The organism is Caloramator sp. E03 (assembly GCF_006016075.1).
Taxonomy (GTDB): Bacteria; Bacillota; Clostridia; order Clostridiales; family Caloramatoraceae; genus Caloramator_B.
Window position 1 is genome coordinate 1777501 of sequence record NZ_CP040093.1, and the last position, 461373, is coordinate 2238873.

The following is a 461373-nucleotide window of genomic DNA, read 5'->3' on the forward strand; positions in this document are numbered from 1 at the left end:
GTGGACTGCATACAAGTGAGAATGCTGGCATAAGTAGCGAGAAATAGGTGAGAATCCTATTCGTCGAAAGCCTAAGGTTTCCTCAGGAAGGTTCGTCCGCTGAGGGTTAGTCGGGACCTAAGCCGAGGCCGAAAGGCGTAGGTGATGGACAATCGGTTGATATTCCGATACCACCATAGACCGTTATTAGAGATGGGGTGACGCAGGAGGATAGGCTGAGCGCATTTTTGGCTAAGTGCGTCCAAGGGCTGAGTCAGACTTTCAAGGCAAATCCGGGAAGTTAATGACAGGGCTTGATGGGGAGCCCGTAAGGGTGAAGCAGCTGATTTCACACTGCCAAGAAAAGCCTCTATCGAGGGATGTGGTGCCCGTACCGCAAACCGACACAGGTAGGTGAGGAGAGAATCCTAAGACGAGCGAGAGAACCCTTGTTAAGGAACTCGGCAAATTGACCCCGTAACTTCGGGAGAAGGGGTGCTCTAGAGATAGAGCCGCAGAGAATAGGCCCAGGCAACTGTTTAGCAAAAACACAGGTCTCTGCTAAATCGCAAGATGATGTATAGGGGCTGACGCCTGCCCGGTGCTGGAAGGTTAAGGGGAAAGGTTAGGACCCACCCACAAAAACTTTGTTTTTGTGGGGACCCGGGTGCGAAGCTTTGAACCGAAGCCCCAGTAAACGGCGGCCGTAACTATAACGGTCCTAAGGTAGCGAAATTCCTTGTCGGGTAAGTTCCGACCCGCACGAATGGCGTAATGACCTGGGCACTGTCTCAACAAGGGACTCGGCGAAATTGTAGTACCGGTGAAGATGCCGGTTACCCGCGATTGGACGGAAAGACCCCGTAGAGCTTTACTGTAGCTTAGCATTGAGTTTCGGTATTGTCTGTACAGGATAGGTGGGAGACAGAGAAGGCAGGGCGTCAGCTTTGCTGGAGTCGACCTTGGGATACCACCCTGATGATACTGAAGCTCTAACCGGAGGCTTTGAATCAAGTCACGGGACATTGTTAGGTGGGCAGTTTGACTGGGGCGGTCGCCTCCTAAAGAGTAACGGAGGCGCCCAAAGGTTCCCTCAGTGCGGTTGGAAATCGCGCGGAGAGTGCAAAGGCAGAAGGGAGCTTCACTGTGAGAGAGACATCTCGAGCAGGGACGAAAGTCGGGCTTAGTGATCCGGTGGTACCGAGTGGAAGGGCCATCGCTCAACGGATAAAAGCTACCTCGGGGATAACAGGCTGATCTCCCCCAAGAGTCCACATCGACGGGGAGGTTTGGCACCTCGATGTCGGCTCGTCGCATCCTGGGGCTGAAGTAGGTCCCAAGGGTTGGGCTGTTCGCCCATTAAAGCGGCACGCGAGCTGGGTTCAGAACGTCGTGAGACAGTTCGGTCCCTATCCGTCGCGGGCGTAGGAAATTTGAGAGGAGCTGTCCTTAGTACGAGAGGACCGGGATGGACGAACCTCTGGTGCACCAGTTGTTCCGCCAGGAGCACAGCTGGGTAGCCATGTTCGGAAGGGATAAGCGCTGAAGGCATCTAAGCGCGAAGCCCACCTCAAGATGAGATTTCCCACCGTAAGGGTAAGACCCCTTGAAGAACACAAGGTTGATAGGCCAAAGGTGTAAGCGCCGTGAGGCGTTCAGCTGATTGGTACTAATAGGTCGAGGGCTTGATCAATAATTTGCTGTGCAGTTTTGAAAAAACTACATTAAGTAGTTGAGATTTTTAATATTTTACGACGAAGCATTATGATTTATTCGTATTAGTTCTTGCCGAGTCTGACGCAGAAAATTTTAGAACTTTTGCTTGTTTGAGAGAAGCGAGTTTTCAAAAGTTCTTAATTTTCAAGGAAGCGAGGCTTAGAACTAAAGAAGAAATCATATAGCAAGGAGAAAAATATTAAAAATAATATCTGGTGGTTAGGCATCCGGGGTAACACCCGTTCCCATTCCGAACACGAAGGTTAAGCCCGGGTGCGCCGATGATACTAAGCTGGAGACGGCTTGGAAAAGTAGGTGTCTGCCAGATTGTTAATGTTCCATGGTAGCTCAATGGTGGAGCATCCGGCTGTTAACCGGAGGGTTGGAGGTTCGAGTCCTCTCCATGGAGCCATTTTTATTTTTTGATATTTTAAGCCTAAGACTAAGTCTTAGGCTTTTTAACTATTCATATTTTTTGCCATAATAAATTGCATACAATATTTTTTTCATTTCATTCTCTGTTATTTCTATAGGATTTACTTTTGTAGAACCTTTCAAAGAATTTTCTAAAAGCTCACTAAAATTATTTGAAAAATCTTTTTCTGAAAGACCTATGTCTTTGAATGAGGATGGGATGTTAAGTTTTTTATTTAAAGTTATAACTGCTTCAATAAAATCTGTTGCATCAATAAGTTTTGATAAATAGTTTAGTCTTCTTTTTACTTCTTTATCCCTTGAATTATATCTTAGTACATAAGGAAGAGCTACTGCATTTAAAAGTCCGTGTGAAAAATCAAACTTACCACCAAAAGCATGGGATATTCCATGGGCCATTCCAAGACCAACATTAGAAAAGGCGCTTCCAGCCATTGTGCTGTATATATGTACTTTTTCTCTGCTTTCCAAATCTCCTTTTTCGTAAGATGATGGAAGATAATTGAACAATCCTTTAATGGCTCCTTCTGCTAAAGCTTCAGAATAGGGGTTAATATTTTTGTTAATATAACACTCAACAGCATGTGTTAGAGCATCCATTCCTGTTTCGGCAACTAAGTATTTTGGCATTGAAAGGGTTAAACTTGAATCAAGTATAGCAATGTCGGGGATAAAGGCATCACATTTTAAACCGATTTTTAAATTTATATTATTATATGTTATTACCGAAGCCCTTGTAACCTCTGCAGCTGTTCCTGAAGTTGAGGGGATTGCAATTAGCTTTATATTCTTTCTTTCTTTTGGCAAATTAAGCCTGTTAGGATTTTTAATATCTAATTCGTTATATTCGTAGAATACCGAGAGAGCCTTTGCAATATCTATGGAAGATCCTCCACCTATTCCTATCACAGTATCTGGTTTAAATTTCTTCATAATTTCTAATCCTTTTAATACATATTCAAAAGAGGGATTTTTTTTAATATCGCTGAATATGTAAATTTCAGCTTTTTTTGTTTTTAATATGTTTGATAGTCTGTCTATTGCACCAATTTTAAACATGGAATTTCCGCCAGTTACAATAAATGCTTTTTTTATATCAATATTTTCTATATAGTTTAATGAGTCTTTTCCAATAATTATAGAATTTCCATGGAGTTTTAACTCTTTCATAACTTTAAGCCTCCTTTACAGTACTTTTTAATTTAATTATAACATAAAGAAATAATTGTTAAGAATTAGCATTTAATAAAAAGAAAAAAATCACAAATTAAATTACATATAATTGAAAATATTAGAATATATTGGTATAATATATTTGCACACAATGTGCACAATAGGATTGATTTGTATTGTAATAGTTTTTAAATTATAGTTGATTAAGTTAGGAGGATTGTTATGGAAGTTAAGGAAAAGATTAATTACTTTGTAACGGTTGATGATGCATTGAATTTTAATCGTGAAAATGTAAGGGAAAATTATAGGGAATATATAAGTTCAAGTGTTGTTCAGCTTATGGGACTTTTAGATTTTGATAAACATTTTGTTAAGGCAGAGGGTACAAAAGTATATGATGAGGATGGAAATGAATACATAGATCTTCTTGGAGGATATGGTGCGTTAAATGTTGGACATAATAATAAAGAGATTCTTGAAGAAATTAAAAAGGTAATCGGTCTTCCAAATATTCTTCAAGCTTCTATATACAATTTTGCAGGAGCATTGGCAAAAGACCTGGCATTAATAACTCCAGGGAATCTTAAAAGAACATTTTACGGGAATAGCGGGGCTGAAGCAGTAGAAGGGGCATTAAAGCTTGCTAAGATTGCCAGTGGAAAAACCAAATTGATTTACTGTAGGAATTCTTTTCATGGTAAATCTATGGGAGCACTTTCTGTTACAGGAAGAGAAAAATATCAAAATCCGTTTAAGCCATTAGTTCCAGACTGCTACGAGGTACCTTATGGCGATGCAGATGCCCTTGAAGAAATGATTAAATCACTAAAAGATGTAGCAGCCTTTATAGTAGAACCTATTCAGGGGGAAGGAGGGATAAATGTTCCTCCAAAGGGTTATCTTAAAAGGGTAAGAGAAATATGTACAAAATATGGTGTGTATCTTATAGCAGATGAGATTCAAACAGGATTTGGAAGGACAGGCTATATGTTTGCTTGTGAGGCTGAGGATATTGTACCAGATATAATGTGTTTTGCTAAATCAATCGGTGGAGGAATAATACCTATTGGAGGATATATTACGACGGATGAAATATGGAAAAAAGCCTATGGAAAAATAGAAAAGGCATTTCTACATACATCAACCTTTGGAGGCAATACAATAGCTTGTGCTGCGGGAATAGCTTCAATTAAATATATAATAGAAAATGATCTTCCAGGTAAGGCAAAGGAAAAGGGAGAATATTTCTTGTTAAAGCTTATGAATTTAAAGGAAAAGTATCCTGTTATAAAGGATGTAAGAGGAAGGGGACTTATGATAGGAATTGAATTTGAGGAGCCAAAAGGAGTTTTAAATTCAATTACAGCAGGGAAGCTTTCCGAGCTTTCCAATGAATATTTTGCATCTCTTGTTGCTGGAAAGCTTATGAATGAGCATAGAATAATTACAGCATATACTCTTAATAATCCAAACGTTATAAGGCTTGAACCACCTCTTATTATTTCTTATGAGGAAATAGATAAAGTAATTTTTGCACTTGAAAGTATATTTGAAAAAAATAAGAGCTTTTTAGGTATAGGTTTAGATAGTGGGAAGCAGATTTTAAAATCTATGTTTAAAAAATAAAATAATATTTAAAGATATCATAATATAAAAAGCCCTCATGGTTTAATTCATAAGGGCTTTTTATATTATGATCATTTACTAGGTTTAGAAACAAATTTATTTCCAACTATATAAAATCTCCATAGAAAATCCTTAGCTTCCTCTGCATAATCAATATTTATTCGTTTTGCTTCTTTTATTTCAAAGTTGGTAATCCCTTCAGCAATATAAAAATTGTTGCTACAAATATCTTCACCATTGTTTGATTTATCAATTTTAAATGCACTACAAAGTTTTGAAGGACCGTTTGTAAGGTTAATAATTTCTTTTTTATTCAGCTCATTAAAGCTCTTGTTATATCTATTTTTTGCCATATCATCAAGCCCAGATATTGGCTCTACTGCTCTAATTAAAACAGCACAGGGCTTCTCAACTTCTTCGGTTACTATATTTAAACAAAAATTTTTACCATATATCATATATACGTATGCATAACCAGGAGGTCCATACATAGCCTCATTTCTTTCTGTTCTTCTATAGTTATATGAATGAGAAGCTTTGTCATGGGGACCTATATAGGCTTCTGTTTCAACAATCATACCTATTAGCTTTTTACCATTTACGATTTTTACAATATATTTTCCAAGAAGTTCTTTAGCAACAGTCAATGTATCACGATTATAAAAACTTCTATCAAGCATATTCATTATAAGACCTCCATAAATTACAAAATTGTGCCTTTAACATTTATAGTATAAACTAAAAAATTAATTAATTGCTATTTAATTTTTTATATAAATAAATTGTAGTTAATAAATTTTTGTTAATTTAAATACTTTTTGATTTTTAAATATTTTATGAAAAATCAAGCTGTAATAACGAGATAAAGAGAATTATTATAATTATTTAAGCTAAAATATCAATTATTCCTCATAATTGACAGTTGACGATTTATGAAATTATTGACAAAATATTAATAGATAGTTTGTTAAATAACTATCAAATATTATTGCCGTATAAGATACAAATCATCCAATAATTATTGTTAAATTGTTGGATAATAAAAAATAAATAAAGACAAGGGGGATTTCTATGTGGGAATCAAAAATGTTAATTAATGATGTAAGAGAGATAAGATGTAAGACAACAGTATATCTTGGAGTAGGGGCAATTAAGAAAATATTTGATATCTGTGAAGATTTGAAAAGTAGGGGTATCGACAAGGTAGTTGTAATTACAGGTAAAGGAGCTTATGAAAAGACAGGTGCATGGAAGTATGTTACAGATGCCTTTGAAAAAAATGGAATAAAGCATGTATTATATAATAAAGTTACTCCTAACCCAACTGCTGACCAAGTTGATGAAGCAACTAATATGGCAAGGGAATTAGGGGCAAAAGCTGTTATTGGTATCGGTGGAGGAAGTCCAATCGATGCTGCTAAAAGTGTTGCAATACTTTTGGAATATCCGGATAAAAATTGTAGAGATATTTATGAATACAAGTTTGTTCCTTCCAAAGCTGCTCCAATAGTTGCAATTAATTTAACCCATGGAACTGGAACAGAAGCTGATAGATTTGCAGTTGTTAGCATACCAGAAAAGGAATATAAACCAGCAATTGCTTATGATTGTATTTATCCATTATACTCAATAGATGATCCTTCATTGATGACAATGCTCCCAGCTAACCAGACTCTATATGTTTCAGTTGATGCAATAAATCATATAATTGAAGCTGCAACAACTAAAGTAGCAACTCCTTATTCTATATTACTTGCAAAAGAAACATTTAGACTTATTACAAAATATTTACCACAAGCTCTTATGCATCCACAGGATTTAACAGCAAGATATTACTTATTATATGCATCACTTATTGCTGGTATTTCCTTTGATAATGGATTGCTTCACTTTACTCATGCTCTTGAACATCCTTTAAGTGCAGTTAAACCTGAACTTGCTCATGGATTGGGGCTTGGAATGTTACTTCCTGCTGTAATAAAGCATATTTATCCTGCTTGTCCTGAAGTTTTAGCTGATATACTAAATCCAATTGCTCCAGATCTTGTAGGTGTACCAGGAGAAGCAGAATACGCAGCTGAATTAATGGAAACATGGTTAAGACAAGTTGGACTTATTGAAAAGTTACAAGATCTTGGATTTACAGAAAATGATGTTGAAAAATTAGCAAATCTTGCATTAAGTACTCCAAGTCTTGACTTACTATTAAGTATGGCTCCAATTCCAGCAACAAAAGAAACAATAAAACAAATATATACTGATTCATTATAATAAATATGTAGCGTATAATGTTTAAAAATAATGAATGTACATTGATGAGGAATTTGCAAAATATTAGAAAAATAGACTATATAAGGAAATTTAAAAATCCCATTATACTGAATAAGTATTATGGGATTTTTTGTTTTCAATAATATAAACAAGAAATATTGAGCAAGAGAGAGAAATTATTCTCTAAGTATTATTTTTGTTGTTTGAAGTAATGAATCATGAATGATACAATATGTTGTATAATATAATATATATACATACAAAATGTTGATAGAGAGGAGCGAATATATGGAGCTTAGCGAAAATGCATTAAAAGTTTTAAATAAAAGGTACCTAGCAAAGGATGAAAAGGGAAATATAATAGAAACTCCTGAGGAGATGTTTAAAAGGGTTGCAAAAGCTGTTGCAAAGGCAGATGAAATATATGATAAAGATGCTGATGTTATTGCTACAGAAAAAAAGTTCTATGATTTAATGACTTCATTAAGGTTTATTCCTAATTCCCCAACCCTTATGAATGCAGGGCGTCCTTTGGGGCAGCTCTCTGCCTGTTTTGTTCTTCCAATTGAGGATTCGATGGATGGTATATTTGATTCGGTTAAAAACGCAGCACTTATACATAAATCAGGAGGGGGAACGGGTTTTAGCTTTTCAAGGCTAAGGCCTAAAGGCTCAACTGTTAAAACAACAGGAGGAGTAGCTTCAGGTCCTGTTAGCTTTTTAAAGGTATTTAATTCTGCAACGGAGGCTGTAAAGCAGGGGGGCACAAGAAGAGGGGCAAATATGGCAATACTTCGTGTTGACCATCCAGATATTTTAGAGTTTATAAAATGCAAAGAGGATAATAGTGAGATAACAAATTTTAATATTAGCATTGGAATTACTGAAAAATTTATGGAAGCTGTTTTTAAAGGTGAGGATTATGAGCTTATAGATCCTCATACTAAAGCTATAGCAGGAAAGCTAAATGCAAAGGAAGTTTTTGATACAATAGTAAAAATGGCTTGGAGAAATGGTGAACCTGGAATAGTTTTTTTAGACAGGATGAACAAAGATAATCCAACTCCAGCTTTAGGAGAAATTGAAAGCACTAATCCCTGTTTTCATCCTGATACTTTAATATCAACAGAGGAAGGGCTTGTAAGGATTGAAGACCTTTATAAAAAGTATGGCAACAATATGTTCAATATTATAACCGACAATAGGGTTATAAAAGATAAAATAAGTCAAAATGTAAAAGATTATTATGAAAATGGTGTAACTTTAAGACCTGCAAAGGTTTACAAAACTGGAATAAAAAAGACTATAGAAATAATCCTTCATAGTGGTCAAACTTTAAAAGTAACGCCAGAACATAAAATTATGACATCTTTGGGCTGGAAAGAGGCATGTAAGCTCTCAATAGGTGATGAGGTTCTTATCCAATCTTCAAAGGGATTTTTTAAATATGATGATAAAATAGGAGAGGAGCTTGGGCTATTTTTAGGATGGCTCTCAGGAGATGGATGGCTTACATCTGATGAAAAAGTGCTTGGAATGGTTTTTGCTGAATATGAAGAATATATACTTAGAAAGATGCAAAGCATTGCATTAAAGTATGGTGCTGGTGAAGGAATAATAAATAAGCGTGAGAATGGAACATGGCAGATTTTATTTAAACGAAAGGAATTTGTAAATGCTATAAAAAGCTTAGGATTTGAAGCAAAAAAAGCCCATGAAAAGAGAGTACCAAAATCAATATTTACAGCTTCAAAAAATACTGTTGCAGCATACATAAATGGACTTTTCAGTTCCGATGGAACGGTTAATTTTGTTGACGATAATCATAGAGATATAAGGCTTAGCTCTACTTCAATAGAGCTTTTAAGGGATGTACAGTTACTACTTTTAAATTTAGGTATTTATTCAAATATATATAATAGAACAAAATCCCACCCATCAAATTTTGAATATATAACAAAGGATGGAGAAAAGAGAGTTTATGAAAGCAAGGAATATTATGAGCTAATAATTACACGCAACAATATATGTTCCTTCTGTGAGGAAATGAAGGATTTAATACAGAAAGAAAAAAATGAGAAACTAATTAGTATAAATAGACCTTCAAGAAAAAATACTTACTATACTACAAAAGTAGAAGAGATTAAAGAATCTGAAACTATTGAGGTTTATGATATAAATGAACCGGTTACGAATTCTCTTGTAGCAAATGGGGTTGTTGTTCATAATTGTGGTGAGCAGCCTCTGCTGCCCTATGAAAGCTGCAACCTTGGTTCTATAAACCTTGTTAAAATGCTTAAACTAAAAGATGGAAAATATGAGGTTGATTATGAACTTCTTGAAAAAACTATTCATGATGCTGTTCATTTTCTTGATAATGTTATTGATATAAATAAATATCCTCTACCTGAAATAGAAAAAAGAACAAAGCTTACAAGAAAGATTGGACTTGGGGTTATGGGATTTGCTGATATGCTTATAATGCTTAAAATACCTTATAATTCTCAGGAGGCTGTAGATTTTGCAGATAAATTGATGGGTTTTATAGATGAAAAATCAAAAGATGCAAGCAGGCAGCTTGCAGAAAAAAGAGGTGCCTTTCCAGCCTTTTATGATAGCATATATAAAGATGAAAAGCCCATAAGAAATGCTACAACAACAACTATAGCACCAACAGGCACAATCAGCATAATAGCAGGGGTTTCATCGGGCATTGAGCCTTTATTTGCAGTTGCCTTTGTAAGAAATGTTATGGATAACGATAAACTAACTGAGGTTCATCCATATTTTGAAAAGATAATAAAATATAGAGGCATTTACTCTAAGGAACTCATGCTAAAGGTTGCAGAGCATGGCACTCCATCTCATATTAAAGAAATACCTGAGGATATAAAAAGGATATTTGTAACTGCTCATGATGTAAGCCCTATATGGCATATAAGGATGCAGGCGGCCTTTCAAAAGCATACAGATAATGCAGTTTCAAAGACAGTAAACTTTAAAAATGAAGCAACAGTTGAAGATGTAAGGCAGGTCTATATACTTGCATACAAACTTGGATGCAAAGGGGTTACTATATATAGAGATGGAAGCAGGGAAGGCCAGGTTTTAAATGTTGGTACTAAGGATTTGAATAAAGATGCGGAAAAGGAAAAATCAGCTCCAAGACAAAGGCCTCAGATAACAAGAGGAATTACAGAAAAGGTTAGGGTAGGCTGTGGCAATCTTTATATAACTGTTAATTATGACGATAATGGAATTTGTGAGGTATTTACTAACGTTGGCAAAGCAGGAGGATGTCCTTCCCAATCGGAAGCTACGGCAAGGCTAATATCTATAGCCCTTAGAAGTGGTATGAGCCCATTGGAGATTATAGAGCAGCTAAAGGGAATAAGATGTCATTCAACTTTAAGGCAAAGGGCTAATAATAGTGATATCAAGGTTTTATCCTGCCCTGATGCAATTGCAAGGACAATAGAGAAACTTATGAATTTAAATCAAACGGAAAAAGAAATAGATTTGGATGAGACAACAGATTTAGCTGAACTAATACCACGAATGGATACAAAAGTTGAAAAGATAAGCTGCCCTGAGTGTGGAAACAGCATTACCCATCAGGATGGGTGTGTAATATGCCCTAATTGCGGCTATTCAAAATGTGGTTAATATTTTAAAAGGAAAAGGTAAAGAGTTTTAATATCTCTTTACCTTTTATATTTGCAATTATAATATTTAGGAATTTTTTAAAATTATTAAAGGCAAAATAATATATATGAATGTTAAGTTACAATTAACATTGACTTAACCAAAACGTGCAGGAACATAACATTTATTGAAAATATAATTAAGATGTAAAGATAAATGAAAGGAGAAAAAATATGAATAAAATTAAAGGATTAATTCTTGTGCTATTAGTATCTATTCTTACATTATCAACTGTATCCTGCAGTAAAAAAACAGCGTCTCTTTCAGGTACTATCAAGATTGATGGTTCAAGTACAGTAGGGCCTATAACTCAGGCAGTTGCAGAGGAATTTAAAAAAGTTAATAAGGATGTTGAAATAGCGGTTGGAATATCAGGTACTGGCGGAGGATTTAAAAAGTTTGTAGTTGGAGAAACAGATATTAACGATGCCTCAAGACCAGTAAAAAGGGAAGAAATAGATAAAGCAAAAGAAAATAATATAGAGATGACGGAATTTGAAGTTGCAAAGGACGGAATTGCAGTAGTTGTAAACAAGGAAAATACATGGGTTTCAGATATAACAGTTGAGCAGCTTAAAAAGATCTGGTCAAAGGATTCAACAGTAAAGACTTGGAAGGATGTTGACCCATCATGGCCAGATATTCCAATAAAGCTCTATGGACCAGGAACAGATTCAGGTACTTTTGAATATTTTACAGAAGCTATAAATGGTAAAGCCAAGGAGATAAGACCAGATTTTACAGCAAGCGAAGATGACAATGTTTTAGTTCAGGGGGTAGAAGGCGACAAGGGAGCTTTAGGTTACTTTGGACTTGCATACTATGAAGAAAACAAAGATAATCTTAAGATATTAAAGGTTAATGGAGTTGAGCCCAGCCTTGAAACAGTAATGAATGGAACTTACAAACCTCTATCAAGACCACTATATATATATGTAAACAACAAATCCTTAGAAAGAGCAGAAGTTAAGGAATTTGTAAAGTTCTATCTAACAAAGGCAAAGGACCTTGTAAAGGAAGTTGGATACATTCCTCTTCAAGATTCAAAATATCAGGAGCAATTAAGCAAGATAAAGTAGCAATAGGGCACCATTAAGGTGCCTTGTGCACTTTAAAAGTTTAAGGGGGATTATAATGAAGAAAATCCTATTTGAAAGCAAATCAAAGATGCAGAAAAATGAAAGAGTTATAAATAAGATTCTGATAATACTTGGTGTTATATCTATATTAACAACTATAGGCATAATTTTATCCTTAGCTGAAGAAACTATACAATTTTTCAGGAGCGTCTCTATCGTTGAATTTTTTACAAGCACAAAATGGACTCCTATGTTTGAACCTGCAAACTATGGGGTGCTTCCTCTTGTTATGGGAACATTTTTAATAGTGATTTTTTCTTCTGTTATTTCAATACCTATTGGACTTGGAAGTGCTATTTATTTAAGCGAATATGCACCAAAAAAAGTCAGAAAAATATTAAAACCTGTACTTGAAATACTTGCAGGAATACCTTCGATTGTTTATGGATATTTTGCATTAACATCAATAACTCCTCTTATAAGGAGCATATTCCCTAATGCAAGCGTATTTAATGCATTAAGTGCAGGAATAGCTGTTGGCATAATGACTATACCTATGGTTTCATCATTGAGTGAGGATGCTATGATGGCTGTGCCAGATTCGTTAAGGCTTGGTGCCTATGCCTTAGGCTCTACTAAATTTGAAGTTGCTACTAAAATAGTGGTTCCTGCTGCCTTTTCAGGTATTGCTGCATCATTTATACTTGCAATTTCAAGAGCTATTGGGGAGACTATGATAGTTGCAATGGCTGCTGGTTCAACACCAAAGTTAACCTTAAATCCACTTGAAAGTATACAGACGATGACAGGGTATATTGTTCAAATAAGTCTTGGAGATGTTCCAGCAGGTTCTATAGGTTATAAAACTATATTTGCAGTAGGTACATTGCTGTTTTTCATTACATTAATATTAAATATATTATCAAGAAATATAGTAAGAAAATACAGGAGGGCATATTGATGAGCGTGTTAAGGGAAGATTTAGTAAGGCTTATTGATAATCCTGTAAGCCTTCAAAGGAGAAAAATAAAAAATAAATTTTTTCATGTAGTGCTCTTTCTTTGTACAATATTTGGAGTTGTTGTACTTGCCTTCCTTTTATATGATATATTGAAAAAAGGATTGCCTTGGCTGTCAGTAGATTTTATTAAGAATTTCCCATCAAGATTTCCTAAAAAATCAGGAATTTATCCCGCGCTTTTAGGAAGCCTTATGCTGATACTTTTAACTACTGTTATAGCTTTCCCTATAGGAGTGGGGACTGCTATATATCTTGAAGAATACGCAGGAAATAATAGATTTACAGAGCTTATAAAGCTTAATATTGCCAATCTTGCAGGAGTTCCTTCCATTATTTATGGTATGCTTGGGCTGGCGGTATTTGTAAGGGCCCTTGGAATGGGAAGAAGCATTTTAGCCGGTTCTTTTACAATGGCACTTCTTATTCTTCCTATAATAATTATATCATCTCAGGAAGCTATAAGAAGTGTTCCGGGGATTTTAAAGCAGGCATCCTATGCCCTTGGAACAACTAAATGGCAGACTGTAACTGGGGTTATTCTTCCTTATGCAATACCAGGAATTTTAACTGGAACTATACTTGCTGTATCAAGAGCCCTTGGGGAAGCTGCACCTTTAATAGTGGTTGGAGCATTATCCTATGTTTCCTTTGCTCCAAGTTCGGTAATGGATTCCTTCACGACGCTTCCAATACAGATATTCAACTGGGCAAGCATGCCAAAAAAAGAGTTTCAAAATGTAGCTGCTGCAGGTATTATCGTGCTTCTTATAATTTTATTAGCTGTAAATGCTATTGCTATTATACTTAGAGATAAATATCAGATAAGAATGAAGGATTGAGGGGGGAGCTTAATGGAGACAAAAATTAAAGTAGAAAACTTGAATTTTTATTATGGTAATAACAGAGCACTTTCTAACATAAATATGGAGATATATAAAAATAAAATAACTGCGTTTATAGGGCCTTCTGGATGCGGTAAATCGACATTTTTAAGGACTATAAATAGAATGAATGAGTTTATAGAAAATACGAGGGTTGAAGGCAAGATACTAATAGATGATGAAGATATATATTCAAAAAAAGTTGATCCTGTTGAGCTGAGAAGAAGAGTTGGTATGGTATTTCAAAGGCCTAACCCTTTTCCAAAGACAATATATGAAAACATAGTTTATGGACTAAAGAAAAATGGAGTTAAAAATAAAGAAATATTGGACGAAGTAGTATATGGTACTTTAAAGGCTGTTGCGCTTTATGATGAAGTAAAAGATAAAATATATAAGTCTGCTTTAGAGCTATCGGGTGGTCAGCAGCAAAGGCTCTGTATTGCAAGGGCAATTGCAATGCAGCCAGACATTATACTATTTGATGAACCAACTTCAGCTCTTGATCCTATATCTACAATGAAAATTGAAGAATTATTGTTAAATTTAAAAAATGATTATACCATAATTATAGTAACACACTCAATGCAGCAGGCAGCAAGGATATCAGATTATACAGCCTTTTTCCTAAGTGGGGAGGTTGTTGAATTAGATGAAACTAATAAGATATTTTCAAATCCAAGAGACAAGAGAACTGAGGATTATATTACAGGGAGATTCGGATAAGGTGGTGTTATAATGAGAGAACATTTTATACAAAAAATTGAAGATGTTAAACATGATATTTTAAGAATGGGTGGAATGGTAGAAAGTATAATAAATGATTCTGTAAATGCACTAAAAGAACAAAATATTGATGCAGCTAAAAAGATATATTTAGATGATGATAAAATAGATGCCATTGAACTTGAAATTGAAAACAAATGTATTAGCCTTCTTGCTCTTCAGCAGCCTATGGCAAAGGATTTAAGAACTATTACAACAGCTCTTAGAATAATAATAGATCTTGAAAGAATGGGAGACCATGCAGTAAATATTGCAAAAATTACTATGGAGATAGGTAAAGAGCCTTTTATAAAGCCTCTTGTAGATATACCTAAGATGGCTGAAATTACTCAAGAAATGGTAAAATTAAGCCTTGATTCATTTGTTAATGAAGATATAAATCTTGCTAAAAAGGTTGCACAGATGGACCAACAGGTAGATGATCTTTATGAAATAGTAATTAGGGATTTGCTAAATATAATTTCATCTAACAATTCAGCAATAAATCAGGTAGCAAAGCTTATGTTTGTTGGAAGGTTTTTAGAAAGGATAGCAGATCATACTACTAATATTTGTGAGAGAATTATATATATGGTGACAGGAGAACTTGAAGAGATAAATTAAGATGTTTTTAAGGCTATATGAAATTTAAGGTTCTATAATATATGTTGGGGCGTAGCCCCAGCATATTTTTTTACAAAAAAATATGCACCTGTTTTAGATGCCTGGTAAAATTAAATTAACTACAAAAATATTACCTGAAAGGAGGCATCCAACAAGTGCACAATAATTATTTTATCAAAAATTTACTGGGTTTTAAAGATGTTATTATAACAAAAGTACTTGATAATGTTTGCTATGAAATTTATTTAGAAATGAAAAAGAAGCCTCATACTTGTCCTCGTTGTAATTCTGAAACTCGTAGAGTTCACGACTATAGAATTCAACGTGTTAAACATCTTCCTTTTTTCTTAAAACCTACGGTTCTTATTATTAAAAAACGTAGGTATCGTTGTAATGTTTGTGGTAAGAGATTCTATGAAAGTATTGAATTTCTTCCTCGATATCATAGAATCACCAATCTTCTATCTCTGTATGTAATTAATGAACTTGCTAATACTTGTAGTATGTCAAGTGTTGCTAAAAAAGTTAACTTATCTGTTGATACTATAAAACGCATTTTCAATAATGTGTCTTATTCTGCTGCTACTACTTTACCTAAAATTATTGCTATTGATGAATTTAAAGGTAATTCTGGTGGTGCTAAATATCATTGTTCTATCGTTGACCCTGTTAATAGAAAAATTATTGATATTATTAAAGATAGACAGTTTCACGTCCTATCGGACTACTTTAAAAAAATTAAAAATCGCGATAGTGTTGAATATTTTATTTGTGATATGTGGCAACCTTATATTGATTTAGCTAAAACTTACTTTAAAAATGCTATTATTGTTATTGATAAATTCCATTATATTAGGCACGCTATGTGGGCTGTAGAAGCAGTTAGAAAACGTGTTCAAAAAGAGCTATCTGTTAAATTAAGAAAATACTTTAAAAGAAGCAAAAAACTTATTCTTAAAAGATTTGACTTACTTGATGAAGATTCAAAGTTCGCATTACAAGTTATGTTTTCTTACAATAGCGATTTAGCTATTGCTCATACCTTAAAAGAAAAACTATTAAAAATAATTGATACTACCTCTTCTTCTAAAGAAGCTCGTACTTTATTAAAGGAATGGATTAAGTTTGCACAAAGTAGCGGCCTTAAAGAATTTGAAAGATGTGCTAATACTTATATCAGGTATTTTAATGAAATAGTGAATTCTTTTGATATACCATATACAAATGCTTGCACTGAAGGCTTTAATAACAAAATTAAAGTTATTAAAAGAAATGCCTTCGGCTTCAAAAACTTTGATAGGTTTAGAAATAGAATTCTTCATTGCTGTAATTAAAGTAAATTATAATACCAAATTTTAGAAAACCAACTCACGTTGGTCTTTTTGTCCTGCAATTTTTGTGGGATACTCTCCCCAATCTAACTTATCTTTCTAAAATAACTCTCAAACAAGATAGGACAGGCATTCTAATCGAATACCCGCCCCAACAATTGACAAAGAGCCTATATTAAAAAATTATAGGTTTTTAAAATCCATTATTTTTTACAACTTCTTTCATCCAATATGCACTCTTTTTAAGTGTTCTTTTTTGAGTTTTTAAGTCAAGTTGAACAAGTCCGTATCTGTTTTTATATGCATTTGTCCATGACCAATTATCGATGAATGTCCATATATGATATCCTTTGACATTACATCCTTCTTGAATTGCTTTATGAAGCCATTTTAAATGTTCTTTAATAAAATCAATTCTATAATCGTCTTCTATTATACCATCCTTTATAAATCTTTCTTCATTTTGCACACCCATACCGTTTTCTGAAATATAAGATTCTATGTTATCGTAATTTTCTTTTAAATTTATTGCAATATCATATATTCCTTTTTCGTATATTTCCCAGCCTCTGTATACATTCATCTTTCTTCCTGGCATTTCATAATTATCAAAGAAATTATCAGGCAGTATTGGTGCTTCTGGATTAGGCATACATGCTTTTGCCTTTACTCTTCTTGGTTGGTAATAATTGATTCCAATGAAGTCTATTTTATTATTCTCAATAAGTTTTTTATCATCCTTTTGAACTTCTGGCAATAAGTTATTTTGCTTTAAAAGTTCAATCAGATCTTTGGGGTACTCTCCTTTAACAACAGGATCAAGAAAGCTTCTATTAAATAATAGATCTGCAATGTAAGCCGCTTTTAAATCTGCTGGATTATTGCTTCTTGAATATGATGGAGTTAAATTGAGAATTATTCCAATTTTACCATTTTTGATATTTAAATTTTTGAACTCTTTAACTGCTCTTTTATGTGCAATAACTGTGTTATAAGCAACTTGTACAGCTCTTTTAAAGTCTACAACATTTGGATAGTGGAAATCATATAAATAACCGCCTTCTACAGGTACAATTGGTTCATTAAATGTAAACCATTTTTTAACTCTATCACCAAACAGTTCAAAGCAGATTTTAGCGTATTTTTCATAGGCATCAACTACTTCACGATTTTCCCATCCACCTATATTTTGAAGTATCATAGGCATATCAAAATGAAATAAATTTATAAAAGGTTCAATATTATTATCAATTAGCTCATTTACTACATTGTTGTAAAATTCTACAGCTTTTTTATTAACTTCACCTATACCATTTGGAATTAATCTTGACCAGGAGATAGAAAATCTAAAAGAATTAAGTCCTATATCTTTCATTAATTTAATATCTTCTTTATATCTATTATAGAAATCAGAGGTAACTTGAGGTCCTACTCCGTCAAAAAATCTGTTAGGTTCATTACTATACCAATAATCCCATATATTTTGTGATTTGCCATCTTTGTCTGATGAACCTTCGGTTTGGGTGGCAGAAGCTGCGCTTCCCCACCAGAACCCTTTTGGGAATTCATATTTTAAAATCAAATTAATTCCTCCTATCTGTTTTTCTTATACAGTTCAACAATTTCTATTGCAAGATCTCTAACTGCCATTGCTGTCATTAAATGATCCTGGGCATGAACTAATAAAATATTTAAAGCTTTTGATTTACCAGAAGCTTCTTCTTGAATTAATTTTGTTTGAAACTCATGAGCCTTACCTAATTCTATAGAAGCTTCTTTAAGTAATTTTTCTGCCATTTCAAAGTTGCCTTTTTTTGCTTCTTGTATTGCTTCCATTGAATTTGATCGACCATTACCTGCGTATAGTATTAGTTCAAATGCTACATTTTCTTTATCTTCCATTTATATTACCTCCATAAGAATTCATGTCAAAAGTATTGATTTTTATTTGCTTAATGAATTATTAGCTTTATTTCCTATTGCACCTTTTTCTGCACTGCTGTATTTTCTATCAAGCATGATTATAAATGGAGTCCATATAACTAAAACAATTAAAAGATTAACAAGTTGCAAAATACCACCAGCAATTGAATTGGTTGCTAAAATTCCACTAAAGAATATAGGTACAGTCCAAGGAACGTCAACTCCAACTGGTGCTGGAACAAGCCCTATTGACATAACAAAGTATGTAAAAGCTGTAACTACCATTGGAGCTAATATCCAAGGTATTAAAACCATAGGGTTTAAAACTATTGGTAAACCAAAGGTTACTGGTTCATTTACATTAAATATTCCGGGAGGGGTTGCAACTTTGCTTATTTCCCTCAACTGTTTGCTCCTTGCAAAAATGATTATTCCAATTAATACTGCAAGTGTCATTCCTGTTCCGCCCATTCCAACTGTAAATGTATCAATAAACTGTTTGTTAACAATATGAGGAAGATGTTTTGCACCAGCTTGATAAGCTTGGAAATTTTCTAATGATAATGCTCTCCAAATTGGGTCCATTACAGAGTTAATGATTATTTGTCCATGTAATCCGAAGAACCAGAATAATTGAGTAAAGAAAATTGCAACAAGTGTTGCTCCTAAACTTGAACCTAATGACATAAGAGGAGCTTGAATCATTTTATATATAAAGTCGTGTATATTTCCCCAAGGTGTAAAAATAAATATTATTCTAACAAGAAGGAAAACAGATAAAGTTATAAATGCTGGAATTAATGAAGAAAAAGAACGGGAAACTGCATCTGGAACTCCTGCAGGCATTTTGATTGTCCAATTTTTTTGAATTACTTTTCTATAAATTTCTGATGCTATAAATGCTGTAATTATTCCAACAAACATTCCTTTAGCACCAAGTCTATCAAGAGGAATAACACCATCTACAACTTCCTTTGCAGTTTTACCATATTGAAGAAATGTTGGCGTTAGAATTATAAATGCTGCAACTGAAACAGCCGAACCATAAATTGGTTCTACTTTATAGTATTTGCACAAACTATAGCCAATTCCGAATACTACAAATAATGTCATTATAGACAAAGTAGAACTAGATGCTGCACCTAATAAGTTTTTAAATTGGTTTAAGCCATTTTCTCCAAGAATTCTATCTAAATATGGTAAGTTTGATATAACAACGAAAATTGAACCAAATATTATCAATGGTAATGTTAGCATAAATCCTTCTCTTAATGCAGTAAGATATTTATTATTGTTTAATTTATCTGCAATTGGCATCAAATGTTTATCTAAAAAGTTCATTATTTTATCCATAATTAACTCCCCTCTTCTTAATTATTAATCATTTCTAATGCCATATTTAAAATTGCTCGTCCGTCACATCTACCATAGTCCATAGGTTTTATTACATCAATTTTAATTCCTAATTCATTAGCTTTAGATTCTAATTTTGATTTTAAAAATCTCATCTGAGGTCCTATCAATAATACATCTGCATTTTTCATTTCTTCTTCTACAACATCTTGAGATACAGCCCATATCTTGCAATCTATTCCTTTTTCTTTTGCAGCCTCTTGCATTTTCTTAACTACTAGTCCTGTTGACATACCTGATGCACAGGCTAATAAAATATTCATTATAATTCCTCCTTTTATTTTTTTATCTATTAATAAAGCAATATACATGCCAATTTTTTAACTTTTAATTTTATTATTTTAAAACAAGTATTTTAGCTATTTTTAATGTTATGAATAATAAATGGGCAGCAATTCAATCTGCCCGTTTATTATACACAATATAATTTCATTATACACATAAAAATATTTGGTAATTATCTTTATACACATTAAAAAATTCATTGTTTATTTTATACACTTATGCTTAGAATTATCATAAGTATATAACATATTTCATCCTCTGAAAAATTTATATGATAAAAATGTTCAATTTGAGAGAGAGCATTTTTTACATAATCATATTCTTTTGAATAAACGTCTATAATTTCCTCTCTTTTTGGGCAATTTCTAACTTCTTCTTTATTATTTGCTCTTATTATTGCACAGGCTAAATGAAGAATTAATCCTGAAACTGTGTATATATCTATGTCTTTTGTTATGTTTTCTTTTATTTTATCTATAAAATCTATACATAAAGGTTTAAAGTCAGCTATATTTAGTTCAACTTCGTTTTCAAGACCTTCAAAAATATCTTTATAAAAATCCTCAGGTGTCTTAATTCTGTTTACTATATTTTTGATTCTTATAAAATTACTGTCTGAAAATAATTCTGCTGCTGATATAAATGGTATGTCATAAATATTAGGGTTTACAGTTCCAACTATTGCAATTATCTTTTTATTTTTTGATAGAATATTTATTGTATTATACATTTCTTTTTTATCACTTGCGGATATTGGAACTACCTGTATATCTTTTTCATTTAGATTTATTCTTTCTTCTATCATGTTTTTTAATTTTACAGCACTTCCTTCACCTGTTAAACATGTAGTAATAATTATGTTATCTTTATTTGGTATATAAGTCTGGGTAAAACTTATATTATAATTATTTAGAAAACTTACTGTTGATTTAACTTCTTCACATATTTCATGAATATTGTTATTTGTTAATGCCTTCCTTGCACATTCTATAACTAATAATGTAGATACCATGTCTATTACTCTTATTTCTATACCTGTTTCTTCGCTTATAAGCTCCCCGAACATTCTAAGAGATCCCATGTCTACTAATAGAATTACGCCAGATCCTTGATGATTTGTAATTATTAAATCCTTTATTTCTTTATAGGCAATTTTGGGTTTTTTATCTAAATTCATATCATAAGCAAAAACGTTGTTACTACCTACAAGTTTATTAGCAACTTCAGCCATAGAAGAGGCAGTACTCCTTCCGTGTGCTGCAACCACAATTATTGGCTTAGAAGTTAAAATTTCTTCATTTTCATCAAAACAAAGAAACATTGCAATAAAACCAACTTCATCAGCTGGAATTTTAATATTGAATTTCTTTTCAAGTTTGCTTGCTAATGATAAAGCTAAACCATATTCTTTTCCATGCTTTTGAATTATCTCTGCAAGATTATGATTAATTATATTTTTCTGTTGATATATTCTTTCAATACTTGAACTTACATGAAGACAAAGCCCATAAAATACTTTAGATGGAAATATTCTTTTTAATTGCTCTGATGCAGTTTTTAAAAAGTCTTCTATTATTGTTATAATACTATTATCTACTATTTTAGATAGTTCTTCTTTATTTACCTCATGTTCAAATTTCTTAATATATCTATTAAAGTAATTTTTAATATCTATTGACATTGTAAAATTTATATCTTCTTCTTCAACACCACGTTCTTTAAGTTCTTGAATTCTTTTTTCAATACTTTCATAAAAATTATCTGGAAGATTGCTATCAGCAGATTTTAGCATAAGTTTTGTACCCTTTGGTTTGAAGCTTAAGCTTACATTATCTTTTATAATTTTGTCAATTTTATCAGAATATTGTTTGTATAATACTAATCCTTGTCTTACATTATTTGAAAAATCAGTACTGTGAACCTCTATCTTTTTCTTACCTTGGGAAACATACTTTAAAAAGGAATTTGCACATCCAAGTTGTATATCACTTTTTAATTGTCCTACGTTTCCAGGACAGCTATATAAAAGAAGGCTTCTTAATGTATTAGTGGATACAGTTATTTCTTTGCCAATCCTTTTAGCTTCTGTTTTAAAAAATTCGCATATAAGCTCAAACCTTTCCTCTAAGGTCCTATCTTTTAAAGGGGGGATATTTATTGTCATTGGAATTCTTCTTGTAAAGGTTGTTAATAAAGAACTATCTACATCTTCAGTTGTTGCACAAATTATAAGTATTTTACCGATTTTCTTTTTTTCTATGTCGCCAAGAGGAGTATAAATCCCTTTATCAATTAATGTAAATAACATTTCCTGACCTTCAGGAGGAAGTCTGTGAACTTCATCTAAAAATAAAATTCCTCCGTTTGCTTTGTCAACAAGTCCTATTCTATCCCTATCAGCACCTGTATAAGATCCTTTTTTGCTGCCAAAAAGATGAGCTATTAAAAGCTGGGGATTATTTGCATAATCGGCACAGTTAAATGAAATGAAAGGTGCATTGGGAGAAATTATTCCTTTTTCTATAGCAAATTTATACATTAGCTCTGCGAACATAGTTTTTCCTACACCTGTGGGGCCTAATAGCAAAGTATGAAGTCCATTTGGAGGATATAAAATAGCAGCCTTGGCTTGTTGAATGCTTTTTTTCAAACTTTTATTGCTGCCAATTATATTATCAAAATTTATGGCAGGTAAAATTGCATTTTGCTTATTTTCTATAGATGTATCTGCTTCAGTAGACATGTTTACTGTATATATAATAGGTTTTCCTTTTAATTTAAATATTTTACCTTCTTTACACAATTTATTAAGAACTGCACTTACATTAGATCTTTGCAAATTAAGGGCATTAGCAATTTCCATAGTGCTACATCCAATGCTTTTAATTTTGCCTTGTTCTTTTTGCTTTTTACATTCATTATATAGATATTCGAAAATTATACTTTCTGATTTGTTCATACATATCACCTGTTTTTAAATCTATTTCAATATCATATTATATCATATTAAAAATTATACACATATACACAAGGCAATATTGGTTTTAATTTTAATTAATTTTTGTTTTCTCATAAAAATATATTATTTTGTGCCAAAATTTTAAAAAAAGAATAATATAAATTAGAGTATTGATAGAGGAGTAGGTAATATGTTTCCTGCAAACGATGGACTATGGACAGTATATATTAAAACTGCTCTTATTAGAAATGTCACCCCCTGCTGGGTAGACATAGTGGGCGATAATTCAAATCCTGCCTGTTACTATTATTTAAACGATGTAGCTGTTACTCCAAGGGAAATTGCCTTTAGGATGAGGCTAAACGGAAGTCCACTTAGCAATAATCCCCTAAAATATGAGCTAAAAGAGTTCGTATGGGGAGTACAAATAGTTGACATGTATAACTCTGTTAAATTTTCTGTATATGTAAACGCAACAACTGACAACTATGCCCTTGAGGTTTGGGATTCAACGAATACTAAGATTTATAGTACACCAATTATATTAAACAGCCCTGAAACAGTAAATGATAATGTAAGAGTAAGAAGCGCAGGAACTGTTTTCCCATGCACAGGGCCTACTATTCCTGACGAGGATTTTTTCCTCGATTTTAGAGTACCAGTAAGTGCCTTTACAGGATTTGACTTTGATACTGATACCTATAAACTTTGCTATTTTACTTCAACTCAGGAAAACGTAATAAATAAAGATTATGAGTGCGGTGGTTTAATAAACAAACCTGAAGGTGCAGTTTTATGCGTTAGCAAGCACATTGAAAGCGGTCCATCGATTATTTGTGCATGCAGCACAGCAATATGGGTACTACATGTTGTAATAGAAAACTGTGGTGATGTTGATTTAACTAATGTTGTACTAACTGATACTATAAATTCTGAAATTGCATCCAATGCAGATATAGTTTTAATGCCTAATGTTGGCCCTGTATTGGTTGGAAATCAGATAACATGGAATATAGGAACTTTAATGAAGGGAGAAAAGCAAACCCTTGGTATAGAGATAACAGGATACTTTGATACTCCTGGCCATAAGATTTTCGATGAAGGAGAGGTTGACTGCGACGAGCTTGATCCTATACCATTCAAAGATGTTGGAATAGATGTAATAAAATCTACAGATAAACTTATAGTTGAAAAAAGCATAATAGAAGGTCCACAAAAGGTAAGCCTTTGTGATATTGAAACATGGAAACTAAGAATATATTTAAAAAATACATGTGAGGCAGATTTAGCAGCACTTTCGGTTTTTGATGAAATAAACTGCAGCTTTTCCCTTGAAGATTCTATTGTGCTTACTCCAAGCAAAGGTATAGCCTTTGCTGATGGTAAAAAAATTTATTGGGATATTGAACTTTTAAGAGCAGATGAGGAGGCAACCCTTTATATAACCTTAAAGGGCTTTTTCGCCAAGGAAGGGCTTAATATATTTAATAAGGGATATGTATATTCAGATTGTATAGGAGAGTTTCCTTTTGAAGATGAGGGAATAGAGGTTTTTGCTCCAGAAATTACTGATATTATAGAGGTCTATGGAAAGATACAGGATTTAAAGACAGGGCAGCTTTTAGAGGATGTTTTGGCAACAATATACGATAATAGATGCAATATAATGAGGGTTGAAACCTTCGATAAAAGATATAATATAAGCCTTAAAGCAGGAACTTATATTATAAAATTTTCAAAGGAAGGATATGTAGATAAAATATTGATAGTTGTACTTCAGTCAGATATGGATATTTATTTTGACATTAAAATGCTTAAAAGATCAGCTGTAGTATGCAGTGCTGATATTGCAAATAAAGACCTTTATCTTAGCATAATAAAAGAAAGAGTTGATGCTGATGCTGTATTCAGCAAATCCACCTGTATAAATACTAAAGCTAAAATTGAAAATCTTTGTGATGTTGTTGAAAATATTGAGGCTAATACTGCATGCAACTCTAAACTTTTAATTGATTTTACTATTGAAAAGAATATAGTATATAAATTAAATAATGAGAAGAATTTAAAATATGATGATTATAATTTTAGTGTTTATATACCAATCTGCAGAAATATAGATGGATGCAGCTTTGTATATAATTATAAGTATAGTGGGAACTATTACTGTAAGGATGATAATATAGTATATAATATAGCATACATTAAATTCAACGGATACTTTGTTTGTGACAAAGATGTTTTAGTAAATGGAGCCGATGAATAGCAGATAAGTTTAACTTATCTGCTTTTTAAATTAAAATTATGAATAAAATACCATTATTAGTATAAAATAATAAATGCGTCTATTCAAAAAATTTTTAAAATTTAAAGAGGAAAAATCATTTTTTTATAGAATAAATTAATTAAGCTTGCAATTTAATTTGCACTAAAGGGGGAATTTCTTATGAAAGAATACAAAGTTGAAAATGTCCGAAACGTAGGGATTATAGGACATGGTGGAACGGGCAAAACAAGTCTTGTTGAAGCAATTTTATATAATTGCAAGGAAACTGATAGGATAGGCAAAGTAGAAGATGGTACAACGGTTTGTGATTATGACCCTGAAGAGAAGAAAAGGAAAATATCTATTTCAACAGCTGTAGCACCCTGTGAATGGAATGGTAATAGGATTAATTTTGTAGATACTCCAGGATATTTTGATTTTGTTGGGGAAGTAATTGAAGGTTTAAGGGCTGTTGATACTGCACTTATTAACGTTTGTGCTGTATCTGGAGTGCAGGTCGGTACTGAAAAATGTTGGAGTTTTGTTAATAAATTCAAGTTGCCGAGAGCATTTTTTATTAATAAACTCGATAGAGAAAATTCAAACTATGAAAAAACATTAAATGCATTAAAAGAAAAGTTCGGATTAGCTGTTGTTCCAATACATATTCCAATAGGTAAGGAAGCGGATTTTAAAGGTATAATAAATATAGTTGAAAAGAAAGCAAAGATATATGATATTAAAACAAAAGCTATGGTTGATGGAGAAATTCCAAAGGAGCTCTTACCGATAGTTGATGAATATAGAAATAAATTAATGGAATCAGTTGCTGAAAATGATGAAAACTTACTTGATAAATTTCTAAACGAAGGAGAATTATCCGATGAGGATATTATAAAAGGACTTAAACTTGGAATTGCATCGGGAGATATAGCACCTGTATTTTGTGGCTCTACGATAACTGGAGTTGGAGTAACAACTCTTTTGGATAGCATTGTAAAATATTTTCAATCACCAGCTGAAAAAGGAGAATATGAAGGGATTAATCCTAAAACTAAGCAAAAGGAAGTTAGAAAACCTGATATAAATGAGCCTTTCTCAGCCTTTGTATTCAAGACTATTGCAGACCCCTTTGTTGGAAGACTATCTTTATTTAGAGTAGTATCAGGTTCAATAAGCTCGGACTGTTCAATATATAATTCAACTCAAGATAAAACTGAAAAGGTCGGTACATTATATATATTAAAGGGTAAAAACCAAATAAGCGTTACAAAGCTTCAGGCGGGAGATATTGGAGCAGTTGCAAAACTTCAGTTTACTGCAACTGGAGATACATTGTGTGACCCGTTAAAACCAATAATTTATAATGGATTTGAATTCCCAGAGCCTTGTATTTCAATGTCTGTAAAACCAAAATCAAAAGGGGATGAAGAAAAAATATCTTTAGGACTCCACAAGCTTTTAGAAGAAGATCCCACATTCAGCATATCAAGGGATGTTGAAAATGCAGAAACTCTAATTTCAGGGCTTGGAGAAATTCATCTTGAGGTTATTGCAAGTAAGTTAAAGAATAAATTTGGTGCTGATGTAATTCTTGATCTGCCTAAAGTTCCATATAGAGAAACTATAAGAAAGACATCGGACGTACAGGGAAAATATAAAAAGCAATCAGGTGGGCATGGACAGTATGGAGATGTTGTTATAAAATTTGAACCACAGTATGAAACTGAAGATTTGGTATTTGTTGACCAAATAGTTGGTGGAGTAGTTCCAAGACAATACATCCCAGCTGTTGAAAAGGGACTTAGAGAAGCAATTAAAAAGGGTGTTCTTGCAGGATACCCAGTTATTAACCTTAAGGCAACCCTTCATTATGGTTCTTATCATCCCGTTGATTCATCAGAAATGGCTTTTAAGACTGCAGCATCTTTAGCATATAAAAAGGGCATGAAAGAAGCAGACCCAGTTCTTTTAGAGCCTATAATGCATATGGAGATAATAGTTCCTGATGAATATATGGGAGATATAATAGGAGATATTAATAAAAGGCGCGGTAGAGTTCTTGGCATGGAACCAAAGGATGGAATGCAGGTTGTAATTGCAGAAGTTCCAATGGCAGAAATCTTTAAGTATGCAACAGATTTACGCTCAATGACTCAGGCAAGAGGTTCCTTTACAATGAGGTTTGAAAGATACGAAGAAGTTCCTGCAAATATTAGTCAAAAGATTATAGAAAATGCTCAAAAAGAAGAAGAAGAGGAAGAATGATTTTTGCCCCTATTTGGGGCTTTTTTTTATATAAATTTACCGAACCTACATTAATTTAACTTTAATATTTAAATGATTATTTGCAGAAAATAATTATAGGCTCATCCATAAGGGAGGTAAAATTTATGTCAGACTACAGAATAAATTTTGGTACAACAATAGGTCCTGCCGATATAAATAAATTATATGGCATGCTTGAGATAATAGGAGATAATGATAGCCTTAATATAGTATTAGAGTCCGCTGATGCACATCAGACAGATAGAATAATGAAAATACTTGATGATAATGATTTCTATGCAACAACTAAAGGCTCTAATGACGGATACCATTATAATATTACTGCAAGGAGGAGAACTTAAAATGAAAAGCAAAAATCATCGAAAGTTAAAAAGAGTTGATCATATTGATGTAGTTAAAGCAGATTTTTTGAATATTGATAATAAATATAAAGATAATAAAGCAAAGGATGTCGATGTAGGTATCAATAATATGGGGCTTAGATAGGAGTCAGAAGTATAAACGCTTCTGACTTTTATTATTGATATAATATATTATAATATGATATAATTATTAATAATTATAACCAGGTATTAATATTAGGTTTTATTGGAGGATGCTATGGAATTAAAAGATATAAAAGAAATTATAAGGGAAATTGATTCAAGTAGTATTTCAGAATTTGAATTTCAAAAAGATAATATAAGGATTGTTATTAAAAGGAATAATACAGTTAAATATGTTAATTATGATCTGCCCAAAGAGGAAAGTTTATTTTTAGTTGCAGAAGATAAGGATAATGACGAAAAAGACACACTTAATGATATTTATATAATTAAATCTCCAATTGTTGGTACTTTCTATTCAGCACCAAATCCTGAGGCAAAACCTTATGTTACTGTAGGAAGCAAGGTTAAAAAGGGAGATGTCCTTTGTATTGTAGAAGCAATGAAACTTATGAATGAAATAACTTCAGATGTTGATGGAGAAATAGTAGAGATTATGGTTCAAAATGGCAGCTTTATAGAATACGGTCAGCCTCTATTTGGGGTAAGGAAGGTGTAGCTATGTTTAAAAGAGTATTGATTGCAAATAGAGGTGAAATTGCAGTAAGGATAATAAGAGCATGTAAAGAAATGGGGATAGAAACTGTTTCAGTATATTCAGAAGCCGATAAGGATGCTATGCATGTTTATCTTGCAGATAAGGCAGTTTGTGTTGGTCCAACGGAATCAAAAAAAAGTTATCTTAATATCCCGGCAATAATTACTGCTGCAAAACTTACAGGGGCACAGGCGATACATCCGGGTTTTGGATTTTTGTCGGAAAATGCAAAGTTTGCATCTTTATGCAAAATGGCTGATATTAAATTTATAGGTCCCTGTAGTAAGGCAATAGAACTTATGGGTGATAAAGCAACAGCAAGAGAAACTATGAAAAAAGCAGGAGTTCCTGTTGTACCGGGTTCAGAAGGTAAATTATACTCTGCAGAAGAGGCTAAAAAAATAGCAGATAGTATAGGTTATCCAGTTATGATAAAGGCATCAAGTGGCGGAGGAGGCAGAGGTATGAGAATCGTCAATGATGAGAGCGAGTTTATTAAACTATTTAACCTTTGCCAGCAAGAATCTAAAATTGCTTTTAATGATGATGCCATGTATATAGAAAAGTATATTGTAAATCCAAGACATATTGAATTCCAAATACTTGCAGATAGCTTTGGTAAAATATTATATCTTGGTGAGAGGGATTGTACTCTACAAAGGAGGAATCAAAAGGTTATTGAGGAAGCACCTTCTATAATACTTGATGATGACTTGAGAAAGAAAATGGGTGAGGCTGCAATTAAAGCTGCCAAAGCTTGTAACTATGAAAATGCAGGTACAGTTGAGTTTTTACTTGATAAAAATAAAAATTTCTATTTTATGGAAATGAATACAAGAGTCCAAGTGGAACATCCTGTTACTGAAATGGTCACAGGAATAGATATTATAAAGGAACAGATAAAAATAGCTTCAGGAAAGGCATTAGAATATTCTCAGGAGGATATAAAAATTAGTGGTCATGCTATAGAGTGCAGGATAAATGCTGAAAATCCAAAGCTAAACTTTAGACCAAGTCCTGGTAAAGTTACAGCATTCCATACTCCTGGTGGCTTTGGAGTAAGAGTTGATAGTGCTGTATATCAGGATTATGTAATACCTCCATTTTATGATTCTATGATTGCAAAGCTTATAGTACACGGTAAAGATAGAAATGAGGCAATAGAAAAGATGAAAGTTGCCCTATATCAGTTTATAATCGATGGGGTAGACAATAATATTGATTTTTTAATAAACCTTTTAAATAGTGATGATGTAAAAAACAATGAATATGATACGTCTTATATTGAAACGTGGTTAAAAAAGTTAGGTGAGTAAAATGTGGAAGGATTTGTTTGTAAAAAGAAAATATGCAACCTTAAAAATTACACAAAAGGATTCTGAAAGAATAGATAATATATCTTTGGATGATATAGATGTTAATATGTTTACAAAATGTCCATCCTGTGGAGAGATACTTATAAATATGGATCTTGAAAACAATTTAAAGGTTTGTTATAAGTGTAATTATCATTTTAGGATAGGGAGTAAAGAGAGAATAAATATTACATTTGATAAGGGTTCAATTGAATATTTTGATAATAATATGAAAAGCTTAAATCCTTTGGGTTTTATAGATTATAGCCAAAAGTTGAAATCCCTTAGTAAATCTCTTGGTATAAATGAGGCTGTTGTTACTGGAAAGGCTAAAATAAATGGGTATGATTTATGTTTTGGAGTTATGGAGCCTAATTTTATAATGGGTTCTATGGGAAGTGTTGTTGGAGAAAAGCTCTCAAGGATGTTTGAAAAAGCAATAGAGCTTAACCTTCCAGTTGTTGTTTTTTGTGCTTCAGGTGGGGCAAGAATGCAAGAAGGAATGCTTTCATTGTGTCAAATGGCAAAGGTTAGTGCTGCTGTTAAAATGCATAGCAATAAAGGGCTTTTATACATTAGTGTAATTACTGACCCAACAACAGGTGGAGTTACTGCAAGCTTTGCTTCTCTTGGGGATATTATTATTGCAGAGCCTAAAGCTACCATAGGTTTTGCAGGAAGAAGAGTTATAGAGCAGACTATAAAGCAAAAACTTCCAGATGAATTCCAAAGTGCTGAATTTATGCTTGAACATGGTTTTATTGATATAATTGTCGAAAGAAAAAAAATGAAGGAAACACTCTCAAACATACTTAAAATTCATTTGGGGGTGAAAAAATGAATGATTTGCAAAAACAGATAAAAGAAATTGATGAAAAAATAAGTAAAATAAATAATTTTATAAAGATAAGCGGGGTAGATTTATCGGGAGAGATTGAAGCATTAAAGTTAAAAAAAATAGAACTTATAAAGGCTTTAAATCCATTAAGCCCCTGGGAGATAGTACAGATTGCAAGGCATAAAAACAGACCAAATTATAAAGATTATTTAGATGGAATGATAGATGATTTTTTAGAACTTCATGGTGATAGAAATTATAGGGACGATTGCGCTATTGTAGGAGGAATAGGGTTTCTTAAAGGTTTTCCAGTGACTTTTATAAGCCATGCAAAGGGAAAAAGTATAGAAGAAAATGTTAAAAGGAATTTTGGAAGTCCTCATCCGGAAGGATATAGGAAGGCATTGAGGTTAATGAAACAAGCAGAGAAGTTTAAAAGGCCTGTTATATGTTTAATCGATACTTCAGGGGCTTACTGTGGTGTAGGAGCCGAAGAGAGAGGACAGGGTGAAGCTATTGCAAGAAACCTTCTTGAGATGTCTGATTTAAAAACACCTATTATTTCAGTTGTTATAGGTGAAGGTGGAAGCGGTGGAGCTTTAGCTCTTGGAGTTGCTGATAGAGTGTTTATGCTTGAAAATTCTATATATTCAGTTATATCACCTGAAGGTTGTGCATCAATTCTCTTAAAGGATGCAACAAGGGCAAATGAAGCAGCAAATTATCTAAAACTTACATCAAAGGATCTTTTAGAGCTTGGAATTATAGATGGAATAATAAAAGAGCCTGCTGGTGGAGCTCATAACGATGTAAAAGAAACTGTAAAAAATGTAAAAGAAACTTTGATTGATTCTTTAAATGAACTTGTAAAATATGATATAGAAGATTTGACTTTAAAAAGATATGAAAGAATAAGGAATATAGGAGTATATCTTGAATAGAATAAATGTAAAACCTCATATAATCTTATTATATGGGGTTTTATAATTATATTTGCTTTATAAATAACAAAAAATAATAAAAATACGAACAAAATTTAAGATATATATAGATAAATTCATATAATCGAATAAATTTAGAAATAATATGGGAGAATTGCAAAAATTATCAGTTGAACATGAAGATAATGGTATTATAATAAAATTAAAGGTCAAAGATAGTCAAAGTCAAAAGAGGTGATGAGATGGCAAGATTGTCTGATGTAATAGAGAATTTTATAAAAGAAATGCTTGAAAGAGCAGAAAATAATTATCTTGAAATTCAAAGAAATGAGCTTGCTAATCTTTTTAATTGTGCACCTTCACAAATAAATTATGTACTTACAACAAGGTTTACTGTAAATAGAGGGTATTATATTGAAAGTAAAAGAGGCGGCGGAGGATGTATTAAGATTACCAAAATAAATATGGATAAGAATAATTATATAAAGGAGGTAATTTGGAATAATATAGGTGACGAAATAACTCAACAGGAAGGAGAAGGTTATATCAACTTATTTGAAGAAAGAGGCTTTATAACTTCGAGGGAATCAAAACTTATGAAAGCAGTTATAAACGATAAGACTTTAAATTTACCAATGGATATAAGGGATATAGTAAGGGCGCAGATTTTAAAGACTATGCTTATTACTGTTATTGAATAATTGGAGGTGTTATTATGTTATGTCAAAAATGCAATCAAAGAGAGGCTAATGTTCATATAACAAAGATAATTAATGGTGTAAAAACTGAAATGCATTTTTGTGAAGAATGTGCAAGGGAGAGCCAGGAAGCCAATATGTCTATACCACTTACCTTTGGTATGCCAATGTCTTTCCAAAATATACTTGAAGGGTTTATGGAGATGATGGGTGGTATACCGCAACAATTAGTTGAAGAGATATCCTGTCCGGTATGCCATATAACTTTTGAATCTTTTAAGCAAACTGGAAGGCTTGGTTGTGGAAACTGCTATAGTGCATTTAGTGATAATATAATTCCACTTATAAAAAGAATACACGGAAGTATTCAGCATACTGGAAAAGTTCCAAAACGTTCTGGAGGCATATTAAAAATAAAAAGAGATATTGATAAACTTAAAAATGAACTTAAAATTGCTGTTGCTAATGAAGAATATGAAAAGGCTGCAAAGTTAAGAGATGAAATAAAGCGATTAGAAGAGAGGCTAAATAATAATAAACAGGATAAGGAGTGATAAAATGGGTTTTTTCTCTTCAAAATCAAAGGATTCAGGAATAGTGTTAACAAGTAGGATAAGACTTGCAAGAAATATAGATGGTATGCCTTTCCCACAGCTTCTTTCCGATGTAGAGGCAAAGAAGGTAATAGATAGTATATATTCTTCACTAAAAAATAGCAGCATTCCCGAAGTAAAAAATTTTAAGCTTGTTAATTTATCTGATATAGGAAAGCTTCAGATTTTTGCAATGGTAGAAAGACATGTAATAAGCAAAGATCTTATAAATAATTACCAAAAAGCTGCTGTTATTTTAGATGAAGAGGAGAAAACATCTATAATGGTTAATGAAGAGGATCATATAAGGCTTCAAGTTATGTATCCAGGTCTCATGCTAAAGGAAGCTTATGAATATGCAAATAAAATTGATGATGCTATAGAAGAGAATATAACTTATGCCTTTGATGCAAGGTATGGATACCTAACAAGCTGTCCAACAAATGTTGGCACCGGAATCAGAGCTTCTGTTATGCTTCATCTTCCAGCTTTAACTTACACTAAGAATATAAACAATATATTAAATACTGTTACTCAAGTTGGAATGACGATAAGAGGATTATATGGAGAAGGAAGCAATGCAATGGGTAATATGTATCAAGTATCAAATCAGGTAACTCTTGGACTTTCTGAGGAGGAAATTATAAATAGCCTTATTGCAGTAACTAAAAAGATAATAGATCAGGAAGAGAGGGCAAGGGAAATAATAGCTGAAAAGAGAAATATAGCCTTTGAAGATGATGTTTATAGATCCCTTGGAATTTTAAAATATGCAAAGACAATAGATACAAATGAATGCTTAAATCTTATCTCAAAGGTAAGATTAGGTGTTGAGATGGGAATAATTAAAGAAGTAGATATTAAAAAATTAAATGAACTTATAACAGTTGTTCAGCCTGCTACACTTCAACTTATAGATGGAAGAGAACTTGAAGGAAGAGATAGGGATGTTGTAAGGGCAAGAATAGTAAGGGAAACTTTAAAATAGGAGGGATAAGATATGTTTGGAGGTTTTACTGAAAGAAGCCAAAGAGCCTTTTATACTGCTGCAGAGGAAGCACAAAGGCTTGGACATAATTATATTGGAACTGAACATGTACTTTTAGGTATTGCGAAAGAAGGCGGTCAAGCATCAAAGATATTAAAAGAATTCGGAGTTACGGAGAATAAGATAAAGGATCTTATAATTGAAATAGAAGGCCAAGGGGACATTGAGTTAAGACTACAAGAAATTCCATTAACTCCGAGGACAAAAAGGCTTATTGAGATATCAAGAAATGAAGCAAGAAACCTTAACCAGAACTTTATAGCACCAGAGCATCTACTCCTTGCTTTAACAGTTGAAAATGAAGGTGTTGCTATTGCAATTCTTCAAAAATTAGGAGTAGATCTTTCAAAGCTAAGAAATGAAATAATAAATAATATTGCTACAGAATCTATTAACAAAAAGTCCCATGGAGGAAGAGGAATGAATACTCCTAATCTTGACCAGTTTGGAAGAGATTTGACCAGTATGGCAAGAGAAGGCAAGCTCGATCCTGTCATAGGAAGAGAAACTGAAACTCAAAGGGTTATTGAAATTCTCTGCAGAAGAACAAAGAACAATCCTTGCCTTATTGGTGAGCCTGGAGTAGGTAAAACTGCTATAGCAGAAGGTCTAGCACAAAAAATAGTAGAGGGAAATGTACCAGAAATATTAAAAAATAAAAGGGTAGTTACCCTTGATTTATCTGGAATGGTTGCAGGTTCAAAATACAGGGGCGAATTTGAGGAAAGATTAAAGAAGGTAATGGATGAGATAAGAAACTCTAAAGATATAATACTGTTTATAGATGAGGTTCATACTATTATAGGTGCAGGTGCTGCAGAAGGAGCAATAGATGCTTCAAATATATTAAAACCAGCATTGGCAAGGGGAGAACTTCAGGCCATAGGAGCAACTACAATTGATGAATACAGAAAATATATTGAAAAAGATCCAGCACTTGAAAGAAGATTTCAGCCTGTAATGGTTGGAGAACCTACCCTTGAAGAAACTCTATTAATATTAAAGGGGCTTAGGGATAAATATGAAGCTCACCATAAGGTAAAAATAACTGATGAGGCGCTAAATGCAGCTGTTAACCTTTCAGATAGATATATAACCGATAGATATCTTCCGGATAAGGCAATAGATTTAATGGATGAGGCATCATCAAAAGTAAGGCTTAAAAATTTAACAGCACCTCCAGATATTAAAAAGCTTGAGGATGAACTGGAGAAGATAAAGAAAGAAAAAGAAGAAGCTGTAAATATGCAGGAGTTCGAAAAAGCAGCAAAACTTAGGGATAGGGAACTTGAAATACAAGCTGAATTAAATAAGGTTAAGGAAAATTGGAAAACTCAAAAGAACAATGATATGCCTGTTTTAACTGCTGAAGATATTGCAAATGTTGTATCAAGTTGGACTAATATACCTGTAGCAAAACTTACAGAGAGTGAATCACAGAGGCTCTTAAACCTTGAAAATATACTTCATAAGAGGGTTATAGGTCAGGATGAAGCTGTAAAAGCTGTTGCAAGAGCTGTAAGACGTGCAAGGGTTGGACTTAAAGATCCCAAAAGGCCAATAGGATCCTTTATATTCCTTGGCCCTACAGGAGTTGGTAAAACTGAGCTTTCTAAGGCTCTTGCTGAGGCTATGTTTGGAGATGAAAATGCTATAATAAGAATTGATATGTCAGAATATATGGAAAAGCATACAGTTTCAAGGCTTATAGGATCTCCTCCAGGATATGTTGGATATGAGGAGGGAGGACAGCTTACTGAGAAGGTAAGAAGGAATCCTTATTCAGTTGTATTGTTTGATGAAATAGAGAAAGCTCATCCAGATGTATTTAACATTCTCCTTCAGATTCTTGAGGATGGAAGGCTTACTGATGGTAAAGGCAAAACTGTAGATTTTAAGAATACTATTGTAATTTTGACTTCTAACGTAGGTGCCCAAACTATTAAAAAACAGCTTACATTAGGATTTGCACAAAGCGTAAGGGAGAAGGAAGACTCTTATGAGAGGATGAAGGAAAATGTAATGGAAGAGCTTAAAAAGACATTTAGACCTGAATTTTTAAATAGAATAGATGATATAATAGTATTCCATCAATTGGAAGAGGAACATGTACAAAAAATAGCTAAACTTATGCTTGATAATGTTATAAAAAGGCTTGCTGATTTAGATGTTACTATTGAATATAGTGATGACGTAGTAAAACATCTCTCAAAGGGAGGATTTGACCAAATGTATGGTGCAAGACCTTTGAGAAGAGCAATAACTAAGGCAGTTGAGGATAAACTTTCAGAGGAGATGTTAAAGGGAACTATTAAAAAAGGAGATAAAGTTTTCATGACAATTGAAAATGACGATATTATATTCAAAAAACAGTAAAAATTATGCCCTGTTATTAACAGGGCATAATTTACTATAATTGGGTTGATAATATTTAAATAATAAAATATAATGAATTTGCAAAAGATTATCATGGATGTGATAAAAATGGGTAAAATAAAAACAAACTTTGTATGCCAAGAATGTGGCTATGAGTCTTTGAAATGGATGGGAAAGTGTCCGGGATGTGGGAGCTGGAATACGATGGTTGAGGAATTACAACAAAAGGATGTAACAAGTCCAATAGTAACTATCTCAAAACCTTTAACTATAAATGAAATAGAGATTGTTGAAGAGGAAAGATACACAACATACCTTGAAGAACTTGATAGGGTTCTTGGAGGCGGAATTGTAAAGGGTTCCCTTATATTAGTTGGAGGAGATCCTGGGATTGGAAAATCAACTTTGCTTTTACAGGTTGCATCTAATATATCATCAAAAGGAAAGATTGTGCTTTACGTTTCAGGAGAAGAATCGGCAAGGCAAATAAAGTTAAGGGCAAAAAGGATAGATATTAAAGAAGATAGGCTTTATATTCTTTCTGAAACAAATCTTGCTTCCATTGAAAAGTATATAATTGAGATTAAGCCTCATGTAGTTATTATAGATTCGATACAGACTATATATAGGGCTGAACTACAATCGGCTCCAGGCAGTGTAAGCCAAGTCAGGGAAGCAACTTCAGTTCTTATGAGGATAGCAAAGACTTTAAATATATCTATCTTTATAGTAGGGCATGTTACAAAAGAAGGATCTATTGCAGGGCCAAGGGTGCTTGAGCATATGGTTGATACAGTTTTGTATTTTGAAGGCAATAGATATCATACCTATAGAATTTTAAGAGCAGTTAAGAATAGATTTGGTTCTACTAATGAGATAGGAGTTTTTGAAATGAGGGAGAAGGGACTTGTGGAAATAAAAAATCCTTCAGAGCTCTTGCTATCGGGAAGGCCAAGTAATGTCTCAGGGTCTTGTGTTGTGTGCAGTATGGAAGGAACAAGGCCTGTGCTTGTTGAAATTCAGGCATTAACCTGTGCAACGAGTTTTGGAATGCCAAGGCGCATGGCAACAGGAGTTGATTATAATAGGGTAATACTTTTAATGGCAGTTCTTGAAAAAAGAGTTGGGATGCAAGTTCAAACCTTTGATGCTTATGTAAATGTAGCAGGAGGGTTAAAACTTGACGAACCGGCTTGTGATCTTGGGATAATTTGTTCAATAGCATCAAGCTTTAGAAATATTCCAATTGATACGAAAACTATAGTAATAGGAGAGGTAGGATTAACTGGAGAGATAAGAGGGGTAAGCCTGATTGAAAAAAGGATATTAGAAGCAAAAAAGCTTGGATTTTCAAGGTGTGTAATCCCTAAGGAAAACGTTAGGGGTATTGATATACCTAATGGAATTAGTATAATACCAGCTAGCAATATATATGAAGCTTTAGAGGCTTTATTAGGGGGATAAAGATGTTGGATAGTCGTGAAATTGAACTTATTAATGTACTAAAAATTGTTGCACCAGGTACTCCGCTTAGAGAAGGTCTTGAAAATGTTTTAAAAGCAAAGACTGGTGCACTTATAATGGTTGGTGACCAAAAAGAAGTTATGGGTATTATCGATGGAGGATTTTTTATTAACAGTGAATATAGCCCTTCTTATTTATATGAACTTGCAAAGATGGATGGGGCTATAGTTTTAAGCAGTGACCTTAAAAAAATACTCTATGCTAATACTCAGTTAATACCAGATTCTTCAATTGAAACCTTTGAAACAGGAACAAGGCATAGGACAGCTGATAGAGTAGCAAAACAGACTGGGAATCTTGTTATTGCAATATCACAAAGAAGGAATATTATAACGATTTACAAGGGTAATCTCAAATATATTTTAAAAGATACAAACATAATACTTACCAAAGCAAATCAAGCAATTCAAACCCTTGAAAGATATAAAACTGTCCTTGATGAAGCCATGACCAATCTTTCTGTTCTTGAATTTGATGATTTAGTTACAGTTTATGATGTTGTGCTGACAGTTCAAAGAAATGAAATGGTTATGAGAATAGTGAATGAAATACAAAAGTATATATATGAATTAGGAAATGAAGGAAGGCTTATCTCTATGCAGCTTGACGACCTTGTTGATGAGGTTGAAAATGATGGAATTATGCTTATTAAAGATTATAGCTATCAGAAAGATTATAATGATATTTTAAAGGGAATAAGAAATCTTTCCTCTGATGAGCTTTTGGAATTATCATCTGTTTGTAAGATTTTTGGATATAATGCTGATCTTATGCTTGATACTATGATTTCACCAAAGGGTTACAGGTTAATTAGTAAAATTCCTAAGGTTCCTTCAGTAGTTATAGAAAACCTTGTAAAAACCTTTGGACAGCTAAAAAATGTTATGAAGGCTTCAATTGAAGAACTTGATAATGTAGAAGGTATTGGAGAAGCAAGAGCACGAGCAATAAAGGAAGGCTTAAGAAAGCTTCAAGAAAAGGTTTTGTTAAATAGGCATATATAAAGGGCAGATGTCTGCCCTTTATTTATAACATAGAAAATTTACCCAAGGTTTGAACTTTATCGTTTTCTTTTATTATTATATCAAATAGATTTATTCCAAGTGCGTTGCATAAAGCTGAAAGATAATAAAGATTATTACCTATTTCTTCTTCAAGTACCTCTCTGCAATTGTTGCATAATGTACCTTCTATTTGATAACTTAAGTGGTTTGCAATATCTTCAAGGGAAGCATCATCAGGTATCCTTTGTTTATGAGCAGATACACTGATACAACCACAATTAGTTACTGATTTTGCAACGGCACGGTTTATTCTTGAATTGGACTCTGAAAGTTTAGTCATTATATCTATTATACTTTTGTGTCTAATTAAAGATTCTGATACTGAATTCTGAAAATCATCTACCAAAACATCTTTCATGTGCTTCCTCCTCTTATTACAAATAATATTTATCCACACTACAAAGTTAAAGCACGGTTGAATTATAAATAGGCAACTAAAATGTTTTCTTAATCATATTATAGATATTAATTTTATATAATGTCAAATATATTAATTTTAAAATTAGGTTATGTAAACAAATTAAAAGTAATTTTAATATAATATAAGTAAAAGGGTCACTCATTCAAGAATATAAACGTACTTATTAAAAATATCTGCAAATTGTAAAATTCAATATATACTTAATTTGGGGGTGACCTTTATGTTTTCAATAGGTGAATGGATTTTCTATCCTGTCTTTGGGGCAGGTTTAATTATAAATATAGAAGAGAAAAAAATATGTGGGGATGAAAAAAAATATTATATTATAAAATTTATAAATGGTATTAATATGATGATACCTGTTTTCTCTAATGAGGCTTATAGATTGAGAAAAGCAATATCAAAGGATGAATGTGTAGGAATATATAATATTTTAAAATCAGAACCTGAAGGATTACCATCAAGATGGGTAGATAGATATAAAAGCTATAAAAATTGCATATATGATGGAGATATTAAAAAGCTTGCAAAGATGTTAAGGGATATTGGAAACTTATCACAGAGTAAAAAACTATCAAAAAGTGAGATTAAAATTTTTTTTAGTATACTTGAACTTGTTTCTGGAGAAATTTGTGCAGTTTTAAATAAGGATATTGAGATGATAAAAAAGGAAATTATTAGAATTATAAAATTTGATGATAAAGTTAATTCATAAAAAAATAACAGAATGTTATAATATAAATTATTGCTTTTTAAAAGGGGTTAAGGTATATTTAAATTAGTCAAAATGGAAATATCTGATATCTAAAGTTTATATTTTATTTTTTTTGTTAATAATAAAAATGGAGGTGTATAAATGTTAGATAAAATTTTTAGATGGCTTTTGACAGTAATAGGGCTTGTCTTGGGATATGCTTTGGCAGGTATATTTGTAAGGCTTGATTTTTTTCACCAATTTATTAATTTTAACCAAAGTTCTATATCATTAATAATATTTTATATTGTATGTATATTGTTGTTTGGACTTATGCTATATGTTATAGCTCCTTTTATAATTAAAATTTTATGGAATATTACAGGATTTCTTGAGGGAGCACTTCAAAAGATTCCTACAAATGATATAATCCTATCTGTTGGTGGGCTTATAATTGGTCTTATAGTTGCAAATCTTTTTATAGGTGCTGTTACAAAGTTTATTTCAGTTGCAAGTTCAACCATTTTGGCTGTAATTGGAAGCATAATATCACTTCTTGTAAATATAATATTTGCAACTCTTGGAGTAAATATAGCTCTTAAAAAGAAGGAGGATCTGTATAATATTTTTACTTTTATGAAGAAGTTTGGAAAAGATAAGAAGAACAAGGGTGAAGCAAAGACCTTTAACAGCCAGCCCAAAATTTTAGATACAAGTGTAATAATTGATGGTAGGATATTAGATATTTTGAAAACTGGTTTTATAGAAGGACCTATTGTAATTCCTTCATTTGTACTTGAGGAGCTTAGGCATATTGCAGATTCTTCTGATTCTTTGAAAAGAACAAGAGGCAGAAGAGGGCTTGATATTTTAAATCTTATTCAAAAAGAACTTGGAATTAGTGTTGAGATTTGTGAGAGAAATTTTGAAAACATACAAGAGGTTGACAGCAAATTATTAAAGCTTGCTCAGGCTTTAGGAGGCAAAGTAATAACAAATGATTTTAATTTGAATAAAGTTGCAGAATTCCAGGGAGTATCTGTGCTTAACATTAATGAGCTTGCAAATGCAGTAAAACCTATTGTAATACCAGGAGAAGACATGCATATACAGATTATAAAGGATGGAAAAGAAACAGGACAGGGAGTTGCATATCTTGATGACGGTACTATGATAGTTGTTGAGGGTGGTAAAAAATATGTTGGAGATATCGTTGATGTTACTGTCACAAGTGTTCTTCAAACTGCAGCAGGAAGGATGATTTTTGCAAAGATTAAGAATGCACAAGATAAAGCAGTATAATACTTGGTAAGGGATTGTAAATATTATACAATCCCTTAAAACACTATCTAAAAGGAGAATAGTATGGTTTCAGCAGTTATTGTAGCAGGTGGAAAAGGAGAAAGAATGGTATATGATATTCCAAAACAATATATAGATATTGGAGGTAGGCAAATTCTTTCAATTACTTTAGAGGCTTTTGAAAATTGTGATTTTGTTGATGAGATTGTACTTGTTGTTCCAGAAAATGATATAGATTTTTGCTTAAAAAATATAGTAGAACGCTATTCTTTTAGAAAAGTTAAAAAAATAGTTAAAGGGGGCAGCAGTAGGCAAAAGTCAGTATATAATGGGCTTTTGGAGTGCAATCCTTTGACTGATATAGTAATTATACATGATGGGGTTAGACCTTTTATTAGTAGTGAGCTTATTAAAAAAAGTGTTGAAGGTGCTAAAGCTTATGGTGCTTGTGCTGTAGGAGTTTATGTAAAGGATACAATTAAAATTGTTGATGAAGAAAAGTTTATCCTTTCAACTCCTAATAGGGACAACCTTATTGCAATTCAAACTCCTCAAACTTTTAAATATGATTTGATATTAAAAGCCCATGAAATTGCAAAAAAGGAGAATATAGTATCAACTGATGATACGGCTCTTGTTGAAAGGATGGGATATAAAGTAAAAATAGCTGAAGGTAGCTATTATAACCTTAAAATAACAACTATAGAGGATATAGTTATTGCAAGGGTAATTTATGAATCCTTAAAAGCTTAGGAGGAATAGTATGAGGATTGGTCATGGCTACGATGTACACAGATTAGTTAAAGGTAGAGAACTTATATTAGGAGGAGTTAAAATAGAATATGAAAAAGGGCTTTTAGGGCATTCTGATGCTGATGTGTTGCTCCATGCTATAATGGATGCACTTTTAGGGGCAGCGGCCTTTGGTGATATAGGAAGACACTTCCCTGATAATGATGAAAGATATAAAGGAGTAAATAGTTTAAAACTTCTTGAATATGCAGGTAATTTGATTAGAGAAAAAGGGTATGAAATATCTAATATAGATTCTACAATTATTGCACAAAGGCCTAAGATTATGCCTTATATTGAAAATATGAGAGAGAATATTTCTAGAACATTAAACTTAGAAAAGGATTGCATAAATGTTAAAGCTACCACAGAGGAAGGGCTTGGATTTACTGGAAATGGTGATGGAATAGCTGCTCATGCTGTATGTATTATTAAAAAGAAATGAATGCATGATTAGAAAGTAAAAGGTTTAGTAATAATTTAAAAATATTAAGGTTGTAGATACATTAACTTAACTATAAGTTAATGTAAATTTGCAGGACTTTGGTATAAAATGGTTTATGCAAAATTATAACCTTAAGAATCAATATTTAAGACAACTATTGGTACGTCTATAACATAGACTGCTTTTATACATTGAGGAAGCAGTTTATAATGTTGACATATATAAACATAAAATATATAATTTCTATAAGAAAAGCCTTAGCCTTCGCCATTAGGTGAAGGCTTTTAGCTTAAGTAGGAGGGATTATATGAAATATAGTGAGTTTTTCATATCTACATTAAAGGAAGCACCTGGAGAGGAAGAAAATGAAAGTTTAAAGCTCATGTTAAGGTCTGGGCTATTAAGAAAAGTTGCGGCTGGAGTATACTGCTATCTTCCAGTAGGATATAAGGTATTAAATAAAATAGAAAATATTCTAAGGCAGGAGATTAAAAGTTTAAAAGCTAATGAGATTTTGTGCCCTAATCTTGTTCCTTTAGAACTTTCTCTAAAAGAGGATGATAAAGAGGAAAATTTTTGCTTTAAAGACAGAAGTGGAAGAGGATTTGCTCTTGGAACAAGCTATGAAAGGATGATATTTGATATATTAAAAGGGGAGATAAAATCCTATAAAACTTTGCCTGTTATGTTTTATTGTATAGAAAACGAGTTTAGGGATGAAAGAAGACCCAAAGCTGGACTTTTAAGATCAAGAGAATTTAGAACATTGAATCTATTTAGTTTTAATAAGTCCAAAGAAGAAGTATTACTATCAATAGATAAGATACATAAAGCTCTTGAAAAATTTTTTAAGAAGCTTGATATTAGTGTAGTAAAGGCACGAAATGATTTTAGCATAAAAGGAGATGTTTCCTACTGTGATTTTATAATTGACTTTGAAAATGGAGAATATAATTATATAACTTGTAAGGAATGTGGATACATATCAGGTAAAGATTATACGCCTACAAAGATTGACTATATGAAGGAAGATAAGGAATTAAATGTCATAGAAAAAATTTCAACCCCAAATATTAGAACCATAGAGGAGCTTGTATCATTTCTACAAACTTCACCATCAAAGTTTGCAAAAACTTTGATATATAAAGTTGAAGGAAAAAGTGTTGCTGTTATGGTAAGAGGGGATAGGGAAGTTAATGAAAATAAAGTTAAGGAATATCTTAAGGCTTCTTGTATTGAACTTGCTGATGATAAGACAATACTTGAGGTTACAGGTGCACAGGTTGGGTTTGCAGGTCCTGTTGGTTTAAAAACCGATTTGCTTCTTGTTGATAATGAAATACCTAACATGAGAAATATAATAGTTGGGGCTAATGATACAGGGTATCATCTTGTTAATGTAAATTATGGAAGGGATTTTGATGGAGAGGTTGGAGATTTTAGGAATATTACAGATAAGGATACTTGCCCTGTGTGTGGTTCCCAGATAGAAATTAAAAGAGGAATTAAAATTGCAAGTATATATAAAAGCAACGATGAAATAAAAATAAAATATAGGGATGAAAAAGGAGAAGAAACTAATGTTTTAGCTGTGCTTTTAAGTGTAGGAATAAGCAGAATGATATGGGCAGTTTCGGAAAATAAATACGATGATAAAGGTATTATATGGCCTTTTGAAATTGCTCCCTTTGAAGTTGTGATTGTACCAGTTTCAGTTAAAGATGAACTTCAAGTTAAAGTTGCGCATGAAATATACAACAAGTTAAAGGAAAAAGGCATGGATGTTTTATTAGACGATAGGGATGAGAGAGCAGGAGTTAAATTTAATGATGCCGACCTTTTGGGAATACCAGTAAGAATAACAATAGGCAAGAAGATAAATGACGGATTTGTTGAACTAAAATTTAGAAATGAGAATGCATCAAAGGATGTAAAAATTGAAGACTTTTATGGCGAAATTGAAGCCTTTTTGTTGAAATAGAATTTTTTTCATTATACAATTTAAAAGGAATAATATTTAGGAGGTGCAAGATGGAGAGAGTAAGATTTGCTCCAAGTCCAACAGGGCATTTACATATAGGTGGAGCTAGAACGGCTCTTTTTAACTACCTTTATGCAAAACACTCAGGAGGAAAATTTATACTCAGAATTGAGGATACTGATTTAAATCGTTCAACTGCAGAATCAGAAAAGGCTATTATAGAAGGCTTGAAATGGTTTGGAATAAATTGGGATGAAGGAATTGAAGTTGGAGGTCCTCATGGTCCCTATCGCTCAACAGAAAGAAATTTTATCTATGAACCATTTGTAAAAAAACTTATTGAAGAAGGAAAGGCTTATTATTGTTATTGTAGTGAGGAAGAAATTGAAGCTGAAAGGCAAGAGGCTCTCAAAAAAGGTGAAACGCCAAAGTACTCAGGAAGATGCAGAAATTTAACTGATGAAGAGAGAAAAAAGCTTGAAGCTAAAGGTATAAAACCTGTAGTAAGGTTTAGGGTTCCAGATAATGAACCTATTATCATAGATGATATAGTAAGAGGCAGAGTAGAGTTTAATACTAATGATATAGGGGATTTTATAATAGTTAAATCTGATGGAATTCCTGTATATAATTTTGCTGTTGTTATAGACGACCACCTTATGGAAATTACTACTGTAATAAGGGGAGAAGAACATCTTTCTAATACACCAAGGCAGATACTTATATATAAGGCTTTAGGTTTTGATATGCCAAAGTTTGCACATGTATCCTTGATACTTGGTAAGGATAGGACAAAAATGAGTAAAAGGCATGGTTCTACATGGGTTGAACAGTATAGGGATGCAGGTTATCTTCCAGAAGCACTTATAAATTTTCTTGTGCTTTTAGGTTGGTCTCCTGAAGGCGATGAAGAGATTTTTAGCTTGGAGGAGCTTTGTGAAAAGTTCTCCTTGGATAGGGTTGTTAAGAATCCTGCGGTATTTGATATAGATAAGCTAAATCATATTAATGGTATATATATAAGAAAAAGTCCTATTGATAGGATAGTAGATCTTTCTATTCCATATCTTGTGAATGCGGGATATATAACTGATGAATTTGCTAAAAGAAATAGAGATTGGATTACACTACTTGTACTAACATTTAGAGAAAGAATTTCATATTTGTCCGAAATAGTAGAGCATGCTTCAATTTTATTTAATGATGAAGTAAAATTTGAAGATGAAGAAGCAGCGACAGTTTTAAAGCAGGACCATGTTGGAAGACTTTTAGATGAACTTTATGATATAGTAAAGACATCAGATAAGTTTGATAATGAATTTATACAAAATATTTTTAAGGAACTAAAAAACCGTACAGGTGCAAAGGGTAAATCTCTTTTTATGCCTGTTAGAGTTGCTCTTACAGGTCAGATTCATGGTGCTGAGCTTGTTAATATAATAGAACTCCTTGGGAAAGATAAAGTATTAAAAAGGATTGAATATACAAAGAAAAATTTGTTATAATAATTTAAAAAAGATGCAATGAAGGAAAGAAGTAGAGGGGATTTTATTTTAGAGAGAAGCTGCCATGGGCTGAAAGCAGCTTTAATAAATACCCTTGAAGATGCGTTCTGGAGCATTTCCATGGGTTACTGTGGAAACGGATTACCGTTATATCTTAAAGAGAGGTCTTAGCCTAATTAGGGTGGAACCGCGGAATAACCTTTCGTCCCTTACGGATGAAGGGTTTTTGTTTTATGAATATTGTATAGATAAAATAAGAAAGGAGAATTATAATGATAAAAATTTTTAATTCCCTTAAAAGGCAAAAGGAAGAGTTTGTACCTATTACTCCAAATGAAGTTAAAATGTATGTTTGTGGACCAACAGTATATAACTTTTTTCATATTGGAAATGCAAGAACCTTTATTGTGTTCGATACAATAAGAAGATATTTTGAATATAGGGGTTATAATGTTAAATTTGTTCAAAACTTTACAGACATTGATGATAAGATGATTAAAAGAGCAAATGAAGAAGGGACTACAGTAAAGGATATAGCAGAAAAATATATTAATGAATATTATAAAGATGCTGATGATTTAAACATTAAAAGAGCTACAGTAAATCCAAGGGCAACTGAATTTATTGATGAAATAATAAAATTTATAAAGGATTTAGTAGATAAAGGATTTGCTTATGTAGTTGATGGAGATGTTTATTTTGAAACTAAAAAGTTTAAAGAATATGGAAAACTCTCACATCAAAACCTTGAGGATCTTGAAGCAGGAGCAAGGATAGATGTGGATGAAAGAAAAAAGGATCCAATGGATTTTGCACTTTGGAAAGCTCAAAAGCCTGGGGAACCAGCTTGGGAAAGTCCATGGGGATTAGGACGCCCAGGATGGCATATAGAGTGTTCAACTATGGCATCAACACTTCTTGGAGAAACAATAGATATACATGGAGGAGGGGTTGACCTGACATTCCCTCATCATGAAAATGAAATAGCACAAAGTGAAGCAAGAAATGGTAAACCATTTGCAAGGTATTGGATGCATTGTGCATTTTTAAATGTAAACAATCAAAAGATGTCTAAATCTCTAAATAACTTTTTTACAGCAAGAGAAATCCTTGAAAAATATGATAGTGAAGTTGTAAGGTTGTTTATGCTTTCAGGGCATTATAGAAATCCAATTAATTTTAGTATTGACCTACTTGATCAAGCAAAGGCTGCTTTGGATAGGCTATATAATACAATTGGAAATCTTGAACATATAATTGAAACTGCAGAGGAAAGAGAATTAAATGATGAAGAAAAAGCATTTTTAAATAAACTATATGGATATAAAGATAGATATATTGAGGTTATGGATGATGATTTTAATACTGCTGACGGAATATCTGTTATATTTGATATGGTGAGAGATATAAATAGTAATATTAATGAAAAGAGTTCAAAAGAAGTTGCAAAAGATTCATTAAGCCTTATAAGGGAGCTTGGAGGTCCTCTTGGAATACTTCAAAGGGATGTTAGAGGAAACCTTGAAAATGAAATCCAAAGGTTAATAGAAGAGAGACAGGCAGCAAGGAAGGCTAAAAATTATGCTTTAGCAGATAAAATAAGAGATGATCTTAAGGCTATGGGAATTATATTGGAAGATACACCGTCAGGAGTTAGATGGAAGAAGATATAGAAAGAGGTTATTAAATGTTTGATTACATTAAAAAACTATCCTTTAATGAAAAAGATGTTAGAATGATGAATCCTCTTGTTTGGGCTTATATAGGTGATTCTGTATATGAAGTTTATGTAAGAAGCTATATAATAAGTAAAGGCGGTAAAACATCTTTTGCTCTTCATAGGGAGTCTATAAAATACGTTAAAGCTTCTTCACAGTCAGATATACTTGAAACAATCTATGATAAATTAACTGAAGAGGAAAAAAATATAATAAGACGAGGAAGGAATACTAAGACATATCATGTGCCTAAAAATGCTAGTATAATAGACTATAAAAGGGCAACGGCTCTTGAGGCTTTGATAGGGTATTTATATCTTTTGAAAAGATATGATAGGATAGATGAAATAATGAATATGATTTTAGAAGGGGCTAAGTGATTTAGTTACTTAATATATTTTTTATCTTAAAAAGTATCACTAACATTATAGAGCATTAACCCCCATAAATCTCTTAAAGCAAGTACAGGTCTTTTGTGAGTGAAGCCTTACTTGTTACTAAGATTTATGGGGGTTATATTTAAGTGAAAATCTATTTTTTAAATTTTATAATATGTTTATAAAGAATTTGAGGCTAAATTACTTAACACTTTTTATGTTATAATATTTTTATTGATGAAAAGGAGTGATTTAATGGAAACTAAATTAAAGGTTAAAATAATTGCACATACGCCACAGCCAGAAAAAATTGTTGCCTCTGCTGCAAAGCTCTGCTACAGCCCTGTTGGAATTGATGATATAATGGATAACTTAAATGAAAATAATATAAATAGTTTTTTAAATATGCTTATGAATTTAGGACATGAATCTCCAATTGAGCATATAAGTTTTACCTTTGCAGCTGAGGGAGTATCAAGGACTCTTTCTCATCAGCTTGTAAGGCATAGAATAGCATCCTATTCACAACAAAGTCAAAGATATGTTAAACTTGAGCAGTTTGAATATATAATACCTCCTTCAATTGAAGAGATACCAGAGGCTAAAAAATTATTTATTGAAGCTATGGAGAGAGATCAAAAAATTTATAATGAACTTTCACATATTCTTTATAATAAACATTATGAAAAGTTTTTAAAGCTTGGATATGATGATAAGAAGGCTAAAAAAGCTGCAGAAAAGATGGCTATTGAGGATGCAAGATATGTTTTCCCTAATTCTTGTGAAACTAAGATAGTATTTACAATGAACGCGAGGTCTCTTTTGAATTTCTTTAAGCATAGATGCTGCCAAAGAGCTCAATGGGAGATTAGAGCTTTGGCAGAGGAGATGTTAAAAGAGGTTAAGAAAATTGCTCCTACAATTTTTAAAAACGCAGGGCCATCTTGCCTTAATGGCTTATGCCCTGAAGGAGCAATGTCCTGTGGAAAAATGATTGAAGTTAGAGAAAGATACAATAAATTATAAGAAAAGAGGTTGAAAAATGAAGGACATAAAACAGCAAAGGAAAAAAAACATTATAAAACAAAATGAAAATAATGAAAACATAATATTTGGCAGAAATCCTGTAATTGAAGCTATAAAATCAGGGAGAAACATAGAAAAACTATTTGTATTAAAAGATCCTGAAGGCTCTTTAAAAATGATAATATCGATGGCAAAAGGAAAAGGTTTTGTAGTTAGTGAAGTGGACAGAAAAAAACTTGATGAGCTATCAGGTATGCAAAATCATCAAGGAGTAGTTGCCTTAGTATCCTCTTATGAATATTCTACTATAGATGATATTTTAAGCTTTGCAAAAATTAAAAATGAAGACCCTTTTATTATAATACTTGATGAAATAGAAGATCCATATAATATGGGATCAATAATTAGAAGTGCAAATGCCTGTGGCGTGCATGGAGTTATAGTACCTAAAAGAAGATCTGCACTTATCACTGCAAGTGTAGCAAAGGCTTCAGCAGGTGCAATTGAATATACAAAAATTGCAAAGGTTACAAATATAAATCAGACTTTAAGAGAGCTTAAGGATAAAGGATTATGGATAATAGGAACAGATGTAAATGGTCAAGTATGTTATAAAACAGACCTTAAAGGTCCTGTTGCAATAGTGATAGGGAGTGAAGGCAAAGGTATATCGAGGCTTGTTAGAGAGAATTGTGATATTATAGTAAGTATTCCTATTAAAGGACAGATAAATTCTTTCAATGCCTCTGTTGCTGCAGGAATAATAATGTATGAGGTATTAAGGCAAAGGGGCATAAAAAGTGAATAAATATGTGCTTGTTGATGGATATAATGTTATAAATTCATGGAAAGAGCTTAAGGATTTAAAGGACGAAAGCCTCGAGGAAGCAAGAATAAAGCTAATTGAAATGCTTCATGATTATGCAGCTTTTAAAGGGGTTAATATTATAGTTGTTTTTGATGCTCATTTTGTTAAAGGTAGTTTTGAAAAGCACGAAGTGCATAAGAACGTTGAAGTAGTATATACAAAGGAATTAGAATCTGCAGATTGTTATATAGAAAGAAATGTTTCTATTTTAGCAAAAAAAGGAGAAGTTGCCGTGGTATCATCTGATTATCTTGAACAGAGAATTGTACTTCAAATGGGAGGCATTAGAATAACCCCTAATGAATTTCTATCGGAGATACAAAATATAAATAGACGAATAAAAGAAAGAATAGAGATATCTTATGTTGAGAAAATAAATAAACTGGAAAATAACATAAATAAAGATGTATTGGAAAAACTTGAAAAAATGCGGAGAAACCTTTAAAATACTTGACTTTAGAAGGGCTAAAATATATAATTACAAATGCGGGGTTAAATCTGTTGGGGGGGATTATATGAAAGCCGACTCTGATGTTGATAGAGCTAATTGGGAGTATTCTTCTATGCTTGATGAAGAAATTGTAATTCATGCAAGGAATGGTGATTCTAAAGCAGAAGAATATTTAATAAATAAATATAAGAATTATGTTAAGGCTAAAGCAAAGTCCTATTTTTTGATAGGAGCAGATAAGGATGACATATATCAAGAAGGAATGATAGGTTTATATAAAGCAATCAGAGATTTTAAACCTGATAAGCTTACATCCTTCAGGGCTTTTGCTGAACTTTGTATAACAAGACAGATAATTACAGCAATAAAGACAGCTACGCGTCAAAAACATATTCCTTTAAATAGCTACATATCTTTGAATAAACCTATATATGATGAAGAGTCAGATAGAACTTTAATGGATGTTTTATCAACTGTTGGTGTTTCAGATCCTGAGGAGCTTATTATAAGCCGTGAAGAGAGAATAAAGATAGAAAAAAAGATAACAGAGATATTAAGCGACTTAGAAATGGAAGTATTATTTTATTACTTGGAAGGAAAATCCTATCAAGAGATTGCTTGTGGTCTTGATAGGCATGCAAAGTCCATCGATAATGCACTTCAAAGAGTTAAAAGAAAACTTGAGAAATACTTAAAAGAAAATGAATAGATTGCAATTAATTGGATATTGACATATTGCTTTAAGCAGTGTAGAATAAATAATCGATGGTACTTAAATATTTTTTTGCCCACGTAGCTCAGTAGGCAGAGCGTCACCTTGGTAAGGTGGAGGTCACCGGTTCAATCCCGGTCATGGGCTCCATTATTTTATATGAAACGCCGGGATAAGTTTATTAAGTGGTGTAATACCGCTTAAATAATATCAAGTACTTTAAGGTAAAGATAAGATAAGGAGGAATATAAAAATGGCAAAGGAGCATTTTACCAGGACGAAGCCACACGTAAACATAGGGACAATAGGACACGTAGACCATGGTAAGACAACATTAACAGCAGCAATAACATTAGTATTATCAACTTATGGAAAAGCAAAAGTAATGAAATATGACGAAATAGATAAGGCACCAGAAGAAAGAGAAAGAGGAATAACAATAAACACAGCACACGTAGAATACGAAACAGATACAAGACACTATGCACACGTTGACTGTCCAGGACACGCAGACTACGTAAAGAACATGATAACAGGGGCAGCACAGATGGACGGAGCAATACTTGTAGTTAGTGCAGCAGATGGTCCAATGCCACAGACAAGAGAGCACATACTACTTGCAAGACAGGTAGGGGTACCATATATAGTAGTATTCATGAACAAGGCAGATATGGTAGATGACCCAGAACTTATAGAACTTGTTGAAATGGAATTAAGAGATCTTCTTAATGAATATGAATTTCCAGGAGATGATACTCCAATAGTAGTAGGATCAGCATTAAAGGCACTTGAATGTGGATGTGGAAAGAGAGAATGTGAATGGTGTGGAAAGATATTACAGCTTATGGACACAGTAGATAGCTACATTCCAACACCAGAAAGACAAAAGGATAAGCCATTCTTAATGCCAGTAGAAGATGTATTCACAATAACAGGAAGAGGAACAGTTGCAACAGGAAGAGTAGAAAGCGGAGTATTAAAGGTAGGAGACGAAGTAGAAATAGTAGGACTTACAGAAGAGAAGAAGAAGACAGTAGTAACAGGAGTAGAAATGTTCAGAAAGATACTTGACCAAGCAGAAGCAGGAGACAACATAGGAGCACTCTTAAGAGGAGTAACAAGGGATGAAATAGAAAGAGGACAGGTTTTAGCAAAACCAGGTTCAATACATCCACATAAGAAATTCGAAGGACAGGTATACGTATTAAAGAAAGAAGAAGGTGGAAGACATACACCATTCTTCAATGGATACAGACCACAGTTCTACTTCAGAACAACAGACGTTACAGGATCAATAAAGCTTCCAGAAGGAACAGAGATGGTAATGCCTGGAGACCACATAACAATGGAAGTTGAACTTATAACACCAGTTGCTATGATGGAAGGTTTAAGATTCGCTATAAGAGAAGGCGGAAGAACAGTAGGTTCTGGCGTTGTTTCTAAGATTCTTGAGTAGAAATAATTGTTAGGACTGGGTGTAAACCCGGTCCTTTTTAAAGTAAGATAAATCTGGATATAACAAGAAATTAATTGTATATTTTTCGCTTATTATACAAAATAATTTAGTGTTGACAATAAGCTATACTTGTGATAGATTGAATTGAGTTCATATTTGCAGATTCTATTACTGCAATATTAGGAGGTGTTAAACATGAGAGTAAAGATAACACTTGCTTGTACAGAATGCAAACAAAGAAATTACAACACAACTAAGAATAAAAAGAATGATCCAGACAGAATAGAACTTCAAAAGTATTGTAAATTCTGCAAAAAGCACACATTGCATAAAGAAACAAAATAAATTTAATTAAGGATGTGAAAGTATGTCCGCTAATACTAATGTTAGCAATGTGAACAAAAATGTTAGTTCAGTTGTTAAATTTTATAGAGATGTTAAAGCAGAATTTAAGAAGATTACATGGCCAACTAAGGATGAAGTAAAAAAGACAACAGAGGTTGTTTTTGTTACTCTTGCTATATTTATCCTTATAATTTGGCTTTATGATTCAGTTTTTGGGCTTGCTTTAAAAACTATATTGAATTACCTTAAATAAAAGGAGGGAGGGACAATATCTGTCCCTTGGATTATGGCAGAAAAAGCAAGATGGTATGTAGTTCATACCTATTCAGGTTATGAGAATAAAGTAAAAGCTAATTTAGAAAAAACTATAGAAAATAGAAACTTGCAGAACCTTATATTTGATGTGCAAGTTCCTATGGAAGAAGTCGTTGAAACTAAAAACGATAAAACAAAGATAGTACAAAGAAAGAAATTTCCAGGATATGTTCTTGTTAAAATGATAATGACTGATGATTCATGGTATGTTGTAAGAAACACAAGGGGTGTAACGGGATTTGTAGGGCCTGGTTCAAAACCTGTTCCATTAACTGACGAAGAAGTTGAGTTTATGGGTATAAAAGAGCCTCTTGTAAATATTGATGTTGAAGTTGGAGAAAATGTAAAAATTACTTCAGGTCCACTTGAAAACTTTGTAGGACAAATCTTGGAAATTAACTATGAAAAAAGAAAGATTAAGGCTCTGGTTAATATGTTTGGCAGGGAAACTCCTGCAGAACTTGATTTTAACCAGATTGAAAAAATATAAGCCTTAATTTAGTAAAAGGAGGTGCAAAATATGGCTAAGAAAGTAGTAGGTATGGTTAAGTTACAGTTACCTGCAGGAAAAGCAACACCAGCACCACCAGTAGGTCCAGCACTTGGTCAGCATGGTGTTAACATTATGGGATTCTGTAAAGAGTTCAATGCTAAAACAGCTAATCAAGCAGGGCTTATAATTCCTGTAGTGATTACTGTTTATCAGGACAGATCTTTTAGTTTTATACTAAAAACACCTCCAGCTGCTGTATTGTTAAAGAAGGCTGCTGGGATTGAAAGCGGATCAGCTGTACCTAATAAGCAAAAAGTTGCTAAAGTTCCACTTTCAAAGGTTAAAGAAATAGCTGAACTTAAAATGCCAGATCTTAATGCAGGTTCACTTGATGCTGCGATAAGCATGATAAAGGGAACTGCAAGGAGTATGGGTATTGAAGTTACTGAATAATTTACCCTTAGATAGTGGGAGGTAAAAAAACCGTTAATACCACAAGGAGGTTTTAAAATGAAAAGAGGAAAGAATTATATTGAAAGTGCAAAGCTAATTGACAAAAACACATTATATTCTCCAAAAGAAGCATTAGAACTTGCAATTCAGACATCAAAGGCAAAATTTGATGAAACTATTGAATTAGCTGTAAGGCTTGGTGTTGATCCAAGACATGCTGATCAACAAGTTAGAGGTGCGGTAGTACTTCCGCATGGAACAGGTAAAAAGGTAAGAGTACTTGTATTTGCAAAAGGAGATAAGGCAAAGGAAGCAGAAGCTGCAGGAGCAGATTTTGTTGGTGCAGAAGAACTTGTTGCAAAAATACAAAATGAGAATTGGTTTGGTTTTGATGCAGTAGTTGCAACTCCAGACATGATGGGTGTAGTAGGTAGACTTGGTAAGATACTTGGACCTAAAGGCTTAATGCCAAACCCAAAATCTGGTACAGTAACATTTGATATTGCAAAAGCAATATCAGATATAAAGGCTGGTAAAGTTGAATACAGAGTTGATAAAACAGCTATAATTCACGTTCCAATTGGCAAAAGATCCTTTGGAGTTGATAAGCTTGCAGAAAACTTCCATACTTTAATGGAAGCAGTAGTTAAGGCTAAACCAGCTGCTGCAAAAGGTCAGTATATAAAGAGTGTAGTATTGTCAAGTACAATGGGACCAGGGATAAAGATTAACCCAGCTAAGGTTCTTGAATAATATTGACATATTGACCTAGCATTGATATAATTAACAAGACAACTATATAATCGAAAGCATACTGTAGACAGTAGGTGCCTCAAGGCGTAACGGGATTCCAACCTACCGAGGTTTTAGATAGTTTTATCGAAAAGACCTTTCTGTGTCTACAGGAGGTCTTTTGTTATGCGTTGAGCCCGGCAAATATTGGTGAGGAGGTGCATAAGGTGCGCAACTTACAGATAAAAGAGCAGAAGGTTAAGGAACTTACAGAGAAGTTTCAAAAAGCCCAAGCAGCGATTTTGACATCATACATCGGCATCACAGTTGAGGAAGATACTGAGTTAAGAAAGAAAATGAGAGAAGCTGGTGTTGAGTACAAAGTTGTAAAGAACACATTGACTTTAAGAGCTGCAAAGGAAGCAGGCTATTCAGAAATTGAAAAGTATCTAGTAGGTCCTGTAGCAATAGCTTTTAGCTATGATGATCCAACAGCACCTGCGAGAGTTCTTGCAAACTTTGCTGAAAATCACAAAGTTATAGAGCTTAAAGCAGGAATTGTTCAAGGACAGATATTTGATACACAACAGGTTAAAGAACTTGCAAAGATTCCACCAAGAGAAGTTCTTATTGCCAAAATACTTGGAAGCTTCAAAGCTCCATTATCAAATCTTGTTTATGTGCTTAATGCAATTAAAGAAAAGAAAGAAGCAAATGCATAATTAAAAAATTTTGGAGGTGCTAATTATGACAATAGATGAAATTTTAAAAGCCATAGAAGGTATGACTGTTTTAGAATTAAATGAACTTGTTAAAGCATGTGAAGAAAAGTTTGGAGTTAGCGCAGCAGCTCCTGTAGCAGTTGTTGGTGCAGCAGGTGCAGCAGCAGCTCCAGCAGCAGAAGAAAAGACAGAATTTGATGTAGTACTTGCATCAGCTGGTAGCGACAAGATAAAGGTTATTAAGGTAGTTAGAGAAATAACTGGACTTGGACTCAAGGAAGCTAAGGACTTAGTTGAAGGAGCTCCAAAGACACTTAAGGAAGCTGTAAGCAAGGAAGATGCTGAAGCTATAAAAGCTAAGCTTACTGAAGTAGGAGCAACAGTAGAAATAAAGTAATTCAAATAAAAACAAGTGTCCATTGAGGCACTTGTTTTTATTTTTTGAACTAAGTTTTAATTTGTATGAGAAAAAATAAACAAAATTTCAATAACAAAAGAATATTGACGATAATATAAAATAATTACTTGACACAGGATTTGCATTGTGATAACATATTAAAATGCATGAATTATGGGGTTTTATAAAAATATTTTGCCAATGAAAATTGTATATATTGATATGTTTATGTAAAGAATATAAAGATAGGTGACAGTAATTTTTAACAATAAATTATACTTTTTATTACATTGATACTAATTAACTGCTATGTAATTAGTATATAATCGGGGAAGGAACAGCCCTTTGAGCGTGGGGACACTGGCAGTTTAATTGCCTTGACCACGAAACCACACTTTAAAGGTGGGGTAGTTCACGCCATTTAACATTGCATGAGGGGTGAGTATTTAATGGTACATCCTGTTAAGGTCGGCAGGAGAGAACGAATGAGTTTCTCCAAAATCAAAGAAGTAATCGACATGCCAAATCTTATTGAGGTCCAACTTGATTCCTACAAATGGTTCTTAGAAGAAGGTCTTAAAGAAGTTTTTGATGACGTTAATCCAATTACAGATTATACAGGGAACCTCATTCTCGAGTTTATTGACTACAAGCTTGATTATGATAATATAAAATATTCAGTAGAAGAATGTAAAGAAAGAGATGCAACTTATGCTGCACCTCTTAAAGTTAAAGTAAGACTTGTAAATAAGGAAACAGGAGAGGTTAAGGAACAAGAAGTTTTCATGGGTGACTTCCCTCTTATGACAGAGCAGGGTACATTTATAATAAATGGAGCAGAGAGAGTAATAGTTAGCCAGCTTGTTAGATCTCCTGGAGCATATTATGCAGAGGCAATTGATAAATCAGGAAAGAAGCTTTATTCATCAACTTTAATTCCTAATAGAGGGGCTTGGATTGAATATGAAACGGATTCAAATGATGTAATCTATGTTAGAATTGATAGAACAAGAAAATTGCCTCTTACTGTTTTTATAAGGGCATTAGGCTTTGGTGTTGATTATGAAATCCTTCAGTTTTTTGGTGAAGAGGATCATTTAAAGGCTACTTTAGAGAGAGATAATACAAAAACCGTCGAGGAAGGTCTTTTAGAAATATATAAAAGATTAAGACCGGGTGAGCCGCCAACGGTTGAAAGTGCTACAACCCTTATTGAAGGTCTGTTTTTTGATCCTAAAAGATACGATTTGTCAAGAGTTGGAAGATATAAATTCAATAAAAAATTAGCATTAGCTAATAGAATTGCAGGACAGATTGCAGCAGATACTATTGCTAATCCCATTACAGGGGAAATATTTGTTGAAGCAGGACAAAAAATTGATAGAGATACTGCAGTAAAGATCCAAAATGCCGGTATAAACATTGTTGATGTTATTGTTGAAGGCAAAAATATAAGGGTAATAGGTAACAACTTTGTTGATATACATAAGCTTGGTTTACCTTATGATTTATCTGATCTTAATATAAAAGAAATGGTACATTATCCCACATTGAAAGCTATTCTTGATGAATTTTCAAATGAAGATGATATTAAAGATGCAATAAGACAAAGAATAAATCAGCTTATACCAAAACATATTATAAAAGACGATATATATGCATCTATAAGTTATTGTATGGGCTTGTTTTATGGAATTGGCTATGTAGACGATATTGATCATCTTGGAAATAGAAGATTAAGGTCTGTTGGTGAGCTCTTACAAAATCAATTTAGAATAGGTCTTTCAAGAATGGAGAGAGTTGTTAAAGAGAGAATGACCATACAGGATCTCGATGTTGCTACTCCACAAGCACTTATTAATATAAGACCAGTTGCGGCTGCAATTAAAGAGTTTTTTGGAAGTTCGCAGCTCTCCCAGTTTATGGACCAGACTAATCCACTATCAGAGCTTACACATAAGAGAAGATTGTCTGCTCTTGGACCTGGAGGACTTTCAAGAGAAAGAGCAGGTTTCGAAGTTAGAGACGTTCATATATCCCATTATGGTAGAATGTGTCCAATAGAAACTCCAGAAGGACCAAATATAGGTCTTATAAACTCCCTTGCAACTTATGCAAAGGTAAATGAATACGGATTTATTGAGGCACCTTACAGAGTAGTTGATAAGAAAAATGGAATTGTTACAGATAAAGTATTATATCTTACTGCAGATGAAGAAGATCAATATATTATTGCACAGGCAAATGAACCTGTTGATGAAAACGGAAAGTTTATTGATAAAAGAGTTACAGCAAGAGCAAAGGAAGAAATAGTTGTTGTTTCACCAGAAGAAGTTGACCTTATGGATGTATCATCAAAACAAATAGTTTCTGTTGCAACTGCTATGATTCCATTCCTTGAAAATGATGATGCTAACCGTGCTTTAATGGGTTCAAACATGCAGCGTCAGGCTGTTCCTCTTATAAAACCTGAAGCTCCAATAGTTGGAACAGGTATAGAGCATAAGGCTGCAAAGGATTCAGGTATAATTCCAATTGCAAAAAATGATGGTACAGTTGTAAAAGTTGCTGGAGATATAATACAGATAAGACGAGATGAAGATGGTAGAATAGATACTTATAAACTTTTAAAGTTTAAACGTTCAAACCAAGGAACTTGTATTAATCAAAGACCTATTGTAAATGAAGGAGATAGAGTTAAAAAGGGAGACATAATAGCTGATGGTCCATCAATTGACCAAGGAGAAATTGCACTTGGTAGAAACATATTAATAGGTTTTATGACTTGGGAAGGTTATAATTACGAGGATGCTATTTTAATATCAGAGCAGCTTGTGATGGACGATGTGTTTACATCTATTCATATAGAAGAATATGAATGTGAAGCAAGAGACACAAAGCTTGGTCCAGAAGAGATAACGAGAGATATTCCTAATGTTGGTGAAGATGCACTTAGAGATCTTGATGAAAGAGGTATTATAAGGATAGGTGCAGAAGTTAGGGCAGGAGATATACTTGTCGGTAAGGTTACTCCTAAAGGAGAAACTGAGCTTACTGCTGAAGAAAGGCTTTTAAGAGCGATATTTGGAGAAAAAGCAAGGGAAGTTAGAGATACATCTCTTAGAGTTCCTCATGGAGAAGCAGGAATAATAGTTGATGTTAAGATATTTACAAGAGAAAATGGCGATGAATTGCCTCCAGGGGTTAATGAACTTGTAAGAGTTTATATTGCTCAAAAAAGAAAAATATCTGTAGGAGATAAGATGGCAGGTCGTCATGGAAATAAGGGTGTTATCTCAAGAGTGCTTCCAGTTGAAGATATGCCTTTCATGCCAGATGGAAGACCTCTTCAGATAGTTTTAAATCCTCTTGGTGTTCCGTCACGTATGAATATAGGTCAGGTTTTAGAGGTACATCTTGGTCTTGCTGCAAGCAGGCTTGGATGGCATGTTGCAACACCTGTATTTGATGGCGCAACAGAGGATGATATACAAGAATGTTTAAAGATGGCAGGAGTAGAACCAGATGGTAAGATGCTTCTCTTTGATGGAAGAACTGGTGAAGCTTTTGATAATAGAGTTACTGTTGGATATATGTATATATTAAAACTTGCACATCTTGTTGACGATAAGATACATGCAAGATCTACAGGTCCATACTCCCTTGTAACCCAGCAGCCTCTTGGTGGTAAAGCACAATTTGGAGGTCAAAGGTTTGGAGAAATGGAAGTTTGGGCAATTGAAGCTTATGGTGCAGCTTATACTCTTCAAGAGATATTAACAGTTAAGTCTGATGATGTTGTAGGACGTGTTAAAACTTATGAGGCTATTGTTAAAGGTGAAAATATTCCAGAGCCTGGAGTTCCAGAATCCTTTAAGGTGCTTATTAAAGAGCTTCAGTCCCTCTGCCTTGATGTAAAAGTTTTAACTGATGATAAGAAGGAAATAATGATTAAAGAAGATATTGAGGATGATCTTGATGATATAGAGGCAACTATGGAAGGAAGGGATATGTTACCACTTCCAACTGTTCCTGAAGCAGAAGAAATTGAACAGTATGACGATATATTAGAGGATGAGGAAGAAGAAATTAATATCGAAGACCTCGCTGATATGGATGTAGAACCGGATTTTGAAGAGGGATTGGAAGAGTTTGATGATTTTGATGATAAAGAATAAATTATGAAGGGAGGATGTCTCCTTGTTTGAACTAAATAATTTTGATTCAATTCAAATTGGGCTTGCTTCTCCTGAAAAAATTAGAGAATGGTCAAAAGGAGAGGTTAAAAAACCTGAAACTATAAATTATAGGACCTTAAAACCAGAAAAAGATGGCCTTTTCTGTGAAAGGATATTTGGTCCTATAAAGGACTGGGAATGCCATTGTGGTAAATATAAAAGAGTAAGATATAAGGGTATTGTTTGTGACAGATGTGGTGTTGAAGTCACAAAATCGAAAGTAAGACGTGAGAGAATGGGGCATATTGAACTTGCAGCCCCTGTTTCCCATATATGGTACTTTAAGGGGATACCGTCAAGAATGGGACTAATTCTTGATATGTCCCCAAGAGCTCTTGAGAAAGTATTATATTTTGCAGCCTATGTTGTAATTGATCCTAAGGAAACAGGCCTTATTAAAAAGCAGCTTTTAAGTGATAAGGAATATAGAGAAGCTGTTGATAAATATGGTTATGATTCCTTTAAAGCTGGAATGGGTGCAGAAGCTATAAAAGAGCTTCTACAGGAAATTGATCTTGAAAAACTTTCAAAGGAGCTTCGCAATGAACTTGAGAATAGTACAGGGCAGAAGAAGGTTAGAACAATAAGAAGGCTTGAGGTTGTTGAAGCTTTTAGAAAGTCAGGAAATAGACCAGAGTGGATGATTCTTGATGTTATACCTGTTATACCTCCAGATTTAAGACCAATGGTTCAGCTTGATGGAGGAAGGTTTGCAACTTCTGATCTTAATGATTTGTATAGAAGAGTTATAAATAGAAACAACAGATTAAAAAGGCTACTTGATCTTGGAGCCCCAGATATAATCGTTAGAAATGAAAAAAGAATGCTTCAGGAGGCAGTAGATGCTCTTATAGACAATGGAAGACGTGGAAGACCAGTTACAGGACCAGGTAATAGGCCTTTAAAGTCACTTTCAGATATGCTTAAAGGTAACAGGGAAGATTCCGTCAGAATCTCCTTGGAAAGCGTGTTGATTACTCAGGACGTTCAGTTATAGTAGTTGGACCAGAACTTAAGATGTATCAATGCGGTCTTCCAAAGGAAATGGCCCTTGAGCTTTTTAAGCCTTTTGTAATGAAAAGACTTGTTGATAAAGGTATAGCTCATAATATAAAAAATGCAAAGAGGATGGTTGAAAGGATAAACAATCAAGTATGGGATATACTTGAAGAAGTAATACAAGACCATCCAGTACTTTTAAACCGTGCTCCTACTCTTCATAGACTTGGTATTCAAGCTTTCCAGCCTGTTCTTGTTGAAGGAAGGGCTATTAAGCTTCATCCTCTTGTATGTACTGCCTATAATGCTGACTTTGATGGAGACCAGATGGCAGTCCATGTTCCTCTTTCAGTTGAAGCTCAAGCCGAAGCAAGATTTTTAATGCTTGCAGCTCACAACATATTAAAGCCTTCCGATGGAAAGCCAGTTACTGTTCCAACACAGGATATGGTTCTTGGGTCCTACTACTTAACAAGTGTTAAAGAAGGAGAGATAGGAGAAGGAAAATACTTCTCATCTCCAGAAGAGGCAATATTGGCGTATCAGCTTAAGGAATTAGGGCTTCATGCTCAAATTCATGTAAAGATAACAAAAGAAGTAAATGGTGAAGTTAAATCTAAGATTATAAAAACAACAGTTGGAAAGATAATATTTAATGAAGCAATACCTCAAGATCTTGGATTTGTTGATAGAAGCAATCCTGAAAATGAATTAGAGCTTGAAATAGACTTCCTTGTTGATAAAAAACAATTGAGTAAGATAGTTGAAAGAGTGTATAAGAAGCATGGACCAACTCAAACAGCAATAACTCTTGATAAAATAAAATCATTAGGCTACCATTACTCAACAATAGGTGCCCTTACTGTTTCAGTTTCTGATATGGAGATTCCAAAGATAAAGGAACAGCTTCTTGCAGAAGCTGATGCAGCAATTGATAATATACAAAGGATGTTCAGACGTGGTTTCATATCTGAAGAAGAAAGATATGAAAGAGTTATAGACACATGGACAAAAACTACAGAAAAAGTTACAGATGCTCTAATGGATAACCTTGATAGATTTAATCCTATATTTATGATGGCTCATTCGGGTGCCCGTGGTTCAAAAAATCAGATAAGACAGCTTTGTGGTATGAGAGGTCTTATGGCAAATCCTTCAGGTAGGATTATAGAGCTTCCAATAAAAGCAAGTTTCCGTGAAGGGTTAAACGTTCTTGAATACTTTATATCAACTCATGGAGCAAGAAAAGGTCTTGCCGATACGGCACTTAGAACTGCGGATTCAGGTTATCTAACAAGAAGGCTTGTTGACGTATCACAAGATACCATTGTAAGAGAAGAAGATTGTGGAACTACTGATGGTTCTTATGTTGAAGAAATAAGAGAAGGAAATGAAGTCATTGAAAGTCTAAAGGATAGGCTTATTGGAAGATATACAGCAGAGGATGTAAGACATCCAGAAACAGGGGAAATACTTATTGCGGCTAATGAGTACATTGATGAAGATAGATATTCATTAATTGAAAAAGCAGGTATTACAAGAGTTAAAATAAGAACTGTATCTACATGTAAAACAAGATATGGAGTATGCTCAAAATGCTATGGAATGGATATGGCAACAGGCAAAAAAGTTAGCATAGGAGAGCCCGTAGGAATAATTGCAGCTCAGTCAATAGGGGAGCCAGGTACACAGCTTACAATGAGAACATTCCATACAGGTGGAGTTGCTGGTGCAGATATTACACAAGGTCTTCCAAGAGTTGAAGAGCTTTTTGAAGCAAGAAAGCCTAAGGGACTTGCAATAATAAGTGAAGTTGCAGGAACTGTGAAAGTTACAGAGGATAGAAGGAAAAAGCTTGTTAGCGTCATAACAGATACTGGAGAAGAAAAAGTTTATCAAATACCTTATGGATCAAGGTTAAAAGTTTATGATGGTCAAAAGATAGAAGCTGGAGATATTATTACAGAAGGTTCAGTTAATCCTCATGATATACTAAGAATAAAAGGTGTTGAAGGCGTAAGATCATATCTTATTGCTGAAGTTCAAAAGGTTTACAGACTTCAGGGTGTTGATATAAATGATAAGCATCTTGAGATTATCATAAAGCAGATGCTAAGAAAAGTTAAAGTTGAAGACCAAGGTGATACAGATCTTCTGCCAGGCAGCTTAGTTGATATATTTGAATTTAATGAAGAAAACAGGAAAGCAGAAGAGGCTGGACTAAGAAAGGCAACTGGAAAAATAGCATTACTTGGAATAACAAAGGCAGCCCTTGCAACAGATTCTTTCCTATCTGCTGCATCTTTCCAAGAAACTACAAGGGTACTTACAGATGCAGCTATAAAAGGAAAGACAGATCCTTTAGTAGGACTAAAGGAAAATGTAATAATTGGTAAACTTGTTCCTGCAGGTTCTGGAATGACAAGATATAATAGCATAAGAGTAGTATCTGAAGATGATGAATGTGCTCAAGATTTAATACAAGAATAACAATGATTATATTGACACTATAGCTTATTAATGTTAAAATTCATTTTGTGTAATTATGAGAGTAAAGCTTATGGCTTTACTCATCATAATTTTAATTATGTTAAACCTTTTGTAAAGGGGTGGGACAATGACAGGGAAGATCCCAGGCAAAAGGGTTGTTGGAGTTAAACAAACGACAAAAGCTGTAAAAAGTGGTTCTGCCAAAATAGTTTATATAGCAAAGGATGCTGATGAAAAACTTGTTAAGCCACTTATTGATCTTTGCGTTCAAAACAATGTTGAGATAACTTATGTTCCAACAATGGAGAAATTAGGATCTCTATGCTGTATAAATGTTGGGGCAGCAGCAGCTTGTGTTGTAAAGGAATGATATAAAGCTAATGCTTTATATATTTGCCATTATATGGAAGGAGGTGCACATATGCCAACTATTAATCAGTTAGTAAGAAATGGTAGACAAAAGCTTGAAGAAAAATCAAAATCACCAGCGTTAAAAGGATCACCTCAAAAAAGAGGAGTATGTACAGTTGTTAAAACTACTACACCAAAGAAGCCAAACTCAGCTTTAAGAAAGATTGCCAGAGTTAGACTTGTTAATGGTGTTGAAGTAACTGCTTACATTCCAGGTGAAGGACATAACCTTCAAGAACATAGTGTTGTTCTTATAAGAGGGGGCAGGGTTAAAGACTTGCCAGGTGTTAGATACCATATCATAAGAGGTACACTTGATTGTGCTGGTGTTGCTAACAGAAAACAACAAAGATCAAAATATGGTGCAAAGAGACCAAAGAAGTAATAGCAAATATTTGTATGCAAATTAAAAGTTGGTGCTGTGTGCAATGCAATGAAAATAACGTTAAGTTAAATAGATTTTGCATTAACAGAGCACTTTGCGGCTAATGCCGAGTACCGATGAACTTAAATTTTTGTTAAGGAGGGAAGTAAAGTGCCAAGAAAAGGTAATGTTCCAAAGAGAGATGTTCTTCCTGATCCAATATATGGCAGCAAAGTTGTTACTAAACTTATAAATAAGATTATGTGGGACGGGAAAAAAGGAGTAGCTCAGAAGGTTTGCTATGAAGCCTTCGATATTATAAGAGAAAAGTCAGGTAAGGATCCTCTTGAAGTTTTTGAAACAGCTATGAATAATGTAATGCCTCTTCTTGAAGTTAAAGCAAGAAGAATTGGTGGAGCCACATATCAGGTTCCAGTAGAAGTTAGAGCTGATAGAAGACAGACTCTTGGTATAAGATGGCTAGTTGATGCAGCAAGAAATAGAGGAGAAAGATATATGAGAGAAAGGCTTGCAGCTGAAATTCTTGATGCTTCAAATAACACAGGAGCAGCTGTTAAGAAGAAAGAAGATACTCATAAGATGGCAGAAGCTAATAAGGCATTTGCTCATTATAGATGGTAATAATATTTGTTAATCTACCCTAAATGCACGGCATTTAGGGTAGATTAACAAAAATGTTGTAATAATTGAAGGGAGGAAGCAGAGTGCCTAGGCAATTTCCGTTAGAAAAAGTAAGAAACATTGGAATAATGGCACATATAGATGCAGGTAAAACAACTACAACAGAACGTATATTGTTTTATACTGGTAAAACGTATAAAATAGGAGAAGTTCATGAAGGCGCAGCAACGATGGACTGGATGGAGCAAGAACAGGAAAGAGGTATAACAATTACTTCAGCGGCAACTACATGTCAATGGAGAGACTGTAGGATAAACATAATTGATACGCCGGGGCACGTAGACTTTACAGTTGAAGTTGAAAGATCACTTCGTGTTTTAGACGGTGCAGTTGCTGTATTTTGTGCAAAGGGTGGAGTTGAGCCACAGTCTGAAACTGTTTGGAGACAGGCAGATAAATACCATGTTCCAAGAATAGCTTATGTTAATAAGATGGATATAATGGGAGCTGACTTTTATAACGTTATAAAAATGATGAAGGAAAGACTTGGAGCTAATCCAGTACCACTTCAGCTTCCAATAGGAAAAGAAGATACCTTTAGAGGTATCGTTGATCTTGTTAAAAATAAAGCGATAATATATGTTGATGATCTTGGAACAACTTCAGAAGAGACAGATGTTCCAGAGGATATGAAGGATTTAGTTGAAGAATATAGGCTCAGCCTAATAGAAAAAGTTGCAGAAACAGACGAAGAGCTTATGATGAAGTATCTCGAAGGTGAAGAATTAACTGTAGAAGAACTAAAAAATGGTATAAGGAAGGCTACAATATCAGGAGAAATGGTTCCTGTTGTATGTGGATCTTCATATAAGAATAAAGGCGTTCAGCCAATGCTTGATGCAGTAGTTGACTATCTTCCATCTCCAATAGACATTGGTGCTGTAAAAGGATTAGATCCGGATACACATGAAGAAGCAGAAAGACAGCCAAGCGACGATGAACCTTTTTCAGCTCTTGCTTTTAAGATAATGGTTGATCCTTTTGTAGGAAAGCTTGCATTTACAAGAATATATTCTGGAGTTTTAACTACAGGTTCTTATGTATTCAATTCTACAAAGAATAAGAGAGAAAGAATTGGTAGAATTGTTAGAATGCATGCAAACAAGAGGGAAGAAATAGATGAAGCAAGAGCAGGAGACATTATTGCACTTGTTGGCTTAAAAGATACAATAACAGGTGATACCCTATGTGATGCTGATAAGCCAATAATACTTGAAAAGATGGAATTCCCAGAACCAGTTATTCATATAGCAATTGAGCCAAAGACAAAGGCTGGTCAGGAAAAGATGGGTATAGCGCTTGCTAAACTAGCTGAAGAAGACCCAACTTTTAGAACTTATACAGATCAAGAAACAGGTCAGACAATAATTGCAGGTATGGGAGAACTTCATCTTGAAATAATAGTTGATAGACTCTTAAGAGAGTTTAAAGTTGAATGCAATGTTGGTAATCCTCAGGTTGCATATAAAGAAACTATTAGAAAACAAGTTAAGGCTGAAGGTAAGTTTGTAAGACAATCTGGTGGTCGTGGTCAGTACGGTCACTGCTGGATTGAAGTTATTCCTCAAGAAAGAGGAAAGGGATATGAATTTGTTAATAATATAGTTGGTGGAGTAATTCCAAAGGAATATATACCAGCTATTGATAATGGAATTCAAGAAGCTATGACTAGTGGTGTTGTTGCAGGATATCCTGTTATAGATGTTAAAGTAGTACTTTTTGATGGATCATACCATGAAGTAGACTCTTCTGAAATGGCATTTAAGATTGCAGGTTCAATGGCATTTAAGAATGCTATGCAAAAAGCAGATCCAGTACTTCTTGAACCTATAATGAAGGTTGAAGTTACAGTTCCTGAAGAATATATGGGAGATGTAATGGGCGACCTTAACTCAAGAAGAGGAAGAATCGAAGGTATGGAACCAAGAGGAAGTGCACAAGTAATAAGAGCACATGTGCCACTTGCAGAGATGTTTGGATATGCAACTACACTAAGATCAAAGACACAGGGTAGAGGAGTCTTCGTAATGCAGATAAGCCATTATGAAGAAGTTCCTGCAAGCATTCAAAGCAAAATCGTTGAAGGGAAAAAACAATAATTAAATGCTAAAGTGAAATAAAGGAGGAATATAAAAATGGCAAAGGAGCATTTTACCAGGACGAAGCCACACGTAAACATAGGGACAATAGGACACGTAGACCATGGTAAGACAACATTAACAGCAGCAATAACATTAGTATTATCAACTTATGGAAAAGCAAAAGTAATGAAATATGACGAAATAGATAAGGCACCAGAAGAAAGAGAAAGAGGAATAACAATAAACACAGCACACGTAGAATACGAAACAGATACAAGACACTATGCACACGTTGACTGTCCAGGACACGCAGACTACGTAAAGAACATGATAACAGGGGCAGCACAGATGGACGGAGCAATACTTGTAGTTAGTGCAGCAGATGGTCCAATGCCACAGACAAGAGAGCACATACTACTTGCAAGACAGGTAGGGGTACCATATATAGTAGTATTCATGAACAAGGCAGATATGGTAGATGACCCAGAACTTATAGAACTTGTTGAAATGGAATTAAGAGATCTTCTTAATGAATATGAATTTCCAGGAGATGATACTCCAATAGTAGTAGGATCAGCATTAAAGGCACTTGAATGTGGATGTGGAAAGAGAGAATGTGAATGGTGTGGAAAGATATTACAGCTTATGGACACAGTAGATAGCTACATTCCAACACCAGAAAGACAAAAGGATAAGCCATTCTTAATGCCAGTAGAAGATGTATTCACAATAACAGGAAGAGGAACAGTTGCAACAGGAAGAGTAGAAAGCGGAGTATTAAAGGTAGGAGACGAAGTAGAAATAGTAGGACTTACAGAAGAGAAGAAGAAGACAGTAGTAACAGGAGTAGAAATGTTCAGAAAGATACTTGACCAAGCAGAAGCAGGAGACAACATAGGAGCACTCTTAAGAGGAGTAACAAGGGATGAAATAGAAAGAGGACAGGTTTTAGCAAAACCAGGTTCAATACATCCACATAAGAAATTCGAAGGACAGGTATACGTATTAAAGAAAGAAGAAGGTGGAAGACATACACCATTCTTCAATGGATACAGACCACAGTTCTACTTCAGAACAACAGACGTTACAGGATCAATAAAGCTTCCAGAAGGAACAGAGATGGTAATGCCTGGAGACCACATAACAATGGAAGTTGAACTTATAACACCAGTTGCTATGATGGAAGGTTTAAGATTCGCTATAAGAGAAGGCGGAAGAACAGTAGGTTCTGGCGTTGTTTCTAAGATTCTTGAGTAATAATCAGGGGAGGGTAATCCTCCCTTGTATTTTGGTTCTATGTCAATAGTTGGGGTGGGCATTTTATTCAAATGCCTGCCCTTGCTAATTTTCAAGAAGTTTTAACGAATTAAAGAAAGTGAATCAAAAATTCTCTAAAAATGGGCATAACAAAAAGACCAAACTAATGTTGGTTTTTGAAAAATAGAGTACAGTAATCAATTACTTGCAACAATGCAGAATTCTATTTCTAAACCTGTTAAAATTTCTGAACCCAAACGCATTTCTTTTAATAACTTTAATCTTGTTGTTAAAACCTTCAACACATCCATTCGTATAAGGAACATCAAAGGAATTAACTATTTCCTTAAACCACCTGCTTAAAGTTTCTGCACATGAAATATATTCTTTTATACCGCTTTTTCTTGCTATCTCAATCCATTCCTTTAGTAATATTTTTGCTTCAGAAGCAGACCTTGCATCTGAAATTTTGTAAAAGGATTCCTTAAGGTAATGGGCATGTCTTAATTCATCATTGTATAAAAGCATAATTTCAAGTTGTCTCTTAGAGTCTTCATCTAAGGAATCTTTTCTAGCAAGAATGAGTTTTCGACTTTTTTTGTAATATCGCCTTAGTTTCTTATCCATATTCTTTTGAATGCGCTTTCTAACGTTTTCTATAGCCCAGGTGTTGTAGCGCATAAAGTGGAACTTATCTATGATGATAGTTGCATTTTTAAAGTATGTTTTAGCAATGTCAGCATATTGACTCCACATATCAATAACTACATATTTTACCTTATCCCTGTTTTTAAAATTTCTAAAGTAATCCGAAAGGATATGAAATCGTCTATCTTTAATAATATCAATTACTTTATGATTAACAGGATCAACTAATATACAGTGATATTTTGAGCCACCAGAATTACCTTTAAATTCATCAATAGATATAACTTCAGGCAAAGAATACGCAGTATAACTAACAGTATCAAAAATGCGTTTTACAGTATGGGTGGAAACATTGGCTTTTAAGGAAACATGCTTCATGCTATTAACATTAGATAGTTCGTTAATTATGAAGAAAGATAAGCGGTTTGTCATTCTATGATAGCGTGGAAGAAAATCTAGCTTTTCATAAAAGCGCTTACCGCATTCTGAGCATACTAATCTCCTTTTTCTAAGAATGATAAAAGTTTTTTTAAACTGAATGGGTACATCTTTAATTCTTTGTTTTCTGTAATCATGAACTTTAGATGTAGTATAGCCACAAACTGGACAAACATGTGGTTTCTTTTTAGTTTCAACAAATATCTCAATAAAATCATCTTTATTAACAACGTTTTTTACAAAAACATCTTTTAAGTTTAGTAAATTGTTGATAAAATTATACTTAAGCACTTTATTGGATGCCTCCTTTCTAAAATTTTGTTTTGGTTAATTTTATTTTAGCAAAGTTGGCATCTGAATAAAGTGCTTTTTTCTATTTAAATAAAAATGTTGAGGTTTACCACCCCAACATTTATTATAGAACCTGTATTTTTACAATAAATTAATATATTGCTATTGTATTTTTTTAAATAATATCTCATCTTTGACAGTTGCGCGAAGCAAAAAGCCTGTAGAACCATTGAATATCAAGGGCTCTCAGACTTTTATACTTTTCAAAAAAGTGAACAATGTTTTTTATTTTTTCGTGTCTTTAAAAATTTTCTTCATTTGTTTCATATTAATTATTTGATAATCCGTTCTAAAGCCAAATTTGTCATGTAAATCATCTGTAAAATCGGTCCTTGTATATATTGGAATATAGCCCTCATTCTTAATCTCATAAAAATTCATTTCTCTAAGTCCTGATATAATATCGCTACACGTATATTTTTCTGAAAGCTTTTTTTCTAATAGCCTATATATCATCAGGGAAATGAAACAAGTTGTAAAATGCGCTTTTATTCTATCATCTCTTCTTAAATATACTGGTCTTGCCTTAAACTCTGATTTCATAATACGGAAGGACTCTTCTATTTCCCAACGCCTTCTATTAATTTTTATAATTGCGGCAGCATCATCACTTATATTTGTACATACTGCGTAAAAACCATCATACATTGCCTCTTGTGCTATTAAATCAGCATTAATGCTGTATAATTCTTTTTCAGCTACTTCACCGTCAGGTGTGCAGTGAGTCTTTGAAATAAAGCGTTTGTAATCATTAGCATTACATTTCTTCAATTTTGTAGGATTGGTATCAATAACCTCTTGAGCTCTCTCTATTTGGTTACCTCTTATAGTTCTTTGATAGTTTCTATATTTCAAGGAAAATGTTACAATAAGTTTTTGTTCAAGCCCGTCTTCTTTTATCCAGCGTTCCTTATAAAAAATTTTATTAATATCTGTTTCTTCGTCAATTTCGTTTAAATTATATACTTTGTCTGAATCGCTAAGATGCCATCCTTTGGGGTCTAACGCCCATTCTTTTAAATGTGATTTTAATTTTTTAATAGATTGTGTAGTAATAAAAGCTCGATTTTGTATATTATTAAATTTTCTGTTTGCTGTAGATGCAAGCCCTGCATCTGTACAAATGATAAATTTTGAAAGCCCAAATTCGGATATAATTTTTTGCTCTAAAGGTTTTAAAGTTACTTGTTCATTAGTATTACCTTTGTTTATACAAAATGCAAGGGGGATGCCGTCTCCATCCATGAAAAGTCCCATTTGAACAATTGGATTGGGTCTATGTTCCTTCGATACTCCATACTGTTTTAATCCTTCTTCCTGTTCAATTTCAAAGAAATAGTTGGTGCAGTCATAATAGAGAACTCCTTTATTACGATTGCAAACTTTAAGACTGTTCTTATATAATTCTGACTGAATAAAATCTGTTTCTTCTGAAATTACTTCTAAAGCTCTATAAATATGCTGAAGCTCAAAATCAGGCTGCTCAATAAATTTTTTTGATAGTTCGTATGTAGCAAGCTTAGATGATGGATAAATAATTCTTGCATAAATTAATCTTGATAGTATTGAATTTAGATTAAAATTAAATTTATGTTTATCCGAAATATTTTTACAGATATTTTGCAGCCCAAGCTCGTTATATATTTTTTGTAAAAACAAGTAACTACCATTAAAAGTATGCTGTTCGTCTTTGTTAATTTGTTTAACAGGCGAGTATTTTACTAATATTTCTCTTTTCTCTTCTTTTTCTTTTCTATTTAACTCTTCAACGTACCTCTTCCCCCATTCTATAGGGTCTTGTCCGTTTAGTTTTTTTAAAAGTTCATCATAAGTGCCAAGCTTCTCAACTACTTTTGAAGTACGATTGCCTTTTTCATAAACAGATTTAACTACGTATAAGGATGCTGCATTTTTTGATTTAACAATTTGTAATCTCATTTTTTCACATCTCTTCATATATTTATATCTATATTATAACACATTGTTACACATTGTGCACTATAAAAATTTAAAATTTGACAAAAAAATAAGCCTATATCAAGGCTTTAAGGCACTTTTTTTGTCTTGCAACTGTCAAAGACCCGAACAGTAGGTTCTGGCGTTGTTTCTAAGATTCTTGAGTAATAATCAGGGGAGGGTAATCCTCCCTTGTATTTTTACAATAAATTAATATATTGCTATTGTATTTTTTTAAATAATATTGTAAAATATAAGAGTTGTAAAGTGCTTGGACTGCGATGATGCAAGAGGTTGCCGTAATTCGGGGAATTCTTGCGGAGAATGTCCGGATCATAGAATCGGGCGACGAAGGTTCTGCACTATTTATGTTTGTGTTTAAAGCTAAGGATACACCCGGAATAGTGTACAGAACAGCTTTCGTCGTGCGTAGTAAAAATAAAGCGTGCGATGAAAAGGAGGGTAAGTTTTATGGCAAAACAAAAAATCAGAATTAAATTAAAAGCATTCGATCATAATTTACTTGATGCTTCAGCTCAAAAGATAGTTGAAACTGCGAAAAAGACTGGTGCTAATGTTTCAGGTCCAGTTCCACTACCAACAGAAAAGGATGTAGTTACAATCTTAAGAGCTGTTCACAAGTATAAGGATTCAAGAGAACAGTTTGAAATAAGAACACATAAGAGACTTATTGACATATTGAATCCAACTCAAAAGACGGTTGATTCATTAATGAAGCTTGATTTGCCAGCTGGCGTAGATATTGAAATCAAATTATAATCACTTATTATGAATGCAGTTAATGCATTCCGCTAATAATTTGAGGAGGTGCACAATATGAAAAAGGCTATCGTTGGAAGAAAATTAGGAATGACACAGATTTTTAATGAAGAAGGAAAGGTTGTTCCAGTAACAGTTATTGAAGCAGGCCCTAATATTGTTATTCAAAAGAAAACAGTTGAAACAGATGGATATAATGCTGTTAAAATAGGGTTTGGTGATATAAGAGAGAAGCTTTTAAATAAACCCGTTAAAGGTCAGTTTGAAAAGGCCAATGTAAAGTATAAGAGGTTTATAAAAGAATTAAGGCTTGATGATATATCTGGTCTTGAGGTTGGAAGTGAGATAAAAGCAGATGTATTTCAGGCAGGAGACAAAGTTGATGTTACAGGCACATCAAAAGGAAAAGGGTTCCAAGGCGTTATAAAGAGATGGAATGCCAACAGAGGACCAATGTCTCACGGTTCAAAATATCACAGAGCTGTAGGTTCAATGGGTGCGTCATCATTCCCATCAAGAACCTTCAAGAATAAGAAAATGCCAGGACATATGGGAAATGCTAAGTCTACAATATTAAATCTTGAAGTTGTTAAAGTTGATGCGGAAAGAAATTTAATACTTATTAAAGGAGCAGTTCCAGGACCAAAGAAAGGCTTAGTAATTATCAGAGATTCCGTTAAGGCTTAATTTTGGTGGAAAGGAGGATGTAAAATGCCTAAAGTAGCTTTATATAATATGAATGCACAGCAGGTTGGAGAGATAGAACTTTCCGATGCGATATTTGGTGTTGAAGTTAATAAAGAAGCAATGCATCAGGTTGTTAAGATGCAGCTTGCAAATAAGAGACAGGGTACACAATCAGCATTAACAAGAGCTGAGGTTAGTGGAGGTGGCATAAAGCCATGGAGACAGAAGGGAACAGGTAGAGCAAGACAAGGTTCTATAAGAGCGCCTCAGTGGACTCATGGAGGAGTTGTATTTGCTCCAAAGCCAAGAGATTACAGTTATACAGTACCAAAGAAAATTAAAAGACTTGCATTAAAGTCAGCATTATCATCAAAGGTTCAAGAAAATCAAATTATAGTTCTTGATGAACTTAAACTTGATGTTCCTAAAACAAAAGTTATAGCTGAAATGCTTGAAAAATTCAATGCTTGCAAAACTTTAATTGTTGTTAAAGATTCAGATGAAGTTTTATACAAATCTGTTAGGAATATTGAAGGTGCTCATATACTTCCAGTAAATAATTTAAACGTATATGACATATTAAAGTACGAGAAGTTTATAATAACAAAAGATGCAGCTTCTAAAGTTGAGGAGGTGTACGCATAATGAAACTTACAAATTATGATATAATTCTAAGGCCAGTAATAACAGAAAAATCTATGGCTCAAATGTCAGATAGGCAATACACCTTCTTGGTTCATAAAGATGCCAACAAGTCAATGATTAAGAAAGCTGTAGAAGAAATATTTGGAGTAAATGTTGAAGATGTTAAAACATTGAACTATGAAGGCAAAGTTAAGAGAGTCGGAGTTCATGTTGGAAGAAGAGCTGACTATAAAAAGGCTATTGTAAAGCTTACTGCAAACAGCAAATCTATAGAGTTCTTTGAGGGATTTAATGCATAATTTAGATAGATAAAAAGCTGTTATTGACGATATGTCAGATAAGCGTAGAAAAGGAGGGAACAGTAATGGGTATAAAACAATATAAACCAACTTCTCCTGGAAGAAGAGGTATGTCAGTATTAACCTTTGAAGAAATAACTAAAAAGGAACCTGAAAAATCATTAGTTATAACACTAAAAAAGAATTCCGGAAGAAACTCTTATGGAAGAATAACTGTTCGCCACAGAGGTGGTGGAGCTAAGATAAAATATAGAATTATAGATTTTAAGAGAGATAAGGATGGTATTCCTGCAAAGGTTACTGCAATAGAATATGATCCAAATAGAACAGCATTTATAGCACTTTTAACTTACGTTGATGGTGAAAAGAGATATATAATAGCACCAGATACTTTAAAAGTTGGAGATACAGTAATATCAGGTGAAACAGCAGATATTAAAGTTGGTAATGCATTACCTTTAAAGAATATCCCTGTTGGTACTATGATACACAACATTGAGCTTTATCCTGGAAAAGGAGGCCAGCTTGTAAGAGCTGCTGGTGGTGCTGCACAGCTTATGGCAAAAGAAGGAGACTATGCACAGGTTAGACTTCCAAGCGGTGAAGTTAGATTAGTAAGACTTGATTGTAAAGCCACTATTGGTATAGTAGGAAACTTAAATTACGAACTTATCAATTGGGGTAAAGCAGGTAGAATAAGACATAAAGGTATAAGACCTACAGTTAGAGGTTCTGTAATGAACCCAGTTGACCATCCACACGGTGGTGGTGAAGGTAAGTCACCAATAGGACATCCAGGACCACTTACTCCATGGGGTAAACCAACTCTTGGATATAAGACAAGAAAACATCATAAGTATTCAGATAAGTTTATAGTAAAGAGAAGAAAGTAGTAAGGGGGCAGGAGGCATAGGCTACTATGTACTCTGCTTCCTAATGTATAAACCTTTATGTAGTATGAAGGGAGGCATATAAATTGAGTAGATCAATAAAAAAGGGACCGTTTGTACAGGAAGCTCTCATGAAGAAAATAGTTGAAATGAATAAAACTGGTGAAAAGAGAGTTATAAAGACATGGTCAAGAAGTTCAACTATATTTCCACAAATGGTAGGGCATACAATAGCAGTTTATGATGGAAGAAAACATGTTCCGGTTTATATAACTGAAGACATGATTGGACATAAGCTTGGAGAATTTGCTCCTACAAGAACTTTCAAAGGACATGATGATACAGAAAAGTCATCTAAAGTAAAGTGATGAAAGGAGGCCCTAAAATGGAAGCTAGAGCACATGCTAAATATATTAGAATGTCGCCAAGAAAGGTTAAGGTAGTTCTTGACCTTATAAGGGGTAAGAACGTAGGCGAAGCTATGGCTATTTTAAAACATACACCAAGAGCGGCAGCTACAGTTGTTATGAAGCTTTTAAAGTCTGCTATGGCTAATGCTGAAAATAATCATAAGATGGATGTTTCAAAATTATATGTTGCAGAAACTTATGCAAATCAAGGTCCATCATTAAAAAGGTTTCAACCACATGCTCAGGGAAGAGCATTTAGAATATTAAAGAGAACTAGCCATATAACAGTGGTTCTTAAGGAAAGAGCATAACCTAAAGAAGGAGGGTTAAAGCGTGGGACAAAAAGTAAATCCACATGGACTAAGAGTTGGAATAATTAAAGACTGGGACGCTAAATGGTATGCAAAGGATAAAGACTTTGCAGACTTACTTATCGAAGATAATAAGATAAGAGAATATATAAAAGAAAAGCTTTATGTAGCAGGTATTTCAAGAATTGTTATTGAAAGAACTTCAAACAGAGTTAAGATAAATATTTATACTGCAAAGCCTGGAATAATCATTGGAAAAGGTGGAGCAGGAGTTGAAGAATTAAAGAAAGAAATCGAAAAGCTTACAAAGAAGAATATTGTTATAAATATTGTTGAAATAAAGAATCCAGAAATAGATGCTCAGCTTGTTGCAGAAAACATTGCACAACAACTTGAAAAGAGAGTTGCTTTTAGAAAGGCAATGAAGCAGGCAATATCAAGAGCTATGAGATTTGGCGTTAAAGGTGTTAAAACATCTGTTGCTGGAAGATTAGGCGGAGCTGAAATTGCAAGAACAGAACAATATCATGAAGGTACTATACCACTACAGACTTTAAGAGCTGATATTGATTATGGATTTGCAGAAGCACATACTACTTATGGTAAGCTCGGAGTTAAGGTTTGGATATATAAAGGAGAAGTTTTACCAAAGAAAAAAGATAATAAAGATAGTGCTGCAACTGTAGAGAATGAGGCAGCAAATATATAGCTGTTACAGGAAGGAGGAACACATCATGTTAATGCCTAAAAGAGTAAAGCATCGTAAGGTTATGCGTGGTAGAATGAAAGGAAAGGCAACAAGAGGTAATTTTCTTGCTTATGGAGATTTTGGACTTATGGCATTAGAGCCAGCCTGGGTTAAGAGTAACCAGATTGAAGCTGCCAGAATAGCTATTAACAGATATATAAAAAGAGGCGGAAAGCTTTGGATAAAGATATTCCCTGATAAACCAGTTACCCAAAAACCAGCTGAAACACGTATGGGTTCAGGTAAGGGTTCACCAGAGTACTGGGTAGCAGTTGTGAAGCCAGGCAGAGTACTTTTTGAACTTTCAGGTGTTAGCGAAGAAGTTGCAAGGGAGGCAATGAGACTTGCTTCATACAAACTTCCTGTTAAGACTAAGTTTGTAACCAGGAAGGACTTCGAGGAAATGGGTGGTGAAGTAAATGAAGGCTAATGAATTAAATACATTAAGAGAAAATACAACAGCAGAACTTCAAAAGAAAGTTGGAGAGCTTAAAGCTGAGCTTTTTAATTTAAGATTCCAACTTGCAACTGGTCAGCTTGAAAATCCAATGAGAATAAGAGAAGTTAAGAAATCCATAGCTCAATTAAAAACTGTTATTAGGGAAAAAGAGCTAAAGGCTGCTCAAAAGTAATGAAGGGAGGTTAGGCCTGTGGAGAGAGGACATAAGAAAGTTAGAATTGGAAAAGTTGTGTCGGATAAAATGCAAAAAACTATTGTTGTTGCTGTTGAAACAAAGGTTAGCCATCCTTTATATGGTAAAACCGTTAATAGAACAACAAAGTTTAAAGCTCATGATGAGAATAATGATGCTAAAATTGGTGATATAGTAAAGATTATGGAAACAAGGCCCCTTAGCAAAGATAAAAGATGGAGACTTGTTGAAATTATTGAGAGAGCTAAATAACATGGCTATCGAAAGGAGGGTTTAGGATGATTCAGCAGCAAACTATACTTAAAGTTGCAGATAATTCCGGTGCAAAGGAAATAATGTGCATTCGTGTATTAGGTGGATCATTAAGAAAGTATGGTAATATTGGCGATATAATAGTAGCTAGTGTTAAGAGTGCAACACCCGGAGGTGTTGTTAAAAAGGGAGACGTTGTAAAGGCTGTAATTGTAAGATCAGTTAAAGGCTTAAGAAGAGCTGATGGTTCATATATAAAATTTGATGAAAACGCAGCTGTTATAATAAAGGATGATAAAACTCCAAGAGGTACAAGAATATTTGGACCTGTAGCAAGGGAACTTAGAGATAAGGAATTTACAAAAATTCTTTCACTTGCACCTGAAGTACTATAACCAGGGAGGTGACGTTTAATGAATAAGTTACACGTTAAAAGAGGAGATACTGTAGTTGTAATTTCCGGTAAAGATAAGGATAAAAAAGGCGAAGTTTTAGTTGCTATGCCTAAAGAAGGAAAAGTAATAGTTAAAGGTGTTAATATAGTTACAAAACATCAAAAACCAAATGCAAGAAATAGAGAAGGTGGTATAATCCATCAGGAAGCTCCTATTCATGCATCAAATGTTATGTTGTATTGCAAGAATTGCAACAAACCAACAAGGATTTCATATAAAATACTTGAAAATGGAGCTAAGGTAAGGGTATGCAAGCACTGTAATGAGACATTCTAAACCATGAAAGGAGGTTTACTAAATGATACCAAGACTTAAAGAGAAATACGAAAAAGAAGTAGTACCAGCTCTACTTGAGAGGTTTAATTATAAAAGCGTCATGGAGGTTCCAAAACTTGAAAAGATAATTTTAAATATGGGAGTAGGCGATGCAAAGGATAATCCAAAGCTCCTTGATGCTGCAGTTAATGATATGACGGTTATTGCTGGACAGAAGGCTGTTGTAACAAGAGCAAAGAAAGCTGTTTCAAACTTTAAAATAAGAGCAGGAATGGCAATAGGATGTAAAGTTACTTTAAGAGGAGCAAAGATGTATGAATTTGCTGATAAGCTTTTTAACGTTGCTCTTCCAAGGGTAAGAGACTTTAAAGGTGTTTCAACTAAATCTTTTGACGGAAGAGGAAACTATTCCCTTGGTATTAAGGAACAGCTTATATTCCCTGAAATCGAATATGATAAGGTTGAGAAAGTAAGAGGTATGGATATAATTTTCGTTACTACAGCAAAGACAGATGAAGAAGCAAAGGAACTATTAAGGCTTCTTGGTATGCCTTTTGCACAGTAATAAAGGAGGGAAAATTGTGGCGCGCAAAGCAATGATTGAAAAATGGAAGAGAGAACCAAAATTCTCAACAAGAGCCTATACAAGATGCAGAATCTGTGGTAGACCACATGCAGTGCTTAGAAAATATGGAATTTGCAGAATATGCTTTAGAGAACTTGCATACAAAGGTGAAATTCCAGGATGCAAGAAGGCAAGTTGGTAATTAGGTTAAAATGAAAGGAGGCAGTAATTATGGTTATGACTGACCCAATTGCTGATATGCTAACACGTATCAGAAATGCAAATATAGTAAGGCGGGAAACTGTTGAGGTGCCATCCTCAAAGATGAAAAAGGCGATTGCTGACATAATGCTAAATGAAGGATATTTAAGTAGTGTAGAGGAATATTTAGATGGTTCAGTTCCTATGTTAAAACTTTCATTAAAGTATGGTTTAAATAAAGAAAGAGTTATAACTGGACTAAAGAGAATATCAAAACCAGGACTTAGAGTATATGTTGAGAAGGATAATATACCAAAAGTACTTGGAGGACTTGGAATAGCAATAATTTCAACATCAAAGGGAGTAATGACTGATAGAGAAGCAAGAAAGCTTGGAATAGGTGGAGAAGTTATCTGTTATATTTGGTAATAACGATTGATAGGAGGTGCAAGCATGTCAAGATTAGGTAGACTTCCGGTTGTTCTTCCTCAAGGAGTTACAGTTAACATTGATGCAAATAATGTTGTTACTGTAAAAGGACCTAAGGGTACACTTACAAAAGGAATGAGCAAGGTTATAAATATAAAGGTTGAAGATGGAAAAGTAGTTGTAACAAGACCAAATGATGAAAAAGAAGTTAGAGCTCTTCATGGACTTACAAGAGCTTTAATTAAGAATATGGTAATTGGTGTTACAGAAGGTTATCAAAAGACATTAGAATTAGTTGGTGTAGGATATAAAGCAGCTAAACAAGGTAAAAAGCTTGTTTTAAATGTTGGATATTCTCATCCAGTTGAAATAGATCCTGTAGAAGGGATAGAATTTGATGTTCCTGCTCCAACTCAAGTAGTTGTTAAAGGAATCAATAAGGAATTGGTTGGTCAGGTGGCAGCAGTTGTTAGAAGCGTAAGAGAGCCAGAACCATATAAGGGTAAAGGTATTAAATATATCGATGAAGTTATAAGACGTAAGGAAGGTAAGACTGGTAAGAAATAATGGAAGGGAGTGAGCTTGAATGATCAATAAGCCATCCAAGAATGAAAAAAGACAAATAAGGCATCTTAGAGTTCGTAAAAAGGTTTATGGCACTAGTGAGAGACCAAGATTAAGCGTATATAGAAGTGAAAAGCATATATATGCGCAAATTATAAATGATGACTTGGCAAATACTTTAGTTTCAGCATCCTCACTTGATAAGGAATTAAGGGATAAAATAAGTGTGGGAAGCAACAAAGAAGCTGCAAAAGCAGTTGGCGAATTAATTGCTAAAAAGGCCCTCGAAAAAGGAATAAAACAGGTTGTTTTTGATAGAAGTGGATATATATATCATGGAAGAGTTAAGGAACTTGCAGAAGCTGCAAGACAGGCTGGACTTGATTTTTAATAAGAGAAGGAGGGAAATAGATGAGAATCGATCCTAGCAAGCTAGACCTTAAGGAAAAGGTTGTATATATAAATAGAGTTGCTAAGGTTGTTAAAGGTGGTAAGAACTTCAGATTTAGCGCTCTGGTCGTAGTTGGAGATGGAAAAGGATATGTTGGTGTAGGAATGGGAAAAGCTGCTGAAGTTCCTGAAGCAATAAGAAAGGGAATAGAAGATGCAAAGAAAAACCTTATTAAGGTTGCATTACTTGAAAATACAATTCCGCATGAAATAGTAGGAGAATACGGTGCAGGGAAAGTACTTATAATGCCAGCAAAAGAAGGTACTGGAGTTATAGCAGGTGGTCCTGTACGTGATGTTCTTGAACTTGCTGGAATAAAGGATGTTAGAGCTAAGTCTTTAGGTTCTAACAATGCAAGAAACATGGTAAACGCAACTATGGACGGTCTTTCAAAGCTTAGAACTGCTGAAGAGATTGCAAAGCTTAGAGGAAAGACTGTTGATGAGATACTAGGTTAGGGGGGAGTACCATGGCAAAGATAAAAGTTACGCTTATAAAGAGCACAATTGGAAGAAAGAAGGACCACATTGCAACTGTTAAAGCTCTTGGACTTAAAAAAATAGGTAGCACAGTTGAACATGAGGAAACTCCTGAAGTAATGGGAATGATAAATAAGGTTAACTACATGTTAAAAGTTGAAAGAGTTTAAGGGAGGTGTTGAAATGAAACTTCATGAATTAAGACCAGCTCCCGGAACAAATAAGGAGCCTAAGAGAAAAGGTAGAGGAAGTGCTGCTGGACTTGGAAAATCAGCAGGTAGAGGTCAAAAAGGTGCAGGTGCACGTTCAGGTGGAGGAAAAGGTCCAGGATTTGAAGGAGGTCAGATGCCACTTCAAAGACGACTTCCAAAGAGAGGTTTTACAAATATATTTGCAAAGGAATATGCAGAAGTTAATATAGATATTTTAAATAAGTTTGATAATGGAGCTGAAATCACCCCAGAACTTCTTAAGAAGCATGGAATTGTTAAAAATGTTGTGGACGGTGTAAAGATACTTGGGAATGGAGAGCTAAAAAAGAGCTTAATTGTAAAAGCCCACAAATTTACAAAGTCAGCTGCTGAAAAGATTGAAGCTGCTGGAGGTAAAGTAGAGGTGATTTAACATGTTTAAAACCTTACGTAATGCCTGGAAAATACAAGACTTAAGAAAAAAGATAATCATCACATTGTTGCTGCTTGCAGTTTATAGAGTTGGTATATTCATTCCAGTACCTGGAATAAGGACAGATGTAATAAAACAAATGGTTGATACAGGAATGCTCTTTGGATTCCTTGATATAATATCAGGCGGTGCCTTTAGAGATTTTAGCATTTTTGCTATGGGCATCGTTCCATATATTAACTCATCAATTATAGTTAGTTTGCTTACAATTGCAATTCCAAGCCTTGAGCAACTTTCAAAAGAAGGCGAGGAAGGAAGAAAGAAGATACAGGAATATATTAGATATGGAGCAGTACTCTTTGGATTACTGCAAGCTTTTAGTATAGCGATGTATTTAAGAAATAACGGGGCACTTGTTAGTGAATCATGGTACCTGTTTATATTGATAATAATAACAGTTGTTGCAGGTTCCACTTTTGTAATGTGGCTTGGTGAAAAAATAACTGAGTATGGAATAGGTAATGGTTCATCTATTATAATCTTTGCAGGTATACTTGCTAGAATGCCTGCAATAGGAAATCAGATAGTAACCCTAATAAAAGGTGGTACTGTAAATATTATTGAAGTTGTTCTTCTTTTAGCTTTTGCTGTTGCGATAATTACAGCCGTTGTTTTAATGGATCTTGCTGAAAGAAGGATTCCTGTTCAATATGCTCAAAGAAGAGTTGGAATTAAGACTTACGGAGGGCAAAGCACCCATATACCAATAAACGTAAATTCTGCAGGTGTTATTGCAATAATCTTTGCAATATCATTTATGCAGTTTCCACTAATTATAACACAGCTCTTTTTAGACCCAACAAACCCATGGCGTCAGGTATTTGAATCGGGTTGGCTAAGTTCCAAAAAGCCTATATACCCAATAATATATGCTATACTTGTTATCTTCTTTACATGGTTCTATACTTTAATTACCTTCAAACCTGATGAAGTTGCTTCAAACCTTCAAAAAAGTGGTGGCTTTATACCAGGACTACGCCCTGGAAAGCCTACAGAAGATTATCTTACAAAAGTCGTTACAAGGATGACAGTAATAGGGGGTATATTTGCAGCGATAATTGCTGTTATACCAATCATTATTGCACAAGCAACTAAGTTTGGTAATCTTCAGTTTGGAGGTACTGCAGTACTGATTGTTGTCGGAGTTGCAATGGAAATTAATAAACAGATAAAAGCGCAACTTGTGATGAGACATTATGAAGGATTTTTAAAGTAAGATTAAATTGAAAGTGGAGATGAGTGGGTATGAATATAGTTCTTCTTGGGCCTCCAGGTGCAGGTAAGGGAACGCAGGCAAAACAGATAGCAGAAAAGTTTAATATACCACATATTTCAACTGGTGATATTTTTAGAAAGAATATAAAAGAAAAAACCCCCCTTGGAATTACTGCTAAAGAATATATAGATAAAGGTTATCTTGTTCCTGATGAGATAACTATTGCGATAGTTGAAGATAGATTAAAGCAGGATGATTGCCTTGATGGATTTTTGCTTGATGGTTTTCCAAGGACGATAGAACAGGCGGATGCCCTTGATAGTGTTTTATTATCAATAAATAAAAAACTTGAATATGTAATTGATATTCAAGTTTCTGAGGATGAATTGATTAAAAGGCTTACAGGAAGAAGAATATGCACTGCCTGCGGTGCAAGTTATCATATAATCTTTAATCCTCCTAAACAAGAGGGAATATGTGATATTTGTAATGCTAAATTAGTTCAAAGACCTGATGATAGCATAGAAACCGTAAAGAATAGGTTAGATGTATATAAAAAACAAACAGAACCGCTTATTAATTATTACAAAGATAAGCAAATATATTATGGTATTAATGGCCAACAAGATATACAGAAAGTTTTTAGTGATATCTGCAGCGTGTTAGGGAGCGGTAATAAATGATATATATTAAATCAGATAATGAAATAGAGAATATGCGGAAATCAGGCAGGATCGTGGCAGAAACTTTGGCAAAATTAGAAGAGGTAATTAAACCTGGAATTACAACTAAAGAGCTCGATAGGATTGCAGAAGAATATATAATAAGCTGTGGAGCCCGTCCTTCCTTTAAAGGATATTACGGGTTTCCAGCGACTCTTTGTACCTCAATTAATGAAGAAGTTGTTCACGGTATTCCTAAAGACAGAGTACTTCAGGAAGGAGATATTATTAGTGTAGACTGTGGAGCTTATTATAATGGTTTCCATGGTGATGCAGCAAGAACGTTTCCTGTGGGTAAGATATCCTCAGAAGTACAAAAACTAATAGATGTTACCAGGGAAAGCTTTTTTGAAGGAATAAAGTATGCAATAGTTGGGAATAGAATAGGTGATATATCTAATGCGATACAAACTTATGTAGAATCCTTTGGCTTTTCAGTTGTAAGGGATTACGTGGGGCATGGTATTGGAAAGAAAATGCATGAAGAACCTCCAGTGCCTAACTATGGTAAGTCCGGTAGAGGCCCTAAACTATTAAAAGGCATGACACTTGCAATAGAGCCTATGGTCAATATGGGCACCTTTGCAGTTAAAGAAAGATTTGATGGATGTTCTGAAATTATGACAGTAATAACTTATGATGGTAAGCCATCAGCTCATTATGAAAATACTATTGTAATACTTGATAATGGTCCAGAAATTCTGACGATTTTAAAATGAGGTGAATTTGCTATGGATGTGGCCCTGGGACAGATAGTGCATTCTAAAGCAGGAAGAGATAAAGGTAAATATTTTGTAGTTGTTGGCATTGTGGATAGTAACTATGTGCTTATAGCCGACGGAGATTTAAGAAAAATAAATAACCCAAAGAAGAAAAAATTAATGCATCTTGTTTGCCATGACAAATTTGCAGAAGATATAAGAGAGAAACTTTTAGAAGGCAAACGTATTAATGATGCAGATATTAGAAAAAGTCTGCAATCAATGGGTTTATTTAAGGAGGTTTGATTACCTTATGTCAAAGGACGATGTTATTGAATTACAAGGAACAGTAATTGAGGCTTTACCAAATGCGATGTTTCAGGTAGAATTAGAAAACGGACATAAAATTCTTGCACATATTTCAGGAAAACTTAGAATGAACTTTATAAAAATACTTCCAGGCGATAAAGTTACAGTTGAAATATCACCTTATGATTTATCTCGTGGAAGAATTATTTGGAGAGCAAAGTGATAAGGAGGGATAACCATGAAGGTTAGGCCATCAGTAAAACCGATATGTGAAAAATGCAAAATTATAAAGAGACATGGTAGAGTAATGGTTATATGTGAAAACCCAAAGCATAAACAAAAGCAGGGTTAATAAAGGCGGCTGCACTGAAGGCTTCTTCGGTGATAATGAATATAAATAATTTACAGTAACTTGAAGATTACAGGAGGTGTAAAAACTCAATGGCAAGAATTGCTGGTGTTGACTTACCAAGAGAGAAGAGGGTAGAAATAGCTCTCACTTATATATACGGCATAGGCAGACCAAGTGCAAATAAGATATTAAAGGAAACTGGAGTAAATCCTGATACAAGGGTAAAGAATCTTACAGAAGATGAAATTGCAAAGCTTAGAGATTACATTGATAAGAATTATACTGTAGAGGGAGACTTAAGAAGAGAAGTTGCTCTTAACATTAAAAGATTAATGGAAATTGGTTGCTATAGAGGATTAAGACATAGAAGAGGATTACCAGTTCGTGGTCAAAGAACAAAAACTAATGCAAGAACAAGAAAAGGACCAAGAAGAGCAATTGGCGGCAAGAAAAAGTAATAGATTTAAGGAGGGACAAGAATGGCAGCTCAAGCAAAGGGCAAAAAAGTGAGAAAAAAGAGAGAACGTAAAAATGTTGATCGTGGAGCAGCACATATTAAGTCCACATTTAACAATACAATAGTAACAATAACTGATACTGCAGGAAATGCTATTGCATGGTCAAGTGCTGGAGGACTTGGTTTTAGAGGTTCAAGAAAGAGCACACCATTTGCTGCACAGATGGCAGCTGAAACTGCAGCTAAGGTTGCAATAGATCATGGAATGAAAACAGTAGAAGTATATGTTAAAGGTCCCGGATCAGGTAGAGAAGCAGCTATTAGAGCTCTTCAAGCTGCTGGTCTTGAAGTTAGCCTTATAAAGGATGTTACCCCAATTCCTCATAATGGCTGCAGACCACCAAAGAGAAGAAGAGTCTAATTGATTGGAGGTGCAAATTAGATGGCAAGATATACAGGACCAAGCTGTAAACTTTGCAGAAGAGAAGGTGTAAAGCTTTATCTAAAAGGAGATAGGTGCTATTCAGAAAAATGTGCAATTGCAAGGAGAGCTTATGCGCCAGGACAGCATGGGCAAAATAGAAAGAAATTAACAAACTATGGATTACAGCTTAGAGAAAAACAAAAGGCAAAGAGAATATATGGGGTACTCGAATCACAGTTTAGAAGGTATTATGAAGAAGCAGACAGATTAAAAGGAATTACAGGTGAAAACCTTTTAAGACTTCTTGAATTAAGGCTTGATAATGTTGTTTTCAGACTTGGATTTGCAAATTCAAGAACTGAAGCAAGACAGCTTGTAAGACATAGCCACTTTACAGTTAACGGTAAGAAGGTTAATATCCCATCATACCAGGTAAAAGTTGGTGATGTCATTGCTCTTAAAGATAAGAGCAGAGATAGTGAAAAGTTTAAAGCAATTGCAGAGGTAGCTACAAGTGTACCAAAGTGGCTTACTGTAGATAAGGATAAGATGGAAGGTCAAGTTATAGCACTTCCACAAAGAGAAGATATAGATATTCCAGTTAATGAAACATTGATTGTTGAGTTGTATAGTAAATAATTAATTGGTAGAATCAGTTGCCCTCGTTATATATGTAAATGTAAAAAAAGGAGGGTTAGTATAAATGTTTGAAATTGAAAAGCCAAAAGTTGAATGCATAGAAAAAAGTGAAGATGGAACATACGGTAAGTTTGTCATAGAACCTCTTGAAAGAGGATATGGAATAACTCTTGGCAATGCTTTAAGGAGGATACTTTTATCCTCTCTGCCTGGGGCAGCGGTAACTTCAGTAAAAATTGATGGAGTGCTTCATGAGTTTTCAACTGTTCCAGGGGTTAAAGAAGATGCAGTAGAAATAATTCTTAACCTAAAAGGGCTTGCAATAAAATATGAAGATCAAGAGCCAAAAACTGCGATTATTGATGTAACAGGTCCTGCTAAGGTTACTGGAAAGGATATACGTACTGATGGGAGTATAGAAATTATTAATAAAGACCATGAAATAGCTACTGTCAGTGAAGGTGGAAGGCTTTATATGGAAATGGTAATTGACAGAGGAAGAGGCTATGTTCCATCAGACAGAAATAAAGAACCTAACCAGGCTATAGGAGTTATTCCGGTAGATTCAATTTATACACCTGTTAAAAGAGTAAACTACTATGTAGAAAATACACGTGTTGGGCAAATTACTGATTACGATAAGTTAACTCTTGAGATTTGGACTAATGGAACAATTGCTCCAGATGAGGCTATAAGTCTTTCAGCAAAAATTTTAATTGAACATTTTAAGCTATTTCTTAGCCTTACTGATCGTGCTGATTCAGTTGAAATTATGGTTGAAAAAGAAGATGAGAAAAAAGACAAAGTACTTGATATGACTATAGAGGAACTTGACTTGTCTGTAAGATCTTATAACTGCTTAAAACGTGCAGGTATTAATACAGTTCAAGAGCTTGTTCAAAAGACAGAAGAAGATATGATGAAAGTTAGAAACCTTGGTAAGAAATCATTAGAAGAGGTTGAACAAAAACTTCAGGCTCTTGGATTAAGCTTAAAGAAAAATGACGAATAAGGAGGGATATTAAGTGGCAGGACATCGTAAACTAGGACGTCCAACTGATCAGAGAAAAGCTATGTTAAGAAACCTTGTAACAAGCTTTTTTAAATCAGAGGATGGTAGAATAATTACAACTGAAATGAGAGCTAAGGAAGTTAGAAGCATTGCTGAAAAGATGATAACCCTTGCAAAAAGGGGAGATCTTCATGCAAGAAGGCAAGTTCTTTCTTTTATAACAGAAGAAGAAGTTGTAAATAAATTATTTAATGACACAGCAAAAAGATATCAAGAAAGAAATGGTGGATATACAAGGATAGTTAAAATAGGACCAAGAAGAGGAGATGCAGCAGAGACTGTAATCCTTGAACTTGTATAAAATATGTGGGATTAAGTGAAGCATGCTAATACTTAATCCCTTTTTGCTATGTAAGCCTTAATATTTTTAGGAAGGTGCTTATTATGGAAGACAGTATGCTCTGGGCTAATAAAATATATTTTTGTTATAGAAAAGATGATGACAAAAATAATGAAAAAAGTATAGTACTTAATGGGATAGATTTAAAAATAAAAAAAGGCGAATTTGTAGTTATAATAGGGCATAATGGCTCAGGAAAATCTACCCTTGCAAAGCATTTCAATGCAATACTTGTTCCAACAAAAGGTGATGTCATTGTTGATGGATTAAATACAAAAGATAATAAGAGGCTTTGGGAGATACGTCAAAGAGCAGGTATGGTGTTTCAAAATCCAGATAACCAAATTGTTGCAACTATTGTTGAGGAAGATGTGGCTTTTGGTCCTGAAAACTTAGGAATTCCTCCAGAAAAAATAAGACAAAGAGTTGACGAAGCTTTGGCAGCTGTTGATATGCTTGCTTATGCACATCATGGACCTCATCTTCTGTCAGGAGGTCAAAAACAGAGAGTGGCAATTGCTGGAGTACTTGCAATGAGACCAGAATGTATTATACTTGATGAACCAACAGCTATGCTTGATCCCTCTGGAAGAAAAGAAGTATTAGATACAATAAAAAGGCTTAACAAAGAAGAAGGAATAACTATTGTTTTAATTACACACTTTATGGAAGAGGCAGTAGAAGCTGATAGAGTTGTTGTTATGGAAGATGGGAAAATAATACTTGAAGGAAGTCCCAAAAATGTTTTCTCAAGGGTTGAAGAAATAAAAAGATTAGGCCTTGATGTTCCAGAAATGACAGAACTTGCTTATGAGTTGAGAAAAAGTGGCATTAAAGTAAGAGAAGATATATTAACTATTGAAGAGATGGTGGATGCAATATGTCAATTAAAATAGAGAATCTTGTGTATAAATATATGGTTGGAACACCCTTTGAGAAAATAGCAATAGACAATGTAAACCTTGAAATAGAAGATGGAGAATTTATAGGCTTAATTGGGCATACAGGTTCAGGTAAATCAACCCTCATTCAGCAATTAAATGGTCTTTTGAAGCCTACTTCAGGGAAGATATATATAGACGGTGAGGATATAACATTAAAGGGAATAAATCTTAAAAAAATTAGGGAAAAGGTAGGCCTTGTTTTTCAGTATCCAGAGTATCAGCTTTTTGAAGAAACAGTTTTTAAAGACGTTGCATTTGGCCCTCGAAATTTAGGCTTACCTGAAGAAGAAATATTAAAGAGGGTAAAAAGAGCATTAAAAATGGTTGGAATAGATTTTGAAAAATATAAAGATGTATCTCCCTTTGATTTAAGTGGTGGTCAAAGAAGGAGGATTGCAATAGCTGGTGTACTTGCAATGGAGCCTAAAATACTAATATTAGACGAGCCAACAGCAGGCCTTGATCCTAAAGGTAGGGATGAAATACTCGAAGAAATAAAGAAGCTTCATAGAGAATATAAAAATACTGTAATACTTGTATCTCACAGCATGGAGGATGTTGCAAAACTTGTTGACAGATTAATTGTTATGTATAAGGGTAAGAACATACTAACAGGTACTCCAAGGGAAGTATTTAGAGAGATAGATACCTTGGAAAAAATTGGACTTGCAGTTCCTCAAGTTACTTATCTTGTTCGTGAACTTAGAAAAAGAGGAATGGATATAAGAGAGGATATAATAACTGTTGAAGAAGCTGAAGATGAACTTGTAAGGTTTTTAAGGAGAGATAAGAAATGATAAAAGATATAACGATAGGTCAGTACCTCCCAGGAGATTCCTTTATTCACAAACTTGATCCAAGAGTTAAAATACTGTTATCTTTTGCTTATATAGTTATACTTTTTATTGTAGATAATTACTCTGGATATGTTTTTATTGCAGCTTTTACTTTAATGGTTATAGTATTATCGAAAATACCATTTAAGTACATGTTTAAAGGGTTAAAGCCTATATTATGGATAATAATATTTACTGCTGTATTAAACTCAATTTTAACACCAGGGAATACAATATATAAGGTTGGGCCTATTAATATTACAGATAAGGGAATATACCTTGCAGTATTTATGGTTTTAAGGCTTGTTTTCCTAATTGTTGGAACATCAATACTAACCCTTACTACATCGCCTATAGCTTTAACAGATGGAATTGAAAGGCTTTTAAATCCTTTTAAGAAAATAGGTGTTCCAGCTCACGAACTTGCTATGATGATGACCATAGCCTTAAGGTTTATACCTACACTTCTTGATGAGACTGATAAAATAATGAAAGCACAGATGGCTCGTGGAGCAGATTTTGAAACAGGAAATATAATAAAGAGAGCTCAAAGCCTTATACCAATACTTGTTCCTCTTTTTATAAGTTCATTTAGAAGGGCAGACGATCTTGCACTTGCAATGGAAGCAAGATGCTATAGAGGAGGAGAAGGAAGAACCAGATTAAAACAGCTTAAAATTGAAAAAAGGGATTATGTAGCAATAGCTGCTACAACTATTCTTATGATAATTTCGATATTAAGCAGGCGATTATGGATATGAGAAATATAAAGTTAGTAATTGAATATGATGGAACAAAGTATTGTGGCTGGCAAAGCCAAAAAAATGGTATATCAATTGAAGATACCTTAAAATCAGCTATTAAAAGTATAATAAATGAAGATATAAAGCTAATAGGATCAAGTCGTACTGATGCAGGAGTTCATGCTAAAGGACAAGTAGCAAATTTTTATTGTGAATCTAATATTCCAACAGAAAGGCTTCCTTTTGCTATAAATAGTAAACTTCCTCATGATATAGTTGTTTTAAAGGCAGAGGATATGCCCCTTGACTTTCATGCAAGATATAGTAGTTTAGGGAAAAGATATAGCTACACAATATTTCAAAGAAAAATACCTCCTGCATTAATGAGAAGTTATGTTGCCTTTTGCCCTTATGAACTTAATTATGACTTGATGCGAATGGCAGGAGAATATTTTTTAGGGACTAAAGATTTTTCAGCTTTTAAATCCTCGGGAAGTTCTGTAAAAACTTCAGTTAGAACCATTAGATATCTTGAGTTTGAAAAGTATGATAATATAATAAGGTTTGAAATTGAAGCTGATGGATTTTTGTATAATATGGTTCGTATAATAGCAGGAACTTTAATTGATGTTGGTATAGGTAAAATTGAACCTGAAGATATTGAGAGTATAATAGAATCTAAAAATAGAAAAAGAGCAGGAAGAACAGCACCCGCATCAGGGCTTTGCCTTGAAAAAGTTTATTATAAAAACGATGATAAAGCTTGACACGCCAGGCAGTATGTATTACAATCTCATCTTTGACAGTTGCGAGAAGCAAAAAGCCTGTAGAACCATTGAATATCAAGGGCTCTCAGGCTTTTATACTTTTCAAAAAAGTGAACAATGTTTTTTATTTTTTCGTGTCTTTAAAAATTTTCTTCATTTGTTTCATATTAATTATTTGATAATCCGTTCTAAAGCCAAATTTGTCATGTAAATCATCTGTAAAATCAGTCCTTGTATATATTGGAATATAGCCCTCATTCTTAATCTCATAAAAATTCATTTCTCTAAGTCCTGATATAATATCGCTACACGTATATTTTTCTGAAAGCTTTTTTTCTAATAGCCTATATATCATCAGGGAAATGAAACAAGTTGTAAAATGCGCTTTTATTCTATCATCTCTTCTTAAATATACTGGTCTTGCCTTAAACTCTGATTTCATAATACGGAAGGACTCTTCTATTTCCCAACGCCTTCTATTAATTTTTATAATTGCGGCAGCATCATCACTTATATTTGTACATACTGCGTAAAAACCATCATACATTGCCTCTTGTGCTATTAAATCAGCATTAATGCTGTATAATTCTTTTTCAGCTACTTCACCGTCAGGTGTGTAGTGAGTCTTTGAAATAAAGCGTTTGTAATCATTAGCATTACATTTCTTCAATTTTGTAGGATTGGTATCAATAACCTCTTGAGCTCTCTCTATTTGGTTACCTCTTATAGTTCTTTGATAGTTTCTATATTTCAAGGAAAATGTTACAATAAGTTTTTGTTCAAGCCCGTCTTCTTTTATCCAGCGTTCCTTATAAAAAATTTTATTAATATCTGCTTCTTCGTTAATTTCGTTTAAATTATATACTTTGTCTGAATCGCTAAGATGCCATCCTTTGGGGTCTAACGCCCATTCTTTTAAATGTGATTTTAATTTTTTAATAGATTGTGTAGTAATAAAAGCTCGATTTTGTATATTATTAAATTTTCTATTAGCTGTAGATGCAAGCCCTGCATCTGTACAAATGATAAATTTTGAAAGCCCAAATTCGGATATAATTTTTTGCTCTAAAGGTTTTAAAGTTACTTGTTCATTAGTATTACCTTTGTTTATACAAAATGCAAGGGGGATGCCGTCTCCATCCATGAAAAGTCCCATTTGAACAATTGGATTGGGTCTATGTTCCTTCGATACTCCATACTGTTTTAATCCTTCTTCCTGTTCAATTTCAAAGAAATAGTTGGTGCAGTCATAATAGAGAACTCCTTTATTACGATTGCAAACTTTAAGACTGTTCTTATATAATTCTGACTGAATAAAATCTGTTTCTTCTGAAATTACTTCTAAAGCTCTATAAATATGCTGAAGCTCAAAATCAGGCTGCTCAATAAATTTTTTTGATAGTTCGTATGTAGCAAGCTTAGATGATGGATAAATAATTCTTGCATAAATTAATCTTGATAGTATTGAATTTAGATTAAAATTAAATTTATGTTTATCCGAAATATTTTTACAGATATTTTGCAGCCCAAGCTCGTTATATATTTTTTGTAAAAACAAGTAACTACCATTAAAAGTATGCTGTTCGTCTTTGTTAATTTGTTTAACAGGCGAGTATTTTACTAATATTTCTCTTTTCTCTTCTTTTTCTTTTCTATTTAACTCTTCAACGTACCTCTTCCCCCATTCTATAGGGTCTTGTCCGTTTAGTTTTTTTAAAAGTTCATCATAAGTGCCAAGCTTCTCAACTACTTTTGAAGTACGATTGCCTTTTTCATAAACAGATTTAACTACGTATAAGGATGCTGCATTTTTTGATTTAACAATTTGTAATCTCATTTTTTCACATCTCTTCATATATTTATATCTATATTATAACACATTGTTACACATTGTGCACTATAAAAATTTAAAATTTGACAAAAAAATAAGCCTATATCAAGGCTTTAAGGCACTTTTTTTGTCTTGCAACTGTCAAAGACCCGAATAGAAAAAGAGCAGGAAGAACAGCACCCGCATCAGGGCTTTGCCTTGAAAAAGTTTATTATAAAAACGATGATAAAGCTTGACACGCCAGGCAGTATGTATTACAATATAGATTGTGTTAAAATGCATATTGTGATCCACTAGCCCCGGATCATATAGATATAGTTTTACACTAACAGTTCAAGTACAATCAGGGAGGGAAAAGGATGAAAACATACATGGCTAAGGCCGAAGATGTTAAAAGAAAATGGTATGTTGTTGACGCTGAAGGTAAGACGCTCGGTAGAATGGCAAGCCAGATAGCAGCAATACTTAGAGGAAAGCATAAGCCAACATATACACCAAACGTTGATACAGGAGATTTTGTTATAGTTATTAATGCGGAAAAGGTTGTTTTAACTGGAAATAAGCTTGAGGATAAATTATACAGACATCACTCACTTTATCCAGGTGGATTAAAGGAAACTCCATACAAAAAGCTATTACAGACTAAACCAGAACTTGCAATTGAAGAAGCAGTTAGAAGAATGCTTCCAAAGGGACCACTCGGAAGAAAGATGTTTAAAAAACTTAAAGTTTACAGAGGACCTGTGCACAATCATGAAGCCCAGAAGCCAGAAGTTCTCGAGCTTAAGTATTAATTTGGCCTGAAGGGAGGATATGGTGATGGAAAGAGTTCAATACTATGGAACAGGTAGAAGAAAGACTTCTATAGCAAGAGTTAGACTTGTACCTGGCGAAGGAAAGATTACAATAAATAAGAGAGATATAGACAACTATTTTGGACTTGAAACTTTAAAGGTTATATTAAAACAGCCTTTAACAGTTACAGGATTATTAAATAAATATGATGTAATAGCAGATGTTCATGGTGGTGGTTTTACTGGTCAGGCAGGTGCTATAAGACATGGTATTGCAAGAGCACTTGTTCAGGCAGATCCAGATTTAAAGCCAATATTAAAGAAGAATGGCTTCTTAACAAGAGATCCAAGAATGGTAGAAAGAAAGAAGTATGGCTTAAAGAAAGCAAGAAGAGCACCACAGTTCTCAAAGAGATAATTTTATCATTTGTTAGAGTTTTGTTTAGATATAAATTTGGCTTATTAAATATATAAAAGCACCAGATTGTTAACAATCTGGTGCTTTTATATAATCCAAATAAATCTATTATGATGTATAATTGACATAATTGTTCAAATAATGTTAAGATTAGATAAAAATAAATATATGTTCATGAATTCTATAATGATAATCTCATATCTATAAGGAGGAATTAAATGGATAATATCAGTGTTAATAATAAAAAAATGCGTGAAGGTAATGATGGAATAAAAGACGAAGAGGAAAAATATTGTCATTTAAAAAAGTTACATAGAATTGCTGAATATGCTTTTTATAGAGAATTCAGTAACTTATATTCTTATATTGATAGTGAATACTTTATAAAAAAAGTATTCAATGATAATTTTTATAAATCTGCAGATGACTTTATATTTAGAATGGATGTTACATACTTATCCTATAGTCAAGCCCTTAAAATGGCTTATAAGGACCTACAAAAGGGAGATTATTACTCATATCTATTGGCTTTAAAAACTATCATTGTTAAATTAAATGGGAATCATCGTTATACCTATTATGACAGAGATGAGATTTTAGATTTATTAAACGAAATGAAATCAGATTATTATTTTGATTGTAAGTTTGAAAAAGATATTTATATACCTAAAATATTACTTAATGAATGTAAAAAATATTTACCTATTGGGTTTCATGAAATGACCTTTGAGGAATATTATAATAGATCTACAAATTCATATTTTAATTCCTTTAAAAAATTGGATGAAAAAATACTTGAAAATGAATTTAAAATTGCTGTTAGACAAGGTAGTATTTATCATTATATTGTCGAGATTGATCACTATATTAATACAAAATATAAAGAGATTACTGCTAAGGAATGGATTTTTCTTTCAAAGCTATTATCTACATATTATGGTGAGGAAAAAAATCCATGGTCAAGAGATATGACTACTGATTTACTAAGAACATATTTGGGAATAAAAGACTTATGTAGTTCTCAAGAGTTTGAAAATATACTATTTCAACTTGTAACAGGAACACTAAAAATAATTATTAAAAAGATCTCTTTATCAGGAAATGATTTGCTTGCAAATGAATTAATAGAAATAATTAATTTCCTTATAAATGTTTATACTTTGGATAATAATAAACAATATTTGGTTTACATTGATGATTTTTTAAAAATGGTTGATAGAATTGAGAATACAATAGATCTATCAGGTATTTATGAATGGATGAATCAAAAATAAAGTGCTGATGAATTTCATCAGCACTTTATGCTTATAATAAAGATTTTTTATAGTATATGATTATCCATTTTTTTAAGGATTTAGAAAATTTTTATACATCAAAGGCGATTTTAAATAATTAGGTTTACAAAAAACATTTATTTTAAACTTTAGTATAAGGATGTGCCATGGTCAACATACAAAATCTGACCGGTAATTGCTTTAGATGCATCACTTGCAAAGAACAGTATAGCTTCAGCTTGATCTTCAGCTTGAGCTTCTGGGACTGTTAAATCTATATGTCTTGCACAGGCTTCCGCAAATTCATGATTAAACAGTTTAAATTGTTCTGGTGAATTTAGTTCTGTTGGTGTTGGACCAGGTGCAACAGCATTGCAGCGGATATCTGTATGTGAATATTGTAGAGCTATATTTTTAGTCATACTATTAACAGCTGCTTTTGCAGCACTGTATGCAATACCTGCAATGCCTTGGCTACCTATTGAAGAAACATTAACAATAGATCCTTTTCCGCATTTCTCCATATATTCTAATGTATATTTAGTCATATAAAAAACAGAAAATTGATCAATCTTGCAAACTTTTTCATACCATTCTTCTGTACATAAGTTGATAGGTATATGTCTATCAGCAATGCCAGCATTATTGACCAATATATCAATACGCCCAAATTTCTTAATTGTCTCATCAACAACTCTTCTACAATCTTCCATTTTCGAAACATCTGCTTGTATAGCTATAATATTACCACCTTCAGCTGTGATTTCATCAACTGTTTCTTGATTTTTTTCTGCACGTCTTGATACAATAACAACACTTGCTCCTTCTCTGCAGAAGAGTTTTGCAGTTGCACGGCCAATACCTGAATTTCCTCCTGTAATAATAGCAATTTTTCCCTCAAGCCTTCCCATAAATATTTTCTGGTTTCTAAAATAATAGCGTGTTCATAAAACTTTATTAGAAACCAGTTATTCACCACCTTTCCTTAACGATTTTGTTTAATTATAAACTAAAAAACTCAAACATTTACTATTAAAAAAATTTACACTTCTCATAAAATTATAATAATAATACATTGGATTGTATAATGCTAAAATTGCATAGTATAAAAATTGTTATTCCTTCTCTATAATGCTTCTAAATACATCATATATTTCATTTATAGTTGCTGAAATCTCCTCCGATGAAGCAGCCTGTGTTTCAGAATATTGACTAAATTCATTTATTCTTTTTATTATAATATCAATAGATTCCTTAATTTCAGAAAGAAACTTATTAACATTATCAGCGGACTCTTGGGATAGTTTTGCCATTTTACCCATCTCACCAGCCACAACACTAAACCCTCTTCCTATCTCTCCTGCTCTTGCAGCTTCAATAGTAGCATTAAGGGCTAAAAGTTTTGATTGAGATGCAATATTTTTTATAGTCTGTATAATAGTATCTATCTCGGTAATTTTATCTCTAGTTTCATTGGTAAAATTAACTATAGATTTAATATCGATTAATAGTTTTTGTGATTCTTCAGCTATCTCTTCAACAGCTTTGTTTGCATTTTGGAATGAATCAGAAATAGATTTTGATGCTATATTAAGCTTCATTTTCTCTTCAATATCTTTGACAACTGCTATTAAAATATCTGTCGATTCTCCATTTTCGTCAATGACAGGCGTAAACGTTACTTCAACAGGAACTTCAAAATGATTAGATGGATTAACTAAGGTAACAGACTTTTTATTTTTAATTATGTTATTTTCAAATTCGCCATACTTATTAGGATCGCCTTCTACATTTTTGCTTTTTAATCTTTTTCCCTGAAGTATATACAAAAATTTTTCAGAATCCATAATACCTATATTAATATCTTCGTTTATTAAATCTCCAAGAAATGGTGCAACCTCTTTTAATGAATTTAAGTATTTTTTTTCAAACATTGAATATGCCTCCTTAATTTTAAGTTGTAGTTATATATAAAGAATCGGATGATTTATTTATTATATAAATGCCTATTAGTCAAAAAATTCTTTAAATTAATAAATATTTATAAAAAATATAAAAGCAAAGCTCCTGAACATTTAACAAATAAACAGGAGCTTTAGTATTATATCTAATCACATTTTTTTTATTAAGCTAGCAAGTATGGCCTCACTTCTATTTATAAATTGCTCTACATCTTCAGGCCTAAGAGATTGTTGGCTCATAAGAGAAAGGTCGAACAACTGATTAATTACGATGTTAATTGTATCTTCATCAGAGTTTTTTAATATAAACTTTACTATTTCGTTATTTATATTAACCAATAAGGTGCTTTGTGCTTTTTTTCCTTTAGCATAAAAATCAGTTGGATTTATATATCCATATATTTCTAACATGTCTACCATTCTTCTTGACATTTCATCATTTATTATAAGGGTAGAAATATTATTGTATTCAAGTTTTGTAATCTTAAGGTTTATTGAACTTAATCTATTTCCTAATGCTTTTGTAATCTTTTGGGTTAATATCTCAACTTTTTGGTTATCATCTTCATCTAAGTGCCCATCAAAGAGTGATTCAATATTAGAATCAATTCTTATAAATTTTAGTTTTGGATGTATAACTTCGTATTTACGCATGAAAGGCTGATCAATTACGTGATCAAATAATAATGCATTTAAACCACACTTTTTGAATATCTCAATATAATGAGCTTGTTCTATTTCATCAGAGGCATAGTATATAGTATCAGGATGAGAATTGCTTTCATTTTCTAAATACTCTTGAATAGTATAATATTTACCATATATATCTTTAAAAATAACTTTACGTGTCATAACAGAAGCAAAAATTTTATCCTGCAATACTGCATATTTTACAAATGCATTTAAATGAGGCCAGTATTCTTCATAAACTTCTCGCTTATTTTGAAACATGTCATTTAGAGCAATTGTTACCTCTTGAGATAGGCTTTCATATATTAATGATATCATATTATCATACTGTTTATCTTCTCTTATTGTTGAACGTGAGACTACAAGAGGTAAATAGTCGCATTCAATGATACCGTTCTGAAGGTTTACAAATTTAGGTATTAGCTCACGAATGTTATCGCCAACATAAACACCTCTATTATAAACCTTTATTTTTCCATCAATTTCGTCTGTTCCATTTTTTGTATTTCTAAAAAACAGAATACCTCTTAAACCTATATCAATGCTTTCAAATTGAATCCAATAAAGAGGATCACAGGTATCATTGAAAAACTCTTTATAAAATGTATTCATATCATCAGAGTTAATAGAATCCTTAGGTTGTCTCCATATTGGAGAAGGATTGTTTACTAAGACATGATCAAATCCAGGTGCTTCAAAATATATAGCAGTTTTAGAAAAGATAAAATATTTTTTTATGCATTGGTATATTATATCTGGTTTTTCTAAATAGGGACTTTTTTCATCCAAATAGAGAATAACATCAGTACCTGTTTCGGACTTGTTACTCTCGCACATATTATAAGACATATCTGACATACAGTCCCATCGTACAGCTGGTGTATCTTTTTTATAGGACTTAGTATCAATGGCTACATGATCAGATATCATAAAAGCTGAATAAAAACCAACTCCAAAATGTCCGATGATTGTATCCTTACCTGCTTGATTGTGCTTGTTTATGAAATCAGTTGCACCAGAAAAAGCAATTTGGTTTATATATTTGTCCACTTCTTCGCTGCTCATACCAATACCATTATCACTTATAACAAGGCATTTTGACTCAGTATCAAGTCTAACAACAATTTTGCCATCTATTTGAGGAATACTTATATCATTTTTTCTTAGCTGGGAAAGCTTTTCAATGGCATCTAAAGCATTTGAAATAAGCTCTCTAAAAACAATGTCCTGTTCTGTGTATAACCACTGCTTTAATATTGTAAATATATTTTTACTTTCAATTGATAAAAAACCATTTTGATTAGTTATTGAATTACTAGCTGCTGCTTTAACCATAATCAATATCACTTCCTCCATTATAGTTGTCTACGGATTTATATTATATCATAGGTGTTATTGAAAAAGTACAAAAAAATCAAAATTTTCTATGCATATTATGAATTTTACGATTCAAAAATTATTTTTTATAATTTTAAATAAACTATTCATAATTTTATGAAAATATAAGGAGGGGAGAAAATGCATAATACATAATACACCATTTGTATTTTTATGACAGATTTTAGAAAATAGCTTAAAAATGAATTGTGAGAAATTATAAAATTTTTTTGCCTGAAATGTGAAAAAATTAACAAAAATAAGAATTACTTCTTTAAAACTTGAATTTAAATTATATCTTGTTGTAAGGCAAGGGGCATTTTATAAAGGGAGATGATAAGGGTTGAACTTTTCAAATACCACATTAGAAAAAGTAGATAGGGTTATAGTAAAAATTATTAAAAGTATTTCATATATTTCAGGAGTATGCCTTGTAGGTATTATGCTTACAGCTTTTTTTAATGTATTAGGTGAAAAATTGAAAGTTTTAGGGATACCAGTCAGCGGAATTCCAGCTTCTACAGAGATTATTCAATATCTACATATCCCGGTTGTTTTTCTTGCTGCAGCTTATGTTACTCTTGAACGCGGTCATACCAGAATTGATATGATTTCCAGTAAATTTCCGACTATTTTGCAGAAAATATTTAATACTTTTGGTAATATTTGTGGAATACTTATATGTGCCTTTATAAGCCAACGTGGATTTCTGCAGATGTCAAAATACATAAAACGTAAGCAGATGAGTTCTGTTTCAGGTATAGGATTTCCGCTGTGGCCTTTTGCATTAATACTAGCTGTAGGTTTTGCATTGCTTTCATTTTCTTTTCTTTGGTGTATAATTCGACAATATGGTATAAAAGGATTTAATGAGGGAGGGGACAGATAATGGAACCATGGTTAATTGGTATAATTAGCTTTCTTGTTATGATGTTTATGGTCTTTGGAGGGATTCCAGTTTTTATATCAATGCTTGTTGCTGCTTTTGGAGGATTTGTTGCACTGTATCATGGAGATATGACCATGGTTTTAACGCAATTTACAAATGCCCCGTTTAATCTGGGAGCCAACTATAATTATGCGGTACTTCCAATGTTTATGTTACTTGGAGCTTTGGCTGGTGAGACTGGTATTGGAGAAGGTGCTTTTTCTTCTATGAAAGCATTCCTTGGCCGAATTAAAGGTGGACTTTTATATACAGTCATTGGAGCTAATGCTGTATTTGGAGCATGTTCAGGTTCATCAATTGCTGGGAACATTGTATTTGGAAAACTTGCAATACCAGAACTAGAAAAAGCAGGATATAGCAGAAAATACTCTTTAGGTTGTATTGCTGCTTCTGGTGCTTTGTCAACACTGATACCCCCATCAATGGGGATTATCATGTTTTGTTTAATTGCGCCATCACCATTAGTTTATAAAGGAGAAAATATGAATCTTTCTGTAGGTTCTGCACTTATGTGTGGCTTTGGCCCAGGTATTCTTACTATGATTGCTCTGGGGATTACAGTATACCTTATTGGTAAATTTGAAAAGGGAGCTTTGCCACCTGGTGGTGGTCCCAAGGTAAGCACTAATGAAAAGATAAAATCACTTAAATTGCTTATTCCGATAGTATGCCTTTTTGGTCTTATTATGGGGGGAACCTTCTTAGGATGGTTTACAGCAACTGTTGCAGGTGCCATAGGAGCAACGGCTATATGTATATATGCGTTTGCTAAACGAGTACCATTTAAAAAGATTTGTTATTGTATTTGGGATGCAGCTGTAATGGAAGCAGCTATTTTTCCTATCATAATAGGAGGTCAAATTTTTGGCCGCTTCATTTCAGATACTAAACTTGCTAACTTTTTATCACAAGCAATTGCTGACATTAATGCACCGCCTTATGTCGTTTTTTTACTGGTTATGCTTTTATATATATTGTGTGGATGTGTTATGGATATTGTATCTATAATCATAATTACTGTTCCAATTGTATTCCCAATACTTGTTAATCTTGGGTTTAATCCCTATGTGCTAATCATTGCTCTTTGCTTTATGACAGAGATAGCAGGACTTACTCCGCCTGTTGGCATGAACGTATTTGCTACTGCTAATGCGTTACGTGTAAATCCATCAGAAGTATTCAAAGGTGTATTGCCATACTTTATTACAGAGGTTTGTATTGTCGCATTAATAGGTCTTTTTCCACAGATTGTAACTGTAATACCAGCTTTATTAAAAGTTCCGGGTTTTTAATAGGCTGATAAATTTATAATATTAACTATTTTGCCAAATTTAAATATTTAAATAAAAGGGGGCTTATAAAATGAAAAAAATAATTTCAATTATCATGTCAATTATTATTATTTTATCAGTATCCATTTTAGGTGGATGTAGTCAAAAAACAAGTACAAGCAATAAAGAATCTACAAATGACAATACTATTGCACCACTAACCATTAAATTTAGTTCTACATTTCAAGAAACTGAAACTGGTGGAACAATATTGAAACATTTTATAAACAGGGTATCTGAGTTATCTAATGGCGCAATTAAAGTTGATATGAGTTGGGGAGGTACTTTATTTACTTCTGCTGACGAACTTGATGCAGTAATGGATGGAGCTGTAAATATGGTAGCTTTAGGTCACATGCCCCATTTAAATACCCTTACATACTTATCTTTCCCAGGATTTGCACCAGGTGGATCAAAAGCAGCTTTAGACTATTTTAAAACTTTAGTATTTGATGATCCTGAAACTTCAGCCCTTATTCAAGGTGAAGCACAGAAATTGGGTATTAAATACCTAAATGTTATTGCTGGAGGAGCTAATGCCTTTTGTTCAAAACATAAATTTACTGATTTGAATTCTCTTGTAAAAGGTTCATCAGCTTTTGGAAATATGGATGCTGCTATATTTAAAAAATTGGGATTTAAGGTAACAAAAATAGCTCCACCAGAAGTATATGATGCTTTGAATCGTGGACTTATAGATTCAACCCAAATGGCCCTAGCACCTATGGTAGCAATGAGCTGGTATGAACCTGCGCCTTATTGGGCATTAGATGGTACTTATGCAGCGGGTAATTTCTTTACAGTTAATCTTAGCTGGTGGAATAGTTTGACAGATGCACAAAGAAAAGTTATAGAGCAGGCAGCTAAAGATACACAGGAGTATACAGCTACTTTATATGATGAAGCAATACAAAAGGATATTGATACGGTTGAGCAAAAGACAGGTAATAAGTTTATAGAATTTAGCAAAGAAGATAAGGACCGCATTTGGGCTGCAGCCTTTGAGGCAAAAGCAGAATCAGCTATGGAACTTGCTAAAGCAGCTGGGAAGACGGAAGGTATGATTAAAATTCTTGAAAAGGCAGCAAAGATAACAGGATATAACTGGAAGCATCAATAATTTCTTTCTTGTTGGATAGGATAACTTTCCTATTCAACAAGAAATTTTAAATTGCCAGCAAGTTATAGCAATGTACTTTTTAGATAGTGATGACCTATAAAATTTAACTTTTATATAGGAGGAATGCAAATGAATATTAAATATAAAAATCTTTTGTCGCCTTTAGAGATACGAGGATATGTATTAAAGAACAGATTAGGTGCTGCTAATTCGCTACCACACTTTTTACAAGGTCCAGAACCATACCCAGCAAATCCTGTAATAACACATTATGCAAATAAAGCCAAGAGTGGTGCTGCAATTGTTACATGTATGGGCATAAATAATTTCAGTAGAGGATCTAAACTTCCAATGGATCTTGATATTGCTCATTTCCCTGACTTTGACTTATATGATCCTACTTGCCAAAACTATCTAATGCAGCTGGCTGATGTAATTCATTATTATGATTCAATTGCATGCATGGGATTTTTTGTTGGTCCTCAAACAGGATATCCTTTAAAAGATGGTGATGCCATTAAGATAATTGATGCTCACAAAAATGTAGAAGACTATGATGAAGAGACGTTGGAATTGATTGCAGATAGTTATGCTGAGCAGTGTGGTATTCTAAAGTTTTTAGGATTTGATATGGTGTCAATTCACTGTGCATATCGTGGCCAATTGCCTGCAAAATTTTTGTCGCCTCTTTTGAATAATCGTAATGATAAATTCGGAGGAAGTTTGGAAAATAGAGCACGTTTTCCTCTTATGATTTTTGAACGTGTAAGGGAGAAGGTAGGATCAAATTTCATAATAGAATTAATAATGAGTGCTGAAGAACCAAAAGGTGGCTATACTTTAGAGGATACAGCTTCTTTCTTAAAGATGGCTGAAAAATATATTGATATTGTTCAGCTAAGAGCACCAGATGTTGATATGGCTCATCCAACAGGATTTAATTTAGAAGAAACTCCCTTTATTCATTATGCCGAATATATAAAGAAAAGTGGTACAAATGTAATTGTAGCTACAATAGGTGGATATCAGGATTTTGATATTTGCGAAGAAGTAATTGCAACAGGAAAAGCAGATATAATTTATATGGCAAGAAGCTGGATTAGTAATCCTAATTATGGACAACTAGCTTATGAAGGGAATAAAGAGGATGTTGTTCCATGTATAAGGTGTAATAAGTGCCATGGGAGAGGGAAAAACGATCCTTTTGTTAGTGTTTGTTCTGTTAATCCAATAATAGGGTTAGAACATCTAATTGATAAACTTGTTGTTATGCCTACAGAAAGTAAAAATATTGCAGTAATTGGTGGGGGACCTGCAGGGATGAAGGCAGCTATAGAATTACATGATAGAGGCCATAAAGTAACCTTATACGAGGCTACTGACTCTCTTGGAGGAATGCTTAAACATTCTGATTATGTAGATTTTAAGTGGCCAGTTAGAAGATTTAAAAATTATTTAATTGATCAGGTTAAAAAACGCAATATTACTATTTATTTAAATACAAAAGTAATACCAGATATGATTAAAGATAAGGGCTATGATGTTGTAATAACGGCTTTAGGTGCACAACCAATAAAACCTAAAATTCCTGGAATTGATAATGAAAATGTTGTGTTTGCACCGGATGCCTTTATTAACCCTGATAAACTAGGTAAAAAAGTTGTTGTAATTGGTGGAGGAGAAGTTGGAGTTGAAACGGGAATGTATCTTGCTAAAAAAGGTCATAATGTAACAGTATTAGAAATGCGTGACATTCTTGCTGCAGATACAACACTTATTCATTACCGTTCTATGTTTGAAGAAGCATGGAAATCAATACCTACATTCAGTTATATATTAAATGCACGTTGCACAAGTATTGAAGCCAATAAAGTTAGATATATAGATAAAAATGGAGATGAAAAATATATAGAAGCTGACAGTGTGATTGTTGCAGCCGGAATGAGATCCAAAAAAGAAGAGGCACTTAATTTCTACGGCTCGGCTGGTAGATTTTATATGATTGGAGATTGTAAGAAGGCCGCTACAATTCAGCAAGCAATGCGCAGTGCATATTCAACTGCATCTACAATCTAGATTTATAAAAACTGTTATATGCTAATGGCAATGTCAAGTATTTAAAGTCAGAATTTACTGATATTCAATGCATATTATGAATTTTACGATTCATTATTAATAATTTAAAATTTATAATATAAACAATATTTAAAAAAATATTTAATAGGAGGTTTAATATGTCAAATAAAAGAGAAACAAACACAAGTTATGTAAAATGGCCTACATTTGAAGAGATCAAAGAAATGTTCAAAGAACACTTTATTATGGACAGAAGAGAAGATGGTGTTGTTACTGTACGTATGCATACTAAAGGCGGTCCACTTATCTGGTCAATGGAGCTTCATGACGCAATAGGTAAAATGTGGAGAATGCTTGGAACAGACCGTGATACTGAGATGATAATCTTCACTGGTACAGGCAATATATGGGTTACAGACTTTGAGGCTGCAAGCTGGGCTCCAGAAGGAGATGATCCAGGTGAAACAAGATACAATCACATGTTTGTAGATGGAAGAAGAATGATAATTGCTATGATACAAGATGTTGAAGTGCCAACTCTTGGTGTATTAAGCGGTTCAGGTGGACATACTGAATTAGCACTTATGTGCGACTTAGCAATTGCAGCTGATGATATTACTGTTCTTGATCCACACATGTTACCAGGAACAAACAACGTACCCGGTGATGGAATACATAGCTGCTTCATGCAACTTATGCCATATAGATTTGCTACATGGTATTTAATGACTGGAGATAAGATGACAGCCCAAGACCTTGTTAGATTAGGATTAGTTTCAGAAATAGTTCCAAGAGAAAGATTAATGGATCGTGCTTATGAAATAGCGGACATGCTTATGGCACAAAATAGGGTTGCAAGAAGACTTACAGCTCAATTAGTAAGAAGAAGCTGGAAGAAGAGAATTGCAGATGATCTTGATATGGCATTTGGAACTGAAATGTTTGGAATGTTCTGCTCAGATGAGCTTCATTCAGAATTATTATCAATGATTAAATACTTAGGATTAGAAGGAAAGATAGATCCTCCATTAAAAGGAAAAATAAGATAATAATATAACACGCAGAGATTTTAAAATCTCTGCGCGTTTTCAACAAGAAGAGGTGATGGTAGTGAAGAAGATTCTTGCTATAAATTGTGGCTCTACTTCTACCAAAGTAGCATATTTTGAAGATGATAAAATGGTTAGTAAGGTATCTTTAAATATAACTGCAGAAGAGTTAAAAAAGATGCCAAAGGTATTAGATCAGCTTGAATACAGAACAAATCAGGTTAAGCAATTCTTAGAAGAGAATAAACTAAATCCTGCAGAGTTTGATATCATTGTTACAAGAGCTGGAACCCTTCCGCATGTTCCCGTAGCAGGAGCTTATGAAGTTAATGAATTAATGATAGCTACTCTAATATATGCGCCAGAAGCCCAGCATGCATGTACATTATCATGTCTAATTGCAAAGCGTTTAGTTGAAGGATTAGATATTCCTGTTATTGTTTATGATCCTGAATGTGTTGATTCTGCAGATGAAATTGCTAAAATAACTGGAATTCCTGAAATAACTAATATGCCACTTGTGCATTTACTCAATACAAAAGCTGCAGGAATTGAATATGCAAAATCTGTAGGAAAGGATTATAAAGATTTGAATCTTATTATTGCTCATCTTGGAGGAGGAATTACATTAGGTTTTCATGACCATGGACGAGTAGCTGATTGGGTATATGATGATGAAGGGCCTATGTCACCTCAAAGAGCAGGAGCAATTCCTACAAGATATATGGCTAATTTCTGCTATGATTGGTTTAAAAATGGAAAGACATTGAAAGAATTAAGGATGTATCTTTGTGGACAATCAGGTATGGTTGCATATTTGGGAACACAGGATGTTAGAGAAGTTGAAAAGATGATTGATGAAGGCGACAAGAAAGCTGAGTTGATTTTAAAGGCAATGGCTTATGGTGTTGCTAAAAGCATTGGACAACTTGCTGTTATAAGGAATGGTAAGGTTGACCAGATAATAATAACAGGAGGTATTGCATATAGTGAAAGAATTACAAACTGGATAAAGGAAAAGGTATCTTTCATTGCACCTGTTACTATTATTCCTGGTGAGAAAGAAATGGAAGCTTTAGCATGGGGTGCTCTTCGTGTGTTGAATAAAGAAGAAGAAGTTCACTCTTATAATGTATTTCCAAAAGGTTATAAGTCAATAGAGGAGATTATAAATAATCCAAATTGTCTTGCTTAATTTGCATATATTAATATGAAAAAGTATAGGGGAGATAAAAATGGCATTAGATAATAAAGTAATTATAACTGCAGCCTTAACAGGCGCTATGACACCAAAAGAATTGAATCCATCAATTCCGCTGACACCAGAAGAAATTGCAGAAGATGCATACAATTGCTGGAAAGCAGGTGCAGCAGTTGTTCATTTGCACATGAGAGATGATAATGGAATTGGGACAATGGATAAGGAAAAATTTAAGAAAACAATCGATTTAATTAAAGAAAGAACAGATTGTAATGTAGTAATTAATTGTACAACATCAGGAGATAGCAGAGCCAGCTATGAAGAGAGAATGGCACATTTATCTTATGTAAAGCCTGAAATGGCATCTTTTGATGCAGGATCATTTAACTGGATGCCTTTTGGTGTTTTTGATAATTCACCACAATTCTTGGAACAACTAGGTTTGAAAATGAAAGAATTAAAAATAAAACCTGAACTTGAAATATTCGACTCTGGTTTTATGAATATTGTAAATTACTATGTAAAAAAAGGAGTTCTTGAAACGCCTTGTCACTATCAGTTTGTACTTGGTGTACTTGGTGGAATGGAAGCTACAGTAAAAAATCTTGTATACCTACATGATATGCTGCCTGAAGGTTCAACTTGGTCTGCCTTTGGAGTAGGTAAACAACACCTACCTATTATGTATGCAGCTCTATCTTTAGGTGGACATATAAGGGTAGGACTTGAGGATAATGTTTATTATAGCAAAGGAAAGCTTGCTACAAATGTGATGTTGGTAGAAAGAGCAGTAAGAGTTGTTAGAGAATTTGGAAAAGAGCCTGCAACATCAGATGAAGCAAGAGAAATACTTGGTATAAAAAAGTAATTAGGTGATGGTTATGTATAAGAAATTTGAAGAGTTAATTAATACACGTCTTAATAGGAGTAGATCGCCTAAAAGAGCTGTTGTAGCTGGTGCAAATGAAGACCATGTACTCGAAGCAGTGTTTTTAGCTCAGGAAAAAGGTTTTGCAACTCCTGTTTTAGTAGGGGATAAAGAAAAAGTAAAAGATATGATTCAAAGGATGAATTATTTAAATAGAGATTACGAAATTGTTCATTGTGAAATAGATGAAAATCCTTCAGAAATAGCTGTAAAGCTAATTCATGAAGGTAAAGGTGATTTCATTGTTAAAGGTAAGATTGAGACAAAGAATTTACTAAGACCAATTCTTAATAAAGAAACTGGCTTGAATAAAAAAGGCTTTATAACGCATTTTGGCCTTATGCAACTTAAAGGATATCATAAGCTTTTAGCTATAAGTGACTGTGCGGTTATTCCATATCCAACTTTGGAAGATAAAAAGAAAATTATAAATGAAGGAATGGAAGCTTTAAGGAAATTAGGTTATGAGAAACCGGTTGTTGGTGCGTTATGTGCCGTTGAAACAGTAAGTGAAAAAATGCCTGAAACCGTTGATGCTCAAAGATTACAGGAGATGTCACTTAGTGGTGAATTTGGAGATGGAGTTGTAATAGGTCCTATTTCTTATGATCTTGCAACCCGAAAAGAATCTGCAAAAATAAAGGGATATGATTCCCCTTATGCTGGTGATGTTGATATGCTTTTGGTACCTCAATTGGTTACTGGAAATGTAATGAGTAAAATATGGAGTGCAGATCCTGACAATATCATGGCTGGTTGTCTTGTTGGTGCTGATATACCAATTGTATTAACATCAAGAAGTGCTAGTATGAATGAAAAGCTATACTCAATATTGTTATGCAATATGCTTAGTTAATTGAGTTAGTATAAGCTATATTATTTGGAAAAAAGAATAAATACAAAATCATTCCTTTAAATCTTTTTTACTAAGATCTTTGATAATATCCACAAAACTGTTAACTATTTCAGATGTATTTGATTTTTTACGAAGCATTACAATTGTACCTTTAGCAGAAAAGTCATCTAAGTTGATGTAGGAAATATTTTCATCGCTATTTTTAGATTTTGTTAAAGATGTAGGAACAATACCATACCCTAAGCCTAAAGAAACATCAAATACAACTGATTCAGTAGTGTTTACATAAATTGTATTAATTTTCTTTATGCCGGCAAAACGTTGAAATTCATGAATTATTAATTTCATAAAAGGTGGTTCAATATATGTTGGTAGAATAAGAGGGAGTGATTTTACAATTTCAGCTATTGATTCTTTAGAAGGATTTTTATAGAACTTTGATGGTATTAGTAAGGAGAAATCATCTGTTCCCACTGGAATAATCTCAAGTTCATCATAGTCTGAACAAGCAAAATCGTAAGTAAATCCAATGTTGTAAATACCATAAAGTATTGCACAAGGGATTTCATTGAAGTTGTATGATTCCACTATGAGATTTATTGATGGATATTTTTCCTTCATTAGAATCAATGCGTCTGATAATGTTTTGCACAATTTTCCAGGTGAAGTAATTCTGAGTGTTCCGGTATTACCTTTATCTGCCAATTGAACATTATTAATAACAATTTGAAGATGCCTAATTAGAAGTTCACACTCATTATATAATGCTTCACCGGCTTCAGTAAACTGAATTTTCTTGTTGTCACGTTCAAAAAGCTTTACACCGAGTTCTTCTTCAAGGCTCATTATGTGACGGCTTAATGTCGATTGGCTGATAAAGAAGTGCTTAGCTGCTTTTGTAATGTTTTTATATTTTCCAATATACTGAAAATATTGAAGTGTTTCAATATTCATAAAAATCCTCCCTCCGTATTTGTACAGAAATAATTTTAACATAAAAAAAAAGTGGAAAGCAATTAGTTAAATTATGTATATATAAAAAGGATTTTGAAAGGGAGTTTTAGCATGGAGAAATGTGTTATCGTAGCTTATGGTCGTTCAGCCATAGCCAAGGCTATTAAAGGTACATTAGCTGCTGCAAATCCTGTTGATTTTGGTGCAGAGGTGCTAAAAGGCGTTGTTAAAAGAGTTCCTCAACTTGATTTAAATGATATTGATGATGTAATTGTAGGATGTGCAATACCTGAAGGGAAAATGGGTTTAAATCCAGCAAGAAATATTGTAATAAGAGCAGGATTCCCAGTTGAAGTTCCAGCTCAGACTGTTAACCGCTTTTGTGCATCGGGTGTACAGGCAGTAGCAATAGGTGCTTCTATGATAATGAGTGGTTTACAGGACGTTGTAATTGCAGGTGGGGTAGAATCCATGTCATGCCCTGTTATTTCAGATAATTCAGCTTATTTAAATGAATGGCTTCTTAATAATACAGATATCTATATGCCCATGGGAATTACAGCTGAAAACGTAGCAGCAAGATGTGGTATAAGCAGAGAGCGTATGGAACAGATGGCTGTTGAAAGCCATGCTAAAGCTGCAGAGGCTGTAGAAAATGGCCTGTTTGATGACGAAATAATTCCTGTTACAGGATATGATAAAGAAGGTAATCCCGTTATATTTAAACGTGATGAATGCTATAGAAAAGGAACAAACATGGAGGTATTGGCTACTTTGAAGCCTTGCTTTAAGGAAGATGGTTTGGTAACGGCTGCCACATCTTCACAAAGAAGTGATGGTGCTTCCTTTGTTGTGTTGATGTCTGAAAAAAAGGCAAAAGAACTTGGAATAAAACCAATTGCAAGTTTTATATCCTTTGCAGTTGAGGGGTTAGACCCGGCATATATGGGATTAGGTCCAATTTATGCAGTTGAGAAAGTTTTAGATAAATCAGGTCTCACTCTTGAAGATATGGATGTAATTGAACTAAATGAAGCTTTTGCATCACAAGCTATTGCAACGATTGATGAACTTAAAATGGATAAGAGTAAAGTTAACCCAAGAGGTGGCGCTCTTGCTCTTGGACATCCATTGGGAGCAACCGGTGCAATATTACTTTGTAAAGCTATGAATTACTTAAAAGACACAGGTGGTAAATATGGCCTTATTACTATGTGTGTCGGTGGAGGAATGGGAGCAGCCTGCATTATAGAAATGATGGAATAGGAGGAATAATATTGAATTTTGAACGCAGAAGATGGATATATATGGCATCGGCAATGGTGTTGGCATTGTGCTCTGGAATAGGATATGCATGGAGTGTATTTCAAAAGCCACTTATGGGAAATTTAAATTGTGGACTTAAAGCTATTTCCTTTACATTCACAATTCAGATACTTATATCAACCATTGCACCTGTTTTTCTTGGAAAATATCAGAAGACATTAGGAGTTGGAAATTATCTAAGAATAGGTATTGGCTTTTATGTAATTGGTCTTGCTGCAACAATGTTTACAAATACAATAGGCTATTTATATATTGTATATGGCATTGTTGTAGGTATTGGGATTGCAATGTTGTATCCAACCTTAATGTCATATTCTACAAGTTTATTTCCAGATAAGACTGGATTAGCCTCAGGTATTTTAGCATGTTCTTATGGAAGTGGTGCAGTTCTATGGGCTCCCATTGCAACACTTTTTATGAAAAAGCATGGCGTATTAGCTGTATTTGGTTTGTTTGCAGTTATATTTGCTGTTGTAATGATTCCAACCTCATTTCTTATAAAGAATGTACCTGAGAATTTTAATGAAAGGCTAAAGAAAGTCTCAAAAACAAGTAATAATGTTGTAGGTAATATGGATTACACATGGAGAGAAATGTTAAAGACATCAACATATTACATTTTGGTTATAACACTTACATTGGGGGCTACAGCAGGCTTAATGGTTATGGGACATGCTTCAACAATTCTACAGGAAGTTCTTAAGTACACAGCTGAAAGAGCAGCACTATTGGTTGGATTGTTTTCTGTTTTTAATTCCTTTGGACGTTTTATATTTGGATTTGTTTCAGACCGTTTTGGAAGATATAATGTCATGATGTTTTTATTTGCTGTAATTGGTGGAGCTATGATACTGCTTACTAAATCAAGCGGCATAATATTTGTAGCCGCACTTCTTATAATAAGTGCCTGCTATGGAGGGTTTACTTCTATGTTTTCACCAGTATGTGCTGATAACTTTGGTTTGAAAAATCTTTCTGTTAACTATCCTTTTCTCTATGTTGCTTACGGATTAGCAGGGGCTATTGGCCCACAGCTTGCAGCAAGAATTAAGACTGTAAGCGGAGGATATAATTTGGCATTTTTGACTGTAACAGGTATGAGCGTTTTGGGATTTTTCTTAGTACTCTTTTTGAAGTCTAAAAAGAAATTGCACTCAAAATATAACTTTTAATAATTAGGGGTGACTTATGAAGAAAGTAAGTTTAAAAATCGATGGATATTTAATTGAAGCAGAAGAAGGACAAAACTTGTTGCAGGCTGCATTGGATGCTGGAATATATATTCCACATCTGTGTTATCATCCTGATTTAACACCTTATGGTAATTGCAAGTTGTGTGCAGTAGAAATAGAAGGTGTGCCAAATATTGTTCAAGCATGTGAAACAATTGTCAAAGATGGAATGAATGTCAATACAAAGACAGAATCTGTAAAAAAACTACGTATGACGGCTTTAGAACTAATATTAGCAAGCCATCCGAAAGATTGTACATCTTGTGATAAATATTTAAACTGCGAATTACAGGCACTTATGCAATACATGGGTGTTGCTCATTCAAGGCTTAGAGAAATTGAGAAAGAAAATACAAGGATAGCAAAGTCAGACAATATGATTAAAAGGGAAATGCAACGTTGTATACAGTGTGGACGTTGTGTGCGTGCCTGTGAAGAGCTTCGAGGTGTAGGTGTACTTAACTTTAATAAGAAAAACGGTGAAACCTATATCTACACAAAAGGTGATAAACCATTGGTTGACACAGACTGTAGATTCTGTGGAGCATGTGTTGAAGTGTGTCCAACAGGTGCACTGCAGGATGTAAAAGGAATTTTTGCAAAGGATGCTCCAAGAAACTTAGCATTAGTTCCATGTAAAAATAATTGCCCTGCACATACTGATATACCAATGTATGTAAGACTTGTGCGAGAGGGAAGATACAGTGATGCTGTTTCAGTTATCAGAGAAAAGCTTACATTTCCACATTCTCTTGGTTATGTTTGTACACATGCCTGTGAGTTAGGTTGTAAAAGGACACATTTGAATGAACCTATATCTATTAGAGAAATAAAAAGATTTGCAGTTGAAAACGATAAGGAACACCTATGGAAGAAAAGGATTACAATAAATAAGCCTAATGGTAAAAAGGTTGCAATAATTGGAGGGGGTCCTGCTGGAATGACAGCAGCATACTATTTGGCTAAAAAAGGTTATGAAGCAGAAGTTTATGAAAGACATAACCGTCCAGGAGGAATGCTTTCCTATGGTATACCTAAATATAGGTTGCCTCAAGATGTTGTGGACAGAGAGATAGAGATATTAAAGGAAATTGGAATAAAAGTATATACTAATTCCAATATTAAATCAATTAATGAGCTTCAAGATAAAAACTATGATGCAATACTTATAGCTACTGGTGCAACAAGAGGGAAAAGACCACCGGACTATAATAAACAATGGAAAAATGCTTATGATGCTGTTGACTTTTGCAGAATGGCTTGTGAAGGCACATTACCTAAATTAGGTGATACAGTAACAGTCTATGGTGGAGGAAACGTAGGATTTGACTGTGCAAGGATAGCAAAGAAGTTAGGTGTTTATACAGTAAGGATAGTTTGCATGGAAGCGCGTAATAGTATGCTAGCAGATCCCGAAGAAATAAATAGTGCTTTAGAAGAAAAAATAGAGATACTTAACAGTAAAATAATTGCAAATGTGAATGAGTCTTTTGATAATGTGAATTCACTACTACTAAAAAACATTAAGAGTTTTAAATTTACTGAAAAGGGCTTGGAACTTGACATCGAGGAAGGGTCAGAGATGGAACTTACAACCGATACAATAATATTTGCAACAGGTCAACAGCCAGAGCTTGATGAATCCTTTGGAATTGAACTGGTTAGAAAAAGCTTTGCAAAAGTTGATGAAAATATGAAAACAAGTAGAGATGGTGTATTTGCAGCAGGTGATGTTATCTATGGAACTAAATCTGTAGTAGATGCTATTGCCTCAGGACGCCAGGCTGCAATGAATATTGATAAATATTTAGGCGGCGATGGGGATATTGAAGAGGTACTATTTGAAAGAGAAAAATTAAATCCTAATATTGGTACAATTGAAAACTTTTCAAGCCTACCAAGAATTAGTAATTTTAAAGATGCTTGTGATGCGAAGGCAGAATCAACTCGTTGTTTACAATGTGACCTAAGGCTTGATATACAAAAAGTAAAATATTGGGTTGATCCGCAATTTAAAAAGGTAAAGGAGGTGATAAAATGACCTGTGAGGCAAACAGTACAGTATTTCCAAAATGGAATGCTTCTGATAGCAACGCCTGTGTTGTTGATTATTGTATGAATATTATGGATATTGCGAGAAAAGAATCCTGTGGAAAATGTGTTCTCTGCAGAGAGGGTACATGGCAAGTTTTTAAAATCATAAAGGATATAACTGAAGGTAATTCAAAGAGTGAAGATTTTGAATTATTACTTGATATTCTCGAGCAGATAAATAAATGTGCAAGTTGTGAAATGTCAAGGACTGCAGCATTAATTTGCATTAATTTGATGAAAGAGCATGAAGAAGAGTGGGACAAACATATCCGTCGTAAAAGATGTTCAAATATGATATGTAAATGTAGTTATACACTTTATGTAGATCCCCAGTTATGTGATGGATGTGGTAAATGCTTGGAAAGTTGTTCACAGGGTGCAATTGCTGGTGGGGCAGATATGATTCACGTTATCGATACAAATGTATGTAATAAATGCATGGTTTGTGTATCTGTTTGCCCCAAAGGTGCAATAAAGAAGGCTGGTGCAGTAAAACCTATACTTCCCAGTGAACCAGTACAAGTAGGCAGTTTTAATCAAACTTCTGATGGACAGGAAGATGGTATGACAAGGAGAAGGCGCAGGAGACAGTAAGATACTTTTTAATCAATAATTAAAAGCCAAGACATTAGTATTTAAGAAAGGGGATGTTTTTATGAGCATGAATTTAGAGGCTGATGTTATTGTAATAGGTGGCGGTGCATCAGGAATTACAGCTGCTGTAGCAGCAGCAGAAAAGGGAGCAAGTGTTATAGTTTTAGAAAAAGGAAGTACTACTGGTGGAGCAGCAAGCATGGGAATGGGCCTTTTTGCTGTGGAGTCAAAATATCAGAAGGCTCAATTAATTGATTTTACTAAAGAGGATGCTTTTAATCTATTAATGAATTATACTCATTGGAGAGTAGATGCAAGGCTTGTAAGAAAGTATATTGAACAGTCAAGCAACACAATTGAATGGCTTGAATCTATGGGAGTAGAATTTTTAGGAGCATATAAATATTTTGAAAAGTCTACCCAAACTTGGCATATTGTAAAAATTAAAGGAAGCAATGCTCCAGCAGAAAGAGCAGCATCTAACATGTTTAGAGTTTTGACAGAAAGAGCAGAAGAGTTAGGTGTTAAGATTATGTACAAGACTAAAGCAACAAAAATATTAAAAGAGGATGGATATGTTACTGGAGTTGAATTAATAACTTCTGATGGTGAAAAAGTTACTGCTGAATGTAATGCTGTTATTGTTGCAACAGGTGGATTTGGTGATAATCCAAAGATGATACATGACATACTTGGATATGAATGGGGCAAGGATTTACACTCATTCAGAATACCAGGGGTACAGGGTGAAGGATTGCAAATGCTCTGGGAAGCAGGTGCTGGAAGAACTCAACCAACTATGGAATTGACATATACTACACCAGGGGTAACAGATATATTTAAAACAATAAGTGAAACAATGAGACAGCCTAATCTTATGGTTAATCTTGATGGGAAACGCTTCATTAACGAAGAGATTATGAATAATACAGTTTACACAGGCAATGCTATATCATTACAAAGAGAGAGAATGGCTTTTACAATAATTGATGACAGTATACTGGATTATTATAGGAAGAACGGTCTTGATTATGTTACTGTACATCACAATATTAAGACAATTGAAAAATGGGAAAAAGAAATTGAAGCTTACTTTAAGGGAGAGGCTTCTGAAACTGCTGGACTTAGCGAACTTCATAATGAGGAACAAAAGCATCAAGTTAACGTTTTTGTAGCAGATACATTAGAAGAATTATGCGAAAAAACAGGAATAGACCTTAAAAACTTAAAGGAAACTATTGAGGAGTACAATAGAATGTGTACAACTTCCGACGAAATGTTCTTTAAAAAGCATAAATATATGAAGCCTTTAAAAGGTGGAAAGTATTATGCTGCAAGACATTTTCCAGCAGGATATGGCAGCCTTGGCGGAGTAAAAACAAACGATAAAATGGAAGTTCTTGATCCATCAGGAATTAAAATACCAGGTCTATATGCATGTGGAACAGATGCATGTAATATCTATGGAGATAGCTATTGCTTCTTCATGCCAGGAAATACAATGGGTTTTGCTGTTAACAGCGGAAGAATGGCTGGTTATAATGCAGTGGATTATATGGATTCTGAAGAATTTAAATAAATATAAAGAACGGGGGGATAGATATGTTTAAAAATAAGAGATTTGCTGCTTATGCAATTGCATTTAATATTATCGGTATATTTTATATGTTTTTCTACTCGGGACTTCAAAATGACCATTTAAATATTCTTACTCCATATTTGCAATCAAAATTAGGCTGGAATGACCTAAAAATAACAAATCCTGTTACAGCAGGAGCAATGGTAACAATTGTACTTTATTTAGTTATAGGTTCACTATTTGTAAAATATGGTGTTAAAAAAATATTAGTACCGAGTATATTTATTTTGGCATTAGGGTGTATTGGGATTGCAGTAGCAGGTGAAAACTATGCGTTATATGCAGTAAGTTTGTTCTTTGTACGTATAATGGTAGTTCCTCTTCAAATGGGAGGATTTATGCTGGCTGCAAACTGGTTTATAAAATATAGAGGACGAGTTTTAGGTGTGATTACAGCTGGTAGCCCTTTAATGTCTGTTGTAGGTATTGGTGTGCTAACATCTTTAGTTGGTAAATATGGATTGAATACATATATAATGATTGCTGGTGTTTTAATTTTGATGGCACTTTTAACTATTTTTGTTATCAAGGATACACCAGAGGAACTTGGGCTATTCCCTGATGGCGCTGATCATGCACCAATTTCTGAAAAAGAAGAGGTTGGAGGAGATATTACATTAAAAGAGATATTAACAGATAAAAGAGCATGGCAGCTTATAATCTCTTATGGTATTATGCAGTTTGTTATTGTTGCAATGATGGGGTATATGGCTGTTAGGTATATTAGTTTAAGTGGTCCTAATGATGTTCCCAATCTCTTTGTTAGTAAGGCTCTATTATGGCTTTCAATAGGAGCTGCTTTAGGTATTCCAATGAGCTATGTACTTGGATGGATTGATGATAAGCTTGGTTCAATTAAGGCATCACTAGTTCTTAATGTATTGTTCCTGTTTGCAGTTGTTCCACTTGCTATAATGCCTGTAGGTGGCAATGTAACTCTTATGGCAATTTGGGCATTTGGAGTTGCTTGTATGACAGGAGGACTTCCAACAATGCATCCATGTGTTACTTCTTACGTATATGGACGTAAGCAATACATGGCAGCAAATAAATGGATAATGACCATTCAAGCTATTCCAATGGCCTTTGCATTGACCTTTATGGGAGCATTTAATCAAATGGGTAATCTTACAATGGCTTACTATATAATGATTGGTTTGCTTGTAATTTCTTTTATAACAATTTTAACAATGTGGAATATTCCAGATGCAAATGCTGCTGATAGAGATTATGGTTCAAAATCACCAAAAATAGAAGGAGCAAAGGGTAATACATTATCTTAAAAAATAAAAAATATAAATTATTCAAACAAACAAGTATTAAACATACTTGTTTGTTTGAATGTAGAAAGAGGGATAATATGAAGGTGAAATACAAACATGTAATGAGTCCTATTAGAGTCGGAAATCATATATTGAAAAATAGAATAATTGCAGCACCGGTTACACTACACTCAGCTTCAAATGGAGAGATTTATCCCACTGAATCTGCTATGAACTTTTTTGTTCAAAGAGCAAAGGAAGGTGCAGGTCTTGTTGTATGTGCAGGTGTAAAGGTTTTACCTGTTGTTGATGATGGTGAACATGCAAACTGGAGTATTTATAAGCATAATGCAATGAATAGGCTGGCAGAGCTTGCTGAAAGGATTCATTTTTATGGTGCAAAGGCATCGATGGAGTTAATAGGTATTTTTGATGACGGATATGTTGCATCAGAAGGCGGGCTGCTTATGGATGGTATTACACCGGGGAGAGAAATTCCAATAAGTGAGATGATGCGCTATAAAGAAGGATACGTACATTCAGCAGAGATGCTCATGAAATTAGGATATGATGGAATTCTACTGCACTTTGGTCATAGCATACCAATAGCGCAATTTTTATCGCCACTTACAAATAAAAGAACTGACCAGTATGGTGGAAGTTTTGAAAATAGAGTACGCTACATCGTTGAAATCCTACAGGCAATAAGGGAAAAAGTTGGAAATAACATGATAATAGAGATTCGTATGTCAGCCGACGAATTTAAAAAAGGTGGAATTGATCTTGAGGAAGGAATTAAAATTGCAGAGGTGCTTCAAGAATATGCAGATATTATACAAGCAAGCTGTGGAATGGTAACTCCAGATCTTATGTGCCGTACACATCCATGTGACTTTTTACCTCCAAATCCAAATGTTTATCTTGCAGAAGCTTTTAAAAAGTCAGGCAGGATTAAATCTTATGTAACTGCAATTGGAGCTATTGGAAGTTTAGAGGATGCAGATGAAATAATAGCCTCTGGTAAAGCTGATTTTGTTGCAATATGCAGGGCACTGATTGCAGATCCAAAGCTTATTACAAAGAGCATTTCAGGGAAAGAAGAAGATGTAGTGCCATGCATCAAATGTATGAGATGCCATGACAGTACAGTATATGGACATTTTTTTCAGTGTTCTGTAAACCCCACAATTGGCATAATGCAGCATTTAGATTCAATGATTGTGCCTGTAACTGAAAAGAAAAAGGTTGCAGTTATTGGCGGTGGACCGGCAGGTATGTATGCTGCACTTACTGCATCAAAACGGGGCCATGAAGTTACTTTATATGAAAAAACGGATAGCCTTGGAGGAGCATTAAAATTCGCCACTAAAGTTGATTTTAAGTATTCACTTGCAAAATTTAGAGACTATTTAATTAATCAGGTGAAGAAATCACAAATAAAAGTAAAGTTAAATAATAGTGTTTTACCAGATGATATTAAAAATGAAGGATATGATGCAGTTATTGTTGCTGTTGGAGCAAAACCTTTGATTCCACCTATCCCTGGTGTTGAGCATTCAATATTTGCAATAAATACTTATGGTATTGAAGATACTCTTGGCGATAATGTAGTTATTATAGGTGGCGGTCAGGTTGGATGTGAGACAGGGCTACATCTTGCAAGATTAGGAAAAACAGTTACAATACTTGAAATGTGTAGTGAAATGGCTAAAGATGCGTCAAAGACACATCGTGATGATATATTATCAGAAATGAATAAGGAGCCAAATTTAATTCAAATCACATCAGCAAAATGTACAGAAATTCATGAAGGCGGAGTTTTATATAAAAAAGGAAATGAAACATTTAAGTTATCTGCAGATAGTGTTGTTCTAGCTGCAGGTATGAAGCCATGCACATCAGAAGCAGATGCATTTATGGGTACTGCACCTGTTTATTGGGTTGCTGGTGATTGTGTAAAAGCTCGTACTGTTGAAACAGCTATTAGAGAAGGATATTTTGCAGGTATCAATATCTAAAATTACCATTCAAGAAAGGGGATTATATTATAATGAAAAAAGTATATATAGTAGTAGCAAAGAGAACAGCAATAGGAACTTTTCTTGGAAGTTTAAAGAATGAAAGTGTTGCTGATATGGGCGCTGCTGTTTTAAAAAATATAATTGATGAGACAAAAATTAACCCTGAAAAAATAGATGAAGTTGTTGTTGGAAATGTTTTGCAAGCCGGACAGGGACAAGGTATTGGAAGACAGGTGGCAATAAAGGCTGGAATTCCATATACAGTTCCGGGATATAGTGTAAATATGGTTTGTGGAAGTGGAATGAAAGCTCTTATGTTAGGATATGCAAATATTAAGGCAGAATTGCAGAATCTAGTTATTGCAGGTGGGGCTGAGTCTATGAGTCAGGCACCTTATCTTGCACATGGAGTTTTAAGAGAAGGACACAAAATGGGAGATTTTAAACTGACTGATCATTTGGTTTATGATGCACTGACAGATGCATATAATCTTTGTCACATGGGAGTTACTGCCGAAAATATTAGAAGAAAATACAATATAAGTAGAGAAGCTCAAGATGAATTTGCAGTTGAATCACAAAGAAGAGCTATAGAAGCTATAAAATCAGGGAAATTCAAGGATGAAATAGTACCATACCAGGTAAATACAAAAAAAGGGAGCTTTATATTTGATACTGACGAACATCCGAGGGAAGGAACAACCGTAGAAGCTTTAGCAAAGCTTAAACCAGCCTTTGAAAAAGATGGTACGGTTACAGCAGGAAACTCTTCTGGAATAAACGATGGAGCAGCTATGATTATGCTTGCTTCAGAGGAAATAGTAGAAAAGAAAGGATTAAAGCCTTTAGCTGAAGTTATAGCTATTGGTCAGGGAGGAGTTGATCCAAGCATTATGGGCCTTGGACCAACGCCAGCAATTAGGAATGCTCTTAAAATGGCAAATCTTAAATTGAATGATATAGAGCTTTTAGAGCTTAATGAGGCATTTGCTGTTCAGGCTTTAGGTGTTATAAGAGAGCTTTCAAATGAACATGGTGTACCAGAGGAATGGATTAGGGAGAGAACTAACGTAAACGGTGGAGCTATTGCCCTTGGACATCCTGTTGGAATGAGCGGAGCAAGGATTGTTGTAACATTGCTTCATGAAATGATAAAGAGAGGTTCTAAACTTGGACTTGCTTCTCTTTGTATTGGTGGAGGAATGGGAACTGCTGTGGTAATTAAAAATTTATGCTGATTAGAGGTGGTAAAAATGAAGAATAAAATAATAGATAGAGAAACGTTCAGGTCTATGTTAAAGGATGATATGACGATTATGTTTGGTGGATTTATGACAGTAGGAACATCTGATGTATTAATCGATGAGATATTAAAAAGTGGCATAAAAGGAATTATTGCTATAAGCAATGATGCAGGTTATGAGGATAAGGGTATTGGCAAACTTATAAAGAATGGACAAGTTAAAAAGCTTTATACTTCACACATAGGATTGAATCCTTTGGCAGGAAAGATGATGTCGGAAGGAACTTTAGAAATTGAACTTAATCCACAGGGAACACTTGCAGAGAGAATAAGATCAGCTGGTGCAGGACTTGGTGGAGTATTGACACCTACTGGGATTGGAACATATATAGAAAAAGGAAAGCAAATTGTTGAAGTTCGTGGAAAAAAATATATTTTAGAGGAACCACTCAAAGCTGATTTAGCAATAATAAGGGGTAGTGTTGTAGATAAATTAGGAAATGTTGTTTATGCAAAGACAGCAAGAAACTTCAATCCAATCATGGCAACAGCAGCTGATATTGTTGTTGTTGGAGCTGATGAAATTGTAGAGATAGGTTCATTGGATCCTGAAAGAATCATAACACCTCATATATTTGTAGATTACATTGTAAAGGAGGACATGTAATATGAATGAGAAAGAATTAATTGCAAAAAGGGTAGCTAAAGAACTCCATGATGGAGATGTGGTTAATCTTGGAATAGGTCTTCCTACAATGGTTGCTAATTATATTCCAGAGGATATTGATGTATACCTGCAGTCAGAGAATGGACTTATAGGTTTAGGGCCAGAACCTAAAGAAGAAGATGTTGATAAGAATCTTACAAATGCAGGAGGTCAGCCTGTTACGCTCCTTAAAGGAGGAATGTACTTTGACTCAGCTATGTCCTTTGCTATAATAAGAGGAGGTCATGTGGATGTTACTGTGCTTGGTGCACTTCAAGTAGATGAGAAAGGAAACCTTGCCAATTGGATAATTCCTGGGAAGCTTGTTCCGGGTATGGGAGGAGCTATGGATCTTGTAACAGGTTCAAAGAAGGTAATTGTAGCTATGACTCATACAAACAAAGGCGTTCCCAAGATACTTAAAGAGTGTACACTTCCACTTACAGCAAAGGGAAGAGTAGACATGATTGTAACAGAAATGGGAGTGATGAAGATTACAGAAAAAGGAATAATGCTTACTGAAATAAATCCAGAGTATTCTATAGAAGATGTAAAAAACGCAACAGAAGCAAATCTTTTGATTGCTGATGATTTAAAGAATATGGAAATCTAATTTCTTATTCTTCAAAAATAATGTAATGAAGATTATAATTATTGACTGGAAGTTAATTAAAATTAACATATTTAAACACAATGAAAATAATAAAAATTAGTTGATTTACCTCAATTAATTTTATAAAATATGGAAGCTACAGTTAATATAAAGACTGTAGCTTTTGATATTTAAGATAATACTTTTACTAAAGTTTGTTATATAATTAAAATTGAAAAATTTTAAGAGGTGATATAATGAAAAATTTTGTTAACTGCAGTTGGTTAAAGGATAATATTAATAATCCTGATTTGTTTATTATTGACTGTAGATTTGATTTGTTTAATCCTTCTTATGGGAAGAAGGCATATTTAGAAGGTCACATAAAAAATGCCCATTATATTGATATAAATGAGGACTTTTGTGGGAAAAAAGGACTCCATGGAGGAGCAAGACCTGTTGCTGATAATGATGTTCTTGGTAAAAAGTTATCCAATTTAGGTATAAAAATGGACTCAACAATTGTACTTTATGATGATAGAATATATAGTGCTCCAAGGGCATGGTGGCAGTTAAAGTATATGGGGTATGAAAGAGTATTTGTTTTAAACGGAGGTATTAACGAATGGAAGAACAATGGTTTACCAATTTTAACCGATAAACCTCAAGTAAGATTTGATGGATTTTTTAAATGTAAAATAAATGATAATATGTATGCTGATATTAATTATGTAAAAAAAGCTTTAGAAAAAGAAGATATAGTTATAGTTGACTCAAGAAATGAAAAACGTTATACAGGTGATTATGAACCTTTATATCATAAAAAAGGTCATATACCAAAGGCAATAAATATACCGTGGGAAAAGAGCATTGATGATGAAGGAAAGTTAAAAGATATATACATACTTAGAGAGAATTTTAAAATATTGGAAAACAAAAAGGAGATTATTACTTATTGTGGCTCAGGGATTGAGGCTGCAATAAATTACATTATTCTTGATGAGATAGGATATAATGTAAGGCTTTATGCTGGTAGTATAAGTGATTGGATAAGCTATGAAGAAAATGAACTTATAGAAGGTAAATAATAGAGGAGTATTTTAGACTCCTCTATTAAAATAATAAAGTTTTCCTCCTTCTATGGAATAGTCTATAATGTTTTCATCGTAAAGATATTTTATAAAAGCAGATACCGCTGAAAGGTTTAAATGATATTGTCTAAAGTCCATATTTAGACCATTTAATATAGCAATGTTTTCAAGCAAATCCTCTCTTGTTAGAGGTTGATCAAGAAGTTCTAAAATTAGTTTTTTATATTTTTCGATGTTATCAATATTCTTGTCTACTAAAGATAAGAATTCATTGTGAGTTAAAAATTCATTGTAGTGCCCTAATACAAAATAATCAGCATCTATATTTTTTAGCATAGATAATGTATCAAGGCTTTCCTTTATATTAAAAATAAAAGGAAGAGAATATTTTTCTATTATTTCACAGCTAAAAACTGCATCTCCTACAAAGCAAACTTTTTCAGGGGTTATAACACCTATCTGTTCTATGAAATGTCCTTTTAATGGTATTATTTCAAATTTTTCATCGCCTATTTTATTGATTCCATATTCAAGTATGTAATCAACTTCAGTTGAAGTTGAATTTTTTTCAATGCCTTTTAATGGTGAGGATGAAAAAAGCATTGTTGGAAAAAGATCAGGATTTTCTATATATATCTTTTCATAATATGAAGAATAGACTATACATCCTGGATAAGTAGTTTTAAAGTATTTATTACCTCCACAATGATCAAGATGGCTATGAGTATTTATTATATATTTTGGTTTTAGATTATTTGCATTAAGGATAGCATCTATTCTTTTAGCAGAAGTATTATTTATTCCTGTATCTATAATAAGGCAGTTTTTATTTTTAAATATATAAATACCTGAACTTGTAGGGGCATCTATAAAATAAGTATCTCCTTTTATTTTATTAAGCTTCATATAAACACATCCTTTTAAGTGATAATATTAACATAATAATATCTTAGGGAAACCCTTTTTTCAACATTCATTTATTATAGAAAAGTATCATATATTAATAATGATTTTTAAGATGAGGTGGTTATGTGAATAAAAATGCTAAACAAATTATAATAATATTTATTATAGTAGCAGTAATTGCAGCTTTTGATTTTACTTATATTAACGTTTTTATATCAAAACTCATTCCAACAGGTCATAGGGTTGTAGTTGTAGATGCAGGTCATGGGGGATAGATGGGGGAGCAGTAGGGAAATCAGGTACAATTGAAAAAAATATTAATCTCGAAATTGCCAAAAAGTTAAAGGCCTATATTGAAGAAGGTGGAGATGTATGTATTATGATAAGGGAAGTTGATGAAGGTTTATATAGTCAATTAAATACTTTGGAAACTAAAAAAAGGCAGGATTTAAAAAAAAGAAAAGATATTATTAATGAATATAAGGCAGATGCTTTTGTAAGTATACATTTAAACAGCTTCCCTCAAGCTCAATATTATGGTGCCCAGGTTTTTTATCCTAAAGGTGATAAAGATAGCGAGCTCTTTGCAAAGATTGTCCAAGAGGAACTTATAAAGATTTTAAATAGAAATAATAAAAGAATTGAAAAAGGTACTGATGATTATTATATAATAAAAAACAACAATATACCTTCTATACTTGTAGAGTGTGGTTTTTTATCAAACCCTGAGGAAGAGAAACTTTTAAATGATCCAAATTATCAAAATAAAATAGCCTGGGCTCTTTACTATGGCATAATGAAATATTTTGCGACATATAAAAATGATACCCATCAATAAGAAAAATATGGTAAGATGATAATTGGAGGGATACAATGGGTAAAATATTGAGTTATTATATTATGCCTCATCCTCCTATCATTATTCCAGAAATAGGCAGGGGTGAGGATGAGAAAATTAAAAAAACTAAAAATTCTTTAAATGAAATTGCCATGGAGATTAAAGATCTTAAACCTAAAACTATAATTATAATTACACCCCATGGGCCTATATTCAGGGATGCTATTGCAATAACTAATATGCCTACTATTAGAGGGAATTTTGCAAAGTTTGGAGTACAGGATGTAGAGCTTAATTTTGATATTGATACATTTCTTACACAAAGCATATTAGAATATGCAAATAATTTTAACGTTTCAACGGTTTTAATAGATGATAAAGCTATAAAAAGGTATAAAATTGAAAAAGGACTTGACCATGGTTCAATGGTTCCTCTTTATTTTGTTACAAAGCATTATAATGATTTTAAATTAGTACACATAACTTATGGAATGCTTTCGAAGATTAATCTATATAAATTTGGAATGGCAATAGAAGAAGCTGTAAGAAATATGGATTATGATGCAGTAGTAATTGCAAGTGGGGATTTATCTCATAAATTAACTGATGATGGTCCCTATGGATATAATAAATATGGTCCGGAATTTGATAATAAAATAATAAAACTTATTGAAAATATGGATATTGAAGGCATATTCACGATGGACAATAAATTGATTAGTGAGGCGGGAGAGTGTGGACTTAGATCTTTTTATATCCTTTTTGGGTGTCTTGATAAATTAAAGGCTAAGGCTACATTTTTATCTTATGAATGTCCATTTGGAGTTGGATATTCAGTATTTGAAATCCATAGGATAAAAGAAATGGAGAGCAGATTGCCAAAGATAGAAGAAGCAATAAAAGCTAATAAAAATACAATGGTATATAGTGATGCTTATTTAAGGCTTGCAAAAGAGAGCCTTGAGTATTATATAAAAAATGGCAGGTATATTAATATTCCTGACTATGTACCGAATGAGATGTTGTTAAAGAAAAACGGAGTTTTTGTTTCAATAAAAAAGAATGGGCAGCTTAGAGGATGTATAGGTACAATATTTCCAGTAACTGAGAATGTAGCAATAGAAATAATACGAAATGCTGTTGAGGCAGGAATTAATGACCCAAGATTTTATCCTATAACTGAAGAAGAACTTGATGAACTACAATATTCCGTTGATGTTTTAATGGCTCCGGAAAAAGCTACAAAAGATATGTTAAATCCTAAAAAATATGGTGTTATTGTAAGAAAAGGATTTAGAACAGGGCTTTTACTTCCCGATTTAGATGGAGTTGATACTGTTGATAAGCAGCTTGAGATTGCTCTAAGTAAAGCTAATATATCTCCAATGGAAGATTATACAATAGAAAGATTTGAAGTTATAAGGCACAGGTGATTTTATGATAAAAGAAGGTATGTTTTATGAAAAAGCTAATGGCTTTGTTGAATGCAGAATATGCCCTAATAAGTGCAGGATTAGAGAAAATGGTATAGGAGCCTGTGATGTTAGAATATGTATAGAGGGAAAGATAAAGTCTATTAATTATGGTGAAATCAGCTCTATTGGGCTTGATCCTATTGAGAAAAAGCCTTTATTTCATTTCAAACCTGGAAAATACATCCTGTCTGTTGGGAGTTTTGGATGTAACTTTAAATGTGGTTTTTGTCAAAACTATTCAATATCTTTTGGGAGGCCTCAAACAAAATATATAGAGCCCAAGGAGTTAGTTGACTTAGCGGAGGATATGAAGATAAAAGGTAATGTGGGTATTGCCTTTACTTATAATGAGCCTACAATATGGTACGAATATGTATATGATACATCAAAGGTTGCTAAAGAAAAATCAATTGATGTAGTACTTGTAACCAATGGCTATATTAATAAAGAACCCCTTGAATATCTTTTACCATATATAGATGCTATGAACATAGATTTAAAGGCTTTCAATAAAAATTTTTATAAGGATATTTGTAAAGGGAAAATGGAAAGTGTTCTTAAAACTATAGAAATGTCAAGTAATATATGCCATATAGAAATTACAACTCTTCTTATAAATGGATATAACGATTCTAAAGAAGAGATTAAGCAACTATGTAAGTTTATATCAAATATTAATCCTAATATTCCTCTTCATCTTACAAGATACTACCCAATGTATAAGTTTTCACAGCCTGCAACACCTATTGAAAAAATATTGGAGTGTAGAGATATTGCTTTAGAATATTTAAACTATGTTTATATTGGCAACGTACAAGGAATTGATGAGAATACATATTGCCCTGATTGCGGCTGCATTATTGTTGAAAGGAGAGGATATAATATTAATCTGTCGATAAGTGAAAATAAATGCCCAAGATGTGGAAAGAAAATTAATATTGTAATATGATTTTTTTATTCGCTAATATTCCCCAGGAAATATAGACAAATGTAAAATCAAGTTGAATAAAAAGTAAAAACATAATCTGTTTTAAAATAACAATAAGTATGGAGCCAATGGTTAAATGATAAAAAAATTAAGAAGTTCTTTTTAAGAAGTAAAAAATTTATTACAATAGAACTTCTTAATAATTTATCAAATATGATTAAATACTATATGGCTCCATTTAATTTTGACTAAGTACTATTTGAGATATGTTATGCGAATGATCTCCTATCCTTTCAAGGTTACTTATTGCATCAAGGAATATGGTTCCACTTTCAGGATTACAAATTCCTTTATTGAGCCTATCAATATGGTCTTTTCTAAGTTGTTTTTCTATGCTATCTATTTTTTTCTCTATCTGAATAACAGATTGTGCTGAATTAATATCACCAAATTCAAGAGCGTTTATTGAATTATTTGCAGCTTCTAAAACTGTTTCATACATGAATTTAAGCTCTGTTTGTGCTTCAATTGAAAATTTTAATGAATTTTTAAATTTATTTTCAGCAAGTTCCAATAAATTTTCAGCATGATCTCCCATTCTTTCAATATCGTTTACAACATGGAATAGAGATGTTACAATAATTGATTCATCTTCAGAAATTGAGCTGTTTGACAGTAGTACCAAATATGATGTTATTTCCTTTTCAAGGTAATTTATAAGCTCTTCTTTTTTATATATATCTATTTCAATGTCTTCATTAAAATTTGTAAAACATTCAAGGGTTTTTTCAACATTTTTGATAGCAAGGCGTCCCATACGTACTGTTTCTTTCACAACTTGTTGCACAGCAACCGATGGAGTTTCTAAAAGCCTTTTATCAATGTATTGAAGGGACATTGTCTCCTGCTCACTATCTTTACCGGGAATAATTATATTAACAAATTTAACAAGGAGAGGAATAAGTGGAGCTTGAATTATTGTATTTGTAATGTTAAATATAGTATGGGCATTGGCAATTTGTCTTTTTATGCTACCTCCAAGCATAGGAATTGCATGAACTATTAATGGATATAAAACCATGAAAATTATAGTTCCAATAACGTTAAATGTAAGGTGTATTAAGGCAGCCTTTTTAGCGTTTTTCCCAGTTCCTATGGATGCTAAAAGTGCTGTAACGCAGGTTCCTATATTGCTACCAAGCAAAAGAGGAAGTGCTGCTTCAAAGCCTATTGCACCTTCAGCAGATAGTGCTATTAGTATGGCAATAAATGCACCACTGCTTTGTATAATACCAGTTATTACTGTTCCTGCAAGAACAGCAAGAAGAGGATTGTGGCTTAATAGGAGGATTATTTTGGAAAATTCAGGATTATTTTTTAAAGGTTCCATTGAAGTTGACATAATAGTCATTCCTACAAAAATTACTCCAAAGCCTAAAATAATTTCTCCCAAGTCCTTAATCTTTTTCTTTTTTGCAAATATTGTAATTATTGCACCTGCTGCAAGGATTAAAGGAGCAATATCTGAAAGATTAAATGCAATTATTTGTGCTGTAATAGTAGTACCAATGTTTGCACCCATTATAACGCTTGAAGCTTGATAAAGATTCATAAGACCTGCATTTACAAATCCAACAACCATTACAGTAGTTGCGCTGCTACTTTGCATAATTGCTGTAATAATAGTTCCAACTATGACACCCATTAGTTTATTTGTTGTTAAAACTTCAAGTATTTTTTTTAGCTTATTTCCGGCTGTTTTTTCAAGGCCTTCACCCATGATATGCATTCCATAGATAAAAAGCCCTAATCCTCCAAGCATCGTGAAAATGTTTTTGTAACCCACACTAACATCCCCCAAATTAATATTAGTATTTTAAACAAAATAAGTTTAATTATTTTTTATTGATTATTTATTTTTACAAAATTATATCTTAATATAATGATAGTATTTAATTGAAAAATTATCAATAAAATAGTTTTTAAGTCAATGACGTGGAAAAGCAATATAAGTAATATTTATATATTCAATATATAAGGAGTAAAAAATTAGAGGATATACCTTCAAAAGAAGATATATCCTCTTTTATCTAAGATGACTGTTCATGAAACAGAAAACTAATTAAATAGTAAATTTCATTGTCTGACATCTCAATATTATATTTATTAAATAAAAAAACAATTTCTTCTTGGATTGTTTTATAAGTATCAATATATTTGCTTGCAAATACATCTTTATTAGGAAATTCAACAGGGGGTTCACCCTTTTTTAATCTGCTTATTGTAAAAGCTAAATGAAGAATAATTCCTATTAGTGTTTCATCATCTAATGTTATTGACAGCTTAGAAGCTATTTTGTTTAAAACACTAAGTATATCGTTATAAAGTATATCTCCATCAAGGTTATCAATATTTTCTTTAAGAATTAAGTTCATTTTTATAAGAGTGTTTTTTGCATCAATTATTTCTTGAAGTTCATTTATTACTTTCATGCTTATTACATCGTACATACTATATTGTTTTATATCCATATCAACTTTAAAAGAAGAGACAACAAAAAGTATTTCCTTTTCTTCCTGTATTTTTTTATCTGCTGAGTGAAGTATTTTACATCAATGCAATTAAGAGGTATGATTTCAAATATATCCTTATCAAATTTCAGATTTTTATTTAAAAAGCTCTTAAGTGCTACAGAACCACCTTCTCCAGTTAGGCAAGCAGTTATTATTGCAAATTTATTTTTATTATTATTTGGCTCTCTAAGATTTCTGTTAAGTTCCATTTGTGAGTTTACAGATAGGACTTCTTTGTAAATATCATCAAGTGAGAAGCCTAAAAGTGCTTTTCGTGTAGCTTCCAAAACATGTAAAGTTGAAACAAGAGGTATAACTTTTACTGGAACATTAAATTCTTTTTCTATTATTTCTCCAAAGGTTGTAAGTGATCCCATATCTACGAGTATAAGATAACCGCTTGTACAAAAATTTTCTTTAATTACTTTTCTAAGCTCATCTAATATTTTCAAAGGGTTGATTTCTATAGGAGCATTTATTCCTATTACGTAGTCTTCTCCTAGAAGTTTATTTGATACATCTGCCATAGAAGTGGCTGTGGATTCTCCATGTGCAATAAGTATTATTTTTACTTTTTCAAACAGTTTCTGGCCATATTTTTCTTCTGGAAGTAAGAATATAGCTAAATACCCAGCTTCATCATCAGGAATCGGATGATGAATAAAATCTTCAATTATTCTTTTAGCTTCAAGAGCTATCTTAAATTCTTTTGGATATAATTGCTTTATTTTATTTATTTGAGGATTTACTATAGACTTATTTGTGTTAACTCTCTTTATTAAGGTATCAATATGCAGAGCTAATGCTATATACATGTTACTGCTTATATTGATTTTAGATGACATTGACATGAAATAAACTACTTTATCCACACATTCTAAAACATCCTTACCAAGAATGTTAAAAAGGCTTTTCCTATTAATTTCATCAGTAACTCCGCTAATATACTTGCTAAAATATCTTGTGATATCTTTTTCAAGTATATTTTCAATATTAATGTCAGAAATACCTTTGGATTTTAATTCATCTAACTTTTGCTCTATAATTTCATATATGCTGTTGTTATCATTGCTATCAATATAAGGAATATTATCTCCTGAATTGGAAAACTTAAAAAACTCTATATCTTCTCCTACAAGTTTATTCCACATTATCCTGTGTTCTTTTTCTTTATATAGCCCTTCCCTTATATAACTTGGAAGAGACCCACTATAAATTCTAACATCAGGTCTTATATTTGTTAAAAATTCAGAATATGCCTTTGCACAAACAAGCTGAATATCGCTTTTGAGCTGACCTATATTATTTGGACAATCATAAGACAGAAAAGCTCTTATTGTATTTAGTGATACATATATATCTCTGTTTAAACGCATACTTTCGTGTTTAAAGAAGCTTTTTATAAGGAAAAGACGTTCTTCTAAGGTTCTATTTTTTAGGGATGGTATATTTATAATCATAGGAATTCTTCTTGTGAAGGTTTTTAATAAAACTGAATCGGGATTTTCAGTAGTGGCAGCTATAATTAAAACATCTGATGTTCTATTCTCATTATCTCCTATACGTCTAAAATAACCAGTATCAAGGTACATAAAAAGAGCTTCCTGGCCTTCAGGTGGCAGCCTATGAACTTCATCAAGAAAAAGTATACCCCCATTTGCTTTTTCAATAAGACCTGTTTTATTTTCTTCAGCTCCAGTATAAGCCCCCTTTTTCACTCCGAAAATCTGGGAAGTAAGGAGCTGAGGATTGTTGCTGTAATCTGCACAGTTAAAAATAATAAATGGAGAGTTTTCATTTTTTACTTTCATTTCAATGGCATATTCATGCATTAATGAAGCAAACATAGATTTCCCAACGCCAGATTCTCCAAGTATCAAACAATTCATTCCTTTAGGAGGATAAAGTATTGCTGCTTTCATTTGTTCTACTGCTTGTTTTAAACTTATATTATTTTTCACAAACTCATCTATTTTAGAACTCTTTAATGTAGTGTTTTGGTCTTTTGAAACAAAATATAGAACAGGTCGTCCAGAGGATTTATATACTTTTCCTTCCTTACATAGATTATTAAGCTCATGGCTTACATTAGCCCTGCTTATATTTAAAATTGATGAAATAGTTTGTGCATCAAGTCCTGTTCCTTCAGGTTGATTAAGTAAATATGTGTATATTTTTTCTTTTCTATTCATATACTGCCTCCTTATATAAGGATAAGTTTTGTTAAGTTATATGATATTTGAATTTCATCTCTCCTTTGAGTTATCTTATATATAGCCAAAAACAAAATACCTCCGAAGGAGAGATGAAATTATGTGCAAGTCATTGAATAAAATTTCATGTCCAAGATGCCATAGTCAAAATCTCTATCGCTTTGGGAAAGACAAAGCAGGTAATCAAAAATATCAATGTAAAGACTGTAGACGTCAGTTTACTCTTGAAGATTATAGGGGCAAGAAAAATCGTGTATTGAGAGGGTATCCTCGTTGTCCTGTTTGTGGTAGAGGTACTTATTTGCACCATGATTATGAGTACTATTCCCATTATACTTGCAACTCTAAAAAATGTGGTCATTCTATTTATGTTGCAAAACCTATTAATATACCCTCTGCATCTTGTGAATTAATTAAAGGAAAGACAGATTTTAAAAGAATGAGATTTCCATTATTTTTAATTCTTACTGCACTTAACCTCTATTATCTAAATGGTTCTTCAACAAGAAGAATATCTCAATTTTTTAAACTAACCTACAATGTCAAATTTTCTCATGTAACTATTGCATCTTGGTGCAAAAAATTTGCTCCAATTTTTCTAAGTATAGCTAATAGACTTACTGAAAATCTTGATTTAAGTGCATCTGATGAATGGCATGCCGACGAAACTGTCGTTTTTATTAATGGTAAAAAACATTATCTTTGGTTAATTATAGATTCAGAAACCAGAATGGTTCTTGGTTTTAATTTATCTCCTTCAAGAGATGCTTCTCAAGCTTTTTCCTTGTTTAAATCTGCAAGTAAGTTTGGATGTCCATCGGCTATTGTGACCGATAGATTAGGCTCATATAATCTTGCTACTAAAACTATTTTTAACACTTCAAAACACATAAAAGTTCAATCATTTAAAGATGATATATCCAACAACTTGCTAGAAGCTTTTAATGATACATTTAAAGACTGGTATAAACGTAAAAGAGGTTTTAAATCATTTGAAAGTGCAAACACTCTAATAGCAATGTTTATTTTCCATTATAATTTTTTAAGACCTCACTATTCTTTAAACAATCTAACTCCTGCACAAGTTGCTGGTATTTTAGTTGATGAAAAAAATATTAATAACTGGCTTCTGTCTGCTTAATTCTCAAATAAACCATATATTCTTAACACACCTACATTTTAAGTTTTAAGTAGGTGCCTTCGGCATGCCTTTTTTTGATAAATCCAGTATTATCAAATTTTATTAATTTAGATTACATAAAAAAACTGTGTAATTTTGTGTAATTATACGTGTAGCTACGCTATTTTTTCATATTTACTTAACACAATCTAAGGATAAGTTTTTATAATATTTAAAACGATTATAATAAATTAAATTTATTAATAAATATTATGAATCTTAATAAAATTTGTTTTTTATATTATACAACATCATTACAACATATTCTATATAGTGTTTTAAATTTATTTTAAAAAACATTATTTAAAACACAAAAGTTTTAAATAATTTGAAACACTACTAAAATACATTGAAACACTGCAAAATATATATTATGATTATTGCGACAATTCAAACAAAAAGAAGAAAATTAGTGTTTTGGCACGGAAGTTGCTTTATATATAAATGACAAGATAATAAAAGGAGTGGTAATTTATGAATATAGAACAAACAGTAATGGAATTGATTATTAGCTCAGGTGAAGCAAGGGCTTATGCCTATGAGGCATTATCAAAAGCAAGAGAAGGCAAGTTTGAAGAGGCTGAAAAACTAATTAGCAAAGCAAATGATGTAATAGATAGGACTCACAATATACAAACTTCTTTATTACAAAAAGAAGCAAGTGGAGAGCATGTGGAAGTATCAATTTTATTTGTACATGCACAGGATCATTTGATGACTGCAATTTCTGAAAAAAATCTTATATGTCAGATAATTGAATTAACAAAGGATATAAATAAATTATTAGCTGAAAAATAAATATATTAATATTTTGGAGGTGTTATTATGATTAAAATTGTATTATTTTGTGCAGCAGGTATGTCAACAAGTGTTTTGGTAACTAAGATGGAAAAAGCTGCAAAAGAAAAAGGGATTGATGTTAAAGTCGAGGCATTTCCAGAATCTCAAATGGAAAAACACTTAGATGGGGTGTCAGTTGTACTGCTTGGACCACAGGTTAGGTTTATGCTACCAAAGGCAAAGCAAATATGTGAACCCTTAGGTATTCCTGTTGATGTTATTGCTCCACAGGATTATGGTATGATGAATGGAGCCAAGGTTTTAGAAAATGCATTGAAATTAATTGGAAAAAAATAAATTTATATAGTTCATGAGAGAGCATGAGATTTAGCTATCATAATAGCTAATAAATTTGTTCCTAAATTATATTTTAATATAAAGGGGGAATTATGTATGGAATCGACGAAGTTTACTGACAGAATGATAACCATGATCATGAAATTTGTCAACACAAAGGCTATTATTGCATTGAAAGACGGAATTATGTACACATTACCTTTAACTATGGTTGGATCTGTATTCCTGCTACTTGCTCAAATCCCATATCAGCCATTTAATGATTTTATGGCAGGAATCTTTGGAAACAACTGGACTGATCCTTTATTCCAAATCTATGGCGTTACTTTTGAAATCATAGCTTTTGCAGCATGTATGGGTATAGCTTATGTTTATACAAAGAATGAAGGATTTGAAGGCTTACCTGCCTCAATAATAGCACTTGTATCATTTTTAGGTCTTAATAATTCTTATGTTACAGTTACAGGAGCAGACAACAAAGCTATAAAAGTAGGAAGCGTTATAGACAAAGCTTGGACAGGCGGTAAAGGTATGGTAACAGCTATAATAGTTGGACTACTAGTAGGGTATGTATATTCATTATTACTTAAAAAGAAAGTTACCATTAAATTGCCTGAAGGTGTTCCACAGGGTGTTGTTAACCAGTTTACAGCTTTAATACCTGCAGCTGTTATATTTACAGGTGTTTTCCTCATATATATTTTCTTTAAGGTTGCACTTAATACTACATTTATTGAATGGATATATAAAGTATTACAAACTCCACTTCAGGGTATGACAGATTCTATAGGAGGAGTAATAATTACTACAGCACTTGTTTCTATTCTTTGGTGGTTTGGTGTTCATGGAGCAGCAATAGTTTTAGGTGTTGTACAAGGTTTATATACTGCAAATGAATTAGCAAACCAGGCTATTATAAATAGTGGTAAGGCTTTAACTATTGCAAATGGAGCTCATATTATGACAAATCAGCTATGGTCCGGTTACGTAGCTATTACAGGTTCAGGATTAACTATAGGTCTTGTAATTGCAATGATTTTTGCAGGTAAGTCAACCCAGTCTAAGACTTTAGGTAAATTAGCTATATGGCCTGCTTTATTCAATATCAATGAGCCTGTTACCTTCGGATTCCCAATAGTTATGAACCCATTTATGTTCCTACCATTTGTTTTAGTACCTGTTGTTTCAGCAGTAGCAACGTATTTTATGGTTAGAATAGGCTTCTTGCATCCTTTTACAGCTGTTGAGCCACCATGGACAACACCTCCAATAATTTATGGATTTATTGTTAATGGATGGAGAGGAGCATTATGGCAGATAGTAGTAATGGCATGGTCTACAGTTGCATACTTCCCATTCTTTAAGAGACAGGATGCACTTAATCTTAAGGCAGAACAAGAAACATTAGAGGCAGAGCAAGGTTTAAGCATGTAATATTTAACTATTAGCCTGGTATTTCATTTAGAAAATACCAGGCTAATAATTGAAATATATAAAAAAATTTGAAATAGGAGTGGCTTAAAATGAAGTTATTTAAGTTAACAGTTAAAGGAAATACACAAGAATTTACTATTGACTATACTGCTTCAACTAATTTTATCAGTTATGTTGATTGTGGGTTTACAGGAACTGAACAGGAAAAGTACGAAAAGTTTTTAAAGGATCTTTCTGAAAACGGAGGCCCGCAGCCTATAAATATAAAAGTAAAGATGACTACACAAACTACAGACAGGGCTTTGGCAAAAAATGATGTTTTGAATATAAAAGACGTAAATGATTTTATCAAAAGATTAGGGAGGTAATTTAAAATATCATCTCATGTATAAGTTAGTATGTATTGATATGGACGGAACGTTATTAAACAGTAAAAGGGAAATTTCTGATATAAATAAGAGTGCCTTAAAAAAAGCTTTTGATATGGGTGTTCACATTGTAATTACTACTGGAAGGATATATCTAAATGCAGAATATTATTCTGATTTAATAGGTATCAAATCCCCTATAATTGCTTCCAATGGAGCTATTATTAAGGAAAAGGGAAGTAATGAGTTTATTTATAAAGCTGTAATACCTAAGGAAATAAATCTCCAAATACTGGAGATATGTAATAAATATAAGCTTTATCCTCGATTTCATACTATAACAGATATTTATTATAGTGATAGCCTTTTTAATTTTATGAATCTAATGTTTTATTTCTCATTTGCTTTAAAAGTTAAGTCAAAGGATCATAGGGTACGAATGCATTATATTAAAAGTAAAAGAAAATGGCATGAAGTTTTTAACTTAAAAAAAGAGGATATAGTTAAGTGTGAAATCTATAGTTTTGATAAGGAAAAAATAAAAAATGTCTATGATGAGCTGAAAAAAATAGGGTCAATTAAAGTTGTACCTGGATTTAACAGCTTAGAAATTACTCGTAAAGATGTATCAAAAGGATCAGCCATAAAATTCTTAGCTGAAAAGTATAAAATAAAAAGAGAAGAAATAGTTGCCATTGGAGATAGTGAAAATGATATTGAAATGATTCAGTATGCAGGATTTGGTGTTGCTATGGGAAATGCAATTAAAGCTGTTAAGGAAAAAGCTAATTATATAACAACATCTAATGACGAGGATGGAGTAGCAAAGGTAATAAATGAATTTATCATTAATTCAGAAGAAAAATATGCATAATACTTTATATAAATAATTGAAAGGAGTAAAAAATATGTATCATAAAAAACTAAAGCCTTTCCCAAAGGATTTTTTATGGGGTGCGTCAACATCAGCTTATCAGGTAGAAGGTGCCTATAATGAAGATGGAAAAGGGATGTCGGTTATAGACATGGGAAAACATCCTGAAGGTACCACGGATTTTAAAGTTGCAAGTGATCATTATCATCATTATAAAGAAGATATTGCATTATTTGCTGAAATGGGTTTTAAAGCATATAGATTTTCAATTGCATGGACAAGAATTTTCCCTGAAGGAACAGGAGAGGTTAATCCAAAGGGGATTGCTTTTTATAATGATTTAATAAATGAATTAATATCACATAATATAGAACCAATTGTAACAATGTATCACTTCGATTTACCTTATGCTTTGCAGCAAAAAGGTGGCTGGTCAAACAGGGAGACAATTGATGCTTTTGAGAATTATGCAAGAACTTTATTCTTGAATTTTGGAGATAGGGTAAAATATTGGCTTACTATAAATGAACAAAATATGATGATTTTGCATGGAGCAGCTATAGGAATAGTTGACAAAAATGTAAAAAATATTGAGAAAGAATTATATCAGCAAAATCATAATATGTTTTTAGCACAGGCAAAAGCAATGAAGTTATGTCATGAATTATGTCCAAATGCAAAAATTGGTCCTGCACCTAATATTTCAGCTATTTATCCTGCAAGTTCAAAACCTGAAGATGTACTTGCAGCTGCAAATCTATCATCAATTCGAAACTGGCTCTATCTTGATATGGCTGTATTTGGAAGATATAATAGCAAAGCCTGGAGTTATTTGGAGGAAAAAGGTTATACACCTGAGATTAAAGATGGTGATATGGAAATTTTAAAGGGTGCAAATCCAGATTTTATAGCATTTAACTATTATTCAACATCAACTGTAGCAGAAAGTAAAAATGATGAATGGGATAAAACATCTATTGGAGATCAGCAAATTGTAATAGGAGAACAGGGAGTTTATCGTGGAGTAAAGAATCCTTATTTAGAAAAAACACAATTTGGATGGGAAATAGATCCTGTGGGCTTTAGAAATACGTTGTGTGAAATGAATGAAAGATATAATCTGCCGTTATTGGTAACTGAAAATGGGTTGGGGGCCTTTGATAAGTTAGAAGAAGGTGATGTAGTAAATGATGATTATCGTATAGATTTTTTGCGAAAACACATCGAACAAGCCCAATTGGCAATTACAGATGGAGTAAAATTAATTGGATACTGTCCATGGTCAGCTATTGACCTTGTAAGTACGCATCAGGGTTTTGCAAAACGCTATGGTTTTATATATGTTAACAGGGATGAATTTGATTTAAAAGATTTACGCCGTATAAGAAAGAAGAGCTTCTATTGGTATAAAAAGGTTATTAGTACTAATGGAGAGGATTTAAAGTAGCATAGCCTACTTTAAAAATTATCTTATGAAAATTGAGAAGGTATATAGGAAAACTTTTGAGGAGTGATAAGGTATGGATGGGATTAAAATTGTAACCATAGGTGGAGGATCAAGCTATACACCTGAACTTGTAGAAGGTTTTATAAAAAGATATGAAGAGCTTCCTGTAAGGGAACTTTGGCTTGTTGACATAGAAGAGGGAAAAGAAAAGTTAGAGATTGTAAGTAACCTTGCAAGAAGAATGGTAAAAAAAGCTGGTGTGCCAATTAATATATATACAACACTAAATAGAAGGGAAGCACTTTCAGGGGCTGATTTTGTAACAACGCAAATAAGAGTAGGTTTACTTGATGCAAGAATAAAAGATGAGAGAATTCCTTTAAGCCATGGATATATAGGTCAGGAAACAAATGGTGCTGGAGGAATGTTTAAAGGGTTAAGGACAATACCTGTAATACTTGATATAGATAAAGATATGGCAGAACTTTGTCCCGATGCATGGCTTATTAATTTTGCAAACCCATCAGGAATGGTTACTGAAGCTGTACTTAGATACGGAAGAAAAAATAAAAAAGTAATAGGACTTTGTAATGTACCAATTGGCATGGAAATGACAATTGCAAAGGGATTAGGTGTTGAGCATAGCAGGATAAGGATTGATTTTGCGGGGCTTAACCATATGGTATTTGGATTAAAAGTTTATCTAGATGGTAAGGATATAACAGAAGAAATAATAAATAGAATGGCTAATGGTGAAATAGGTCCTTCTGTAAAGAACATTAAAGATATTGAGTGGTCAAAGGAATTTGTAAAAGGTTTAGGCGTAATTCCTTGTCCATACCATAGATATTATTTCCAGAAAAAGACTATGCTTGATAATGAATTAGAGGAGTTTTCAAAGGGTGAAACCAGATCAGAGGTTGTAAAACGTCTTGAGGATGAATTGTTTGAATTATATAAAGATCCAAACCTTGAAGTTAAACCACCTCAACTTGAGAAAAGAGGAGGAGCTTATTACAGCGATGCAGCTTGCAGGTTGATAAGTTCAATTTATAATGACAAGAGAGATATACAGCCTGTAAATACTATGAATAATGGAGCTATAGCTGGGATACCTGCAGAATCAGCAGTAGAAGTAAGCTGTGTTATAACAAAGGAAGGTCCAAAACCTATAACAATAGGAGAGCTTCCAGTAGCTGTAAATGGTTTGGTTCAACAAATAAAATCCTTTGAAAGGTTAACTATTGAGGCGGCAATTACAGGAGATTATAATAAGGCTTTGGTTGCAATGACAATTAATCCACTGGTTCAATCTGAGAGAATGGCTAAAGTACTTCTTGATGAATTGTTAGAAGCTCATAAAGATTATTTACCGAATTTTAAGGACTATTTTGAGAAAAAAGATAATAACAATCTTTAAACTAATTAGCGATAGAAGTTGCCACTTCTATAAGTGGTTAGTTTGCGACTACAATAAAAGGCACCCTTTTAAGGTGCCTTTTATTGTATGTTTATTTTCCTTCCACTTTTGTTTTCTTTGTTTATCTTTGGAAGTTCAAGGGTTAAAACTCCATTTTTATATTCTGCCTTTATTTCATCGGTTTTAATGTTAGAAACATCAAAGCTTCTTACGAAGGATCCAAATCTTCTTTCTCTTCTAATGTAGTTATCTTTGTTTTCCTCTCTTTTTTCACTATGCTTTGCTGAAATTGTAAGCCTGTTTCCATCTATGTCTATATCAATGTCTTCTTTGTTAAAACCTGGCAAATCAGCTTCAAGTACAAATTTATCCCCTTTATCTACTATATCGGTTTTAAAGGATGGAAAGTCTAAATTAAAGTTTTGCAGAAAGTTTTTTTCCATATCATTATAAAGGTCAAAGATGTCATTGTTAATTCTTCTAAAGGGAACTAAATCAAACATCTTAACACCTCCAAAATTTTTTCAAAATTATTATTACCAATTTTAAAATTATTATTATAAAACTTACTTTTACATTTCAATTGAAGATAAGGATTTTAAAGATTAAAATTATATTGTAAAACTTTTAAGGGGTGAGTTTATGAAACTGCCTGAACTTAATAATTATGAAAAAAGGATAATTGGTGAAATTAAAATAGATAAAAGAGAACCGACCTTTATGGCTTATCCTGAAAGTATGAGTGATAATCTAAAAGGATATTTAAAAAGCATTGGAATAGAAAAACTTTATTCGCATCAGTATGAGATGTTTGAAAGAGCTAAAAAAGGAGAAAATGTAATAATTACTACTTCAACTGCAAGTGGTAAAACTTTAAGCTTTTTACTTCCAGTTATTGAGGAAATATTAAGGGATAAAAGTACAAGAGCACTTTTTATATATCCGACTAAGGCACTTGCTCATGATCAGTTTAGGAATTTTATATCAGCTATTGAATATTTTGGAGAGGAAAACATTCAATGTGGAATTTATGATGGTGATACTCCTCCTAATGAGAGATCAAGGATTAGAAAAAATGCAAATATAATATTGACCAATCCTGAGATGATAAACTCTGCTTTTTTGCCTAATCATAGCATATATGGATTTAATCACATATTTTCACGCCTTAAGTTTGTAGTAATAGATGAGCTCCATGTATATAGGGGAGCCTTTGGATCACATATGGCAAACGTTATCAGAAGGTTAAATAGGATATGTAAATACTATAAGTCAAATCCTCAATTTCTTTTTAGCTCTGCAACAATTGCAAATCCTATTGAGCATGCAGAGAATATTAGTGGAAAAAAGTTTTCACATATTTATAAAGATGGTTCACCTGGGAGCCAAAAGACAATTTATATATGGCAGCCTCCTTTTTTAAGAGATACTGAATATAGGAAAACTCCTGAAGAGGAAGCATCAGAATTTATACCTGACCTTATACAGTCAGGCAGAAGGTTTATAACTTTTTGCAAAAGCAGAAGGGAAGTAGAAGTAGTTCTTAAAGAGTCAAGGGATAGGCTTTCAAATATAGAAGGAATGCCAAGTCTTTCAAAGGATTTATCTGACAGGATATCAGGATATAGAGGAGGATACACTCCACAGGAAAGAAAGGAGATAGAAAAGAGGCTATCATCAGGTCTTATAAATGGAGTTATTGCAACTAATGCATTGGAGCTTGGAATTGACATAGGAAGCCTTGAAATAGCAATATCCTGCGGTTTTCCTGGTACTAAAGCATCATTTTGGCAACAGGTTGGAAGAGCTGGTAGAAAAGGTGACGGTGCTGTTGGGATACTTATTCTCGATGTTTCTCCAATTGATCAATATATTGCAATAAACAGCGATTATCTTATTAAAACTGGAATTGAAAATGCTGTTATTGATAAAGATAATCTCTTTGTTCAGCTTGCACATGTTAGAGCTGCAGCTGCAGAGCTTCCTTTATCTTTGGATGATGCTTCTGTTTTCCCAGATATAGGAGAGATAATACCAGTCTTATTAAAGGCTGGAGAAATTAAAAATGATGGTGGAGTATTTACATGGATAGGTAAGGAATTTCCAGCTGGGGATTTTAATTTAAGGAATATATCAAGCAGTATTTATAAAGTTATAAATAAACAAAATGGAACTATGCTTACTGAAATGGATGAGTATCAGGCATTCCATGAGGTGTATCCTAAAGCTATATATATACATGATGGAATGCAGTATCTTGTTGAAAGCCTTGATTTAACGAATAGGATTGCACAGGTTATACCTGTTGATATGAACTATTTTACTGTTCCTTTTACTGAGACTTCTGTAAGTATTATTAAGGAGTTTAAAAGCAAAAATATAAATAGAACTAATGTGACCTTTGGGGATGTAAATATAAAGGAGTCAGTTCCAGCCTATAAGATGATACAATTTCACAACAGACAAAATCTTGGATTTGAGCCTATATTTCAAAACCTATTTACACAACTTGAAACAGAAGGTATGTGGTATCTTATTCCAGAGGATGTTGATAGCATAATAAATTCATATACGGAATTTAACTATTATAGCGGCATAAAACATGCCCTTTTAACTGCAGCAAAGATGAGAACTATGGCAACATCGGAAGATATAGGAGGAACAGTTTTTAATACTGTAGAAAAGGATGGAGAAGTAAAAAGAGCTTTTATAATACTCTATGATTTATATCCAGGAGGGCTTGGATTTACTGAAAAGGCCTTTGATTTTGCAGAGGATATTTTAAATGATTCTATAAACCTTGTTAAAAATTGCAGGTGCCATGATGGATGTCCGGCTTGTGTTGGGGATTATCATCTTGATAAAAAACTTGTTCTTTGGGCATTAGAAGGAATGGTTAAAAAGAATGAAATAAGTTTTAAAGTTAAAGAAAAGAGTAAAAACATATCCTATATTGAAGAAAAAAATTTTAACTTAGAAGATTTGCCAGAGAAATGGAGTGAATTTATTTCTTTTTTAAATAAGAGAAGTGAAGCCTTTGTACCCTTCTTTTCAATTGTTAAATCTGTTTTAGTATCAGGAGATGTTTTAATACTTAATGTAAATGGAAGCTTTTTTAGGGATTGGATAATGGACAGCGTTAATAAAGATAAAATAGAAAACATAATAAAACGTTATGTGAATGTTCCAAGAGGGTTTAAAATAGATGTTAAAGCAGATGTATCGCTTGATATAATGGATAAAATAATGAGAAGATATGATGATCTAACTAAGTAGGTGGATTATGAAGGAAAGATATATTAAAGAATTTGAAAAGCTTAATGAATATCAAAGGCAGGCTGTTTTAAGCAACGATAAATATGTTCTATTGAATGCAGTTGTAGGGAGCGGTAAAACAACGGTGCTTGTGAATAAAATATTATATTTGCATTTTGTGCTAAACGTTCCCATTGAAGATATAATTGTGCTTACCTTTACTAACAAAGCAGCTGATGAGATATTAGGGAGAATATTTGAGTATGAGAGGGACGTATATAGCAAAGCAAAATACTTTGGCACATTTCATTCAGTTGCAAGGACTATACTAAATGAAAGCAGCAAACTTGAAAGTATAGGTTATAAAAAGGGATTTGAAATAATAGATAATGCTCATGCTTTTAATATATTAACTTCTATAATTGAAAGCAAAAATCTAAATATAAAATACAAGTCAAAACTTGTAAAGAGAATTGAGGAATTTAAAAAAGGCCAGAAACTCTTTGGAATTATGAAAAAGGATGATGATATAGAAAAGCTATACAAAATATATTACGATGAAAAGATTAAAAATAACCTTATGGATTTTGATGATATAATTGAAAACTGCATAAAAGTCCTTGATTGTCCTTTAAATCCATATTATATTATTATAGATGAATTTCAAGATACAGATATTAAGCAATTGGAGCTTATAAGAAAAATTGCAGGATATAATACTCATATATTTGCAATTGGAGATGAGAATCAAATAATATATTCCTTTAGAACAGGAACAAATAAAATATTTGAAAAATACAGGGAGTTCTATAGTCCAAAGGAGTATTCACTGCCTATAAATTACCGCTCAACTCGTACTATAGTTGAGGCTGCAAAACTATTTATAAATAAAGGAAAAATAGATGCGGTTTCAGATTATGGAAACCCTATAGTAGTTAAAAGGCACTATGATTCATTTAATGAGGCTTTACATGTTGCAAGAAAGATTAAAGAGCTTAATGAAAAAGGAATAGATTATGGTGATATTGCTGTTTTATATAGACGTACTGCTCAAGCTGAAGTTCTTATAGATGCTTTTAAAAAAGAAGGAATATCCTATAAAATAGTTTTTAAAGGTGAGAACATATTTGAATGTAGCGACGAAGAAAAGGATAAAGGCTCATTTGTTAACCTTATGACACTTCATTCGTCAAAGGGACTGGAATTTTCTTATGTTTTTATAATAGGGGCTAATATGGGGAACATGCCTATATCTTCAAAGAGAGGAGTTGAAGAAGAGGAAGCAAGGCTTTTTTTCGTAGGTATAACAAGAGCTAAAAAATATCTTGAAATATCTTATGTAACAAAACCAAACCTTCAAGGAGCTCTTCCCTTTGAGAGCCCATATATATCCATGATACCATCAAAACTTGTTGTTAAAGAAGATGATGTAAAAAATAATACTCTTTCAGATCTTTATGATAAATTAAGGGAAGAGAGGGAGAATAATAGGGAAAAGGAAGTTAAAAAAGTTATACATGAAAGATACGGAGAAGGTATATTGATATATGAAGATGATAATATTATAAAGGCATCTTTTGAAGGATATGGAGAAAAGGAATTTTCAAAGCTATTTTGCCCTCTTAAATTTAAATAGCAAAAAAGCAAAATAGCCGGTGAATCCGGCTTTGCTTCTATAAAAATAGAGGGGGATAGAATATGTTTAACTTTATAATATCAGCTTTTTATGAAGAATATATTTTAAAATTATTAATAAATTGTGAAGAAAAAAATTAGCCGGAAGACCGGCTTTTTATCTATTAAAGGGGGAAATTATGAAGTTTGTAATATAATATTAACAGTAGAATATTAATAATGAATTTATATTTAGTAAACATTATGTTAATTAGTAAAGATATTAGGAAGTGATATAATGGCGAAAATATGGGGAGATAAAAGATATAATTCTTTAAATTATTATTTAAGGCAGAAATTTAAGGATAAGGTATTTAAGATATCCCTTGATGCTGGTTTTTCATGCCCAAATAGGGATGGAACATTGTCAAGGGGAGGGTGCATATTTTGTAGTGAGCGCGGTTCAGGAGATTTTACAGGAAAGAGCAGGAATTTAGTTAAGCAGTTTTATGAAGTAAAAGAAATGATGAATAAAAAGTGGAAAAGTGGGAAGTACATAGCATATTTTCAGGCTTATACTAATACTTATGCTCCTGTAGATGTTTTAAGAGAAAAATACTATAGTATATTAAGCCTTGAAGATGTAGTTGGAATTGCTATTGCAACAAGACCTGACTGCCTTCAAGATGATGTGCTAAATCTTTTATCTGAAATAAATCAAAAAACCTATCTTTGGGTTGAGCTTGGGCTTCAAACAATAAATGAAAAGACAGCAGAGGTTATCAATAGAGGTTATGGGCTTGAGACTTACATAAAAGCTGTAAATGAACTCAAAAAAAGAGGTATTGAAGTTGTTACCCATGTTATATTTGGCCTTATAGGTGAAAACAAAAAGGACATGATAAATACTGTTGAATTTGTTGCTAATACTAAAACTCAAGGCATTAAAATACATCTTCTTCACTTAATGAAAGGAACAAGGCTTGTAGATTATTATAACAGAGGAGAGTTAAGGTTTTTATCCTTTGATGAATATGTAGATTTAGTTACAGATTCAATAAATATTTTACCTGAAGATATGGTAATTCACAGATTGACAGGTGACAGCCCAAGGGAACTTTTGATTGGGCCTATGTGGAGCCTTAAGAAATGGGAAGTTTTAAACGAAATAGATAGAAGATTAAAAGAAAAAGATATATGGCAGGGCAAGGGGTATGCTGAAAATTATGAAATATCAAAGCTTTTTATATAGTAAAACTTAATGGAAACTTTTGATTTATGAAGAAAATAAGATAAAAGCCCTATAATATTCCATAATAAACCGAACTATTAATTATAAAAAGGGTTTAATGATAGAATATAAATGTATATAATATAAATATGTAAAATTTTTATGAACAAAAATAGGGTGGGAAGAATTTATGCTTGAAAAACTAAAAGAAGAAGTATTAGAAGCAAATCTTGAGCTACCAAAAAGGGGACTTGTAAATCATACCTGGGGAAATGTTAGTGGAATTGATAGAGAAAAAGGACTTGTGGTAATAAAGCCGAGCGGGGTTCCATATAATGAGCTTAATATTGAAAGCCTTGTAGTTCTTGATTATGATGGAAATGTGATAGAAGGAAATTTAAAGCCTTCAAGTGATGCTATGACTCATCTGGTACTTTATAAGGCTTTTAAAGAAATAGGAGGGATAGTGCATACCCATTCACCATGGGCTACATCCTGGGCTCAGGCGTGTAAAAGCATTCCTCCACTTGGTGCAGCACATGCAGAGTATTTTTATGGTAACATACCCTGTACAAGAAAATTAAATGAAAAAGAAATAAAAGGTGATTATGCAGCTGAAACTGGGAGAGTTATTGTAGAAACTCTAAGTGGTGTAAACCCGCTTTATATGCCAGCAGTTCTTGTTAGTAACCACGGACCCTTTACCTGGGGAAAAACTCCAATGGATGCAGTAAATATGGCAGACGTGCTTGAAGTTGTTGCAATGGCAGCCTATAGAACCTATACGTTGACTCCTGCAATAAGACCTATTGATACAGTTCTTATTGAAACAAATTTCGCTAAAAAGCATGAGAATTTTCAAAAAAGCCTTTGATATGGGGGATGGTTATGGGAGAGATTTTGATTAAGGAAGTAAGTTATAAAAACTATGGAAAATGCTTAGAAATTTCAAATGGAAGTATTGATGCTCTGGTTACTGTTGATTGTGGGCCAAGGATAATAAGATTTGGATTTATAGGAGAAGAAAATGAGTTTTGTGATGAGGCACCTGTTGAAATTGACTTTGAAGATGATAAATTCTATTTAAGAGGAGGCCATAGGCTATGGCATAGTCCAGAAAATATGCCAAGAACTTATATGCCGGATAACAAGCCTTTAAAATGGGAAAGAATTGAAAATGGAATAAGGGTAAGCCAGGATGTAGAACCACATGTACAGATGAAAAAGGAGCTTGAGATAACATTAGATGGCAAAAAAAACAAACTAAAGGTTGTTCACCACTTGATTAATAAAAATGCGTGGGCAATAAAGGTTTCAGCATGGGCATTAACTATTATGGCACCAGGAGGGCTTGAAGTTATACCACAGCCCAAAAGTGATACAGGACTTTTACCAAATAGAAATATTTCTATTTGGTCCTATACAAAGATGAACGATCCGAGGGTTTATTTTGGTGAAAAATATATTACATTAACTCAAAATCCAAGTATGAAAGCTGCATTTAAAATAGGTATTAATAACGAAGATGGTTGGGCAGCATATTTTAATCATAACAATTTATTTATAAAACGTTTTGAGCATTTTAAGGATAGAAACTATCCAGACTATGGGGTATCTTATGAAACTTATACTACAGATTATATGCTTGAGATGGAAACACTTTCTCCTTTGACTGTGCTTGAACCTGATGAGGAAATAGTACATATTGAAGAATGGGAACTTATAAAATCAGTGGTAAGACCTAATGGAAAAGATGAATATGAAATAGAGAGAGTATTGAAAGAGTATATAGGATAAATAGACTAACCCATATAATTCTAAATTAATCTTATACCAATTTAGAATTATATGGGTTAAATTTATTAGTGTTTTTAAAACATAATTTAATTTATAAAATAAGTAATAAAAATTACAAAAAATATTTTAAAAATATGTGGTAAAATGGTATAATTGAGGTAGAAAATAATATATATTTTAAATATATAATTTATTGAATAAATAAAGTTGGTGAAAAGATGGAGTTTCATACTGCAAGAAAAAACTTAATTAAAGAAATAAATAAGACTGCAATACTTAAGATTATCAGGGAAAAGGAGCCAATTTCAAGGGCTGACATATCAAAGATAACAGGGCTAAATCCTGCAACTGTTACAAACAATGTAAACATACTTCTTGAGGAAAAGATTGTATTAGAAAGAGGAATAGGGGATTCCTCAGGCGGAAGAAAACCTATACTCCTTGAGTTAAATAAAGATGCTTTTTATGCAATAGGAGTTGATATGGGAATTAAAAGTGTTAGAGCTGCTATAAGTAATCTTAATGGAAAGATTATAAGAAAAATAGAATTACAGTACGAATCTTTAGATGAAAAAAATGTTATTGATTCTACTAAAAAGGTAATCCAAATATTAATTGCGGAGTTTGATATATTAAAGGATTTAATTCTTGGAATAGGTATTGGAGTACATGGAATAGTAAATCCAATAGAAGGGGTATCATTATATGCACCAAATTTTAACTGGGAAAATCTAAATATAAAAAGTATAATAGAAAATCAATTTGATCTTCCAGTTTTTATAGACAATGATGTTAGAGTTATGGCCCTTGGAGAAAAGTGGTTTGGAGCTGCAAAGTCTGTTAGGGACTTTGTGTTTATCAACGTTGGGAGTGGTATAGGTGCAGCGATATTTATAAATGATAAGCTTTATAGAGGAAGCCTATTTGGGGCAGGTGAGATTGGACATATTAGCATAGTTGAAAATGGCCCAAGATGTAGCTGTGGGAACTTTGGATGTCTTGAGGTTATGGCCTCTGGCACAGCTCTTGAGAAAAAAATTATATCAGATATAAACCTTGGAAAGGAAAGTATAATTTTAAACCTTGTAAACGAAGATTTATCAAAGATTACAGGTGAAATAATATATGAAGCTGCAAAGATGGGTGATAGGCTTGCAATAAACACTTTTTATGATATTGGAAGTTATTTAGGGCTTGCAGTATCAAATCTTATTAATATATTAAATCCTGAAATGATAATAATAGGTGGAGGAGTTGCATTAGCCGGGGATTTTATATTAAAGCCTTTACGAAATATAACATATAAAAAATCAATGAAGCATCTATCTCAAAAGACTACAATACTTTCATCATATCTTAAGGAGGACTGTGGAGTTATTGGTGCAGCAACTTTAGTATTTGATGATTTTTTTAATGTAATTTGAGTATAAAATTTTTTTAATATTTTATGAAACAAAAGAAAGTAAATTTTTGGGAGGAATTAGTATGTCGGAGTTAAGGTGGAATCCACTTTTAAGAACATGGACAATGGTGGCTTCAAATAGGCAACAAAGGCCTCTTATGCCAAAGGATTGGTGTCCTTTTTGCCCAGGCTCTGGTAAAGTTCCAGAGGATTATGATGTTTACTGCTATAATAATGATTTTCCTGCATTAACGTTAAACCCTGATGAACCTGATATTGAAGGTAGCGAACTTTATAAGGTGGCTAAAAATTATGGTAAGTGTGAGGTTATACTGTATTCTCCTGAGCATAATAAGACTTTACCTTCCCTTTCGGTAGAGCACATAATAAAGCTTATAAATCTTTGGACAGAAAGGTTTAGAGAGCTTTCAAAGGATGATAAGATAAAATACATATTTGAGTTTGAAAACAGGGGAGAAGAAGTTGGAGTTACGATGCCCCATCCTCATGGACAGCTTTATGCATATTCCTTTTTGCCTCTTAAGATAAAAACAGAACTTGACAGCTGTAAGGATTATTACAATGAAAAAAGAAGATGTATGATTTGCGATATGAATAGGGAGGAGAAAGAGTTTAAAAAAAGAATTATAGCTGAAAACGATAGCTTTATTTCTTATATCCCCTTTTTTACAGATTATCCCTATGGAGTGTTTATAGTAAGTAAAAGTCATAAAGGAAATTTTACAGAGTTTGATGAAAAGGAAAAAGAAGATCTTGCTATGATGTTAAAGGGGGTAACAAGTGCCTTTGATAAATTGTTTGACAGGCTTTTTCCTTATATGATGTGCATACATCAAACTCCAGTAAACTGTAAAGAGTATGAGGACTCAAAGGATTATTATCATTTTCATATAGAATTTTATCCACCTTTACGGGATAAAAATAAAATAAAATTCTATGCTTCATCAGAAATGGGAGCTTGGGCTGCATGTAACCCACTTTCTGTTGAAGAAACTGCAAAACTTTTAAGAGATGTTTATGAAAGGTAGGTATTATTATGAATATTGAGCATTTAAAAAATAAATTTTATGAATATTATGGAGAAAAAGATAATATACTTTGCTTTTTTTCGCCTGGAAGGGTAAACTTGATAGGTGAGCATATAGATTATAATGGTGGATATGTATTTCCAGGAGCTTTAACCCTTGGAATATATGCTGTAATAAGATATAGAAGTGATGACATAGTAAATTTAAAATCTTTAAATGCTAAGGAAACTGTTACTTTTAAGCTTGATGATATTGAGTATAAAAAGGAGGATGGATGGGGTAATTATCCAAAGGGTGTTATAAAATATCTTTTAAGGGATTACTCACTAAAAGGATGTGATATTCTTTACTTTGGAGATTTACCTGATGGTGCAGGGCTCTCATCTTCAGCTGCTATAGAGGTTTTAACAGCATATATGATGCTCTATCCAATTTTAAAGCATGATATTGATAGGGTGGAACTTTCATTAATGTGTCAAAAGGTTGAAAATAATTTCATTAAAGTAAACTGTGGGATTATGGATCAATTCTCTGTTGCCATGGGAAAGAAAAACAATGCTATACTTCTTGATTGTAACACATTAAAATACGAGTATGTTCCTTTTGAGCTTAAAAATTATAGCCTTGTTATAATGAATACCAATAAAAAAAGGGAACTTGCTGATTCTAAATACAATGAAAGAAGGACAGAGTGTGAAAAAAGCCTTGAAATTATTAAAAATTATAAAAAGGTTTCAAACCTTTGTGAAGCAAAAATAGATGATGTTTATAATTGCATAAAAGATGAAACATTAATTAAAAGGGCAAGACATGTTATAAGTGAAAATGAGAGAGTTGTAAAGGCAGTTGAAGTTTTAAATAAAGGGGATATCTTGTCTTTTGGCAAATTGATGAATGGATCCCATAAATCTTTAAAGGAAGATTATGAAGTTACAGGACTTCACCTTGATACTATTGTTGAGGCTGCGCAAAATGCTAAAGGATGTATAGGAGCAAGGATGACAGGAGCAGGCTTTGGAGGTTGTGCAATAGCTATAGTTGAAAGTGAATATATAGAGGAGTTTAAAGATATTGTAGCTAATCATTATAAAAATAAGACAGGAATTAGTCCAAGCTTTTATACTAGTGTGATTGGAGATGGGGTTAAATTTTTAGGATAAGGAGTGATAATATGAATGTTCTTGTTACAGGAGGGGCAGGATATATAGGCTCTCATACAGTAAGGCTTCTTCAAAGGATGGGCAAAAATGTTATAGTATATGATAACCTTTCAACAGGTCACAGGAATGCTGTAAAACAGGGAATATTTGTTGAGGGAGACATTTTTGATAGTGAGCTTTTAAAGGATACTATTAGAAGGTATTCAATTGATTCTGTAGTTCACTTTGCAGCTTTTAGCCTTGTTGGAGAGTCTATGGAAAAACCAGAAAAATACTATAAAAACAACGTTATGGGGACACTTAATTTGCTTGAAGCTATGTTATCTTGCAATGTAAAAAAACTTGTATTTTCCTCAACAGCGGCTGTTTACGGTGAACCAGAGCAAATCCCTATAACAGAGGATATTACAAAGAACCCTACTAATGTTTATGGAAAGACTAAGCTAATTATGGAAAATGCAATGGAGGATTATTCAAAAATATTAGGACTAAAATATATAGCTTTAAGATATTTTAATGCCTGTGGTGCAGATGAGGATGGAGATATTGGAGAGGATCATAATCCTGAAAGCCACCTTATACCACTGATTCTTAAAACTTGCCTTGGGTTAAGAGATAGTATAAAGATATATGGAGATGATTATCCAACTTCTGATGGAACTTGCGTTAGAGATTATATACATGTGAATGATTTAGCATTAGCACATTATCTTGCTCTTGAAGCCCTTTATGATGGCAAGGATTCAAATGTATATAATCTTGGAAATGGAAGCGGATTTACAGTAAAGGAAGTTATAAATTCTGCTGAAAAGGTTACGGGGATATCTATAAAGAAAGAAGTAATAGGAAGAAGGGAAGGAGATCCGGCAATACTAATTGCAAGCTCTAAAAAAATAGAAAAAGATCTTAATTGGAAGCCTAAGTACACGAATATTGAAGACATAATCGAGAGTGCATGGAAGTGGCATAAAGCATATCCTAATGGGTATGAGGATAAATAAAAAATTCCGTAGGGTTTTCTCTACGGAATTTTTTCTATCATACACCTTTATAATCGAGAACCATTTGAGCTATATTTGTTGAGTGGTCTCCTACCCTTTCAAGATTGCTTATAATATCAAGAAATACTGTACCACTTGCAGGATAGCATATACCTTTGTTTAATCTATCAATATGCTCTTTTCTAAGCCTTTTTTCCATACTGTCAATTTCAACTTCTGATTTTAAAACTTTTTCTGCTACTTCAAAATCGAAGTTTTCAAGAGCTTTTATGCTTAAGTCTATTGTAGACTTTACAGTACTAACCATAGTCTTTAGCTGCTCAATTGCTGTATCAGAGAAAGAAAGCTTTTTAGACATTCTATACTCAGCAAATTCAGAGAGATTATCAGCATGATCGCCTATTCTTTCAATATCATTTACAACATGGAAAAGAGAACTTATAATGCTTGACTGATAATCTGATAAAGGAGCCTTTGACAAGGAAACCATAAAGGATGTAATTTCCCTATCAAGAAAATTAATAATCTCCTCAATCTCCTGTACCTGTGATATTTTCCTTTCATCTTCGTTTACAAATGCTTCAAAAGCCCTTTCAATGTTTTCTGAAGCAAGATTTCCCATTCTAACAAGCTCTTTTATAACTTGCCCAACAGCAATAGATGGAGTTTCAAGAAGCCTTGAATCGAGATATTTAAGAGTCATTACATCTTCTTTTTCATCTTTTCCTGGAACAAGTTTATTAACAAATTTTACAAGAAGGGCTATAAATGGAGCCTGTATTATTGTGTTTGTTACATTAAAGAGTGTATGTGCATTTGCAATCTGTCTTTTTATATCCCCACCAAATTGAGGAACAACTAATAAAACAATTTTAAATAGAGACATAAATATTATTGTTCCAATAACATTAAATGTTAAATGAATTAAAGCAGCTCTTCTTGCGTTTTTATTTGTTCCAATACTTGCAAGAAGGGCAGTTGCGCATGTACCAATGTTGTCACCAAAAAGTATTGGGAGGGCAACGCTAAGAGGAAGAGCGTTAATCCCTGCAAGGGTTTGAAGTATACCGATTGTTGCACTGCTGCTTTGAACTGTTGCTGTCATTCCGAGCCCTACAACAACTCCCATTAAAGGATGTTTTCCAAGGGTTAGAATAAGGTTTCTAAAACCTTCATTATGGCTCAATGGTTTCATAGAGCTTTCCATTATTGACATACCAACAAATAGAATTCCAAAGCCTAAAACTATTTCTCCTAAATCTCTATTCTTTTTCTTTTTTGAAAATATAACCATTGCAGCGCCAATGGCAAGAATAAGTGGAGCAACATCTGTTAGTTTAAAGGCTATAAGCTGTGCAGTCATTGTAGTACCTATGTTAGCACCCATTATAATTCCTGCAGCCTGATATAGATTCATAAGTCCAGCATTTACAAATCCAACAGTCATAACAGTAGTAGCACTTGAACTTTGGATTATTGCTGTAACACCTGCTCCAGCAAGTATAGCTAAAACTCTGTTACTTGTTATAGTTTCTAATATCTTTTTTAATTTTTCCCCTGCTGCCTTTTGAAGTCCGTCTCCCATAAGTTTCATTCCATAGACAAAAAGACCAAGTCCTCCTAAAAGAAGAAAAATCATTTTGTAATTCATAAAATTCCTCCATATCCTTGCGTTAATATAATTACACAATAGTTAATTATATTATATTAATGTTAAATCTGTGTTAAAAAATAAATTTTAATGTAGATTTTTTATATTAAATTTAGGGAAATTTGTAGATTAATAATATTTAATGAAATATAAGGAATATTTTTCTAAAACAAACAACATATTTTATTATAATAAAAATATTATTAAATATATAGTGGAGCATTATTCTAAAATTATTTTATCTGAAACAGAATTTTAATGGGGGATGAATATGAAAAGATGGGGAGAAAGTAAATTTAAAAGAAAAAATACTATAGTTTATCTAATAAAGTTTTACATAAGGTTTTTATTATTTATTTTCATGTTAACATTTATAGTAATCATAATAAATAAGCCCAAGACTCCTAAGGAACAAAAAAATATTAAAATAAATAAAATAGAAAGAAGTGTTGCCTATAAAAGGGCTTTATCAATTATAAACTATGTTTGGGAGTACAATTATCTTAAGAACGGAATTAATGGAAATAAAGATATTCAGCTTCCCAATTATTTGAAAGGTAAGATTACAATAAAGACCTGTGGCATACCCTATTGCTGGGGAGGATATTTTTCTCTTGATTGTAGCAATTCAAAGGATGTAAAAAATTTTCAAGAAGCTATTGATAGAGGCTATTCGGCAGGGAATATTATATGTTCAGGAGAGTATAAAAATTTTACAGCAGGGCTTGATTGTTCAGGGTTTGTAAGTGCAGTTTATAATTTGCCTGAAAAGTGTTCAACAAATACTATGAAGTATTATTTTGCATCAATTGATATAAAAGATTTAAAACCCATGGATATATTCAATAGTGAAAATAACCATACTTTTATATACATAAGGGAAAGTAGCGATAAAAAGGGTATTATAACTATGGAAGCTACAACAGGTAAAAATAGTAGGGATAAAACTGTTATAGGTTATAGAAGTTACGATGAAATAAAAAATGCTATAAACAATAAAATGTATGTTCCAATGAGATATAAGGGTATAATTGATGATAATATAGAGCTTTTTAAGGATATTAATGAATTCAATGATACACTTACATTTGCTGTTTTGTCAAAGGAATTTATAAATGGATATATAGAATATGCAGAGGATATTGATTATTTTTATATTGAGAATAATGAAGACAGAATCATTAATGTTAATGTAAAGAGCCTTCCAGATTTTTGCAATATAGCTGTTTTAGATGATAGAGGAAAAGAGATAAAAGTCTTAAATAAAGGTAATTACAATATAAATGTTAAAAAAGGAAAAGTATATATTAAAATAAGTAGCAATGATTTTAAATTTAGTAGCAATGAAGGATATGAAATTTATATATATTAAAATACCGGTTGCCCGGTATTTTAATATTTTGATGCAATATCTTTAAGTATTTCTGCATTTGATGTTAGTTTTTGTATAAAGGCGTTAATCTCTTCAAGTGCATTTGCTTGATTTATAAATACGTCATTTGTTTTATTTATTTTATTAGTTATGCTTGAAATTGATTGATTTATATTTTTTAGTATGTTACTTATTTCTTTTACTGATTCGCTACTTGATTTTGAAAGTTTTCTTATTTCTTGTGCAACAACTGTAAAGCCTCTTCCGGTTTCTCCCGCCCTTGCAGCTTCTATTGCTGCATTAAGCCCAAGCAGATTTGTCTGCTCTGCAATAGTTTTAACAAAATTCAAAACTTCATCAGTTTTTTGTGCTTCGTTAGATGCCTCTAAGGCACTTTTTTCAATTTCTTCTGTAGAGGATACTATTTCCTGTATAGAAGAGGATATATTGTTAATAGTTGTAGATATTTGTTGAAGTGCACTTGAGAGGCTTTGGGACATATTCATAATATCATAGTATTTACTTGTACTTTTTACCAGTGCAAAACATCCTATTATGTCTCCGGTTTCATCTTTTAAAGGGACAGATATTGATTTGACTTCTGTACCAAATACTTCCTTAGGGATAAGTTTTGAATAGGGCTTACCATTTTTTATTGCAATATAATCTGAACCGTCCTTACTAATTAAATCTCCAACATTCACTTTAAGATTGAACTTTTCAAGTCCATACAGATATATGTACTTTTCTGTATCACAAATTGAAAAGGCTACCTCCTCATCAAAAAATGCTGTAAGAAAAGGTATTATATTTATACAGGATTTTAATAACTCATTTGTAATCTGTTCCATAAAAAGCCCTCCATCTACAAATTTATATAAATATAATATCATAAAAATTGACAAAAAGGTAATAAAATTGTTTAATAAAGATGTCAATGAAAAAATTGTATTTAAAATTTGAAATTTATTCACGGGCTATTGCAAAGTTCCTAAAACAAAAAGGGTTTGTCTACAATATGAGTTTTAGGGTAGATATCTACCCTAAAACTCATATTGCTATTAATAGTTTTCAACAAACAATTCAAAGTATCCTTGGGGATGTTTGCAGGCTGGACATGATTGAGGAGCTTCTTCACCTTCGTATATGTATCCACAGTTATCGCATTTCCATTTAACAGTTTTATTCTTTTTAAATACTTCGCCATTTTTTATATTATCAAGAAGTTTTCTATATCTTGTTTCATGATGTTTTTCAACTTCGGCTATTTTTTTAAATGTAGTTGCTATTTCTAAAAAGCCTTCTTCTTCTGCAACTTTTGCAAATTCAGGATATATATCGGACCATTCTTCTTTTTCACCATTAGCAGCATAAAGAAGGTTTGACTCAGTATTACTAAGACCTACAGGATAGCCAGCAGATATGGTAACAGCCTCACCTTCAAAACTTTCATTTAGAAACTTGAAAAAAATTTTGGCATGTTCTTTTTCATTTTCTGCTGTTTCTAAAAACAAATTAGATATTTGAATGTATCCTTCCTTTTTAGCTGCTGAAGCATAGAATGTGTACCTGTTTCTTGCTTGTGATTCACCAGCGAAGGCCTTCATTAAGTTTTCTGCAGTTTTAGTACCTTTTAAAGATTTCATTAAAAACACCTCCATTAATATTTACTATATATTAACATAAATCCTAAAAAGTAAAAACTACATACTATTTATTTAAATTGCAAAAAAAGTTTCAAAAGCTTTTTACTTTAAAAATAAAATATTTGTGATATTATAAAATTTGAAATATTTTATATGGAGGTAATAAAGTGAGAAACTATGGATTTGTTAGAGTTGCATCTGCATGCCCAAAACTTAAAGTTGCAGATGTTAAGTATAATGTAGGTGAGATAAAATCTCTTATTCTAAAGGCATATAAAGAAAATGTGTCCATACTTGTATTTCCTGAGCTATCCATAACAGGATATACATGTGCAGATTTATTTGGACAGGATATTCTTATTGAAAATAGCAATAAGGCAATTAGTGAATTATGCAGCTTTACTAAAGATATAGATATGTTAATATTTATAGGAGCTCCATTCTTATCAGGTCAGTTTTTATTTAACTGTGCAATTGCAATTCATAAAGGGAAGTTACTTGGAATTGTTCCTAAAACTTATATACCAAACTATGGTGAATATTATGAAAAAAGATGGTTTGCATCATCAAAGGATGTTTCTTTTGAAGAAGTTTATTTTTTAGATGAGAATGTTCCTTTTGGGAATATATTATTCCAAGATGAAAATATAAAGGAGCTATGTGTTGGAGCTGAAATATGCGAGGATCTTTGGGCAGCTATACCTCCTTCTTCATATCAAGCCTTAGCAGGTGCAAGTATCATTGTAAATCTTTCTGCAAGTAACGAACTTATCAACAAAGCTTTATATAGAAAGGAACTTGTAAAACAGCAAAGTGGAAGGCTTATATGTGGATATGTCTATTCTTCATCTGGAGTATATGAATCAACAACGGATCTTGTATTCAGTGGTCATATTATGATAGCAGAAAACGGAAGCATCTTGAAAGAAGGAGAAAGATTTAAAAGGGATAGTGAACTTATAATAGCTGATATAGATATTCAAAGGTTATTAGCTGAAAGACGAAAAAATCTTACATTTAAAGATTCAAACACAAATACTATATATAGAAAAGTTATGTTTAATATGGAAATAAAAGAAGGGAGCAAGCTATTAAGATATGTTGATCCTCATCCTTTTGTACCTTCCAGTACATTAGAAAGGGAAGATAGATGCAGGGAAATATTTAATATACAGGTTGCAGGACTTGCAAAGAGGATAGAACATACAGGATTAAAAAAGCTAGTAATTGGGGTATCAGGGGGGCTTGATTCAACCCTTGCACTATTAGTTGCAGTAAAGACCTTTAAAGAGCTTGATATATCGAATAAAAATATAATTACAATTACAATGCCAGGTTTTGGGACAACGGATAGAACCTATAATAATACTATTGAGCTTTGTAAAAGTCTTGGTACAGATTTTAGAGAGATAAATATTAAAGAGGCTTGCCTTCTTCATTTTAAAGATATATCCCATGATGCTGATAAACTTGATATAACCTATGAAAACGTTCAGGCAAGGGAAAGAACACAAATTCTTATGGATATTGCAAACAAGGAAGGAGGGCTTGTTGTAGGAACAGGGGATTTATCTGAGATTGCCCTTGGCTGGAGTACGTATAATGGTGATCACATGTCTATGTATGCAGTAAACTGCAGTGTTCCTAAAACTCTTGTTAGATATCTTGTTGGGTATGTTGCAGAAAGGGAGATGGATAAAAAAACCTCAAACATTTTGGTTGATATACTAAATACCCCAGTAAGTCCAGAGTTATTACCTGCAAAGGAAGGGGAAATTTCACAAAAGACTGAAGATATAATAGGTCCTTATGAGCTACACGACTTTTTTCTATATCATTTTATAAAATATAGCGCACCACCTAAAAAGATATTATATTTGGCACAGGAGGCCTTTGAAGATAAATACAGTAAGGATGAGATTTCAAAATGGCTTAAAATATTTTATAAAAGGTTTTTTATTCAGCAGTTTAAGCGTTCCTGTATCCCCGATGGCCCAAAGGTTGGAACAATAAGTCTTTCCCCAAGGGGAGATTGGAGGATGCCAAGTGATGCATCATCAGATATTTGGATTGAGGAGCTTTAACTAATAAGTGACAGAAGTCGCCTACTTCGTAGAGTTGGGGTAGTTCACGTTTATACAAAAAGGACGGCTTATGCAGCTGTCCTTTCAATTTTATCAATAGAAGATTAAAAGTTTATATAAAAAGTACTGTGTTGTTTTATTTTGTTTTATGTTGTATTATATTGATAAAAGGAATTGTATGGAGGTATAAGATGCTTGCACTTGAAAGAAGGAGAAAGATTTTAACTATAATTCAACAGGAAAAAAGTGTTTTGGTTCCAGAGTTAAGTAAACTATTTAATGTTACTGAAGAAACAATAAGGCGAGATCTTGAGAAACTTGAGAAGGATGGATATTTAAAAAGAACCTATGGAGGAGCTGTTATAGTTGATAATTCAAATTTAGATCTTCCTTTTAGTATAAGGGAAGTTACAAATATAGAGGGGAAAAGTTCAATAGGTAGTATAGTTGCTCAATATATTAATGATGGTGAGATTTTAATGCTTGATTCAAGTTCAACAGCACTTCAAGTTGCAAAACATATTAAAAATAAAAAAAATATTACAGTAATTACTAATTCGGAAAAGATAATATTAGAGCTATCAAATAATAAGGATTTTAACATTATTTCAACTGGAGGGACCTTCAGAGCATCATCATTTTCTTATATAGGTCATTTAGCAGAGAAGGCCATAAAAAATTACAATGCTGATAAGGCTATTATATCTTGTAAAGGTATTTCTATTGATAAGGGAATAACTGACTCAAATGAAATGGAAGCAGAAATTAAAAAAGCTATGATAAATTCGTCAAATAAAGTATTTCTTGCTGTTGATTATACTAAATTCAATAAAGCTTCCTTTGTAAATATGATGGATATTAAAGATATAGATATACTGTTTACAGATAATAAGTTATCTTTAGATTGGGAAGATAAGCTAAAGCATTTTGAAGTTCAAGTTATATACTGCTAAAGCCTATGTAAAAATTAAAATTTTTATGTTTAAGATTAATGGTTTGTGGATTGTAGTTTTAAAGTAAAGATGTTGCAGCAAAAAGTATATATAGAATAAGTTATATTTTAACATAAGAAGATGCATTTATATTTTTGTATTTTAGGGTATAGTTTCTTCTTAAAAAGAATAATAGTGAGGAAAAAAATCTTGCTCCTGCAGTTATTAAAAGTGCTACTTTAATGTTTGTAAGCTTATATATATACATTCCAACAAAGGGTGCAATTATTAAAGTTAGATTTATGCAAAGATTATATAGGGCTATATAGGAAGTCCTATTTTCTTTTGGGGATACTTCATACAGCGAGTTTATTAAAAGAAGCTGAATTCCTGCAAAAGTAAATCCTATAATTCCAGTGAAATATGCAACGTGTATTATATGAGTTGATATTGAATAAAATAAAGGACAAAGCCCGGAACCAAAGGCTGATATGGTTAAGGTTAGGGCACTCCCTTTTTTATCAGAAAATTTTCTCCAAAAGGTATAGCCTATTGCCATACATACACCGTTTACTGTTGATATTATTCCTGCCCACATCTCATTAGTATGAAGGTAGTCAACCTCATAGGTTAAAAATAAAGGCCAGCCCATCTGCCAAGAAAAGTGGAATACTATAATACATATAATGTATATTAAATATGGTTTTTGTTTAATCATTCCTTTAAAAAAATCTATACTTAGCTTTTCCTTTTCGCTTTTTACTTCAACAAAATTTCCCTTTATTTTATCTTTGTGCATATAAAGAGAAAGAACTTCAAAAATGCCTATGATAAAGGCAATTATAAAAACTATTTGGTAGTAATGTATAAGCTCCTGCTTGGTATTTGACAGCTTGTGAAGGAGAATCCCCACAAAAAGTGTTACTGCTGTCCCTGTAAAGGTTGAAATACTGTTTCTTTGTGATAGAACTTTTGACCTTTTAGAAGGTGAGAATATATCTGCAAAGAAAGACTGCCAAAAGAATGTTGCTATAGAGCCTGGAAAGTTCATAGCACCATATAATAATACAAATGTTGCAGCACGTAATCCTTCAGGAAGGATAGGAACAAAGGCCATTAATATATAAAAGCTTCTAGTTACAAAATAAGAAAGTGAGGTTACTTTTTTCTTATTTTTGCATGAAAGTATAAGAGGAGTACTAAGAAGTATTCCAAGGATACTAAATAATGCAGGAAGAGAATTTAGCAAAGATACAAGATAATCGCTGGCATTTAGCCTTTTTATGAATAGACCTGCAAAGGATGTTACGAGGTTGACAGATATTATTTGAAGTGCCCCATTGATATTGTTCATCTTTATATTAAAATTTTCATCGATATTTTTCATAGATATCCCCCTTTATTACAGCACTATTTTATTATAGCATTGAAAAGTTATTTGTGAAAATGCCAGATACATAAAAAATTAAGAAAATAATGTAGCAATGTATATATTTAAATATATATTGGCAAAATCTAAATGTATAATGTAATAATTAGCTAAAATATTGGAGCCATTTTTTAACTATGATATAATTCAATTAAGAATTATAAAAAAATTATATCTTAGGGAGATTAACCATGGTTGAAATAGAAGGTACAGTTGTAAGTATTGTATATAGGAATGATGATAATGGATATACTGTAGCAAAGATTAAACATGGGAAAAATACTGAATCGGTTGTTGGCTATATGCCCTTTTTGAATGAAGGCCAAAGGGCAAGGTTTTTCGGTGAATGGACAATACACCAAACCTTTGGTCAGCAGCTTAAAGTTGAAAGTTTTGAAGAAATAATGCCTGCTACTTTAGAGGGAGTTGAAAAATACCTTGCAAGTGGTCTTATTCCTGGGGTTGGTCCTGCAACTGCAAAGAGAATTGTTGAGAAATTTGGAATGGATTCACTTGATATTATTGAAATGAACCCTATGAAGCTTATGGAGATTGAAGGTATTGGAGAGAAGAAGGCAAAAAGTATTGCAGAGGCCTTTAAAGAGCAAAGAGAGCTAAGGGAAGTTTTAGTTTCCCTTCAAAGCTATGGTATATCTGTAACTTATGGAATTAAAATATATAGAAAATATGGTAAAGATACTTTTAATTTAATAAAAGAAAATCCTTATAGGCTTTGTGATGACATAGATGGTATAGGGTTTAAAACAGCCGATAAAATTGCAAGAAACCTTGGTGTTGATTTAAATTCTATTCATAGAGTTATGGCAGGTATAAAATATGTTTTAGCTGGCTGTATTGCAAATGGACATGTATATCTTCCAAAGCTGACTCTTCTTGATGAATGTGTTGCTCTTTTAAATGTTTCAGTTGAAATAGTTGAAGAAGCGCTTACATCTCTTATAGTTTCCAAACAAGTTTATATTGATGATATCGAGGGCGAAACAGCAGTTTACTTATCCTCACTTTATTATTCAGAACTTGGAGTGGCAAGGAGGATTATTGAGCTTTCTTTAAATAAAGTAAAAGATGATTTTAAGGATGTAGAAGAGGATATAAAAGAATTTGAAAAGGAAAATAATATAGAGTTTGCGATAGAGCAAAAAGAAGCAGTAATACAGGCGGTTAAAAATGGGGTTTGTATTATAACTGGAGGCCCTGGGACAGGGAAGACAACAATAATAAAATGTATAATTGAAATTTTCAAGAAAAAGGGAATGGAAGTAGTACTTGCTGCACCAACAGGTAGGGCATCAAAGAGGATAACGGAAGCAACAGGCTACGAGGCAAAGACAATACACAGACTTTTAGAGATGGAATATGTTATGGGAGAGAATTATCCTGAATTTTCAAGGGATGAGGGTAACCCATTAGAATGTGATGCCGTTATAATAGATGAGGCTTCTATGGTTGATATACTTTTGATGAACTCCCTTTTAAAGGCAATGCCTTTAGGATGCAGGCTTATTATGGTTGGAGATGTGGATCAGCTTCCATCTGTAGGCCCAGGCAATGTCTTAAGGGATATAATAGAAAGTCAAGTACTTAGTGTTGTAAGGCTAAATAAAATATATAGACAGGCTGATGAAAGCCTTATTGCTATAAATGCTCATAGGATAAACAGTGGTCAAATGCCAATATTAAATGACAGGGAGAAGGATTTTTTCTTTATTCAAGTTGGTAATCCTTCAGACATGGTTGAGGAGATTGTTAGGCTTGTTGATATAAGACTGCCATCCTTTAAGGAAGGATTTGATCCTATGCGGGATATACAGGTATTATCACCAACGAGAAAGGGAGAGGTTGGCATATATAACTTAAATATAAAACTTCAGCAGGTTTTAAACCCAAAATCAAGCCAAAAGGCAGAAAAACAGTTTAGAGATTTTATATTTAGAGTTGGAGATAAGGTAATGCAGATTAAAAATAACTACAGCTTAAAGTGGCAGAGTATCTCCAATGAAAATGAAACTGGGATGGGAATTTTTAATGGAGATATAGGCTTTATAGAGGAGGTTGATAACGAAAATCAAACTCTTACAGTTATATTCGATGATGATAAAAGAGTTGTATATGATTTTACAAATTTAGATGAGCTTGAAATGGCTTATGCAGTAACTATACATAAAAGCCAGGGTTGTGAATTTCCTGTGGTTGTAATTCCTGTTTTTTATGGTCCTCCTATGCTTATGACAAGAAATCTTATATATACTGGGGTTACCAGGGCCAAAAAGCTTGTTGTATTGGTTGGATTGAGCAGAGCTTTATGTAATATGATAAATAATGATACTATTGCTAAAAGATATACAGGGCTAAAAAAGAGAATAATTTCTTATGTTAATGTTATAAGATAGGGTGTGCTATAAGTGGATGTGGTTCTTTATAAAGCAAAGCAAAGGGATGGGGGATATATTTATGATATGTCTCTTAATCCAAAGGTTGATTTTGTAATATTAAAAGGAACAAGAAAAATAAGATCTTTAACTGTTATTACTCCTAAAATTCCTATTGAAATTGGTGAAAATATATTAAAAAGAGTATATGGGGCATCAAATATTGTTGGAAAGATTATAGGTTCGCAAGATTTTTTAATAAATAATGCGTTAAAAAAGTTTAATGTGCCTCAGATAAAGAAAGAAATAGTATCAAAAGAGGTAGTAGATAAAAATTCTATTTCAATAGTTGAACAGTACATAAAAGGTAAAATAATAAGCATAAGACAGCTTATAAATTTAAAATCTTATATAAATTCGGATGAAGAAGAGATAATAGATGCAGTACAAGTACTTTATTGCGAGAGAAGAATAAAAATGATACCATCTGTTAGAAAAGTTAGGAATAGGATGATTTGTTCCTTTTGTAACAAAGAGCCTTGTAGTATTTGTAGATTTGGCTTTTTAGAAGATGATATACTTTTATATGCTGCTGATAATTATAATTTAAAGAGCGTGAAAAAAGTAATATTAAAAAAGCCTATACTAACAGTATCTTTGAAAAAGGCCTACGATGATTTTAGTCTATTTATAAAATCTAAAAAGGAATGGGCAGTATTATGGTGTGTTCCAGGTTCCTTTGATTATGAGGCTATAGTAGGGGGAATAGCAGAAACTATAAAATATGGAGGAAGAATTTTGATTGTAACCTCATCCTTTGAAAATTTAAAGGCAGCAGAAGCATTAAGAAAGACTTTAAAAGATATCAATATAAGCTGTACAGCAGACAATGGATGGAGTCTTAAGGATGAAGATATAGTTATTCATTCTATAAAAAACTATTCTCCCTTTTATAAAGCCTTTGATCTTGTAATATTTGATAAAAGGTATGCCTTTTTAGAAGAAAAATTCGAGGATGCAGAGTTGCTTTATAAAAAAGCAGTAAAAGAAAATGGAAAGTTTGCTATTATAACAAGTTTCATACCTAAGAATAAGCCATTTTTTATAAAGGGAGGATTTGAAATAATCCCCCTTACATCATTAAAAACAAAAAATCCTATTCCTGAGCCAAGAATAGTTTTAACAAGGTTAATTAACGGAGGAGATTTTTATCTTCCTTCCATGGTAGTAGATATTATAAACTGGTCTATAAAAGAGGAAACAGGAATAATTATATTTGTTCCAGATGAGAAGATTCAAGACAAGGTATATAATTATTTAACTTTGTTTGAAAACTTTAACCCTTCCTTATTAGATATTTCATCAGAAAGATATAAACAATCTGTATTGAAGTTAAAAAGAAATGAAATAAGAATACTTATATCTTCAGATTTTAAAGATTTGATGAATTTTAATCAAGATATAAATGTAATTGTAGTATGTAGTGATGATAAGAGATATGATGTAGAGACCTTAATCAATATGGCATCTATAGCTTCAAGTAGTAAAAATAAAAAGATTGGGGAGGTAGTATTTGTTGCATCCAATGAAACAGAAACCATGTCTTTAGCAAAGTCGACAATAAGAAGCATGAACAAAATATCTTGGGAGAGAGGATATATAAGAAGATAGGATTCTTCATAACCTGTTTTCTTGATATAATTTTTCCAAAGGCAAGTTACTGTACAGTATGCAAAAGGATACTTATTGATAATAAAAATTTTATATGCTCTGGATGCTTAACACAAATAAGATTTGCAAATCATCAATGTAGAAGATGTGGGGAGATTATAGATAGCTTTCCTTGTAAAAACTGTTACAGTTTTAAAGGATTTTATGATGAAGTGTATTCTGTATGTTTGTATGAAGGGTTAGCAAGGGATATGATATTAAGGCTAAAATATAAAGATGACAGGGACATTTCAATAACTATGGCTTATTTAATATATGATATACTATATAAAAATAATGTATGCTATGATTTTATAACTTATGTGCCATCTTCGAAGGTTAGAGATAGAAAAAGAGGATACAATCATTCGAAACTTATAGCAATAGAGATATCAAATATCACAGGAAAACCTGTCAAGGATATACTTATAAGGATAAAAGATACGAAGCCTCAGGTATTGTTTGATGGTGATGCAAGATGGTATAATGTAAAGGATGTATTTAAATGTGAAGAGCCTGTAGATAATAAGGTTGTGCTCCTTGTTGATGATGTTGTAACAACGGGAGCAACTGTTAGCTATTGTGCAAAATCTCTTAAAGAAAAGGGAGCCAAAAAAGTAATAGTAGCTTCCTTTGCTAAATCAACATTATGTTGAAAAAACTTAAACTATCAGGTCTGTGGTTGAAAGTCGATGCCAGCCGCAGGCGAAGCGACCCACGTAAGTCAAACAAAGTTTGATGAGCATGGTGCGGTTTAGAAGTAAGTCCTGCCGGTAAAACCGAGAGAGGGATTCGTGAAAGGCATACACCTTAAGCAAAACCTCCAGCAGGCGGGTGTGGGGTCAAAGACCAGGTCAGCTGATAGTTTAAGTTTAAAAAGCCGGATAACCCGGCTTTTTATTTTATAATTTTTGAATGTAGAATAATTATATTAAATGTGATATTACAAATAATATATTTGTTCGAGTGTATAAATATTTTAAGAGATAATCCACAATTTAATTCTATGATAAAGGATTGAGTTTTAAGTTATGCACAAAATTATCAACATTATCCACAACCACCTTGTTAACATATCAACAATAGAACGTTTAAGGTTGATACAATATTAATTATGTAAAATTTATATTATTTATTAATAAAAAAATATAAATATTCAATGTCGAAATAAAAGTTATACTTGAAGTTATTAGTATAAAATATTAGAATATATATAAAATACAAAATACTTAAGGTATTTCCCTTATTATATATGAAAGGGGTAGATGTTATGAAGTTTACAATTACAGGCAAGAACATAGCTTTAACGGAGGCTTTAAAGGACACTGTTGAAAGGAAACTTGGAAAGCTTGATAAATATTTTGGTCCTGATGTAGAAGCCCATGTAACTTTGAGTGTTCAAAAATCTAATCAGAGGATTGAAGTTACTATCCCATTCAATGGAGTGATATTAAGAGGAGAAGAATCAACAGAGGACATGTATACATCTATTGACAATGTTGTTGAAAAGCTTGAAAGGCAGATTAGAAAACATAAAACAAGGCTTGAAAGAAAAATTCATGAGGGAACCTTAAGATTTGCAGAAATATCCACAGATTATGAAGAGGATGAACCTAAAATTGTGAAGACCAAGAAGTTTGCAATAAAGCCTATGGATGTTGAAGAAGCAGTTATGCAAATGGATTTAATAGGACATAACTTCTATGTGTTTATGAATTCAGAAACTGACGAGGTAAACGTTGTGTATAAGAGAAAAGATGGAAACTATGGCTTGATAGAGCCTGAATTTTAAAGGGTGGCATTGCCATCCTTTTTATTTACAGAAAATTGACATTCAAAGGTTTATAGTTAATTGATAATAAAACTTTGAAATGATATAATCATTTTATCATTATTAAAGAGGGTGAAAAAATGGGACTATTAGAAAAAATATTTGGAAGTTATAGTGATAGAGAAATAAAAAGGATTACTCCAATAGTTGATAAGATAGAAGCACTTGATAGTAAAATGCAGTCATTATCAGATGATGAGCTAAAGAATAAGACTTTCGAGTTCAAAGAAAGGCTTTTAAAAGGTGAAACACTTGATGATATACTTCCAGAGGCTTATGCCGTAGTTAGGGAAGCAGCCTTTAGAACTCTTGGTATGAAACATTTTAGGGTTCAGCTTATGGGTGGCATTGTACTTCACCAGGGAAGAATTGCTGAGATGAAAACTGGTGAAGGAAAAACCCTTGTTGCTACACTTCCTGCATATCTTAATGCTTTAACAGGAAAAGGTGTTCATATAGTTACTGTAAATGATTACCTTGCAAAGCGTGATAGGGAATGGATGGGAAAAATCTTTGAGTTTTTAGGATTAACCGTTGGAGTTATAACTCATGAGCTTGACAGCGATCAAAGAAGGGCTGCCTATAACTGCGATATAACATATGGTACAAATAATGAATTTGGCTTTGATTATTTAAGGGATAACATGGTTATTTATAAAGAGGAAATGGTTCAAAGAGAACTAAATTTTGCAATAATTGACGAAGTGGATTCAATACTCATTGATGAAGCAAGAACTCCTCTTATAATATCCGGAGCTGGGGAAAAATCAACTCATCTTTATAAAGTTGCTGATACCTTCGTTAGGATGCTTAAAAGTGATGATTATGAAGTTGATGAAAAGCAGCATGCTGTAACTTTAACAGAGAGTGGAGTTCAAAAAGCAGAGAAGTTTTTTAACCTTGAGAATTATGCCGATGCCGAAAATATGGAGATACAGCATCATGTAATACAGGCTTTAAAGGCCCATTATCTTATGAAAAAAGAGATAGACTATATAGTAAAGGACGGAGAAGTATTAATAATAGATGAATTTACAGGTAGAATAATGTACGGAAGACGATATAGCGATGGACTTCATCAGGCAATTGAAGCAAAGGAAAATGTTAAGGTTGAAAGAGAGTCTAAGACTCTTGCGACAATAACTTTCCAGAACTATTTCAGGCTTTATAAAAAAATATCTGGTATGACAGGTACAGCTCTTACTGAAGAGGTTGAATTCAGAGAGATATATGGTCTTGACGTTGTAGTAATACCAACAAATAAACCTATGATAAGAGTTGATTATCCTGATGTAGTATATAAGACAGAAGCTGCAAAGTTTAAGGCAATTGTTGATGAGATAGTTGAAACCCACAAAAAGGGACAGCCTGTACTCGTTGGTACTATCAGTATTGAAAAATCGGAGCTTCTATCTGATATGCTAAAGAAAAAGGGAATACCTCATCAGGTTCTTAATGCTAAGTACCATGAAAAGGAAGCAGAGATAATATCTCATGCAGGAGAAAAGGGTATGGTAACTATTGCAACAAATATGGCAGGTCGTGGTACTGATATTAAACTTGGAGATGGAGTTGTTGAGCTTGGAGGTTTAAAGATAATAGGAACCGAAAGGCATGAGTCCAGGCGTATAGATAATCAGCTCCGTGGACGTTCTGGACGTCAAGGTGATCCAGGTTCATCAAGGTTTTATATATCTCTTGAGGATGATTTAATGAGGCTTTTTGGTTCTGAAAAGTTAAAGGATATTGTAGAGAGGCTTGGCCTTCCAGATGATGAGGCAATAGAAAGCAAAATTGTTTCAAATGCAATTGAACAGGCCCAAAAAAGGGTAGAAGGAAATAACTTTGATGTTAGAAAAACGCTTCTCCAGTATGATAATGTAATGAATAAGCAAAGAGAGATTATATACAGCCAAAGAAGAGCTGTTCTTGAAGGAGAAAATGTAAAAGATAATATTATATCAATGATTAAGGATATAATAGATGCAGCAATAGAATCCCATATATCTGACGACAGGCATAGGGAAGAGTGGGACTTAAAAGGATTTTTAAGATATGTTGAGGACATATTCCTTCCAAAGGGAATGATATCTTTATCTGCAATTGAGAATATGTCAAAGGATGAAATCAGACAAAAGCTGTTTGATATTGCTCTTGATATTTACAGTAAAAAAGAAGATGAGATAGGTCAGGAACAGATGAGAGAAGTTGAAAGGGTAGTTTTACTGCGTTCTGTTGACTTGAAATGGATGGATCATATAGATGCTATGGATCAGCTAAAGCAGGGTATGGGACTGCGTGCTTATAGACAAAGAGATCCTGTTCAGGAATACCAATTTGAAGGTATGAACATGTTCAACGACATGATATATAACATTAAAGAGGAGACAGTAAGATTCTTATTCAGGATAAAGGCTGAAAGAAAGGTTGAAAGAGAGAGGGTTGCCCAGCCAACTTCAACAAACTACGATGAATCTGTTAAAAAAGAGCCTATAAGAAAGGAAAAGAAAGTAGGGCGAAACGATCCATGCCCATGTGGCAGCGGAAAAAAATATAAAAATTGCTGTGGGAAAAATTCATAAATTTTAAATCATGACCACTATAAAAGGTGGTCATGATAATTTTAGTTTTGAAATTATAAATAAAACTTATAGCATATTAATGATATTCTTGACAAAAATAATGGTGTATATATAAAATTTTAGGCAATTATTGCTTGTTTAAAAATGTTTGATATTATATAATGTTGTACATAACTTTGAAAGGATGGTGGCTTATATGCATATAGCATTTGAAGAATACTATATTGCAATAAACCCTATGAAGGAAACTTTAAAAGAAGTGGGGGCTTCTCTTTGACATCGCTGGTTTAAAGAAGGAGATTGAACTACTTGAAGATAAAATGCAGCAAGGGGATTTTTGGAATGATATTGAAAATGCTCAAAGGGTTGTTCAAAAATCTAAAGCATTAAAGGATAAGGTTGAAAGATATGAAAAGCTTTTAAGTAGGGTTGAGGACCTTCAGGTTTTAATTGAGATATCCGATGAAGCTGAGGATTTATCTACTCTTGATGAAATAAAAGCTGAAAAGGAAGATATTGAAAAGAAGATAGAAGAGCTTAGGATTGAAACTCTTCTATCTGGAGAATATGATAAAAACAATGCAATAATTACCATACATGCAGGTGCAGGGGGAACAGAGGCTTGCGATTGGGCTTCCATGCTTCTTAGAATGTATACAAGATGGGCAAGTGCTAAAGGATATACGGTTAACACTTTAGATTACCTTCCAGGAGATGAGGCTGGAGTTAAAAGCGTAACTCTTGAGATTACAGGAGAATATGCTTATGGATATTTGAAATCAGAAAAAGGAGTTCACAGGTTAGTTAGGATATCACCATTCGATGCAGCAGGCAAAAGGCATACCTCCTTTGCTTCCCTTGAAGTTCTACCTGAGATAACACCAGAGCAGGATATTGAGATTAGAGCAGAGGATCTTAAAATAGATACCTACCGTTCAGGTGGTGCAGGTGGACAGTATGTTAATAAAACTGAATCTGCAATAAGGATTACTCATATTCCAACAGGAATTATTGTTCAGTGCCAAAATGAGCGTTCCCAGCATGCAAATAGGGAGGCGGCTATGAAAATGCTAAAGTCTAAGCTCATTGAACTTAAAGAAAGGGCACATAAGGAAAAGATTGAAGATTTAACTGGGGAACTTAAGGATATAGGTTGGGGAAGCCAAATACGTTCTTATGTTTTTCAACCATATACAATGGTAAAGGATCATAGAACAGGGATAGAAGTAGGGAACATTCAAGCTGTAATGGATGGAGAGATAGACGAATTTATAAACGCATATTTAAAATGGCAGGCAGCAGGAGGCAATTGACCTGCTGTTTTTATTAATTATAGTAAGGTTTTTAAAGGGGATGGTATTATGGATAAAAAAAGAGTACGTTCTAATTTCTTATTGCTACTTGCCGCAACAATATGGGGATTTGCATTTGTTGCCCAAAGGATTGGCTCACAATATGTAGGAGCCTTAACTTTTAATGGAATAAGGTTTGGGCTTGGATGTATTTCTCTTATACCTTTAATCCTTTATTATAATAAAAAAAATAACGCTGATACCTTATTAGTAGACAGAAAGTCAATTATTCCTGGAATAATAGTTGGTACTGTACTTTATATAGCCGTAACGTTACAACAGGTTGGAATTATTTATACAACTGCTGGAAAAGCAAGCTTTATTACAGGGCTCTATATGGTTATTGTACCAATTATTGGAGTAATATTAAAACAAAAAATTGAAATAAATTCATGGATTGGAGTAGGCTTTGCAACTATAGGGCTTTATCTTCTTTGTATAAATGAAAACTTTAATATAAATTATGGGGATTTGCTTATAATAATAAGTGCTTTTCTTTGGGCTATTCACATTTTAATCATAGATTATTTTTTGAAAAAGGTTGAGCCTTTAAAATTATCATTTCTTCAGTTTGCCGTATGCTCTATATTTAGTATAATAACAGCAGCTATATTTGAAGATATAACTATTAAAGGAATATCAAATGCAATAGTTCCTATTTTATATGGAGGTATTTTATCTGTTGGAGTTGCATATACCTTGCAAGTAGTAGCCCAAAAATATGCCAAGCCTTCCCATGCAGTTATAATTTTAAGTATGGAATCGGTAATGGGTGCATTAGGTGGCGTACTCATACTTGGTGAGAGAATGAGCAATAGAGGATATATAGGGTGCCTTCTTATATTTATAGCTATACTAATATCCCAAATAAAGCTATCACCAAAACAGTAATATAAATTGTACATAAAATATTTTATAAATTCCTTCTTTTAAAATAGAGTATAAAAGATAATGATAGAATTATGGCTCCTAATATTATAATGACTTTCCTATATAAAAAGTATTGATTATTACTCTGGGCAGATACCATAATTACATCCTTTGATTTTAAAAAGGCTTCTGCTACATCATATACTTCTTTTATTCTATCAATATCTACATTTTCTATAGTGTCTTTTGGAGTATGGATTTTGCTTATATTATCATGAATTAAGGTTACAGAATCAACTCCAATTTTACAAAAAGATGCGTGGTCACTGTTGTCATTATAAATTATTTCAACTTTAGATAATGGAGATATTATTTTATATATGTCTAATACGAACCTGTTGCTGTTTTCAAGGGAAAGTATTGAGAGGGGTATTTTGTCTTTTGATCCTACCATATCAAAGTTAATACATTGAGCTCCTTTGATATCTATAGGACAATGTTCAACAAAATACTTTGAACCTAAAAGCCCTTCTTCTTCGCCATTGAAGGCTGCAAATATAATAGTTCTTTTATTATCCTTTAATGATTTTAAAATCCTTGCAAATTCAATTAAAAGAGCTGTACCAGAGGCATTATCAAAGGCACCAGGGTATATGATGTTGTCAGCATCAAAACCAACATGATCAAAATGGGCTGATAAAATGACAGGAGGGAGGCTTTCGTCTTTCCCTTTTATCATTCCTATCACGTTTTGAACAGTTACCTTTTTAATTTGAACAGGGCTTTTTATTTCAAAGTTATATCCTAAAGATGAATATCTTATAATCTCGTTTATTAAATTTTTAGAAACCATTATTTTAATAAGTCCGTCATTATAAAGCTTTTGAAGTTTATATGGTGATCTAAAGCGAAAATCCATGTTAGTTGGATAGATAACGGCCTTTATACCGCTTTTTTTAAGCATTAGGTCTTCATTATATTGATAGGAGTTTTCACTATAGCCTTTTTCAACTATTGCGATTGTTCCAGGTTTATCCATTAATTTTATCTTACCAATTATTTCACCTGAAACTGAGGCACCGTAAATTAACTCCTTAAAATCCTTACCATATTCATATTTTTTCACTATATTTCCATTTGTGTCTAAAACTTTAAAGCTACATTCACCATTTAATAAAGGAACGATTAATTCAAAACCTTGATAGAAAGTACCATTATCTCCCAAAGGATCTAATCCTATTTTTTTAAAACAATTTGCGATATATTGTGCTGCAAGGTAGTTTCCCTTATCGCCTGCAAGCCTTCCTCTATACTTATCGCTTGAAAGTATCTTTATGGTATTGTATATGTTTTCTGAATTAAAGCTTTCTGCAAAGGTATTAAAAAAAATAAAAATAAAAATTATTATTGTAAAGTAGAATGTCTTTCTTTTCATATAATCACCTCAGTAAACTATATGCAAATATCTTAAATATCATCAATTTATTTTTAGCTGAATATAATAATTAATAAGTATTTTGGAGGTAAGGTTATGGGGGATAATATTTCAAACAATAAAAAAGTTGATAATGATGAAGATTTTAATTATGAAATAAAAATAGATGAAACATTAAAAAGAATTTTTGAAAGCTCAGGTTATGATGAAGATGAGAATGTTGAAATAGGGGATTGCTTTAATGAGAATATATTAAGTTCTGTTAATTATGGAATTAAGGATGGTAAAAAGTTTGCTTATTTTCCATGTGATACTTGTAAAAAAATAAAAGCAATTATTGAAGAATATAAAAAAGTGTGTATAAAAGAATATATACCTCCTTATATCGATAGGGATTGCAGGGATTATAAAATCGCCCTTGTAATAGAGAAGATAGATGATTGTATAGTTGAGAAAGCATTTACTTATTTAGTATATAGAACAAGCATAGACGAAATAATAAAATGCATTGATGATCCGGAATGGAGAAAACAAGCAGAGGCACTTTTGCGTTCAACAGGCTTTAAACATTTTATTGATGAAAACTTTGGAAGGTTTACAAAGCAAAAAATAATAGATATGCTGTTTGATGTTAATTTCTGCTATTTTGATTGGTATTACAAAAGAAACTTATGTGAAGATGAATGCGTACTAATGGTTAAATACTATATTGTTATGATTTTAAGAAACAGAATAAAGGAAAGCTTATATAAAATTACAAAGCTAATAGAACTTGAGCTTGAATATAAGATAGCTGTTATAGAAAGTGAAATAAGGTATCTTATAAAATGCATACTTCAAGAAATAGTAATAACTCCTCTTCCAGCGGCCAACTATAACATTGAGACTTTTAATAAAATAGGAAGTTTAACTGATATATTAAAAATATTGGATGGGATATCAGGTAAGGAAGGATGCTGTGGCAAGCATGACCAGAGAAATGATTTTAAACACATTAGGGATACTATAAGAAAATATGAAAAAGTAGTTAGAACAACCCTTGAAATTTTAAAACTTAAATTGCAATAATAAATGCAACACTCTGTGAAAAATCATGTAGTATAAGGACTAAAAATAGTCAAAATAGCCTTAAATCCATCTTAATTATCAATCTATATGTCACGCAGGGGTATGTCAAGGGCTGCGTAGCAGGCGTAGCTTTACCCTTGACATACCACAAGTGGCATCTACAATATTCATAATATGATTTAGGCTATTTTTAATAATTCCTCGTAAAAAAATTTTTCAGGAGTTTTGTAATTTAGTAATTTTCGTGGGAGTGTATTCATCCAATTTTGAATTCTTTTAATGGTATCAATAGATATATCCTTTATACTCTTTCCCTTAGGGATAAAACGACGTATAAGACCATTATGTCGTTCGTTAGTTCCTCTTTCAAAAGAAGAAAAGGGATGGGTATAATATACCTCAACATCATATTTTTTAAGAATGAATTGTAAATTACTAAATTCAACTCCATTATCTGCCGTAATACTCTTGAAAATCTTTTTAAAATTATCCTTATATACTTCCATAAGTCTCTTTATAGAATCATCAACAGACTTAGCATCTTTATTATCTAAAAGCATTATTATTTCATAACGGGATTTACGTTCTGTTAAAGTTAAAAGAGCTTTATCGCCTGATTTTTTACCTATAACAGTATCTATTTCCCAATGTCCAAATTCTTGACGAGAATTAATTTGTTCAGGCCTTAAATCAATACTTTTACCTAAAAGGCGTTTGTTCTCCCTAATTCTTTTCTTTTTAGGTTTTAAATGTGTTTTTAAAGGTAAATCTATATTACGTATAGATAAAAATCCTCTATCAATATAGTTATATAAGGTCTTAGTTGAAACAATGAACTCATCTTTCCAAGAAGGATCAGTTTTGCAATAACCAACGACAGTATCAACAGACCAATTATTTTTACGGATTTTTTCTTCTGCAAATTTTATAAAGGTTTCTACTTTAGCCAATTTAATTTTTGCTCCGCAATTTGAGCGGTGATTTTTATAGACAGCTTGCCCAGTTTCAGGGAAATAACTTGAATAATAAGATAAATCACTTTTTAATTGTGATACAGTACCACGTTTAATTTCACGGCTTATAGTACTTGGACTTCGTCCTAATTTTTTAGCAATATAACGAATACTTTTACCTTCTTTAAGCAAGGCAAAAATTTCTCCACGTTCATAAGATTTCAGATGTTTAAAAGAACGTATAGGTGTGTTATAATTATTTTTATGAACCATAGTGAAAACCTCCTGTATGTTTGGATTTGTCACCTATATCATACATGATTTTCACTATGGTTTAAATATTTTTTACCTGTTGCATTTAATTATACAATGAATCCTTGAAATTTTAAATAAAAAAATACTTGAATACGAAAAGCTTGTTAATCAAAGATCCTTTATAGTTGGAGTTACAGGTATATGTGATAATAAAAGCATTTTAAAAGATGGATTTATAGAAAAATCGCCTGTAATCATTCCACCTATACCAATAGTTATTATAAATTCTACTAAAAAATAAATAAAATAGAAGGAATTATCAAATTTTTATCTAATTATATATATAACTATACAACTAATGTATATTTTTAAGATACTTAGGAGGCCTTTAAGGTGAAATACTTTTATTTATTATGTACGATATTTTTACTGTATTTTTATATTATAAAATCAATAAAATATAAGGAGATAAGATATCTTTATGATAGGACTAATAAGATAAATAAAACATTGCTTAAAATATCAGAGGAGCTTGCAAACTATGAGGATATCAATACTCTTTATAAGAAGATTATAGATGATACAGTAAAACTTATAAAAGGGGCAGACTGTGGGAGCATACTTATATATAACAGACAAAAGGACATTATGGAGTATGTTGCAGCAACCTCCTTTGATTTAGATGAGCTTAAAAAGGTTAACTTTAAAATAGAAGAACTTTATCTTTATAAAACAACAAAGTTAAAATCTCCAGCTATTATTAAAAATCCTCGTGTTTTTGATAGTACAAATATAGGAAGAGAAAAATTTAACACACTTCTCTTAACAGATTCTTTAAATATCAAGTCAACATTAAGTGCGCCACTTTATATAAATGGTGAGTTTTATGGAATTATAAACGTAGATAGCAAAAAGAGCGAAAATGCATTTAATGAAAATGATATTAAACTTATTAAATATATAACAAGGCTACTTGAAGGGGCAATTAAGAATGTTCTTTTAATGAATGAGCTTATTCAGATAACAAGGATTGATAAATTAACTGACATTTATAACAGGCGTTATTTTGAAGAATTGATGAAAAATGAAATAAAAAGATGCGAAAGATATGGTAATACTTTTTCTCTTGTTATGATTGATATGGACAACTTTAAGATGATAAATGATAATTATGGTCATAATATTGGAGATGAGGTTTTAAAGTATTTTGTTTATGTTCTTAAGCATAGCATAAGAGCAACTGATATACTTGCAAGATATGCAGGGGATGAATTCATAATAGTTATGCACGACAGTGATAGTAAAAAGGCTGCTCAAAAAATTGAAAGCATAAGGGAATATTTTAAGAAAAATTACTATTCAGATATTAGCATAGAATTTAGTGCAGGTATATGTACATATTGGAAGGGGGCAAGCCTTGAGGACATAATAATAAGTGCTGATAGCAGTATGTATGAAGATAAAAGAAAAAGAAAGCTTGGCAGCTGCGTTAATATATAGCAGCTGTTTTTTTATAAGTAAATGAACCTCTGTTTAATCTTGCATTAGTTACAATTAATAGATATTATATTACAAGGGAGGTTTTAAATATGGCTGATATAATACATTCCCTATCAAGGGAATTTAATATTAAAGAATGGCAGGTTAAGAATACAATTGAGTTAATAGACAGTGGAAACACTATTCCTTTTATAGCAAGATATAGAAAGGAAGCAACAGGGGAGCTTGACGATACAGTACTGAGAAATTTTTATGATAAACTAATGTATTTAAGAAACCTTGAAAACAGAAAAAATGAGGTTATAAGGTTAATCGAAGAGCAAGGTAAACTAACTGATGAGATTAAAAAAAGTATAGAGGATGCTGTAAGTATAACTGAGGTTGATGATATCTATAGGCCATTTAGGCCAAAGAAAAGAACAAGAGCAACCATTGCAAAGGAAAAAGGATTAGAGCCCTTGGCAGCTATTATGATAGCTCAAGAGTTTAATATATCTTTAAAAGATGAAGCATCAAAATATATTAACGAAGAGCTTGGAGTTTTAAGTATAGATGAAGCAATAAATGGTGCTCTTGATATAATAGCTGAAGATATATCTGATAATGCGGATTATAGAAAAGAAATAAGGTTTATGACCTTTAGGGATGGGCTTTTAACATCTAAGGCTTTAAAGGAAGAAACTTCTCCTTACGAGATGTACTATAAATATAGTGAGGCTGTTAATAGGATTGTTCCACATAGAATACTTGCAATAAATAGAGGGGAGAGGGAAGAATTCTTATCTGTTAAAATAGAAGCTCCTGTAGATAAGATAATTTCCTACCTTGAAAGTAATATTATAAAAAGACAAGGAGAGGAAACAGAATATTTAAAGTCAGCTATAAAGGACAGTTATTCAAGACTTATAGCACCGTCAATTGAAAGAGAGATTAGAAATGAGCTTACAGAAAAGGCAGAAGAACAGGCTATAAAGGTTTTTTCAACTAATCTTAGAAGCCTTTTGATGCAACCCCCTATTTCAGGTAAGGTGGTTTTGGGATTTGACCCGGGATTTAGAACAGGATGTAAAATTGCAGTTGTTGATGAAACAGGGAAGCTACTTGATACCGCAACGATTTATTCAACAGCACCACAAAACGATATAGAGGGAAGTACAAAAATATTAAAGGAGCTCATATATAAGTATGATGTTGATATTATATCCCTTGGAAACGGAACGGCTTCAAGGGAATCAGAACTGTTTATATCAGATGTTATAAAGCAAGTGGAGATTGAAAGCGGTAAGAAAGTATATTATGTTATAGTAAGTGAGGCCGGGGCTTCAGTATACTCGGCATCAGAGATTGCAGCAAAGGAATTTCCAGATATTAACGTATCCTTAAGAGGAGCAATATCCATTGCAAGAAGGCTTCAAGATCCTCTTGCTGAGCTTGTTAAAATAGATCCAAAATCCATTGGAGTTGGACAGTATCAACATGATGTGTCACAAAAAAGGCTAGATGAAAGTTTGAAAGGAATTGTAGAGGACTGTGTAAACTCTGTTGGAGTAGATCTTAATACAGCATCAGCATCTCTTTTAACATATATATCAGGAATAAATTCTGCTATTGCTAAAAACATTGTAGAATATAGGGAGCAAAATGGTAAATTCAAAAGTCGAAGTGAGCTTTTAAAAGTTAAAAGACTTGGAGAAAAAGCATTTGAACAATGTGCAGGCTTTTTAAGAATATTAGATGGTGAAAACATACTTGACAATACTGCTGTTCATCCAGAATCATATCAAGCTGCAAAGAGACTCCTTGAGGTATTGGGATATAACCTTGAAGATGTAAAAAATAGAAAGCTAAGTGATATTGATGAGAAGGTTAAGATAAAGGGAATAGAAAATTTAGCAATAGAGCTTAATGTTGGAGTTCCAACTTTAAAAGATATAATTTCAGAGCTAAAAAAACCAGGAAGAGATCCAAGAGAGGATGTACCAAAGCCAATTTTAATGTCCTCAGTTATGGAAATAGAGCATTTAAAACCAGGAATGATATTAAAAGGAACTGTAAGAAATGTTGCTGATTTTGGAGCTTTTGTTGATATAGGGGTTCATCAGGATGGGCTTGTTCATATATCTGAGATATCAGATAAATATATAAAACATCCTCTTGAAGTTTTAAAAGTAGGAGATATAGTAAATGTCAAGGTTCTTGATGTTGATTTAAGGAGGAAAAGAATTTCTCTTTCAATGAAGGGAATATAGATGGGAGGTTATTAAATGATACTTATTAAAAATGGGACAGTTTTATCTATGGCAGGAGAAAATATTGATAATGGAGAGGTTTTAATTGATAATGGTAAAATAATTAAAGTAGGAAGGAATTTAGATATTGAAGGAGATTGTAAAGTTTTAGACGCTAATGGTGGGTATATAATGCCAGGTATTATAGATGCTCACTGCCATATAGGTATGTGGGAGGATGCAGTTGGATTTGAAGGAGCTGACGGAAATGAGGCAACAGATCCTGCAACACCCCATCTTAGAGCGATAGATGCTATAAATCCAATGGATAAATGCTTTAAAGAGGCTTATGAAAATGGTATTACCTGTGTATGTACTGGCCCTGGAAGTGCTAATGTTATTGGAGGAACCTTTACAGTTATAAAAACTAAGGGAAAAAGAATTGATGATATGATAGTAAAAGAGCCTGCAGCTATGAAGGTTGCCTTTGGCGAAAACCCCAAGTCAACTTATGATGATAAGCATCAGATGCCAACTACAAGAATGGCAATAGCTGCAATACTTAGGGATTATCTATACAAAACAAAGGATTATATAAAGGCTAAAGAGGCTGGAAAAAAAGATGAGGATGATATGCCGGATTTTGATATTAAAATGGAAAGCTTAATTCCTGTTATGGAAGGGAAAATTCCTTTAAAGGCCCACGCACACAGGGCAGATGATATATTTACAGCAATAAGAATTGCTAAAGAGTTCAATTTAAAATTAACTCTTGATCATTGTACTGAAGGACATTTGATTGCTGATGAACTTGCAAAGGAAGGTTATCCAGCAATAGTTGGACCATCTCTTACTGAAAGATCAAAGATAGAGCTTAGAGAACTAACCTTTGAAACAGCTGCAGTCCTTGCAAAGGCAGGGGTTAAAATAGCTCTTATGACGGATCATCCTGTAATTCCTGTACACTATCTACCTCTTTGTGCAGCTCTTGCAGTAAAGGCTGGTCTTGATGAGGAAACTGCTTTAAAAGCTATAACTATAAATCCAGCTGAGATATTAGGTATTGATGATAGGGTTGGTTCTATTGAGGTTGGAAAGGATGCAGATATTGTAGTGTTTAATAAACATCCATTTGATGTACAATCAAAAGCAATGTATGTACTTATAGATGGAAAAATTGTATATGAGAAATAATTGCAGGGAAAAACCTGCAATTTTTTTATAAAAAAATATAAATATTTATCTTTTTAATTCGATAATTAATACTGATTGAATTTTAATTAAAAGGCGTGGGATAGTATGGTAAACTATGAACTTTACAAAGAGATAGTATCTTCTTATTCTAACAATACTAAGGAAGATATACAATATTATAAAAAGTTTATTGAGGAAAATCTTCAAAATAAATATAAAAAAATTTTATATATAAAGGATGAGATTATTATTAAGGAAGGCATTATTGACGATTATATCTATTTTATTGAAAGAGGCAAGGTGGTTTTAGTTAAAAAAGGCTTATACGATAGGAAGTTCTGTTATGGTTATCTTTTTTCAGGAGATTTTTTTGGACATTCTTCCTTTATTAATATGCCGGAAGTTGTAAGTTATAAAGCCCTTACTAATTGTTACATCTATGCAATTCAAAAAGAACCTATAAAACAATTAATTCAAAATAATGAGGCTATAAGGGAGGAATTTCAAAGGATTATTGTAAATTCTATTAGAACTATGACTTTAAGGCAGGGAAGCCTTGCAACAGGTGAATGTAGAACCTCCTTTGTAAATTTTGTAAAGGAATATTTTAAGGATTATAGTAAAATAGATGAAAATGGTCATATTATTGTAACCCTTGATATTAATCTTGCACAAATAGCTTCTATACTAAATATGACAAGGGAGACTCTATCAAGAATAGTTTCTGAGATGAAAAAAGAAAAGATAATAGAAACAAAGAGAAAATATATAAAAATACTTGACTTATCAAGATTTGTTGTATAATATTTATAAGAGAAATAAATATAATCTTCAGGGCAAGGTGAAATTCCTGACCGGCGGTATAGCCCGCGAGCCGAAAGGTATGATCCGGTGAAACTCCGGAGCCGACAGTAAAGTCTGGATGGAAGAAGATAAAATTGTTATTTAACTCCTGAAGATTCAGGAGTTTTTTGTTTACTTGCCCTGATAAATAAGGAGGGTTTTTATGACACACAAAAAAATATCTTCTCTAATTAAAATTTCAGTTTTATCTGCTATGGCTTTTATACTTATGTTTTTGGAATTCCCACTACCTATGTTTCCAGATTTTTTAAAGATTGATATAAGCGATATACCTGCCCTTTTTGCTGCTTTTTCAATTGGGCCCTTTGCTGGTGTATTAGTTGAATTTATAAAGAATTTGCTTCATCTTATAGTTAAAAATAGTACAGCGGGAATTGGAGAGTTTGCTAATTTTATAGTAGGCTTTGCAATGGTATTTACTGCTGGGGTAATATATAAGAAGAATAAAACAAAAAAAGGAGCTGTTTTTTCTTTAATATGTGGAACTGTAGCTATGGCTATCATAGCATCTCTTGGAAATTATTTCATATTTCTTCCTCTCTATGAGAAAGTATTAATGTTTCCAATAAAAGCTGTTGTTGGTATAGCTTCAAAGGTAAATAAAAATGTAAAGGATATAAATACTCTTATAATATATAGTATATTACCTTTTAATATTTTAAAAGGAATAATAGTATCTTTAATAACTTTACTTGTTTATAAAAAAGTGTCACCAATACTACACAAATAAATTTAGCTTAATTATAGGATTAGTTTATCTCAGCTCATAGCTTTTTAAATGGCTATGAGCAAAATTTTTTGTATGTAGGTTAATAAAACCTTAAAGTAATAGATAACTCTTTTGATATTTGAAATAATTTATCGTTAATAAATCATTAGCTAAAATATATTAAAAAAATTAAATTTTATATTTAATTTAATATTTCTGAAATTTTCAACAATCTATTGACGATTTTGATTATTTTGTTATAAAATATATATGAAAACAATTTCATGATAACGTATTCATTGATAAGAGGTGTTGAAATGGCAACTATTAAAGACGTGGCAAAGCGCTCAGGGGTATCGGTTGCAACAGTATCAAGAGTATTAAATAATACAGCTCCTGTAAATTATAAAACTAAAGAAACAATTATGAAGGCAATAGAAGAACTGAATTATAAGCCTAATATCATTGCTCAAGGAATGAGAACGAAAAAGTCAAAGACAATAGGGATTACAATACCTGATTATATAAACCCTTTCTATTATGAACTTTTTAAATATATAGAAGATGCAGCAAAGAAAGAAGGATACCATGTAATAGTATCTTCAACTGGTGAAGATATAAATGAAGATATAAATTGTATAGATGATTTGATAAATAGAAACATTGATGGATTGATAATTTGTACCTATAGAGGGGATAAAGAAACTATTAAATATTTGCTTGAGCTTTCAAAAAAAATTCCAATAATATTTATGGATAATTTGCAATTAGATAAGCCTGTAAATTCTGTCTATACTGATGGATACAAGGGAATGAAAGAAATTACAAAACATTTAATATCACTTGGCCACAAAAATATTGGTTTTGTAAAATCAATTGCAAAATATAAAGTAGCGAATGATAGGTTTTATGGGTATAAAGATGCACTAATTGAGGCAGGAATAGAATTTAGGGATGAATTAGTTTATGAGGGAAATTATCATATTCAAAGTGGATATGAGGCAGCAAAATATTTTTTTACAGATAAAAAATTAAACCCTTCTGCAATAGTATCGTCAACAGATTTAATGGCAATAGGAGCAATGAATTATATAAAGACAATTGGTCTTAGAATACCTGAAGATGTAGCAATTGCAGGTTTTGATGATATATATATGTCTAGATTAATTTCTCCTCCACTTACTACTTATAGACAGCCTATTGAAGAGATAGCAAAAGAAGCAATTAATCTTTTTATAAATAAAGTTAATCATCCAAATGCAAAAAATAGAACAATTGTATTAAACGGGGAGATGGTAATTAGACGTTCAACTGATATATTAAGAAATGAAATAGAGAGAATATAATTTATATGGATTTAAGGCTGTGTCTTAGCAAAAATGTAAACGTTTACATGAAAACGATAACGGGGTGATAATATTGAAAGACAGTTATAAGTTTTTAGCCTTTGATCTTGGAGCAAGCAGCGGAAGAGCGATACTTGGAACTTTTAATGGTAGTAGAATAGATCTTAAAGAAATTCATAGATTTTCTAACGATCCTGTATCTATAAATGGAAACCTTCATTGGGATATATTAAGGCTTTTTTATGAAATAAAGCAGGGTATTTTAAAGGCATCAATTGAGGAAAAAAACATTGACGCAATAGGAGTTGATACATGGGGAGTTGATTTTGGACTTATCGATGAAAAAGGGAAACTTCTTGGGAATCCATACCATTATAGAGATATAAGAACAGAAGGAGTAATGGATAAGGTTTTTGAAATTATACCTAAAGAAGAGATATTTAGAGAAACTGGAATACAATTTTTGTGGTTTAATACTATTTATCAACTTTATTCTATGAAATTAGAGAATTCATCAATACTTGAAAAAGCAAAAACATTTCTTATGATACCGGATTTAATAAATTACTTTTTAACGGGGGTAAAAAGTACAGAATATACGAATGCAACAACAACACAGCTTTTTAATACAGTTACAAAACAATGGTCATGGAAGATTATAGAGAAGCTAAATTTGCCTAAGGAAATTTTCACTAATATTATAAATCCAGGTACAATTATCGGATGCCTTACTGAAGATATACAAAAGGAACTTAATGTTTCAGCAATTCCTGTAGTTTCAGTTGCCTCACATGATACAGGCTCAGCAGTTGCAGCTGTTCCAGCCGAAGACAAGAATTTTGCATACATAAGTTGTGGAACATGGTCCCTTATGGGTGTTGAATTAGAAAAACCTATAATTAACGAAAGCAGCATGAATTTAGATATAACAAATGAAGGGGGAGTTGAGGGGACAACCAGATTCTTAAAGAACATCATGGGGTTATGGCTTGTTCAAGAAAGTAAAAGGCAATGGGAAAGAGAAGGAGAGAAATTAACCTATTCAGATTTAACACAAATGGCAAAAGAAGCAAGGCCCTTTGAAAACTTTATTGATCCAGATTATCATGAGTTTGGACTGCCAGGGGACATGCCCAATAGAGTAAGAAACTATTGTAGGGCAACTAATCAAACTGTACCTGTTACGAAGGGAGAAGTTATAAGGTGTATAACCCAGAGTCTTGCATTGAAATATAGATATACTATAGAGTGCCTTGAAAAAATATTATATAAGAAAATTGACAGAATTCATATAGTTGGAGGAGGTATACAGGATAAGATGCTCTGCCAATTTACAGCAGATGCAACAGGGAAAGAAGTAATTGCAGGACCAATTGAAGCAACAGCTGCAGGGAATATAGCAGTGCAAGCAATGGCTCTTGGAGCAATTAAAGATTTAAATGATGCAAGAAGAATAATTAGAAATTCATTTCAAATGCAAACTTATAAACCACAAAATACACAAGAATGGGATAAAGTTTATGAAAAATTTATTAAATTAATAAAATAATTCTAACAAAAGGAGGCTTTTATATGGCAGGCATTGAGTACAAAGTTTGGGAAGAAAAACAGATTGAAAGAGGAATTGATGTAGAAAAGGTAAAGAAAAGTATTAAGGAATTTAAAGTTGAAACTCCATCATGGGGATATGGAGATTCTGGTACACGTTTTAAAGTATTTAAACAAATAGGTATGCCAAGAAATATATTTGAAAAGCTTGACGATGCAGCTCAGGTTCATAAATATACAGGAATATGTCCAACAGTTGCAATACATATACCATGGGATAAAACAGATGATTATGAAAAAGTAAAAGATTATGCTGCAAATCTTAATTTAAAAATAGGTGCAGTTAATCCAAATCTTTTCCAAGAAGATGAATATAAGTTTGGAAGTGTATGCAATAGTGATCCGAAAGTTAGAAAAAAGGCAGTAGAACACATGCTTGAGTGTGTAGAAATAGCAAGAAAGGTTGATTCCAAGATACTTAGCCTCTGGATTGCTGATGGTACAAACTATCCTGGTCAGGGTGATTTTAGAGCAAGAAAGCACTATTTAGAGGAGAGCCTAAAAGAATTATATGACGCACTTGATGATGATATGAGAATGCTTATTGAATATAAGACATTTGAGCCTGCATTTTATCATACTGACATTGCAGACTGGGGTATGTCATATACATTTGCGACAAAGCTTGGAGAAAAGGCTCAGGTACTTGTAGATATCGGACATCACTTCCAGGGTGCAAATGTAGAACATATAGTTGCATTCCTTCTTGATGAAGGGAAAATAGGAGGTTTTCATTTTAATAATAGAAAATATGCAGATGACGATTTAATTGTTGGATCAATTAATCCTTATGAGCTTTTCCTAATATTCAATGAGCTTGTATCTGCTGAAATAGATCCTTCAACAAGAAATACGGCAAAGAACATTGCATATATGATAGATCAGAGCCACTGTATAGAACCGAAAGTTCCAGCAATGATTCAATCTGTTTTAAATGTTCAAACTGCTTATGCAAAGGCGCTTTTGGTTGACAGAGATGAACTTAAAAAGGCACAGGAAAATAATGATGTAATGAGAGCTGAATCTATTGTAAGATGTGCATTTGAAACAGATGTAAGGCCACTACTTGAAAAAGTAAGAGAAGAGATGGGCTTAAATCCTGATCCTATGAAAGCATACCTTGAAAGCGGATATGAAGAGAAGAAGCTAGAAAGAGGTTATGGACAAGGTTGGTAAATTAATAATCTGTGCTTTAAGAGGATGAGAAGGGGGACTTTAAATTGTCAGAGTATATTCTTGAGCTTAGAGGTATAACAAAGATATTTCCAGGTGTTAAAGCTTTAGACCATGTCCATTTTCAGTTGAAGCCAGGTGAAATACACGCTTTAATGGGAGAAAATGGTGCAGGAAAATCTACATTTATAAAAGTTATTACGGGAGTTCACTCCCCAGATGCAGGAGAAATTTACTTAAATGGACAAAAAGTTGAGTTTAAAAACCCCAAGGATGCACAAAAAATGGGTATTGCAGCAATTTATCAGCATGTTACCTGCTATCCTGATCTTAGCGTTACTGAGAATATATTTATGGGCCATGAAAAGATAGATAAAAGAACAAAAAGAATATTATGGAAACAGATGCATGATGATGCTAAAAAGCTTCTTAAAGAGCTTGGATCTGATATTGATCCTAAAACACAAATGGGAGCATTAAGTGTGGCACAACAGCAGATTGTTGAAATTGCAAAAGCTCTCTCTACTAATGCGAAAATCATTATTATGGATGAACCAACAGCTGCATTAACAAAAAGAGAGAGCGAACAGCTCTATAAAATTACAGAACAATTAAGAGACAATGGTGCATCAATAATATTTATATCTCATAGATTCGAAGACATGTACAGACTTGCGAGTAGAGTTACGGTATTTAGAGACTCAAAATATATAGGAACTTGGGGAGTAGATGAAATTACAAATGAGCAACTTATAGTCGCAATGGTAGGTCGTGAAGTTACTCAAATGTTTCCTAAAAAACAGGTAAAAATAGGAGAAGAACTGCTTAGAGTAGAAGGAATTGGGAAAACAGGTTATTTTGCTGATGTTTCATTTACTCTTCATAAAGGAGAAATACTTGGTCTTACAGGTCTTGTTGGTGCTGGGCGAAGTGAAGTTTGCCAATCTCTGTTTGGTATTATGCCTTATGATAAAGGTAAAGTATATATAGAAGGAAAAGAAGTCCATATAAAAAGTCCGATAGATGCTATAAACTTGGGTATTGGATATTTACCAGAAGACAGGCAAAAACAGGGATTAATATTACAATGGGGAATAGGTAAAAATGTTACTTTACCAACAATTGATAAGTATTCAAAAAAAGGATGGTTAAATGATAAAAAAGAAACAGAGATTTCTAAAGAGCTATTAGAGAAAGTAAATGTAAAAGCAAAAAGTATATTTGATTTAGCAAGTTCCTTATCAGGTGGAAATCAGCAGAAAGTAGTATTTGCAAAACTTCTTGCTGCTGATTTGAAGGTTATAATACTTGATGAACCTACAAAAGGTGTTGATGTTGGGGCTAAAGCAGCAATATGTGAGATAATGAGTGAGCTTGCAAGCCAAGGATATGGAATAATTTTGATTTCCTCTGAAATGCCAGAAGTTCTTGGAATGAGTGACAGAATTGTAGTTATGAGAGAAGGACGAGTAACAAGAATACTTGATAGAAAAGATGCAACTCAAGAAGCGATACTCGAAGCAGCAATGGTATCAAAGACCGCAGTATAGTTTTAAGCTACAGTATTATATGTAAAAGGTGGGAAGGCTTATGAGTGAAATTGCTTATGAAAGAAAATCCAAAGTCTCAAATATTGCAAAATTTAGAGAACTAGGTCTATTGGGTTTTATAATAATTATTTCAATACTAGTTCAACTACGCAACCCAAGTTATTTAACTTTTGAAAATTTAAACGACATGATAAAAAATACTGCTATATTAAGCATTTTATCTGTTGGAATGATGCTTGTTATTGTAACAAGAGGAATTGATCTTTCAATAGGTGCGACTCTCGCTTTATCAGGCATGGTTTCAGCAATGACAGTAAGTAAATATACAAATATGTCACCGATTGTTGCAATTTTAATAGGAATTAGCATAGGAATTTTGTGTGGCATAATAGTTGGTTTTTTAGTATCAAAAATGTCTATTTTGCCGATAATAGCTTCTTTGGGAATGATGAATGTATTTAGAGGAGTAACGTTTTTAGTCAGTAAAGGCAAATGGGTAAGTGCGAACCAAATGCCTGCAAGTTTTAAAAACATTGCTACAAGCAAAATATTTGGAATAAATACTCTGATATTTATTGCAATTTTGAATTTCATAATATTCTATTATTTTATTAATTATACAAGAACAGGAAGACAGATATATGCAGTTGGAAGCAATCCTGATTCAGCAAAGATAAGCGGAATTAATAATGAAAAAATAATATGGATGGTTTATATAATAATGGGTGCTTTAGCTGGACTTGCTGGAGTGCTTTGGGTATCAAAATTTGCATCAGCACAAGGGGATACTGCAATGGGATATGAAATGAATGTAATTGCTGCCTGTGTACTTGGTGGCGTAAATGTTGCAGGAGGTTCTGGAAAAATTTCAGGTTTAATACTAGGATCTCTTCTACTTGGAATACTAAGTAATGCTCTGCCATTGATAAACGTTTCTCCATTCTGGCAGCAGGCAATTCAAGGAGTAATAATTTTAACAGCAATAATTTTTAATACAATTGTAAAAAGACAGGTTGATAAAAATAATCTCATGAGGAGGAAGATATAAGCTATGGAACAGAGAAATTTAATCGCCAAAAAGGAATTTGATTTAAAAAGCTTCTTCTTCCAATGGGAGTGGATGTTACTACTATTGTTTATTCTTATAAACATTATCAATGCAAACATATCTCCGTATTATTTAGATGGAGAAAAATTACTTGATGCAACTATGGCATTTCTCGATAAGGCATTTATTGTTCTTCCCATGACATTTATTATAATACTTGGTGATATTGATATTTCAGTTGCATCAACGGTTGCTCTTTCATCAGTGATTATGGCAGTTACATATAATCATGGTGTTCCAATGCAGCTTGCAATTTTAATTTGCTTATTAGTTGGAACGATCTGTGGTTTTATAAATGGATATATAATTACGAAATTCAAAGAATTATCACCAATGATTATAACACTTTCTACAATGACTATTTATAGAGGAATTGCTTATATAATATTAAAAGATCAGGCAGCAGGTAAATTCCCAAGTTGGTATCAATTCCTTGGATGGGGTAAAATAGGAGGTATTCCTTTTATATTGATTGTATTTATTGTGTTCCTGATAATTTTTGGTGTTTTGCTACATAAAACAACCTTTGGAAGACGTGTTTATGCTATGGGTAGTAATATAACAGCGAGTAAATTTTCTGGAATTAAAATAGATAAAATAAAAATAATTATTTTTACTTTAGCAGGTTTTATGTCTGCTGTGACTGCACTTTTCCTAACATCAAGGATGGGGAGCACACGTCCTAATGTTGCAAATGGCTATGAACTTGATGTTATCGCTATGGTTGTTTTAGGTGGAGTAAGTACTTCAGGTGGAAAAGGAAACATCTTAGGAACTGTAATTTCAATTTTCATTATAGGATTCTTAAAATATGGTTTAGGGCTTATAAACGTGCCGGCACAAGTAATTTTAATAATAATTGGTCTTTTACTTATATTTGCAGTTATGATACCAAATTTTAAGTTTAATTTTAAAAAAATTTAAAATAGTATGATGACACAAAACGGCGAAAGCTGTTTGTATAAAAAATAATATTTGTAAGGGGGATAAAAATGAAAAAAGTATTAGCAACTGTTTTAACTTTAATTCTTGTTGTTTCTTTATTTGCAGGATGTGGCAAGAAAGAAGCCCAACAGACTCAACAAACACAACAAACTACAAATAGTACTTCAAATGCTAAAAAAAGATTTGCAATTGTATTTAAAAATGCAGGAAATCCTTATGGTGAAAAAATGATGGAAGGGTTTAAAAATGCTGTTGAAGAATTAGGAGGAGAAGCAATTTTAAAAGCTCCTGATCAACCTACAGCTGAAGCTCAGATCCAAATGATTGAAGAACTTATTTCACAGAAAGTTGATTGTATTGCAATATCAGGGAATGACCCAGATGCACTTCAACCTGTTTTGCAAAAAGCTATGAATAATGGAATTAAAGTATTATCTTTAGATTCAGCGGTAAATCCTCAAAGCAGAATGGTTCATGTAAATCAGGCAGATCCTGAAAGAATAGGTCGCGTACAGATTCAAGCTATTTATGATATGATTGGTGGAAAAGGTGAAATAGCAGTTTTGAGCGCTACTTCACAGGCAACAAATCAAAATACATGGATAGAATGGATGAAAAAGGAACTCCAAGATCCAAAGTATAAAGATGTAAAGCTTGTAAAGGTAGCTTATGGTGATGATTTAAGGGATAAGAGTGTTTCAGAAACAGAAGCTCTGCTTAAAACATATCCAAATCTAAAAGGTATTATAGCGCCAACTACTGTTGGTATAGCTGCAGCAGGAAAAGTTTTAACGGATAAAGGATTAAAAGGAAAGGTACAATTGACAGGTCTTGGACTTCCAAGTGAAATGGCTGAATATATTGAAAGTGGAGTTTGTCAGTGGATGTATCTTTGGAATCCAATTGACGTTGGATATCTTGCAGGTTATGCAGCAGATGCCCTTGTAAAAGGAACAATAACTGGAAAAGCAGGAGAAAAGTTTAATGCAGGGAGATTGGGTGAAAAGGAAGTTGTTCAAGTTGGAGATGGAACAGAAATAATGCTTGGAGATCCATTTAAATTTGATAAGAGCAACATTGGAGAATGGAAGAAAGTATATTAATAATTTAAAAACTGCCTCCCTCAAATCTTTGTTTGAAGGAGGCAGTTTATCGGGAGGTTAATATGGAAAAGAGCAATAAATTTGCATGGACCTGGAGAGTTAAAGAAGAATGCCTTGATGAATATGTAAAAATGCATCTTGATCCATGGCCGGAAATTTTAGAGGAACATAGCAAGGCAGGAATCAGAAATTACTCTATATTTCAAAATGGAAACCAATTTTTCTATTGCTTTGAGTGTGATGATGTTGATGCAGCCTTTGGCTATATTGCAAAAAGTGAAATATGCCAAAAGTGGAATGCAATAACTTCGAAGATGGTTGAAGGCTCCTTTGACTTTTCAGAGGAAGAACCAATTAAACCAATGAAAGAGATATTTTATCTTAAATAAAAAATCAGGGGATAAAATACATTATCCCCTGATTTTTTATTTTTCTAAAAATTTTGTTATAATAAGTTTAATCATGTTGACTTAATCTTGTGATGCTGATAAAATAAATATAAACAAAGAAAAACACAGATAAAACAACAAAATTATTACAAAAGGAGGATTGTATGATGTTTTCTGAATATGAGGTAAAACAGATGATATGTGATATAGGAAAGCGAATATACATGAATGGCTTTGTTGCTGCAAATGATGGTAATATCACAGTTAAAATAAGCGATAACGAGATTATTACAACGCCAACAGGAGTTAGTAAAGGATTTATGACTCCTGATATGCTTATAAAAGTAAATTTAAATGGTGAAATCATTTCTTACTCAGGAAAATATAAGCCATCATCAGAACTTAAGATGCATCTTAGAGTATACAAAGAAAGACCTGATGTAAAATCTGTTGTTCATGCTCATCCGCCCTATGCAACAAGTTTTGCTATAGCAGGGATTCCACTAACAAAAGCAATAATGCCTGAGGCAATAATATCCTTAGGATGTGTCCCAATAGCAGAATATGGAACTCCATCTACTGATGAAATTCCCGATGCAGTTTCAAAATATCTTCAACATTATGATGCGGTTTTACTTGAAAATCATGGAGCTTTATCTTATGGTGCAGATTTACTTTCTGCATATTATAAGATGGAGTCGCTTGAATTTTATGCAAAGCTGACTTTTATATCAACATTACTTGGAGGTCCAAAGGAACTTTCACCATCCCAGGTAGATAAATTATATGAAATAAGAAAAAAACTCGGTGTAGGAGGACGTCATCCAGGAGAACTTTGCAAAACGCTTGGATGTGAATATCCATGTAATAGGGCAAATACAAAAAAAGAAGAATTAGGATTAAACTTTGATAATAATGAAATATCTTCAGAACTCATTGAACAAATTACAAGAAAAGTAATTGAACAAATGAAGTTATAAATTAATCCTTGAAAGTGAGGTACTATAATGAAGCGTTCAAGGAGATTTGAAATTCTTGAAAAAAGGGCTGTAAATCAGGATGGATTTATAGATGAATGGCCGGAAAAAGGCTTTGTTGCAATGAAAAGCCCCTATGATCCAAAACCTTCGATTCAAATTAAAGATGATTTAATAATTGAAATGGATGGTAAAAAAAGAGATGACTTTGATTTTATAGATACATTTATAGCAGATTATGCAATAGATATCGAACAAGCTGAAATATCTATGAAAATGGAATCATTACAAATTGCAAGAATGCTTGTTGATATAAATGTTGATAGAAAAACAATTGTAAAAATAATATCTGGTCTTACTCCTGCAAAAATTGTTGAAGTAGTTAATTATCTTAATGTTGTTGAAATGATGATGGCTATGCAAAAGATGAGAGCAAGAAAAATACCATCAAATCAGGCTCATGTTACTAATTTAAAAGATAATCCTGTGCTAATTGCAGCAGATGCAGCAGAAGGAGCCTTAAGAGGTTTTCGTGAGGAAGAAACAACTGTTGGTGTTGCAAGATATGCACCACTTAATGCGATAGCTCTTCTTATAGGTTCACAGGTCGGGAAAAGAGGAGTTTTAACTCAATGTGCAGTTGAAGAAGCAACAGAGCTTGAACTTGGTATGAGAGGGTTTACAACTTATGCTGAAACTATGTCGGTATATGGAACAGAAAGTGTATTTATAGATGGAGATGATACACCCTATTCAAAAGCTTTTCTTGCATCAGCCTATGCATCAAGAGGTCTTAAGATGAGATTTACATCAGGGACAGGCTCAGAGGTTTTAATGGGAAATGCTGAAAAAAAGTCGATGCTTTACCTAGAAACAAGATGCATAATGGTTACAAGAGGAGCAGGAGTACAAGGACTTCAAAATGGTTCTGTAAGCTGTATAGGAATAACGTCAGCAGTACCATCAGGAATAAGGGCTGTACTCGCTGAAAATCTTATTGCAGCAATGCTTGATCTTGAGGTTGCATCAAGTAATGATCAAACATTCACACACTCAGATATGAGAAGAACAGCAAGAACTATGATGCAGTTTCTGCCAGGTACAGATTTTATTTTTTCAGGTTATTCAGCAACTCCAAATTACGATAATATGTTTGCAGGTTCAAATTTTGATGCAGAGGATTTCGATGATTATAATGTGCTTCAAAGGGATTTAATGATTGATGGAGGTTTAAGGCCTGTAAAAGAAGAGGATGTTATTAAAGTAAGGTATAAAGCTGCAAAAGTTCTTCAAGCTTTATTTAAGCAGCTTAATCTTTCAAAAATTTCTGATGAAGAAGTTGAAGCGGCTACTTATGCGCATGGAAGTTATGATATGCCGGAGAGGGATATGATTGCTGACCTTGAAGCTGTAAATGAAATAATGAAAAACAAAATAACGGGAGTTGACATAGTAAAAGCCCTTGTATCTGCTGGTTATCCAGATGTTGCAGAAAGTATTTTGAATATGCTAAAGCAGCGTGTTTCAGGAGATTATATGCAAACGTCAGCAATTCTTGATGAAGATTTTAATGTACTTAGTGCTATAAATCTTCCCAATGATTATATGGGCCCAGGAACTGGTTATAGGATAAGTGAGAAAAGGTGGGAAGAAATTAAAAACATACCATATATCATAAATCCTGATGATATTTAGGGATGGTGGCATCATGCAAATTGATGAAAGATTATTAAAAGAAATTACAAGATTAGTAATCGAAGAGTTAAGTAAAGTTAATAATTCTGAAGCTAAAAACAAAGATAGATGCATAGGATATTTTAGAGAAATAGGGCCAGCAAAAAAGGGACAGGATATAAGAGAAGTTGTGATAGGTATAGGACCTGCATTTGGAGAATCTATAAAACATACAATAAATGGTATTGAACATAAGGATGTAATAAAAGAAATAATGGCAGGTATAGAAGAAGAAGGAATGATACCAAGGATAGTAAAGATTTATAAGACATCAGATGTTGCTTTTATTGGAAAAGAAGCTGCAATTTTAAGTGGATCAGGTATTGGAATCGGAATCCAATCAAAAGGAACAGCAATAATACATCAAAAAGACTTATATCCATTAACAAATCTTGAATTATTTTCACAAGCACCACTTTTAACCCTTAAAGATTATAGAGATATTGGCAAAAATGCAGCAAGATATGCAAAAGGAGTTATAGTTAAGCCAATATCAATAAGGAATGATTTCATGTCAAGACCAAAATATCAAGTAAAGGCTGCGGTTATGCATATTAAAGAAACAGAGAAAATTAATAAAAACTATGCTCCAATTGAATTAAAGTTACTTAAGGGGTGAATAAATAGTGAAATATCCCATTTCTAAAAACATCCCAGATAAGGTTACAACAAAAACAGGTAAAAAAATAGATGAGATAAATATAGAGAATATTATGAATGGAAGTATAACTTCAGAAGATATAAAAATTTCTAAGGAAACACTTTTAATTCAAGCAGATATTGCAAAAGAAAATGGAAGAATTCAGCTTAAAAGAAATTTTATTAGAGCATCAGAACTTGTTGAAGTACCAGACGATGTAATTTTAAAGATATATAATCTGCTGAGGCCTTATAGAGCAACTAAAGAAGAACTTATATCTATAGCCTTTGAACTAAAAGATAAATATAATGCTGAAAGTTGCTCAAAATTTATACTAGAGGCTGCTAATATATATGAAAAAAGAGGGATTTTAAAAGCCTAAAGGAGAATAAAAATGAAATTAATAGCAGGAGTTGATGTTGGTAATTCAACAACTGAAACATGTATTGCTGGAATTAATGAAGATGGTAAGTTTAAATTTCTTTCAAGTGCTATAACTGAAACAACTGGAATGAAAGGTACTGTTGAAAATGTTAAAGGAATTATAAAAGTTTTAAATGATGCACTATTAAAAATAAATAAAAAAATAAATGATTTAGATGTAATTAGAATAAATGAAGCGGCTCCTGTAATAGGAGATACAGCAATGGAAACAATAACGGAAACTATTATAACAGATTCTGCAATGATAGGACATAATCCATCAACTCCAGGAGGAGAAGGATTAGGAGTAGGAATTACAATAGACATTACAGAGCTTGATAAAGCAGATAGTGGAAATAACTATATAGTAATAGTACCTGATAGCATTACTTTTGATAAGGCAGCAGAATTAATAAATAGTTTTAGCGAAAAAGTTAATATAAAGGGTGCAATAATTCAGGCAGATGAAGCAGTACTTGTTGAAAATAGGATAAATATTAAAATTCCAATAGTTGATGAAGTAAAACATATTGATAAGATTAACAAAGGAGTAATGTGTGCTATCGAGGTTGCTTCATTAGGAAATACTATAAAAATGCTTTCAAATCCATTTGGAATTGCATCAATATTTAATCTAACCCCTGAAGAAACAAAATTTGTAGTTCCAATAGCAAAAAGCCTAATTGGGAACCGTTCAGCAGTGGTTATTAGAACACCTTCTGGCGAGGTTAAAGAAAGCATTATTTCAGCAGGTATATTAACAATATTTGGACAAAAAAGTGTAGTAAAAGTAAATGTTGATTCTGGAGCAGATGAAATAATGAAAGCTGTTAATGAAGCTGGATTGATTTATGATGTATCAGGGGAGATAGGAACCAATATAGGGGCTATGATAAATAGGATTAAAAATTCAATGGCAAACCTTACAAATATGGATATTAATGACATTAAAATTAAAGATATACTTGCTGTTGATACAATGCTTCCTGTAAATGCATCAGGTGGTATAGCAGGAGAAACGTTTATGGAGAAGGCTGTTGCAATAGCTTCTATGGTTAAGGTGGACAGGCTTCCTATGATGAAAATAGCTGAAAAACTTCAAAATGAGACAGGGGTATATGTTAAAATTGCTGGAGTTGAAGCTGTAATGGCATCTTTAGGTGCACTAACTACACCAGGAACAAAACTACCTATTGCAGTACTTGATATTGGTGGTGGTTCAACTGATGCTGCACTACTTGATGAAAAAGGGAATGTAACATCTATTCATGTTGCAGGAGCTGGTGAGCTTGTTACTATGCTCATAAATTCAGAACTTGGATTAAATGACAGAGTTATTGCTGAGGAAATTAAAAAAAATTCTGTAGCAAAAGTTGAAAGTTTGTTCCATATTAGAGTTGAAAATGGGCAGATAAAATTTTTTGATGAACCACTAAATCCTAAATTGTTTGGAAGAGTTGTTGTTATAAAAGGCAAAGAACTAATTCCAATAAATAAGGATACAACTCTTGAAAAAGTTGTACAGGTTAGGAGAACAGCAAAAGAAAGAGTTTTTGTAAAAAATTCAATAAGAGCACTAAGAGCACTAAGAGCAATAGCACCGGAAGGAAATTTAAAGAAAATACCTAATGTTGTTATAGTTGGTGGTTCAGCACTTGATTTTGAAGTTCCTGAAATGATTTTAGCAGAACTTGCAAAGTATAAAATTGTTGCAGGCAGAGGGAATATTAGAAAATCAGAAGGCCCAAGAAATGCTGTAGCAACAGGGCTTACGATGTCTTATTTTTAAATTAGGGTGATTTAATGGATATAATAAAGCCATCTATTGTTATATTTAAATGGAAGCAAAGCTTAAATTCATATAGTGAAATAGCTTTAGGAATTGAAGAGGAAGGAGCTTTATATACCATTTATGAGTCAGATGAAAATGCTTATGAAATGGCATATAAAGCAGCTTTGAAATCTAAATTAGGTATTGGAATTGGTATTGATGATAAAGTGGCCTGCATCGTTTTAAGAAATATGAAAAAGGGACAAGCTCTTTTTGTAGATAATATAGAAGATAGAATTAAAATGCGAATATTAGGTTATAATGCTGCAAGATATGTAAAAGGAGAGCCTTTTATTATTAAAGATTAATAGGTGATTATATGAGGATATATACAAGAATGGGAGATAGTGGTGAAACAGGGCTTTATAATGGAGAAAGAGTACGTAAAGACAGCAAAATTTTTAGTGTACTTGGTGATTTTGATGAGCTTACAAGCATTCTTGGAGTTGTTAAAGCTAGATTACTTAACGAAAATATTTCAAAAGAAATAGAAAAAGTACAAAAAAATTTAATGCTTATAATGGCCAATATTGCAGGTAAAAAAGAATGCAAAATAAGTGAAAAAGATATTACTGAGATTGAAGAACTTATTGATAACTATCAAAGTATGTTTCCAAAAATAAAAAGCTTTGCGATTCCAGGTTATTGTGAAACATCGGCACTTATTGATTTTGCAAGAACAGTTACAAGAAGAGCAGAAAGAAGTTTAGTATCTTTAGAAAATGAAATATATGTTGATGGAGATTTCAAAAAATATATTAACAGATTATCTGATTATCTTTATACAGCTGCAAGGTTTATTGAATTTAAAGAAAAAGTGGCAAAAAAAGTTATTGAGGTGCTCAATATAAATAATGATGTTTCAAAAAAAATCAATCTAAATATTGCAAAGAAAATTATAGAATTTGTTGAAAAAAAAGCTTTAGGAATGAATATTCCTGTTGTTATTGCAGTTGCAGATGAAAATGCAATTATAAAGGCTGTACATAATATGGATGGTGCTCTAATAGCAAGTTATGATATTGCAGTAAATAAAGCATATACAGCAGCAGCTTTAAGATGTTCAACTGAAGAATTAGGGAAACTTTCTAAACAAGGAAGCCCTCTTTATGGAATACAAAATACTAATAACAAAATTGTTGTATTTGGAGGAGGATGTCCTCTAAAGATAGGAGATAAGTTTTTAGGTGGTATTGGAGTTAGTGGAGGAACAGCAGAAGAGGATATTGAGCTTGCAAATTATGGTGCAAATATACTTAAGGAGGTGTTAAAGTGACAATTAGGAATGAAGACATCGAAGCAATAGTAAAGCAAGTATTAATTAATTTAAAAAGCAGCAAACAAATCAAAAATGAAGAACTAGGTATATTTAATGATGTAAATGATGCAGTTAACGCTGCAAAGGAATCTCAAAGAATTTTAAGATATATGTCTATAGATCAGAGAGAAAGGATAATCAATAAAATTAGGGAAAAAACAATTGAAAATGCAAAGCTTCTTGCCCAAATGGGTGTTAATGAAACAGGAATGGGACGTGTTGATCATAAAATAATAAAGCATGAACTTGTTGCAAAAAAGACTCCAGGAACCGAAGATATTAAAACAATAGCATGGTCAGGAGATAATGGCTTAACTCTTGTTGAGATGGGCCCTTTTGGAGTGATTGGTGCAATAACTCCATCAACAAATCCATCAGAAACAGTAATTTGCAATAGTATAGGAATGATTGCTTCAGGTAATACAATAGTATTTAATCCTCATCCTGGAGCATCAAAAGTTTCAAATTATGCAGTAAGACTTGTAAATGAGGCATCGCTTGAGGAAGGAGGTCCTCCAAACCTTGCAGTTTCAATAGATAAACCAACGATAGAGATGGCAAATATACTTTTTAAACATCCAGACATATCTCTTCTTGTTGCAACAGGGGGGCCAGGTGTTGTAACAGCATGTTTATCTTCAGGTAAAAGAGCAATTGGAGCAGGTGCAGGGAATCCTCCGGTTGTTGTTGATGAAACTGCAGACATTAAAAAAGCTGCGAAGGATATTATAGATGGAGCTACATTTGATAACAACCTTCCTTGCATTGCTGAAAAAGAGGTTATTGCAGTAGATGAAATAGCCGATGAGCTTATTTATTACATGATTAAAAATGGAGCATATAAAATAGAAAAAGATATGGTGGATAAATTAACAGAACTTGTACTTGAAAAGAAAAACGGAGAATATGTGATTAGCAGAAATTGGGTTGGAAGGGATGCTTATAAGATTTTAAAAGCTCTTGGAATTGATGCAGATGAAAGTATTAGATGCATAATATTTGAGGCAAATGAGGAACATCCACTTGTTGAAGAGGAACTTATGATGCCAATACTTGGAATAGTAAGAGCAAGCAATGTTGATGATGCAATAAAAATCGCAATAAGGCTTGAACATGGTAATAGGCATTCAGCACATATGCATTCTAAAAATGTAGACAACCTAACAAGGTTTGGGCGTGAAATTGATACAGCAATATTTGTTAAAAATGCACCCTCTTATGCTGCACTTGGATTTGGTGGGGAAGGATATTGTACTTTTACAATTGCAAGTAGGACAGGTGAAGGATTAACATCTGCTAAGACATTTACAAAAATCAGAAGATGTGTGCTTGCCGATGGTTTTTCAATTAGATAGGAGGTGTGAGAATGGATTTTAATAATGTAAATATCGAGGAAATAGTAAAACAAGTATTAAAAGAAATGAGAGGTTCTGATACGCAAAAGGGAGAAGAAAAAAATAATATAATACCTAATACTGCAAGAGCAGCTGTTTTAACAGATAAGAGAAAAATTGAAGTTAAAGAGTTTCCAATACCGGAGATTAGTGATGATGAAATGCTGGTTAAAGTTGAAGGCTGTGGGATTTGTGGTACAGATGTTCATGAATATAAAGGAGATCCTTTTAATTTAATTCCAGTTGTTCTTGGACATGAGGGAACAGGTGTAATTGTTAAATTAGGTAAAAATATAAAAAAAGACAGCTCCGGTAAATACGTAAAAGTTGGAGACAAGATAGTAACATGTATTATTCCTTGTGGAGAGTGTGATGTATGCTTAAATCATCCTGATAGAACTAATCTTTGTGAAAATCAGGGGATATATGGATTAATGCCAGATGATAGATATCATTTGAATGGTTGGTTTTCAGAGTATATTGTTGTAAGAAAAGGCTCAACATTTTTTACAGTAAATGATATGGATCTTGATTTAAGGTTATTAGTAGAGCCAGCAGCAGTTGTTGTACATGCTGTAGAAAGAGCAAAATCAACGGGACTTTTAAAATTCAATAGCAAGGTATTAGTACAAGGATGTGGACCTATAGGATTATTACTCCTATCAGTAATAAGAACTATGGGAATTGAAAATATAATTGCTCTTGATGGTGATGAAAAAAGGCTTAATATGGCAAAGAGGCTTGGAGCTAATAAAACTGTTAATTTTAAAAACTACAATAGCCTTGAAGAGACTATTAAGGCAGTTAAGGATGCAACAGATGGATTTGGAATAGACTTTGCTTTCCAGTGCACAGGAGTTCCATCAGCAGCATCAAATATATGGAAATTTGTAAAACGAGGCGGGGGGCTTTGTGAAGTTGGGTTCTTTGTAAATAATGGTGACTGCCAAATAAATCCTCATTTTGATATATGCAATAAGGAAATTACAGCTGTAGGTTCATGGGTATACACTCCACAGGATTATTTAACAACTTTTGACTTTTTAAAAAGGGCTAAGGGAATAGGCCTTCCAATTCAAGAATTAATAACACACAGATTTTCATTAGATGATATGAATAAAGCAATGGAAGTGAATATGAAACAAGAAGGCATCAAAATTGTTTATATAAACGATAGATTTTAGGAGATAAGGATTTATGCAAGCAGTTGGATTTATTGAAGTTTATGGCACCGTTGCAGGCTTTGTAGCTGCTGATGCAGCGTGTAAATCTGCAAATGTTATAATAGAAGCATTTGATAATAACAGACCTAAAAATGCAGATGTTCCTGTTCCTTTAATAATTGTTGTTAAAGTGAGAGGAAGTCTTGAAGATGTTAAAGCTGCAGTTGATGCAGGAGCAAAGGCTGCTAAGGAAATTTCAGATGTAATTCAAACACATATAATACCAAAGCCTCAAGATGATACAGAAAAACTTTTAAAAATTAACTGTTTTAATAAAAAATAATAAAAAAATTAAAATGATTGTGTTAAGTAAATATGAAAAAATAGCGTAGCTACACGTATAATTACACAAAATTACACAGTTTTTTTATGTAATCTAAATTAATAAAATTTGATAATACTGGATTTATCAAAAAAAGGCATGCCGAAGGCACCTACTTAAAACTTAAAATGTAGGTGTGTTAAGAATATATGGTTTATTTGAGAATTAAGCAGACAGAAGCCAGTTATTAATATTTTTTTCATCAACTAAAATACCAGCAACTTGTGCAGGAGTTAGATTGTTTAAAGAATAGTGAGGTCTTAAAAAATTATAATGGAAAATAAACATTGCTATTAGAGTGTTTGCACTTTCAAATGATTTAAAACCTCTTTTACGTTTATACCAGTCTTTAAATGTATCATTAAAAGCTTCTAGCAAGTTGTTGGATATATCATCTTTAAATGATTGAACTTTTATGTGTTTTGAAGAATTAAAAATAGTTTTAGTAGCAAGATTATATGAGCCTAATCTATCGGTCACAATAGCCGATGGACATCCAAACTTACTTGCAGATTTAAACAAGGAAAAAGCTTGAGAAGCATCTCTTGAAGGAGATAAATTAAAACCAAGAACCATTCTGGTTTCTGAATCTATAATTAACCAAAGATAATGCTTTTTACCATTAATAAAAACGACAGTTTCGTCGGCATGCCATTCATCAGATGCACTTAAATCAAGATTTTCAGTAAGTTTATTAGCTATACTTAGAAAAATTGGAGCAAATTTTTTGCACCAAGATGCAATAGTTACATGAGAAACTTTGACATTGTAGGTTAGTTTAAAAAATTGAGATATTCTTCTTGTTGAAGAACCATTTAGATAATAGAGGTTAAGTGCAGTAAGAATTAAAAATAATGGAAATCTCATTCTTTTAAAATCTGTCTTTCCTTTAATTAATTCACAAGATGCAGAGGGTATATTAATAGGTTTTGCAACATAAATAGAATGACCACATTTTTTAGAGTTGCAAGTATAATGGGAATAGTACTCATAATCATGGTGCAAATAAGTACCACTACCACAAACAGGACAACGAGGATACCCTCTCAATACACGATTTTTCTTACCCTTATAATCTTCAAGAGTAAACTGACGTCTACAGTCTTTACATTGATATTTTTGATTACCTGCTTTGTCTTTCCCAAAGCGATAGAGATTTTGACTATGGCATCTTGGACATGAAATTTTATTCAATGACTTGCACATAATTTCATCTCTCCTTCGGAGGTATTTTGTTTTTCGCTATATATAAGATAACTCAAAGGAGAGATGAAATTCAAATATCATATAACTTAACAAAACTATTAAAATTTTAAGGAGGAATAGAAATGACACAGGAAGCATTAGGAATGGTTGAAACAAGAGGACTTGTAGCAGCAATAGAGGCTGCAGATGCTATGGTAAAAGCAGCAGATGTTACATTAATTGGAACAGAAAAGATAGGATCAGGATTAGTTACAGTAATGGTAAGAGGAGATGTCGGAGCAGTTAAAGCTGCTACAGAAGTTGGAGCTGGTGCTGCTAAAAAGCTTGGTGAACTTGTTGCAGTACATGTAATACCAAGGCCACATACTGATGTTGAAAAAATACTGCCTGTTTTAAAATAATTAACCCTAATATAATTGGCAGGAGTGTTATTAATGAAATCAATTGGACTTCTTGAAATACAGTCCCTATCAGCAGCTATAGAAGCTATTGATGCTATGTTAAAAACAGCAAATGTACAGTTTTTAACATGGGAGAAAAAGCTTGGAGGAAGGCTTGTAACTGTAGTGATTTCTGGCGAAGTTTCATCAGTAAAAGAGGCAATAGAAATAGGAATGACAAGAGCAAACATGATAGGAAAAGTTTTTGCTCATGCTGTAATACCTAATCCTCATGAAGAAGTTATGAAAATGATTGAAATTAGTGCAAAAAAATTGAATATATAAAGTGGTGAAATAAATGGAAAACAATAATACTTCTTTTCAAAATCAAAGTGATAATTCAGCTGAAGTACAAAACAAAAAAATAAAATCAGCTTCAAAAAATATTAAAAAGTTTTCAAAGGAGGATATAAAAATGGAACAACAAGCATTGGGAATGGTTGAAACAAGAGGACTTGTAGCAGCAATAGAGGCTGCAGATGCTATGGTAAAGGCAGCTAATGTTACATTAATTGGAACAGAAAAGATAGGATCAGGATTGGTTACAGTAATGGTAAGAGGAGATGTTGGAGCAGTTAAAGCTGCAACTGAAACTGGGGCAAGAGCGGCAGAAAAGCTTGGTGAACTTGTTGCAGTACATGTAATACCAAGGCCACATACTGATGTTGAAAAAATATTACCAATAATGAAATAAAGAAGAGTGATACTTATGAATGATGAGCAGATTAAGATGATTGCTACAATTGTAGCTAAGAAATTGTCAGAGGATTTTGCTAACAATAACTTTAGAATACCTGTAGGTGTGTCAGCAAGGCACGTTCATTTGACAAAAGAGCATTTAGAAATACTATTTGGAGAGAATTATAAGCTAAAGAAAAAGAAAGAGCTTATGGGCGGTCAGTTTGCTGCTGAAGAAAGCGTTACTATTATTGGAAAGAAGTTAAATGTAATTGAAAATGTAAGAATACTTGGCCCTTTAAGATCAAAAACTCAAGTAGAAATTTCAAAAACTGATTCAATAAAGCTTGGGATTAAAGCACCAATAAGAGAATCAGGTTTAATTGAAGGTTCAGCACCAATAACAATAGTTGGGCCATGCGGCTCTATTTCTTTAAAGGAAGGTTGTATAATTGCAAAAAGACATATACATTTATCACCAAAGGATGCAGAAAGATTCAATGTAAAAAATGATGATATAGTGTCAGTAAAAATATGCGGTGAAAGAGGAGGAATAATGGAAAACGTTCAAATAAGAGTAGATGACTCATATACTCTGGAAATGCATATTGATACTGATGAAGCAAATGCCTTTGGAATAGAATGTGGCAGCATGGTTGAACTTGTTAAATGATTTTAAGGAGTTGAATAAGTTGATTATTGCTAAAGTAGTAGGTACAGTAATATCAACAAGAAAAAGTTGCAACTTAGTGGGAAGTAAATTTTTAATAGTAGAACCAGTTGAAGAAATGAAATTAAAAAATGAAAATAGGATTGTTGCTGTCGATACCGTTGGAGCTGGAGTAGGAGAGATAGTTCTTGTAGCTTTAGGAAGCGCCGCCAGAGTAGGGTGTAATATGGCTGAGTCTCCGGTAGATGCTGCAGTAGTTGGAATTGTTGATAATAGGAAGGATATTGTAATAACAGAGTAGCATTTGAAATTTGGGGTGGTTACATGAATATTAATGAATTGGGGATAGATGAGGTAAAAAGGATTATTTTTGAATGTGGAGTTGTTGGTGCTGGAGGAGCTGGGTTCCCCACTCATGCAAAGCTTAATAATGGTGTTGACACAATAATTTTAAATTGTGCTGAATGTGAGCCACTTTTTAGAGTTGATCAGCAGCTTCTTATTAAATATACAAAAGAAATACTTGAGGCTTTGTCACTTATAAAAATAGTTCTTCATTCAAAAAAAGCAGTTGTAGCAATAAAATCTAAGTATAAAAAGACAATTGAAGCTGTGGAAAAAGAAATTTATCGTTATGAAAATATTGAAATAAAACATCTTCCAGATATCTATCCTGTTGGGGATGAGGTTGTTCTTATTTATGAAACATTGGGAAGGATAGTGAAAGAGGGAACTATACCGTTATCAGTTGGTGTTGTAGTTTTAAATGTAGAAACAGTGCTAAATATTTATAATGCAGTTTTTTTAAATAAACCTGTTACAAATAAATATATAACAATAACAGGGGAAGTTAACAGACCAATAACTGTTAAGGCACCAATTGGTATAGAAATTGGTGAGCTTATAAAATATGCAGGTGGAGTTAAGATAAATAATTATAACATTTTAGAAGGAGGTCCTATGACTGGTAGGATCTCAACTGAGAAATCAACGGTTACTAAAACAACAAAATGCATTATAATTCTGCCTGAAGATCATCAAATTATTATAAATAGAAAAACTAATCCATCAATTAGCATAAAAAGGGCAATGTCAATTTGTTCTCAATGTAGGATGTGTACAGACCTTTGCCCACGAAATCTTCTTGGACACTCAATAAAACCTCATAAGATAATGAATGCGATATCAAATAATATAGTTTCAGATATTGATGCATTTTCTATAGCAATGTTTTGCTGTGAATGTGGACTTTGTGAAATGTATTCTTGCCATCAAAGTCTTTTGCCAAGGAGAATCATTAGTGAACTTAAGATTAAGTTAAAAGCAAATGGATTTAAAAATCTAAGTAATAATGTTCAAAGAAATGTAGAACCATTAAGAAATGAAAGGCGTGTTCCTACAAAGAGGCTTATTTCAAGAATAGGAGTTTTAGATTATGATGTTGATGCACCTCTTATAGAAAATGCTATTTTAACAGATAAAGTTGAGATATCTTTAAGGCAACATATTGGAGCTACGGCAGCACCTCTTGTTAAAGTTGGGGATGAAATTAATAAAGGACAATTAATAGGAGATATACAAGATGGGAAAATAGGCTCAAAGATACATTCAAGTATTGATGGAATTGTAACCCATGTAGATGAATACAGCATTACTATAAAAACAAGGGGTGGTATGTAATGGATAAGGCGATAGGACTTGTTGAATATAAAACAACTGCTTCAGGTATAAGTGCTGCAGATAGTATGGTTAAAACTGCTGAAGTAGAAATTATTAGTTCACAGACGGTTTGTCCAGGAAAGTATATTATACTACTTAAAGGAAAGCTTAGTGCTGTTAATTCTGCAATTGAAAAAGGAATAAAAGATTATGCTGAAAAAGTGATAGATAGTTTTATTCTTGGAAATCCGCATGACGATATTTTTTATGCAATAAATGGTACATCTAAAGTAGATGAATTTGAATCTATAGGGATAATAGAAACTTTCTCAGCAGCTTCTGCTATTATTGCAGCTGATGCTGCTGCTAAAGCAGCAAAGGTTAATCTTATAGAAATAAGACTAGCAAGAGGAATGTGTGGTAAGTCTTATCTTATTCTATCAGGGGAGCTTGCAGCAGTTGAAGCGGCAATAGATGCTGGAAGCAAAGTTATAGGAGAAACAGGTATGCTTCTTGATAAGTCAATAATAGCAAGGCCTGATAAAAAGATATGGGAAAGAATAGTATAGTATATTTAATATAATCAGCGCCAGAAGCCACCACTTTGTAAAGTTGAGGGTAGTTCACATCTTTGCCTATAGCTTTTATAACTTCTAAAAGCTATAGGCAATTTTATAAAAAGTTAAAAGCATTGTTTTATAACACTTAAAGCATCACCACATATTTCTTTCTTTAGAGCCATATCATCAAGTATTTTAAAGGCTTTATCCTTTGATATACCTTCTTTATATGGTCTTTTTGAAGTTAAGGCTTCAAATATATCACAAATAGCGAGTAATCTATCTTCAAAACATAAATCCTCACTTTTAAGCCTTCTTGGATAACCTTCTCCATTGAGCTTTTCGTGATGGTTTGCAGCCCAGGATGTTATTTCCTCTAATCCTTTTATCTTTGAGAGTATAAGATATGTATAATATGTATGGCTTTTAATAACAGTCATTTCGTTATCATTAAGTTTTTCATTTTTATTTAAAATTGAGTTTGGGATTGCAAGCTTCCCTAAATCATGTAAAAGTGCTGCTATTATAAATTTTATTTTCTTTTCAGAATCAAACTTAAGGTGGTCTGCAACCTTTTCGCATAGCTTTGAAAGGTTATATGAGTGTTTGAACGTAAAAGGGCTTTTATTATCTATTATTTCTGCGAAAATTTCAGCTATTGCTTTTAAAAATTCAAGATCTACAGGTATAAATTCCTTGGGTATAACATCATTAACTGTGTTAGAAGAGAAGGATAGATTGTCAACATCCCACCAAAACATGTCTTTGCTTTCAACTTCCATAAATATATCAACAATATCAGGAGATAGTATTGATTTTTTTGAATTTAGCAGAAATTTTTTTATGTAATCTCTTTGGAAATAATTTGGTTTTGTTTCATCATAAAGTATTTCAAAGGTATCTGAAAGACGTATAATCTGCGATATTAATGGTATTTCATCTTTATAGAGTCCAAAACTTCCACTCCCATCAAAGTTTTCATGATGATATTTTATGTATTCTGATATTGAAAAGTTAATAGGAAACTTTTTTAAAATATTTTCCCCATCTAAGCAGTGTTTTTTTATGAACACTTCATCACTATGGCACTCATCTATAGAACAAGTAACGCCTATATCATGAAGAGTTGAACTAATATATACATCACTTAGGAAGCTTTTATCCAAAGATATAAGTTTGGCAATGGACATAGAAACATAGCTTGTTCTTTTAGAATGATTAAAAAACCTGTGTTTATCAACTGGGTTTTGGTTGCCTTTTAAGTAAGCTGGCGATTTATCATTTATCATGCTGCAGTGGGAAAGATCTGTTGCAATAGCAAGGGAAGAAATTAGCTCATTTAAATTTATATTTAACATAAAACCTCCATAAATAAAAATAATTATTATCCGATAAATACTATATAAAAAATGCATAATTAAATTATATATGATTTTATAAAATAAATCTATGGAGGTGTTAGTTTGAAAGGGACTGTTGTATCTACGTGGCTTAACACTTGTAGGCAACTTTATGGAGATGAAATAGTTAATGTAGCATTAGAAAAAGAGGGTGAAAAAAGGGATGTAACTTTTTCACCATTAGAGGATGTCGATGATAAAAAGATACATTCTATAATTTCAAATATTGCAAAGGCAAAGGGAATAACCATATCACAAATTTGGAGAAATATTGGCTTTAATAATATTATGACCTTCTCAAAGGTTTATCCTGCTTTTTTTAAGCATGAAAATTTATATACATTTTTGAAATCCATGTATGATGTTCATGTTGTAATAGTAAAACGAATTCCAGGTGCAATGCCGCCTATACTTGATTTGAAACCTATTTCAGATAAAGAAGCTATCTTTACATATAATTCAAAAAGAGGGATGTTTGATTATTTTCTTGGGCTTATAGATGGAGCTTCTAAGTATTATAATGAAAAACTTGAAATAAAAGAAATTGAAAAAGGAAGTGATTTTTTAAAGCTCAAGCTTACCTTTGAAAAGGATATATATTTTATTAAAAAATATAATCTAAACACAGCAATATCCTTTGGGGTTATTAAAAATATAAATATAAAAATATCTGTACTTACCACAATAATTTTATCTATTATAAATTTTGCAGCTTTATTTCTTATTAAATCCTTTAATCCTACGAATTTAGTAATATCAATAGTATCTTCTTTTGTTTCGTCTTTTATAGCTTCAAGCCTTTTAAATAGGCCATTAAAGTACTTAGATAAAGAGCTTAATTCTATAAATAATCATGAATATATGAATAGGGGAGAAATAAAAACTAAAGATATATATGAAGATTTATATAAATTAATTTGTGAATATAAAGATAAGGTTAGAAAGGATTTTGTAGGATTTAAAGGCCTTACAGACGAAATGAATGCTTTTAGCGTTACTTTAAGTAATATTGCTGATAAGATGAATTATACTTCAAATGAAATTTCGGCAGTTGTAGAACAGGTAGCAACGGCAGCAATGACGCAAGCACAGGAAACTGAAAGCTCTGTTGGATTATTAAATGATAATGTTGAAGCTATAAAAACTGCTGTTGAGCTTGAGATAGAAAATAAAGATAAACTTGAAGAAGCTGTCTTAGGAATTGATAATAGCTTTAAAAATGTAAATAGCACAGCCCAAAAATTAAACCAAGTATTAAATAAGTTTGAAGATGTAAAAGATAGTAGCTTAAAACTTCAAAATAAGGCAAAGGATATAACAGATATAGTTCTTTTAGTTTCATCTATTGCTGAACAGACAAACCTTCTTGCACTTAATGCTTCAATAGAGGCTTCAAGGGCAGGAGAAGCAGGGAGAGGATTTGCAGTTGTAGCTGAGGAAGTTAGAAAGCTTGCAGAACAATCAAATAATGCTGTAAATGATATTAACAATAGCCTTATGGAATTTATTAAAGATATTGAAAGCCTTGTATTAGACCTTGGGGAAGAGTTTAATTTATTAAAAGATGAGAATAAAAACCTTAACGATGCAGTTTTAAACAGCAATACTGCAAAGGATAAAATAAAAGATGTAGCAAAGGTTATGATAGATACTTCAAATAAGCTTCAGAGTGCTACAAATGCAATATCAGAGGTTTATGGCAAGATAGAATCTCTGGCTGCAATAGCAGAAGAGAATTCCGCATCCTCACAGGAGGTTAGCGCTAATGTTTCAAATTACACAGAAGAGATTAAAAAGCTTACGATGAGCATAACGGAGTTTAAAAAGCTTACAGAACAGTTTAAAGAAGATTTTGATATTTATAGAATATAAAGGGCTTAAATGCTCTTTTATTTTTTTAGCTTTAGGGCTAAAATAGAAGTTGTAAATACAATAGAATTGAGGTTGATAGAGTAATGATAATAAAGACAAAAAGCCCTGAGGAAACCTTTGAGGTTGGGGTTAAGATAGGAAGGCTTTTAAAAAAAGGGGATATAATATCATTAAATGGTGATTTAGGAGCTGGTAAAACCCATCTTACAAAGGGTATAGCAAAGGGTATTGAAGTTGATGAATATATTACAAGTCCAACCTTTACACTTGTAAATGAGTATACAGGAAGGATTCCTTTATACCACTTTGATGTTTACAGGATTAATGATATAGAAGAATTATATGAAATAGGATTTGATGAATATATATATGGGGATGGAGTGTCAGTTATAGAATGGGGAGATATAATAAAAGAAATACTTCCTGATAATATTATAAATATAAATATAAAAAAGATAGATGATAATACTCGAGAGATACATATAGATGCAAAAGAGCTTGATTTAGGAGGATTAAAATGAGGGTGCTTGCAATAGAATCATCCTGCAGTGCAGCAGGAGTTGCTGTTATAAACGAAGAAAAGGTTGAGTCAGAAATTTTTTTAGATTATAAGCTTCAGCATTCAACAATACTTTTTCCAATGATAGAGAACCTTCTAAAACTTCTTGAGATAACAATAAATGATATAGATGCTGTTGCTGTATCAGGAGGACCTGGTTCCTTTACGGGGCTTAGAATAGGCCTTGCAGCTGCAAAGGGTATTGCACAGGGAAGGAATAAGAAATTCATAGCAGTATCAAGCCTTGATGCTATGGCCTTTGCACAGGTAGGATTTGATGGAATAATATGCCCTATAATGAATGCTTTAAGAGATAATGTTTATACATGCCTTTATAGGTGGAATGAGGGAAGATTTGAAAGGATTTGTGAGTATGAAGCACTACATATAAAAGATTTGATTGAAAGATTAAAAGGAAATAAAGTTATGTTCTGTGGGGATGCTATGCTCCTACATAAAAATACAATAATAGAAGAATTACAGGAGAATGCTTACTTTGCTCCAAAAACATCATTGATGCCAAAGGCATCAGCCTTAGGAGAGCTTGCACTTTTGAGGCTAAAGGAAGGGAATTTAGATAACATATATACTTACAGCCCTATATATATAAGACAATCGCAGGCAGAGAGGGAGTATGAAAGGAGGATGAGGAAAAATCTTGAATGATGTCATTATAAGGAATATGGAGCTTAAAGATATTGATGATATTCTTTTGATTGAAAAACTTAGTTTTAAAACTCCATGGTCAAAGGAGGCCTTTATAAATGAGCTTACGATTAATAAATGTGCAAATTATAGAGTTGTAGTTAAGGATAACAGGGTTATAGCTTATGGAGGAATGTGGATAATGCTTGATGAGGCGCACATTACTAACATAGCAGTTCACCCTGAGTTTAGAAGATGTGGAATTGGTAAGAGACTAATAAATGATATGATAAATTGTTGCAAAGAAAAAAATGTACATGCAATAACCCTTGAAGTTAGGGAGAGCAATTTACCTGCAATAAATTTATATAAAAGCTTTAATTTTATAGAAGTTGCCATAAGAAAAAAATATTATACTGATAACGATGAAGATGCTATTATAATGTGGAAATATGATGTATAAATATAATAATTTAAATTTTAATTATGGCAGGAGATAAAAGTTTTCTGCCTTTTATAATGAGGGGTGGTTTTATGATTGATATTATAAAAAGCCAAATGAATGAATATGATATTAAATATTCATTAAGCGTTAAAAGGCTTGATACAGGGCAGGAATTTAATATTAATGAAAATGAAGTAGTTCCCTCTGCAAGTACTATTAAGGTTTTTATAATGGCTGAAGCTATAAGGCAGATGAAGGAAGGAATTGTTAAGAATGAAAGGATAAAAGTTAGTACAAAGGATTATGTGCCCTATAGCATAATTTCTTTATTAAATCCGGAAAACACTTATACTATGATGGATTTAATAACTCTTATGATAATACAAAGTGACAATACAGCAACTAACGTTTTAATAGATATTCTTGGAATGGATAAAATAAATGCCTTTATTAAATCTATAGAATGTAATTCAACGATTCTTGAAAGAAAGATGATGGATTTAGATGTTAGAAAGAGAGGTTTAGAAAATAAAACTACATCGAAGGATCTTACGCATTTTATGGAGCTTTTATATAAAGGTAGAATAGTTGATGAAAAAAGCTCAAAAACAATGATTGATATTATGAAACATCAGCTTGATTCTTCTATGATGAGGTATTTTATTCCTGAAGAAATTGAAGTTGCAAATAAAACAGGAGAGCTTGATGGAATTGATAACGATACAGGTATAGTTTATTTAAATAAAGGCGATTACATATTTACAATGATGACTAGAGATGCAAAATCAAATAATGAAGCAAGGTTTGCCATAGCACAGGTTTCTAAAATAGTATATGAATACTTTTGCAAATATATGGAGGGATAAAAATGATAATAAAAGACATAAAAGTAAGAGAAGTTAGTATTCCACTAAAAAAACCCTTTACAACTGCTTTAAGGACTTTGAATATTCTTACAACAATAATAATAGAGATAATAACAGATACAGGAGATATAGGATATGGGGAAGCATCACCTACAGCAGTTATAACTGGGGATACATTAGGCTCAATAAGAGAGGCAGTTGAAAACAATATATTTCCAGCAATTAAAGGCATGGATATTGATGATATAGAAAATATAATGATTAAAATAAATAAGTGTATGATAAAAAACACAAGCCCCAAGGCAGCAGTTGATATGGCCGTGTATGATCTTTTTTGTAAAAAATATAATATGCCTCTTTATAGGTATTTTGGAGGTTCTAAAAATGAAATTGAAACTGATATCACAGTTAGCGTAAAAGATGCAGATAGTATGGCCGAGGATGCAGTAGAATATGTAAAGGAAGGATACAGAATTCTTAAAATTAAAGTAGGGTTAGATAGTGAGCTTGATATAAAAAGAATTAAAGCAATAAGAGATGCAGTTGGATTTGATGTTAAAATAAGGCTTGATGCAAACCAGGGATGGAAGCCTAAGGAAGCAATTAGAACAATTAGGAAGATGGAGGATATGGGGCTTGACATTGAGCTTGTAGAACAGCCAGTTGTATATTATGATATTGAAGGCCTTAAGTTTGTAACGGATAATGTAGACATACCTATAATGGCAGATGAGTCACTTTTTACGCCTTTTGATGCAATAAAGCTTTTGAGTATGCATGCTTGTGATATATTAAATATAAAACTTATGAAAAGTGCCGGATTATATAACGCTCAAAAGATTGTAAGCATCGCTGAGGCAATGGGGGTTGAATGCATGATAGGAAGTATGATGGAAAGTAAAGTTGGAATTACTGCCGCATCCTGTATTGCAGGAGGAAAGAATGCCATAACAAGGGTAGATCTTGATGCATCAACACTTTTAGCTAAAGATATTGTAGTTGGAGGAGTTAAAATTGAAAACAGTAAAATTATAATGCCTAAAGGTTTTGGGCTTGGAATTGAAAGTATTGAGTATATGTAAACATATATTTCTATTTAAAAAAAAATATAGTAAAATATATTTAAATAAATATATTTAATATTCTAAAAAATCAGTTAATGGGGAGGGATTTTTGTGAAACTGGAAGGGAAAGTTTTAGTAGCTCAAGGAGGAGGACCTACTGCTGTTATAAATCAGTCCCTTGTTGGGGCAGTCCTTGAGTCGAGAAAATTTCCACAGGTTACAAAGGTTTATGGGGCAATTCATGGGGTAGCTGGTATTGTTAATGAAGATTTTATTGATTTAACTCAAGAGACAACTCATAATCTTGAACAGGTTGCATTAACTCCATCTTCTGCATTGTTTTCAACAAGAGATAAGCCAGATGAGAAATATTGCAGAGAAATATTTGATGTTTTAAAGGCACACGATATAAGATATTTTTTCTATATTGGTGGAAATGATTCAGTTGATACGGTTAGAATCGTTAAAGAGAATGCAAGAAAGTCAGATTATGAGTTCAGGGCTATACACATACCAAAAACAATTGATAATGATTTGGTAATTAATGACCATACTCCTGGCTATGGTTCAGCTGCTAAGTTTGTAGCCCATGCATTTACTGGTATTAACCTTGATGTTAGAGCCCTCCCGGGAGTTTATATTGGAGTTGTTATGGGAAGAAATGCAGGTTTTCTAACAGCCGCATCATCTATTGCTCAAAAGTATCCTGATGATGGTCCACATCTTATATACCTTCCAGAAAGACCTTTTATAATGGAGAAATATCTTGAGGATGTAAAAAAAGTGTACGAAAAATTTGGAAGATGCGTAATTGCAGTTTCTGAAGGAATTGCAGATGAAGAAGGCAATCCTATAGTAACTAAACTTTTGAAGGATGTTGAAAAGGATGAGTTTGGGAATGTGCAGCTTTCAGGTACAGGAGCCTTAGGAGATTTACTAGCAAGTTATATTAAGAAGCACCTTGGAATAAAAAGAGTTAGAACAGATACTTTTGGATATTTACAAAGATCATTCTTTGGCTGCGTATCAGATGTAGATCAGCATGAGGCAAGAGAGGTTGGAGAGAAGGCAGCACAATTTGCGATATGGCATAATCTTGACGGTTCTATAACAATACACAGAACAGGAGAATATTCTGTTGATTATCAGTTAACAAAACTTGAAGATGTTGCAGGTAAAACGAAACAAATGCCTGATGAATTTATAAATAGTGAAGATAATAACGTAACAGAGGCCTTTAGGCATTACGTTCTTCCTCTTTTAGGTTCTGGCATACCTTCAGCTCATAGATTAAGAGCACCTAAAGTTCCAAAGATTTTAAGGAAGGAATAAAAGTTAAGGTTATCTGGCTATGGAAAGATTTTTGAGATTTTTACAAATATTTGGTGTGAATATTAAATTTTAAATATATCTTGTTAATAAATAGGGCAAAAGTTTTTAACATAATCAGCGACAGAAGTTGCCCTAACCACGAAGCCACCATTTCGTAAAGTTGGAGGTAGTTCACTGACGTCAATCATTTAATTATGGTTGGCGTTGTTTTTATTTTTAGTCTGATTTATAAAAAATGGATTATGGTGTAATTTTGTAATGAGCAATTTTGAATATCTAAAAGTTTTTAATTTGATATGATATACTTTTATATAGAATTTATTGCTTATAAGATGTTTTAAAATTGTATTATAAGGGGAGGATATCCTTGAAAAATAAAGAAAAAGTATATAATGCCTTAAAAGAACTATCAAAAGATATAAATATTAAACAAAAAAAGGGTCTAACTGCAGAAGAGATTGGTGAAAAGTTAAATATTAAAAGAAATGCAGTAAGTCATCTCTTAAATGAACTCTATAAAGAAGGTAAAATAATTAAAATAAATACAAGACCTGTTTATTTTATAGATAAAGAATTTTATGAAAAACAATTAATAGAATCAGAAGGAATCAAAAACAACAATGAATCTTCAATTAGATATTCAAATGAAGATCCTTTTATAAAACTCATAGGCTACAGCGGAAGCCTTAAGACTCAGGTGAAACTTTGTAAATCGGCTGCCTCATATCCTCCAAACGGATTGCCAGCCTTATTAATTGGTAATACAGGTGTTGGAAAGAGCTTTATGGCTCAGCTTATTTATGAATATGCAAAATCTATTAATGCAATTGATAATAATGCTCCTTATGTGATTTTCAACTGTGCTGAATACGCAAATAACCCAGAGCTTTTAGCGGCAAATATTTTTGGATATGTAAAAGGAGCATTTACTGGTGCGGATAGGGACAAGATGGGGCTGCTCGAGGAAGCAGACGGAGGATATTTATTCTTAGATGAAGTTCACAGGTTGCCTCCGGAAGGACAGGAGAAGCTTTTTTTGTTTTTAGATAAAGGAGTATTTAGAAGATTTGGAGAAACGAGCAAATGGAGAACATCAAGGGTAAGATTTATATTTGCTACAACTGAAGATCCAGAAAAAAGCCTTATAAAAACATTCTTAAGAAGAATCCCATTAGTTATAAATATTCCATCGCTAAATGAAAGACCATTATATGAAAGACTGCAGATGGTTTATGCTTTCTACAAAGAAGAATCAAAAAATTTAGGAATGGATATTTTAATAAGCAATCAAGTTTTGAATGTACTCTTAAAGACAAAGGTATCCGGAAATATCGGAAAGATGATAAATGTTATTAAATACAGCTGTGCTCAGGCGTATTGTCAGCTATTAGATAGTAAGTCTAAATTATTAAGGATCCATTTAAGCGATTTGCCTCAGGAAATAAAGTATGATGTAGGTGAACTTTTAAAGAGCAGCAGTTTTAATTTCAATGGAATGCTTATTTCACAAAATAAAGTAAATGAGCAATTTGAATTGGTAGTAGAAGACGACAAAATAATAAATGAAATAACTGAAGAACTTATAAACTTATTTGAAAGTTATTCTAATGGAGATATAAATATTGACGTTTTAAAAAAGAATTCATTTATATTATTAAATAAGTTTTCAGATATAGTAGTATTTAAAAATAATGATAAGTTTACAGATTCTATAGTTTATAATGGAATAAAAAATGTAATAGAGAACGTTTTAAATATTATAGAGAATAACTATGGAATAAAATACTATGGCAATACAGCGATTATTTTTACACATTTTACAAATAAACTGCTTGAAGGAATTAATATAAATTATAAGTATAGCTGCTCTGATATTGAAAATACCATAGAAATTTTAAAAAATCTGTTTTTTAAAGAGTTTATTATTGCAAGTAAAATTATAGAGCTTATTGAGAAAAATCTTGACACTAAATTAGATAGAATAGCTTTAATGTATTTTACGTTATATATCAAAAGCATGAACAAGAGTGATAATTTTAAAACAATAAATTCAATTATTATTGCACATGGCTATTCAACTGCAAGCAGTATAGCAAGCGTTGCAAATAGACTGCTTGGACAATTCATTTTTGAAGCTTTTGATATGCCTATTGATATGTCATCACAAGAAATTATACTAAAAATAGAAAGTTATCTAAAAAATATAGATACATCAAATGGAATTATTATCTTAGTTGATATGGGTTCCCTTGAAGCTATATATAAAACTTTACCTGATTTAGTTGATGGAGATGTAGCCATTATAAATAATATAACAACACAACTGGCTTTAGATGTAGGAAATAGAATTATCAATGGACAACCATTAGAACAAATAGTTGTAGAGTCTGTTAAAAAAAATAACAGCAGTTTTAAATTTATAAAGTCAAATAAAAAGAAAAAGAACTGCATTATAACTACATGTATTACAGGTATAGGAACGGCAGTAAACATTAAAAATCTTTTGCAGCAATGTTTAGCAAATGATAATATTGAAATTATGGCTTATGATTATGATAAACTTAGAGGAAATGGACTGCGAGATGAAGTTTTTAAAAATTATAATGTTAAGCTTATTATTGGAACAGCCGACCCTGGAATAGAGAAAATTCCTTATATATCTTTAGAAGAGTTGATTGCAGGGCGAGGAGATTCAGTTTTAAATAAAGTTTTAAAGGATTTAACAGATAATAAAACTATAGAGCAGGTCAATCAGGAAATAATAAAACTTTTTTCACTGCAAAATGTTATTGGATATTTAACTATAATCAATCCAGATAAGATAATTGAACAGGTTGAGAAGGCAATTTCTAATTTGGAATATTGTCTTAACTTTAAATTTTCAAATGACTTAAAGATAGGGCTTTATATACACATCAGCTGTCTTATAGAGAGATTGATAATGAAGGATCCCATAATGTCTTATAATAATTTAAAAGAATTTGAGGAATGTCATGGAAAGTTTATAAGTTATGCAAAATCTTCATTAAGCGCGATTGAAGATATTTATAAAGTACAAATACCTACATCAGAAATAGGATTTATATATGACATTATATATTCAAAAGTTAAAGACTTAGAAGTTTGATAAATTTTATAATCAATTGGGAGGTAGAAAAATAAAAAATGGTAGGAATAATTATAGTATCTCACGGCAATTATGCTGAGGCATTATATGAATCCATAAAAATGTTATATGGCGAGCAGGAGAAAATAGAAACGATAAATTTTAAAACAGGAGAAAGCATAGAAGATTTAAAAGAGAAAATAAATTTAGCAAAAGAAAGACTTAAAACAGAATACACTTTAATTCTTGTGGATATATTAGGCGGAAGCCCGTATAATGTAAGCTCATTAGAGATAGATGAAAAATTGAATGTTATTACTGGATTTAATATGCCGATGCTTCTTGATATTATTTCAAGACGAAATGAACCTTTGAGTATAATATCTAAAGCTGCAAAACGTGCAGGTAAAAATGGAATTGTTGATGTTAAAGAAAAATTATCAGAGAAAATAAATAAATAGTTTTGAGGAGGTAAATATGCTAAAAGTAGTAAGACTTGATGAAAGATTAGTACATGGACAAATAGTAAACAACTGGTGCTCAAGCGAAGGTATAACAGAAATAATGGTAGTAGATAAAAATGTGGTAAGAGATGAAATACGAAAAACGTTTATAGAAATGGCAGTGCCTGAAGGAATAAATATATTATTTTGTGATGTTGATGAAGCTGTTGAAATATATGAAGAAGAAAGCGAATATGAAGATTTAATGATTCTTTTCAGCAATCCCTTTGAAATATTAGAGTTTTTAGAGAAAGGAGGTCATTTTGAAAAAGTAAATATAGGAGGACTGCCATATAAAGATGGTAAGAGGCGCATCAGCACAGCTGTTTATGTAAGTGAAAGCGAAATAGAGGCTTTTAAAAAAATAGCTGAAAAAAATATTGTTTTAGATGTTAGAATGCTCCCGACAGATAAAAGTGTAAATGTTTTAACTCTATTGCAGTTAAAGGAGGAATGATGATTGACAATAACAAAGTTTATATTGTTGTTTATTGTAACATCAATATCTGGAATAGGAGCTGCAACAGAAGAATATCAAACACACAGACCGCTGATTGCCAGCACATTAGTTGGACTTGCCTTAGGTGATATTAAATCTGGTGTAATGGCTGGAGCTTCAATGGAGTTAGTTGCATTAGGGTGGATGACAATAGGGGCATCAGTTCCTCCAGATCCTGCTCTTGCCGGGACTATTGCAGCTATATTAACTATTATTGGTAAGCAGAATATTGGCATATCGATAAGCATTGCTATTCCAGTAGCAGTTGCTGGGCAGATACTTCAAATAGTACAAAAGAGTACAATAGATGTAATAATAATGCATTGGGCAGATAAATTTGCAGAAAAAGGTAATACAGCTGGAATAACTGCAATGCATTTTTTAACAGGAATTCCAAGTGCTTTAAGGGTAGCGGTTCCTTCTTTGATGGTTGCATATTTTGCAAATGTATCCTATGTTCAGATAATGCTTAATAAAATACCAAAGCCTATTACTTCAGGATTGCAGGTTGCTTCGGGTTTTTTAGTAGTTGTTGGATATGCGATGATTATGCAGCTTTTAAATATAAAAGAGTTATTACCTTTTTTCTTTATTGGTTTTTTGGCAACAACGTTTTCAAATATAACTCTTGTTGGTTTGGCGGTTTTAGGAGGAAGTTTAGCGGCAATATATTATTTCTACTTTATTAAAGATGATAATAGAAATACGGGAAGAAGCAGAAGAGTAAAGACAGCTGATTTAAATAGCGATGCTGTTAATGTTGAGAATGAACTGAATGAAAAAAACGAATCAATTAAACTGAATCGTAAAGATCTTATGAAAGTATTTTGGAGAATGCAATTTTATCAGCTTTCGTGGAATTATGAGAGAATGCAGAATTTGTGTTATTGCTACAGCCTGATACCTGTTTTAAAAAAATTATATAAAACAAAAGAAGACTTATCAAAAGCCCTTAAAAGGCATATGGAATATTTTAATACACACCAATTTACAGTACCTGTAGTATTAGGAGTAAATGCAGCTATGGAAGAAGCAAGGGCAAATAATGAAAAGATTGATAATGAAATGATAACCGGTATTAAAGTAGCTCTTATGGGTCCTTTAGCAGGCTTAGGAGATCCTATATTTTGGGGAATATTAAGACCGATGACTGCAGCAATCGGGGCTGGCATAGCCCTTGGTGGAAATATAGCAGGACCAATAATATTTTTTATAATTATTAATATTATTAGATTAATAATGAGGTATTATGGTTTGATTATATCCTATAATCAAGGAGTTAATATGATAACTTCAATAAAGGACATAATGCCTAAAATAATGAAAACAGTTACGGTACTCGCATATACAGTAATGGGAGGCCTTGTTGCAAAATGGACAGTAATTAATGTACCAGTTAGATTATACTCTTATAGATCTAATGGAAAATTAATAACTGTAACTGTTCAGCAGCAGCTTGATGCAATAATGCCTAACATGCTTCCATTATGTTTTACGTTTTTTATATACTATCTGTTAAGAAAAAAAGTTCCTCCAGTTTTATGCATAATAGGTTTAATGATATTAGGCATTATAGGATATTCTTTTGGAATTTTAAAATAATAAAATAGTGTCATTGACAGTATTGTAATTACATATAGATTTATATATAGTGTCAAAAAAAGAAATACACTTTATATAAAAAAAGTCCTTAAAAACATGCTAAGCAGTGTTACACTGCTTGGCATGTTTTTTGCTTTATTAATAGGTGAATTTAATGACAAGGAGGTATTAAAAATGGCTCAGCCAAATATTTTATTAGCACGTATTGATAACAGGCTGGTTCATGGACAAGTTGGTGTTATATGGACCACGTCAATAGGCGCAAATCTAATCGTAGTAGTTGATGATGATGTTTCAAAGGATCCATTGCAGCAGCAGCTTATGTCTGTTACAGCTGAATCATCTGGTGTAGGAATTAGATTTTTTACTGTAGAGCATACAATCAATGTAATTCACAAAGCTTCACCATCTCAAAAGATATTTATTGTATGTAAGACACCGGAAATAATTAGAAAATTAATTGATGGTGGGGTGCCAATTAAAGAAGTAAATGTAGGTAACATGCACTTTTCTCATGGAAAACGACAGATTAGCAAGAAGGTTTATGTAGATGATAAAGATTTAGATGATTTGTACTACATAAGTAAAAAAGGAGTTAATGTTTACATACAAGACACTCCTGATGATAAAAAAGAATTTATTAAATAAGGAGGAAAGATGTCATGCATAGTGTTACTTTAACCCAAGGTTTGCTATTAGCCCTTTTAGCAATTATAGTTGGTATTGACTTTTGGCTTGAGGCACTATTTTTATTCAGACCTATAATAGTAGGTACTTTATCAGGACTTATTCTTGGAGATTTACAAACGGGATTAATTGCTGGAGGATTAACAGAATTAGCTTTTGCAGGATTGACTCCAGCTGGTGGAACACAGCCTCCAAACCCAATATTAGCAGGACTTATGACAACGGTTATAGCATTTACAACAGGAACAGATCCAAAAACAGCAATAGGTTTAGCATTACCTTTCAGCTTTTTAATGCAGTATATCATTTTATTCTATTATTCAAGCTTTTCTTTCTTTATGGCAAAGGCTGACAAATATGCAGAAGAAGCTGATACTAAGTCTTTAATAAAATTAAACATTTTAACAACATCTATTGTAGCAATAACCTATGGTATAGTTGTATTTTTATGTGTTTATGTTGCACAGGATTTAATGAAAGCTTTAGTTGCTGCAATGCCAGCATGGCTTGCACATGGATTTGAAATAGCAGGAGGAATTTTACCTGCAGTTGGTTTTGGAATGCTTCTAAAGGTTATGATGAAAGCTCAGTATGTACCATATTTAATGATAGGATTCTTTATTGCATCGTTTATTCCATTTTCAAACTTACTTCCAGTTGCTGTTATTGGAGCAGCGTTAGCTATTTATGAGTATTTCAATTCTAAAGATAAAATTGTAAAAGGCGAAGCAGCAATGGTGAAAGGAGATGATTACAGTGAAGGAATATAATAAAGTTTTAACTAAAAAAGATATTACAAGGTTAGGTCTTTTGTCATCATTTTTACAGGCAAGCTTTAATTATGAGAGAATGCAGGCAGGCGGTTTTACTGCGGCACAGCTGCCATTTTTAAAGAAAATATATAAGGATGATAAAAAAGGATTATCAGAAGCTATGACTGATAATTTGGAATTTATTAATACCCATCCTAATTTTGTTGGATTTTTAATGGGACTGCTTTTATCATTAGAGGAAAGCCATGAAGACAGAGGAATAATAAAAGGTTTAAAAGTAGCTTTATTTGGACCTTTAGCAGGTATAGGAGATGCAATATTCTGGTTTACTATTTTACCAATAGTTGCAGGAATAAGCTCATCCTTTGCTATGCAGGGGAATGTTTTAGGACCAATTTTATTCTTTACTGTGTACTTAACTATATTTTTACTACGTATTGTATGGACTCACCTTGGTTACAATTTAGGAACGAAAGCTATAGATATAATTAAAACTAATTCCCAGATGATATCAAAAGCTGCTTCAATATTAGGCATAACAGTTATTGGAGGACTGATTGCATCATATGTACACATTAACGTTTTAAGCACTATAGCAATAAATGCTGACCATGCAGTATCACTACAGAAAGATTTCTTTGATAAGATTTTCCCTAATCTTTTACCTCTTGGATATACGCTTCTTATGTTCTATTTATTGAAAAAGAAAAAAGTCAGCCCTGTAGTTTTAATATTTATGACATTTATTTTAGCAATATTATTATCATTTATTGGTGTTCTATAATATGAGGAAAATAATCATATTAACTGGACATGGTAACTTTGCAACAGGGCTAAAAAGTTCAGTAAACTTAATATCTGGGGTAAATAATGATTTGTTTGCTGTTGATTTTACTGTGGAAGATTCTGATATAACGTTAAAAGACAAAATAAAAAAAATATTAGATGAAAATACTGATTCACAAGTATTATTTGTATGTGATATTGCTGGAGGAACACCCTTTAAAGTTGCAGCGGAGATTTCTAATTATAACGATAATTTTGAAGTCACAGCAGGATGCAACATTAGTTCTTTATTAGAAGTTCTCTTCCAAAAAGATATGCTTACTATTTCTGAATTGGCTGAACATATAGTAAATACAAGCAAAAATTCTGTTATGAAGTTTAAGAAAGTTTCTAATGGACAAACCATAATTGTTAAGGAAACAGAGGAGGGAATTTAACTTAAAAATCAATAAAAGCAGAGTTGATTTTTATTTATAGTTGGCTCTGCTTTTATTGATTATATTTAATAGGTGGTGATTTGGTGCATAAAAAAGAATGTGTACTCTTTGATGTTGACGGGACGTTAATAGATACAGAAGAGGCAACTATTGAAGCATTAAGGTTAACTATGAAAAATCTTTACAATATAGAATATAGTAAAGAAGAATTATATTTTGCTATGGGTATACCAGGCAAATGTGCTTTAGAGAAGCTTAATATTAAAAATATTGATTATACTCTTAAAGTTTGGGGAGAGCTTATTCAAAAATTTTCATATAAAACGAAGTTATACCCTCAAATTGAAGAACTTCTTGATATCTTGAAAAGTAAAGGTATAAAACTTGGGATTGTAACTTCAAGATATGATTTTGAGGTAGAAATGGATATGGTATTAAGAAAAATTATTCATTATTTTGATGTTGTTGTTACTTATGATGAAAGTCTTAAACCTAAACCATATCCTGATCAGATATTGAAAGCAATAAAAGAGTTTAATATAAATTCAAATGATGCGGTTTATATTGGAGATACGATTTACGACTATGGATGTGCTAAAAATGGAGATGTAGATTTTATATTAGCTAATTGGGGAGAGATAGATAGAAAAAGCAACTTTGAATACGGCAATTTTAATATATGTAATAAACCTTTTGAAATATTAAATTATGTTATTGGAGGTTAAATAAATGGCATTAGTAAATACAGATAAAATGCTGCACCAAGCGAAAATTAATGGATATGCAGTTGGTGCGTTTAATATTCATAATTTAGAAACTCTAAAAGCTGTTGTAAAGTCAGCCTCTGAAATGAACTCGCCGGTTATTTTACAGACAACTCCAGGTACAATAAAGCATGCTGGAGAAGATTATATTGCTTCGATTGCAAGGACTGCATCTGAAAAATATAATATTCCTATTGCTCTTCATTTAGACCATGGGAATTCTTTTGAGATTGCTGTAAGGTGTATTAGAGCCGGATATACTTCGGTTATGATTGATGCTTCGATGATGGACTATGAAAAAAATGTTGATACTACAAGAAAAGTGGTTGAAATCGCACATGCTGTTGGAGTTAGTGTAGAGGCAGAACTTGGAAGTATAGTAGGGGTTGAGGATGATTTATTCTTAAATGATGATAAAAAATCATATACTGATCCTGATACTGCAGCAGATTTTGTAAAAAGAACAGGAATTGATTCCTTGGCAATAGCAATTGGTACAGCCCATGGACTATATAAAGGAGAAGTAAGACTCGATTTTGAAAGGTTAAAAGAAATAAGGAGATTAATAGATATTCCATTAGTACTACATGGAGCATCCGGCGTTCCTGATGATTTAGTTAGGAAGGCTATAAGCTTAGGTATAAATAAAATAAATATTGCAACTGAATTAAAGATTCCCTTTGCAAATTCAATAAAAGAAGTATTTAAAGAAAATCCTGACGAAAGCGATCCAAGAAAATATCTTTCAACTGGTGAAAAGAGTATTGAAGAAGTAGTAAAAGAAAAAATTAAGCTCTTTGGGTGCTATGATAGAGCATAAAAAATATTAATATAAACAGGAGGAATAAATATGTTACTTGGGTATAATGTGGAAGAATTAAAAAATAAAAAGGCATATTCGACAGCAAAAGAAATAGAACAGCAGCCACGTGTGTGGAGAGAACTTTATAATATTCTTTTAAATCAAAAATTAGAGATAAGCAATTTTTTAAATCCAATTCTTAAAAGAGAGGGAATAAGGATTATAATAACCGGTGCTGGTACTTCTGCATTTGTTGGTAATTGCAGTGAAGGATATTTAAGAAGAAATTTAAAGTTAGATATAGAAGCAATTGATACAACTGATATTGTTGCTTCACCTGAGAATTTCTTTTATAAAGATAAGCCAACTCTTTTAATATCTCACGGAAGATCTGGTGACAGCCCAGAAAGTTTAGCAACGATTGAACTTGCTGAAAAAATAATAGATGAGATTTATTTCTTAAACATTACATGTAATAAAAATGGCAGTATGGCAAAAGGAACAATGGGAAAGAAAAACTGTTTAAATATTTTTATGCCTGAAGAATCAAATGATGATGGATTCGCAATGACAAGCAGTTTTACATGTATGCTTTTGACTGATTTAATGCTTCCATTTATTAATGAGATTGAAAACAAGAAAGAATTGTTTGATATTCTATCAAGTGAAGCAGAAAGAATAATAAACGAAGATGCGGAAATTATAGAAAAAATATCAAGAAATAAGTATGATAGACTTATATATCTTGGAAGTGGCGGACTAAAAGGATGTGCTATGGAATCAGCTTTAAAATCTTTAGAGCTTACACATGGAGTTGTAAATACAAATTCAAATACACCTTTAGGTTTCAGGCACGGACCAAAATCAGTTATCAACGATTCAACACTATTAGGTTTGTTTATTTCAAACAATTCATACACACAAAGATATGATTTGGATTTACTGAATGAGATTGCAAATGAGCCTGGAGATAGAAAAATAATGCTATTTTTACCTGAAGAAATGAATGTTAACGGTGCAGATTATATTTTCGGCTTAAAACAAGACTTTAGCAAAATAGATGAAGCCTTTTTAGTCCCTCTATATATTATTTATGCACAGATGTTAGGGTTATTTAAATCATTAAACCTTGGAATAACTCCTGATAATCCTAATCCAGAAGGATATGTAAATAGGGTAGTTAAAGGAGTTATAATATATGATTATTGCAAATAAATCTCAAAAATTTAAAAAATAAATTAAATTATTAAAAAATATGAGCCATGTAGCATTTAATATAAGTTCATGGCTCTTTTTAATTATCTTTGGTATGAATGATAACTTGTTGATAAATTAGAATTTTAGATTTATAGAATTAGTCACATATTATAATAAATAGTACATAAAATCATTCGATTGATATAGCCATTGAATGAATAAACCATGAATGTTGATTTGGAAGATTATAACTATATCATAATGATAGAAAACTTATTATTAATAGGTGGGGGTGTATTTATGTTAAAATGTAAAAACTGTTGATTTAATTTGGAAGAAGGTGATATATTTTGCCCAAATTGTGGTTTTAAACAACAGGAGGATGATTTTAAAGATTTTTCATCAAATGAGGTGGCTTTAAAGGTCAACAACCAACTGGATTTTCAAGAGATTATTAATGTAATAATCAAATGTTTTTAAAGCCAATTGATGGAGCAAAAAAGTTTATTGAGCAAGAAAATAAACAAGCATCTATATTACTGGCGAAAGTTATTTGTTTAATTCAGGGTTTACTTGGTATATGAAAAACAAATCAAATAATTAATAACGTTAACAAAACAGTTATTGATTTTGCAAAATCTATTAATAGTTTTATGTCCCTTTTTAATGAAGGTTATTTGAGTGATATAAATGATTTAATGGATTTTACCCAGGTAATTGAAAGAATAAAATCTTTAATACAATTACCTTATGGTAGAATATTCTTACAAAATACATTTATAATGTTTGCAATTATATTGGTTGTATTTATGTGAATATTAATATTTTCAAATATTTTATCAAAAGAAAAAAACGATGTATTAGTAATATTTAAAATTTCTGTTTTAAGTATATTGACTTTTGTTTATTTTGAGATAATTTCTATAATTGCATCATATTTATCATTTTATTTAGGTATTATAATGTTCCTATTTGGAATATTTACTGCAATAATCAGTTTAAGCAAGCTTATTAATATTCATCTAATCAACAATGAAAATCATTCTATTTTTATTGTGGCTTTTATTGCAATAATTGCTTTGATTGTATTAACTACTATAACAGCTAAATACATGAAATCAAATTTTATATGGCTTATAAATCATATTAAAAGTATTTCAAATATGATTGGTTTTTAATGGGGAGGTTATAACATGAAGTTTTGTCCCAAGTGTGGTTCTAACATAAATGAGAATCAAAAATTCTGTGCAAAATGTGGATATAATTTAAATAGGGATTTAAAAAATGAGCAATGCAATATACAAAATAGTGATGTAGTTAAGCATAAAATTTTTAATGATGATTTAAAAGGGAAGAAAATTAATTATAAAATAATGCCAAAGAATATGAGATATGGAATAATTGCTTCAGTAGTTATTGTTATACTTGCTTCAATATTTTTTGTATTATGAAAAATTCAATCAAATCCAACTAAAATAGTTGAAAGTTTTGAGCAAGCAATAAAAACTGGAGATAATAAAAAATTTAGTAAAGTATTTATATGTTAGTGACAAAAATTTAAAACTAGATGATAAGAGCGTTGAACCACTAACAAAATATTTAAAAGATAATTCTTTTTACACAAAGGATCTTATTGAAAACTTAACAAAACAAGCATATCTTTTATGTACAAATAGTGCTTTGTATAATATTGCACAGAATAATTCTTTTGGATATTAACTATAAGAAAGGTAGGGAGTAAATTTCTTTTCTTTACGAACTATAAAATAGCTGTAAATCCTGTATACATAAATATTAATACAAAGGTAAAGGATGTAGAGTTTTAAATAGATGGCAATGAAATTGGCAAAAGTGATACTGATAATTTTGAAAAACAATTTGGTCCTTTTTTACCTGGAATACATAAAATTACTGCAACCTATAAGGGTAAATATGCAAATCTTAATGAAAGTTATGATGTAAATACAATAGATTCAAATGAAACAGATGAAAAGGGTAGAATAACAGCATATCTGCTTAATAATGTTAAATATTTGAATTTTGATAGTGATTTTCTGGATGCAGAAATATATGTAAATAATCAAGCAACTGGTGTTAAGGTTCAAGATGTAAAGATGTTTGGACTATTTAATGTAAGTACAAAGGTTTATGCTAAAACCAATAAAAATGGTAAAGACTTAGTTAGTGATGAATATGCAGTGGATGATTCTGAAAATACAGAAGTATATTTGGACTTTGAAAATGCTATTTATCAGATAGAAAGAATGGAAGAAACTATAAGAGAATTAGTAGAAGGCTATGCAGAGGTACTATGTACTGCTGTTAATTACAATGACTTTTCATATTTAGAATCATATTTATATCCTGGCAGCTCAATATATGAAATGCAAAAAACTTATGTGCATAATACTTATAGTAAAGGTATTAGGGAATACATCATGTCCCTTGATATTTTATCATATAATATGAGCCTGGATAATAAAACAGGTACTGTAACTACTGAGGAAAGATATAAGATATATAATGCAGACAATGAAGAAAGTATAAAAATATTTAAATATACTTATACTTTTAGGTTTAATGAACTTAATCAAAGATATCAAATAGAAAGTATAAATCAAGCTAATTAATGAAAGCTTCGTATTAAAAGGCATGTAGGCAATTTATTTAAATGCCCTCCTTTGCTTGTTTTAATAAAATTAAAAATCTTTAAAATTAAAAAAATAAAATTTTCTATCTTTTATGGTTAACAGGAATAACAATATTATGATAACCGATGTGTGCAGAATTATTCATATTCCTTTAATTGTACCGCTTTAACCTTATGGCATAATCTTGACGGTTCTATAACAATACACAGAACAGGAGAATATTCTGTTGATTATCAGTTAACAAAACTTGAGGATGTTGCAGGTAAAACGAAACAAATGCCTGATGAATTTATAAATAGTGAAGATAATAACGTAACAGAGGCCTTTAGGCATTACGTTCTTCCTCTTTTAGGTTCTGGCATACCTTCAGCTCATAGATTAAGAACACCTAAAGTTCCAAAGATTTTAAGGAAGGAATAAAAGTTAAGGTTATCTGGCTATGGAAAGATTTTTATTGCCAGATAACCTTTTATAATTGTAAATAATTTTTTATTGTTTTTTATTGTTTTAATGAAATATAATTATATATAATATAAAATACAAAATAGTTCAATTATTATAAATATTTGTTGTGTTTAATAACAAATATAAAGATTGGTTGAGTATTATAAGGAGGCCCTGATATGAAATCTTTATATTTAAAATTAAAAAAAATAGTAAAATTTAAGAGCATTTTTCAAAGGTTAATTTTTTCATTTTTATCGGTAATATCAATAATAATGATGATATATACAACTGTTTTATATTATGAATATAAAATATATATATTGGAACAATCTGAAGATACTTCAAAGAAAATTCTAAATCAAGCTGAATATTATATAGGATATACTTTAAATTGGGCAAAATCTTATGTGTATCAGCTATATTTGGATGAAGATATATATAATCTTATGTTTAATAATAAGATATTATCATTAACAGGGGAAAATAAAATAAAACAAGCTGCATTAAGGCTTCCTTTTGTGCAATCTATATATGTTTACAATTACAATACTAATACAATATATACTTCTATCAGTAATTCATCAAAGTATGATGAGTTCTATGATAAAGAGATAATTGATATCATAAAAAATAGTAATGAAACGATGAGTACGAGATTTATTCCCAGGAAAATTAATATAAATATAGGTAAGCAGAAATATTATAAAGATGTTTTGTCGGTTCTTTTAACAAATATAAAGTCTACAGATAAGAAAGTACCTTATGGAGCAATAGTATTAAACGTTGATGCTAATTCTGTACAAGCATATTTTAAAGATATGTCTCAAAAAGGTTATAATCTTTTTGCAATAGATAAAAATGGAGTTGTTATTTTTGATTCAAATCCAGAATTATTTTTAAAGAATATTTCATCCAAGGACTATATACAAAAAATATTAAATTCAAAAAAAGAAAGTGGAAGCTTTCTTTGTAAAATTGATGGTATACCTTATATAGTAACTTATAAAACAAGTCACAATTTAGAATTGAAGATGATAAATATAGTACCTTATGAAGCGTTAATGGGTATTATTTATAAGATGATGCATTTTATGATAAATATTTTTATTATTCTATTTCTTTTAGGACTAATTCTTTCTTTCTTCTATTCTGAAAAGATATATTTACCTATTGCAAAGATATTAAAAACTTTAAAAAATTATTATGCAGAGGATGATGAATTCGATTTAAAAGAACAAGACACAACAGATATAGAATATATGTCAAAAGCAGTTGATGAAATTATTAGAAGATATGAAACATCGGGAAAACTATCAGAAGCAGATGCAAATTTTATTAAAAGACAATTAATAATAAATTTATTATTAAATATAAAGACAGGAACAGAAGATATAAAAAATAAACTGATAGAACTTGGTTCAAATCTTAATTTTGATAATACTTATGTTATACTTTTTAAAATTGATAAATATAAAGAATTAATAAAACAAAATGATTTACAATATCCAATATCCGATTTAGAAGGAAAACTTCGTTTAGTTGTTGATGATATATTTTCAAGATGCTTTAAAAATGAAATTGTAATTATAAATGATAATGAGCTATGTGTCATTGTTGATTTTGAAGAAGATAATCATAATGCATCTATGGATAAAATTATAAAAGCTATTAAAAGCGTACAAGAAATATTGTATAAGAATAACATTTCAGTATCGGCTTCAATTGGTAAGGTTTCTCATGGTATAGAAGATATATCTATGTCTTATAGTACAGCACAGCATTATATTAATTACAGGTTTAAATATGGTTTAAAGTCTATTCTATATAATGAAAAAATAACTGCTGATATTACTGCTGAGTATAAATATAATGAAGACATGGAACAGGCAATATTTAAATGTATTAGATCGGGAAATATTGATGAAACAGAAAAAGAGCTGGATAAGATATTTAGCCATTTTATGTCATTTTCCTATAGTGATATGATAATTGCTATAACTCAACTTGTAATTAATATTATCAGAGTTATTAATAATATGTTAAGAATGAATAAAGAAAGCGTATATATAAATATTGGTGACTTTATGAATAATATGAGCAGTTATGAAACTATTGATGACATAAAAAGTTATATAATGGGATTAACGGAATATATATCTCAAAAAATGAAAGATAAAAAGAGCAATAAAAAGAATGATGTTGTGGAAAAAGTAAAAAATTATATATATTTAAATTATGAAAATCCGTTATTATCTCTTGAAGTTATTGCGGAAAAAATGAAATTATCATCAAGTTATTTAAGGGTACTCTTTAAAGAAATTGAAGGCAAGTCTTTATCTACATTTATTAATGAAGTGAGATTTGAAAATGCTAGAAAACTTCTTGAAACAACAAACCTTTCTGTTATTGAAATAGCAGAAAAAGTAGGTTTTACAAACTCTAATTACTTTTATACAGCATTTAAGAAGTTTTATGGTATTTCGCCTAATCAATATAGAAATAGTATAGGAGATTAAAATATAATAATCCGGCTAATGCTTGAATATTAGCCGGATTAAAATTTAGACAAGAAAAGATTAATAATTAAAATTACAAAAAAACTTCAAAAATTAACTAAATAATCAATTTTTAAAGTTTTTATAAAGCAAAAAATAAACATTTATTTTATCTTTAAACTGTTAATCGATTTTTTTTGAATGTATCATTAATGCATACACTAAAAATTAAAAGGAAGGTGGTAGATTAAAAAATTTCAATTTTACACATTTAAATATTATTATTAATACATAATATTGAGGGGGATTTAAAAATGAAAAAAATTAAAAAATTATTAAGCATTTTTGTTATTTTAATTATGACAGTTATTGTTTTTTCAGGATGTGGCCAGAAAGAAGCTCAACAGAATAATAATACTTCTAATAATAATGAAGCAAAAAAAATAAAAATAGCTGTTGTTTTAAAGGCGTTAAACAGTGATTACTGGAAAATAGTACAAGCAGGTGCTATGGATGCAGCAAAGCAACTTGGAGTTGATGTTGAAGTTCTAGGTCCTAATGCAGAAACAGATATTGCAGGTCAAACATCGATAATGGAAGATCAGATAGTTAAAAAGGTTTCAGCTCTTGTAGTTGCTCCATCACAGCCAAGTGCAGCTATAGCTACATTTGATAAGGCTGCAGAAGCTAATATTCCAGTAATATTAATAGATACAGATGCTAAATGGGACAAGAAATGTTCATTTGTAGGGACAGGGAACTATGCAGGTGGTGAAGTTGGTGGAAAGTTTATTGCAAGTAAATTACAAAAGGGAGACAAAGTTGTAATTATTAGAGGAGCTTTAGGTGATACTACGCATGATGAACGTGTAAATGGTGCCAAAAAGGCTATGGAAGATGCTGGCCTTCAAATCGTAGCAGTACAGCCAGCAAACAGCGATAGAAATATGGGTATGTCAGTAATGGAAAACTTACTCCAGACATATCCAGATGTTAAAGCTGTATTCTGCTCAAATGATGAAATGGCACTTGGTGCACAAAGAGCAATTATGCAGGCAGGAAAAAAGGGAATTATAACAGTTGGTTTCGATGGATCACCAGATGCATTAAAGTCAATAAAAGCAGGAGAGCTTACAGGTTCAGTAGCTCAGAGCCCATATAATATAGGTAAGTTTGGTGTTGAAGCAGCAGTAAAAGTTGTAAAAGGAGAGAAGATTGATACAAGGATTGATACAGGAACATCTATGATTACTGCAGAAAATGTTGATCAAGCACAGGCCGATCTTGATAAAATTTTAGGTAAAAAATAAGAAAAAATAAGTCTATATATTAATTTTGTGATTGAAGTTGAATCTTACATTAAAAAAGATTCAGCTTCAGTCACAATATAAAGATGAGGTGACAAAAAGAATGAAGCCATTTTTAGAACTAAAAGGTATCTCTAAGGTATTTCCTGGTGTTAGAGCACTTAACAATGTTGATTTTGATATATTTCCTGGTGAAGTCCATGGATTGGTAGGGGAGAATGGAGCAGGGAAGTCTACTCTTATAAAAATATTAACTGGAGCCTATAAAAATGATGCTGGGAAAATATTTATTGAAGGTAGAGAAGTCATAATCAATGGTCCTAGAGATGCTATGGAATATGGTATAACAGCAATATATCAGGAACTCAATATTATAAAAGGTCTTACGGTTGCAGAAAATGTATTTTTGGGAAGAGAAATAAAACAAAACGGTAATAAGGGCCTCCTTGATATAAAGGAAATGAGAAGAAAATCTTATGAACTTTTAAAAGAACTTGGACAAGATATCGATACTAAACAAGATGTGGCTTCTCTTGGTATAGGACAACAACAGATGGTTGAAATTGCTAAAGCATTAAGTATAAAGACAAAGCTATTAATAATGGATGAGCCAACATCAAGTCTTACAGGAAGAGAGGTTAAAGAACTTTTAAGAACGATTAGGGAGTTAAAAAGTAAAGGAATTGCGGTTATTTATATATCGCATAGACTCGAAGAAGTCATGGAGATATGTGACAGAGTTACTGTAATGAGAGATGGTATGAAGATTACAACTCTACCAATAGAACAAGTTTCTGTTGAACAATTGATTAAGCTTATGGTAGGTAGAAGCTTAGAACAACAATTCCCAAAGATAAAGGTAAAGATAGGTGAAGAGGCTCTTAGAGTTGAAAATTTGACAAGAAAAGGAATATTTAAGGATGTAAGTTTTAATGTTAGAAAAGGTGAAATAGTAGGAATAGCTGGACTTGTTGGAGCAGGAAGGACTGAAGTTGCAAGGGCAATTTTTGGAGCGGATGAGATAGATTCAGGTGAAATTTACATTGAAAATAAAAAAGTTAATATAAAATCTCCAAGAGATGCAATGAATTTTGGCATAGCATTTTTAACAGAGGATAGAAAGGGACAGGGATTAATTTTAGATAATACTATAGATTTTAATACGCATATTGCATCATACGATAAAACATCAAAAGGGATGCTACTAAATTTAAAGTATCTTAAAGAAATCACACGTGAGAATATCAAAAAATTAAATATTAATCCACCGATTGAAAATTTTGTAACAAGGCAGTTAAGTGGTGGAAATCAACAGAAGGTAGTAATTGCAAAATGGCTTAATACAAAAGCAAAGATATACATTGTTGATGAGCCAACAAGAGGTATTGATGTTGGTGCAAAAGTTGAGGTTTACAATATTCTAAATCAACTTATACAAGAGGGGGCTGCAGTAATTATGATTTCTTCAGAATTACCAGAAATACTTGGTATGAGTGATAGAATATATGTAATGCATGAAGGGAGAATTACTGCAGAAATAGATAGGGCCCACGCTACTCAGGAAAATATAATGCTTGCAGCGACAGGAGGTAATTAAATGAGTAATATAGGATTTGAAAATATAAAAGCTGAAAGATTTCAATCTGTTGATAAAAAATCAATTAAAAATTATATTTCAAAATTTGGATCATTACTTGGACTTTTGATTTTGTGCATTATATTAACATTTGCATCCTCTCATTTCTTGACACTTAAAAACATAATGAATATTGCAAGGCAATCTGCTATTAACAGTTTAATTTCAGTTGGTATGCTTTTGACTATATTAACTGCAGGTATAGATCTTTCGGTTGGTTCAGTACTTGCTTTATCTACTTGTATTATGGGTGTATCAGTTGTTAAATGGGGTATTAATCCTATTTTTGCAATGTTTATATGTCTTATAGTAGGAGCTTTTTTGGGATTTTTAAATGGTGTTATGCTTACAAAGATGAGATTACCTCATCCTTTTATATCAACACTTGGTATGAAAAATATTGCAAGAGGGCTTGCTCTGATTATCACAGCAGCTTCACCAATATCTGGTTTCCCAAAGGCAATACAATATATAGGTGCAGGCTATATAGGTCCAGTACCAGTGAGTTTTATTCTTGTTGTTGTTATTTTTGTAATATTTTCAATATTCTTAAACAGGACAGCTCAAGGAAGATACATATATGCAGTTGGTGGTAATCTAGAGGCCTCAAAGCTTTCTGGTATAAATGTAGATAAAACTCTTATACTTGTTTATACAATCTGTGGATTTATGGCTGCTGTTGGAGGACTTGTATTGACTGGAAGAGTTAATGCAGCATTTCCACTTGCAGGTCTTGATTACGATCTTGATGCAATTGCAGCATGTATAATTGGTGGTGCTTCTTTTATGGGAGGCTCAGGAACTGTATGGGGTACATTGATAGGCGCTATGATTATGGCTGTTTTAAGAAATGGTTTAAACCTTCTTGGAGTATCAGCTGATCTTCAGACTGTTGCAATAGGTGTTGTTATAATTGGTGCTGTTTATGTAGATGTATTAAGACGTCAAGCAGAAAAGAAGGCTAAGACACAGGCTCTATAATTAACATTTTATCTGACCGTGATATTTTATACGGTCGCGGTCAGAGTTCTTTTCTAAAATATATTGCAAATATTTAAATTTTTAATGAAAATGATATAATATAAATTAATATTTAACAAAAAAATTAGGTTGGGATAAAGATGGCAGTTACAATTAAAGATATTGCAAAAATATTAAATGTATCATTTGCAACAGTTTCAAAAGCATTAAGTGACAGGGATGATATAAGTGAAGAGATGAAAGCAAAAGTAAGGAAGGTTGCAGAAGAGTTAAATTATAAACCTAACTATATTGCAAGAGGGCTTGTAAAAAATGAAACAAAAACAATTGGACTTATTATTCCAGATATTACAAATCCTTTTTATTCTGAGATTGCAATGGCAATAGAAGAAACGGTTAATAAAGAAGGCTATAGTGTTTTCCTATGTAATTCCAATTGGAAAAACAGCAGCGAAAATGATTATATAAACCTATTAATAAGTAAAAAAGTTGATGGAATAATAATTGCACCTATTGGTGAAGGAAATTTGAGGTTAGAAAGTGTAGATATTCCAATTGTAATTGTTGGAACAAAAAAAGAGTATAATAATCAAAACTATGTTGTTATTGATGATGAAAAGGGAGGATATTTAGCTGTAAAACATTTAATAAAACAAAACTGTAAGAAGATAATGTTTATTGGAGGAAAAGAAAATGTTCAGTCTAACAAACAAAGATTAGAAGGATATAAAAGGGCGTTAATTGAAAATAATTTTGAAATTGATGAAAAGTATATAAGAAATGGTGATTTTAAACAGGAAAGTGGATACCTTATAATGAAAAAAGTCTTTAATGAAGGGATAATACCAGATGGTGTTTTTGCAGGCAATGACTTACTTGCTCTTGGAGTTATGCGTGCAGCTCTAGAGTTTGGTTTAAGGATACCAGATGAGATAAAAATTGTAGGTTTTGATGATATTCCTTTTGCAAGATTGCCTGAAATATCACTAACTACAATACTACAGCCTAAATATAAGATGGGACAGTATGCAGCAAGTATGCTTTTATCTAAAATAAAGAATCCAGAGATTAAGTATGAAAATATTATATTAAAACCTAAGTTAATAAAAAGAAATACCGGATAAAATTATATTTAAATCTGAATTTATAGAATTAGTTAATTCTAATTATGATAGTATAAATATAGACTCTATAAATAACATAATATTGCTAAAAATTAGATAATTATTGAATTTTCAATAATGGGGTAATATAATATAGTTAAACTTAAACGTTTAAGTAAATAAAACTTTTAAAGAATTAATTTACTTAAATTGAGAAAAATAAATCATTAGGAGGAATAATATGGATTTAAAGTTAAGGGCTTTAAAAGTACATAAAGATAATCAAGGGAAAATAGCTCTTCATTGTAAAGTTCCAGTAAATAGTAAAGATGATATGACTTTGGCTTATACCCCTGGTGTTGCAGAACCGTGCCTTGAAATTAAAGAAAATTATGAAAAAATATACGATTATACTTCAAAAGGAAATTGGGTTGCAGTAGTTACAAATGGAACGGCAGTTCTTGGACTTGGTGATATAGGAGCAGGAGCAGGGCTACCAGTAATGGAAGGTAAAGCTGTTTTGTTTAAATCATTTGCAGGAATCGATGCTTTTCCAATATGTATTGATACAAAGGATGTAAATAAAATAGTCGAGACTGTAAAACTTATGGAACCTACCTTTGGAGGGATAAATTTAGAGGATATAAAAGCTCCAGAATGCTTTGAAATAGAAGATAAGTTGAAAGAGATTTGTAACATACCAGTATTCCATGATGATCAGCATGGTACAGCGGTTGTAACTCTTGCAGCACTTATAAATGCACTTAAAATTACAGGTAAAAGGTTTGAGGATTTAAAAGTAGTAATAAATGGAGCAGGTGCGGCTGGGACATCTATAACAAAGCTCTTAATAAAATCTGGAGTAAAGGATATTCTTATATGCGATAGAGCTGGAATAATATCAAAGAATAGAAGTAGGCTTGATTTTAATAAAAAGAAACTTGCAGAAATAACTAATAAAGATAACGTAACAGGTACTTTAAGTGATGCAATTAAAGGTGCAGATGTATTTATAGGGGTATCTGTTGCAAATGTCTTAACTACTGATATGGTAAAAACAATGAGTAAAGATGCCATAGTTTTTGCGCTGGCAAATCCGGTACCAGAAATTTATCCAGATGAGGCAAAAAAAGGAGGTGCAAGAATCATTGGGACAGGCCGTTCAGATTTTCCCAATCAAATCAACAATGTACTTGCATTTCCAGGAATATTCCGAGGAGCACTTGACGTAAGAGCTTCCCAGATAAATGAGGAAATGAAAATTGCGGCAGCTTATGCGATTGCAAGTGTAGTTGAAGATAGTGAATTAAATGAAGACTATATTCTTCCAAATGCATTTGATTTGAGAATTGCACCAAAAGTTGCAGAGGCTGTTGCAAAAGCTGCTATAGATACAAAAGTAGCAAGAGCAGAAGGTATAACCCCAGAGTGGGTAAGAAACCATACTATTGAATTATTAAAAAAATAATTTAGGAGGTTGATAAAATGGTTAAAGTTGGAGTTGTAGGTTATGGAGTTATAGGTCAAAGGCTTGCAGATGGTGTTGCACTTCAAAAGGACATGGAGCTTGTTGGTGTTGCTGATGTATCACCAACCCTTGCAATAAGAGCACTTAAAGAAAAAGGAATGCCATACAACTTTTATCTTGCAATGCCAGAGAACATTAAAATGTTTGAGGAACTTGGTATTCCTGTATCAGGAACTCTGGAAGATTTGGTTAAAAAGACTGATATTATACTTGATGCCACAAGTGCAGGTGTTGGAGCAAAAAATAAGGAACTTTATGCAAAGTACAACAGAAAGGCAATATTCCAGGGAGGAGAGAAAAACTCTGTTGCTGATGTATTCTTCCATGGATATGCAAACTATGAAAAAGGACTTGGAAAACAGTTCTTAAAACTTACATCCTGCAACACAACAGGGCTTATAAGATCAGTCGACTGCCTTGACCGTGAGTTTGGAATAGAAAAAGTTGCAATAACTATAATAAGGCGTGTAGCTGATCCTGGTGATTATCACAGAGGACTTACAAATGCTCTTCAGATAGACAAGGCCCCAAGCCATCAGGCAGTAGATTTAATGACTATAATGCCTCATATAAATGCAACAGGAATACTTGTTCATACACCTGTTACTCATGGACATATAATAACAGTAGTTGCAACACCAAAGAAAAAGATATCAAAGGAAGAGGCAATTGAGTGCTTCAAGAAACATCCAAGAATAAGAGTAGTTAGAATTGCGGACGGGTTCCTTGGAAATGCTTCACTCTTTAGATATGCAAGAGACCTTGGAAATCCAAGAGGAGATATGTATGAAATTGCACTTTGGGAAGAATCAGTTGTAAATTCAGGAGATGACATAATGTATGCAATAAACATACCTCAGGAAGCTGTAACAATTCCTGAAACAATAGACGGAATTAGAGCTGCTTTAATGATGCAGACAGATAGGATTTCAGCAACTACAGAAACAAATAAATATTTGGGGATGGGAAAATGGATGTAAAAATAACAAAAATTAGATCGATGGATGAGTTTAACTACGAAGGAAAGACAGTAATTCTAAGAATAGATGTAAATTCACCTATTGACCCTGTGACAAAAAAGATTGTGAATGAAAATAGAATAAAAAAGAGTATTCCAACAATAAAATATCTTCTGGAGAAAAAAGCAAAGGTTGCAATAATTGCACATCAGGGTGATACACTTGATTACCATAACTTAATTCCAATGGAAGAACATGCTCAAAAACTTTCAAGCCTTTTGGGGATAGAAATAAAATATATTGATGACGTATGTGGTATTGCAGCAAGAGAGGCAGTTAAAAATTTAAAGCCAGGAGAAGCAGTATTTTTGGGGAACTTAAGATATCTTTGCGAAGAGATTTCAACATTTGAGGATGTAGTAAAATTAGAGCCTTATGAGATGCTTAATACCTATCTTGTAAGAAGTCTTGCACCTCTTGCGGACTATTATGTTAATGATGCATTTGCAGCTGCACACAGAAATGCACCTTCAATGGTGGCATTTCAAGAAATTCTCCCATCAGCTGGAGGAATACTTTTAAAGAAGGAAATTGATGCTTTATGCAAGGTTATGGAAAATCCTGATAGACCAAATGTATTTGTTTTAGGAGGTCTTAAAATATCAGATGCATTTGGAATGATGAAGCAGGTTTTGGAGAATGGAAGTGCAGATAAAATACTTGCTTGTGGTGTTACAGGGCATATAATGCTTATGGCAAAAGGATATAATCTTGGAGAGAAAAATGAAAAGTTTATAAAGGATAGGTCCCTTGATGTATTTTTAAAGCCTGCAAAGGAATATATTGAAAACTTTGGAGAAAAAATAATTTATCCTGTTGACCTTGCCTTTGAAAAAGATGGTGAAAGATTTGAAATAAATATTGAAAGTCTTCCTGTCAATGAACTTTTCCTTGATATTGGGCAAAAGACAATTGAAATATTCAAAAAGGAAATAGCATCAGCAGGAACTATATTTGTAAACGGTCCGGCAGGAGTATATGAGAATAAACTTTTTGAAAATGGAACAAGAGAGATTTGGAAGGCTATTGCAAATGCTAAAGGATATTCGGTAATAGGCGGGGGAGATACAGTAAGTGCGGCTCAAAAATTCATAGATACTTCAAATATTAATTATGTATGTACAGCAGGAGGAGCGATGGTAAGGTTCTTATCTGGAGTTAAAATGCCTCTTATTGAAGCAATGAAAAAAGCATACAGCAGAGAATATAAATAAATCTTATTTTGGTATATGCTGCAGGCACTCTTTTATGCATGATTATAAATTTAAGCAGTATGTACCATAAATATGGAGGTAGAAAATGTTAAGCAGTGAAAAAATAAAGGAAATTGAAAAGTTTGCTTTAAAAATTAGAATTGAAACCATAAAAGCAATAGGGAACCTTGGATTCGGTCATATTGGAGGAGCAATGTCAATTGCGGATACTATTGCTGTATTATATGATGCTGTAATGAAATACGATCCTAAAAATCCAAAGTGGGAGGATAGAGATTATCTTATATGCTCAAAAGGACATGCAGGCCCTACAATATACTCTGCATTAGCACTAAAAGGATTTTTCCCAATTGAGGAGCTTATGACTTTAAATAAGCCAGGCACTCACCTTCCAAGCCACTGTGATAGAAACCTTACAACAGGAATAGATATGACAACAGGCTCCCTTGGACAGGGCTCATCACTTGCAGTTGGGGTAGCACTTGGAAATAGATATAGTGGCAGAAAAAATACAACTTATTTAATACTTGGCGATGGAGAAATGCAGGAAGGTCAGGTCTGGGAAGCAGTACTTTATGCTGCACATCAGAAATTAAGCAATCTTGTAGTATTTGTTGATTACAATAAAAAACAGCTTGATGGATATACTGCAGATATAAATGATCTTGGAGATTTAAAATCAAAATTCGAAGCTTTCAAATGGTTTACACAGGAAGTTGACGGCCATAATGTTTCAGAAATTTATGAAGCAGTTGAAAATGCAAAAAAGCAGAATGAAAAGCCGTCTGCAATAATACTGCATACAGTAAAAGGGAAAGGATGCAGTTTTGCTGAAAATGAACTATATAACCATCATATGACAGTAAGCAGGCAGCAGATGGAAGAAGCACTCAATGTTCTTTTAAATGAACTTGACAGGAGGTGATAGCATGAGTGTAGTATTGGCAAATAAAAGAGTTAAAGAAGATAAGGAAATGAGAAATGTATACTGCGAAACGCTTATGGAGCTTTCAGAGGAAAATAAAAAAATTGTAGTACTTGATGCAGATCTTATGAATTCAATGGGAATGACAAAATATGCGAAAAAATACCCTGGAAGGACATTTAATGTTGGTGTACAGGAAGCTAATATGGTTGGTATTGCAGCGGGACTTTCAGCAACAGGGCTTATACCTTATGCACACAGCTTTGGGCCTTTTGCAACAAGAAGATGTTTTGACCAGCTTTTCTTATCCTGTGGATATGCAAAATTAAACGTAAGAATTGTAGGAAGCGACCCTGGGGTTACTGCTGCATACAACGGAGGAACTCATATGCCTTTTGAGGATATGGGTATACTTAGAAATATTCCTAACATTACAATTTTGGAACCTGTTGATTCTGTAATGCTAAAAGATATTATAAAACAAACTTCAAATATGTACGGCCTGTTTTATATAAGGCTTTTAAGGAAAAATGCAGTAAAAATTTATGAGGACAGCTCAACATTTGAAATAGGAAAAGGAATTACTTTAAAGGATGGAAGAGACGTTACAATAATTGCAACAGGAATTATGGTTGATGATGCTTTAAAAGCTTCCGAGGAGCTTGAAAAAATGGGTATATCAGCAAGGGTTGTAAACATATTTACATTAAAACCAATAGATAGGGAACTTATAATAAAATGCGCAAAGGAAACAGGTGCAATAGTTACTGTTGAAAACCACAGTGTAATTAACGGACTTTATTCTGCAGTCTCTGAGGTTATAGCAGGAAGTACTTTAGTCCCAGTTGATAAGGTAGGAGTTATGGATGAATTCGGAGAAGTTGGACCTGTTGATTATTTAAAGTTAAGGTTTAAGCTTACTCCTGAATCAATTGTTGAAAAAGTTAAAAAAGTGCTTGAAAGAAAGAACTCATAAAGAGGTGTTTTAGATGATTAAAATTTGTCAAGATAAACCCTTTGAATATGGATATAATGCTATAACCGTAATGGGAGAAAAAGAACATGATACAATGATGGATTTTGGGATTTTAAGGCTAAAAAAAGAACATAAGGAAATATTTTTTAGTGAAAATAAGGAAAGAGCCTTTCTTCTGATAAAGGGGGAAGTAGCACTTGAGTGGAACGGATGCAAAAGAATAATAAAAAGAGAATCATGTTTTGACTATAACCCTTGGGTACTTCATGTCCCAAAGTGTACTGAAGTTAAAATTACTGGAATATCTGATGATTCTGAGATTAATATAACAAGTACAACCAATGATAGAAATTTTGATGCAAGACTTTATTCACCAGATGAATGTGCAAGCGAAGAGAGAGGAAAAGGGACGCTTAATGAATGTTCGACAAGAATAGTAAGAACAGTATTTGATTATTCAAATGCAGACTATTCAAATCTTGTACTTGGAGAAGTTATAGATTTTCCAGGGAAATGGTCAAGCTATCCTCCACATCATCATCCTCAGCCTGAAATATATTTTTATAAATTCTATCCTGAAAACGGATATGGATTTTCACAGCTTGGTGATAACGTAGAAAAGGTAAAAAACAACTACACTATAAAGATTCTTGATGATGTAAGTCATCCTCAAGTTACTGCACCTGGATATGCAATGTATTATATATGGGTTATAAGGCATATTGACGGAAATCCGTACAAGAGTCCTCAGTATCCAATATTTGAAAGTGAGCATCTTTGGGTAAATGATAAAAATGCAAAGATTTGGCCGGAAAAATAATTAAAAGGGGTGAGAAAATTGAAGACGATAAGACTTACAATGGGTCAGGCACTTTTAAAGTTTCTTGATAATCAGTATGTAGAATTTGATGGAGTTCAAAAGAAATTCGTAAAGGGAATTTTCACAATTTTCGGTCATGGATGTGTTGTCGGATTTGGCGAAGCTCTTGAGAGCTATAAAGGAGATATTGTTGTTTATCAAGGGAAAAATGAACAGGGAATGGCACATGCTGCTATAGGATATGCAAAGCAGAAAAACAGAAGAGAAATAATAGCATGTACATCTTCAATTGGACCTGGCGCATTAAACATGGTTACTGCTGCAGGAACTGCAACGGTAAACAGAATACCGCTTTTATTATTTCCCGGCGATACATTTGCTTGTAGACAGCCGGATCCAGTTCTTCAGCAAGTTGAGCATCCTCTTAGTTATTCAATTACTGCAAATGATGCATTTAAGGCCGTATCAAGGTACTGGGACAGGATTGAAAGACCAGAGCAGCTAATGAGTGCTATGATTAATGCAATGAGAGTATTAACTGATCCTGCAGATACAGGTGCTGTAACTATATGCATCCCTCAAGATGTTCAGGGAGAGGCTTATGACTATCCTGTTGAGTTCTTTGAAAAAAGAATTCACATTATATCAAGAAGAGAACCATCAAAAGCTGAAATTGAAAGAGCAGTAGCAAAAATTAAAAATAAGAAAAAGCCATTAATAATATGTGGTGGAGGCGTTGTTTATTCTGAAGCTGCAGATGTACTTGTAAAGTTTGCTGAAAGGTTTAATATACCATTTGGTGAAACACAGGCTGGTAAAGGTGCTGTATCATGGAAACACAAATTAAATCTTGGAGGAATCGGGGTTACCGGAGGACTTGCAGCAAACAGGATAGCAATGGATGCAGACCTTGTAATTGCAGTTGGAAGCAGGCTTTCAGATTTCACAACCTCATCAAAATGGCTCTTTAAAAATCCTGATGTTGAAGTTGTTTCAATAAATGTGAACTCCTTTGATGCATACAAAATGAATGCATGTTCTATAATTTCAGATGCAAAGGCAGGACTTGAAGCACTTTATAAAGCACTTGATGAGGTAGGATATATGTCTTCGTATAAAGAAGAAATAGAAAAAGCAAAGAAAGAGTGGGAAGAAGAAGTAGACAGGCTATTTAAGGCTGATAGTGAAAATGGTCTTTCACAGACAAGAGTTCTTGGGGAACTTGACAAGCTAATTGATAAGAATGATATAATTGTCGGTTCATCAGGAAGCCTTCCGGGAGATCTACAAAGGGTATGGAGACCTGAAAAACCCAAGACATATCACATGGAATACGGTTTTTCATGTATGGGTTATGAAGTATGCGCTGCACTTGGTGTTAAAATTGCAGAACCTGATAAAGAAGTATACTCTATGGTTGGAGACGGAAGCTATTTGATGCTCCATTCAGAGCTTGTAACAAGCATTCAGGAAGGTAAAAAGATTAATGTACTTCTTTTTGACAACTCAGGTTTTGGATGTATAGAAAACCTGCAGAACTCTCAAGGAATACCAACTTTTGCAACACAGTTTAAGTTCCGTGATGAAAAAACTGGAAGATTAACTGGGCAGTCAATACCAATAAGCTATGCTGAAGTAGCAAAAGGATACGGATGTAAAACATATACCGTTACAAATATTGAAGAATTAAGAGAAGCAATAAAATGTGCAAGGAAAGATAATGTTTCAACACTAATTGATATAAAGGTTGCTCCAAAGACTATGACTGGAGGATATGAGTCATGGTGGCGTGTAGGTGTACCTGAGGTATCAGAAAACCAATCCGTAAGAGAAGCATACCAAAAAATGTCCGAAGAAATTAAAAAGACAAAGAAATTTTAAAATGGGGGATATATTATGTTTGATAAAAGTAAAGTAAAGCTTGGAATTGCTCCAATAGCATGGACAAATGATGACATGCCAGAGCTTGGAAGCCAAAATACATTTGAGCAGTGCATAAGCGAGATGGCTCTTGCAGGATTCATAGGAAGCGAAGTTGGAAATAAGTATCCAAAAGATACAAAAGTTCTTAAAAAAGCTTTAAATTTAAGGGGAATATCTATTGCAAGTGCATGGTTCAGTGCTTTTTTAACAACAAAACCTTTTGAAGAGACAAAAGAAGCTTTTATAAAGCATAGGGATTTTCTACATGAAATGGGTGCAAAGGTTATAGTTGTTGCAGAGCAGGGCCACAGCATACAGGGAATGATGGATGTCCCAGTGTTTGATAAAAAACCTATTTTTACTGAAGAAGAATGGGAAAAACTTGCAAGAGGCCTTGAAGAATTAGGAAAGCTTGCACTTGAGAAAGATATGAAGATAGTATATCACCACCACATGGGAACAGGAGTTCAGACAACAGAAGAAATTGAAAAGCTGATGAGCATGACTGATGAAGACCTTGTATATCTATTGTTTGATACAGGACATTTAACTTTCTCGGGAGAAAATCCAGAAGAAATACTTAAAAAGTATGTTAAAAGAATTAAACATGTTCATCTAAAAGATATAAGAGAAGGTGTATTAAAAAAGGTAAAAGAAGAAAAATTGAGTTTTCTTCAGGCAGTAAAAGAGGGTGTATTTACTGTTCCGGGAGATGGAATGATTAATTTTGAACCATTATTTAAAATACTTGAAGAAAATAATTATGAAGGTTGGTTTATAGTTGAAGCAGAACAAGACCCAGCAAAGGCAAATCCTCTTGAATATGCTATAAAGGCAAGAAAATATATTAGAGAAAAAACAGGACTTTAGGAGGGTAATTATGGAAAAGAAATTAAAAGTTGGTATTATTGGTGCAGGAAGAATAGGCAAAATTCATGCTGAAAATATTGTAAAAAAGTTTGGATATGTTGAAGTTAAAGCTATTGCTGATGTATATGCGGATAAAATTAAAGATTTTGCGCAAAGTCTTGGTATTAAGAATGTATATGATGATTATAAAAAAATAATAGATGATCCTGAAATAGATGCAGTTGTTATATGTTCATCAACAAATACTCACTCACAAATAAGTATAGAAGCTGCAAATGCTGGGAAACACATATTTTGTGAAAAACCAATTGACTATGACCTTAGTAGAATAAATGCTGTTCTTGAAGCAGTTGAAAAGGCAGGAATAAAGTATCAGGTAGGATTTAACAGAAGATTTGATCATAACTTTAAAAAGGTTCGTGAACTTGTTAAAGATGGTAAAATTGGGGATGTTCATATTGTAAAAGTAACATCAAGAGATCCAGCACCACCTCCTATTGAATATGTTAAGGTATCTGGAGGAATGTTCCTTGATATGACAATTCATGATTTTGATATGGTAAGATATCTTACAGGAAGTGAAGTAGTTGAAGTTTATACAAATGCAGCAGTTCTTGTTGATCCAGCAATTGGAGAAGCAGGGGATGTTGATACGGCATTAATAAGTTTAAAGTTCAAAAATGGTGCAATAGGTATTATAGATAACAGCAGAAGAGCTGCTTATGGATATGACCAGAGAGTTGAAGTATTTGGTTCAAAAGGTAAAGCTGAAGCTATGAATGACACACCAACAACAGTTGTTTTAAGTACTGAAGATGCTGTTACATCAGATAAGCCAAAGTATTTCTTCCTTGAAAGATATATGGACTCCTTTGCTGATGAAATGAAAGAATTCTTTGATGCAATATTAAATGATACTCCAACACCTGTATCGGCAATTGATGGGTTAAAGCCAGTTTTAATTGGACTTGCTGCGAAAAAATCCTTTGATGAAGGGAAACCAATTTCTATTGAAGAATAATCAAAAGTGGATGGCAGATTTAGTCTGCTGTCCATTTTTCATAAGGAGGAGATAAAATGGAATTTAATCTTGGTTTTGCAAAAACTACGATGAAGGTTAATGTTGATGAAAAAAATCTTTTGGATGTTCTTCATGCAAATGAAGTTGAGATCGGATTAACAGGTACTGATGAGGTGAAAAGGTCGATAGAAAATCCGATAAATTCAAAAAGGCTTTGCGAAATTATAAAAAAAGGTGAAAAGGTTGTAATAATCACAAGCGATATTACGAGACCTATGCCAAGTAAGGTTGTTCTTCCTTTTGTTATTGAAGAGCTTAAAAGGGGAGGAGTAGAGGATGATGATATTACGATTGTGTTTGCCCTTGGAAGCCATAGAAAGCATACAGAAGAGGAGAAAAAATATCTTGTTGGAGAGGAAATATACAAAAGAATAAAATGTGTTGATAGCGATGCAAATGACTATGTTCATTTTGGATATACAAAAAACAATACTCCAATAAATATTTTTAGGATAGTTGCAGAAGCAGATAGAAGGATATGTCTTGGCAATATAGAATATCACTATTTTGCAGGATATAGTGGGGGAGCTAAGGCTATAATGCCTGGTGTATCTACAAGAGAGGCGATTCAGGCAAATCACAGCAGGATGGTTGATGAGAATGCTTATGCAGGAAATATTGAGACAAATCCTGTAAGACAGGATATAGAAGAAACAGTAAAATTTGTACCTATTGACTTTATAGTAAATGTTGTTCTTGATGAAAAAAAGAATATTATAAAATGTGTATCAGGACATTATATTGATGCTCACAGAGAAGGATGCCGTTTTCTTGATAGCTTCTATAAAATTAAAATAAAGGAAAAGGCTGATATTGTAATTACATCTGCAGGTGGATTCCCAAAGGATATTAATCTTTATCAGGCACAAAAAGCTCTTGATAATGCAAAACATGCTGTTAAAAGGAATGGTATAATTATACTTGTAGCATCATGCAGGGAAGGACTTGGGGAACATACATTTGAGGAATGGCTTTTAAATGCAAAAAAAAGTGAGGAGCTTATTGAAAGAGTTAAAAAGGATTTTAAGCTTGGCGGACATAAAGCAGCAGCGATTGCAATGGTACTTCAAAATGCAAAAGTATTTCTTGTTTCAGAACTTGAGCCTGATTTTGTAAGAAGTATATTCCTTGAACCTTATTTTGATGTACAGTCTGCTTATGAAAATGCATTAAAGGAAATTGGAAATGATGCAAAAGTATTGATAATTCCACATGGAGGATCAATTTTGCCATGTTTGTAAAGGAATTATTATATAGAATTAAAATAAATAATTATGCAAACTATATTTAAACTTGTAAATATTTTAGATATTTCGGGAACTGAGAGTAAAAATTTAATCAAAAGTATAAGGGAGGAAAATAATAATGAATGATGAAAATAAAAAATATGAAGTTGCTATCTTTGCAGGAGGATGCTTTTGGTGTATGGTATCTCCCTTTGACATACTCGATGGTGTTATAAAAGTTGAATCAGGGTATACAGGAGGGCATCTTGAAAATCCTACCTATAAAGATGTTAAATCTCAAACTTCTGGGCACTATGAAGCAATAAGGATTATATATGATCCTGAGATAATAACATATAAGAAACTACTTGATGTTTATTGGAGGCAGATTGATCCAACAGATGATGGAGGACAATTTCATGACAGAGGGCCTTCCTATAGAACAGCAATATTTTATACCACTGAATCTCAAAGGGTTGAAGCAGAAGAATCTAAAAAGGAGCTTGAAAACTCTAAAAGGTTCGAAAAGCCAATAGTTACACAGATACTTCCTGCAAAAACCTTTTACCTTGCAGAGGAGTATCACCAAGATTTTTATAAAAAAAGTCCAGAGGAGTATAAAAAGGATAGAGGAATATCAGGAAGGGATGAGTTTATAAGAAAACATTGGGGTGAAGATTATTATAGTATTTTTTAACCTAATTAGTGATAGAAGTCACATACTTCAATAAATTAAGGTAGTTAACATGCTGGATAGATATAGAAACTGTCTATCCAGCATGTTATATTTATTTTCAATTAAATCATGTAGATATATTAATATTAAAAATAAGTTTTTTAATAAACTTATAACTATTTACCTTTTTTATATTATATAATATATGTAATGAAATATTTACTAAGAGATGTTTATTATGGAAATAATAAAATTATAAACGTCTTTAAATAGGGAGGTTATATTAATGAAAAAAATCTTAAAAATCCTATCTGCTGTTGTTTTGTCTGTACTTATTTTAAGTATACCTTGCTATGCTGCAACAGATGAAAAAACTGAACAAAAGGTAGTTAGCAGCTACATATCCCAGGCACAGGATGCAATTTTAAAGATTGAGGAGGAAAAAAAGACTGTATCCGAGGTTATAGATACAGTAAATCAGTCGGTTGTTGCAATAATTGGGCAGAATACAAAATATAGAAATGATGATCAAGTTTATTCAAAATATCCTCAAAACCTTCAGTTTGGTTCTGGAGTTGTTGTAAGCAGCGACGGAAGAATAATTACTAACAACCATGTAATTGACGGCCTTGATGATATTTATGTTGTGACTTATGATGGAAATGCTTATAAAGCAAATCTTTTATATGCAGACAAGGACATAGATTTAGCCCTTATAAAGATAAACAGAAGCAATATGAAACCTATTAAATTTGCAAGTGTAGATGATGTTGATGTTGGAGACGATGTTGTAGCAATTGGAACGCCTTTATTTTTTGGATATAGGAATAGTGCAAGCAAAGGGATAATAAGTGGACTTAACAGGCCAGTGGATGGGGTTTATATGTATCTTCAAACAGATGCAGCTGTAAATCCTGGAAACAGTGGTGGGCCTCTTGTTAATATGAAGGGTGAACTTGTAGGAATTAATACCCTTGGATATACATTTTATCAAGGCATGAATTTTTCTATTCCTGTAGATAATGTTACTTATTTTATAGATCAATATAATAAATATGGAAAGATAAAAAGGTGTTATACAGGAATAGAATTTGAGGAAAACTGGGCAGCTCTTCTTGGAATACCTACAAATCAAGGCCTCAAAGTTGCTGCTATTAAAGATGATGCAACAGTTTCAAAGAATGAAGTAAAGGAAGGAGACTTTTTGGAGAAAATAGATGATATTTCTATAAATTCAATAGCACAGTATAATGAGGCATTAAAGAAACATCTTCCAGGGGATAAGATTAAAATGACCTTTAAAAGAGAGGATAAGACCTTTGAAATTACTGTAACATTAAAGGAACTTATTAAAAAGGATAATTAAAGGAAGGTGAATAAAGTGAAAAGAATAAAAAGAATATTTACAATAGCAATTGCTGCTATTGTAATGGCTACAATAATACCGGTATATTCCTTCGCAAAAGATGATGATGGAAAGATAGACTTATACAAAGTCTTTTCAAACCAAAACGATATAATGAAAAATCAAGTAGGAAGCAGAGTATATAAATGGTCAATGTATCTTCCAGATGATGGCATAGTATATAAGTCTGACAGAGCGAACTTTTTTAATATGTCAACAAGCAGTTATAGAGCTAATATTCAGTTAATGGTGAGCAAAAACGAGGATGAATTAACATTAGAGGATATATTATATAAGATGCAAAACAGCTCAAGACAGCAAAATTACTGGATTTGGGGAGATAAGGAATACAACATGGAAATTGCAACTGATTCCTTTAACCAAAGATATATAAAAGTAGTTAAAACTGAAAAGTATTATGATTATTACCTTGTAGACAAAGCTGCAGAGGAATTTAGCGATTATATTGAAAACAGGATATATATTGCAAATAATTATATATACAATTTAACCGTTCAAATGACAGGAGAATTTTATAGAGGACATCAGGATATGTTTAATAAGCTTGTAAATTCTTTTAAAACATCTTATGACAGCAATAACCCAAATATTAAGGAACTTTCTGAATCTGTAAGTACAACAAGGGAGTTTAAGAATACAAGCTATGGATGGAAGATAACTTTAAGCCCTTACTGGAAAGTAGATGGAGTACCTAATTCAAGAAATCAAAGCTTCAGCCCTGTTTATTCAGATGAAGAGCTTAATATGATGAACTCAAAAAGTGATGAAAATAATGATGTGAAAATTAATGAAGGAATAACGGTATCTTTAATAAGCTCCAGTAGCAATAATGAAACAGCTTCAAGTTTTGCACAAAAGGAAATAGATATGGTAAAAAACAACTACAACAGCAGTACTTATGAAATACTTAAAAATGAACCTTTCAATAAAAATGGAATGGATGCTCAAAGGGTTGTTATAAGGTTTAAAACAACTACTAAAAATCCTTATGTTGTAAGCAGCCTTTATGTTGTTGGAAACGGGTACAAATATCTTGTTAATGCTACTATTAAGGATGATAAGTATAAAGATGCAAATAAGAGGAAGGACTTTGACAACATGATTGAATCCTTTACTCTTGACAGTTCACTATTAAGTAAATACCTTGGGAAGATAGTTTCAGCCGATGCCCTTATTGATTTTAACGCTACAAAGGAGCTAAAGACAAAGAAATATGATTTTAAAACAAAACTTACAAAGGGCTGGGATATTTATAATAAAAACAGTGATTATTTTGGTTTTGATTATAAATATATGTATATGCCTGAAGAATACTATTATTATGATGATAATGTAAGTAACATTGAATATGTAAGTGCCTTTGAACCTGCAAGTAATATAAGTGTAAACATGACAGCAGGACTTAATGCAAATCCAATTGATGATATAGTTTCTGATAATGTTAGTGGCTATTTAAGGGACAGCGATATTGCAATAGGAGTTGCAAAAATAAAAATACAGTCAGCAGAATACAACGGAGCACAAATATTTAAAATTTCAAAGGAATACGATATTAAGGAAATAAATGATTTTGTAAACAGCGATCCTACAAAGATTTATAATCTTGATAGAACAAGTAATATATATCAGTATATAGTAAAAATTGGTAAGGACACATTTACACAGACCGTTAAAATCCCTGTTTCAAGGACTTCAGATAAAAACATGCAAAAGATAAAAAGTATATGGGAAAGCACAACGATAAACAAGATTAACTATAGTACATTATCCTTAAACTTTATAGACAGAAAACTTTCAGAGTTTGATAAGATGAATAAATAAGAAAAGGAGCACAAGGGTGCTCCTTTTAAAATGCTATTTATGGTGATATAATACGGCTAGATGGGAGATTATAAAAGTTCTTGCACATTTTTTATTTTGGAGGATATTATGAAAACAGCTTTAATAACAGGAGCATCATCGGGAATAGGTCTTGAAATAAGTAAAACTTTAATTGAATTAGGTTTTAAAGTTTATGGATTTGGGAGAAATTTTGATGAGAATAAACTAAAGGATGATAATTTTATTCCTGTAATTTGTGATTTGATGAATACTGATAATTTGATACGAATTATAAAGGATATAAAAAGCAAGGAAGAGATATATGTTTTAGTAAATAATGCAGGGGTTGGATATTTTGGTCCTCATGAAGAGTTAAACAGCAGAAAGATACACGAGATGGTTATGGTAAATTTGGAAGTGCCTTTAATATTAACTCAGCAGCTTCTTAGAGATTTAAAGAAGAATGAGGGATATATTATAAATATTTCATCGGTTACAGCAAAAAAGATAAGCATATACGGGTGTGCCTATGCAGCTACCAAGGCAGGGCTTTCTCATTTTGCAGAAAGCTTATTTGAAGAAGTTAGAAAATATGGAGTTAAGGTTGTAACTATACATCCTGACATTACTAAAACTAACTTTTATAGGAAAGCAAATTTTAAAGAAGGAGAAACTGAAGATACATATATATATCCATCAGAAATTGCTTATGCTGTTAAAATGGTTTTGACTCAAAGGGAAGGCTTAGTATTAAATGATATTACCATAAAACCTCAAAGACACAGGATAAGCAGAAAATAGGAATCTCCAGCTAAAAAATAGGAGAGAGTTTATTTTTGAGGCTGAAGGGATATTGTTATTACGGCCTGGTAGCCCTTCATTTCGATGGTTTTACCTATATCTGTATGTAAAGCTGCTCTTTGTTCAGAAAGAGGTAAGACTATCTTCTGTTTTAGTATCCATCGGTATCTTTGCATCCTGTAAAACTCTATTCTAAAATGCTATGACTTTTTTAACTTCATCCTTGCAAAAAGCTGTAAGAACATATCCACAATCAAGTTCAGCTACTATATTATAGCTTGTAAAAATAGAAGAAAAAAAATAATGGAAATGCTTATGAATTTTTTTACTATAGAAAAACTTTCGTTATATTTATTCCTTTTGATTCAGATTATTTTATGACTCAGAGAATGAATATAGATCAATCAAACAAGTTAAATATTTTATAGTTATTTTTTTAAATGTATTATCCACATTTTAACTTAATTACTAAAAAGTATTATTTTTATCCATTTGTTGTTGAAAATTTATTGAATATTATAAATTTTTCATAATAATTCCGATAATTATATATAAAGAAATTGTTAACGTATTTGTTAGCGGAATTTTATATAGAATGGGGGATAGGTTATGAAGAAAGATTTATTTTCATCTAAAAAAACTAAATTAACTAGAAAGGAATCATTTAGATTATCTGATTTATTTAAAGCTTCTTTAAGGATTAAGCTGATTGCAGGGTTTGTTTCTATTGTTATTTTAATGGGTGCAACTGCAGCAGGTTCTTATTTTACATTAACAAGTAAGATAAAGGAACTTAACAGAATGATTGAAACTACTGTCTACATTAATCAGCTGTCTGACATATCATCTGTGGTTCCTCAGGTAGTTTATAACTACTTTATGGATAGAAAGGTTGAAAATGAGAAAAAAGCCTTTGAAGCAATAGAAAAGCTTAAAAATGAGCTTAAAGTATTAGATGGTTACATAAAAGATGATGAAGGTAGGAAGATACTTTATACTTTAGGAAAGATGCTTGAATCTTATGAAGAGCAAGTGAATAAATCCTTCAGTAGTATAAAAGAAAATAAATTCAGTGAGGCGCTTAAGGCAAATGAAGAAGTAAAAAAGATAGATGGATTTTTAAAAAATCAATTTCAAGTACTTATATCAACGGAGTTAAAAAATCAGCATACTTTAAAAAAAGAACTTGATAAAACTATTTCCTATACTGGTGGTATACTTATTGGTGCAATAATATTATTTGGTCTTATAAGCATTTTTGTAGCAATTTTTCTCTCATATAATATTACAAATGCAATTTCAAAGGTTGCAAATTCTGCAAAGAATATAGCAGATGGTAATTTAGGTGTTGAAAAAATTAATGTGAAATCAAAAGATGAGATATATGTTCTTGCTGAGGCGTTTAATAAAATGAACGAGAATTTAAGGGAACTTATTGGTGAAATAAGTAAAGAGAGTGATGAGCTTACAAGATGTGCTGAATTGTTAAAAGGAAATACAAATCAGAGCTCAAAGGTAAATGAACAAATTGCATCTTCTATGCAACAGGTTTCCGATGGTATAGAAAAACTTGATAATGAATGCCGTAATGCTGCAGAAGCAATAGAAAGGTTAAGAGATGGAGTTTCCAAGGTATATAAAGATTCAAATGGTGTTTTAAAATCCTCTGAAAATGCTTCAAAAGCAGCAAATCTTGGTAACGAAAAAATGAATGGACTTATAAATCAGATAATGGTAATTGAAAATAAAATATCATATACAAAGACAATAACGGATACTTTAAAACAAAGATCAAGCAATATAGAAAATGTTCTTGGAACCATATCAGAGGTTGCATCTCAGACAAACCTTCTTGCACTTAATGCAGCAATAGAGGCAGCCCGTGCAGGAGAGGCAGGGCGTGGTTTTGCTGTTGTGGCAGATGAAGTTAGGAAGCTTGCTGAAAGTACATTAGAGGCAGCAAAAGAGATAACTTCAATTTTAAAAGAAATTCAAAACGAAGCTGAGCAGGTTGCTGATAATATGGTTTCAGGAGTTAATGAGGTTAAATCAGGAAGGGCTTATGCTGAAGATGCTATGAAAGCCTTTGTAGATATTGTTTCAACTAATGATGATGTACATAAAAAGGTTACAGATATTAATGGACAAATGGAGGACATGGCTAAAGCAGTTGAAAAAGTAAATGAGCTTAGTAACTTAATAATTAAAACTGTAAATATTTCCTTAACTGAAACACAAGAAGTTGCAACTGCAGTGGAAGAACAGACAGCAGGTCAGGAAGAAATACTATCATCAGCAACAATGCTTTCAAATATGGCGGAAAATCTAAAAAGAATGGTGGACAGGTTTGTATTATAAAGTATAAAGGACAAAATATTATAGGTTTTAAAATTTAAAAAGCTCTGGCTTAAACCAGAGCTTAATTTTATCCGTTTTCTGTCCGTTTTAAAAAATAAAAATGGCAGGGGCAGAAGGAATCGAACCCTCAACCAACGGTTTTGGAGACCGCTACTCTACCAATTGAGCTATACCCCTGCGACAAGGTATATTATATAATATATTTCGAAAAAATGCAATACCCTTTCGTAAAGAGTTAATTGTTTGCTTTATCTATTACTTTCATAGCTTCATCAAAGAGCTCTTGAATTAGAAGTTTAAAAGTGTCTTTAGTAATTACTGTTCTTATTATTTTAGGCAGGTTGTCGTATTGGTTTACTACCCATTCAAATTTGTCTTTTCCTTCAGAGATTGCAAGCTCTTCAGCCCTTTTTTCAATATAGAGCATAAGCTCTAAGGCTATTTTTTTAGCAGCTGATTTGTTTATAAAGTAGTAAACTAATAATATTACAACTACAGATAAAATACCCCAATATCCCATATTATCGCCTCCCTAATAGACATAATATGAGATAAGTTTTTTAAAGGTTAATCATCTTAACTTAGTTCCACAAAATGGACAGTACATGAAATTTAAATCGACTTCTCTTTTGCAGTTTGGGCAAAGGTTATATGAATATTCATTGTATAAAGGTTTTAAGTCATCATCATTAAGGGGTATATCCATTCCCCTTTCAAGTTGTTCTCCTTTTTCCGGTAATATTTCAAAGGCTGAATTGCAGCATCTTGATATTAAAAAATATCTTTTACTCCATTTTATAATAGGTATAAAGAAAAAGTGAAAAAGGTTATATGTTTTTATTAGCCTATAAGAAGTTAAAGAGCCACAGCCTTTACATATAACGTTTTGAACATCTTTTATTTCTTCTTGTTTTGTTTCTATTCCAAAAATTCCAATAAAAAACATACGCATCCCTCCTTCTAATATTATATCATTTTATATGATAAAATTAAGATAAGTAAAGATTTGGAGGTACCGCTATGAAAGAGATATATTTTAATAAATTATTAGAGGAATCAAGGGAATACCTTATAGAAGAATGTATTAAAATATTAAACTCTGGGAAAAAAGTAATATACATTGCTCCTTCAAGGGAAGCTATATTTGATGTTAGAAATAGGCTTATTAAAAAATACGGTGGAATAATGAATACCTTTGTCGGAGGATTTGATGATCTTGAATGGGAGATTTCAAAAAATTATATAGATTTTTCAAGGGTTATAGATGAGTCTGCGATATTTATTATATTAGAAAATATTTGTAAAAGGTACCATGATTCTTTTATATTTTTCTCAAAGGTTTTAAATAAGGAAGGTTTTATACAGTCTGCTTATAATATTATAAAGCGATTAAAAAGATTCAATATAACTGTAAATGGTTTTAAAAATATATTAGATGAAATTAATAATAAGGAAGAAAATAAAATACTTTATAAAAAATGCTATGATATATACACTCTTTATAATTTATATCAGCAAAGTTTAAAAGAGCTTGATTATTACGATGTAGATGATATTTCTTTTATAGCAGCAGAAAGTGCTTTAAAGTACGAAGGATTTAAAGATGTTGGAATCTTTATTATAGATGGATATATATATATAGATCCAATAAACATTGAGCTTATAAAAAATATCACTGATAAAAATAATAGTATAAGGTATATCTGCAACATTCCTTTTAAAACAAAGGCCAATGAAGATTTTATAAAAAGGGAAATTATAAATAATCTTACTAAATTGCAGTTTGAAATTATTGATACAAAATTTAATAAGGTTTTAATTTCTAAAGGAATAGAAGAAATATCTTTAAACATTTTTAATAATCATAATAAGTTTATAGATAAAATAGATGAAATAAGAATTATTAATGCACCTTGTATTGAAGATGAAGTTAGACAAGTATCAAGAATAGTCAAAGAATTAGTTGTAAATAATTCTATTCAACCTTCGAATATTGCATTAGTTACAAATTCAAGGGATGAATATGAAGGTGCTATATTGGATATATTTAACGAAATGGGTATTCCAGTAAACTGTGGATATCATATTAATCTTACTATGCATCCATTTTTTAGAGAGTTAATTTCTTTACTAAAGCAAAAAAACCAAGAATTAGAAGATATAAATCTTGATAATTTCTATTTTTCAAAGGAAGAGGCAGAAAATATTTTATGTAGATTAAAATCTGTTCCAAATAATAATAGCATAAGTAATTATTTAGATGTATTAGAAGAAATAATCAAAAGTATAGATTATAAAACAAGGCTTAAAGCATTTTATGGGGATAGGAAAATAGACTCTGATGTTTATATTAGAGATATAAAGGCTTATGTTTCAATAATAAGCTTCATTAAAAAGATTAAAAATTTATATAATACCTTAAAATTCCAAGATATAATAATCAGCTATGATGATTTTTTAAAATATATTAAGGCCGCCGCAATTAATGAAACCATAACTATTAAAAGACCGGATGCTATGGGTGTTAAGATATTAGATCCTGATCTTTTAAGGGCTGTAAGGTACGATTTTGTATTTATTTTAGGATTAAACGACGGTATTTATCCAAAGCCTTCTGCAAAAGGAGGAATATTTACAATTGAAGAGAGGGAGATATTAAAAAAATATGGACTTTATATTAATTGCCACTCATTTGAACTTGAAAGGGAAAAGATAAGGTTTGTATTAACATGCTCCTGTGCTGAAAAGGGACTGTATTTAAGCTATAGAACGGCAGATGAAGATGGCTCTTATATGATAAAGTCATCTTTTCTTGAGGAAATAGAAGGAATGCTAACAAAAGAAGCACTTTTAAATATATCTTCAGATAAGAGGTATATGAGAGATAGGTTTAATGTGTCACTTGACAAGATTTATAGCAATAAAGAGGCAAAAGCAGCAATTCAAATTCTAAAGTGGCAAAGTATTATTGAAAACGTTCAGGATTTATTTGAAGAATTTAATGAAGAATTATGGTATAACGATTATAGCACGAGGGTAGAAAGGCAAAGGTATATAGACAGTAATTTAAATATATTCAACGGTACAGTAAAGGTTCCCATTAAACAGAACCATAAGGACTATCTATTTAGTGCATCTCAGATTAATAATTTTGTAAAATGTCCTTTTAAGTATTTTATAGAAAATGTATTAGGTATTAGAATATCTGATGATGAATATAATCCTAAAAGCATTGGCCTTATATATCATAGAATATTAAAAGCCTATTATGAAAGCAGTACAGATATCTACACATTTAACGAAGGGCTTTTAAAGGATTGCATAGACAAAGTAATAGATAATACATCATATTTAAATATTGAAAAAATTTTAATGGATGCAAAGAAAGAAGAAATAGAAAATGTTTTATGCGATTTTCTAAAAAAAGATGCTGAGTATCTTAATAACTATAAAAAAGCAACAAATTGTTTTTTAAAGCCTATATATTTTGAAAAAAACTTCAAGGAATATGAGGCTTTGAAACCATTTAATGTTGTTGCTAATGTAGATAGGGTTGATGTTGAATTTGATAAAGATAAACCGACAGGGAGATTTATAGTATATGATTATAAGAAGAGTTCTGTACCAGATATTAAAAATATATTATGCGGAGAAGATTTTCAGCTTGGTATATATTATTACTGTGTTTTAAACTTTTTAACTAAAGAATTTGGTATTTCTAATCCAGAATGTGTGGGGCTTATATATTATAGTATTGAAGATAAAAAAAGGGATGGATTAATAGTAGAGGAATATAAAAAGGCAATAAATAGCAGAAAGAAAGATACAGTTTCAAAGGAAAACTTTAAATATATTCTTGATTTCATAAAAGACCAGGCGATTATAATTATTGAAAAAATAACAAAAAAGGAATTTAAAATGCCAATAGCTTGTCCGGAGAATGCTTATGAATTTAAGTGTGGTTATAAAGGAATTTGTAGGTATGAAAATTTTAAAGATGCTATGATGGAGGTGTCAAAATGATTGAAAAGGATATTTTAGATCAGTATGAAGTTAATGAAGAACAGTTTTATGCAATAGATATAACAAAAAATATTGCTGTTAATGCAGGAGCTGGCTCTGGCAAAACAAGAGTTTTAACTGCAAGGTATTTAAGGCTTTTAAAGGAAGGTGCTGCTGATAGTGTTGATAATATTGTTGCAATAACTTTTACAGAGAAAGCTGCCCTTGAAATGAAAGAGAGGATTAGAAAGCTTATTGATATAGAAATACAAAAAAGCAGCGATATTAATTTAAAAAATAAATGGAAAAAAATCAAAGAGGATATGGAAAACTCTCATATAAGCACCATACACAGCTTTTGTGACGGTATAATAAGGGAAAATTACAATTTGTTAGGAATTGATCCTAATTACTCGATTATTGAAGATGTGGACAAGGGAACTGTTTTAGATAGGATAACTATAGAAGCTATAAATGATATTATATATGATGAAAATTTTTCTGAGGCTTTAAAATATCTTATAGAACTTTATGATACAGATTTTATAGTAGCAGGAGGATTAAAAGATTGCCTTTTATCCTGCTATTTTAAGATAAAAGAATGTGGATATGATATTGAAAAGGCAAAGGAAATAAGCAAAGATGTTTTAAATGATTTTCCAGGGGTAGATTCTATAAAGGACAAAATAAGTACTCTTCAACAAACTATATTTGCTATGATACAAAAAATACATGAAAGTTATGAAAAGTTTAAATTGGAGGAAGGCTATCTTGACTTTAATGACCTTGAAATATACGCTTTGAAACTTCTAAGGAATAAGGAAGTATCCTTATACTATAAAAAAAGGTTTAAGTATTTTCTTGTTGATGAATTTCAAGATATCAATGAAATACAAAAGAATATTATATATAACCTTGTATGTGATGATAATAATATCGAAGAAAGGAAAATTTTTATAGTAGGAGATCATAAGCAGTCTATATATGGATTTAGAGGAACAGATTATAAAATATTTAAGGAAGTTAGTGAAAAAATAAAAAAGAACGGTGAAGAAAGGTTTCTTTCTACATGCTTTAGAAGTCAGCCTAATATTATAAATGCTGTAAATGAGATATTTGTTCATCTATTAACTCCTTATGAAAGCTTAAAACCTTCAGATGAAAACAAAAATATAGAAGGTAAAAAGGTTGAACTTATATCTTACATTAAGCAGGGCTCAAAATGCGATGATTATTGGAAGGATAACAAGGAACTTTTGAAAAAAGGAAGTAAAGAGCAGGTTTTAGAATTTCTTCAAAATTTAATTGATAATACTAAAGGTGAGCTAAAATTTGATATTGAAGCAAAGATACTTGCAAAAAGGATAAAAAAGCTTACTAAAGAAGGATTTAATTACAAGGATATAGCAGTTCTTTTAAGAAGTAGAACTAACCTTTCAAATTTTGAAGATGAATTTATAAAAAATGATATACCATACTGCGTTTTAGGTGGATTGGGATTTTTTGAAAAGCAGGAAATAATAGATATAATGAATCTATATAAAATTCTGTTTGACGAAAAAGATTACTTATCTCTCTTTGCAGTTTTACGTTCACCTATATTTTCAATATCAGACTCTTTAATAGTTATAATAATTGAAAAGATAATAAATGGTATAGATATATATACTGCTTTATCTTCAATTGATTGTAAAGATGAGGAAAATTGTATTAAAAGAGCAGCCTTAATAATAAATAAACTTAAAAATGAAAGATATTTTTATAATGCTTATGACTTATTAAAAAGGATAATAAAAGAAACTAATTACGATGAGATATTATTAAGTCAACCTAATGGATTTCAAAAGTTTAGGAATTTAGAAAAGCTGCTTAACATAGCATTAGAATTTGTTAATAAGGATATATATTCTTCAAAGGAATTCCCAGCTTATATAAGAGTTCTTGAAAATTATTCAGAGAGCAGTGAAGCTTTGCTTGATACTGAGGATAGTGATGCAGTAAAGATACTTACAATACATGCCTCAAAGGGGCTTGAATTTAAAGCTGTTATAGTTCCGTGTATGTCTAAAGACTTAACCTATAATATTATCTATAACAAACCTAAAATATATTTTGACAATAATTTGGGAATTGTATTTTTAATGAAAAATGATAAAAATGAGTATAAACCGGAGGCAAACCCTATTTATAATGAGTTTTACAAAAAAGCCTGTGAAAGGGAAATAGAGGATTCAAAGAGGCTGCTTTATGTTGCAGCAACAAGGGCAAAGGAATATCTTGGATTTTTAGGCTATGAGATAGATGTTAAAGATAATGATATTCTTAATAGCTTTATGAAACAGATAAAATATGGACTTAAAATGTGTAGTAAAGAAGATTTAATTGAAAAAATAGATGGTAAATTGCTTATTGATGAAAAATACGATGATGAATCAGCTTTAAAAGAAAATAAAATTACAGTTTGTGATAGTTATAAAAAAATGCTAAGGTGGAATTATGATATAATTCCCTCAATCCAGTCAAGTATAAGTAGATACCTATTATATAAGGAATGTAATAGAAAATATTTTTTTCAATACATAGCAGGTATAAAAGATACGGGGAACATTTTAAAGGGTTTAGATTTGCATGAAGATATAAATTATAAATTAGATGATAATACTGATATTTCTGCTTCAGTAAAAGGTACTATTATACACAGAATATTGGAAAAAATGCAAAATAATAAAAGTTGTTTTGATATAGAGCATGAAGCTGAAAAGATAATTAAGGAATTTTTAGATTCCAATGATTTTGGGTTTGAAACAGTAAAATTCAATATAAAAAAATATATTGAAGGATATTTTAAAATAGAATCCTCAATAAATAATAGCTTAAAAAAGGTTAAAGTTGAAACAGAGCTTTCTTTTAGATATCCGGTGCTTGAAAATAGTAGCATATACATAAATGGTGTAATTGACAGGATTGACATTTTTAAAGATAAGGATAGTTATAAAGCATATATAATAGATTATAAGAGTAATCGTATAGATAATATAAAAAGACTTAATGAGCTTGCAGAATATTATAAATACCAGCTTATGATATACAAAAGGGCTGTTGAAAGACTATACAGGATTGATAATAGAAATGTTGAAGTTATAGGAAATTATTTATATTTTCTTGATTGTGGTGAGTATCGCTTCTTTGATTTTAAAGACGACGAAATTAATTTGTTTTTAAAAGAATTTAGTGATGCTTTTAGCTATATTGGAACTTATGATAAACTTGAGGATTATAGTTGCAATATGAGTACACATTGTGAAAATTGTGATTTTAATTATATATGTATTTAAACTTATTACTTTTATACTGCTAAAAATGGATTAGTATGTTAAAACAAAAAAATATTGTATAATTAATATAGGAAGGTGGTGCTTATTATGAGAAATATGATTGAAATAATAGAGGACAATCCTATAATAGCAGCTGTAAGAAACCTAGAGGAACTTGATAAGGCTATAAACAGCAGTGCGTGTATAATTTTTATGCTCTGTGGAAGTATTTTTAACATAAAGGATATAATTGATAAGATAAAAAAGGAAGGTAAGTATGTGTTTGTTCATATAGATTTGGTAGAAGGTCTTGGGAAGGATAGTGTAGCAGTTGAATTTTTAAAAGGGGTAGGGACAGATGGGATTATAACTACAAAACCATCCCTTATTAAGGATGCTAAAGCTTGTGGTATGTATGTTGTACAAAGGCTTTTTATGTTAGATTCCAGATCCCTTGAAACAGGAATAAAAAGTGTTATAGAAGATAAACCAAACGCAATAGAAATAATGCCAGCAGCGACAGCAAAGGTTATTAAAAGAATACATGAAAAAATAAAAATACCTGTTATTGCAGGAGGACTTGTTTTAGAAAAAAGTGATGTAATATATGCTTTATCCTGTGGAGCAGTTGCAGTATCTACTTCTCAAGCTTCACTTTGGGATGAATAAAAAAATACCTGGAGTTACTCTCCAGGTAATGGGTAAATGGGTTGGGGTTTATTTGTTGCCGCTCTTATAATTTTAGCATATTTTTTTGTTTTGTGTGTTAAAAATTTGTAAAATAATTAATTTAGATGTCGAATAAAAAATTAGAGTAGGAGATGGACTAATGAATATTAAAGTACTTGGAATTGAAACAAGTTGTGATGAAACTTCAGCAGCAATAATTTTAAATGGAAGGGAAGTACTTTCAAATGTCATTTCTACACAGATAGATATACATAAAAAGTTTGGAGGGGTTGTACCTGAAATTGCATCAAGAAAGCATGTTGAGGCTATATGTAATGTTGTAAATCAAGCTATGGATGATGCAAACATGTCTTTTGACGATATAGATGTTATTGCAGCAACTTATGGACCAGGGCTTGTTGGAGCACTTTTGGTTGGACTTTCTTATGCAAAGGGGCTCTCTATATCGTTAAATAAGCCTTTTGTAGGCGTTAATCATATTGAAGGACATATAAACGCAAACTTTATAGCACATAAAGACTTAATGCCTCCATTTGTTTGCCTTGTAGTATCAGGAGGGCATACTCATCTTGTGCATGTAAAGGATTTTGGTGATTATGAAATAATAGGGCGTACAAGAGATGATGCTGCAGGAGAGGCTTATGATAAAGTAGCAAGAGCAATAGGACTTGGATACCCTGGAGGTCCTCTTATAGATAAGCTTTCAAAGGAAGGAGATAAAAATGCGATAGATTTTCCAAGGGCATATCTTGAAGAGGATAGCTTTGATTTTTCTTTTAGTGGGCTTAAATCAGCAGTTTTAAATTATCTTAACAAGATGAATATGCAGGGAATTGAAATAAATAAGGCGGATGTTGCTGCAAGTTTTCAACAATCAGTAGTTGAAATTCTTGTTGAAAAATCAATAAAAGCTGTAAAAAATAAAGGATTAGACACTTTATGTATAGCAGGAGGTGTTGCTTCAAACAGCGAATTAAGGCATCAAATGGGAAAAAAGTGCAAAAAAGAGGGAATAAGACTTTTATACCCACCTTCAATTTTATGCACTGACAATGCTGCTATGATAGCCTGTGCAGGGTACTATGATTATTTAAAATACGGTCCTTCAAAGCTTTCACTTAATGCAATAGCATCTTTAAAAATAGGAGAAAGATGTGAATAAATGAGATTTAATGTTAATAAATGTTTTTATGTTGATAAAATCCTGTGAATAATGTGGAATTAACAAAGAAAATTCTTATTTTAAAGTGGTTGAGGGTGTGGATAAGTCTGTGGATACTGTGGATATTAACATAATATTTGTAATATAAGATAAAATACTGAATTTTAAAAAAGATAATCACAGGAGGGAATTTATGTATAAATTATTACTTGTTGATGACGAAGAAGAAGAAAGAAAAGGTATATTAAACAAAATAGAATGGGGAAAATATGGATTTGAGGTTGTAGGAGAAGCTGAAAATGGTATGGAAGCACTAGAAATGGCTGATAAAGTAGTGATAGATATAGTTATAACAGATATTAGGATGCCTTTTATGGATGGACTTACACTATGCCAAAAATTAAGAGAAAAATATCCAAATATTAAAGTAATAATTTTAACAGGATATGATCAATTTGAATATGCACAAAAAGCTATAAAATTAGATGTTGTAGAATATGTTTTAAAGCCCATATCTTCAAAGGAACTTATTGAAGTTCTTATAAACATAAAAAATAAAATGGATGAAGAAATTGCAAATAGAAAGAACATTGAAATATTAAAAGAATATTATCTAAGGAGCCTTCCGATATTAAGACAGGCATTTTTAAGCTCTTTAGTTTCAAATAAGATGAGTAATGATGAAATAAAAGAAAAACTTAAAACTTATGATATTAAATTAGAAGGAAAAGTTTTTGGTGTAGCCTTATTAAAAATAAAATTTAGTAAAATTGAGGATATATATACTTTTTTAGATAGAAAAGACGAAGATAGGAACAGTGGGACTAAAGATTCAGAACTTATAAAGCTTGGAATTTTCAATCTTTGTAAAGAGATAGTTGATAAACATGATAAAGGAATAGTATTTATAAATGAAGATTATATAGTGTTTATATTATCTATTGATGATGAAGATTGCATATTTATGAACAAAATACTTCCAGTACTTGAAGAAATAAGACAATCTATAAAAAAATTTTATGGAATCTCATGTACTATTGGAATAGGAAGTTTCTTTAAGGAATTAGATTTAATTAGCAATTCTTATAAAGAGGCTGTTTCAGCAATAAGTTATGCTTCAATACTTGATGATAAGATTATATATATACAAGATGTGGAACCTAAAAATATAAAAAAATTAGTTTTTGATCAATTGAAAGAAAGAAGATTATTCAATGCAATAAAGACAGGCACAAAGAGTGAACTAATTGAAACTATTGACTGTTTATTTAGGGAGATAATCGAATTAAATATATCATACAAAAACTATTATATATATATTATGGAGATAGTTAACACAATATTAAAAGCAATTCAAGATCTTAATATAGATATAGATGAGATTATGGATATTAACTATGATATGCTTATTGAAATTTTAAAATTAAAGGACATAAAAGAAGTTAAAAGATGGATAATCGATATATGTTTAAAAATAAAAAGTTATATAGTTAAGGAAAGGCAAAATTCCTATAAAAAAATTGTACAAGCTGCTATTTCATACATACATGAAAATTATAGAGATAGTGAACTTTCTATTGATAAGCTTTGCAAGGTACTTTATATTAGCCCCGCTTATTTTAGTACTATTTTTAAAAAAGAAACAAAACACACCTTTGTAAATTATCTTACTCACGTTAGAATGGAAGCTGCTAAAGAGCTTTTGAGGACAACTAATCTTAAAACTTTAGAAATAGCTAAAATGGTTGGCTATTCAGAACCTAATTATTTTAGTTATTGTTTCAAAAAGAAATTCAATATATCTCCCTCAGAATATAGAAATAGTTTATAACTGTAAAGGGGATGTTCCTTTGAAGGATAAGATTGTTGAAAAGATAGCAAAATCTATTGAGATTTTTGTAAATTCTATAAAGCTAAAAAGTATTCAATTTATAATTAGCTTTTCCTTTATTCTAATTACTATTTTGGCTATGCTTTTTGTTGGTATTGCAATTTATAATAAAGTTTCTATTCTATCAGAACAAAATGCAATAATAAATACTCGTCAAATAATAGATCAGGTTAATACCAATTTAGATTATTATATGAGAAGTATGATAGAAATATCGGACTATTTAGATAACATTATATACTACGATAATGACATACAAAATGATAAGCTTAGAGAACAGATGAATGTAATAGTAAGTTCAAGAAAGGATATAGTAACCCTTGCTATATTTTCAGATAATGGTGATCTTATATTGAGTGTTCCATCAAATAAAATTAAAAGCAGTGCAAATATAAAGCAGCAGGATTGGTTTACAACTCCTTTAAGAGAAATGGGAAATTTGTATTTTTCTTCACCTCATGTTCAAAACATATTTGAAGGACAGCATAAATGGGTTGTGTCTTTGAGCAGAAAAGTTATTATAAATAGGAACGGGAAGAGAATACCAGGGGTTTTACTTGTAGATATGAATTTTAGTGTTATAGATCAAATCTGTACCAAAGTTGCCTTTGGGAAAAAAGGATATATTTATATTATAGATTCTAAAGGAAACATAGTTTATCATCCACAACTTCCTCTAATCAATGTAGGATTAAAACGTGAAAACATAAAAGAAGTGCAAGAGCATGTATTTGGGAAATTTTTTGATAAAGTAAACGGTGAAAGACGTCTTATTACTATTGAAACAGTGAACTTTTGTAGATGGAGAATAGTTGGCATTGCCTATATGGATGAGATATCTACTATAAAGAAAGATATGAGTTTGTATATTCTTTGGGTTTTGTTGATTGGTATACTGTTTTTTATTTCCATTTCCGCATTCATTTCTGCAAAAATTTCAAGACCTATAAAACAGCTTGAAAAATCAATGATGTTGGTTGAAAAAGGACAATTTGATGTGAATATAGATGTGAAAGGAGAGGCTGAGGTAGCACAGCTTTCACGTACCTTTAATATTATGGTTTCAAGGATAAAACAGCTTATGAATCAAATTGTTGAAGAACAAGAGTCTAAAAGGATAAGTGAGCTTAATGCACTTCAAGCACAGATAAACCCACATTTTTTATATAATACATTAGATTCTGTTGTTTGGATGGCTGAAAACGGTAAATCTGATGATGTAATATCAATGGTTACAGCCCTTGCAAGGCTTTTTAGAATAAGTATAAGTAAGGGTAAGAATATAATATCTGTTTCCGAAGAAATAGAGCATGCAAGAAATTATCTTGTTATACAAAGCATAAGATATAGAAATAAATTTGAGTATGAATTTGATGTACAGGAAGAGGCACTGAAGTACAAAACTTTAAAATTGGTACTTCAACCTATAATTGAAAATGCAATATATCATGGAATTGAATATATGGTTGATAAAGGAAAAATTAAAATATCTGTATCTGTTACTAATGGTAAACTTTTATTTGAAGTTAGGGATAACGGAGTTGGAATTGAGGAAGAAGTTTTAAATAATCTATTGTCTTATGAATCAAGCAAGAAAAAGGGCTCTGGAGTTGGAGTTAAAAATGTACATGAGAGGATAAGGTTATACTTTGGGAAAGAATATGGGCTTAAAATAGAAAGTGAACTTGATGTTGGTACTAATGTTCAAATATGGCTTCCTTTGATTGAGGAAGAAAAGTTGGAGGCTAAACAAAATGAAATACAAAGGTAGTTTATTATTAACATTTTGCTGCTTGATTATTTTGCTTCAAAGCTGTTTCACAGATAAAAATATGAATGTAGATGTTAATAATGCACATAAAAAGAATATAGCTTTTATCTCTAAAACAAACTATGGATATCATTGGGCTACTGTAAAACAGGGTGCTAATGTGGCAGCAAGAGAATTTAATGTAGATATAGATTTTATGGCTCCAGATGTTGAGGAAGATGCAGATGAACAGATAAACCTTGTTAATAATGCTATAGATAATAAAGATAAAGTGGTTGATGCAATAGTGCTTGCAGCAAGTGATTATAATAAATTGGTTGGAGTAATAGAAAAGGCCTATCAAAGGAATATCCCAGTTATAATAATAGATTCTCAGGTAAATACGAATAAAATAAGCAGTAATATAATAACTGATAATTTTGAAGCAGGAAAAAGCATGGGGAATGTCCTTTTGGATATATGTGGTAAAACAGCCAATATAGTTATAATGAGTTTTGTTAAAGGATCAATAAATGCAAAACAAAGAGAAGAAGGACTAAATAGCGTTATTTTAAAGTATCCAGGAATAAAAATAGTATCAAAAGAATACTGCTACTCAGATACTAACCTTGCATATAACATTATTAAAAATATCCTTTTGAAAAATAATAATATAGATGCAGTTATTGCTTTAAATGATATAGCCTCTGAAGGAGTGGCATTAGCTATTGATGAACTGAATTTAGAAGGCAAAGTTAAGGTTATAGCTTTTGGCAGCACAACACAGGAACTTAATTATTTAGAAAAGAGTGTAATAAATGCAATAGTAATTGAAAATCCATTTAGCATAGGATATCTTGGAGTTAAATTTGCTGTTGATGCTATAGAAAATAAAAAAATACCAAACAAATATCTTATAGAAACTAAGGTTATAGATAAAAATAACATGTATCTACCTGAAAATCAGAGAATGCTTTTTCCTTTTGTGTGGTAAAAACACAAAAGGATTTTTATATATTATAAAAAAAAATTATATTTAATATTTCTTGAAATTTTATAATAATTATAATTGAAGATAAAATTCAAAATATTACAAAGAAAGTACGCCATTTAACTTTCTTTGTAATAAATAAATCTAATGAGGGGGTTTTTTTATGAAAAAAGCAGGTTTGGCGCTGCTTATCACAACTTTATTATTATCAACTGCTTTTGCAGGATGTGGCAGTAAACAGTCATCAGGAACTTCATCATCAGGTACATCATCAAACAACACTCCAGCAAAACCAACTATTGGAGTTGCAATTTATAAGTTTGATGACACATTCATGACTGGAGTTAGGAATAACATATCAAAAGCTGCTGGAGATAGTGCAGTTGTAGATATAGTTGACTGTCAGAACTCACAGCCAACACAAAATGATAAAGTTGACCTGTTTATTACAAAGAAATACAATGCACTTGCAATTAATCCGGTTGATCGTACTACAGCTGGCGTATTAATTGAAAAAGCTCAAAAGGCTAACATACCAGTTGTATTTTTCAACCGTGAACCATTACCTGAGGATATGAAAAAATGGGACAAGGTATATTATGTAGGAGCAAAGGCAGAACAATCAGGAACTCTTCAAGGTGAATTAGTTGTTGATTATTGGAAATCACATCCTGAAGCAGATAAAAACAAAGATGGTAAAATGCAGTATGTTATGTTAAAAGGTGAGCCAGGACATCAGGATGCAGAACTTCGTACAAAGTATTCAATACAGGCTGTTCAAGACGCAGGAATACAAGTTGAAAAGTTAGCAGAAGACACTGGTATGTGGGATCGTGTAAAGGGACAGGAAAAGATGGCTGCATTCCTTGCATCATTAGGAGATAAGATAGAAGTTGTTTTTGCAAATAACGATGATATGGCACTTGGAGCTATTGAAGCATTAAAGGCTGCTGGATATTTTAAAAATGGTAAATATATGCCTGTAGTTGGTGTTGATGCAACTGCTCCTGGACTTGAAGCTTTAAAAGATGGTACAATGCTTGGAACTGTTTTAAACGATGCAAAGAACCAAGGTATAGCTACATTTAAATTAGCCTATGTACTTTCACAGGGACAAACTCCAAGTAAAGAAAATACTGGATATGAAATAACTGATGGAAAATATGTATGGATTCCTTATGTAAAGATTACAAAAGACAATATCAGTGATGCACAGCAATAAGGTTTAATATGTTTGTTTTAAGGGAGTAATGAATTTTCCATTGCTCCCTTATATTCCAAAAATTTTTGGACAGAAAAACACGCAGGGAGGTAGTAATAGTGGAAAACAAAGAATTCATACTTGAAATGAGGAATATTTCTAAAGAATTTCCCGGCGTAAAGGCACTTGATAATGTAACATTGCAAGTACGCCCTGGCACTGTTCATGCTCTTATGGGTGAAAATGGTGCAGGGAAATCAACGCTAATGAAATGTTTATTTGGAATATATAGACCAGATGCAGGCGAGATAATACTTGATGGAAAAAAGGTAGATATTAAGGATTCAAAAACAGCTCTTGATTTAGGTATTTCTATGATACATCAGGAACTTCACCCAGTGCCCTATAGAAATGTTATGGAAAATATTTGGCTTGGACGTTTCCCCATAAAAAAATATGGGTTTATGAAAATTATTAATAATAAAAAGATGTATCAAGATACAGTTAACCTATTTAAAAATCTTAATATGAATATAGATCCAAATACAATAGTCGGAACAATGTCGGTTTCAAAGGTACAATCTATGGAAATAGCAAAGGCTGTTTCCTATAGCTCAAAGATTATAATAATGGATGAGCCTACTTCTTCTTTAACTGAAAATGAGGTTGAAGGTTTATTTGAAATAATAAGGAATCTTAAGAAAAGAGGAGTATCTATAATTTATATAACCCATAAGATAGATGAGGTTTTAAAGATAGCTGATGAAGTTACTATAATGAGAGATGGAAAGAAAGTAGGATGCTGGCAGGCTAATGAGCTTACAAATGATATGATAATATCTAAGATGGTAGGAAGAGAACTTACAAATATATTCCCAAAAAGAAATAATGTTCCGGGGAATGTAGTTTTAAAGGTAGAGAATCTTACCTCTCCTTTGCCAAAATCTTTTAAGGATGTTTCCTTTGAACTTAGGGAAGGTGAGATACTTGGTATAGGAGGATTAGTTGGTGCCCAGCGTACTGAACTTGTAGAAGCTATATTTGGTTTGCGCAGCATTTCGTCAGGGAAAATTTATATAAGAGGCAAGGAGATAGATATAAAATCACCAATTCATGCTAAAAAGAACGGAATGGCTCTTTTAACTGAAGAAAGAAGAGTAACTGGAATATTTCCGATGTTAAGTGTTTTGGAGAATACAGTTATAGCTAATTTAAAGGAATATAGAAATCCTAATTTGTTGTTAAATGAAAAGAAAATAAGAGAGGATGTGGAAAAAAGCATTGAGATGCTTAAAATAAAAACACCTTCCTATAGAACGTTTATAAAAAATCTATCCGGTGGAAATCAGCAGAAGGTTTTGTTTGCAAGGTGGCTTCTTACAACGCCAGATATATTAATACTCGATGAACCTACAAGAGGTATAGATGTTGGAGCTAAATATGAAATATATACTATAATTGCAGAACTTGCAAAACAGGGAAAAAGCATAATAATGATATCTTCCGAAATGCCAGAGCTTATAGGTATGTCTGATAGAATTATGGTAATGTGCGAAGGGCGATTGTCTGGAATAATTGAAGGTAATGGGGCAACAGAAGAAGAGATAATGCGCCTTGCTACTAAGTTTATAGCATAGGAAGGGGATTGAAAATGGTTAATGAGAAAATGAAAAAATTTATCAATTTTATTTCTCAAAATGTTATATATTTGTTCTTGTTATTGCTTATAATAGTAATTGCTTTTATAAATCCTGACTTTTTATCACTAACATGTCTAAGAGATATTTTGCTTCAGTGTTCAACAAGGGTTATAATTGCAGTAGGTATGTTTTGCATACTTCTTACAGGAGGAGTTGACCTTGGTGCAGGTCGTGTAATAGGTCTTACAGCTGTCCTTTCGGCTTCAATGCTTCAAAATGCTGACTATGCAAGAAGGTTTTATCCAAATCTTCCACACCTTCCACTTTGGCTTCCTATAATAATTTCTTTAGTTGCAGGAGTTATTGTTGGAATGCTCAATGGTCTTATTATTTCAAAGTTTAGTGTTCCTCCTTTTATAGCAACCTTAGGAACACAGGTAATTGTATATGGTATTACTTCTATATATTTTGATTTACCACCTAATAGTTCACAGCCAATAGGTGGATTAAGAAAGGACTTTACATTTTTAGGATCAGGCTCTGTTGGGGCTGTGCCTATAATAGTTATATTGGCAATAGCTATTGCTGCCTTTGCATGGGTTGTATTTAATAAAACTTGCTTTGGTAAAAATACCTATGCTATAGGTGGAAATAGACAGGCTGCTGAAGTATCTGGAATAAATGTTAAAAGGACACTTTTTACAATATATACAGTAGCTTCATTATGTTTTGCATTTGCTGGAGTCTTAGAAGCTGCAAGAACAGGTGGTGCAACGAATAACTACGGCTTTATGTATGAGTTTGATGCTATTGCAGCATGCTTTGTTGGAGGAGTATCGACAACTGGAGGAATAGGTACTATACCAGGGGTATTAGCCGGAGTTTTGATATTTGGAGTTATAAACTATGGATTGACCTTTATAGGCATAAATCCATATTGGCAGTATATTTTAAAGGGTATAGTTATAGTTGTTGCAGTAGCCTTTGACATGAGAAAATATATTGCTAAAAAATAAATGCTTTATTTGATTGATAGCCTTTAAGATAATGTCTTAAAGGCTATCTTTATAAAATATAAAATGGGGAAACTCTTTATGGTTATGTAATTGAAAATTTATAAACAGCAAAGAATATTTATTTGTTTTCTATCCATGGCATCATCTTTCTAAGTTCTTTTCCTACTTTTTCAATTTGATGTTCTTGTTCTCTTTTTCTAATAAGGTTAAAAGAAGCTCTATTTGTTTGGTTTTCAAGTATCCAGCTCTTTGCGAATGTTCCGTCTTGTATTTCCTTTAATACCTTCTTCATTTCTTTCTTTGTTTCATCTGTTATAATTCTCTTTCCAACGCTATAATCTCCAAATTCGGCAGTATCACTTATTGAATATCTCATGTAACTTAATCCACCTTGATTTATCAAATCAACTATAAGTTTCATTTCATGCAGACATTCAAAATATGCATTTTCTGGAGAATATCCTGCTTCAACTAATGTTTCAAAACCAGCCTTTATAAGTTCACTTAAACCTCCGCAAAGAACAGCCTGCTCACCAAATAGGTCTGTTTCAGTTTCATCTTTAAATGTAGTTTCAAGAACACCTGCCCTTGTCCCACCTATTCCTTTTGCATAAGCTAGTGAATAGTCCTTTGCTTTACCTGAAAAGTCTTGGTATACAGCAATTAAACATGGAACACCTTTTCCTTCTTGATACTGGCTTCTTACTGTATGTCCAGGTCCCTTTGGAGCTACCATAATTACATCAACATTTGAAGGAGGAACAATTTGACCATAGTGAATGTTAAAACCATGGGCAAACATAAGTACCTTTCCTTCAGTTAAGTTTGATTCAATACATTCTTTATAAAGTTTTGGCTGCTTTTCATCTGGAATTAAAAGCATTATAAAGTCAGCTTCCTTTGCAGCATCTTCAGCAGTTAGTACTTTAAGGCCAGCTTGTTCAGCCTTTTCCCATGACTTACTACCTTTATAAAGCCCAACAACCACATCAACGCCACTTTCCTTTAAGTTAAGTGCATGGGCATGTCCTTGGCTACCGTAACCAATTATAGCCACTTTCTTTTCTTTTAAAAGCTCTAAATTAGCATCACTGTCATAATACATTTTTGCCATTATATTACCTCCCTCTTAACCTATTTGATAAATGGTTGTAAAAAAACAGACCTCAATAATGGGGTGAGAGTCTGTAAATACTCTGAATTAATAATTTTGCATTTTATTTAATAAATTTAAATTTATATATTATTTTTTATTCTATTAGTACATTTGCGACTTGTCAATAATTTTTAATATTTTTTAAAATTGAAATAAACCTATTAAAAAAAATCAATTTTTTAAAAAAGGATATTGACAAAATCATTTTGAATAAAGTATATTATTAATCAATATATATTTATAAAGCAATTAAATGACGGAACAATAAAATTAAATTTCATATAATGAAATAAAATAAGATATTTATATGTAAAAGCAATGAGAGGGATAAGTAAACATCATAGTGCTTTACAGAGAGTGGGAGATGGTGAAAACCCATAAGTATTAGATGTTGAAACTCACCCTTAAGCTGCAGGCTGAAATCTATATGAAAGTAGGCTGTGCCGGCAAGTGCCGTTATTTGAATGAGAAAAAAATGGGTGGTACCGCGAACAGACTTCTCGCCCCATGGGAGAGGTCTGTTTTTTTATACTCAAAATAAGAAATTTAAATATTAAAAATTTTAAAATTAATAAAAAGGAGGTGAATTGTATGAATAATTATTACAATGAACAGGAAAGGATGTCTTTAAATGAAGTTGCTTTAGATAAGAACAATGTAATAAACGAAATGGAAGGATTATATTTTGAATATCTTTTTGAAATTAAAAATAAAGAAAATTGTCAAGACTCTGATTTCTGCGTTGCTTTTATGACAGTATGATAAGTGGATTATAAGTTTTACAGCCTTTAGGTTGTAAAACTTATAAATACATACTTTTTAAGGAGGATGTGAATGGCAAGGAATGTGTATATTTTTGATACAACACTAAGAGACGGCGAACAAACTCCTGGAGTCAGTTTAAATGTTCAAGAGAAACTTGAAATTGCAAAACAACTTCAAAGTTTAGGAGTTGACGTTATAGAAGCTGGTTTCCCATTTGCTTCAAAAGGCGATTTTGAAGCAGTAAAGGCAATAGCAAAGAATATAAAAGGGCCTGTAATTGCAGCACTTGCAAGGGCAACAAAACAAGACATTGACTGTGCTTGGGATGCGATTAAGTATTCAGATAAGCCAAGAATTCATACGTTTATAGCAACATCAGACATACACATGAAATATAAATTAAATATGTCAAAGGAAGAAGTTTTAAGTAGGGCAGTAGAGATGGTATCCTATGCAAAATCTTTAGGTGCAAGTGTTGAGTTTTCACCAGAGGATGCAACGAGATCACAAAAGGAGTTTTTATATGAGGTTTTAGAGGTTGTTATTGATGCAGGTGCTGATGTTGTAAACATACCTGATACAGTTGGATATGCTACTCCAATTGAATTTGGCAAGTTTATTATGGGTATAAAGGAAAATGTAAAAAACATAGACAAGGCAATAATTAGTGTACACTGCCATAATGATTTGGGACTAGCTGTTGCAAATTCTCTTGCAGCTATTGAAAACGGGGCACAGCAGATTGAATGTGCAATAAATGGTTTAGGTGAAAGGGCAGGGAATGCTGCACTTGAAGAAATTGTTATGGCACTTAAAACAAGATATAACTATTACAATTGTAAAACAAATGTTGTTACAGAACAAATTACAACAGTTAGCAATTTGGTTAGTCATATTACAGGAGTTCATGTACAACCTAATAAGGCCATTGTAGGTGCCAATGCATTTGCACATGAATCAGGGATACATCAGCATGGTGTTTTAAACAATAGAGAAACTTATGAAATAATGACTCCTGAATCTGTAGGGCTTAAAAAGAGTTTAATGGTTCTTGGAAAACATTCAGGGCGTCATGCTTTTGAAGAAAGATTAAAGGAGCTTGGTTATACAAACCTATCTGTGGATAGAATAAATGAAGCCTTCCAAAAGTTTAAGGATTTAGCAGACAAGAAAAAATATGTTTCAGATATGGATATAGAAGCAATAGTAAGGCATGAAGTATACCAAGTTCCAGAGGTATTTACATTAGAATTATTTCAAATATCCAGTGGAAACAACTTAGAATCTACATCAACAGTAAAAATAAAATATAAAGACGAAAGCATTAAAGAAGCTGCCTGTGGAGATGGGCCTGTAGATGCAGTATTTAAAGCAATAGAAAAAGCAACAGGAATAGAAGTAAAACTTGAAGATTATTCTTTAAAGGCAATAGGAAGTGGCAAAGATGCACTAGGTGAAGCCACTGTAAAGATTAAAAAAGATGATAAAGTTTATGTTGGGACAGGAATTAGTACAGACGTTATAGAGGCAAGTGCAAGAGCATTAATTAATGCTATAAATAAAATTCATTATGAAATAAATTAAAGGAGTGATGTTAGATGGGAATTTAATGAACAAAGTATTTATTTATGACACCACTTTAAGAGATGGGGCACAGGGTGAAGGAATTTCTTTTACTGTGGAAGATAAGCTAAAGATAACTAAAAAACTTGATGATTTTGGAATTAGCTACATTGAAGCTGGTAACCCAGGTTCAAATCCAAAGGATATGGAGTTTTTCAAAAAGGTTAAGGAATTAAATTTAAAAAATGCAAAGTTAGTTGCCTTTGGAAGTACAAGAAGAGCCAATATAAATCCAGAGGAAGATCAAAATTTAGCTTCAATTTTAAAAGCTGAAACATCGGCTGTGGCTATATTTGGTAAGAGCTGGGATTTGCATGTTACTGAGGTTTTAAGAACAACACTGGAAGAAAACTTGAATATGATTAAGGATACAATAGTTTACATGAAGCAAAAAGGTAAAGAGGTAATATTTGATGCAGAGCATTTCTTTGATGGATATAAGAATAATCCAGAATATGCATTTAAGGTTTTAGAGGTTGCACAAGAAGCCGGGGCGGATTGGCTTGTACTTTGTGATACAAATGGAGGGACACTTCCTTCTAAGATAGGAGAAATAGTGAAAAGGGTTAGTAGGGAATATAATGTTCCTGTGGGGATACACTGCCACAATGATACAGGAATGGCAGTTGCAAGTTCAATAGTTGCAGTTGAAAATGGGGCGCTGCAAGTTCAAGGAACTATAAATGGATATGGGGAAAGATGTGGAAATGCAAATCTATGTACTGTTATACCTAATATACAGTTTAAATTAGGTATAAAGTGTGTACCAGATGAGAACTTAAAGGAACTAACAGCGATGTCCAGATATATTAGTGAACTTTCTAATATGTCCCATGATAAGCAATTTCCTTATGTTGGAAGCAGTGCCTTTGCCCATAAGGCAGGCATGCATATAGATGCTGTATTAAAAAATACGGTCTCATTTGAACATATATCACCTGAGATAGTTGGAAATCAAAGAAGAGTACTTATGTCTGAAGTGTCAGGAAAAAGTACGATAGTTTCAAAAATACAAAAGGTTGCACCTTGGATAAATAAGAATTCACAAGAAGTACAAAGGCTTGTTGATGAGCTTAAAAATCTCGAATATCAAGGATACCAATTTGAAGGTGCAGAAAGTTCTTTTGAGCTTTTAGTAAGAAGAACATTAGGTATGACAACAAACTTTTTTAATATAAAGGATTTTAGAGTGATTTGTGAGGAACCATCAAGTGAATTAAATAGTGCATTTGCAATAATTAAAGTAGAAGTTGATGGTATAGAAGAAGTTACAGCAGCAGAAGGGGATGGACCTGTAAATGCAATGGATACGGCATTAAGAAAGGCATTGACAGTGTTTTATCCCGAACTTTCAAATATGAGGCTTGCTGATTATAAGGTTCGTGTACTTGATACAACTCAAGCAACGGCAGCCAAAGTTAGGGTTCATATTGAATCTACAGATGGAGAAACTTCATGGGGAACTGTTGGAGTTTCAACAAATATAGTTAAAGCAAGCTGGATAGCATTAATTGATTCAATCGAATATTTTTTACACAAACGAAGATAAAATTAAATTTACATAAAGAAACTAACGAGAGGAGAGATGAACACCATGGGAATGACCATGACACAGAAAATATTAGCAGCCCATGCAGGGTTAGATAGTGTAAAGGCTGGCGATTTAATAAAGGTAAAATTAGATTTAGTATTGGGAAATGATGTTACAACACCAGTTGCAGTAAAGGAGTTTAGGAAAATAGGTATTGATAAGGTATTTGATAAAAAGAAAATAGCAATTGTACCTGATCACTTTACTCCAAATAAGGATATTAAATCTGCTGAGCAATGTAAATTTATAAGAGAGTTTGCTTATGAAATGGAAATTGAAAATTATTTTGAAATAGGTGAAATGGGAATTGAACATGCACTAATTCCTGAAAAGGGACTTGTTGTATGTGGAGATGTTGTAATAGGAGCAGACTCACACACCTGTACTTATGGTGCATTAGGTGCCTTCTCAACGGGGGTTGGAAGTACTGATATGGCAGCAGGCATGGCTACAGGCGAAGCCTGGATGAAGGTTCCTGAGGCTATAAAGTTTGTACTTAAGGGAAAATTAAATCCATGGGTAAGTGGTAAAGACGTTATTCTACACATTATAGGTATGATAGGTGTTGATGGAGCACTTTATCAATCTATGGAATTTACAGGAGAAGGGCTTGCAAGCCTTTCAATGGATGATAGATTTTCAATGGCAAACATGGCTATAGAAGCAGGAGCTAAAAACGGAATATTTGAAGTAGATGAAAAGACAATAGAGTATGTAAAGGAGCATTCAACAAAACCTTATGCAATTTATAAGGCTGATGAAGATGCTGAATACACAAGGGTTATTGAAATTGATTTATCACAGATTAAATCAACTGTAGCATTCCCTCATCTTCCAGAAAATACTCGTACAATAGATGAAGTTGGAGATGTTGCAATTGACCAGGTTGTTATAGGTTCTTGTACAAATGGAAGAATAGAAGATTTAAGAATAGCAGCAAAGGTATTAAAGGGTAAAAAGGTTAATAAGAGAGTTAGGGTAATTATCTTCCCTGCAACTCAAAAGATTTATATGCAAGCATTAAAAGAAGGATTAATTGAAACATTTATAGAAGCAGGTGCAGTTGTAAGTACACCAACTTGCGGACCTTGCCTTGGTGGACACATGGGTATACTTGCAAAGGGTGAAAGAGCACTTGCAACAACGAATAGAAACTTTGTTGGAAGAATGGGGCATCCAGAAAGTGAAGTTTATTTATGTAGCCCAGCTGTTGCAGCAGCTTCAGCAATTACAGGTAAAATAACATCACCAGAGGAGGTAGCAACATGGTAAAGGGTAGAGTCATAAAATACGGAGATAACATAGATACAGACGTAATCATTCCTGCAAGATACTTAAATACAAGTGACCCAAAGGAGCTTGCTATGCATTGTATGGAGGATTTGGACAAGGATTTTGTTAATAAAGTTAGACAAGGAGATATAATGGTTGCAGGTAAAAACTTTGGTTGCGGATCATCAAGAGAACATGCACCACTTTCAATTAAGGCTTCAGGAATTAGCTGTATTATAGCAGAGACCTTTGCAAGAATTTTCTATAGAAATGCTATAAATATAGGCCTTCCAATTATGGAGTGTCCAGAGGCTGCAAAGGATATAGAAAATGGAGATGAAGTATCAATTGATTTTAATACAGGTGTTATTACAAACATTACAAAAAATAAGACATATAAGGCAGTCCCATTCCCAGAATTTATGCAGGGTATTATAAATGCTGGTGGACTTATAAATTATGTAGCAAAGGAAGTGAGAAAGTAATGAGAATAGCACTTTTACCTGGTGATGGTATAGGAAAGGATATAGTAAAACAAGCTGTTAAGGTATTAGATGCTGTAGGTAAAAAATATAATTGTGTATTTGAATATAAAGAGGCATTAATTGGTGGGGAGGCTATAGATAAGGTAGGTACTCCCCTACCCCAAGAAACTATAGATATATGTAAAGAAAGTGATGCTGTACTTTTAGGGGCAGTAGGAGGTCCAAAGTGGGATAACCTTGCAGGTAATTTAAGACCTGAGGCAGGGCTTTTAGGAATTAGAAAGGCACTTGGAGTTTATGCAAATTTAAGACCTGCAATAGTGTTTCCTCAACTTAAAGATGCTTCAACTTTAAAGGAAGAAGTATTAAAAGATGGAATAGAAATTATGATAGTAAGGGAATTAACAGGTGGCTTATACTTTGGAGAAAAGAAAAGAGTTCAAACAGAAGAAGGACAAAAAGCATGGGATACAATGGTATATACAGAAAAGGAAATAGATAGAATATCAAGAATGTCCTTTGAAATTGCAAGAAAAAGAAATAGAAAGCTTACACTTGTTGATAAATCAAATGTTCTTGAAAGTTCAAGGCTTTGGAGAGAGGTATTTACAAATATTGCTAAGGATTATACAGATGTTGCTGTTGATTATATGTATGTAGATAATGCAGCTATGCAGCTTGTTAGAAACCCGAAACAATTTGATGTAATACTTACTGAAAATACATTTGGAGATATTTTAAGTGATGAGGCTGCTATGCTTACAGGTTCACTTGGAATGCTTCCTTCTGCAAGTTTAGGTGATGGAAAAGTAGGGCTTTATGAGCCTATACACGGTTCAGCACCTGATATTGCAGGACAAAATAAAGCTAATCCTATAGCTACTATAATGAGTGTTGCTATGATGTTAAGGTATAGCTTTAATATGTTAGATGCAGCGGATGATATAGAAAAGGCTATTGTAACTATATTAGATAAAGGATATCGTACCCTTGATATCATGCAAGAGGGCATGACTGCTGTAGGTACAGAAGAAATGGGGGACCTTATAGCAGGTGAAATAAAATAGTTATGATTGGGGGAGAATAAATGAAGGCTGCAGATGCTATTGTGCAGTGCTTTGTAGAGGAAGGTATTAGTGTTATATTTGGTTATCCTGGTGCTTCCGTAATTCCTTTATATGAGTCCCTAAGAAAATCAAATATAAAGCATATACTTGTTAGACATGAGCAAGCCGCAGGCCATTGTGCCAGCGGTTTTGCAAGAACTACAGGCACAGTAGGAGTATGTATAGTAACATCAGGACCTGGTGCAACAAATTTAATTACTGCAATTGCAACTGCATATATGGATTCTATTCCTATTGTAGCCATTACAGGACAAGTAAAATCAACTCTAATTGGTAAAGATGTATTTCAAGAGGTTGATATAGTAGGTGCAACTGCTCCTTTTGTAAAGCACAATTATCTTGTTAAAAATGCAAATGATATACCAAGAATTTTTAAAGAAGCATTTTATATAGCAAGAACAGGCAGGCCAGGCCCTGTTTTAATAGATATTCCAATGGACATTCAAAATGAAGATATAGATTTTTCATATCCTGAAACTGTAAATATTAGAGGATATAAGCCTAAAACTTTTGGGCATAAGGGACAGATAAAAAGAGCACTTGAGAGATTAAAAAATAGCAAAAAGCCTCTTATATGTGCAGGTGGAGGAGTTGTTTCGGCTAAGGCAGAAGAGGAACTTAGAGAATTTGTTAAAAAGTCAAAAATACCTGTTGTGCATACACTTATGGGTAAAGATGCAATAGAATATGATAATCCATATTATATAGGTCTTATAGGAACACATGGAGAAAAACATGCAAACAGAGCTGTTACAGGAGCAGATGTTTTAATATTAATAGGAACAAGAGCAGCAGATAGAGCAACATCAGGTTCTAAGTTCTTTGCAAAGGATGCGGATATTATACACATAGATATAGATCCTGCAGAAATAGGGAAAAATTTAGAATCATTAATTCCTGTTGTTGGAGATGCAAAATTTGTAATTAGAGAATTGATAGAGGGTATAGATGAAATAGATACAAGTGAGTGGTTAAATGAAATAAATAGTTGGAAAGAGGAATTAAGCTGCGAATCTGAAGATATATATGTAAATCCCAAATATGCTATAAAACAAATTTCAGATTTGGTAGAAGATGATGCTATATTGGTAGCTGATGTTGGGCAGAATCAATTTTGGGCGGCACATAATTTTAAAATAAAAGGAAACAGGAGGTTTATTACATCAGGTGGATTAGGCACAATGGGATATTCAATCCCGGCTGCAGTAGGAGCAAAATTTGGTACCCCTCAAAGAAGAGTTATTGCAGTTATGGGTGATGGTAGCTTTCAAATGAGCTCTAATGAGCTTGGGACAATAGCAGAAAATAATATAAATATAATAATGGTATTGATGAATAATTCTGGACTTGGTATGGTAAGAGAAATTCAAAATAAAACTTATAAAGTGAGTTATGGTGTTGAACTTAATGCAAATCCCGATTTTGTTGGAATTGCAAAGGCTTATGGATTACAAGGCAGGAAAGTCACATCTAATAATCAATTCAAAGAGGCATTTTTGGAGGCTATGAAGTCAGATAAGGCATATTTAATAGAGTGTATTGTTAACCCTAAAGAGAGTACGCTTTAAGGGGGGATAAATATTAGCAGGCATATATTATCAGTATTAGTTGAAAACCATTCAGGAGTATTGAGTAAGATAGCAGGACTATTCAGCAGGAGAGGATATAATATAGACAGCTTAACAGTTGGTATTACAGAGGATCCTACAATATCACGAATGACTATTGTTGTAAGAGGAGACGATTATATATTAGAACAAATCACGAAACAATTAAATAAATTGGTTGATGTTATTAAAATAATAGAACTTGATCCTTCAAAATCAGTATACAGGGAGCTGGCTTTAGTTAAAGTTTCATGTTTACCTAATAATAGGTCTCTTATTACTGAAACTGTTAACATATTTAGAGGGAATATAGTTGATATTAACAATAAGAGCATGACTATTGAAGTAACAGGGGATGATGAGAAAATTACAGCATTTATTGAACTTATGAAGCCCTATGGAATTAGGGAGATTATAAGAACAGGGCTTACAGCATTAGAGAGAGGTAATAAATGTATATAAAAAACAAATGCATATTTGATGCATTTGTTTTTTCTGTGATATGGATTATTAAAAATTTTTAAAAACATTCAAAAAATATTGACAATTAATGCAATTAAAATTATACTATTACTTAAGATAAACGATTAACTTGGAGGATGAAATGAAAAATAATATCTCTATAAAAGAAATAGCTAAATTATGTAATGTTTCCACTGCAACTGTATCAAAAGTATTGAACAATAAAGGAAGATTTTCTGAAGAAACCAGACAAAAGGTGCTTGAGGTTGTTAAAAAATATAATTATCAAACTAATATGGTTGCCAAAAGTTTAAGAACAAATAAATCACAAATAATAGGAGTAATTGTTCCTGATATTATTAATGAATTTTTTGCATGTATTATAAAATCTATTGAAAGCTATTTTTTTCCTCATGGTTATTCAGTTTTTATTTGTAATACTGATGAAGATGTGGATAAAGAAAAAGAATATCTAAGGCAGTTTGAAGCAAAAGGTGTTGATGGCATTATATATATTTCTGGTAAATCGGGAAATATTACCAATACGATTAAAAGAGATATACCAATTGTATGTATTGATAGAAAGCCATCTGGTAAAAGTGATATTGTAACTATTGAATCAGATAATCGAATGGGTGGATATCTTGCCACAGAAGAGCTAATTAGAAAGGGATGTAGAAATATAGCTGTATTGAAAGATTATCGTGATTTGTCTACTACTAAACATCGTTTTAAAGGCTATCAGGATGCTCTTTTAAGATACAATATTAATTTTAATGCAAAACTTATTAAAAATATTAAAGTAGATTTTAATTCCGCAAGAATCGCTGTTTTAGAGTTGATTGATAGCGGTATTAATTTTGATGGAATTTTTGCATTCACAGATTGGCTGGCGTTAGGAGCATTGACAGCATTAAAAGAAAGAAAAATTAAAGTTCCAGATCAGATTAAAATTGTCGGATTTGATAATATATCAACTTCTCAATATAGTTATCCTTCAATAACAACAATAAATCAAGATAAGGAAATGATAGGTCAAACAGCTGCAAATATACTTCTAAACCTTATAAATAAAGAATATAATAAAGTTAGCAATATTGTAATTCCTGTTAGCTTGGTTGTTAGAGAAACGACATAAGTTTTTTTTCAAATGGTTAATCGATTAACCATTTGAATGTAATATTTTACCAGTTATTATTTGCTGCATTGCAGCAATTAAGATAATAAAAAGGGGGATAAAAAATGAAACATTTCAAAAAACTAACATTAATTGCATCAATGATTGTCTTAATTATTTCTTTATTTTCAAGCTGTAGCAAAAAAGAGAGCAGTACTTCAACCCAAAGCACACAGACTCAGCAGCAGACATCAGATAATGCACAAATTGCTATTGTATTAAAAACACTTTCTAATCCTTTCTGGGTAACAATGAAAGAAGGAATTGAAGCTGAAGCAAAGGCACAAGGCATTAAAGTTGATATTTTTGCAGCATCATCAGAAGAAGATGTTCAGGAACAGTTAAAACTTGTTGAAAACCTTTTGAACAAAGATTATAAAGCAATAGGAGTTGCCCCACTATCACCTGTTAATCTTATACCAGCAGTCGTAGAAGCCAACAAAAAAGGTATGTATGTAGTTAACATAGACGAAAAAATTGACATGAATGAATTAAAGAACGCTGGTGGAAGTGTAATTGCGTTTGTTACTACTGATAACGAAAAAGTTGGTGCAAAGGGTGCACAATATATAGTTGATACATTAGGAGCACAGGGAGGCGAAGTTGCTATTATTGAAGGAAAAGCAGGCAATGCATCGGGTGAAGCAAGAAAAAAAGGTGCTGCTGGAGTATTTAATTCAAATTCTTTAATAAAATTAGTTGCAAGTCAGCCAGCTGATTGGGATAGATCAAAAGCATTAGATGTTGCTACTAATATGCTTCAAAGAAATCCGAATATAAAAGCATTCTATTGCTGTAATGATACAATGGCACTTGGAGTTATGCAAGCTGTCCAAAATGTAGGAAAAGAAGGAAAAATACTTGTTGTAGGAACAGACGGTACACCAGAAGCTGTACAGGCAGTGAAAGATGGGAAAATGGCAGCAACAGTAGCTCAAGATCCTGCAAAAATTGGTGCTACAAGCTTACAATTATTAATTAAAGCACTCAAAGATAAGCCTCAAATATCAGTAGATAAAGAACCCGAATTTATAACAGTAGATTCAAATTTAATTAAGAAATAATTATCTTAAAACATGGCCTTGATGTTGCATAATGTAGATAATGTCAAGGCCATGCTATTAAACCAGAAAACAATTAAATAAAAAGAGGTTATGATATGAAATATTTAGTAGAAATGAGAGGTATTACAAAAAAATTCCCAGGAGTAATTGCACTAGATAATATAAATTTTCAGCTTCTTCCAGGAGAGGTACATGTACTGCTTGGAGAAAATGGAGCAGGGAAATCAACGTTAATGAAGATATTAAGTGGGGTATATGAACCAACAGAAGGTACTATAATAATCGGTGAAAAAAAGTATACGAAATTGACACCAAAGGATTCAAAAGAAAATGGTATTGGAATAATATATCAGGAACTAAGCGTAATTAATGAATTATCAATAGAAGAAAATATATTTGTTGGGAAAATACCAACGACTAAAAAATTTGGCATACCTATTGTTGATTACAGATCAATGAGAAAACAGACTATTAATCTATTATCTAGAATTGGATTGAATAAAAATCCATCTACCCTTTTGAAAGAGTTGTCAATTTCTGAGAAGCAGCAGGTAGAGATAGCAAAAGCATTATCTTCAAATGCAAAAATACTTATAATGGACGAGCCAACATCTTCACTTACAATTGAGGAAACAAACAATTTATTTAAAATAATAAGACAACTAAAAGAAGAAGGAGTTGGGATAATATATATATCTCATAAGTTAAAAGAAATAAAAGAAATAGGTGATAGAGTTACAATATTGAAAGATGGTACTTATGTAAATACAAAGAATATTAAAGATACCAATGAGGAAGAACTTGTTACCATGATGGTAGGAAGAGAACTCAAATCAAAGTATCTAAATCCTAAACATAGTTATCACGGAACAGAGGAAATTATATTTGAAGTTAGAAATCTTACAAGGCAGGATAAAAAAGTAAAGAATATAAGCTTTAAACTTCATAGGGGAGAAATATTAGGCTTTGCAGGGTTGATTGGGTCTGGGAGAAGCGAACTAATGAATGCTATATTTAGGGCAGACAATATAGAATCTGGGGATATATATTTATTCGGTAAAAAGCTAAAATATAAAAATCCATACGAAGCAATAAAAAACAATATTGGGCTCATTACTGAAAACAGAAGGGAAACAGGCTTTTTTAATAACTTTAGTATTGCAGAAAATATATCTTTAATACCTTTTATTAAAGAATCAAAGGCAGGAGGCATTTTAGGACTTTTAGATAAAAATAAAGAAAAGAAGTATGCAGCAGAACAGAAAGAGTATTTAAAAATAAAGTGCACTTCTATAAGTCAAAATATAACTGAGCTTTCAGGTGGAAATCAACAGAAAGTTATTATAGGAAAATGGCTTGCTGCAAAATCCGATCTTATAATATTTGATGAACCAACTAAAGGAATCGATGTAGGAGCAAAAAGTGAAATATATGCGATAATGAGGGAGCTTGCAAACAATGGCAAAGGCATAATCATGGTATCCTCTGAGCTTCCTGAATTACTTTCTGTATGTGATAGAATTATTGTATTCAAGGATGGAGCAATTAGAGCAGTGTTTTCAAGTGATGAGGCAACTGAAGAAAAAATAATTTTTGCTGCTACATCAGAAAAAATTGAGAATTAGAGGGGAATAATAATGAATATGGATTTTAGACGTTTATGGGAAAAATATGGAACTTTAGGTATACTGCTTTTAATTATAATATTATTGGGTATACTTTCACCACATTATTTTTTAACAGGTAATAATCTAACTCAAGTTGTACTTCAAAGTTCAATTACAATATTATTAGCATGTGGAGAGTTTTTTGCGATACTAATAGCTGGGATTGACCTTTCGATAGGTTCAATTGTTGCTTTAACTGGAATGATAACCTCAAAAATGATGATGAGCGGTTTCCCTGTATTAGTTGCAATAATAATTGGAGGGATTTTATTTGGCGCACTATTAGGAGCAATCAATGGAAATCTTGTAAATATAACAGGACTTCACCCATTTATAATTACTTTAGGTACACAGGCAATCTACAGAGGATTGACCCTTATTATTTCAAATGCACGACCGGTATTTGGTTTCCCCAAAGGATTTATTAAGGGAATTGCGGGCTGGATATGGAAAATTCCAATTCCAGTAATTATAGCTCTTGTGGTTGCACTTATATTAACATTTATAACAAAAAAGACAAAACTAGGAAGAAATATTTATGCACTTGGCGGCAACAGCCAAGCAGCATGGTATTCAGGTATTAATATAAAGCTTCATACACTAATAGTATTTATTATATCGGGAATATGTGCAGGAACTGCTGGAGTTGTATTAACTGCAAGGCTAGGTGCAGCAGAACCTCTTGCAGGTATTGGATTTGAAACTTATGCGATTGCTTCTGCGATAATAGGAGGTACAAGCTTTTTTGGAGGAAAAGGAAATATATTCGGCGTAGTAATGGGAGGACTCATAATAGGAGTAATAAGTAATGGACTTAATATTCTTAATGTTCCTACATATTATCAGCAAATAGTTATGGGTTCATTAATAATTATCGCTGTTTCAATTGATAAAATATTCAGCAGAAGGAGGTAAAAATATGGACTGCAAATTTTCACCATCACTTATGTGTATGAATTTGCTTGAGCTTAAAAATCAAATAGATATATTGAATGAAAGAGCAGATTTTTACCATATTGATATTATGGATGGACATTATGTAAATAATATTACTTTATCACCCTATTTTATAAAACAAATAAGAAGTATTGCAAAACTTCCTATTGATGCACATCTTATGGTTGAGAAACCAGAGAGTATAATTAATGATGCTGCAAAGGCAGGAGCTGATTATATAACACCTCACGCTGAGACAATAGACAGGCAGGCATTTAGGATAATAAAAAAGATTAAAGATCTTGGATGCCGAGCAGGTATTGCATTAAATCCAGCAACTTCAATTGAAAGTATAAAATATTATCTTCATCTTCTTGATAAAATTACAATAATGACTGTAGATCCTGGATTTGCAGGTCAGCCTTTTATACCAGAAATGCTTAAAAAAATAGAACAGTTAAAAGAAATAAAGCAAAAAAATGGATATAAATATTTAATTGAAGTAGATGGAGCATGCAATTTTAAAACTTTCAGTGAGCTCTTTAAAGCAGGTGCTGAGGTATTCATTTTAGGTACATCAGGTTTATTTGGTTTAGATGATAATCTTGAAAAAGCATGGGATATTATGATTGATAATTTTAGTTATCAAATAAAAAATATTCAAAAAATAGAATCTGTTTCATAATAAATTGAAGTATATGGAGGAATAAGATGTATTTAAATAGTAAAGAGCCATTTTTTACAATGTTTGATAGAGAAAAATTAATTTTATCTAATTTCAGCGATTTTGAAGAAAGAAAAATATCAGATTTAAAGGGATATTTTTTGAATGAAGCCATCAGACAAAAAATGGAATATGATAACAATACAATTGTATACAAAGTATATAAACAGAATGTACCTCATGAAGAAGGAGAGCTTCTTCATTGTATAACAATAATTGAACCTGGAAATGTTGATGGAGAATTTTTTATGACAAAAGGACATTACCATGTAAATGAAAATTGTGCCGAGATATACTATGGACAATCAGGAATGGGACTGCTTATAATGCAGAATGGAAATAGGGTAGAAAAAATTGAGATGAATGCTGGTACGATTGCATATATACCTGCAGGATGGGGGCATAGAACAGTAAACATAAAAGAAAGTGAACCTTTTGTATTTTTTTCAATATGGCCTGCTCAATCGGGTTATAACTATCAAAAAAGCATTGATGAACCATTTAAATGCAGAGTTTTTAGGAAAAACAACGGATATGAATTAAAATATTTTATTTAAGGTGATAAGATGGAATATAAAGACTATGTTATAGGTATAGATATTGGGGGAACGAATATAAGGATTGGCATGGTAGATAAAGAAGGAGAACTTTATAATTTTATAATTCAAAGCAGTAGTTTTTTAAGTAATCCTAATACATCTGTATCAATGCTAAAAAAGTATATTAATGATTATATAAGTAAATATTCAATAGGAAAGCTTTTGGCAATTGCCATAGGATTTCCATCAACCATAAGCAAAGATAAAAAAATAGTTTATTCAACTCCTAATCTTACAGGCTTTAATAATATTAATATAGTAGATAATTTCGAAAATGATTTTAAAGTACCTGTTTTTATAGATAAGGATGTTAATTATCTTCTGAAATGGGATATTAGAAATAAAAAAATAAATGATAAAGAAATAATTATTGGATTTTATATAGGTACTGGTTATGGAAATGCAATTTGCATAAATGGTAATTTTTTATCAGGTAAAAATGGTGTTGCAGGTGAATTAGGGCATATTCCAGTACTCGGCGGTAAGGATATATGTGGATGTGGAAACGAAGGATGCATGGAGATATATGCGTCAGGAAAGAAATTGAGTCAAATAAAAGATAAGTATTTTCCTAAAACAGAAATATCTAATATATTTTTAGAACATGCTGATAGCAAATATATAAAAAAATTTATTGATAATATATCTATACCTGTTGCTACAGAGGTAAACATATTTGATCCTGATGTAATTATAGTAGGAGGAGGAGTTCTTCAAATGAAAGGATTTCCGTTCGATGAATTCGAAAGGTGTCTTTATAGGCATTTGAGAAAACCTTATCCTGCTGAAAACATAGAGATTTTATATTCAGAACAAAATCAAATTAGTGGTATTCTTGGTGCAGCATATTGTGCACATGAAAGTATAGGTAGCATTCTCTAGGAATGAAAATCATTTTTTGTAATTGAATTGATTTTGAATCCTTCTTGATAAGATAATAGAGCCTTTTAAATTATAACATTCTAATTATAACCATTTTCATAATATTTTATATATGATTTATATGAAATTAGTTAAAATATTTAATTAGAAATAGTATGAGCTTTAATTCAGAACCTTTAAGGTTCTGAATTGAAATTTTTACAATAAAGGAGGTTTTTGATTAATTTACACAAAATTATTTACAGTTTCGATTTTCTATTAAAGAAAATACTTTGGCTTTCTAATAAATGTTTAGGATTATTTATAACCTCAACATTTATTAAAAAGCCGTTTTTATTCCTCCACTTCTATAAGCAACTCTTCCCACCTTTGATAAAGCTCATCAAGAATCTTTTTTGTGTTTTCAAATTCCTTGTTAACTTTTATTGCCTTTTCTGGATCCTTGTATGTCTCTTCAAGGCACATTAAGCTTTGAAGTTCTTGAATTTTCAAATCTGTTTCCTCAATCATCTTTTCTATTTTTTTAAGTTCTTCTTTTTGTTGTTTCTTTTTTATTTGTAATTCTCTAAGCTTTCTTTTTTCTTCTCTTATTTCTGTTTTAGTCTTTCCTTCGATGTTTACTATTATTTCATCCTGATTTGAGTTTTTCTTTGAAATATAGTATTGGAAATTTCCAAGGTATTCAGTTATATTTCCATCTTCCATTTCAAGTATTTTGTTTATTACTTTATTTAAAAAGTATCTATCATGGGAAATAACAAATAGGGTTCCCTCGTATTCTAATAAAGCTTTTTCAAGGGCTTCCCTTGAGAGTATATCAAGATGGTTTGTAGGCTCATCTAATAGGAGAAAGTTAGCTTTAGATAGCATAAGTTTTAAAAGAGAAAGCCTGCATTTTTCTCCTCCAGATAGGCTTTCAACCTTCTTAAACACATCATTCCCTGTAAATAAAAATGCAGCAAGGTAGTTTCTTACCTGAGTTATAGTCAAGTTGGGGTAATCATCCCAAATTTCATCTATTATCATTTTGTCAGGTGATAAGTCTTTTTGTTCCTGATCATAATATCCTATATAAACATTTTTACCAAGCCTTATCATTCCATTATCGGGATTTAATTTTCCACAAATCATCTTGAATAAAGTTGTTTTTCCCCTGCCATTTTCCCCAACGAGTGCTGTTTTTTCTCCTCTTTTTATCATAAAAGATAGGTTGGTAAATAAAGTTTTATCATTAAAGGATTTTGAAAGGTCTTCAACAATAAGCACATCATTTCCACTTTTGTATTTAACATCGAATTTGATTTTAGCAGTTTTATCTTCAGTGAGTGGTTTTTCAAGCCTTTGTATTCTTTCTAAAGCCTTTTCCCTGCTTTCAGCCTGCTTTATACTTTTTTCTCTATTGAAAGATCTATATCTTTCTATAATCTCCTCAAGTCTTTTTATTTCTTTTTGCTGAAGAGAATATTCTTTCATGCTTTGCTCAAGTCGCTTTTCTCTTTCAGCAATAAAAAAGGAATAATTGCCATTGTATTCTTCTACAATCCCATTATTAAGCTCAAAAGTTTTATTAGTAATCTCATCAAGAAAATACCTGTCATGGGATATTATTAATACAGTTCCCTTATATTCCTTAAGAAAGTTTTCAAGGAACTGTATAGCGTCAAGGTCAAGATGATTAGTTGGCTCATCAAGAAGGAGTATGTCAGGATTAGATAGCAAAAGCTTAGATAATGCTACCCTTGTTTTTTGACCTCCAGAAAGGTTTGCTATTTTCTTTGAAAAATCTTCATTTGATATTCCAAGACCTATCAGCATACCTTTGGCAAAACTTTCACAACCATAGCCATTATTTCTTTCATATTCTTCCTGAAGGTGACCATATTCATTAAGTAATTTTTTATATTCGTTAGAGTTAAAGTTTTCTTTTGACATTAGTATTTCAAGTTCTCTTAACCTGTTTTCTATATTTTTTATATTTGAAAAAACGTTCATTGTTTCTTCAAAAACTGTAAGGTTTTCATCAAGGTCTAAATTTTGGGATAAATATCCAATTTTCTTGTTTTGACCTATAAAAATATCACCAGAGTCTGGTTTTAGTTCATTACAAATTATTTTAAACAGGGTAGTTTTACCTGCTCCGTTTGGTCCTACTAATCCAACCTTTTCATATTCATTTATTGCAAATGTAATATCTTTTAATATTACTTCTATACCATAGCTTTTTTGTATTTTATTTAAAGATAATGCAATCATATAAACACCCCAAATATATAGTAACAAAAATATTTTACTATAAAAAATTATCAATTGAATATATTTTATGAAATTTATTTTGATTGACACATAAATGTTTATATATTAACATATTTATATAAAATAATAAAGTAAATATTATGTAAATATTATTTAATATATTTTAATTATAAAATTAAAAATTTAGGAGTTGAATTTGTATCATGAACAAGAAAACTATGATTTCAATGGCTGTTATCAGGAGACTCCCTAAATATCTCAGGTATCTCGGAGAACTTTTAAATAATGACATAACAAGGATATCATCTAAGGAACTTTCAGAAAGGACGGGCTTTACAGCATCTCAAATTAGGCAGGATTTAAACTGTTTTGGAGATTTTGGACAGCAAGGCTATGGATATAACGTAAGGGAGCTTTATGATCAGATAAGCAAAATATTAGGACTAAACAGGAGTTATACTACAGTTATAATCGGAGCAGGAAATATAGGACAGGCTATTGCAAACTATACTAATTTCGAAAAGCTTGGATTTGTATTAAAGGGAATGTTTGATAAAAATCCAAAGCTAATTGGTATTAAAATAAGAGATCTTGAGGTTAGGGATGTTGAAGAGCTTCCAGATTTTCTCGAAAATAATAAAATTGATATTGGAATTATATGTGTTCCCAAAAAGCAGGCTCAAGGTATTGCGGATATTTTTGTTAAAAATGGAATTAAGGCAATATGGAATTTTGCTCCAACAGATTTAACTGTTCCAGATGATGTAATAGTTGAGAATGTACACTTAAGCGAAAGCCTATTGACTTTAAGCTATAGGCTAAATGAAGATAAACTTTTTAAAGATAAATAAACCTTATCTATAAGAAATAGGGCATGTATAACATGCCCTATTTTAGGTTATCTATATAGTCTGCTGCAGAAAGTGCTGCCACTTGCCCCTCACCTAAGGCTTTTGCTATCTGGTAGGGCTTTCCTGTAACATCCCCTGCTGCAAAAAGACCTTTTATATTAGTTTCCATATTTCTATTAACTTTAACATGAGCACCATCTACATCAAGTCCAGGAATTAATGTTTTTAATGGATAACTATCTTTAATCACAAAGAAGCCATCGGCTGAAATTTCATTGTTTTTTAGAATAAGTTTCTTTGCTGATAAATCACCTTCAAATCTTAAAGGCATATCCTTTACTATTTCTACGTTGTTATTAAAATTAAAATCATCGTTTATTGCTGGTACAAAATAAACTTTGTTACAAACTTCAGATAAGAATCTTGTTTCCTCAATTGATTCTTTATTATATCCAACAACTGCAACAGTTTTTCCTTTATAAAGGGGTGCATCGCAGGTGGCACAATAACTAACGCCGGAGCCTAAAAATTTGTCCTCTCCATCGATTGACTTTTTAAAATCAACTCCTACTGCAAGTATTACTGTTTTAGCTTCAAACATATCGGTTTCAGCTTGTATGGCAAAGTATTTATCCATAGTATAAACCATATTTACCATCTTTGATGAAAAGGTTATGTTAAGGGATGATAGATGGTCATTTAGCTTTGTAATAAGTTCGGGACCTTTTATTTCAACAAATCCTGGATAGTTATGGATTGAAGGGGACAGCATAACTTTTTTGCTGTCCCTTCCAAACATTAAAACAGACTTATTTCTTGCTATTGCGTTTATTGCAGCAGATATTCCAGCAGGACCTTTGCCTATTATTGCAACGTCATACATTATAAATCAAGTGCTCCTTTAATAGCATCTTCAATTTGGTTTTCTGGTCTAAAACCAACTATTTTTCCTAATGCTTTTCCATCTTTAAAAAGTATTAGGGTTGGAATACTTGAAATCCCGAACATATTAGCGCTATTTGGATTTTGATCAACATCCACCTTAACAACTTTAAGCTTACCATCAAATTTAGATGCGATATTATCAATTACAGGTGCAAGCATTCTGCATGGACCGCACCATGTAGCCCAGAAATCAACAAGTACAGGTTTGTCAGATTCTAAAACTTCTAATTTAAAATTTGCATCGTTTGCATGTACTACCATATTAATTACCTCCTATCAATACCCCTAAGGGGTAACTATATTATTATGATATTCATTATTTTTGGGTATGTCAATAGTTTTTGATATAATTTATTTGTCAAAAAATATTGAGTGGAACAAAATTAAAATATAAAGTGTCATAATTATACAAGAATAATTTATAAAGAGGTGATTGCGTGTCGAAGAAAAAAATAAAGGTAACATTGTTTTTTATTATGTTTATGTTTATTTTTGCACAGTTTGAAGCATACTATGCAGCAACTTCAAACAATAATTCTTTTATACCCTATAAAGCTATAATTACAGCAACAAGTCTTACTATAAGGCAAACACCTTCAACAACAGGTAAAGTAGTAGGATATTATAAAAAAGGAACTGTTGTTGATGTAATAGGTCAGTCAGGAAGCTTTTTAAAGACATCAAAAGGGTATATAGCCTCAGCCTACACTAAAAAATACACATCAGGGGTTTTAAGTAGTTCAACCACTGTATCAAGGGGGACAAGCTTTACACCTTATAAGGTAATTATAACATCAAGTTATCTTAATATAAGACAAGGACCTTCAACAAGCTATAAAATTGTAGGAAAATATTATAAAAATAATATTGTTGATGTAATAGGTCAGTCGGGAAGCTTTTTAAAGACATCAAAAGGATATATAGCTTCAGCCTACACTAAAAAATACGTAAGCTCAACATCTACTCAAACAAGCCAAGTAAATAATCCGCCTTTATATAGGGCAAAGGTTATAGCAAGTATTCTTTCAATTAGGCAGCAGCCTTCAGCATCTTCAAAGGAAGTTGGGACTTATTACAGAGGAGATGTTGTTGATATATTTGGCAGGGAAGGAGACTTTCTAAAAACAAGCAAGGGATATATTTACGAAGCATATACTCAAAGAATACAGGAAACTTCAAGAGGCGATTCAAGCCAGTCTGATAATATAGGTAAATATATAATGGTAAATGAAGATACCCAGCTTCTTTTAAGTACAAGCGGGGTTCATGATGAAAGATATGCTGTTAAAGGTAAAATATTTAAAATTGTTGATGAAGAAAATGGGTATTTTAAAATTAAAATGGGTGCCATATATGGCTATATAAGCCCAAGTAATGTAACAATTCTTAATTATCAGCCTAAAGATAAAGTGACGTTAGGATGGAATTACATAAGTGCAAAATCATCAAATTCTGTTTATTATAATGATAGCAGCGATTATATTAACATCAATTCTGCAACTCTTGGACTTGATATAATATCTCCAACGTGGTTTTATATGACAGGAGATTATAATAACCCTTCATCAATAAAGGTTGCAGAAAAGGCTGATAGGGAATATGTTATAAGGGCACATAGAAATGGATATGAAGTGCATGGCCTTTTTTCTGAGTTTAGTGCAAATAGGGCTTATGCGATGTTTACTAATTCACAGATTCGCCAAAATGTAATTGATAATGTAGTAAAATATGCACTTATCTATAACCTTGATGGTATAAATATTGATTTTGAGGCCCTTGGAGTAAAAAATAAGGCTTATTTTACAGCCTTTGTAAAGGATTTATCTGAAAGGCTTCACAAGGCAGGTCTTACTGTTTCGGTAGATGTTACAAAGATTACAACTGACAGCAATATATATTCAGGAGGATATGACAGGCTTGAACTTTCAAAGTATGTTGATTATGTTATACTTATGGCCTATGATGAACATTATTCAGGCTCAAAGCAAGCTGGTTCTGTAGGTTCATATCCTTGGGTTGATGCTTCAGTGAAGCAACTCTTAAATATTGGTATACCATCAAATAAGCTAATTTTAGGAATACCTTTTTATGCAAGAGAATATACTTTATCTGTAAGCCAGGCTTCTCAATTTGTAATTTTTAACACTGATCAAAGTGGTATTTATAGCCAACCAACATTAAGTGATGATTATAAACTTGAAAATGCTACTGAAAGTGGAAGCTATAAATACATTTCTAAAGCAGATGGATGGTATACGGTAGAATATAATGGAGGACAAGCCTTTATACCTGAAAATGATGCTTCCCTTGTACAGATAGGAAATAATAGTGAGACTGTTATTGATTCAAGAGCACTTAAGATGCAGGCAGTAAGTGATAATAAAGTAAAATATAATGGAAGAGTATATTTTGATAATAATGCAAAACAAAATGTACTTGAATATTATGATTCTAATGGAAATAAACGTTTAACGTGGATAGAAGATGCCACCTCAGTATCCTGGAGAATGGATATAGTAAATCAATATAATCTTAAAGGATGTGCAGCTTGGCAGATAGGTCTTGAAACAAGAGATATTTGGGATATTATTAAACAAAAGCTGAAGTAACATGCTTCAGCTTTTGCTATTTTATAAATAATTGATATAATTAGCTTAAATATATCTCTTGGAGGAATTTTTATGGATATATATGCATTTATAGGTAGGAGTGGAACTGGCAAAAGTTATAAGGCACAATATGTAGCGGGATGTTATGATATAGAGTATATTATTGACGATGGATTGTTAATTAAAGGTAATAAGGTAATCGCTGGAGTATCGGCAAAAAAGGAGAGTACCAGGATTGCTGCTGTAAAAAGGGCTGTTTTTAAAGATGCAGAGCATAGAGAAAAGATAAAAGAAGCAATAAGAGAGCATGCTATTGATAAGCTTCTCATAATTGGTACTTCAGAGCACATGATAAAGAGTATAATAGATGCTCTTGAACTTGATAGGGATTATAAGATAATAAGGATTGAAGATGTTTCTGAGCCTGAAGAAATAGAAGAAGCTACAAAATCAAGAAGAGTAAAAGGAAAGCACGTTATTCCAGTACCTACCTTTGAAATTAAAAAGGATTTTTCAGGTTATTTTCTTGATTCAATAAAAATGCTAACAAATAAAAGTAACAAGGAGCATGATTTGGAAAAAACAGTTGTAAGGCCAACCTTTAGCTACCTTGGGAAATATAATATAACTAACGGTGCACTAAAAACTATAATATTTGAGTCTGCAAAGGAAAATGATAGGGTTGCAAGAGTTTTATTCATAGATATTGAAAATAAACCAAACGGTATAATAATAAATCTATCATTATCTCTTTACCTTAAGGAGCCTTTAAATATTACTGCTAAAAATATTATGGAAAGAGTTAAAGATAACGTTGAATATATGACAGGAATAAATATAATAAGCGTTAATATACTTATAAAATCAATAAAGATAGATCAGGAGTGATTATATGGAAAAAGAAACCTTTGATAAAGGTATAGTTTTTAAAAATATTGAGGATTTTGATTTAAAGCACACCTTTGACTGTGGCCAGTGTTTTAGATGGATTGAAAATAATGATGGCAGTTTTACTGGGGTTGCATTTAAAAAGGCAGTTAGAATATATAAAAAGGATAAAGATATATATATTGAAGGGGCAGAATATAATGATGCTGAATTTTGGAAAAGATATCTTGATTTAAATAGGGATTATAAAGCAATAAAAGATGAGCTCTCAAAGGACGAAGTTATGGAAAAGGCAATAAAATACGGATGGGGAATTAGGATTTTAAATCAGGATATGTTTGAAACAGTTATATCATTTATAATATCAGCAAATAATAGAATACCTATGATTAAAAGAACTATTGAGAATATATGTAGAGAATATGGGGATGTGATAGAGCTTAGTGGTAAAAAATATTATACTTTTCCAAGCCCAAAGGAGCTTGCAAAGGCAAATATAAAGGATCTTGAAAATTTAGGCTGTGGCTTTAGAGCAAAGTACATAGTAGATACTACAAAGGATATATTAAATGGTGCCTGTGATTTAGATAGTATAAGAAAATTAGATACTGATGATGCTCAAAGGGAGCTTATGAAACTAAAAGGAATAGGTCCTAAGGTTGCAGATTGTATACTTTTGTTTTCCATGGGAAAACATGACGCTTTTCCAGTTGATGTATGGGTTAAAAGGGTAATGCAGTATTTTTATCTTGCTCCAGATGTTAGCCTTAAAAAGATAAGAGATTTTGCAAGAAAAAAGTTTGGGAATTATGCTGGGTTTGCACAAGAGTATCTTTTTTATTACGCAAGGGAATTTATGGGAAGAGAAGGACTTTCAAAATAACATGAATAAATTTTCATTAAATAGAAAATATTAGATTATAATTAAAGAAAGAATTATTAAGGAGGCTCCCATGGCACCTATTCTTAAATATAAGAAAGTTAAATTAAATAATTCTATTGTACCCCAGGTTTTTATTAAAAAGGATGATGGAATAATTTATTTTGATAGAATAAACCCTGATGAGGCAAGGTTTTGCATTTTAGATGATAATGGTGAGAAAAACTTTGAAGTTTCAACTGGGCAGGGCATTATAACTTTAAATGGGGATATGTATATTGCAGATATTAAAAATGGTACTATACTAAAAAAGTATTTGCCTTCGGGTGAAGTTGAGAGAAGCATTAAAATAGAAGGAATATTTTATGATTTTAAAATTTCTGCTTATGGTGAACTTATTTGTCTTGGCAATATTGGCAGTGAGACGGTAATTAAGATATATAGCAATAATTTTAATGAAATGTGTACAATATTTGTTAAAGATATTTTCTTTGGAAGCTGTATATTCCTAGAGGAAGATAAAATATATGTTGCAGGATTTGATAAAAATATGAACTTTGAAATAGTAAAAATAAATTATATTGGTAGTATGCTTAATAAATGGCATATTGATTATAAGTATAATAAAAAGATTATTGTTAAGATGGAAAAATATAAAAACTATTTCATTATGCTAACAATAGGTAAAAAAGGAAACATGATGCTTTATGATGCTGATAAAAATATCTTAAGGGAAATATACCCTGATGATTTTGAAATAGAAAATTTTTTGGATTTTAATATTTATGGGGATACTATATCCATTCTTGGAGAAAGATATATATTGGATGTTCAAATAGAAGATATATTAAACTATAATCACAGAAAAAAAATTAAAAAGTTTATCTTTCAAAGCCAAATGTTTTATTATACCTATGCAATGTATTATAGCAATCTTTCAACAGAAATACTTTTCTTATGTAAATATACAGTACCGTTTGTTTTTGTTTTTTATATAATATCCTTGATTATTAAATTCCCAATAGATATATTAGCCCTGCTTTATTTTTTACCGATTTTAAACTTTACAATAGCTTCAATAAAAAGCTTTATACTATTTTTAAAAAAGTCCAAAAGGATTGAACAGCTTCTTTATATAAATCAGTTTGAAGGCTTAAAAGATATAAATATATTGCCTTTTTATATGTCCTTAACTGTATTTTGCATAGAGGGATTTATAAACTATCCAAACTTTTATATTCTACCTAATGTATTGATTGCAATTTTATTTTATTTTACTTTCTACTATATAAGTAAATTTGCTATAGAATATATAAAAAATAACAACGACAGCATAGTAATAGAGCTTTTAAAAAGTGATGATCTAATTTTTAAAGAATACATTAATAACATAGTAAGATGTCTTAAGGAAAAGAAAAGTGAAAAGATTTTAATAGAGATTATAGCTGATGAGGATATAAATTCAATAATACCTTTAAAATGGCAAAGAAGCAGGAAAAGTATAATAAGAGGTTTTAAATTTGATGTGAATTCAAATTGTTTAAAGACATTATTAGATTTTTCAAAACGCGATATAAAATATTCAAGAATTGGTATACTAACTGATTATATAAGCTATATGAAAAATGAAATAAATATTAAAAAGATTAAAATGGATATTGTGGATAAAGATTCTCAATTTGATTTTTAATATATTATTGTGAAAAATAAAGTAAAAAAGAGAAAACTGATGATATAATCATTTATTTAAGATTATTCGTATTTTTTAGCTTGTTTAGTTATTTATAACAATTTGATAATAAAGTACCATTTATTTAATATAATAATTGTGATTAGCACTCATTTAAAGTGAGTGCTAACAAAATGGGATTATAATTATAAATAATATATACACAAGGAGGGTTTAGAATGAAATTAAGACCATTAGGCGACAGAGTAGTTATTAAAAAGGTTGAAGCTGAAGAAACAACAAAAAGCGGAATAGTTCTTCCAGGAACAGCAAAGGAAAAGCCACAGATGGCTGAAGTTATTGCAGTAGGACCAGGCGGTGTAGTTGACGGAAAAGAAGTTAAAATGGAAGTTAAGGTTGGAGATAAAGTTATATTCTCCAAGTATTCAGGAAATGATGTTAAGATTGACGGAGAAGAGTTTACAATCTTAAGACAAGATGATATCTTAGCAATTGTTGAATAAATTTTATGTTAGAAAGGAGAGATTGTCATGGCAAAAGAAATAAGATTTAGTGAAGATGCAAGACGCTCAATGCAAAAAGGTGTTGATAAGCTTGCTGATACAGTTAAAATAACACTTGGACCAAAGGGAAGAAACGTTGTTCTTGATAAGAAATTTGGTGCTCCATTAATAACTAACGATGGAGTTTCAATAGCAAGGGAAATAGAACTTGCTGATCCTTATGAAAATATGGGAGCTCAGCTTGTTAAAGAAGTTGCAACAAAGACTAACGATGTTGCTGGAGATGGAACTACAACTGCAACACTTCTTGCACAGGCCATTATTAGAGAAGGTTTAAAGAACGTTACAGCTGGTGCTAACCCAATGCTTATAAGAACTGGTATAAAGAAGGCTGTTGATGTTGCTGTTGAAGAAATTAAAAAGATTTCAAAGCAAGTAAACGGCAAGGAAGATATAGCAAGGGTTGCTGCAATATCAGCTGCTGATGAAGAAATAGGCCAGCTTATAGCTGATGCTATGGAAAAGGTAGGCAACGAAGGCGTTATAACTGTTGAAGAATCAAAGACAATGGGAACTGAGCTTGATGTTGTTGAAGGTATGCAGTTTGATAGAGGCTATATAAGCCCATACATGGTAACTGATACTGAAAAGATGGAAGCAGTTTTAGATGATCCATATATTCTTATTACTGATAAGAAGATATCAAGCATTCAGGACATACTTCCTGTATTAGAGCAGATTGTTCAACAGGGAAAGAAGCTTTTAATAATAGCTGAAGACGTTGAAGGTGAAGCACTTGCTACACTTGTTGTTAACAAGTTAAGAGGAACATTTACTTGCGTTGCAGTAAAAGCTCCTGGATTTGGTGACAGAAGAAAAGAAATGCTTCAGGATATAGCTATATTAACTGGTGGTATGGTAATTTCTGAAGAGCTTGGCCGTGACCTTAAGGAAGCAGATATATCAATGCTTGGCCGTGCTGAAAGAGTTAAAGTTACAAAGGAAAATACTACAATAGTTAACGGACTTGGAAACAAAGCTGACATACATGCAAGAGTTGCTCAAATAAGAGCTCAGATTGAAGAAACTACTTCAGACTTCGATAGAGAAAAGCTTCAGGAAAGACTTGCAAAACTTGCAGGTGGAGTTGCAGTTATTAAAGTTGGTGCTGCTACTGAAACTGAGCTTAAGGAAAGAAAGTTAAGAATAGAAGACGCATTAAACGCTACAAAGGCAGCAGTAGAAGAAGGTATAGTATCCGGTGGTGGAACAGCTTACATCAATGTAATCCCAGCTGTTGCAGAGCTTGCTGAAAAGATAGAAGATGCTGACGTTAAAGTTGGTGTAAACATCGTTAAGAGAGCTCTTGAAGAACCATTAAGACAAATAGCTGAAAACGCAGGTTTTGATGGTGCTGTAGTTGTTGAAAAGGTTAAGGTAAGCGAAAAAGGAATTGGATTTGATGCTTTACATGAAAGATATGTAAATATGATTGAAGTAGGTATAGTTGACCCAACTAAGGTTACAAGATCAGCTCTTCAAAATGCAGCTTCAGTTGCAGCTACATTCCTTACAACAGAAGCTGTTGTTGCAGATATCCCAGAAAAGAAGGATAACATGCCAGCACCTGGTGGAATGCCAGATATGTATTAATAAAAAAGCTCCCGATTGGGAGCTTTTTTATTTAGCTTTTTCAATTAAATTAAAAAATTACATTTAATAAGTAACAGGTCATGACTAATCAATAGCCACAACGACGGAATGAAAAAGTTTGTCACTTGTCAACTGGGTAACACTTTTTTTCTCTTTTCTCCATCTCCGGTGCCAGGCACCAAGGATGGAGAAAACTTTTTCACACTAACCGTCCCTGTTATTTCATAATTTTTTTATATAAATTGTATGAATAAACAATAGGAATTGCTGATATTATTATTGTTATAATTATTATGCCAACAAATGCTATATTGTTGCTGAAAAAGCCTAAAACTGCAATTATAAAGCCTCCAGCAACCCAAAGAGGTGCTGATAATCTGTGCGTTTTTGTCCAAACCGCTTCATTTGCTAAAGTCCAAGGGGTTCTTATTCCAACAAAGTAGTTGTGCTTTATTCTTCCCATTTGATTACCAAGGAGCATAAACATTATTCCAACAGATAAAGTAACTATACTTCCTATATTAATCTTATAACCAAGGGAATAAAATATAGTTATTAATTGAAGTGTTATGAAGAAAAAATGAAAGGTGTATCTTATAATGTTATATGCAGGTTCAAATTTTTCATAGTTTTCCTTTTTAGGATCAAGATTTGGAAGAATTAAAAATAAAAAATAAAAGCCGATGTTCATAAGGTTTAAACTTAAGATTCCAGATAACTTCCCGGAATAGGCATCAACCTCTCCTTTTATGTTCCAATGACGTGGAATTCTATCAGGAAGCTTTGGATAAAGTATTATGCTTATTAATAGTGTTAAAGTCATAAGAGAAATTATAGGCCAATCTTTTTTAAGCTTTTTTATTATTTTCTTCATTCTCATTACCTCCTTCATTATAGTCTATTATCTCAAAAAACCATCTTATAATTTCTTGAAAAACAGTAGTATTCAATGAATAGTGTATGTTTTGCCCTTTTCTTTCATCACTTATAAGACCTGCTTGTTTTAGAATATTTAGATGGTGGGATATGCTGGGCTTTGTTATATTAAAGTGCTCTGCAATTTCTCCAGCTGTAAGGTCTGAATTTTTAAGAAGCATAACTATTTTTCTTCTTGTTGGGTCTGATAGAGCTTTAAAGGGTAGATTCAATATTATCATCTCCTTCCAATATATTTAGATAATTATCTAAATATTTAATAATATTATATCAATATGTTATAATAAATACAATATATGCTAATCAATTTTATTGGTATTGGTAAGGGATTGACTTGTAACTCAACCTTACTTTACAATAATACTTAGTATCTGTCAGAATATAAAATAAATGATTATATGGTAATAAAATAGATAGGAGCAGGAAAGATATGAAGATATTATATTTTGACTGTTTTTCAGGAATAAGTGGAGATATGACAATAGGGGCACTTGTTGATTTAGGAGTACCAAAGGATTATCTTTTGTCAGAGCTTAATAAGCTTTCGATATCTAATGAGTATGAAATAGAGATAAAAAAGGGATCAAAGTGTGGCATTAGCGGTACGGATTTTAAAGTTATTTTAAAGCATCATCACCATCATGATCATCATGACCATGATCACCATGGCAGAAACCTTAAGGATATTGAAAAAATTATAGATGAAAGTACTCTTAATGATAATGTAAAAAGGACTTCAAAGTACATATTCAATATAATAGCAAAGGCTGAAAGTGAGGTTCATGGAAAGGATATAGATGAAGTCCATTTTCACGAGGTTGGAGCAGTAGATTCAATAGTTGATATAGTTGGTACTGCAATATGTATAGATTACATTAAGCCTGATAAAGTACTCTCATCCCCTGTAAATACAGGGAGAGGTTTTGTAGAATGTGAGCATGGGATAATACCAGTTCCAGCACCAGCAACACTAAAGATATTAAAAAATATTCCAATATACAGCGATGAAAGGGAATTTGAGCTTACAACCCCAACTGGTGCTGCTATTTTAAAGGGACTTACCCATGAATTTGTAAAACTTCCTGAACTTAAGGTAATAAAGGAAGGCTATGGGCTTGGAAAGAGGGATACTAAAAAGCCAAATCTTTTAAGGATAATATTAGCAGAAAAGGATATTGAAGATGTGTGTATACTTGAGGCTACAATAGATGATATGAACCCTCAGCTTTATGGGCATTTAATGGATAAACTCTTTGAAGCAGGAGTAAGGGATGTTTATTATACCCCGGTTTATATGAAAAAGAATAGGCCAGGTATAGTAGTTACAATTACAACTCCTGCTTCAATTAAAGATAAAATTCAAGAGATAATGTTTAAAGAAACAACAACAATTGGCATTAGAAAGTACAGCATAGATAGGACTGAACTTTCAAGGGAAATTAAAACTTTAGATACAAAGTATGGAAGTATAAGATTTAAAGTATCAAGCTATAAAGGTGAAATTGTGAATATATCTCCTGAATACGAGGATTTAAAAAGTGTTTCTGAAAAATACAATGTACCTTTAAAAAAGGTTGCTTATGATGTTGCCCAATTCGCAAGTGAAAAGCTAAAGTGATAAATTTTTATCTTTCTATTATTTGTAACCTTGACAGGTATACGTAATAAAGTTTATAATAACGAATAAAAACATAAAAAATAACAAATGCTTACTCATATAATCCTGAAAATATGGTCAGGAGTTTCTACCGGGAGCCGTAAACTTCCGACTATGAGTAAGGCTGCTTTGCATTTTTTGGCTCTGCACCTTACTCTGCAGAGTTTTATTTTTTGAGTGAGCAGATTGGAGGTTGTCATGAAAAAGATACTAAAGACTGCATATACCTTTGATGATGTACTATTAGTTCCACAAAAATCTGACGTTCTTCCAAAGGATGTTGACCTTTCAACATATCTTACAAAGACTATAAAGCTAAATATACCCTTAATGAGTGCTGGTATGGATACCGTTACAGAAGCTAAGATGGCAATAGCTATGGCAAGAGAAGGTGGAATTGGTATCATACACAAGAACATGTCTATTGAGGAGCAGGCAGTTGAAGTTGATAAAGTAAAACGTTCAGAACATGGTGTTATTACTGATCCTTTTCATCTAACTCCTGAGCATACATTAAAAGATGCTGATATGCTTATGGGAAAGTACAGAATTTCAGGAGTTCCAATTGTTGAAGGGACAAAGCTTGTTGGCATTATTACAAACAGGGATATAAGGTTTGAAAAGGATTTTTCAAGGAAGATTAAAGAGGTTATGACAAAGGAAAATCTTATTACTGCTCCAGTTGGAACAAATCTTAAAGAAGCTGAGCAGATTTTAAGAAAGCATAAGGTTGAAAAGCTTCCACTTGTTGATGAAAATTACAACTTAAAGGGTTTAATTACTATAAAGGATATTGAAAAGGCTGTTAGGTTCCCTAATTCTGCAAAGGACAAGAAGGGAAGGCTCCTTGCAGGGGCAGCTGTTGGGGTTACAAAGGACATGATGGAAAGGGTTACTGCACTATATGAGGCTGGAGTAGATGTTGTTGTTGTAGATACTGCCCATGGACATTCTAAAGGGGTACTTGATGCTATTTATACAATAAAATCAAAATACCCGGATCTTCAGGTAATAGGTGGAAATGTTGCAACTGCTAAGGCAACAGCAGATTTAATAAGCTCTGGTGCAGACTGTATTAAAGTTGGAATAGGACCTGGATCAATTTGTACTACAAGGGTTGTTGCAGGAGTTGGAGTTCCACAGTTAACTGCAGTTATGGATTGTGCAGAGGAGGCTTCAAAATACGGGGTTCCAATAATTGCTGATGGAGGAATTAAGTATTCTGGAGATATAGTAAAGGCTCTTGCAGCAGGGGCATCAGCTGTTATGATGGGCTCTATGCTTGCAGGATGTGAAGAAAGCCCTGGAGATGAGGAAATATATCAGGGAAGAAAATTTAAGGTTTATAGAGGAATGGGTTCTATTGCAGCAATGCAAAAAGGTAGCAAGGATAGATACTTCCAAGAAGATAATAAAAAGCTTGTGCCTGAAGGGGTAGAAGGAAGAGTTGCCTATAAAGGTGCTGTTGCAGATACTATTTATCAGTTAATTGGTGGAATAAGGTCTGGAATGGGATACTGTGGTTCAAAGACTATAACTGAACTTTGGGAAAAAGCTGAATTTGTAGTACAAACATCAGCAGGTCTTAGAGAGAGCCACCCACATGATATTCAGATAACAAAGGAAGCTCCAAACTATACTACTGAAGGATAAATAGTTTAATATACATTTATATGCATATAAAAGCAGTAAAATGGAGGTTATTATGAATCAGGAATTGATAATAGTTATTGATTTTGGAGGGCAGTATAATCAGCTTATTGCAAGAAGGGTTAGAGAGTGCAGAGTTTATTGTGAAATAGTTCCCTACAGTACCCCTATAGATAATATAATTTCTAAAAATCCTAAGGGAATAATATTTACTGGAGGTCCTAACAGCGTTTATGATGAAGGAGCCCCAAGAATTGATAAGAGGATATTTGAGCTCAACATACCAATCCTTGGAATATGCTATGGTGCTCAGTTAATTGCCCATACATTAGGAGGACAGGTTTTAGGAACGGATATTAGGGAATATGGAAATACTAAAGTTAAATTTGATGTTAAGTCTCCTATTTTTAAAGACTTGCCAGAGGAAAGTGTATGCTGGATGAGCCATACGGATCAGATTATAAATCTACCTGAGGGATTTACTATTACAGCATTCAGTGAAAATTGTAAAGTTGCAGCTATGGAAAACGATAATTTAAAAATTTATGGTCTTCAATTTCATCCTGAGGTAAAGCACTCTGAATATGGCTTTAATATGATAAAAAACTTCTTATATAACGTATGCAAAGTTAGTGGAAGCTGGAGTATGGCTTCATTTATAGATGAAAAAGTCAAAGAAATTAAAAATATAGTTAAAGATAAAAAGGTTATATGTGCTTTATCAGGAGGGGTTGATTCTTCTGTTGCAGCTGTTCTTGTTCACAAAGCTATTGGAAAGCAGCTTACCTGTATATTTGTTGACCATGGCCTTTTAAGAAAAAATGAGGCACAGGAAGTATATACTACTTTTAAAAATAAGTTTGATATGGATCTTATTATGGTTGATGCTTCTAAGAGATTTTTAGGCAAGCTAAGTGGAGTATCTGACCCTGAAAGTAAGAGAAAGATAATAGGGGAAGAATTTATTAGGGTATTTGAAGAGGAAGCAGGAAAGCTTCAGGGAATAGAATTTTTAGTACAGGGAACAATTTATCCTGATGTTGTTGAAAGTGGCACAGGAACATCAGCTACAATAAAGAGCCATCACAATGTTGGAGGACTTCCAGAGGACCTTAATTTTAAACTTATAGAGCCATTAAGAGAGCTATTTAAGGATGAGGTTAGGGAAGTTGGAAGAAATCTTGGAATTCCTGAGGATATAGTATCACGACAGCCATTTCCAGGTCCTGGTCTTGCAATAAGGGTTTTAGGTGAAGTTACAGAGGAAAAACTTAATTTGGTAAGGGAAACTGACTTTATATTAAGAGATGAGATTAAAAAGGCAGGACTTGATAAGGAAATATGGCAGTACTTTACCGTTCTTCCCGATATAAGAAGTGTCGGAGTTATGGGTGATGAGAGAACCTATTCCCATACTATTGCAATAAGGGCAGTTGAAAGCGTTGATGGAATGACATCAGACTGGTTTAGGATTCCATACAATGTACTTGCAAAAATATCCTCAAGAATAGTAAATGAAGTTAAAGGAGTAAATAGGGTTGTTTACGATATTACAAGCAAACCACCAGCAACTATAGAGTGGGAATAAAAAAGGATCTTTTTTAATAGTTGGGGCGGGTATTTATTTAAATGCCTGCCCCAAGATTGTAGACAAAAACAGCTCTCCTTAGAGGAAGAGCTCAGGCTGTTGACAAACATATTTTGTCAACAGCCTGTGGGGCGTAGCAAAAAGGATTTTTAAAATTTATGTAGAATTATTATATATAGAAATAAGATTGTGTTAAGTAAATATGAAAAAATAGCGTAGCTACACGTATAATTACACAAAATTACACAGTTTTTTATGTAATCTGAATTAATAAAATTTGATAATACTGGATTTATCAAAAAAAGGCATGCCGAAGGCACCTACTTAAAACTTAAAATGTAGGTATGTTATGAATATATGGTTTATTTGAGAATTAAGCAGACAGAAGCCAGTTATTAATATTTTTTTCATCAACTAAAATACCAGCAACTTGTGCAGGAGTTAGATTGTTTAAAGAATAGTGAGGTCTTAAAAAATTATAATGGAAAATAAACATTGCTATTAGAGTGTTTGCACTTTCAAATGATTTAAAACCTCTTTTACGTTTATACCAGTCTTTAAATGTATCATTAAAAGCTTCTAGCAAGTTGTTGGATATATCATCTTTAAATGATTGAACTTTTATGTGTTTTGAAGTGTTAAAAATAGTTTTAGTAGCAAGATTATATGAGCCTAATCTATCGGTCACAATAGCTGATGGACATCCAAACTTACTTGCAGATTTAAACAAGGAAAAAGCTTGAGAAGCATCTCTTGAAGGAGATAAATTAAAACCAAGAACCATTCTGGTTTCTGAATCGATAATTAACCATAGATAATGTTTTTTACCATTAATAAAAACGACAGTTTCGTCGGCATGCCATTCATCAGATGTACTTAAATCAAGATTTTCAGTAAGTCTATTAGCTATACTTAGAAAAATTGGAGCAAATTTTTTGCACCAAGATGCAATAGTTACATGAGAAACTTTGACATTGTAGGTTAGTTTAAAAAATTGAGATATTCTTCTTGTTGAAGAACCATTTAGATAATAGAGGTTAAGTGCAGTAAGAATTAAAAATAATGGAAATCTCATTCTTTTAAAATCTGTTTTCCTTTAATTAATTCACAAGATGCAGAGGGTATATTAATAGGTTTTGCAACATAAATAGAATGACCACATTTTTTAGAGTTGCAAGTATAATGGGAATAGTACTCATAATCATGGCGCAAATAAGTACCACTACCACAAACAGGACAACGAGGGTATCCTCTCAATACACGATTTTTCTTACCTGAACAATCTTCAAGAGTAAACTGACGTTTACAATCTTTACATTGATATTTTTGATTACCTGCTTTGTCTTTCCCAAAGCGATAAAGATTAGAACTATGGCATCTTGGACATGAAATTTTATTCAATGACTTGCACATAATTTCATCTCTCCTTCGGAGGTATTTTGTTTTTGGCTATATATAAGATAACTCAAAGGGGAGATGAAATTCAAATATCATATAACTTAACAAAACTAGAAATAACTTTTGGAGGTATGTTATGATTAATGAAATTAAATCCAAACAACAAAAATTGGAAATGGTTTACATTGAAAATTTAGTTCCACAAGATCATATATTAAGGAAAATTGATAAATATATTGATTTCTCTTTTATTAGGGAAATAACTAAAGACTTATATTGCCATGATAATGGTAGACCAGCTGTGGATCCTGTTGTTCTTTTTAAAATGTTATTTATTGGATATTTATTTGGTATTAGATCAGAGCGGCAGCTCGTTAGAGATATTGAAGTTAATATTGCATATAGATGGTTTTTAGGATTTTCACTTACTGATAAGATTCCTGATCATTCAACTATTAGTCAAAATAGAAGAAGACGTTTTAAAAATACTGATATATGTCAAAAGATTTTTGATAATATTGTTTTACAAGCTATATCTCATGGTTTAGTTGAAGGAAAAATTCTTTATACTGACTCAACACATCTTAAGGCTAACGCCAATAAAAGAAAATTTATTGAAAAAGAAGTTGAAAAATCCGTTAAAGATTATATGTCAGAACTTGACAAAGCAATTGATGAAGATAGGATTGCTCATGGAAAAAAACCTCTAAAAAAAATTAAAAGAACATCAGAAACTAAAACTATAAGAGCAAGTACTACAGATCCTGAAAGTGGTTATATGATAAGAGATGGAAAGCCTGAAGTTTTTTTTACTTAGATCATAGAACTGTAGATAGTAAGCATAATATAATTGTAGATGTTTATGTTACTCCTGGAAATGTAAATGATGTAGACCCTTATTTAAGTAGAATTGATAGAATCATTAACACATTTGATTTTAAAGTGAAATATGTTGGATTAGATGCTGGGTATTTTACAAACTATATTTGTAAAGGTCTTTCAGATAGAAATATATTATATGCGATAGCTACTAAATTAGGTCCTCATGAAAAAGGTAAATATACAAAAAATAAATTTCAGTACATAAGAGAATGGGATGTTTATGCCTGTCCAAATAATTATTTTTTAAAATACAAGACTACTACCCGTCAGGGATATAAAGAATATGTTTGCAATAAAGAAATTTGTTCAAATTGTAGATTAAAAGATAAGTGTTTAACTGGGAAGAGTGAATTTAGAACTATTAGACGTCATGTATGGGAAGAATATAAAGATAAAAATATTGCTTTTTTAAAAACTGATAAAGGTAAAAGAATATACAAAAGAAGAAAGGAAACTATAGAGCGAAGCTTTGCAGATTCGAAAGAATTACATGGGCTTCGCTATTGCCGCTTCCGCGGATTATCTAAAGTAAGCGAACAATGCTTACTTACAGCAGCAGTTCAAAATATGAAAAAGATCGCAAGGGTGCTATCCCTTTTATTTTTTAGAAGTATTAATAAAATATTTATGTTAAAATCAAAAAATCTTTTTAAATATTTTTATGCTGCCGCATAAATAAACCCCTTGATTTTTAAAAACAAGGGGTTTATCAACAATCTGAGCTCTCCTTAGAGGAAGAGCTGTTTTTGTATGCAAAAATAATGGCTCTTTGTCAATAGTTGGGGTGGGTATTTGATTAGAATGTCTGTCTTTTCTTGCTTGAGAGTAATTTTAAAAAGATAGGTTGGATGGGGAAGAGTATCCCCTAAAAAATTGCACGACCAAAAGACCAATGGAAGATAGATACTTAAAATATGGTATTATAATTTTTTTAATTACAGCAATCAAGAATTCTATTTCTAAACCTATCAAAGTTTTTTAAAGCCGAAGGCATTTCTTTTAATAACTTTAATTTTGTTATTAAAACCTTCAGTACAAGCATTTGTATATGGTATATCAAAAGAATTTACTATTTCATTAAAATATCTAATATAAGTATTAGCACATCTTTCAAATTCTTTAAGCCTACTGTTTTGTGCAAGTCTTATCCATTCCTTTAATAAAACATGAGCTTCTTTAGAAGAAGAGGCAGTTTCAGTTATTTTTAAAAGTTTTTCCTTTAATGTGTGAGCAATAGCTAAATCACTATTGTAAGAAAACATAACTTGCAAAGCTAATTTTGAATCTTCATCAAGCAAGTTAGATCTTTTAAGAATAAGTTTTTTGCTTTTTTAAAGTATTTTCTTAATTTAACAGATAGCTCTTTTTGTATATGTTTTCTAACTGCTTCTACAGCCCACATAGCATGCCTAATATAATGAAATTTATCAATAACAATAATGGCATTTTTAAAGTAAGTTTTATCTAAATCAATATAAGGTTGCCACATATCACAAATAAAATATTCAACGCTATCGCGATTTTTAATTTTTTTAAAGTAGTTCGATAGGACGTGAAACTGTCTGTCTTTAATAACATCGATGATTTTTTTGGTTCTTTCCAAAGTTAGTTGAAATTAAGTAATAATACCTTTTGCCTAAGAAATTCAAAACTGCAACGACCATACATAATTCTCTTTATAACCTTTATTTTATTTATAATTCCTTCAGCTAAACCATTACTATATTCATATCTTATTGCATTCTTTACTGCTTCAAAATCTCTTTCTATTCCTGATATATAACTATTTAATTCAGGTATGTTTAACTCTTTTACTTCTTTAATCCATTTATCTATTTTATATATGTCTTTACTAGAAAGTATTTCTTTAAATTGCTTAACTAATTGATATATTTGTTTTAATTGAGGATAAAGCATTAGTACTTTTTCTAACTGTTCTTTTGTAATAGACTCAATTTTTTCAATATCTTTATAAAGTAATTTTATTAGGTTTTTTCTCTCAATGTTTTCATATTCATTGTTTATATGCTGCAAATTTTCAGTATTTCTTTTAATGTTTGCAATAAAATGTCTTACTAATGAATCTGACCCATTATATCCCTTATCTTTAATTATGTTGAATATTTTTGTTGAATTATAACCATTTGAATAGAGAGTTATAATTTCATCTTTATATTTATCTAGTTTACTTTTAAATTTATTTCCTACTGATGCATGATTTAATGTACCATCTGATTCAATGTATTTTTTTACTGTTTTACGGTCTAAACTTAATTCTTTAGATATTTGTGTTAGATTATAACCTTTTTCCTTTAGAGATTTAACCTTTTTAATTAGTTCTTCCTTTTGTTTGCGTTTAATTTCTTGATTGGCTTTTGCAATAATTTTTTTGTCATATTTTTCTTTTTCGCTATTATCTATCTTACAATATTTTATTACGCTTTTATTACCAATTCCTAAGGATAAACATATTTGGTTTATTGTATATCCTTTAGACCTCATTTCTTTTACTGCAAGTATTAATTCCCATTTTGTCTGATAATGATATTTATTCTTTATTTTAAGTATGTCTTGTTCCTGTATTATTTTAGGACTTTCAATTTTTATAACATGTTTAATAGTTCTTTTTATATATTCTTTGCAATAATCAGTTAAATTCTTTAATAAATGAAATCTATCGCTTATTTGTATTGCCAGAGGATGTGAATCTTTAATGACCTTTGAATAAGTAATAGATCCATCTCTACTGAATACTTCTATATCAGGATATTCATCTAACCATGTTTTTACCTTTTCATAATCTCTGGAATTTATAATATCAATAACTTTCTTAGTTTCTATATCTATCATTACTGTAGCATATTTATCTCTACGTTTTAATGCAAAATCATCTATACATACCTTTTTTATTAAATTTTTATCTATTTGAAAGATTGTTTTTTTTTATAATATTGCATATAGTACTTTTACTAATATCTACAGTATTTTTCTTTAATATTTTTGATGCAGTAATAGAACTTACATTTTTTGAAATATTTAATATTTCTTTTTCAAGCCTTTTAGTTTTCTTTGATTTATCTGATATAAACTCAAATCTTTCAGCAAATGTTTTTTTACTGCATTCAGGATTTTTACAAAACATTTTTCTGTTTTTAAGAATTATTTTTGTCTTTTTATCTTGAATAGGAAGATCCTGAAAACTCTTTTCATAGTAAGAATGTACTTTATATGAAACAGTATTACAATAAGGACATACAGCTTCAGCATTTTTAGAATTAACATATATATAAATAGTATCTTCTATTATTTCATACTTCTCTAATATTAACTTTTTATCCAATAATTTTATTAACGCTTCCATATTACAAATTTCTCCTTTAGTTCAAGTACCATATTAGTATATCAAATATAACATAGTGATTTCAACTAACTTTGGAAAGAACCGAATTTTTATTGACAATAACAATCTTTAAGATGTTTGTATGAAACATATTTAAATGAATTTCTCAATTGATGTATTATGCACCTTTGTATTTCTGACTTTGGATAAGCTGCTTGTATAGCTTCTTTCATTCCAGTGAGACCATCAACACAGAAAACCAGAACATCTTCTACACCCCTGCCCTTAAGGTCGTTAAGGACTCCAAGCCAGAATCTTGATGATTCATTTTCTCCTATCCATATACCAAGAACTTCTTTATATCCCTCAATGTTAACCCCAAGAACAACATAAGCTGCACGATTAAGAATACGTCCTTCTTCTCTTACTTTATAATGTATAGCATCCATAAATATAAAGGAATAAATTTTTTCTAAAGGTCTACTTTGCCATTCCTTAACTTCTGGAATAATACGATCTGTAATTTTACTAACATGCTCTGGTGATATATCTATGCCATAGAGATCTTTAATTTGATCCTGTATATCTCTTGTGCTCATTCCTCTAGCATAAAGGGATATTATCTTATCTTCAATTCCAGAGATATCTGTTTTATTTTTAGGAACAATTTTAGGCTCAAATTCGCTATTTCTGTCTCTTGGGACATCGATTTCCATTTCACCAAATTCAGTTTTAATTGTTTTTTTAGAAAATCCATTTCTGCTGTTATCGGTTTGCTTATTTTTTACATCATATTTTTCATAGCCTAAAGTTGTATCAAGCTCCGCTTGAAGCATTTCTTCTAAGACATCTTTAAATAATTCTTTAAGGGTAGATTGGATTCCAGGTACACTTGTGATGTTATTTTCTTTAATAAATTCTTTTAGTTGTGCTTTTGATAAAAGTGACATTAAAAATCTCCTCCTTGTCCTTTTCTCTTAATTCTTGCCAAGAAGGAGATACTTAAATCACTTTACACAAAATTTTTTACATACTCTTGAATTATTTTTTTAAAATTCTTCAATTTATAAAATCATGTTTTTTTCAGAGTACTTGGCTTTTTTACAATAAATTATTAGGCATATAGCAATGGCATATAATAGTGGGCAAAGCCTTTACCTTTCATAGATGACTAATAATTTATTACAATTCTCTCAAAGGATATGGAAGACTAATTTAATAATTAAGCTTAAATACTATGATAATCTACAACTATAGTGATATAATACAAAAATAACAGGTAGCCTAAAAGTAAGCTTTTGTTGAAAATAATGATCAAAATTGCTTAAACTATTTTAATATCAGGGTGGCATCTATGCTTCTTTCTCCTACAGTAAATTAACTCTATCTTTCTTTATTTGGGCTTAAAATATTTGTAGTTGTATATGGCATAATTCTTACCTCCGTGTTGTTTATTTGTTAGCAACTTTTATTTAACACGAAGTAAGGACTTATGCCAATTTTTATTTTTTGGTAGTATTACCAATTAGACTTTTATTTTTGCATAACTAAAGTTATTTTATATAAATTCCAATCGTTCAGCAAAGTTTTTTTTGCTGCATTCAGGATTTTTATAAAACATCTATCTGTTTTTAAGAATTATTTTTGTCTTTTTATTTTGAATAGAAAGATCCTGAAAACTCTTTTCATAGCAAGAATATGCTTTATCTGAAGAAGTATTACAATAAGGATATATAGCTTCAGAATTTTTAGATTTAACATATATATAAATAGTATCTTCTATTATAAATCTTGTTACATAGAGAGTTACATAAAAAACAAAAAACATTTCGAGAACAAATAAGAATATTTTATAAAATTTTACTTTATAAAAAATAATAAATTTTTAATGTATTGACACATCAAATGTATAGCATTATAATTTAAATGAACTTATGAAAATATATTGAACATTTGTAAAAATAAATAATATAGTATTGTACATATTTTCATTTTGTTACTATTAATTTTTTAAATAAGAATGGAGGAAGAGTTATGTTGGGATTAAATTACAAACTTCAGGAATTAGAAAGAATGGGAAAATTTATTTGCACTGGTATTATTGGTGCTGGACAAATGGGAAGAGGTATGGTTAGTCAGATGATACTGATGAGTGGTATGAAACCTTCAATAGTTGTTGATATTAACTTAGAAAGAGCTAGACAAGCATTTATCAGTGCTGGAATTAGTGAAGGAGAGATACTTATACCTAAAACACAAGAACAAGCGGATGAATGGATGAAAAAAGGAAAATTTATTATTACAGACAATAGTGATTTCGCTACTAAATCAGAAGTTATTCAAGTAGTTATAGAAGCGACAGGTGTAACTGAAGTAGGAGCTAAAATCGCTCTTGATACGATAATGAATAAGAAACATATTGTAATGTTAAATGCAGAAACCGATGCTGTAGTAGGTCCATTACTTAAAAAACTAGCTGATAATGCAGGGGTAGTATATACAGGAGCAGCTGGAGATGAACCAGGAGCTGTAAAGGAATTATATGATTTTGCGGTAGCAATGGGATTTGATGTTAGAGTAATAGGAAAAGGTAAGAACAACAAACTGGATTTTGATTGCAACCCAGATACAGTATTGGAGGAAGCAACAAAAAGAGGTGTTAGTCCTCATATGCTTGCAGCCTTTAAAGAAGGAAGCAAAACAATGGTTGAGTTGGCGGTTATGTCAAATGCAACAGGTTATGTTCCAGATATAAGAGGAGCTCATGGTATTGCTGGTAAAGTAGATGAATTGCCAAGCAAGCTAAGTTTAAAAGAAGAGGGTGGTGTGCTTAATAAATATGGTGTAGTAGAATTTGTTAACGGAATTGCACCGGGGGTATTTGTAATTGTAACAAGCAAACTTCCTGAAGTAAAAAAAGAGATGGAATACCTAAGCATGGGAAAGGGTCCAAACTATATATTATATAGACCATATCATCTATGTAGCTTAGAAACTCCATTATCAGCAGCTAAGGCAGTATTAGATCATCAGGCAACAATAGCACCATTAAACGGATTAGTTTCTGAAGTAATTACAGTTGCTAAAAAGGATTTAAAAGCGGGGCAAAATTTAGATGGAATAGGTGGATATACTGTCTATGGAACAATTGAGAGAGCGGAAATAGCTAAAGAGTTAAATGCACTGCCAGTTGGATTAGTAAATAAGAACACTATTTTAAAGAAAGATGTAAAGAAAGGTGAGATTATTACTTACGATATGGTTGAATTAAGAGAAGATTCACTGCTTCTTCAATTAAGAAGACTTCAGGATAAAATGTTTAACCTATAATTTTAGTATCAAAAATAAAAGTCCAATTGGCAATAATTCAAAAAAATAGAAATTAAGATGTGTTCTTGTTTCATGTTAAATAAAGTTATCACACAAAATAAGACTCAGGGATATGGACAATGTCATATATATCAATATAAATAATAAGTCCAAATAATAAAATAATCTACTATATAAATAATGTAAGCTACGGTGTATTAAAATTACAATTTAACCATTTATCCTGTCTAATTCAGAGCTTAATTAATATACATGGCAATAAATCAATTTCTTCAATTGACGAAAGTATTTCATCTGCAAAAGATAGAAACTATATTTACAAGTTTCTAAGCTGATACAAGTTGGATGATGTATTTTAGATAAAAACCGTTTTTATTAGGAATAATCTTCATAAATTGTTTAAACAAATATTGATACTTAATTATATTTGTCCATTTAATTCAACTTCTAAAGTTATAAGTAAAATAAGTTGCAACACATAGGTCGCAATATATTTAAGCTTTGTTGCAACTTAATTATAAAAAAGATTTAAACTATAAAAAACGAATATGGGGGTGGTTTAAGGAACTATATATGTAGTATTAGAATTATTTAAACATTAGACAATAAAATGACATGTGGATTTACTTCTTTTGAAAAAGTAAAATTGTTTATACTAAAAGAAAAGAAATTGTTTTGTTCTGGTAAACGTATTAGAAAAATAAAAATTGAAGAAAAATGATAATAATTATTTTATAATTTTTTTAGGAGGGGAAATCTATGCTAATGGGCTTAGCAAAATTTGCAGAGGCATTTATAGGATTATTTCAAAAGGGTGGAGAGACTTTTGTCGGTTTAGTAAGTGGTATTTTACCAACACTTATAGTATTAATAACTGCAGTTAATGGTTTAATTCAAATTATAGGAGAAGAGAGAGTAAACAAAGTAGCAAAATTAGCAACAAAAAACTTTATTACAAGATATACAGTATTCCCAATTATGGCGGTATTTTTTCTTGGGAATCCAATGTGTTATTCTTTTGGTAGATTTGTCGATGAGAAGTATAAGCCGGCTTTTTATGATGCAGCAGTATCTTTCGTACATCCTATTACTGGTTTATTTCCACATGCAAATCCAGCAGAATTATTTGTTTATATGGGAATTGCACAGGGAATTACCACTTTAGGGTTACCTTTAGGAAAATTAGCACTGAGATATTTTTTAGTTGGAGTTATTGTCATCTTTATTAGAGGAATAATAACAGAAAAGATAACAGCTTATATGTTAAATAAAAACGCACAATTAACAACAAAAACATTAGAAACTATGTAAAAAATAAGAGGAGGGGGATATCATGTATAATTGTGTAAAAATAGAAAAAGGTCCAAATGGCTGGGGAGGACCGTTAATCATACAGCCTACAGAAAAGAGAAATAAAATTGTAAGTGTAACAGGGCATGAAATACATCCTATAGCTAAGAAAATTGCAGAGTTGACCAATGGAGAATTAGTAAATGGCTTTGTAACGGGTGTACCTGAGGATGAAATAGCAGTAGTAGTTGTTGACTGTGGAGGTACAGCAAGATGTGGTGTGTATCCTAAGAAAAGAATTTATACTGTAAATATTATGCCGGTTGGACAAGCAGGCCCATTAGCTAAATATATTACAGAGGATATTTATGTGTCAGATGTTAAGGAAGCAAATATTTCATTATATAGTGGAGTAATTAATAAAACAGAAACAGCTAAATTAACAAAAGAAGAGAAAAACATTTATAAAAATAAACAAGCACAAAATGGTAAACAAAATTTCTTAGTTAAACTAGGAAATGGAATTGGAGATGTAGTAGGTAAGTTTTATCAAGCAGGAAGGGAAACAATTGAATCAGTTATTAAAAATATTCTTCCATTCATGGCTTTTGTAAGTATGCTAATTGGAATAATATTAAAGTCTGGAATAGGAGATTTTATAGCAAAAACAGTTACACCATATGTTGGCTCACTACCAGGATTACTGATTATATCAGTAATATGTTCTATTCCAGTTTTATCACCAATACTAGGACCAGGGGCAGTAATAGCTCAGGTAGTAGGAGTGTTAATTGGTGTAGAGATAGGTAAGGGGAATATACCGCCACAATATGCATTACCAGCATTATTTGCAATAAATGCTCAAGTTGGAGGGGACTTTGTACCAGTAGGGTTAAGTTTAGGAGAGGCTTCACCGGAAACTATAGAAGTAGGTGTACCTTCAGTGTTGTTTTCAAGACTCATAACTGGGCCATTAGCAGTACTAATTGCTTATTTTATGGGTATTGGCTTATATTAGAATTTGTACCTTTATTTATAGATTCTTTGTTAAATAAGGCTTTTGTCAATAGTTGGGGCGGGTATTTCATTAGAATGCCTGTCCTTTCTTGTTTGAGAGTGATTTTAGAAAGATAGGTTGGATAGGGGAGAGTGCCCCATAAAAAATTGTAGGACAAAAAGACCAACGGCAGTTGGTTTTGTAAAATATGGTATTATAATTTACTTTAATTACAGCAATGAAGAATTCTATTTCTAAACCTATCAAAGTTTTTAAAGCCGAAGACATTTCTTTTAATAACTTTAATTTTGTTATTAAAACCTTCAGTACAAGCATTTGTATATGGTATATCAAAAGAATTTACTATTTCATTAAAATATCTAATATAAGTATTAGCACATCTTTCAAATTCTTTAAGCCCACTGTTTTGTGCAAGTTTTATCCATTCATTTAATAAAACATGAGCTTCTTTAGAAGAAGAGGCAGTTTCAGTTATTTTTAAAAGTTTTTCCTTTAATGTGTGAGCAATAGCTAAATCACTATTGTAAGAAAACATAACTTGCAAAGCTAATTTTGAATCTTCATCAAGCAAGTTAGATCTTTTAAGAATAAGTTTTTTGCTTTTTTTAAAGTATTTTTTTAATTTAACAGATAGCTCTTTTTGTATACGTTTTCTAACAGCTTCTACAGCCCACATAGCATGCCTAATATAATGAAATTTATTAATAACAATAATGGCATTTTTAAAGTAAGTTTTAGCTAAATCAATATTGGTGTTAGTATAGTTTTGTAGACATATTAACTCGAACAAATTAAAATAAAATTAGAGAGAGGATGTGTCTACAAAATGGTAAGAAATCAAAGGAAATATACCGATGAATTTAAAAATACAATAGTAGAGCTATATAATTCAGGAAAAAGTTTAGCAGAGTTAAGCAGCGAATATGGCATTTCAAAGTCTACTATTAACGGTTGGATAAAAAACTCCAGACCTGTTGTTATTGATGAAGGTAAAGTTGTAATTATGAAAGAGTATAAGGCATTGAAGCAGGAGACGGTCAGGATTAAGGAGAAAAATGAAATACTAAAAAAAGCCATGGCCATATTTGCCAAACAGTAGATTCTATCTTTAAATTCATAGATGATAATAAGGACAAACATGATGTTAAGCTAATGTGTAAACTGCTTAAGGTTTCAAGAAGCTCTTATTACAAAAGCCTTAACCAAGTTGAAAGTAAAAGAAGTATTGAGAATAAAAGATTAAAAGAAGAAATTCTTAAAATATATAATGATAATAAAAAACGTTATGGAGCTCCTAAAATTTATAAAATACTAATAAGTCATGGAGAATCCATAAGTTTAAAGAGAGTTCAAAGGTTGATGAATGATTTAGGTATAAAGTCAATAGTTTGTAAGAAGTACAAGCCCTATTCATCTAAAACCAAGGTTGAAAAAAGGGAAATCATCTTAAAAAGAAATTTTTCAACAACTACAATCAATGAAAAATGAGTTACAGATATTACATATATCCATACTTTGCGTGATGGATGGTGCTACCTTGCTTCTGTGATGGACCTTCATAGTAGAAAAATAATAGGCAATAATAGGTTATGCCTTTGATAAGGTTATGAATAGTGATTTAGCTATTAGAGAATGCTTATGAATGTCAGAAGCCAGGTAAACAGGTTATATTACCCAGTGATTTAGGAACATAGTATACAATCTTTAAATTTGCATAATATATATCAGAAATAAAATTTATTCACTCATTCAGTTCCAAGGGAAATCCCTATGACAATGCCTGGTGTTAGTATATTAGTGTAGACACAAAAAGCCGAACGCCTTAAAATATAAAAAGGGAAGGAAGTGTCTACAATGGCAAAAGGGCAAAAGTATTATACAGAAGAATTTAGAAAGACAATTGTAGAGCTCTATAACTCTGGTAAGAGTTTGGCAGAACTTAACAGCGAATATGGCATATCAAAATCAACAATTAATGGATGGATTAAGAAAGCTAAACCAATAACTGTGGATAAAGATACAACTATAACGTCAGTAGAGTATCAAACAATGTTAAAGAAGATGGCAAGGCTTGAGGAGGAAAATGAAATATTAAAAAAAGCCATGGCCATATTCGCAAAGAAGTAACCTCTATTTTTGAATTTATCAATGAGCATAAAGAAGAGCATGATATTAAGCTAATGTGTGAAGTCTTAAAGGTTTCAAGAAGCTCTTTTTATAAGTATCTAAACAAAACCGAAAGCAAAAGAAGCATAGAAAACAAGATGTATGAGGAAGAAATACTGAAGATCTATAAAAATAGTAAAGGTCGTTATGGTGCTCCCAAAATACATAAAGTGTTGCGTGAGGAAAGAGGACATGCCATAAGCCTTAAGAGAGTCCAAAGGATTATGAAAAAACTAAATATAAAGTCCATAATTATCAAAAAATTCAGACCTCAATTTTCCAAAAGCAAAATAGAAGCTAAAGAAAACGTTTTAAAAAGAGATTTTTCAACAACTACAATAAATGAAAAATGGGTTACTGATATAACTTATATTTATACACTCAAGGACAGATGGTGCTATCTTGCTTCAGTTTTGGATCTTCATACAAAGAAAATTATTGGCTATGCTTTTTCAAAGACTATGGATACAGAACTAGCTATAAAAGCCGTAGAAAATGCCTACATAACTCAAAAACCAAAGAATACTGTTATACTCCACAGTGATTTGGGCTCACAGTATACAAACTCTAAATTTGATGATTATCTTAAAGAGCATAATATAGTTCATTCCTTCAGCGGCAAGGGATGCCCCTATGACAATGCTTGTATAGAATCCTTTCATGCTACACTAAAAAAGGAAGAAGTAAACTTAGCTACATACTATGACTTTGATGCTGCAAGAATAGCTATATTTGAATACATAGAATCCTGGTATAATAGAAAAAGGCTTCATAGCAGTATCGGTTATATGACTCCTCAACAGCTTGAAGATGCCTTAAGAAAAACTGCATAAAAGTTTGAGTTTTTGTGTCTACTATATTGACATAAATCCATAAAGATATTAATAGGATAAAAGATTAACAAATCCAGTAGAAGGCTTTATAGCTTACTCTACTGGATTTGTTTTATCAAAGGATAAATGGTTAGCAAATACGTAAATTTTTTGACGCTTACGCTTTTGCTTACATTTTATGTGCGAAAGTTGAGTTATTAAAATAATCCTCAAAATTAAAATTAATTAAAAAGTTTCATTATAGTTTATTCTCCTAATACAATGATTTTACATTTACGAGTACGTGATCTTGTACGATCAAAATCTACAAAGTATATATAACCAGTTGTTCCTACTCCTAATTTTCCATTGTCAACTTCAAATACCTGACTGGAACCAAGTAATGTTGCTTTTAAATGTGCATCGCAATTTAAAAGGGCAGAGCGATCTCCGTTTGGTAGATAATCTTCTGCATCTGGCCATGAAGCAACAGCTTTGTAATGATTTTCACCAGGATAGTTATATTGCCCTTCTGAAACATGGTCTGGAATTATTTTTTGAAGAATATTATTCAAATCGGCTTGAAGAAATTCATCCCCATTTTCAGTATAATCATGAACAAATTCTTCAAAGAATACAGAACAGGTGGTATGTGGAGAAATAACAACACAAATACCATTTTTAATTTTACTCTTTTTTATTATTTCTTGTACAAAAGGAGTAATATTAAAAAAAGTTGGAGTACCTCCATGTGAGGTTAAATTAATTTGTTCTTTATAGATATTCATACTATGACCTCCCATTAATATTTTATCTATTACTATTACTGCTTTTAAATTATTTATATCTATCATTAAAATACTCTTAAGTGTAATTTTTCAATACTTCATATTTTCGTTTGTAGCCTTAACAATTGCTTGTATCATTTCTTCTAGTTTTTTTCCTTTGTCTGGAGCATTGAGTATTCCACTTGTTGCACCGGAGCCATCAGCACCATTTACTATTACTTTGTAAACATCCTCACCAGTAGTTATCCCTGAAGCCTGCATGACTAAAATATTTTTATCTATTTCTTTTATCTTAGTGGTAGTTTCAATCATATATTCGGAACTGCTTGTCTTTCCAGTTCCAATTAAAGCAGTTGGTTCACACAATAATATATCAGGACCTAACTTAGCAATAGCAATGGCTTCTTCAAGGCAATCAGCACAAACAATTGTAATAATATCTAATTCTTTTGCTCTTTTAATAGTTTTAACCAAATTAGTTAATGTAAGAGAGTGTTCTGCATGATTTAAGAATACTGCCTCAGCTCCTGCTGCTTTTAATGATTCAGGTAAAATATATCCCATTCCACGTCCTGGAACTAATGGATCCATATGTTGAGCTGTTATTTTAATATATTTTGTATGAGACTTTATATTAGCCAAATCTGTAAAAGGTGCAGTATAGAATATATCTATCCCATACTTTTCAGCAAGCTTATCTGCAACAAGTGCAAGCTGCAAACTTTCTTCCCCATATAAATATGATTTTGGATTAACTATAAAAAAAGGTGTTCTTATTTTTTTCATTTTTTTACCTCACTCTATAAATTTTTTTGTTTGAAATACATCATAATAATGTTCAAGGCATTCTTTCATGCCTTCTATTTGTGCATTTCGCAATTCATAATAATCATTGTATTTAGTATTTTTTGTTTTATTAAATGCTGCAGTTACCAAATCAGTGTAAATATTTATTTTACTTATTCCTTCAGTAGCACATCTTCTAAGATTATCATCTCCTGTTGATGAACCTCCATGAAGTACTAAAGGAGTATCTATTGCATTTCTAATTTCCATTAGCCTTTTGAAATCTATAACTGGTTTTCCTTTGTAAGTCCCATGAGCTGTTCCTATAGATATTGCTAGAGAATCTACCTCTGTAAGTTCAACAAATTTCTTTGCTTCTTCAACGGTTGTATAAATACTATTACTATTATCTTTACTTTTGTAATCCTCTCCACCACCAACATGTCCTATTTCAGCTTCTACAACTACTCCTCTAAGATGAGCATACTCAACAATCTCCCTTGTCTTTTTTACATTATCTTCAAAGGAATCCATAGAAGCATCTATCATTACGGACTTGAAACCTTCATCTATAGCCCTAATTATTAGTTCTTTAGTTGTACCATGATCAAGATGTAATACAGCAGGAATCTTTGCCTTTTCTGCATAATATTTACCTAGATATATTGCCTCATCAAAGGTTAAAAATTTCTTATGAACTTCTGCATATGCTAAAATAATTGGCAAATTAAGCTTTTCTGCAACTTCAATATAAGCTTTAATGGAAACTTGATCTACATAATTTGGAGCTGGTATAGCAAAATTTTTTTTTCTTGTTACCTTATATAATTCTTTTGACGAAACTATCAAAATATCATCTCCTTTAAAAATTATATACTCAATTTTGGCACATAAAAATGTAAGCTAAAGTTTTTTAAATTTAAAATTTTAAAACAAAAATATTCTACAATTTGGTATAATAGAATTACGACAAACAAATACACCATTGAATGGAATATTTTGAATACTATTATACAAAATAAAGATGTAAAATTAGATTTACTAATGATTAATTTTTTAAAAATAGTAAGATTGCTTCTATTCTTAATCAGTGTAATTTTTCTAAATAAAGTGGAGTTCCATGTATTGCAGTTTTTAAATTTATATTATTGCTTGTATTTACAAGTAAAAACATATACCGTACGTTTGAAGCAAATTATAATGTAGATTTTTCAAAAGATACGGCGTATAGATTTTTAAACTCTTTAAGATTTAATTGGAAAAAATATTTATTACTTCTATCCTCATCAATTATAAAAAATACTTTGGCAGTATTGACTTCTCATGATAGAGTAAATGTACTTATTGTAGATGATTCAATGTATAGCAAAAATAGAAGTAAATCAGTTGAACTTCTTGCATAAGTTTTTGACCTTGTACAAGGAAAATATTTGCAAGGTTTTTTGTCTATTAACTCTTGGATGGTCAGATCGAAACACATTTTTACCAGTTGCTTTTTCCTTGCTTTCCTCAGAAAAAGAAGAAAACATACTTTACGATGTTAATAAATTTATTGATAAAAGAACTAATGGATATAAACTACGTAAAGAAGCTGTTAGTAAATCCTCTAATATTATGATTGATATGATTGCTGAAGCTTTATAATATGGGATTCCAGCATCTTATGTTTTATTTGACAGTTGGTTTACTTATCCTAAAACTTTGATAAAAATACTTAAACTAAAATTGCATACAATATCTATGGTTAAATCAATGTAAAGGATATATTACCGCTACAATGGTAAATGTTACAATATAAATGATTTATATGCTTCTTTAAAGAAAAAACGTGGCAAGGCTAAAATATTATCTTCAGTTATTGTGGGTATTGGCTTTGATGAAAACGGTAATAAAGTTAAAGCTAAAATTGTATTTTTAAGAGATAATAACAGAAGTCATAACTATCTTACTCTTATCTCAACAGATATAACGCTGAATGATGAAGAAATCATAAGAATTTATGTCAAACGTTGGGATATTGAGGTTTTCTTTAAAATGAATGAGTCTTTTCTCAAACTTGGCAAAGAATTTCAAAGCTGTTCTTATGATTCTATGGTAGCTCATACATCAATTGTTTTTACCAAATATATCATGCTTTTAATAGAAAATCGAAACATTAAGGATTTAAGAACTATTGCTGGATTATTTTTTTCAATGCTGTGATGAACTACAAAATATTCAATTTTGCGAAGCCTTACGGCCTGTCATAAATATTTTAAAAAATCTATTAAGTGAAAAATTAACTCTTTCAAAGGACATTATTGTCTGAATTATAGATAATTTTATTAAGGCTCTGCCTTGTTATATCAAGGAAAAGTTAGTGTTATTGTCCTGCGAAAGTTGAGTATTTAATTTATCTTATGCATGCACTCTATAATTTAGATTAAGAAAGATACAGTTATGCTATAAAAATTTCAAAAGAGCTTCTTGAAAAATGAGAGATATAAAATAAAATGCTCATGAAAAAAGATTGAAAATAAATCCAGTAGAAGGCTTTATAGCTTTCGCTACTGGATTTATTTTATTTAAAGGATAAATGGTTAGCGAATACGAGATTTTTGAGTCATATATTCTAATTTATAACTTTAGATAGATAGGCAATTTTAAAAATCAAATTACTAATTATGGAAAATATAAAAGCATAGCAATATTTATCCAATCTTAGGGATTAAAATTTACGTGATGATAAAATACTGTTGTTAAAATTTGTTATACAACTTTTAGATACTTGTAAACCTTATTTAATGGTACATTTTTTTATACTTTATAGTATATAAATTGAATTAATTCTTTAGCCAATAGGCTATTTTGATAGTTTATTGCTTCAAAAATAGTTTTAATATAAGGGTTTTTTGATATATTCTAAACACTTCTAACATTGCTCTTTTATGGAGTAAGGTTTATAGTCAATAGGTATAGAAGTATACCCTGCTACAAAATCAGAAGTAACAACACAGTGAGACCACACATTTTTGTCTTCGGCATGAGAAAAATGATCATTTAAACGCTACATCTTTTTAGTCGCAGGTTTGGGATTTATAATATTATCAATAACTAAAAACCCTACGGGTTTTGACTTTATATATCTTTCAAGAAACAAGTTTAAATAAGTAATGAGGCTTCTGTTAAGAAATTTATCATCCCATTGAGAATTGCTTAGAAACTTGTAAATATAGTTTCTATCTTTTGCAGATGAAATACTTTCGTCAATTGAAGAAATTGATTTATTGCCATGTATATTAATTAAGCTCTGAATTAGACAGGATAAATGGTTAAATTGTAATTTTAATACACCGTAGCTTACATTATTTATATAGTAGATTATTTTATTATTTGGACTTATTATTTATATTGATATATATGACATTGTCCATATCCCTGAGTCTTATTTTGTGTGATAACTTTATTTAACATGAAACAAGAACACATCTTAATTTCTATTTTTTTGAATTATTGCCAATTGGACTTTTATTTTTGATACTAAAATTATAGGTTAAACATTTTATCCTGAAGTCTTCTTAATTGAAGAAGCAGTGAATCTTCTCTTAATTCAACCATATCGTAAGTAATAATCTCACCTTTCTTTACATCTTTCTTTAAAATAGTGTTCTTATTTACTAATCCAACTGGCAGTGCATTTAACTCTTTAGCTATTTCCGCTCTCTCAATTGTTCCATAGACAGTATATCCACCTATTCCATCTAAATTTTGCCCCGCTTTTAAATCCTTTTTAGCAACTGTAATTACTTCAGAAACTAATCCGTTTAATGGTGCTATTGTTGCCTGATGATCTAATACTGCCTTAGCTGCTGATAATGGAGTTTCTAAGCTACATAGATGATATGGTCTATATAATATATAGTTTGGACCCTTTCCCATGCTTAGGTATTCCATCTCTTTTTTTACTTCAGGAAGTTTGCTTGTTACAATTACAAATACCCCCGGTGCAATTCCGTTAACAAATTCTACTACACCATATTTATTAAGCACACCACCCTCTTCTTTTAAACTTAGCTTGCTTGGCAATTCATCTACTTTACCAGCAATACCATGAGCTCCTCTTATATCTGGAACATAACCTGTTGCATTTGACATAACCGCCAACTCAACCATTGTTTTGCTTCCTTCTTTAAAGGCTGCAAGCATATGAGGACTAACACCTCTTTTTGTTGCTTCCTCCAATACTGTATCTGGGTTGCAATCAAAATCCAGTTTGTTGTTCTTACCTTTTCCTATTACTCTAACATCAAATCCCATTGCTACCGCAAAATCATATAATTCCTTTACAGCTCCTGGTTCATCTCCAGCTGCTCCTGTATATACTACCCCTGCATTATCAGCTAGTTTTTTAAGTAATGGACCTACTACAGCATCGGTTTCTGCATTTAACATTACAATATGTTTCTTATTCATTATCGTATCAAGAGCGATTTTAGCTCCTACTTCAGTTACACCTGTCGCTTCTATAACTACTTGAATAACTTCTGATTTAGTAGCGAAATCACTATTGTCTGTAATAATAAATTTTCCTTTTTTCATCCATTCATCCGCTTGTTCTTGTGTTTTAGGTATAAGTATCTCTCCTTCACTAATTCCAGCACTGATAAATGCTTGTCTAGCTCTTTCTAAGTTAATATCAACAACTATTGAAGGTTTCATACCACTCATCAGTATCATCTGACTAACCATACCTCTTCCCATTTGTCCAGCACCAATAATACCAGTGCAAATAAATTTTCCCATTCTTTCTAATTCCTGAAGTTTGTAATTTAATCCCAACATAACTCTTCCTCCATTCTTATTTAAAAAATTAATAGTAACAAAATGAAAATATGTACAATACTATATTATTTATTTTTACAAATGTTCAATATATTTTCAATTGTTCAAATAGATTATAATGCTATATTTTTCTTATGTCAATACATTTAAAAAAATTTATATTTATTATTTAAAAACTTATAAATGTAAATGCAACTTTGATTTGTTGCAGATAGAATATTTTTTGAAATTGAAGAAATTGATTTATTGCTTGTACGGATATTAAGTCTTGTATTCAATTGGAAAAATAATTCAATCGAGGTTTAGACCAACTATCTATAATTTACATTGTTTATATAGTTATAAATTTTTTATTTGAGCTTAAAATATTTGTATTTGTATAAGGCATACTTCTTTCCTCTGCGTTGTTTATTTGTTTGCAACTTTTATTTAATAAGAAGTAAGGTCTTATGCCGATTTTTATTTTTTGGTAATATTATCAGTTAGACTTTTGCATACTAAGGTTATTAAATATAATTTGTATTTGTATAAGCAATTTAAAAAATTTGTTGTTTAGTTGCTATTTATTTTTTAAGTATAAAATTTTTTATTTTTGTATTAGTTTAAATATTTATATTGTAAATGTAATAAAATACAATTATAATTAAAACAAAGAGCATATTGTTCAAAAGAGAACAAGTGTAAAGAAATGAGGGGTTGATAAGGAGTTATGATAAAAATTGTAGATAATAAAAATTTAATAATTAAATGTTGCAAATTATATTATGAAGAGTCGCTTACTCAGAATGAGATTAGTGAAATATTAGGTGTATCAAGGCCAACTGTATCAAGATTATTGATGGAAGGTAGAGAACTAGGGTATGTAAAAATTGAAATTATAAATCCTATAGAAAGTAATTATGGAGCTTTAGAAAGGGATATTGAAAGGAAATACAATCTTAGGGAAGTTATTATTGTGGATGATGATTCTGACGAAGATATTATAAAAAGGCAAATAGCAAAATCTACAGCTGAATATCTAAAAAGAATCGTCAGGTTTAATGATAAAATTGGTGTTTCTATGGGAACAACTATAAAAGGAATTTCACAATATATAGATCCAGCACCAAAGCTTAAACTTAATTTTTTCCCACTTATAGGAGGTATTGGTCAAAGTAGAATGGAAATACATCCCAATCAGATAGTAATGGATTTATCAAGAGCATTTAAAGGAGAGTTTAAATTATTACATGCTCCAGCAGTAGTTTCTAATGCTAGCATAAAGAATGATTTTTTAAGAGAAAAAAGTATTAGAGAGATATTAGAATATGGGAAGCAAGCAAATATTGCTATAGTAGGTATAGGTTCGCCAATAGCAGAGAAGTCAACAATGATGTCTAGTGGATATTTTAATAATGATGATATGAAGATATTTAAAAGCCAAGGAGCAGTTGGCGATATCTGCTTACAATTCTATGATATAAATGGGAATTCAGATAAATTTGACTTTAATGAACGAGTAATTGGTGTAAATTTAAATGATTTAAAAAAAATAAAAATTGTGATTGGTGTTGCTGCAGGTGTAGAAAAGATAGAGGCTATTTTAGGAGCAATAAGAGGCAACTTAATTAATGTTTTAGTAACTAATTATAGTAATGCAAAAGCTATTTATGAAAAGTAAAGGTATAAAAATAGTCTTAGTAGTAAGATGTATAAGCTGTGTTTGTCATCTATAATAGATAATAAACATCCTTTTTACTTGCAAAATGAAACAAAGCAAAAGATTATAAAACATCTATTAAAGGATATAATGTAAAATCTAGAATCGTTCTAACTTTTGAATCAATGATTAATGTGAGATAATATTCTTTGTTTTTAAAAAATAACTGTTTTATTAGTATGCTCATTCATTAGAAATATTTTAATTGTAATTTTTAATAAACTTATTAATTATATAATTGATGAAAATAGCACAAGATTTTTGCAGAAAAATGTAATGATTAAATAAGGAAATTGCACAATTATGTTTTAGTAATATTCCAATATTAGAAATTATTGATGATTTTTAAACGTACTTTAATAAGCATCTTATAAGGCTGTAGATAACTTAAAATATTGAAATTTTAGGACTAAGTTACTGTGGATAACTTCTTTTATACATTTACAGCAATAACACCTGCTATTAAAGTTATACAGTTTAATAAAGCATAAGTTTTAGTCTTCTTTATATCTCATGAACATATATTATCTGTATTTAAATATTCCTTTAGTCTGCTGTTATATCTTGTAACAGAGGTTCGTTTATCATAAAGTTTATTTCATTCTTCTAAACCTTTTATGGGAAAACTGTAAAACCTATGATTGTTTTTATAGTTAACCTTAATGTGGTAACCATAGTTTGAACTACTATACCAGTGAATTCCATTGTGGCAGTCAATCCTGTCTACGGCATGATGACATCTGAATTTTAAGTAGTTTCTATACTTACATCAGTAAGCAGGTTCAAACCCATTGAACATATAGGATGAAGATTCTCACTAAGTTCACTTGGCAGGGCAAGACTTCCTTTCTTGTTATATGAGATAATTGCTTGACCTTTGGCCTCTTTAATGATGTAGTTATAGATATTCTCTATATCATATATTGAATCCATAATGTAATATGAAGATACGAATAGTGGTCCATAAAACTCCTTTAACTGTTTAATCAATGATATTGCTTCTATACTATCATTTACACTTGTAGGTATTACAATTATATTGAGAGGAAGCTCACTCTTACAATCACAAAGTATATGAAGCTACCATTCGAACCATTTGACATCATTACCATTTGTATCTTTTTTCTTACCCTAGTTGAGCGATGAGCCATAATCATTAATTTTTGACCTTGGCTTTAATTTTCCAAAGGCTGTAAGCTTTATAGAATCTATTGCAACTTCACTACCATCAATTATCCCAAGGCTTTTGACTCTAACTACTATAGCTTTAAATTCTTCTTCAAGTCCATCAATATTTTAGAGTTTATCAAGGACTTGCTAAATGTAGATTCTGGTGGAAGAGGGTTTAAGATGTCAAAGCCACAGTTGTACTTGAAGATAAAATCAGTAGCAAGTCTTTGAACCAATGTTGATATATTTTTAATCTTTTCAAGCTTCATATCAATCAGAGCATACAATAGTGGTAAGGTATTATAACCTTTAGGAACACGACTGCTATTTGGTTTTGACAGCTTTGAAGTAAAGGTAGTAAAATCAAGTTGGGACAAAACCATTTACAATTTACTTTCAGGATGAATTTTTATTATATCTTGAAGAATAAAAAATTCTTTTCGAATATATAAGTGAGATTCACTCATTTGTTGGTTTATTTTTATTGAACTTAATATATTTGATATTTGGTATGAATTTCATTTTTGCTTTTTAAAAATTTTGTATTATCAAGCTTAAAAAATATGCAATTTACTCAACTAAATGAAATACTTTAGTATTATAAGGTAATTTTAAAAATCTCGATATTATTGAAATAGAAAAAACTATTTTAAATTAAAGATTAAATATAGAAATAATCAAAAATAATAAGAAAAGTATTTGTTAAATTTATTTTTATTAATTAACTCAATATATGCTAGATTTTTCTAAGTCTTAAAACATATAAAACGATTATATTTTTTAGAATTATAAGTAAAATGAGAATTTATTCATAATCCTAAGTATATAAGTTTCTTTGTATAAATAGGATAACAGAGATGCACTATTATGGTACAATTTTTCCCATAAAAATCATTAAGATTATATTGACTTATGTATTCATTATATCGATGTTTTTAATTATCTGACTTATGTTTATTAAAATAAAGTGATAAATGTTATATCTATAGTATCATTGATATATAATTTTATCGATTAATTTTCAGATAATTTCATTTCTTATTCAGAAGTATTTGGTTTTATTATATTTAAAATTACTCAATGGATATATGAAATTAAACTATCATAAATTATAATTAAATTTATTTATTAAAACGGAGGAATAACATGGTAAAATTAATATACATTGCGTTTGCTTTTATGATATTGCAAGGATTATTTGCTTATTTTCAAATTAATAATTATAGAAAAACAGTAGGTAGACTTAAAAATAAGGGGATTATGAGCATAGGGATACAAAAAGGAAAACTGAAGGCAGGAAGAATAGTTATAATTGTGTGTGATGACTACGGTAAAATTATTGAAGCTGAACAAATGTATGGAATAACTACATTTGCAAGATTTAAGAAAATGAAAGAAATTGAAGGAAAAATTATATTTCAATTAAAAGAAAATTTAATATCAGATAAGAAAAAAAATATTGCTTTAATTAATGCAATTGAAAAAATAGAAAATGTTTTGGTTAATAAGCATAATTAGAATATATTATTAATGAATACTAACTAAGATAAGATACAATATTATAATTTGATTGTGTTAAATAAATATGAAAAAATAGCGTAGCTATAAATATATTTACATAAAATTGATCAGACTTTTTATGAAATCCAAATTAATAGATTTTAATAATTAGGGATTTGTAAAAAAGATATGTAAAGGCACATACATAAAACTTAAAAAATATAGGTGTATAAAGAATATACTTTATATTTAAAGCCTAAGCAGACAGAAGCCAGTTATTAATAGAATAGCTTTTTCGTTAACTAAAATTCCAGCAACTTGTGCAGGAGTTAGGTTGTTTAAAGAATAATGAGGTCTTAAAAAAATATAATGAAAAATAAACATTTCTCTTAGAGTATTTGCACTCTCAAATGACTTAAAACCTTAATTGTGTTTATATCAATCTTTAAATGTGTTATTAAAAGCTTCTATCAAGTTGGTGGATATATTATCTTTAAATGATTGAACCTTTACTTAGAAGTATTAAAAATATTTTTAGTAGCAAAATTATATGAGCCAAGTCTATAGGACATAATAACTGATGAACATCCAAATTTACTTGCAGAATTAAACAAAGCAAAAGCTTGAGATGAATCTCTTGATGGAGATAAATTAAAACTAAAAACCATTCTGATTTCTAAATCAATAATAAACCATAGATAATGCTTTATAACATTAATAAATACAAAAGTTTTGTCTGTATGCCATTCATCAGAGTTGCCTAAATCAATATTTTTAGTAAGTCTATTAGCTATACTAAGAAAAACAGGAGCAAATTTTTTGCACCAAGATGCATATTGTATATTATTAGGTTTTGCAACATAAAAAGAATGACCACATTTTTTAAAGTTGCAAGTATAATGAGAGTAGTACTCGTAATTATGGTATAAATAAGTATTATATTTATAAATAAGGCTATGAGGGTATTCTCTCAAGATTTTTATTATCTGAACAATCTTCAAGAGTAAACTGGCATACACATTCTTTACATTGATATTTTTGTTTATCTGCTTTTCTTTACCAAAGCGATAAAGATTATGACTGTAACATTGTGGATATGAAATTTTATTCAATGTTTTGCACATAATTTTATCTTTCCTTCTGAGGTATTTTAGTTTGGGCTATATTAAAGATAACTCTAAGGAGAGATTAAATTAAAATATCATATAACTTAACAAAACTATAAAAATAGGAGGAGTGAATTTTATGAAATACCAGTCCAAAATAACAGGTGTAGGTGAATTTGCATTTGAACTATTAGAAACAAGTGGAGGACTTATAATTTTTGATAATAATGCTCCATCAGAATTGGCAGAAATTTCGGTTTTACATACTAGAGAAAGCTTAAAAGAAGACATAAAAGTTGGAGATAAACTTTATCTTGGTGATCAAGTTTATATAGTTACAGCTATTGGGGAAGAAGCAAATCATACTTTAAGAGAATTAGGGCATTGTACATTAAAATTTTCAGGTAAACCTAGTGTAGAATTGCCAGGAGAAATTGAATTAAAGGGTTATTGTAAGCCCAATATTCAAATTGGAGATATGATAATATTTGAGTAATAAAAAGAATATTAATCTTAAGTTCGACAAGTGTTATGTAAAAAATTATTAATTTATGGTTGGATTTATGACAATAAAGTAGATACAAAAACTCGAAATTTCTATTCAGCAGAATTTTTGATTAAATCTTCAAGTTGATGAGGAGACATATATTGTATATACTACTATTTAATATTTTCTTATTATGCCAAGATTTAATACATTCAAATATATTCAGTCATGCAGTATCAAAATTATAGTAAGTAGCTAAATTAACTTCTTCTTGGTTTAATGGCAGCACAGGTTGCAAAAGCTTGTGGTGCTTATGTAATAATTGCAGGGATAAGCAAGGATATGCCAAGGCTTGAACTTGCTAAAAAGCTTGGAATTGATAGAGCAGTAAATGTACAAGAGGAAGATTTAAAATCAATAGTTAATGATATAACAAACGGTTATGGTGTTGATGTTGTATTAGAGTGCTCTGGTGCAATTCCAGCTGTAGATTCTGCTGTCGATTTACTTAGAAAGAAAGGTATACTTGTGCAAGTTGGAATTTTCGCAAAGTCAAAAAATGAGTTTGATTATGAAAATTTAGTTCAAAAAGAGATTGTTTATATAGGATGCAGAAGCCAAAAACCAAGTTCATGGGATATTGCACTTAATCTTATGGCAAAGAAAAAAGTTGATTTAAAATCATTAGTGTCACACATATATAAATTAGATCAATGGGAAGAAGCTTTTGATAAAGTTATGAAAGGCGAAGGAATAAAAATTGTACTTGAATCGTAAAGGAGTGATTTACTTATGTATTCTGAAGAATTAAAAAAACTTGCTAATAAAATTAGAATTGACGTTATTGATATGATAGCTGAAGCAAAATCAGGACATCCAGGTGGATCCCTTTCATGTGTCGATATATTAACAGTTTTGTATTTTGATAAGATGTATACCGATATTCAAGACCTAAGTAATCCTGATAGGGATAGATTGGTTTTATCAAAGGGACATGCAGCTCCAGCTCTTTATGCTGTACTTGCAAACAGAGGATATTTTGATAGAAGTGAGCTAAAAACATTAAGAAAATATGGCTCAATACTTCAAGGACATCCTGATGTAAACTCTACTCCCGGATTAGATATGACAACAGGATCTTTAGGTCAGGGGCTTTCTGCTGCAAATGGAATTGCAATTGCAGGTAAGCTTGATAATAGAGATTATTATGTATATGTAATTATTGGAGATGGAGAACTTCAAGAAGGACAGATATGGGAAGCAGCAATGACAGCGGCACATTATAAATTAGATAATGTAATTGCATTTATTGATAACAATGGGCTTCAAATAGATGGAACAAATGAAGAAGTCATGAATATATATCCAATCGATGAAAAATTCAAAGCATTTAACTGGAACGTAATCAATATTGATGGACATGATATTGATCAAATAAGAAATGCAATTGATAAGGCAAAAGAGATGAAAGGAAAGCCAACTGCAATAATAGCTAAGACTGTAAAAGGTAAAGGTGTTTCTTTCATGGAAAATCAGGTGAAATGGCATGGGGTGGCACCAAGTAATGAAGAAAAGGAATTAGCAATAAAAGAACTTAAAGGGGGTAGTGACAATGAATAAAGCAACAAGGGATGCCTATGGTGAAGCGCTTGCTGAATTAGCTTTAACTAATAAAAATATTGTAGTTTTAGATGCTGACCTTGGAAAATCAACAAAAAGTTTTGATTTTAAAAAGGTATGCCCAGAAAGATATTTTGACATGGGAATATCAGAGCAGGATATGATAAGTACAGCTGCAGGTTTGGCAATAAGCGGGAAAATACCCTTTGCAAGCACCTTTGCAATATTTGCTGCTGGAAGAGCATTTGAACAAATAAGAAACTCAGTTGCATATCCTAACCTTGATGTAAAAATAGTTGTAACACATGCAGGATTAACTGTTGGAGAGGATGGTGCTACTCACCAAGCAATAGAAGATGTTGCACTTATGAGAAGTATTCCTAATGTAACTGTTATATGCCCAAGTGATGCAGTTGAGACAAAGCAGGTAATCTTTAGTGCTGCAAGGTATGATGGACCTATGTATATTAGATTAGGAAGGCTTTCAGTGCCTATAATTCATGATGAAAATTATAAGTTTGAAATAGGTAAAGGAGAAGTATTAAGAAGAGGCAAGGACGTAACAATTATTGCAATGGGAATAATGGTATCAAAGGCTATTGAAGCTGCTGAAAAGTTAAAAGAAGAAGGAATTGAGGCATCTGTAATTAATATGCCAACAATTAAACCCATTGATAAAGAGCTTATAGTTGAATTTGCAAAGTATACAAATAAAATAGTTACAGTTGAAGAACACAGCATAATTGGAGGATTAGGTTCAGCAGTTGCAGAGGTATTATCAGTTGAATGCCCAACAAGGATGAAAATGATAGGTGTTGAAGATAAGTTTGGACACTCAGGTACACCAGCAGAACTACTAGAACATTATAACCTTACTGTAGAAAATATTGTAAATGTAGCTAAAAGCTTTTAATGGATCATGATTTTAATATAAGAAAAGGTGAATTTTATGAGTATTATATTAAGCCCATCAATTCTTTCAGCAAATTTTTGCAACCTTGAGGCTGATTTAAAAGAATTAGAAAGATGCGGAATAAAGGATATACACATTGATGTGATGGATGGGAATTTTGTTCCTAACATAACATTTGGACCAAGTCAGATTGAATCTATTAGAAAAGTTACAAATATGAATTTTGATGTTCATTTGATGGTTCAAGAACCAATTAGATTTATTAATGACTTTGCTAATGCTGGAGCAGATTCAATTACTGTACATGCTGAAGCTTGTACTCATTTACACAGAACATTAGAAGAAATAAAAAAGAGAAATTTAAATGCAGGAGTTGCACTTAACCCATCAACTGCAATAGATAATATAGAGTATATATTGGATATTGCGGATAAAATACTTGTTATGACCGTAAATCCTGGATTTGGTGGACAAAAATTTATAGAATGCATGATATCTAAGATAGAAAAAGCAAATAGCCTTATAAATCAAAAAAAATCTTCAGCGATTATACAAGTTGATGGTGGGATAAGTAAAAATAATATTTTAAAAGTTATTGAATCAGGTGCTACAGATATTGTAGTTGGAACAGCTGTATTTAATAATCAAAAGATTAAAGAGAACTTATCAGAAATTAAAGCGCTACTAATGTAAAAGAGGTGATTTCATGATAGCTATAGGTTGTGATCATGGGGGCTATAATTTAAAAAATGCTTTAATTGAACACTTTAAGAAAAATAACATTGAGTATATAGATTTTGGATGCTTTTCGCAGGAAAGTGTAGATTATCCTGATTATGCACTTAAAGTTTGTGAAGCTATAGTTAAAGGTGAATGTGATTGTGGAGTTTTATGCTGTGGTACGGGAATTGGAATGTCAATTATGGCAAATAAGGTTAAAGGTATAAGGGCAGCGGTTGTTGAAAATACATTTTCTGCAAGATATACAAAAATGCACAATAATACAAATGTTATTTGTATGGGTGAGAGAGTTATTGGAAGTGGCCTTGCTACAATGTTATTTGACGAATGGTATAATGCAAAATTCGAAGGCGGAAGGCATGAAAATAGGATTAATATAATTAAAGAGTATGAAGAAAAAAATAGATAAATAATAGAAAATACTATTTTGGAATAAAAGTTGGCATAGCTTTTATGAGCTATGCCAAATAAATTATATTTTGAAGGTGATAGTGTGGTTTTACTTGCAGCATCTATTATGTGTGCTAATCAGCTTGAACTAAAGGAAGAACTGATTAGCTTAGAAAAAGCAGGAATTGATATACTTCATTGTGACGTCATGGATGGAGTTTTTGTTAATAATATGGCTATGGGACCTTATGTTTTAGAGCAAATATCAAATTTTACTAAAATACCTCTTGATATACATTTAGCAACAGTAGAGCCTGAAAAATATATAAAACTATTTTTACCAGTAAAACCAAAGTACATATCTTTTCACATTGAAACTACTAAAGATCCATTAAAGATAGTTGAATTACTTAAAAAAAATAATATTGGGGTTTCAGTTGCATTATCTCCTAAAACAGAATTATCAGAAATATTACCAATAATAAAGTTTGTTGATATGGTATTAATAATGACTGTAAATCCTGGCTTTGCAGGGCAAAAGTTTAATTACAGAGTTGTTGAAAAACTTAAAAAGCTAAATAGTATATGTAAGGACATTGGAATAAGCCCAATAATTGAAGTAGATGGCTGTATAAACAAATCAACAATTCCTGATGTTGTAACCAATGGAGCTAATCTATTGGTATTAGGTACATCTGCACTTTTTAAGCCCTATAATGATTATTCAAAAACAGTAAAAGAGATAAAATCCTTGATAGATAAAACTTAAAAACGGTGCCAGGCACCGGAGAATGGAGAAGTTTACATGGTGGTTCTTGGCCTAATCTATGTAGTTAATATAGTTTAAAATATTTGTATTCTCATCAATATAACCTTCTATTAAACTACTTTTACATGTCATTATTGTTGTTATTCCAGGACCATGCCACATCTTTACACAGTCGCTGTGTATGACAACTCCTATGCTTACTGCTCCTTTTAAATATCCTCTTCCGAAAGAATTATCATAATCATTTAAAAAGAACTAAATCCCCAAATCTTAGCTAATCCCCAATTATTAATTTCTTCCATATCCTGTAGGTAACCAGGTAACAACCCATGACTAAGCAATAGCCACAACGAATCCATGAAAAAGTTTGTGGTTTGTCAAAGATGACAGTAACAGGAAGGACGGTTACTTATTATATTAAATAAACATAATATTTTATGGATGTCCCCCTAATTTTGTAGATATTGTGTATGAAATAAGTAACCGTCCCTCAGATTGTCCCTCGTTTTGAACTTTTTTCCTTTTTTGTAAAAGGGCATTTTCACACTAACCATCCCTTCTTACTTTCTTATGCCCTGTAAATGTAGAGGAATAAATTTTTAATAGAGTGTTATAAAAAAATTAATACCATTTATTGTGAATAACATGGTATAATATCTATAAAAAGCAAAAAATTGTAAAGATATTGTTTGATTTTAGCGACTGAAGACCTACAATTATTATCTCGAGGTGATTTTTTTGCCGGATATGTATCTTGTTTTTTCCCATAGTCTTACAAAGGAACAGGAAGAAGATGCAAGAAAGAGCTTAAAAATAGACAAGTTTATATATATGCCTGATGAGCTTAAAAATATATGGGCAAATATAAATCCCTATGGAGAACTTCCCACTGATGATATTCAAAAGATAAAGGATTATCTTTATGATAATGCAAAAAAAGGCGACTTTATTTTGATACAGGGGGACTTTGGAGCAGTATTCAACCTTGTAAAATGGTGCTTTGAAAATGATTTTGTACCTGTATATTCAACTACAAAGAGGGTGCACCAAGAAAAGACTCTAAAAAGCGGACAAGTAGAGAGCAGGAAGATATTTAAACATGTAAATTTCAGAAGATATATTTAATTAATTTAAAAAGAAAAGGGGGTTTAAAATGCCAAAATATACAAAGGTAATAATAACTGGAGGTACATCAGTTTTAAATAAGGGTAATTACTTAGATAAAAAAATACCTGAAATAGTTGAAATAGCACAACAAGCAGATAAAAAAGAGATAGATATTAATAGTGCACTTAATAAATGCATTAATTATAACTACAATATAAATCATGAAGATATGAAAAAAATAAGTGCAGAGTTTTCAATGCTTAATGAATTAAAAAATAATAACTATCTTGATGAAGATTTTAATGTAAGTATAATTCACACAGATACGGTAAGAGGAATTATATCAGCAAATATCAATAAAAAAATAATAGAGAAATATTTTAATACCAGAGTAAAATTAATACAAGCAGATAATATAGATGTAACAGACAATGTAAAGCTTAGAAGAAATTTAGGGGATTTTATGAATAAATTAACATGCGAATTATTATATGCAGGCAATGAATATGCATTTTTTGCTCCAATAGGTGGATATAAGATTATGACATATCTTGCTTATATTGTAGGTTCTTTTTATAGATATGATACAGGGTATCTATATGAAGAAACTCAAAAACTTATAAAAATTCCTCCAGTACCTATTGAAATAAATGTTGAAAGGATTTTATCAAAAAAAGAATTATTAAAAAAGATGATTAATGATGATAATGATATAATAAAATTTTCTGATTTGAATGATAATGATAAAGAATTTATTGAACAAAATTCGTTTTTCTTTGAAATTGTTAATGATGATAATGACAATTTGGTATGTCTTAATGCCTTTGGGAAATTTATTTGTGAAGATTATTTAACTACAAAAAAGCTATTATCCAAGAATGTTATAACTTTATTAGATGATAAAAACTATAAAAACCTTATTGAAAACAATTTATTTAAATTAATCACTATGATTAAAAAATTCTATAAGGATGGTGATAAAGAAAAAGATATTCTTGGAACAATAATGCATAATAAGGATTGGGGAATTAATTTTCCATATTTATATAAGCCTAAATCTAGAACTAATAAAGAAATTTTCAGATGTCTTTGGGACTATGATGTAAATGAAGATGAAATTAAAATATATGAAATATGGTTGGATCATTCAAAGTATGAAAAAGATATGAATTTAATAAAATCAAGAAAAGGATATAATACGGATGTTGAATTAATTGAATTTGAAATATAAAAAATGTAGAGCAGGCTTATGAATTACAAAATAATTACATGTAATTTATAAGCTATTTTTATATAATATATAATTTATAGCAGGAAATTACAAATACACATAGAAATATTAAATAAACTTAAGAAATAAGGGGGATAAGATGAATGAACTTTATGCTGCTGCACTTTTGCATGATATAGGTAAATTTTATATGAGGACGGAGGATAAAGATAGCAAGGACAAAATAAAAAAGGAATATAAAAATATATATGCTGAAGAAAATGCATTTGCACCAAGACATCAGGAGTGGGGAGCAAACTTTTGCGAAAATCTTAACCTTGAAAACAATAATATTATAAGAAACTACATAAGAAACCATCACAAACCTGATAATGTACATGAAAAAATAATAAGCATTGCAGACATGTTATCTGCAGGAGAAAGGCATCCAAGCGATGATGATGACTGTAAAAATATGTATTCTATACTTTCTATTGTAAAATTAGACAAGGAAGCAAAAAGAAAGGTGAAGCCTTTAACAAAACTATCTGATTTTAAAGGTTTATTAGATGAGGAAGAGGAGAATTTAAAGCAGGCTTATAAAAATCTTTGGGATGAATTTAATAATATAATTTCGGGAGAAAAGGATATTGAGAGAATATACTACATATTAAAAGAATATACCTCCAATATTCCATCTGCATATTACTATTCTTCTCCTGACATATCTCTTTTTTCCCATCTTACTACAACAGGGGCAATTGCAGTTTGTCTTTATAAGCAATTTGAAGAGGACATTAAAATAGGAAATTTTGACAATATAAATTCTCTTTACACAAGAGTAAAAGATGACAAAAGCAAAATAAATGATGAGCTGTTTTGTCTTATTAAAGGTGATATTTCAGGGATACAAAGCTTTTTATATAACATAGATATGGACGGGGCTGTTAAAAGTTTAAAAGGAAGATCCTTTTATTTATCATATATTCTTGATATTATTGCCCGTTATATAGTTGAAAAGGAAGGACTAACTTTAAGCAACATATTATACTGTGGAGGAGGGCATTTTTATATACTTGCTCCAGAAAAAAGCTTAAAAAATATTGATAAATATAGAGAAAAAGTTGAGAAAGTATTTTTAAAAGCCCACGGGATAGATGTTACGGTTTTGTTATCCTGTGTTAAATTTGAAGTTTCAAAACTTGCAGACAGTGACTTCTCAGAAGTTTTCGAAAAATCAGGGATAGAACTTGAGAAATTAAAAAATAAAAAATTTAGCAAAGTATTAAACAATGAATTTTTCAAACCTGTAAATCAAAATCATAATGTTTGCCCAAATTGTGGAAGAATACTCAAAAATGATAGATGCAGTTTCTGTGAATCATTTAATACATTAGCTGATAAATTAAATAAATCAAAGTATTTTAATATATGTAAAACTGATGAATACAATGGGGATATAAAAACTGTTGATGATATATTTAAAGCCTTTGGATTTGAACTTTTATTTTCTGACTATATAAATAAAAAGGCCTTTGCCATAAACAAGGAAGATGCAGATTTTAAAAATAATATGGGATACATTAAGACTGCAAAATATGTGTATATGGGAGATGATAATAAAATTGCGAATATTACTCAAGTGGCCGATCTTTCAAAGGGAATAAAAAAGTGGGGGCTTTTAAGAGGGGATGTAGATAATTTAGGAAGGATTTTTAGTGATGGATTAAAAGGTAAAACCAAAAAAGAATCTAACAAATCAATTGCAAGGATATCAACTCTTTCAACTGAACTTGAAATATTCTTTGGATATTTTTTAGAGGAAAAGATAAAAAATAATTATAACGCTTGTACTGTTGTTTATTCTGGAGGGGATGATTTTTTTATACTTGGTCCTTGGAATATGCTTCCTGATGTAGCAAAGAGCATAAGAGATGAATTCAGCTTGTTTTCAGGCGGGAATGAAAATCTTACGATATCAATGGCAATTGAAATAGCTCCCGATGATAAGTTCCCTGTATATAAAGTAGCACAAACTTGCGGTGAAAGCCTTGATAGGGCAAAGGAGTATAAAAGATACGGATACACAAAAAATTCATTAAGTCTTTTTGGAAAAGTAATTGGTTGGGAGGAATTTGATAAATTAAAGGAAGTTAAAGATACTTTATCCGTTATATTACAAAAAGGTGTAACAAGGAATTTATTAAATATTTTATATTGTGCCTGTGAGCAATATAAAAAATCTAAAGAAAAAGAGGAAATATTTAAAATTTGGAGATTTATATATTATATTTCAAGGATTAAAGAGAGAAATAGTAACGCAAAGTTTGAGCTTTCATATTTAATAGATAATATTTTGATGAAAAAAAACAATGAGATATATGACAAGCTTCAATCTGCTGTATCCTGGGCAGATTTTGAAACAAGATAAAAGGAGGTATTATTATGGTTTACGATAGGAATACAAACAAGCCCTATAGCACCACAAATAGCAATATAGGCACAAACAGGAAAAATGGTAATATGCAAAATCAGAACAATACAAATACCAATATAGGTAACAGTCAGAGAAATGAAGAAAATAAAATTAACTTTACAAAAGAAGATGCACAAAAGGTTTTAAATTTGGAGGATAAAGATGGGAAAGAGTTATTCCGATTTGCTGAAGAATTGGGTAAAAAAATTAAAGAGGATGTATCGGTATCACAAATAAGAAAAATTTATTCTGAAATAAAAAAGCTTGAGTATGATGATAAAGGTGATTATAAGTATAAATTAAGGCTTATTAAAGCTCAAATTGGATATACTGCTGGACGTTTTACAAAATTAAGGGATTTAAAAGAATATTTATATCTTTTAATTGATGTAGTATTGGAAGGGAATAAAGAGCATTTAAAAAGATTTAAAGATTTCTTTGAAGCTGTAATTGCTTATCATAGAGCTTATGGTGGAAAGTAAAGGAGGTTTTAAGAATGAAATTTAAAGAGATATCTTTAAAAGGAAAATATATAATTGATGCAAAAATTGAGCTTTTAACAGGGCTTCATGTAGGAACTGCAGGTAACTCTCTTGATATTGGTGGGGTAGACAATCCTGTTATAAAAGATGCAATGGGCAAGCCATATATTCCAGGAAGCAGTTTAAAGGGTAAATTAAGAAGTTTAATGGAATTTTACAATAATAAATTAGTTCCTAATCAGGTAGTATATACTGTAGAGCCAAAGAATGATGACAAAGAAAATAAAGAAAGAGCTAAAAGTGGTATAAGAATGCATCTTTGCAATGATGAAAACTGCGAAGTTTGTAATCTATTTGGAAGAAATCATGGAAACCACAAAGTAATTATAAATAACAATGGAGATACAGATGATTTAAACTTAGAAGATGTTATTCAGCCAACAAGGCTTATTGTAAGAGATGCTTCTTTAGATGAAAGCAGTATTACTAAAGAGATGCAGGATAATATGGACTTTGATTATACTGAAGTTAAATTTGAAAACAATCTTGACAGGATAACCTCTGCTGCAAACCCGAGACAAACCGAGAGGGTTCCAGCAGGTGCAAAATTTAACTGTAGCTTTGTTATAAATGTATATAACGATGATAATGATACGTATTTAAAGGAGTTTTTAACTGCCCTTAAACTTTTAGAAGATGATTATTTAGGTGGACAAGGCAGTAGAGGATACGGACAAGTTAAATTTAAGGATATAGTAATAAGATTTAGAGATGATAACTACTATAAACAGGGACAAGAAGATAAAAAAATGTATGAATATAAAGAACTTAGCGAAGTAAAATTTTAGAATGGGATGGTTATAATGAAAAGATTTAGAATAAAATTAAAGTTTACCTCTCCCCTTCACATAGGCTATAAAGAAGGTGCCTTTAATTTAACTGAAACTATAATTCATTCTGATACTATATTTTCAGGTATAATAAATTGCCATAGCCTCTTATATGGCAAAGATAAAACTGATAATTTGATTAATGAAGCTATTAATGGAAATTTTAAAGTCTCCTCTGCTTTTTATTATATAAATGATGAATATCTTTACCCAAGGCCTGTTGGAATGAATTTTAAAAAGTATGTTGATGACTTTAAAAAAGAGAAAAAGATAAATTATGTTTCAGAAGAAATACTCTTTGGAAATACTAAAGAAGCTTATTTAAAAGATAATATGCTTTTGAAAAAAGACATGAAAAAGAATGTGTATAATGTAAGGGAGAGGCCAAGATCTACATTAGATAGAATAACTAATGCATCTAATATATTTTATACTAGTACCTGTGTTTTTAATGAAGATTGTGGGCTTTGGTTTTTTATGGATGCTAAAGATTATATAATAGAAGAGATTATTTCATCAATTAAACTCCTTGGGGATGAGGGAATAGGAGGAGATAGAACTTACGGATATGGGCAGTTTGAATTTGAACCATTAGAGCATTATATAGAGGATATTAAAGATAAAAATCTTTTATTATCTCTTTGTATTCCAAATGAAAAGGACAAGGTTGAAGATTTAATATTCTACAATATTGTTGAAAGAGGTGGATATATATACTCAAATTATTCTAAAGTAAAAAGGCACAGCCTATTTAGGATGATTCAAGAGGGAAGTATAGTAAAAGGGGATTTTAAAGGATGTATAATTGATGATACCCCTGAAGATTTTAACTACCATAAAGTATATAAATATGGAAGGGCTTTTTTAATCCCTTTAGATTGGGAGGGATAATATGAACTTTAAAATATACGATGCAGAAATTAAAATACTATCTCCAACTACTGTTACATCTGGCTTTGATATTGGAAATTTTGAAGTGGTTTTTGAAAACAATAAAATTCATGTAATTGATATTATGAAAATGATAAAGGAAAATAAAAAGGCTGTAGGGCTTATTGAAACCTTTGATTTTTATAATAATAAAGCTGATTTTACAAGAAGCCTTAAAGAATGTGGCATTGATTATAGGAAATATATTAAATACAGCATAGATGCACAGAATATAAGCTATAATAGAAGTTCTAAAGTTAAGGAGATAATTAAAACAGCTGGGAGGCCCTATATTCCTGGAAGTTCTATAAAAGGAGCTCTAAGAAGTAGTTTAAGCAGAGCATTAAATGAAGAAAGTAGATATATAGAAAGCCTTAATAAAAAGATAAATGAAAAAAAAGATTATGAGGCTAAACATTATGGTAAAAAGATGGATATTTTAAAAATTTGTGATGATATTGCTGAAAAAGAACTATTTAAAGATTCCTATTATTCCCCTTTTAGACTTTTAAAAATAGCTGATACAGATACAAAGGAATATGAAGATTTAAGTATCAGTGAGATTAAAATTTTAAATATATGCAACGATAAGGTTAAATGGTTCAAATGGGGGGGAAATCAGGATAATATAAATATGGGCGTATCCATTCATACTGAAACATTTAAAATAGGTACAAAACTAAATAGCAGGTTTTCTATGGGATTTATAGATTATTATAAAAATAATGATATTGAGCAAATAGAAACAGATTGTGTATTAGATTTTGCTGAAAAGATAAGAAAAGATATGAATGATTATATAAAATGTGAATTGGATTTTTATAAAAAATATGGATTAGAGGAAATCATTAAATTCTATAATAATCTGTTAGGAATGAAACTTAAAGAAAATGAGTTTATTATTCAATTAGGATTTTCAACAGGATATAAGCCAAAGTCGGTTATAAAAAATCTGGATGATGATTTTATAGGTAAATTAATTAATGCAGGAGCAAAAAATATAAAGGGTATGTTTCCTAAGACAAGAAGGCTTGCAGTTTATAATAATAAACCAACCTATCCTATAGGCTGGATTAAGGTTACATTGAAGGAGAGAGTATGAAGGGGATAAGGCTTAGCGTTAATTTTAAATTTAATTCTCCCTTTTTCTTTGAAAATAATTATAAAGATGTTATTAGTAATTTTTTATTAGAAAAAAACTTTAAACATTTTACTTTTTCTGATTTAATATGCAAAAGAAAAAAAGAGCAGCTAGAAGGCTTTTATGCATTAAATGAAGCAAGATTCGATATATCAATGTTTAATGATGAAAGTTTAATTGATTTAATGAATTCTATTGTAACGGAAGGAATAAATTTTAAATACGGGAAGGCAAAGGTTAATTCAGTAGTATTTAAGAATGTTTCATATTTTAATGAAGGTTATCTTTTATCTCCTGTATTAGCTTTAAATAAAAACAAAAGCATCGATTACATAGAAAACCCTGAGCTTTTTAGTGAAACAATAAGAAATAGACTAATTGAAAAATATATTCAAATTTATGGAATATACCCTGAAAATGATTCTTTTATATTTCTCTTTAAAAATAAAATAGAAAAAATATGTAGTAGTGATTTTGTATGCTTTAAATCTAAATTTGAAATGTATGGTTCAAAGGATTTAATTTATACAGCCAATGTCTTAGGAATAGGAAATAATACTGATTTAGGATATGGTATGATATCTCCAGATTTGTATTTTTTTAAGCCGTAATTTGGTGCCAGGCACCGGAGAATGGAGAAAACTGTGATTAGCTATTATGCCAAATACTAGAACAAGGCATATTGAGAATTGAGGAGCACCTAATTAGACTATATAAAGAAAATATAAAAGTATAAAAGGTAAATAAATAAACGATAAAACCTCAGGTATTTGCCTGAGGTTTTATGATATCTTTTTGCATCTATATTATGCAAAATAAGTAACAGCCCATGACTAAAAGTAGCCACAACGAATGCATGAAAAAGTTTGTGGTTTGTCAAAGGTAACAGGAGGTAACAGGAGGGACGGTTACTTATTATATTAAATAAACATAATATTTCATGGATATCCCCCTAATTTTGCAGATATTGTGTATGAAATAAGTAACCGTCCCTCTTTATTCCCTCTTTATTCCTCTTTATTTAAATGCTAACTTATTTCCTTGTTAACTTCTAAATTCATACTATTTGATTTTAATTGGACAGCTACATCTTCTTCAGTTTTAGCAAAAGAAATCATTACAGAGCTTAAAATTGAAAGAACTAAAAATACCATGTAAGCTGTTTCTGTACTTCCTGTTGCACCACGAACTAATCCTAAAACAACAAAAGCTGCAGAACGAATAACGCCCATTATCATGTTTACAACGCTAAAAGCTGTTGCAAAATCATAGCGCCCATAGCATAATGTAGTCATTGATGGAGGGAAATTTCCTGTACCACCTATTCCAATACCAATCATAAAAATTCCTATCATCAGGGTTGTTTTTCCGCCCGGGGCAATTAAAAATGCTATACCAGCTGCATACCAGATTCCAAATACTTGAGAAGCAAATTTTGTTCCCCATTTTTGGTCTATAACGCCCCAAAGATATGAACCTACAACGCCAATTATAGCTGCTATTGACATTGTTAAAATAGCTCTTTCAACTGTAAACCCTCTATTACCTGAAAGATAAGGAATTAATTGAGACATAATACCAACAGTACCCATGCCTGCAAGTCCATAAGCAATACCTAATATCCATATCTTTCCTGATAATAAAGCTTCTAAATATCCTAATCTTGTATTATTGCTAATTGCAGCTTCTGAAGAATCCGAACATTCTATATCTGTTGGTTCATTATCTGGATAAACCCCTGCTTCTTCTGGAGTTACCTTGATAAATAATTGATTTAGTATTCCCAAGACGAATATAATTAAAGCAAAAGTATTTAATGCGTGAATTATGTTTCCATTTTTGTCAATTAGCTTACTAAAAGCTGTTAACAGTGCTGGGATTGTTGCTGAAGCAAAGTTCATACCCATAGTTGTAAAGCCAAGTACAATCCCTTTTTTCTTTGGAAACCAATTTGCTATCATAGCATAGCCACATATTACTGAAAAACAGTTAATGAAAGTAATCATTAATGTTTCCATAATGCCGTACATATAAACATTTATACTATGTGCAAAAAGAAATATTGAAATACTGCTTGCAAACATTGCGATTGTTGTAGCAAGTTTTAATCCCACTTTATTAACTATAAATCCCCAGAAAGATGTTAATATTAAAGCACCGATAGAGGCAGGCGTTGCTATTGAAAGCAATTGATTTTGATTCCATCCCTTTAAGGCGGAAAATCCAGGAACAATTATATTTAGTCCATCTACTGTTAAGCCTGTCATGAAATATACAAGAAGTCCAGAATAAAATATCATGAATATACCTTGTTTTCCAAAATTATATTTAACCTTGTTAGATTTCATATTAACCCTCCACTCTATAGAAATAGTTTTGTTAAGTTATATGATATTTGAATTTCATCTCTCCTTTGAGTTATCTTATATATAGCGAAAAACAAAATACCTCCGAAGGAGAGATGAAATTATGTGCAAGTCATTGAATAAAATTTCATGTCCAAGATGCCATAGTCAAAATCTCTATCGCTTTGGGAAAGACAAAGCAGGTAATCAAAAATATCAATGTAAAGACTGTAGACGTCAGTTTACTCTTGAAGATTATAAGGGTAAGAAAAATCGTGTATTGAGAGGGTATCCTCGTTGTCCTGTTTGTGGTAGTGGTACTTATTTGCACCATGATTATGAGTACTATTCCCATTATACTTGCAACTCTAAAAAATGTGGTCATTCTATTTATGTTGCAAAACCTATTAATATACCCTCTGCATCTTGTGAATTAATTAAAGGAAAGACAGATTTTAAAAGAATGAGATTTCCATTATTTTTAATTCTTACTGCACTTAACCTCTATTATCTAAATGGTTCTTCAACAAGAAGAATATCTCAATTTTTTAAACTAACCTACAATGTCAAAGTTTCTCATGTAACTATTGCATCTTGGTGCAAAAAATTTGCTCCAATTTTTCTAAGTATAGCTAATAAACTTACTGAAAATCTTGATTTAAGTGCATCTGATGAATGGCATGCCGACGAAACTGTCGTTTTTATTAATGGTAAAAAACATTATCTTTGGTTAATTATAGATTCAGAAACCAGAATGGTTCTTGGTTTTAATTTATCTCCTTCAAGAGATGCTTCTCAAGCTTTTTCCTTGTTTAAATCTGCAAGTAAGTTTGGATGTCCATCGGCTATTGTGACCGATAGATTAGGCTCATATAATCTTGCTACTAAAACTATTTTTAATTCTTCAAAACACATAAAAGTTCAATCATTTAAAGATGATATATCCAACAACTTGCTAGAAGCTTTTAATGATACATTTAAAGACTGGTATAAACGTAAAAGAGGTTTTAAATCATTTGAAAGTGCAAACACTCTAATAGCAATGTTTATTTTCCATTATAATTTTTTAAGACCTCACTATTCTTTAAACAATCTAACTCCTGCACAAGTTGCTGGTATTTTAGTTGATGAAAAAAATATTAATAACTGGCTTCTGTCTGCTTAATTCTCAAATAAACCATATATTCTTAACACACCTACATTTTAAGTTTTAAGTAGGTGCCTTCGGCATGCCTTTTTTTGATAAATCCAGTATTATCAAATTTTATTAATTTAGATTACATAAAAAAACTGTGTAATTTTGTGTAATTATACGTGTAGCTACGCTATTTTTTCATATTTACTTAACACAATCATAGAAATAGTTCTGATAAATTATTTAATATTGAGTTTCAATTTATATACGCAGAGCTTTTAAAATCTCTGCGTGTTATATAATTATCTTATTTTTCCTTTTAATGGAGGATCTATCTTTCCTTCTAATCCTAAGTATTTAATCATTGATAATAATTCTGAATGAAGCTCATCTGAGCAGAACATTCCAAACATTTCAGTTCCAAATGCCATATCAAGATCATCTGCAATTCTCTTCTTCCAGCTTCTTTTTACTAATTGAGCTGTAAGTCTTCTTGCAACCCTATTTTGTGCCATAAGCATGTCCGCTATTTCATAAGCACGATCCATTAATCTTTCTCTTGGAACTATTTCTGAAACTAATCCTAATCTAACAAGGTCTTGGGCTGTCATCTTATCTCCAGTCATTAAATACCATGTAGCAAATCTATATGGCATAAGTTGCATGAAGCAGCTATGTATTCCATCACCGGGTACGTTGTTTGTTCCTGGTAACATGTGTGGATCAAGAACAGTAATATCATCAGCTGCAATTGCTAAGTCGCACATAAGTGCTAATTCAGTATGTCCACCTGAACCGCTTAATACACCAAGAGTTGGCACTTCAACATCTTGTATCATAGCAATTATCATTCTTCTTCCATCTACAAACATGTGATTGTATCTTGTTTCACCTGGATCATCTCCTTCTGGAGCCCAGCTTGCAGCCTCAAAGTCTGTAACCCATATATTGCCTGTACCAGTGAAGATTATCATCTCAGTATCACGGTCTGTTCCAAGCATTCTCCACATTTTACCTATTGCGTCATGAAGCTCCATTGACCAGATAAGTGGACCGCCTTTAGTATGCATACGTACAGTAACAACACCATCTTCTCTTCTGTCCATAATAAAGTGTTCTTTGAACATTTCTTTGATCTCTTCAAATGTAGGCCATTTTACATAACTTGTGTTTGTTTCTCTTACATTAGTCATTTTTACTTCCTCCATAAACCTTTAAATTTTATAATATAACCTGACTTACTTTAATTTTGAGTCTTTCTAACATAGTGAGATACAGGTTATAAACGGATCATTGTTAAATTTATCACTATTAAAAGGATGCTTTTAAAGATCATAGCTGCACAACATACTATTAAAAGGTTTATGGCTATTCATTTATCTATTGTAAAATATTTTTAATATTAGAAATATTTAAAATACAAATTCATTATAGAAATTAATTTGTGAATCGTAAAATGCACAAATTGCATATAAAAATTTATTTCTTTTTAACAAGATGGTATTAGTATAGTTTTGTAGACACAATAATTCGATTGGTTTAAAATTATATTAAAGAGGTGATATTAATGAATGGTGTAATTGAAATATTAAGCAATACTAAACTTGACTATAAACAAAAAAGGGCAGCTTTAGCATCTTTTGCAGAGAATTCTCTTCCATACGTTTCTATAAGCGAAAAAGCGAAAAAATATATGGAAGATGGAATTATCTGTAATTTGAATGAAGGAAATGCTCCCTATAGGCCAAGATATATTCTACCTGATTATAAAAAGTATTTTAAAAATGGAAGTGAGTATCTTAATATAAATAAGCCCTCTGATATGTATGATGCTGTAAATGCTCTTCTTATAATATATAATTACGTTCCATCGATTACAGGATATCCTGTATATTTAGGAAATGTAGATGAACTTTTAGAGCCCTATTGCGATACAGTATCTGAGAAAGAGCTTGAAAATCTTCTTAAAATGTTCCTTATAAATATAGACAGAAATTTTCCTGATGCCTTTGTTCACATGAATATAGGGCCAAGAGATACAAAGGTGGGGAGGCTTATTTTAAAACTTGAAGAGAATTTAAAAGATGCAGTCCCAAATCTATCATTAAAGTGTTCTAAGGATACACCAGATGATTTTATAAAGCTTGCAATTAAAACATCCCTTGAAACAGGCAAACCTTATTTTATAAATCATGATGAATTAGTAAAGGTTCTTGGTGAAAATTATGGTATAGCAAGCTGCTATAACGCCCTTAAAATAGGAGGAGGAAGTTTTACTTTAGTCAGAGTTAATCTTAAAGAAGTAGCAAAAATATCGAAAAATTATGATGATTTTATTGAAAGGGTACTTCCAGATGTCTTAAGCTGTCAATGTGAAATAATAAATACAAGGGCAAGGTTTATAGTTGAGACGGCTAAGTTTTTTGAGACATCATTTTTATCGAGGGAAGGACTTATTGATATTAGTAATTTTACTTCGATGGCAGGTATATTTGGTCTATATGAATGTGTTGAGATTTTAAGCGGCGGTTTGAAAATGGGATTTGACGAGATTGCAGATGAAATGGCAGAGAATATAGTAAAAAGAGCATATAAAGTTGTAAAAGAGAAGGAGGGGCTCTATTGCTATGGGTATGACGGCAAAATAGGATTTCACGCTCAATCGGGTATAGACAGCGATATAGATGTTTCAGCAGGGGTTAGAATAAAGGCAGGATGTGAGCCTGAACTATTTAATCAGATAAGGCTTGAAGGAAAACTTCAAAAGTATTTTGATACAGGAGTTAGTGATATATATATATTTGATAGAACTGCAAAGAGCAATATAGAAGGGGTGCTTACGATTATTAAAGGAGCTTTTAAAAATGGAATAAGGGAAATGACAATAAACACTTCAGATTCTGAACTTATAAGGATTACAGGGTATCTTGTAAAAAGAAGCGATATTGAAAAATATGAAAAGGGAGAACCTCTAAGAGAAGGCACTGTTGCACTTGGTGCAGACAGCATAAAAAACTGCAGGATTTTAGATAGAAGGGTAAGAGGTATATAATGGCTTATATAAATAAAATAATACTAAACACATTTATAGATGGACCGGGAAGCAGGATGGCAGTATTTATGCAGGGATGCAATTTAAGATGCTTATACTGCCATAACCCTGAAACATGGAATCTTTGTACCAACTGTGGAGAATGCGTTAAAACATGTATAGCAGGAGCACTTTCTTTTAAAGATGGCAGAGTAATTTACAATAAGGATTTATGTGCTAAATGCGATGTATGCATAAAGATATGCCCGAATAATTCAATGCCAAAGTATCAGGAAATGTCTGCATTTGAAGTTTATAAAATAGCTTATGATAACAGGGATTTCCTTGATGGCATAACCCTTTCGGGAGGAGAGTGCACCCTTCAATATGAATTTATATTAGAACTTTTCAACTTAATAAAGGAAAATACAAGACTTACTACTTTTATAGATACTAATGGATATATGGAATTTGACGTGCTTAAAAAGCTAATTGATGTTACAGACAGTTTTATGTTTGATCTTAAGGCATTAAACAGAGAAAATCATATTAAACTTACAGGATACGATAACGAAAAGATACTTGAAAATCTCGAATATGTATCAGCTAAAGGGCTTTTGTATGAGGTTAGAACAGTATTAGTAGAAGGTTTTAACGATAGCGAAGATGAAATTGAAAAAATATCAAAATATATATATAATCTTAACAATTATACAAAATTTAAACTGATTCCCTTTAGACCCTTAGGAGTTAAGGGTAAGCTGTCTAATATGGAGCCCTTTGATAAAGAAAAGTTTAAATATCTTTATGATATTTCAAAAAGCATATTAGGCGAAAGGCTTATATTAAAGGATGGTTAATTATTTTTCATACTATTTTTTCTTTTGTTTTTTAAGAATAGTGTTTTTAGTTTTGTAGTTTTGGTAGTTTTGGGACGGTTAGTGTGAAAATGTCCATTTACAAAAGAGAAAAAAAGTTCAAATTAAGGAACGGTTACTTATTTCATACACAATATCTGCAAAATCAGGGGGACATGTATAAAATATTATGTCTATTATTTAATATTTAAGGGACGGTTACTTATTCTCCTGCTATATTTACAATTTGATGAATAATACGAATAGAACCACCTCCTACTTGGAAAAATAATACTAAAAATATAATCTAAGTCGGAGGTGTTTTGTTATGCCAAGAATGGCAAGAATGAAGTCCTTTGATTGCATCTATCATGTTATGGTTAAAAGCATTGTTGAGGCCCCTCTCTTTAAAGACGATGATGATAAAATAAAGTTTATGGAATTTGTTAAAAAATCTCAGGAACAGTTCGAGTTTAAAGTTTATTCCTACTGTCTTATGGATAACCACGCCCACTTCATAATAGACGCAAATGGTGCGGACATATCGAAGATAATGCACTTTATCAACTACAAATATGCAATCTATTACAACAAAAGGCACCAAAGAATAGGGCACCTTTTCCACGATAGATTTAAAAGCCTTATAGTTGATAATGACAGATATCTTTTTGCCTTAACAGCCTACGTTCACTTTAACGCAACAGATATAAAGGGTTATGAAACAAACCCACAGGATTATCGTTTTTCATCCTTAGGGATATTCTTAGCAGAAAAGAAAGATGAGTTTGAACTTATAGATGACAGCTTTATACTTTCAATGTTTAGTCTTAAGGAAGCAGCTGCACGAGCAATGTATCGAGATTTCATATTTAAAGTAAAAAGTGTAATTGATGCAAAGAAGCAGGAGTTTAAAAATGAGCCTACAGAATATAGGAGTATGAGAAGGGTACTTGTAAGGGACTTATCCCCTGAGAAGATAATAGAGATAATATCAGAAAGGTTTAATATAGACAAATTAATGCTTAAGATAAAAAGGGCAAAGGGAGCGAAGGAGGCAAAGGCGATACTGTGCTTTGTATTAAGAAAGTTTTGTGATTTAAAATGCTCTGATATATGTAAGATACTTGGCAGCATAGGGCAAGCGAACGTATCGAGGCTATGCTCTTTAGGGGCTGAACTTATAAAGGAGGAGAGGTATAGGGGAATAGCGGAGGAGATACTGGCTGTAGGCGTATGAGTGTTTAATGTTAATTAAATGATAAGTAATAATTTTAAAAAGCATGATTCCCAGAGGAAAATGAAGAAAAAAGATGTACAAGCTATGATGAAACGCTAAAAATCAAATCAACATAATATAAAAAAGAATAGATTAACATTACAAAATTAGTAAAGGGTTTATTATATTAAAATTATATTTCAGTTTATTAATGCGTGCTGAATTTTAGATGATATAAATAGAGAAATCATTTTGTAGTTGTTTGCTAGTTTTTACATAATAAGTAACTGTCCCAGCTTACTCAACTTATCCCCAACTTTCCCAACTTTCATCGGCTAGATTTCCAATTTCTTATTTTCTACATAATAAGTAACAGGTCATGACTAAAAGTAGCCACAACGACGGAATGAAAAAGTTTGTGGTTTTTCAAAGGTAATAGAAGGGACGGTTACTTATTATATTAAATAATAGACATAATATTTTATACATGTCCCCCTAATTTTGCAGATATTGTGTATGAAATAAGTAACCGTCCCTTGGCTTCCTTGGCTTGAACTTTTTTTCTTTTTTGTAAATGGACATTTTGACACTAACCGTCCCAATGTGTCACAATTTGTTATTTTCTATATAATAAGTAACCGTCCCAATTTATGACAATTTATGGACCAATTTATGCAACTACTGAATTTCAAAATTTATAAGAAGGATTCCTCCAGTTTATGTCGAAATATTTATAAATAAAAATAAACATGGATTGTGTTAAGTAAATATGAAAAAATAGCGTAGCTACACGTATAATTACACAAAATTACACAGTTTTTTTATGTAATCTGAATTAATAAAATTTGATAATACTGGATTTATCAAAAAAAGGCATGCCGAAGGCACCTACTTAAAACTTAAAATGTAGGTATGTTATGAATATATGGTTTATTTGAGAATTAAGCAGACAGAAGCCAGTTATTAATATTTTTTTCATCAACTAAAATACCAGCAACTTGTGCAGGAGTTAGATTGTTTAAAGAATAGTGAGGTCTTAAAAAATTATAATGGAAAATAAACATTGCTATTAGAGTGTTTGCACTTTCAAATGATTTAAAACCTCTTTTACGTTTATACCAGTCTTTAAATGTATCATTAAAAGCTTCTAGCAAGTTGTTGGATATATCATCTTTAAATGATTGAACTTTTATGTGTTTTGAAGTGTTAAAAATAGTTTTAGTAGCAAGATTATATGAGCCTAATCTATCGGTCACAATAGCCGATGGACATCCAAACTTACTTGCAGATTTAAACAAGGAAAAAGCTTGAGAAGCATCTCTTGAAGGAGATAAATTAAAACCAAGAACCATTCTGGTTTCTGAATCGATAATTAACCATAGATAATGTTTTTTACCATTAATAAAAACGACAGTTTCGTCGGCATGCCATTCATCAGATGTACTTAAATCAAGATTTTCAGTAAGTCTATTAGCTATACTTAGAAAAATTGGAGCAAATTTTTTGCACCAAGATGCAATAGTTACATGAGAAACTTTGACATTGTAGGTTAGTTTAAAAAATTGAGATATTCTTCTTGTTGAAGAACCATTTAGATAATAGAGGTTAAGTGCAGTAAGAATTAAAAATAATGGAAATCTCATTCTTTTAAAATCTGTCTTTCCTTTAATTAATTCACAAGATGCAGAGGGTATATTAATAGGTTTTGCAACATAAATAGAATGACCACATTTTTTAGAGTTGCAAGTATAATGGGAATAGTACTCATAATCATGGTGCAAATAAGTACCACTACCACAAACAGGACAACGAGGATACCCTCTCAATACACGATTTTTCTTACCCTTATAATCTTCAAGAGTAAACTGACGTCTACAGTCTTTACATTGATATTTTTGATTACCTGCTTTGTCTTTCCCAAAGCGATAGAGATTTTGACTATGGCATCTTGGACATGAAATTTTATTCAATGACTTGCACATAATTTCATCTCTCCTTCGGAGGTATTTTGTTTTTGGCTATATATAAGATAACTCAAAGGGGAGATGAAATTCAAATATCATATAACTTAACAAAACTTAAACATGTTATGGGAGATATGGTATGAAGTTACGTATAAAAATATTACTGACATTAACAGCTTTATCATTAATATTTATGTTTTCTTTTTGCATTATTTCGTATAAATATTATATTAAAAACATTAAACTATATGAGAAAAAAATTTTAATTAATAAAATAAACCAAATAATTATGAGTATAAATTTTGATGTTGATGATTTGGAAATATTGGCTGGTGATTGGGCAATTTGGGATGATACATATCAATATGTTAAAGATAAAAACAAACAATATGAAGAAAAAAATTTAGATAATGCCACACTAAATAATTTAAATATAGACATTATGCTTTTTTATGATAATGATAATAATCTTGTAAACTCAAAGATCAAGGATGATAATGATGAATTTGTAAGTATGAGTGATGAACAGATAGGTTATATTAAAAGGTATTCAAATGTTCTTTTTAAGGCTGATAATCTGTCAGAGGGAGTTTCTGGTATTATAGTTTTTAATGAAAAGCCAATGCTTATTTCTTCAAGGCCTATTACAGATTCAAAAAAACAATTACCTAAAGATGGAACATTAATTGTTGGAAGATATATAGACAGTGAAATGATTGATAAAATGAATAAGTTGACAGATAGTAAAATAAAATTACTTCCTCTATCATTGAGTAATATTTCAGAATATATTAGAAAGGATATTTTGAGAGAAGAAACTGTTATAGATCAAATAGATAAAAATAATATAGCCGTATATAAAAAAATTAATGATATTTTAAATAATCCAGCATTTTGTATTGTATTAAACCAAGATAGAAATTATTACATTCAGCAATTACATTCTTTAGAATTTTATATGATATTCTTATCTATTACATTTATTGTAATTATTCTAGTATTAATTTTATTTATTGATAATAATATAATAGAACCTGTTGAAAATATAAGTAAAGATGTAAGAAATATTACATTTAATGACTACGAGAAAGGATTGCTTACTGAATATAAAAGTATTGAGTTTTCTTCTTTAGTTAAAGATATTAATGGTATGTTAAATAGGATATTTGAATATAATAAAAAAGTGAATGAAAATGAAAAAAGACTTAATATGATATTGAACAGCTCAAATTCTGGATATTGGGATTATGATATAGAAAAAAATATATTTAGAATCAGTGATAATGTTTATAATATGTTTGGATTTGAAACAGATGATATATTTCCTGTAAGTTTTGAGGAATGGAGGAAAAGAATTCATCCACAGGATTATGACTATGTTTATAGCTCTATAAAAAAGATGACTTTAAATCAAATCTATGATAGCTTTTTAGAATATAGGATTCTTTCCAAAAATGGAGAATACAAGTGGGTTTATACTCAAGGAAAGATAGTTGAATATGATAATAAAGGATTCCCCAAGAGAATACTTGGAATTATTATGGATATCAATGATAAGAAAAAAATGGAAAATGAAATAAAATATCTTACATATTATGATTTATTGACAGGGCTATTTAATAGAGGATATTATGACTATATTATAAATAAAACGGCAAAAAATGGTAAATATCCAGTATCAATAATTATTGCAGATATAAATGGTTTAAAGATGATTAACGATAACTTAGGGCATGAAGAAGGGGATAAAGTTATCATAGAAATTGCATCTATTTTAAAAAATACATGTCCTGAAGAAGCAGTAATATGCCGATGGGGTGGAGATGAATTCATTGCAATCATAGAAGATTGTAATGAGAAGCAAGCAGATACTATATCAAAAAATATTATAAATACTGCAAAAAATAATCTAAAAGAAGTAACTTTATCTTTAGGGCATTCTACACAGTATGCTGCGTCAAAAGATTTAAAGATATTAATAAGAAAAGCAGAAGAGGCACTATATCATAATAAACTATTAAATAAGCAAAGTTTATATAATAATACATTATTACTTTTAAGCAGAACATTATTCGAGAAAAGTAATGAAACAGAAGAACATGCAGATAGAATACTTAATTTTTGTGAAAAAATTGGTTATAAGTTAAATTTATCTTCGATAATGATAAATGAATTGTCATTGCTTGCAAAACTTCATGATATTGGTAAAATAGGAATACCAGATGAAATACTAAATAAGCCAGGAAAATTAACTGATACTGAATTTGAAATTATGAAAACTCATACACAGATAGGATACAGAATAGTTTCTACAGTTCCTGATTTTCAAAATATTGCATATTACATATTATGCCACCATGAAAGGTATGATGGGAAAGGATATCCTAATGGTTTAAAAGGAGAAGAAATTCCTCTTTTATCAAGAATACTTTCGATAGTTGATGCCTTTGATGTAATGACTCATGAGCGTTCATATAAAAAGGCAATGCCAGTAAAAGAAGCAATTGATGAGTTAAGGAGATGTTCTTCAACTCAATTTGATCCACAAATTGTTGATCTATTTATTAGAATTATTGAAGGTACAGACTAATTATGTTAAATATAAAACTTATGATATGTAACTTATGTGTAATAATTTCTGGGCATAATAAGTATGAATAAAATAGAAGGAGGTCGATTATAAAATGAATACAAATTTTAAAAAGACTTCCATTTTTATAACAGTGATTTTGTTTATTTTATTAATAGGTGGTCAGGTGTTTGCTTATAATACTAAAACATCAAAGAAAAACAATTTAAGTTTATTTACCCAAAACAGAAAAGAAAAAAGCATAAAAAATTTACAAACCTTAAATGAAGTACTTGACAGCCTTGTAAAAGATGGCAAGATAACAAGCACACAGAAAGAAAAAATAGTTTCTTATGTAAAGATTAAAGAAGATGAAAGAAAAGCAGAAAAAGAAAAGCTTAAGAAAATGGATGAGAAGCAGAGAGAAGAGTATTTTAAAAATGCAAAGAAAAATGTTAAAAAAGATATGTTTGATGACCTTGTAGACCAAAAAGTAATAACGCAGCAGCAAGCTGATACAATTAAAAAAGCTCTCTTTGAAAAGAATAAATCTACAAAAATAGAGAATTTTAAATCTCAATTAGAAAATCAAGTAAAGACAGGAATAATAACAAAGGATGAAGAAAATAAAATAATTGAATATATGAATAAGAAGATAAATGAGAAAAAAGCAGAAATGGAAAAAGTAAAAAATATGACATCAGAAGAAAGAAAAGCATACTTTGAAAATAAAAAATCCCAGCCTAAATCTGACTTTTATAAAGAACTGGTCGATCAAGGTATATTAACTCAAGAAAAAGCTGACAATCTAAAAAAGGCAATGCAAGGGTCTGAAAAACAAAATAGACATTTTAAATTTAAATACAAAAACAAATGAATATAGACAGCCGTATTTTATTTGCCGTAGATGTTATTATCTACGGCTTTTGTAAAATATACTATAATATAACAATAAAAACATATATTGTATATTTGTTTAAATCATGTTACAATTAAAATGAAATTACATAAATTATTATCTATTATTAATGTTCTCCGAGTTTAATTATCCCTTTGGGATATTTAAACCGTTAGGGCATAAAGAGCAATCTTTATACCTGCCATGGTGCAAAGGAGTTCATCTTAAAGATTTTTTTCTTTAAGGTGAACTTTTTTATTTTGGTTCTATGTCAATAGTTGGGGTGGGCATTTTATTCAAATGCCTGCCCTTGCTAATTTTCAAGAAGTTTTAACGAATTAAAGAAAGTGAATCAAAAATTCTCTAAAAATGGGCATAACAAAAAGACCAAACTAATGTTGGTTTTTGAAAAATAGAGTACAGTAATCAATTACTTGCAACAATGCAGAATTCTATTTCTAAACCTGTTAAAATTTCTGAACCCAAACGCATTTCTTTTAATAACTTTAATCTTGTTGTTAAAACCTTCAACACATCCATTCGTATAAGGAACATCAAAGGAATTAACTATTTCCTTAAACCACCTGCTTAAAGTTTCTGCACATGAAATATATTCTTTTATACCGCTTTTTCTTGCTATCTCAATCCATTCCTTTAGTAATATTTTTGCTTCAGAAGCAGACCTTGCATCTGAAATTTTGTAAAAGGATTCCTTAAGGTAATGGGCATGTCTTAATTCATCATTGTATAAAAGCATAATTTCAAGTTGTCTCTTAGAGTCTTCATCTAAGGAATCTTTTCTAGCAAGAATGAGTTTTCGACTTTTTTTGTAATATCGCCTTAGTTTCTTATCCATATTCTTTTGAATGCGCTTTCTAACGTTTTCTATAGCCCAGGTGTTGTAGCGCATAAAGTGGAACTTATCTATGATGATAGTTGCATTTTTAAAGTATGTTTTAGCAATGTCAGCATATTGACTCCACATATCAATAACTACATATTTTACCTTATCCCTGTTTTTAAAATTTCTAAAGTAATCCGAAAGGATATGAAATCGTCTATCTTTAATAATATCAATTACTTTATGATTAACAGGATCAACTAATATACAGTGATATTTTGAGCCACCAGAATTACCTTTAAATTCATCAATAGATATAACTTCAGGCAAAGAATACGCAGTATAACTAACAGTATCAAAAATGCGTTTTACAGTATGGGTGGAAACATTGGCTTTTAAGGAAACATGCTTCATGCTATTAACATTAGATAGTTCGTTAATTATGAAGAAAGATAAGCGGTTTGTCATTCTATGATAGCGTGGAAGAAAATCTAGCTTTTCATAAAAGCGCTTACCGCATTCTGAGCATACTAATCTCCTTTTTCTAAGAATGATAAAAGTTTTTTTAAACTGAATGGGTACATCTTTAATTCTTTGTTTTCTGTAATCATGAACTTTAGATGTAGTATAGCCACAAACTGGACAAACATGTGGTTTCTTTTTAGTTTCAACAAATATCTCAATAAAATCATCTTTATTAACAACGTTTTTTACAAAAACATCTTTTAAGTTTAGTAAATTGTTGATAAAATTATACTTAAGCACTTTATTGGATGCCTCCTTTCTAAAATTTTGTTTTGGTTAATTTTATTTTAGCAAAGTTGGCATCTGAATAAAGTGCTTTTTTCTATTTAAATAAAAATGTTGAGGTTTACCACCCCAACATTTATTATAGAACCTTTATTTTAAAAATAAAAAAGGGGGGTGTAGCTGGAGCCGGAAACCGGTGTCCAGGGGAAAATTGAGCAAAGTTTTAATGATTTCGCCTGACAAATGCATAAGCTGCAGAACATGTGAGATTATATGCTCTTTTACAAAGGATAATGAAATTAACCCAAAGAACTCTGCAGTATCAGTGCTTACTTATGAGGAGGCTTTAATATCAGTTCCAATTATGTGTATGCACTGCGAAGATGCGGCCTGTGAAAAGGTTTGCCCTGTTGGAGCAATAAAGAGAGTTGATAATGCTGTAGTTGTAGATCATGAAAAGTGTATAGGCTGCAAGATGTGCATAAGTGCGTGTCCTCTTGGGAACATAACCTTTAACTCAAAGCAAAAGAAGATTGTAAAATGTGATCTTTGTGGTGGCGATCCTCAGTGTGCTAAATTCTGCCCATCAGGTGCTATTGAGTATAAAGAGGCAACTCCTAATAATCTAAACAGGAAGAAAATTATTGCTGAGAAGTTTAAGGAGTTGTTTGAGGAGGTGGAGAAATAATGTTCGGTTGGACTGGTAAGATTTTAAGAGTTAATCTTACAGAAGGAACTATTAAAGTTGAACCTCTAAATATAGATGATGCTAAAAAATATATTGGAGCAAGAGGACTTGGAACAAAGATATTTATGGATGAAGTTGATCCTAATGTTGAGCCTTTCAGCCCTGAAAATAAACTTATATTTATGACAGGCCCCTTAACAGGTACCTTTGCAAGTTCAGCTGGAAGGTATGAAGTTATAACAAAGGCACCCCTTACAGGAACAATAGGAGCTTCAAACTCAGGTGGACATTTTGGTCCAGAGCTTAAATTTGCAGGATATGATGGAATTATTTTTGAAGGAAAATCAGAAAAACCTGTTTATCTATATATAAATGATGATAAGGTAGAATTAAGAAGTGCTGAGCACCTTTGGGGAAAGACTGTTTATGAAACAACTGATATTCTCTTGAAGGAAAACGGAGAAGACTTTAGAGTATCATGTATTGGTCCTGCAGGAGAAAAGCTTGTATTATTTGCAGGAGTTATAAATGACAAGCATAGAGCAGCAGGAAGGTCAGGGCTTGGGGCTGTTATGGGGTCTAAAAATCTAAAGGCTGTTGCTGTTAGAGGATCTAATTCAATAAAGGTTGCTGATCCTGAAAAATTCAAGGAAGCCTGCATCGATGCAAGGGCAAAGCTTAAAGCTCACCCTGTTACAGGAGCAGGACTTCCTACCTATGGAACTGAAATACTTATAAATATACTAAATCAGAATGGTGCTCTTCCAACAAGGAACTGGAGAGACGGCGGAATATTTGAAAATGCTGATGACACGAGTGGTGAAGCCTTAACTGAAAAATATCTTGTTAGAAATAAAGGTTGTTTTGGCTGCAATATAGGTTGTGGAAGAGTAACAAGAATACCCGACGGCAAGTTTAAGAGCACTGGCGAAGGCCCTGAATATGAGGCAGGATGGGCTTATGGTGCAGATTGTGGAGTTAAAGATCTTGATGCAATATGCAGAGCAAGCTTTATATGCAACGAATACGGCCTTGATCCTATAACTATGGGTTCAACAATTGCCTGTGCAATGGAGCTTTATGATAAAAAGATTATAACTAAAGAAGATGTAGGATTTGAACTCAAATTCGGAGATGGAGATGCGATAGTTGAGCTTACTAAGATGACAGCTTTAAGAGAAGGCTTTGGGGATGTGCTTGCTATGGGTTCATATAGACTGGCAGAAAAATATGGTCATCCAGAGCTTTCAATGTCAGTTAAAAAACAGGAGATGCCAGCTTATGATGCAAGAGGAGTTCAAGGAATAGGATTAAACTATGCAACTTCAAACAGAGGAGGCTGCCATGTTAGAGGATATACGATATCTCCTGAAGTTTTAGGAGTACCTCAAAAACTTGACCAGCTTGTAACTGATGGTAAAGCAAACTGGGTCAAACTATTCCAAGACCTGACAGCTGTTGTAGATTCATCAGGATTGTGCCTCTTTGTAACCTTTGGAATAGGGCTTCCTGAAATATCACAGATGCTAAGAACAGCTATTGGCGTTGATATGAGCAATGAAGAGATATTAAAATGTGGTGAGAGGATTTGGAACTTAGAGAGAATGTTCAATATTAAAGTAGGATTTACTAAAAAAGATGATACTCTCCCACCAAGGCTATTAAGTGAGCCTCTGGAAAAAGGTCCTGCAAAGGGAAAGGTAAGTGGGGTACCTGTAATGCTTGAGGAATACTATAAAGTTAGAGGCTGGAGTGAGGATGGAGTACCAACTGAGGAAAAATTAAAAGATCTTGAAATTAAATTATAAATTAGAGCCCATGCACTGCGTGAAGCATGCATGGGCTTCATGAAAGAATTTATGGAGTGGTTAAATGAAAGTTAAGTTTTTTGCATTTTTTAGAAACTATGCCAAATGTAAGGAAGCAGATGTGCCTTTATATAATGATGTGAGGGAGCTTTTAGATAACCTTTGTAAAAAATATGGAAAAGAGTTTGAGGAAAAGATATATACAGAAGAAGGGAACCTTAGTGATGATGTAATAATACTTGTAAACGGAAGGCATATAGCTCATCTTGATGGTATTAATACAAAGCTAAAGGAGGATGATGAGGTTTGCATATTCCCTGTGGCTGCAGGGGGCTAATGTAAAGGAAGGTGGTATTTTGAGCAATATAATGGAGATAATAAAAAAATATCCTCGAGAGAAAAGGTATACTTTGGCAATGCTTCAGGATGTGCAGAAACATTTTAATTATATACCAAGGCAGGCTCTTGAGATGATATCAGAATATGTAAATACTCCATTAAGTAATTTGTATAGCATGGCAACTTTTTATAAGGCACTAAGCCTAAAACCAAAAGGAAAATACGTAATTAAGGTTTGTGATGGAACTGCATGCCACATACGTTCTTCAATGGTTTTAATAGATGAAATATATAATATATTAAAAATAAGACCTGGAGAAACAACAGAGGATGGTATGTTTTCTCTTGAAACAGTAAATTGCCTTGGCTCTTGTGCAATAGCCCCGGTTATGGTTGTTAACGATAAGTACTATGGCAAAGTTTCCCCTGCTATGGTTAGGGAAATAATAAAGGAATACGGGGGCGAAAAAAATGAGTGATAAAAAGATAGTTAAAGTCTGTTGTGGGACAGGCTGCCTTGCAAACGGAAGTGGAGCATTATATGAAAAACTTTTAGAAAAGTCAAAGCTAAAAGGAGATTTTTCAGTTGATATATTAGTAAAATCCACTGGCTGCAATGGACTTTGCGAAAAGGGCCCTCTTATTAAGATAGAGCCTTATGGGATAACCTATTGCAAAGTTAAACTATCGGATGTTGATGAAATATATGAAAAAACGATATTAAAAGGAGAGGTAATAGAAAGGCTTTTATTTACTGATGCTTCAGGTAAAAAGACAAAATCCCATAAGGATACTGAGTTTTATAAGAGACAGCAAAAACTTGCTCTAAGGAATATAGGAGAAATAGATCCAACATGTATTGATGATTATATTGAAAGAGAAGGCTATAAGGCTCTTTACAAAGCGCTCTTTGAAATGACACAAGAGGATATAATAAACGAAGTTGAAAAGTCAAAAATAAGAGGAAGAGGAGGAGCTGGATTTTTAACCTATAGGAAGTGGATGGGGGCAAAGAAGATTGATAATTTTCCCAAATATGTTGTTTGCAACGGTGATGAAGGAGATCCCGGTGCATTTATGGACAGGAGCATAATGGAAGGTGATCCCCACAGTATAATAGAGGGTATGATAATATGTGCAAGGTATCTTGATGCCAACATGGGATATATTTATATAAGGGATGAATATGGACTTGCTGTTAAGAATATGAATAGGGCAATTGAAGATGCTAAAAAACATGGATACCTTGGCAAAAATATTTTAGGAAGTGGATTTGATTTTGATTTGCAAGTTGTTCGTGGTGGGGGAGCTTTCGTATGTGGGGAATCAACGGCTCTTATGTCATCAATAGAAGGAAAGGTTGGGGAGCCAAGAGCAAAATATATTCACTCAAATGAAAAAGGGCTTTGGGGCCAGCCAACAGTTTTAAATAATGTTGAAACTTGGGCAAATATACCACTTATAATATTAAATGGGGGAGACTGGTTCGCTAGCATTGGGACGGAAAACAGCAAAGGTACCAAGGTTTTTTCCCTTGTTGGCAAAGTAAAAAATACAGGTCTTGTTGAGGTTCCTATGGGGACTACCCTAAGGGAGCTTATATTTGATATTGGGGGCGGAATAATAAATAATAGAAAATTTAAAGCTATTCAAACAGGAGGTCCATCAGGAGGTTGCATACCAGAGAGTCTTTTAGATTTGAAGGTTGATTTTGATACATTAACTAAGGCAGGCTCAATGATGGGCTCTGGCGGAATGATTGTAATGGATGATAGAACCTGCATGGTTGATGTTGCAAGATATTATATAAAGTTTTTATCAGAGGAATCCTGCGGAAAGTGCGCTCCATGCAGAGAAGGAATAAAAAGAATGCTTGAGATACTTACTGATATTTGTGAAGGGAGAGGAAAAGAGGAGGATATTGAGCTTTTAGAGGAAATTTGCAGCATGGTTGAAAGTGCTGCCCTTTGTGGGCTTGGTAAAACTGCACCAAACCCAGTTATTACAACTTTAAAATATTTTAAAGAGGAATATATTGAGCATATAGAAAACAAAAGATGTCCGGCAGGGGTTTGTAAAAACCTTACAACATTCTATATAGATTCTGATAAATGTATAGGCTGCGGTCTTTGCAAGAGGAACTGTCCAGCTGATTGTATAAGCGGCGAAATTAAAAAGCCCCACTCAATTGATGCTTTAAAGTGTATAAAGTGTGGAAGCTGTATTGAAAACTGCAGATTTAGTGCTGTAAAGGTAAAATAGGGGGTGGGAGCATGATAATTAAGATAGATGGTAAAGAGTGTACTGCTCAAAAAGGTGAGTATCTTTTAAACGTTGCAAGAAGAAACGGCATTGAAATACCAACCCTTTGCCACAGCGATGCACTGCCGGGCATTGGAAGTTGCAGGATTTGCATAGTTGAGGTTGTTGAAAAAGGCAGGTCAAGGATAGTAACCTCCTGCATTTTCCCTGTAATGGGAGAGATAGAGGTTTTAACTAATTCAAAAAAAATAAGGGATATGAGAAAAACCCTTTTGATGCTTTATCTTGCAAGAGTTCCTGAAAATGAAACTATTAAAAAACTTGCTAAAGAATATGGGGCTAAGGTTCCTCAAAGGTTTAGTGTTGATAAAAGTGAGGACTGCATACTCTGTGGTCTTTGTGTAAAGGCCTGCGAGAGCCTTGGAAGCAGTGCTATTTCAACGGTGAACAGGGGAGTTACCAAAAAGGTATCAACTCCTTATGATGAACCTTCAAAGGAGTGTATAGGCTGTGGCTCCTGTGCTTTTGTTTGCCCAACCAATGCAATTAGGATAGAGGAGAAGAACGGAATAAGGACTATATGGAATAAGGATTTTGAGCTCGTAAGATGTAAAAAGTGTGGAGAGTACTTTGCAACAAAGGAGCAGATAGAGTACATAAATAAGAAAAAAGACTTTAATTTAGAGGATGAGATGCTTTGCGATAAATGTAAAAAGAAAAAGGCAGGAGAGAGACTAAAGGATGTATTTGAGGATTATAAGGAATAAAATAAAAAACCCAGCTTTGATGCTGGGTTTTTTATAATAAATAAATTATACAATACAAGAAATATATTACATTTATGAAAGAATATTGACAAGTTATAACTATATATATTATTATAAAAGTAATAAATTTACTACGATATAGCAGGGGGAGTAAAAAAATGACTACCAATTGTAACATATTTACTGAGATACGAACAAAGTACAATATACTTTCTCCTATTCAAAAAGAAATAGCTGATTTTATTTTAAACAATAGCGAAGAAGTTATTATGCTATCTATAAGCGATTTGGCTCAAAAATGCAATACAAGTGAAACAACTATTATGAGATTTTTAAGGAAGCTTGGCTATAGTTCATATCAAGTTTTCAGAGTAAAAGTAGCACAGGAACTATCAGATGATTCACCTAAATCAATTTATGAAGAGATTAAGCCAGAGGATAATATTAGTGAAATTAGAAAAAAGGTTATTCTATCTACAGTAAATTCAATAAATGATCTTAATAATATTTTAGATGATAAATCTATAGAAGAAGTTGTAGATCTTATCTGTAAAAGTAAGAGAATATATTTTTTAGGTGTAGGAGCTTCTGGGATAATTGCAAACGATGCTTTTCACAAATTTCTTCGATTAGGTTTGAATGTTATAACATGCAACGATTCTCATATTATGAACATAATGAGTGCGCATACAAATTCTTCTGATTTATTAGTTATATTTTCTCATTCTGGAGAAAGTCAAGAAGTTTTAGAATGTGCTCAGCTTGCAAAAGAAAATGGTACAAAAATAGTTACTATAACAAGTTATGGGCATTCAACTATTACTAAGCATGCTGATATTGTATTATTAAGCTCAACAAATGAAACAAAATATCGTTCTGATGCAATGGTTTCCCGTATTATACAGCTTGTTATAATAGATATATTATATGTAGCTGTAGTTTTAAAATTAGGACCGTCATATATTAAAAAAGTTAATAAATCACGTTTAGCTGTAGCAAAAAGAAAAATATAATTTTTATTTTGAATGGAGGTATTATTATGACAAAAAAATTTAAAACTATTTTACTTGGAGATGCTATGATCCCTGGTAAAGATTTTGAAAGTGCATGTAAAAAATACCTTTCTGACTTTGTAGGTGAAATTGTTGTAGGAGATTGGGAGCCTGACTGGAATAACTTGCAGTACAGAAGGCTTGAGGTAGAGAAACACGGACCAGAAATTGAAATTGTTGATAAATTGATAGTTGAACATGGTAATGATGCTTCTATGCTTTTAGGATTATTTGTACCTGTTTCATCAAAAGTTTTTGATCTTATGCCTAATTTAAAAATTGTTGGAGTTTCAAGAGCAGGTGTGGAAAATGTAAATGTAAAAGAGGCTACCAGTCGAGGGATACTTGTGTTTAATGTTGAAGGAAGAAATGCAGAAGCAGTATCTGATTTTGCAGTAGGTTTGATGCTTGCAGAATGTAGAAATATTGCTAGAGCTCATTATTCTATAAAAAATGGAAAGTGGAGAAAAGAGTTTTCTAATTCTGATTGGGTTCCTGAACTTAAAGGGAAAAATGTTGGTATTATAGGATTTGGATACATAGGGAGATTAGTAGCAAAAAAGCTTATGGGTTTTGACGTAAATAGAATGGTATATGACCCATTTATAAGTGAAGATATAATTAGAGAAGCAGGATGTATTCCAGTTGATAAAGAAACATTGTTTAAAGAAAGTGATTTTATTACAATACACGCAAGACTTTCTGAAGATTCAAAAAATCTTGTAGGAGAAAAAGAATTTGAAATGATGAAACCTACTGCATATATAATAAATACAGGAAGAGCTGGATTAGTTAATGAAAAAGCTCTTATAAAGGCATTAAAGGAGAAAAAGATAGCGGGAGCAGGGCTTGATGTTTTTTGGACAGAACCAATACCACAAGATAGCGAGTTTTTGCAGCTTGATAATGTAACACTTACTACCCATATAGCAGGTACGACAAAAGAAGCTTTAACAAGATCTCCTGAACTTCTTATGGAAGATATTTGTAAATTGTTAAGAAATGAAAAACCAAGGTTTATTATTAATGGTGAAGTTTTAGAAAATGATGAATTTAAGAAGTGGCTGGAGGAAGTGAGAAAATGATAGTAAATTTAACATCAATTTTAAAGGATGCTCGCTTAGGTAAATATGCTATAGGTTCTTTTAATGTATATAGTTATGAAACAATAAAAGGGGTAATTGAATCTGCCATAAAATTAAATAAGCCAACTATAGTTGCTTTTGGAGAAAGATATTTAGAAAATATGGATTTTGATTCAGTTTATGCGACTGTAAATGCTCTTGGGAAGAATACTAATACACCTATAGCATTACATTTAGATCATTGTAAATCATTTGAACATATAGTACAAGCTATAAGAGCAGGATTTACATCTGTTATGTATGATGGTTCAAATTTGAGCTTTGAAGAAAATATAAAGGAAACAAAAAAAATTGTATCCATTGCTCATTCAGTAAATGTATCTGTAGAGGCAGAACTTGGAGGAATATCCCTTGGAGATCGTTCTAATGAAGAAGAAAGAGAACAAATATATACTGATCCAAATGAAGCAGAAATATTTGTTAAGGAAACAGGTGTTGATGCGCTGGCTGTATCAATTGGAACAGTTCATGGTATGTACAAAGGAGAACCTAAAATTGATATTGGTGTATTAAAATCAATAGCATCCAGGATAGACATACCTTTAGTATTGCACGGAGGATCAGGAACTCCTGAGAATATAATAAAAGAATGCATTAGGAATGGTATATGCAAAATAAATGTCAATACTGAAATATCTGCATATACTGTAGATAAAATTAAGGAAGCTCTTCGATCAGATAAGGATTATCATCTTTCAAAAATTTCCATATTAGAAATAGAATATATAAAAGAAGTTGTAGAAAAATATATGAACATGTTTTATAGCTAAAAAAATATTCAATGTCTCAAAAGACTTTGAATATGATAAAAAACTATACTTGTGCATTAATAATCAAAAATTAATAAACAGTGCACTGAAAAATAATAAAAATAAAGGAATAGCTTAATATTTACAGCTTTTTAGTTACTAAAGAAAAATTGTTAAATATCTAACTTTTACCTGAGTTAATTATATAACAAAAAAAAGATGTTATCAATATGAATATAGCAAATATTATTTAGTCTGATATAGATATAAAATAAAACAATATAGAAAAAATAAGACAATTTCACAATTTATGTTGATTGATTTATGAATATCCATTTTCAAAAGTTTATATATCATATTTTAAATTTAAATACTATTTTGACCGAATTTTATTTGTAAATATAATAATTTTTTAATGCACAAGTATAGCAAAGTTTTTTATAAGAAGATAATCCATAATTAATAATTAAAAATTATCTGATCGATTTGAGATATAGTTGTATCTTATAACAAAAATTTTCTAAAAATTAAAAATTTAATATTTTTAAATTAAGGGGGATTAATGTTATGGTAACTGGTCCGATGTTGATGATAATTTTTTTAATAGCAATAGCTTTTGTTTTGATTTCTATAATTAAGTTTCGTTTAAATCCTTTTATTGCATTGCTTGTTACTTCAATTTTAACTGCATTTATGGTAAGAATGCCTTTAGATAAAATAAGTTCTGCAGTAACGACTGGTTTTGGAAATACGCTTGCAGGCATAGGCATTGTTATTGGACTTGGGATTATTTTAGGTCAAATTTTAGCAGAAGCGGGTGCTACTGAACAAATAGCTAACAGTTTATTAAAAGTTGTAGGAATAAAAAATTCTCCTCTTGCTTTAAATATAACAGGATATTTAGTATCTATTCCTGTTTTCTTTGATGCAGCATTTGTAATACTCATGTCATTGGCAAAGGAATTATCAAGAAAAACAAAAAAACCTATTATAACATTTGTAACAAGTTTGGCTGTTGGATTGATAGTTACACATGCTATGGTAATACCTACGCCTGGACCATTGGCTGTAGCAAATAATATGAAGATAAACTTAGGAATATTTGTATTATATGCAATTATCGTATCACTACCAGCATCATTAATTGGAGGCTGGTTATATGGTTTATTTTTAGGTAAAAAATATGATTACAAAGAAATAGCAAGTAATACTGTTGATGAATCAGCTGCAACATCAGAATTTGTAAGAGATAAAAATAAGCCTATGCCTTCAGGTGGTCTTTCTTTGTTTGTTCTTTTGTTACCAATATTATTAATACTTTTAGGAACGATTATGAACATTTTACTTCCTAAGGGATCAAAGGCTGCAGTAATTTTTAATTTTGTTGGAGATAAAAATATTGCTCTTTTGATTGGTGTATTCGTTGCAATATTGAAGTTAGGTAAATATTTAGATCAACCAATAAATAAGATAATAATAAAAGCTGCAGAATCAGCCGGTATGATTCTTTTAATTACAGGAGCAGGTGGTTCTCTTGGCAACATTATAAATAGCAGTGGAATAGGTAAATATCTTGTTGATACATTATCAAAATGGAATATATCAATTATTATATTGGGATTTATTTTAAGCCAAATCTTAAGAGCGGCTCAAGGTTCCACAACAGTTGCATTAGTTACAACATCCTCAATATTAGGTCCTGTAGTTATGCAAATGGGAGTGTCACCTGTGCTTGTTGCTATTTCTATTTGTGCAGGTGGCATAGGATTATCATTACCTAATGATTCAGGATTCTGGGTTGTACAGCGTTTTTCAACCTTGAGAGAATCAGATACTATTAAGGCATGGACTATAGGTGGTACAATAGCTGGATTAACAGCTCTTATCTTTACTTTAATATTAAGCATGTTTTCAGGAATATTGCCAGGAATATAATAAAATTTTTTTCATTTTTCTTTTAAGTAAAAATTATAATCTTGGTAAATTGCTGGAGGAATAAAAAATGAACTGTGTAATTACAATTGATGTTGGTACTTCGAGTTTGAAATCTACAGTATATACCTTATCAGGCAAGAGCTTATATGGTTCTGCTAGTGAGTACCAACCTGTTTTTTTAAAGAACAATTATGCTGAACAGAGTCCAGAAACATGGAAAAATGCATTAATCCAAACTTTGAATGATATTTCAAAATATGTAAGCAACAATAGTATTGATATAATAGCAATATCAGTTACATCACAGAGAGCATCGATAATTCCTGTTGATAAACATGGAAATTACCTTCATAATGCAATTATGTGGCAGGATAAGAGAACAACGCAGGAGTGTAAAAAAATAAGTAAATTTATAGATATAAATACTATATATAGAAAAACTGGTTTGAGGATAGACCCATATTTTTCAGCACCTAAAATGCTTTGGCTCAAGGAAAATTGTTCTGAAATTTATAATAAAAGTTATAAAATTTTAGGCGTTCAGGATTTTATTATATATCTTCTGACCAATAAGTTTATCACAGATTGGACGCAAGCCTCAAGAACAATGTTAATGGATATAAACAATTTTAAATGGGATAGAGATATTCTTGATATTTTGGAAATAAATGAAGAAATTTTACCGGAATTATGTCCTCCAGCCTCTATTGCTGGGAAACTAACAGACCAAATAGCAAACACAGTTGGACTAAAAGGTGGTATACCTGTCATTATTGCGGGTGGTGACCAGCAATGTGCAGCCGTAGCTTTGAATATTTTGCAGGAGGGATATGCTGAAGCTAATACAGGAACAGGTTCTTTTGTAATAGCATATTCAGATAAACCAGTATTTGATATTAAAAACAGAACATTATGTAGTGCAGCTGCTATTCCAGGAAAATGGGTGGTGGAAGCGGGGATACTTACAACAGGAACTATTTATAGGTGGCTTAAAGAACAGTTTTATCCAGATAGTATAGATGGCGAAAATAAGTATGAATTGCTAAATAAAGAAGCATCTATATCAACTACTGGAGCTAATGGAGTTATAATGATTCCGCATTTTCAAGGAAGTGCAGCTCCTTATTGGAACCCAGATGCAAAAGGGATGTTTTTTAATCTTACTTTAGGAACAAAAAGAAGCGATATAGCAAGATCAGTTTTGGAGGGAATTGCTCTTGAGATAGCTGAAAATGTATTTCTAATAGAAGAAAATATAGGCAATATCAATACTATAAGTGTTGCAGGTGGAATGACAAGGTTTGATTTATTTAATCAAATCCAGGCAGATGTTTTTAATAAACCTGTAATAAAATATGAAAATAGTGAGGCATCTTCACTTGGAGCATTGATTAGTACCTCTGTAACATTAGGTTACTATGAAAATTATAAAATTGCATTTAAAAATATAATAAATGATAATCCTACATTATATGATCCGTGTGATAAAAATGCAGAGATATATAAAATAATAATAAATAGGAAAAATAAGTTATATAATGCATTAAATGAAAATGATATATATAGTTTATTTAAATATGGAATATAATCTAAGTATCTTTATCAGTTGGCAGGTATTTGTTTAGAATACTTGCCTTTTCTTTATTGCAAGATACAAAAATATATTTTTGTAAAATAAAGCAGCATATTTTTAAATTTATAAAAAATTTTATTTTAATTAGGAGGATTTTTTTAATATTCATAGAAAAATATAACATAAAAGTAAAATAATCAAAGAATACAGAGGTGGTAAATTGAGGGCTGATATAAATATAAAGTTAGAAACTCCATTGGAGCTTCCTATACACTACAATCACATTATACAGGCGGTTGTTTTAAGGTGGCTTTCTGATGATAACTACAGTAAATTCATACATGATACGGGATATAAATACAAAAAAAGGCAGTATAAAATGTATACCTTTTCAAAAATCTATGGAAAATTTTCCATAGATTATAATAAAAAGACCATAACATATTTTGATAATATAATGCTTTCTATTTCATCATTAGAAAATGAATTCATGAAGTATATTATAAACACTGCAATTATTAATGATGTTGTTATAGGTAAAACGAGGGGACAAGTTGAGAACATAACTTTTAAATCTTTGGATTTAATAAATAAAGGAAGGATAAGAACAAAATCCCCAATAGTTGTTTATAGTACCTTTTTATTGGAGGATAAAAAGAAAACCTATTATTATAATCCAAAAGAGGATGAATTTGAAAGCATAATTAGAAACAACCTTATAAAAAAGTATATTGCCTATTATGAAAGAGACCTACAGAATAAGGAATTTAAAATACATCCATTAGGCAATTTAAAAGAGAGCATTGTAATTTATAAAGGTACTGTTATTAAAGGATGGAACGGAGAATTCGAAATTGAAGGTTCTCCAGAGCTTATAAAAATAGCCTATGACACAGGCCTTGGTTCTAAAAATTCTCAAGGATTTGGATGTTTTGAATTCGTTGGGAGGTGCTAATTTGATAGAGGGAATTGTACAAATAGGTAGGGCCTTAACAAAGGAAGGGAACCTCCTTGATACATTAATTAGAGAAGTTCCTGTAAAAGACAAAAAAGACAAACCACTTTTAATAATGAAGCTTAATTTTAAAAAAGACAGCCTTGATATTGATATTAAAGAAGAAATGGATAATGAAAGTGTAAAAAAATACATCCATGTAGGTTCTGCTGATGTTCCAACGTCTCCCCAGTGGTTTGCAACTTCAAAGAATATAAATTATTTTTTAACTGAAACCTTATATAATCTTACAAACATAGATTTTGGGGATAATCTTAATAAAAAGATAAAATACGTATTTGATAACTTTTATATTAAAATTGATGAAAACATAAAAAGCGTAAAATATCAATATGCCCTTGATATGGAAAGATATTTAGACAAAGAGCTTGATGTTAAAAATATTTATTTAAATATGAAAGGCCAAGGGAAAAATGATAAGGAAATAACAAAGGAGCTTTCTAAAGCCTTTGAAGTATATATTAAAGAAAAATATGATATAAAGCTTAGTGAAGTTGGCCTTTTTACTATTTTAATTGATGGTATTCCTCTTTCCAGCTTTAAAGAATATCAAGAAAAAGTTCTTGAAGCAAAAAAAGCAGGTGGACAGGAAGAAGATAATAATCTTTTATGCTTTATATGCGGCTCTAAAAACAACGTTACTTCAGATGTAGCTAAAATGAAGATAAAGTACTATACAACAAACCAGATAATATTTGCAAGTGAAATAGATGCCAAAAACTATTATAAAAATATGGCATTATGTCAGGACTGTTTAAACTCAATAATAGCTTCAGAAGTATATATGGACAACAATTTAAAAACCAAAATCGGAGATTTAACAGCTTATATAATCCCACATTTTATATATGGAGAACCTTTAGATAAGGAGGAACTTGATTTTATAGTAAAAAAAATAAACAAATCCTTAAACATAGCTAAAAACCTTAAGGCAATAGAGAGCTTTGAATATGATATGCTAAATTTTCTTGAGCTTAAAGAAGAAAGAACTTATTATGTTCTAAATTTTATGTTTGTGAAACAGTCAAATCAATCAACTAAAATACAAAGGTTTATAAAGGATGTTCCTCCCAATATATTTGAAAAGATAGCTAAGGCTTCAAAATATTCTTATGATGTAATGAAAAAATCATTTTATAAATACAATAGCCGCATAGATCTTTTAAATATATATTACACGATACCAATAAAGGTTAAAAAAGGAGAAGTTGTAGAGTACAGAGACATATTATCCCTATATGATAGCATATTTACCCAAAGACCTGTGGATAAACTTCATATAATAGATAAGTTTATTGATGGAGTTAATGTTATTCGGCTAAACAAAGAGGGCTACAACTTAAAGACAGAGGAGATATGCTATTATATTTTAAAATCCAATATGATGATAAAATTCTTAGAAAAACTTAAATGTTTAAAGGAGGGAAAGGCTTTGGATACATCTTGCTTAAACGTAAAAGAAGAAATAAAGCAGTATATAAAGGATATGGGATATGATGAGCAGCAGACTGCAATGTTCCTTCTTGGAATTTTGATAGGGGAGATAGGTAACAGCCAGTATAAAAGATATGATGGCAACAAGCCAATACTTAATAAGTTAAACTTTAATGGTATAGACAAATCAAAAATTATAAGGCTTTCAAATGAAGTTTACACAAAGCTTGAGCAGGAAAAGATAAGAAACTTCAATGAAGTTTTGTATTCTGACTTTAAAAAGCTTCTTGATTCCAACATGAATAAATGGATGCTAAATAAAAATGAAAATTTATATTATATATTATCAGGCTATTCTTATGCTACTGCAAAACCAATGTTAAAGGAGGTTAATGAAAATGAATAACAGCGAAATACTTTTTATTTATGATTCAAAGCTTTCAAATCCTAATGGTGATCCTGATGAGGAAAACAGACCTCGTATGGATTATGAGAGGGATATTAATCTTGTTTCAGATTTAAGACTTAAAAGATTTATAAGGGATTATATATGCGATAAAGGATACGACATATTCGTAAGAAAATTAGATGATAAATCTGTTACAGCTGAAAAGAGAATGGAGAGCTTTAAAAATTCAAGTGAAGATGAAATATTAGAAAGTCTTGTTGATGTAAGGCTCTTTGGTGCAACAATGCCAATTAAAGGAGATAATAAAACCTTTATAGGACCTGTACAGTTTAATTGGGGATATTCTTTAAACAGGGTTGAACTTTTAGAAGCAAGCATAACCTCCCACTTTAAAACAAATGAAAAGGCTCAGCAGGGTACAATAGGAAAGGATTATAGAGTAAAATATTCCCTTATAGCTTTTTCAGGGGTTATAAGTGGGAAAAGAGCTCTTAAGACGAAATTGAAAGAAAGCGATGTTGACCTTTTAGATAAGGCTTTAAGATATTCCATTCAAAACCATGCTACAAGAAGTAAAATAGGAGAATATCCAAGGCTTTATATTAGGACTGTATATAAAGATGATGAAACTATATTGGGAGATTTTAGAGATTATATAAAGCTAAATGAAAAAATAGAAAACGTAAGGGACATTAAGGAGATAAGCCTTGATATAACATCCCTTTATAATCATTTAAAATTAAATTCTGAAAAAATAGATAAAATAGTATATTTTTCTGATGATAGCCTTGAACTTGTATTAAACGGAAATACTACTACCCTTTTGGAGGCATTAAAAGAATTTAACCTTTGTGAAGTAAGGTGAAACTATGGAATTTTTAGTTTTTGATATTAAAGGAAGATACGCTCATTTTAGAAAGTTTTATACTAATTCATCATCCCTTTCTTATTCTATGCCTCCAAGAACAACCCTTGAAGGGATTATTGCAGCAATCCTTGGACTTGAAAGGGACAGCTACTACGATGTTTTAAGTAGTGATAATCTTAATCTTTCTGTAAGGAAATTAGCTTCTACAAGAAAAATACTTCAAAGCCTAAACTATATAAAGGCAACTTCACCAAGTAAAATAATAAAGCCAGAAGAACATACACAGGTTCCTTTTGAACTTTTAACTGGAGAAGATGGGATAAAATATAGAATTTATGTAAATCACAAAGATTCACAGATAATGGACAAACTTTATGAAAGGCTTAAAAATGAAAAATATTTTTATATTCCCTATCTTGGGGCAGCACCCTTTAACTGCAGTATTTCTTTTTTAGGTAAAATTGAAGGGGAAGAAATTTTTTCGCAGGATTATATTGAAATTCTAACCCCCATAAGAAAATCCCTTATAATAGATGGAGGGCTTGATATTACAAGTGTAAACGGCATTTTAATAAAAGAGAAGATGCCAAGGGATTTTAAAAGTGGAAGGATAGTAAAAGAAGTTGAGGATTACATTTATGAAGAAGGAGGCAATAGCCTTAAAGTTAAATTAAAATCTCCTTATTATAAAATAGGTAATGAAAATATAGTCTTAATTTAGGTGCCTTTGGCACCTTTTTTGGAAGGTGGTATTTTGAAGTTTTTTTCACATCCTGATAAAGAGCTTATACTACATTTAAGGGAAGTGTATGAAATAAATAAGGATAAAGTGGATAAGGATTTAAGAGAATATTATAGAATAATCAGCTATTGTCATGATTTTGGGAAATTTACTTCCTATTTCCAAAGATATCTTAAAACAAAAAAAAGGGGCAAATATACAGATCATGGCTTTATTTCAGCACTTTTTGCTGCATTTTGTGCTTTTAAGGAATATGGTGAGGATAACATAGTGCTTTTAATATACAGCATAGTATTACACCATCATGGGGATCTTGAAAATGCATCTAAAGATTTACCTTCATCTATATCAGGATTATTAGAAAATGACTATAGGCTATTAGAAAAAATTGAAATTGCACAATATCAAATAAATGATATGATAAAAAACAAAAATTATATAAAAGAAGAATATAGAAAAATAGATTTTGATATCTATGTTGATGAATTCTTAGATTCTGATATTACATTTATTCTTAAAAAGTTAAAAAAATTATCTTTTTTAATGGAGAAAAGTCCAACGGAAAAAAATTATTTTGTACATCAGATTTTATATTCTTCTTTAATATCTGCAGATAAGCTAAGTGCATCACAAATAGATATTCCAACGGAAAAATATGCACAATATGAATGCCTTGACAGAGTTAGGCTTAAAATAATAGGCAACAGTTTTTCTACAATAAATGAAATAAGAAGAGAAATATTTTATAAGGTACAAAAATCAATTGAAAGGGATTATAAAAAATCGAGATTTTTTACAATAACGGCCCCAACAGGCACAGGCAAAACTTACACTGGATTTTTTGCAGCTTTAAAATTAAGGGAGCTTTTGGGTGGGAATAGGAGAATAATATACTGTCTTCCTTTTACTTCTATAATAGATCAAAACTATGATGTTTTATACGATCTACATAATGAAATTGAGGAATTTAAAGAGGAAAGCAGCAGATTTTTAATAAAACATCACAGCCTGTCAAATGTAGAATATAAAAGTGAAGAATATGAATATGATAATCTTGATTCAGAACTCTTGATTGAGAACTGGAGTAGTGGAATAATAGTAACAACCTTTGTTCAGCTTTTAGAAACTCTTATAAGCTGTAGAAATAGGATGCTAAAAAAGCTTATAAATTTAAAAGGTTCAATACTTATCCTTGACGAAATACAGGCAATAGATATATCATTTCTTCCACTTGTTGATTATGTTCTAAGAAAATCAAGTGAATATTTTAATTTGCATATTATTATGATGACAGCTACGAAGCCTTATATTTTAAACGAGGCTATAGAACTTTTAGATGACTGTACTAAATACTTTAGTATATTTAATAGAACAAAACTTATTATAAATCCAAATAATATTAAGTTGGAAGAATTTATTATGGAGTTTAAAAATAATATTGAGGATAAATCTTATTTAATTGTGTGCAATACTATATCTTCTTCTCTTAAGGTATATAATTCTTTAAAGGATTTAAAAAGAAAAATATATTATCTTTCAACTAATCTTTTACCTATTCATAGAAAAAGAATGATTAGTGAAATAAAGGAGTGTTTAGATAAAAAAGAAAAAATAATACTTGTATCAACACAGGTTGTTGAAGCTGGGGTTAACTTTGATTTTGATATTGCAATAAGGGATATAGGACCGATAGATTCAATAATACAGTGTGCTGGACGATGTAACAGAAACGGCAATAAGGATTTAGGAAATGTTAAAGTCTATTCTTTAATTGATGATGATAAGGATAGAGATGGTTTTGGCTTTAGTAAATATGTATATGGCATACCAGCTATTCGGATTACAAAGGAAATATTAGGCAAAGAAAGCATAGAGGAGAAGGAATACTATAATATTGTATCGGAATATTTCAAAAGAATGCAGGATAATAAATCAAAGGATAAGAGTATGTTTTTTAAGAATTCAATATTATCTTTGAATTTTTCAAATGAGGATAATAATAAAATTCCAATTTATAAGTTTTCATTAATAGAAAATAACTTAGGATATTTTGATGTATTACTTTTGTATGATGACATAGTTGAAGATGCCTTTGATAAGTATTGTAAACTAAGGAATGAAAAAGATTATTATGAAAGAAGAAGGCAGTATCTTAAAATTAAAAACATTTTAAAGGATTATACTTTATCGCTACCGATTAAATATAATAATATCTTCGAAGAGAAATTTGGCTTTTATATACTTCCGCGACATGGAATTAAAGACTATTATGATGAAAAGACAGGATTTATTAGAGATGCTAAATCCTTTGATATATTTTAACTAAACAGCAACATTCATCGCCCACTTCTGTAAGTGGGCGATGAATGTTGCTTGATAAATTATTCCTTTATGGTATAATCAGTATTATAGGAAGGAGGTTATGCAATATAATGGATTTAGATAATAATAATCATTCAGTATTCTTATTGTATTATCATCTTGTTTTGGTAACTAAATATAGAAGAAAAGTTATTGATGATAATATATCGAATAGACTAAAAGAAATATTTGAAAAGATACAAGATAATTATAATATCACATTACAAGAATGGAATCATGATAAAGACCATATCCATATATTATTCAAAGCACATCCTAATACAGAGTTGTCTAAGTTTATAAATGCGTATAAAAGTGCTTCATCAAGATTGATAAAGAAAGAGTATCCTAAAATAAAAGAGCAATTATGGAAAGAATATTTTTGGTCAAGAAGTTACTGTTTACTTACAACAGGTGGGGTGTCAATTGAAGTAATTAAAAAATATATAGAAAAGCAAGGGAAGGAGGTGTAACTTTGCTTAAGGCTTATAAATACAGAATATATCCAACAAAAGAACAAGAAGAATATTTTGCTAAGGTATTTGGTTGCGTAAGATTTATATACAACAAAATGCTACATGACAAAATAGAATACTATAAGCAAACAGGAGAAAAGTTAAACAATACACCTGCACAATATAAAAAAGAATATTCTTTTCTGAAAGAAGTAGATAGTCTTGCACTTGCCAACGCACAACTTAATTTAGAAAAAGCATATAAAATTTTTTTAGAGATAAAAAAATAGGATTTCCAAAGTTCAAGAAAAAGAAAGGTTACCAGTATTATACTACAAATAATCAAAATGGAACAGTAACACTTGAAGGTGGTTATCTAAAAGTTCCAAAGTTAAAGACAAAAATAAAAATAAAACAACACAGACAATTTGAAGGAAAAATCAAATCCGTAACTATATCAAAGACGCCAACAGGCAAATATTATGCTTCTATATTTGTAGAAGAAGAAATTAAAGAATTATCTAAAACAGATAGAAAAGTAGGTATAGATTTAGGCATTAAAGAATTTGCTATTTTATCTGATGGAACAAAGGTAGAAAATCCAAAATGGTTAAGAAAAACAGAAAAAAGAATTAAAATTATACAAAAATCATTATCAAGAAAGCAGAAGCAAAGCAAAAACTATGAAAGAACAAGACAAAAACTTGCTAAACTACATGAAAAAATATCAAATCAAAGAAAAGATTTTCTTCATAAACTATCTTCTAAAATTATACACGAAAATCAAGTGATAGTTTTAGAAGATTTACAGGTAAAAAATATGCAACAAAATCATAAATTAGCAAAAGCAATAACAGAAGCATCATGGGCAGAATTTAGAAGGATGTTAGAATACAAAGCAAAATGGTATGGCAGAGAAATAATAATAGCACCACAAAATTATGCATCAAGTCAAACATGTAGTGAATGTGGATATAAAAATCCTGATGTAAAGAATTTAGCATTGAGAGAATGGAAATGTCCAAAGTGTGGTGCAGTTCATGATAGAGATATAAATGCAAGCAAGAATTTGCTAAAATTAGCCATGTAATTGGTATATCTGGGGAGAGAACAGCCCTTTGAGCGTGGGATAACTTACTTCGCTGGGAGTATTGACCACGAAGCCACCACTTCTATAAGTGGGGGTAGTTCACATTACTTTTATGGATTTTATAAGATAATGCTAAATTGATTAATGATTTTATTAAATTTGTCGTCGACCTCTAATCCTGCAAAAAAGCCGGGTGATCGACGACAAAAGAAATATATATTTCATAAGGGTTTGCTTGTTTTATTAATATTTTGTTTACAATTGACAAAAAAAGCAAACCCTGTTATAATAATGCATGAACGGGTTTATAGCCTACCTATGAGGGATTGAAACTTCCAGATATAACAGATTCAACTACAATTCTTGATATGTTTATAGCCTACCTATGAGGGATTGAAACTTGGTTTTTTTATTGTTTGGTTTTGCTTATGGCTTTTGTTTATAGCCTACCTATGAGGGATTGAAACTATAATTCATTCGCTGATGTATTATTTCCCTTAATAGTTTATAGCCTACCTATGAGGGATTGAAACCAGCGTATGCGAAAAAAATACCCGAAATGTCTTATTTATGTTTATAGCCTACCTATGAGGGATTGAAACATAAATTATTCTAAGAGAATGTCTTTAAAGATTGAGTTTATAGCCTACCTATGAGGGATTGAAACTAATTGATATAGATAAACCAAAAAAGTTATAAAGCACCCGTTTATAGCCTACCTATGAGGGATTGAAACTTGTAATGCAGGAAACTATTGATTTAGATTGTATAGTTTATAGCCTACCTATGAGGGATTGAAACTATTACTATATAAGCAATTAATTATATAGTTATATACCGTTTATAGCCTACCTATGAGGGATTGAAACCTAATCGTATATAAAAGCATAAAAAAACAAGGCTAATGTTTATAGCCTACCTATGAGGGATTGAAACGATTTTTCAAGGCTTATACGGTTTCTATTTGCTACTGTTTATAGCCTACCTATGAGGGATTGAAACGCATGCTATTAAGCTTTGATTTATCTTGTCTCAATTGTTTATAGCCTACCTATGAGGGATTGAAACCGAATAACCCAATTTATAATTGATATAGATAAACCAAAGTTTATAGCCTACCTATGAGGGATTGAAACAAAATATTAGGAAAATCTCTTAAAGCGTCAATAGCAAAGTTTATAGCCTACCTATGAGGGATTGAAACTTTCAGCAAGAAGAAAATCAGGAAAATCCTTCCACTTGTTTATAGCCTACCTATGAGGGATTGAAACATATATCACCCTGTTGTATTGTTTTTCTGTCTGTTACGTTTATAGCCTACCTATGAGGGATTGAAACATCTCCCTCATTTTCTAATTCTCCTTTCTGCACCCCTGTTTATAGCCTACCTATGAGGGATTGAAACCAAAATAGAAAAAGTTGTATAACAGCCGATGTTATACGTTTATAGCCTACCTATGAGGGATTGAAACACCAACTATACCGTCATAGGTAAAGCCTTTGAAATGCGTTTATAGCCTACCTATGAGGGATTGAAACCCCTTCTTCGCCTGATAATGTAGAAAGTTTTTTTTTGGTTTATAGCCTACCTATGAGGGATTGAAACCCACAACAATTTTGCTCAAGATAAACCCGAATCTTAGTTTATAGCCTACCTATGAGGGATTGAAACACCAACTATACCGTCATAGGTAAAGCCTTTGAAATGCGTTTATAGCCTACCTATGAGGGATTGAAACCCCTTCTTCGCCTGATAATGTAGAAAGTTTTTTTTTGGTTTATAGCCTACCTATGAGGGATTGAAACCCACAACAATTTTGCTCAAGATAAACCCGAATCTTAGTTTATAGCCTACCTATGAGGGATTGAAACATAAATTTGATTTATTAATGGGTTATATTAACCCTTGTTTATAGCCTACCTATGAGGGATTGAAACAAGCCATAACCATCTTCAAACGGATGTTTGAAGATAGGTTTATAGCCTACCTATGAGGGATTGAAACCGGATGAGGACACAGTTCGAGGCAAAGGATGGTTGAGTTTATAGCCTACCTATGAGGGATTGAAACTGCTTTTTAACTTTCTTTACAGATGTGCTTAAGCCGTTTATAGCCTACCTATGAGGGATTGAAACTAGACTTAAATTTTGATATTTTTCCACAAGACTCTCGTTTATAGCCTACCTATGAGGGATTGAAACCTTGGTTTGCGTCGCATCCATAAACTGCAGGCATTTGTTTATAGCCTACCTATGAGGGATTGAAACCCTTTATAATCGCCTGTTTCTATTCCTAACCATTCGTTTATAGCCTACCTATGAGGGATTGAAACATATTCTTTGTTATAATGAGGGTGAAGGGAGCGACAGTTTATAGCCTACCTATGAGGGATTGAAACAACTGTTTTGGTGTAACTTCATCACCCCACCAGCTTTCGTTTATAGCCTACCTATGAGGGATTGAAACATTTGATAAAACACTGTGATAATGTTGAAATATACGTTTATAGCCTACCTATGAGGGATTGAAACCCATATAGATTTCTTTGTGTTTCTATACACTTCCAAGTTTATAGCCTACCTATGAGGGATTGAAACCTTTTCTCCCTCTTTTCCCCGCAATCCACATCTCCGGTTTATAGCCTACCTATGAGGGATTGAAACTAGATTTTTGTTTCCATCTTCCACACCTCCACAGTCCGTTTATAGCCTACCTATGAGGGATTGAAACGAAATCGAAATACAAGCGGATAGAAAGACAATGCCTAAGTTTATAGCCTACCTATGAGGGATTGAAACCGGGGAAAAGAGGGAGAAAAGAAAAAATAAAAGGTAGTTTATAGCCTACCTATGAGGGATTGAAACCACAAAAAAAATGCCTTCATTTCACACACTTGTAAGTTTATAGCCTACCTATGAGGGATTGAAACCACAATACATTTTTACGATATTTTTTTCACTCTCAAGGTTTATAGCCTACCTATGAGGGATTGAAACAAATTCTAACTCCTCAAGAGCTTTCTTATATTTTTCGTTTATAGCCTACCTATGAGGGATTGAAACTTTTTATGTGACATCATATTCACCTCCTACACTTCAGTTTATAGCCTACCTATGAGGGATTGAAACAGGACAAGATAATTGAAAAAGAAAAGGTTAAAAAGGATGGTTTATAGCCTACCTATGAGGGATTGAAACAAAAATCAGTTGATTGGGCGACTCTAAAGAAAAACAGTTTATAGCCTACCTATGAGGGATTGAAACTGAATATCACAAAAAGGAGGCTATGAACAAGTATGGGTTTATAGCCTACCTATGAGGGATTGAAACATTTTTCAACTGTGTAACCGTATGGGAGCTCTACTGGTTTATAGCCTACCTATGAGGGATTGAAACTGATAGAGGAATTGGACTATATAAAGAAGGTTTACAGTTTATAGCCTACCTATGAGGGATTGAAACTGAAACTAATTATGATGATATACTTGAGGCAGAAAGTTTATAGCCTACCTATGAGGGATTGAAACTATGAGTGCTATTGATTTTTGGAAGTGTATAGAAACAGTTTATAGCCTACCTATGAGGGATTGAAACCCTAAATTGTCAGTTATAACATAATAAATCTTGTTAGAGTTTATAGCCTACCTATGAGGGATTGAAACATGCTTTTTCTGCAACTTTATCAAGAAAATCCGTATTGTTTATAGCCTACCTATGAGGGATTGAAACCAAGGCGGAACAAATGTAATAACTGGAGTTAAAAATAAGTTTATAGCCTACCTATGAGGGATTGAAACACAGTACTCCCACCACCCATTACGTATATCTTATTATCGTTTATAGCCTACCTATGAGGGATTGAAACTGTTCAGTTGTGAAATAAATATTATGTTCTAATTCCGTTTATAGCCTACCTATGAGGGATTGAAACATTGTATTATATCTATTTTCTTCTATTTCGTTAGCAATTAAGTTTATAGCCTACCTATGAGGGATTGAAACTTGTTTCGATAAGCTTATTGTGCAGCGGTGTTACAGTTTATAGCCTACCTATGAGGGATTGAAACCGAAGTTTGAGGAGATGGAAAAGCAAATAAAAAATCAAGGTTTATAGCCTACCTATGAGGGATTGAAACTACAAATGGTAATCTTACCAGTGTTGAGGAAATTGGTTTATAGCCTACCTATGAGGGATTGAAACTTTGCAAGAAGACAACATTGTGCAAGTGTATTCAAGTTTATAGCCTACCTATGAGGGATTGAAACGGTAAACTTGCAAGGTCGACATCTTGACCATATATGTTTATAGCCTACCTATGAGGGATTGAAACATGATAAAAAAAATGACAGTTAGGGAATTTTTAGAAAGTTTATAGCCTACCTATGAGGGATTGAAACTAAAGCCAGGACAGGTTTTATTAATCCCAGTAAACAGTTTATAGCCTACCTATGAGGGATTGAAACCAAGCTTTTCAAGTTTTTCTCTATCAATAGGATTTAGTTTATAGCCTACCTATGAGGGATTGAAACAAAATAAAGATTAAATAAGAGGTGATAAAATGGCAATGGTTTATAGCCTACCTATGAGGGATTGAAACAAGCTCTTCCTTGTAGATTTTCAAGCCTTATCTTTAAGTTTATAGCCTACCTATGAGGGATTGAAACTTTCACATTGCGTGAAATTTGTAAAAACTGATTTTTAGTTTATAGCCTACCTATGAGGGATTGAAACAAACTACAAATATAAGTACACCAAAACGGGTCTACTGTTTATAGCCTACCTATGAGGGATTGAAACTATCTTCTGCTATTGCATTATATCCCATAGTTTGAACCAGTTTATAGCCTACCTATGAGGGATTGAAACAATTTTGTAATTTCATATACATATCTCTTTTAAAAGAGTTTATAGCCTACCTATGAGGGATTGAAACATAAGAAATTTTTCGGACTCAAAATCCGGTGGAGTAAGTTTATAGCCTACCTATGAGGGATTGAAACAAATTACTATAATTATAATTAAGATATTTAATTTTTAGGTTTATAGCCTACCTATGAGGGATTGAAACTGTTATCTGTTATTCAATTTGTAATGAATAATGCTTTGTTTATAGCCTACCTATGAGGGATTGAAACAGGAGTGCAGATGATGAAAATACAAATTCAGGCATTAGTTTATAGCCTACCTATGAGGGATTGAAACTACAAATGGTAATCTTACCAGTGTTGAGGAAATTGGTTTATAGCCTACCTATGAGGGATTGAAACGCAAGGTGGTGAGCTAATGGAAATTGTTGCTTTTACGTTTATAGCCTACCTATGAGGGATTGAAACTATGAGAAAAATAAAAAAAGAAATAGTAAAGGCACTAGGTTTATAGCCTACCTATGAGGGATTGAAACTTCCGATTATGAGTAACAGAATGTCAAACAGTTTAGTGTTTATAGCCTACCTATGAGGGATTGAAACTCATCAGTATCAACATGCTTATAAAGTGCATCTCTTGTGTTTATAGCCTACCTATGAGGGATTGAAACCAAAATACATAATAAAATAGGCTAAAAATGAATAATTAGTTTATAGCCTACCTATGAGGGATTGAAACTTGTTTTGGTCTGTGATAAACCCTCTACATTCAATGTTTATAGCCTACCTATGAGGGATTGAAACTATTACTAATATTTTCCTTTGTCAATATATATTATTGTTTATAGCCTACCTATGAGGGATTGAAACCTGCAAGTGTAAAATTAGCAACTAATGCGCCATTACCGTTTATAGCCTACCTATGAGGGATTGAAACTCAAACTCTAATTTTGAGCCATCAAACCAAGATTTAGTTTATAGCCTACCTATGAGGGATTGAAACTCATTTACAACAATCATATCATCAAATGAGCAATTTAGTTTATAGCCTACCTATGAGGGATTGAAACTCTAATGTAATTGACTGTAAAAACTCTGCTGTTATATGTTTATAGCCTACCTATGAGGGATTGAAACGGACTATATTTTGAAATTTTTGTCCCTCCCATTTCAGTTTATAGCCTACCTATGAGGGATTGAAACCTTTTGAAGTAACAGAACAAGAATTAACCAGATTGTGTTTATAGCCTACCTATGAGGGATTGAAACTCGTTCCATCTGTTGTCGCTCCTGCATACTACCAAGTTTATAGCCTACCTATGAGGGATTGAAACCCTCTCTCTCTGTGAGAGGTAGCCATTGCCTGTCATCGTTTATAGCCTACCTATGAGGGATTGAAACTCTGTCGATTTCATAGCTGCAATAATATTTTTTCATGTTTATAGCCTACCTATGAGGGATTGAAACAGACAATAAGTGTAAAGGAGTTTTTGGAGAAAAATGACAGTTTATAGCCTACCTATGAGGGATTGAAACGATGGTAGTACAATTATTCCAGATATTTTAAATTACCGTTTATAGCCTACCTATGAGGGATTGAAACTCACTATATTGATAGAAATAAGCATTACCAAATTCCAAGTTTATAGCCTACCTATGAGGGATTGAAACACTGCTTTGTCTACCAATGGATGAGGTTCATCCTCATTCGTTTATAGCCTACCTATGAGGGATTGAAACAAATAAAATAAAATAACACTTTTATAAAATATTGTATAGTTTATAGCCTACCTATGAGGGATTGAAACTTGTATCTTCATCAGTAAAAATGGTTAATTCTGCATTTGTTTATAGCCTACCTATGAGGGATTGAAACATGACATCCCATCTGAAACTTTCAGTGTTTAAATGTTCGTTTATAGCCTACCTATGAGGGATTGAAACTAAAGAAACTAAACTATCCAAAAATACGATTCCACGTTTATAGCCTACCTATGAGGGATTGAAACCTTTCCCAAACTCTGCATTTTCAAAAATCTTTAATGTTTATAGCCTACCTATGAGGGATTGAAACGCTTGTCTGTTGTCATTTTGGTAAAAATTAAAAGTCCTGTTTATAGCCTACCTATGAGGGATTGAAACTTCTTATCGCAGCTTATATACTGGACTGATAAAAGTGTTTATAGCCTACCTATGAGGGATTGAAACTATGAAATTTCAAGAAAAAAAGAGAAAACAAAAGAAGTTTATAGCCTACCTATGAGGGATTGAAACTATTACCCAGAGGATAAAAGAATACTATGTAAGCGAGTTTATAGCCTACCTATGAGGGATTGAAACTCGTCATCTAATTGCAATAAATTATATCTTAATCTTCGTTTATAGCCTACCTATGAGGGATTGAAACTGAGGCAGGATAATAAAGGGTGGCTTGTATGTATGCCAGGTTTATAGCCTACCTATGAGGGATTGAAACATTTATGGATTATTCTCAAATACTTTCACAGATTAAGTTTATAGCCTACCTATGAGGGATTGAAACTGCTCAATTGCAAGAGTTTTATGCTGTTATTGTTTAAGTTTATAGCCTACCTATGAGGGATTGAAACCCTTATAACCTTTTCTTATATCTTCTGCTATTGCAGTTTATAGCCTACCTATGAGGGATTGAAACAAATCTTTATACATTTTTTAACCTCCTTTATATTTTGTTTATAGCCTACCTATGAGGGATTGAAACTATTAAAACAAGAAAAAAGTACAAATATACGGAAAATGTTTATAGCCTACCTATGAGGGATTGAAACTATTTTTATATTGACATTATATGGAATTAGTTATAAAAGTTTATAGCCTACCTATGAGGGATTGAAACTGAATATGACCCGTCAACTAATACATGGGCTACTAAAGCGTTTATAGCCTACCTATGAGGGATTGAAACTATCGAATATATACCATACACTAATGACGAGGTGGTGCGTTTATAGCCTACCTATGAGGGATTGAAACAGTTCATCGCCATTTGGCCAACTACAAACAAGGTTATGTTTATAGCCTACCTATGAGGGATTGAAACCTTGTAAGTTGCCCTTTTAGTCAAGTCCTCTTGAGTAGTTTATAGCCTACCTATGAGGGATTGAAACTTCTTTTTGTTGTCATGACAACCATAAGCCTAATGACAGTTTATAGCCTACCTATGAGGGATTGAAACAAATAGGAATAACAAAAGAAGGTAATTCAACAACTCTGTTTATAGCCTACCTATGAGGGATTGAAACTTGACCATGTGGTCAAAAAAGTGTTCAAAAAACTGAGTTTATAGCCTACCTATGAGGGATTGAAACTTGCCTTTGCTATATTCTTTGGCATACTGCGTACCAAGTTTATAGCCTACCTATGAGGGATTGAAACATTATTGTATATAATAATAGTATAATAAAAAAAATAACGTTTATAGCCTACCTATGAGGGATTGAAACACTGCATTTTAAAGTTCTTTTGAATTTATATGAGTATAGTTTATAGCCTACCTATGAGGGATTGAAACCTCCTGAACAAGTTAATCAGCTCTTAGATTATGCACAGTTTATAGCCTACCTATGAGGGATTGAAACTTTGCTAATGCAAGGGCTTTCTATAAGATAGGATGTGGTTTATAGCCTACCTATGAGGGATTGAAACAGGCTATTTTTGCCTTATTTTCCCATCCCTCTGGGAGTTTATAGCCTACCTATGAGGGATTGAAACTCTTTGCAATAAGCTCAGCAAGTGCTTTTTCAGCTTCTGTTTATAGCCTACCTATGAGGGATTGAAACTAGAAATATTAACAAATATGACTAATTGTGTTATTATGTTTATAGCCTACCTATGAGGGATTGAAACGTTTGTTTAACTCCCATTTAAGCATTAGGTTTTCAGGTTTATAGCCTACCTATGAGGGATTGAAACACTTGATGTGCCTTAAGATTTCATCTACATGTGCCTTGTTTATAGCCTACCTATGAGGGATTGAAACGCTGTTTTTAATTTATCCGTTTTGGATGTACCTAATTGTTTATAGCCTACCTATGAGGGATTGAAACTAGCAGTCAATTAAGCGAACATGAAAAACTAATATAGTTTATAGCCTACCTATGAGGGATTGAAACAAATCTATCTTTAATCCATTTTCATTGCATATATTGTTTATAGCCTACCTATGAGGGATTGAAACTAGTCATTTCCTTTCTCGCATACACAATGAGCAATAGTTTATAGCCTACCTATGAGGGATTGAAACTACAATAACAAGTTTTTAGATGGGCAGTTATACCCTTTAGTTTATAGCCTACCTATGAGGGATTGAAACAAGCAAGTTCTGCATATTTACCACTCATACTATTTCGTTTATAGCCTACCTATGAGGGATTGAAACTACAATAACAAGTTTTTAGATGGGCAGTTATACCCTTTAGTTTATAGCCTACCTATGAGGGATTGAAACAAGCAAGTTCTGCATATTTACCACTCATACTATTTCGTTTATAGCCTACCTATGAGGGATTGAAACAAGCAAGTTCTGCATATTTACCACTCATACTATTTCGTTTATAGCCTACCTATGAGGGATTGAAACTACAATAACAAGTTTTTAGATGGGCAGTTATACCCTTGTTTATAGCCTACCTATGAGGGATTGAAACTCCTCACATATCATACATCTTGGTATTTGTAATTCCTTTGTTTATAGCCTACCTATGAGGGATTGAAACCAATATAAGAATAGCTTCAAGATCTATACACAAAGTGTTTATAGCCTACCTATGAGGGATTGAAACCCTTTTTCATAGTACCAATACCCTTGTTTACTACAACCGTTTATAGCCTACCTATGAGGGATTGAAACATATAATCAATGATTAATAAATCTAATTCAAACATAGTTTATAGCCTACCTATGAGGGATTGAAACATGACAACAACATCATAATTAATACAGAAATTACCTGCGTTTATAGCCTACCTATGAGGGATTGAAACAATGGGCAGCAGTAGGATATATTTTAATGCAATTGTGTTTATAGCCTACCTATGAGGGATTGAAACCTATAATATAAAAAATCGTTGTATAGGCTTCTAAGTTTATAGCCTACCTATGAGGGATTGAAACCATAGAATTAAAAATATATAAAAAATATTCCATTTTGGTTTATAGCCTACCTATGAGGGATTGAAACTGCCTAACCTTGCAAATAATCCTACCGGCTCAAGCTCCGTTTATAGCCTACCTATGAGGGATTGAAACAAAAGATTTAAAGAAAATAAAGACCAGCCATTGATAAGTTTATAGCCTACCTATGAGGGATTGAAACGTTTTAGCAAAGAATATAAGTAATGGTCTTTTGCCTTCGTTTATAGCCTACCTATGAGGGATTGAAACTTTAGAATTATATATAAAATTATTAATATTATAATAAGTTTATAGCCTACCTATGAGGGATTGAAACAAGAAGTAGAGGCAGAAATTGAAAAGTCAAAAAATAAAGTTTATAGCCTACCTATGAGGGATTGAAACTTTGGCTTTTGTTTATAATGTATGTTATATCTGATAGTTTATAGCCTACCTATGAGGGATTGAAACAGGGTATGTTAAACCTGGGACACCTGATATGTTTTATAGTTTATAGCCTACCTATGAGGGATTGAAACTTCGATATAGAAGCGACATAGACAATTCAATGAGAATGTTTATAGCCTACCTATGAGGGATTGAAACTAGGCTCGTGTTCATCTGTAACAAATATAATCTCATTGTTTATAGCCTACCTATGAGGGATTGAAACTCCTCAATAAGATAATCTCTCTCAGGGTCTTCAGGGTGTTTATAGCCTACCTATGAGGGATTGAAATACGTTTTCTTTAACAGTACTGCACTATTGTGGGGTGATATGTTGGAAGTTAATGGAACTTTGATTTGGTATTATAACATTTGTAAAAGACAAGTATGGCTAATGTCCCATGGGATTGTGCCTGATCAGCAAGATGAAAACATAGACTTAGGGCGATTTATACATGAGAATTACTATAAGAGGAATAACAAAGAAATACGCTTTGGAAATGTTGTTTTTGATGTAATGTATGAAAAAGGAAATGAATTGGTCATAGGAGAAGTTAAAAAGTCGTCAACTTTTGAAAATGCTTCAAGATGGCAACTTTTATTTTATCTAAGGGTGTTGAAAGAGGCTGGAATAAATGCAAAGGGGGTTTTGTGCTATCCAGAGGAAAGAAAGAGAGTTGAAATAGAGCTTGATGAAGAAAATTTAAAAAAGCTTGATTTTATGATAAAAGATATAGAGAACATAGTACTTTTGCCTACTCCTCAAAGGGCAGAAAAATGTAGGTATTGTAGGAATTGTGCTTATAAAGAATATTGTTTTTCATGAGGTGGACTATGAAAAAAGATATATATATTTTTAATAATGGAGAATTAAAACGAAAAGATAATACTCTTTATTTTGAATGTGGGGAAGGTAAAAAATATCTTCCAGTAGAAAATATAAATAATATCTGGGTATTTGGAGAAGTTGATATAAATAAGAGATTTCTTGAATTTGTAAGCGAAAAAGAAATATTAATACATTTTTTTAATTATTTTGGGTATTATGTAGGTACATATTATCCAAGGGAGCATTTGAATTCAGGTTATGTAACCTTAAAACAAGCAGAATGCTATTTAAATACAGAAAAAAGATTGAATATAGCTAAAAAATTTGTTGAAGGTGCAGCAAATAATATACTTATTATCTTGAAATATTACAAAAATAGAGGTTGTGATTTAGAAAGGGAAATTGAAAATATAAGAGTTAAGATGGGAAGTATTGATTCCTGCAATGACATTGAAACTTTAATGGCTTTCGAAGGAAATATTAGAGAACATTACTATAAATGTTTTGATAAAATAACTAAAAAAGAAGAATACGCATTTGAAAAAAGAAGCAAAAGACCTCCTTTAAATAAAATAAATGCTTTAATTAGTTTTGGAAATTCTTTGCTATATACAACGATATTAGGAGAGATATATCAAACCCAGCTTGATCCAAGGATAGGGTATCTTCATTCAACTAACACAAGAAAATTTACGTTAAATCTTGACGTTTCAGAAGTATTTAAGCCGTCAATTGTAGATAGGGTTATATTTTCTGTTATAAATAAAAATATTATATCCTCAAAGGATTTTCAGCAGCAACTTAATGGAATAATACTTGATGAAACTGGAAAAAAGAAGTTTATAGAAGAATATAATTCAAAACTTGAAACAGTATTTAACTATACAAAGCTTAATGCTAATGTAAGCTATAAAAGGCTTATAAGGCTTGAACTTTATAAGCTCCAAAAACATATAACTGACGATGAAGAATATACACCATACATTGGGAGGTGGTAGAATGTTTGTAATACTTGTTTATGATGTTGGGGAAAAAAGAGTAAATAAAGTTCTAAAAAAATGCAGGCAATACTTGAATTGGGTTCAAAACTCTGTTTTTGAAGGAGAAATTAGTGAAGGTAATATTAAAAAACTTAAAATGGAACTTAACAGTATAATCAAAAACAACGAGGATTCGGTTATAATCTATAATTTTCAAAATACAAGATATTCTGATAGAGAAGTTATGGGCCTTAAGAAAAATGGATTTGATATTATAATATGAAACCCTTCCTGTTTATTAGGAAGGGTTTAAATTTATATCCTAAACTTTGCAACTGATTGCATAAGCTCATTAGAAATTGATGTAAGTTCTTCAACTGAATGAGCAACTTCCTGGGCAGAGGCTGACATTTCTTGGCTTGAAGCTGAAATTTCCTCAGTTGAGGCAGAAGACTCCTCTATAATACTTGATACGTTTTCAGTTTTAGCTAAAACATCATTTTTAACATGAACTGTAAGGTCAACAGATTTATAAACATCTTCAATAGTTGGGACTATAGTCTCTACAGAATCTAATATGTTTTCAAAGGATTTTACTGTTTCATCAACGTTTTCTATTTGTGATTTAACCTGATTATCAACTTCCTTTGCTGTTACTATTACTTCCTTTGTATCTTGGTTTATGGAAAGTACTAAAGTTTTTATTTCATCAGCAAACTGTCTGGACTCTTCTGCAAGTTTTCTAACTTCTTCTGCTACAACAGCAAAACCTCTTCCAGACTCTCCGGCTCTGGCGGCTTCTATTGCAGCATTAAGTGCTAAAAGGTTTGTTTGCTCTGCAATAGTTGTTATAGCATCGGTTATGCTGCTAACCTTTGATATTGAATTTGAAAGGTTAATAACTTTGTTGTTTACAATATTAAAGGATTCTTTTATATTTTCAATAGACTGTAAAAGTTGATTAAGTTCACTTTTGCCAATATTAACTTTATTTTTTGTATTATGTGCTGAGTTTTTTACTAATTCTAGTTTTTCATAGATGTTATCCATATTTTTAGCAAGATCATGCATTAGGCTTACAACATCTAAAATCTCCTGGGATTGTGTTTGGGCACCTTTAGCCATTTCGTTCATTGTTGCAGATACCTGCTCAGAACTTGCCGCCATCTCCTGAGATGTTGAATTAAGTGAATTGCAGGCATTTTCTATTTTTTTAGTTTTTGAATTAATGTCGTTAATAATATCTTTAAATGAGCTTTGAAGAACATTTATTGCTTTTGATATATCTCCTAATTCATCTTTTTTCTTAATTAATTTTTCATTAAAATTATTTGATAAATCTCCTTTTGACATTAAATTTAAATAATCTTTTATTTCATTTAAAGTTGTTACAGAGTTTTTGGATAGTATGAATAATATTGACCCAACAACAAGAAATGAAATAATCCCTATAGCTGATAATATTATTGTTATTCTTGAAACTGAATCATAAACAGACTTCATTGAAAGTCCAACATCAATTGCCCCTATAAGTTTATTATCCACATATACAGGAGTTAAAACATCATAAACATTTACCTTTTTAACGTCATAATAGTATTCTGAAGAATATTCCTTCCCGTTAACAGCAGCAGTTTTGCTACCTTCATCTTTAAGCTCAATTCCAATCCTGTTTTTATCAGTATGAGCTACAGCTTTTAAGTTTGTGTCAATGAAAAGAGCGTATACTATATTAGGATTTTTACCTATTTCATCTATAATCGATTGATAGCTTGTTTTCTCAACTAAATCCTGAACTTTATTTGCAAGTAACCCTACTTGTACCATACCGCCCTTTGGGTTATGTACATATCCGTATTTATAGTAGTTATCATCTTCTGTACTTTTTCTTATGTTTTCCATGAAATTGTTTTGGCTTCCAGTTAAAACTGAATAAGATATATGTTTATTATCAAATGTATAGCCAATACTTGATTGGAGATTGGAATAAATTATTTTTCCAGAAGGATCAGTATAATTTATTTCATCAACTCCCATAGATTTTGCAATATTATTTAAAACTTCATTATTAATATAAGATTGCGACAATACTATATTGCAAGTTGTTTTTATCTTGTCTTCAATTTGTTCATTGAGAGAGTTATAGGCACTTTTACTTTGCTCTATTCTTTTTGCTAACTGTCTTGTTAAGTTTAATCCATCTTCTTTAGTTGTTTTAATTGTAGATACTCTTACAATATAACCTGATATTACCGTAATAAATACAAAAGTAATAAGAAGAATAAAAAGGGGCAGAAGTGTTAGTTTAAAATTTAACGAATTTAGGTTGAATTTTTTCTTCAATTTTTAATCCTCCCTTGCTGTTTTTTTAAATCTGTGCCACTGTTAAGATTAATAGATAATTTAAAAATAGTGATATTTTTAATAGTTTAATAATAAATTAAATTAAACTAAATAATTAAATAAAATTATGAAAAATTTCCAATCTATATTATAATATTTATTTGTTTCCAATACAAGACAATTTTTTATATTTTAACAAAAAAATCGACAAATTTTTAAAGATAAATGCTTAGATTTTTATTTTATAAGCAAAAAAATTTAATCTATGCAGGATTTAATATTATAATATAGAAAATATTATATTGGTAAAAAAGCAATCTAAATATATTTTTATTAAGAGGAGATTTTTATGATTAAAGTAGTTATTGCAGATGATGAAATGAAGGTTTGTCAGTTGATTTGTAATCTTATAGATTGGGAATCAATAGATATGAATATTGTTGGAATTGCAAATAACGGTGTTGAAGCCCTTGAACTAATAAAAAAACATAAGCCAGATATAGTAATAACAGACATAAGAATGCCAGGATATGATGGACTTGAGCTTATTAAATATGGAAAAGAGATAAAAGAGGATATAGATTTTATTATAATAAGTGGATATAGTCATTTTGAATATGCTAAAACTGCAATAAAATATGGAGTTATAGATTATTTATTAAAACCTATAAAAAAAGATGAGCTTTTAGAGATATTATATAAAATAAGAAAAAAGAATAAGCAAAGAGATGAGGATATATCTAACGAAAATATAAAACTTAATTTAAAAAAAGATCTTAGTAAATTAAGGTCATTGTTTTTTGTTGAAAAATTATTAAACAGTAATAAAAATATAAAAAAACTTACATTGGAAGAATGTAATACAAATTATTACTTTAAATTTCAAAAGGGCATTTTTCAAATATTAATTATCAAATTTGATTATGAATATGCAGCACAGATTGAAAATAGTTTAAATATCATAAAGGATAAGATAACTAATATAATAGAAAAAATGTTAAGACCGGAATGTTTTGAAATTGAGGTATATTTTAACAATAGCAGAGGATATTGTCTTTTAAATTACAAAGAAGAAAATAAAAAGATAATAAGAAAATTAATTAAAAATTGTTTAGATGAGTTCATTATTCAAAAAAATATCTATGGAAGAATTGAGTTTACAATAGGGCTTGGAGTAGCTGTTAAGGATATAAATGAGATAGAGAATTCTTTATTTACTGCTGAGGCAGCAGTTGATCAGCGTCTAATTGAAGGTACTGAAAAAATAATTGAGAATATACAATTAAAAAATAATAAAGATACTTCTTTAATAATTAGTTTTACTAATAGTTTAGAAAAATCAATTGAAATATTAGATTTAAATGGAGTTATTAAAGTTTGTGAATCATTAAAAGAAAAATTGACTAAAAATTCTAATATTTTAGGCTGCGAACTTTTTTACTATGTAAAAGAGGCTTTTAATATTTATTTATTGATTTTAAAAAAATATCAATTGAACACAAAGGATTTAGAACAAAAAAATCAGCCCTTTTATCAACGTTTAGAGTTGTGTAGTAGTGCATCAGAGCTGTTCTTATGCTTTGAAAAATATATAAAAGAATCCTTTGAAATGATAGTAAAAGATAAAAAACAGGAAGATTTAAGACCAATAAGAATAGCAAAACAATTTATAAATGATAATTATATGAAACCTATTACACTTAAAGAAGTTAGTGATTATGTGGGGTTTAATGATTCTTATTTTAGTTTTTTATTTAAAAGAGAAAATGGTATAACATTTTTAGAATATCTTTCAGAGGTTAGAATGAATAAAGCAAAGGAGCTATTAAAAAATACTGATTTAAGTGTAGCTGAAATTTGTGAAAAAGTAGGGTATAACGATTTAAAGCATTTTGTAAAAAGTTTTAAAAAATATACGGGAATTAAACCAAGTGAGTATAGGAAACTTTTTTCATAGGTGGGAAAATATAAATGAAAAAAAGAAATATTTGCTATTTATCATATCGAGTATTTTTATTTATTTTATTGTTGCTTATTTTTAATATTTTTTTATTTCTATTTTGGATGGTTACATCAATATTAGAAAAGAAATATTTTATTACCTTATCAGTATTTTTTATATTTTTAGTAACTATTATTTTTATAGGCTATAAATTTATTTATATACCCTATAAAGAAACAGCAAAGGTATTAGAGTTTTTTTCAAAGGGGTATACACTTCAGGGAATATATGAATTAAGATATCCACTTAGTCCTGAGTTTTACGATGCAATAAAAAAGTTTAAGTCTTATGTAGATGTAAATGAGATGATAAGTGCTACGAAAAGACAAGCCCAGTATCTTGCACTGCAAAATCAGATTAATCCACATTTTTTATATAACAGTTTGGAAGGTATTAGAGGAGAGGCAATATCAGCAGGATTAAATAGCTTGGCAGAAATGACAGAAGCATTAGCAACATTTTTCCGTTATATCATTTCTAATATGGAGCATTTAGTAACTTTAGAGGATGAATTAGAAAGCATTGAAAATTATTTTATGATTCATTGTATAATTAAATGCAACAGGTAAAAAATATTTAAACCATAGTGAAAATCATGTATGATATAGGTGACAAATCCAAACATACAGGAGGTTTTCACTATGGTTCATAAAAATAATTATAACACACCTATACGTTCTTTTAAACATCTGAAATCTTATGAACGTGGAGAAATTTTTGCCTTGCTTAAAGAAGGTAAAAGTATTCGTTATATTGCTAAAAAATTAGGACGAAGTCCAAGTACTATAAGCCGTGAAATTAAACGTGGTACTGTATCACAATTAAAAAGTGATTTATCTTATTATTCAAGTTATTTCCCTGAAACTGGGCAAGCTGTCTATAAAAATCACCGCTCAAATTGCGGAGCAAAAATTAAATTGGCTAAAGTAGAAACCTTTATAAAATTTGCAGAAGAAAAAATCCGTAAAAATAATTGGTCTGTTGATACTGTCGTTGGTTATTGCAAAACTGATCCTTCTTGGAAAGATGAGTTCATTGTTTCAACTAAGACCTTATATAACTATATTGATAGAGGATTTTTATCTATACGTAATATAGATTTACCTTTAAAAACACATTTAAAACCTAAAAAGAAAAGAATTAGGGAGAACAAACGCCTTTTAGGTAAAAGTATTGATTTAAGGCCTGAACAAATTAATTCTCGTCAAGAATTTGGACATTGGGAAATAGATACTGTTATAGGTAAAAAATCAGGCGATAAAGCTCTTTTAACTTTAACAGAACGTAAATCCCGTTATGAAATAATAATGCTTTTAGATAATAAAGATGCTAAGTCTGTTGATGATTCTATAAAGAGACTTATGGAAGTATATAAGGATAATTTTAAAAAGATTTTCAAGAGTATTACGGCAGATAATGGAGTTGAATTTAGTAATTTACAATTCATTCTTAAAAAATATGATGTTGAGGTATATTATACCCATCCCTTTTCTTCTTTTGAAAGAGGAACTAACGAACGACATAATGGTCTTATACGTCGTTTTATCCCTAAGGGAAAGAGTATAAAGGATATATCTATTGATACCATTAAAAGAATTCAAAATTGGATGAATACACTCCCACGAAAATTACTAAATTACAAAACTCCTGAAAAATTTTTTTACGAGGAATTATTAAAAATAGCCTAAATCATATTATGAATATTGTAGATGCCACTTGTGGTATGTCAAGGGTAAAGCTACGCCTGCTACGCAGCCCTTGACATACCCCTGCGTGACATATAGATTGATAATTAAGATGGATTTAAGGCTATTTTGACTATTTTTAGTCCTTATACTACATGATTTTTCACAGAGTGTTGCATTTATTATTGCAATTTAAGAAAATTATTTTATTATTCAAAAATATCGTTTTGGAGAACGTTTAAATTTAAATATTGAATATGATTATGAAGATAAAGATGAAATTTTAAAATATCGTCTTCCAAAACTTACATTAGAACCTATTGTAGAGAATTCTATATTTCATGGCATTGAAAGAAAATTGGGCAAAGGTAATATATGGATAAGAATAGAAACTACTCCAAAAAGGCTTATTATAACTGTTTCTGATGATGGATTGGGGATAAATGAGGACCGCTTAAGGGAATTGAATGAAAAACTAAAGGTACAATCCTTTGATTATATTAAGCCTGATGATGATGAAAAGAAGATAGGTATAGCATTAATAAACGTAAATAATAGGATAAAGCTTTTGTTTGGAGAGGATTATGGGATTAATATTTACAGTAAAGAATATGTAGGGACAGATGTTGAAATAACACTGCCGCGAATAAAAAAGCAGGGTGAAGAATAAATGAAAAATGAGATTTTGCGTATGGAAAAAGTTACACAAATAATTGATGGTATAACTTTTTTAGATAATTTTAATTTACACATTTTTGAAGGGGAAATTATGGGGCTTTTGTGTATAAATGCCCATGGCAAGGAAGCCCTTATACAGCTACTTTATCAAAACATACCTATACATTATGGAAGGGTTTATTTTGAAGAAAATTTAGTAAATAATTACGAACATAGCTCTATGAGCATGAATCCAGTAGCTGTAATTGAAAATAAGAGCCGTTTAATTGAAAATCTGACAATATCAGATAACATATTTGTACTTAATAAAGGTTTCAAAGATAGGATAATCAATATGAAAATATTAAATGAAAAGATAAAAATATTAACTGAGGAATTGGGAATTGAAATTGATTCAAATGAGATAGTTGATAATTTAAACACATTTGAAAAGAGTGTTGTTGAGATTTTAAAGGCAGTTGTATCAAATGTAAAATTAATTATTTTAAGAGATATAAGCAGCTTTATAGGTATTAATGATCTGCAAAAGATCCACTCCTTAGTTAAGTATTTTTCAAAGAAAGGTATTTCATTTCTTTATATATGCAATGATTATGAAGAAGCATTTAAAATCTGTGATAGAATTTCTATAATGAAAAATGGTAAAGTTCTAAAAGTTTTAAATGGGAATGAATATAGTGAAGAAAAAATAATTCCTTATACTGTTGATTATAGTGAAAAAGAATTTATTTTAGCTGATAGAAAATTAGGAAGTGAAATATTAAGATTTGAAGATGTTAAAACGGAATCTATAAATAATATAAGTTTTAATATAAACTCAGGAGAATGTGTTGTTTTTTTGGATAAAAGTAATACAATATTTTCTGATTTAATAAAACTTATGAATAAAGAAATAAAGCCTATATCAGGAAAAATAATGTTTAATGGCTTTGACTATATTAAAAATTATTATAAGTTTAAGAAAGATATTTGCTTTATACAGGAAAATCCAATACAAAGCATGCTTTTTAAAAGTATGAATTATATTGATAATCTTTGTTTTTTATTACATAATAAAAAGCCTTTTTTATGGATTAAAAAAGGTATTATAAAAAGCGTCATACAAGAGTATGAATCAATAATTGGAGAAGATATTTATGAAAATGATATTTCAAATTTATCTCCCCAATCTTTATACAACTTGATTTATTATAGGATACATCTTTATAAGCCTAAAGTTGTTTTTTGCATACAGCCTTTTTCGGGAATAGACATGTATTTAAAACAGCACTTAATAAAATTAATTAACAAAATAAGAGAGAAAAAAATTACTGTAATTATTCTTACTGTAAATCTTTCTGATTCACTATCGGTTGCAGATAGGTTGATTGTTATTGATCAAGGAAGATTATGTAAAGAGTATCATAAGAAAGAATTCTATAACTTTAATTAGAAGGAATTCTTTCTTATGATGCTCTTTTATTTATAATAAAATCCCAAAAAAAATCTACCTAAAACCAAAGGATACCCCGTTATCCACCTGTTATAATTATGTTATATTATTTATGGAATTATCAGAATATTAAAACACAAAAATAGCAATGAAGATAGGTGAATTTTATGAATGAGTATATTGTTGAAGCTAAAAATATCTACAAGTCTTTCCCAGGTGTTAAAGCACTTGATAATGTATCCTTTAATCTAAAATCAGGAGAGGTTTTGGCACTTCTTGGAGAAAATGGTGCAGGGAAGTCAACTTTAATGAAAATATTAAGTGGTGTTTATAGCAGGGATAGTGGGGAAATATACTTTTTTGGTAAAAAAGTAGGCGAGCTATCACCAAGAAAGGCACAAGAAATTGGAATTGCAATGATACATCAAGAATTAAACTTGTGCCCACATCTTTCAGTTGCAGAAAATATTTTTCTTGGGCGTGAAATTACACATATTGGAATTGTATCACATAATGAGATGAACAAAAAAGCAAAGGAAATTCTTGATAAATTAAATATTGATATTTCCCCGGAAACAATTGTTGGAGATCTTACAGTTTCAAAACAGCAAATGGTAGAGATAGCAAAGGCACTTTCATTAAATGCAAAGATTTTAATAATGGATGAGCCTACATCAGCTCTAACTTCAAAGGAAATTGATGATCTGTTTAAAATAATTAATACATTAAAAAGTGAAGGCTGTGGAATAATATATATTTCTCATAGATTAGATGAATTACAGTATGTTGCAGACAGGATAACTATAATGCGTGATGGGAAGCACATTTTAACTACAAACTTCAAAGATGTTTCAATGAACGATATTATTGCTTATATGGTCGGCAGAGAGATAAAAGAAAAATTCCCAAGGATATCATCTAATCGAGGTAAAAAAATTCTTGAGGTTGTAAATTTAAATGCAGGTAGGCTCGTAAGAAATATAAGTTTTGAATTATTTGAGGGTGAAATAGTTGGAATTGCAGGATTAATGGGATCAGGCAGAACTGAATTAACTAGGGCGATATTTGGAGCAAATACTAAAGAATCAGGAGATATTTATCTTAATGGTAAATTAATTAAAATAAACAGGCCTATTGATGCAATTAAAGCTGGTATTGTATTAGTACCTGAAGATAGGAAAAAAGATGGACTATGTACCAAATTAAGCGTTAAGGATAATATCTCATTGCCTAATCTTGATATATTATGTAAATCAATGGGGATTATAGATAGAAAAAAAGAAAAGAATATGGTGAATAGTGCTGTTAGGGATTTGATGATAAAGTTACCAAATATTGATGTTGATGCAAATAAACTTTCAGGAGGAAATCAGCAAAAAGTTGTTGTAAGCAAATGGATGGCAAGAAATTTTAAAGTTGTAATGTTTGATGAACCTACAAGAGGTATTGATGTTGCTGCAAAAGTTGAAATTTATAATCTCATGAATGAACTAAAAAAACAGGGGATAGGAGTCTTGTTTGTATCTTCAGAGATGCCAGAAATATTAGGAATGAGTGATAGAATAATTGTAATGTGTGACGGCAAAATAACAGGTGAATTAGATATTAAAGATGCAACGCAGAAAAAGATTCTTGAATATGCTACTAAATTTGACAATAAAATTGCAGTATCTTAAAAATTGGTTTTGGGAGTGTTAAAAATGAGCAAGAAAGAGAAAAGAAATGTATTTAAAAGGATGTTGGAAATTAGAGGTATGGGACAAGTTATTACAATTAGTATAGGTTTAGTAATTCTTTGTATTGTATTTGGTATTTTAAATCCTATATTTTTTTCAAGTAGGAATATTGGCAACCTTCTTAGACAGATTTCTCCTATACTTATTATTGGTATTGGACAATCTTATGTTTTAATTACTGGTAATATCGATCTTTCTATAGGTTCAGTTGTTGGAATGAGCTGCATGATTTCAGCAACATTAATGACTAAGGGGATAAATCCGTGGGTTGCTGTTGCAATAACCTTTATATGCTGCATTGCAATTGGAATTGTAAATGGCCAGCTTGTAGCAAGCTGTAAGCTTCCGCCTTTTATTGCTACATTAGGTACAATGACAATTGCAAGGGGAATTGCCCAGATTGTAAATAACAATTATAACACAGATACAATTGGTAATGCAGCAAAGGGATTTAGAGATTTTTTCTATTATGGCAGATTTTTGAATGTTTATAACACGATTTGGATTACATTTATTTTGTGGATTATCTTCAATTTTATTTTAAGCAGGACGCGTACAGGACGTTATATTTATGCCATAGGAAGTAATTCTGAAGCTGCAAGGCTTTCAGGAGTTAATATAGTTTATGTTACAACAAAGGTTTATGTTTATAGTGCAATCTGCTCATGCATTGTAGGATTAATTATATGTGCTACAAGTGGTATGGGAACTATGGATGCAGGTAATGGTTATGAACTGTATGCAGTTGCTGCCTCTGTTATTGGAGGGGTTAGTACCCTTGGAGGGCAAGGAATTCTTCTTGGAACTGTAATTGGAGCATCTATCTGGGGAGTATTGCAAAATGGTCTTCAATTTGCCGGTGCACCTGTAGCTATTCGTAATATTGTTATAGGAATTATAGTTATAATTTCTGTACTTTTAGATGTAGTTGTAAGAAGAGATAAGCCAAAAATGAAGAAAGAAAATGAGAAAACATTATTAGGTACTGATATTAAAGCGTAAGGCTTTAATATAAAAATTATAGGGGGGTAGAAAATATGAAAAAAAATTTATTAACGATCTTAGTATGTTTTACAATGCTTGTAGGTTTGTTTGCAGGCTGTGGTAGTAAGGCTACTAATCAACAGACATCTTCTCAAAATAATAGTTCTACAGAACAATCTGCATCAAAAAAATACAAAGTGTTTTTAATCACTATGGATCAAATGGATCAGCATTGGGTAAATGTTGATAAAGGTTGTCAAAAAGCAGTTGCTGAACTTGGTAATATTGATTATAAGTGGCTTGCTCCTGATGTTAAAGATGATGCTAAACAGATTGAATGTATAAACAATGCTGTAGCTGGTGGAGCAAATGCTATACTTTTAGCAGCTAATGGACCTGTTGCAGTAAAATCTGCTCTTGAACAGGCACAGCAGGCAGGAGTTAAGATAATATACGTAGACTCACCAGCTGATTTCCCATCAATTGCAACATTTGCAACAGATAATAAGGCAGCAGGTACAACTGCAGGAAAAGAAATGCTTAAAGCTCTTGAAGCAGCTGGTATAAAAGAAGGTAAAATAGGTATTGTTAATGTAAATGCAGCTACTGCTTCAACTGTAGCACGTGAAGCAGGCTTCCGTGAAGCATTTAAAGGAACAAAGTTTGAAATATTAGAAACTCAATATGGAGAAGGAGATGCAGCAAAATCAAAGGATATAGCAGCAAACTATATTACTCAAGGCTGTGTTGGAATCTTTGGAGCAAATGAAGGATCAACTGTTGGTACAGGAAATGCAATTAAAGAAGCTGGAAAGAAGGTAATTGGTGTTGGTTTTGACAAATCTGATGCTATATTAAATCTTATTAAAGACGGATATATTCTTTGTACAATGGCTCAAAACCCAGATGTTATGGGTTATGAAGGAATGAAAGCAGCAGCACAGGCTTTAAGTGGCCAGTATACAGGGTCCAAAAATGTTGATACAGGTGTATCTGTTATTGATAAGTCAAAACTTCAATAAATTTAGTCTCTAAAAGATGGTTTAAAAAACCATCTTTTACTTTAAATTATGTACTTTGGTCAGATTGAGGAGGAATTTTAGTGATAGTAGTTGGAATAGATATAGGAGGTACAAAGTCTGTAGTATCATTAGGCAGAATTTTGAATGATGATATTAAAATAATTCATAAGTGCAAGATTAGAAATACTAGATTATATACTGCAAAGGAAATGCTTAATTTTTTTGTTGAAGATATTTTGTACTGTATGAATTTATTAAGTAAAGATGAAAAGATTGAAGCAGTGGGAATTTCTTGCGGGGGGCCGCTAAATAGTAAGACTGGGACTATATTATCCCCTCCAAATCTTATAGGATGGGATAATGTTAATATTACAAGATATATAGAAGAAAAAACAGGTATAAAGGCATGGCTATGTAATGATGCTAATGCCTGTGCACTGGCAGAATGGAGAATTGGAGCTGGGAAAGGGTGCTCAAATATTATATTTATAACCTTTGGAACTGGACTTGGGGCTGGTTTGATATTAAATGGACAATTATATAGTGGTACTAATGATATGGCAGGAGAATTAGGTCATATAAGGCTTTCAGATTATGGACCTGTTGGATATGGGAAGATGGGTTCCTTTGAAGGGTTTTGTAGTGGAAATGGAATTGCCCAGCTTGCTAAAATGATTGTTTTGGAAGAAATTCAAAAAGGAAATAAAACTTCTCTATGTGAAGATATTATTGATATAGAAAATATTACTTCAGAAAAAGTTGGGATTGCAGCAAAAAATGGAGATTATTTAGCCAAAAAGATACTTCAACTTGTTGGTATCCAGCTTGGGAGAGGACTATCAATTTTAATTGATTTACTTAATCCAGAAAAAATTATAATTGGAAGCATATTTAATAGATGTTATGAAGAAATATGGCCATGGGCTGAACAGATAATTTATAACGAAACTCTTGCGTTATCAAGACAGGTATGTCAAATAGAGCCAAGTATGCTTTCGGAGTCTGTAGGGGATTTTGCAGCGCTAATTGTTGCAGAATATATGAGCTCACAATATAAAGATTGGGATGATACTCATGAAAGAAAGAACTAAACAAAAAATAGATACTTTTTTTAAAATAAATGATGATTTATTATTTATGAAAGATAATATAATGAAAGCATGCAGCATTATATTAGATACCTACAATAATGGGGGTAAGATATTAGTTTGTGGAAACGGCGGGAGCTGCTCTGATTCAGAACACATAGTAGGCGAACTTATGAAGGGTTTTTTATTAAAAAGACCATTAGATGAAGATATAAAATATAAATTTAAACAGTATTTTGGTGATGAAGGAAGTATAATTGCTAATAAACTTCAAGGTAGCCTTCCAGCCATATCTTTAGGTGTACATGCTGCCTTTAATACAGCATTTATTAATGATGTTGATTCTTCATTAATCTATGCACAGCAGGTTATTGGATATGGGAAAAAAGATGATTCTATTATAGGAATAAGTACATCAGGTAATGCAGCTAATGTATACTATGCTTTTATGGCAGCAAAGGTAAAAGGATTAAAATGTATTGCTCTTTGTGGCATGGATGGTGGTAAAATATCTGCTATATCTGATTGCAGCTTAGTTGCACCATCTCATGAAACTTACAGGATACAAGAATATCATGTAGCTATATATCATTTGATTTGTGCTGTTGTTGAATCAGAAATCTTTGAATTTTAATATTTAAATAATATTCCCCCTTTAGATATAAAATTAATGCTTTCTATATCTTGCAGAAAGCATTAATTTTATTTTTTTCTACATAAAATTTTCACATAAAATCTGTATTATTAATAAAAAGGTATTTCATAAATGGAGGGATATTATGAATGAAAAGCTAATGGAAAAAGTTGTAAAAATAAAAGGCATGTCATGTACAGGACGCGAAATTAGAATCGAAAATGAATTAAAAAAGTTAGATGGTATTGTTAAGGTAAAGGCAAGCTTTAAAAATTCAAATGTATATATTGTTTATGATGGTGATTTAATAAAATATGAAACTATAGTTCAATGCATAGAAAAAATGGGATATAAGATAGATAACAGTGAAGATATAATTAAAAAAGAGGATAATTCAGTTGATGTTTTATTAGGTATTGCAATATTATTATTTGGATTGTACTTTATAATTAAAAATACTATAGGCTTTAATTTCATACCTCAGATAAATCAATCTATGGGATATGGAATACTTTTTATAGTAGGAGTTTTAACATCATTCCATTGCGTTGCAATGTGTGGCGGTATCAATATGACGCAGTGTATCTCATTTGAAAATAAAAGAAATAATAACTTTAACTATATTAGACCAAGCTTTCTTTACAATGCCGGAAGAATATTATCTTATACTATCATAGGTGGTATAGTAGGTGCATTAGGTTCTGCAATAAATTTTTCATCAAGAGTAAAGGGAGCAGTTGTAATATTTTCAGGAATATTTATGATTATAATGGCACTTAATATGCTGAATATTTTCCCTTGGCTTAAAAGGTTAAATCCTGCATTTAGAATTTTTGGTAAAAAGATAAATTATAAAAATGGTAAAAATGGACCTTTTTATATAGGACTTCTTAATGGCCTTATGCCCTGTGGACCACTTCAGGCTATGCAGATATATGCACTAGGTACTGGAAGCTTTATAAAAGGTGCTTTATCTATGTTTATTTTTAGCCTAGGAACCGTTCCTTTGATGTTTGGATTTGGTGTATTTAGTTCCTTCTTAAGCAGTAGATTTGCACATAAGGTTCTTAAAGTCAGCGCTGCACTCATAATGATTCTTGGCTTTATTACTATAAACAGGGGTTAGCAATATCAGGTGTAAATACTATATATGAAAAGTCTGCATCTATTAACAAAGCTGAAATAGATGAGGATATACAAATTATAAATACTGAAATAGGACCATCTTACTATCCTCCAATAGTTGTGCAAAAAGGCATACCTGTGAAGTGGATAATAAATGTTGAAGAAAAAAATCTAAATGGATGCAACAATACAATTATTATACCGAAATATGGAATAGAAAAAGAACTAAATCCTGGAGAAAATGTTATTGAATTTATTCCAGAGGAAGAAGGGAATATAACATATACTTGCTGGATGGGTATGATTAGGAGTAATATAAAGGTTGTGTCAGATATTACGAAAATAGAAGATGAAAAAATAGATAATTCTTTAAATGAAGACATACCAAATCAAACATTTGATGGATGCTGCAGGAATATATCTCAGTGAATTAGAATTTTAAAAATAAGAGGATGATATATATGAATTTAAATGCGAAGAGAATTCTAATAGTAGACGATGAGGTAAAAATTGTAGATGTTATAAAATCGTATTTAGAGAAAAGAGGATATTCTACAATTGAAGCATACAACGGGAAAGATGCATTAAATAAATTTAAAAAATTTAATCCATCTTTAATAGTGTTAGATATAATGCTTCCCGATATTCCTGGAGATGAAATTTGCAAAACAATAAGAAAAATATCGAGAGTGCCTATAATAATGCTTACTGCAAAGGTGGAAGAGGAGGATATTTTAAAGGGACTAAATATTGGTGCAGATGATTATATTACAAAGCCTTTTAGCCCGAGAGAGTTGGTTGCAAGAATTGAAGCAGTATTAAGGAGAACGAGCGATGCAATAGTTCCTTTGGCAAATATTATGTGCTTTAATAATAATGAGCTTGTTATTGATATCTTAAAATATGAAATAAGAAAGAATGGGGAAATTGTTAATCTTACACCAAATGAATATAAAATTCTTATGACTTTGCTAAAGTATCCTGATAAGACATTTACAAGGGAAGAGATTATATACATGGCTTTTGGAGAGGATTTTGATGGATATGATAGAACAATAGATACACATATAAAGAATATTAGGCAAAAAATTGAAATTGATCCTAAAAACCCTAAATATATATTAACGGTTCATGGAATTGGATACAGGTTTGGCGGTGGAAGTGATGAAATATAGATTAAAAACAAAATTATCATTATCTTATATTTTTATAGCTTTGGTATGTATATTTTTAATTAGTGTTTTTACAAATTTATTTTTAGAAAAAAATTTTAAAGATTATGTAATACAGAATCAAAAACGTAAAAACAACGAAATAGTTTCCCTTATAAAAGAACAGTATAAAGAAGACGGAAAATGGGATACACGGGTAATAGAAAATATAGGAATAAACGCATTAGAACAGGGAATGATTATTAGGGTAACTGATTCAAATGGTAAAGTTATTTGGGATGCTACGGTTCACAACAATGGTATGTGCCAGCAAATGATTTCTCACATGGCAAATAATATGAACAGCCGCTATCCATATTGGAAGGGCGGCTATGTTGAGAATACGTATAAAATAGATTTTAAATCAATTCAAGTTGGAACAGTTCAAATCGGGTATTATGGACCTTATTTTTTTAATGACAATGATCTTGAATTTATTAATGAAATAAATAAATTGTTACTTGTTGTTGGAATATTTTCTTTCTTTTTATCTTTAGTTGTTGGAGCGTATATGACAAAGAGTTTAAGCAATCCAATTTTAAAAGTAAAAGATACTGCTCAAATGATTTCAAAAGGGCATTTTGATAAAAAAATAAATGAAAAATCAAATATTATAGAGATTCTTGAGCTTACTAAAACAATAAACAATCTTGCAGAAACCCTTCAAAATCAAGAGATATTAAGAAAAAGGCTTACAGCTGATGTTGCTCATGAGCTTAGGACACCCTTAGCAACCCTTCAAAGCCATATAGAAGCAATGATTGATGGGATATGGGAAATGGATATTGAAAGATTAAAAAGCTGTCATGAAGAGATAATGCGTATTAAAAGGTTAGTTGGTGATATTGAAAAACTTTCAAAATATGAAAGTGAAAATTTGATTTTAAATAAAACTTATTTTGATATATCAGAGCTTATAAAGAATATCATAAAGAATTTTGAAGTTGATTTTTATAATAAAGAAATAGATATAAAATTCCAAGGTAAAAAAGAAATAATAAATGCAGATAAGGATAAGATAAGTCAAGTTATTGTAAATCTTTTATCTAATGCATTAAAATATACTCCAAAGGGTGGGAAAGTAAGAGTTGAGCTTGATGCATTTAAGGATAAAATACAAATTAGTGTAATTGATAATGGAATTGGAATTTCCCATGAAGATTTACCATATATTTTTGAAAGATTTTATCGCGCGGATAAATCAAGAAGCAGGATAACAGGAGGGGCAGGAATCGGTCTTACAATAACTAAAGCTATAGTAGATGCACATAATGGGAAAATAGAGGTGGAAAGTCAATTGAATAATGGAACTAAATTTATTGTGATATTACCAAAAGATAATATGTAGTTTGGAGTAGTATTAGATGGGTACAAATTATTTAATATTATGAAATAATTTCAAAAAGGTGAATATAAATATAACAATTGCATTGTTAAGCTTTTATGTGATTATATCTATTATTCTGTCGGGGATAGTTGATTCTAAGTAAAGCACAAGATATGCGTATTTTGTAACAATATTATATGTTTTAAATATACTATAAGTGAAAGAGGGCATTGATAAATATTATAAAGGAGGAATAAAGATGCCTGATTTTCGCAGCTTAACTCCGATTAACGGGTTTGACTATAAAAATCTTGACAATGCAAGGCAAAATAACTATGCATGGTCGATGAGCGACTTAGGAGATTTTATTTATGTAGGTACGGGAAGAAATATACTGATTAATATTATCAGTTCAACTATAAATCCCAAAACTCAAATTCCGGCATTAATAAGATCGTATGAAGTTGATAATTTCGCTGAAATATGGAGATATGGGAAAGACGGAAAACTTCCATGGGAAAGAGTTTACAAAGCTCCTTTAAGCTCTAAAATTTACGGTTTCAGGTTTATGATTAGGCACAGGCCTTTTGGAGGCAGCCCATGTCTTTATGCAGCGGCCTTTGGAGAGAAAGTGAAAGTTCTAAAGAGCACTAATGGTGTTAATTGGTATCAAGTTTTGGATGATACCTTAAGAGGGACTTCTTCAAGAGCTATGGTAACGCACAGGGGAAAACTATATATAGCTACTATTGATGAGGGGAATCCAAGTTCAATACCGCTTTTGTATAGAAGTGAAGATCCTGAATTTTATCCTTGGGAGAAAGTTATAGACAGCGATGCTAAAGGGTTTGATCCTGACAGAAATCCCAAAGGAGCAATAAGCAATATGGCAGTATTTAATAATAGAATATATGTTGCTACTGCTAATGCTGATGGGGTACAAGTCTGGAGAACTAATGGAGAAGAACCTGAAATGAATGAATGGACGCTTATAGTTGATAAAGGATTTGGAAATCCTTTAAACAAGTATTCTCTAAGCATCGGTGTATTTAAAAATCATCTTTATGTGAGTGGTACAAAGCAGCTTCCATTAGCTTGGTTTATTCCAATGGGATGCGACATTATAAGAATTGACAGAAATGATAACTGGCAGCTAATAGTTGGAGGAAATCCTTTAATACCTTTAAATCAATCAGATGATAATAAATACAAAAGTATGTCGGGGCTTAGCTCAGGATTTAATAATCCATTTAATGTGTATGCATGGCAGATACAGGAATACCAGAGAAGACTTTATATAAGTACCTTTGATGATTCAAGCAATATGGAAGTAATATTGAATACTCTTTTAGCTAACAGAGCTGCATTAGAAGAGCTTATAGGTGAAAAAATAACAAAAATCTTGATAGAAATATATGAAAGCGTGGTAAAAATACTAAGAGGTATAGGCTATCCAATAGGATTTGACCTCTATACTTCTGAAGATGGAATCCATTTCAAATCAGTTTTCTTAAATGGGCTTGGTAATCCTTACAACTATGGAGGAAGAATACTCTATGTAGATAGTTGTAATAAATTATATCTTGGAACGGCTAATCCATTCGAGGGATGTGAAGTCTGGGAAACTAATAAAATTGAAAACTATAATTTAAGATTATGCAATGAAAAACATTATGAGTGTTTATGGGAAGCAAGGGAAATAATAAAAGAAAAGTATGATGTTATAAGTGAAAATATGCATGCTATTCTTAAGTTTATACCGAAAGATTATTATCATAGATTCTTTAATGATATCCAGTAATAAAAAAAGCGATGTGGGATGCAAAGCGTCCCATATCGCTTTTTGTTGTAGGGTTACAGGGGGGATAGGGGACGGTTACTTATTAATTTACCTTCTAATGCATATTGATAAGGGACTATTGATAAGGAACGGTTACTTATTATTTATTCATCTGTGTTGGAGTGTGGTGTTATGTTATGTATTGTTGTGAGACAGTTACTTATTATTTAATTCATCTATCCAAATTTAAAAAATACCCCATTGCTTACCCAACTCCATCGTTTCCCCTTAAAAAATTATTTGTTTTTTTAAAAAATTCACCTTATTTTGAATAGGTATGTCCAATTTTAATATATATTTTATCCTAAAACGCAAAAACTTTTTATTGACTTGCGAATATCTAACAAAGTTTTTTATAATCGATTAATTAAATTTCAAAAAAGGTAGATATTATTTTCTACACAAATGGTAACTACTTCCTTCAATATTCAAAACTTTATGCACACATATTTAAAATTTCATCGATCAATCCCCTATACTTTTCCTCCTTTACAAGCTCTCTGCCTATAGAGCACAGCTTCGAAACATTGGCTTGCCCTACATTCCCTAAAATCCTGCATATATCAGCACATTTTAAATCGCAAAACTTCCTTAAAACAAAGCAAAGCACAGCCTTTGCCTCTTTTACATCCTTTGCCCTTTTTATCCTCAGCATGAGCTTATCTATGTTAAACTTCTCTGTAATTATTTCTATTATCTTCTCAGGAGATATATCCCTTACAAGAACTGTCCTCATGCTTCGGTATTCCGTAGGATCATTTTTAAACTCTTCCCTTTGAGCATCTACTACGCTTTTTACTTTAAATATAAAATCCCTGTACATAGCCCTTGCAGTAGCTTCTTTTAGGTTGAACATAGATAAAATAAACTCATCATCAATAAGTTCATATTCATCTTTTTTTTCAGCTAAAAATATTCCCAAGGATGAAAAAGGATAATCCTGAGGGTTAGTTTCGTAGCCTTTAATATCCGTTGCATTAAAATGAACATAGGCTGTTAAGGCAAAGAGATATCTATCATCTTTGACAATTTTACTTTTAAACCTGTCTTGAAAAAGGTGGCCATGTCTTTCATATCTTTTGTTAAAATACATAGCATATTTATAGTTTATAAAATGCATAATCTTTGAGATATCGGCTCCATTAGCATCAATAATAAAATGGGCGTGATTATCCATAAGGCAGTAGGAGTAAACTCTAAATTCAAACTGATCCTGAGCTTTTTTCACAAAATCCAAATATTTTGCCTTATCTTTTTCGTCTATGTAAAGGTTTACCTCGGAAATACTTTTTACCATGATATGATAAATCGAGTCAAAGGATTTTTCGCGTGCCAATCTTGGCATAATAGAACACCTCCAAATTAGGTTGTATTTTTAGTATTATTTTGCCAAATTGGAGGTGATTTTATTCATAAAATTATTTAGTTGTAATAATAAATAAGTAACCGTCCCACGAAAAGTACCACGAAAACGAAAACCGTACCATGAAATATGAAACTCCAAAACCCGAAATGCGCAATATAATTATGTCATTATACAATAAATAAGTAACCGTCCCTTGCTATATTTTATTTTTGTGGTTGGAGGGATATGGTTATTATAGTTTGATAACCTTCCATTTCGCTGCTCTTTCCTACATCTAAATTATAAGTATACCCACTTTTTGTTCCAAAGGATGTAAGGCTTTCATCAGTTTTAGTATCCATCTGTACCTTTGCACCCTCTAAAACCTTATTGTAAAATGCTATAACTTTTTTAACATCATCTTTACTGAAAGCTGTAAGAACATAGCTGCCATCCAATTCTGTTACTGTTGAAATAAAGCTTCCATCATATATAGGGAATTTATCAGAAGGATATTCCTTTGGAAGCTTTGCACTATTAGTTGTTCCTTGTGTAACAGAAATTTTGTCATTTGAATTTGAAGTTTCAGATTGTGAATTTTGTGCTTGGTTATTTGAGGAATTTTGACTTTCTGCTGTACTTTGAGTTTCTGTTTTTGGCTTATTTTGCTCATCTGTTTTTGAGCCGCATCCTGCAAAAAGTAACAGTGATAAAATAACCATAAGACTAATTAATTTTCTTATCATATTAAAACCTCCATTTAAAAATTAATCCTCTACAGGAGTTAATATAATTTGAATCATTGTTTTTTCTTTACCACCTAAGGTGTTATCCATAATCATAACATTATATTCATAACCCTTTTTTTCGCCTTGCATTGTGGATACTCCATTCATTGTAAAGGTTGATGCATCCTTTAGAAGAGTTTCATATTTTTTTAATACTTCTTCTTTTGATTCTTTTAATTTAATAGTTACTTCATATCCATTTTTACTGCCTTCAGTTGGTACAGTATTAGAAATTGCAACAAAGGCATCTTCTGATATTGGGAATATATCTTGAGGATAGTCCTTTGGCAAAGGAAGTCCATTCAAAGTATCAACGGAAATGTCTTTATTTTCATCTATTTGAGATTCAGGATCAGGGATAAAATCAGTAGTAAAATCTATTTTTTTATTTTCTAAAAGCTTTGAGTTTAGATTTGCAATCTCACCCATAGCTTCAACATCAGTTAACTTCCTTAACTCTATACGAAACTTTCCATTAGGCTTAACTAAATTTCCAGTAACTTCATCAAGTACAGTTTCTGAAGAGCTATATGTCCTTGAGACTTCAATATTTTTAGAGTCAGGGATAAGAGCTATTTGAGCATTAGCAAGTGATTCAGGAGGGAAAACTAAAGGAGGGCCATCGGAAACATCACGTCCTATTATATTTGATACCCAATCCTGGGATTTAGTGGGTGGTAAGGTTAATATAAGACTTTCTTTGACATTTAATCTTACAGGAAGTTTATCATATTGTGGAACATTATCTTTTTCGGTTATAAGGTCACCATATAATTCTATAAGCTCCCCAGTTGCGTCATAATTTTTAACTTGAGAAAATGAACCACCTAAATGCTTAACATTTACTTTTCCCTTTCCCTTATAGGTTAAACTTCTTGCTAATATATAGCATTTTTCAGTTTTATTATCATAAATTAAAATATCATTTGATATTAAAAATGAGTCAATAATTCCCTTTGAAGAAACCTGGGCATCTGCTTCAAATTGATTCGTTTCAAATATACTAACTATTGCTTTATAATAGGCATCAGGTATGTTTGGGTCAAGGGGCATATCAGAATTAGATAAAGAATCGTTATTTTTATCAGGAGAAGTTGAATTTGAGCTTTCACCATTTTTATTTTGAATTTTTGTTTTGGTATTCTGATGAGAATTATTATTTACATTTTTTTGGTTGTTTAAGGCTACTAAGGCTGCTGCTCCAATAACAATTAAGGTTCCTATAGCAGCAATGGCTTTTAAAATGGATTTACTCAATCCATACATCAATGTAACCTCCAAAAAAACTAAAATTAACCATATATTATAATATTAAATTATTATATAATTGATTACAATATTATTAAGAATAATTAAACATTTGACTGTATAAATATAAAAGTGCTTATAAAATTTTATATTTTTATATTTGTTTTGGCCATTTTAATAAAGCTTAAAAATAAAAGAGGCTGGCACTAATTATTAAGTGCCAGCCTTATTATATCCTTGCAACCTTAGATTTTATAGCAGCTTCTTTAACATACTGTGCAACCTTCTTTTGAACTTCAAGGTTAAATGCCTTTGGTATTATATTATCTTCACAAAGTTCACTATCGGGTATCGAGCTTGCAATAGCCATTGCTGCGGCTATTTTCATTTCCTCATTTATAACACTTGCCCTGACATCAAGGGCTCCTCTGAATATTCCTGGAAAGGCAAGAACGTTGTTAATCTGGTTTGGAAAATCAGACCTTCCTGTTCCTACAATCCTTGCTCCAGCCTTTTTAGCATCCTCAGGGAATATCTCAGGGGTTGGGTTTGCCATTGCAAATATTATACTGTCCTTATTCATAGTCTTTACCATATCCTCGGTTACTGCTCCTGCTACTGAAACTCCAATAAATACATCGCTTCCTTTTATTACATCTGAAAGATTACCTTTTTGATTTTCAGGATTTGTAATCTCTGAGATTTCAACCTTTGATGAATCCATATTTTCACGATTTTTATAAATTGCACCTTTCCTGTCGCAAAGAATTATATTTTTAGCCCCTGATGATAAAAGAAGCTTTGCAATTGCAACTCCAGCTGCACCAGCTCCATTTATAACTATTTTCAAATCCTCCATTTTCTTTTTTACTATTTTAAGGGCATTTATAAGTCCAGCTAAAACAACAATTGCAGTTCCATGTTGATCATCATGGAATACAGGTATGTCAAGTCTTTCTTTTAATCTTTTTTCAATTTCAAAACATCTTGGAGCAGATATATCTTCAAGATTTATTCCTCCAAAGGATGGAGATATTCTTACGATTGTTTCAACAAGTTCATCAACATCTTTGGTATTTATAACTATTGGAAAAGCATCAACATCTCCAAAGCTTTTAAATAAAACTGCTTTACCTTCCATAACAGGAAGAGATGAAAGGGCACCTATATCTCCAAGGCCTAAAACTGCAGTACCATCGGAGATAACAGCAATTGTATTCCATCTTCTTGTATAAATATAAGCCTTTGAAGGATCTTTTTGAATTTCAAGACAGGGCTGTGCAACCCCTGGAGTATAGGCTAAACTTAAATCCATTGAATTTTTAACTTCAACCCTTGATACAACTTCAATTTTTCCTTTCTTTTCTTCGTGAAATTTAAGGGATTCTTCATAAATTGTCATAACTAATCCTCCTTTAATTCTTTAAACATTAATCCTTTTGAGTTATTTTATTATAAATATAACAATTATTACTTTTTATAAACAGTGTTAAGTTTTAAACTCTAAATTTTATTCTATCATAATATATAGGTTTTAATCTACTTATTTAATGGTAATCAATTCCTGAGGAGTTTTATAAAAATATTTTTTTACATAAATGAAAAATGTAGGTAGAAAGCCAATTGAATAAAAGAATTAATTTTACAGTGATATTACTAAAAAAATAATATAAATTTCAATTTTTATTAAGAAATAAATAAGGAAAAACATTCATGCAAGTGGTATAATAATTAAAAAATCATAAAATGTAGGAGGCTTAACTTAATAATGAATAAATATGGAAAAAACTTTGAAATATACTATTATGATGTAGATAAATTTAATAGAATAACTCCTCTTTCAATATTAAATTATCTTGAAGAAACAGCAATAAGCCATTCATGGAGCGTAGGTTTGGGATGTGAGGAGCTTTATGAAAAAGGATATGCATGGGTACTCTCAAAATGGCATGTTGAAATAAAAAGATATCCTTCTTTTAAAGACAAAATATATGTCGAAACTTGGGCATCAAGTTTTGATAGGTATTTTGCAAATAGATGGTTTACAATAAAGGATGAAAAAGGCAGTAAAATAATTAGTGCTGCATCCCAATGGATATTAATAGATATAGATAAAAGAAGGGCAGTTAAAATACCTAAAGAAATCAGTGACTGTTATGGAGTTGTTGATGAAATAGCAACTGATGAATCCTTTAGAAATTTTGAAAAGATAGAAATAGATGAAAATAAAAGAAAATATGAAATAAGAAGAAGTGATATAGATACAAATGGCCATGTAAATAATAAAAAGTATATCGAATGGATTATTGAAACAATACCCGATGAGATTTATGAAAACTATTATCTATCTTCCTTTGATGTCTTATATAAAAAAGAAACAAGCTATGGGCATTCTATATATGCATCATACATAGAAGTTAAAAAAGATGAAAATAGCGTACAGTATCATCATGTAATAAGGTTAGATGATGATACTGAACTCGCACGCATATATACAAAATGGATAAAAAGAGCATAGTTAAAACCTAAGAGGAAATATAGAGCTTATAAAATAATATAAAAACCATAGAATAAAAAATAAAAATGCTAATTTAAAAACAAACTTTACAGTTTTAAACATTAATTGAAGAACTATTATAAATATAAATAAACATATTAAAAACTTAACCATAATATCAACTCCAGGAATATTTTTATACTATTATTATATATTATAATAACAGGTAGGGTTAGTGTACAAGCCGAGGGACGGTTACTTATTTCATACACAATATCTGCAAAATTAGGGGCCCATCCATAAAATATTATGTTTATTTAATATAATAAGTAACCGTCCCTCCTGTTAATAAGTAACCGTCCCTCCTGTTACCTTTGATAAACCACAAACTTTTTCATGCCGTCGTTGTGGCTACTTTTAGTCATGACCTGTTATGTATTTTGCATAAAAAAAGAAAAATTTAGTTTAAAAGCCCTAAAACTGCTATTTCGCAGTTTTAGGGCTTTTAATATCCTTTTATTATGTTTACTATATTTTTTAAAGGCTCACCATTTACATATCTTTTTAGGTTTTCATAGATTATATTAAATCTTCGCTCGTTTCTCATTTCTGAAATCCAAGAGTTGTGAGGTGTTATTATAACATTTTCAAGTTCCCAAAGTGGGCTATCTTTAGGAAGTGGCTCTGTTTCAAAAACATCCAGGGCAGCTCCGGCTATAATACCTTCTTTTAAAGCATCAACAAGATCATCTTCCTTTATTATATTTCCTCTGGAGATGTTTACAATAACACTGTTTCTTTTTAATAGTTTTATATTTTCTTTATTTATAAGATGATATGTTTTTTCAGTTGAAGGAATGGATAAAACTAAAACATCTGCTTGCTTTATAACATCATCAATTTCATCAATAGAATAGCATTTATCAAAGTATTCAACATTCCTTCCAGAGGTGTTTATTCCAAGTATCTTAACACCAAATCCAGAAAAACGTTTTGCAGCCTCAACTGCTATGCTCCCTGTTCCTATAAATACAATAGTTTTGTTATAAAGCTCAAGCAGGGATGTATCGAGTTTATATATCTTTTCCTCCTGATTTTTATAAAACCTTTTGCTATTTTTTAAAAGTTCAAGAGTTTTGAGCACTATCCATTCACCTATAGGGATTGAGTATCCAGATTTATTATTTGTAACAGTAATACCTCTTTCAAGTACTATTTCCTTTGGAACCTGATCAATTCCAATGCTTGATAGCTGTATCCATTTTAGATTATAAAGCTTTGATATATCAAGCCTTTGAAATGGATTGTAGCAAACGAGGATATCTATATCTTCAATATCAAGGGTATTTGTGATTGTACCTTCGTATTTATAAACAAGCTCATATCCAAGGTCTATTACTTTGTTCATCTTTTCTGGTCCGTAATCATAAGTAAATAGAACCTTCATAAAATCACCACCTATGCTTTTAATATTATTATATAGATGTATGAAATATTTTTAAAGGAGTATTTGTTTAAATAAAATAGCTGAAAACTATTTATTAGCTTTCAGCATAATATAATTCATTTCTTATTAAAAAATTGAAAGTTAACTATTTAATTTGCAATTATTAATTACAAAATCTTTGAATAGATTTGCTGAAGGGCTTATATATTTATTTTTCACGTATGCAAGATAAATGTATCGGGTATATTGTGGATTTTTTATTGGAATTATTTTGATATTAAAATGGTCAAGTATCCATATTTTGGGAACAACAGCTATACCATAGTTTATAGATACCAATCCAACAACAGCACTATCTTCTTCAACTTCACATGCTATTTTTGGTATAATATTAACTTCTTTAAATAAATTATCTATTACAGGTCGTATACCACTTTCTGAGTTGTAATATACAAAAGGGAAAGATGCAGTATCCTTTAAATCAATACTATCAAATTTTGATAGAGAATGAAATTTTGGAACAATAAGTACTAATTCTTGCTTTAGTATAGGTATGAAATCAATGTCGTTTTCACCTTCTACAAAGGAGCAGAAGGCTAAATCAAATCTTTCTTCTTTAAGGCCTTTAACAATATTTTTTGTTGTCCCCTGACTGAAATTAAATTTTATATTTTTATTTTTTTCCTTATTTAAAAAGTTTTTTACTAAATTTGGAATAAAAAAAGAACCTAAGGTATATATAAAAGCCATGTCAATTGTACCGCTATAAGGGCTTACAAGCTCCTTTACTTTCTTTTCCCCTTTTTCAAGTTCACTTAAAGCATTTTCAACATGTTTTAGAAATATCTTACCATATTTAGTTAAACGAACATTCCTTCCGTTTTTCTCAAAAAGATAGGTTCCTAATTCTTTTTCTAATTCCGATATGGCATAAGTTAATGTAGGCTGGGTAATAGATAGTTTTTCAGCAGCCAATGTATAGTGTTCAAGTTGGGCTAATACCTTAAAATATTCAAGATGCTTTAAATTCATAAAATTTCATCCTTTCTATGTAGGATATAATTATTATATAAAAATCTATAAAAAAATTCTATAAATAAACATAAAATAATTAAATAGATTTATAGATATGCTTATACTATAATTAAACATGTTAAGTATTTAACATTGTAGAATTAGAATTATCAAATATCATGTTGAATATTAACTTGAAATAAATTTAAAAGTTGCGGAGGTGGCCTAATGACAAAATACCCAAATATTTTTAGCCCTCTTAAAGTTAAAAATATGACTATTAAAAATAGAATAGTAATGACACCTATGGGCACAAATTTTGCAGGCCAAAATGGTGAAATTAATGAGGAACATATTAAATATTATGAGCAAAGAGCTAAAGGTGAAACAGGATTAATAATATTGGAAAATGCAGCTGTCGATTTTCCTTTAGGCTCAAATGGTACAAGCCAGTTAAGAATAGATCATGATAGCTTTATACCATCTTTATATAAGCTCACAGAAAGATTGCATAAATATGGTGCTTGTGTTGCAATGCAGATTAACCATTCAGGTGCATCAGCAGTTCCAGATAGAATAGGCTGTCAGCCAGTTTCTTCTTCAAATATTCCTTCTAAAACAGGAGGGGCAATCCCAAGACCATTGGAAAAGGATGAGATATTTGAAATAGTAGAAAAGTATGGAAAGGCAGCAAAGAGAGTTCAGACAGCAGGTTTTGATGCAGTTGAAATACATGGAGGACATTCATATTTAATATGTCAATTTTTATCTCCGATTTATAATAAACGCGATGATGAATTTGGTGGAAGTGTAGAAAACAGAACAAGATTTGCAAGAATGATAATTGATAGCGTAAGAAAAGAAGTTGGACCAATGTTCCCAATACTATTTAGAATAAGTGCAGATGATCTTTTAGAAGGTGGAAATACATTAGAAGATACTTTGAAAATTTTGGAATACTTAAATGATGAAGTGGATATTTTTGATGTTTCAGCAGGTTTAAATGATTCACTTCAGTATCAAATAGATAGTATGAATCTTCCAGATGGCTGGCGTTCATATATGTCTAAAGCAGTAAGAGACAAATTCAATAAGCCTACAATAACAACAGGGAATATTAGAAACCCAGAGATAGCTGAAAGGATTTTATCAGAAGGAAAAGCTGATCTTATTGGAATAGGAAGAGGATTGATTGCAGAGCCAAACTGGGTTTTAAAAGTAAAAAATAACCAAGAGGATATGCTAAGGAAGTGTATTTCTTGCAATATTGGTTGTGCAGGTCACAGGATAGGATTAAATAGACCTATAAGATGTACAGTAAATCCAGATATTATAAATGAAGATGAATATAAAATTAGAAAAGTTAAAAGACCTACAAATGTAGTTGTTATAGGTGGAGGAACTGCTGGACTTGAAGCAGCTTGTACTGCTGCAGAGGTAGGTTGCACAACATTTATTTTTGAACAAAAGCCATATCTTGGTGGACTTGCAAGAGAGATTTCAAAACTACCTGATAAAAACAGGATTTCATTTTTGCCTGATTATTTGATTAAGAGAGCTGAAAAACTTAGCAATTTGATTATATATACTAACACAAAAGCAGATATTAAAACTATAGAAAATCTAAGGCCAGATGTTATAGTAAATGCTACAGGTTCAAAGCCTCTTCTTCCTACTATAAAAGGCTTAATGGAGCATGTTGATAAGGGAGAAAATGTATATTCAATATTTGGACTTCTAAATAATATTGATAAATTTACTTCACAAAACTTTGAAGGGAAAAAAATAGTAGTTATTGGTGGAGGAGCTGTAGGGCTTGATGTTATAGAATTCTTTGCTGAAAGAAAGGCAAAGGTATCAATAGTTGAGATGTTACCACTCCTTGGTAAGGACTTAGATGTAATAACAAAGCTTTCTATGATGAAAATAATTAAAGATTATAATGTTGAAGTTCATACTGAAACTATGCTTGTTGAAGTTACATCAGATCACTTTAAAGTAAAGAAAAACGATAAGGAAGAGGATTTATATTTTGATTATGGATTTGTATGTCTTGGAATGAGACCAGAAAACCAGGGATTAGATGAACTTCAAGATTATTTTAAAGATAAAGATGTAGAAATAATAAATATTGGTGATAGCTTAAGATCCAGAAAGATAATCGATGGTATGAGTGAAGGCAGAAATATTATTTTTACTTTAGAAAAAATAGGTTTAATTTAATAAGGCTTTCTATTTCTTACTATTCTGCTGTTTTAACAGCAGAATAGTAAGAAATAATATAAAAAATAAATAAATGAAAGGATGGATTATAATGGCTGAACGAATTACAGGAAAAACAAAATTGATAGGGTTAATTGCAACACCAATTTCCCATTCATTATCACCAACAATGCATAATGAAGCATTTGCAAAATTAGGTCTGGATTATGTATATCTTGCATTTGATTGTGGCAATGAACAATTGGAAGATGTAGTAAAAGGGTTTAGAGCATTAAACATTCGTGGATTTAATGTATCAATGCCAAATAAAACAGTTATTCATAAGTATTTAGATAAATTATCTCCAGCAGCAGAATTAGCAGGTGCTGTTAATACTGTAGTTAATGATAATGGAGTTTTAACAGGACATATAACAGATGGAACAGGATATATGCAATCAATAAAAGAAGAAGGCGTTGATGTAATAGGAAAGAAAATGACAATTATAGGAGCAGGTGGGGCAGCTACTGCAATAAGCATTCAGGCAGCATTGGATGGAGTAAAGGAAATATCTATTTTCAATAGAAAAGATGAATTTTATAAACGTGCAGAAAAAACAGTAAAGGATATAAATGAAAAAACACAATGTAAGGCACAATTATTTGACTTAGATGATACAGACAGATTGCGTGCAGAAATTGCAGAAAGTGTTATTTTAACAGATGCAACTTCTGTTGGTATGAAACCATTAGAGAATTTTTGCAATATTCCGGATCCATCTATGTTAAGACCTGATCTTGTAGTATCAGATGTTGTATACATTCCTAAAAAGACAAAACTCCTTGAAATGGCTGAAAAACAAGGATGTAAGATAATAAATGGTTTAGGTATGATGTTATGGCAAGGAGCTAAGGCTTTTGAACTATGGACAGGACATGAGATGCCTGTGGATTATATTAAGGAAATTCTTTTTAAGTAATTTTTCTTCATCTTTGTTTGTGAAATATTAAACATATAAAAATAGAGGAGGGTCTAATTTGAAAAAAAATAAATACATATTAACAGCACTTTCACTATATATTAATTACTTTATTCATGGTATGGGTGCTATAATTTTAGCACAGAACATGCAATTTTTAATGAAGCAGCTTAATACTGATAAGGCTGGTGTTGCTTATGTTATTTCTGCGCTTGGAATAGGGCGTTTAATAGTTTTATATGTATCTGGAGTTCTATCTGATAAGTTTGGACGTAAACCTTTTGTTTTTCTTGGAATGGCTGTATATTCTGTTTTCTTTGTAGGAATTTTATTTAGCAAAAGCGTAACAGTAGCATTTATATTTGCATTATTTGCAGGTATGGCAAACTCAATACTTGATGCTGGAACTTATCCTGCTTTAATGGAAGCATTTCCAGAAGCACCAGGTACTGCAAATGTTATGATTAAAGCATTTATATCAGCTGGACAGTTCCTTTTACCACTAATTATTGGATTCTTAATAAATAATAACTTATATTATGGATATTCATTTATATTCTGTATTGCAGTATTTTTAATTAATGCTGTTTTCCTTATCAGGCTACCTTTTGCAAGCATGATTAAGAAAGAAGAAAAGACTGATAGCCAAGATAAAAACTTAGTTAACAATTTCAAAACTTCTCCAAATTTCTGGATTGAAGGAATAGCTCTTATTATAATGGGATATACTGCAACAGCAACTTTCTATCTTATATCTGTTTGGTTGCCAACTTATGGGACTGAAGTGGCTAAAATGTCAAAAAGCGTTTCATTAACTTTAATAAGTTATTATAGCATGGGTTCTCTTTTATCTGTATTTATTACATCATACTTAGTAAAAAGCTTAATAAGACCTGTAGTTTTTGTATTAGTTTATCCATTTTTATCACTACTTTCTCTTATACTTTTATGGTTAGTTCCAACTCAAACAGTTTGTATTTTATGTGCATTCTTAATTGGATTCACAGCTGCAGGAGGAGTTTTACAGTTAGCGTTAACAGTAATGGCAGAGCTTTTCCCAGCAAATAAAGGTAGAATTACAGGTATTGTTTATACTGCATCAAGTTTAGCTACCTTTACTATTCCTTTAATAACTGGTATTATATCAAAAACAAGTATTAGTAATATAATTTTATTTGACGTATTTATAGCAGCTGTAGGCGTTTTATTAGGACTAATTGTTAATGTAAGATATAAAAAGGTTATTAATGTTGAATCAAAAGCAGTAAATGCTTAATTTAGGAAAGGAGATATAAATGGGTAAAGTAGTTAAAGTTAAAGATGTTTTAATTGGTGAAGGTATGCCAAAGATTTGTGTCCCAATGGTTGGCGAAACGATAGAGCAGCTCATTGAGGAAGCTAATTATCTAAAAGGAATTGAATCGGATGTTGTAGAATGGCGTGTTGATTTTTATGAAAATGTTACTGATATCGATAAAGTAAAAGAAGCTTTAGTTAATATTAGAAAAGTACTTGATAATAAGCCAATAATATTTACTTTTAGAAGTGCAAAAGAAGGTGGACAAAGGGAAATAGAAAAATCATATTACTTTAAATTAAATAAAGAAATAGCTTCTACAAAATTAGTAGATATTGTTGATGTTGAGCTGTTTAATGATGAAAATGATATTAAGGAATTAATTAAATCTGCTCATGGAAATGGTGTTGCTGTTATTATATCAAACCATGATTTTAATAAAACACCATCAAAGGATGAAATTATATCACGCCTTAAAAAAGCAGCCGAACTTGGGGCAGATATTCCTAAAATAGCAGTAATGCCTACATGCGTTGAAGATGTAATTACACTGCTTGATGCTACACGAATCACAAAGGAACAATATGTTGATGTACCAATAATTACAATGTCTATGGCAGGCAAAGGTGTTATAAGCAGGTTATCAGGAGAGATATTTGGCTCTTCTTTAACCTTTGGTGCGGCTAAAAAGGCTTCTGCACCGGGACAAATTTCTGTTGGTGACTTGAAAAAGGTTATTGAATTAATTCACAGCAACCTTTAAAATTATAACTTGTTAAAATATAAAAGTTATGATTAAAAAGGATGGGTAGAATTTACATGAAATACCTAATGAGATTAAAGAAAAAAGCTGCTATATTATTTAGTATAACTATATTTATAAATCTAAATATAACGGGTTGTGGTAAAATTGCTGATACAAAACAGGCACCCTACCCAAGTCAGAATATTAATGGGATTATTGCATGGGGAGCAGGTGGAGGAACGGATAATGTTGCAAGAAGATTGCAGGCAGGAGCTGAAAAAGTCCTTGGGAAATCTATCATAATGTCAAATAAACCTGGAGGGGCAGGGATTTTGGCTACACAGTATGTATATGATCAAAAGGCTGACGGCTATACACTTCTTTTTAATGCCGAAACCCCTCCTCTTTATCCTATTCTTGGACTACCTAATTTGACTTATGATAAATTTGAACCAGTTTTATTATTAGTTAGGGGTAGTTCGGTTATTGTTGTCCCAAAAGATTCACCTTACAATACATTTGAGGATCTTATAAAAGATGCTAAAGCAAAGCCAAATAAGATAAACTTAGGTATAAGCGGTGTTGGAGGTCAGCCCTATATTACAGCTGCTATTTTAAAAAAGGTAGATGGTGTAGTATTTAATCAAGTTCCTTACGATGGAGATAGTAGTCTTATTACTGCTCTTTTAGGCAAACAAATTCAGGTGACGGCGCTATCAGTAGGGGCAGCAGCTCAATATATTAATAACGGAGATATGAAAGCATTGGTTGTAATGGCTAATAAGCCTAATCCAATCATTCCTAATGTGCCTACTGCTGGGGATATTAATCCACAATACCAAAAAATTCTTAAAACCTCAGGATTTTTTTATGGCGTTTTTGTGAAGAAGGGAACACCAAAAAATGTAACAGATAAGCTTGTAGAAGCATTTAAAAGGGCATATAATGATCCAAAGTTTCAACAATATGTTATATCTAACGGTATGGTACCTTTAGGGTTAACTGGTGAAGAGGCTAAAAAATTTATAAAGGATTGGCAATCTCAAATGTGCTGGCTAATTTATGAGGCTGGCGGTGCAAAGGAGTCGCCGGAGAAATTCGGTATTACAAAACCTTAGTATATGTTATCAATATGAGGATTCTGAAAGGTATCCTCATATTCTCATATAAATATAATTTGAAATGGAGGATAGACTTTATGCCAATAAATGAGCATAGTAAGCAGCAGAATATAGAGCATAAACAAAAAACAGGTGAACTTTATTTTTTAATGATATTATTTCTACTGTTTTCTGTTTTTTTTATTGATGCTTTAAAATATGAAGGAGTAATAGAAGGAAGAATTAATGGTTCAGGTATCGTTCCTCAGTTTATTTCAGTAGTAGTATTGATTATGATATTAATGTTATTTATTAAAACCCTTAAAAATCATGATCAAAAAATTAAAATTGCCGAAATATTAAAGTTTCTTTTTTGCCGTGAAGTAATCATTATTATTATGATGATTATTTTATATGCGATATTGATAGAAAAGCTCCACTTTGTTCCAACAACTATGTTTTTTTTATTTTTTACCATGTTATTCCTCGATAAAACTAAAATAGGTAATAAATTCGTAGTTTCTACTTGTACAATAGCATCAATTCTTGTAATTTTTAGATATATTTTTAATATCATACTACCGTAACATATTTAGGAGGGATAAAGTGTCAGGAATAGAAGGATTCTTAATACCATTTCTAAATCCCGAAATGATTTTATATATAGCTGTGGGTGTATTTGTGGGAATTTATGTTGGTGCTATACCTGGGCTTTCTGTAACTATGGCGGTTTCTGTTCTTATTTCTTTTACATTTGGTTGGAAAATATTACCGGCACTTGCAGTAATGGTTGGTATATATGTAGGTGGAGTCTATGGAGGAAGCCGTTCTTCTATTCTTTTAAATATACCTGGAGCTCCTGCTGCAATTGCTACTACATTTGATGGCTTCCCAATGGCTCAAAAGGGTGAAGCAGGAATAGCCATGGGGCTTAGTACTATACAATCAGTAATTGGTACATTGTTTGGCATCCTTGTCCTTGCATTGGCTTCACCTTTGGTTTCTAATCTGGCACTTAAATTTATGCCCCAAGATTATCTGTTAATATCAATAATGGGGTTATTATTGATTGGAAGTCTTAGTAAGGGTTCGATTATAAAGGCTTTAACTACAGCATGTCTTGGTATTTTAGTAGGAATGATTGGAATAGATCCTATTACTGGACAGGCAAGGTTTACTTTTGGATATGATAAACTTTTAGGTGGTATTAATTTTGTTGCTGCTATGATTGGTGTTTTTGGATTATCAGAGGCATTGATGCAGTTACGTGATAAGGTAGAACCTGTTAAACAAAAAGTAGATAAAATTATTCCAAGCTGGAATTTAATATTAAAGCATCTTCCACTTACATTACGAGCTTCCATATTAGGAACTATAATTGGAGCCCTTCCAGGAACAGGAGGGGATATAGCATCTCTTATAGCTTACGACCAGGCAAAACGAACAGTAAAGAACCCAACAAGGCCTTTTGGTGAAGGAGCTCATGAGGGTGTTATTGCACCAGAAGCTGCTAAAAACGCTGCAATAGGGGGAGCATTTATTCCTATGATGACGCTTGGCATTCCAGGGGATTCAGTTACGGCGGTTTTAATTAGTGCTATGATAATTCATGGGCTAAGACCAGGACCTATGTTAATGAAGGATCAGCCTCAATTTTTCTGGGTTATATTAGGTTGCCTTGTTATTTCAAATTTATTTCTTATTATCTTTGGTATGACAGGAATTAAACTTTTTACTAAGATTGTAGAAATTCCTAAGGCTATTGTTATTCCAATAATAATAGTTTTATCAATTGTGGGAAGCTACAGCATAAACAATAGTGTTGTAGATATTTACTGGATGATTGCATTTGGAATTCTTGGATACTTTTTTAAAATATATAATTACCCAACAGCTCCAATGGTTTTAGGAATGATTTTGAGTCCTATTATCGATATAAATTATAGACGAGCCATGGCTTTAAATCATAATAACTTCTATGAATTGATTAATTCTTTACTTGGCAGCCCTATTTCTTTTACATTGATATTTTTAATAATGCTTATGCCTTTATCTAAATTGAAATTTTGGAAAAGGATAAAGATGTTTTAAAGTAGGACGGTTAAAAACCGTCTTTTTTTAATGAAAAAGTAAGAAAGAATACAGTATAAACTTCTAATATATGGAAATGAATCAATAAAGAATAAAAAACAAATATTTACACATTGTACATTAAATTACAATAGAATTATAATAAAAGAAATAGAAATATTATTCTCCGAATTATAATTCCTAAGGCTTTTGCTATGGGTTATAATCGATGGGTATTGTTGGAAACGGCAGTGCCTTCCGCGTTTGAAAAGGAGAATTAAATTTCTCCTTTTACTTCTATGTGAAAGGGGTTTTTTTATGAAAAAATATTTGGCTTTTCTGAAACATATTTATATTCTTTTCTTTTAGCTTGCAGTTATTATAAAAATTTTTATACTGACAACAAATACTTAAGATACAGGTCTTTTTGAGTTATAATCCCTATTTTTGAAAAAGAAACAGGAATAAAAATTAATGCCGCAACAAAAATTCATTTTAGATGCAAAAAAGGTTCAACTATTATTATGGTAACCCATGACATGAGTGGGGTAAAAAGGCTTTAAGATAAAATAATATTTTTAGAGGATGGGAGGATAAAGTATGATTAGCACAGCAATTCTTACAATAAGCGATAAGGGCTCTAAGGGGGAGAGAGAGGATATTACGGGAAAAAATTTAAAGGAGCTTTTAGAGTCTTTAAATTATAGCGTTGAATATTACAAAATAATTCCCGATGAAATTGAGGAAATAAAAAGAGAGCTTATTTATATCTGTGATGAGCTTAAACTAAACTTGATACTTACAAATGGTGGGACAGGCTTTTCAAATAGGGATGTAACCCCAGAGGCAACCCTTTCAGTAATTGAAAAAAACGCTCCTGGTATTGCAGAGGCTATGAGGTATAATTCACTTAAAATTACTCCAAAGGCTATGCTGTCAAGGGCAGTAGCTGGAATTAGAAAGGATACCCTTATTATAAATCTTCCAGGAAGCCCAAAGGGTGCAATTGAAAATTTTAAATCTATAATGGATGCAATTCCCCATGGAATAGATATTTTAACAGGTAATGCAAAAGAATGTGCAAGATAAGGGGCTGATAGTGTGGAACTTTTTAAGGTGGTAGACTTAGATGAAGCACTGAATATAATTTTAGATAACAATAAAATCTCTTTAGGTTATGAAGAGATTGATATTTTAAAATCCTTAGATAGAGTTTTATATGAGGATATAATATCTCCCTTTAATGTCCCTGACTTTAGAAGGTCAACGGTTGATGGCTATGCAGTAAGATTTAAGGATACAATAGGCGTTAGAGAATCTATACCAGCAATGCTAAACCTTAAGGGTGAGGTTATAATGGGAAAGGCTTCAGATGGTGATATAAAAGAGGGAGAGTGCATGTACATCCCAACAGGAGGGATGCTTCCTTATAATGGTGATGCAGTTGTTATGATTGAATATACTGAAAAGCTTGATGATGAAACGATTTTAATAAACTCTCCAGTATCTTTTTTAGAAAACGTTGTTGAAATTGGAGAGGACGTTAGAAAAGATGAGATTATATTAAAAAAAGGAATCAGGATTAGACCTTTTGAAATAGGTGTTATGTCAAGCCTTGGAATTAAAAAAGTTAAGGTCTTTAAAAAAGCAGTTATAGGGATAATATCAACGGGCAATGAGGTTTTAGATATAAATGAAAAACTTACTTTAGGAAAAATCTACGATATAAACTCCTATCTTTTAATGTCCTTAGTAAAAAAGGATATGGCAGAGGCTAAAAGCTATGGGATAGTAAAGGATGATTATGAATCACTTAAAAGTATATTGGATAAAGCTTTAGATGAATGCGATATAGTACTGATTTCAGGAGGAAGTTCTGTTGGCAAAAAGGATGAAACCTTTAAGGTTTTAAATTCCTTTGATGACTTAGGGGTTTTGATTCACGGCATAGCAATAAAACCAGGAAAGCCAACCCTTATTGCAAGATGTAAAGGTAAAATAGTTTTTGGCCTTCCAGGACACCCTTTAGCCTGCAGTGTAGTTTATATAAGCCTTGTTAAAAAATACATACAAAGCCTTATAGGCTATTTTGAAAAAGAAATTCCAATAAGCTGCACCTTCGGACTTAATTATCATAAAGCAAAGGGAAGGGCGGAGTATCTTCCTGTTAATTTAATAGATGAAGATGGAGAATTAAAAGCATACCCTGTATTTACAAAATCAGGGCTTATAACTGGTTTTTCAAAGGCAGAAGGTTATATTGTAATACCTAAAAATGAAGAGGGCTTAAGGGAAAATCAGAAGGTTTATGTTTATAGATTATAGGAGGATATTATGTCAAACATATATTTATCAAATTATGAGCTTGATGATGCTCTTAATATTTATTTTTCAAATTTTGATTTTAAAGAAAAACTTGAAAGCGAAGAGATTTTAACCTGTGAATCTTGTGGGAGAGTAACATCGAAGGCGGTATATGCAAAAATATCATATCCTTTTTATAACTCATCAGCGATGGATGGCATTGCTGTAAAAAGCGAAAAAACTATAGGTGCTACGGAAAAGAATATGATAGAGCTTTATGAAAATGAGGACTACATAGTTGTTGATACTGGGGATCCTATACCTAAAGGTTTTGACAGCGTTATTATGGTTGAGGATATTATAAAGGTTAAAGAGGGCTGCGTAAAAATATATAAAAGTGCTCTGCCCTACGAGAATATTAGACCTATTGGTGAAGATATAGTGCAAAATACATTAATCCTTCCATCAAACCATAAAATAAGGGCAGTAGATATTGGGGCTCTTCTTTGCGGGGGAGTAAACAGCATAAAGGTCTATAAAAAGCCTAAAGTAGGCATAATACCAACAGGAACGGAAATAGTAGAGCCTACTTTAGACCTAAAAATTGGGGATATAATAGAGTCAAATTCGAGGGTTTTTAGTGCCCTTATTAGTGAATGGGGAGGAGAAGCTGTAAGGTATAACATAGTTAAAGATGATTATGAAAAAATAAAAACTGCAATAATAAAAGCAGTGGATGAAAACGATATAGTTTTAATAAATGCAGGATCCTCTGCTGGAAGAGAGGATTTTACATATAGCATTATAAATGAGATTGGAAAGGTTTTTGTCCATGGAATTGCAATAAAACCAGGTAAGCCTGTAATACTTGGTAAAATAAAGGATAAGCCTGTTATTGGTATACCAGGATATCCCGTCTCAGCCTATATTATTATGGAAAACATAGTAAAACCTCTTTTGGAAAAATATCAGGGACTTTTACATGATGAGGGGGATATAAAAGAGGCTGTTCTCTCAAGGAGAATAGTATCTTCATTAAAACATCTTGAATTTGTAAGGGTAAAGCTTGGATTTGTCGGGGATAAGCTTATCGCAACTCCCCTAAACAGGGGTGCTGGGGCAACGATGTCCTTAGTTAATGCCGATGGAATACTTAAAATTCCTCAAAACTGTGAAGGATTAGAGGCAGGAAGCAAAGTTAAAGTTAATCTTTTGAAAAAGACTAATGAAATTAAAAATACAATAGTTGTAATAGGAAGCCATGATCCTATAGTTGATGTTGTTTCAGATTTACTAAAGAAAAGTGAAGGAGGATATTCCCTCTCCTCATCCCACGTTGGAAGCATGGGAGGAATACTCTCTTTAAAAAAGGAAGAATGTCATATTGCACCTATCCATCTTCTTGATATGGAAAGTGGGGAATATAATATTCCTTATATAAATAAATATTTAAAGGGTATGGATGTTGCACTTATTAAAGGTGTTAAAAGAATTCAGGGGCTTATGGTTAAAAAAGGCAATCCCTATAATATAAAAGATTTAAATGATGTAGCTAAGCTTAAATTAAGATATATAAACAGGCAAAAAGGCTCAGGGACAAGGCTTTTGCTTGATTATAATTTAAAAAAACTTGGAATAGATTTTAGTGCAATTTCAGGCTATGAAAGGGAGGAGTTTACCCATCTTGGAGTTGCTGCAGCAATTAAAGAAGATGATGCTGACTGTGGTATGGGAGTATACTCTGCAGCACAACTTATGAATCTTGATTTTATACCAATATGCAGCGAGGAATATGATTTTGCATTACATGAATCTTATTTAGAAATGCCAATGATTAAAAAATTTATTGAAGTTATAAAAAGTGAGGAGTTTTTTAAACAGCTTGATAGACTTGGAGGATATGACTACTTAGAATGTGGAAAGATTATGAGGATTAGGGGATGAGATTGTGAAGGATGGATGGGGAAGAGATATAAATTATATAAGGATTTCAGTAACCGACAGATGTAACTTAAGATGTATATACTGCATGCCTTTGGAAGGCATTGAAAAAAAGGAGCATGATGATATATTAAGGCATGAGGATATATTAAAAATTGTAAAATGCTGTGCAAAACTTGGCATTAATAAAATAAGGTTAACTGGAGGAGAACCTTTAATAGTTAAGGATATAGATAAGCTTATATATGAAATAAGCAAAATAGAGGGAATTGACGATATAGGGATTACAACGAACGGAATTTTATTAAAGGATATGGCAGGGGATTTAAAAAGGTGCGGACTTAAAAGAGTAAACATAAGCCTTGATACATTGGATGAGGAAAAATTTAAAAAAATTACAAGAAGAGGACAGCTTAAAAATGTTTTAGAAGCCATTGAAGAGTGCCTTAGGATTGGCTTAAGCCCTGTAAAGATAAATACAGTGCTTATAAGAGGTATAAACGATGATGAAATTGATGAAATTATGAATCTAACAAGAAAGTATCCAATAGATGTTCGTTTTATTGAGCTTATGCCAATAGGAGAAGGGGAGAAATATTATAAGGATGGCTTTATTTCAAGCGAGGAGATTATAAAAAATAATAAAAGCCTTATTCCTCTTGGAAGGAAAAAGGGGGAAACAGCAGAGAATTATAGGCTTTCTGATTCAATAGGCAAAATAGGTTTTATAAGCCCTCTAAGCTGCAAATTCTGCGACAGCTGTAACAGAATAAGGCTTACCTCAACAGGAACTATAAAGCCCTGCCTTCACTCTGAAAAAGAGTACAGTATAAGAGAATATTTAAACAGTGAGGATATGCTTTTGATGGCTATTAAAAACTCTATAATAAATAAGCCTAAGGAGCATTATCTTGAGGAAAACGAGAAAAGCTTCAGCAAAAAAATGATGTTTCAAATAGGAGGTTAGTATGGAACTTACGCATATAAATAAAGAGGGAAGAGCAAGGATGGTAGATGTGAGCTTAAAGGATGAAACTTTAAGGGAGGCTGTAGCAAAGGGATATGTATACATGAAAAAAGAAACTTTAGAAAAGATAAAGGAGGGGAGCATTAAAAAAGGAGATGTTCTATCCGTTGCACAGGTTGGGGGCATACTGGGTGCAAAGAGGACAAGCGATATAATTCCAATGTGCCATCCAATTATGATGACAGGGTGCGACATTAGCTTTAAGCTAAATTTTGAAAAATTGAGGGTAGAAATAACATCAACGGTTAAAACAGTAGGACAAACTGGTGTTGAGATGGAGGCATTAAGTGCTGTAAGCATAGCCGCTTTAACTATTTATGATATGTGTAAGGCCATTGACAGAGAGATGATTATATCTGATATAAAGCTTATGAAAAAGTCTGGAGGGAAATCAGGACTTTTTGAAAGGAAGGAGGATTAATATGGCAAAGGTTTTAGCTATTAATATTAGCTCAAAAAAAGGGGAGATAAAACATCCAATAGGAGAGGGGTATTTTAGAGAAAATCACGGCCTTGAAGGAGATGCCCATGCAGGAAACTGGCACAGGCAGGTAAGCCTTCTTGGAAAGGAGAGCATCGATAAAATGAAAGCTCTTGGTATAGAGGGGCTTTGCACTGGAAAGTTTGCAGAAAACATTACAACTGAAGGCATAGAACTTTATAAACTTCCTATTGGTACAAAACTTAAAATAGGAGAGACTATAATGGAGGTAACACAAATAGGGAAAGAGTGCCATGCAGGATGCCAGATAAGAAATCTTGTTGGGGACTGCATTATGCCAAGGGAAGGTATATTTACAAAGGTTTTAAAGAGCGGATATGTAAGGGACGGGGATGAAATAGAAATTTTAGAAGAATAACTAATAGGAGTGTTTTATTTGATTGATGATAGGTATATAAGAAACATGGAGGCTTTAACTGAAGAGGAATGCTTAAAGCTTAAAAGCTTTAAGGTAGGAGTTATAGGGTGCGGAGGTCTTGGAGGATACATAATTGAGATGCTTTCAAGAATTGGAGTAGGATATATTGCTGCAGTGGATGGTGATGTGTTTCAAAGGTCTAATTTAAACAGGCAGATTTTATCAAGCAGCTTATCTATAGGGAAAAATAAGGCAAGGGAAGCAAAGGATAGGATGATGTATGTAAATCCTGATGTAAAAGTAGAAGCCTTCGAAGAGATGTTAAATGAAAATAATGCTGAAAGGATTTTAAAGGGACTTGATTTAGCAGTGGATGCACTGGATAACATAGATTCAAGGCTTCTTCTTCAAAGTAAGGCTAAGGAATATAATATACCGATAATTCACGGCTCAATAGGAGGATGGTACGGTCAGGTTACAACAATACTTCCAGGGGATAATACCCTTAAATTTATTTATAGAGAAGGAACTAAATCTGGAATTGAAAAAAAGCTTGGCAACCCTTCCTTTATACCCCCTTTAATAGCCTCAATACAGGTTAGCGAAGCCATTAAGCTTCTTTTAAATAAAGGGGATATATTAAGAAAAAAGATACTTTTTGTTGATATATTAAATAACGACTTTAATATAATTGAAGTTTAAAATAACAAAAAATACCAATAAAAATATGTATATATAATTTTAACCGGGTTACAATATATTGTGTAAAGGGTATACAGTGGTTGAGCTAAGACTTATATATGATCCCATTGGGGTTATATATGGGTCGACCAAAGGTTGCATGTAGGTCCTGGCAGGCTTGCATGCAGCCGGAGGGAAGATTCTGCATGGTGGGGAAAAGCTTTATTGCAGTCGAACTTATTTTTGATTGTAGTAGGGTTCCAACCTATCATGCAGAGTCGAGCTAAGATTATATAGGGTATCGTAAACTTTGATATGGTTTAAGTCCCAGTAAGCTGCTGGTACTAGTGCTTGTATGCAGCCGAGAGGTTGCATACAGGTGCGTAGATATCCTATATAGTCGAACGAACCATCATTATAGGTTGTGAACTGCTCTATCATAGTCGGAAGATTATGGTTGGGTAATAAGCTATCTATAGTGGTGTAAGGTAGATCACTGTGTGCTCTTTAATTTTTTTATAAAAAGCCTGAAGTATGTTTTACATATTTCAGGCTTTATTTAAGAATAAAAAATTTTAGTATCCTTGGTCATAAATAAACCAAGGGCTGTTTGCATCTTTTCTAATAAGTATCATATTCCAGTTATCATATATTCCTTCTTCCCATGGGCCTGATTTTCCCTTTGGATATTCTACTTTAAAACTTACTTTAAAAACTATTATCTTTTCAGGGGCAAAATCAGGATTATTAGGTCTATAACTTTTTCTCTCATAATCTTGAGGGTCATAACTTATGCTTAAAAGGGTACGGGTTTCATATCCGTATAATACCATATTTTTTGATTTTCTTTTTTCATGGAGGGTTTCAAGTATAGCCTTATCGTTTTTATCATGTACTGCTTTAAAATATTTTTCAACAACTGCACGGGCAGAGGCAACTTCTTCATCTGTAAACTCAGGAAGATTAAGGTATATATATTTTTTGTAATTATTACCCGAATTTAAAGAATCATTATATATTGCATTCTTTAAAAGCTCTATATTATTATACATTGGAGCTGTATTTCCGTAGGTATTTTCAATATCTCTTCTTGTATAAGGGAAAATCATATTATATTTTGAAGTGTCAAGACTTCCTGTAGATGGAGTATCCCTAAAAGCAAATTTTATATCATCAAGATTTCCAATCATAGCAAATAAAACAAGTGCATTTTTCTCCATTATTGCATAGGATGAGGCGGTTAAATTCTGCCCTGCAGAGCCCTCCTTTTTTTCATAATATACAGTAAGACTTAAAGGCTTTTCCTTTGTATTCAAAGATATATAATGTTGTATATAATTTTTGCTTGGCAAAGGAAGACAGTTTATAAGGGAGGATACATTACTATTATTTCCCAAGTAAGGCGTTTTGTGTTTTGATATTTCTTTAAGGTTATACTTTGGTATATTAACTCTTACAACAAAGGAGTAATTAACTTTTCCTTTATCCTTATAATTTAGAAATATACTGTAGATATATTCCCCTGTATCTTGAGGGGATGGAATGTACAGTAATCCATTTTGAATAAAAGGGTTAGGTAAATTATAGTCTATTTTATTTTTGTTTTTATAGATTTCCATTCCCTCAAAAGTAAATTCATATTTTTTGTCAGTTTTTATTTTCTGAGTTGTTAAAGTAATTATATCTCCTGCCTCTAAATAAAGTATATTGTCATCGCTGTATTTTAAATCTGCAGGGTGAAGTGAATCAGCATGTATATACATATTTTTTACCTTCCAGTTGTAGCCTAACCTTTGTGCAAGTTTTGTTTCTGAGCCTTCAGCATTTATATAAATTTCTGGAGGCTCTTTATTTATCTCCTTGGTTTTAGCACCAAGAAATACTGCGGTTAAAACTATACATGCTATAAAAAGAATAGATAATAATGTAATTAGTTTTGTTTTTTTACTATATTTCATTGTTTATATCAGCCTTTCCTATTTATTAAAAAAATACTTCTAATTTATAGTGTGTATTTATTAACTTAAAATGTCAATACTTAAAAATCTTAGAAATCTAAGGGACGGTTACTTATTTTGCATAAAAATCCGAGGGACGGTTACTTATTTTGCATAATATGCCGAAAAATTCAGGGTTAGGTTTTAATATCAATTTTTACATATAATAAGTAACAGGTCATGACTAAAAGTAGCCACAACGACGGAATGAAAAAGTTTTCTCCATCTCCGGTGCCAGGCACCGAAGATGGAGAAAATATTAAATCCATAAAATAAGTAACCGTCTCTCCCTAATTTATTTTATGGATATCCCCCTAATTTTGCATATATAGTATATAAAATAAGTAACCGTCCCTCGGCTTGTACTTTTTTCCTTTTTTGTAAAGGCACATTTTCACACTAACCGTCCCTCCCTAATTTAGACAAAGAAGCAAAAATAAAAAGCTGACTTGGGATAATTTACCCCAAATCAGCTAAGCAAAATAATGTGGTTCTATAATATATGTTGGGGCGTAGCCCCAGCATATTTTTTTACAAAAAAATATGCACCTGTTTTAGATGCCTGGTAAAATTAAATTAACTACAAAAATATTACCTGAAAGGAGGCATCCAACAAGTGCACAATAATTATTTTATCAAAAATTTACTGGGTTTTAAAGATGTTATTATAACAAAAGTACTTGATAATGTTTGCTATGAAATTTATTTAGAAATGAAAAAGAAGCCTCATACTTGTCCTCGTTGTAATTCTGAAACTCGTAGAGTTCACGACTATAGAATTCAACGTGTTAAACATCTTCCTTTTTTCTTAAAACCTACGGTTCTTATTATTAAAAAACGTAGGTATCGTTGTAATGTTTGTGGTAAGAGATTCTATGAAAGTATTGAATTTCTTCCTCGATATCATAGAATCACCAATCTTCTATCTCTGTATGTAATTAATGAACTTGCTAATACTTGTAGTATGTCAAGTGTTGCTAAAAAAGTTAACTTATCTGTTGATACTATAAAACGCATTTTCAATAATGTGTCTTATTCTGCTGCTACTACTTTACCTAAAATTATTGCTATTGATGAATTTAAAGGTAATTCTGGTGGTGCTAAATATCATTGTTCTATCGTTGACCCTGTTAATAGAAAAATTATTGATATTATTAAAGATAGACAGTTTCACGTCCTATCGGACTACTTTAAAAAAATTAAAAATCGCGATAGTGTTGAATATTTTATTTGTGATATGTGGCAACCTTATATTGATTTAGCTAAAACTTACTTTAAAAATGCTATTATTGTTATTGATAAATTCCATTATATTAGGCACGCTATGTGGGCTGTAGAAGCAGTTAGAAAACGTGTTCAAAAAGAGCTATCTGTTAAATTAAGAAAATACTTTAAAAGAAGCAAAAAACTTATTCTTAAAAGATTTGACTTACTTGATGAAGATTCAAAGTTCGCATTACAAGTTATGTTTTCTTACAATAGCGATTTAGCTATTGCTCATACCTTAAAAGAAAAACTATTAAAAATAATTGATACTACCTCTTCTTCTAAAGAAGCTCGTACTTTATTAAAGGAATGGATTAAGTTTGCACAAAGTAGCGGCCTTAAAGAATTTGAAAGATGTGCTAATACTTATATCAGGTATTTTAATGAAATAGTGAATTCTTTTGATATACCATATACAAATGCTTGCACTGAAGGCTTTAATAACAAAATTAAAGTTATTAAAAGAAATGCCTTCGGCTTCAAAAACTTTGATAGGTTTAGAAATAGAATTCTTCATTGCTGTAATTAAAGTAAATTATAATACCAAATTTTAGAAAACCAACTCACGTTGGTCTTTTTGTCCTGCAATTTTTGTGGGATACTCTCCCCAATCTAACTTATCTTTCTAAAATAACTCTCAAACAAGATAGGACAGGCATTCTAATCGAATACCCGCCCCAACAATTGACAAAGAGCCAATAATGTATTTAAAAGCTATTCTTCTTTATGCATATTAATTTCTTTTACATTATAGACTCTTAAAGAATCTTTAATGCTCTTTTCTATTGCTAAATTACCATATTTATCAACTTCGCTTCTGTCCTTTGGGCCGTGGCTTAAGGATGCAGCACCACCTATACATCCTCCAACACATGCCATGCCTTCTATGAAGTTTCCGTTTAATTTATTAACCCTTGCGATTTTTAAAGCTTTGTCACACTCTTTCAATCCATCGCATACGACAGGCTTAAATTCTACCTCTAAATTCTGCTCTTTAATAGCCTCCTTTACTGCTTCAGTTACTCCCCCTGATCTTGCAAATATTCTTCCAAAGAAAGATGCATTGTTTAAAACCCCATCTTCGCATTCTTCAATATTTATATCAAAAGCATCTAGCATTGCCTGAAGTTCTTCAAATGTCATTACATAATCTGTACTTCCTTTAAGTTCTTCTCTTTGAATCTCTGCTTTTTTAGCAGTGCATGGGCCTATGAATACAATTTTAGCATTGCTGTCCATTTCCTTTATAAGCCTTGATACTGCAATCATAGGTGATACAGTTGAAGATATGTTACCTTTAAGGTCAGGATATTTTTTTTCAATAAATGACACAAAAGCAGGGCAGCAGGATGTTGTCATAAATTTCTTATCCTTTAATTTTTCTACAAGTTCTTTTGATTCATTTTCTGCTACCATATCCGCTCCAAGGGCTGCTTCAACGACATCATAAAAGCCAAGCTTTTTAATTCCAGTTACAACCTGTTCAATTCTTGCATAGGTAAATTGGCTTGATATTGAAGGAGCTATTACAGCATATACATGAATATTTTTATCCTCCTTAGCTTTTTTTAGAAGGTTAACTATATCAACGACAAAGGACTTGTCCATTATTGCACCAAAAGGACATTGATATACACAGGCACCACATTGAATGCATTTATCATTATCTATAACTGCTTTTTTATTTTCATCAATGTAAAGTGCTGAAGCATTGCAAGCTTTTCTGCAGGGCCTCATAACATCAGATATTGCATTATACGGACATGCGTTTTTACACCTTCCACATTCTATACACTTTTCATGATCTATATAGGATTTTCTATCGATTATATAAATTGCACCAACAGGGCAGGCTTCTTTGCATTTGTGGGCAAGACACCCTCTGCAGGCCTCAGTTACTTTAAAACGATGAATTGGGCATTCATCACAGGCTTCACTAATAACTTCTATAATATTTGGATTGCTTTTGTCTCCCCCCATTGCAAGCTTTACTCTTTCTGAAACAATGGCTCTTTCCTTATATATACAGCATCTTGTCATTGGCTTTGGCCCAGGAATTACTTCTTTTGGGATGTCCAAGATTTTTTCGTTTAAGTTGCCTTCTTTTGTATATTTTATTACCTGCTTTAAAACTTTATATTTTATAAGCTGAACATCATTTTCAAAATTCCTCATTATACCACTTCCTTATAGAATTTATTATAATTATTTAATATTAGCACTAGCCATTTAAAAGTATACTATCAGTTTAAAAAAATATCAACGCATAAAATATAGGTAGTTTTTCAATAAAAAATACTTAAAAATGATTATTTTATTAATATACCACTTTGTTCTATTGTACAGTATTTTATTATTTGTTACAATAATTATTGTTAACAAATTAACATTTATTTTGGAGGGATTAATGTGTTAAGTGTTTATATATGTGTAGGAAGTTCATGCCATCTTAAAGGTTCCTATCAAATAATGAAGATATTTCAAGATATTATTAAAGAAATGCATCTTGAGGATAAGGTTGAACTTAAAGCTTCTTTTTGCCTTGGAAACTGTACAAAAGGAGTTTCTATTAAGGTTGGGGAAGAAGTAATAGGCAATGTAACGCCTGAAAATGCTAAGGAAAAATTTAAAGAGCATATTTTGATGAGGGTTTGATGTATTATGAATACAATAAGATTCAAAGAAGCAAACTGTAAAAACTGCTACAAGTGTATAAGAAGCTGTCCTGTAAAAGCCATATCTTTTAATAATGACCAGGCTCAAATAATGGAAGACAGCTGTATACTATGTGGAAATTGTCTTAAAGTATGTCCACAAAATGCTAAAAGCGTAGTGGATGAAATAGAAAAGGTGAAGAGATTTATTGAAAAGAAATATAAGGTTTATGCAAGTATTGCTCCATCGTTTACAGCAGCTTTTAATACAAAAAGTGCAAAAGCTATATATAATGCTATTAAAAAGCTTGGTTTTGCATATATAGAAGAAACAGCAATTGGCGCCGCAAAAGTTTCACAGGAGTATGAAAAATTAATTAGTAATGGGAAAATGAAGAATATAATTTCAACAGCTTGTCCTGTAATTGTTTTACTTGCAGAGAAATATTATCCTGAAGTATTAGAGTACCTTGCACCAGTAGTATCGCCTATGATTGCCCATGCAAAGATAATGAAAAAACTATATGGTGATGATATTAAAGTTGTTTTTATAGGACCTTGTCTTGCTAAAAAGGAAGAATACAAAGATGGAGAAAATGAAAAATTTATTGATGCAGTAATAACCTTTGAGGAATTACAAAGGTGGATGGATACAGAAGGTATTAGTTTGATAGATGAGGACGAAGAGGAAGGTTCTGAAAAGCTTAATGCAAGGTTTTATCCTCTTGTTGGAGGAATTCTTAAGACTATTGAAAATAAGGAAAAAAGCAATTACAGGTTTATAAGCATTGATGGAATAGAAAACTGTATGAAAACTTTTGAAGCTATTAAAAATGGCAGAGCTTTTGGTTACTTTATTGAGATGAATAGCTGTTATGGTGGGTGTATTAATGGTCCTTGCATAAACAATGATGATTATAGTTATATCAATGCTATGGATAAAGTTTTAAACTATATAGAAAAAGCAAATAAAGTTGAAAACATTAGTAAATTCGATATTGAGATTGATTTGCATAAAGAATTTTTTAATAAAATGAAGTGTAATGATATACCTGATGAAAAGACTATAAGAAGTATATTAAGAAAAATAGGCAAGTTTAAAAAGGAGGACGAATTAAACTGTGGTGCCTGCGGATATTCAAGCTGCAGGGAGAAGGCAATTGCAGTGTATAACAATAAAGCCAACCTTCACATGTGCCTTCCTTATATGAGGGAGAAGGCAGAATCACTATCAAACATAATTATAAACTCCTCTCCTAATGCTATATTAGCTTTAAACAGGGAGCTTTATATTCATGAAGCAAATAATGCAGCATATAGGATATTTAATATTGAAAACATCAACTTGGTTGGTAAAAATGTTTATGATTTTTTTGACTGTCCTGATTTTGCTATTGTAAAAGATACTGAAAAGAATATATTAAACCAAAAATATCATTATGAAAAATTTGATGTAACAGTTGAGCAGTCTATTATATACGTAAAAGATCAGGATGCTATTATAATTATAATGAAGGATATTACAAAGGAAGAAAAAAGTAATAAACAGCTTAATAAAGTTCGAAGTGAAACAGTTGAAATTGCTCAAAAGGTTATAGAAAAGCAGATGAGAGTAGCTCAGGAGATTGCCAGTTTACTTGGAGAAACTACTGCGGAAACAAAGGTTGCATTAACAAAACTAAAGGATATAATAGTAACTGAGATGGGTGAAGAAATATGAGCTTTTTTATAGATGCAGATTATGAGAGTATAAATAAATATAATGAAGAGCTTTGTGGAGATAGGGTTGAAATAATAAGAAATAAAGATTCTATAGTTGTAGTCCTTGCAGATGGCCTTGGAAGCGGGGTTAAGGCAAATATACTATCAACTTTAACAAGCAAAATAATAGGCACAATGCTTTCAAAGGGTTCAAGCATTGATGAGGCAGTTGAGACTATAGCTAAAACCCTTCCTGTATGTAAAGAAAGGGGGATTGCCTATTCAACATTTTCTATACTTGAAATATTTAATAATGGAGAAGGATATCTTGTAGAATTTGATAACCCTTCTATAATAAGGCTAAAAAATGGCAAATATGTGCAACTTCTTAAAAATCAAAGGATTGTTTATGATAAAAAAATATATGAAACAAGATTTAAAATAGATTTAGATGATACATTTATTATGATTAGTGATGGTGCTGTTCATGCAGGAATTGGGCAGCTTCTTAATTTAGGTTGGCAATGGGAAAATATTAAAGAATATACAGAGAGGATGTATAAAAAGGAGCTGTCTGCTAAAAGTTTTGCAAGGCTTTTAGTAAGTGTTTGTGATAATCTTTACGGGCAAAAACCAGGTGATGATACAACAGTTGCTGTAGTAAGGGTTAGAAAGGCCCAAAACATGAACATTTTAATAGGCCCTCCTGCTGATAAGGAACTTGATAATTATGTTGTTAATAAATTTATAAGCAGCACAGGGAAGAAAATTGTATGTGGAGGAACAACCTCCCAAATAGTTTGTAGAGTTCTTAATAGGGAACTAAAAGTCAATCTAAACTATATAAATCCTGCAATCCCCCCAACAGCAGAAATTGATGGTATAGATTTAACCTGTGAGGGTGTTCTTACTATTAGCAAGGCTCTTGAACATGTTAAACGTTATATATCCTCAAAGGATGCTTCTCACAACTTTTTTTATTTGGAGAAGGGTGATGGAGCATCAAGACTTGCAAAAATGCTTATAGAAGAAGGTACGAGTATACATTTTTTTGTTGGACGAGCTATAAACCCTGCACACCAGAACCCTGAATTTCCTTTAGATTTAGGATTGAAGTTAAAACTTGTAAACGATATGGTTGAGTATTTAAAACTACTTGGTAAGGAGGTTATTGTTGATTACTTTTAAACTATGTATACGATAAAACTAAAACTTTACAAACCAAGCAACAGAAAACGTGAAATAATCGATGAAGCTATGAAAAATTATTCACTTGCTTATCAATATCTACTTGATAAGGCTTATTATGATTTAAAACGTATTGAAAAGGATTTTAAAGACAGCAGGGGAAGCTATAGCACAATGAGTGTTATAAAATGGATTGATAAAGATTTAAGCAAGGAACTTAATAGGTTTTCAATTGAACCATTTAAGGATGCTCTAAAAATGGAGTTTGCCTCTACCCTTGTTGGATATTTAAAACTAAAACAAAATAGAAAACAAGTTAATTTTCCTTGTGCTTATATATCAGATGAAAAGCTTGAAAGTATATATTCTGATATTACAAGGGATTTACTGGAGGGGAAAAAGGATATTTCATGCTATGAATCAGAGCTTGAGAGGTTATTTAAGAAAAATAGGCCTAAATCTTTATTTTTTGGAAGATATGATAAAAACAGAAATTATTGTCTCCTTTATGATGAGAAAACTAATAGGTATTTTGTAAAACTTTATCTTTTAAACTCTAAAAGTTTAAAGAGAAAGAAAATAAATATAAATGAAAATAGAAAGCTTAAATATATTTATAAAGGTTTTGATGAGGTAAAAGATAGGCAAAGGAGGGAGTGCTTTATTATACTTCCTCTATCCTTTGGAAAGTATCAAGAAGGATATTTAAAAAAGGCTTTAGATGATCCTTCTATTTTAAAGGTAGCAAGGCTTGTAAAAGAAAAAGATGAATATTATATTTTAGTTACACTTGATATTAAGATGCCAGATAAAATCGAAATTTTAAATTTTATGGGTGTTTCAAGGGGAATATATAAAGACATATTTTATACTATTTCTGATAAGATGGGGAATGAGATTGAAAGTGGGAGTGTTTCAAATAATAATCTTTACTGTGTTGCTAATTATATAGCAGAAAAGGCTTTTGAAAAAAAGTGTCAGGTTATAATGCATAGAAATTTCAACATGGGAGATAAGTTAAAATGGAGTGACAGTAAAGGGGAGGTAAGTCCTAAGCTTCATACTAAGGAGTATAATAAGCTTTTTAAGATATTAAGCTATAAACTTCCTGAAAAGGGTTTGCCTGTTCCGGTGAAGGTAAGCTGTAAAAGCATATATACAACATGTCCAAGTTGTGGTGCTAATACTATAAAAAATAGATTTTCAGAAAATCTTTATATATGTGTTTATTGTGGATATGCTGATAATATTGAACATCTTGGTAGTTTAAATACATCAAGAAGGTTAATAAAATATATGCAGGATAAGATAAAAATAAAAGTAGAAAAAACTAAGGATAAGCTAAGGTTTGTAAATAAAGATTTAAACCTTAATTATATTCCCCAAAACCCTTATGACTGTAAGGATGAATTTATTGGAGAATTAAAAAGGATTGTTAAGGAGTTTTACAAAACAGATTCAAACAGAGATAAGAACTATAAAAAAAGATTAAGCCTAATAAAGAAAATAGGAAACTGTGAAAATATATTTGAAAAGATTCAAATAATCGATTAGAATATTATTGGTGCTTTTGCTGCCGCACCTTATCTCAAAGATGTGGCAATCCTTCTTTGGGATAAAAACCTACAGGGTAGGGCTAATAGAGGCAGCTATCTATATTAAAGGGTATATGGTTTTCATATACCCTCTATTTTAATGCCTTTTCAATTCTATATAGTCCTTCCTCAAGTAAAATCCTTGGACAAGCAAAATTAAGCCTTAAAAAGCCCTCACCTTGACTTCCAAAATCAAGCCCACTGTTAAGGCCAACCTTTGCTTTTTTAATCATAAATTCTACAAGTTCATCATGTTTTATGTTAAGATTTTTAAAGTTAAGCCAGGCAAGATATGTACCTTCCGGTTTTGTTATATTTACTTTGTGTGAGTTTGAGCGAGCAAAATCCATTAATAGGTTAATATTTCCCTCAAGATATTTTAATAATTCGTCAAGCCATTCTTCTCCATATTTATAGGCTGATTCAAGTGCTACAATTCCGAAAACATTGCTTGAGCTTATTTCGAGGCTTTCAATTGTATTTTCAAATTTATCTCTTAATTTTTTGTTAGGAATTATAGTCGCTGATGTTGAAAGTCCTGCAATATTAAATGTTTTACTTGGAGCAATAAATGTTATAGTATTTTGAAGTACTGCTTCATTTAAAGATGCTATAGGTATGTGCTTTTTATCTTTATACACTATATCAGAATGAATTTCGTCAGATACAATAATTATATTATGTTTTAAACATATATTTGAAAGTTTTTCAAGCTCATCTTTATCCCATACTCTACCAACTGGATTGTGAGGGCTGCAAAGCATGAGCATTTTAACCTTTGAATCTATTTTACTTTCAAGATCATCAAAATCCATCACAAACTTTCCATCCTGTAATTTTAAAGGATTTTCTACAATTTGTCTTCCATTGTTTTTTATTACTTTAAAAAAAGGAGGATAGATTGGAGGCTGGATTATAATTTTATCGCCTATATCAGTAAAGGATAGAACTGCAATGGCAAGTGCAGGTACGACTCCTGGAGAGAATCCTAACCATTCGCGATTTATTTCCCAGCTATGGCGTTTTTTTACCCAGTTTATTATAGATTCATAATATGTTTGTGGCCTGATTGTATATCCAAAAATACCATGCTCTGTTCTTTTTTTAATTGCTTCAATTATTTCAGGTGCAACTTCAAAATCCATATCAGCAACCCACATGGGCAGTATATCGTTACTTCCAAATCTTTCTTTTAAAGTATCCCACTTTACGCAATTTGTATTTTTTCTTTCTATTATTTTGTCAAAATCATATTTCATAAGTATCCCCCTTTTAAAAGTAATAAATTTTGTAATGTTATTATTTTTTCATATATTCATCAACTATTTTTTGAGCTATTTTTTTGGATGCAGTAGCTTGGGCTATTAGATTGAGTACTGTTAAAAATACGAATATCCTTTCAAAATTTTCCTTATCAATATTATTTTCTTTTATTATTTTAATGAGTTTTTCTTTAATTTCTTTATTCTTTTCAGTAAAATTTTTAAGGCTTTCCTTTTGAAGCTCAGTAAAAATTTTGTATGTGTTTTCCCAAGTCATAATATCATCAGAGGAAGTGTTAATGTCATTAAATGCTAGATTAAATACTTTTTTTATTTCCTCAGCTGAAAGTATTGGTCTCATGTAACTTAAAAGTATTAGCTGAATGAGATGATCCTTTGTATAGCCACGTTTTTTTCCATCTTCGGGTTTTGATATTATTTGTGCTTTTATATAGTTTTGAATAATATTATTTGTATAGTTTTCATCAAATTTATCGTTAAGATAATCAGTAACTTGTGATAAATATAGATCATAAAGGGGGAGATCTTCATATTCTAATATATTAAATTCCTTTACCCTTTCTAAAATTTTATCTATATTATTCATGTTTTCCCTCCTTAACAATTGTTACATTTATATTATATAGTATTAAATACTATGTTACAAGGTAATAAAATAAAAATAATTTTTTTATAATCGTGAGAAAATTAAAGAGATAATAAGAAAATAAAAGAAATATATACAAGCTGTATTACAATAAAGTAGTTCTAAAATAAAATAAGATAATATATACATTGTAAAACAGTAATAATTACCATATAATAAGATTTGTAATAAAGAAAAGCATCTTTTTAAGGGGGTGATTTTAATAAATGTTTATATTATTAAAATGATTCATATATATTAATAATGATTTAAGTAATTTTGTAATTAAAAAGTTTTATTAATATTAAAAAGAATGGAGAGATTTAAAATGAATAAAAAGCTTTATAGATCAAGAACTGATAGAATGATTGCAGGAGTTTGTGGCGGAATTGCAAAGTATTTTGATATTGATCCTACCTTTGTGAGGTTATTTTGGGTATTTATAACTCTTTTAGGTGGATCAGGAGTACTAGCATACATTATATGTGCAATTGTAATTCCAAATGAGGAAATATAAAAAAGCTATGGAATATAAAATTGATTTTTAGGATTGATTTGATATGCTAATATAAAACTATGATTAAAAATAAAAAATAGAAATGGGGGATTGGTTTGTATTATATTTTATTTACACTTCTTTTTTTAAAATTTAGTATAAAAAAAGAAGATATTAAAGAACAAATTCCAAGAGCTATTATAGGTGCTTTTATTAGCTTTTTAATATTCTATCTATTTAATAAAGATAGAAGTTTATCTCTTATTCTTTCTGCTTTATGGATTCCAGCTCTTTTTCAAATTATTTTTACATCAAGCTTTCAATCTATTAAAGGAAAAAAGATATCAAAAGCTTATTGTTTGATTGCTTCCATTGTTTTAGCTTTTAGCTTTATTTATAATTTGTATCCCTACATTACAGGAAGCTCCAGGAAGCTTGCAGAAATGGTTCCTGTAAATGAGAGCAGTGAGATGGTATCAAAAATAGATTCTCAGCATGTTATTATTATCCCTCCTGAAACTGCTTACTATAAGATGCAGAAGATGCTTGGAACTCTTCCTAACCCAAGCATTTATAGGATTGGAGAGCTTGGAATAACAATGACAAAGGATGGAGCGTGTTATGTAGCGCCTATTGAAGTTGATGGATTTTTTAGGGCGCTTTCAAATAAAGAAATTCCTGGAGTAATATATGTATCAGCAGAAAGGTATGAAGAGGCAAAGATTATTAATGTACCTGTTAAAGTTGCAGACTCCTTTGTTTTTGGAAGAGACCTTAAAAGATATTTAAGGCAGTTTAAGCCAGGAGCAGTTTTATTCCAAGCAAATGCTGAACTTGATGATGAAGGTAACCCCTATTATGTTGGAAGCTATGGCCATTATGCTTATGGAAGAAAAGGACCTGTTATAGATGGAGTACTTCTTTTATCCTTTAGGGATGGTAAAGTTACAGATTACAGTAAAGATAAGGTTCCTTCGTGGGTTGATGAGATTTATCCATCGGATGTTGCAGAGAAATATAATAATTATTTTGGAACATTAAAAGATGGGCTTTTTAATATGCTTATAACTAAAAAAGGAGTTCATATACCTACAAATTGGGGCTCTAATTCAAGTGTAGCAGGGCTTGAGGTGAATTCAACGGAGGTTATAGGTGTAATTGATGGAGATAAAAAATTGAAATGGTTTACGGATCATACGAACACTTCTGATACTTCAACAACGATGACAGGTTATACTCTAATGGATATGAGAAGTGGGAAAACTATATACTATAAAACTCCTGGCTATATAAATGGTAAAGGAGCAATGAATGTTGTAACTAAAGCTTTAGGTGCTAATAGTATGAATTGGACACCTGCACAGCCTATATTTTATAACCTTTTTGGTACAGAGGCCTGGGTGGTACCAGTTATTAACAAAACTGATGGAGCTTTTATTAAGCTTGGAATTGTTGCAGCACAGAGTAGCTATGTTGTTCTTGAGGACAGTAAGGATGCAGCTATAGAGTCATTTAAAAATGCAATTGCTTATGGACTTATAAATAGTAATACTGGAGCTAATGCAAATAGCATTAATGCTGAGGAAAAGTCTATATCAGGGAAGGTTTTAAGAATAAATGCTGTAACTGAAAATGGCAATACTGTATTCTATGTAAAACTTGAGGGAGTAGATAGGGTATTTATGATTAACAAATCCGTTGGAATAGATATAACTCTTACAAGGGATGGAGATAATGTTGATATTAAATATCTTGATATAAAAGGAAACAATGTTGTATCTACAACCTATTTTAAAAATAATAGCATTAAGTAAATTAAAATAGCCCGCTTTTTAAACGGGCTATTTTAGCATTTTTATTCTCATCTTTGACAGTTGCGAGAAGCAAAAAGCCTGTAGAACCATTGAATATCAAGGGCTCTCAGGCTTTTATACTTTTCAAAAAAGTGAACAATGTTTTTTATTTTTTCGTGTCTTTAAAAATTTTCTTCATTTGTTTCATATTAATTATTTGATAATCCGTTCTAAAGCCAAATTTGTCATGTAAATCATCTGTAAAATCAGTCCTTGTATATATTGGAATATAGCCCTCATTCTTAATCTCATAAAAATTCATTTCTCTAAGTCCTGATATAATATCGCTACACGTATATTTTTCTGAAAGCTTTTTTTCTAATAGCCTATATATCATCAGGGAAATGAAACAAGTTGTAAAATGCGCTTTTATTCTATCATCTCTTCTTAAATATACTGGTCTTGCCTTAAACTCTGATTTCATAATACGGAAGGACTCTTCTATTTCCCAACGCCTTCTATTAATTTTTATAATTGCGGCAGCATCATCACTTATATTTGTACATACTGCGTAAAAACCATCATACATTGCCTCTTGTGCTATTAAATCAGCATTAATGCTGTATAATTCTTTTTCAGCTACTTCACCGTCAGGTGTGTAGTGAGTCTTTGAAATAAAGCGTTTGTAATCATTAGCATTACATTTCTTCAATTTTGTAGGATTGGTATCAATAACCTCTTGAGCTCTCTCTATTTGGTTACCTCTTATAGTTCTTTGATAGTTTCTATATTTCAAGGAAAATGTTACAATAAGTTTTTGTTCAAGCCCGTCTTCTTTTATCCAGCGTTCCTTATAAAAAATTTTATTAATATCTGCTTCTTCGTTAATTTCGTTTAAATTATATACTTTGTCTGAATCGCTAAGATGCCATCCTTTGGGGTCTAACGCCCATTCTTTTAAATGTGATTTTAATTTTTTAATAGATTGTGTAGTAATAAAAGCTCGATTTTGTATATTATTAAATTTTCTGTTTGCTGTAGATGCAAGCCCTGCATCTGTACAAATGATAAATTTTGAAAGCCCAAATTCGGATATAATTTTTTGCTCTAAAGGTTTTAAAGTTACTTGTTCATTAGTATTACCTTTGTTTATACAAAATGCAAGGGGGATGCCGTCTCCATCCATGAAAAGTCCCATTTGAACAATTGGATTGGGTCTATGTTCCTTCGATACTCCATACTGTTTTAATCCTTCTTCCTGTTCAATTTCAAAGAAATAGTTGGTGCAGTCATAATAGAGAACTCCTTTATTACGATTGCAAACTTTAAGACTGTTCTTATATAATTCTGACTGAATAAAATCTGTTTCTTCTGAAATTACTTCTAAAGCTCTATAAATATGCTGAAGCTCAAAATCAGGCTGCTCAATAAATTTTTTTGATAGTTCGTATGTAGCAAGCTTAGATGATGGATAAATAATTCTTGCATAAATTAATCTTGATAGTATTGAATTTAGATTAAAATTAAATTTATGTTTATCCGAAATATTTTTACAGATATTTTGCAGCCCAAGCTCGTTATATATTTTTTGTAAAAACAAGTAACTACCATTAAAAGTATGCTGTTCGTCTTTGTTAATTTGTTTAACAGGCGAGTATTTTACTAATATTTCTCTTTTCTCTTCTTTTTCTTTTCTATTTAACTCTTCAACGTACCTCTTCCCCCATTCTATAGGGTCTTGTCCGTTTAGTTTTTTTAAAAGTTCATCATAAGTGCCAAGCTTCTCAACTACTTTTGAAGTACGATTGCCTTTTTCATAAACAGATTTAACTACGTATAAGGATGCTGCATTTTTTGATTTAACAATTTGTAATCTCATTTTTTCACATCTCTTCATATATTTATATCTATATTATAACACATTGTTACACATTGTGCACTATAAAAATTTAAAATTTGACAAAAAAATAAGCCTATATCAAGGCTTTAAGGCACTTTTTTTGTCTTGCAACTGTCAAAGACCCGGAAACAATGTTGTATCTACAACCTATTTTAAAAATAATAGCATTAAGTAAATTAAAATAGCCCGCTTTTTAAACGGGCTATTTTAGCATTTTTATTGAAATATTTAAAATATTAAGTTAATATTTATATAATAGAGGTATATTTTTACATAAAGGAGGTTTAATATGAAGGTTAGAAAAAAGGACGGAAGTTTTCAGGAGTTTAATTTAGAAAAGATAGTGAGAAGTATAGAGGCAGCTTCTGATGAGGTTGGAGAACCAATGACTCTATCAGATTTAAATAATATTTCAAAAGAGGTTGAAAAAAAGCTTAAGGCTTTATACAAGGATGAAGTCTCTTATGCTGAGATAAGGGATACGATTGTAAATGAGCTTAAAAGTAGTGGATTTAGCGATGTTGCAAAATCCTACAGTGATTTTTAAAATATTAAGAAGGTCTGTACAAAAAGGAAAGTTTATATAAAAAGCAACCAAGCAAATGGAATTTACTTGGTTGCTTTAACATTATTTTAAAACGTTTTCAATGAATTTTCCATTTTCATAGAAGAGTTCACCGTCTGCATATATTTTACCGCCATTTCTCATATCGCAGAGCATATCCCAATGTATAGCAGACTTGTTAATACCGCCGGCTTCTGGCATAGAATCCCCGATAGCAAAATGCACAGTTCCACCAATTTTCTCATCAAAGAGCATATTCCTTGTAAATTTTTGAATTCCATAATTAGTGCCTATAGCAACTTCTCCAAACTTCTTTGCTCCTTCATCTATATCTAATAAAGCATGAAGAAGGTCTTCCCCTTTTTTTGCTTCAGCCTTTACAACTATTCCATTTTCAACATAAAGCTTTATACCTTCAATTTCCTTCCCCATATATATTCCAGGGAAGGAAAAAGTTATGTATCCGTCTGTTCCTATATCTACTGGTGATGTAAATATTTCTCCATCTGGGAAGTTCACTCTTCCATCACAATTAATCCATTTTCTTCCTTCAATATTTACTTTTATATCAGTTCCTTCAGAAATTATATGTAGCTGTTTTTTACTATCAAGATATTTAACCCATCTTTCCTGCTGGCTACTTATTCTTTCCCATTCAGCTATTGGGTCATCTTTATCTAAAAGTCCTGCTCCATATACAAAATCTTCATATTCACTAAGGCTCATGTTTGCTTCTTGAGCATCTGCATAAGTTGGGTACTGAGTACCACACCATCTGAGACTTCCATCACCCATTCTTGAAGAATAAATCTTTCTCCAGCTTGCAGCACCCTTTGAACGTAATTGCAATTTATTAGAATCAATATTTGAATTTGCCCTTGTATTTTTAGTTCCCCAAGCTGTAAGCCAAACGTCAGCCTTTTCAAGGGCATATTTTAATATGAAATGTTCTTCTAATAATTGCTCATCTGTAGCATTTTTAAGTATTTGTTCCTGAACTTCCTGGCATGTTAGCATGGTTTCTACATGAGCTCCAGCTTTGACAGCTTCTTTAACAACTTCTGCCATCCAAGGACTTGCTATATCTTCACAGGAAACAAATACAAAATCCCCCTTTTTAACTTTTGTAGAATAGTTAACTAATAATTTTGCTAATTTATTAAGTCTTGGATCAGCCATACAAATTACCCCTTTCTACAATTATAATATCATTTTAACACAATTACCATTTACTTCAATTATTTTTTAATTTAAAAGGGAGCATAGAATAAGAGTATATAAGCTCCCTTTTTATATAATTCTTTAAAACAATAAAATAAAATTATAAAGTTTTATTTAGTCTACTTTTTTTATTCCATATTTTTGACATTTTAGAGCCATTGTTCTATGAGTTAGTCCAAGAACCTTCCCGGCTTTGTTATAGGTTTTATACTTTTCCATTGCAGCTTTTATTATTTCCTTTTCATAATCTTCAAATCTTAGCATATCTTCAACTAAAAGGTTTATTATACCTTCTGTTTGGGTGGATTTATGAGTTAAAAATACAGGTAAATCCTTTAATGTTATTATATCCCCGTCGCATATATTCATAGCTCTTTCTATTATATTTTCAAGCTCTCTAATGTTTCCTGGCCAGTCATACTTTAAAAGGCAGTCCATAGATTCTTTGCTTATTCCTTTTATATTTTTGTTTAGCTTTTTATTAAGTTTTGTAATAAAGTATTCAGTTAAAGGTCCTATGTCCATTTTCCTATCTCTTAAAGATGGTAGTGATATTGATATTACGTTAAGTCTATAATATAGGTCTTGCCTAAATTCTCCTTTTTTAATCATTTCTTCAAGGTTTCTGTTTGTTGCAGCTATAAATCTTATATCGACCTTTTGAGTAGTTAGACCTCCTATACTTTCAAATTCTTTTTCTTGAAGAACTCTAAGGAGTTTTACCTGCATACTTATTGGCATGTCTCCTATTTCATCTAAAAATACAGTGCCTTCGTTTGCAAGAGTTAATTTTCCAACCTTGTTTTTATATGCACCTGTAAAAGCTCCTTTTTCATATCCAAAGAGTTCACTTTCAAGAAGGTTTTCAGGTATTGCAGCGCAGTTTATTCTTATAAAGGGCTTATCTTTCCTATCGCTTGAGTTGTGTATTGCCTTTGCTATAAGCTCCTTACCTGTACCACTTTCACCTCTTATTAAAACAGTTGATATGGAGTTAGCAGCTTTCTTTGCTATAAATATTGCCTCTTTTAGAGAGGAACTTGTGCCAATTATGTCTTTAAAGGCACCTTCTTCTCTTGTATGCTGAATGAATCTTTCTTTGTAGTATTTGAGCTCTGCCTGCGAATGCTCAAGCTTTTCTATAAGTTCTTTTATTTCATTTACAGGTTTTGATATGGAGATTATTCCATAGAACTTATCGTTAATAAACAAGGGTTCAACCTTTGAAATTAGCTCTACCCCGTTTTTCTCATAAGACATGTTTTGAATTTTTTCTTTAGATTCAAAAGCTTTCATTCTAAGCCCTTTTGGAGATATATCTTTAAGATCCTTTCCTATGATATCCTCTGCTTTTATGTTAAAGTATTTTTCATAAGAAGGATTTATATAACTTATTTTTCTTTTTTCATCGACAAAGCATATAAGGTCGCTTGAAGACTCTAATATCTTTTTTAGCTTTACGTTTGCTTCTTTTATGGATACAAGCTCTGATATATCTTGAAATGTAGCAACAGCTCCGATTATATCCTTATTTAAGATAATTGGGGATATATTCATAGCAAGTTCCTTATCGTTTATTATTTTTATATCACCTAAACAGCTTACTCCATCTTTTAAAACATTTTCTATATTTATGTTTTTGATAATATTTTCTATGCTTTTACCAAGTACATCATTTAGTTCCTTATTTAATATTTTTAGCATTGAGCTATTTATATAAATTATTGATGAATTTATATCACACATTATTAATCCTATGGATAGGCTCTCTAAAACTTGCTCGTTAGCTATTGAGTTTTCTTTTAGTATATAATCTATATCGCTTATTGAATTCTTGTCTTCACAAAGGCTTGAAATGAAATCATAAAGCTCAAGTACGGCATTTTGATCTTTAAAATCTTCCCCCTTTGATGATATTTCTATTGTATCTCCCTTGTTAATTTTTAGGGAAAGTATTGCAATTATTCCTATTACAACAGGGAAAGTATCGCCAGATTTTTTAATATAAAGTTCTGTGCCATATTTTTTTTTGAGCTCGTTTGCTTTGTTTACTATTTCAGCTGCAATTCTTGTATGAACTCCTTCTTGTATTCCTATTGTAACTTCTTTTTTAAACATACTTAACCTCCAAAAGTGATAATTTTTATCAAAAACATTATTAGCATGATAAATATTATCAAAAACTTTGTTAGCTATTTTATTTTATATCTTTTTAAATGTTAATACAAGAATTATATAAAAAAATTGATAAATTTTATCATAATATGTAATTCCAAATTACGGGATTTACTGATTTAAAAGCTTTCTTGTATATTGGCATGGTTTTTGCATAACATATAAATAAAAAGCTATAGTAAATAATAAGATTACAGGGGGAATAAATTATGGTATCAAAAGAAGTAACAGTATTAAACGCAACAGGAATACACGCAAGACCAGCAGCGATATTTGTTAAGACAGCATCTGGTTTTAAAGCTGATGTAAATGTAAGCAAAGATGGTAAAACAGTTTCTGCTAAATCTATAATTGGAGTTTTAAGCCTTTGTATAAATAAAGGCTCAAAAATAACTATAACTGCAAATGGAGAAGATGAAGGGGAAGCTTTAGCTGCTTTAGTTAATCTTGTTGATTCTAAGTTTGGAGAGGAATAAGGTTATGATGGATAATTTAACAAAAAAAGGAATAGCTTCTTCAAAGGGATATGCAATAGGTTATGTTTATCTAAAACAGGATGAAAATGTTAATTTAGATGAGATAGCTTTTACAAGCATAAATGAAGAAAAAGAAAAGTTAAATGTTGCTATAGAAAAAGCTAAAGAGCAGCTTCAAAAGATTAAAGAGAAAGCTGAAAAATCTATAGGAAAAGCTGAAGCTGAAATTTTTTCTTCTCATATAATGCTTTTAGAAGATGAAGAATTTATAAAAGCTATTACAAGCTTGATAGAAAACGAGAATATTGTTGCTGAAAAGGCTGTTGAAAAAGCAGTTAAGACTTTTGCAGATATGTTTTCAATGATGGAAGATAACTATATGAAGGAGAGGGCTGCTGATATTAAGGATATTGGCAAAAGGCTGATTAAAAATCTTTGCGGTATAGTTGATGATGCTGAAGATTTAGGAG

General features: G+C 31.7%; 404 protein-coding genes, 3 tRNA genes, 2 rRNA genes, 7 pseudogenes, 1 CRISPR repeat array, 4 riboswitches and 3 other annotated features (2 of these 424 cut by a window edge). Of the genes and pseudogenes, 347 read left to right on the top strand and 69 right to left on the bottom strand.

From position 1 onward, the window contains the following. From FDN13_RS08760 to FDN13_RS08770, 3 genes are all read left to right on the top strand, one after another. Positions 1–1672 (top strand): 23S ribosomal RNA (locus tag FDN13_RS08760) (it extends 1256 nt beyond the left edge of the window). 234 nt (positions 1673–1906) lie between these two features. Next, positions 1907–2023: ribosomal RNA gene (rrf, locus tag FDN13_RS08765) — 5S ribosomal RNA — on the top strand. A 9-nt stretch (positions 2024–2032) separates the two neighbouring features. Further along, positions 2033–2107, top strand: a tRNA-Asn gene (locus tag FDN13_RS08770). Between the two features lie 50 nt (positions 2108–2157). On the opposite strand, the gene FDN13_RS08775 is transcribed toward FDN13_RS08770, so the two are convergent. Then, positions 2158–3300, bottom strand: coding sequence for an iron-containing alcohol dehydrogenase (locus tag FDN13_RS08775; RefSeq protein WP_138979845.1), 1143 nt, complete (start codon positions 3298–3300; stop codon positions 2158–2160). Positions 3301–3525: 225 nt separating this feature from the next. Here FDN13_RS08775 and FDN13_RS08780 point away from each other — a divergent pair, with 225 nt between their 5' ends. Continuing rightward, the gene (locus tag FDN13_RS08780) at positions 3526–4929 is read left to right on the top strand and encodes an aspartate aminotransferase family protein (RefSeq protein WP_138979846.1); all 1404 of its coding nucleotides are present in this window, start codon (positions 3526–3528) and stop codon (positions 4927–4929) included. A 71-nt stretch (positions 4930–5000) separates the two neighbouring features. Here FDN13_RS08780 and FDN13_RS08785 read toward each other — a convergent pair whose 3' ends face one another. Beyond that, positions 5001–5615 carry a DNA-3-methyladenine glycosylase gene (locus tag FDN13_RS08785; protein ID WP_138979847.1) on the bottom strand — a complete coding sequence of 205 codons (615 nt, stop codon included), beginning with the start codon at positions 5613–5615 and terminating at the stop codon, positions 5001–5003. Positions 5616–6000: 385 nt separating this feature from the next. Between FDN13_RS08785 and FDN13_RS08790 the strand changes: the two genes are divergently transcribed. From FDN13_RS08790 to FDN13_RS08825, 8 genes are all read left to right on the top strand, one after another. Beyond that, complete coding sequence (locus FDN13_RS08790) at positions 6001–7200, top strand: iron-containing alcohol dehydrogenase (RefSeq protein WP_138979848.1); 1200 nt, start codon at positions 6001–6003, stop codon at positions 7198–7200. Between the two features lie 288 nt (positions 7201–7488). Next, positions 7489–10866 (top strand): ribonucleotide reductase N-terminal alpha domain-containing protein, encoded by a 3378-nt coding sequence (locus FDN13_RS08795; protein WP_138979849.1) that lies wholly within the window; start codon positions 7489–7491, stop codon positions 10864–10866. A gap of 212 nt (positions 10867–11078) precedes the next feature. Then, positions 11079–11984 carry a PstS family phosphate ABC transporter substrate-binding protein gene (locus FDN13_RS08800; protein WP_138979850.1) on the top strand — a complete coding sequence of 302 codons (906 nt, stop codon included), beginning with the start codon at positions 11079–11081 and terminating at the stop codon, positions 11982–11984. Positions 11985–12039: 55 nt separating this feature from the next. Next, entirely contained in the window at positions 12040–12945 is a 906-nt protein-coding gene (gene pstC / locus FDN13_RS08805) for a phosphate ABC transporter permease subunit PstC (RefSeq protein ID WP_138979851.1), read from the top strand. Continuing rightward, a complete protein-coding gene (gene pstA, locus FDN13_RS08810; protein WP_138979852.1) occupies positions 12945–13844 on the top strand; it encodes a phosphate ABC transporter permease PstA in 900 nt (299 codons plus the stop codon). Before pstC ends, pstA begins: the two co-directional genes overlap by 1 nt. A 12-nt stretch (positions 13845–13856) precedes the next feature. Then, positions 13857–14612: a phosphate ABC transporter ATP-binding protein PstB gene (gene pstB, locus FDN13_RS08815; protein WP_138979853.1), complete on the top strand. Its 756-nt coding sequence runs from the start codon at positions 13857–13859 to the stop codon at positions 14610–14612. A gap of 12 nt (positions 14613–14624) precedes the next feature. Further along, entirely contained in the window at positions 14625–15275 is a 651-nt protein-coding gene (gene phoU / locus FDN13_RS08820; protein WP_168190122.1) for a phosphate signaling complex protein PhoU, read from the top strand. Positions 15276–15430: 155 nt separating this feature from the next. Then, the gene (locus tag FDN13_RS08825) at positions 15431–16609 is read left to right on the top strand and encodes an ISL3 family transposase (protein ID WP_138979026.1); all 1179 of its coding nucleotides are present in this window, start codon (positions 15431–15433) and stop codon (positions 16607–16609) included. 190 nt (positions 16610–16799) lie between these two features. Here the strand turns inward: FDN13_RS08825 and FDN13_RS08830 are convergent, their stop codons facing one another. From FDN13_RS08830 to FDN13_RS08850, 5 genes are all read right to left on the bottom strand, one after another. Continuing rightward, positions 16800–18188: a glycoside hydrolase family 1 protein gene (locus FDN13_RS08830; RefSeq protein WP_138979855.1), complete on the bottom strand. Its 1389-nt coding sequence runs from the start codon at positions 18186–18188 to the stop codon at positions 16800–16802. 11 nt (positions 18189–18199) lie between these two features. Then, a complete protein-coding gene (locus FDN13_RS08835; protein ID WP_138979856.1) occupies positions 18200–18508 on the bottom strand; it encodes a PTS lactose/cellobiose transporter subunit IIA in 309 nt (102 codons plus the stop codon). Positions 18509–18550: 42 nt separating this feature from the next. Continuing rightward, positions 18551–19882 carry a PTS cellobiose transporter subunit IIC gene (gene celB, locus FDN13_RS08840; RefSeq protein WP_138979857.1) on the bottom strand — a complete coding sequence of 444 codons (1332 nt, stop codon included), beginning with the start codon at positions 19880–19882 and terminating at the stop codon, positions 18551–18553. A gap of 17 nt (positions 19883–19899) precedes the next feature. Further along, entirely contained in the window at positions 19900–20205 is a 306-nt protein-coding gene (locus FDN13_RS08845; protein WP_138979858.1) for a PTS sugar transporter subunit IIB, read from the bottom strand. 230 nt (positions 20206–20435) lie between these two features. Continuing rightward, entirely contained in the window at positions 20436–23186 is a 2751-nt protein-coding gene (locus FDN13_RS08850; RefSeq protein ID WP_138979859.1) for a sigma 54-interacting transcriptional regulator, read from the bottom strand. A gap of 190 nt (positions 23187–23376) precedes the next feature. Between FDN13_RS08850 and FDN13_RS08855 the strand changes: the two genes are divergently transcribed. From FDN13_RS08855 to disA, 14 genes are all read left to right on the top strand, one after another. Then, on the top strand, positions 23377–25449 hold the full coding sequence (locus FDN13_RS08855) for a hypothetical protein (protein WP_138979860.1): 2073 nt from the start codon (positions 23377–23379) through the stop codon (positions 25447–25449). 180 nt (positions 25450–25629) lie between these two features. Beyond that, positions 25630–27717 (top strand): elongation factor G, encoded by a 2088-nt coding sequence (fusA, locus tag FDN13_RS08860; RefSeq protein ID WP_138979861.1) that lies wholly within the window; start codon positions 25630–25632, stop codon positions 27715–27717. Between the two features lie 125 nt (positions 27718–27842). Continuing rightward, complete coding sequence (locus FDN13_RS08865; RefSeq protein WP_138979862.1) at positions 27843–28079, top strand: hypothetical protein; 237 nt, start codon at positions 27843–27845, stop codon at positions 28077–28079. 1 nt (position 28080) lies between these two features. Beyond that, positions 28081–28224 carry a hypothetical protein gene (locus tag FDN13_RS14235; protein WP_168190123.1) on the top strand — a complete coding sequence of 48 codons (144 nt, stop codon included), beginning with the start codon at positions 28081–28083 and terminating at the stop codon, positions 28222–28224. Between the two features lie 114 nt (positions 28225–28338). Beyond that, positions 28339–28782 carry an acetyl-CoA carboxylase biotin carboxyl carrier protein gene (gene accB, locus FDN13_RS08870; RefSeq protein WP_138979863.1) on the top strand — a complete coding sequence of 148 codons (444 nt, stop codon included), beginning with the start codon at positions 28339–28341 and terminating at the stop codon, positions 28780–28782. 2 nt (positions 28783–28784) lie between these two features. After that, the gene (locus tag FDN13_RS08875) at positions 28785–30137 is read left to right on the top strand and encodes an acetyl-CoA carboxylase biotin carboxylase subunit (protein WP_138979864.1); all 1353 of its coding nucleotides are present in this window, start codon (positions 28785–28787) and stop codon (positions 30135–30137) included. Between the two features lies 1 nt (position 30138). Next, complete coding sequence (gene accD, locus FDN13_RS08880) at positions 30139–31017, top strand: acetyl-CoA carboxylase, carboxyltransferase subunit beta (protein WP_138979865.1); 879 nt, start codon at positions 30139–30141, stop codon at positions 31015–31017. Next, positions 31014–31955: an acetyl-CoA carboxylase carboxyltransferase subunit alpha gene (locus FDN13_RS08885; RefSeq protein WP_138979866.1), complete on the top strand. Its 942-nt coding sequence runs from the start codon at positions 31014–31016 to the stop codon at positions 31953–31955. Before accD ends, FDN13_RS08885 begins: the two co-directional genes overlap by 4 nt. Before the next feature lie 242 nt (positions 31956–32197). Continuing rightward, the gene (locus FDN13_RS08890) at positions 32198–32656 is read left to right on the top strand and encodes a CtsR family transcriptional regulator (RefSeq protein WP_138979867.1); all 459 of its coding nucleotides are present in this window, start codon (positions 32198–32200) and stop codon (positions 32654–32656) included. A gap of 14 nt (positions 32657–32670) precedes the next feature. Then, positions 32671–33207, top strand: a complete 537-nt coding sequence (locus tag FDN13_RS08895; protein WP_138979868.1) for a UvrB/UvrC motif-containing protein — start codon at positions 32671–32673, stop codon at positions 33205–33207. Between the two features lie 4 nt (positions 33208–33211). Beyond that, on the top strand, positions 33212–34234 hold the full coding sequence (locus FDN13_RS08900; RefSeq protein WP_138979869.1) for a protein arginine kinase: 1023 nt from the start codon (positions 33212–33214) through the stop codon (positions 34232–34234). Between the two features lie 12 nt (positions 34235–34246). Further along, positions 34247–36670 carry an ATP-dependent Clp protease ATP-binding subunit gene (locus FDN13_RS08905; protein WP_138979870.1) on the top strand — a complete coding sequence of 808 codons (2424 nt, stop codon included), beginning with the start codon at positions 34247–34249 and terminating at the stop codon, positions 36668–36670. A gap of 108 nt (positions 36671–36778) precedes the next feature. Further along, the gene (gene radA / locus FDN13_RS08910) at positions 36779–38134 is read left to right on the top strand and encodes a DNA repair protein RadA (RefSeq protein ID WP_138979871.1); all 1356 of its coding nucleotides are present in this window, start codon (positions 36779–36781) and stop codon (positions 38132–38134) included. Positions 38135–38136: 2 nt separating this feature from the next. After that, positions 38137–39198 (top strand): DNA integrity scanning diadenylate cyclase DisA, encoded by a 1062-nt coding sequence (disA, locus tag FDN13_RS08915; protein WP_138979872.1) that lies wholly within the window; start codon positions 38137–38139, stop codon positions 39196–39198. A gap of 22 nt (positions 39199–39220) precedes the next feature. Here disA and FDN13_RS08920 read toward each other — a convergent pair whose 3' ends face one another. Further along, a complete protein-coding gene (locus FDN13_RS08920; RefSeq protein WP_138979873.1) occupies positions 39221–39616 on the bottom strand; it encodes a DUF1573 domain-containing protein in 396 nt (131 codons plus the stop codon). A gap of 283 nt (positions 39617–39899) precedes the next feature. Between FDN13_RS08920 and FDN13_RS08925 the strand changes: the two genes are divergently transcribed. The 28 genes and pseudogenes from FDN13_RS08925 to tuf (FDN13_RS09060) all read left to right on the top strand — a co-directional run bounded on the left by FDN13_RS08925 (position 39900) and on the right by tuf (FDN13_RS09060) (position 69005). Beyond that, positions 39900–40394 carry a CarD family transcriptional regulator gene (locus FDN13_RS08925; RefSeq protein ID WP_138979874.1) on the top strand — a complete coding sequence of 165 codons (495 nt, stop codon included), beginning with the start codon at positions 39900–39902 and terminating at the stop codon, positions 40392–40394. A gap of 141 nt (positions 40395–40535) precedes the next feature. Then, positions 40536–41675, top strand: coding sequence for a PIN/TRAM domain-containing protein (locus tag FDN13_RS08930; protein WP_138979875.1), 1140 nt, complete (start codon positions 40536–40538; stop codon positions 41673–41675). Positions 41676–41738: 63 nt separating this feature from the next. Further along, positions 41739–42428: a 2-C-methyl-D-erythritol 4-phosphate cytidylyltransferase gene (gene ispD, locus FDN13_RS08935; RefSeq protein ID WP_138979876.1), complete on the top strand. Its 690-nt coding sequence runs from the start codon at positions 41739–41741 to the stop codon at positions 42426–42428. Between the two features lie 10 nt (positions 42429–42438). Continuing rightward, a complete protein-coding gene (gene ispF / locus FDN13_RS08940) occupies positions 42439–42912 on the top strand; it encodes a 2-C-methyl-D-erythritol 2,4-cyclodiphosphate synthase (protein ID WP_138979877.1) in 474 nt (157 codons plus the stop codon). Positions 42913–43219: 307 nt separating this feature from the next. Then, on the top strand, positions 43220–44893 hold the full coding sequence (proS, locus tag FDN13_RS08945) for a proline--tRNA ligase (protein ID WP_138979878.1): 1674 nt from the start codon (positions 43220–43222) through the stop codon (positions 44891–44893). 50 nt (positions 44894–44943) lie between these two features. Continuing rightward, positions 44944–46398 (top strand): glutamate--tRNA ligase, encoded by a 1455-nt coding sequence (gltX, locus tag FDN13_RS08950; protein WP_138979879.1) that lies wholly within the window; start codon positions 44944–44946, stop codon positions 46396–46398. A gap of 9 nt (positions 46399–46407) precedes the next feature. Then, positions 46408–46611: a binding site (T-box leader), on the top strand. A 62-nt stretch (positions 46612–46673) separates the two neighbouring features. Next, on the top strand, positions 46674–48071 hold the full coding sequence (gene cysS / locus FDN13_RS08955; protein WP_138981063.1) for a cysteine--tRNA ligase: 1398 nt from the start codon (positions 46674–46676) through the stop codon (positions 48069–48071). A gap of 14 nt (positions 48072–48085) precedes the next feature. Next, entirely contained in the window at positions 48086–48496 is a 411-nt protein-coding gene (locus tag FDN13_RS08960) for a Mini-ribonuclease 3 (RefSeq protein ID WP_138979880.1), read from the top strand. A 252-nt stretch (positions 48497–48748) separates the two neighbouring features. Continuing rightward, positions 48749–49519, top strand: a complete 771-nt coding sequence (gene thyX / locus FDN13_RS08965) for an FAD-dependent thymidylate synthase (protein WP_138979881.1) — start codon at positions 48749–48751, stop codon at positions 49517–49519. A gap of 16 nt (positions 49520–49535) precedes the next feature. Next, on the top strand, positions 49536–50327 hold the full coding sequence (gene rlmB, locus FDN13_RS08970) for a 23S rRNA (guanosine(2251)-2'-O)-methyltransferase RlmB (RefSeq protein ID WP_138979882.1): 792 nt from the start codon (positions 49536–49538) through the stop codon (positions 50325–50327). Then, positions 50320–50832, top strand: coding sequence for an NYN domain-containing protein (locus tag FDN13_RS08975; protein WP_138979883.1), 513 nt, complete (start codon positions 50320–50322; stop codon positions 50830–50832). Before rlmB ends, FDN13_RS08975 begins: the two co-directional genes overlap by 8 nt. 70 nt (positions 50833–50902) lie before the next feature. Beyond that, complete coding sequence (gene sigH, locus FDN13_RS08980) at positions 50903–51547, top strand: RNA polymerase sporulation sigma factor SigH (RefSeq protein ID WP_138979884.1); 645 nt, start codon at positions 50903–50905, stop codon at positions 51545–51547. Between the two features lie 77 nt (positions 51548–51624). Further along, positions 51625–51700: transfer RNA gene (locus tag FDN13_RS08985), tRNA-Thr, on the top strand. 103 nt (positions 51701–51803) lie between these two features. Next, positions 51804–53006, top strand: a complete 1203-nt coding sequence (gene tuf / locus FDN13_RS08990) for an elongation factor Tu (protein WP_138979885.1) — start codon at positions 51804–51806, stop codon at positions 53004–53006. A gap of 195 nt (positions 53007–53201) precedes the next feature. Continuing rightward, positions 53202–53351 (top strand): 50S ribosomal protein L33, encoded by a 150-nt coding sequence (rpmG, locus tag FDN13_RS08995; protein ID WP_138979886.1) that lies wholly within the window; start codon positions 53202–53204, stop codon positions 53349–53351. Positions 53352–53373: 22 nt separating this feature from the next. Further along, positions 53374–53604 (top strand): preprotein translocase subunit SecE, encoded by a 231-nt coding sequence (secE, locus tag FDN13_RS09000; RefSeq protein WP_138979887.1) that lies wholly within the window; start codon positions 53374–53376, stop codon positions 53602–53604. Positions 53605–53637: 33 nt separating this feature from the next. Beyond that, positions 53638–54156, top strand: a complete 519-nt coding sequence (gene nusG / locus FDN13_RS09005; RefSeq protein WP_138979888.1) for a transcription termination/antitermination protein NusG — start codon at positions 53638–53640, stop codon at positions 54154–54156. 30 nt (positions 54157–54186) lie between these two features. After that, entirely contained in the window at positions 54187–54612 is a 426-nt protein-coding gene (rplK, locus tag FDN13_RS09010) for a 50S ribosomal protein L11 (RefSeq protein ID WP_138979889.1), read from the top strand. Positions 54613–54669: 57 nt separating this feature from the next. Then, the gene (rplA, locus tag FDN13_RS09015) at positions 54670–55365 is read left to right on the top strand and encodes a 50S ribosomal protein L1 (protein ID WP_138979890.1); all 696 of its coding nucleotides are present in this window, start codon (positions 54670–54672) and stop codon (positions 55363–55365) included. A 43-nt stretch (positions 55366–55408) separates the two neighbouring features. Next, positions 55409–55538: a sequence feature (ribosomal protein L10 leader region), on the top strand. Positions 55539–55571: 33 nt separating this feature from the next. Next, positions 55572–56066, top strand: coding sequence for a 50S ribosomal protein L10 (rplJ, locus tag FDN13_RS09020; RefSeq protein WP_138979891.1), 495 nt, complete (start codon positions 55572–55574; stop codon positions 56064–56066). A gap of 25 nt (positions 56067–56091) precedes the next feature. Next, positions 56092–56463 carry a 50S ribosomal protein L7/L12 gene (gene rplL / locus FDN13_RS09025; protein WP_138979892.1) on the top strand — a complete coding sequence of 124 codons (372 nt, stop codon included), beginning with the start codon at positions 56092–56094 and terminating at the stop codon, positions 56461–56463. A gap of 449 nt (positions 56464–56912) precedes the next feature. Further along, entirely contained in the window at positions 56913–60641 is a 3729-nt protein-coding gene (gene rpoB, locus FDN13_RS09030) for a DNA-directed RNA polymerase subunit beta (protein WP_138979893.1), read from the top strand. Between the two features lie 22 nt (positions 60642–60663). Beyond that, positions 60664–64190: pseudogene (gene rpoC / locus FDN13_RS09035) on the top strand (DNA-directed RNA polymerase subunit beta'). Between the two features lie 127 nt (positions 64191–64317). Further along, positions 64318–64560, top strand: coding sequence for a L7Ae/L30e/S12e/Gadd45 family ribosomal protein (locus FDN13_RS09040; protein WP_138979894.1), 243 nt, complete (start codon positions 64318–64320; stop codon positions 64558–64560). A gap of 51 nt (positions 64561–64611) precedes the next feature. Then, positions 64612–64986, top strand: coding sequence for a 30S ribosomal protein S12 (rpsL, locus tag FDN13_RS09045; RefSeq protein WP_138979895.1), 375 nt, complete (start codon positions 64612–64614; stop codon positions 64984–64986). Between the two features lie 150 nt (positions 64987–65136). Further along, positions 65137–65607: a 30S ribosomal protein S7 gene (rpsG, locus tag FDN13_RS09050; protein WP_138979896.1), complete on the top strand. Its 471-nt coding sequence runs from the start codon at positions 65137–65139 to the stop codon at positions 65605–65607. Positions 65608–65690: 83 nt separating this feature from the next. Continuing rightward, positions 65691–67766, top strand: a complete 2076-nt coding sequence (fusA, locus tag FDN13_RS09055; RefSeq protein ID WP_138979897.1) for an elongation factor G — start codon at positions 65691–65693, stop codon at positions 67764–67766. A gap of 36 nt (positions 67767–67802) precedes the next feature. After that, positions 67803–69005: an elongation factor Tu gene (gene tuf / locus FDN13_RS09060; protein ID WP_138979885.1), complete on the top strand. Its 1203-nt coding sequence runs from the start codon at positions 67803–67805 to the stop codon at positions 69003–69005. 201 nt (positions 69006–69206) lie between these two features. Here tuf (FDN13_RS09060) and FDN13_RS09065 read toward each other — a convergent pair whose 3' ends face one another. Continuing rightward, positions 69207–70382 (bottom strand): ISL3 family transposase, encoded by a 1176-nt coding sequence (locus FDN13_RS09065; protein WP_138979155.1) that lies wholly within the window; start codon positions 70380–70382, stop codon positions 69207–69209. A 285-nt stretch (positions 70383–70667) separates the two neighbouring features. Further along, positions 70668–72380 carry an IS1634 family transposase gene (locus tag FDN13_RS09070; RefSeq protein ID WP_138979898.1) on the bottom strand — a complete coding sequence of 571 codons (1713 nt, stop codon included), beginning with the start codon at positions 72378–72380 and terminating at the stop codon, positions 70668–70670. 489 nt (positions 72381–72869) lie between these two features. Here FDN13_RS09070 and rpsJ point away from each other — a divergent pair, with 489 nt between their 5' ends. From rpsJ to truA, 36 genes are all read left to right on the top strand, one after another. Beyond that, entirely contained in the window at positions 72870–73178 is a 309-nt protein-coding gene (gene rpsJ / locus FDN13_RS09075) for a 30S ribosomal protein S10 (protein ID WP_078697681.1), read from the top strand. Positions 73179–73235: 57 nt separating this feature from the next. After that, entirely contained in the window at positions 73236–73865 is a 630-nt protein-coding gene (rplC, locus tag FDN13_RS09080; protein ID WP_138979899.1) for a 50S ribosomal protein L3, read from the top strand. Between the two features lie 24 nt (positions 73866–73889). Then, positions 73890–74510: a 50S ribosomal protein L4 gene (gene rplD / locus FDN13_RS09085; protein ID WP_138979900.1), complete on the top strand. Its 621-nt coding sequence runs from the start codon at positions 73890–73892 to the stop codon at positions 74508–74510. Continuing rightward, positions 74510–74809, top strand: coding sequence for a 50S ribosomal protein L23 (gene rplW / locus FDN13_RS09090; protein WP_138979901.1), 300 nt, complete (start codon positions 74510–74512; stop codon positions 74807–74809). The genes rplD and rplW overlap by 1 nt, the downstream gene beginning before the upstream one ends. A gap of 65 nt (positions 74810–74874) precedes the next feature. Further along, complete coding sequence (gene rplB / locus FDN13_RS09095; protein WP_138979902.1) at positions 74875–75702, top strand: 50S ribosomal protein L2; 828 nt, start codon at positions 74875–74877, stop codon at positions 75700–75702. Between the two features lie 83 nt (positions 75703–75785). Further along, complete coding sequence (gene rpsS, locus FDN13_RS09100; protein WP_138979903.1) at positions 75786–76067, top strand: 30S ribosomal protein S19; 282 nt, start codon at positions 75786–75788, stop codon at positions 76065–76067. A gap of 17 nt (positions 76068–76084) precedes the next feature. Beyond that, a complete protein-coding gene (rplV, locus tag FDN13_RS09105) occupies positions 76085–76420 on the top strand; it encodes a 50S ribosomal protein L22 (RefSeq protein ID WP_138979904.1) in 336 nt (111 codons plus the stop codon). Positions 76421–76442: 22 nt separating this feature from the next. After that, positions 76443–77129 carry a 30S ribosomal protein S3 gene (gene rpsC, locus FDN13_RS09110; protein ID WP_138979905.1) on the top strand — a complete coding sequence of 229 codons (687 nt, stop codon included), beginning with the start codon at positions 76443–76445 and terminating at the stop codon, positions 77127–77129. A gap of 25 nt (positions 77130–77154) precedes the next feature. Then, positions 77155–77598 carry a 50S ribosomal protein L16 gene (gene rplP / locus FDN13_RS09115; protein WP_138979906.1) on the top strand — a complete coding sequence of 148 codons (444 nt, stop codon included), beginning with the start codon at positions 77155–77157 and terminating at the stop codon, positions 77596–77598. Continuing rightward, on the top strand, positions 77588–77800 hold the full coding sequence (rpmC, locus tag FDN13_RS09120) for a 50S ribosomal protein L29 (RefSeq protein WP_138979907.1): 213 nt from the start codon (positions 77588–77590) through the stop codon (positions 77798–77800). The genes rplP and rpmC overlap by 11 nt, the downstream gene beginning before the upstream one ends. 18 nt (positions 77801–77818) lie before the next feature. Next, positions 77819–78073 carry a 30S ribosomal protein S17 gene (gene rpsQ, locus FDN13_RS09125; protein ID WP_138979908.1) on the top strand — a complete coding sequence of 85 codons (255 nt, stop codon included), beginning with the start codon at positions 77819–77821 and terminating at the stop codon, positions 78071–78073. Positions 78074–78099: 26 nt separating this feature from the next. Beyond that, positions 78100–78468, top strand: coding sequence for a 50S ribosomal protein L14 (gene rplN / locus FDN13_RS09130; RefSeq protein WP_138979909.1), 369 nt, complete (start codon positions 78100–78102; stop codon positions 78466–78468). 18 nt (positions 78469–78486) lie between these two features. After that, on the top strand, positions 78487–78804 hold the full coding sequence (gene rplX, locus FDN13_RS09135) for a 50S ribosomal protein L24 (RefSeq protein ID WP_138979910.1): 318 nt from the start codon (positions 78487–78489) through the stop codon (positions 78802–78804). A gap of 22 nt (positions 78805–78826) precedes the next feature. Further along, positions 78827–79369 (top strand): 50S ribosomal protein L5, encoded by a 543-nt coding sequence (gene rplE, locus FDN13_RS09140; RefSeq protein ID WP_138979911.1) that lies wholly within the window; start codon positions 78827–78829, stop codon positions 79367–79369. Positions 79370–79385: 16 nt separating this feature from the next. Beyond that, complete coding sequence (locus tag FDN13_RS09145; RefSeq protein WP_057977894.1) at positions 79386–79571, top strand: type Z 30S ribosomal protein S14; 186 nt, start codon at positions 79386–79388, stop codon at positions 79569–79571. Positions 79572–79600: 29 nt separating this feature from the next. Beyond that, positions 79601–79999: a 30S ribosomal protein S8 gene (gene rpsH, locus FDN13_RS09150; protein ID WP_138979912.1), complete on the top strand. Its 399-nt coding sequence runs from the start codon at positions 79601–79603 to the stop codon at positions 79997–79999. A gap of 24 nt (positions 80000–80023) precedes the next feature. Then, entirely contained in the window at positions 80024–80566 is a 543-nt protein-coding gene (rplF, locus tag FDN13_RS09155; protein ID WP_138979913.1) for a 50S ribosomal protein L6, read from the top strand. 19 nt (positions 80567–80585) lie between these two features. After that, complete coding sequence (rplR, locus tag FDN13_RS09160) at positions 80586–80954, top strand: 50S ribosomal protein L18 (RefSeq protein ID WP_138979914.1); 369 nt, start codon at positions 80586–80588, stop codon at positions 80952–80954. A 20-nt stretch (positions 80955–80974) separates the two neighbouring features. Continuing rightward, on the top strand, positions 80975–81472 hold the full coding sequence (gene rpsE, locus FDN13_RS09165) for a 30S ribosomal protein S5 (protein WP_138979915.1): 498 nt from the start codon (positions 80975–80977) through the stop codon (positions 81470–81472). A gap of 11 nt (positions 81473–81483) precedes the next feature. Further along, positions 81484–81663 carry a 50S ribosomal protein L30 gene (gene rpmD / locus FDN13_RS09170; RefSeq protein WP_138979916.1) on the top strand — a complete coding sequence of 60 codons (180 nt, stop codon included), beginning with the start codon at positions 81484–81486 and terminating at the stop codon, positions 81661–81663. Positions 81664–81676: 13 nt separating this feature from the next. Further along, on the top strand, positions 81677–82117 hold the full coding sequence (rplO, locus tag FDN13_RS09175) for a 50S ribosomal protein L15 (RefSeq protein WP_138979917.1): 441 nt from the start codon (positions 81677–81679) through the stop codon (positions 82115–82117). Position 82118: 1 nt separating this feature from the next. After that, complete coding sequence (gene secY, locus FDN13_RS09180) at positions 82119–83393, top strand: preprotein translocase subunit SecY (RefSeq protein ID WP_138979918.1); 1275 nt, start codon at positions 82119–82121, stop codon at positions 83391–83393. A gap of 29 nt (positions 83394–83422) precedes the next feature. Beyond that, positions 83423–84076, top strand: coding sequence for an adenylate kinase (locus FDN13_RS09185; RefSeq protein ID WP_138979919.1), 654 nt, complete (start codon positions 83423–83425; stop codon positions 84074–84076). Next, positions 84073–84834, top strand: a complete 762-nt coding sequence (map, locus tag FDN13_RS09190; RefSeq protein WP_138979920.1) for a type I methionyl aminopeptidase — start codon at positions 84073–84075, stop codon at positions 84832–84834. Before FDN13_RS09185 ends, map begins: the two co-directional genes overlap by 4 nt. Positions 84835–84846: 12 nt before the next feature. Beyond that, positions 84847–85122 (top strand): KOW domain-containing RNA-binding protein, encoded by a 276-nt coding sequence (locus tag FDN13_RS09195; RefSeq protein WP_138979921.1) that lies wholly within the window; start codon positions 84847–84849, stop codon positions 85120–85122. Positions 85123–85129: 7 nt separating this feature from the next. Further along, on the top strand, positions 85130–85348 hold the full coding sequence (infA, locus tag FDN13_RS09200; RefSeq protein WP_138979922.1) for a translation initiation factor IF-1: 219 nt from the start codon (positions 85130–85132) through the stop codon (positions 85346–85348). 15 nt (positions 85349–85363) lie between these two features. Further along, positions 85364–85477 carry a 50S ribosomal protein L36 gene (gene rpmJ, locus FDN13_RS09205; protein WP_028971919.1) on the top strand — a complete coding sequence of 38 codons (114 nt, stop codon included), beginning with the start codon at positions 85364–85366 and terminating at the stop codon, positions 85475–85477. An 89-nt stretch (positions 85478–85566) separates the two neighbouring features. After that, entirely contained in the window at positions 85567–85935 is a 369-nt protein-coding gene (gene rpsM / locus FDN13_RS09210) for a 30S ribosomal protein S13 (RefSeq protein ID WP_138979923.1), read from the top strand. Positions 85936–85956: 21 nt separating this feature from the next. Further along, positions 85957–86355: a 30S ribosomal protein S11 gene (gene rpsK, locus FDN13_RS09215; protein WP_138979924.1), complete on the top strand. Its 399-nt coding sequence runs from the start codon at positions 85957–85959 to the stop codon at positions 86353–86355. A 21-nt stretch (positions 86356–86376) separates the two neighbouring features. Further along, positions 86377–86997 (top strand): 30S ribosomal protein S4, encoded by a 621-nt coding sequence (rpsD, locus tag FDN13_RS09220; protein ID WP_138979925.1) that lies wholly within the window; start codon positions 86377–86379, stop codon positions 86995–86997. A 64-nt stretch (positions 86998–87061) separates the two neighbouring features. Then, a complete protein-coding gene (locus tag FDN13_RS09225; RefSeq protein ID WP_138979926.1) occupies positions 87062–88009 on the top strand; it encodes a DNA-directed RNA polymerase subunit alpha in 948 nt (315 codons plus the stop codon). 13 nt (positions 88010–88022) lie between these two features. Then, positions 88023–88370 (top strand): 50S ribosomal protein L17, encoded by a 348-nt coding sequence (gene rplQ / locus FDN13_RS09230; RefSeq protein WP_138979927.1) that lies wholly within the window; start codon positions 88023–88025, stop codon positions 88368–88370. A gap of 83 nt (positions 88371–88453) precedes the next feature. Then, positions 88454–89305, top strand: a complete 852-nt coding sequence (locus FDN13_RS09235) for an energy-coupling factor transporter ATPase (RefSeq protein WP_138979928.1) — start codon at positions 88454–88456, stop codon at positions 89303–89305. After that, positions 89290–90150, top strand: a complete 861-nt coding sequence (locus tag FDN13_RS09240) for an energy-coupling factor transporter ATPase (RefSeq protein WP_138979929.1) — start codon at positions 89290–89292, stop codon at positions 90148–90150. The genes FDN13_RS09235 and FDN13_RS09240 overlap by 16 nt, the downstream gene beginning before the upstream one ends. After that, a complete protein-coding gene (locus FDN13_RS09245) occupies positions 90147–90950 on the top strand; it encodes an energy-coupling factor transporter transmembrane component T family protein (protein ID WP_138979930.1) in 804 nt (267 codons plus the stop codon). The genes FDN13_RS09240 and FDN13_RS09245 overlap by 4 nt, the downstream gene beginning before the upstream one ends. Next, positions 90947–91699, top strand: a complete 753-nt coding sequence (truA, locus tag FDN13_RS09250) for a tRNA pseudouridine(38-40) synthase TruA (RefSeq protein ID WP_138981064.1) — start codon at positions 90947–90949, stop codon at positions 91697–91699. Before FDN13_RS09245 ends, truA begins: the two co-directional genes overlap by 4 nt. A 124-nt stretch (positions 91700–91823) precedes the next feature. Here the strand turns inward: truA and FDN13_RS09255 are convergent, their stop codons facing one another. Further along, positions 91824–93536, bottom strand: coding sequence for an IS1634 family transposase (locus FDN13_RS09255; RefSeq protein ID WP_138978594.1), 1713 nt, complete (start codon positions 93534–93536; stop codon positions 91824–91826). 353 nt (positions 93537–93889) lie between these two features. On the opposite strand from FDN13_RS09255, the gene rplM reads away from it, so the two are divergent. From rplM to FDN13_RS09270, 3 genes are all read left to right on the top strand, one after another. Further along, the gene (gene rplM, locus FDN13_RS09260) at positions 93890–94324 is read left to right on the top strand and encodes a 50S ribosomal protein L13 (RefSeq protein WP_138979931.1); all 435 of its coding nucleotides are present in this window, start codon (positions 93890–93892) and stop codon (positions 94322–94324) included. 25 nt (positions 94325–94349) lie between these two features. Further along, a complete protein-coding gene (rpsI, locus tag FDN13_RS09265; protein ID WP_138979932.1) occupies positions 94350–94742 on the top strand; it encodes a 30S ribosomal protein S9 in 393 nt (130 codons plus the stop codon). Between the two features lie 218 nt (positions 94743–94960). Then, positions 94961–96016 carry a hypothetical protein gene (locus FDN13_RS09270; RefSeq protein ID WP_138979933.1) on the top strand — a complete coding sequence of 352 codons (1056 nt, stop codon included), beginning with the start codon at positions 94961–94963 and terminating at the stop codon, positions 96014–96016. Positions 96017–96165: 149 nt separating this feature from the next. Here FDN13_RS09270 and FDN13_RS09275 read toward each other — a convergent pair whose 3' ends face one another. From FDN13_RS09275 to htpG, 3 genes are all read right to left on the bottom strand, one after another. Next, positions 96166–96927, bottom strand: a complete 762-nt coding sequence (locus tag FDN13_RS09275) for an SDR family NAD(P)-dependent oxidoreductase (RefSeq protein WP_138979934.1) — start codon at positions 96925–96927, stop codon at positions 96166–96168. A gap of 204 nt (positions 96928–97131) precedes the next feature. Further along, on the bottom strand, positions 97132–97950 hold the full coding sequence (locus FDN13_RS09280) for a methyl-accepting chemotaxis protein (protein ID WP_138979935.1): 819 nt from the start codon (positions 97948–97950) through the stop codon (positions 97132–97134). Positions 97951–98127: 177 nt separating this feature from the next. Further along, positions 98128–100002, bottom strand: a complete 1875-nt coding sequence (gene htpG, locus FDN13_RS09285) for a molecular chaperone HtpG (protein WP_243120298.1) — start codon at positions 100000–100002, stop codon at positions 98128–98130. A gap of 385 nt (positions 100003–100387) precedes the next feature. On the opposite strand from htpG, the gene FDN13_RS09290 reads away from it, so the two are divergent. From FDN13_RS09290 to FDN13_RS09325, 8 genes are all read left to right on the top strand, one after another. Beyond that, on the top strand, positions 100388–100933 hold the full coding sequence (locus FDN13_RS09290) for a TRAP transporter small permease (RefSeq protein WP_138979937.1): 546 nt from the start codon (positions 100388–100390) through the stop codon (positions 100931–100933). Next, positions 100933–102285 carry a TRAP transporter large permease gene (locus FDN13_RS09295; RefSeq protein ID WP_138979938.1) on the top strand — a complete coding sequence of 451 codons (1353 nt, stop codon included), beginning with the start codon at positions 100933–100935 and terminating at the stop codon, positions 102283–102285. The genes FDN13_RS09290 and FDN13_RS09295 overlap by 1 nt, the downstream gene beginning before the upstream one ends. A gap of 70 nt (positions 102286–102355) precedes the next feature. Then, positions 102356–103444, top strand: a complete 1089-nt coding sequence (locus FDN13_RS09300) for a TRAP transporter substrate-binding protein (RefSeq protein ID WP_138979939.1) — start codon at positions 102356–102358, stop codon at positions 103442–103444. 129 nt (positions 103445–103573) lie between these two features. After that, on the top strand, positions 103574–105520 hold the full coding sequence (locus tag FDN13_RS09305; RefSeq protein ID WP_168190125.1) for an FAD-dependent oxidoreductase: 1947 nt from the start codon (positions 103574–103576) through the stop codon (positions 105518–105520). Between the two features lie 158 nt (positions 105521–105678). Beyond that, the gene (locus tag FDN13_RS09310; protein ID WP_138979941.1) at positions 105679–106569 is read left to right on the top strand and encodes an enoyl-CoA hydratase/isomerase family protein; all 891 of its coding nucleotides are present in this window, start codon (positions 105679–105681) and stop codon (positions 106567–106569) included. Between the two features lie 61 nt (positions 106570–106630). Continuing rightward, positions 106631–107764 carry a butyrate kinase gene (buk, locus tag FDN13_RS09315; protein ID WP_168190126.1) on the top strand — a complete coding sequence of 378 codons (1134 nt, stop codon included), beginning with the start codon at positions 106631–106633 and terminating at the stop codon, positions 107762–107764. A gap of 40 nt (positions 107765–107804) precedes the next feature. After that, on the top strand, positions 107805–108638 hold the full coding sequence (locus tag FDN13_RS09320) for a 3-keto-5-aminohexanoate cleavage protein (protein WP_138979943.1): 834 nt from the start codon (positions 107805–107807) through the stop codon (positions 108636–108638). 13 nt (positions 108639–108651) lie between these two features. Beyond that, on the top strand, positions 108652–109554 hold the full coding sequence (locus FDN13_RS09325) for a phosphate acyltransferase (RefSeq protein WP_168190127.1): 903 nt from the start codon (positions 108652–108654) through the stop codon (positions 109552–109554). A 48-nt stretch (positions 109555–109602) separates the two neighbouring features. On the opposite strand, the gene FDN13_RS09330 is transcribed toward FDN13_RS09325, so the two are convergent. Next, positions 109603–110508 (bottom strand): LysR family transcriptional regulator, encoded by a 906-nt coding sequence (locus FDN13_RS09330; RefSeq protein ID WP_168190128.1) that lies wholly within the window; start codon positions 110506–110508, stop codon positions 109603–109605. A 111-nt stretch (positions 110509–110619) separates the two neighbouring features. Here FDN13_RS09330 and FDN13_RS09335 point away from each other — a divergent pair, with 111 nt between their 5' ends. The 11 genes from FDN13_RS09335 to FDN13_RS09385 all read left to right on the top strand — a co-directional run bounded on the left by FDN13_RS09335 (position 110620) and on the right by FDN13_RS09385 (position 124305). After that, entirely contained in the window at positions 110620–111774 is a 1155-nt protein-coding gene (locus tag FDN13_RS09335) for a thiolase family protein (RefSeq protein WP_138979946.1), read from the top strand. 11 nt (positions 111775–111785) lie between these two features. Continuing rightward, positions 111786–113006: an L-lactate MFS transporter gene (locus FDN13_RS09340; protein WP_138979947.1), complete on the top strand. Its 1221-nt coding sequence runs from the start codon at positions 111786–111788 to the stop codon at positions 113004–113006. 16 nt (positions 113007–113022) lie between these two features. Continuing rightward, complete coding sequence (locus tag FDN13_RS09345) at positions 113023–115107, top strand: FAD-dependent oxidoreductase (protein ID WP_138979948.1); 2085 nt, start codon at positions 113023–113025, stop codon at positions 115105–115107. Next, positions 115104–115754, top strand: a complete 651-nt coding sequence (locus tag FDN13_RS09350) for an NADH-ubiquinone oxidoreductase-F iron-sulfur binding region domain-containing protein (protein ID WP_138979949.1) — start codon at positions 115104–115106, stop codon at positions 115752–115754. Before FDN13_RS09345 ends, FDN13_RS09350 begins: the two co-directional genes overlap by 4 nt. Positions 115755–115815: 61 nt before the next feature. Further along, positions 115816–117333, top strand: coding sequence for an FAD-dependent oxidoreductase (locus FDN13_RS09355; protein ID WP_243120201.1), 1518 nt, complete (start codon positions 115816–115818; stop codon positions 117331–117333). Between the two features lie 23 nt (positions 117334–117356). After that, positions 117357–118676 carry an MFS transporter gene (locus tag FDN13_RS09360; RefSeq protein WP_138979950.1) on the top strand — a complete coding sequence of 440 codons (1320 nt, stop codon included), beginning with the start codon at positions 117357–117359 and terminating at the stop codon, positions 118674–118676. Between the two features lie 77 nt (positions 118677–118753). Further along, complete coding sequence (locus tag FDN13_RS09365) at positions 118754–120673, top strand: FAD-dependent oxidoreductase (protein ID WP_138979951.1); 1920 nt, start codon at positions 118754–118756, stop codon at positions 120671–120673. Between the two features lie 32 nt (positions 120674–120705). Beyond that, a complete protein-coding gene (locus tag FDN13_RS09370) occupies positions 120706–121914 on the top strand; it encodes an acetyl-CoA C-acetyltransferase (RefSeq protein WP_138979952.1) in 1209 nt (402 codons plus the stop codon). A 15-nt stretch (positions 121915–121929) separates the two neighbouring features. Then, positions 121930–122586, top strand: a complete 657-nt coding sequence (locus FDN13_RS09375) for a CoA transferase subunit A (RefSeq protein ID WP_138979953.1) — start codon at positions 121930–121932, stop codon at positions 122584–122586. Position 122587: 1 nt separating this feature from the next. Beyond that, on the top strand, positions 122588–123238 hold the full coding sequence (locus FDN13_RS09380; RefSeq protein WP_138979954.1) for a 3-oxoacid CoA-transferase subunit B: 651 nt from the start codon (positions 122588–122590) through the stop codon (positions 123236–123238). 236 nt (positions 123239–123474) lie between these two features. Continuing rightward, complete coding sequence (locus tag FDN13_RS09385) at positions 123475–124305, top strand: sulfurtransferase (protein ID WP_138979955.1); 831 nt, start codon at positions 123475–123477, stop codon at positions 124303–124305. Positions 124306–124317: 12 nt separating this feature from the next. On the opposite strand, the gene FDN13_RS09390 is transcribed toward FDN13_RS09385, so the two are convergent. Beyond that, the gene (locus tag FDN13_RS09390; RefSeq protein ID WP_138979956.1) at positions 124318–125214 is read right to left on the bottom strand and encodes an MBL fold metallo-hydrolase; all 897 of its coding nucleotides are present in this window, start codon (positions 125212–125214) and stop codon (positions 124318–124320) included. A 125-nt stretch (positions 125215–125339) separates the two neighbouring features. Here FDN13_RS09390 and FDN13_RS14240 point away from each other — a divergent pair, with 125 nt between their 5' ends. Genes FDN13_RS14240 through amrS form a run of 4 tightly spaced genes read left to right on the top strand, consistent with a single transcriptional unit; the run spans position 125340 to position 128476 of the window. After that, entirely contained in the window at positions 125340–125489 is a 150-nt protein-coding gene (locus FDN13_RS14240; RefSeq protein ID WP_168190129.1) for a hypothetical protein, read from the top strand. A gap of 53 nt (positions 125490–125542) precedes the next feature. Continuing rightward, complete coding sequence (locus tag FDN13_RS09395) at positions 125543–126052, top strand: N-acetylmuramoyl-L-alanine amidase (protein ID WP_243120299.1); 510 nt, start codon at positions 125543–125545, stop codon at positions 126050–126052. A 35-nt stretch (positions 126053–126087) separates the two neighbouring features. Then, the gene (gene amrA, locus FDN13_RS09400) at positions 126088–127485 is read left to right on the top strand and encodes an AmmeMemoRadiSam system protein A (RefSeq protein WP_138979958.1); all 1398 of its coding nucleotides are present in this window, start codon (positions 126088–126090) and stop codon (positions 127483–127485) included. A gap of 4 nt (positions 127486–127489) precedes the next feature. Then, positions 127490–128476, top strand: coding sequence for an AmmeMemoRadiSam system radical SAM enzyme (amrS, locus tag FDN13_RS09405; RefSeq protein ID WP_138979959.1), 987 nt, complete (start codon positions 127490–127492; stop codon positions 128474–128476). Positions 128477–128693: 217 nt separating this feature from the next. On the opposite strand, the gene FDN13_RS09410 is transcribed toward amrS, so the two are convergent. The 3 genes from FDN13_RS09410 to FDN13_RS09415 form a co-directional block, all read right to left on the bottom strand. After that, positions 128694–130277 (bottom strand): Na/Pi cotransporter family protein, encoded by a 1584-nt coding sequence (locus FDN13_RS09410; protein ID WP_138981066.1) that lies wholly within the window; start codon positions 130275–130277, stop codon positions 128694–128696. A 268-nt stretch (positions 130278–130545) separates the two neighbouring features. After that, entirely contained in the window at positions 130546–130986 is a 441-nt protein-coding gene (locus FDN13_RS14590; protein WP_371414814.1) for a PRD domain-containing protein, read from the bottom strand. Next, positions 130977–133220 carry a sigma-54-dependent transcriptional regulator gene (locus tag FDN13_RS09415; protein ID WP_371414815.1) on the bottom strand — a complete coding sequence of 748 codons (2244 nt, stop codon included), beginning with the start codon at positions 133218–133220 and terminating at the stop codon, positions 130977–130979. Before FDN13_RS09415 ends, FDN13_RS14590 begins: the two co-directional genes overlap by 10 nt. Positions 133221–133341: 121 nt before the next feature. Here FDN13_RS09415 and FDN13_RS09420 point away from each other — a divergent pair, with 121 nt between their 5' ends. The 8 genes from FDN13_RS09420 (at position 133342) to FDN13_RS09455 (ending at position 141101) form a co-directional block, all read left to right on the top strand. Continuing rightward, positions 133342–134382, top strand: a complete 1041-nt coding sequence (locus tag FDN13_RS09420; protein WP_138979960.1) for an IS6 family transposase — start codon at positions 133342–133344, stop codon at positions 134380–134382. Between the two features lie 513 nt (positions 134383–134895). Further along, on the top strand, positions 134896–135219 hold the full coding sequence (locus FDN13_RS09425) for a PTS lactose/cellobiose transporter subunit IIA (RefSeq protein ID WP_138979961.1): 324 nt from the start codon (positions 134896–134898) through the stop codon (positions 135217–135219). 27 nt (positions 135220–135246) lie between these two features. Next, the gene (locus tag FDN13_RS09430) at positions 135247–135558 is read left to right on the top strand and encodes a PTS sugar transporter subunit IIB (RefSeq protein WP_138979962.1); all 312 of its coding nucleotides are present in this window, start codon (positions 135247–135249) and stop codon (positions 135556–135558) included. Between the two features lie 96 nt (positions 135559–135654). Next, complete coding sequence (locus tag FDN13_RS09435; RefSeq protein ID WP_138979963.1) at positions 135655–136992, top strand: PTS sugar transporter subunit IIC; 1338 nt, start codon at positions 135655–135657, stop codon at positions 136990–136992. 89 nt (positions 136993–137081) lie between these two features. Further along, entirely contained in the window at positions 137082–137360 is a 279-nt protein-coding gene (locus tag FDN13_RS09440; RefSeq protein WP_138979964.1) for a hypothetical protein, read from the top strand. Between the two features lie 16 nt (positions 137361–137376). Continuing rightward, complete coding sequence (locus FDN13_RS09445; protein ID WP_138979965.1) at positions 137377–138234, top strand: Cof-type HAD-IIB family hydrolase; 858 nt, start codon at positions 137377–137379, stop codon at positions 138232–138234. A gap of 34 nt (positions 138235–138268) precedes the next feature. Continuing rightward, the gene (locus tag FDN13_RS09450) at positions 138269–139681 is read left to right on the top strand and encodes a glycoside hydrolase family 1 protein (RefSeq protein WP_138979966.1); all 1413 of its coding nucleotides are present in this window, start codon (positions 138269–138271) and stop codon (positions 139679–139681) included. Between the two features lie 73 nt (positions 139682–139754). Continuing rightward, a complete protein-coding gene (locus FDN13_RS09455) occupies positions 139755–141101 on the top strand; it encodes a 6-phospho-beta-glucosidase (protein ID WP_138979967.1) in 1347 nt (448 codons plus the stop codon). Positions 141102–141181: 80 nt separating this feature from the next. On the opposite strand, the gene FDN13_RS09460 is transcribed toward FDN13_RS09455, so the two are convergent. After that, complete coding sequence (locus FDN13_RS09460) at positions 141182–141604, bottom strand: Hsp20/alpha crystallin family protein (RefSeq protein ID WP_138979968.1); 423 nt, start codon at positions 141602–141604, stop codon at positions 141182–141184. Between the two features lie 139 nt (positions 141605–141743). Here FDN13_RS09460 and FDN13_RS09465 point away from each other — a divergent pair, with 139 nt between their 5' ends. The 9 genes from FDN13_RS09465 (at position 141744) to galE (ending at position 153610) form a co-directional block, all read left to right on the top strand. Continuing rightward, positions 141744–144377, top strand: coding sequence for a DEAD/DEAH box helicase (locus FDN13_RS09465; RefSeq protein WP_138979969.1), 2634 nt, complete (start codon positions 141744–141746; stop codon positions 144375–144377). A gap of 7 nt (positions 144378–144384) precedes the next feature. Further along, on the top strand, positions 144385–145992 hold the full coding sequence (locus tag FDN13_RS09470; protein ID WP_138979970.1) for an ATP-dependent helicase: 1608 nt from the start codon (positions 144385–144387) through the stop codon (positions 145990–145992). Positions 145993–146268: 276 nt separating this feature from the next. Continuing rightward, on the top strand, positions 146269–147222 hold the full coding sequence (locus tag FDN13_RS09475) for a TIGR01212 family radical SAM protein (protein WP_138979971.1): 954 nt from the start codon (positions 146269–146271) through the stop codon (positions 147220–147222). 169 nt (positions 147223–147391) lie between these two features. Next, a complete protein-coding gene (gene araD / locus FDN13_RS09480; protein WP_138979972.1) occupies positions 147392–148075 on the top strand; it encodes an L-ribulose-5-phosphate 4-epimerase AraD in 684 nt (227 codons plus the stop codon). Positions 148076–148089: 14 nt separating this feature from the next. Further along, positions 148090–148998: a hypothetical protein gene (locus FDN13_RS09485; protein WP_138979973.1), complete on the top strand. Its 909-nt coding sequence runs from the start codon at positions 148090–148092 to the stop codon at positions 148996–148998. A gap of 218 nt (positions 148999–149216) precedes the next feature. Next, on the top strand, positions 149217–150422 hold the full coding sequence (locus FDN13_RS09490) for an ROK family transcriptional regulator (RefSeq protein WP_138979974.1): 1206 nt from the start codon (positions 149217–149219) through the stop codon (positions 150420–150422). A 61-nt stretch (positions 150423–150483) separates the two neighbouring features. Beyond that, positions 150484–151449, top strand: a complete 966-nt coding sequence (gene galT / locus FDN13_RS09495) for a galactose-1-phosphate uridylyltransferase (protein ID WP_138979975.1) — start codon at positions 150484–150486, stop codon at positions 151447–151449. Between the two features lie 8 nt (positions 151450–151457). Continuing rightward, positions 151458–152609: a galactokinase gene (locus tag FDN13_RS09500; RefSeq protein ID WP_138979976.1), complete on the top strand. Its 1152-nt coding sequence runs from the start codon at positions 151458–151460 to the stop codon at positions 152607–152609. Between the two features lie 11 nt (positions 152610–152620). Then, complete coding sequence (gene galE, locus FDN13_RS09505) at positions 152621–153610, top strand: UDP-glucose 4-epimerase GalE (RefSeq protein ID WP_138979977.1); 990 nt, start codon at positions 152621–152623, stop codon at positions 153608–153610. 37 nt (positions 153611–153647) lie between these two features. Here galE and FDN13_RS09510 read toward each other — a convergent pair whose 3' ends face one another. Further along, on the bottom strand, positions 153648–155261 hold the full coding sequence (locus tag FDN13_RS09510) for a Na/Pi cotransporter family protein (RefSeq protein ID WP_138979978.1): 1614 nt from the start codon (positions 155259–155261) through the stop codon (positions 153648–153650). Positions 155262–155532: 271 nt separating this feature from the next. On the opposite strand from FDN13_RS09510, the gene FDN13_RS09515 reads away from it, so the two are divergent. Continuing rightward, positions 155533–156633, top strand: coding sequence for a hypothetical protein (locus FDN13_RS09515; protein ID WP_138979979.1), 1101 nt, complete (start codon positions 155533–155535; stop codon positions 156631–156633). Between the two features lie 20 nt (positions 156634–156653). On the opposite strand, the gene FDN13_RS09520 is transcribed toward FDN13_RS09515, so the two are convergent. Both FDN13_RS09520 and rbr read right to left on the bottom strand, forming a co-directional pair. Continuing rightward, positions 156654–157484 (bottom strand): methyl-accepting chemotaxis protein, encoded by an 831-nt coding sequence (locus tag FDN13_RS09520; RefSeq protein WP_138979980.1) that lies wholly within the window; start codon positions 157482–157484, stop codon positions 156654–156656. Positions 157485–157694: 210 nt separating this feature from the next. Then, positions 157695–158279 (bottom strand): rubrerythrin, encoded by a 585-nt coding sequence (gene rbr, locus FDN13_RS09525; protein ID WP_138979981.1) that lies wholly within the window; start codon positions 158277–158279, stop codon positions 157695–157697. 167 nt (positions 158280–158446) lie between these two features. Between rbr and FDN13_RS09530 the strand changes: the two genes are divergently transcribed. Both FDN13_RS09530 and FDN13_RS09535 read left to right on the top strand, forming a co-directional pair. Further along, positions 158447–160363: an NAD(+) synthase gene (locus FDN13_RS09530; protein WP_138979982.1), complete on the top strand. Its 1917-nt coding sequence runs from the start codon at positions 158447–158449 to the stop codon at positions 160361–160363. Positions 160364–160554: 191 nt separating this feature from the next. Continuing rightward, the gene (locus tag FDN13_RS09535; protein ID WP_138979983.1) at positions 160555–161316 is read left to right on the top strand and encodes a DeoR/GlpR family DNA-binding transcription regulator; all 762 of its coding nucleotides are present in this window, start codon (positions 160555–160557) and stop codon (positions 161314–161316) included. Positions 161317–161416: 100 nt separating this feature from the next. On the opposite strand, the gene FDN13_RS09540 is transcribed toward FDN13_RS09535, so the two are convergent. After that, positions 161417–162682 carry an MFS transporter gene (locus FDN13_RS09540; protein ID WP_138979984.1) on the bottom strand — a complete coding sequence of 422 codons (1266 nt, stop codon included), beginning with the start codon at positions 162680–162682 and terminating at the stop codon, positions 161417–161419. Positions 162683–162915: 233 nt separating this feature from the next. Here FDN13_RS09540 and recD2 point away from each other — a divergent pair, with 233 nt between their 5' ends. The 7 genes from recD2 (at position 162916) to FDN13_RS09575 (ending at position 173480) form a co-directional block, all read left to right on the top strand. Next, positions 162916–165135, top strand: coding sequence for an SF1B family DNA helicase RecD2 (gene recD2, locus FDN13_RS09545; protein WP_138979985.1), 2220 nt, complete (start codon positions 162916–162918; stop codon positions 165133–165135). A gap of 12 nt (positions 165136–165147) precedes the next feature. Further along, positions 165148–166785 (top strand): hypothetical protein, encoded by a 1638-nt coding sequence (locus FDN13_RS09550; RefSeq protein WP_138979986.1) that lies wholly within the window; start codon positions 165148–165150, stop codon positions 166783–166785. Beyond that, a complete protein-coding gene (locus tag FDN13_RS09555; RefSeq protein WP_138979987.1) occupies positions 166758–167480 on the top strand; it encodes a ComF family protein in 723 nt (240 codons plus the stop codon). The genes FDN13_RS09550 and FDN13_RS09555 overlap by 28 nt, the downstream gene beginning before the upstream one ends. A 614-nt stretch (positions 167481–168094) precedes the next feature. Next, positions 168095–168616: a ribosome hibernation-promoting factor, HPF/YfiA family gene (hpf, locus tag FDN13_RS09560; protein WP_138979988.1), complete on the top strand. Its 522-nt coding sequence runs from the start codon at positions 168095–168097 to the stop codon at positions 168614–168616. A gap of 119 nt (positions 168617–168735) precedes the next feature. Next, a complete protein-coding gene (gene secA, locus FDN13_RS09565) occupies positions 168736–171237 on the top strand; it encodes a preprotein translocase subunit SecA (protein ID WP_138979989.1) in 2502 nt (833 codons plus the stop codon). Between the two features lie 196 nt (positions 171238–171433). Further along, positions 171434–172550, top strand: a protein-coding gene (gene prfB / locus FDN13_RS09570) for a peptide chain release factor 2 (RefSeq protein ID WP_138979990.1) whose coding sequence is annotated in 2 segments (ribosomal slippage) — positions 171434–171511 and positions 171513–172550 — 1116 coding nt in all. Because the reading frame shifts where the segments join, the coding sequence is not laid out codon by codon here. Positions 172551–172598: 48 nt separating this feature from the next. Next, on the top strand, positions 172599–173480 hold the full coding sequence (locus FDN13_RS09575; protein ID WP_138979991.1) for a DMT family transporter: 882 nt from the start codon (positions 172599–172601) through the stop codon (positions 173478–173480). 22 nt (positions 173481–173502) lie between these two features. Here FDN13_RS09575 and FDN13_RS09580 read toward each other — a convergent pair whose 3' ends face one another. Beyond that, a complete protein-coding gene (locus FDN13_RS09580) occupies positions 173503–174894 on the bottom strand; it encodes a M28 family metallopeptidase (protein WP_138979992.1) in 1392 nt (463 codons plus the stop codon). A gap of 96 nt (positions 174895–174990) precedes the next feature. On the opposite strand from FDN13_RS09580, the gene FDN13_RS09585 reads away from it, so the two are divergent. Continuing rightward, a complete protein-coding gene (locus tag FDN13_RS09585; RefSeq protein WP_138979993.1) occupies positions 174991–175962 on the top strand; it encodes a hypothetical protein in 972 nt (323 codons plus the stop codon). A gap of 179 nt (positions 175963–176141) precedes the next feature. Here FDN13_RS09585 and FDN13_RS09590 read toward each other — a convergent pair whose 3' ends face one another. Then, complete coding sequence (locus FDN13_RS09590; RefSeq protein ID WP_138978399.1) at positions 176142–177188, bottom strand: IS30 family transposase; 1047 nt, start codon at positions 177186–177188, stop codon at positions 176142–176144. Positions 177189–177563: 375 nt separating this feature from the next. Here FDN13_RS09590 and FDN13_RS09595 point away from each other — a divergent pair, with 375 nt between their 5' ends. The 23 genes from FDN13_RS09595 to FDN13_RS09705 all read left to right on the top strand — a co-directional run bounded on the left by FDN13_RS09595 (position 177564) and on the right by FDN13_RS09705 (position 202710). After that, complete coding sequence (locus FDN13_RS09595) at positions 177564–178670, top strand: sensor domain-containing diguanylate cyclase (protein ID WP_138979994.1); 1107 nt, start codon at positions 177564–177566, stop codon at positions 178668–178670. 89 nt (positions 178671–178759) lie between these two features. Further along, the gene (locus FDN13_RS09600) at positions 178760–180919 is read left to right on the top strand and encodes a Tex family protein (RefSeq protein ID WP_138979995.1); all 2160 of its coding nucleotides are present in this window, start codon (positions 178760–178762) and stop codon (positions 180917–180919) included. Positions 180920–180934: 15 nt separating this feature from the next. Continuing rightward, the gene (locus FDN13_RS09605; protein ID WP_138979996.1) at positions 180935–182092 is read left to right on the top strand and encodes an amidohydrolase; all 1158 of its coding nucleotides are present in this window, start codon (positions 180935–180937) and stop codon (positions 182090–182092) included. 105 nt (positions 182093–182197) lie between these two features. Further along, complete coding sequence (locus FDN13_RS09610) at positions 182198–182896, top strand: Crp/Fnr family transcriptional regulator (RefSeq protein ID WP_138979997.1); 699 nt, start codon at positions 182198–182200, stop codon at positions 182894–182896. A gap of 19 nt (positions 182897–182915) precedes the next feature. After that, positions 182916–183030, top strand: a riboswitch (FMN riboswitch). A gap of 68 nt (positions 183031–183098) precedes the next feature. Beyond that, the gene (locus FDN13_RS09615; RefSeq protein WP_138979998.1) at positions 183099–183686 is read left to right on the top strand and encodes an ECF transporter S component; all 588 of its coding nucleotides are present in this window, start codon (positions 183099–183101) and stop codon (positions 183684–183686) included. A gap of 296 nt (positions 183687–183982) precedes the next feature. Beyond that, a complete protein-coding gene (locus FDN13_RS09620) occupies positions 183983–185011 on the top strand; it encodes a LacI family DNA-binding transcriptional regulator (protein ID WP_168190130.1) in 1029 nt (342 codons plus the stop codon). A gap of 64 nt (positions 185012–185075) precedes the next feature. Beyond that, positions 185076–186560, top strand: a complete 1485-nt coding sequence (gene rhaB, locus FDN13_RS09625; protein WP_207670875.1) for a rhamnulokinase — start codon at positions 185076–185078, stop codon at positions 186558–186560. Between the two features lie 23 nt (positions 186561–186583). Further along, positions 186584–187795 (top strand): L-rhamnose isomerase, encoded by a 1212-nt coding sequence (gene rhaI, locus FDN13_RS09630; RefSeq protein ID WP_138980001.1) that lies wholly within the window; start codon positions 186584–186586, stop codon positions 187793–187795. Between the two features lie 44 nt (positions 187796–187839). Beyond that, positions 187840–189342, top strand: a complete 1503-nt coding sequence (locus FDN13_RS09635) for a sugar ABC transporter ATP-binding protein (protein ID WP_138980002.1) — start codon at positions 187840–187842, stop codon at positions 189340–189342. Between the two features lie 40 nt (positions 189343–189382). Continuing rightward, complete coding sequence (locus FDN13_RS09640) at positions 189383–190390, top strand: ABC transporter permease (protein WP_138980003.1); 1008 nt, start codon at positions 189383–189385, stop codon at positions 190388–190390. 3 nt (positions 190391–190393) lie between these two features. Further along, entirely contained in the window at positions 190394–191374 is a 981-nt protein-coding gene (locus FDN13_RS09645) for an ABC transporter permease (protein ID WP_138980004.1), read from the top strand. A gap of 68 nt (positions 191375–191442) precedes the next feature. After that, positions 191443–192498, top strand: coding sequence for a rhamnose ABC transporter substrate-binding protein (gene rhaS / locus FDN13_RS09650; protein WP_138980005.1), 1056 nt, complete (start codon positions 191443–191445; stop codon positions 192496–192498). 62 nt (positions 192499–192560) lie between these two features. Then, positions 192561–192887: an L-rhamnose mutarotase gene (locus FDN13_RS09655; protein WP_138980006.1), complete on the top strand. Its 327-nt coding sequence runs from the start codon at positions 192561–192563 to the stop codon at positions 192885–192887. A gap of 164 nt (positions 192888–193051) precedes the next feature. Then, a complete protein-coding gene (locus FDN13_RS09660) occupies positions 193052–193867 on the top strand; it encodes a class II aldolase/adducin family protein (protein ID WP_371414816.1) in 816 nt (271 codons plus the stop codon). A 27-nt stretch (positions 193868–193894) separates the two neighbouring features. After that, positions 193895–195559, top strand: coding sequence for a propanediol/glycerol family dehydratase large subunit (locus tag FDN13_RS09665; RefSeq protein ID WP_138980007.1), 1665 nt, complete (start codon positions 193895–193897; stop codon positions 195557–195559). 13 nt (positions 195560–195572) lie between these two features. Next, entirely contained in the window at positions 195573–196217 is a 645-nt protein-coding gene (locus FDN13_RS09670; RefSeq protein WP_138980008.1) for a propanediol/glycerol family dehydratase medium subunit, read from the top strand. A gap of 7 nt (positions 196218–196224) precedes the next feature. Beyond that, positions 196225–196620, top strand: coding sequence for a diol dehydratase small subunit (locus FDN13_RS09675; protein WP_243120202.1), 396 nt, complete (start codon positions 196225–196227; stop codon positions 196618–196620). A 12-nt stretch (positions 196621–196632) separates the two neighbouring features. Further along, positions 196633–198450: a diol dehydratase reactivase subunit alpha gene (locus FDN13_RS09680; RefSeq protein ID WP_138980010.1), complete on the top strand. Its 1818-nt coding sequence runs from the start codon at positions 196633–196635 to the stop codon at positions 198448–198450. 14 nt (positions 198451–198464) lie between these two features. Then, positions 198465–198800, top strand: coding sequence for a glycerol dehydratase reactivase beta/small subunit family protein (locus FDN13_RS09685; protein WP_138980011.1), 336 nt, complete (start codon positions 198465–198467; stop codon positions 198798–198800). A gap of 11 nt (positions 198801–198811) precedes the next feature. Then, positions 198812–199768 (top strand): cob(I)yrinic acid a,c-diamide adenosyltransferase, encoded by a 957-nt coding sequence (locus FDN13_RS09690; protein ID WP_138980012.1) that lies wholly within the window; start codon positions 198812–198814, stop codon positions 199766–199768. Continuing rightward, positions 199765–201165 (top strand): aldehyde dehydrogenase family protein, encoded by a 1401-nt coding sequence (locus FDN13_RS09695; protein WP_138980013.1) that lies wholly within the window; start codon positions 199765–199767, stop codon positions 201163–201165. Before FDN13_RS09690 ends, FDN13_RS09695 begins: the two co-directional genes overlap by 4 nt. A gap of 11 nt (positions 201166–201176) precedes the next feature. Next, the gene (locus tag FDN13_RS09700) at positions 201177–202388 is read left to right on the top strand and encodes a zinc-dependent alcohol dehydrogenase (RefSeq protein ID WP_138980014.1); all 1212 of its coding nucleotides are present in this window, start codon (positions 201177–201179) and stop codon (positions 202386–202388) included. A gap of 13 nt (positions 202389–202401) precedes the next feature. Beyond that, entirely contained in the window at positions 202402–202710 is a 309-nt protein-coding gene (locus FDN13_RS09705; protein WP_138980015.1) for a BMC domain-containing protein, read from the top strand. Between the two features lie 204 nt (positions 202711–202914). Here FDN13_RS09705 and FDN13_RS09710 read toward each other — a convergent pair whose 3' ends face one another. Beyond that, positions 202915–203955 carry an IS6 family transposase gene (locus FDN13_RS09710; protein WP_138979478.1) on the bottom strand — a complete coding sequence of 347 codons (1041 nt, stop codon included), beginning with the start codon at positions 203953–203955 and terminating at the stop codon, positions 202915–202917. A 122-nt stretch (positions 203956–204077) separates the two neighbouring features. On the opposite strand from FDN13_RS09710, the gene pduA (FDN13_RS09715) reads away from it, so the two are divergent. From pduA (FDN13_RS09715) to FDN13_RS09745, 7 genes are all read left to right on the top strand, one after another. Next, positions 204078–204356 (top strand): propanediol utilization microcompartment protein PduA, encoded by a 279-nt coding sequence (gene pduA, locus FDN13_RS09715; protein ID WP_138980016.1) that lies wholly within the window; start codon positions 204078–204080, stop codon positions 204354–204356. Between the two features lie 33 nt (positions 204357–204389). Then, the gene (locus FDN13_RS09720; RefSeq protein ID WP_138980017.1) at positions 204390–204680 is read left to right on the top strand and encodes a BMC domain-containing protein; all 291 of its coding nucleotides are present in this window, start codon (positions 204390–204392) and stop codon (positions 204678–204680) included. Between the two features lie 130 nt (positions 204681–204810). Continuing rightward, positions 204811–205089: a propanediol utilization microcompartment protein PduA gene (pduA, locus tag FDN13_RS09725; protein WP_138981068.1), complete on the top strand. Its 279-nt coding sequence runs from the start codon at positions 204811–204813 to the stop codon at positions 205087–205089. A gap of 15 nt (positions 205090–205104) precedes the next feature. Beyond that, the gene (gene pduL, locus FDN13_RS09730; protein ID WP_138980018.1) at positions 205105–205746 is read left to right on the top strand and encodes a phosphate propanoyltransferase; all 642 of its coding nucleotides are present in this window, start codon (positions 205105–205107) and stop codon (positions 205744–205746) included. A gap of 19 nt (positions 205747–205765) precedes the next feature. Beyond that, the gene (locus FDN13_RS09735) at positions 205766–206044 is read left to right on the top strand and encodes a EutN/CcmL family microcompartment protein (RefSeq protein WP_138980019.1); all 279 of its coding nucleotides are present in this window, start codon (positions 205766–205768) and stop codon (positions 206042–206044) included. Between the two features lie 23 nt (positions 206045–206067). Beyond that, complete coding sequence (locus FDN13_RS09740) at positions 206068–207423, top strand: 4Fe-4S dicluster domain-containing protein (RefSeq protein WP_207670876.1); 1356 nt, start codon at positions 206068–206070, stop codon at positions 207421–207423. Then, on the top strand, positions 207423–207971 hold the full coding sequence (locus tag FDN13_RS09745) for a BMC domain-containing protein (protein ID WP_138980020.1): 549 nt from the start codon (positions 207423–207425) through the stop codon (positions 207969–207971). Before FDN13_RS09740 ends, FDN13_RS09745 begins: the two co-directional genes overlap by 1 nt. Positions 207972–208084: 113 nt before the next feature. On the opposite strand, the gene FDN13_RS09750 is transcribed toward FDN13_RS09745, so the two are convergent. After that, entirely contained in the window at positions 208085–209320 is a 1236-nt protein-coding gene (locus tag FDN13_RS09750; RefSeq protein ID WP_168190131.1) for an HD-GYP domain-containing protein, read from the bottom strand. Positions 209321–209425: 105 nt separating this feature from the next. On the opposite strand from FDN13_RS09750, the gene FDN13_RS09755 reads away from it, so the two are divergent. The 44 genes from FDN13_RS09755 to FDN13_RS09960 all read left to right on the top strand — a co-directional run bounded on the left by FDN13_RS09755 (position 209426) and on the right by FDN13_RS09960 (position 256585). Further along, on the top strand, positions 209426–211234 hold the full coding sequence (locus tag FDN13_RS09755; RefSeq protein ID WP_138980022.1) for a heme NO-binding domain-containing protein: 1809 nt from the start codon (positions 209426–209428) through the stop codon (positions 211232–211234). An 83-nt stretch (positions 211235–211317) separates the two neighbouring features. Continuing rightward, a complete protein-coding gene (gene tsaE, locus FDN13_RS09760; RefSeq protein ID WP_138980023.1) occupies positions 211318–211755 on the top strand; it encodes a tRNA (adenosine(37)-N6)-threonylcarbamoyltransferase complex ATPase subunit type 1 TsaE in 438 nt (145 codons plus the stop codon). Then, entirely contained in the window at positions 211752–212459 is a 708-nt protein-coding gene (tsaB, locus tag FDN13_RS09765) for a tRNA (adenosine(37)-N6)-threonylcarbamoyltransferase complex dimerization subunit type 1 TsaB (protein WP_138980024.1), read from the top strand. The genes tsaE and tsaB overlap by 4 nt, the downstream gene beginning before the upstream one ends. Next, complete coding sequence (rimI, locus tag FDN13_RS09770; RefSeq protein ID WP_138980025.1) at positions 212452–212901, top strand: ribosomal protein S18-alanine N-acetyltransferase; 450 nt, start codon at positions 212452–212454, stop codon at positions 212899–212901. The genes tsaB and rimI overlap by 8 nt, the downstream gene beginning before the upstream one ends. A gap of 71 nt (positions 212902–212972) precedes the next feature. After that, positions 212973–213749, top strand: a complete 777-nt coding sequence (locus tag FDN13_RS09775; protein WP_168190132.1) for a serine hydrolase — start codon at positions 212973–212975, stop codon at positions 213747–213749. A gap of 2 nt (positions 213750–213751) precedes the next feature. Continuing rightward, positions 213752–214831 carry a dipeptide epimerase gene (locus tag FDN13_RS09780; protein WP_138980027.1) on the top strand — a complete coding sequence of 360 codons (1080 nt, stop codon included), beginning with the start codon at positions 213752–213754 and terminating at the stop codon, positions 214829–214831. Between the two features lie 93 nt (positions 214832–214924). Further along, complete coding sequence (locus FDN13_RS09785; RefSeq protein WP_138980028.1) at positions 214925–216145, top strand: 6-phosphofructokinase; 1221 nt, start codon at positions 214925–214927, stop codon at positions 216143–216145. Positions 216146–216512: 367 nt separating this feature from the next. Then, entirely contained in the window at positions 216513–219272 is a 2760-nt protein-coding gene (locus FDN13_RS09790; RefSeq protein WP_138980029.1) for a sigma 54-interacting transcriptional regulator, read from the top strand. 38 nt (positions 219273–219310) lie between these two features. Beyond that, positions 219311–219712, top strand: coding sequence for a PTS sugar transporter subunit IIA (locus FDN13_RS09795; protein WP_138980030.1), 402 nt, complete (start codon positions 219311–219313; stop codon positions 219710–219712). 16 nt (positions 219713–219728) lie between these two features. Next, on the top strand, positions 219729–220211 hold the full coding sequence (locus tag FDN13_RS09800) for a PTS system mannose/fructose/N-acetylgalactosamine-transporter subunit IIB (RefSeq protein ID WP_138980031.1): 483 nt from the start codon (positions 219729–219731) through the stop codon (positions 220209–220211). Positions 220212–220214: 3 nt separating this feature from the next. Beyond that, complete coding sequence (locus FDN13_RS09805) at positions 220215–221855, top strand: mannose/fructose/sorbose PTS transporter subunit IID (RefSeq protein ID WP_138980032.1); 1641 nt, start codon at positions 220215–220217, stop codon at positions 221853–221855. A gap of 174 nt (positions 221856–222029) precedes the next feature. Next, a complete protein-coding gene (agaB, locus tag FDN13_RS09810) occupies positions 222030–222503 on the top strand; it encodes a PTS galactosamine transporter subunit IIB (RefSeq protein ID WP_138980033.1) in 474 nt (157 codons plus the stop codon). 14 nt (positions 222504–222517) lie between these two features. Then, a complete protein-coding gene (gene agaC / locus FDN13_RS09815; RefSeq protein WP_138980034.1) occupies positions 222518–223312 on the top strand; it encodes a PTS galactosamine transporter subunit IIC in 795 nt (264 codons plus the stop codon). Continuing rightward, on the top strand, positions 223290–224099 hold the full coding sequence (gene agaD, locus FDN13_RS09820) for a PTS galactosamine transporter subunit IID (RefSeq protein ID WP_138980035.1): 810 nt from the start codon (positions 223290–223292) through the stop codon (positions 224097–224099). Before agaC ends, agaD begins: the two co-directional genes overlap by 23 nt. 1 nt (position 224100) lies before the next feature. After that, entirely contained in the window at positions 224101–224538 is a 438-nt protein-coding gene (locus tag FDN13_RS09825) for a PTS sugar transporter subunit IIA (RefSeq protein WP_138980036.1), read from the top strand. 83 nt (positions 224539–224621) lie between these two features. Next, positions 224622–225263, top strand: coding sequence for an HAD family hydrolase (locus FDN13_RS09830; RefSeq protein ID WP_168190133.1), 642 nt, complete (start codon positions 224622–224624; stop codon positions 225261–225263). A gap of 4 nt (positions 225264–225267) precedes the next feature. Then, positions 225268–226122, top strand: a complete 855-nt coding sequence (fba, locus tag FDN13_RS09835) for a class II fructose-1,6-bisphosphate aldolase (RefSeq protein ID WP_138980038.1) — start codon at positions 225268–225270, stop codon at positions 226120–226122. 30 nt (positions 226123–226152) lie between these two features. Then, a complete protein-coding gene (locus FDN13_RS09840) occupies positions 226153–227319 on the top strand; it encodes an SIS domain-containing protein (RefSeq protein WP_138980039.1) in 1167 nt (388 codons plus the stop codon). 635 nt (positions 227320–227954) lie between these two features. Continuing rightward, entirely contained in the window at positions 227955–228116 is a 162-nt protein-coding gene (locus tag FDN13_RS14245; protein WP_168190134.1) for a hypothetical protein, read from the top strand. A gap of 78 nt (positions 228117–228194) precedes the next feature. Continuing rightward, on the top strand, positions 228195–228479 hold the full coding sequence (locus FDN13_RS09845) for a hypothetical protein (RefSeq protein ID WP_138980040.1): 285 nt from the start codon (positions 228195–228197) through the stop codon (positions 228477–228479). A 15-nt stretch (positions 228480–228494) separates the two neighbouring features. Then, the gene (locus tag FDN13_RS09850; protein ID WP_138980041.1) at positions 228495–228752 is read left to right on the top strand and encodes a zinc-ribbon domain-containing protein; all 258 of its coding nucleotides are present in this window, start codon (positions 228495–228497) and stop codon (positions 228750–228752) included. A 64-nt stretch (positions 228753–228816) separates the two neighbouring features. After that, positions 228817–229020, top strand: a complete 204-nt coding sequence (locus tag FDN13_RS14595) for a TcaA second domain-containing protein (RefSeq protein WP_371414846.1) — start codon at positions 228817–228819, stop codon at positions 229018–229020. A gap of 314 nt (positions 229021–229334) precedes the next feature. After that, the gene (locus FDN13_RS09855; RefSeq protein WP_138980042.1) at positions 229335–229931 is read left to right on the top strand and encodes a TcaA NTF2-like domain-containing protein; all 597 of its coding nucleotides are present in this window, start codon (positions 229335–229337) and stop codon (positions 229929–229931) included. A 150-nt stretch (positions 229932–230081) separates the two neighbouring features. Then, complete coding sequence (locus FDN13_RS09860; protein WP_138980043.1) at positions 230082–230372, top strand: hypothetical protein; 291 nt, start codon at positions 230082–230084, stop codon at positions 230370–230372. 203 nt (positions 230373–230575) lie between these two features. Next, positions 230576–232915 carry an AraC family transcriptional regulator gene (locus FDN13_RS09865; RefSeq protein WP_138980044.1) on the top strand — a complete coding sequence of 780 codons (2340 nt, stop codon included), beginning with the start codon at positions 230576–230578 and terminating at the stop codon, positions 232913–232915. A 293-nt stretch (positions 232916–233208) separates the two neighbouring features. After that, on the top strand, positions 233209–234204 hold the full coding sequence (locus tag FDN13_RS09870; protein WP_138980045.1) for a sugar ABC transporter substrate-binding protein: 996 nt from the start codon (positions 233209–233211) through the stop codon (positions 234202–234204). A gap of 31 nt (positions 234205–234235) precedes the next feature. Beyond that, a complete protein-coding gene (locus tag FDN13_RS09875) occupies positions 234236–235798 on the top strand; it encodes a sugar ABC transporter ATP-binding protein (protein ID WP_371414817.1) in 1563 nt (520 codons plus the stop codon). Beyond that, positions 235799–236818, top strand: coding sequence for an ABC transporter permease (locus FDN13_RS09880; protein ID WP_138980046.1), 1020 nt, complete (start codon positions 235799–235801; stop codon positions 236816–236818). A gap of 140 nt (positions 236819–236958) precedes the next feature. Then, positions 236959–237942, top strand: a complete 984-nt coding sequence (locus tag FDN13_RS09885; protein ID WP_138980047.1) for a LacI family DNA-binding transcriptional regulator — start codon at positions 236959–236961, stop codon at positions 237940–237942. 220 nt (positions 237943–238162) lie between these two features. Further along, on the top strand, positions 238163–239389 hold the full coding sequence (locus tag FDN13_RS09890) for an NAD(P)-dependent malic enzyme (RefSeq protein WP_138980048.1): 1227 nt from the start codon (positions 238163–238165) through the stop codon (positions 239387–239389). 17 nt (positions 239390–239406) lie between these two features. Then, complete coding sequence (locus FDN13_RS09895; RefSeq protein WP_138980049.1) at positions 239407–240429, top strand: type II glyceraldehyde-3-phosphate dehydrogenase; 1023 nt, start codon at positions 239407–239409, stop codon at positions 240427–240429. Continuing rightward, a complete protein-coding gene (locus FDN13_RS09900) occupies positions 240420–241682 on the top strand; it encodes a phosphoglycerate kinase (protein ID WP_138980050.1) in 1263 nt (420 codons plus the stop codon). Before FDN13_RS09895 ends, FDN13_RS09900 begins: the two co-directional genes overlap by 10 nt. A gap of 85 nt (positions 241683–241767) precedes the next feature. Further along, positions 241768–242607 (top strand): transketolase, encoded by an 840-nt coding sequence (locus tag FDN13_RS09905; protein WP_138980051.1) that lies wholly within the window; start codon positions 241768–241770, stop codon positions 242605–242607. Between the two features lie 4 nt (positions 242608–242611). Next, positions 242612–243583 (top strand): transketolase family protein, encoded by a 972-nt coding sequence (locus FDN13_RS09910; protein ID WP_138980052.1) that lies wholly within the window; start codon positions 242612–242614, stop codon positions 243581–243583. 13 nt (positions 243584–243596) lie between these two features. Continuing rightward, entirely contained in the window at positions 243597–244403 is an 807-nt protein-coding gene (locus FDN13_RS09915; RefSeq protein WP_138980053.1) for a 5-deoxy-glucuronate isomerase, read from the top strand. A gap of 18 nt (positions 244404–244421) precedes the next feature. Then, positions 244422–246284, top strand: a complete 1863-nt coding sequence (gene iolD / locus FDN13_RS09920; protein ID WP_138980054.1) for a 3D-(3,5/4)-trihydroxycyclohexane-1,2-dione acylhydrolase (decyclizing) — start codon at positions 244422–244424, stop codon at positions 246282–246284. Positions 246285–246299: 15 nt separating this feature from the next. Then, positions 246300–247196 (top strand): myo-inosose-2 dehydratase, encoded by an 897-nt coding sequence (gene iolE / locus FDN13_RS09925; RefSeq protein ID WP_138980055.1) that lies wholly within the window; start codon positions 246300–246302, stop codon positions 247194–247196. A gap of 10 nt (positions 247197–247206) precedes the next feature. Beyond that, positions 247207–248217: an inositol 2-dehydrogenase gene (gene iolG, locus FDN13_RS09930; protein WP_138980056.1), complete on the top strand. Its 1011-nt coding sequence runs from the start codon at positions 247207–247209 to the stop codon at positions 248215–248217. 56 nt (positions 248218–248273) lie between these two features. Beyond that, positions 248274–249518, top strand: coding sequence for a nickel-dependent lactate racemase (gene larA, locus FDN13_RS09935; RefSeq protein WP_138980057.1), 1245 nt, complete (start codon positions 248274–248276; stop codon positions 249516–249518). A 124-nt stretch (positions 249519–249642) separates the two neighbouring features. Further along, positions 249643–250200: a peptide-methionine (S)-S-oxide reductase MsrA gene (gene msrA, locus FDN13_RS09940; RefSeq protein WP_138980058.1), complete on the top strand. Its 558-nt coding sequence runs from the start codon at positions 249643–249645 to the stop codon at positions 250198–250200. 265 nt (positions 250201–250465) lie between these two features. After that, complete coding sequence (locus tag FDN13_RS09945; protein ID WP_138980059.1) at positions 250466–251545, top strand: S1C family serine protease; 1080 nt, start codon at positions 250466–250468, stop codon at positions 251543–251545. Between the two features lie 15 nt (positions 251546–251560). Next, positions 251561–253426 carry a hypothetical protein gene (locus tag FDN13_RS09950; protein WP_138980060.1) on the top strand — a complete coding sequence of 622 codons (1866 nt, stop codon included), beginning with the start codon at positions 251561–251563 and terminating at the stop codon, positions 253424–253426. A 108-nt stretch (positions 253427–253534) separates the two neighbouring features. Next, on the top strand, positions 253535–254227 hold the full coding sequence (locus FDN13_RS09955) for an SDR family oxidoreductase (RefSeq protein ID WP_138980061.1): 693 nt from the start codon (positions 253535–253537) through the stop codon (positions 254225–254227). A 609-nt stretch (positions 254228–254836) separates the two neighbouring features. Then, a complete protein-coding gene (locus FDN13_RS09960) occupies positions 254837–256585 on the top strand; it encodes a methyl-accepting chemotaxis protein (protein WP_138980062.1) in 1749 nt (582 codons plus the stop codon). Between the two features lie 101 nt (positions 256586–256686). Here the strand turns inward: FDN13_RS09960 and FDN13_RS09965 are convergent. From FDN13_RS09965 to FDN13_RS09975, 3 genes are all read right to left on the bottom strand, one after another. Then, positions 256687–256762: transfer RNA gene (locus FDN13_RS09965), tRNA-Trp, on the bottom strand. A gap of 58 nt (positions 256763–256820) precedes the next feature. Then, positions 256821–257105: a hypothetical protein gene (locus tag FDN13_RS09970; RefSeq protein ID WP_138980063.1), complete on the bottom strand. Its 285-nt coding sequence runs from the start codon at positions 257103–257105 to the stop codon at positions 256821–256823. Between the two features lie 51 nt (positions 257106–257156). Next, entirely contained in the window at positions 257157–257531 is a 375-nt protein-coding gene (locus FDN13_RS09975; protein WP_138980064.1) for a zinc ribbon domain-containing protein, read from the bottom strand. A 74-nt stretch (positions 257532–257605) separates the two neighbouring features. Here FDN13_RS09975 and FDN13_RS09980 point away from each other — a divergent pair, with 74 nt between their 5' ends. The 10 genes from FDN13_RS09980 to mglC all read left to right on the top strand — a co-directional run bounded on the left by FDN13_RS09980 (position 257606) and on the right by mglC (position 274242). Continuing rightward, positions 257606–260608, top strand: coding sequence for a PD-(D/E)XK nuclease family protein (locus tag FDN13_RS09980; protein WP_138980065.1), 3003 nt, complete (start codon positions 257606–257608; stop codon positions 260606–260608). Beyond that, the gene (locus tag FDN13_RS09985) at positions 260605–263922 is read left to right on the top strand and encodes a UvrD-helicase domain-containing protein (protein ID WP_138980066.1); all 3318 of its coding nucleotides are present in this window, start codon (positions 260605–260607) and stop codon (positions 263920–263922) included. Before FDN13_RS09980 ends, FDN13_RS09985 begins: the two co-directional genes overlap by 4 nt. 87 nt (positions 263923–264009) lie before the next feature. Beyond that, positions 264010–264570 carry a glycerol-3-phosphate responsive antiterminator gene (locus FDN13_RS09990; RefSeq protein WP_138980067.1) on the top strand — a complete coding sequence of 187 codons (561 nt, stop codon included), beginning with the start codon at positions 264010–264012 and terminating at the stop codon, positions 264568–264570. A 160-nt stretch (positions 264571–264730) separates the two neighbouring features. Further along, positions 264731–265753, top strand: a complete 1023-nt coding sequence (gene tsaD / locus FDN13_RS09995; protein WP_138980068.1) for a tRNA (adenosine(37)-N6)-threonylcarbamoyltransferase complex transferase subunit TsaD — start codon at positions 264731–264733, stop codon at positions 265751–265753. Positions 265754–265946: 193 nt separating this feature from the next. Beyond that, positions 265947–267584, top strand: a complete 1638-nt coding sequence (locus FDN13_RS10000; protein WP_138980069.1) for a response regulator — start codon at positions 265947–265949, stop codon at positions 267582–267584. A gap of 19 nt (positions 267585–267603) precedes the next feature. Beyond that, entirely contained in the window at positions 267604–269415 is a 1812-nt protein-coding gene (locus FDN13_RS10005) for a sensor histidine kinase (RefSeq protein WP_243120203.1), read from the top strand. Next, positions 269399–270388 (top strand): substrate-binding domain-containing protein, encoded by a 990-nt coding sequence (locus FDN13_RS10010; protein WP_138980070.1) that lies wholly within the window; start codon positions 269399–269401, stop codon positions 270386–270388. The genes FDN13_RS10005 and FDN13_RS10010 overlap by 17 nt, the downstream gene beginning before the upstream one ends. A gap of 160 nt (positions 270389–270548) precedes the next feature. After that, a complete protein-coding gene (locus FDN13_RS10015; RefSeq protein ID WP_138980071.1) occupies positions 270549–271607 on the top strand; it encodes a galactose ABC transporter substrate-binding protein in 1059 nt (352 codons plus the stop codon). Between the two features lie 125 nt (positions 271608–271732). Next, positions 271733–273223 carry a sugar ABC transporter ATP-binding protein gene (locus FDN13_RS10020; protein ID WP_207670953.1) on the top strand — a complete coding sequence of 497 codons (1491 nt, stop codon included), beginning with the start codon at positions 271733–271735 and terminating at the stop codon, positions 273221–273223. A 14-nt stretch (positions 273224–273237) separates the two neighbouring features. Next, a complete protein-coding gene (gene mglC / locus FDN13_RS10025; protein WP_138980073.1) occupies positions 273238–274242 on the top strand; it encodes a galactose/methyl galactoside ABC transporter permease MglC in 1005 nt (334 codons plus the stop codon). 118 nt (positions 274243–274360) lie between these two features. On the opposite strand, the gene ilvC is transcribed toward mglC, so the two are convergent. Further along, positions 274361–275356 (bottom strand): ketol-acid reductoisomerase, encoded by a 996-nt coding sequence (ilvC, locus tag FDN13_RS10030; RefSeq protein WP_138980074.1) that lies wholly within the window; start codon positions 275354–275356, stop codon positions 274361–274363. Between the two features lie 351 nt (positions 275357–275707). Continuing rightward, positions 275708–275909, top strand: a binding site (T-box leader). Between the two features lie 80 nt (positions 275910–275989). Between ilvC and FDN13_RS14250 the strand changes: the two genes are divergently transcribed. The 15 genes from FDN13_RS14250 (at position 275990) to alsK (ending at position 291379) form a co-directional block, all read left to right on the top strand. Further along, positions 275990–276160, top strand: coding sequence for a hypothetical protein (locus FDN13_RS14250; RefSeq protein WP_168190135.1), 171 nt, complete (start codon positions 275990–275992; stop codon positions 276158–276160). A 72-nt stretch (positions 276161–276232) separates the two neighbouring features. Continuing rightward, on the top strand, positions 276233–277747 hold the full coding sequence (locus FDN13_RS10035; protein ID WP_138980075.1) for a 2-isopropylmalate synthase: 1515 nt from the start codon (positions 276233–276235) through the stop codon (positions 277745–277747). A 25-nt stretch (positions 277748–277772) separates the two neighbouring features. Then, the gene (gene cimA / locus FDN13_RS10040; protein ID WP_138980076.1) at positions 277773–279335 is read left to right on the top strand and encodes a citramalate synthase; all 1563 of its coding nucleotides are present in this window, start codon (positions 277773–277775) and stop codon (positions 279333–279335) included. A 45-nt stretch (positions 279336–279380) separates the two neighbouring features. Further along, a complete protein-coding gene (gene leuC / locus FDN13_RS10045) occupies positions 279381–280649 on the top strand; it encodes a 3-isopropylmalate dehydratase large subunit (protein WP_138980077.1) in 1269 nt (422 codons plus the stop codon). Further along, positions 280643–281134 carry a 3-isopropylmalate dehydratase small subunit gene (gene leuD / locus FDN13_RS10050; protein WP_138980079.1) on the top strand — a complete coding sequence of 164 codons (492 nt, stop codon included), beginning with the start codon at positions 280643–280645 and terminating at the stop codon, positions 281132–281134. The genes leuC and leuD overlap by 7 nt, the downstream gene beginning before the upstream one ends. Next, on the top strand, positions 281134–282201 hold the full coding sequence (gene leuB / locus FDN13_RS10055; RefSeq protein WP_138980081.1) for a 3-isopropylmalate dehydrogenase: 1068 nt from the start codon (positions 281134–281136) through the stop codon (positions 282199–282201). The genes leuD and leuB overlap by 1 nt, the downstream gene beginning before the upstream one ends. A 20-nt stretch (positions 282202–282221) precedes the next feature. Then, positions 282222–283829, top strand: coding sequence for a biosynthetic-type acetolactate synthase large subunit (gene ilvB, locus FDN13_RS10060; protein WP_138980083.1), 1608 nt, complete (start codon positions 282222–282224; stop codon positions 283827–283829). Between the two features lie 12 nt (positions 283830–283841). After that, positions 283842–284330, top strand: coding sequence for an acetolactate synthase small subunit (gene ilvN / locus FDN13_RS10065; protein WP_138980085.1), 489 nt, complete (start codon positions 283842–283844; stop codon positions 284328–284330). 142 nt (positions 284331–284472) lie between these two features. After that, positions 284473–285468, top strand: coding sequence for a LacI family DNA-binding transcriptional regulator (locus FDN13_RS10070; RefSeq protein ID WP_138980087.1), 996 nt, complete (start codon positions 284473–284475; stop codon positions 285466–285468). A gap of 104 nt (positions 285469–285572) precedes the next feature. Continuing rightward, positions 285573–286571, top strand: a complete 999-nt coding sequence (alsB, locus tag FDN13_RS10075) for a D-allose transporter substrate-binding protein (protein ID WP_138980088.1) — start codon at positions 285573–285575, stop codon at positions 286569–286571. A gap of 95 nt (positions 286572–286666) precedes the next feature. Further along, positions 286667–288196, top strand: coding sequence for a sugar ABC transporter ATP-binding protein (locus tag FDN13_RS10080; RefSeq protein ID WP_138980090.1), 1530 nt, complete (start codon positions 286667–286669; stop codon positions 288194–288196). Positions 288197–288208: 12 nt separating this feature from the next. Further along, the gene (gene alsC / locus FDN13_RS10085; RefSeq protein ID WP_138980092.1) at positions 288209–289153 is read left to right on the top strand and encodes a D-allose ABC transporter permease; all 945 of its coding nucleotides are present in this window, start codon (positions 288209–288211) and stop codon (positions 289151–289153) included. Between the two features lie 4 nt (positions 289154–289157). Continuing rightward, positions 289158–289859 carry a D-allulose 6-phosphate 3-epimerase gene (alsE, locus tag FDN13_RS10090; protein WP_138980094.1) on the top strand — a complete coding sequence of 234 codons (702 nt, stop codon included), beginning with the start codon at positions 289158–289160 and terminating at the stop codon, positions 289857–289859. A gap of 26 nt (positions 289860–289885) precedes the next feature. After that, positions 289886–290455 carry a glucose-6-phosphate isomerase family protein gene (locus tag FDN13_RS10095; RefSeq protein ID WP_138980096.1) on the top strand — a complete coding sequence of 190 codons (570 nt, stop codon included), beginning with the start codon at positions 289886–289888 and terminating at the stop codon, positions 290453–290455. A gap of 9 nt (positions 290456–290464) precedes the next feature. Then, positions 290465–291379 (top strand): allose kinase, encoded by a 915-nt coding sequence (alsK, locus tag FDN13_RS10100; protein ID WP_138980098.1) that lies wholly within the window; start codon positions 290465–290467, stop codon positions 291377–291379. A 333-nt stretch (positions 291380–291712) separates the two neighbouring features. Here the strand turns inward: alsK and abc-f are convergent, their stop codons facing one another. Beyond that, positions 291713–293632 (bottom strand): ribosomal protection-like ABC-F family protein, encoded by a 1920-nt coding sequence (gene abc-f, locus FDN13_RS10105; protein WP_138980099.1) that lies wholly within the window; start codon positions 293630–293632, stop codon positions 291713–291715. Positions 293633–293835: 203 nt separating this feature from the next. On the opposite strand from abc-f, the gene FDN13_RS10110 reads away from it, so the two are divergent. Further along, a complete protein-coding gene (locus FDN13_RS10110) occupies positions 293836–294483 on the top strand; it encodes a redox-sensing transcriptional repressor Rex (protein ID WP_138980100.1) in 648 nt (215 codons plus the stop codon). A 37-nt stretch (positions 294484–294520) separates the two neighbouring features. Here FDN13_RS10110 and FDN13_RS10115 read toward each other — a convergent pair whose 3' ends face one another. Together FDN13_RS10115 and trxA are read right to left on the bottom strand one after the other, a co-directional pair. Then, the gene (locus tag FDN13_RS10115; RefSeq protein WP_138980102.1) at positions 294521–295366 is read right to left on the bottom strand and encodes an NAD(P)/FAD-dependent oxidoreductase; all 846 of its coding nucleotides are present in this window, start codon (positions 295364–295366) and stop codon (positions 294521–294523) included. After that, a complete protein-coding gene (gene trxA, locus FDN13_RS10120) occupies positions 295366–295689 on the bottom strand; it encodes a thioredoxin (RefSeq protein ID WP_138980104.1) in 324 nt (107 codons plus the stop codon). The genes FDN13_RS10115 and trxA overlap by 1 nt, the downstream gene beginning before the upstream one ends. Before the next feature lie 176 nt (positions 295690–295865). On the opposite strand from trxA, the gene FDN13_RS10125 reads away from it, so the two are divergent. The 6 genes from FDN13_RS10125 to groL all read left to right on the top strand — a co-directional run bounded on the left by FDN13_RS10125 (position 295866) and on the right by groL (position 303651). Further along, the gene (locus FDN13_RS10125; RefSeq protein ID WP_138980106.1) at positions 295866–298037 is read left to right on the top strand and encodes a glycosyl hydrolase family 18 protein; all 2172 of its coding nucleotides are present in this window, start codon (positions 295866–295868) and stop codon (positions 298035–298037) included. 72 nt (positions 298038–298109) lie between these two features. After that, positions 298110–298925, top strand: a complete 816-nt coding sequence (locus FDN13_RS10130; protein ID WP_138980108.1) for an Asp23/Gls24 family envelope stress response protein — start codon at positions 298110–298112, stop codon at positions 298923–298925. 4 nt (positions 298926–298929) lie between these two features. Beyond that, positions 298930–299808: a DNA-3-methyladenine glycosylase family protein gene (locus tag FDN13_RS10135; RefSeq protein ID WP_207670877.1), complete on the top strand. Its 879-nt coding sequence runs from the start codon at positions 298930–298932 to the stop codon at positions 299806–299808. Positions 299809–299878: 70 nt separating this feature from the next. Then, positions 299879–301495 (top strand): hypothetical protein, encoded by a 1617-nt coding sequence (locus FDN13_RS10140; RefSeq protein ID WP_138980111.1) that lies wholly within the window; start codon positions 299879–299881, stop codon positions 301493–301495. A gap of 218 nt (positions 301496–301713) precedes the next feature. Continuing rightward, positions 301714–301998: a co-chaperone GroES gene (gene groES, locus FDN13_RS10145; RefSeq protein ID WP_138980112.1), complete on the top strand. Its 285-nt coding sequence runs from the start codon at positions 301714–301716 to the stop codon at positions 301996–301998. Between the two features lie 27 nt (positions 301999–302025). After that, positions 302026–303651, top strand: coding sequence for a chaperonin GroEL (gene groL / locus FDN13_RS10150; protein ID WP_138980114.1), 1626 nt, complete (start codon positions 302026–302028; stop codon positions 303649–303651). A gap of 217 nt (positions 303652–303868) precedes the next feature. Here groL and FDN13_RS10155 read toward each other — a convergent pair whose 3' ends face one another. Together FDN13_RS10155 and FDN13_RS10160 are read right to left on the bottom strand one after the other, a co-directional pair. Continuing rightward, on the bottom strand, positions 303869–304525 hold the full coding sequence (locus FDN13_RS10155) for an SdpI family protein (RefSeq protein WP_168190136.1): 657 nt from the start codon (positions 304523–304525) through the stop codon (positions 303869–303871). Beyond that, positions 304500–304808, bottom strand: coding sequence for an autorepressor SdpR family transcription factor (locus FDN13_RS10160; RefSeq protein ID WP_305781720.1), 309 nt, complete (start codon positions 304806–304808; stop codon positions 304500–304502). Before FDN13_RS10160 ends, FDN13_RS10155 begins: the two co-directional genes overlap by 26 nt. Positions 304809–305017: 209 nt before the next feature. Here FDN13_RS10160 and larC point away from each other — a divergent pair, with 209 nt between their 5' ends. The 3 genes from larC (at position 305018) to guaA (ending at position 309482) form a co-directional block, all read left to right on the top strand. Beyond that, a complete protein-coding gene (gene larC, locus FDN13_RS10165) occupies positions 305018–306205 on the top strand; it encodes a nickel pincer cofactor biosynthesis protein LarC (protein WP_138980120.1) in 1188 nt (395 codons plus the stop codon). A gap of 75 nt (positions 306206–306280) precedes the next feature. After that, positions 306281–306379, top strand: a riboswitch (purine riboswitch). A gap of 63 nt (positions 306380–306442) precedes the next feature. After that, positions 306443–307897, top strand: coding sequence for an IMP dehydrogenase (gene guaB / locus FDN13_RS10170; RefSeq protein ID WP_138980122.1), 1455 nt, complete (start codon positions 306443–306445; stop codon positions 307895–307897). A 52-nt stretch (positions 307898–307949) separates the two neighbouring features. Continuing rightward, positions 307950–309482, top strand: a complete 1533-nt coding sequence (guaA, locus tag FDN13_RS10175; RefSeq protein WP_138980123.1) for a glutamine-hydrolyzing GMP synthase — start codon at positions 307950–307952, stop codon at positions 309480–309482. Between the two features lie 373 nt (positions 309483–309855). Here guaA and FDN13_RS10180 read toward each other — a convergent pair. Next, positions 309856–310895 (bottom strand): annotated as a pseudogene (locus FDN13_RS10180) (IS6 family transposase). 121 nt (positions 310896–311016) lie between these two features. On the opposite strand from FDN13_RS10180, the gene FDN13_RS10185 reads away from it, so the two are divergent. Continuing rightward, a protein-coding gene (locus FDN13_RS10185; protein ID WP_138980125.1) for an IS1182 family transposase occupies positions 311017–312437 on the top strand; the annotation gives its coding sequence in 2 pieces (ribosomal slippage) (positions 311017–311683 and positions 311683–312437; 1422 coding nt in all). Positions 312438–312730: 293 nt separating this feature from the next. Here FDN13_RS10185 and FDN13_RS10190 read toward each other — a convergent pair. The 5 genes and pseudogenes from FDN13_RS10190 to FDN13_RS10210 all read right to left on the bottom strand — a co-directional run. Continuing rightward, positions 312731–313060 (bottom strand): transposase, encoded by a 330-nt coding sequence (locus FDN13_RS10190; protein WP_168190137.1) that lies wholly within the window; start codon positions 313058–313060, stop codon positions 312731–312733. Beyond that, positions 313036–313365, bottom strand: a complete 330-nt coding sequence (locus FDN13_RS10195) for a transposase (protein ID WP_138980128.1) — start codon at positions 313363–313365, stop codon at positions 313036–313038. Before FDN13_RS10195 ends, FDN13_RS10190 begins: the two co-directional genes overlap by 25 nt. Positions 313366–313367: 2 nt before the next feature. Further along, a pseudogene (locus FDN13_RS10200) lies at positions 313368–315123 on the bottom strand (ISL3 family transposase). Between the two features lie 104 nt (positions 315124–315227). Then, positions 315228–316052 (bottom strand): annotated as a pseudogene (locus tag FDN13_RS10205) (IS256 family transposase); the annotation flags it as partial. Between the two features lie 611 nt (positions 316053–316663). Beyond that, positions 316664–316930, bottom strand: a pseudogene (locus tag FDN13_RS10210) (hypothetical protein); the annotation flags it as partial. Between the two features lie 206 nt (positions 316931–317136). Between FDN13_RS10210 and FDN13_RS10215 the strand changes: the two are divergent. The 3 genes from FDN13_RS10215 (at position 317137) to srlE (ending at position 320740) form a co-directional block, all read left to right on the top strand. Then, positions 317137–318432: an NAD(P)H-dependent oxidoreductase gene (locus FDN13_RS10215; RefSeq protein WP_138980132.1), complete on the top strand. Its 1296-nt coding sequence runs from the start codon at positions 317137–317139 to the stop codon at positions 318430–318432. Positions 318433–319197: 765 nt separating this feature from the next. Beyond that, positions 319198–319743, top strand: a complete 546-nt coding sequence (gene srlA, locus FDN13_RS10220; RefSeq protein WP_243120204.1) for a PTS glucitol/sorbitol transporter subunit IIC — start codon at positions 319198–319200, stop codon at positions 319741–319743. Positions 319744–319765: 22 nt separating this feature from the next. Further along, positions 319766–320740, top strand: coding sequence for a PTS glucitol/sorbitol transporter subunit IIB (srlE, locus tag FDN13_RS10225; RefSeq protein WP_138980135.1), 975 nt, complete (start codon positions 319766–319768; stop codon positions 320738–320740). 205 nt (positions 320741–320945) lie between these two features. On the opposite strand, the gene FDN13_RS10230 is transcribed toward srlE, so the two are convergent. Continuing rightward, positions 320946–321530, bottom strand: a complete 585-nt coding sequence (locus tag FDN13_RS10230; protein WP_138980137.1) for a transposase — start codon at positions 321528–321530, stop codon at positions 320946–320948. A gap of 36 nt (positions 321531–321566) precedes the next feature. Here FDN13_RS10230 and FDN13_RS10235 point away from each other — a divergent pair, with 36 nt between their 5' ends. The 3 genes from FDN13_RS10235 (at position 321567) to FDN13_RS10245 (ending at position 323739) form a co-directional block, all read left to right on the top strand. Further along, entirely contained in the window at positions 321567–321839 is a 273-nt protein-coding gene (locus FDN13_RS10235) for a transposase (RefSeq protein WP_138980138.1), read from the top strand. A 53-nt stretch (positions 321840–321892) separates the two neighbouring features. Then, the gene (locus tag FDN13_RS10240) at positions 321893–322228 is read left to right on the top strand and encodes an IS3 family transposase (RefSeq protein ID WP_138980140.1); all 336 of its coding nucleotides are present in this window, start codon (positions 321893–321895) and stop codon (positions 322226–322228) included. 366 nt (positions 322229–322594) lie between these two features. Then, a protein-coding gene (locus tag FDN13_RS10245) for an IS3 family transposase (protein ID WP_243120205.1) occupies positions 322595–323739 on the top strand; the annotation gives its coding sequence in 2 pieces (ribosomal slippage) (positions 322595–322841 and positions 322841–323739; 1146 coding nt in all). A gap of 245 nt (positions 323740–323984) precedes the next feature. On the opposite strand, the gene FDN13_RS10250 is transcribed toward FDN13_RS10245, so the two are convergent. Genes FDN13_RS10250 through FDN13_RS10260 form a run of 3 tightly spaced genes read right to left on the bottom strand, consistent with a single transcriptional unit; the run spans position 323985 to position 326141 of the window. Next, a complete protein-coding gene (locus tag FDN13_RS10250; RefSeq protein ID WP_371414818.1) occupies positions 323985–324572 on the bottom strand; it encodes a YjbQ family protein in 588 nt (195 codons plus the stop codon). Positions 324573–324596: 24 nt separating this feature from the next. Beyond that, entirely contained in the window at positions 324597–325292 is a 696-nt protein-coding gene (locus FDN13_RS10255) for a triose-phosphate isomerase (protein WP_138980141.1), read from the bottom strand. A 9-nt stretch (positions 325293–325301) separates the two neighbouring features. Next, positions 325302–326141, bottom strand: coding sequence for a class II fructose-bisphosphate aldolase (locus FDN13_RS10260; RefSeq protein WP_138980143.1), 840 nt, complete (start codon positions 326139–326141; stop codon positions 325302–325304). A 299-nt stretch (positions 326142–326440) separates the two neighbouring features. Between FDN13_RS10260 and FDN13_RS10265 the strand changes: the two genes are divergently transcribed. The 3 genes from FDN13_RS10265 to FDN13_RS10275 all read left to right on the top strand — a co-directional run bounded on the left by FDN13_RS10265 (position 326441) and on the right by FDN13_RS10275 (position 327494). Next, a complete protein-coding gene (locus FDN13_RS10265) occupies positions 326441–326695 on the top strand; it encodes a hypothetical protein (RefSeq protein WP_138980145.1) in 255 nt (84 codons plus the stop codon). 10 nt (positions 326696–326705) lie between these two features. Then, positions 326706–326936, top strand: a complete 231-nt coding sequence (locus tag FDN13_RS10270) for a hypothetical protein (RefSeq protein ID WP_168190138.1) — start codon at positions 326706–326708, stop codon at positions 326934–326936. Positions 326937–327152: 216 nt separating this feature from the next. Then, positions 327153–327494: a hypothetical protein gene (locus FDN13_RS10275; protein ID WP_168190139.1), complete on the top strand. Its 342-nt coding sequence runs from the start codon at positions 327153–327155 to the stop codon at positions 327492–327494. A gap of 1323 nt (positions 327495–328817) precedes the next feature. On the opposite strand, the gene FDN13_RS10280 is transcribed toward FDN13_RS10275, so the two are convergent. After that, positions 328818–330113: an NAD(P)H-dependent oxidoreductase gene (locus tag FDN13_RS10280; protein ID WP_138980132.1), complete on the bottom strand. Its 1296-nt coding sequence runs from the start codon at positions 330111–330113 to the stop codon at positions 328818–328820. A gap of 709 nt (positions 330114–330822) precedes the next feature. Here FDN13_RS10280 and FDN13_RS10285 point away from each other — a divergent pair. After that, entirely contained in the window at positions 330823–331773 is a 951-nt protein-coding gene (locus tag FDN13_RS10285) for a sugar-binding transcriptional regulator (protein WP_138980150.1), read from the top strand. Positions 331774–333071: 1298 nt separating this feature from the next. On the opposite strand, the gene FDN13_RS10295 is transcribed toward FDN13_RS10285, so the two are convergent. Next, complete coding sequence (locus tag FDN13_RS10295) at positions 333072–333365, bottom strand: transposase (RefSeq protein ID WP_138980154.1); 294 nt, start codon at positions 333363–333365, stop codon at positions 333072–333074. Between the two features lie 763 nt (positions 333366–334128). Between FDN13_RS10295 and FDN13_RS10300 the strand changes: the two genes are divergently transcribed. Continuing rightward, on the top strand, positions 334129–334500 hold the full coding sequence (locus FDN13_RS10300; RefSeq protein WP_138980156.1) for a transcriptional regulator GutM: 372 nt from the start codon (positions 334129–334131) through the stop codon (positions 334498–334500). 238 nt (positions 334501–334738) lie between these two features. Here the strand turns inward: FDN13_RS10300 and FDN13_RS10305 are convergent. Then, a pseudogene (locus tag FDN13_RS10305) lies at positions 334739–335606 on the bottom strand (DDE-type integrase/transposase/recombinase). Positions 335607–335727: 121 nt separating this feature from the next. Between FDN13_RS10305 and FDN13_RS10310 the strand changes: the two are divergent. The 7 genes from FDN13_RS10310 to FDN13_RS10340 all read left to right on the top strand — a co-directional run bounded on the left by FDN13_RS10310 (position 335728) and on the right by FDN13_RS10340 (position 340508). Further along, positions 335728–336084 (top strand): PTS glucitol/sorbitol transporter subunit IIA, encoded by a 357-nt coding sequence (locus FDN13_RS10310; protein WP_138980158.1) that lies wholly within the window; start codon positions 335728–335730, stop codon positions 336082–336084. A gap of 270 nt (positions 336085–336354) precedes the next feature. Beyond that, the gene (locus tag FDN13_RS10315) at positions 336355–336852 is read left to right on the top strand and encodes a zinc-dependent alcohol dehydrogenase (RefSeq protein ID WP_138980160.1); all 498 of its coding nucleotides are present in this window, start codon (positions 336355–336357) and stop codon (positions 336850–336852) included. Positions 336853–336867: 15 nt separating this feature from the next. Beyond that, positions 336868–337695 carry a transketolase gene (locus FDN13_RS10320; protein WP_138980162.1) on the top strand — a complete coding sequence of 276 codons (828 nt, stop codon included), beginning with the start codon at positions 336868–336870 and terminating at the stop codon, positions 337693–337695. After that, positions 337682–338608 (top strand): transketolase family protein, encoded by a 927-nt coding sequence (locus FDN13_RS10325; protein ID WP_371414819.1) that lies wholly within the window; start codon positions 337682–337684, stop codon positions 338606–338608. Before FDN13_RS10320 ends, FDN13_RS10325 begins: the two co-directional genes overlap by 14 nt. 36 nt (positions 338609–338644) lie before the next feature. Next, positions 338645–339301 carry a ribulose-phosphate 3-epimerase gene (gene rpe / locus FDN13_RS10330; RefSeq protein ID WP_138980166.1) on the top strand — a complete coding sequence of 219 codons (657 nt, stop codon included), beginning with the start codon at positions 338645–338647 and terminating at the stop codon, positions 339299–339301. A 13-nt stretch (positions 339302–339314) separates the two neighbouring features. Next, positions 339315–339758 carry a ribose 5-phosphate isomerase B gene (gene rpiB / locus FDN13_RS10335; protein ID WP_138980168.1) on the top strand — a complete coding sequence of 148 codons (444 nt, stop codon included), beginning with the start codon at positions 339315–339317 and terminating at the stop codon, positions 339756–339758. A 51-nt stretch (positions 339759–339809) separates the two neighbouring features. Then, positions 339810–340508, top strand: a complete 699-nt coding sequence (locus tag FDN13_RS10340; RefSeq protein WP_243120206.1) for a ribulose-phosphate 3-epimerase — start codon at positions 339810–339812, stop codon at positions 340506–340508. A 51-nt stretch (positions 340509–340559) separates the two neighbouring features. Here FDN13_RS10340 and FDN13_RS14380 read toward each other — a convergent pair whose 3' ends face one another. Then, complete coding sequence (locus FDN13_RS14380) at positions 340560–340703, bottom strand: DUF4438 family protein (protein WP_243120301.1); 144 nt, start codon at positions 340701–340703, stop codon at positions 340560–340562. Between the two features lie 552 nt (positions 340704–341255). Between FDN13_RS14380 and csx20 the strand changes: the two genes are divergently transcribed. The 8 genes from csx20 (at position 341256) to cas6 (FDN13_RS10385) (ending at position 349355) form a co-directional block, all read left to right on the top strand. After that, the gene (csx20, locus tag FDN13_RS10350) at positions 341256–341633 is read left to right on the top strand and encodes a CRISPR-associated protein Csx20 (protein WP_138981073.1); all 378 of its coding nucleotides are present in this window, start codon (positions 341256–341258) and stop codon (positions 341631–341633) included. Between the two features lie 28 nt (positions 341634–341661). Next, positions 341662–342846 carry a hypothetical protein gene (locus tag FDN13_RS10355; protein WP_138980172.1) on the top strand — a complete coding sequence of 395 codons (1185 nt, stop codon included), beginning with the start codon at positions 341662–341664 and terminating at the stop codon, positions 342844–342846. A gap of 139 nt (positions 342847–342985) precedes the next feature. Beyond that, entirely contained in the window at positions 342986–345256 is a 2271-nt protein-coding gene (gene cas10, locus FDN13_RS10360; protein WP_138980174.1) for a type III-A CRISPR-associated protein Cas10/Csm1, read from the top strand. Positions 345257–345270: 14 nt separating this feature from the next. After that, entirely contained in the window at positions 345271–345783 is a 513-nt protein-coding gene (gene csm2 / locus FDN13_RS10365) for a type III-A CRISPR-associated protein Csm2 (protein WP_138980177.1), read from the top strand. A 14-nt stretch (positions 345784–345797) separates the two neighbouring features. Beyond that, positions 345798–346631 carry a type III-A CRISPR-associated RAMP protein Csm3 gene (gene csm3, locus FDN13_RS10370; RefSeq protein ID WP_138980179.1) on the top strand — a complete coding sequence of 278 codons (834 nt, stop codon included), beginning with the start codon at positions 345798–345800 and terminating at the stop codon, positions 346629–346631. A 15-nt stretch (positions 346632–346646) separates the two neighbouring features. Further along, positions 346647–347564: a type III-A CRISPR-associated RAMP protein Csm4 gene (csm4, locus tag FDN13_RS10375; RefSeq protein ID WP_168190140.1), complete on the top strand. Its 918-nt coding sequence runs from the start codon at positions 346647–346649 to the stop codon at positions 347562–347564. A gap of 1 nt (position 347565) precedes the next feature. Continuing rightward, positions 347566–348705: a type III-A CRISPR-associated RAMP protein Csm5 gene (gene csm5, locus FDN13_RS10380; RefSeq protein ID WP_138980183.1), complete on the top strand. Its 1140-nt coding sequence runs from the start codon at positions 347566–347568 to the stop codon at positions 348703–348705. Further along, complete coding sequence (gene cas6, locus FDN13_RS10385; protein ID WP_138980185.1) at positions 348702–349355, top strand: CRISPR-associated endoribonuclease Cas6; 654 nt, start codon at positions 348702–348704, stop codon at positions 349353–349355. Before csm5 ends, cas6 (FDN13_RS10385) begins: the two co-directional genes overlap by 4 nt. Before the next feature lie 417 nt (positions 349356–349772). On the opposite strand, the gene FDN13_RS10390 is transcribed toward cas6 (FDN13_RS10385), so the two are convergent. After that, positions 349773–351092 (bottom strand): MFS transporter, encoded by a 1320-nt coding sequence (locus tag FDN13_RS10390; RefSeq protein WP_138980187.1) that lies wholly within the window; start codon positions 351090–351092, stop codon positions 349773–349775. A gap of 121 nt (positions 351093–351213) precedes the next feature. On the opposite strand from FDN13_RS10390, the gene FDN13_RS10395 reads away from it, so the two are divergent. Next, complete coding sequence (locus tag FDN13_RS10395) at positions 351214–352254, top strand: IS6 family transposase (protein ID WP_138979478.1); 1041 nt, start codon at positions 351214–351216, stop codon at positions 352252–352254. A gap of 272 nt (positions 352255–352526) precedes the next feature. Here the strand turns inward: FDN13_RS10395 and FDN13_RS10400 are convergent, their stop codons facing one another. Continuing rightward, a complete protein-coding gene (locus FDN13_RS10400; protein ID WP_168190141.1) occupies positions 352527–353417 on the bottom strand; it encodes an enoyl-CoA hydratase/isomerase family protein in 891 nt (296 codons plus the stop codon). Positions 353418–353791: 374 nt separating this feature from the next. On the opposite strand from FDN13_RS10400, the gene FDN13_RS10405 reads away from it, so the two are divergent. From FDN13_RS10405 to FDN13_RS10415, 3 genes are all read left to right on the top strand, one after another. Next, positions 353792–355276, top strand: coding sequence for a YjjI family glycine radical enzyme (locus FDN13_RS10405; RefSeq protein WP_138980190.1), 1485 nt, complete (start codon positions 353792–353794; stop codon positions 355274–355276). After that, positions 355276–356115, top strand: a complete 840-nt coding sequence (locus FDN13_RS10410; protein WP_138980192.1) for a YjjW family glycine radical enzyme activase — start codon at positions 355276–355278, stop codon at positions 356113–356115. The genes FDN13_RS10405 and FDN13_RS10410 overlap by 1 nt, the downstream gene beginning before the upstream one ends. Positions 356116–356440: 325 nt before the next feature. Then, positions 356441–357349, top strand: coding sequence for a transposase (locus FDN13_RS10415; RefSeq protein ID WP_138980194.1), 909 nt, complete (start codon positions 356441–356443; stop codon positions 357347–357349). A 920-nt stretch (positions 357350–358269) separates the two neighbouring features. Here FDN13_RS10415 and FDN13_RS10420 read toward each other — a convergent pair. Beyond that, the gene (locus FDN13_RS10420) at positions 358270–359310 is read right to left on the bottom strand and encodes an IS6 family transposase (RefSeq protein WP_138980196.1); all 1041 of its coding nucleotides are present in this window, start codon (positions 359308–359310) and stop codon (positions 358270–358272) included. 121 nt (positions 359311–359431) lie between these two features. Between FDN13_RS10420 and FDN13_RS10425 the strand changes: the two genes are divergently transcribed. Next, positions 359432–361882 carry an HD domain-containing phosphohydrolase gene (locus FDN13_RS10425; RefSeq protein WP_138980198.1) on the top strand — a complete coding sequence of 817 codons (2451 nt, stop codon included), beginning with the start codon at positions 359432–359434 and terminating at the stop codon, positions 361880–361882. A gap of 94 nt (positions 361883–361976) precedes the next feature. Then, positions 361977–362738, top strand: a complete 762-nt coding sequence (locus FDN13_RS10430; protein WP_138980200.1) for a hypothetical protein — start codon at positions 361977–361979, stop codon at positions 362736–362738. A 144-nt stretch (positions 362739–362882) separates the two neighbouring features. Beyond that, positions 362883–362993, top strand: a riboswitch (molybdenum cofactor riboswitch). Positions 362994–363189: 196 nt separating this feature from the next. On the opposite strand, the gene FDN13_RS10435 is transcribed toward FDN13_RS10430, so the two are convergent. Next, positions 363190–364365, bottom strand: coding sequence for an ISL3 family transposase (locus tag FDN13_RS10435; RefSeq protein WP_138979155.1), 1176 nt, complete (start codon positions 364363–364365; stop codon positions 363190–363192). A 196-nt stretch (positions 364366–364561) separates the two neighbouring features. On the opposite strand from FDN13_RS10435, the gene FDN13_RS10440 reads away from it, so the two are divergent. The 21 genes and pseudogenes from FDN13_RS10440 to cas2 all read left to right on the top strand — a co-directional run bounded on the left by FDN13_RS10440 (position 364562) and on the right by cas2 (position 397599). Next, entirely contained in the window at positions 364562–365038 is a 477-nt protein-coding gene (locus FDN13_RS10440; protein ID WP_138980202.1) for a 4Fe-4S dicluster domain-containing protein, read from the top strand. Then, positions 365038–366846 carry an aldehyde ferredoxin oxidoreductase family protein gene (locus FDN13_RS10445; RefSeq protein ID WP_207670879.1) on the top strand — a complete coding sequence of 603 codons (1809 nt, stop codon included), beginning with the start codon at positions 365038–365040 and terminating at the stop codon, positions 366844–366846. The genes FDN13_RS10440 and FDN13_RS10445 overlap by 1 nt, the downstream gene beginning before the upstream one ends. A 64-nt stretch (positions 366847–366910) precedes the next feature. Next, a complete protein-coding gene (locus FDN13_RS10450; RefSeq protein ID WP_138980205.1) occupies positions 366911–367183 on the top strand; it encodes a ubiquitin-like small modifier protein 1 in 273 nt (90 codons plus the stop codon). Positions 367184–367202: 19 nt separating this feature from the next. Further along, complete coding sequence (locus FDN13_RS10455) at positions 367203–367664, top strand: complex I 24 kDa subunit family protein (protein WP_371414820.1); 462 nt, start codon at positions 367203–367205, stop codon at positions 367662–367664. Then, entirely contained in the window at positions 367657–369447 is a 1791-nt protein-coding gene (locus FDN13_RS10460; RefSeq protein WP_138980208.1) for an NADH-quinone oxidoreductase subunit NuoF, read from the top strand. The genes FDN13_RS10455 and FDN13_RS10460 overlap by 8 nt, the downstream gene beginning before the upstream one ends. Positions 369448–369458: 11 nt before the next feature. After that, positions 369459–370214, top strand: a complete 756-nt coding sequence (locus FDN13_RS10465; protein ID WP_138980211.1) for a 2Fe-2S iron-sulfur cluster-binding protein — start codon at positions 369459–369461, stop codon at positions 370212–370214. 158 nt (positions 370215–370372) lie between these two features. Next, the gene (locus tag FDN13_RS10470) at positions 370373–371227 is read left to right on the top strand and encodes a MurR/RpiR family transcriptional regulator (RefSeq protein WP_138980213.1); all 855 of its coding nucleotides are present in this window, start codon (positions 370373–370375) and stop codon (positions 371225–371227) included. 26 nt (positions 371228–371253) lie between these two features. After that, on the top strand, positions 371254–372351 hold the full coding sequence (locus FDN13_RS10475) for a 2-hydroxyacid dehydrogenase (RefSeq protein ID WP_138980215.1): 1098 nt from the start codon (positions 371254–371256) through the stop codon (positions 372349–372351). Next, complete coding sequence (locus tag FDN13_RS10480) at positions 372348–373181, top strand: class II fructose-bisphosphate aldolase (RefSeq protein WP_138980217.1); 834 nt, start codon at positions 372348–372350, stop codon at positions 373179–373181. The genes FDN13_RS10475 and FDN13_RS10480 overlap by 4 nt, the downstream gene beginning before the upstream one ends. Before the next feature lie 546 nt (positions 373182–373727). Further along, positions 373728–375095 (top strand): GntP family permease, encoded by a 1368-nt coding sequence (locus FDN13_RS10485; RefSeq protein ID WP_138980220.1) that lies wholly within the window; start codon positions 373728–373730, stop codon positions 375093–375095. A 67-nt stretch (positions 375096–375162) separates the two neighbouring features. Continuing rightward, complete coding sequence (locus tag FDN13_RS10490) at positions 375163–376683, top strand: FGGY-family carbohydrate kinase (RefSeq protein WP_138980222.1); 1521 nt, start codon at positions 375163–375165, stop codon at positions 376681–376683. Positions 376684–376888: 205 nt separating this feature from the next. Then, on the top strand, positions 376889–377623 hold the full coding sequence (gene cas6, locus FDN13_RS10495; RefSeq protein WP_138980224.1) for a CRISPR-associated endoribonuclease Cas6: 735 nt from the start codon (positions 376889–376891) through the stop codon (positions 377621–377623). Position 377624: 1 nt separating this feature from the next. Beyond that, complete coding sequence (locus FDN13_RS10500) at positions 377625–379523, top strand: TIGR02556 family CRISPR-associated protein (protein ID WP_138980226.1); 1899 nt, start codon at positions 377625–377627, stop codon at positions 379521–379523. Beyond that, positions 379516–380391, top strand: coding sequence for a type I-B CRISPR-associated protein Cas7/Csh2 (cas7b, locus tag FDN13_RS10505; RefSeq protein ID WP_207670880.1), 876 nt, complete (start codon positions 379516–379518; stop codon positions 380389–380391). The genes FDN13_RS10500 and cas7b overlap by 8 nt, the downstream gene beginning before the upstream one ends. A 4-nt stretch (positions 380392–380395) precedes the next feature. Further along, on the top strand, positions 380396–381115 hold the full coding sequence (gene cas5b / locus FDN13_RS10510; protein ID WP_138980231.1) for a type I-B CRISPR-associated protein Cas5b: 720 nt from the start codon (positions 380396–380398) through the stop codon (positions 381113–381115). 33 nt (positions 381116–381148) lie between these two features. Beyond that, the gene (gene cas3, locus FDN13_RS10515) at positions 381149–383458 is read left to right on the top strand and encodes a CRISPR-associated helicase Cas3' (RefSeq protein WP_138980233.1); all 2310 of its coding nucleotides are present in this window, start codon (positions 381149–381151) and stop codon (positions 383456–383458) included. 110 nt (positions 383459–383568) lie between these two features. Next, on the top strand, positions 383569–383970 hold the full coding sequence (tnpA, locus tag FDN13_RS10520) for an IS200/IS605 family transposase (RefSeq protein ID WP_073249092.1): 402 nt from the start codon (positions 383569–383571) through the stop codon (positions 383968–383970). Positions 383971–383972: 2 nt separating this feature from the next. Continuing rightward, positions 383973–385042: pseudogene (gene tnpB / locus FDN13_RS10525) on the top strand (IS200/IS605 family element RNA-guided endonuclease TnpB). A gap of 303 nt (positions 385043–385345) precedes the next feature. After that, positions 385346–395800: direct repeats of the CRISPR family, unit length 30 nt; unit sequence GTTTATAGCCTACCTATGAGGGATTGAAAC. Positions 395801–395838: 38 nt separating this feature from the next. Then, the gene (gene cas4, locus FDN13_RS10530; RefSeq protein WP_138980235.1) at positions 395839–396333 is read left to right on the top strand and encodes a CRISPR-associated protein Cas4; all 495 of its coding nucleotides are present in this window, start codon (positions 395839–395841) and stop codon (positions 396331–396333) included. Positions 396334–396341: 8 nt separating this feature from the next. Continuing rightward, complete coding sequence (gene cas1b / locus FDN13_RS10535; protein WP_138980237.1) at positions 396342–397334, top strand: type I-B CRISPR-associated endonuclease Cas1b; 993 nt, start codon at positions 396342–396344, stop codon at positions 397332–397334. Between the two features lies 1 nt (position 397335). Continuing rightward, on the top strand, positions 397336–397599 hold the full coding sequence (gene cas2 / locus FDN13_RS10540) for a CRISPR-associated endonuclease Cas2 (RefSeq protein ID WP_138980240.1): 264 nt from the start codon (positions 397336–397338) through the stop codon (positions 397597–397599). Positions 397600–397631: 32 nt separating this feature from the next. On the opposite strand, the gene FDN13_RS10545 is transcribed toward cas2, so the two are convergent. Further along, entirely contained in the window at positions 397632–399659 is a 2028-nt protein-coding gene (locus FDN13_RS10545; RefSeq protein WP_138980242.1) for a methyl-accepting chemotaxis protein, read from the bottom strand. A gap of 349 nt (positions 399660–400008) precedes the next feature. Here FDN13_RS10545 and FDN13_RS10550 point away from each other — a divergent pair, with 349 nt between their 5' ends. The 15 genes from FDN13_RS10550 (at position 400009) to FDN13_RS10615 (ending at position 416384) form a co-directional block, all read left to right on the top strand. Then, positions 400009–401616: a response regulator gene (locus FDN13_RS10550; protein ID WP_138980244.1), complete on the top strand. Its 1608-nt coding sequence runs from the start codon at positions 400009–400011 to the stop codon at positions 401614–401616. 107 nt (positions 401617–401723) lie between these two features. Continuing rightward, on the top strand, positions 401724–402230 hold the full coding sequence (locus FDN13_RS10555; RefSeq protein WP_138980246.1) for a sensor histidine kinase: 507 nt from the start codon (positions 401724–401726) through the stop codon (positions 402228–402230). A gap of 72 nt (positions 402231–402302) precedes the next feature. Beyond that, complete coding sequence (locus tag FDN13_RS10560; protein ID WP_138978399.1) at positions 402303–403349, top strand: IS30 family transposase; 1047 nt, start codon at positions 402303–402305, stop codon at positions 403347–403349. Positions 403350–403665: 316 nt separating this feature from the next. Continuing rightward, entirely contained in the window at positions 403666–404016 is a 351-nt protein-coding gene (locus FDN13_RS10565) for a sensor histidine kinase (protein ID WP_256372279.1), read from the top strand. Next, positions 404017–405456, top strand: coding sequence for an ATP-binding cassette domain-containing protein (locus FDN13_RS10570; protein ID WP_138980251.1), 1440 nt, complete (start codon positions 404017–404019; stop codon positions 405454–405456). 167 nt (positions 405457–405623) lie between these two features. Continuing rightward, entirely contained in the window at positions 405624–407132 is a 1509-nt protein-coding gene (locus FDN13_RS10575; protein WP_138980253.1) for a sugar ABC transporter ATP-binding protein, read from the top strand. Positions 407133–407156: 24 nt separating this feature from the next. Continuing rightward, on the top strand, positions 407157–408194 hold the full coding sequence (locus FDN13_RS10580; RefSeq protein ID WP_138980256.1) for an ABC transporter permease: 1038 nt from the start codon (positions 407157–407159) through the stop codon (positions 408192–408194). Between the two features lie 35 nt (positions 408195–408229). Next, a complete protein-coding gene (locus FDN13_RS10585) occupies positions 408230–409198 on the top strand; it encodes an ABC transporter substrate-binding protein (RefSeq protein WP_138980259.1) in 969 nt (322 codons plus the stop codon). Between the two features lie 80 nt (positions 409199–409278). Next, a complete protein-coding gene (locus FDN13_RS10590) occupies positions 409279–410289 on the top strand; it encodes an ROK family protein (protein WP_207670881.1) in 1011 nt (336 codons plus the stop codon). Then, the gene (locus FDN13_RS10595) at positions 410273–410920 is read left to right on the top strand and encodes a D-sedoheptulose-7-phosphate isomerase (RefSeq protein WP_138980263.1); all 648 of its coding nucleotides are present in this window, start codon (positions 410273–410275) and stop codon (positions 410918–410920) included. Before FDN13_RS10590 ends, FDN13_RS10595 begins: the two co-directional genes overlap by 17 nt. Positions 410921–411065: 145 nt before the next feature. After that, positions 411066–412046 (top strand): urease accessory protein UreH domain-containing protein, encoded by a 981-nt coding sequence (locus FDN13_RS10600; protein ID WP_243120208.1) that lies wholly within the window; start codon positions 411066–411068, stop codon positions 412044–412046. A gap of 137 nt (positions 412047–412183) precedes the next feature. After that, the gene (locus FDN13_RS14385) at positions 412184–412474 is read left to right on the top strand and encodes a hypothetical protein (protein ID WP_243120209.1); all 291 of its coding nucleotides are present in this window, start codon (positions 412184–412186) and stop codon (positions 412472–412474) included. 32 nt (positions 412475–412506) lie between these two features. Next, positions 412507–413220, top strand: a complete 714-nt coding sequence (locus FDN13_RS10605; protein ID WP_138980265.1) for a response regulator transcription factor — start codon at positions 412507–412509, stop codon at positions 413218–413220. After that, positions 413210–414604, top strand: coding sequence for an ATP-binding protein (locus tag FDN13_RS10610; RefSeq protein WP_138980267.1), 1395 nt, complete (start codon positions 413210–413212; stop codon positions 414602–414604). The genes FDN13_RS10605 and FDN13_RS10610 overlap by 11 nt, the downstream gene beginning before the upstream one ends. Before the next feature lie 238 nt (positions 414605–414842). Continuing rightward, complete coding sequence (locus FDN13_RS10615) at positions 414843–416384, top strand: hypothetical protein (RefSeq protein ID WP_138980269.1); 1542 nt, start codon at positions 414843–414845, stop codon at positions 416382–416384. Between the two features lie 475 nt (positions 416385–416859). Here the strand turns inward: FDN13_RS10615 and FDN13_RS10620 are convergent, their stop codons facing one another. The 4 genes from FDN13_RS10620 to FDN13_RS10635 all read right to left on the bottom strand — a co-directional run bounded on the left by FDN13_RS10620 (position 416860) and on the right by FDN13_RS10635 (position 421206). Continuing rightward, the gene (locus FDN13_RS10620; RefSeq protein ID WP_138980272.1) at positions 416860–417768 is read right to left on the bottom strand and encodes a transposase; all 909 of its coding nucleotides are present in this window, start codon (positions 417766–417768) and stop codon (positions 416860–416862) included. Between the two features lie 224 nt (positions 417769–417992). Then, positions 417993–418514, bottom strand: a complete 522-nt coding sequence (locus FDN13_RS10625) for a hypothetical protein (protein WP_138980274.1) — start codon at positions 418512–418514, stop codon at positions 417993–417995. Positions 418515–418535: 21 nt separating this feature from the next. Continuing rightward, a complete protein-coding gene (locus FDN13_RS10630) occupies positions 418536–419822 on the bottom strand; it encodes a hypothetical protein (protein WP_138980276.1) in 1287 nt (428 codons plus the stop codon). Between the two features lie 211 nt (positions 419823–420033). Beyond that, on the bottom strand, positions 420034–421206 hold the full coding sequence (locus FDN13_RS10635) for an NAD(P)-dependent malic enzyme (RefSeq protein WP_138980277.1): 1173 nt from the start codon (positions 421204–421206) through the stop codon (positions 420034–420036). Positions 421207–421572: 366 nt separating this feature from the next. Between FDN13_RS10635 and FDN13_RS10640 the strand changes: the two genes are divergently transcribed. Then, positions 421573–422322, top strand: coding sequence for an acyl-[acyl-carrier-protein] thioesterase (locus FDN13_RS10640; protein ID WP_138980278.1), 750 nt, complete (start codon positions 421573–421575; stop codon positions 422320–422322). A gap of 484 nt (positions 422323–422806) precedes the next feature. Here the strand turns inward: FDN13_RS10640 and FDN13_RS10645 are convergent, their stop codons facing one another. Beyond that, positions 422807–423748 (bottom strand): phosphoglycerate dehydrogenase, encoded by a 942-nt coding sequence (locus FDN13_RS10645; protein WP_138980280.1) that lies wholly within the window; start codon positions 423746–423748, stop codon positions 422807–422809. Positions 423749–423889: 141 nt separating this feature from the next. Beyond that, positions 423890–424780 (bottom strand): LysR family transcriptional regulator, encoded by an 891-nt coding sequence (locus tag FDN13_RS10650; protein ID WP_138980282.1) that lies wholly within the window; start codon positions 424778–424780, stop codon positions 423890–423892. 210 nt (positions 424781–424990) lie between these two features. Between FDN13_RS10650 and FDN13_RS10655 the strand changes: the two genes are divergently transcribed. From FDN13_RS10655 to FDN13_RS10720, 14 genes are all read left to right on the top strand, one after another. Continuing rightward, positions 424991–426985: an NAD(P)/FAD-dependent oxidoreductase gene (locus FDN13_RS10655; protein ID WP_138980284.1), complete on the top strand. Its 1995-nt coding sequence runs from the start codon at positions 424991–424993 to the stop codon at positions 426983–426985. A gap of 91 nt (positions 426986–427076) precedes the next feature. Further along, positions 427077–427943 (top strand): shikimate dehydrogenase, encoded by an 867-nt coding sequence (locus FDN13_RS10660; protein WP_138980287.1) that lies wholly within the window; start codon positions 427077–427079, stop codon positions 427941–427943. Positions 427944–428001: 58 nt separating this feature from the next. Then, entirely contained in the window at positions 428002–429219 is a 1218-nt protein-coding gene (locus FDN13_RS10665; protein ID WP_243120210.1) for an MFS transporter, read from the top strand. Between the two features lie 19 nt (positions 429220–429238). Next, a complete protein-coding gene (gene aroD / locus FDN13_RS10670; RefSeq protein WP_138980290.1) occupies positions 429239–430003 on the top strand; it encodes a type I 3-dehydroquinate dehydratase in 765 nt (254 codons plus the stop codon). Positions 430004–430059: 56 nt separating this feature from the next. Further along, on the top strand, positions 430060–431103 hold the full coding sequence (locus tag FDN13_RS10675; protein WP_168190142.1) for a tripartite tricarboxylate transporter substrate binding protein: 1044 nt from the start codon (positions 430060–430062) through the stop codon (positions 431101–431103). A gap of 80 nt (positions 431104–431183) precedes the next feature. Then, positions 431184–431672 carry a tripartite tricarboxylate transporter TctB family protein gene (locus FDN13_RS10680; RefSeq protein WP_168190143.1) on the top strand — a complete coding sequence of 163 codons (489 nt, stop codon included), beginning with the start codon at positions 431184–431186 and terminating at the stop codon, positions 431670–431672. Between the two features lie 19 nt (positions 431673–431691). Beyond that, positions 431692–433176 carry a tripartite tricarboxylate transporter permease gene (locus FDN13_RS10685; protein WP_243120211.1) on the top strand — a complete coding sequence of 495 codons (1485 nt, stop codon included), beginning with the start codon at positions 431692–431694 and terminating at the stop codon, positions 433174–433176. A gap of 152 nt (positions 433177–433328) precedes the next feature. Beyond that, positions 433329–433446: riboswitch (molybdenum cofactor riboswitch) on the top strand. A gap of 309 nt (positions 433447–433755) precedes the next feature. Beyond that, positions 433756–434244 carry a MogA/MoaB family molybdenum cofactor biosynthesis protein gene (locus tag FDN13_RS10690; RefSeq protein WP_138980296.1) on the top strand — a complete coding sequence of 163 codons (489 nt, stop codon included), beginning with the start codon at positions 433756–433758 and terminating at the stop codon, positions 434242–434244. Positions 434245–434256: 12 nt separating this feature from the next. Beyond that, on the top strand, positions 434257–435480 hold the full coding sequence (locus FDN13_RS10695; protein ID WP_138980298.1) for a molybdopterin molybdotransferase MoeA: 1224 nt from the start codon (positions 434257–434259) through the stop codon (positions 435478–435480). A 6-nt stretch (positions 435481–435486) separates the two neighbouring features. Next, positions 435487–437403, top strand: coding sequence for a molybdopterin biosynthesis protein (locus tag FDN13_RS10700; RefSeq protein ID WP_138980301.1), 1917 nt, complete (start codon positions 435487–435489; stop codon positions 437401–437403). Between the two features lie 4 nt (positions 437404–437407). Further along, positions 437408–438367 (top strand): GTP 3',8-cyclase MoaA, encoded by a 960-nt coding sequence (gene moaA, locus FDN13_RS10705; protein WP_138980303.1) that lies wholly within the window; start codon positions 437408–437410, stop codon positions 438365–438367. A 1-nt stretch (position 438368) separates the two neighbouring features. After that, complete coding sequence (moaC, locus tag FDN13_RS10710) at positions 438369–438848, top strand: cyclic pyranopterin monophosphate synthase MoaC (RefSeq protein WP_138980305.1); 480 nt, start codon at positions 438369–438371, stop codon at positions 438846–438848. Between the two features lies 1 nt (position 438849). Further along, entirely contained in the window at positions 438850–439287 is a 438-nt protein-coding gene (locus FDN13_RS10715; RefSeq protein ID WP_138980308.1) for an MOSC domain-containing protein, read from the top strand. A gap of 45 nt (positions 439288–439332) precedes the next feature. Continuing rightward, a complete protein-coding gene (locus tag FDN13_RS10720; RefSeq protein WP_138981076.1) occupies positions 439333–439989 on the top strand; it encodes a HesA/MoeB/ThiF family protein in 657 nt (218 codons plus the stop codon). Positions 439990–440543: 554 nt separating this feature from the next. On the opposite strand, the gene FDN13_RS10725 is transcribed toward FDN13_RS10720, so the two are convergent. After that, complete coding sequence (locus FDN13_RS10725) at positions 440544–441926, bottom strand: DUF4825 domain-containing protein (protein ID WP_138980310.1); 1383 nt, start codon at positions 441924–441926, stop codon at positions 440544–440546. 655 nt (positions 441927–442581) lie between these two features. On the opposite strand from FDN13_RS10725, the gene FDN13_RS10730 reads away from it, so the two are divergent. Next, the gene (locus tag FDN13_RS10730; RefSeq protein WP_138979026.1) at positions 442582–443760 is read left to right on the top strand and encodes an ISL3 family transposase; all 1179 of its coding nucleotides are present in this window, start codon (positions 442582–442584) and stop codon (positions 443758–443760) included. 185 nt (positions 443761–443945) lie between these two features. On the opposite strand, the gene FDN13_RS10735 is transcribed toward FDN13_RS10730, so the two are convergent. Further along, on the bottom strand, positions 443946–445406 hold the full coding sequence (locus FDN13_RS10735) for a 4Fe-4S dicluster domain-containing protein (RefSeq protein ID WP_138980313.1): 1461 nt from the start codon (positions 445404–445406) through the stop codon (positions 443946–443948). 234 nt (positions 445407–445640) lie between these two features. Between FDN13_RS10735 and FDN13_RS10740 the strand changes: the two genes are divergently transcribed. From FDN13_RS10740 to FDN13_RS10755, 4 genes are read left to right on the top strand one after another with little or no spacing between them, the layout of a single operon-like run. Further along, positions 445641–445886: a (2Fe-2S) ferredoxin domain-containing protein gene (locus FDN13_RS10740; protein ID WP_138980315.1), complete on the top strand. Its 246-nt coding sequence runs from the start codon at positions 445641–445643 to the stop codon at positions 445884–445886. A gap of 6 nt (positions 445887–445892) precedes the next feature. Next, on the top strand, positions 445893–447605 hold the full coding sequence (locus FDN13_RS10745; protein WP_138980317.1) for a [Fe-Fe] hydrogenase large subunit C-terminal domain-containing protein: 1713 nt from the start codon (positions 445893–445895) through the stop codon (positions 447603–447605). Further along, positions 447602–448774 carry a SpoIIE family protein phosphatase gene (locus tag FDN13_RS10750; RefSeq protein WP_138980320.1) on the top strand — a complete coding sequence of 391 codons (1173 nt, stop codon included), beginning with the start codon at positions 447602–447604 and terminating at the stop codon, positions 448772–448774. Before FDN13_RS10745 ends, FDN13_RS10750 begins: the two co-directional genes overlap by 4 nt. A gap of 3 nt (positions 448775–448777) precedes the next feature. Further along, positions 448778–450328: a hypothetical protein gene (locus FDN13_RS10755; protein ID WP_138980322.1), complete on the top strand. Its 1551-nt coding sequence runs from the start codon at positions 448778–448780 to the stop codon at positions 450326–450328. A 133-nt stretch (positions 450329–450461) separates the two neighbouring features. Here the strand turns inward: FDN13_RS10755 and FDN13_RS10760 are convergent, their stop codons facing one another. Together FDN13_RS10760 and FDN13_RS10765 are read right to left on the bottom strand one after the other, a co-directional pair. After that, positions 450462–451628, bottom strand: a complete 1167-nt coding sequence (locus tag FDN13_RS10760) for a MalY/PatB family protein (RefSeq protein ID WP_138980324.1) — start codon at positions 451626–451628, stop codon at positions 450462–450464. 40 nt (positions 451629–451668) lie between these two features. Then, positions 451669–452238, bottom strand: coding sequence for a DUF1836 domain-containing protein (locus tag FDN13_RS10765; RefSeq protein WP_138980326.1), 570 nt, complete (start codon positions 452236–452238; stop codon positions 451669–451671). 367 nt (positions 452239–452605) lie between these two features. Between FDN13_RS10765 and FDN13_RS10770 the strand changes: the two genes are divergently transcribed. Further along, a complete protein-coding gene (locus tag FDN13_RS10770; protein WP_138980329.1) occupies positions 452606–452794 on the top strand; it encodes a PspC domain-containing protein in 189 nt (62 codons plus the stop codon). Between the two features lie 95 nt (positions 452795–452889). After that, on the top strand, positions 452890–454587 hold the full coding sequence (locus FDN13_RS10775; RefSeq protein WP_138980331.1) for a hypothetical protein: 1698 nt from the start codon (positions 452890–452892) through the stop codon (positions 454585–454587). Between the two features lie 145 nt (positions 454588–454732). Here the strand turns inward: FDN13_RS10775 and FDN13_RS10780 are convergent, their stop codons facing one another. Then, the gene (locus tag FDN13_RS10780; RefSeq protein WP_138978594.1) at positions 454733–456445 is read right to left on the bottom strand and encodes an IS1634 family transposase; all 1713 of its coding nucleotides are present in this window, start codon (positions 456443–456445) and stop codon (positions 454733–454735) included. A gap of 310 nt (positions 456446–456755) precedes the next feature. Here FDN13_RS10780 and FDN13_RS10785 point away from each other — a divergent pair, with 310 nt between their 5' ends. Beyond that, positions 456756–457013 (top strand): ATP cone domain-containing protein, encoded by a 258-nt coding sequence (locus tag FDN13_RS10785; RefSeq protein WP_138980332.1) that lies wholly within the window; start codon positions 456756–456758, stop codon positions 457011–457013. 81 nt (positions 457014–457094) lie between these two features. Here the strand turns inward: FDN13_RS10785 and FDN13_RS10790 are convergent, their stop codons facing one another. Together FDN13_RS10790 and FDN13_RS10795 are read right to left on the bottom strand one after the other, a co-directional pair. After that, positions 457095–458210, bottom strand: coding sequence for an aminopeptidase (locus FDN13_RS10790; protein WP_138980334.1), 1116 nt, complete (start codon positions 458208–458210; stop codon positions 457095–457097). 156 nt (positions 458211–458366) lie between these two features. Continuing rightward, positions 458367–460370, bottom strand: a complete 2004-nt coding sequence (locus tag FDN13_RS10795) for a sigma 54-interacting transcriptional regulator (RefSeq protein ID WP_138980336.1) — start codon at positions 460368–460370, stop codon at positions 458367–458369. Between the two features lie 266 nt (positions 460371–460636). Here FDN13_RS10795 and FDN13_RS10800 point away from each other — a divergent pair, with 266 nt between their 5' ends. After that, positions 460637–460903, top strand: coding sequence for an HPr family phosphocarrier protein (locus FDN13_RS10800; protein WP_138980338.1), 267 nt, complete (start codon positions 460637–460639; stop codon positions 460901–460903). A gap of 4 nt (positions 460904–460907) precedes the next feature. After that, positions 460908–461373, top strand: partial view of a phosphoenolpyruvate--protein phosphotransferase gene (gene ptsP / locus FDN13_RS10805; protein WP_243120212.1) — the 5' portion only. The gene runs 1166 nt beyond the window's last position; only the first 466 of its 1632 coding nucleotides appear in the window; the start codon lies at positions 460908–460910; the stop codon falls past the right edge of the window.

Excerpts from the sequence above, each read along its gene's own strand:
- FDN13_RS10255 (WP_138980141.1), bottom strand. The coding sequence starts at position 325,292 with ATGAAAAAAATAAGAACACCTTTTTTTATAGTTAATCCAAAATCATAT.
- FDN13_RS09915 (WP_138980053.1), top strand. The coding sequence starts at position 243,597 with ATGATTAAAATTTGTCAAGATAAACCCTTTGAATATGGATATAATGCT.
- FDN13_RS10735 (WP_138980313.1), bottom strand. The coding sequence starts at position 445,406 with ATGAGGAATTTTGAAAATGATGTTCAGCTTATAAAATATAAAGTTTTA.
- FDN13_RS09275 (WP_138979934.1), bottom strand. The coding sequence starts at position 96,927 with ATGGGAAGGCTTGAGGGAAAAATTGCTATTATTACAGGAGGAAATTCA.
- FDN13_RS08900 (WP_138979869.1), top strand. The coding sequence starts at position 33,212 with ATGGGTTTTTTCTCTTCAAAATCAAAGGATTCAGGAATAGTGTTAACA.
- FDN13_RS10300 (WP_138980156.1), top strand. The coding sequence starts at position 334,129 with ATGGTAAAATTAATATACATTGCGTTTGCTTTTATGATATTGCAAGGA.
- FDN13_RS08790 (WP_138979848.1), top strand. The coding sequence starts at position 6,001 with ATGTGGGAATCAAAAATGTTAATTAATGATGTAAGAGAGATAAGATGT.
- FDN13_RS09575 (WP_138979991.1), top strand. The coding sequence starts at position 172,599 with ATGGATAAAAAAAGAGTACGTTCTAATTTCTTATTGCTACTTGCCGCA.
- FDN13_RS09435 (WP_138979963.1), top strand. The coding sequence starts at position 135,655 with ATGGAATCGACGAAGTTTACTGACAGAATGATAACCATGATCATGAAA.
- FDN13_RS10550 (WP_138980244.1), top strand. The coding sequence starts at position 400,009 with ATGATTAAAGTAGTTATTGCAGATGATGAAATGAAGGTTTGTCAGTTG.
- pstA (WP_138979852.1), top strand. The coding sequence starts at position 12,945 with ATGAGCGTGTTAAGGGAAGATTTAGTAAGGCTTATTGATAATCCTGTA.
- mglC (WP_138980073.1), top strand. The coding sequence starts at position 273,238 with ATGGTTAATGAGAAAATGAAAAAATTTATCAATTTTATTTCTCAAAAT.
- rplA (WP_138979890.1), top strand. The coding sequence starts at position 54,670 with ATGAAAAGAGGAAAGAATTATATTGAAAGTGCAAAGCTAATTGACAAA.
- FDN13_RS09355 (WP_243120201.1), top strand. The coding sequence starts at position 115,816 with ATGAGCATGAATTTAGAGGCTGATGTTATTGTAATAGGTGGCGGTGCA.
- FDN13_RS10135 (WP_207670877.1), top strand. The coding sequence starts at position 298,930 with ATGGAAAAAGAAACCTTTGATAAAGGTATAGTTTTTAAAAATATTGAG.
- FDN13_RS14235 (WP_168190123.1), top strand. The coding sequence starts at position 28,081 with ATGAAAAGCAAAAATCATCGAAAGTTAAAAAGAGTTGATCATATTGAT.
- FDN13_RS09365 (WP_138979951.1), top strand. The coding sequence starts at position 118,754 with ATGAAGGTGAAATACAAACATGTAATGAGTCCTATTAGAGTCGGAAAT.
- rbr (WP_138979981.1), bottom strand. The coding sequence starts at position 158,279 with ATGAAATCTTTAAAAGGTACTAAAACTGCAGAAAACTTAATGAAGGCC.
- cas1b (WP_138980237.1), top strand. The coding sequence starts at position 396,342 with ATGAAAAAAGATATATATATTTTTAATAATGGAGAATTAAAACGAAAA.
- FDN13_RS08905 (WP_138979870.1), top strand. The coding sequence starts at position 34,247 with ATGTTTGGAGGTTTTACTGAAAGAAGCCAAAGAGCCTTTTATACTGCT.
- rpsJ (WP_078697681.1), top strand. The coding sequence starts at position 72,870 with ATGGCAAAACAAAAAATCAGAATTAAATTAAAAGCATTCGATCATAAT.
- tuf (WP_138979885.1), top strand. The coding sequence starts at position 51,804 with ATGGCAAAGGAGCATTTTACCAGGACGAAGCCACACGTAAACATAGGG.
- accD (WP_138979865.1), top strand. The coding sequence starts at position 30,139 with ATGTGGAAGGATTTGTTTGTAAAAAGAAAATATGCAACCTTAAAAATT.
- FDN13_RS09960 (WP_138980062.1), top strand. The coding sequence starts at position 254,837 with ATGAAGAAAGATTTATTTTCATCTAAAAAAACTAAATTAACTAGAAAG.
- FDN13_RS14250 (WP_168190135.1), top strand. The coding sequence starts at position 275,990 with ATGAATAATTATTACAATGAACAGGAAAGGATGTCTTTAAATGAAGTT.
- rplN (WP_138979909.1), top strand. The coding sequence starts at position 78,100 with ATGATTCAGCAGCAAACTATACTTAAAGTTGCAGATAATTCCGGTGCA.
- secE (WP_138979887.1), top strand. The coding sequence starts at position 53,374 with ATGTCCGCTAATACTAATGTTAGCAATGTGAACAAAAATGTTAGTTCA.
- tuf (WP_138979885.1), top strand. The coding sequence starts at position 67,803 with ATGGCAAAGGAGCATTTTACCAGGACGAAGCCACACGTAAACATAGGG.
- guaA (WP_138980123.1), top strand. The coding sequence starts at position 307,950 with ATGAATCAGGAATTGATAATAGTTATTGATTTTGGAGGGCAGTATAAT.
- srlA (WP_243120204.1), top strand. The coding sequence starts at position 319,198 with ATGGGCTTAGCAAAATTTGCAGAGGCATTTATAGGATTATTTCAAAAG.
- amrA (WP_138979958.1), top strand. The coding sequence starts at position 126,088 with ATGGGTAAAATATTGAGTTATTATATTATGCCTCATCCTCCTATCATT.
- FDN13_RS09425 (WP_138979961.1), top strand. The coding sequence starts at position 134,896 with ATGAATATAGAACAAACAGTAATGGAATTGATTATTAGCTCAGGTGAA.
- FDN13_RS09660 (WP_371414816.1), top strand. The coding sequence starts at position 193,052 with ATGATGTTTTCTGAATATGAGGTAAAACAGATGATATGTGATATAGGA.
- FDN13_RS08775 (WP_138979845.1), bottom strand. The coding sequence starts at position 3,300 with ATGAAAGAGTTAAAACTCCATGGAAATTCTATAATTATTGGAAAAGAC.
- cas2 (WP_138980240.1), top strand. The coding sequence starts at position 397,336 with ATGTTTGTAATACTTGTTTATGATGTTGGGGAAAAAAGAGTAAATAAA.
- FDN13_RS10355 (WP_138980172.1), top strand. The coding sequence starts at position 341,662 with ATGCCAAAATATACAAAGGTAATAATAACTGGAGGTACATCAGTTTTA.
- accB (WP_138979863.1), top strand. The coding sequence starts at position 28,339 with ATGGAATTAAAAGATATAAAAGAAATTATAAGGGAAATTGATTCAAGT.
- FDN13_RS10460 (WP_138980208.1), top strand. The coding sequence starts at position 367,657 with ATGAGTGATAAAAAGATAGTTAAAGTCTGTTGTGGGACAGGCTGCCTT.
- nusG (WP_138979888.1), top strand. The coding sequence starts at position 53,638 with ATGGCAGAAAAAGCAAGATGGTATGTAGTTCATACCTATTCAGGTTAT.
- FDN13_RS09705 (WP_138980015.1), top strand. The coding sequence starts at position 202,402 with ATGCAAGCAGTTGGATTTATTGAAGTTTATGGCACCGTTGCAGGCTTT.
- rplE (WP_138979911.1), top strand. The coding sequence starts at position 78,827 with ATGATACCAAGACTTAAAGAGAAATACGAAAAAGAAGTAGTACCAGCT.
- truA (WP_138981064.1), top strand. The coding sequence starts at position 90,947 with ATGAGAAATATAAAGTTAGTAATTGAATATGATGGAACAAAGTATTGT.
- FDN13_RS10020 (WP_207670953.1), top strand. The coding sequence starts at position 271,733 with ATGAGGAATATTTCTAAAGAATTTCCCGGCGTAAAGGCACTTGATAAT.
- FDN13_RS08850 (WP_138979859.1), bottom strand. The coding sequence starts at position 23,186 with ATGAACAAATCAGAAAGTATAATTTTCGAATATCTATATAATGAATGT.
- FDN13_RS09325 (WP_168190127.1), top strand. The coding sequence starts at position 108,652 with ATGTATAAGAAATTTGAAGAGTTAATTAATACACGTCTTAATAGGAGT.
- srlE (WP_138980135.1), top strand. The coding sequence starts at position 319,766 with ATGTATAATTGTGTAAAAATAGAAAAAGGTCCAAATGGCTGGGGAGGA.
- csm5 (WP_138980183.1), top strand. The coding sequence starts at position 347,566 with ATGAACTTTAAAATATACGATGCAGAAATTAAAATACTATCTCCAACT.
- FDN13_RS10285 (WP_138980150.1), top strand. The coding sequence starts at position 330,823 with ATGATAAAAATTGTAGATAATAAAAATTTAATAATTAAATGTTGCAAA.
- pduA (WP_138980016.1), top strand. The coding sequence starts at position 204,078 with ATGACACAGGAAGCATTAGGAATGGTTGAAACAAGAGGACTTGTAGCA.
- galE (WP_138979977.1), top strand. The coding sequence starts at position 152,621 with ATGAATGTTCTTGTTACAGGAGGGGCAGGATATATAGGCTCTCATACA.
- pstB (WP_138979853.1), top strand. The coding sequence starts at position 13,857 with ATGGAGACAAAAATTAAAGTAGAAAACTTGAATTTTTATTATGGTAAT.
- FDN13_RS14245 (WP_168190134.1), top strand. The coding sequence starts at position 227,955 with ATGTCCCTTTTTAATGAAGGTTATTTGAGTGATATAAATGATTTAATG.
- tsaD (WP_138980068.1), top strand. The coding sequence starts at position 264,731 with ATGAATATTAAAGTACTTGGAATTGAAACAAGTTGTGATGAAACTTCA.
- FDN13_RS10680 (WP_168190143.1), top strand. The coding sequence starts at position 431,184 with ATGCCAATAAATGAGCATAGTAAGCAGCAGAATATAGAGCATAAACAA.
- FDN13_RS10070 (WP_138980087.1), top strand. The coding sequence starts at position 284,473 with ATGAAAAATAATATCTCTATAAAAGAAATAGCTAAATTATGTAATGTT.
- FDN13_RS09955 (WP_138980061.1), top strand. The coding sequence starts at position 253,535 with ATGAAAACAGCTTTAATAACAGGAGCATCATCGGGAATAGGTCTTGAA.
- FDN13_RS10140 (WP_138980111.1), top strand. The coding sequence starts at position 299,879 with ATGGCACCTATTCTTAAATATAAGAAAGTTAAATTAAATAATTCTATT.
- FDN13_RS10310 (WP_138980158.1), top strand. The coding sequence starts at position 335,728 with ATGAAATACCAGTCCAAAATAACAGGTGTAGGTGAATTTGCATTTGAA.
- FDN13_RS09500 (WP_138979976.1), top strand. The coding sequence starts at position 151,458 with ATGAATATTGAGCATTTAAAAAATAAATTTTATGAATATTATGGAGAA.
- FDN13_RS09390 (WP_138979956.1), bottom strand. The coding sequence starts at position 125,214 with ATGAAGCTTAATAAAATAAAAGGAGATACTTATTTTATAGATGCCCCT.
- rpmD (WP_138979916.1), top strand. The coding sequence starts at position 81,484 with ATGGCAAAGATAAAAGTTACGCTTATAAAGAGCACAATTGGAAGAAAG.
- rplC (WP_138979899.1), top strand. The coding sequence starts at position 73,236 with ATGAAAAAGGCTATCGTTGGAAGAAAATTAGGAATGACACAGATTTTT.
- FDN13_RS10010 (WP_138980070.1), top strand. The coding sequence starts at position 269,399 with ATGAAATACAAAGGTAGTTTATTATTAACATTTTGCTGCTTGATTATT.
- rpsM (WP_138979923.1), top strand. The coding sequence starts at position 85,567 with ATGGCAAGAATTGCTGGTGTTGACTTACCAAGAGAGAAGAGGGTAGAA.
- FDN13_RS10765 (WP_138980326.1), bottom strand. The coding sequence starts at position 452,238 with ATGAATAATATAGATAAAATTTTAGAAAGGGTAAAGGAATTTAATATA.
- FDN13_RS09615 (WP_138979998.1), top strand. The coding sequence starts at position 183,099 with ATGACACACAAAAAAATATCTTCTCTAATTAAAATTTCAGTTTTATCT.
- FDN13_RS10715 (WP_138980308.1), top strand. The coding sequence starts at position 438,850 with ATGGCAAAGGTTTTAGCTATTAATATTAGCTCAAAAAAAGGGGAGATA.
- FDN13_RS09245 (WP_138979930.1), top strand. The coding sequence starts at position 90,147 with ATGATAAAAGATATAACGATAGGTCAGTACCTCCCAGGAGATTCCTTT.
- FDN13_RS09710 (WP_138979478.1), bottom strand. The coding sequence starts at position 203,955 with ATGTGCAAGTCATTGAATAAAATTTCATGTCCAAGATGCCATAGTCAA.
- alsC (WP_138980092.1), top strand. The coding sequence starts at position 288,209 with ATGAATATGGATTTTAGACGTTTATGGGAAAAATATGGAACTTTAGGT.
- FDN13_RS08780 (WP_138979846.1), top strand. The coding sequence starts at position 3,526 with ATGGAAGTTAAGGAAAAGATTAATTACTTTGTAACGGTTGATGATGCA.
- FDN13_RS09385 (WP_138979955.1), top strand. The coding sequence starts at position 123,475 with ATGAAAAATTTTGTTAACTGCAGTTGGTTAAAGGATAATATTAATAAT.
- FDN13_RS10750 (WP_138980320.1), top strand. The coding sequence starts at position 447,602 with ATGAGCTTTTTTATAGATGCAGATTATGAGAGTATAAATAAATATAAT.
- rpmG (WP_138979886.1), top strand. The coding sequence starts at position 53,202 with ATGAGAGTAAAGATAACACTTGCTTGTACAGAATGCAAACAAAGAAAT.
- FDN13_RS10130 (WP_138980108.1), top strand. The coding sequence starts at position 298,110 with ATGGATATATATGCATTTATAGGTAGGAGTGGAACTGGCAAAAGTTAT.
- rpsD (WP_138979925.1), top strand. The coding sequence starts at position 86,377 with ATGGCAAGATATACAGGACCAAGCTGTAAACTTTGCAGAAGAGAAGGT.
- FDN13_RS08800 (WP_138979850.1), top strand. The coding sequence starts at position 11,079 with ATGAATAAAATTAAAGGATTAATTCTTGTGCTATTAGTATCTATTCTT.
- FDN13_RS09455 (WP_138979967.1), top strand. The coding sequence starts at position 139,755 with ATGGATGGGATTAAAATTGTAACCATAGGTGGAGGATCAAGCTATACA.
- FDN13_RS10800 (WP_138980338.1), top strand. The coding sequence starts at position 460,637 with ATGGTATCAAAAGAAGTAACAGTATTAAACGCAACAGGAATACACGCA.
- cas6 (WP_138980185.1), top strand. The coding sequence starts at position 348,702 with ATGAAGGGGATAAGGCTTAGCGTTAATTTTAAATTTAATTCTCCCTTT.
- FDN13_RS10110 (WP_138980100.1), top strand. The coding sequence starts at position 293,836 with ATGAACAAGAAAACTATGATTTCAATGGCTGTTATCAGGAGACTCCCT.
- moaC (WP_138980305.1), top strand. The coding sequence starts at position 438,369 with ATGGAACTTACGCATATAAATAAAGAGGGAAGAGCAAGGATGGTAGAT.
- FDN13_RS09280 (WP_138979935.1), bottom strand. The coding sequence starts at position 97,950 with ATGTTTGAAAAAAAATACTTAAATTCATTAAAAGAGGTTGCACCATTT.
- recD2 (WP_138979985.1), top strand. The coding sequence starts at position 162,916 with ATGGTTGAAATAGAAGGTACAGTTGTAAGTATTGTATATAGGAATGAT.
- FDN13_RS10575 (WP_138980253.1), top strand. The coding sequence starts at position 405,624 with ATGAATGAGTATATTGTTGAAGCTAAAAATATCTACAAGTCTTTCCCA.
- FDN13_RS10340 (WP_243120206.1), top strand. The coding sequence starts at position 339,810 with ATGCCAAATAAATTATATTTTGAAGGTGATAGTGTGGTTTTACTTGCA.
- fba (WP_138980038.1), top strand. The coding sequence starts at position 225,268 with ATGGCATTAGTAAATACAGATAAAATGCTGCACCAAGCGAAAATTAAT.
- FDN13_RS10630 (WP_138980276.1), bottom strand. The coding sequence starts at position 419,822 with ATGTATGGATTGAGTAAATCCATTTTAAAAGCCATTGCTGCTATAGGA.
- radA (WP_138979871.1), top strand. The coding sequence starts at position 36,779 with ATGGGTAAAATAAAAACAAACTTTGTATGCCAAGAATGTGGCTATGAG.
- FDN13_RS10645 (WP_138980280.1), bottom strand. The coding sequence starts at position 423,748 with ATGAAGGTTCTATTTACTTATGATTACGGACCAGAAAAGATGAACAAA.
- FDN13_RS09345 (WP_138979948.1), top strand. The coding sequence starts at position 113,023 with ATGAAGAAAGTAAGTTTAAAAATCGATGGATATTTAATTGAAGCAGAA.
- FDN13_RS10115 (WP_138980102.1), bottom strand. The coding sequence starts at position 295,366 with ATGTATGACGTTGCAATAATAGGCAAAGGTCCTGCTGGAATATCTGCT.
- alsE (WP_138980094.1), top strand. The coding sequence starts at position 289,158 with ATGGACTGCAAATTTTCACCATCACTTATGTGTATGAATTTGCTTGAG.
- FDN13_RS10155 (WP_168190136.1), bottom strand. The coding sequence starts at position 304,525 with ATGAAGAAAATAATAAAAAAGCTTAAAAAAGATTGGCCTATAATTTCT.
- gltX (WP_138979879.1), top strand. The coding sequence starts at position 44,944 with ATGGAGAGAGTAAGATTTGCTCCAAGTCCAACAGGGCATTTACATATA.
- FDN13_RS08895 (WP_138979868.1), top strand. The coding sequence starts at position 32,671 with ATGTTATGTCAAAAATGCAATCAAAGAGAGGCTAATGTTCATATAACA.
- FDN13_RS10570 (WP_138980251.1), top strand. The coding sequence starts at position 404,017 with ATGAAAAATGAGATTTTGCGTATGGAAAAAGTTACACAAATAATTGAT.
- rpsI (WP_138979932.1), top strand. The coding sequence starts at position 94,350 with ATGGAAAGAGTTCAATACTATGGAACAGGTAGAAGAAAGACTTCTATA.
- FDN13_RS09900 (WP_138980050.1), top strand. The coding sequence starts at position 240,420 with ATGGATGTAAAAATAACAAAAATTAGATCGATGGATGAGTTTAACTAC.
- ispF (WP_138979877.1), top strand. The coding sequence starts at position 42,439 with ATGAGGATTGGTCATGGCTACGATGTACACAGATTAGTTAAAGGTAGA.
- FDN13_RS10395 (WP_138979478.1), top strand. The coding sequence starts at position 351,214 with ATGTGCAAGTCATTGAATAAAATTTCATGTCCAAGATGCCATAGTCAA.
- FDN13_RS10400 (WP_168190141.1), bottom strand. The coding sequence starts at position 353,417 with ATGACTAATGTAAGAGAAACAAACACAAGTTATGTAAAATGGCCTACA.
- leuC (WP_138980077.1), top strand. The coding sequence starts at position 279,381 with ATGGGAATGACCATGACACAGAAAATATTAGCAGCCCATGCAGGGTTA.
- FDN13_RS10320 (WP_138980162.1), top strand. The coding sequence starts at position 336,868 with ATGTATTCTGAAGAATTAAAAAAACTTGCTAATAAAATTAGAATTGAC.
- FDN13_RS09700 (WP_138980014.1), top strand. The coding sequence starts at position 201,177 with ATGGATTTTAATAATGTAAATATCGAGGAAATAGTAAAACAAGTATTA.
- FDN13_RS10390 (WP_138980187.1), bottom strand. The coding sequence starts at position 351,092 with ATGAAATCTAACAAGGTTAAATATAATTTTGGAAAACAAGGTATATTC.
- FDN13_RS09410 (WP_138981066.1), bottom strand. The coding sequence starts at position 130,277 with ATGCTTGGAGGATTAGGGCTTTTTATCTATGGAATGCATATCATGGGT.
- FDN13_RS09745 (WP_138980020.1), top strand. The coding sequence starts at position 207,423 with ATGGATAAGGCGATAGGACTTGTTGAATATAAAACAACTGCTTCAGGT.
- FDN13_RS14590 (WP_371414814.1), bottom strand. The coding sequence starts at position 130,986 with ATGGATATAAAACAATATAGTATGTACGATGTAATAAGCATGAAAGTA.
- FDN13_RS09590 (WP_138978399.1), bottom strand. The coding sequence starts at position 177,188 with ATGGTTCATAAAAATAATTATAACACACCTATACGTTCTTTTAAACAT.
- rplW (WP_138979901.1), top strand. The coding sequence starts at position 74,510 with ATGAAACTTACAAATTATGATATAATTCTAAGGCCAGTAATAACAGAA.
- larA (WP_138980057.1), top strand. The coding sequence starts at position 248,274 with ATGGAATTTAATCTTGGTTTTGCAAAAACTACGATGAAGGTTAATGTT.
- FDN13_RS08845 (WP_138979858.1), bottom strand. The coding sequence starts at position 20,205 with ATGAATATTTTATTAGCCTGTGCATCAGGTATGTCAACAGGACTAGTA.
- proS (WP_138979878.1), top strand. The coding sequence starts at position 43,220 with ATGAAATATAGTGAGTTTTTCATATCTACATTAAAGGAAGCACCTGGA.
- FDN13_RS10295 (WP_138980154.1), bottom strand. The coding sequence starts at position 333,365 with ATGGTTTTGTCCCAACTTGATTTTACTACCTTTACTTCAAAGCTGTCA.
- sigH (WP_138979884.1), top strand. The coding sequence starts at position 50,903 with ATGAAAGCCGACTCTGATGTTGATAGAGCTAATTGGGAGTATTCTTCT.
- cas4 (WP_138980235.1), top strand. The coding sequence starts at position 395,839 with ATGTTGGAAGTTAATGGAACTTTGATTTGGTATTATAACATTTGTAAA.
- FDN13_RS09680 (WP_138980010.1), top strand. The coding sequence starts at position 196,633 with ATGAAATTAATAGCAGGAGTTGATGTTGGTAATTCAACAACTGAAACA.
- FDN13_RS09305 (WP_168190125.1), top strand. The coding sequence starts at position 103,574 with ATGAATATTAAATATAAAAATCTTTTGTCGCCTTTAGAGATACGAGGA.
- csm4 (WP_168190140.1), top strand. The coding sequence starts at position 346,647 with ATGAAAAGATTTAGAATAAAATTAAAGTTTACCTCTCCCCTTCACATA.
- FDN13_RS10315 (WP_138980160.1), top strand. The coding sequence starts at position 336,355 with ATGGCAGCACAGGTTGCAAAAGCTTGTGGTGCTTATGTAATAATTGCA.
- FDN13_RS10250 (WP_371414818.1), bottom strand. The coding sequence starts at position 324,572 with ATGATAGATATAAATAATTTAAAAGCAGTAATAGTAATAGATAAAATA.
- FDN13_RS09970 (WP_138980063.1), bottom strand. The coding sequence starts at position 257,105 with ATGGGATATTGGGGTATTTTATCTGTAGTTGTAATATTATTAGTTTAC.
- rpmC (WP_138979907.1), top strand. The coding sequence starts at position 77,588 with ATGAAGGCTAATGAATTAAATACATTAAGAGAAAATACAACAGCAGAA.
- FDN13_RS09640 (WP_138980003.1), top strand. The coding sequence starts at position 189,383 with ATGAGTGAAATTGCTTATGAAAGAAAATCCAAAGTCTCAAATATTGCA.
- FDN13_RS08925 (WP_138979874.1), top strand. The coding sequence starts at position 39,900 with ATGTTTTCAATAGGTGAATGGATTTTCTATCCTGTCTTTGGGGCAGGT.
- FDN13_RS10465 (WP_138980211.1), top strand. The coding sequence starts at position 369,459 with ATGATAATTAAGATAGATGGTAAAGAGTGTACTGCTCAAAAAGGTGAG.
- cas7b (WP_207670880.1), top strand. The coding sequence starts at position 379,516 with ATGAATAACAGCGAAATACTTTTTATTTATGATTCAAAGCTTTCAAAT.
- FDN13_RS09240 (WP_138979929.1), top strand. The coding sequence starts at position 89,290 with ATGTCAATTAAAATAGAGAATCTTGTGTATAAATATATGGTTGGAACA.
- FDN13_RS09295 (WP_138979938.1), top strand. The coding sequence starts at position 100,933 with ATGGAACCATGGTTAATTGGTATAATTAGCTTTCTTGTTATGATGTTT.
- FDN13_RS10625 (WP_138980274.1), bottom strand. The coding sequence starts at position 418,514 with ATGATAAGAAAATTAATTAGTCTTATGGTTATTTTATCACTGTTACTT.
- rplD (WP_138979900.1), top strand. The coding sequence starts at position 73,890 with ATGCCTAAAGTAGCTTTATATAATATGAATGCACAGCAGGTTGGAGAG.
- FDN13_RS10490 (WP_138980222.1), top strand. The coding sequence starts at position 375,163 with ATGAACTGTGTAATTACAATTGATGTTGGTACTTCGAGTTTGAAATCT.
- FDN13_RS10420 (WP_138980196.1), bottom strand. The coding sequence starts at position 359,310 with ATGTGCAAGTCATTGAATAAAATTTCATGTCCAAGATGCCATAGTCAA.
- rplM (WP_138979931.1), top strand. The coding sequence starts at position 93,890 with ATGAAAACATACATGGCTAAGGCCGAAGATGTTAAAAGAAAATGGTAT.
- infA (WP_138979922.1), top strand. The coding sequence starts at position 85,130 with ATGTCAAAGGACGATGTTATTGAATTACAAGGAACAGTAATTGAGGCT.
- FDN13_RS10280 (WP_138980132.1), bottom strand. The coding sequence starts at position 330,113 with ATGTTGGGATTAAATTACAAACTTCAGGAATTAGAAAGAATGGGAAAA.
- FDN13_RS09470 (WP_138979970.1), top strand. The coding sequence starts at position 144,385 with ATGAAGGAAAGATATATTAAAGAATTTGAAAAGCTTAATGAATATCAA.
- FDN13_RS09255 (WP_138978594.1), bottom strand. The coding sequence starts at position 93,536 with ATGAGATTACAAATTGTTAAATCAAAAAATGCAGCATCCTTATACGTA.
- FDN13_RS10725 (WP_138980310.1), bottom strand. The coding sequence starts at position 441,926 with ATGAAATATAGTAAAAAAACAAAACTAATTACATTATTATCTATTCTT.
- trxA (WP_138980104.1), bottom strand. The coding sequence starts at position 295,689 with ATGGTAGTACATGCAAACGATGCAAATTTTAAATTAGAAGTTTTAGAA.
- disA (WP_138979872.1), top strand. The coding sequence starts at position 38,137 with ATGTTGGATAGTCGTGAAATTGAACTTATTAATGTACTAAAAATTGTT.
- FDN13_RS09610 (WP_138979997.1), top strand. The coding sequence starts at position 182,198 with ATGGTAAACTATGAACTTTACAAAGAGATAGTATCTTCTTATTCTAAC.
- FDN13_RS09460 (WP_138979968.1), bottom strand. The coding sequence starts at position 141,604 with ATGTTTGATTTAGTTCCCTTTAGAAGAATTAACAATGACATCTTTGAC.
- FDN13_RS09780 (WP_138980027.1), top strand. The coding sequence starts at position 213,752 with ATGATAATAAAAGACATAAAAGTAAGAGAAGTTAGTATTCCACTAAAA.
- rpsE (WP_138979915.1), top strand. The coding sequence starts at position 80,975 with ATGAGAATCGATCCTAGCAAGCTAGACCTTAAGGAAAAGGTTGTATAT.
- FDN13_RS10450 (WP_138980205.1), top strand. The coding sequence starts at position 366,911 with ATGAAAGTTAAGTTTTTTGCATTTTTTAGAAACTATGCCAAATGTAAG.
- guaB (WP_138980122.1), top strand. The coding sequence starts at position 306,443 with ATGAAAAAGATACTAAAGACTGCATATACCTTTGATGATGTACTATTA.
- FDN13_RS10635 (WP_138980277.1), bottom strand. The coding sequence starts at position 421,206 with ATGACAATTTATGAAGAATCCCTTAAATTTCACGAAGAAAAGAAAGGA.
- aroD (WP_138980290.1), top strand. The coding sequence starts at position 429,239 with ATGGGTAAAGTAGTTAAAGTTAAAGATGTTTTAATTGGTGAAGGTATG.
- FDN13_RS09225 (WP_138979926.1), top strand. The coding sequence starts at position 87,062 with ATGTTTGAAATTGAAAAGCCAAAAGTTGAATGCATAGAAAAAAGTGAA.
- FDN13_RS10755 (WP_138980322.1), top strand. The coding sequence starts at position 448,778 with ATGTATACGATAAAACTAAAACTTTACAAACCAAGCAACAGAAAACGT.
- FDN13_RS08795 (WP_138979849.1), top strand. The coding sequence starts at position 7,489 with ATGGAGCTTAGCGAAAATGCATTAAAAGTTTTAAATAAAAGGTACCTA.
- FDN13_RS10485 (WP_138980220.1), top strand. The coding sequence starts at position 373,728 with ATGGTAACTGGTCCGATGTTGATGATAATTTTTTTAATAGCAATAGCT.
- FDN13_RS09185 (WP_138979919.1), top strand. The coding sequence starts at position 83,423 with ATGAATATAGTTCTTCTTGGGCCTCCAGGTGCAGGTAAGGGAACGCAG.
- FDN13_RS09430 (WP_138979962.1), top strand. The coding sequence starts at position 135,247 with ATGATTAAAATTGTATTATTTTGTGCAGCAGGTATGTCAACAAGTGTT.
- FDN13_RS09070 (WP_138979898.1), bottom strand. The coding sequence starts at position 72,380 with ATGAGATTACAAATTGTTAAATCAAAAAATGCAGCATCCTTATACGTA.
- FDN13_RS09420 (WP_138979960.1), top strand. The coding sequence starts at position 133,342 with ATGTGCAAGTCATTGAATAAAATTTCATGTCCAAGATGCCATAGTCAA.
- FDN13_RS10035 (WP_138980075.1), top strand. The coding sequence starts at position 276,233 with ATGGCAAGGAATGTGTATATTTTTGATACAACACTAAGAGACGGCGAA.
- pstC (WP_138979851.1), top strand. The coding sequence starts at position 12,040 with ATGAAGAAAATCCTATTTGAAAGCAAATCAAAGATGCAGAAAAATGAA.
- FDN13_RS10480 (WP_138980217.1), top strand. The coding sequence starts at position 372,348 with ATGATAGTAAATTTAACATCAATTTTAAAGGATGCTCGCTTAGGTAAA.
- FDN13_RS09890 (WP_138980048.1), top strand. The coding sequence starts at position 238,163 with ATGGATTTAAAGTTAAGGGCTTTAAAAGTACATAAAGATAATCAAGGG.
- FDN13_RS08875 (WP_138979864.1), top strand. The coding sequence starts at position 28,785 with ATGTTTAAAAGAGTATTGATTGCAAATAGAGGTGAAATTGCAGTAAGG.
- FDN13_RS09515 (WP_138979979.1), top strand. The coding sequence starts at position 155,533 with ATGAAAAGATGGGGAGAAAGTAAATTTAAAAGAAAAAATACTATAGTT.
- FDN13_RS09905 (WP_138980051.1), top strand. The coding sequence starts at position 241,768 with ATGTTAAGCAGTGAAAAAATAAAGGAAATTGAAAAGTTTGCTTTAAAA.
- FDN13_RS09585 (WP_138979993.1), top strand. The coding sequence starts at position 174,991 with ATGGGGGATAATATTTCAAACAATAAAAAAGTTGATAATGATGAAGAT.
- tnpA (WP_073249092.1), top strand. The coding sequence starts at position 383,569 with ATGGATTTAGATAATAATAATCATTCAGTATTCTTATTGTATTATCAT.
- FDN13_RS10790 (WP_138980334.1), bottom strand. The coding sequence starts at position 458,210 with ATGGCTGATCCAAGACTTAATAAATTAGCAAAATTATTAGTTAACTAT.
- FDN13_RS09440 (WP_138979964.1), top strand. The coding sequence starts at position 137,082 with ATGAAGTTATTTAAGTTAACAGTTAAAGGAAATACACAAGAATTTACT.
- FDN13_RS10405 (WP_138980190.1), top strand. The coding sequence starts at position 353,792 with ATGAATGGTGTAATTGAAATATTAAGCAATACTAAACTTGACTATAAA.
- leuD (WP_138980079.1), top strand. The coding sequence starts at position 280,643 with ATGGTAAAGGGTAGAGTCATAAAATACGGAGATAACATAGATACAGAC.
- rplP (WP_138979906.1), top strand. The coding sequence starts at position 77,155 with ATGTTAATGCCTAAAAGAGTAAAGCATCGTAAGGTTATGCGTGGTAGA.
- FDN13_RS09840 (WP_138980039.1), top strand. The coding sequence starts at position 226,153 with ATGTTACTTGGGTATAATGTGGAAGAATTAAAAAATAAAAAGGCATAT.
- FDN13_RS09975 (WP_138980064.1), bottom strand. The coding sequence starts at position 257,531 with ATGTTTTTTATTGGAATTTTTGGAATAGAAACAAAACAAGAAGAAATA.
- FDN13_RS08930 (WP_138979875.1), top strand. The coding sequence starts at position 40,536 with ATGTTAGATAAAATTTTTAGATGGCTTTTGACAGTAATAGGGCTTGTC.
- FDN13_RS10600 (WP_243120208.1), top strand. The coding sequence starts at position 411,066 with ATGAATGAAAAGCTAATGGAAAAAGTTGTAAAAATAAAAGGCATGTCA.
- FDN13_RS10660 (WP_138980287.1), top strand. The coding sequence starts at position 427,077 with ATGGCTGAACGAATTACAGGAAAAACAAAATTGATAGGGTTAATTGCA.
- FDN13_RS10595 (WP_138980263.1), top strand. The coding sequence starts at position 410,273 with ATGAAAGAAAGAACTAAACAAAAAATAGATACTTTTTTTAAAATAAAT.
- FDN13_RS09485 (WP_138979973.1), top strand. The coding sequence starts at position 148,090 with ATGGGAGAGATTTTGATTAAGGAAGTAAGTTATAAAAACTATGGAAAA.
- FDN13_RS10445 (WP_207670879.1), top strand. The coding sequence starts at position 365,038 with ATGTTCGGTTGGACTGGTAAGATTTTAAGAGTTAATCTTACAGAAGGA.
- secA (WP_138979989.1), top strand. The coding sequence starts at position 168,736 with ATGGGACTATTAGAAAAAATATTTGGAAGTTATAGTGATAGAGAAATA.
- FDN13_RS09655 (WP_138980006.1), top strand. The coding sequence starts at position 192,561 with ATGGAAAAGAGCAATAAATTTGCATGGACCTGGAGAGTTAAAGAAGAA.
- ilvB (WP_138980083.1), top strand. The coding sequence starts at position 282,222 with ATGAAGGCTGCAGATGCTATTGTGCAGTGCTTTGTAGAGGAAGGTATT.
- FDN13_RS10620 (WP_138980272.1), bottom strand. The coding sequence starts at position 417,768 with ATGCCAAGATTGGCACGCGAAAAATCCTTTGACTCGATTTATCATATC.
- rplL (WP_138979892.1), top strand. The coding sequence starts at position 56,092 with ATGACAATAGATGAAATTTTAAAAGCCATAGAAGGTATGACTGTTTTA.
- FDN13_RS09580 (WP_138979992.1), bottom strand. The coding sequence starts at position 174,894 with ATGAAAAGAAAGACATTCTACTTTACAATAATAATTTTTATTTTTATT.
- FDN13_RS10615 (WP_138980269.1), top strand. The coding sequence starts at position 414,843 with ATGCCTGATTTTCGCAGCTTAACTCCGATTAACGGGTTTGACTATAAA.
- FDN13_RS10785 (WP_138980332.1), top strand. The coding sequence starts at position 456,756 with ATGAAGGTTAGAAAAAAGGACGGAAGTTTTCAGGAGTTTAATTTAGAA.
- FDN13_RS08785 (WP_138979847.1), bottom strand. The coding sequence starts at position 5,615 with ATGAATATGCTTGATAGAAGTTTTTATAATCGTGATACATTGACTGTT.
- FDN13_RS10610 (WP_138980267.1), top strand. The coding sequence starts at position 413,210 with ATGAAATATAGATTAAAAACAAAATTATCATTATCTTATATTTTTATA.
- FDN13_RS08865 (WP_138979862.1), top strand. The coding sequence starts at position 27,843 with ATGTCAGACTACAGAATAAATTTTGGTACAACAATAGGTCCTGCCGAT.
- FDN13_RS09270 (WP_138979933.1), top strand. The coding sequence starts at position 94,961 with ATGGATAATATCAGTGTTAATAATAAAAAAATGCGTGAAGGTAATGAT.
- FDN13_RS10015 (WP_138980071.1), top strand. The coding sequence starts at position 270,549 with ATGAAAAAAGCAGGTTTGGCGCTGCTTATCACAACTTTATTATTATCA.
- FDN13_RS09645 (WP_138980004.1), top strand. The coding sequence starts at position 190,394 with ATGGAACAGAGAAATTTAATCGCCAAAAAGGAATTTGATTTAAAAAGC.
- rplB (WP_138979902.1), top strand. The coding sequence starts at position 74,875 with ATGGGTATAAAACAATATAAACCAACTTCTCCTGGAAGAAGAGGTATG.
- FDN13_RS09800 (WP_138980031.1), top strand. The coding sequence starts at position 219,729 with ATGCTAAAAGTAGTAAGACTTGATGAAAGATTAGTACATGGACAAATA.
- FDN13_RS09475 (WP_138979971.1), top strand. The coding sequence starts at position 146,269 with ATGGCGAAAATATGGGGAGATAAAAGATATAATTCTTTAAATTATTAT.
- rpsH (WP_138979912.1), top strand. The coding sequence starts at position 79,601 with ATGGTTATGACTGACCCAATTGCTGATATGCTAACACGTATCAGAAAT.
- iolE (WP_138980055.1), top strand. The coding sequence starts at position 246,300 with ATGTTTGATAAAAGTAAAGTAAAGCTTGGAATTGCTCCAATAGCATGG.
- cas10 (WP_138980174.1), top strand. The coding sequence starts at position 342,986 with ATGAATGAACTTTATGCTGCTGCACTTTTGCATGATATAGGTAAATTT.
- FDN13_RS10215 (WP_138980132.1), top strand. The coding sequence starts at position 317,137 with ATGTTGGGATTAAATTACAAACTTCAGGAATTAGAAAGAATGGGAAAA.
- rplK (WP_138979889.1), top strand. The coding sequence starts at position 54,187 with ATGGCTAAGAAAGTAGTAGGTATGGTTAAGTTACAGTTACCTGCAGGA.
- FDN13_RS09370 (WP_138979952.1), top strand. The coding sequence starts at position 120,706 with ATGAAAAAAGTATATATAGTAGTAGCAAAGAGAACAGCAATAGGAACT.
- FDN13_RS10650 (WP_138980282.1), bottom strand. The coding sequence starts at position 424,780 with ATGAATTTAAAGCATCTTGAATATTTTAAGGTATTAGCCCAACTTGAA.
- FDN13_RS09450 (WP_138979966.1), top strand. The coding sequence starts at position 138,269 with ATGTATCATAAAAAACTAAAGCCTTTCCCAAAGGATTTTTTATGGGGT.
- FDN13_RS09350 (WP_138979949.1), top strand. The coding sequence starts at position 115,104 with ATGACCTGTGAGGCAAACAGTACAGTATTTCCAAAATGGAATGCTTCT.
- FDN13_RS09520 (WP_138979980.1), bottom strand. The coding sequence starts at position 157,484 with ATGGAACAGATTACAAATGAGTTATTAAAATCCTGTATAAATATAATA.
- FDN13_RS10770 (WP_138980329.1), top strand. The coding sequence starts at position 452,606 with ATGAATAAAAAGCTTTATAGATCAAGAACTGATAGAATGATTGCAGGA.
- fusA (WP_138979861.1), top strand. The coding sequence starts at position 25,630 with ATGAAAGAATACAAAGTTGAAAATGTCCGAAACGTAGGGATTATAGGA.
- FDN13_RS09510 (WP_138979978.1), bottom strand. The coding sequence starts at position 155,261 with ATGAATTACAAAATGATTTTTCTTCTTTTAGGAGGACTTGGTCTTTTT.
- FDN13_RS10605 (WP_138980265.1), top strand. The coding sequence starts at position 412,507 with ATGAATTTAAATGCGAAGAGAATTCTAATAGTAGACGATGAGGTAAAA.
- iolG (WP_138980056.1), top strand. The coding sequence starts at position 247,207 with ATGGAAAAGAAATTAAAAGTTGGTATTATTGGTGCAGGAAGAATAGGC.
- csx20 (WP_138981073.1), top strand. The coding sequence starts at position 341,256 with ATGTATCTTGTTTTTTCCCATAGTCTTACAAAGGAACAGGAAGAAGAT.
- FDN13_RS09445 (WP_138979965.1), top strand. The coding sequence starts at position 137,377 with ATGTATAAGTTAGTATGTATTGATATGGACGGAACGTTATTAAACAGT.
- FDN13_RS10095 (WP_138980096.1), top strand. The coding sequence starts at position 289,886 with ATGTATTTAAATAGTAAAGAGCCATTTTTTACAATGTTTGATAGAGAA.
- FDN13_RS09910 (WP_138980052.1), top strand. The coding sequence starts at position 242,612 with ATGAGTGTAGTATTGGCAAATAAAAGAGTTAAAGAAGATAAGGAAATG.
- csm3 (WP_138980179.1), top strand. The coding sequence starts at position 345,798 with ATGAAATTTAAAGAGATATCTTTAAAAGGAAAATATATAATTGATGCA.
- FDN13_RS08855 (WP_138979860.1), top strand. The coding sequence starts at position 23,377 with ATGTTTCCTGCAAACGATGGACTATGGACAGTATATATTAAAACTGCT.
- galT (WP_138979975.1), top strand. The coding sequence starts at position 150,484 with ATGTCGGAGTTAAGGTGGAATCCACTTTTAAGAACATGGACAATGGTG.
- FDN13_RS09720 (WP_138980017.1), top strand. The coding sequence starts at position 204,390 with ATGAAATCAATTGGACTTCTTGAAATACAGTCCCTATCAGCAGCTATA.
- FDN13_RS09540 (WP_138979984.1), bottom strand. The coding sequence starts at position 162,682 with ATGAAAAATATCGATGAAAATTTTAATATAAAGATGAACAATATCAAT.
- FDN13_RS09665 (WP_138980007.1), top strand. The coding sequence starts at position 193,895 with ATGAAGCGTTCAAGGAGATTTGAAATTCTTGAAAAAAGGGCTGTAAAT.
- FDN13_RS10795 (WP_138980336.1), bottom strand. The coding sequence starts at position 460,370 with ATGTTTAAAAAAGAAGTTACAATAGGAATACAAGAAGGAGTTCATACA.
- rlmB (WP_138979882.1), top strand. The coding sequence starts at position 49,536 with ATGAAGGACATAAAACAGCAAAGGAAAAAAAACATTATAAAACAAAAT.
- rplR (WP_138979914.1), top strand. The coding sequence starts at position 80,586 with ATGATCAATAAGCCATCCAAGAATGAAAAAAGACAAATAAGGCATCTT.
- FDN13_RS09490 (WP_138979974.1), top strand. The coding sequence starts at position 149,217 with ATGGAGTTTCATACTGCAAGAAAAAACTTAATTAAAGAAATAAATAAG.
- alsK (WP_138980098.1), top strand. The coding sequence starts at position 290,465 with ATGGAATATAAAGACTATGTTATAGGTATAGATATTGGGGGAACGAAT.
- FDN13_RS10240 (WP_138980140.1), top strand. The coding sequence starts at position 321,893 with ATGTGTAAACTGCTTAAGGTTTCAAGAAGCTCTTATTACAAAAGCCTT.
- FDN13_RS08835 (WP_138979856.1), bottom strand. The coding sequence starts at position 18,508 with ATGGAAGATAAAGAAAATGTAGCATTTGAACTAATACTATACGCAGGT.
- pduA (WP_138981068.1), top strand. The coding sequence starts at position 204,811 with ATGGAACAACAAGCATTGGGAATGGTTGAAACAAGAGGACTTGTAGCA.
- FDN13_RS10760 (WP_138980324.1), bottom strand. The coding sequence starts at position 451,628 with ATGAAATATGATTTTGACAAAATAATAGAAAGAAAAAATACAAATTGC.
- FDN13_RS09825 (WP_138980036.1), top strand. The coding sequence starts at position 224,101 with ATGAGGAAAATAATCATATTAACTGGACATGGTAACTTTGCAACAGGG.
- FDN13_RS09335 (WP_138979946.1), top strand. The coding sequence starts at position 110,620 with ATGGAGAAATGTGTTATCGTAGCTTATGGTCGTTCAGCCATAGCCAAG.
- rplV (WP_138979904.1), top strand. The coding sequence starts at position 76,085 with ATGGAAGCTAGAGCACATGCTAAATATATTAGAATGTCGCCAAGAAAG.
- csm2 (WP_138980177.1), top strand. The coding sequence starts at position 345,271 with ATGGTTTACGATAGGAATACAAACAAGCCCTATAGCACCACAAATAGC.
- rpe (WP_138980166.1), top strand. The coding sequence starts at position 338,645 with ATGAGTATTATATTAAGCCCATCAATTCTTTCAGCAAATTTTTGCAAC.
- FDN13_RS10415 (WP_138980194.1), top strand. The coding sequence starts at position 356,441 with ATGCCAAGAATGGCAAGAATGAAGTCCTTTGATTGCATCTATCATGTT.
- thyX (WP_138979881.1), top strand. The coding sequence starts at position 48,749 with ATGGAAACTAAATTAAAGGTTAAAATAATTGCACATACGCCACAGCCA.
- FDN13_RS10000 (WP_138980069.1), top strand. The coding sequence starts at position 265,947 with ATGTATAAATTATTACTTGTTGATGACGAAGAAGAAGAAAGAAAAGGT.
- FDN13_RS09235 (WP_138979928.1), top strand. The coding sequence starts at position 88,454 with ATGGAAGACAGTATGCTCTGGGCTAATAAAATATATTTTTGTTATAGA.
- FDN13_RS10675 (WP_168190142.1), top strand. The coding sequence starts at position 430,060 with ATGAAATACCTAATGAGATTAAAGAAAAAAGCTGCTATATTATTTAGT.
- rhaI (WP_138980001.1), top strand. The coding sequence starts at position 186,584 with ATGGCAGGCATTGAGTACAAAGTTTGGGAAGAAAAACAGATTGAAAGA.
- FDN13_RS10235 (WP_138980138.1), top strand. The coding sequence starts at position 321,567 with ATGGTAAGAAATCAAAGGAAATATACCGATGAATTTAAAAATACAATA.
- FDN13_RS09980 (WP_138980065.1), top strand. The coding sequence starts at position 257,606 with ATGAAAGAGATATATTTTAATAAATTATTAGAGGAATCAAGGGAATAC.
- FDN13_RS09320 (WP_138979943.1), top strand. The coding sequence starts at position 107,805 with ATGGCATTAGATAATAAAGTAATTATAACTGCAGCCTTAACAGGCGCT.
- FDN13_RS09985 (WP_138980066.1), top strand. The coding sequence starts at position 260,605 with ATGATTGAAAAGGATATTTTAGATCAGTATGAAGTTAATGAAGAACAG.
- FDN13_RS10745 (WP_138980317.1), top strand. The coding sequence starts at position 445,893 with ATGAATACAATAAGATTCAAAGAAGCAAACTGTAAAAACTGCTACAAG.
- secY (WP_138979918.1), top strand. The coding sequence starts at position 82,119 with ATGTTTAAAACCTTACGTAATGCCTGGAAAATACAAGACTTAAGAAAA.
- FDN13_RS09310 (WP_138979941.1), top strand. The coding sequence starts at position 105,679 with ATGTCAAATAAAAGAGAAACAAACACAAGTTATGTAAAATGGCCTACA.
- FDN13_RS09535 (WP_138979983.1), top strand. The coding sequence starts at position 160,555 with ATGCTTGCACTTGAAAGAAGGAGAAAGATTTTAACTATAATTCAACAG.
- FDN13_RS09990 (WP_138980067.1), top strand. The coding sequence starts at position 264,010 with ATGAGAAATATGATTGAAATAATAGAGGACAATCCTATAATAGCAGCT.
- FDN13_RS10780 (WP_138978594.1), bottom strand. The coding sequence starts at position 456,445 with ATGAGATTACAAATTGTTAAATCAAAAAATGCAGCATCCTTATACGTA.
- FDN13_RS09300 (WP_138979939.1), top strand. The coding sequence starts at position 102,356 with ATGAAAAAAATAATTTCAATTATCATGTCAATTATTATTATTTTATCA.
- FDN13_RS09850 (WP_138980041.1), top strand. The coding sequence starts at position 228,495 with ATGAAGTTTTGTCCCAAGTGTGGTTCTAACATAAATGAGAATCAAAAA.
- FDN13_RS10160 (WP_305781720.1), bottom strand. The coding sequence starts at position 304,808 with ATGATAATATTGAATCTACCCTTTAAAGCTCTATCAGACCCAACAAGA.
- FDN13_RS09870 (WP_138980045.1), top strand. The coding sequence starts at position 233,209 with ATGAAAAAAATTAAAAAATTATTAAGCATTTTTGTTATTTTAATTATG.
- pduL (WP_138980018.1), top strand. The coding sequence starts at position 205,105 with ATGAATGATGAGCAGATTAAGATGATTGCTACAATTGTAGCTAAGAAA.
- FDN13_RS10430 (WP_138980200.1), top strand. The coding sequence starts at position 361,977 with ATGAATACAAATTTTAAAAAGACTTCCATTTTTATAACAGTGATTTTG.
- ispD (WP_138979876.1), top strand. The coding sequence starts at position 41,739 with ATGGTTTCAGCAGTTATTGTAGCAGGTGGAAAAGGAGAAAGAATGGTA.
- FDN13_RS09880 (WP_138980046.1), top strand. The coding sequence starts at position 235,799 with ATGAGTAATATAGGATTTGAAAATATAAAAGCTGAAAGATTTCAATCT.
- alsB (WP_138980088.1), top strand. The coding sequence starts at position 285,573 with ATGAAACATTTCAAAAAACTAACATTAATTGCATCAATGATTGTCTTA.
- phoU (WP_168190122.1), top strand. The coding sequence starts at position 14,625 with ATGAGAGAACATTTTATACAAAAAATTGAAGATGTTAAACATGATATT.
- FDN13_RS09775 (WP_168190132.1), top strand. The coding sequence starts at position 212,973 with ATGATTGATATTATAAAAAGCCAAATGAATGAATATGATATTAAATAT.
- groES (WP_138980112.1), top strand. The coding sequence starts at position 301,714 with ATGAAATTAAGACCATTAGGCGACAGAGTAGTTATTAAAAAGGTTGAA.
- FDN13_RS09375 (WP_138979953.1), top strand. The coding sequence starts at position 121,930 with ATGAAGAATAAAATAATAGATAGAGAAACGTTCAGGTCTATGTTAAAG.
- agaD (WP_138980035.1), top strand. The coding sequence starts at position 223,290 with ATGATTACAGTGAAGGAATATAATAAAGTTTTAACTAAAAAAGATATT.
- hpf (WP_138979988.1), top strand. The coding sequence starts at position 168,095 with ATGAAGTTTACAATTACAGGCAAGAACATAGCTTTAACGGAGGCTTTA.
- FDN13_RS10585 (WP_138980259.1), top strand. The coding sequence starts at position 408,230 with ATGAAAAAAAATTTATTAACGATCTTAGTATGTTTTACAATGCTTGTA.
- FDN13_RS10690 (WP_138980296.1), top strand. The coding sequence starts at position 433,756 with ATGATTAGCACAGCAATTCTTACAATAAGCGATAAGGGCTCTAAGGGG.
- FDN13_RS09360 (WP_138979950.1), top strand. The coding sequence starts at position 117,357 with ATGTTTAAAAATAAGAGATTTGCTGCTTATGCAATTGCATTTAATATT.
- FDN13_RS10425 (WP_138980198.1), top strand. The coding sequence starts at position 359,432 with ATGAAGTTACGTATAAAAATATTACTGACATTAACAGCTTTATCATTA.
- rpmJ (WP_028971919.1), top strand. The coding sequence starts at position 85,364 with ATGAAGGTTAGGCCATCAGTAAAACCGATATGTGAAAAATGCAAAATT.
- rplO (WP_138979917.1), top strand. The coding sequence starts at position 81,677 with ATGAAACTTCATGAATTAAGACCAGCTCCCGGAACAAATAAGGAGCCT.
- rhaS (WP_138980005.1), top strand. The coding sequence starts at position 191,443 with ATGAAAAAAGTATTAGCAACTGTTTTAACTTTAATTCTTGTTGTTTCT.
- FDN13_RS10475 (WP_138980215.1), top strand. The coding sequence starts at position 371,254 with ATGACAAAAAAATTTAAAACTATTTTACTTGGAGATGCTATGATCCCT.
- FDN13_RS09605 (WP_138979996.1), top strand. The coding sequence starts at position 180,935 with ATGATACTTATTAAAAATGGGACAGTTTTATCTATGGCAGGAGAAAAT.
- abc-f (WP_138980099.1), bottom strand. The coding sequence starts at position 293,632 with ATGATTGCATTATCTTTAAATAAAATACAAAAAAGCTATGGTATAGAA.
- celB (WP_138979857.1), bottom strand. The coding sequence starts at position 19,882 with ATGGATAAAATAATGAACTTTTTAGATAAACATTTGATGCCAATTGCA.
- FDN13_RS10560 (WP_138978399.1), top strand. The coding sequence starts at position 402,303 with ATGGTTCATAAAAATAATTATAACACACCTATACGTTCTTTTAAACAT.
- FDN13_RS09415 (WP_371414815.1), bottom strand. The coding sequence starts at position 133,220 with ATGAATAGAAAAGAAAAAATATACACATATTTACTTAATCAACCTGAA.
- ilvC (WP_138980074.1), bottom strand. The coding sequence starts at position 275,356 with ATGGCAAAAATGTATTATGACAGTGATGCTAATTTAGAGCTTTTAAAA.
- FDN13_RS09895 (WP_138980049.1), top strand. The coding sequence starts at position 239,407 with ATGGTTAAAGTTGGAGTTGTAGGTTATGGAGTTATAGGTCAAAGGCTT.
- agaB (WP_138980033.1), top strand. The coding sequence starts at position 222,030 with ATGGCTCAGCCAAATATTTTATTAGCACGTATTGATAACAGGCTGGTT.
- FDN13_RS10410 (WP_138980192.1), top strand. The coding sequence starts at position 355,276 with ATGGCTTATATAAATAAAATAATACTAAACACATTTATAGATGGACCG.
- rplF (WP_138979913.1), top strand. The coding sequence starts at position 80,024 with ATGTCAAGATTAGGTAGACTTCCGGTTGTTCTTCCTCAAGGAGTTACA.
- FDN13_RS10470 (WP_138980213.1), top strand. The coding sequence starts at position 370,373 with ATGACTACCAATTGTAACATATTTACTGAGATACGAACAAAGTACAAT.
- FDN13_RS09040 (WP_138979894.1), top strand. The coding sequence starts at position 64,318 with ATGACAGGGAAGATCCCAGGCAAAAGGGTTGTTGGAGTTAAACAAACG.
- tsaB (WP_138980024.1), top strand. The coding sequence starts at position 211,752 with ATGAGGGTGCTTGCAATAGAATCATCCTGCAGTGCAGCAGGAGTTGCT.
- rpsL (WP_138979895.1), top strand. The coding sequence starts at position 64,612 with ATGCCAACTATTAATCAGTTAGTAAGAAATGGTAGACAAAAGCTTGAA.
- FDN13_RS09945 (WP_138980059.1), top strand. The coding sequence starts at position 250,466 with ATGAAAAAAATCTTAAAAATCCTATCTGCTGTTGTTTTGTCTGTACTT.
- FDN13_RS10640 (WP_138980278.1), top strand. The coding sequence starts at position 421,573 with ATGAATAAATATGGAAAAAACTTTGAAATATACTATTATGATGTAGAT.
- FDN13_RS09740 (WP_207670876.1), top strand. The coding sequence starts at position 206,068 with ATGAATATTAATGAATTGGGGATAGATGAGGTAAAAAGGATTATTTTT.
- FDN13_RS09795 (WP_138980030.1), top strand. The coding sequence starts at position 219,311 with ATGGTAGGAATAATTATAGTATCTCACGGCAATTATGCTGAGGCATTA.
- FDN13_RS09670 (WP_138980008.1), top strand. The coding sequence starts at position 195,573 with ATGCAAATTGATGAAAGATTATTAAAAGAAATTACAAGATTAGTAATC.
- FDN13_RS10080 (WP_138980090.1), top strand. The coding sequence starts at position 286,667 with ATGAAATATTTAGTAGAAATGAGAGGTATTACAAAAAAATTCCCAGGA.
- larC (WP_138980120.1), top strand. The coding sequence starts at position 305,018 with ATGAAGATATTATATTTTGACTGTTTTTCAGGAATAAGTGGAGATATG.
- FDN13_RS09865 (WP_138980044.1), top strand. The coding sequence starts at position 230,576 with ATGAAATCTTTATATTTAAAATTAAAAAAAATAGTAAAATTTAAGAGC.
- htpG (WP_243120298.1), bottom strand. The coding sequence starts at position 100,002 with ATGGTTAAAGCAGCAGCTAGTAATTCAATAACTAATCAAAATGGTTTT.
- FDN13_RS10720 (WP_138981076.1), top strand. The coding sequence starts at position 439,333 with ATGGAGGCTTTAACTGAAGAGGAATGCTTAAAGCTTAAAAGCTTTAAG.
- FDN13_RS09380 (WP_138979954.1), top strand. The coding sequence starts at position 122,588 with ATGAATGAGAAAGAATTAATTGCAAAAAGGGTAGCTAAAGAACTCCAT.
- FDN13_RS09685 (WP_138980011.1), top strand. The coding sequence starts at position 198,465 with ATGGATATAATAAAGCCATCTATTGTTATATTTAAATGGAAGCAAAGC.
- amrS (WP_138979959.1), top strand. The coding sequence starts at position 127,490 with ATGATAAAAGAAGGTATGTTTTATGAAAAAGCTAATGGCTTTGTTGAA.
- FDN13_RS09690 (WP_138980012.1), top strand. The coding sequence starts at position 198,812 with ATGAGGATATATACAAGAATGGGAGATAGTGGTGAAACAGGGCTTTAT.
- FDN13_RS10655 (WP_138980284.1), top strand. The coding sequence starts at position 424,991 with ATGACAAAATACCCAAATATTTTTAGCCCTCTTAAAGTTAAAAATATG.
- FDN13_RS10580 (WP_138980256.1), top strand. The coding sequence starts at position 407,157 with ATGAGCAAGAAAGAGAAAAGAAATGTATTTAAAAGGATGTTGGAAATT.
- map (WP_138979920.1), top strand. The coding sequence starts at position 84,073 with ATGATATATATTAAATCAGATAATGAAATAGAGAATATGCGGAAATCA.
- FDN13_RS09620 (WP_168190130.1), top strand. The coding sequence starts at position 183,983 with ATGGCAACTATTAAAGACGTGGCAAAGCGCTCAGGGGTATCGGTTGCA.
- groL (WP_138980114.1), top strand. The coding sequence starts at position 302,026 with ATGGCAAAAGAAATAAGATTTAGTGAAGATGCAAGACGCTCAATGCAA.
- FDN13_RS08885 (WP_138979866.1), top strand. The coding sequence starts at position 31,014 with ATGAATGATTTGCAAAAACAGATAAAAGAAATTGATGAAAAAATAAGT.
- rpsK (WP_138979924.1), top strand. The coding sequence starts at position 85,957 with ATGGCAGCTCAAGCAAAGGGCAAAAAAGTGAGAAAAAAGAGAGAACGT.
- rpiB (WP_138980168.1), top strand. The coding sequence starts at position 339,315 with ATGATAGCTATAGGTTGTGATCATGGGGGCTATAATTTAAAAAATGCT.
- cimA (WP_138980076.1), top strand. The coding sequence starts at position 277,773 with ATGAACAAAGTATTTATTTATGACACCACTTTAAGAGATGGGGCACAG.
- rplX (WP_138979910.1), top strand. The coding sequence starts at position 78,487 with ATGAATAAGTTACACGTTAAAAGAGGAGATACTGTAGTTGTAATTTCC.
- FDN13_RS08920 (WP_138979873.1), bottom strand. The coding sequence starts at position 39,616 with ATGAAAGATGTTTTGGTAGATGATTTTCAGAATTCAGTATCAGAATCT.
- FDN13_RS08960 (WP_138979880.1), top strand. The coding sequence starts at position 48,086 with ATGTTTGATTACATTAAAAAACTATCCTTTAATGAAAAAGATGTTAGA.
- FDN13_RS09465 (WP_138979969.1), top strand. The coding sequence starts at position 141,744 with ATGAAACTGCCTGAACTTAATAATTATGAAAAAAGGATAATTGGTGAA.
- FDN13_RS09750 (WP_168190131.1), bottom strand. The coding sequence starts at position 209,320 with ATGTTAAATATAAATTTAAATGAGCTAATTTCTTCCCTTGCTATTGCA.
- FDN13_RS09885 (WP_138980047.1), top strand. The coding sequence starts at position 236,959 with ATGGCAGTTACAATTAAAGATATTGCAAAAATATTAAATGTATCATTT.
- tsaE (WP_138980023.1), top strand. The coding sequence starts at position 211,318 with ATGATAATAAAGACAAAAAGCCCTGAGGAAACCTTTGAGGTTGGGGTT.
- agaC (WP_138980034.1), top strand. The coding sequence starts at position 222,518 with ATGCATAGTGTTACTTTAACCCAAGGTTTGCTATTAGCCCTTTTAGCA.
- FDN13_RS09600 (WP_138979995.1), top strand. The coding sequence starts at position 178,760 with ATGGCTGATATAATACATTCCCTATCAAGGGAATTTAATATTAAAGAA.
- FDN13_RS09195 (WP_138979921.1), top strand. The coding sequence starts at position 84,847 with ATGGATGTGGCCCTGGGACAGATAGTGCATTCTAAAGCAGGAAGAGAT.
- rpoB (WP_138979893.1), top strand. The coding sequence starts at position 56,913 with ATGGTACATCCTGTTAAGGTCGGCAGGAGAGAACGAATGAGTTTCTCC.
- araD (WP_138979972.1), top strand. The coding sequence starts at position 147,392 with ATGCTTGAAAAACTAAAAGAAGAAGTATTAGAAGCAAATCTTGAGCTA.
- FDN13_RS09330 (WP_168190128.1), bottom strand. The coding sequence starts at position 110,508 with ATGAATATTGAAACACTTCAATATTTTCAGTATATTGGAAAATATAAA.
- FDN13_RS08890 (WP_138979867.1), top strand. The coding sequence starts at position 32,198 with ATGGCAAGATTGTCTGATGTAATAGAGAATTTTATAAAAGAAATGCTT.
- msrA (WP_138980058.1), top strand. The coding sequence starts at position 249,643 with ATGAATGATGAAAATAAAAAATATGAAGTTGCTATCTTTGCAGGAGGA.
- cas5b (WP_138980231.1), top strand. The coding sequence starts at position 380,396 with ATGGAATTTTTAGTTTTTGATATTAAAGGAAGATACGCTCATTTTAGA.
- leuB (WP_138980081.1), top strand. The coding sequence starts at position 281,134 with ATGAGAATAGCACTTTTACCTGGTGATGGTATAGGAAAGGATATAGTA.
- FDN13_RS10555 (WP_138980246.1), top strand. The coding sequence starts at position 401,724 with ATGGTTACATCAATATTAGAAAAGAAATATTTTATTACCTTATCAGTA.